Annotated in this window: 377 protein-coding genes, 4 tRNA genes and 9 pseudogenes (2 of these 390 cut by a window edge); 185 read left to right on the plus strand and 205 right to left on the minus strand. The window is 59.4% G+C overall.

The genetic code is table 11. The annotated features are described in order from the left end of the window. A protein-coding gene (locus HU727_RS03755; RefSeq protein WP_186528337.1) for a PilT/PilU family type 4a pilus ATPase crosses the window boundary here: on the plus strand, positions 1-630 show its 3' portion. 480 nt of this gene lie to the left of the window's left edge; 630 of the gene's 1,110 nt are visible here — the last part of the coding sequence; the start codon falls outside the window, past its left edge; the stop codon is at positions 628-630. Positions 631-645: 15 nt separating this feature from the next. On the opposite strand, the gene HU727_RS03760 is transcribed toward HU727_RS03755, so the two are convergent. From HU727_RS03760 to HU727_RS03810, 11 genes are all read right to left on the minus strand, one after another. Continuing rightward, entirely contained in the window at positions 646-2,601 is a 1,956-nt protein-coding gene (locus tag HU727_RS03760; RefSeq protein ID WP_186528338.1) for an acetoacetate--CoA ligase, read from the minus strand. A 195-nt stretch (positions 2,602-2,796) separates the two neighbouring features. Further along, on the minus strand, positions 2,797-3,570 hold the full coding sequence (gene hbdH / locus HU727_RS03765; protein WP_186528339.1) for a 3-hydroxybutyrate dehydrogenase: 774 nt from the start codon (positions 3,568-3,570) through the stop codon (positions 2,797-2,799). Positions 3,571-3,577: 7 nt separating this feature from the next. Beyond that, positions 3,578-4,969 carry a GntP family permease gene (locus HU727_RS03770; RefSeq protein WP_186528340.1) on the minus strand — a complete coding sequence of 464 codons (1,392 nt, stop codon included), beginning with the start codon at positions 4,967-4,969 and terminating at the stop codon, positions 3,578-3,580. Positions 4,970-5,244: 275 nt separating this feature from the next. Next, on the minus strand, positions 5,245-6,660 hold the full coding sequence (locus HU727_RS03775; protein WP_186528341.1) for a sigma-54 interaction domain-containing protein: 1,416 nt from the start codon (positions 6,658-6,660) through the stop codon (positions 5,245-5,247). A gap of 140 nt (positions 6,661-6,800) precedes the next feature. Then, a complete protein-coding gene (locus HU727_RS03780; protein ID WP_186528342.1) occupies positions 6,801-8,375 on the minus strand; it encodes an ABC transporter ATP-binding protein in 1,575 nt (524 codons plus the stop codon). Positions 8,376-8,384: 9 nt separating this feature from the next. Then, positions 8,385-9,407 carry an ABC transporter permease gene (locus HU727_RS03785; protein WP_186528343.1) on the minus strand — a complete coding sequence of 341 codons (1,023 nt, stop codon included), beginning with the start codon at positions 9,405-9,407 and terminating at the stop codon, positions 8,385-8,387. Beyond that, a complete protein-coding gene (locus HU727_RS03790; protein WP_186528344.1) occupies positions 9,407-10,468 on the minus strand; it encodes a microcin C ABC transporter permease YejB in 1,062 nt (353 codons plus the stop codon). The genes HU727_RS03785 and HU727_RS03790 overlap by 1 nt, the downstream gene beginning before the upstream one ends. Further along, a complete protein-coding gene (locus tag HU727_RS03795; protein ID WP_186528345.1) occupies positions 10,468-12,336 on the minus strand; it encodes an extracellular solute-binding protein in 1,869 nt (622 codons plus the stop codon). The genes HU727_RS03790 and HU727_RS03795 overlap by 1 nt, the downstream gene beginning before the upstream one ends. 132 nt (positions 12,337-12,468) lie before the next feature. Beyond that, positions 12,469-12,750, minus strand: a complete 282-nt coding sequence (locus tag HU727_RS03800) for a peptidylprolyl isomerase (protein WP_039758565.1) — start codon at positions 12,748-12,750, stop codon at positions 12,469-12,471. A gap of 94 nt (positions 12,751-12,844) precedes the next feature. Beyond that, positions 12,845-13,714 carry an esterase/lipase family protein gene (locus tag HU727_RS03805; RefSeq protein ID WP_186529252.1) on the minus strand — a complete coding sequence of 290 codons (870 nt, stop codon included), beginning with the start codon at positions 13,712-13,714 and terminating at the stop codon, positions 12,845-12,847. Positions 13,715-14,125: 411 nt separating this feature from the next. Beyond that, positions 14,126-15,199 carry a 3-deoxy-7-phosphoheptulonate synthase gene (locus HU727_RS03810; RefSeq protein ID WP_186528346.1) on the minus strand — a complete coding sequence of 358 codons (1,074 nt, stop codon included), beginning with the start codon at positions 15,197-15,199 and terminating at the stop codon, positions 14,126-14,128. Positions 15,200-15,813: 614 nt separating this feature from the next. Between HU727_RS03810 and HU727_RS03815 the strand changes: the two genes are divergently transcribed. The 6 genes from HU727_RS03815 (at position 15,814) to HU727_RS03840 (ending at position 19,701) form a co-directional block, all read left to right on the plus strand. Next, positions 15,814-16,257, plus strand: a complete 444-nt coding sequence (locus HU727_RS03815) for a GNAT family N-acetyltransferase (RefSeq protein WP_186528347.1) — start codon at positions 15,814-15,816, stop codon at positions 16,255-16,257. Positions 16,258-16,384: 127 nt separating this feature from the next. Beyond that, complete coding sequence (gene gacA, locus HU727_RS03820; protein WP_024012761.1) at positions 16,385-17,026, plus strand: response regulator transcription factor GacA; 642 nt, start codon at positions 16,385-16,387, stop codon at positions 17,024-17,026. Positions 17,027-17,028: 2 nt separating this feature from the next. Next, positions 17,029-18,852, plus strand: a complete 1,824-nt coding sequence (gene uvrC, locus HU727_RS03825; protein WP_186528348.1) for an excinuclease ABC subunit UvrC — start codon at positions 17,029-17,031, stop codon at positions 18,850-18,852. Positions 18,853-18,884: 32 nt separating this feature from the next. After that, positions 18,885-19,445, plus strand: a complete 561-nt coding sequence (pgsA, locus tag HU727_RS03830; RefSeq protein WP_186528349.1) for a CDP-diacylglycerol--glycerol-3-phosphate 3-phosphatidyltransferase — start codon at positions 18,885-18,887, stop codon at positions 19,443-19,445. A 60-nt stretch (positions 19,446-19,505) separates the two neighbouring features. Further along, positions 19,506-19,581: transfer RNA gene (locus HU727_RS03835), tRNA-Gly, on the plus strand. Between the two features lie 46 nt (positions 19,582-19,627). Then, positions 19,628-19,701, plus strand: a tRNA-Cys gene (locus HU727_RS03840). An 88-nt stretch (positions 19,702-19,789) separates the two neighbouring features. Here HU727_RS03840 and HU727_RS03845 read toward each other — a convergent pair. Next, a complete protein-coding gene (locus HU727_RS03845) occupies positions 19,790-20,326 on the minus strand; it encodes a GAF domain-containing protein (RefSeq protein ID WP_186528350.1) in 537 nt (178 codons plus the stop codon). 496 nt (positions 20,327-20,822) lie between these two features. Between HU727_RS03845 and HU727_RS03850 the strand changes: the two genes are divergently transcribed. Next, positions 20,823-20,909, plus strand: a tRNA-Leu gene (locus tag HU727_RS03850). 93 nt (positions 20,910-21,002) lie between these two features. Here HU727_RS03850 and HU727_RS03855 read toward each other — a convergent pair. The 7 genes from HU727_RS03855 to HU727_RS03885 all read right to left on the minus strand — a co-directional run bounded on the left by HU727_RS03855 (position 21,003) and on the right by HU727_RS03885 (position 25,166). Then, positions 21,003-22,034, minus strand: coding sequence for a site-specific integrase (locus HU727_RS03855; protein ID WP_186528351.1), 1,032 nt, complete (start codon positions 22,032-22,034; stop codon positions 21,003-21,005). Then, complete coding sequence (locus HU727_RS03860) at positions 22,035-22,241, minus strand: DUF4224 domain-containing protein (protein WP_186528352.1); 207 nt, start codon at positions 22,239-22,241, stop codon at positions 22,035-22,037. It abuts the gene before it with no gap. Beyond that, on the minus strand, positions 22,238-22,711 hold the full coding sequence (locus HU727_RS03865; protein ID WP_186528353.1) for a hypothetical protein: 474 nt from the start codon (positions 22,709-22,711) through the stop codon (positions 22,238-22,240). Before HU727_RS03865 ends, HU727_RS03860 begins: the two co-directional genes overlap by 4 nt. Positions 22,712-22,728: 17 nt before the next feature. Further along, on the minus strand, positions 22,729-23,088 hold the full coding sequence (locus HU727_RS03870) for a pyocin activator PrtN family protein (protein WP_186528354.1): 360 nt from the start codon (positions 23,086-23,088) through the stop codon (positions 22,729-22,731). 158 nt (positions 23,089-23,246) lie between these two features. Then, a complete protein-coding gene (locus HU727_RS03875; RefSeq protein ID WP_083368984.1) occupies positions 23,247-23,528 on the minus strand; it encodes a phage antirepressor KilAC domain-containing protein in 282 nt (93 codons plus the stop codon). 10 nt (positions 23,529-23,538) lie between these two features. Next, a complete protein-coding gene (locus HU727_RS03880; protein WP_186528355.1) occupies positions 23,539-24,129 on the minus strand; it encodes a hypothetical protein in 591 nt (196 codons plus the stop codon). A gap of 254 nt (positions 24,130-24,383) precedes the next feature. Continuing rightward, positions 24,384-25,166 carry a S24 family peptidase gene (locus HU727_RS03885; RefSeq protein ID WP_108224734.1) on the minus strand — a complete coding sequence of 261 codons (783 nt, stop codon included), beginning with the start codon at positions 25,164-25,166 and terminating at the stop codon, positions 24,384-24,386. Positions 25,167-25,827: 661 nt separating this feature from the next. Here HU727_RS03885 and HU727_RS03895 point away from each other — a divergent pair. From HU727_RS03895 to HU727_RS03915, 5 genes are all read left to right on the plus strand, one after another. Further along, the gene (locus HU727_RS03895) at positions 25,828-26,346 is read left to right on the plus strand and encodes a phage regulatory CII family protein (RefSeq protein WP_083368989.1); all 519 of its coding nucleotides are present in this window, start codon (positions 25,828-25,830) and stop codon (positions 26,344-26,346) included. After that, positions 26,339-26,563, plus strand: coding sequence for a TraR/DksA family transcriptional regulator (locus tag HU727_RS03900; protein ID WP_186528356.1), 225 nt, complete (start codon positions 26,339-26,341; stop codon positions 26,561-26,563). Before HU727_RS03895 ends, HU727_RS03900 begins: the two co-directional genes overlap by 8 nt. After that, positions 26,553-28,772 carry a VapE domain-containing protein gene (locus tag HU727_RS03905; RefSeq protein WP_186528357.1) on the plus strand — a complete coding sequence of 740 codons (2,220 nt, stop codon included), beginning with the start codon at positions 26,553-26,555 and terminating at the stop codon, positions 28,770-28,772. The genes HU727_RS03900 and HU727_RS03905 overlap by 11 nt, the downstream gene beginning before the upstream one ends. Beyond that, positions 28,765-29,124 carry a PA0613 family protein gene (locus tag HU727_RS03910; RefSeq protein WP_047301475.1) on the plus strand — a complete coding sequence of 120 codons (360 nt, stop codon included), beginning with the start codon at positions 28,765-28,767 and terminating at the stop codon, positions 29,122-29,124. The genes HU727_RS03905 and HU727_RS03910 overlap by 8 nt, the downstream gene beginning before the upstream one ends. 538 nt (positions 29,125-29,662) lie before the next feature. After that, entirely contained in the window at positions 29,663-29,995 is a 333-nt protein-coding gene (locus HU727_RS03915) for a phage holin family protein (protein WP_186528358.1), read from the plus strand. A gap of 156 nt (positions 29,996-30,151) precedes the next feature. On the opposite strand, the gene HU727_RS03920 is transcribed toward HU727_RS03915, so the two are convergent. Beyond that, positions 30,152-30,886 carry a hypothetical protein gene (locus HU727_RS03920; RefSeq protein ID WP_186528359.1) on the minus strand — a complete coding sequence of 245 codons (735 nt, stop codon included), beginning with the start codon at positions 30,884-30,886 and terminating at the stop codon, positions 30,152-30,154. A 687-nt stretch (positions 30,887-31,573) separates the two neighbouring features. Here HU727_RS03920 and HU727_RS03925 point away from each other — a divergent pair. The 7 genes from HU727_RS03925 (at position 31,574) to HU727_RS03955 (ending at position 39,246) form a co-directional block, all read left to right on the plus strand. Continuing rightward, positions 31,574-33,139: a YadA family autotransporter adhesin gene (locus HU727_RS03925; RefSeq protein WP_186528360.1), complete on the plus strand. Its 1,566-nt coding sequence runs from the start codon at positions 31,574-31,576 to the stop codon at positions 33,137-33,139. 176 nt (positions 33,140-33,315) lie between these two features. Continuing rightward, a complete protein-coding gene (locus tag HU727_RS03930; RefSeq protein ID WP_186528361.1) occupies positions 33,316-33,891 on the plus strand; it encodes a fimbrial protein in 576 nt (191 codons plus the stop codon). 63 nt (positions 33,892-33,954) lie between these two features. Then, positions 33,955-34,650, plus strand: coding sequence for a fimbrial biogenesis chaperone (locus tag HU727_RS03935; RefSeq protein ID WP_186528362.1), 696 nt, complete (start codon positions 33,955-33,957; stop codon positions 34,648-34,650). Positions 34,651-34,678: 28 nt separating this feature from the next. After that, on the plus strand, positions 34,679-37,300 hold the full coding sequence (locus HU727_RS03940) for a fimbria/pilus outer membrane usher protein (RefSeq protein WP_186528363.1): 2,622 nt from the start codon (positions 34,679-34,681) through the stop codon (positions 37,298-37,300). Between the two features lie 292 nt (positions 37,301-37,592). Next, a complete protein-coding gene (locus tag HU727_RS03945) occupies positions 37,593-38,207 on the plus strand; it encodes a hypothetical protein (protein WP_186528364.1) in 615 nt (204 codons plus the stop codon). A gap of 21 nt (positions 38,208-38,228) precedes the next feature. After that, positions 38,229-38,720, plus strand: coding sequence for a fimbrial protein (locus HU727_RS03950; RefSeq protein WP_186528365.1), 492 nt, complete (start codon positions 38,229-38,231; stop codon positions 38,718-38,720). A 1-nt stretch (position 38,721) separates the two neighbouring features. Continuing rightward, a complete protein-coding gene (locus HU727_RS03955) occupies positions 38,722-39,246 on the plus strand; it encodes a fimbrial protein (RefSeq protein ID WP_186528366.1) in 525 nt (174 codons plus the stop codon). Between the two features lie 174 nt (positions 39,247-39,420). On the opposite strand, the gene HU727_RS03960 is transcribed toward HU727_RS03955, so the two are convergent. The 3 genes from HU727_RS03960 to HU727_RS03970 form a co-directional block, all read right to left on the minus strand. Then, positions 39,421-41,889 (minus strand): fimbria/pilus outer membrane usher protein, encoded by a 2,469-nt coding sequence (locus tag HU727_RS03960; protein ID WP_225919792.1) that lies wholly within the window; start codon positions 41,887-41,889, stop codon positions 39,421-39,423. Positions 41,890-42,064: 175 nt separating this feature from the next. After that, entirely contained in the window at positions 42,065-42,817 is a 753-nt protein-coding gene (locus HU727_RS03965; protein ID WP_186528368.1) for a fimbrial biogenesis chaperone, read from the minus strand. A 68-nt stretch (positions 42,818-42,885) separates the two neighbouring features. Then, on the minus strand, positions 42,886-43,476 hold the full coding sequence (locus HU727_RS03970) for a fimbrial protein (RefSeq protein ID WP_186528369.1): 591 nt from the start codon (positions 43,474-43,476) through the stop codon (positions 42,886-42,888). Positions 43,477-43,868: 392 nt separating this feature from the next. Between HU727_RS03970 and HU727_RS03975 the strand changes: the two genes are divergently transcribed. From HU727_RS03975 to HU727_RS04005, 8 genes and pseudogenes are all read left to right on the plus strand, one after another. Continuing rightward, positions 43,869-45,035, plus strand: a complete 1,167-nt coding sequence (locus HU727_RS03975; protein ID WP_225919768.1) for a molybdopterin-dependent oxidoreductase — start codon at positions 43,869-43,871, stop codon at positions 45,033-45,035. Between the two features lies 1 nt (position 45,036). Then, positions 45,037-45,381, plus strand: coding sequence for a hypothetical protein (locus HU727_RS03980; protein WP_186528371.1), 345 nt, complete (start codon positions 45,037-45,039; stop codon positions 45,379-45,381). Then, a complete protein-coding gene (locus HU727_RS03985; protein WP_186528372.1) occupies positions 45,378-45,632 on the plus strand; it encodes a hypothetical protein in 255 nt (84 codons plus the stop codon). The genes HU727_RS03980 and HU727_RS03985 overlap by 4 nt, the downstream gene beginning before the upstream one ends. A gap of 1 nt (position 45,633) precedes the next feature. Beyond that, positions 45,634-45,870, plus strand: a complete 237-nt coding sequence (locus tag HU727_RS03990; RefSeq protein ID WP_264081968.1) for a hypothetical protein — start codon at positions 45,634-45,636, stop codon at positions 45,868-45,870. Then, a pseudogene (locus tag HU727_RS25845) lies at positions 45,867-46,373 on the plus strand (cbb3-type cytochrome c oxidase subunit I); the annotation flags it as partial. The gene HU727_RS03990 and the pseudogene HU727_RS25845, both read left to right, overlap by 4 nt. Before the next feature lie 56 nt (positions 46,374-46,429). Beyond that, positions 46,430-47,313 (plus strand): annotated as a pseudogene (locus HU727_RS25995) (cbb3-type cytochrome c oxidase subunit I). A 3-nt stretch (positions 47,314-47,316) separates the two neighbouring features. Beyond that, positions 47,317-48,450: a cbb3-type cytochrome c oxidase subunit II gene (locus HU727_RS04000; protein ID WP_186528374.1), complete on the plus strand. Its 1,134-nt coding sequence runs from the start codon at positions 47,317-47,319 to the stop codon at positions 48,448-48,450. 135 nt (positions 48,451-48,585) lie between these two features. After that, complete coding sequence (locus tag HU727_RS04005; protein WP_186528375.1) at positions 48,586-48,798, plus strand: hypothetical protein; 213 nt, start codon at positions 48,586-48,588, stop codon at positions 48,796-48,798. Positions 48,799-48,891: 93 nt separating this feature from the next. Here the strand turns inward: HU727_RS04005 and HU727_RS04010 are convergent, their stop codons facing one another. The 5 genes from HU727_RS04010 to HU727_RS04030 form a co-directional block, all read right to left on the minus strand. Beyond that, positions 48,892-49,539, minus strand: coding sequence for a response regulator (locus HU727_RS04010; protein ID WP_186528376.1), 648 nt, complete (start codon positions 49,537-49,539; stop codon positions 48,892-48,894). A 38-nt stretch (positions 49,540-49,577) separates the two neighbouring features. Next, positions 49,578-52,796, minus strand: coding sequence for a hybrid sensor histidine kinase/response regulator (locus HU727_RS04015; protein WP_186528377.1), 3,219 nt, complete (start codon positions 52,794-52,796; stop codon positions 49,578-49,580). A gap of 79 nt (positions 52,797-52,875) precedes the next feature. After that, positions 52,876-54,063, minus strand: a complete 1,188-nt coding sequence (pvrR, locus tag HU727_RS04020) for a response regulator cyclic di-GMP phosphodiesterase PvrR (RefSeq protein ID WP_186528378.1) — start codon at positions 54,061-54,063, stop codon at positions 52,876-52,878. Then, positions 54,050-56,872, minus strand: coding sequence for an ATP-binding protein (locus HU727_RS04025; protein ID WP_186528379.1), 2,823 nt, complete (start codon positions 56,870-56,872; stop codon positions 54,050-54,052). The genes pvrR and HU727_RS04025 overlap by 14 nt, the downstream gene beginning before the upstream one ends. Before the next feature lie 66 nt (positions 56,873-56,938). Beyond that, a complete protein-coding gene (locus tag HU727_RS04030) occupies positions 56,939-57,907 on the minus strand; it encodes a fimbrial protein (RefSeq protein WP_186528380.1) in 969 nt (322 codons plus the stop codon). A gap of 216 nt (positions 57,908-58,123) precedes the next feature. Here HU727_RS04030 and HU727_RS04035 point away from each other — a divergent pair. Beyond that, positions 58,124-58,991: pseudogene (locus HU727_RS04035) on the plus strand (IS3 family transposase); the annotation flags it as partial. Here the strand turns inward: HU727_RS04035 and HU727_RS04040 are convergent. After that, a pseudogene (locus HU727_RS04040) lies at positions 58,951-59,984 on the minus strand (IS30 family transposase); the annotation flags it as partial. The pseudogenes HU727_RS04035 and HU727_RS04040 sit on opposite strands and share 41 nt — an antisense overlap. Positions 59,985-60,598: 614 nt before the next feature. Here HU727_RS04040 and HU727_RS26000 point away from each other — a divergent pair. Continuing rightward, positions 60,599-60,835 (plus strand): annotated as a pseudogene (locus HU727_RS26000) (hypothetical protein). A 303-nt stretch (positions 60,836-61,138) separates the two neighbouring features. Here the strand turns inward: HU727_RS26000 and HU727_RS04045 are convergent. From HU727_RS04045 to cyoA, 9 genes are all read right to left on the minus strand, one after another. Further along, entirely contained in the window at positions 61,139-61,813 is a 675-nt protein-coding gene (locus HU727_RS04045) for a polysaccharide lyase family 7 protein (RefSeq protein WP_186528381.1), read from the minus strand. Between the two features lie 26 nt (positions 61,814-61,839). Beyond that, complete coding sequence (locus tag HU727_RS04050) at positions 61,840-63,021, minus strand: MFS transporter (RefSeq protein WP_186528382.1); 1,182 nt, start codon at positions 63,019-63,021, stop codon at positions 61,840-61,842. A 61-nt stretch (positions 63,022-63,082) separates the two neighbouring features. Continuing rightward, the gene (locus tag HU727_RS04055) at positions 63,083-63,325 is read right to left on the minus strand and encodes a DUF2934 domain-containing protein (RefSeq protein ID WP_186528383.1); all 243 of its coding nucleotides are present in this window, start codon (positions 63,323-63,325) and stop codon (positions 63,083-63,085) included. A gap of 58 nt (positions 63,326-63,383) precedes the next feature. Further along, entirely contained in the window at positions 63,384-63,644 is a 261-nt protein-coding gene (locus HU727_RS04060) for a metallothionein (protein WP_186528384.1), read from the minus strand. After that, positions 63,637-64,659 (minus strand): heme o synthase, encoded by a 1,023-nt coding sequence (gene cyoE, locus HU727_RS04065; protein WP_186528385.1) that lies wholly within the window; start codon positions 64,657-64,659, stop codon positions 63,637-63,639. The genes HU727_RS04060 and cyoE overlap by 8 nt, the downstream gene beginning before the upstream one ends. Then, positions 64,617-64,955 carry a cytochrome o ubiquinol oxidase subunit IV gene (gene cyoD, locus HU727_RS04070; protein WP_186528386.1) on the minus strand — a complete coding sequence of 113 codons (339 nt, stop codon included), beginning with the start codon at positions 64,953-64,955 and terminating at the stop codon, positions 64,617-64,619. Before cyoD ends, cyoE begins: the two co-directional genes overlap by 43 nt. Position 64,956: 1 nt before the next feature. Beyond that, entirely contained in the window at positions 64,957-65,571 is a 615-nt protein-coding gene (locus HU727_RS04075) for a cytochrome o ubiquinol oxidase subunit III (protein ID WP_186528387.1), read from the minus strand. 2 nt (positions 65,572-65,573) lie between these two features. Beyond that, positions 65,574-67,547, minus strand: coding sequence for a cytochrome o ubiquinol oxidase subunit I (gene cyoB / locus HU727_RS04080; protein ID WP_186528388.1), 1,974 nt, complete (start codon positions 67,545-67,547; stop codon positions 65,574-65,576). 2 nt (positions 67,548-67,549) lie between these two features. Next, on the minus strand, positions 67,550-68,479 hold the full coding sequence (gene cyoA / locus HU727_RS04085; protein WP_186528389.1) for a ubiquinol oxidase subunit II: 930 nt from the start codon (positions 68,477-68,479) through the stop codon (positions 67,550-67,552). Positions 68,480-68,882: 403 nt separating this feature from the next. Between cyoA and HU727_RS04090 the strand changes: the two genes are divergently transcribed. Next, on the plus strand, positions 68,883-69,197 hold the full coding sequence (locus HU727_RS04090; RefSeq protein ID WP_186528390.1) for a hypothetical protein: 315 nt from the start codon (positions 68,883-68,885) through the stop codon (positions 69,195-69,197). A 13-nt stretch (positions 69,198-69,210) separates the two neighbouring features. Here the strand turns inward: HU727_RS04090 and galE (HU727_RS04095) are convergent, their stop codons facing one another. Further along, complete coding sequence (galE, locus tag HU727_RS04095) at positions 69,211-70,236, minus strand: UDP-glucose 4-epimerase GalE (protein WP_186528391.1); 1,026 nt, start codon at positions 70,234-70,236, stop codon at positions 69,211-69,213. Between the two features lie 316 nt (positions 70,237-70,552). On the opposite strand from galE (HU727_RS04095), the gene HU727_RS04100 reads away from it, so the two are divergent. The 4 genes from HU727_RS04100 to HU727_RS04115 are packed head-to-tail and all read left to right on the plus strand — an operon-like array spanning position 70,553 to position 75,859. Then, entirely contained in the window at positions 70,553-71,722 is a 1,170-nt protein-coding gene (locus HU727_RS04100) for a glycosyltransferase family 1 protein (protein ID WP_186528392.1), read from the plus strand. Next, on the plus strand, positions 71,710-72,903 hold the full coding sequence (gene glf / locus HU727_RS04105; protein ID WP_186528393.1) for a UDP-galactopyranose mutase: 1,194 nt from the start codon (positions 71,710-71,712) through the stop codon (positions 72,901-72,903). The genes HU727_RS04100 and glf overlap by 13 nt, the downstream gene beginning before the upstream one ends. Continuing rightward, complete coding sequence (locus HU727_RS04110; protein ID WP_186528394.1) at positions 72,900-74,102, plus strand: glycoside hydrolase family 1 protein; 1,203 nt, start codon at positions 72,900-72,902, stop codon at positions 74,100-74,102. The genes glf and HU727_RS04110 overlap by 4 nt, the downstream gene beginning before the upstream one ends. Next, positions 74,099-75,859, plus strand: a complete 1,761-nt coding sequence (locus HU727_RS04115; protein WP_186528395.1) for an ABC transporter ATP-binding protein — start codon at positions 74,099-74,101, stop codon at positions 75,857-75,859. The genes HU727_RS04110 and HU727_RS04115 overlap by 4 nt, the downstream gene beginning before the upstream one ends. 38 nt (positions 75,860-75,897) lie before the next feature. Here the strand turns inward: HU727_RS04115 and HU727_RS04120 are convergent, their stop codons facing one another. Beyond that, positions 75,898-76,857 carry a LysR family transcriptional regulator gene (locus tag HU727_RS04120; RefSeq protein WP_186528396.1) on the minus strand — a complete coding sequence of 320 codons (960 nt, stop codon included), beginning with the start codon at positions 76,855-76,857 and terminating at the stop codon, positions 75,898-75,900. A gap of 169 nt (positions 76,858-77,026) precedes the next feature. Here HU727_RS04120 and HU727_RS04125 point away from each other — a divergent pair, with 169 nt between their 5' ends. Then, on the plus strand, positions 77,027-79,063 hold the full coding sequence (locus tag HU727_RS04125; protein ID WP_186528397.1) for an alkyl/aryl-sulfatase: 2,037 nt from the start codon (positions 77,027-77,029) through the stop codon (positions 79,061-79,063). Between the two features lie 205 nt (positions 79,064-79,268). On the opposite strand, the gene HU727_RS04130 is transcribed toward HU727_RS04125, so the two are convergent. After that, on the minus strand, positions 79,269-80,195 hold the full coding sequence (locus tag HU727_RS04130) for an alpha/beta hydrolase (protein ID WP_186528398.1): 927 nt from the start codon (positions 80,193-80,195) through the stop codon (positions 79,269-79,271). 118 nt (positions 80,196-80,313) lie between these two features. Here HU727_RS04130 and HU727_RS04135 point away from each other — a divergent pair, with 118 nt between their 5' ends. The 9 genes from HU727_RS04135 (at position 80,314) to HU727_RS04175 (ending at position 89,750) form a co-directional block, all read left to right on the plus strand. Continuing rightward, positions 80,314-81,219, plus strand: a complete 906-nt coding sequence (locus tag HU727_RS04135) for a LysR family transcriptional regulator (protein WP_186528399.1) — start codon at positions 80,314-80,316, stop codon at positions 81,217-81,219. A 204-nt stretch (positions 81,220-81,423) separates the two neighbouring features. Further along, a complete protein-coding gene (locus HU727_RS04140; RefSeq protein WP_186528400.1) occupies positions 81,424-82,671 on the plus strand; it encodes an ABC transporter substrate-binding protein in 1,248 nt (415 codons plus the stop codon). 79 nt (positions 82,672-82,750) lie between these two features. Then, positions 82,751-83,626: a branched-chain amino acid ABC transporter permease gene (locus HU727_RS04145; protein WP_186528401.1), complete on the plus strand. Its 876-nt coding sequence runs from the start codon at positions 82,751-82,753 to the stop codon at positions 83,624-83,626. A gap of 11 nt (positions 83,627-83,637) precedes the next feature. Next, positions 83,638-85,419 carry a branched-chain amino acid ABC transporter ATP-binding protein/permease gene (locus HU727_RS04150; RefSeq protein ID WP_202883526.1) on the plus strand — a complete coding sequence of 594 codons (1,782 nt, stop codon included), beginning with the start codon at positions 83,638-83,640 and terminating at the stop codon, positions 85,417-85,419. Then, positions 85,412-86,116: an ABC transporter ATP-binding protein gene (locus HU727_RS04155; protein WP_186528403.1), complete on the plus strand. Its 705-nt coding sequence runs from the start codon at positions 85,412-85,414 to the stop codon at positions 86,114-86,116. Before HU727_RS04150 ends, HU727_RS04155 begins: the two co-directional genes overlap by 8 nt. A 34-nt stretch (positions 86,117-86,150) precedes the next feature. Further along, positions 86,151-86,921 carry an SDR family oxidoreductase gene (locus HU727_RS04160; RefSeq protein WP_186528404.1) on the plus strand — a complete coding sequence of 257 codons (771 nt, stop codon included), beginning with the start codon at positions 86,151-86,153 and terminating at the stop codon, positions 86,919-86,921. A 24-nt stretch (positions 86,922-86,945) separates the two neighbouring features. Further along, on the plus strand, positions 86,946-88,070 hold the full coding sequence (locus tag HU727_RS04165) for a glycerol dehydrogenase (protein WP_186528405.1): 1,125 nt from the start codon (positions 86,946-86,948) through the stop codon (positions 88,068-88,070). Between the two features lie 131 nt (positions 88,071-88,201). Further along, complete coding sequence (locus tag HU727_RS04170) at positions 88,202-88,738, plus strand: 2,4'-dihydroxyacetophenone dioxygenase family protein (RefSeq protein WP_186528406.1); 537 nt, start codon at positions 88,202-88,204, stop codon at positions 88,736-88,738. 88 nt (positions 88,739-88,826) lie between these two features. Beyond that, entirely contained in the window at positions 88,827-89,750 is a 924-nt protein-coding gene (locus HU727_RS04175) for a LysR family transcriptional regulator (protein WP_186528407.1), read from the plus strand. Between the two features lie 59 nt (positions 89,751-89,809). Here HU727_RS04175 and HU727_RS04180 read toward each other — a convergent pair whose 3' ends face one another. Beyond that, on the minus strand, positions 89,810-90,727 hold the full coding sequence (locus tag HU727_RS04180) for a LysR family transcriptional regulator (protein WP_186528408.1): 918 nt from the start codon (positions 90,725-90,727) through the stop codon (positions 89,810-89,812). A 76-nt stretch (positions 90,728-90,803) separates the two neighbouring features. Between HU727_RS04180 and HU727_RS04185 the strand changes: the two genes are divergently transcribed. Next, on the plus strand, positions 90,804-92,573 hold the full coding sequence (locus tag HU727_RS04185; protein ID WP_186528409.1) for an acyl-CoA dehydrogenase C-terminal domain-containing protein: 1,770 nt from the start codon (positions 90,804-90,806) through the stop codon (positions 92,571-92,573). A gap of 42 nt (positions 92,574-92,615) precedes the next feature. After that, a complete protein-coding gene (locus HU727_RS04190) occupies positions 92,616-93,779 on the plus strand; it encodes an iron-containing alcohol dehydrogenase (RefSeq protein WP_186528410.1) in 1,164 nt (387 codons plus the stop codon). Here HU727_RS04190 and HU727_RS04195 read toward each other — a convergent pair. After that, positions 93,761-94,609, minus strand: a complete 849-nt coding sequence (locus HU727_RS04195) for an MBL fold metallo-hydrolase (protein WP_186529254.1) — start codon at positions 94,607-94,609, stop codon at positions 93,761-93,763. The two genes, HU727_RS04190 and HU727_RS04195, sit on opposite strands and share 19 nt — an antisense overlap. Between HU727_RS04195 and HU727_RS04200 the strand changes: the two genes are divergently transcribed. The 3 genes and pseudogenes from HU727_RS04200 to HU727_RS26005 form a co-directional block, all read left to right on the plus strand. Next, positions 94,538-94,873 (plus strand): hypothetical protein, encoded by a 336-nt coding sequence (locus tag HU727_RS04200; protein ID WP_186529317.1) that lies wholly within the window; start codon positions 94,538-94,540, stop codon positions 94,871-94,873. The two genes, HU727_RS04195 and HU727_RS04200, sit on opposite strands and share 72 nt — an antisense overlap. Next, a pseudogene (locus HU727_RS25665) lies at positions 94,843-94,953 on the plus strand (hypothetical protein); the annotation flags it as partial. The gene HU727_RS04200 and the pseudogene HU727_RS25665, both read left to right, overlap by 31 nt. Further along, a pseudogene (locus HU727_RS26005) lies at positions 94,952-95,074 on the plus strand (hypothetical protein); the annotation flags it as partial. The pseudogenes HU727_RS25665 and HU727_RS26005, both read left to right, overlap by 2 nt. Positions 95,075-95,085: 11 nt before the next feature. Here HU727_RS26005 and HU727_RS04205 read toward each other — a convergent pair. Genes HU727_RS04205 through HU727_RS04215 form a run of 3 tightly spaced genes read right to left on the minus strand, consistent with a single transcriptional unit; the run spans position 95,086 to position 97,638 of the window. Beyond that, positions 95,086-95,988 carry a transporter substrate-binding domain-containing protein gene (locus HU727_RS04205; protein WP_186528411.1) on the minus strand — a complete coding sequence of 301 codons (903 nt, stop codon included), beginning with the start codon at positions 95,986-95,988 and terminating at the stop codon, positions 95,086-95,088. A 30-nt stretch (positions 95,989-96,018) separates the two neighbouring features. Next, complete coding sequence (locus tag HU727_RS04210; RefSeq protein ID WP_186528412.1) at positions 96,019-96,369, minus strand: RidA family protein; 351 nt, start codon at positions 96,367-96,369, stop codon at positions 96,019-96,021. 27 nt (positions 96,370-96,396) lie between these two features. After that, complete coding sequence (locus HU727_RS04215; RefSeq protein WP_186528413.1) at positions 96,397-97,638, minus strand: D-amino acid dehydrogenase; 1,242 nt, start codon at positions 97,636-97,638, stop codon at positions 96,397-96,399. A gap of 105 nt (positions 97,639-97,743) precedes the next feature. On the opposite strand from HU727_RS04215, the gene HU727_RS04220 reads away from it, so the two are divergent. Next, positions 97,744-98,658, plus strand: a complete 915-nt coding sequence (locus HU727_RS04220) for a LysR family transcriptional regulator (RefSeq protein WP_186528414.1) — start codon at positions 97,744-97,746, stop codon at positions 98,656-98,658. Between the two features lie 22 nt (positions 98,659-98,680). Here HU727_RS04220 and HU727_RS04225 read toward each other — a convergent pair whose 3' ends face one another. Next, a complete protein-coding gene (locus HU727_RS04225) occupies positions 98,681-99,355 on the minus strand; it encodes a glutathione S-transferase family protein (RefSeq protein ID WP_202883527.1) in 675 nt (224 codons plus the stop codon). A 150-nt stretch (positions 99,356-99,505) separates the two neighbouring features. On the opposite strand from HU727_RS04225, the gene HU727_RS04230 reads away from it, so the two are divergent. Continuing rightward, the gene (locus tag HU727_RS04230; protein WP_186528415.1) at positions 99,506-100,513 is read left to right on the plus strand and encodes an AraC family transcriptional regulator; all 1,008 of its coding nucleotides are present in this window, start codon (positions 99,506-99,508) and stop codon (positions 100,511-100,513) included. 258 nt (positions 100,514-100,771) lie between these two features. Here the strand turns inward: HU727_RS04230 and HU727_RS04235 are convergent. After that, positions 100,772-100,859 (minus strand) — tRNA-Ser (locus HU727_RS04235). A gap of 123 nt (positions 100,860-100,982) precedes the next feature. On the opposite strand from HU727_RS04235, the gene HU727_RS04240 reads away from it, so the two are divergent. Beyond that, the gene (locus HU727_RS04240; protein ID WP_186528416.1) at positions 100,983-101,654 is read left to right on the plus strand and encodes a Bax inhibitor-1/YccA family protein; all 672 of its coding nucleotides are present in this window, start codon (positions 100,983-100,985) and stop codon (positions 101,652-101,654) included. 65 nt (positions 101,655-101,719) lie between these two features. Here the strand turns inward: HU727_RS04240 and HU727_RS04245 are convergent, their stop codons facing one another. Both HU727_RS04245 and HU727_RS04250 read right to left on the minus strand, forming a co-directional pair. Next, on the minus strand, positions 101,720-102,049 hold the full coding sequence (locus HU727_RS04245; protein ID WP_186528417.1) for a YceK/YidQ family lipoprotein: 330 nt from the start codon (positions 102,047-102,049) through the stop codon (positions 101,720-101,722). 58 nt (positions 102,050-102,107) lie between these two features. Beyond that, entirely contained in the window at positions 102,108-102,545 is a 438-nt protein-coding gene (locus tag HU727_RS04250; RefSeq protein ID WP_186528418.1) for an Lrp/AsnC family transcriptional regulator, read from the minus strand. Between the two features lie 148 nt (positions 102,546-102,693). Between HU727_RS04250 and HU727_RS04255 the strand changes: the two genes are divergently transcribed. Then, a complete protein-coding gene (locus tag HU727_RS04255; RefSeq protein ID WP_186528419.1) occupies positions 102,694-103,587 on the plus strand; it encodes a DMT family transporter in 894 nt (297 codons plus the stop codon). Between the two features lie 3 nt (positions 103,588-103,590). Here the strand turns inward: HU727_RS04255 and HU727_RS04260 are convergent, their stop codons facing one another. Then, positions 103,591-104,631, minus strand: a complete 1,041-nt coding sequence (locus HU727_RS04260) for an FUSC family protein (protein ID WP_186529258.1) — start codon at positions 104,629-104,631, stop codon at positions 103,591-103,593. Between the two features lie 46 nt (positions 104,632-104,677). After that, on the minus strand, positions 104,678-106,303 hold the full coding sequence (locus HU727_RS04265; protein ID WP_186528420.1) for an NADP-dependent glyceraldehyde-3-phosphate dehydrogenase: 1,626 nt from the start codon (positions 106,301-106,303) through the stop codon (positions 104,678-104,680). A 275-nt stretch (positions 106,304-106,578) separates the two neighbouring features. Between HU727_RS04265 and HU727_RS04270 the strand changes: the two genes are divergently transcribed. The 10 genes from HU727_RS04270 to HU727_RS04315 all read left to right on the plus strand — a co-directional run bounded on the left by HU727_RS04270 (position 106,579) and on the right by HU727_RS04315 (position 116,771). After that, complete coding sequence (locus tag HU727_RS04270; RefSeq protein WP_186528421.1) at positions 106,579-107,190, plus strand: transposase; 612 nt, start codon at positions 106,579-106,581, stop codon at positions 107,188-107,190. Positions 107,191-107,243: 53 nt separating this feature from the next. Next, a complete protein-coding gene (locus HU727_RS04275) occupies positions 107,244-108,842 on the plus strand; it encodes a ShlB/FhaC/HecB family hemolysin secretion/activation protein (protein ID WP_186528422.1) in 1,599 nt (532 codons plus the stop codon). Between the two features lie 12 nt (positions 108,843-108,854). Then, positions 108,855-110,651 (plus strand): DUF2341 domain-containing protein, encoded by a 1,797-nt coding sequence (locus HU727_RS04280; protein WP_186528423.1) that lies wholly within the window; start codon positions 108,855-108,857, stop codon positions 110,649-110,651. 11 nt (positions 110,652-110,662) lie between these two features. Next, a complete protein-coding gene (locus tag HU727_RS04285) occupies positions 110,663-111,088 on the plus strand; it encodes an ExbD/TolR family protein (RefSeq protein WP_007915482.1) in 426 nt (141 codons plus the stop codon). Between the two features lie 3 nt (positions 111,089-111,091). Beyond that, positions 111,092-111,796 (plus strand): energy transducer TonB, encoded by a 705-nt coding sequence (locus tag HU727_RS04290; protein ID WP_186528424.1) that lies wholly within the window; start codon positions 111,092-111,094, stop codon positions 111,794-111,796. Between the two features lie 53 nt (positions 111,797-111,849). Then, positions 111,850-113,547 (plus strand): putative porin, encoded by a 1,698-nt coding sequence (locus tag HU727_RS04295; RefSeq protein WP_186528425.1) that lies wholly within the window; start codon positions 111,850-111,852, stop codon positions 113,545-113,547. Between the two features lie 17 nt (positions 113,548-113,564). After that, on the plus strand, positions 113,565-114,194 hold the full coding sequence (locus HU727_RS04300; protein ID WP_186528426.1) for a DNA repair protein: 630 nt from the start codon (positions 113,565-113,567) through the stop codon (positions 114,192-114,194). A 17-nt stretch (positions 114,195-114,211) separates the two neighbouring features. Continuing rightward, the gene (locus HU727_RS04305) at positions 114,212-114,682 is read left to right on the plus strand and encodes a YbjN domain-containing protein (RefSeq protein WP_186528427.1); all 471 of its coding nucleotides are present in this window, start codon (positions 114,212-114,214) and stop codon (positions 114,680-114,682) included. After that, complete coding sequence (locus tag HU727_RS04310) at positions 114,679-115,626, plus strand: peptidylprolyl isomerase (RefSeq protein WP_186528428.1); 948 nt, start codon at positions 114,679-114,681, stop codon at positions 115,624-115,626. Before HU727_RS04305 ends, HU727_RS04310 begins: the two co-directional genes overlap by 4 nt. A 164-nt stretch (positions 115,627-115,790) precedes the next feature. After that, the gene (locus HU727_RS04315; protein ID WP_186528429.1) at positions 115,791-116,771 is read left to right on the plus strand and encodes a LysR family transcriptional regulator; all 981 of its coding nucleotides are present in this window, start codon (positions 115,791-115,793) and stop codon (positions 116,769-116,771) included. Between the two features lie 127 nt (positions 116,772-116,898). Here HU727_RS04315 and HU727_RS04320 read toward each other — a convergent pair whose 3' ends face one another. Next, complete coding sequence (locus tag HU727_RS04320) at positions 116,899-117,258, minus strand: DUF6124 family protein (RefSeq protein WP_186528430.1); 360 nt, start codon at positions 117,256-117,258, stop codon at positions 116,899-116,901. A 528-nt stretch (positions 117,259-117,786) separates the two neighbouring features. Here HU727_RS04320 and HU727_RS04325 point away from each other — a divergent pair. Further along, on the plus strand, positions 117,787-118,305 hold the full coding sequence (locus HU727_RS04325) for a GNAT family N-acetyltransferase (protein ID WP_186528431.1): 519 nt from the start codon (positions 117,787-117,789) through the stop codon (positions 118,303-118,305). Position 118,306: 1 nt separating this feature from the next. Here HU727_RS04325 and HU727_RS04330 read toward each other — a convergent pair whose 3' ends face one another. After that, positions 118,307-118,999, minus strand: a complete 693-nt coding sequence (locus HU727_RS04330; RefSeq protein ID WP_186528432.1) for an aspartate/glutamate racemase family protein — start codon at positions 118,997-118,999, stop codon at positions 118,307-118,309. A 294-nt stretch (positions 119,000-119,293) separates the two neighbouring features. Further along, complete coding sequence (locus HU727_RS25670) at positions 119,294-119,713, minus strand: hypothetical protein (protein WP_225919770.1); 420 nt, start codon at positions 119,711-119,713, stop codon at positions 119,294-119,296. Positions 119,714-120,449: 736 nt separating this feature from the next. On the opposite strand from HU727_RS25670, the gene HU727_RS04340 reads away from it, so the two are divergent. Continuing rightward, positions 120,450-120,941, plus strand: coding sequence for a hypothetical protein (locus tag HU727_RS04340; RefSeq protein ID WP_186528433.1), 492 nt, complete (start codon positions 120,450-120,452; stop codon positions 120,939-120,941). Positions 120,942-121,019: 78 nt separating this feature from the next. Here HU727_RS04340 and HU727_RS26010 read toward each other — a convergent pair. The 3 genes and pseudogenes from HU727_RS26010 to HU727_RS04350 form a co-directional block, all read right to left on the minus strand. Then, a pseudogene (locus HU727_RS26010) lies at positions 121,020-121,100 on the minus strand (cbb3-type cytochrome c oxidase subunit I); the annotation flags it as partial. A gap of 49 nt (positions 121,101-121,149) precedes the next feature. Further along, a complete protein-coding gene (locus tag HU727_RS04345; protein ID WP_186528434.1) occupies positions 121,150-122,079 on the minus strand; it encodes a halovibrin HvnC in 930 nt (309 codons plus the stop codon). Positions 122,080-122,311: 232 nt separating this feature from the next. Further along, positions 122,312-123,682, minus strand: a complete 1,371-nt coding sequence (locus HU727_RS04350) for a hypothetical protein (protein WP_186528435.1) — start codon at positions 123,680-123,682, stop codon at positions 122,312-122,314. 366 nt (positions 123,683-124,048) lie between these two features. Between HU727_RS04350 and HU727_RS04355 the strand changes: the two genes are divergently transcribed. Further along, the gene (locus tag HU727_RS04355; RefSeq protein WP_186528436.1) at positions 124,049-125,023 is read left to right on the plus strand and encodes a hypothetical protein; all 975 of its coding nucleotides are present in this window, start codon (positions 124,049-124,051) and stop codon (positions 125,021-125,023) included. 362 nt (positions 125,024-125,385) lie between these two features. Here HU727_RS04355 and HU727_RS04360 read toward each other — a convergent pair whose 3' ends face one another. Then, positions 125,386-127,746 (minus strand): tetratricopeptide repeat protein, encoded by a 2,361-nt coding sequence (locus HU727_RS04360; protein WP_186528437.1) that lies wholly within the window; start codon positions 127,744-127,746, stop codon positions 125,386-125,388. A 212-nt stretch (positions 127,747-127,958) separates the two neighbouring features. Here HU727_RS04360 and HU727_RS04365 point away from each other — a divergent pair, with 212 nt between their 5' ends. After that, positions 127,959-128,636, plus strand: a complete 678-nt coding sequence (locus tag HU727_RS04365; protein WP_186528438.1) for a DUF3313 domain-containing protein — start codon at positions 127,959-127,961, stop codon at positions 128,634-128,636. 108 nt (positions 128,637-128,744) lie between these two features. On the opposite strand, the gene HU727_RS04370 is transcribed toward HU727_RS04365, so the two are convergent. The 10 genes from HU727_RS04370 to HU727_RS04415 all read right to left on the minus strand — a co-directional run bounded on the left by HU727_RS04370 (position 128,745) and on the right by HU727_RS04415 (position 141,581). After that, positions 128,745-131,249 (minus strand): fused MFS/spermidine synthase, encoded by a 2,505-nt coding sequence (locus HU727_RS04370; RefSeq protein ID WP_186528439.1) that lies wholly within the window; start codon positions 131,247-131,249, stop codon positions 128,745-128,747. Positions 131,250-131,441: 192 nt separating this feature from the next. Next, positions 131,442-133,016, minus strand: a complete 1,575-nt coding sequence (locus HU727_RS04375) for an arylsulfatase (RefSeq protein ID WP_186528440.1) — start codon at positions 133,014-133,016, stop codon at positions 131,442-131,444. A gap of 70 nt (positions 133,017-133,086) precedes the next feature. Beyond that, entirely contained in the window at positions 133,087-134,109 is a 1,023-nt protein-coding gene (locus tag HU727_RS04380) for an HAD family hydrolase (RefSeq protein WP_186528441.1), read from the minus strand. Beyond that, a complete protein-coding gene (locus HU727_RS04385) occupies positions 134,106-135,512 on the minus strand; it encodes a BatD family protein (RefSeq protein WP_186528442.1) in 1,407 nt (468 codons plus the stop codon). Before HU727_RS04385 ends, HU727_RS04380 begins: the two co-directional genes overlap by 4 nt. After that, complete coding sequence (locus HU727_RS04390; protein WP_186528443.1) at positions 135,509-137,089, minus strand: VWA domain-containing protein; 1,581 nt, start codon at positions 137,087-137,089, stop codon at positions 135,509-135,511. Before HU727_RS04390 ends, HU727_RS04385 begins: the two co-directional genes overlap by 4 nt. 1 nt (position 137,090) lies before the next feature. Continuing rightward, on the minus strand, positions 137,091-138,083 hold the full coding sequence (locus tag HU727_RS04395; RefSeq protein ID WP_186528444.1) for a vWA domain-containing protein: 993 nt from the start codon (positions 138,081-138,083) through the stop codon (positions 137,091-137,093). Continuing rightward, a complete protein-coding gene (locus HU727_RS04400; RefSeq protein WP_186528445.1) occupies positions 138,070-138,669 on the minus strand; it encodes a DUF4381 domain-containing protein in 600 nt (199 codons plus the stop codon). Before HU727_RS04400 ends, HU727_RS04395 begins: the two co-directional genes overlap by 14 nt. Further along, positions 138,666-139,601 (minus strand): DUF58 domain-containing protein, encoded by a 936-nt coding sequence (locus HU727_RS04405; RefSeq protein WP_186528446.1) that lies wholly within the window; start codon positions 139,599-139,601, stop codon positions 138,666-138,668. Before HU727_RS04405 ends, HU727_RS04400 begins: the two co-directional genes overlap by 4 nt. Then, entirely contained in the window at positions 139,598-140,578 is a 981-nt protein-coding gene (locus tag HU727_RS04410) for an AAA family ATPase (RefSeq protein WP_186528447.1), read from the minus strand. Before HU727_RS04410 ends, HU727_RS04405 begins: the two co-directional genes overlap by 4 nt. A gap of 22 nt (positions 140,579-140,600) precedes the next feature. Beyond that, positions 140,601-141,581: a SphA family protein gene (locus HU727_RS04415; RefSeq protein ID WP_437180372.1), complete on the minus strand. Its 981-nt coding sequence runs from the start codon at positions 141,579-141,581 to the stop codon at positions 140,601-140,603. Between the two features lie 440 nt (positions 141,582-142,021). Between HU727_RS04415 and tpx the strand changes: the two genes are divergently transcribed. From tpx to HU727_RS04450, 7 genes are all read left to right on the plus strand, one after another. Then, entirely contained in the window at positions 142,022-142,522 is a 501-nt protein-coding gene (gene tpx / locus HU727_RS04420) for a thiol peroxidase (protein ID WP_186528448.1), read from the plus strand. A 175-nt stretch (positions 142,523-142,697) separates the two neighbouring features. Continuing rightward, positions 142,698-144,002, plus strand: coding sequence for an MdtA/MuxA family multidrug efflux RND transporter periplasmic adaptor subunit (locus tag HU727_RS04425; RefSeq protein ID WP_186528449.1), 1,305 nt, complete (start codon positions 142,698-142,700; stop codon positions 144,000-144,002). Next, a complete protein-coding gene (locus tag HU727_RS04430; protein WP_186528450.1) occupies positions 143,999-147,100 on the plus strand; it encodes an MdtB/MuxB family multidrug efflux RND transporter permease subunit in 3,102 nt (1,033 codons plus the stop codon). Before HU727_RS04425 ends, HU727_RS04430 begins: the two co-directional genes overlap by 4 nt. 136 nt (positions 147,101-147,236) lie before the next feature. Further along, positions 147,237-150,344: an efflux RND transporter permease subunit gene (locus tag HU727_RS04435; RefSeq protein WP_186528451.1), complete on the plus strand. Its 3,108-nt coding sequence runs from the start codon at positions 147,237-147,239 to the stop codon at positions 150,342-150,344. Then, positions 150,341-151,810: an efflux transporter outer membrane subunit gene (locus HU727_RS04440; protein ID WP_186528452.1), complete on the plus strand. Its 1,470-nt coding sequence runs from the start codon at positions 150,341-150,343 to the stop codon at positions 151,808-151,810. Before HU727_RS04435 ends, HU727_RS04440 begins: the two co-directional genes overlap by 4 nt. A 261-nt stretch (positions 151,811-152,071) precedes the next feature. Next, positions 152,072-154,153 (plus strand): putative bifunctional diguanylate cyclase/phosphodiesterase, encoded by a 2,082-nt coding sequence (locus HU727_RS04445; RefSeq protein WP_186528453.1) that lies wholly within the window; start codon positions 152,072-152,074, stop codon positions 154,151-154,153. 165 nt (positions 154,154-154,318) lie between these two features. Beyond that, entirely contained in the window at positions 154,319-155,065 is a 747-nt protein-coding gene (locus HU727_RS04450) for an SDR family oxidoreductase (protein WP_186528454.1), read from the plus strand. A 131-nt stretch (positions 155,066-155,196) separates the two neighbouring features. On the opposite strand, the gene mapR is transcribed toward HU727_RS04450, so the two are convergent. From mapR to HU727_RS04465, 3 genes are all read right to left on the minus strand, one after another. Next, the gene (gene mapR, locus HU727_RS04455) at positions 155,197-156,606 is read right to left on the minus strand and encodes a GntR family transcriptional regulator MpaR (RefSeq protein WP_186528455.1); all 1,410 of its coding nucleotides are present in this window, start codon (positions 156,604-156,606) and stop codon (positions 155,197-155,199) included. A 130-nt stretch (positions 156,607-156,736) separates the two neighbouring features. After that, positions 156,737-158,167 carry a cytochrome c oxidase accessory protein CcoG gene (gene ccoG / locus HU727_RS04460; protein WP_186528456.1) on the minus strand — a complete coding sequence of 477 codons (1,431 nt, stop codon included), beginning with the start codon at positions 158,165-158,167 and terminating at the stop codon, positions 156,737-156,739. 195 nt (positions 158,168-158,362) lie between these two features. Then, positions 158,363-158,611, minus strand: coding sequence for a DUF3203 family protein (locus tag HU727_RS04465; protein WP_186528457.1), 249 nt, complete (start codon positions 158,609-158,611; stop codon positions 158,363-158,365). 123 nt (positions 158,612-158,734) lie between these two features. Here HU727_RS04465 and HU727_RS04470 point away from each other — a divergent pair, with 123 nt between their 5' ends. After that, positions 158,735-159,247, plus strand: a complete 513-nt coding sequence (locus HU727_RS04470) for an MgtC/SapB family protein (RefSeq protein ID WP_186528458.1) — start codon at positions 158,735-158,737, stop codon at positions 159,245-159,247. A gap of 84 nt (positions 159,248-159,331) precedes the next feature. On the opposite strand, the gene HU727_RS04475 is transcribed toward HU727_RS04470, so the two are convergent. After that, positions 159,332-159,490: a hypothetical protein gene (locus tag HU727_RS04475; protein ID WP_186528459.1), complete on the minus strand. Its 159-nt coding sequence runs from the start codon at positions 159,488-159,490 to the stop codon at positions 159,332-159,334. A gap of 216 nt (positions 159,491-159,706) precedes the next feature. On the opposite strand from HU727_RS04475, the gene HU727_RS04480 reads away from it, so the two are divergent. From HU727_RS04480 to glgB, 3 genes are all read left to right on the plus strand, one after another. Beyond that, complete coding sequence (locus HU727_RS04480) at positions 159,707-161,704, plus strand: alpha-1,4-glucan--maltose-1-phosphate maltosyltransferase (RefSeq protein ID WP_186528460.1); 1,998 nt, start codon at positions 159,707-159,709, stop codon at positions 161,702-161,704. Positions 161,705-161,850: 146 nt separating this feature from the next. Then, positions 161,851-165,192, plus strand: coding sequence for a maltose alpha-D-glucosyltransferase (gene treS / locus HU727_RS04485; protein WP_186528461.1), 3,342 nt, complete (start codon positions 161,851-161,853; stop codon positions 165,190-165,192). A 2-nt stretch (positions 165,193-165,194) separates the two neighbouring features. Further along, positions 165,195-167,426, plus strand: a complete 2,232-nt coding sequence (glgB, locus tag HU727_RS04490; RefSeq protein WP_186528462.1) for a 1,4-alpha-glucan branching protein GlgB — start codon at positions 165,195-165,197, stop codon at positions 167,424-167,426. A 110-nt stretch (positions 167,427-167,536) separates the two neighbouring features. Here glgB and HU727_RS04495 read toward each other — a convergent pair whose 3' ends face one another. The 17 genes from HU727_RS04495 to HU727_RS04575 form a co-directional block, all read right to left on the minus strand. Continuing rightward, positions 167,537-168,595, minus strand: a complete 1,059-nt coding sequence (locus HU727_RS04495; protein ID WP_186528463.1) for an autotransporter domain-containing protein — start codon at positions 168,593-168,595, stop codon at positions 167,537-167,539. A 321-nt stretch (positions 168,596-168,916) separates the two neighbouring features. Continuing rightward, positions 168,917-171,421, minus strand: a complete 2,505-nt coding sequence (locus HU727_RS04500) for an autotransporter family protein (protein ID WP_186528464.1) — start codon at positions 171,419-171,421, stop codon at positions 168,917-168,919. Positions 171,422-171,607: 186 nt separating this feature from the next. After that, on the minus strand, positions 171,608-172,390 hold the full coding sequence (locus HU727_RS04505; protein ID WP_186528465.1) for an endonuclease/exonuclease/phosphatase family protein: 783 nt from the start codon (positions 172,388-172,390) through the stop codon (positions 171,608-171,610). Positions 172,391-172,667: 277 nt separating this feature from the next. Then, the gene (locus HU727_RS04510; RefSeq protein ID WP_186528466.1) at positions 172,668-173,426 is read right to left on the minus strand and encodes a PIG-L deacetylase family protein; all 759 of its coding nucleotides are present in this window, start codon (positions 173,424-173,426) and stop codon (positions 172,668-172,670) included. 203 nt (positions 173,427-173,629) lie between these two features. After that, a complete protein-coding gene (locus HU727_RS04515; RefSeq protein ID WP_186528467.1) occupies positions 173,630-174,388 on the minus strand; it encodes a PIG-L deacetylase family protein in 759 nt (252 codons plus the stop codon). Further along, positions 174,385-175,383, minus strand: coding sequence for an acyl-CoA dehydrogenase family protein (locus HU727_RS04520; protein WP_186528468.1), 999 nt, complete (start codon positions 175,381-175,383; stop codon positions 174,385-174,387). The genes HU727_RS04515 and HU727_RS04520 overlap by 4 nt, the downstream gene beginning before the upstream one ends. 1 nt (position 175,384) lies before the next feature. Beyond that, positions 175,385-177,544 carry a glycogen debranching protein GlgX gene (gene glgX / locus HU727_RS04525; RefSeq protein WP_186528469.1) on the minus strand — a complete coding sequence of 720 codons (2,160 nt, stop codon included), beginning with the start codon at positions 177,542-177,544 and terminating at the stop codon, positions 175,385-175,387. Between the two features lie 242 nt (positions 177,545-177,786). Next, positions 177,787-178,134, minus strand: coding sequence for a DUF2934 domain-containing protein (locus tag HU727_RS04530; RefSeq protein WP_186528470.1), 348 nt, complete (start codon positions 178,132-178,134; stop codon positions 177,787-177,789). A gap of 27 nt (positions 178,135-178,161) precedes the next feature. Beyond that, positions 178,162-180,930 carry a malto-oligosyltrehalose synthase gene (locus tag HU727_RS04535; protein ID WP_186528471.1) on the minus strand — a complete coding sequence of 923 codons (2,769 nt, stop codon included), beginning with the start codon at positions 180,928-180,930 and terminating at the stop codon, positions 178,162-178,164. Continuing rightward, complete coding sequence (malQ, locus tag HU727_RS04540; RefSeq protein WP_186528472.1) at positions 180,927-183,005, minus strand: 4-alpha-glucanotransferase; 2,079 nt, start codon at positions 183,003-183,005, stop codon at positions 180,927-180,929. The genes HU727_RS04535 and malQ overlap by 4 nt, the downstream gene beginning before the upstream one ends. Further along, complete coding sequence (gene treZ / locus HU727_RS04545) at positions 183,002-184,804, minus strand: malto-oligosyltrehalose trehalohydrolase (protein ID WP_186528473.1); 1,803 nt, start codon at positions 184,802-184,804, stop codon at positions 183,002-183,004. The genes malQ and treZ overlap by 4 nt, the downstream gene beginning before the upstream one ends. Before the next feature lie 17 nt (positions 184,805-184,821). Next, a complete protein-coding gene (gene glgA, locus HU727_RS04550) occupies positions 184,822-186,408 on the minus strand; it encodes a glycogen synthase GlgA (RefSeq protein ID WP_186528474.1) in 1,587 nt (528 codons plus the stop codon). A gap of 587 nt (positions 186,409-186,995) precedes the next feature. Next, positions 186,996-187,949, minus strand: a complete 954-nt coding sequence (locus HU727_RS04555; RefSeq protein ID WP_186528475.1) for a D-2-hydroxyacid dehydrogenase family protein — start codon at positions 187,947-187,949, stop codon at positions 186,996-186,998. A gap of 12 nt (positions 187,950-187,961) precedes the next feature. Then, the gene (locus HU727_RS04560; protein WP_186528476.1) at positions 187,962-189,008 is read right to left on the minus strand and encodes an alpha/beta fold hydrolase; all 1,047 of its coding nucleotides are present in this window, start codon (positions 189,006-189,008) and stop codon (positions 187,962-187,964) included. Positions 189,009-189,094: 86 nt separating this feature from the next. Beyond that, positions 189,095-189,529, minus strand: a complete 435-nt coding sequence (locus tag HU727_RS04565; protein ID WP_186528477.1) for a YqaA family protein — start codon at positions 189,527-189,529, stop codon at positions 189,095-189,097. Next, positions 189,529-189,975 (minus strand): DUF411 domain-containing protein, encoded by a 447-nt coding sequence (locus tag HU727_RS04570; protein WP_186528478.1) that lies wholly within the window; start codon positions 189,973-189,975, stop codon positions 189,529-189,531. Before HU727_RS04570 ends, HU727_RS04565 begins: the two co-directional genes overlap by 1 nt. Before the next feature lie 237 nt (positions 189,976-190,212). After that, entirely contained in the window at positions 190,213-192,204 is a 1,992-nt protein-coding gene (locus HU727_RS04575) for a methyl-accepting chemotaxis protein (protein ID WP_186528479.1), read from the minus strand. 366 nt (positions 192,205-192,570) lie between these two features. Here HU727_RS04575 and HU727_RS04580 point away from each other — a divergent pair, with 366 nt between their 5' ends. After that, positions 192,571-193,098 carry a hypothetical protein gene (locus HU727_RS04580; RefSeq protein WP_186528480.1) on the plus strand — a complete coding sequence of 176 codons (528 nt, stop codon included), beginning with the start codon at positions 192,571-192,573 and terminating at the stop codon, positions 193,096-193,098. A 59-nt stretch (positions 193,099-193,157) separates the two neighbouring features. Here HU727_RS04580 and HU727_RS04585 read toward each other — a convergent pair whose 3' ends face one another. From HU727_RS04585 to HU727_RS04605, 5 genes are read right to left on the minus strand one after another with little or no spacing between them, the layout of a single operon-like run. Then, positions 193,158-194,093, minus strand: a complete 936-nt coding sequence (locus HU727_RS04585) for a GNAT family N-acetyltransferase (protein ID WP_186528481.1) — start codon at positions 194,091-194,093, stop codon at positions 193,158-193,160. Between the two features lie 8 nt (positions 194,094-194,101). Beyond that, complete coding sequence (locus HU727_RS04590; RefSeq protein WP_186528482.1) at positions 194,102-195,379, minus strand: phenylacetate--CoA ligase family protein; 1,278 nt, start codon at positions 195,377-195,379, stop codon at positions 194,102-194,104. Between the two features lie 44 nt (positions 195,380-195,423). Further along, complete coding sequence (locus HU727_RS04595) at positions 195,424-197,826, minus strand: acyl-CoA reductase (RefSeq protein ID WP_186528483.1); 2,403 nt, start codon at positions 197,824-197,826, stop codon at positions 195,424-195,426. Position 197,827: 1 nt separating this feature from the next. Next, on the minus strand, positions 197,828-198,958 hold the full coding sequence (locus HU727_RS04600; RefSeq protein ID WP_186528484.1) for a LuxE/PaaK family acyltransferase: 1,131 nt from the start codon (positions 198,956-198,958) through the stop codon (positions 197,828-197,830). A 9-nt stretch (positions 198,959-198,967) separates the two neighbouring features. Then, the gene (locus tag HU727_RS04605) at positions 198,968-200,215 is read right to left on the minus strand and encodes an MFS transporter (protein WP_186528485.1); all 1,248 of its coding nucleotides are present in this window, start codon (positions 200,213-200,215) and stop codon (positions 198,968-198,970) included. Between the two features lie 355 nt (positions 200,216-200,570). Between HU727_RS04605 and HU727_RS04610 the strand changes: the two genes are divergently transcribed. After that, positions 200,571-200,759 carry a hypothetical protein gene (locus tag HU727_RS04610; RefSeq protein WP_186528486.1) on the plus strand — a complete coding sequence of 63 codons (189 nt, stop codon included), beginning with the start codon at positions 200,571-200,573 and terminating at the stop codon, positions 200,757-200,759. A gap of 18 nt (positions 200,760-200,777) precedes the next feature. Here HU727_RS04610 and HU727_RS04615 read toward each other — a convergent pair whose 3' ends face one another. Then, positions 200,778-201,155: a fe2+ zn2+ uptake regulation protein gene (locus HU727_RS04615; protein WP_186528487.1), complete on the minus strand. Its 378-nt coding sequence runs from the start codon at positions 201,153-201,155 to the stop codon at positions 200,778-200,780. Positions 201,156-201,399: 244 nt separating this feature from the next. On the opposite strand from HU727_RS04615, the gene pvdQ reads away from it, so the two are divergent. Beyond that, on the plus strand, positions 201,400-203,745 hold the full coding sequence (gene pvdQ / locus HU727_RS04620; RefSeq protein ID WP_186528488.1) for a bifunctional acylase PvdQ: 2,346 nt from the start codon (positions 201,400-201,402) through the stop codon (positions 203,743-203,745). A 51-nt stretch (positions 203,746-203,796) separates the two neighbouring features. Here pvdQ and HU727_RS04625 read toward each other — a convergent pair whose 3' ends face one another. Further along, positions 203,797-204,798, minus strand: coding sequence for a FecR family protein (locus HU727_RS04625; protein WP_186528489.1), 1,002 nt, complete (start codon positions 204,796-204,798; stop codon positions 203,797-203,799). Positions 204,799-204,950: 152 nt separating this feature from the next. Between HU727_RS04625 and HU727_RS04630 the strand changes: the two genes are divergently transcribed. Beyond that, positions 204,951-205,220, plus strand: a complete 270-nt coding sequence (locus HU727_RS04630) for a PepSY domain-containing protein (RefSeq protein ID WP_186528490.1) — start codon at positions 204,951-204,953, stop codon at positions 205,218-205,220. 70 nt (positions 205,221-205,290) lie between these two features. On the opposite strand, the gene HU727_RS04635 is transcribed toward HU727_RS04630, so the two are convergent. Then, the gene (locus HU727_RS04635; protein ID WP_186528491.1) at positions 205,291-210,135 is read right to left on the minus strand and encodes a dermonecrotic toxin domain-containing protein; all 4,845 of its coding nucleotides are present in this window, start codon (positions 210,133-210,135) and stop codon (positions 205,291-205,293) included. Positions 210,136-210,365: 230 nt separating this feature from the next. On the opposite strand from HU727_RS04635, the gene HU727_RS04640 reads away from it, so the two are divergent. Beyond that, complete coding sequence (locus tag HU727_RS04640) at positions 210,366-211,394, plus strand: Ldh family oxidoreductase (RefSeq protein ID WP_186528492.1); 1,029 nt, start codon at positions 210,366-210,368, stop codon at positions 211,392-211,394. Positions 211,395-211,464: 70 nt separating this feature from the next. Here HU727_RS04640 and HU727_RS04645 read toward each other — a convergent pair whose 3' ends face one another. Then, positions 211,465-211,782, minus strand: a complete 318-nt coding sequence (locus HU727_RS04645; protein ID WP_186528493.1) for an ElaB/YgaM/YqjD family protein — start codon at positions 211,780-211,782, stop codon at positions 211,465-211,467. A gap of 154 nt (positions 211,783-211,936) precedes the next feature. On the opposite strand from HU727_RS04645, the gene HU727_RS04650 reads away from it, so the two are divergent. Next, positions 211,937-212,191, plus strand: coding sequence for a hypothetical protein (locus HU727_RS04650; RefSeq protein ID WP_007917411.1), 255 nt, complete (start codon positions 211,937-211,939; stop codon positions 212,189-212,191). A gap of 6 nt (positions 212,192-212,197) precedes the next feature. Here the strand turns inward: HU727_RS04650 and HU727_RS04655 are convergent, their stop codons facing one another. After that, entirely contained in the window at positions 212,198-213,112 is a 915-nt protein-coding gene (locus HU727_RS04655) for a LysR family transcriptional regulator (RefSeq protein ID WP_186528494.1), read from the minus strand. 84 nt (positions 213,113-213,196) lie between these two features. On the opposite strand from HU727_RS04655, the gene HU727_RS04660 reads away from it, so the two are divergent. Then, the gene (locus HU727_RS04660) at positions 213,197-214,120 is read left to right on the plus strand and encodes a carbon-nitrogen hydrolase family protein (protein WP_186528495.1); all 924 of its coding nucleotides are present in this window, start codon (positions 213,197-213,199) and stop codon (positions 214,118-214,120) included. Positions 214,121-214,172: 52 nt separating this feature from the next. On the opposite strand, the gene HU727_RS04665 is transcribed toward HU727_RS04660, so the two are convergent. Then, a complete protein-coding gene (locus HU727_RS04665; protein ID WP_186528496.1) occupies positions 214,173-214,646 on the minus strand; it encodes an LEA/WHy family protein in 474 nt (157 codons plus the stop codon). 65 nt (positions 214,647-214,711) lie between these two features. After that, positions 214,712-216,178 carry a nucleobase:cation symporter-2 family protein gene (locus tag HU727_RS04670; RefSeq protein ID WP_186528497.1) on the minus strand — a complete coding sequence of 489 codons (1,467 nt, stop codon included), beginning with the start codon at positions 216,176-216,178 and terminating at the stop codon, positions 214,712-214,714. Between the two features lie 193 nt (positions 216,179-216,371). Here HU727_RS04670 and zapE point away from each other — a divergent pair, with 193 nt between their 5' ends. After that, on the plus strand, positions 216,372-217,490 hold the full coding sequence (gene zapE / locus HU727_RS04675) for a cell division protein ZapE (RefSeq protein WP_186528498.1): 1,119 nt from the start codon (positions 216,372-216,374) through the stop codon (positions 217,488-217,490). 17 nt (positions 217,491-217,507) lie between these two features. Continuing rightward, the gene (locus HU727_RS04680; RefSeq protein ID WP_186528499.1) at positions 217,508-218,089 is read left to right on the plus strand and encodes a DinB family protein; all 582 of its coding nucleotides are present in this window, start codon (positions 217,508-217,510) and stop codon (positions 218,087-218,089) included. Positions 218,090-218,304: 215 nt separating this feature from the next. On the opposite strand, the gene HU727_RS04685 is transcribed toward HU727_RS04680, so the two are convergent. The 3 genes from HU727_RS04685 to HU727_RS04695 all read right to left on the minus strand — a co-directional run bounded on the left by HU727_RS04685 (position 218,305) and on the right by HU727_RS04695 (position 220,849). Further along, positions 218,305-218,514, minus strand: coding sequence for a hypothetical protein (locus HU727_RS04685; RefSeq protein ID WP_186528500.1), 210 nt, complete (start codon positions 218,512-218,514; stop codon positions 218,305-218,307). Positions 218,515-218,706: 192 nt separating this feature from the next. Further along, the gene (locus tag HU727_RS04690) at positions 218,707-220,455 is read right to left on the minus strand and encodes a phosphoethanolamine transferase CptA (protein WP_186528501.1); all 1,749 of its coding nucleotides are present in this window, start codon (positions 220,453-220,455) and stop codon (positions 218,707-218,709) included. Between the two features lie 211 nt (positions 220,456-220,666). Next, on the minus strand, positions 220,667-220,849 hold the full coding sequence (locus tag HU727_RS04695) for a DUF6026 family protein (protein WP_186528502.1): 183 nt from the start codon (positions 220,847-220,849) through the stop codon (positions 220,667-220,669). Positions 220,850-221,123: 274 nt separating this feature from the next. Between HU727_RS04695 and gnd the strand changes: the two genes are divergently transcribed. Genes gnd through HU727_RS04710 form a run of 3 tightly spaced genes read left to right on the plus strand, consistent with a single transcriptional unit; the run spans position 221,124 to position 224,442 of the window. Next, entirely contained in the window at positions 221,124-222,104 is a 981-nt protein-coding gene (gnd, locus tag HU727_RS04700; RefSeq protein WP_186528503.1) for a phosphogluconate dehydrogenase (NAD(+)-dependent, decarboxylating), read from the plus strand. Continuing rightward, positions 222,101-223,624, plus strand: coding sequence for a glucose-6-phosphate dehydrogenase (gene zwf / locus HU727_RS04705; protein ID WP_186528504.1), 1,524 nt, complete (start codon positions 222,101-222,103; stop codon positions 223,622-223,624). The genes gnd and zwf overlap by 4 nt, the downstream gene beginning before the upstream one ends. Further along, positions 223,621-224,442 (plus strand): HAD family hydrolase, encoded by an 822-nt coding sequence (locus tag HU727_RS04710; protein WP_186528505.1) that lies wholly within the window; start codon positions 223,621-223,623, stop codon positions 224,440-224,442. The genes zwf and HU727_RS04710 overlap by 4 nt, the downstream gene beginning before the upstream one ends. Before the next feature lie 100 nt (positions 224,443-224,542). Here HU727_RS04710 and nhaB read toward each other — a convergent pair whose 3' ends face one another. The 3 genes from nhaB to HU727_RS04725 all read right to left on the minus strand — a co-directional run bounded on the left by nhaB (position 224,543) and on the right by HU727_RS04725 (position 227,982). Continuing rightward, positions 224,543-226,045: a sodium/proton antiporter NhaB gene (gene nhaB, locus HU727_RS04715; protein ID WP_186528506.1), complete on the minus strand. Its 1,503-nt coding sequence runs from the start codon at positions 226,043-226,045 to the stop codon at positions 224,543-224,545. Between the two features lie 111 nt (positions 226,046-226,156). Beyond that, positions 226,157-227,446: an NHL repeat-containing protein gene (locus HU727_RS04720; RefSeq protein WP_186528507.1), complete on the minus strand. Its 1,290-nt coding sequence runs from the start codon at positions 227,444-227,446 to the stop codon at positions 226,157-226,159. 269 nt (positions 227,447-227,715) lie between these two features. After that, positions 227,716-227,982, minus strand: a complete 267-nt coding sequence (locus HU727_RS04725; protein ID WP_186528508.1) for a hypothetical protein — start codon at positions 227,980-227,982, stop codon at positions 227,716-227,718. Between the two features lie 372 nt (positions 227,983-228,354). On the opposite strand from HU727_RS04725, the gene HU727_RS04730 reads away from it, so the two are divergent. After that, positions 228,355-229,680: a sigma-54 dependent transcriptional regulator gene (locus HU727_RS04730; RefSeq protein WP_186528514.1), complete on the plus strand. Its 1,326-nt coding sequence runs from the start codon at positions 228,355-228,357 to the stop codon at positions 229,678-229,680. A 91-nt stretch (positions 229,681-229,771) separates the two neighbouring features. Here the strand turns inward: HU727_RS04730 and fapF are convergent, their stop codons facing one another. From fapF to HU727_RS04775, 9 genes are all read right to left on the minus strand, one after another. Next, positions 229,772-231,088, minus strand: coding sequence for a fibril amyloid transporter FapF (fapF, locus tag HU727_RS04735; protein WP_186528516.1), 1,317 nt, complete (start codon positions 231,086-231,088; stop codon positions 229,772-229,774). A gap of 45 nt (positions 231,089-231,133) precedes the next feature. Then, the gene (gene fapE, locus HU727_RS04740) at positions 231,134-231,880 is read right to left on the minus strand and encodes a fibril amyloid subunit FapE (protein ID WP_186528518.1); all 747 of its coding nucleotides are present in this window, start codon (positions 231,878-231,880) and stop codon (positions 231,134-231,136) included. 43 nt (positions 231,881-231,923) lie between these two features. Beyond that, the gene (gene fapD, locus HU727_RS04745) at positions 231,924-232,604 is read right to left on the minus strand and encodes a fibril amyloid maturation endopeptidase FapD (RefSeq protein WP_186528520.1); all 681 of its coding nucleotides are present in this window, start codon (positions 232,602-232,604) and stop codon (positions 231,924-231,926) included. Positions 232,605-232,668: 64 nt separating this feature from the next. Continuing rightward, positions 232,669-233,646, minus strand: coding sequence for an amyloid-like fimbrin subunit FapC (gene fapC, locus HU727_RS04750; protein ID WP_186528522.1), 978 nt, complete (start codon positions 233,644-233,646; stop codon positions 232,669-232,671). A 72-nt stretch (positions 233,647-233,718) separates the two neighbouring features. Continuing rightward, positions 233,719-234,291: a fibril amyloid subunit FapB gene (fapB, locus tag HU727_RS04755; RefSeq protein WP_186528524.1), complete on the minus strand. Its 573-nt coding sequence runs from the start codon at positions 234,289-234,291 to the stop codon at positions 233,719-233,721. 1 nt (position 234,292) lies between these two features. After that, entirely contained in the window at positions 234,293-234,742 is a 450-nt protein-coding gene (gene fapA / locus HU727_RS04760) for a functional amyloid chaperone FapA (RefSeq protein WP_186528526.1), read from the minus strand. Positions 234,743-235,076: 334 nt separating this feature from the next. Continuing rightward, positions 235,077-235,601: an AAA family ATPase gene (locus HU727_RS04765; RefSeq protein ID WP_186528528.1), complete on the minus strand. Its 525-nt coding sequence runs from the start codon at positions 235,599-235,601 to the stop codon at positions 235,077-235,079. Then, entirely contained in the window at positions 235,598-236,161 is a 564-nt protein-coding gene (pnuC, locus tag HU727_RS04770) for a nicotinamide riboside transporter PnuC (RefSeq protein WP_186528530.1), read from the minus strand. Before pnuC ends, HU727_RS04765 begins: the two co-directional genes overlap by 4 nt. Positions 236,162-236,308: 147 nt before the next feature. Beyond that, positions 236,309-237,943 carry a methyl-accepting chemotaxis protein gene (locus HU727_RS04775; protein WP_186528532.1) on the minus strand — a complete coding sequence of 545 codons (1,635 nt, stop codon included), beginning with the start codon at positions 237,941-237,943 and terminating at the stop codon, positions 236,309-236,311. A 305-nt stretch (positions 237,944-238,248) separates the two neighbouring features. Here HU727_RS04775 and HU727_RS04780 point away from each other — a divergent pair, with 305 nt between their 5' ends. Further along, positions 238,249-239,079, plus strand: coding sequence for an undecaprenyl-diphosphate phosphatase (locus tag HU727_RS04780; protein WP_186528534.1), 831 nt, complete (start codon positions 238,249-238,251; stop codon positions 239,077-239,079). Further along, positions 239,076-239,510 carry a DUF1294 domain-containing protein gene (locus HU727_RS04785; RefSeq protein ID WP_186528535.1) on the plus strand — a complete coding sequence of 145 codons (435 nt, stop codon included), beginning with the start codon at positions 239,076-239,078 and terminating at the stop codon, positions 239,508-239,510. The genes HU727_RS04780 and HU727_RS04785 overlap by 4 nt, the downstream gene beginning before the upstream one ends. Here HU727_RS04785 and HU727_RS04790 read toward each other — a convergent pair. Next, the gene (locus HU727_RS04790; protein WP_186528544.1) at positions 239,499-239,858 is read right to left on the minus strand and encodes an MmcQ/YjbR family DNA-binding protein; all 360 of its coding nucleotides are present in this window, start codon (positions 239,856-239,858) and stop codon (positions 239,499-239,501) included. The two genes, HU727_RS04785 and HU727_RS04790, sit on opposite strands and share 12 nt — an antisense overlap. Next, on the minus strand, positions 239,855-240,763 hold the full coding sequence (locus tag HU727_RS04795; RefSeq protein ID WP_186528546.1) for a LysR substrate-binding domain-containing protein: 909 nt from the start codon (positions 240,761-240,763) through the stop codon (positions 239,855-239,857). The genes HU727_RS04790 and HU727_RS04795 overlap by 4 nt, the downstream gene beginning before the upstream one ends. 127 nt (positions 240,764-240,890) lie before the next feature. Here HU727_RS04795 and HU727_RS04800 point away from each other — a divergent pair, with 127 nt between their 5' ends. Beyond that, the gene (locus HU727_RS04800) at positions 240,891-241,502 is read left to right on the plus strand and encodes an FMN-dependent NADH-azoreductase (protein WP_186528548.1); all 612 of its coding nucleotides are present in this window, start codon (positions 240,891-240,893) and stop codon (positions 241,500-241,502) included. 167 nt (positions 241,503-241,669) lie between these two features. Then, the gene (locus HU727_RS04805; protein ID WP_186528549.1) at positions 241,670-242,707 is read left to right on the plus strand and encodes an alpha/beta hydrolase family protein; all 1,038 of its coding nucleotides are present in this window, start codon (positions 241,670-241,672) and stop codon (positions 242,705-242,707) included. A 37-nt stretch (positions 242,708-242,744) separates the two neighbouring features. Here HU727_RS04805 and HU727_RS04810 read toward each other — a convergent pair whose 3' ends face one another. Then, the gene (locus tag HU727_RS04810; protein WP_186528550.1) at positions 242,745-243,932 is read right to left on the minus strand and encodes an MFS transporter; all 1,188 of its coding nucleotides are present in this window, start codon (positions 243,930-243,932) and stop codon (positions 242,745-242,747) included. A gap of 277 nt (positions 243,933-244,209) precedes the next feature. After that, positions 244,210-245,796: an ABC-F family ATPase gene (locus HU727_RS04815; protein ID WP_186528551.1), complete on the minus strand. Its 1,587-nt coding sequence runs from the start codon at positions 245,794-245,796 to the stop codon at positions 244,210-244,212. Positions 245,797-246,159: 363 nt separating this feature from the next. On the opposite strand from HU727_RS04815, the gene HU727_RS04820 reads away from it, so the two are divergent. From HU727_RS04820 to HU727_RS04835, 4 genes are all read left to right on the plus strand, one after another. Continuing rightward, the gene (locus tag HU727_RS04820; RefSeq protein WP_186528552.1) at positions 246,160-247,386 is read left to right on the plus strand and encodes a zinc-dependent alcohol dehydrogenase; all 1,227 of its coding nucleotides are present in this window, start codon (positions 246,160-246,162) and stop codon (positions 247,384-247,386) included. Between the two features lie 9 nt (positions 247,387-247,395). Further along, positions 247,396-248,325 (plus strand): ZIP family metal transporter, encoded by a 930-nt coding sequence (locus HU727_RS04825; protein ID WP_186528554.1) that lies wholly within the window; start codon positions 247,396-247,398, stop codon positions 248,323-248,325. Positions 248,326-248,434: 109 nt separating this feature from the next. Then, a complete protein-coding gene (locus tag HU727_RS04830) occupies positions 248,435-249,802 on the plus strand; it encodes an iron-containing redox enzyme family protein (RefSeq protein WP_186528556.1) in 1,368 nt (455 codons plus the stop codon). Positions 249,803-249,816: 14 nt separating this feature from the next. After that, the gene (locus tag HU727_RS04835) at positions 249,817-250,761 is read left to right on the plus strand and encodes a methyltransferase (RefSeq protein ID WP_186528558.1); all 945 of its coding nucleotides are present in this window, start codon (positions 249,817-249,819) and stop codon (positions 250,759-250,761) included. Between the two features lie 34 nt (positions 250,762-250,795). On the opposite strand, the gene HU727_RS04840 is transcribed toward HU727_RS04835, so the two are convergent. Beyond that, the gene (locus HU727_RS04840; RefSeq protein ID WP_186528560.1) at positions 250,796-251,230 is read right to left on the minus strand and encodes a short chain dehydrogenase; all 435 of its coding nucleotides are present in this window, start codon (positions 251,228-251,230) and stop codon (positions 250,796-250,798) included. A gap of 289 nt (positions 251,231-251,519) precedes the next feature. Here HU727_RS04840 and lpxO point away from each other — a divergent pair, with 289 nt between their 5' ends. Next, the gene (gene lpxO, locus HU727_RS04845; RefSeq protein ID WP_186528569.1) at positions 251,520-252,419 is read left to right on the plus strand and encodes a lipid A hydroxylase LpxO; all 900 of its coding nucleotides are present in this window, start codon (positions 251,520-251,522) and stop codon (positions 252,417-252,419) included. A 130-nt stretch (positions 252,420-252,549) separates the two neighbouring features. Here lpxO and ku read toward each other — a convergent pair whose 3' ends face one another. After that, on the minus strand, positions 252,550-253,416 hold the full coding sequence (gene ku, locus HU727_RS04850; RefSeq protein ID WP_186528576.1) for a non-homologous end joining protein Ku: 867 nt from the start codon (positions 253,414-253,416) through the stop codon (positions 252,550-252,552). Between the two features lie 189 nt (positions 253,417-253,605). Here ku and HU727_RS04855 point away from each other — a divergent pair, with 189 nt between their 5' ends. The 4 genes from HU727_RS04855 (at position 253,606) to nudC (ending at position 256,977) form a co-directional block, all read left to right on the plus strand. Then, positions 253,606-253,926 (plus strand): hypothetical protein, encoded by a 321-nt coding sequence (locus tag HU727_RS04855; RefSeq protein ID WP_186528578.1) that lies wholly within the window; start codon positions 253,606-253,608, stop codon positions 253,924-253,926. Between the two features lie 53 nt (positions 253,927-253,979). Further along, the gene (locus tag HU727_RS04860; RefSeq protein ID WP_186528580.1) at positions 253,980-255,125 is read left to right on the plus strand and encodes a PQQ-dependent sugar dehydrogenase; all 1,146 of its coding nucleotides are present in this window, start codon (positions 253,980-253,982) and stop codon (positions 255,123-255,125) included. A gap of 202 nt (positions 255,126-255,327) precedes the next feature. After that, the gene (locus HU727_RS04865) at positions 255,328-256,140 is read left to right on the plus strand and encodes a crotonase/enoyl-CoA hydratase family protein (RefSeq protein WP_186528582.1); all 813 of its coding nucleotides are present in this window, start codon (positions 255,328-255,330) and stop codon (positions 256,138-256,140) included. A 6-nt stretch (positions 256,141-256,146) separates the two neighbouring features. Beyond that, a complete protein-coding gene (nudC, locus tag HU727_RS04870) occupies positions 256,147-256,977 on the plus strand; it encodes an NAD(+) diphosphatase (protein ID WP_186528584.1) in 831 nt (276 codons plus the stop codon). Here nudC and HU727_RS04875 read toward each other — a convergent pair. The 3 genes from HU727_RS04875 to HU727_RS04885 all read right to left on the minus strand — a co-directional run bounded on the left by HU727_RS04875 (position 256,945) and on the right by HU727_RS04885 (position 259,088). Further along, positions 256,945-257,724: a TSUP family transporter gene (locus HU727_RS04875; RefSeq protein WP_186528592.1), complete on the minus strand. Its 780-nt coding sequence runs from the start codon at positions 257,722-257,724 to the stop codon at positions 256,945-256,947. The two genes, nudC and HU727_RS04875, sit on opposite strands and share 33 nt — an antisense overlap. 268 nt (positions 257,725-257,992) lie before the next feature. Beyond that, on the minus strand, positions 257,993-258,472 hold the full coding sequence (locus tag HU727_RS04880) for a nuclear transport factor 2 family protein (RefSeq protein ID WP_186528594.1): 480 nt from the start codon (positions 258,470-258,472) through the stop codon (positions 257,993-257,995). A gap of 52 nt (positions 258,473-258,524) precedes the next feature. Then, positions 258,525-259,088 (minus strand): TetR/AcrR family transcriptional regulator, encoded by a 564-nt coding sequence (locus HU727_RS04885; protein WP_186528596.1) that lies wholly within the window; start codon positions 259,086-259,088, stop codon positions 258,525-258,527. A gap of 214 nt (positions 259,089-259,302) precedes the next feature. Between HU727_RS04885 and pssA the strand changes: the two genes are divergently transcribed. Further along, positions 259,303-260,646, plus strand: coding sequence for a CDP-diacylglycerol--serine O-phosphatidyltransferase (pssA, locus tag HU727_RS04890; RefSeq protein ID WP_186528605.1), 1,344 nt, complete (start codon positions 259,303-259,305; stop codon positions 260,644-260,646). A 107-nt stretch (positions 260,647-260,753) separates the two neighbouring features. On the opposite strand, the gene efeO (HU727_RS04895) is transcribed toward pssA, so the two are convergent. The 4 genes from efeO (HU727_RS04895) to efeU are packed head-to-tail and all read right to left on the minus strand — an operon-like array spanning position 260,754 to position 264,969. Continuing rightward, positions 260,754-261,578 (minus strand): iron uptake system protein EfeO, encoded by an 825-nt coding sequence (gene efeO / locus HU727_RS04895; RefSeq protein WP_186528607.1) that lies wholly within the window; start codon positions 261,576-261,578, stop codon positions 260,754-260,756. A 27-nt stretch (positions 261,579-261,605) separates the two neighbouring features. Beyond that, entirely contained in the window at positions 261,606-262,904 is a 1,299-nt protein-coding gene (gene efeB / locus HU727_RS04900; RefSeq protein WP_186528609.1) for an iron uptake transporter deferrochelatase/peroxidase subunit, read from the minus strand. Between the two features lie 17 nt (positions 262,905-262,921). Next, positions 262,922-264,121, minus strand: coding sequence for an iron uptake system protein EfeO (gene efeO / locus HU727_RS04905; protein ID WP_186528611.1), 1,200 nt, complete (start codon positions 264,119-264,121; stop codon positions 262,922-262,924). An 8-nt stretch (positions 264,122-264,129) separates the two neighbouring features. Further along, positions 264,130-264,969 carry an iron uptake transporter permease EfeU gene (gene efeU, locus HU727_RS04910; RefSeq protein ID WP_186528613.1) on the minus strand — a complete coding sequence of 280 codons (840 nt, stop codon included), beginning with the start codon at positions 264,967-264,969 and terminating at the stop codon, positions 264,130-264,132. Positions 264,970-265,260: 291 nt separating this feature from the next. Between efeU and HU727_RS04915 the strand changes: the two genes are divergently transcribed. The 6 genes from HU727_RS04915 to HU727_RS04940 all read left to right on the plus strand — a co-directional run bounded on the left by HU727_RS04915 (position 265,261) and on the right by HU727_RS04940 (position 272,231). Beyond that, positions 265,261-266,277 (plus strand): AraC family transcriptional regulator, encoded by a 1,017-nt coding sequence (locus tag HU727_RS04915; RefSeq protein WP_186528615.1) that lies wholly within the window; start codon positions 265,261-265,263, stop codon positions 266,275-266,277. A 243-nt stretch (positions 266,278-266,520) separates the two neighbouring features. Continuing rightward, the gene (locus HU727_RS04920) at positions 266,521-268,185 is read left to right on the plus strand and encodes an AMP-binding protein (protein ID WP_186528617.1); all 1,665 of its coding nucleotides are present in this window, start codon (positions 266,521-266,523) and stop codon (positions 268,183-268,185) included. Between the two features lie 18 nt (positions 268,186-268,203). After that, positions 268,204-268,965: an SDR family NAD(P)-dependent oxidoreductase gene (locus HU727_RS04925; protein WP_186528626.1), complete on the plus strand. Its 762-nt coding sequence runs from the start codon at positions 268,204-268,206 to the stop codon at positions 268,963-268,965. Between the two features lie 12 nt (positions 268,966-268,977). Then, the gene (locus HU727_RS04930; protein WP_186528628.1) at positions 268,978-270,171 is read left to right on the plus strand and encodes an acetyl-CoA C-acyltransferase; all 1,194 of its coding nucleotides are present in this window, start codon (positions 268,978-268,980) and stop codon (positions 270,169-270,171) included. 144 nt (positions 270,172-270,315) lie between these two features. Beyond that, positions 270,316-271,443 carry an acyl-CoA dehydrogenase gene (locus HU727_RS04935; protein WP_186528636.1) on the plus strand — a complete coding sequence of 376 codons (1,128 nt, stop codon included), beginning with the start codon at positions 270,316-270,318 and terminating at the stop codon, positions 271,441-271,443. 14 nt (positions 271,444-271,457) lie between these two features. Beyond that, positions 271,458-272,231, plus strand: a complete 774-nt coding sequence (locus HU727_RS04940) for an enoyl-CoA hydratase (RefSeq protein WP_186528638.1) — start codon at positions 271,458-271,460, stop codon at positions 272,229-272,231. Between the two features lie 91 nt (positions 272,232-272,322). Here HU727_RS04940 and HU727_RS04945 read toward each other — a convergent pair whose 3' ends face one another. The 5 genes from HU727_RS04945 to HU727_RS04965 form a co-directional block, all read right to left on the minus strand. Then, entirely contained in the window at positions 272,323-273,474 is a 1,152-nt protein-coding gene (locus HU727_RS04945; protein WP_186528647.1) for an acyl-CoA dehydrogenase family protein, read from the minus strand. Positions 273,475-273,477: 3 nt separating this feature from the next. Then, positions 273,478-274,584, minus strand: coding sequence for an enoyl-CoA hydratase/isomerase family protein (locus HU727_RS04950; protein WP_186528649.1), 1,107 nt, complete (start codon positions 274,582-274,584; stop codon positions 273,478-273,480). A 164-nt stretch (positions 274,585-274,748) separates the two neighbouring features. Continuing rightward, positions 274,749-275,435, minus strand: coding sequence for an HPP family protein (locus HU727_RS04955; protein ID WP_186528651.1), 687 nt, complete (start codon positions 275,433-275,435; stop codon positions 274,749-274,751). A gap of 157 nt (positions 275,436-275,592) precedes the next feature. Continuing rightward, positions 275,593-276,771: an MFS transporter gene (locus tag HU727_RS04960; protein WP_186528653.1), complete on the minus strand. Its 1,179-nt coding sequence runs from the start codon at positions 276,769-276,771 to the stop codon at positions 275,593-275,595. A 134-nt stretch (positions 276,772-276,905) separates the two neighbouring features. Beyond that, positions 276,906-278,285 carry a UDP-glucose dehydrogenase family protein gene (locus HU727_RS04965; protein WP_186528655.1) on the minus strand — a complete coding sequence of 460 codons (1,380 nt, stop codon included), beginning with the start codon at positions 278,283-278,285 and terminating at the stop codon, positions 276,906-276,908. Positions 278,286-278,604: 319 nt separating this feature from the next. Between HU727_RS04965 and HU727_RS04970 the strand changes: the two genes are divergently transcribed. After that, positions 278,605-279,543 (plus strand): site-specific integrase, encoded by a 939-nt coding sequence (locus HU727_RS04970; protein WP_367616970.1) that lies wholly within the window; start codon positions 278,605-278,607, stop codon positions 279,541-279,543. A 6-nt stretch (positions 279,544-279,549) separates the two neighbouring features. On the opposite strand, the gene HU727_RS04975 is transcribed toward HU727_RS04970, so the two are convergent. The 5 genes from HU727_RS04975 to HU727_RS04995 form a co-directional block, all read right to left on the minus strand. Next, on the minus strand, positions 279,550-280,101 hold the full coding sequence (locus tag HU727_RS04975) for a PqiC family protein (protein ID WP_186528657.1): 552 nt from the start codon (positions 280,099-280,101) through the stop codon (positions 279,550-279,552). A gap of 17 nt (positions 280,102-280,118) precedes the next feature. Next, positions 280,119-281,774, minus strand: a complete 1,656-nt coding sequence (locus HU727_RS04980; protein ID WP_186528664.1) for a PqiB family protein — start codon at positions 281,772-281,774, stop codon at positions 280,119-280,121. Positions 281,775-282,026: 252 nt separating this feature from the next. Then, entirely contained in the window at positions 282,027-283,328 is a 1,302-nt protein-coding gene (locus HU727_RS04985; protein ID WP_186528666.1) for an NAD(P)/FAD-dependent oxidoreductase, read from the minus strand. Next, a complete protein-coding gene (locus HU727_RS04990; RefSeq protein WP_186528668.1) occupies positions 283,325-284,413 on the minus strand; it encodes a polyamine ABC transporter substrate-binding protein in 1,089 nt (362 codons plus the stop codon). The genes HU727_RS04985 and HU727_RS04990 overlap by 4 nt, the downstream gene beginning before the upstream one ends. Before the next feature lie 180 nt (positions 284,414-284,593). Then, entirely contained in the window at positions 284,594-285,952 is a 1,359-nt protein-coding gene (locus HU727_RS04995) for a glutamine synthetase family protein (protein WP_186528670.1), read from the minus strand. A gap of 162 nt (positions 285,953-286,114) precedes the next feature. On the opposite strand from HU727_RS04995, the gene HU727_RS05000 reads away from it, so the two are divergent. Then, on the plus strand, positions 286,115-287,014 hold the full coding sequence (locus HU727_RS05000) for a helix-turn-helix domain-containing protein (RefSeq protein WP_186528672.1): 900 nt from the start codon (positions 286,115-286,117) through the stop codon (positions 287,012-287,014). An 11-nt stretch (positions 287,015-287,025) separates the two neighbouring features. On the opposite strand, the gene HU727_RS05005 is transcribed toward HU727_RS05000, so the two are convergent. From HU727_RS05005 to rfaH, 15 genes are all read right to left on the minus strand, one after another. Next, positions 287,026-288,075: an acyltransferase family protein gene (locus HU727_RS05005; RefSeq protein WP_186528673.1), complete on the minus strand. Its 1,050-nt coding sequence runs from the start codon at positions 288,073-288,075 to the stop codon at positions 287,026-287,028. 96 nt (positions 288,076-288,171) lie between these two features. Then, entirely contained in the window at positions 288,172-289,674 is a 1,503-nt protein-coding gene (locus HU727_RS05010; RefSeq protein ID WP_186528675.1) for a family 16 glycosylhydrolase, read from the minus strand. Continuing rightward, on the minus strand, positions 289,671-290,726 hold the full coding sequence (galE, locus tag HU727_RS05015) for a UDP-glucose 4-epimerase GalE (protein ID WP_186528677.1): 1,056 nt from the start codon (positions 290,724-290,726) through the stop codon (positions 289,671-289,673). Before galE (HU727_RS05015) ends, HU727_RS05010 begins: the two co-directional genes overlap by 4 nt. Before the next feature lie 33 nt (positions 290,727-290,759). Next, positions 290,760-292,178: an oligosaccharide flippase family protein gene (locus tag HU727_RS05020; protein ID WP_186528679.1), complete on the minus strand. Its 1,419-nt coding sequence runs from the start codon at positions 292,176-292,178 to the stop codon at positions 290,760-290,762. 13 nt (positions 292,179-292,191) lie between these two features. Continuing rightward, a complete protein-coding gene (locus HU727_RS05025) occupies positions 292,192-293,145 on the minus strand; it encodes a glycosyltransferase family 2 protein (RefSeq protein ID WP_186528681.1) in 954 nt (317 codons plus the stop codon). Between the two features lie 16 nt (positions 293,146-293,161). Then, the gene (locus HU727_RS05030; protein ID WP_186528683.1) at positions 293,162-294,475 is read right to left on the minus strand and encodes an O-antigen ligase family protein; all 1,314 of its coding nucleotides are present in this window, start codon (positions 294,473-294,475) and stop codon (positions 293,162-293,164) included. Then, the gene (locus tag HU727_RS05035; RefSeq protein WP_186528685.1) at positions 294,472-295,584 is read right to left on the minus strand and encodes a glycosyltransferase; all 1,113 of its coding nucleotides are present in this window, start codon (positions 295,582-295,584) and stop codon (positions 294,472-294,474) included. Before HU727_RS05035 ends, HU727_RS05030 begins: the two co-directional genes overlap by 4 nt. Beyond that, on the minus strand, positions 295,581-296,663 hold the full coding sequence (locus HU727_RS05040) for a glycosyltransferase (protein WP_186528687.1): 1,083 nt from the start codon (positions 296,661-296,663) through the stop codon (positions 295,581-295,583). Before HU727_RS05040 ends, HU727_RS05035 begins: the two co-directional genes overlap by 4 nt. A 2-nt stretch (positions 296,664-296,665) precedes the next feature. Next, on the minus strand, positions 296,666-297,370 hold the full coding sequence (locus tag HU727_RS05045) for a WecB/TagA/CpsF family glycosyltransferase (RefSeq protein ID WP_186528689.1): 705 nt from the start codon (positions 297,368-297,370) through the stop codon (positions 296,666-296,668). 16 nt (positions 297,371-297,386) lie between these two features. Further along, positions 297,387-298,727 (minus strand): UDP-glucose dehydrogenase family protein, encoded by a 1,341-nt coding sequence (locus HU727_RS05050; RefSeq protein WP_186528691.1) that lies wholly within the window; start codon positions 298,725-298,727, stop codon positions 297,387-297,389. Between the two features lie 68 nt (positions 298,728-298,795). Continuing rightward, positions 298,796-300,187, minus strand: coding sequence for an undecaprenyl-phosphate glucose phosphotransferase (locus tag HU727_RS05055; protein WP_225919771.1), 1,392 nt, complete (start codon positions 300,185-300,187; stop codon positions 298,796-298,798). Positions 300,188-300,332: 145 nt separating this feature from the next. Further along, positions 300,333-302,654 carry a GumC family protein gene (locus HU727_RS05060; protein WP_186528693.1) on the minus strand — a complete coding sequence of 774 codons (2,322 nt, stop codon included), beginning with the start codon at positions 302,652-302,654 and terminating at the stop codon, positions 300,333-300,335. A 2-nt stretch (positions 302,655-302,656) separates the two neighbouring features. Further along, the gene (locus HU727_RS05065; protein WP_186528695.1) at positions 302,657-303,190 is read right to left on the minus strand and encodes a polysaccharide biosynthesis/export family protein; all 534 of its coding nucleotides are present in this window, start codon (positions 303,188-303,190) and stop codon (positions 302,657-302,659) included. 13 nt (positions 303,191-303,203) lie between these two features. Then, positions 303,204-304,364, minus strand: coding sequence for an outer membrane beta-barrel protein (locus tag HU727_RS05070; RefSeq protein WP_186528697.1), 1,161 nt, complete (start codon positions 304,362-304,364; stop codon positions 303,204-303,206). A gap of 36 nt (positions 304,365-304,400) precedes the next feature. After that, positions 304,401-304,934 carry a transcription/translation regulatory transformer protein RfaH gene (gene rfaH / locus HU727_RS05075; RefSeq protein WP_186528704.1) on the minus strand — a complete coding sequence of 178 codons (534 nt, stop codon included), beginning with the start codon at positions 304,932-304,934 and terminating at the stop codon, positions 304,401-304,403. A 541-nt stretch (positions 304,935-305,475) separates the two neighbouring features. Between rfaH and HU727_RS05080 the strand changes: the two genes are divergently transcribed. After that, entirely contained in the window at positions 305,476-306,465 is a 990-nt protein-coding gene (locus HU727_RS05080; protein WP_186528706.1) for an NAD-dependent epimerase, read from the plus strand. A 1,067-nt stretch (positions 306,466-307,532) separates the two neighbouring features. Here HU727_RS05080 and HU727_RS05085 read toward each other — a convergent pair. Further along, on the minus strand, positions 307,533-308,231 hold the full coding sequence (locus tag HU727_RS05085; RefSeq protein WP_186528708.1) for a dTMP kinase: 699 nt from the start codon (positions 308,229-308,231) through the stop codon (positions 307,533-307,535). A gap of 136 nt (positions 308,232-308,367) precedes the next feature. Here HU727_RS05085 and HU727_RS05090 point away from each other — a divergent pair, with 136 nt between their 5' ends. From HU727_RS05090 to HU727_RS05100, 3 genes are all read left to right on the plus strand, one after another. Then, positions 308,368-308,886 carry a sigma-70 family RNA polymerase sigma factor gene (locus tag HU727_RS05090; protein WP_186528710.1) on the plus strand — a complete coding sequence of 173 codons (519 nt, stop codon included), beginning with the start codon at positions 308,368-308,370 and terminating at the stop codon, positions 308,884-308,886. Then, entirely contained in the window at positions 308,873-309,853 is a 981-nt protein-coding gene (locus HU727_RS05095; protein WP_186529280.1) for a FecR domain-containing protein, read from the plus strand. Before HU727_RS05090 ends, HU727_RS05095 begins: the two co-directional genes overlap by 14 nt. A gap of 120 nt (positions 309,854-309,973) precedes the next feature. Beyond that, entirely contained in the window at positions 309,974-312,364 is a 2,391-nt protein-coding gene (locus HU727_RS05100) for a TonB-dependent siderophore receptor (RefSeq protein ID WP_186528717.1), read from the plus strand. 133 nt (positions 312,365-312,497) lie between these two features. On the opposite strand, the gene HU727_RS05105 is transcribed toward HU727_RS05100, so the two are convergent. Continuing rightward, entirely contained in the window at positions 312,498-313,430 is a 933-nt protein-coding gene (locus tag HU727_RS05105) for a LysR family transcriptional regulator (protein ID WP_186528719.1), read from the minus strand. Between the two features lie 144 nt (positions 313,431-313,574). Between HU727_RS05105 and HU727_RS05110 the strand changes: the two genes are divergently transcribed. Both HU727_RS05110 and HU727_RS05115 read left to right on the plus strand, forming a co-directional pair. Beyond that, complete coding sequence (locus HU727_RS05110) at positions 313,575-314,621, plus strand: SDR family oxidoreductase (protein ID WP_186528721.1); 1,047 nt, start codon at positions 313,575-313,577, stop codon at positions 314,619-314,621. A 58-nt stretch (positions 314,622-314,679) separates the two neighbouring features. Next, complete coding sequence (locus HU727_RS05115; protein WP_186528723.1) at positions 314,680-315,990, plus strand: NTP/NDP exchange transporter; 1,311 nt, start codon at positions 314,680-314,682, stop codon at positions 315,988-315,990. A 74-nt stretch (positions 315,991-316,064) separates the two neighbouring features. Here HU727_RS05115 and HU727_RS05120 read toward each other — a convergent pair whose 3' ends face one another. Continuing rightward, positions 316,065-316,997 carry an AraC family transcriptional regulator gene (locus tag HU727_RS05120; RefSeq protein ID WP_202883528.1) on the minus strand — a complete coding sequence of 311 codons (933 nt, stop codon included), beginning with the start codon at positions 316,995-316,997 and terminating at the stop codon, positions 316,065-316,067. 194 nt (positions 316,998-317,191) lie between these two features. On the opposite strand from HU727_RS05120, the gene HU727_RS05125 reads away from it, so the two are divergent. Beyond that, the gene (locus tag HU727_RS05125) at positions 317,192-317,695 is read left to right on the plus strand and encodes a nuclear transport factor 2 family protein (RefSeq protein ID WP_186528727.1); all 504 of its coding nucleotides are present in this window, start codon (positions 317,192-317,194) and stop codon (positions 317,693-317,695) included. A 118-nt stretch (positions 317,696-317,813) separates the two neighbouring features. Then, a pseudogene (locus tag HU727_RS05130) lies at positions 317,814-318,875 on the plus strand (SDR family oxidoreductase). A 159-nt stretch (positions 318,876-319,034) separates the two neighbouring features. On the opposite strand, the gene HU727_RS05135 reads toward HU727_RS05130, so the two are convergent. Continuing rightward, the gene (locus HU727_RS05135; protein WP_186528729.1) at positions 319,035-319,775 is read right to left on the minus strand and encodes an SDR family NAD(P)-dependent oxidoreductase; all 741 of its coding nucleotides are present in this window, start codon (positions 319,773-319,775) and stop codon (positions 319,035-319,037) included. 71 nt (positions 319,776-319,846) lie between these two features. Between HU727_RS05135 and HU727_RS05140 the strand changes: the two genes are divergently transcribed. Then, entirely contained in the window at positions 319,847-320,773 is a 927-nt protein-coding gene (locus HU727_RS05140) for a LysR family transcriptional regulator (RefSeq protein ID WP_186528731.1), read from the plus strand. On the opposite strand, the gene HU727_RS05145 is transcribed toward HU727_RS05140, so the two are convergent. From HU727_RS05145 to HU727_RS05160, 4 genes are all read right to left on the minus strand, one after another. Next, positions 320,770-321,315: a DinB family protein gene (locus HU727_RS05145; RefSeq protein WP_186529282.1), complete on the minus strand. Its 546-nt coding sequence runs from the start codon at positions 321,313-321,315 to the stop codon at positions 320,770-320,772. The two genes, HU727_RS05140 and HU727_RS05145, sit on opposite strands and share 4 nt — an antisense overlap. A gap of 103 nt (positions 321,316-321,418) precedes the next feature. Continuing rightward, positions 321,419-322,345 (minus strand): DMT family transporter, encoded by a 927-nt coding sequence (locus HU727_RS05150; RefSeq protein WP_186528733.1) that lies wholly within the window; start codon positions 322,343-322,345, stop codon positions 321,419-321,421. Positions 322,346-322,419: 74 nt separating this feature from the next. Further along, positions 322,420-322,650, minus strand: coding sequence for a hypothetical protein (locus tag HU727_RS05155; RefSeq protein WP_186528735.1), 231 nt, complete (start codon positions 322,648-322,650; stop codon positions 322,420-322,422). 161 nt (positions 322,651-322,811) lie between these two features. Beyond that, positions 322,812-323,057 carry a hypothetical protein gene (locus HU727_RS05160; protein ID WP_186528737.1) on the minus strand — a complete coding sequence of 82 codons (246 nt, stop codon included), beginning with the start codon at positions 323,055-323,057 and terminating at the stop codon, positions 322,812-322,814. 324 nt (positions 323,058-323,381) lie between these two features. Between HU727_RS05160 and folE the strand changes: the two genes are divergently transcribed. The 5 genes from folE (at position 323,382) to HU727_RS05185 (ending at position 326,568) form a co-directional block, all read left to right on the plus strand. Next, positions 323,382-323,939, plus strand: a complete 558-nt coding sequence (gene folE / locus HU727_RS05165) for a GTP cyclohydrolase I FolE (RefSeq protein WP_186528739.1) — start codon at positions 323,382-323,384, stop codon at positions 323,937-323,939. Positions 323,940-324,009: 70 nt separating this feature from the next. After that, positions 324,010-324,552, plus strand: a complete 543-nt coding sequence (locus HU727_RS05170) for a DUF3833 domain-containing protein (protein WP_186528741.1) — start codon at positions 324,010-324,012, stop codon at positions 324,550-324,552. Beyond that, entirely contained in the window at positions 324,549-325,259 is a 711-nt protein-coding gene (locus HU727_RS05175; RefSeq protein WP_186528743.1) for an SDR family NAD(P)-dependent oxidoreductase, read from the plus strand. The genes HU727_RS05170 and HU727_RS05175 overlap by 4 nt, the downstream gene beginning before the upstream one ends. Positions 325,260-325,273: 14 nt before the next feature. Then, complete coding sequence (locus tag HU727_RS05180) at positions 325,274-325,579, plus strand: DUF6482 family protein (RefSeq protein WP_186528744.1); 306 nt, start codon at positions 325,274-325,276, stop codon at positions 325,577-325,579. Between the two features lie 176 nt (positions 325,580-325,755). After that, on the plus strand, positions 325,756-326,568 hold the full coding sequence (locus tag HU727_RS05185; protein WP_186528746.1) for a DUF1206 domain-containing protein: 813 nt from the start codon (positions 325,756-325,758) through the stop codon (positions 326,566-326,568). A 33-nt stretch (positions 326,569-326,601) separates the two neighbouring features. Here the strand turns inward: HU727_RS05185 and HU727_RS05190 are convergent, their stop codons facing one another. Then, positions 326,602-327,894, minus strand: a complete 1,293-nt coding sequence (locus tag HU727_RS05190; RefSeq protein WP_225919801.1) for an Nramp family divalent metal transporter — start codon at positions 327,892-327,894, stop codon at positions 326,602-326,604. 572 nt (positions 327,895-328,466) lie between these two features. On the opposite strand from HU727_RS05190, the gene HU727_RS05195 reads away from it, so the two are divergent. Then, a complete protein-coding gene (locus tag HU727_RS05195; RefSeq protein WP_186528756.1) occupies positions 328,467-329,243 on the plus strand; it encodes an alpha/beta fold hydrolase in 777 nt (258 codons plus the stop codon). Between the two features lie 27 nt (positions 329,244-329,270). On the opposite strand, the gene HU727_RS05200 is transcribed toward HU727_RS05195, so the two are convergent. Then, a complete protein-coding gene (locus tag HU727_RS05200) occupies positions 329,271-330,191 on the minus strand; it encodes a LysR family transcriptional regulator (protein WP_186528758.1) in 921 nt (306 codons plus the stop codon). 154 nt (positions 330,192-330,345) lie between these two features. After that, a complete protein-coding gene (locus tag HU727_RS05205) occupies positions 330,346-330,975 on the minus strand; it encodes a glutathione S-transferase family protein (protein ID WP_186528760.1) in 630 nt (209 codons plus the stop codon). Positions 330,976-331,257: 282 nt separating this feature from the next. On the opposite strand from HU727_RS05205, the gene HU727_RS05210 reads away from it, so the two are divergent. Together HU727_RS05210 and HU727_RS05215 are read left to right on the plus strand one after the other, a co-directional pair. Further along, the gene (locus HU727_RS05210; protein WP_186528769.1) at positions 331,258-333,309 is read left to right on the plus strand and encodes a 2Fe-2S iron-sulfur cluster-binding protein; all 2,052 of its coding nucleotides are present in this window, start codon (positions 331,258-331,260) and stop codon (positions 333,307-333,309) included. 18 nt (positions 333,310-333,327) lie between these two features. Further along, positions 333,328-333,543, plus strand: a complete 216-nt coding sequence (locus HU727_RS05215; protein WP_186528771.1) for a hypothetical protein — start codon at positions 333,328-333,330, stop codon at positions 333,541-333,543. An 8-nt stretch (positions 333,544-333,551) separates the two neighbouring features. On the opposite strand, the gene gabP is transcribed toward HU727_RS05215, so the two are convergent. The 3 genes from gabP to curR all read right to left on the minus strand — a co-directional run bounded on the left by gabP (position 333,552) and on the right by curR (position 338,223). Further along, positions 333,552-334,958: a GABA permease gene (gene gabP, locus HU727_RS05220; protein WP_186528784.1), complete on the minus strand. Its 1,407-nt coding sequence runs from the start codon at positions 334,956-334,958 to the stop codon at positions 333,552-333,554. Positions 334,959-335,194: 236 nt separating this feature from the next. Next, positions 335,195-337,318, minus strand: a complete 2,124-nt coding sequence (locus HU727_RS05225; protein WP_186528786.1) for a TonB-dependent siderophore receptor — start codon at positions 337,316-337,318, stop codon at positions 335,195-335,197. 320 nt (positions 337,319-337,638) lie between these two features. Beyond that, positions 337,639-338,223 (minus strand): TetR family transcriptional repressor CurR, encoded by a 585-nt coding sequence (gene curR, locus HU727_RS05230; RefSeq protein ID WP_186528793.1) that lies wholly within the window; start codon positions 338,221-338,223, stop codon positions 337,639-337,641. 213 nt (positions 338,224-338,436) lie between these two features. On the opposite strand from curR, the gene HU727_RS05235 reads away from it, so the two are divergent. The 3 genes from HU727_RS05235 (at position 338,437) to HU727_RS05245 (ending at position 342,074) form a co-directional block, all read left to right on the plus strand. Next, positions 338,437-339,114: a type 1 glutamine amidotransferase domain-containing protein gene (locus tag HU727_RS05235; protein WP_186528795.1), complete on the plus strand. Its 678-nt coding sequence runs from the start codon at positions 338,437-338,439 to the stop codon at positions 339,112-339,114. A 104-nt stretch (positions 339,115-339,218) separates the two neighbouring features. Continuing rightward, entirely contained in the window at positions 339,219-340,340 is a 1,122-nt protein-coding gene (locus HU727_RS05240; RefSeq protein WP_186528797.1) for an alkene reductase, read from the plus strand. A gap of 195 nt (positions 340,341-340,535) precedes the next feature. Next, entirely contained in the window at positions 340,536-342,074 is a 1,539-nt protein-coding gene (locus HU727_RS05245) for a cryptochrome/photolyase family protein (RefSeq protein ID WP_186528799.1), read from the plus strand. Between the two features lie 4 nt (positions 342,075-342,078). Here HU727_RS05245 and HU727_RS05250 read toward each other — a convergent pair whose 3' ends face one another. The 3 genes from HU727_RS05250 to HU727_RS05260 form a co-directional block, all read right to left on the minus strand. Then, the gene (locus tag HU727_RS05250) at positions 342,079-343,581 is read right to left on the minus strand and encodes a sensor domain-containing diguanylate cyclase (protein WP_186528801.1); all 1,503 of its coding nucleotides are present in this window, start codon (positions 343,579-343,581) and stop codon (positions 342,079-342,081) included. A 142-nt stretch (positions 343,582-343,723) separates the two neighbouring features. Next, positions 343,724-344,647 (minus strand): LysR family transcriptional regulator, encoded by a 924-nt coding sequence (locus tag HU727_RS05255; RefSeq protein ID WP_186528803.1) that lies wholly within the window; start codon positions 344,645-344,647, stop codon positions 343,724-343,726. 94 nt (positions 344,648-344,741) lie between these two features. Continuing rightward, positions 344,742-345,941 carry an MFS transporter gene (locus tag HU727_RS05260; protein WP_186528805.1) on the minus strand — a complete coding sequence of 400 codons (1,200 nt, stop codon included), beginning with the start codon at positions 345,939-345,941 and terminating at the stop codon, positions 344,742-344,744. Positions 345,942-346,227: 286 nt separating this feature from the next. Here HU727_RS05260 and HU727_RS05265 point away from each other — a divergent pair, with 286 nt between their 5' ends. The 5 genes from HU727_RS05265 (at position 346,228) to HU727_RS05285 (ending at position 352,057) form a co-directional block, all read left to right on the plus strand. Next, the gene (locus tag HU727_RS05265; protein WP_186528807.1) at positions 346,228-347,508 is read left to right on the plus strand and encodes a c-type cytochrome; all 1,281 of its coding nucleotides are present in this window, start codon (positions 346,228-346,230) and stop codon (positions 347,506-347,508) included. Continuing rightward, on the plus strand, positions 347,505-347,978 hold the full coding sequence (locus HU727_RS05270; RefSeq protein WP_186528809.1) for a (2Fe-2S)-binding protein: 474 nt from the start codon (positions 347,505-347,507) through the stop codon (positions 347,976-347,978). Before HU727_RS05265 ends, HU727_RS05270 begins: the two co-directional genes overlap by 4 nt. Then, entirely contained in the window at positions 347,975-350,209 is a 2,235-nt protein-coding gene (locus tag HU727_RS05275) for a xanthine dehydrogenase family protein molybdopterin-binding subunit (RefSeq protein WP_186528811.1), read from the plus strand. The genes HU727_RS05270 and HU727_RS05275 overlap by 4 nt, the downstream gene beginning before the upstream one ends. Positions 350,210-350,379: 170 nt before the next feature. Continuing rightward, positions 350,380-351,492, plus strand: coding sequence for an alkene reductase (locus HU727_RS05280; RefSeq protein WP_186528813.1), 1,113 nt, complete (start codon positions 350,380-350,382; stop codon positions 351,490-351,492). A gap of 88 nt (positions 351,493-351,580) precedes the next feature. Further along, a complete protein-coding gene (locus tag HU727_RS05285; protein WP_186528815.1) occupies positions 351,581-352,057 on the plus strand; it encodes a helix-turn-helix domain-containing protein in 477 nt (158 codons plus the stop codon). 78 nt (positions 352,058-352,135) lie between these two features. Here the strand turns inward: HU727_RS05285 and HU727_RS05290 are convergent, their stop codons facing one another. Beyond that, positions 352,136-357,394: a trifunctional serine/threonine-protein kinase/ATP-binding protein/sensor histidine kinase gene (locus tag HU727_RS05290; protein ID WP_225919772.1), complete on the minus strand. Its 5,259-nt coding sequence runs from the start codon at positions 357,392-357,394 to the stop codon at positions 352,136-352,138. 261 nt (positions 357,395-357,655) lie between these two features. Between HU727_RS05290 and HU727_RS05295 the strand changes: the two genes are divergently transcribed. Next, positions 357,656-358,645, plus strand: a complete 990-nt coding sequence (locus HU727_RS05295; protein WP_186528818.1) for a response regulator — start codon at positions 357,656-357,658, stop codon at positions 358,643-358,645. Beyond that, positions 358,642-359,052, plus strand: a complete 411-nt coding sequence (locus tag HU727_RS05300) for a response regulator transcription factor (RefSeq protein ID WP_367616972.1) — start codon at positions 358,642-358,644, stop codon at positions 359,050-359,052. Before HU727_RS05295 ends, HU727_RS05300 begins: the two co-directional genes overlap by 4 nt. A gap of 5 nt (positions 359,053-359,057) precedes the next feature. On the opposite strand, the gene HU727_RS05305 is transcribed toward HU727_RS05300, so the two are convergent. Continuing rightward, positions 359,058-359,660: a TetR/AcrR family transcriptional regulator gene (locus HU727_RS05305; protein WP_186528820.1), complete on the minus strand. Its 603-nt coding sequence runs from the start codon at positions 359,658-359,660 to the stop codon at positions 359,058-359,060. 145 nt (positions 359,661-359,805) lie between these two features. Here HU727_RS05305 and HU727_RS05310 point away from each other — a divergent pair, with 145 nt between their 5' ends. From HU727_RS05310 to HU727_RS05340, 8 genes are all read left to right on the plus strand, one after another. Continuing rightward, positions 359,806-360,900 carry an alkene reductase gene (locus HU727_RS05310; protein WP_186528822.1) on the plus strand — a complete coding sequence of 365 codons (1,095 nt, stop codon included), beginning with the start codon at positions 359,806-359,808 and terminating at the stop codon, positions 360,898-360,900. A gap of 39 nt (positions 360,901-360,939) precedes the next feature. Further along, positions 360,940-361,722, plus strand: a complete 783-nt coding sequence (locus tag HU727_RS05315; RefSeq protein ID WP_186528824.1) for an SDR family NAD(P)-dependent oxidoreductase — start codon at positions 360,940-360,942, stop codon at positions 361,720-361,722. A gap of 55 nt (positions 361,723-361,777) precedes the next feature. Next, on the plus strand, positions 361,778-362,785 hold the full coding sequence (locus HU727_RS05320) for an NADP-dependent oxidoreductase (RefSeq protein WP_186528826.1): 1,008 nt from the start codon (positions 361,778-361,780) through the stop codon (positions 362,783-362,785). 2 nt (positions 362,786-362,787) lie between these two features. After that, positions 362,788-362,919, plus strand: a complete 132-nt coding sequence (locus HU727_RS25855) for a hypothetical protein (RefSeq protein WP_264081971.1) — start codon at positions 362,788-362,790, stop codon at positions 362,917-362,919. Between the two features lie 143 nt (positions 362,920-363,062). Further along, positions 363,063-365,468 (plus strand): glucose/quinate/shikimate family membrane-bound PQQ-dependent dehydrogenase, encoded by a 2,406-nt coding sequence (locus HU727_RS05325; RefSeq protein WP_186528828.1) that lies wholly within the window; start codon positions 363,063-363,065, stop codon positions 365,466-365,468. A gap of 97 nt (positions 365,469-365,565) precedes the next feature. Further along, on the plus strand, positions 365,566-366,864 hold the full coding sequence (locus HU727_RS05330; RefSeq protein WP_186528830.1) for a carbohydrate porin: 1,299 nt from the start codon (positions 365,566-365,568) through the stop codon (positions 366,862-366,864). Between the two features lie 190 nt (positions 366,865-367,054). Next, entirely contained in the window at positions 367,055-368,557 is a 1,503-nt protein-coding gene (proP, locus tag HU727_RS05335) for a glycine betaine/L-proline transporter ProP (protein WP_186528832.1), read from the plus strand. Positions 368,558-368,643: 86 nt separating this feature from the next. Continuing rightward, positions 368,644-369,921: an OmpP1/FadL family transporter gene (locus HU727_RS05340; RefSeq protein WP_186528834.1), complete on the plus strand. Its 1,278-nt coding sequence runs from the start codon at positions 368,644-368,646 to the stop codon at positions 369,919-369,921. Positions 369,922-369,947: 26 nt separating this feature from the next. Here HU727_RS05340 and HU727_RS05345 read toward each other — a convergent pair whose 3' ends face one another. Further along, entirely contained in the window at positions 369,948-371,063 is a 1,116-nt protein-coding gene (locus HU727_RS05345; RefSeq protein WP_186528843.1) for an AI-2E family transporter, read from the minus strand. Positions 371,064-371,393: 330 nt separating this feature from the next. On the opposite strand from HU727_RS05345, the gene HU727_RS05350 reads away from it, so the two are divergent. The 7 genes from HU727_RS05350 (at position 371,394) to HU727_RS05380 (ending at position 379,606) form a co-directional block, all read left to right on the plus strand. Continuing rightward, positions 371,394-373,097, plus strand: coding sequence for an amidase (locus HU727_RS05350; protein ID WP_186528845.1), 1,704 nt, complete (start codon positions 371,394-371,396; stop codon positions 373,095-373,097). A gap of 318 nt (positions 373,098-373,415) precedes the next feature. Next, positions 373,416-374,711, plus strand: coding sequence for an OprD family porin (locus tag HU727_RS05355; RefSeq protein WP_186528847.1), 1,296 nt, complete (start codon positions 373,416-373,418; stop codon positions 374,709-374,711). 87 nt (positions 374,712-374,798) lie between these two features. Next, positions 374,799-375,953, plus strand: coding sequence for a MalY/PatB family protein (locus HU727_RS05360; RefSeq protein WP_186528854.1), 1,155 nt, complete (start codon positions 374,799-374,801; stop codon positions 375,951-375,953). 232 nt (positions 375,954-376,185) lie between these two features. Then, complete coding sequence (locus HU727_RS05365) at positions 376,186-377,043, plus strand: glucose 1-dehydrogenase (RefSeq protein WP_186528856.1); 858 nt, start codon at positions 376,186-376,188, stop codon at positions 377,041-377,043. Between the two features lie 87 nt (positions 377,044-377,130). Beyond that, on the plus strand, positions 377,131-377,742 hold the full coding sequence (locus tag HU727_RS05370; RefSeq protein ID WP_186528858.1) for a Yip1 family protein: 612 nt from the start codon (positions 377,131-377,133) through the stop codon (positions 377,740-377,742). A gap of 42 nt (positions 377,743-377,784) precedes the next feature. Further along, complete coding sequence (locus tag HU727_RS05375; RefSeq protein WP_186528865.1) at positions 377,785-379,128, plus strand: cation:proton antiporter; 1,344 nt, start codon at positions 377,785-377,787, stop codon at positions 379,126-379,128. A 184-nt stretch (positions 379,129-379,312) separates the two neighbouring features. Beyond that, the gene (locus tag HU727_RS05380) at positions 379,313-379,606 is read left to right on the plus strand and encodes a hypothetical protein (protein ID WP_186528867.1); all 294 of its coding nucleotides are present in this window, start codon (positions 379,313-379,315) and stop codon (positions 379,604-379,606) included. A 72-nt stretch (positions 379,607-379,678) separates the two neighbouring features. Here HU727_RS05380 and HU727_RS05385 read toward each other — a convergent pair whose 3' ends face one another. The 4 genes from HU727_RS05385 to HU727_RS05400 form a co-directional block, all read right to left on the minus strand. Next, positions 379,679-380,209: a hypothetical protein gene (locus tag HU727_RS05385; RefSeq protein WP_186528869.1), complete on the minus strand. Its 531-nt coding sequence runs from the start codon at positions 380,207-380,209 to the stop codon at positions 379,679-379,681. Positions 380,210-380,287: 78 nt separating this feature from the next. Next, positions 380,288-382,207, minus strand: coding sequence for a hybrid sensor histidine kinase/response regulator (locus HU727_RS05390; protein ID WP_186528871.1), 1,920 nt, complete (start codon positions 382,205-382,207; stop codon positions 380,288-380,290). After that, positions 382,200-384,530 carry an ATP-dependent DNA helicase gene (locus HU727_RS05395; RefSeq protein ID WP_225919774.1) on the minus strand — a complete coding sequence of 777 codons (2,331 nt, stop codon included), beginning with the start codon at positions 384,528-384,530 and terminating at the stop codon, positions 382,200-382,202. Before HU727_RS05395 ends, HU727_RS05390 begins: the two co-directional genes overlap by 8 nt. Continuing rightward, positions 384,527-386,179 carry a VRR-NUC domain-containing protein gene (locus HU727_RS05400; RefSeq protein ID WP_186528873.1) on the minus strand — a complete coding sequence of 551 codons (1,653 nt, stop codon included), beginning with the start codon at positions 386,177-386,179 and terminating at the stop codon, positions 384,527-384,529. Before HU727_RS05400 ends, HU727_RS05395 begins: the two co-directional genes overlap by 4 nt. A gap of 192 nt (positions 386,180-386,371) precedes the next feature. Between HU727_RS05400 and HU727_RS05405 the strand changes: the two genes are divergently transcribed. Further along, the gene (locus HU727_RS05405; protein ID WP_186528875.1) at positions 386,372-386,596 is read left to right on the plus strand and encodes a YgdI/YgdR family lipoprotein; all 225 of its coding nucleotides are present in this window, start codon (positions 386,372-386,374) and stop codon (positions 386,594-386,596) included. Between the two features lie 142 nt (positions 386,597-386,738). Here HU727_RS05405 and HU727_RS05410 read toward each other — a convergent pair whose 3' ends face one another. From HU727_RS05410 to HU727_RS05465, 12 genes are all read right to left on the minus strand, one after another. After that, positions 386,739-388,592, minus strand: coding sequence for a polyurethane esterase (locus HU727_RS05410; protein WP_186529288.1), 1,854 nt, complete (start codon positions 388,590-388,592; stop codon positions 386,739-386,741). Between the two features lie 184 nt (positions 388,593-388,776). Next, positions 388,777-391,854, minus strand: coding sequence for an autotransporter serine protease (locus HU727_RS05415; RefSeq protein ID WP_186528882.1), 3,078 nt, complete (start codon positions 391,852-391,854; stop codon positions 388,777-388,779). 185 nt (positions 391,855-392,039) lie between these two features. Beyond that, positions 392,040-394,991, minus strand: a complete 2,952-nt coding sequence (gene eprS, locus HU727_RS05420) for an autotransporter serine peptidase EprS (protein ID WP_186529296.1) — start codon at positions 394,989-394,991, stop codon at positions 392,040-392,042. Positions 394,992-395,066: 75 nt separating this feature from the next. Next, the gene (locus HU727_RS05425) at positions 395,067-396,437 is read right to left on the minus strand and encodes a TolC family outer membrane protein (RefSeq protein WP_186528884.1); all 1,371 of its coding nucleotides are present in this window, start codon (positions 396,435-396,437) and stop codon (positions 395,067-395,069) included. A 2-nt stretch (positions 396,438-396,439) separates the two neighbouring features. Next, complete coding sequence (locus tag HU727_RS05430) at positions 396,440-397,789, minus strand: HlyD family type I secretion periplasmic adaptor subunit (protein WP_186528886.1); 1,350 nt, start codon at positions 397,787-397,789, stop codon at positions 396,440-396,442. After that, entirely contained in the window at positions 397,786-399,561 is a 1,776-nt protein-coding gene (locus HU727_RS05435; protein WP_186528888.1) for a type I secretion system permease/ATPase, read from the minus strand. Before HU727_RS05435 ends, HU727_RS05430 begins: the two co-directional genes overlap by 4 nt. Before the next feature lie 203 nt (positions 399,562-399,764). Continuing rightward, a complete protein-coding gene (locus HU727_RS05440; RefSeq protein WP_186528890.1) occupies positions 399,765-400,193 on the minus strand; it encodes an AprI/Inh family metalloprotease inhibitor in 429 nt (142 codons plus the stop codon). 91 nt (positions 400,194-400,284) lie between these two features. Beyond that, positions 400,285-401,730 (minus strand): serralysin family metalloprotease, encoded by a 1,446-nt coding sequence (locus tag HU727_RS05445; protein ID WP_186528892.1) that lies wholly within the window; start codon positions 401,728-401,730, stop codon positions 400,285-400,287. A gap of 564 nt (positions 401,731-402,294) precedes the next feature. After that, entirely contained in the window at positions 402,295-403,380 is a 1,086-nt protein-coding gene (locus tag HU727_RS05450; protein WP_186528894.1) for a polyamine ABC transporter substrate-binding protein, read from the minus strand. A gap of 55 nt (positions 403,381-403,435) precedes the next feature. Continuing rightward, positions 403,436-403,780 (minus strand): cupin domain-containing protein, encoded by a 345-nt coding sequence (locus tag HU727_RS05455; RefSeq protein ID WP_186528896.1) that lies wholly within the window; start codon positions 403,778-403,780, stop codon positions 403,436-403,438. Between the two features lie 30 nt (positions 403,781-403,810). Continuing rightward, entirely contained in the window at positions 403,811-405,217 is a 1,407-nt protein-coding gene (locus HU727_RS05460) for an NAD(P)/FAD-dependent oxidoreductase (protein ID WP_186528898.1), read from the minus strand. A gap of 51 nt (positions 405,218-405,268) precedes the next feature. Then, a complete protein-coding gene (locus HU727_RS05465; protein WP_186528900.1) occupies positions 405,269-406,084 on the minus strand; it encodes an AraC family transcriptional regulator in 816 nt (271 codons plus the stop codon). Between the two features lie 265 nt (positions 406,085-406,349). Here HU727_RS05465 and HU727_RS05470 point away from each other — a divergent pair, with 265 nt between their 5' ends. Then, complete coding sequence (locus HU727_RS05470; RefSeq protein ID WP_186529298.1) at positions 406,350-406,622, plus strand: DUF1652 domain-containing protein; 273 nt, start codon at positions 406,350-406,352, stop codon at positions 406,620-406,622. Between the two features lie 48 nt (positions 406,623-406,670). Here the strand turns inward: HU727_RS05470 and HU727_RS05475 are convergent, their stop codons facing one another. Next, positions 406,671-409,145 carry a UvrD-helicase domain-containing protein gene (locus HU727_RS05475; protein WP_186528902.1) on the minus strand — a complete coding sequence of 825 codons (2,475 nt, stop codon included), beginning with the start codon at positions 409,143-409,145 and terminating at the stop codon, positions 406,671-406,673. A 259-nt stretch (positions 409,146-409,404) separates the two neighbouring features. Between HU727_RS05475 and HU727_RS05480 the strand changes: the two genes are divergently transcribed. After that, the gene (locus tag HU727_RS05480; protein ID WP_186528904.1) at positions 409,405-410,100 is read left to right on the plus strand and encodes a pirin family protein; all 696 of its coding nucleotides are present in this window, start codon (positions 409,405-409,407) and stop codon (positions 410,098-410,100) included. 54 nt (positions 410,101-410,154) lie between these two features. Here HU727_RS05480 and pgm read toward each other — a convergent pair whose 3' ends face one another. The 4 genes from pgm to HU727_RS05500 form a co-directional block, all read right to left on the minus strand. Next, positions 410,155-411,801, minus strand: a complete 1,647-nt coding sequence (pgm, locus tag HU727_RS05485) for a phosphoglucomutase (alpha-D-glucose-1,6-bisphosphate-dependent) (RefSeq protein ID WP_186528906.1) — start codon at positions 411,799-411,801, stop codon at positions 410,155-410,157. Positions 411,802-411,909: 108 nt separating this feature from the next. After that, entirely contained in the window at positions 411,910-413,310 is a 1,401-nt protein-coding gene (locus HU727_RS05490; RefSeq protein ID WP_186528908.1) for an aminotransferase-like domain-containing protein, read from the minus strand. A gap of 49 nt (positions 413,311-413,359) precedes the next feature. Next, positions 413,360-414,826 carry a hypothetical protein gene (locus HU727_RS05495; protein WP_186528910.1) on the minus strand — a complete coding sequence of 489 codons (1,467 nt, stop codon included), beginning with the start codon at positions 414,824-414,826 and terminating at the stop codon, positions 413,360-413,362. Positions 414,827-415,372: 546 nt separating this feature from the next. After that, positions 415,373-416,395 carry a zinc-dependent alcohol dehydrogenase family protein gene (locus HU727_RS05500; RefSeq protein ID WP_186528912.1) on the minus strand — a complete coding sequence of 341 codons (1,023 nt, stop codon included), beginning with the start codon at positions 416,393-416,395 and terminating at the stop codon, positions 415,373-415,375. A 270-nt stretch (positions 416,396-416,665) separates the two neighbouring features. Here HU727_RS05500 and HU727_RS05505 point away from each other — a divergent pair, with 270 nt between their 5' ends. The 5 genes from HU727_RS05505 (at position 416,666) to HU727_RS05525 (ending at position 424,357) form a co-directional block, all read left to right on the plus strand. Beyond that, a complete protein-coding gene (locus HU727_RS05505) occupies positions 416,666-417,580 on the plus strand; it encodes a LysR family transcriptional regulator (RefSeq protein WP_225919775.1) in 915 nt (304 codons plus the stop codon). A gap of 175 nt (positions 417,581-417,755) precedes the next feature. Further along, positions 417,756-418,208, plus strand: a complete 453-nt coding sequence (locus tag HU727_RS05510; RefSeq protein ID WP_186528914.1) for a DUF805 domain-containing protein — start codon at positions 417,756-417,758, stop codon at positions 418,206-418,208. Between the two features lie 270 nt (positions 418,209-418,478). Then, positions 418,479-419,732: a multidrug efflux RND transporter periplasmic adaptor subunit MexE gene (gene mexE, locus HU727_RS05515; protein ID WP_186528916.1), complete on the plus strand. Its 1,254-nt coding sequence runs from the start codon at positions 418,479-418,481 to the stop codon at positions 419,730-419,732. A gap of 15 nt (positions 419,733-419,747) precedes the next feature. Continuing rightward, on the plus strand, positions 419,748-422,939 hold the full coding sequence (locus HU727_RS05520) for an efflux RND transporter permease subunit (RefSeq protein ID WP_186528918.1): 3,192 nt from the start codon (positions 419,748-419,750) through the stop codon (positions 422,937-422,939). Next, positions 422,936-424,357: an efflux transporter outer membrane subunit gene (locus HU727_RS05525; protein WP_186528920.1), complete on the plus strand. Its 1,422-nt coding sequence runs from the start codon at positions 422,936-422,938 to the stop codon at positions 424,355-424,357. The genes HU727_RS05520 and HU727_RS05525 overlap by 4 nt, the downstream gene beginning before the upstream one ends. A gap of 201 nt (positions 424,358-424,558) precedes the next feature. Here the strand turns inward: HU727_RS05525 and HU727_RS05530 are convergent, their stop codons facing one another. The 3 genes from HU727_RS05530 to HU727_RS05540 are packed head-to-tail and all read right to left on the minus strand — an operon-like array spanning position 424,559 to position 427,836. Further along, positions 424,559-425,488, minus strand: a complete 930-nt coding sequence (locus HU727_RS05530; protein ID WP_437180373.1) for an HlyD family secretion protein — start codon at positions 425,486-425,488, stop codon at positions 424,559-424,561. Positions 425,489-425,513: 25 nt separating this feature from the next. Further along, positions 425,514-425,714 (minus strand): DUF1656 domain-containing protein, encoded by a 201-nt coding sequence (locus HU727_RS05535; protein WP_016774855.1) that lies wholly within the window; start codon positions 425,712-425,714, stop codon positions 425,514-425,516. Then, complete coding sequence (locus HU727_RS05540; protein WP_186528924.1) at positions 425,704-427,836, minus strand: FUSC family protein; 2,133 nt, start codon at positions 427,834-427,836, stop codon at positions 425,704-425,706. Before HU727_RS05540 ends, HU727_RS05535 begins: the two co-directional genes overlap by 11 nt. A 170-nt stretch (positions 427,837-428,006) precedes the next feature. Here HU727_RS05540 and HU727_RS05545 point away from each other — a divergent pair, with 170 nt between their 5' ends. The 3 genes from HU727_RS05545 (at position 428,007) to HU727_RS05555 (ending at position 432,363) form a co-directional block, all read left to right on the plus strand. Next, the gene (locus tag HU727_RS05545) at positions 428,007-429,062 is read left to right on the plus strand and encodes a tetratricopeptide repeat protein (RefSeq protein ID WP_186528926.1); all 1,056 of its coding nucleotides are present in this window, start codon (positions 428,007-428,009) and stop codon (positions 429,060-429,062) included. A 131-nt stretch (positions 429,063-429,193) separates the two neighbouring features. After that, positions 429,194-430,696, plus strand: coding sequence for an ATPase domain-containing protein (locus HU727_RS05550; RefSeq protein ID WP_186528928.1), 1,503 nt, complete (start codon positions 429,194-429,196; stop codon positions 430,694-430,696). Further along, on the plus strand, positions 430,693-432,363 hold the full coding sequence (locus tag HU727_RS05555; RefSeq protein WP_186528930.1) for an ATP-binding protein: 1,671 nt from the start codon (positions 430,693-430,695) through the stop codon (positions 432,361-432,363). The genes HU727_RS05550 and HU727_RS05555 overlap by 4 nt, the downstream gene beginning before the upstream one ends. Positions 432,364-432,401: 38 nt before the next feature. On the opposite strand, the gene HU727_RS05560 is transcribed toward HU727_RS05555, so the two are convergent. Genes HU727_RS05560 through HU727_RS05580 form a run of 5 tightly spaced genes read right to left on the minus strand, consistent with a single transcriptional unit; the run spans position 432,402 to position 438,928 of the window. Then, positions 432,402-432,779, minus strand: a complete 378-nt coding sequence (locus HU727_RS05560; RefSeq protein WP_007963558.1) for a response regulator — start codon at positions 432,777-432,779, stop codon at positions 432,402-432,404. A 44-nt stretch (positions 432,780-432,823) separates the two neighbouring features. Further along, positions 432,824-434,038 carry a hybrid sensor histidine kinase/response regulator gene (locus HU727_RS05565; RefSeq protein WP_186528932.1) on the minus strand — a complete coding sequence of 405 codons (1,215 nt, stop codon included), beginning with the start codon at positions 434,036-434,038 and terminating at the stop codon, positions 432,824-432,826. After that, positions 434,032-434,625: a chemotaxis protein CheB gene (locus HU727_RS05570; protein WP_186528934.1), complete on the minus strand. Its 594-nt coding sequence runs from the start codon at positions 434,623-434,625 to the stop codon at positions 434,032-434,034. The genes HU727_RS05565 and HU727_RS05570 overlap by 7 nt, the downstream gene beginning before the upstream one ends. After that, positions 434,622-435,455: a CheR family methyltransferase gene (locus tag HU727_RS05575; protein WP_137213691.1), complete on the minus strand. Its 834-nt coding sequence runs from the start codon at positions 435,453-435,455 to the stop codon at positions 434,622-434,624. Before HU727_RS05575 ends, HU727_RS05570 begins: the two co-directional genes overlap by 4 nt. Next, on the minus strand, positions 435,455-438,928 hold the full coding sequence (locus HU727_RS05580) for a response regulator (protein ID WP_186528936.1): 3,474 nt from the start codon (positions 438,926-438,928) through the stop codon (positions 435,455-435,457). The genes HU727_RS05575 and HU727_RS05580 overlap by 1 nt, the downstream gene beginning before the upstream one ends. Before the next feature lie 265 nt (positions 438,929-439,193). On the opposite strand from HU727_RS05580, the gene HU727_RS05585 reads away from it, so the two are divergent. The 18 genes from HU727_RS05585 (at position 439,194) to HU727_RS05670 (ending at position 461,330) form a co-directional block, all read left to right on the plus strand. After that, positions 439,194-439,562 (plus strand): response regulator, encoded by a 369-nt coding sequence (locus HU727_RS05585; protein WP_186529300.1) that lies wholly within the window; start codon positions 439,194-439,196, stop codon positions 439,560-439,562. 120 nt (positions 439,563-439,682) lie between these two features. Then, entirely contained in the window at positions 439,683-440,987 is a 1,305-nt protein-coding gene (locus HU727_RS05590) for a glycosyltransferase (protein WP_186528938.1), read from the plus strand. A 112-nt stretch (positions 440,988-441,099) separates the two neighbouring features. Continuing rightward, on the plus strand, positions 441,100-441,963 hold the full coding sequence (locus HU727_RS05595) for a phosphatidylinositol-specific phospholipase C domain-containing protein (protein WP_186528940.1): 864 nt from the start codon (positions 441,100-441,102) through the stop codon (positions 441,961-441,963). Between the two features lie 89 nt (positions 441,964-442,052). Then, on the plus strand, positions 442,053-442,958 hold the full coding sequence (locus HU727_RS05600; RefSeq protein WP_186528942.1) for an AraC family transcriptional regulator: 906 nt from the start codon (positions 442,053-442,055) through the stop codon (positions 442,956-442,958). Positions 442,959-443,300: 342 nt separating this feature from the next. Beyond that, complete coding sequence (locus HU727_RS05605) at positions 443,301-444,611, plus strand: ABC transporter substrate-binding protein (RefSeq protein WP_186528944.1); 1,311 nt, start codon at positions 443,301-443,303, stop codon at positions 444,609-444,611. Positions 444,612-444,784: 173 nt separating this feature from the next. After that, positions 444,785-445,711, plus strand: a complete 927-nt coding sequence (locus tag HU727_RS05610) for a carbohydrate ABC transporter permease (protein ID WP_186528946.1) — start codon at positions 444,785-444,787, stop codon at positions 445,709-445,711. Positions 445,712-445,719: 8 nt separating this feature from the next. Next, positions 445,720-446,550 carry a carbohydrate ABC transporter permease gene (locus HU727_RS05615; protein ID WP_186528948.1) on the plus strand — a complete coding sequence of 277 codons (831 nt, stop codon included), beginning with the start codon at positions 445,720-445,722 and terminating at the stop codon, positions 446,548-446,550. A 129-nt stretch (positions 446,551-446,679) separates the two neighbouring features. Beyond that, a complete protein-coding gene (locus HU727_RS05620; RefSeq protein WP_186528950.1) occupies positions 446,680-447,783 on the plus strand; it encodes an ABC transporter ATP-binding protein in 1,104 nt (367 codons plus the stop codon). Positions 447,784-447,793: 10 nt separating this feature from the next. Then, the gene (locus HU727_RS05625) at positions 447,794-449,269 is read left to right on the plus strand and encodes a mannitol dehydrogenase family protein (RefSeq protein WP_186528952.1); all 1,476 of its coding nucleotides are present in this window, start codon (positions 447,794-447,796) and stop codon (positions 449,267-449,269) included. 123 nt (positions 449,270-449,392) lie between these two features. Continuing rightward, a complete protein-coding gene (gene xylB / locus HU727_RS05630) occupies positions 449,393-450,889 on the plus strand; it encodes a xylulokinase (protein ID WP_186528954.1) in 1,497 nt (498 codons plus the stop codon). 13 nt (positions 450,890-450,902) lie between these two features. Beyond that, positions 450,903-451,841: a carbohydrate kinase family protein gene (locus tag HU727_RS05635; protein ID WP_186528956.1), complete on the plus strand. Its 939-nt coding sequence runs from the start codon at positions 450,903-450,905 to the stop codon at positions 451,839-451,841. Positions 451,842-451,885: 44 nt separating this feature from the next. Next, positions 451,886-452,506: a transglycosylase SLT domain-containing protein gene (locus HU727_RS05640; protein WP_186528958.1), complete on the plus strand. Its 621-nt coding sequence runs from the start codon at positions 451,886-451,888 to the stop codon at positions 452,504-452,506. Positions 452,507-452,825: 319 nt separating this feature from the next. After that, positions 452,826-454,874, plus strand: a complete 2,049-nt coding sequence (locus HU727_RS05645) for a type VI secretion system Vgr family protein (protein WP_186528960.1) — start codon at positions 452,826-452,828, stop codon at positions 454,872-454,874. Beyond that, complete coding sequence (locus tag HU727_RS05650) at positions 454,865-455,722, plus strand: DUF4123 domain-containing protein (RefSeq protein ID WP_186528962.1); 858 nt, start codon at positions 454,865-454,867, stop codon at positions 455,720-455,722. The genes HU727_RS05645 and HU727_RS05650 overlap by 10 nt, the downstream gene beginning before the upstream one ends. A gap of 28 nt (positions 455,723-455,750) precedes the next feature. Continuing rightward, positions 455,751-459,314: a LysM peptidoglycan-binding domain-containing protein gene (locus tag HU727_RS05655; protein ID WP_186528969.1), complete on the plus strand. Its 3,564-nt coding sequence runs from the start codon at positions 455,751-455,753 to the stop codon at positions 459,312-459,314. Continuing rightward, on the plus strand, positions 459,311-460,300 hold the full coding sequence (locus HU727_RS05660; protein ID WP_225919776.1) for a tetratricopeptide repeat protein: 990 nt from the start codon (positions 459,311-459,313) through the stop codon (positions 460,298-460,300). The genes HU727_RS05655 and HU727_RS05660 overlap by 4 nt, the downstream gene beginning before the upstream one ends. A 270-nt stretch (positions 460,301-460,570) precedes the next feature. Beyond that, positions 460,571-460,840 carry a DUF2790 domain-containing protein gene (locus HU727_RS05665; protein ID WP_186528971.1) on the plus strand — a complete coding sequence of 90 codons (270 nt, stop codon included), beginning with the start codon at positions 460,571-460,573 and terminating at the stop codon, positions 460,838-460,840. Positions 460,841-460,931: 91 nt separating this feature from the next. Continuing rightward, positions 460,932-461,330 carry a hypothetical protein gene (locus HU727_RS05670; protein WP_186528973.1) on the plus strand — a complete coding sequence of 133 codons (399 nt, stop codon included), beginning with the start codon at positions 460,932-460,934 and terminating at the stop codon, positions 461,328-461,330. Here HU727_RS05670 and HU727_RS05675 read toward each other — a convergent pair. Beyond that, positions 461,327-461,373, minus strand: the 3' end of a protein-coding gene (locus tag HU727_RS05675; RefSeq protein WP_186528975.1) for a DUF1652 domain-containing protein. The gene runs 223 nt beyond the window's last position; 47 of the gene's 270 nt are visible here — the last part of the coding sequence; the start codon falls outside the window, past its right edge; it ends in the stop codon at positions 461,327-461,329. The genes HU727_RS05670 and HU727_RS05675 overlap by 4 nt on opposite strands.

Genomic DNA, 461,373 nt, shown 5'->3' on the forward strand with positions numbered 1-461,373 from the left:
CCGATCGAGTACATCCATCGGCATCGGAGTTCGATCGTTAACCAACGGGAAGTCGGGGTCGATACTCGCAGCTTTCACGCCGCATTGAAAAACACCCTGCGCCAGGCGCCGGATGTGGTGCTGATCGGCGAAATTCGTGATCGCGAAACCATGGAACACGCCTTGGCATTCACTGAAACCGGGCACCTGGCGCTCGCCACATTGCATGCGAACAACGCCAGTCAGGCCCTGGACCGGATCATCAATTTTTTTCCCGAGGAGCGGCGACCGCAATTGCTGCAAACGTTAGGCAACAATTTGAAAGCGTTTGTCTCGCAACGCCTGGTGCGAACGGTCGACGGGCAGCGCAGGGCGGCAGTGGAAGTGTTGCTGGGCTCGCCGACAATCGCCGATCTGATTCGCCGTTTCGAGTGGGGCGAACTGAAAGCCATCATGGAAAAGTCGGGTGCGGCGGGCATGCAAACCTTCGATCAGGCCTTGTTTGCGCTGTTTGCCGAGGGAGCGATCAGCGAGGAAGAAGCCCTGAAGCACGCAGATTCGGCGAACAATCTGAAATTGCGCATCAAACTGCATCAGGAAACCGTCGGTCATCAGCCCCCAACCGCTAACGACTGGGGCCTGATGGACTGAATCACACCCGGTCGTTCAATCCTGCAGTTCGTGCCGACCGCGAAACTGCTCCAGCGCTTGCGGGTTGGCCAGCGCATCGGTATTTCTTACCGCCCGACCGTGCACCACATCGCGCACCGCCAATTCAACGATTTTGCCGCTGATGGTGCGCGGGATATCCGTGACCGCAACGATCTTCGCCGGGACATGCCGTGGCGTGGTGTTGGCGCGGATCATCTGGCGAATCTGCTCTTGCAACGCTTCATCCAGCGCCACGCCTTCACGCAGCTTCACAAACAGCACCACCCGGACGTCGTCCTGCCATCGTTGGCCGATGGCGACGGAGTCCAGCACCGCCGTGACTTTTTCGACCTGACGGTAGATTTCCGCCGTGCCGATGCGCACGCCACCAGGGTTGAGCACCGCATCCGAACGTCCATGGATCATCATCGCGCCGTTCGGCAACTGTTCGGCGTAGTCGCCTTGCGCCCAGACGCCGGGGAACAGGCTGAACCAGGACTGGCGCAGTTTCGCACCGTCGGGGTCGTTCCACAGGCCAATCGGCATCGCCGGGAAATGCCGGGTACACACCAGCTCGCCTTTTTCGCCGATCACCGGTTGGCCCGCGTCATTCCAGACTTCAACGGCCATGCCCAGGCTCTTGCCCATGATTTCTCCGCGCCGTACTGGCGACAGCGGGTTGCCATTGACGAAGCACGACACGATGTCAGTGCCGCCAGACATCGAAGCCAGGCACACGTCTGCCTTGAAATCGCGATAAACGAAATCATAGCTTTGCGGCGACAGTGCCGAACCCGTACACAACAGTGTTTTCAGGCTGCTCAAATCATGGCTTTCGCGCGGCCTTGCGCCGCTGCTTTCCAGCGTCGCGAGGAATTTGGGACTGGTGCCGAACACGCTGATGCGTTCGTCGTCGATCAGGTCGAGTAAACGGCGGTTGTCCGGGTAAAACGGCGAGCCGTCATAGAGCACCACGGCGCTGCCGACCGCGAGGGCCGAGACCAGCCAGTTCCACATCATCCAGCCGCAGGTCGTGTAGTAAAAAAGTCGGTCGCCGGGACCCAGATCGCAATGCAGGCCGTGTTCCTTTACGTGTTGCAGCAGTACGCCGCCGGTGCTGTGAACGATACATTTGGGCACGCCGGTGGTACCGCTGGAGTACAAAACGTAGAGCGGATGATTGAAGGGCACCGGGGTGAACTCGGGTTCGCCGCCAGGTTGATAGAAATCGCACCACAACGTTGTCTCGGCGCGGGTGTGGTAGTGCTCGACACGGCATTGCGGGCGAGCGTACGGCACGACGATCAACTGCTGCAGCGACGGCAGTTGCGCAAGTATTTCGTTGAGCTTGTCAGTCTGATCGAGGGTTTTCCCGCCGTATTGATAACCGGCGCAGGTGATCAGCACTTTCGGTTCGATCTGGCCAAAGCGATCGATTACGCCGTGGGTGCCAAAGTCCGGTGACGAGCAAGACCAGATCGCGCCCAGGCTGGTGGTGGCGAGCATGGCAACCAGCGTCTGCCAGGTATTGGGCATGCAGGCGGCCACGCGGTCGCCCAGACCAACGCCCGCGGCTAGCAGGCTGGCCTGAAAACCGGCGACGTGCTCGGCCAGTTCGGCCCAGGTCAACTGCTCGCGCTGACCGTTCTCTGCCACGGCGACCACTGCCACGGCATCGTCGCGACGGCGTAGCAGATGTTCGGCAAAGTTCAGGGCGCCGCCGGGAAACCATTCGGCGCTGGGCATTGCTGCGCCTTCGCGCAAAACGGCGTCTGGCTGGGTATGGAAACGGATATCGAAACAATCGACGATCGCCTGCCAAAAGGCCGGACGTTGCTCGATACTCCACTGGTGCAGGGCAGGGAAGTCGTCAAGGTGCAGCAAGTGACGCTGGTTGATTTCGCGCCGGAAAATGTCCATGCGCGAATGGGCGATACGCTTCGCGTCGGGTTGCCAGAGGATGTCGGACATGATTTGCCTCTTTTTATCTGATGTTTGCACCAGGCTCGCTCCTACCGGGGATGATCGTTCCCACGCTCTGCGTGGGAATGCCTCTTCCGGCGCTCTGCGTCGGCTCTGGGACGCAGAGTGTCCCTTGCTGCATTCCCACGCGGAGCGTGGGAACGATCAGTCGCGAGCAGGCTCGCTCCTACCGGGGATCGCGGTTTATTGGGCGAGCCACCCGCCATCAATATTCCACGCCGCGCCACGCACCTGACTACCGGCCTCGCTGCACAGGAACAACACCAGTTCGCCCAGGTGCTGGGGCGTGACAAACTCCAGCGACGGTTGTTTCTCGGCCAGCAAATCATGCTGCGCCTGCTGCGGATCAACGCCTTTGGCCGCACGATCATCGATCTGTTTTTGCACCAGCGGGGTCAATACCCAGCCCGGACAAATCGCATTGCAGGTCACTTGGCTGGTGGCTGTTTCCAGGCCGACGACTTTGGTCAGGCCGATCACACCGTGTTTGGCGGCAACGTACGCAGCTTTGCCGGTGGAGCCGACCTGGCCATGCACCGAAGCAATATTAATGATCCGCCCCCAGTTTTTGCGGCGCATGCCCGGCAGGCTCAGACGGGTGCTGTGAAAGACCGAGGACAGATTGATCGCAATGATCGAATCCCATCGCTCGACGGGAAACTCCTCGACCGCCGCGACATGCTGAATGCCGGCGTTGTTGACCAGAATGTCGACACCGCCGAATTCGCGCTCGGCGTAGGCGATCATGTCGGCGATCTGCGACGGGTCGCTCACGTCAGCCGGATGATGGCCGACCTTGCCGCCGTACTGGCCGACTTCGGCGATCACCTTCGAGGCATCGCCAAAGCCGTTGAGAATCAGGTTGGCGCCGGCCTTGGCCAGGCTCAGCGCGATGCCCAGGCCAATGCCGCTGGTGGAGCCGGTCACCAAAGCTGTCTTGCCGGAAAGAGTGGTCATCAATACCTCACACAATGCCAGTGGCGTAGAAAGTGCCGATCACGACGAACACCGCCAGGGTCTTGATCAGCGTAATACAGAAAATGTCTTTATAGGCTTCGCGGTGCGTCAGCCCGGTCACCGCCAGCAGCGTGATCACCGCGCCGTTGTGCGGCAGGGTGTCCATGCCACCGCTGGCCATCGCGGCCACGCGGTGCATCACTTCGAGCGGGATGTTCGCCGCGTGCGCCGCGCTGATGAACTGCTCGGACATCGCCGCCAGTGCAATGCTCATGCCGCCCGAGGCGGAGCCGGTGATACCGGCCAGCAACGTCACGGTGATGGCTTCGTTGACCAGTGGATTGGGGATCTGCTTGAGCCAGTCGGCCAGAACCAGAAAACCGGGCAGTGAAGCGATCACCGCACCAAAGCCGTATTCGGATGCGGTGTTCATCGCGGCCAGCAGCGCGCCGCTGACTGCACTTTTACTGCCTTCGGCGAGCTTGCTGCGAATCGCCTGAAAGCCGAAAGCCAACACCATCAGAATGCCCACCAGCAAAGCGGCCTGTACCGCCCAGATTGCCGTCAGTTTCGCGATCTCGGTAGTCACCGGCGCGGCCATGCCCGGCAGCGCAAGGCTGTGGGTCTTGCCGTACCACTGTGGAATCCATTGAGTGAACAGCAGGTTCATGATGCCCACCGCCAGCAATGGCGACAGGGCAATCCATGGATTCGGCAGCTTGAGATCCGGCGCCGTCTCCGGCTCATTGCGTAGTTCAGTGCCGTATCCCTCGCCGGCACGTTGCGCCTTGTTGCGCTGACGCTGGAGAAACAGCATGCCGGCGCAGAACACGAAAATCGTGCCGATCACCCCGAGCCACGGCGCGGCCCACGCAGTGGTGTTGAAGAACGTACTGGGGATGATGTTTTGAATTTGCGGCGTGCCGGGCAGGGCGTCCATGGTGAACGAAAACGCACCGAGGGCGATGGTCGCCGGGATCAAGCGCTTGGGGATGTTGCTCTGGCGGAACATCTCGGCTGCGAACGGATACACCGCAAACACCACGACGAACAGCGAGACGCCCCCGTAGGTGAGCACGGCGCACACCAGCACGATCACCAGCATGGCCTGTTTGGTGCCGAGCAGGCGAATCGCGGCGGCCACGATCGAGCGTGAGAACCCCGACAGTTCAATCAGCTTGCCGAACACCGCACCGAGCAGAAACACCGGAAAGTAGAGCTTGATGAAACCGACCATTTTGTCCATGAACACTCCGGTGAACGCGGGTGCCACGGCGGACGGATCGGTGAGCAGCACTGCGCCGAGGGCGGCGATCGGGGCGAAGAGGATAACGCTGTAGCCACGGTAGGCGGCGACCATCAGCAGCGTGAGGGCTGCCAAGGCAATGATCACACTCATGGTGTGTCTCTCCAGGATTGTTATTTTTGTGGGTGGAACGGTTGGAGAGGGCTTTAGCGAGATTTGTGCCAGACGGGTAAGTTGTTGAAATGCATCAAAATTATGATTTTCGGAAAGGTGATTATGCTGCGTTTGTCTCTGTTATGAGATTTTTGGTGAACAGGCGGACAGCTTCGTGAGCAGGCTCGCTTCTACATTTCGAACGAGGTCCTTGTGGGAGCGAGCCTGCTCGCGAAGCTTTTGTCTTTGTCTTCAAAAAGAGATGCTGAATCTCTTTATTGAGACTCGACAATCCCCAGCGCCGCCATTTTTTTATACAGCGTCGAGCGCCCAAGCCCCAATCGAGCAGCAGCCTCCGGCACTTTCCCCTGACATTGCACCAGGGCCGACTCGATCAACTGCCGATCAAACCGCGCCCGCGCCTGAGCGAATGTCTCGCTGAGCGGCGCTTGCATGCCCGGTTCATCGGTTCGCTCAACCGGCGTCAACGTGCCAATGGCCGCGCGGATATCCGGCTCCGTCAGCATCAAGTCGTCGCTGAGCAATGCCGCCCGCTCCAGCACATTACGCAGCTCGCGGATATTGCCCGGCCAGGCATGTTGCCCCAGCAGCGCCAGCGCATCGCGGTGCAGTTCATGCTGACTGCGCAGTTCTTCCAGAATCGCTTCGCTCAGCGCCGGCAAGTCATCAAGGCGGTCACGCAGCGGCGGCACCTGGATGGGCAGGACATTGAGGCGGTAGTACAAATCGGCGCGAAATTCGCCGCGTTTGATCGCCGCTTGCAGATCGGTCGATGTGGCGGCAATCACCCGCACATCGCTCTGGATCACTTCGTTTGAACCGACCGGTTCGAACTCTTTCTCCTGCAGCACCCGCAGCAGTTTGCTTTGCAGCGGCAGCGGCATGTCGCCGATTTCATCGAGGAACAATGTGCCGCCCTGAGCAATTTGCAGCTTGCCGGTACGCCCCTTGCGATCAGCGCCGGTAAAGGCGCCCGGTGCCGTGCCGAAAAATTCGGCTTCCAGCAACGCTTCGGGTATCGCCGCGCTGTTGATGCTGACGAACGCCTTGTGGGCGCGCGGCGAAGCGCCGTGAATCGCCTGAGCGAGCAATTCCTTGCCGGTGCCGGTTTCGCCCAGCAACAACACGGGCGAGTCGGCGCTGGCACTGCGTCGCGCGCGGCGTTTGACTTCGAGGCTGGCGGCGCTGGTGCCGATGAAATGGGCGAAGTTGTATTTGGTCTGCCGCGCGCGCAGCAGGGAGCGGGTCGAGGCCAGTTCTTCCTGCATGCTCAAGTAACGCTTGAGCATCGGCGACAGGGTGCGCAGCTCATCGAACAGGGCAAAGCCGATGGCGCCAATCACGCTGCCGGCGTCGTCGTGGATCGGCAGCCGCATGACCACCAACGGTTCTTTCGGCGTGTCCTGCATGTCCAGCAGGATTGGGCGGCCGGTGCGTACCACTTCGCGCAGCAGACTGCCGGGGATCACGCTTTCGCAGGGTTTGCCGATAGCGCCTGCCGCCGACTCAAGGCCAAAACGCCGTGCATAGCGCTCGTTCATCCAGACGATATTGGCGTCACGATCGACGATCACCGTGCCTTCACTGGATTGCTCAATGATCTCGAACAGCGAACGGATCGCCAGAGTGCGAACCCGTTGGTAATCCTTGAGGCTTTCGGTGGTGTTCATGGTGACTGTTCCTGATTACGCGCTGCCGGCGCCGGCCCTTTCGCGAGCAGGCTCGCTCCCACATTGAACGCATTACCCCTGTGGGAGCGAGCCTGCTCGCGAATGCCGCGATGCGGTTCCAAATCGAGAGCCGATTATGCCTACCCCGGATGCGCCGCCGCCAACAGCTCTTTGGTGTACGGGTGCTGCGGGTTATCGAAGACTTCGTGGCTGGCGCCGCGCTCGACCACTTTGCCGTCCTTGATCACGATCATGTCGTGGGCGAGGGCGCGCACCACCGCCAGGTCATGGCTGATGAACAAATAGGTCAAGCCGTGCTTTTCCTGCAGGTCACGGAGCAGGGCGACCACCTGTTTCTGCACCGTGCGGTCGAGTGCTGAAGTCGGTTCATCAAGCAAAATCAGCGCCGGCTTCAACACCAATGCCCGGGCGATGGCGATGCGCTGCCGCTGACCGCCGGAGAATTCGTGCGGGTAACGATGGCGGCTCTCTGGGTCGAGGCCGACCTCCTTGAGTACGCGGATCACTTGGTCATCGCATTCAGGCGCCGTTGAGTCGTTATGGACTTCCAGGCCTTCGCTGATGATCTGGGCCACCGACATGCGCGGGCTGAGGCTGCCGAACGGGTCCTGAAACACGACCTGCATCTGCCGGCGCCAGGGGCGCAGTTGTTTCTGGTTGAGGCCGTCGAGCGCTTCCCCCTGAAAGCGAATGCTGCCCTCGGAATCAAGCAGGCGCAGGATCGCCTGTCCCAATGTCGATTTCCCCGAACCGGACTCGCCGACAATGCCCAGGGTTTTGCCGCGCTGGATGTTCAAACTGATGCCATCGACCGCCCGCAGGTATTGCTTGCGTTGAAACAGCCCGCCACCGATCTGGAAATCGACGCGCAGGTCAGTCACCTCCAGCACATTCTCGCGCTCGTCGCGGGGCAAGGCTTCGCCTTCCGGCTCGGCGTTGAGCAATACGCAGCTGTAGTGATGTTTCGGCTCGGTGAACAGGGTTTCGCACGGTGCCTGCTCGACAATTTCACCGGCCTTCATCACACAGACCCGCTGCGCAATGCTGCGCACCAGATTCAGGTCGTGGCTGATCAGCAGCAGCGACATGCCCAGGCGTTGTTGCAGCGATTTGAGCAGCAAAAGGATTTTGCGCTGTACAGTGACATCAAGCGCCGTCGTTGGCTCGTCAGCAATCAATAACTCCGGTTCACAGGCCAGCGCCATGGCAATCATTACTCGCTGCCGTTGCCCTCCGGAGAGTTGATGCGGATAGGCCTTCAGCCGTTCCCTGGGTTTTTGAATGCCGACCAGGCCGAGCAATTCCAGGATGCGTTTCTGTGCTTCCTTACCGCCGAGGCCACGGTGCAGGAGCAAGGTCTCGCCGATCTGCTTCTCGATCGTGTGCAACGGATTGAGCGACGTCATCGGCTCCTGAAAAATCATTGCGATGCGGTTGCCGCGCAGCTCACGCAAGACTTTCGGATCGGCGCCGACCAGCTCCTGCCCTCGATAGCAAATGCTGCCGTGGGTGTGTGCCTCACTGTCCGGCAGCAGTTGCAGGATCGAGTGCGCAGTCACCGATTTTCCCGAGCCCGACTCGCCGACCAGCGCCAGGCATTCACCGGGGCGGATGTCCAGGCACAGGTCACGCACCACGGCCTGGCCATGGAAGGCGACATTGAGGTTGCGGATTTCGATCAGGTTTTCAGTCATGGTCACGCTTCAGGATCGTGGGTCGAATGCGTCACGTAACGCCTCGCCGATGAATACCAACAGGGAAAGAATCAACGCCAGAGTGAAGAATGCGGTCAGCCCGAGCCACGGCGCCTGCAGGTTCTGCTTGCCCTGACCTATCAATTCGCCCAGCGAAGCGCTGCCCGCCGGCATGCCGAAGCCGAGGAAGTCCAGTGCAGTCAGGGTTGAAATCGCTCCGGTCAGAATGAAAGGCAGGTAACTGAGGGTCGCGTTCATCGCGTTGGGCAGGATGTGCCGGAAAATCACTTTGCGATCCGACAGGCCCAGGGCACGTGCCGCTTTGACGTACTCAAGATTTCGTCCGCGCAGGAATTCGGCACGCACCACGTCCACCAGCGCCAGCCAGGAAAACAGCGCCATGATTCCGAGCAGCCACCAGAAGTTCGGTTCGACAAACCCGGAGAGGATGATCAGCAAATACAGCACCGGGAGTCCCGACCAGACCTCCAGCACGCGCTGGCCGAGAAGATCGACCCAGCCGCCGTAATAGCCCTGCAATGCACCGGCGGCAATGCCGATCAGGGCGCTGACAAACGTCAGCATCAGGGCAAACAGAATCGACACGCGCGCTCCGAAGATGACGCGGGCCAGCACATCGCGCGACTGATCGTCCGTGCCCAGCCAGTTGACCGACGTTGGCGGGCTTGGCGCCGGTTTGTTCAGGTCGTAATTCGGTGTGTCATCGCTGAACGGAATCGGCGGGAACAACAGCCATCCGCCGTCCTTGCGAATCAGATTTTGCACGTACTCGCTGCGGTAGTCGGCCTGGAATGGCAGCTGTCCGCCGAATTCCTGCTCGGTGTGGCGCTTGAACACCGGGAAGTACCACTGGCCCTGATAGCTGACCATCAGCGGCTTGTCATTGGCGATCAACTCGCCACCCAGTGTGAGCAGGAACAGGCCGATGAACAGCCATAGCGACCACCAGCCCCGGCGGTTTTTCTTGAACCGTTCGAAACGTCGGCGACCCAAAGGCGAGAGCTTGAACATCAGGCATTCCTCGCGGCGAAGTCGATACGCGGATCGACCAAGGTGTAGCAAAGGTCGCCGATCAGTTTTATCAAGAGGCCGAACAGGGTGAAGATGAACAGCGAACCGAACACCACCGGGTAATCCCGCGAAACCGCCGCTTCGTAGCTCATGCGCCCGAGGCCATCGAGGGAGAAAATCACTTCGATCAACAGGGAACCGGCGAAGAACACGCTGATGAACGCTTGGGGAATCCCCGAGACCACCAATAACATGGCGTTGCGAAACACATGCCCGTACAGAACGCGGCGTTCGCTCAGGCCTTTGGCTCGGGCGGTGACCACATACTGGCGGGTAATTTCATTGAGGAACGAGTTCTTCGTAAGGATCGTCAGCGTGGCAAATCCACCGATGACCAGTGCGGTCACCGGCAGCACCAGATGCCAGAAGTAATCGGCGACCTTGCCCAACGTCGACAGGGATTCGAAGTTGTCCGAGACCAGCCCGCGAACGGGAAACCAGTTCAGCGAGGTGCCGCCGGCAAATACCACAATCAGGAACATTGCGAACAGAAATGCCGGCATGGCGTAGCCGATGATGATGGCCGTGCTGCTCCAGATGTCGAAATGACTGCCGTGATGCACGGCCTTGCGAATGCCCAGCGGAATCGACACCAGATAGGTGATCAACGTCGCCCACAACCCAAGTGAAATGGTCACCGGCATCTTTTCCAGAATCAGGTCGGTCACCGTCGCGCCGCGAAAGAAGCTCTTGCCGAAATCCAGTTGCGCGTAATTCTTGAGCATCAGCCACAGGCGTTCGTGGGCAGGCTTGTCGAAACCGTATTGTTTTTCGATGTCCTTGATCAGCTGCGGGTCGAGGCCACGGCTGGCGCGCGAGGCGTTGCTGGACGTCTCGCTTGCGCCGCCGCCCACACCCGCACCGCCAATGCCTTGCAGATGAGCGATGGCCTGTTCGACCGGCCCGCCGGGCGCCGCCTGAATGATCACGAAGTTGACCAGCAGGATGATCACCAGCGTCGGGATGATCAGCAGCAGGCGCCGCAGTATGTAACCCCACATCAGTGCGGCCCTCCGGGTCTGCTGCGACTGATTTTCTCAGCGGTCATTTGTTGATTGGTCAGCGGCGTACGGCTGATCTCCCACCAGCTTTCGATGGCTTCGTCATTGCTCGCTTGCACCGTGGGGATACCGAAGCGGTTCCACCAGACCGTCGAGGTTCCCGGCGGGTAGTAATTGGGAATCCAGTAGTAGTTCCACTGCAGCACCCGGTCCAGCGCGTGGGCGTAATGCAACATGTCCGATTGGGTCGAAGCGCGGATCAGGCCGTTAATCAAAGTGTCGACGGCCGGGTTTTTCAACACCATGTAATTGTTCGCGCCCGGATCGTTGGCCGATGCCGAGCCGAAGTAGTTGAGCAACTCGCCACCCGGAGAAGTGGTTACCGGGTAGCCAGTAACGATCATGTCGTAGTCTCGGCTCATCAGACGATTGACGTATTGCGAGGAATCGATGCGGCGGATGTTGAGCTCGATGCCGATCTGTTTCAGTGTGCGCTTGTAGGGCAGCAACAGCCGATCCATGCCGTTCTGGCTGACCAGGAAAGTGAAGCTCAGCGGCTCGCCGGCATCATTGACCAGTTGATCGCCATCCGGTTTCCAGCCGGCCTGCTCGAGCAGTTCGAGCGCCTGTAGCTGCTTGTCGCGAATAATGCCGCTGCCATCGGTCTTCGGTGCTTCAAAGACGTGGGTAAAGACCTCTTCAGGTACCTGCCCCCGAAGCGGCTCGAGGATTTTCAGTTCCTGTGGGTCGGGCAGTTGCCGAGCAGCGAGATCGGTGTTGGAGAAGTAACTCTGCTGGCGGATATAGACGTTACGCATCATCTGCCGGTTGCTCCATTCGAAATCCCACAGCATCGCCAGTGCCTGACGCACGCGGCGATCCTGGAACATCGGCTTTTGCAGATTGAACACGAAGCCCTGGGCCGATTGCGGCGCTTCGGTGGCCAGGTGAGCTTTTTGCAGGCGACCATCGCTCAGTGCAGGGCTGTCATAGCCGATCGAATAGCCTGTGGCGGAAAACTCTCGGTTGTAGTCGTAAGCGCCGCCTCGCAACACCTGCCGGGCGACGTCGGTATCGCCGAAATACTCGATGCTGAAATGATCGAAGTTATACAGACCGCGACTGACCGGCAGGTCTTTGCCCCACCAGTCGCCATTGCGTTCGAAGGTGATACTGCGCCCGGAATCGACCTTGCCGACCCGATAAGGCCCGCTGCCCAGCGGCGGTTCGTAACCGCCGCCACCGGCAAAGTCGCGACTCTTCCACCAGTGTTCCGGAAACACCGGCAGGGTCGCGATATCCAGCGGCAGGGTGCGGTTTTCGTTGCTTTTGAAGTCGAAGCGCACGGTCAGTGGCGCCTCCACTTCCACGCCTTTGACGTCGGCAAACTGCGTGCGATAACGCAGGCTGCCCTGGGTCATCAGCAAATCGTAGGTGTAGCGAACGTCTTCGGCCGTGATCGGTTTGCCATCGGCGAAGCGTGCCTTGGGATTGATAAAGAAGCGCAGCGACAGGCCGTCGTCCGAGCGCTCCATCTTCTGCGCGACCAGACCGTAAACGGTGTAAGGCTCGTCCAGCGAGCGCTGGGCCAGCGGCGAATAAAGCAGACCGTCGATTTGAGTGACGCCGATGCCTTTGTCTATATAAGGCAGCAGATGGTCGAAATGGCCGATTTCGATCGCCGAGCGACGCATCGTCCCGCCTTTAGGCGCCTGAGGATTGGTGTAGTCGAAATGGCTGAAGCCGGCGGGGTACTTGGCCGGTTCGCCGTAAACGGTCAACGCGTGTTGTGGTGCAGCGTTCAAACCGGCAGCGCCCGTGAGGAGGGCGAGGGCAGTGAGCATCAATGTCGGGAAAACCAGTCGCATCGTCAGCCTTGGAACCGGGAAATCGATAAGCGCAAGTTGTACGCGAGCGCCGCGCCACTCGCCAGCCGTATGTGTAACTGAAACACAACGGCCCACCAGAAGGCGGGCCGTTGTCAGCAATCGGACGACGAATCAGTCCTGACGGCTGGTGACTTCCAGCAGGTGATAACCAAACTGGGTCTTCACCGGGCCTTGCACGACATTGATTGGCGCGCTAAAAACCACGGTGTCGAATTCCTTGACCATCTGGCCAGGGCCGAACGAACCCAGATCACCGCCCTGACGGCTGGATGGGCAGCTGGAGTTGGCTTTGGCGACTTCAGCGAAATCAGCACCGCCTTCGATCTGGGCCTTGAGTTCGTTGCACTTGTCTTCGCTGGAAACCAGGATGTGGCGGGCAGTGGCTTTAGCCATGGGAAATCTCCGATCTGTTTCAATAAAAGGTGGAGCGTACCGGAATCAGTCGGTGAATTCTCGGCAAAGTTCATTTTGTGTCCGCCGAGATTATTCACAGATCCGCATCTTTGAGGCGCAGCGCATGTTCGACGTACAGCCCGATTGGGTCAGGCTCAGGAGCCACCAAGCCGACGCTGCGCCGCACGCTGCCCAAGTGGTCCACCGGATAGTCGGAGCGGATCACCTGGCCCAGGTGAGAGCTGTAGCGCCCGACGAACCCGTCGTTCTGTTGCGCTTCGGTCGTGAAATATCGTGACAATGTCCGGCATATCCCTTGAACTGGATTCAGAGCCGGCAGCGTGTTTTGCGGTACGACGCCGCTCCAGGAGTAATACCGGACCCCGTTGACCTGGCCGGGGCCTTGGCCGCCCCAAGTGTGCGGCAGCCCCTGCGGAAATTTGTCGTTGAAATGACCGACTCCGACCGTGGTTAGTGCGTTGAGGGCGGCCAGTGCATTCTGCGTAAATTCAGCGCTGCCGCTGATCAGCGACAGCAAGTCGGCAAATTGCGTCGCCACGTTCTGTGCGACGGCTTCGGGCAGCTCGCCTGGAACCAGTGCCTTGCGCAGGCAATCGGCGAGTTCGGAACCATGGTTCGGGCCACTGACCGATGTGACCGAGGCGACAACGTCTGGTGCAAGCGCCGCAGCGTATCGGGCAGCCAGTGCGCCCTGACTGTGTCCTATGAGGTTGACTTTCTCTGCGCCTGTGCCTCGCAGCACACACTCAATCTGTGCCAGCAGTTGCTCACCCCGCATTTCGTTGCTGTGGGTGACAGAAAGGTGGGGAACAAACAATCGGCTGCCAGCTGCTTTCAAAGCGTACTTGACGTCATGAAATAGCTCGAAATGACCGATACGCTCGAACCCGAACAGACCGTGAACCAACAGGATGGGGTAACGGGTAGTAGCATTCCGTTGCATGTTCTTACCTTTTTCGTAGAAGTTCATCGGGGGAATCACGGCGTCACTCTAAAACACTCACCTCGATGAAGAAGTACGAAGGGGCATCACGTTGCGATTGAAAATGGACTATGAGCTGTAGGCCATTTCGGATACCTGTGAAATCCGAATCGGAAGTTCATGGCGTCATTTGACGCTATATATGCCTAGGTGCTCGGCTTGCCTACCGCATCCGTAGCGTTTGAGCCGTAGTTGGAAGGCATTGGGCTGACATCAAAAACTTTTGGAAGGGTTCTGAATGTTGGCTGGCGATGCCGTTATGAGGGACGGCACTTAATCCAGGAGAGTCGGCGGTCAGGCGCATCAAGGTGGAGGCGTAACCGCAGCCAGCAAGCCCTCCGTGCTCTTGATGAGTGGGAGGGCGTATCGAGATCAGCTTCTCACTTGTCTGAGGCGTTGGGCTGCAGTGGTCAGTAACTGCTCGGTGGCACCGAATCCGAGGCATCCATCGGTGACCGACACCCCGTAGCGCAATGGCGCGCTCAACGGCTGGCAGCCTTCGAACAAGTGGGATTCGAGCATCATGCCGATCAGGGAGTGATCGCCTCGCAGCCGTTGTTCAAGCACATCGTTGAACACGGCTGGCTGGCGCAGCGGATCTTTCCCACTGTTGGCGTGACTGCAATCAACCATGATGCGCGTCGGGATCTTGAGCCGGTTCAGCTCAGCGTTGATTTTGGTCAAGCTGTCCCGATCGTAGTTCGGTCCATGGTGACCACCGCGCAAAACCAGATGAGTGTCTGGATTGCCAGCCGTCTGAATGATCGCTGGATGTCCCTGGCTGTCCACGCCGAAATGCCGGTGCGGGTGGGCTGCCGAGCGCATGGCGTCGACAGCGATGGCGGCACCGCCGTCCGTACCGTTTTTGAACCCGACGGGCATGCTCAGACCACTGGCCATTTCCCGGTGAATCTGCGATTCGGTGGTGCGAGCGCCGACGGCCACCCAACTGAGCAAGTCGTCGAAGTAACTGGCGGCCATCGGTTGCAGCAGCTCGGTGGCCACCGGCAATCCAAGACGCAGCATTTCCAGCATCAGCTCGCGCGACAGCGTCAGGCCTGCAGCCATGTCGTCAGTGCCGTCCAGGTGAGGATCGTAGGCGAGACCCTTCCAGCCGACCGTGGTGCGCGGCTTTTCGACGTAGGCGCGCATCACCAGCAGCATCTCGTTGCTCACGTCTTTGGCCAGAAGGGCAAGTTTGCTGGCGTATTCGAGCGCCGATTGAGGGTCATGGATGGAACAGGGGCCGACGATGACCAACAAGCGTGAGTCTTCACCGTTGAGAATTGCGCGAACGGCCTGGCGGTGGAGCGCGACTTGCTGATTCAAGCCATTGCTCAGCGGCAATTGCTGTTTGAGTTGCAGCGAGCTGGGCAGGCGCAGGGTCAGGGCTTCGTTGGCGGAGTTGAGTGCGGAAGGTGGCAAAGCGGAAGCGGAAGCGTTCATATTCGGATTTCCTGGGCGGGCGGCGGGTATTTCCCGCTCACTCGGCCCTACTGGGGTGTTCGACAATGGGCCGTACTGGCTACGAGTGTGTGCTTGCCACCTGTGGGTGACCGATCGGAGGCGGCAGGCTGTCCCGAGCGGAGGCTGGTAAATCGCCAGGCGCTAAAGCTGTCGTAACGGTAATAAGTGGCGTGATTCATTGTGTGTTCCTCAAAGTGGTCGAGTGTGGAGCTGAAAGATGCGGGCCTGAAAAAACAAAACCCCCGGTCGGGAAGCCGACCGGGGGTTGAGATATCTCTGGTAGGCGACCCGTTTTTATGGGCGCCGTTTGGGTATCAGGCGCGCCAATGGCTAAACCAATACCCAAAATAAAAGCTCGCGGGAGTGCAGACTTCATTCACCCGGACAGCCGCACTCGAGCGCGAGGCGCTTACGATGCGTGACTGTAAAGAAGGGTTGAACATGGTGTCGTCTCCGTTGGATGCAGCGAGCTTACTCGACGCGAATCCCGGTCAGCAATCAGAAAATGCTATTGCCGGGTGTTCAAAACGGTTATCGGTGAAGCGGAGCGAGGGTTATGGCAAACTTTCGCTTTGTATTCAGGAACGGTGCGAATGAGCTATTGCATGCGTCGTGCGGGGGATGAAACGCTTTCTTTCGCACGAGACCTGACCCGCCAGAACATGCTTCGCTACTTCCTGACGCATGATTTGTTATGGCAGGACGAGGCTTTTGACACAGGCTGGCGGTATCGTGACAACTTGCTGATTGTGCAGGACGAGGCGGCGATAGGTTTTGTAAGCCTGAGCCATGATGCGCGGGCGCTTTACATACGCGAACTGCAGATTGCAAAGTCCTGTCAGGGGCGGGGCGCCGGTTCCTGGGCAATCGATCAGGTAATCGACATGGCCCGTCAGGCGCGACGCCCGGCCTTGCGACTGACGGTATTCATAAATAATCCCGCGCAAGCACTGTATCTGCGAAAAGGACTACGTATCGAGGGCAGGGACGAGTGTTTCCTGAGGATGCAGCTTGATTTGGATGCTGCTGTGCTCTGAAACCCACAGCCGGCAAGCCCTCTATGATGAAATGAAACTTTTTAAATGCGGCTTTCCGCTAGGTCTGTCTGGCACTTTTTGCTAAGGTGTCCGGCATCCCAATAAGACCATATCGCGAGGTGTCTGCTTGATTAGGGTGCTAGTGGTCGACGACCATGATCTCGTTCGTACAGGCATTACACGGATGCTGGCCGATATTGACGGTCTGCAGGTGGTAGGTCAGGCCGAGTCAGGTGAAGAGTCCCTGATCAAGGCGCGTGAATTGAAGCCTGACGTCGTGTTGATGGACGTAAAGATGCCCGGTATCGGCGGTCTGGAAGCCACGCGCAAGCTGTTGCGCAGTCACCCCGACATTAAAGTGGTTGCTGTGACTGTGTGCGAAGAGGACCCTTTTCCGACGCGATTGTTGCAGGCAGGGGCCGCTGGTTACCTGACCAAAGGCGCGGGCCTGCCGGAGATGGTTCAGGCCATTCGGCTGGTCTTCGCCGGACAGCGTTACATCAGTCCTCAGATTGCCCAGCAGCTCGCGATCAAATCATTTCAGCCGACCAATGATTCACCGTTCGATGCCCTGTCGGAACGTGAAATCCAGATCGCGTTGATGATCGTCGGCTGTCAGAAGGTCCAGATCATTTCCGACAAATTGTGCCTTTCACCCAAAACAGTGAACACTTACCGTTACCGTATTTTCGAGAAGCTATCGATCAGCAGCGATGTCGAGTTGACACTTCTTGCGGTGCGTCACGGCATGGTTGATGCCAGCGCCTGACCATGACTGAAACATTCGATCCCAGTGCTTTCCTGTCGACCGTCAGCGGTCGCCCCGGCGTTTATCGCATGTTCGACAGCGAGGCGCGCCTGCTGTACGTGGGCAAAGCGAAAAACCTGAAGAAACGTCTGGCGAGCTACTTTCGCAAGACCGGGCTGGCGCCGAAAACGGCCGCCCTGGTTGGCCGGATTGCCCAGGTCGAAACCACGATTACCGCCAACGAAACTGAAGCGCTGTTGCTGGAACAGACGCTGATCAAGGAATGGCGCCCGCCTTACAACATCCTGCTACGTGACGATAAATCGTATCCCTACGTATTTTTATCGGATGGGCAGTTCCCGCGCCTGAGCATTCATCGCGGTGCAAAGAAAGCCAAGGGCAAGTATTTCGGGCCCTATCCAAGTGCCGGCGCCATCCGGGAAAGTCTGAGTATTCTGCAAAAAACCTTTTTCGTCCGTCAGTGCGAAGACAGTTACTACAAGAACCGTGCTCGGCCCTGTCTGCAATACCAGATCAAGCGCTGCAAGGCACCTTGCGTTGGCCTGGTCGAGCCTGAGGTCTATGCCGAAGACGTCCGCCACTCGGTGATGTTCCTCGAAGGCCGCAGCCACGCGTTGACCAACGAGCTGTCTACCGCGATGGAAGAGGCTGCGATCAACCTCGAGTTCGAGCGCGCGGCCGAATTGCGCGACCAGATCGGATTGTTGCGCCGTGTGCAGGACCAGCAGAGCATGGAAGGCGGTACCGGCGATATCGACGTTATTGCCGCGTTCGTCAATCCCGGCGGTGCCTGTGTTCATCTGATCAGCGTGCGCGGCGGGCGTGTGCTTGGCAGTAAAAACTTCTTTCCGCAGGTCGGGATCGAGGAAGACGTCTCCGAAGTCATGGCGGCGTTCCTCGGTCAGTACTACATCAGCAGCCCCGAACGCGACTTGCCGAGCGAGCTGATCGTGAACGTGGTCCATGAAGATTTCCCGGCGTTGATCGAAGGCATCCACACATTACGTGGACGCGAACTTGCGATCAGCCACAGGGTGCGTGGGACGCGGGCGCGCTGGCAGCAACTGGCCGTGACCAACGCTGAGCAAGCACTGGGGGCGCGTCTGGCCAATCGTCAACACACCGCCGCGCGCTTCGAAGCGCTGGCCGAGGTGCTGAACCTGGATGAGCCACCGCAACGCCTGGAATGCTATGACATCAGTCACTCCAGCGGGGAAGCAACCGTTGCCTCTTGCGTGGTGTTCGGGCCCGAAGGCGCGATCAAATCGGATTACCGTCGCTATAACATTGAAGGTGTTACCGCTGGCGATGACTACGCAGCCATGCACCAGGCGCTGACCCGGCGATTCAGCAGGCTCAAGGACGGCGAGGGCAAGCTGCCGGACATTCTGTTGGTGGATGGCGGCAAAGGCCAGCTGTCCATGGCCCGGGATGTACTCAACGAACTGGCCGTGCCGGATCTGATCCTGTTGGGCGTCGCTAAAGGTGCCACCCGCAAGGCCGGCTTCGAAACGTTGTATCTGAATGATGCAGCCCATGAGTTCACATTGCGCGGCGATTCGCCCGCGTTGCACCTCATCCAGCAGATCCGCGACGAGGCGCACCGCTTCGCAATTACGGGGCATCGCGCCCGTCGCGGCAAGACTCGTCGGACATCGACGCTGGAAGGTGTCGCAGGGGTAGGGCCGACTCGCCGTCGCGACCTGTTGAAACATTTTGGTGGATTGCAGGAGCTGTCTCGTGCAAGCATCGAAGAGATCGCCAAAGCCCCGGGGATCAGTAAAAAGCTCGCTGAGTTGATTTATGCGAACCTGCATAGCGAGTAGAATGCCCCTTCACCTCGTAGCCAGTTGTGCCGATGAATATCCCTAATTTGATTACCGTTCTACGCGTCCTGCTCATTCCGATCTTCATTTTGCTGTTTTATCTGCCGTACCAATGGAGTTACATGGCCTCCGCCTCGGTGTTTGCCTTCGCGGCCGCAACCGATTGGCTGGACGGTTATCTGGCACGCCGGCTGGAGCAAAGCACCCCGTTTGGTGCATTCCTCGATCCGGTCGCCGACAAGCTTATGGTCGCTGTAGCCCTGGTGTTGCTCGTGCAGGAGCACGGCAATCTCTGGCTTACGCTGCCAGCTGCTGTGATCATCGGCCGCGAGATCGTCGTTTCGGCACTGCGTGAGTGGATGGCCGAGCTCGGTGCCCGGGCACATGTTGCCGTTTCGAATCTGGGTAAATGGAAAACCGCTGCACAAATGCTCGCGCTGGTAATCCTGCTGGCCCATCCAAAGGCTTTCACTTTTTGGGTCGTGCTCGGTTACACGCTGTTGATGGTGTCCGCAGGCCTGACCTTGTGGTCGATGGTTCAATACCTTCGCGCCGCCTGGCCGCATCTGAAGACTGACGTCGAAAAGAAATAAAACTTTTTTGAATCAAGGGGTTGACGGGGCTTCTTAATTCTATAGAATGCGCCACACCAAGCGGGAATAGCTCAGTTGGTAGAGCACGACCTTGCCAAGGTCGGGGTCGCGAGTTCGAGTCTCGTTTCCCGCTCCAATTTGTACAGTCTTTGTTGTTGCGCTACTGACAACGAATACTTTGAGGCCGAGTAGCAAAATGGTTATGCAGTGGATTGCAAATCCACCTACGCCGGTTCGATTCCGACCTCGGCCTCCACTATCAAAAGCCCCGTAGATCAGTGATCTACGGGGTTTTTTGTTATCTGCAGAAAAGTGGGGTGTTCCGCAACCGTCGACTGGGCTACTCAGTCACACCACGCTCCAGTCTTGATATGGCTGGCACCTTCCACAGTCAGATTCGAGAAGAAGATGCAGCCGATAAGGCGTGCGAACAGCGTCAATGTGTCTGCGAGATCCGGGTTATCAAACAGAACAGCCCTTGAATCCAGTGCACATAGCGCCCCCCAAAGTCTGCCATCCGGCAGGAACACCGGCGCTCCTGCATAGCTCTCAATCGAATACTGCTTCACGACCGGACGTGAGGAGAGCCTTCCATCCTGGCTGATTTGAGGAAGAAAAAGGACTTGAGGATCTCTTCGAAACTCACTGCAAAGCGTAGTTTCCAGATCCAGGGTATCGCCGACGTTTATTCCAAGTTCGATCGGATCGTACGCGGAGCAGACGATCCATTCTGTTTCTGTAAATTTTGCAATGCCGGCGAAGCGCGTACCGGTCAGGCGGGTGACGAGCTGCAAGATATTGGTGGTTGCTTCGATCTCGGCGATTGCCGAGCGCTCCTCTGGACTCAAGGAAGCCTTGAGAACTGTGTCACTTATTTGCATACGGTCGAAATCTCCTGATTGCTTGTACATCCCTGAGCTGAGCTCTGGTGACTTGGGGGGGAGTCAGCGCCTGTGACACGCGGTTGTTTGGAAAGGAAGCGTGCTGATTCCGGATGATCTCCGATTCCGGTGTCAATCTCTAGCGTAGACACATCGTTGAGTTCCGGGTTGCCTGATCATCACCATAAACGGTAAAAATCTTGAGTGCGCTGAGCAGAGGTGGTTTTAACCTGTTGATATTCCAGTATTTAGTCTTGGAATCAGGGCCTGATCGTAAGAGTCTGGCTTCAACCTCGGCCTTCGCTTCAAGCAAGCTACGTAGATCCATGATTTAAAAACGTTTGTATTCCCATGGGCAGCAAGATTTAGTCTGCAAAATGCCCACTGCGAACTTGCTTCACCGGGACGTGATGTATATATTCCCCGCTCGGCTTTTCAAGCAGCCGTCCTGACGGGATCGCGACCGCGAAGCTGATCAGAGCAACACCGCGCTACCGCCCGAATGGCGAAACTGGTAGACGCATGGGACTTAAAATCCCCCGCTCGTAAGGGCGTGCCGGTTCGATTCCGGCTTCGGGCACCATGAATATCAAGGGCTTGCATGACATACCTCATGCGAGCCCTTAATTCTTTTTTCCGCAATCAAAAAATCTTTTCCGCAATTCGTGACCGTTAGTCACCTCGTAGGGGTGACCTTCATGCCCTTTCGCATACGGATGTACTGTTCTGTCATCCCTACGGTGGTGTGCCCAAGTTGGTCCCGAGCTTCTCTGATGCTCCCTGTTGACTCCTCTTTATCCGTGGCCGCTTTTGCTCGTAGGTCGCGCATCTGAAATTCTGCTTTTGGAATCCCGGCTGCTTCCCTGGCGTCATCGAACCTTTTTCTGAGCATGCTGGTCGTCATCGGCTGCCCAGAGTCGATTACTACCAGGCGTGTTGATCTGATTTTCTGTCCGGCCTTTCGCGCCATGATTCGATCGATTACGACTTTGAGCTCACCAATGATTTCGATCCTTCGTTTAGCCCCAGTTTTGCCTTGCTGGACGGAGAGCTTTCCGTCCTTTATGTCCCGCTCATCCATCTTCAATGTGTCAGCGACCCTCTGACCTGTTAGATAGAACAGGTCCAAAGCATCTCTTAATGGCTGATCGGCATGCTGGTAGGCTCGGGCTAGGACGTCGTCTTCAACATATATGTCGCGACCGGTTTCTTTATTGCCCTTCACGCCTGAGCAAGGATTTGCCAAGGATGTGTAGCCGTTCTCGCGAGCGAAGTTCCAAATGGAGCTAAGTAACGCTTTTTCCCGATTTGCACGAATAGGAGCTGCCTTACCGCGATGACGAAGGTACTGGCTGACATGTTTCGGTTCGATTGCTTCTAGAGGGGCCGGTGGGTCGTTGAAGAACAGGAGAAGATTTTTCAGTTCGCGCGCGTTGTCCTTCTGGGTGGCATGGGCTTTCGTGGGAACCACCTCATTCATATAAAGCTCGGCCACGTACGCAAAGGTAAGTACGGTTTGTGTCAGAGCTTGAGAAACGCGGCTTTTTTCGAGCTTTGCGTACTCCAAGATGGCTAGGCCGTAATCTGTACCCAGCGGGATTTCCTTGCGTGGTTTCCCGCCAGTGTCATAAAGGTAGTAGGTGGTGTTGCCGCGTTTTCTCTCGCGCAGGCGAGGAATGCTTCCCGGCTTTGTTGGTCTTCGTCCCATTTATCCCACCAAGCGTGGCTGCCACGTCGGAATTTCTGGCGCGTTTGTAGTTACCCCTGTTAGCGCCGAGGCAATCACGCAGGGCCAGCCATTGCGCTTGATGGTGTGACGAATGCCATTACGCTTCAGTACAGTAATCTGACCGGCTTTAGTTTTGGCTCCAGTCAACTCGCAGACCTGCTCATGGCTAAGAAATTGAATGTTCATGCTGCCTCCTTGCTAGGAAATACAGCGCGCTTCGAATGCGCTTGCTGTGCGACTTTGCGGCCCTCGATTCCTGGTTGCAGCTGCGCAGCCATCGTAAGTGCCTGTTCACGCATAGATCGGGCATCACGCTCGAGCTTCTTGCCGGTACGAAAGGCGCTGAAGGTTTCGGCGGCGATCCGCAGCAACTCGCCGATGCCGACCAGCGTCTGGTGCTCGGCCGGGCCGAAGAGGGGGGCTGCTTCAAGTCGTTTGCAGGTTTGTGCCAAGCGAGTGTGATCGGCCCGGATGAACTGCAGGGAGGCCCGAAGCTCGCGGATGGTTTTGGCGCTTGCGGCGCGTTGGATGTCTTCACCCTCGCGCAGGCCGGTCTCCAGGCCATCGCTGCGGCCTATGATGTAACCGCCCCAGAGCAGCAGGGCGGCCAGAGCTATCAGGATGATCAGTGCACTGATTTGTATTGGGGTCATCATGTGGTGTGCTCCTAGGATTATCGTTGACTGGTGGTGACAGCCGTCAGTGGTGTGGGGGCCGTTTGGCGTTGGCCGTCCTGCTGTCGCTGCATATCTTCATCAGCCTTGTAGGCGCGGATGTCGATCAGCGAGGCAACATGGCGGATGTGCGCGTACTTCAGCGCCTTGCGGCTGGTGTCCAGCGTGGTTATGGGAAGCTGGATGCGGCCGCTGTTGATCTCCGTCACGAACGACTGCTCGTTGAGATTGCGAAAGTACTGCTCGCGGACTTTTTCTAGCGGGATCAGGACATCACCGAAGATTCGATAGAGCAGTTCGACGGTGGCCGATTCAGGCGCCGGATGCAGGCGAAGCGGGTTCTGTGCAACGTTACTCATGGACTTGTCGAGCCTCCTTGCGTTGTTGTCGTGCGGGGTGGTTCCAGGCGTTCAGGCAGTGGCGTCTGGTCAGCTCGCGCAGATGTTCGGGCACTTCGAGGAGCGCGGCGTTGCGCTCCTCGCGTGTGCGCATGGCAACGATCTGGCGGGCGTACTCCCTAGGCCACGTCACGGCGATCTGCCGGGATGGCAGGAAGATCGATGTCCAGCTGCTCGGCCAGCCAGCGGATGCCGGCTTGCATGACGCGGGTCGACTGGCTGTACTGCATTCCGCATTTTTCGTCATACCAGGGGCTGTCCTTGATCCGCAGGTACGCTTTGTCGCGCTTCGGGTCCGCCGGCAAGTTTCCCTTGAGCAAACCTTTTTCCCGCATGAGAGCGATCAATTTGGGGCGAGTGAGGCCGAGTTGTGCGGCTGCTTGGGCGAGGGTGCGTTCCATATCGTCCTCCTCATGCCGCGTGCGCAGCAGGAGTGGCCGCTGCAGCAAGGTGGTTGATGGACTCAAGGAGCCTTGCGTAGATCTCGGCATCGGGGTCGTACAAGGTAAAGCAGCGCGTATGCGGACTCTTGTTGCCGATGCTCAAGATCGCGGTGACGCCGCGGCGTGTATGAGTGCGATGCAGCGCCACATGCAGGGGAAGTTCAAAACCCATGTCGAGGCTCAGCACGCCGCCGGTGTGCACCAGTTCGAACACGCGCTGCTTGTCCTGGACTTCAAAGCGACCGTATTGACGATCGGCATGCGGGAGAGGCACCAGGTCGCTGGAGTTGCTCGCGTCGAACGGACCGTTGGCAATCTCTTCAATGAAATCGGCCAGTTTGAGGTGCATCTTCTTGTCGTTTGGCAGGGTTAGCGTGTGGCGTTCGCTGCCCAGTTCGACGACAAAAGTGCTTTCCACTGTGCCGCGCTCAGCCTTGAGACGGAATGCCAGGCATTCACGCTTCGGTGCTGTGCGCAGGACATGGTTGAAGGTCTCGGTCAGGTTGACCTGGGCGTTGAGCAACTGCAGGGTGCGGTTGTCGATCTTGTACTTGATCATGCTGCGTGCCCTCCACCGTTCGGATCGATAGGAGAGGGCTGGCAGGACTTGGCGACAAGCTTGGGTTTGCTGTTATGAATGACGACCAGACAGCCCGTGGCGAGCTGCAGCTGTTCGATCAGTTTGCGATTGCTGACGCATGCAGGATGGACATGTAGGGATGCGGTGGCGCGCATGGTGATGCCTCACTGTGGTTGGAGAGTGAGGCAAGTAAACAATCTGTTTGGTTTTTGGTCAACACATTTTGTTTGGTATCAGATCAAAGAGGGGCCTTTCAATGGACGTATTGATGACCACCAAAATATGCGGCCAAGAATTACCACCCGTTGAGCCATGATCTGATCGAAGTCATAGTCTTCGTCAGCGTATTCCTGTGAATTGAAGCTCCTCATCTTGATGCCGTTGGCAGTACGTTGAAGAAACTTAATCCGAAAATGCCCGTCGTGGTCGATTGCGTACATTTCGCCGTCAACGATTCGCGTCATTCCCGTATCAATGCCGACTGTCGCTCCCGAAAGAATCAGTGGGTGATTACTGTTCCCGCTGTTGGTGGCAAATACAGCGTTTGAGGGATCTACTCCGCAAGTCCTCATCGTAGCTCGTGAAAAACGAAGCTTGGGCCCAGCGATCTCCTGAACCTCTGTACGCGCAACCTTTCCGGGCCCAGAGGATAACTCCACTTCCTTGTACAACCTTAGCTCCACCTCGTCATTGTCTATTGGTGTTTCTGAGTCCCAAGGAGCCATTGGCTCCAGCACGTAAAGCGGCGAATCGTTAGCAGCCGGGCGTAATGGGTTTCGCTCAGTGCTCTTGGTCCGCATTGGTACATCTTTCCCTTCTAGCCACTCGCGCTCCACGACAAGTGTCAGCGCAACTTCGCCGACCATGTACGCGGGGACGCCCCTAGCTTTCCAGTTCGTGATGTTCTGGTCGTTCTCGAGATCGAGAATTCGAGCGAGCTGGGCCCCCGTCAATCCGGAGTCTTCGAGCGCTTCACGAAAGCGTTGGCCTTTGAGGTTTTGCGTTTGTTTACTCATAAACAGAATGTTACAGCGCTTGCATTCAGATGATAACAAACGTATTGTTTGGTTCTGCCGTTCAAATTGTTTGGTATGGATAACGTCATGAGTACACCTGCTCAGATATTCGATTTAGTACTGCAGGTTGCTGAGGCCTCCGGCAAAAGCCCTTCCCAGCTTTCGCGAGAGTGCAAAATCAGCCCTCAGAGATTCTTTAATTGGCGTCGGCGAGGTATCCCAGTCGCACAGGTTCGACATCTGTCGAAAGCACTTTCTGGAGCGCTGCTACCTCATCAGCTTAGGCCGGATTTACCCGAGATATTCCCAGCCGAATCCGACGCTGAAATACAAGCTGCATAGAAAAAAGGCGACCCAAGGGTCGCCCAGTTTCTCCCGACAGCATCACCACAATGCTATCGGGTCGCGATGTCAGAAGGCGAGCACACCACATGCCGCCGACTTTCATCGCGTTTCCAAGGCTCGGAAGCCTTGGTGTTGCTGCCGTTCTTACCACAGAGCTGGCAGCTGTTGCGCCAGGGGTGAACAACGGATTGTTCGCCCCGGCACGGTGCCGGTGTTGGTCTTACGAACCTAGCCGGCTTTGGGCCTCTCCAGACCACGCGGCAAATGTATCACCAACTTCTGTCGCGCGGCACTGGCAACTTTTAGGATTAATGCCATGAGCCGAATTGCTCTCAGTTCTCTGGAACGGGCGCAGCGGGAAATCCTGCCGCTCGATTTAGCGCTGTACCACGCCGCTCGCGATTACCCGGGCGGCGCTGCTGCCATCGCAGCCACGACCGGTCGTAACCCGACCACGCTGCAGCACAAACTGTCGCCGACCCATCCGAGCCACTCCATCAACATTCAGGAATTCGGCGAGATCCTCGAACTGACCAAGGATCGCCGCATTCTTGATGCGGTGCATGCGCTGGTCGGTGACACGGTCTGGCAGGAGCTGGCCGACACCTACACCAACGACATGCCCGAGACTCTCACCACGGGTATCGCCGAATACTTCCGCCAGGTCGCGGATCTGGCCGAGACCTGGGCCAAGAGCATCGGCGACGGTGTCGTCACCGATCAGGAACTCGCGGCGATTCGTCTGCAGGTGTTCCGAGGTATTCAAGGGTTGCTGGGGTTGTTCAACCGCGCCACCTACGTCAATCAGACGACGCGAGGTGCTGACCGTGGCTGACATCGCCGATTTCGCCAATGATCTGGTGCAGGAACGCATCGATCAGGCCATGGCTGCGCGCAACGCTGCCAAAGCCGAAAGCGCTGCCCATTCCTTGCTGTTCTGTGAAGCGTGTGACGATCCGATTCCGGAAGCCCGTCGCCTGGCTTCACCGGGTTGCTCGCAGTGCATCAGCTGCCAATCCCTGTCTGAGCGGGGGATTCAGCATGCTCGATGAGGTATTGGGCCAATTCGCCGATTACGGTCTGGAGCCAGCGCAACCGCTGGTGTTCGGCAAGCTGACCCGCTGCAAGACATCGCAGGACAAGGGCAAGGAAAAGAACGGCTGGTACGTGGTCCACGAGCAGCGCACCGAGAAGGGCGACACCCTGATCTTCGGCGCCTTCGGTGATTGGCGTTCGGGCGAGACGCAGAAGATCAAGGTCAAGGCCGGTCGCATGTCGCCGGAAGAGCGCGAACTGATGCGCGCCCGCCAGGAAGAAGCCAAGCGCCGCGCCGCCGAAATCGCGAGTAACGCTGCGCGGCGGGCCGCGAAAAGGGCGCAGGGTTTGTTCGAGCGCATGCCGACCACCGGCCGCAGCGAATACCTGGACCGCAAGCAGATCGTTGGTATCAATGTCCGATACGCGCCACGCACCGGCGCCGTGTTGGTCCCAATGAAGAACGCCCGTGATCAGATCATGGGCCTGCAGGTGATCTTCCCGAACAAGCAGGAAGACACCGGCCGCGACAAATCCTACTGGCCCTACGGCATGGCGAAGGAGGGCACCTTTCACCTGCTCGGTCCGCATCCGGTACCGGGCGAACCGGTGCTGGTTTGTGAGGGTTACGCCACCGGCGCCAGCCTGCACATGGCGACGTCGCTCGCTGTGGCCGTGGCCTTCGATGCGGGCAACCTGTTGGCCGTGTGCAAGGTCATGCGCGAGCGCTTTGCCGGCTGCCCGCTGATCATCTGCCGCGATGACGACTGGAAAACCACGAAGCCCAACGGTGATGCGTGGAACCCCGGCGAAGAGAAGGCCAGTAACGCCGCGCTGATCGTTGGTGCCCAGGTCGTTGCGCCGATCTTCTCTGTCGAGCGTCACGAGAAGTGGACCGACTTCAACGATCTGCACGTCGCCGAAGGCCTCGACGCGGTTCGCCGACAAGTGCTCGCAGTAGTCCGTCCACCGGCGGCCGGTGGCTGGAAGGATCAACTCGCCCGCAGCGAGAGCGGTGCTTTGATCGCGCACATGCAGAACGTCGAATTGATCCTGGCTCATGACGAACGCTGGGCTGGCGTGATCAGCTACTGCGCCTTCAGCTCGAAGATCGTCAAGTTACGCGCCGCCCCTTATGGCGGCGGTACCGGCGAATGGGCCGACATCGATGATGTGCGCGTGATGAAGTGGCTCGCGCAGCAGTACAACCTGCGTGTGAAGTCGTCGCACGTAATCGAAGCCGTCAGCGTTGTGGCGCACGACCACGCGTTTCACCCGGTGCGCGAGTACCTGAAAAAACTCGAATGGGATCGTGTGCCGCGCCTGGAGCGTTGGTTGACGGATGTCATGGGGGTGAAGGCAACCGACTACACGTCCAAGGTCGGCAAGCGCTGGATTATCTCAGCCGTGGCGCGGGTGATGAAACCCGGCTGCAAGGCCGACTCGGTGATGATTCTCGAAGGTGTACAAGGCGCCGGTAAGTCGACTGCGATGAGCGTGCTCGGCGGCGAGTGGTTCATGGATACGCCGTTTGCCCTCGGTGACAAAGATGGCTTCCAGGCGATCCGCGGTAAGTGGATTGTTGAGCTCGGCGAGTTGGACAGCTTCAACAAGGCCGAGAGCACCAAGGCCAAGCAGTTCTTCTCGGCCTCGACCGACACCTACCGCGAAAGCTATGGCCGCAGAACCCTGGACGTGCCACGCCAGTGTGTTTTCGTCGGCACTACCAACCAGGACGAGTACCTGAAGGACGCCACCGGCAACCGTCGTTATTGGCCGGTGGCCTGTACCAAGGTCGACGTGGCGTTGCTGCGCGAGATCCGCGACCAGCTGTGGGCCGAAGCGATGTTCTGCTTTGAGGCCGGCGACCTCTGGTGGGTCACGCGAGAGGAAGCGCCAATGTTCAGCGAGGAACAGGACGAACGCTTTGTGGTGGACGAATGGGAAACGCCCATCCTGACCTGGCTCGAAGAATCGCAGATCGGCGAGACCACCACCGGTAGCGAGGTGATGAGTCAGGCGCTCAAGCTCGATCCCGGTCATTGGGGCAAACCCGAGCAGATGCGCGTTGGTGCGATTCTGCATCGACTGGGCTGGCGACGGTTCCGTTTGGGCGCTTTGAGCAAAAGCGGTCAGCGGCCATGGGCGTACAAGAAACCTGAGGGTTGGGGCAGGGCGCCTGCGCTGGAACAACCAGAGTTCGAGGAGCCGTGCTTCGATGATTAAAGCGATCGATATGGCTCTCAAACAATGGGCGCAGGAGCTGCACAGCGACGAGGTGGCCGCCGGTTACTCGGGCGGCAACATGGTCGCGATGATGATGGAAAGCGGTGGCCAGCTTGTGCGCGGAAGGCGCGGGAGCAGGGTGCCGCTGGAGGCCTCCTTGGACATTGAGCGCATCGTCAAGAAACGCCTTGATCCCGAGTTGATGACGGTGGTCCAGGTGCATTACTTCCAGCCTGATGCGCCTCTGACTGCACGTCTGGCTGAGAGTGGCTGCACACGCAACCTCTACTACCAGCGCCTGCATGACGCTCACATCGTGGTTGAGCACTTCCTCCTGGGGGAAGCGGCTTGATCGTGGGCATTACTCTGGCTCACGCCGTCCCACTGGCCTGCCTCCGTCCCACTGCTTTTTGCGGTGGTGGGACGGGCGCAGGCCTCGTCGTTGTTGGGCTGTCCCACCGTCCCACCTTTTTCATGTCTCCCGCCCGTGTATGCGTAGCGGGCATCAATGCGCGTGTTCACGCGCACGCGTGCTTTTAAATATTCTCTCTATACACGAGAAAAGAGAGATAAAAGTAGGACGGTGGGGCAAAGCCCCAATCTGCGGGGCTTTCAGACGTCCCACCTTGTTTTTAGAAGGTGGGACGCATGGGACGCCACTGAAACAACAGAAGCAAAAGCCAGCCGGAATGAGATATTCACCGACATTCGTCAGCCGTTCACCGGGCGTCACCCACACATTCACCGGATGGCATTAAAACGGTCTTGCTGCCACCAGAATCGACCTGTAAAAAGGGGCCATCTTCGATGGGTGCGACCGCAGAGTGCGGCAGGCAACCACCAACCGACCCGGCCATTGCGCCGGGTCTTTTTGTTTAAGGGGCAGGGCAATGACGAACGAGCAACAGGCACTGGTAGAGATGCCGATCTGGTTGGTGATCGCCTTGTCATTGGTTGGCGGTGTGTCCGGCGAGATGTGGCGCGCCGACAAGGACGGGGCGAGAGGCTGGGCATTGTTGCGCCGCCTCGCACTTCGGTCCGGTGCCTGCATCGTTTGCGGGGTGTCGGCGATGATGTTGTTGTTCGGCGCGGGCCTGTCGATCTGGACGGCGGGCGCCCTGGGTTGCCTGACCGCGATGGCCGGCGCCGATGTCGCCATCGGCTTGTACGAGCGCTGGGTGGCCAAGCGGCTGGACCTGAGCGAGGCCGAGCCGAAGGCATGAGCCAGGCAGGCCGGGTAGGGCGCCGATTTTTACGGGTCCTCCCTGAGGGCCGCCCCCTACACGGGTTATCGAACTCGCGGAATCTCTCTAGCTGAAACCTTTGCAGGGATGTCTGTCTTTTCAAACGGAATGCACTAGGTTCGCAGCGCTTGATACCTAGAGAGCTTTTTTGGGTTTCGCCTTCAGCAGTACCTTTCTCATCACTCGGTTTGTTCGGTTGTCGATTTTGTAAACGGTCTGATTCGCGAGAAGAAAAGCGCTTTTAGTGTCTACTGCCACGAGATACCCGGTGATGCTTTCTCCTTCTTTGGTTACGACGGTATGTACTTGGCTTAGACCGTTCACTACCTCGATACCAGCTGCTTCGTGGACGTCATGTCTGCCCCTGTCAACCCCATGCCTTATTCCGATGGTAGGCAGAATGAAAATGACGAACAGTGCCAAACTTCCCATTAGTCCCTTAACAAAAAAGGATTGTCCTTTCGCTTCGTGATTTGCAAGAGTGTAAACATACGCCAACGCCACGGTCCCGAATGGAAACCATTGCAGAAATGGGCCGACAATGGGCATGTCGTCCACCCAGCTCATAACCATGGTAAACCAGTGTATGTAACCGGCAGCCAAGATCGCCGGGTTAGTCAATTCGAGCTCGCTTGTCGAGATGCCGAACTGCTCGAAGTAGGCCGCAAGCTCCAGGTAGCCGTCGACAAAGAGAGCTGTCTGTAAAAAGAGCGCAATACCTATCAAAAGCTTAAGAGCAAAGTCTTTGTCTATCGTCTTTATAACCGGCGTTAGCGAAGACGGCGTTTGCAAATCTTTGCAATTCGCCTGGGCGATGGTTATTGGAGCCGTCAGCTCAACTCGAATTTTCTTGTCTCTATTCCAGAACACGCTTCGTCCTTGATGTATTGGTGGATGGGGGAAGATTAGCGTAACGCGAATGGCGCAGAAAGTGCCGGGGACCCTGAGGACTTTCAAGGGGCACGGGGTCGGAAACCCGCGGGATCGTGTTAGTGGAAGGCCCGCCAGCTTACTGAAATTTCAATCCACTGAAATCTTGAAAGGATTCATTGAAAAGCCGTTGAAAAGGAGGGCGTAGAGAACCACATCCGAGCACGGACACTTGGGCGCTGAGCTGGATAATTGCTGGGTCGTTAAACAGTGGTCAACGAGCGGCGGCATTCATGAGCTTGACCGGTGTGCAAGCATGAAGGGCATGATCCGTATGTCTAAGCGATTCTTATGGTCAACGCCCTTGACGGCGTCGAATTTAGGATACGTTGTGCAATTTTTTCATCATTCAACTGGAAACTATGGACTTTCTAAATGAGAACACGGTGAGCATGTTTGGCTGCGAGCTTTGCGCTTAGTAGGGCAAAGAGGGACAAAAAATACCTTCCAATCAACAGCTGGCTCATTGATGTGTAAATGACGTGCAGGGGGGATTGCACCCTTTCAGAATCGTCCTAAAGAGTTGAGCAGTCCGCAATCTTATTCTTCTCCAGGCAAGGCCGGGTTGTCATCGTTGCAATAGATGCAATTCGGTTTTCTTCAAATTGTCTTGCGGAATAAGAAAGCATGAACAGGATTTATGGAGTAGTGCGCCATCAAAAAGCCAAGTTCTGGGGGGGCGTATCAGGGTTGTTTGCCCGTCGAGGCAAGGACACTTCCTCTTTCGTCGATCAGTCGGCGAAGGACTCGTTCGGTTTCGGTGGCTTGGTGTTGGTTTCGATGATAGCGGCACCTGGGGCAGCATTCGCTGCTGGCTATAACGACGATTACATGCAAGTTACCGAGGGTTTTTACAGCAAGGGGCCAGCGAAGACCTCGGGAGCAAATTCCGTGGCTATTGGTGCAGCAGCGACAGCTGGTTCGCTGAGCACAACGAGTATCGGAGCAGCGTCTCAGGCTATTGGCTCGAATTCCACAGCGGTGGGCACGCTGGCCCAAGCGGTCAATGACGATGCCGTTGCGCTTGGCGTAGGCAGTAAAGCTGAAGGATCTGGTGCTACAGCGGTGGGTGCGCGCAGCAAAGCAACGGGTACAAGAACCATAGCCTTGGGTAATTATGCCAGTGCGTCGGCAGACAGCTCTGTGGCGCTTGGAAATTTCGCAACCGCTACTGATGCAAACAGCGTTGCGTTGGGGTTCAAGTCGTCGACAAGCGAGGCTGCCAGTATATCAGGCGTCTCGATCGCGGGGACGCAATATCAATTCGCCGGTGCGAGTGCCGCTGGCGTTGTCAGTATCGGTAACGACACGACCAAGCGCCAACTCACGAACGTGGCAGCCGGCCAATTGACGGCATCCTCAACCGACGCCGTGAATGGTTCCCAGCTTCATGCAACCAATCAGGCATTGGAGAGTGTGAGCGCGCTCGCCACACGTAGCGACCTTAGCCTTCGCGACCTCAGTGCGAAGTTCAGTTCCGGTTCTGTCGAAATGGCCAACCATGTCGCGGGGCTTGACGGTCGCGTGCAGGCGGTCGAGGGCGGACTGGCCAACATCGTCAAAGGCGGTGGTAGCGAGTCTGTCGCAGTGGGTAGCGACACTGTTGCATCGGCCAGTGGCTCCGCTGCTGTCGGCAAACAAGCAAAAGCCACGGGCGTGGACGCTTCGGCAGTGGGTCATGGAGCGGTAGCCAGTGGCAGCAGATCGGTCGCCTTAGGGGCTGGGTCGACCGCAGTCGCGGACAACTCGATCGCTCTGGGCGCCGGTTCGGTTGCTGGCCGAGCCAACAGTGCATCGGTGGGCGCCGCCGGTGCTGAACGCCAGATTACCCACGTGGCGGCCGGCACCGCAGGCACTGATGCGGTCAATGTCACACAAATGAACAAAGGGCTGGAAGACGCTAATGCGTTGACCGGGCGCGTTTACAACAGCTTGCACCGCGACATCAAACAACTGGATGACGACCTCAGTGCCGGTGTTGCAGGTGCAATGGCCATGGCTGCGCTGCCGCAGCCGTATACACCAGGTGCGAGCATGACCTCTGCCGGCGTGGGCGGGTATCGCGGCCAGTCGGCGTTGGCTGTCGGTGTGTCGCATATCTCGAACAACGGCCGGTGGGTCAGCAAGCTCCAAGGCAACACTAATAGCCAAGGGGAAGTGGGTATGTCTCTGGGCGTTGGTTATCAGTGGTAAGTAACTGAACACAGTGCCCGGCGATGCCGGGCATTTTTCATCTGGCCTCAGGTAATTAAGAATCGTCTGATGGGGTGCGTGTCCCGATGCTTTCAAAATCTATGCACCTGCAACGGCAAGCCGTGAGACAGGACGTCAAAACTAAAACTTCACTTCAATATTCTGGGGTCATACTCATGGTCAAGAAGACTTGTAAATGCACCACGCTATGCGGTTCGTCGCTTTTGCTGATGATGGCTGTCGCCAGTGCACATGCGTCCGATGGGCAGGTTGAATTCACCGGTTCGATCAACGACAACGCTTGCACCATCAACAGCGAAAACGTGAAGAAGTCGGTTGATATGGGGCAAGTTCGCCTTGCTGACTTCGCCAACACTGTTGGTGCTACCGCTGGAGCCGTACCGTTCTCCATCTCGCTGGAAAACTGCAGTACCGCCACCATGAAAAACGCGGCAATCACTTTCAGTGGCCAGCAGTCGGTAACGGATCCGACCATTCTCGGCATGACCGGTGAAAATCAGGTTCCGGGTGTCGGCATCCAGATCAACGATGCGCGCACAGGTACCAAGCTGCCACTGAACACGGCCAGTACCGACTACGTACTGCGTCCGCAGTCCAACACCTTTGACTTCACAGCCTCTTATGTTCGTCTGGTCGTAGACGCGGAAGGGACTGGCGGCAAGCCTGGTGCCAGCGGCATCGGTACAGGTCAAGTGAATGCATTGGCCAGTTTTGACGTGACCTACAAGTAACACTCTGTCTGTAACGCCAAGGTTCGGAGCGCCCGAGCCTTGACGTTAATCGAGGAAATGTCCATGCGTTTGAAAGTTGCAGCCTTATCGGCTCTGGCGGCGTGTTTATGGCTGTCGCAAGTCCAGGCTGGCGTTAACGTCGGCACGACACGAGTGATCTATGAGGGCAAGGAGAAAGAGGCGAATCTGTCAATGGCCAATACCGATGATGATTCTCCCTATCTTATTCAGTCCTGGGTGAGTCCCTACGATAAACGGGACACTAGCGCTGATGAATTCATCATTACTCCGCCATTGTTTCGCCTGGACGCCAAAAGTCAGAACATTTTGCGAATCATTGCCACCAACGCGCAAAACTTGCCCAAGGACAAAGAAAGTCTGTTCTTTGTCAACGTCAAGGCGATCCCGGCAGTGAGTGAAAAACAGAAAAATCAGAATGTATTGCAGATTGCTCTGAAGACCACCATCAAGTTGTTTTATCGTCCGGCCGAATTAAAAGGTTCTTTGAAAGAGACAGTGCAGAATCTCGAGTGGCGAGTGGATGGCGGTAAACTCAGTGTACATAACCCGTCCGCTTTCAATGTTGTGGTCAGCGAGTTACTGGTTAACAACATCTCGAATAAAGACTTGCCCGAGGTCATCAAGCCGGGCGCGACATTGAAGTCTGCGCAAGCGCTGAAGAGCGGCGACGCGATAGTGCTGAGTTACATCAACGAATACGGCAGCACTGTCAAGACCGATCCCATTAGCGCGCACTAAGTCGTTAGCTGAACGAAAGGAATCCCTCATGCAGTGTCTGCGCATGTGCGCCCTCGCGCGCTCATTCCGCTATTGGAGCTCTCTGGCTCTGAGTGCCACAAGTTTGACGGTTCACGCTGATTACAGTTTCGATCCCTCGTTTTTGGAGGTCGGTGGCGGCAACAGTTCGGCAGAAGTAGCGGAACAAGTCAAAACCATGAGCCAGGGACAACTTCCTGGTAAATATCGAGTAAACCTGACGGTGGACAACCGGCTGATTGAACAGCGCGACTTGCGCTTCGTCCGGGAATCAGCGCAGCAACCGGCCACGTCTACGGGCCTGTTTCCTTGTTTCAGCATCGAAGCGCTGACAGAATTGGGTGTGGACCCGAGCCGTCTTGCGCATGCCGAGGTCAGTGACGACCAATGCGTTTATTTCAGTCGTGACATGGTCGATGTCACCTACAACTACGATTTTCATAAACAGCATCTGGATTTGCAGATCCCCCAGGCCTACATCGGCAGTGTGCCGTTTGCCACACGACGCAAGAGCTGGAGCGACGGCGAACAGCTCGCGTTCTCCAACTACAGTTATTCCGGCAGCCAGTACGAAGCCTCTTATGGCAACCGGCGCTCGGAGTTCGCCAGCCTGCGCAGCGGTATCAACAGCGGTCCGTGGCGCTTGCGCAATTTCTCGACCTGGCAAAAAGGCACCAACGTCGAGGGTAACTGGAAATCAGTCGACACCTACGTTCAGCGTGATATGGGCAACATGATGGCAATCGCCACCCTCGGTGAAAGCTCGACCGACAGCGATCTGTTTGACGCCATTTCCTATCGCGGCATCGGCATTGAATCCGACCTCGACATGCTGCCCGAAGACACGCGCAACTTTGCGCCCGTCGTGCGCGGGGTGGCCAACGGGCGGTCGTTGGTAACCCTGCGTCAACGCGGTTATGTGATCAGCGAGCAATGGGTACCTTCCGGGCCGTTCGCGCTCAAAGATCTCTATTCGACCTCCAGCAATGGCGACATCGAAGTCACCGTCGAAGGCCCAAACGGCGAGCGTCAGGTCTACACCCAGTCGTTTTCCTCGGTGCCGTACATGATGCGCGAAGGCCAACAAGCCTATTCGTTGACCGCTGCACAGTATCGACCAGTGGACGGTGCGGCCAATCAGGAGAAACCGACTTTCGTTCAGGGCACCTTGCGGCGCGGATTGACTGAAGGCACGACGCTGTACGGCGGCGCTATTGTCAGTGAACAATACAAATCGTCCCTGCTGGGCTTCGCCCACGACTTTGCCGGTTTCGGCGCGATCTCCTTAGACGTCACTCATGCGGTCAGTGAGGACATGGGGCCAGCGGCGAAAACCCTTTCCGGTCAATCCTATCGTTTTCGCTATTCGAAAACCGTCGACTTCACCGACACCAACTTCAGCCTGATTGGCTATCGCTATTCCACCAGCGGTTACTACAGTTTCAACGAAGCACTCAACGCTCGCAGCAATCGCAGCCTGACCCCGTATGTCGATGAGGCACTGAACAGCAACGGCGTTTACTCGCAATATCTGCAAGGTCATATGAAAAGCAGCTTTACCGCCAACGTGTCGCAACAATTTGGCAACTACGGCGGCATGTACGCCAGCTTGACCAAGAATGATTACTGGAATATGGCCAAGAGCAACACCGCGATCCAACTGGGTTACAGCTTCAGCGTTGGTCGTGCCTCTTACAATTTGGGGCTGGCGCAAAGCAGTGGTGTCGGGGATGACATTCGCAGCTTGTCCTTGAGCGTGAGTATTCCGCTCGGACAGCCCGGCAGCAGCAGTCGTATCGGTTTCAGCACCAATCAGGATACCAAGGGCAACGCAAGACGATCGGCGACTTTCAGCGGCTCTGAATTGGCGGATGACGCCCTGTCGTACACGCTTGGTTTGAATCAGCAGGTCACGGACAAAGACAAAGTGTTCGGCAGTTCGATTGCCGCGCGCTACAACAGCGCCAATGCGATCTGGCACGGCTCATACAACAGAGACGAGAACAATCGGCAGATGGATTACGGCGTTGAAGGTGCGGTGGTCGCTACCGACAAAACGCTGATGTTCACCCAGCCGCTGGGGGAGACCAATATTATCGTCGCCACCCCTGGCGCGGCTGATGTGGGGGTGCTGACCCGTAGCGGCGTGAAGACTAACAGCAGCGGCTACACGATCATTTCCTCGGCCCAGCCTTACCGCAGTAACCGGGTCTCGCTCAATACCGATTCGCTGTCCGACAACGTTGATATTGCGGGGTTGGTACAAGAGGTCACTCCAAATCGTGGCGCATTTGTGTTGGCCAGTTTCAAAACCCATAACGGTCGCCGGTTGTTGGCCACTGTCACCACAGCGCAAGGCAAACCAGTGCCATTTGCTGCACAGGCGCAGTTATTCGATCTTGAAGGGAATTTTCTCAGCGAGGCCATGGTGGCTGACAAGGGACGTGTCTTTTTGACGGGTGTTCCGGAGAAAGGTCGGATGATTATTAGTGTCAACAATAAGGTCTTGTGCAGTCAGGAGCTTGATTTGAACAAGTACAACTTGGCACAGACAGGTATTGGCCAACTTGTAGTGAGTTGCACAGTAGCATCGCCGACAAATGAGAAGCATCGAGGCTCTTTGAATGAATAATTTACCCGGCAATGGGCTTTGTCTATCTTGGGCGGCAGGCTGGCGGTTTCTGGTAGGCCTGCTGTGCTCTCTGACAGGGCAACATGCGAGTGCAGAATACTTACCACTAGTCTGTTCAGGCTACGTTACGACAAACGTAGATCTAGGGGTGCTCAGTCCGTCACAACCGTTCACTTACCCTTTCATGGGTACCTGCACGATAGAAGCAGATTTGGACGGTCTTCTTTACGTCACGAAAAACGAAATAAAAGTCCCAGGAACCGCGACGCCTCGCATTTCCGTAAAGGACGCGATGACCAATCTGGAAGTGCCGGGCATGGGAGATGGTGTCCCGCTACCTGTAGCCTCGCCAATAAAGGCCGGTAGTAAGTTTTCTTACATCTACATAATTACTGGAACGGCTGGGCCTGCTAGTTTTTCAGGAGTTCCTTATCGTATAAAACTCAACATGCAAGCTAATTCCGCGACCGGACGGTACACCAGAACGAGTTTCCACAATCTAACACTCTCCTACAAAGTGGTCGTTCCTACTTGCTCGCTAGGCTCAGCAAAAAATTTGTCCTTGGCGTTTGGCACGCTAACCAGTCAGGACTTCGCCACTTCTCAACTCACTGCCGAGATCAGTCTGAACTGCAGCAACGCGTCGCAGGTCGACGCCACGCTTGTGCCTACCCAAGCAGCCCTGAGTGACAGCATGGGCGTGTCCGCAACGACGCTGGATGGACTATCGATGGCCGCAACCTGGGTCGATAATGGATCTGCTGTTGCCTTCAACAGCCCGCGCACGATTGCCCTTAGCAAGGGCGACAATCTCATCCGTCTGGGATTTCGCCCGCGACTCAATACGCCCGATTCACCGGCCGGCGAGTTTTCCAGCCAGTACACCCTCAACCTTACCTATCGTTAATCCTCGAACAGGAAGTCGACCATGAAATCCGCCTTGCCATTAACTGCATTACTCCTGACAAGTCTGGTGAGCCAAACTGTATTTGCAGTTACGGACTCCATCACCATTAACGTCAGCGGAACTCTAACGCGTCCGCCTTGCACCGTGACCAGTAGCAAAACGTTAAACGTGAACTTCGGCAGTTTGCGCTATGACCAGATTGATTCCGCGCCAGTTGTCGCCGTTCCGGTAACGCTAACATGCCCTAACAATTCTTCGTTGAGCGTGAGCGTGAAATCATCCGGTGCCGTCTCAGGCTCAACCACTCAGGCCAGCACCGATAAAGCGAACCTGGCCTATACGCTGACGTTGAACAGTGACAATTCTGCGGTAGACATTACCGGTGCAAAACGAACCCTGACCAAGCAAAGCGGCACGGTTGATTTGAGCATGAAAGCAAAACTGGTTGCGACGGGAGCACTCTCCGAAGGTGCCTTCAAAGCTTCGACGATGATCAGCATCGAGTATCTGTGACATGTCGATGGCCATCAGACTGACGGCATGGGGGGCTTTGTTGTCAGTGATCGTACTGAGTGCCAGTCGGACCTGTGTCGCTGCTGACGAGACTCGTCTGGAAATCACGGGCAAACTTATCAAACCACCGTGTATCGCCAGTTTTCCGGCCACACAGAGCGTCGAAATCCCTGCGGTCAGTCTCAATTCATTGACTTCGAAGACCGCCGACTGGACCTACGTAGCATTGGGCTTTGAATGCACAGCCGGCAGTCAGGTGCAGTTGCGCCTGACTGCCGGCAGTGGCACGTACGACGCCGACACCATGCGCACCACGTTGGACAACCTGGGCTTGATAACCCGCTTGAGCGACGTGACCCGCACCGCGCACCAAGTGGATAAGAGCCTTGGTGAGCCACTGATCTTCAAAGTGCAAGACACCGCATTGAATCTGCAATTGTCTGTCAAGCCGGTGCAGGCGGAGCAAGTCATGCCCGCCGTCGGAACTTATAGCGCGACGCTGATGATGGAAATCGTTTATCTGTAACGATACTGTCCGCTATATGAGTCACGCAACATCATCCCCCTTCACCGACGACTGCCCCTCTGGCCACGCCAGCAGGGGCAGTCGTCGTGCGCAATCGCTGATCTGTGACCGGCATAACGCAAGACGCCGGCAATTCTTACTTGCCGGCGTCTTGATGATCACGCGGATCGGGTTTCAGGGTTGGCAGGTCAGCGTTGCCCGTTCGTAGTTGAGCGCCTTGTCGCGCTCAGGCAGCGAGTAACTTGCCTGACATTGCTTGCCGGCCCACTTGATGGTCAGCCTAGCGCTCTGGTCTTGCACCAGTGCCAGCGCCTTACCGGAAGGATCGGAAATCGCGATCTGTTTTCCATCGGCGTCTTCCAGTGCTGCACCAAACGGCAACCTGTTGTGTGCGGAGTCGAACAGTTCGAATTGCACACGGCGTCCGGTTTGCGAAAGGTAGCGCACCAGAACGGCTGCACCACGGCGCGGTACGATTTGCTGGGTGGCGTTTTCGATCTCGACATCGGCGCCCAAGTCGCGAGTATCGAGGGTGATCCAGTTCACCCGATAGGGTTGTGTGTTGGGGATGACTGCAAAACCGTTGCGGCCGGTTTCCGTGCCGCTGTAGCTGCCGATCTTCACGCCGGCCGGTACGCCTGGCACTTCGGCGAGGGCGAAGGTTTCGCCCAGCGTCTGGCCGAGGTTGATACCACCGGCATGCGCGACGACCGAACCTGACAGACTGAGGTTCTGCGAGGTGTAACCGCTGCCCTGGCTATAACCAGCGTTGACGTCGACGAACGAATTGCGCGTGCTGATGCTCGCCGATCCCGAGTTGCCGCTGTTGCTGCTGTTACCTGCTTGCACCGAATAATAGGTGTCGCTGTTCTCGGACAGATAACCGTTCACACCCAGTTGGGTGTTATCGCCGGATTTCTGGCTGCTGGTCGAGAGGAATGCGCGCGGTGCGCGTGGGGTCGAGCCCAGCGGGAACGACAGCGAGAGGTTCAATTGGGTGTCATTGTTCGACGGACCGGAAGTGCCGACGTCTTTGGTGTGTGTCACCCCGAGATTGTACGTCAGATCGCGCCAGTTGTTGCTGTAACCGGCAGACAGACTTTGCGATCCGCCACGTCCCCAGTAGCGCTGATCGGTTGCATTGAGGTACAGGTTGCCGAATTGCTGGTTGCGGCCAAGACTCTGGCTGACAGTCAGGTCGGTACGCGTCTTCGAATTGCCGCGCCGTTGCTCTGTGGCGCTTTCATCTTCGACGTGATCGGTCAGGGTTCGATATCCCTCGGTGGAATAACGATAGGCGGCGAGGGTGAAGTTGGTGTCGGTGCCGGTGAACGTTTTCGCGTAAAGCATCCTCAGGCTGTTGCCTTGTGTCGTCTGGCCACGCGCCTGGCTGGAGGAGTGCGTGACATCGAACGACACCGCGCCAAACGACGTGTTGCGGCCTATGCCCAGCGACATCGCGTTGAAATTGGCACTGGCCTGCACGCCGAGGATACCGGTCATGTTGCTGGTCATGCCGTAGGCTAGGGTGCTGCTTATAAATTGTGGAGAGGCCAGCCCTTCGGTGTTGCTTTTGTATTTACCGGCCGAAACGCTGTAGTTAATCTGGCCCTTGCGCACCATGATCGGCAGGCTGGAAAAAGCCTGAACGGTTTCGCGTCGGCGGCCGTCGGCCTCGATGATCGTCACTTGCAAATCACCGTTGGAACCGCTGGGATAAATATCGTTGATCTCGAACGGGCCAGGCGGCACGTTCGTGGTGTATAGGATGTAATCGTTCTGCCGGATCTCGACCGTCGCGTTGCTTTCCGCCACGCCGCGAATCACCGGCGCATAGCCGCGTTCGCTGTCGGCGCGCATGCCCTCGTCGGAGCTCAATTTGAGGCCGCGATAGCGCACGCTGTCGAACAGTTGCGAGTCGGAAAAAATATCGCCGGCGCTGAACTGCCCCTTCAACGCAGTCACGTCATGCTGCAGATAAGTGCGGTTACTGTGGAAGGTATTGGGCTGGCCGGTGCGGCTGCTGAAGTTCGATTCATTGCGCAGCCGCCAGGCGCCCAGATTGATGCCGTTGCGCAAGCCGAGGTTGTTTGAAATCGTGGTACCGTTATCGGTGTTGTTGCGGTTACTGCTCAGCTGATAGTTGACAAACGCGGTGGATACGCCGGCATCCCACAGCGCAGGATCGACGTAACCACGCATGCCGCGCTGCATGGCTACCTGCGGTACGCTGATCGACAGTCGCAGCCGGGCGGGGTCGTAATTGACCGTGGCCTGATCGATCAGGCTTGGTAAGTTGTAACAGGTTTCGCGCGCGTCGCGGTGCAACTGGCCGGCGGCTTCCAGTCGGCTCATATCGATGCCCAACTGTTGCAGTATATCCAGGGTCAGACAAGCCTCAACCCGGCCGGTTTTTTCAACGCGACGAAAATCGATATCGCGGCGACCGACCAGTACTTCATTGCTGTAAACGTCAACCCGGTAATTGCCGGGTAATACGCGGTTGGCCGACAGCAGCAAATCCAGATCCACGTCCGCACCGACACCTTGCAGAAACGTCGTATTGAATTGATCGAGCTGACTTGGCTCGGGTACTGCCGCAGGCTCTTCGGCGTTCGCCAGTTGAGGGAGGCCGACGACCATTGCCAGATAGAGCGCGTTGAATCGCGCATTCAAAGGTGCGCATCGTTTTAAATTGGGTATGGAACTGCTGCGTGGGAATAAATACATGCCCAGCCCTTTATTGCTACAGAGGACGAAAAGTCAATTCATTATTAGAATCAGGAACGTATCGAGGTATGCGAAGTGCGCGCAGCATTCAATCTGCGTTTTTTTGCACGGCCGTGGCGCTAACTGCACTATTGCCGTTGAGTGTCGCTTTATAACGATCTTGCGCGCCGTAATCGTTAATGCTAGAGAAGGTTAAAGTTGAATAGTTGGCGTTCTTCGTACCCTTAAGGGTGAAGGACTTTGTTTCACCCGGCGCAATCATCATCGAATCGACAGGGTGCTCAGTTTTTGCACCGAATTGCAGCGTAATGTCCGACATCGAGACGTGATAGAGGCCAGGATTGGTAATTTTCAAAAGGGCGTGACCTTCTTGTTCGCCTATTTGCCACAGCAGTTGTTTGGGCGCGAGGTAAGCCTTGGTGGCAAGTCCGGGAGGTCTGAAAAACACTTTGATCCGCTGGCGTACCGCCAACTGCAAGGTGTTTTTCTCCTTCGAGGCCTGGGGGATTTCCTGTACGTTGAGCCACACCACCGATTCTTTATCGGTGGGCATGCCGGTGCCTTCATAGATAACCCGCAGCAGTTGCTGTTGCTTGGCCAGTATTCTGGCCAGCGGCGGCGTCACTGCGAAAGGGGCCGAGCCAGCGGTGGATCCGTCGCCGTCGATCCACGATTGAATCAACAAGTCGTCACCATTATTGCGAACCTTGATGCTGACTTCTCTGTGTTCGCCGTCGAACACCAGTCGGGTCGCACTCAGAGAAATTCCGGCGCTCGCTTGCGTCGCCATTAGCGCGCATTGCAGCCCCATGCATAAGGAAAAAAATCGTCGATTAAACATAGAAAAATGCCTGATATCAAAAAAGGCGGGACAATTAAGTCCCGCGCGGTGTCAGCCAGATCTGTTGTTTACTCGTATTGCAGAGTGAACGGCAGGGTGGCATCGGCACGACCGGCAACAGCAGTTTTAGGATCACCAGTGGTCACGTAAGCGGCAGAGAATTTCAGGCTGGTGTTGCCATCCTGCAGATTATTTTCAATTTTTGCTGCGGTCGGGGAGCTCAGGTCGATCTGGTTGCCCTTGTCGTCGAGCAAGGCGATACCGATGCCTTGCGCCGCACCAACACCGGAAATAACGTTCAGCACTTTGGTGCCGGTAACGATGCCGGTGCCCGCGCCTTTAGTAGGTTCGAAGATCATCGAAACCTTGGTGCCAGCATTGCAGTTGATTTTCATGTCAAAGTTTTCGGCACTCAATTTGCCGCTGCCTTTAGGAGCGTCTGCGGTGCCCATGTCTTTAATGGAAACGTCGCCCATTGCTACCGAGATGGTTTTGCCCACGCCTGCATCTTCGATGGAGCACGCATCATTGTTGATGGTGCCGGTAAAGTTTATGGTGCCGCTGCCAGCCTTGGTCGGCGTTACTGGATCTGCAGCAAACGATTGGCCTGCAGCGGCAAGCAACGAAAGTGTCAGCAGTGTCAGCGAAAGCTTTTTCATTTTGATTTCCATTAGATCGAAATAAGTTGTGTTGTAAAACACGTGCTCAAATCTAGGGTGGAACCAGAAGAAGAGGTATCAGACGATTCTGATTGATCACATCTAATCGGAATTCGCTGCGTGATTGAGGACTTTAAAGTTGTCTTTGTGTTGGTTTTAAAATTCGAGCAAGTTGTTTAAGAATGGTCTGATGGTTGGGCGTTAAAGTGCCAGCTTAAGCTGTTGGTGCAGGAGGAGTATGTTTCGCTTTCAATAATGAATCCTAGTTTGTTTGAAGTGCGAAATTCCTCCTGTGGGCGCTTTGCCGGCCACAGTGAGTAAACATGAATACAGATGATGCTTTCTTGAAGATTAACCGCAGGCGCCTGCTTGGCCTTGCAACCGGAGCCGGTTTGGTCAGCCTTCTGCCTAGGCAGGTACTGCCGGGCGGAATGGACGTGCCGGGATCGGCCATCGCAGGTCAGAGCGCATTGAGGGGACAGGTGCGCTATCCGGAAAAGACCGGGATGATTCTGATCACCGATCGACCGCCGCAACTGGAAACTCCGCTGCATTTCTTTCGTCAGGATCTGACGCCAAATTCCGCCTATTTCGTGCGCTGGCACTTGTCGGGCTACCCGATTGAAGTGGACGCGCGCACCTTCCGTTTGCGTCTCGACGGCCTCGTCGACAAGCCGCATTTGTTCACGCTCGAAGAACTGGTCAAGGATTTCGATCCAGTGACGCTGGTGGCGATGAATCAATGCTCGGGCAACGCCCGCAGTCTGTTCAGCCCACAATCGCCGGGCAGCCAATGGCAATTCGGTGCGACGTGCAATGCGCAGTGGACCGGGATGCGGCTAAAAGACTTGCTGGCGCGTGTCGGGGTCAAGTCTGGTGCGGTGGAAGTTGCGTTTTCGGGGCTGGATGAGTGGCCGATGCGGGGGCTGCCCAAAGTAGTCAAGTCGTTGAAGTTCGATCATGCCGCCGACGGTGATGTAATGATCGCCTACGCCATGAATGGCGAACCGTTGCCGATGCTCAACAGTCTCCCGCTGCGCCTGGTGGTGCCGGGCTGGTACGCCATGTATTGGATCAAATCGCTGGCGCACATCGAGGTGCTTAAAAAGCCTTTGAGCAATATCTGGATGGACGAGGCCTACCCGATCCCCGATAACCCGGAAATCAATGAGGAGCCGGGCAACCTGTCGAAGAAAACCGTTCCGATCAATCGCTTCGCCACCCATTCGATTTTCGTGCGGCCCGAGCCGGAAGAGCAGCTGTTGCTCAATCACCCGGTGATCCTCGAAGGGCTGGCCAATGACGGCGGTGACGACATCGCCCGTGTTGAGGTATCGATGGTTAACGGCCGCACGTGGGTCGATGCCCGACTGGATCCGGAGATCGGACGCTTTTCGTGGCGGCACTGGCGTTACGTCTGGATCCCGCTCGAGAAGGGGCGCTACGCCTTTAAGGTTCGTGCGACCAATCGCGCGGGCGAAGGGCAACCGGTCACGCAGTGGAATCGCGGTGGTTTCGCGCGGCGGATGATCCAGAGCACCAGCGGAATGGTGGTCTGACATGCCCCGTCATTATCTGCCATGCCTGTTGGCCTGCGCGCTGCTCAGTCCAACCCTCCATGCACAAGAATCGCGGGTCGCCAATTTCGGCCCGGCGCTACACAGCATCACCGTGCCGCACAACGAGCCGTACTTGCCGGACGGGCCGGGGCGTGCCGAGTTTCTTCAGCAGTGCGTGATCTGTCACTCGCCACGCTATGTCGTCATTCAGCCTGCCTTTGCGCGCAAAACCTGGGCGGCTGAAGTGGCGAAGATGCGCAACGAATACGGCGCGCCGATTCCTGATGCAGCGGTCGAGCCGATCCTTGATTACCTGATGTTCCTGCAAGGTAAGCGCACGCCATGAGCAATGTAGAAACCAACGCCAGACACAGGGGCATCTCACGCACGGCGTTACTCATGCTGGTCGGCGTGTTGAGCCTGGGTACCTTGATTTCGTGGAGGGTGGTTCGCACGCCCGCCAGTTCGACCATAAGCCTGCGTGGCGGCAGCTTGCCCGGCGTACCCCAAGGTACGGCCCTCGACCCTGGTCGAGCGTTTACTTTGCTCCATACCGGGCAAAGTCGTGGCTCGCCAGCGCTGTGCCGGTTGTCATGACATGCGCAATCGCCTGGAGGGGCCTCCCTGGCTAGCGATTGTCGCGCGCTACCAGGCCGAAATTGGCGCAGATCCAATGGGCGCCGACGCCTTGGAGCTGATGAATAGCGCCATCGGTCATCCGCGTCCGGGATGGGACGGCTACCCGCCGGGACCTGCATCTATCGCCCTGACACCCGATGCGCGACTGGCCCTCGCCGCCTGGATATTGAGTCATGCTCGAGAAGAAAATAAATGAGAAGTCTGGATTCCGCATCGACCGAAATTGCTCAACGTCCACTGAAATATCTGCCACGCACCGACTACGACCTGATCAAGGCGCACAGTTATGCAGCGGTCATCACGTTGTTCCCGTCGGCCATCGCCGGTCTGCTGGTCGCGCTAAAACTGACCCTGCCGGATCTGCTGGGTAACCACGCGGCGTTATCGTGGGGCCGACTGCGTTTCGATCACACCCAAGGGATTTTCTTCGGTTGGTTGGGCAACGCGTTTTTCGCGTTCTGCTACCACATGATGCCGCGCCTGGCTGATCGTCCGGTGTACAGCCGCAAACTCGGCTGGGGGATTTTCCAGCTGTGGAATCTCTGTGTGCTCTTGCCGGGATGGGCCCTGATTTCGCTGGGCCTGGATAGTCCGTGGCTGGCGGTGCAGTCGCTGGAACGGGGCGAATCACCGATGCTTATCGACCTGCTCGCAGTGCTCGGGTTACTGCTGATTTACGTACAGTTCGCCGGACCTTTCGTGCTCAAGCGTCAGTCCGGAGGGCTGTACATTTCCGCTTGGACCTTGTGGGTGGCGTGGTCTTCAGCTTGCTTGCCTATCCGGCCGGTAACTTCGTCCCGGCATTCATTCCGGGGGCGCAGGGCACGGCTTTCAGCGGACTGTGGATTCACGATGCGGTCGGGCTGTTTGTCACGCCGTTTGTGTTGGCGATTGCCTATCACATTATTCCGACAACCACGCTGCGACCGATCTACAGTCATTTTCTATCGATGATCGGCTTTTGGTTTCTGTTCTTTTTCTACCCGTTGAATGGCACGCACCGCTATGTCTATTCGGCAGTGCCCATGGATGCGCAGAAAGCGGCGATCAGTGCCTCGGTGTACCTGGGGATGGACGTGATCCTGGTGGTGTTCAACCTGCTGTGTCGCTGCGTGGGCAAGCGGCGACAGTCGCCAGTGACGTGCCGTTACGGTTCGTCTGGACCGGCATCATTTTTTATCTCTTGGTCAGCTTCCAAGGCGCCTTCCAGGCGTTGATGCCGGTCAATCGCCTGGCGCACTTTTCGGATTGGGTCATCGCTCACTCTCATCTCGCAGTGCTCGGTTTCGCCACTTTCATTGCCGCTGGCGGCATCGCCCATGCGTGGCAGCGGATACCGCATGCGCGTTATGAGGCCGTCGCCATGAACTGGGCGCTCTGGCTGATTACCGTTGGCCTGTTGCTGATGTTCATCACCTTGACTGCCGCAGGTTTGGTGCAGGCGCACCTGTGGGCGAGCACCGCGCCATGGATGGATTCGGTCCGCGCATCACTTGCTTACTGGTGGCTGCGAGACATATCGGCAGTGCCTTTGCTGGCAGGTTTTGTGGTGTTTTTCATCGGGCTGACCACTGGCTCGCGATCGGCTTCTTGCACCGTCTCAGGCATCCGCTTCAACAGCGCTACGGTAGGAGCCTGACCCATGAAAACGGCGAATAGACACCGTGTTTTCAACAGCATTTACTTAGTCATATTCATTGCCGGCATCGGTTTTTTTGCGTTGTCGTTCTACTTGCTGGGGATCTTGCCCGGTCAGGCACTGCAAAAGGAAATCGATGCGCGCGCGCCCGCCGCCATGGCTGATTACACCGCACAGGAAGAGCGTGGCAGGAGCGCATACGGCCGTGAGGGCTGCGGTTATTGCCATACTCAGCAGGTCCGGTTTGTCGCAGAGGACGTTGCACGATGGGGCGCGCCGACGCAGGCCTGGGAAACCCGTTTCGATTATCCGCAACTGTGGGGCACGCGGCGCATCGGCCCGGATCTGGCGCGCGAGTCGGGTGTGCGCAGTAACGATTGGCAGCTCACCCATCTGTACAACCCGCGACTTGTCGCGGGCGACTCGGTGATGCCGGGCTATCCATGGTTGTTTAACGGCGATGCTAAACCGACTACCGATGCGATGAGTCTGGTGGCGTATCTGCAAGCCTTGGGACGGCCACGGATTTTTTCCGGTTACGATGATGAGACGACGCCAGCGCCTGCACCAATGGCCACGGGGCATGCCGGCAGCATGCATGAATTCACGCTGGCAGCACGGCGTCAGGTGATCTCGGCGCAGGCGCGTCTCGACAGCGCGGTGCCGCAATTCGCTCTGCCGGATAATCCGGGAGATTACTCGGTAGCTCTGGCTGCCGGGAAAGCCGCTTTCGAGCAAAACTGCACGGCGTGTCACGGTATGACGGGGGCCGGTGACGGGCCAGGGGCCGCTTCACTGCTTCCACGTCCGGCTGACTTGCGCGCTGCCAGCTTCACCTCGGCGCGCATAGCAGATTCATTGTGGAATGGTCGCTATGGCAGCTCCATGCCGGCGTGGCGCGATCTCGACAACTCAACGCTCGCAGCGTTGACCGTGTTCGTGCAGAGTCTGCACTCCGCGCCCACCTCGTCCGATAGCACGATTGCCAGCGACGAAAGCAGTGCACAGACCGCCGCGCTGTTCGAGAAAAACTGCAGCAGTTACCACGGCGCAAGCGGGCAGGGCGATGGCCCGGCGGCACGCAGCCTGGCGCCGCGGCCGGCCAACTTTCAGCTCAAACAAGGCAACCCTGACTAACTGGAAAGGGTCCTGCGCAACGGTATCCCCGGTACCGCGATGCCACCGTGGGAAGAGGTCTTGACCGATCAACAGCGCCACAGTCTGGTGAGTTACTTACGCTCTCTCTATCAACCTTATGCTCGGAAATAATCCATGTTCGCTTTTATTGTTATCACCATGACGTTTATCGTTTTTGCATGTGCAATGGCTTGGCTGGCAAGCGAGGCGCTGAGGAACTGGGCCGAAGTACCTAAATACTGGATGCTTGAGCGCGAGCAGAACTACGAACGGTCGCAGCGGGCGCAACGCCGTAACGCCGCCTTGATCGATGACGAAGAAAGCGCTGCGAAGGACGAGACTTTTTGAAAGGAGTAATTAGGAGCTGAGAGTTCGATGCAGTCATTCACGCTGATCCAGGTAAACGCCTTTTTTGTCGATTGAAATCGGCTGACAGCAGCCTCAGTTGAAAACATTATTTTCCAGGCAATACGTCAGCAGATCCTGATCACTGGAAACATCCAGTTTGCGCATGGCCGCGATCTTTTGCGTACTGATGGTTTTCGCACTGCGCGAAAGGCTGCGGGCGATTGTGGTGACGCTTTGTCCTGCGACGAACATGCGCAGGATTTCGAATTCCTTGGGCGATAGCCGGGACAGGCGCTCATCCAGCGCCACATTAGGTTCCCTGACGCACGTCGGTGGCGGCTTGGCACTGTTGTACGGGCGACCTTGCGCCACGGCCATCATCGCCAATTGAATCTCGTCATGCAGCTGGTTTTTCTGAATGACCCCGACCACGCCCATTTCATGTAGGCGCGTCAGGATCAACGGGCTGGAGATCATGGTCAGTACCAGGATTTTCGCATCGGGAAAATGCCTGAGCAGATATTCCACCAGCTTTAGGCCATCACCGTAGGGCGAGTCCGCGGGCATGTTGAAGTCGGTGATCACCAGATCAACCGTTTGATGCTTGAGCAGCTTGATCAGCTCGTTCGAGCACACCGCTTCACCTACAACGCGAAAGCGCTCATCGCGTTCTATCAGCTCACGTACACCCAGTAATACGATGGGGTGATCATCGGCGATCACGACGTTGAGTTTTGCCATATTCGGCGTTCCCTGATTTGTTGTTGAAAGCATAAGGACTACGCCACTGCGTCGAGCATTGCTGCCAGTCGCTCCAGCATAGCGCTGATCTCGGTAGCCAAGGCCTGCGTAAGGGGGCGACCCTCCAGGCGATTTTCGAGGCTGACGCATGCGTCCGCCAGACAATTGGCCTGCACCGCGCCCAATGCTCCGGCCATGCTGTGCAGATGACGACCCAGTGCCGCTGCGTCCTTGTCCTGCAGCGCAGCCATGACTTTGTCGATGTCCTGCTGCATGGTGCTGAAAAACAAAGTGCGCATTTTTGGTGACAACTGCGGCTGATCGGGGTTTAGCGCGATATGTGTGGGTTGGTCCGGCTCAACCAGGGGCAGCGGACTGGCTGCGCTGCAGTGCTTGAGCAATTGCGTACGCAGCGTGTGCAGGTTCAATGGTTTGACCAGCCAGGCGTTCATGCCGACCGCTGCACAGCGTTCGCCTTCATCACGCAGGGCATTGGCGGTGACGCCAATGATCGGCAGATCCGCATCCTTCCTGCGCAGCGCTTTGGCCAGTTCGTAGCCATTCATCACGGGCATGTTGACGTCGGTCAGCACCATATCGAACAAGCCTGGCAGCCATTGGTGCAGGGCTTGTTCGCCGTCGGCGGTGGCGACTACCGAGCAACCGAGCGCCTCCAGTTGCTCCTTGATGATCGCCCGATTGATCGGGTTGTCTTCGGCAATCAGAATGTTCAGATCCAGCCGTCGGGCCTGCTCGGTAAGCGCGGTGCGGCTGCGCTGGCCCACACCTTGTTGGGCAAAGCAGACCGCCCAGGCGATCGCCCGGATGTCATGTGCGTCGACCGACCAGCCTTCGGCCGTGTACTCCGCCGGGTTGGCCCCTGCGGTCGTGGCGATGATGCGCGGGCCGGTCCAGGCGGTTTGCGAATTCGGCAGAACATTCAGCAGCAGCGCTGAAGATCCGGGCAAGTGTTTCGTGTCCGGGCCGAGGATGCGGGTTTCCTGCCCCAGTCGATTGAGCCAATTGCACACATGCTGCGCCAGTTCCGGCGCCGGTGCCTGTACGTAAATCGGCGGCGCATCGGGCGTAAATTCAGGGCAGTCGCTCAACTGACCCTCTGCGCTGGCGAGATGCAATTGCAGAGAGAAGCTGCTGCCCAGTCCGGGCTCACTGACCACTTTCAATTGCCCGGCCATCAGTTCGCACAGCCACCGGCAGATCGCCAGGCCAAGGCCGGCACCAGCTTCGCTGGAGGCGTCGCGCACCTGATAGAACGGGTCGAACAGCTGGGTTTGCTGGGCCTGAGAAATACCGATTCCGGAGTCGCTGACTTGCCATTGCAGATTGGCGCCACCGGCGCTGTGATCAAGCAACCGCAGTCGCAATACCACGCGGCCGTTGTCGGTGAACTTGATCGCATTGCTCAGCAGATTATTGAGAATCTGCCGGATGCGCAGCGGATCGCCTTGCAACCGGTCCGGGATCGACGCATCAATGCAGGCATAAAGCTGCAAACCTTTGGCCTCGGCGAATGCACTGTAGGCGCGCAAGGTGTCTTCAGTCAGCTCCAGCGGGCAGAAGTCCTGAGCTTCAATGGTCATCTGCCCAGATTCGATTTTCGACACATCGAGCACGTCACTGATGAGCTGAAATAGGGTTGCCGACGAGCGCTGAATGGTGCGCAAGTACTCCTGCTGACGCGGCGCGAGATCGGTAAGCCCCAACAGTTCCAGGGTACCCAGCACGCCGTACAACGGCGTGCGAATTTCATGACTCATGGTCGCGAGAAAGCGCGTTTTCGCTTCGTTGGCCGAATCGGCTGCACGCAATGCCTGTTCCAATGCTACGGCATCATCGATATGTCGGGTCACGTCGTGGAATGCGCAGATCCACACATCGTCGCCATGGTAGCGGGCGCCTACCACCCCTACATGCAGATGGCGACCGTCGATTTCGAGATCGGTCTGGTTGGGCCCGGTCAGCGGATATTGCCAGTTGAGAGCGGCAATCAGTTGGTCGCTTTGCTGCCACTCTTGAATACGCTGGTTTTCCAGCAATACCTGATGATCACTGCAACGCACCACACACAGCCCGGTGGGCGCAGCGTCGATCACCGCGCGGCCGAATGCCTCGCTTTCAGCGATACTCTGATGCGCTTGATGGGCGGGCTGCACCACGCGGGTTTTGTACCAGCGATTAAATGCCCAGCCGCCACCAATGCTGGCAATCATCAACGTCAGGATGCCGAGTAACGGCCACCACGCGTAATCGATAAAGCTCTTGAAGCCGACCACGTAAACCGCCGTCCACGGGTGCGGCCCCTCGCTGGAAATCTTGAACACCAGACCGTCGAGGCGAACGTTCAGCCCTTCACTCAACGCTGGGGCGGGGGGCTCGGAGCCGATCAACAGGTTGCCGTTGGGCGCGGTAAGACTGAAACGGTCGTAGATCGACCACTCCATGATGCGCTCGATATCGTTGATCTGGCTCAGATTCAACAGCGAGACCACGACCACCCAAGGGCTGGCACCTTCAATATCCAGCTGGCTCGCCGGCAGGTCGACATTGATGAAGGCTAGCACTGTCGGGGCGGCGCTGTTATCCGCTCGCGCGCCATAACGAACCCAGTGAACGTGACTGTCCAACGGCTGCGGATTTTTCTTTTGCAGGCGCTGCAACACTTGGCTCAGTACGTGTTGAAAGGTGCCGCCCTGGATTTGCCCGGCGCCGCGCAATTGCCCGGCGGCAGGCACCGCGATGTCAAAGTTGTCCGGGACGTTGAATAGGAAAACCTGCGGCGACTGGTAGTGCGAGGCAGACCAGAATGCGCTGTAGTAACTGGCCAGGTGTGCGCCCAGCGCGAATACCTTGGCGCGCTCGCCTGGCTCAATCGCTGCGGTGTTGATCTTGACGCTGAAGGGCAAGGAAAACGACAACTCTTGAGCCCTGTAAATTCCGCTGCCTTGCTCCGGCATCGGCTCCTGCACGGACATGTGCATCCGCTGGGTATTGAGTGTGAGTCCCTTGGCACTTTGCCGGGCGATAGCGCTGAGGAAGGCATCTTGTTCGCCCATGTTCTCCATCAGCCGGGCGAAGTGATAACGCACCGCATCGCGCTGTTCGGCGACCATGCGGTTCAGGCCCCAGACGCTGAGGCCAACCAACACCGACGCTAGGCCGCAGAGCACAACGACACCTTTGTTCATGCGCAGTGAGCTGCTGGTCAATTTGTTCAGTCGCGCATTGGGATGAGTCATTGGACCAGCCTGTTGGAAATGCCTGGATAAGCCTTGGACACCGCTACCTCTGATGCAAAGACAATCTGTGCGCCACGAATCAATCCGCGACAGCAGGGCCGTCCTGGGTCAGCAGGTGCTGAAACTCGGATGACGACACTGCATGAGAAATGAGGAACCCCTGAACTTGGGTGCAGTTGATTCTACGCAATAGTGCCAGTTCCTGTGCGGTTTCCACGCCTTCGGCCACCACCGTGAGGCCCAACTGACGGCCGAGTGCGACGATGCTGGTCAAGGCTTGGGCCAGCTCTTCGTTTTCGCTGCAGCCGTGTACTAGCGCGCGATCAATCTTCAACTCTGTGAACGGTGTCGAGACCAGATTCATGTACGAACTGTAGCCCTGACCAAAGTCATCCTGCGATAGCCCGAAGCCCTTCATGCGCAACCGGCACGCACCGGCGTAGAAGTTGCTGATGTCTTCGGGCATCGAGCACTCCATCAGCTCAAAACAGATCATCGCCGGCACGCCATGGTGCTTGAGGACAAATTGCAGAATCCGGTCGGCCAGATCCGGGCTGTTAAGCAAGTGGGTGGGCAGGTTGATCGACACGGGAATGGCGTACCCCTGAGCGTTCCAGAGTTTTTGTGCCTTCATTGCTTGCTCTAGAATATGCCAGAGCAGGCTCTCCTCCAGGCCAAACGCCTTGACGGCCGGCAGAAACATGCCGGGCAACAGCACGCCATGCTCGGGATGAATCCAGCGCACCAGCGCCTCGGCGGCGGCGATACGTCCGTCGGTCAAGGATTTTTTCGGCTGAAACCAGGCTTGCAGTTCACCGTTGTCCAGCGCTGCGAGTATCGCCAGATGATCAATTTGCGGGCCGGGCAGGGGCAGGGTGGCTTGACGCCGACTGCCCAACTGATCCGTCAGATTGCGCAAGGCGCCGCTCTTGACCGGTTTGGAAATCAGACCGATGACAGTGACCCCAAGATTGCGCGCGGCGAGGCTGGCGCTGGTCAGCATGCGTCGTGAGGCAACGCTCATGATCGCCAGCGCGGGCCGTGAACCCGACGCCGCCAGGCCCTGAATGAACTGAACGCCGTCCATTCCCGGCATCAGCAAATCAGTCAGCACCAAATCGAAGTCGCGCCTTTTCAGGCAGTCCAGCGCTGCGCCGCCTTCTTGAGCGAACTCCAGCTCAAAGTCGCCCAGCTCACTGAACAGATTCTGTAGATACAGTTGCTGGAACGAGTGGTCTTCAACGATCAGGATACTAAGTGGTTTCATTAGTCGTTCTTTCGTAAGGCGCCAGTTGGTTATGCAAGGCCTGCAGCGTGAAGGGTTTAACCAGGCAATGGTTCATGCCGGCAGCTAGGCACAGCGCTTCTTCGCCGCGCATGGCGTTGGCGGTTGCGCCGATGATCGGCACCTTGCACCCCAGACGGCGCAGATCTCGCGCCAGTTCGTAGCCATTTTTGCGGGGCATGTTGACGTCGCTCAGAATCACGTCGAAACGGCCTCTGCGCCACATGGCCAGTGCTTCCTCGCCATTGCTCGCCAGTTCAGCCGTACAGCCTAGCTCCTGCAGCTGGTCATGCAGGATCAACTGGTTGATGACGTTGTCTTCAGCCACAAGGATGTGCAGATGCAACTTTTTCAGTTGCCGTTGCGGGTTATCGTTTTCCGGTTGGATTACCGACAGCCCTTGGGCCCGACTGACCGCCTGATGAATGGCTTCCAGATAGTTGATGTTGACGATCCAGCCGCCGGAGCCTGCTTGAGGTTCGTTGTAACCATCGCCAGTGGCCATCACCACTGGCCCGGTCCAATGCGGATCGAGGCGTTCCTCCAAGCAACCGGGATGCAACTCAAGCAGCACGCTGTCGGGCGTGGCAGCACCGCGTGAAGGGCGATCGAGCTGCGGGCGGGCACCCCATCGACGCAACCAGCCACTCATGGCTTCGGCCAGTTCTCGAATGGGTGAAACCACAAACACCACTTTTGGCAACAACGGCGTGAAACTGCCGGGCAATGCGGGGCTTGAAGGCTGTTCCAGAGACAGATTCAGCGAAAAACTGCTGCCCAGTCCGGGTTCGCTGACCACGCGAATACTGCCGTTCATCAAGTGCGTCAGGCGCTGGCAGATGGGCAGGCCGAGGCCGGTGCCGGCGATTACATTGGTATGCCCGCGCGTCTGATAGAAGGGTTCGAATATGCGCGTCTGGTCATCTTGAGTAATGCCTTTGCCGGTGTCCGAGACTTGCCAGAACAGGTTGGCGCGCTCGCCGTCGCGGCCAATCAGGCTCACGCGCAGGACAATGCGCCCGGCGTCGGTGAATTTCACGGCGTTGCTCAGCAAGTTGTAGAGAATCTGGCGGATGCGCGACACGTCGCCGATCACCCGCTCCGGCAATTTTGGATCAATCACGGCGTACAAATCTAGGCCCTTGCCATGAGCGGCGGCGGCGTAGCCCTGGAGCACCGTGTGTACCAGCTCAAGCACACTGAACTCCGTGAGTTCGAGTGCCAGTTGTCCGGCTTCGATCTTCGACACATCGAGGACATCACAGATTAATTGCAGCAGCGTCGCAGACGACCCTTCGATGGTGCGTAAGTAGTCAGTTTGTTGCGCATCCAGTTCGGTTCGCGCGAGCAGCTCCAGGGTGCCGAGTACGCCGTATAACGGAGTGCGGATTTCGTGGCTCATGGTCGCCAGGAACAGGGTTTTTGCTTCGTTGGCGGCATCGGCCATTTGCCGCGCCTGATCCAGCGCATCCTCAATCTGAGTGCGCGTGCTGATGTCACTGAAGGCGCACAGCAAGACGTCTTCGCCCTTGTAACGGGTCGGGGCGCAACTCAGGTACAAGTGACGGCCGTCGGCGGCTTCGAAATAGTCGGTGACTTGCGGGTTCATCTCGTCGAACGCCTGATGGATCCAGCGCGGACTGAGGCGCTCACGCTCGCCACTCTGGCCCAGCCATTGCTCCGACAAGGTGTTTTGCAGGACGACCTGGCCGTTGGCGCGGCGCAGCACACACAGCGCAACCGGTGCGGTCTGGATCACGTCGCTGCTGAACAGCTCGCTTTCGACCAGCGCCTGGATGCGACTGATGGTCGGTGTGATAAAGCGGTACTCGAGGCGGCGAATCACGATCCAGACCAGGCTGATACTGAACAGGCAGAACAACAGGGCGCCACCCAGCCGTGGCCATAGGGCAATAAGTACATCGCGCAGATCGATGGAGTAAACCAACTGCCAGTCGGATGACTTCAGTTGTTTGCGCATCACCAGATTATCCGGCAGCCAGTTTTTGCCGACAAAACCAAAGAAGTTCCGTCCCTGCATCTGCATCAGGTTTTTGCAGATCTGCGCAGGCCGGCTGTTGCTGAATACCAGCATGCCGTCAGGGTTGAACATCATGAATTGCCCGGCGCTTTGATCATCCAGCGCATCGGAGACCTCGCGGCCGTCCATCTCGAGTCCCAGCCAGCCGGAATCGAGATCGCGCGCATCCAGCCGAATGAAGATGTACAGCTGTGAATGGCTGGACGATTGATTGGTCAGCCACAACTCGTCCATCGCGTTGGAATTGTCACTTTTCAACGCCTGCAAGCGATTGAGCATCGCCTGCGGGAAATCGCCAACCACGGGTGTGGCGGTATACAGCCTTTTCACCTGGAGATCATTGCCGCTGCTGACGTACAGCAAGTTGACCTGCTTGCTGGTGAGGTATTGCCGAATGCGCTCGGTCAGCCAGATGCTCCATTGCTTGCCACGCGTGGTGCCCAGCAACAAATGGATTTCTTCTGACGAAACTTGCGGTTTCAGCCCTTCAGGTTTGCGGATCGCCGACAGGCTCAGACTTTCGAGCAGCGCTTCGCGGGTGGTGAAAAACGTGTGCGCTTCAGCGATAGCGCTGCTCATGTGGCTGCGCCTGCGCGACACCTCGGCGTTGAACGTCAGCAGCAGGAAACTGTAAACCCCGCTGAGGATGCCGACGAGCAGCACCACGCCGAAAATACGCAACAAGCGGCGTGCGGCGTTTGGCGTGGAGAGGAGGGGATTGATCTGGTGAAGGTAGTTCTTCAGTTTCATCCGGCCACCCTAGCGGGGGGGGGCGCCGAGGCAGAATCAGACAATTCTTAAAAGGTGCGATGCCGGTTACTCATAGGTCATGGTGAAACGCATGCTCGTATTGGCAGAGCCGGCTCTAAGCTCGCCGGGAGTTCGCACATATGCCGCAGTGAGACTAACTTCTGCCGTTTCGGCACCAGCGATAAAACTGCCGATTTTATAAATTTTATTCATTGTAATTGCACCGGCAATTCCACTCATCAGTTTCAGTCCAATACCTTTCGCAGTGGATTGGTCGTCTAGAGCAACTGTGCCGCTGTTCTCATCAATGATATTGGTGACCGCGTCGAATTTAATACTGACTTCGTTGATGCTTTTGTCACAGCCATAAACGGGGATTTTGAATGAAACCGGTGGTGCACTATCCCCCAGGTTAGCCAATTGATGTAGCTGATAATTATCTCCCATCGGCACATTTACATCACCGACACTGCAAGACGCCGGGATCACCGTGATGGGGTTTAACAGATTGAATCGTGCAATCACGAAACCACTTTGTGTCTGCCATGTGCCGAGCGGCCCGGCGGGGATTACAGCTCCGGGTTCAATTGTGCTGTTTTTGATCAGAAACAACCTATAAGGGCCGTCAAGTTTGCTCCAGCCTTTCTTGATGTTAAATACGGCCTTCGCGTCGTTGAGAGTATAAAACGCGCTGAGTCCTTCTATTCTCACCCTCATGTTCAGACCACTACCTTTGATTGGAAACACTGAGCCTCCAGCCGGTTGTGGTCCCAAAGAAGGATCTAACACAAATCCTGAACTTTCCTCAGGTGAGCAGACTGGTCGTATATTCTTGTTTAATCCTGGTGTTTGTGTGTCTACGACTGTCAATGAAGTTGCGTCAACAGGCACGTTGACGGTGGCAGGCGCGCTGAAGTTAATAATGCGCGCCTTTCCATCGCCCGCTTGTCCTGTATCATCAATCCAGCAGCTGGCCGTTGCGTCGGTAAGATGGCTGAGCAGCGCTAATGCGGTCAAAGGGATTAGTTTGTTCATGGAATGTATCCAGCCGATTCATGCTTAAAGTCTGCGCGACTGGAACTCGATTTTTGAATAAGACGAATCCTATTTCCCTTCGGCTGGCTCGACATGATTGTAGGTCTAATGAAACCGATATCCATTTAGGCGAGAATACTCGCCAGATCGAGGTGTCAGATGACCTAACAACGCCGCTCCTTTACTCCTGAATTCAAGCGCGAGGCTGCCGACCTTGTGCTCAAACAAAACTACAGCTACATCGAAGACAGCCGTTCACTCGGCATTGGTGAGTCGGCATTGCGCCGCTGGGTTGACCAGATTCAGAAAGAACATAAAGGCGTCACCCCGCAGAGCAAGGCACTGACTCCGGAGCTGCAAAAAATTCAGGAGCTGGAGGCCCGGATTGCTCGGCTTGAGCGAGAGAAATCAATACTAAAAAAGGCTACCGCGCTCTTGATGTCGGAAGATCACGAGCGTTCGCGCTGATTGACCAGTTGAGCGCACATGAGCCGATTGATTGGCTGTGCAAGGTGTTTGACGTCACTCGCTTGTGCTACTACGCCCAGCGCCTGCGGCGCCGCATGCCCGATGTTGAACGGCTTCAATTGCGTAGTCGCGTCAGTGAGCCGTTCTCGCAAAGTCGCAGCTCTGCGGGCAGTCGCAGCATCCTGTCGCTGATGCGTGAAGACTGTGAGCAACCCGGTCGATTCAAAGTGCGTAGCTTGATGCGCGACCTTAATTTAATCAGCAAACAACCCGGCTCTCATGCCTACAAACGAGCAACAGTAGAAAGACTGGATATTCCGAACACATTGAACCGCGAGTTCGACGTGTCAGCGCCCAATCAAGTCTGGTGCGGCGATATCACCTACATTTGGGCGCAAGGAAAGTGGCATTACCTGGCTGTCGTCTTGGATCTTTGTACGCGTCGGATCGTGGGCTGGGCGCTGTTGGAAAAGCCAGACGCTGAGTTGGTGATCAAAGCGCTGGATATGGCTTACGAGCAGCGTGGCAGGCCTTCGGTCTGCTATTGCAGTCAGACGAAGGATCGCAAGGCGGATTCAACCGGTCGTTGCAACACTGGATTGTTGTACAGACTTTAGATACTCATTCAGTGCTTCGGCGGGTGTTTTCCAGCCGAGTTTTTTCGAGGTCTAGTGTTAAGTACGTGAGCTACCGCCTGTATTTCTCGGGCACTCCAATGAGAGAGGTCAGTGCCTTTCGGAAAGTATTGCCGTAGAAGGCTGTTCGTATTTTCGTTTGTGCCGCGTTGCCATGGACTATGTGGATCAGCAAAGAAAACCTTTACTCCGGACTCGATGGTAAATCGAGCTTGATCCGACAGCCCCTTTCCACGATCCCAGGTCAAAGATCGCCACAGCTCGATGGGAAGATCAGTCACCGTCTTTTTTCCATGCATTGGCCATACTAACAGCCCCATAGCCAGCCAGCGCCGGGCCGTTCTTCGTGCGGGGAATTAGCCCATAACCTTTCTCGCATGCAGATGGACGAGCATGGTAAATCGAGTTGAGCGCTTGACCAGAGTTCCAACCGCAGACCGGTTCAGACCGATGATCAGGTCGCCCTCTCAATGCCCGGGTACAGCTCGATCTTCTACCTCAGCAGGGCGACTGGAGATCATGACGTCCTCGCTGACATGTGCCCACACTTTGGCTTGCGCTCTGGCTCTCGGCACGCGCACTGCTCGTCCTGAGCGCAGGCAGCTCACCAGTTCGCGCTTGAGCGCTCCTCGACCCTGAATGGAGAGCGCCTGATATATGGCTTCATGAGAGATGCGCATGGATTCATCATCCGGAAAATCGATCTGGAGCCGGTTGGCAATTTGTTCAGGCGACCGGCCATTGACCCATTTACGGTCACTGCGATGCGGTTTATTTCGGCCTTTGAAGGGCGCTTGCCGAGGCCCAGAAATCTCCCGACCATCGGCGTCTTGAACCTTGCCTTCCAGGCGGTCGCGTACGTACTGGTGCAGTCACGGGTTAGTGACCAATTTCGCTGGTTTCGGCCTCTTGGCCACCAGTTCTGCCTTCCATTGCGCTACTGACCCTCGATATTCAAGCCGACCGCAACGGGTACCGTGTTCTATCGGTCTGGTCATAGCTCAGACTAAATTCACAAGATGAGGAACACTGCGCATGTCCTATGCCTTCGAAGGATTGCCGACCGTCGCCGTATTGGCCTTGTATCAGGGGTAGCCACCTAAAAAACTAGCCACGCTGGAACTGAATATCCGGATGCTAAACGTCGACTGGAAGCATTTTCGCATTCATTTTGACCATTACCTGCAAGGCGCTAAGGAAGCCGATGCAATACAAGTGGTCCTGCCCGGCGGGTTACTGCTGCAAGGCCAATCATCGACGGCAGCAACGAGCCGGCTGTTGGCTGCTGATATGTCGAGGAGTACGAGCTGCCCGTCGAACAGCCAGCGAACCTCGAGGGCTGGAAATGGGAGTAAGCATAAAAGACGGATTGGCGGCGCTGAACCTGCCCAGAGCGAAACACCCCAGGCCGAAAAACTGCTGCAGGCGATCCGCAACAGCTCCACGATCCCCAACTCCTTACGAGCGGTGGATCGCGCTGAAGGGTTCACCCTAGGCGTGGAAACCTTTGGTGTGCGGCGTGCCGATACGATTGAAGGACTGTACGCGGCGTTTGATGACGTGACGCAAGCGCGGCTGACGCAACCACATTATCGGCGGGGCTATCCAGGAAGACGTGGTGGGCGCATTGGTCGAGCAATACGCGGTGCGGGAGGCATAGTTGGCCAGGATCTACGATTGTCCGCTGTCGGTCCGCCTAGGCGGCGGTGCACGGTGGGTACCGGTGCGCTCGCGACGTGAACCGCTGCGCACATGGGCCAGCCTGACCGCGGTGGGGTGTTATTCCGACAGCGTTGTTATTACAGCATTCAGTGTAGAGCTGTAAGTGGTGACAGCATCAAGACCATTTCTAAAGACCGACGTGCGTCTGCCTTGGTTTGAAATGTGGGCCTCCGACAGCCCGAATTTTTTCCGCAATTCCTTTTTAGGTCGTGATTTCACTACGCTAGAACGAACAGAGAATTTGTGGGGCGCGGAAAAATAATGACCCTATGATCATGATTTATAAAGAGAAATATATGGACTTAAAATCCCCCGCTCGTAAGGGCGTGCCGGTTCGATTCCGGCTTCGGGCACCATCTTTCAACAAGGGCCTGCCAGCGAAAGCTGCGCAGGCCCTTGTTCGTTTTCAGCTATGGGAAATAACCAGATCACTGATAATACAAACCGAGCCATCCTCAGCCGGTGTAGCGTCGGTGTAGTCGATCTGGTTGTAGACACCACCATGGAAATTGAACACCTGTGAATTCCACGATGAGTCGAGCTGCAGGTCACCCGATGTACCGATGAGCCCGTTGTAGTCAACGCTGACGCTGGCCGCGCCAGCAGAGGTCGCACGAATAGTTACCTTGAACTTCGCCCCCAGCGGCACGCCCCTGAGCACAGTCGTGTTGACGGGTGTTGTCTGATTGAAGCTCTGGCGGAAGCCCATGGTGATATTGCCTTTTTGCCAGAACACCTTGATGGCAGGGCTGTCGTCGTTTTTCACGTGCATCTGCGAGATAACGATTTTTTGTGCAGAGTTGACCTTCGTGACAGTCATCTCCTGAGAATTGATGTGTTCAGCAGCACTGGCGAGCGACCAGTAGAAGGTTTCCTTCCATTCGCACCGTGTTCGGTGAGTGCTCTTGCTGGAGGCGCCTTTCGTGGGGGCAGAAAGCTGAAGCGATCCATCCGCAAGGACAGTGACGATCCCGGGGAGCTGCGCAATGGCCTGCGCGCCGTTGAGCTCAAGTGCAACCGGGTTGGTTGCCGATTTTGGCACCGGTGTGGTGATCGTGAGATTGCTGATGTTTACGGTCATGGCTGTACTCCTGACGATAAAAATCATTAGCTGCGCAGGCGTTGGGCTGTACCTGATCCGCACGTTTGCTTGCGTGGGCGTCCAGAACCGCTCGGGCTCAACACCATGGCGACGCAAGCCGCCGCCGCAAAAACAGACAGGGCAACGATGACACCTGCCGTCTCCAGCACAGCGCCAAACACCGGTGTGCCCACCGTTTGGCCAATCGCCAGGAGCAGAAACGGAATGCCGAGGCCCAAGTCCGGGCGATCGGGGAAAAGGTTGATTCCCTGAAGCAGATAAACGCCCGACGAAACGATATAGGCTGCGCCGAACAGGCACATTGCCGCGAGGGCATACAGGGGAGATAGACTGGCGCCGGCAAGTCCCAGCGTCCCGAGCGCGATCCCTGCGAGCGCCAGATGCTGAATACGCGCGACGCCGAATCGGCCGGTCAGCACACCGGTTACGCATCCGCTGATACCGGCCGCGCCTAATAATATCCACGTCCACGCAATCGACTGATCGGTAAAACCGGCTTCGCTGCGCAGGATGTCGGCGCCGAACGTCCAGATCGCCGTACTCGCCATCCCCATCAGGAAGGCGCTGGCGCAGAGAGACGGCACACCGGGCCGGCGCAGCGTTGCCAGCGAAAAATCCTGCTCGACGTCATGCTCAACACGCCGCGGTACCGCAAACCAGAGCCAGACCGTGACGCCTGCGCCGATTAGTGCGAACAACGCATAAAGCTGTCGCCATTGCCCGGCAGCCAGAATCGCCGCCAAACCTGAAAATACGATGCCCGCCGCTGTTCCGGCGTTGATAAAGCCGTTGGCACGCGGCCGATCACACTCACTGAGCCGCGCCGCCACTGCGCTGGCCAGTGGCGGCGAGGTCAAACCCGTGCTCAAGCCCGCCAGCGCCACGCCGCAGCCCAACGCCAACCCCGACGCAGCGAACACGATCAGCCCCATCCCCAGCGACGCGGCTGCGCCGGCCATGACCGTCAAACCGCGCGGACTGACTTTGCCGCTACCAACAAACGTTGCGACGATGCCAACGCAATAAGCCGCGAATGCACTGCCGCCGATCCAACCGGCATCAGACACACTGAGTGCCAGATCCTCGCGAATCTGCGGCAGAAGCAAACCATAGGCGAACCGCGCCAGGCCATACGACAACGCCGTCAGGGCGAACGCGGCCGCCACAAGATTGATGCCACGCCTCACGAGCCCGGCGTCCGGCAACTTAAACCGATTTCAATACGCGCCAACGCGCAACCTGACAAAGTCATTTGGCGGCAGACGTGGTTTTCTTGCGCGTTCTGGTGGCGGGGGCAGCAGTCGCAGTCTTGGCCTTTTTCCGTGGAGCCGGCGGCGCCACGCTGCTGGCGACCGAACCGGGCAAGCCATCGGAGTCGAACGCATCCAGCTCGGCTCGGGCCTGCAGCCAGTGTTCGAAGTCATTTCCGTGCGGCCGGCCTTGTTCTTCCCAGAGGCGATAAGCAATTTTTCTGATGGTTTCCTCGTCCATTTTCGTTCTCTCCTGCAGATGGAAAATCAATGCCTTGAAGACAGGCACAATTGCGCGCTCACGGCGAGATGGGATCGCTCGCGGGAAAGGTTTCCTCTACCGCCTCATCCAGCTTCGAATCACTTACATTGCGTTCATCAGCCCCAAGGTTTTGCTCGCAATGACAAGCAGGGGACGGGCAGGGAAGGCCCTGCGGGTGGAGATCTGCGCAGGCCTGGCTGCAATAGTGTTTGCCATCACGCTTGAATGTTTCGTCAGAGCTGCAAGCGCAGGTGCAGTTGGGGCAGGCGCAATCGGGTGTTGAAGAATCGTTAGCCATGTATTTCCTCCAGATTGTTTGGTGCGGTAGATACCGATTCTGATAACCCGCCACGCGCCAGCGTTTGATGATTTTCCAGCACGCCCGATGAGCGGTAGAGCGCAGCAGGCGATGGCAACACCGCGTTCAGTGCCAGGGAGAGATTGAGGGCGAGGATCAAAACGATCGATACGCTGAAAATACGCCGCGCCCAGGCCCTTGCCGTGCCGGTTGGCACCGGTCGAGACGCGAGGTAAAACCAATACCCGCCCAGGCAGAAGATCACCAGTGGGTACGAAACATTGATGTCCGCAACCCCGCCCAATATCACGGCGCTGACCAGGAACGCGGCCATGTAGATTTTGATCTCGCGTCTGGCTTTGCCGAGCGTCAGCGTTGGCAGCCCGGCGGCGCGAAAGTCTTCATGGCGCATGACGGTGATCGCATGAGAATGGGGCATCTGCCAACAGCAGAACACGATGATCAGCATCAGCGCTGTGGCATCGAAACTGGCGGTCACGGCGCAGTAACCGACCACGGGCGGCATGGCGCCGGACAGGCTGCCGACCAGCGTGCCCCAGTGCGAACGGCGCTTCATCAGGCAGGTGTAGACGCCTGCGTAAACGATCAAACCGACAGCCGCCATCGCGCAGGCGAGCGGCGTGGTGCCCGCCCACAACAACCCGAAGCCGATCAGCCCCAGAACCGCCGCGTAACAAAACGCGCCGGGCAACGACACCGCGCGAACAGCCAATGCCCGATGACACGTGCGTACCATGCGCCGGTCGATATCACGGTCGACGCAGTTATTGATCACGCAACCGCAGGCGATGACCAGTGCTGTGCCGAGGAGGGCGGCCAACAGATGCGCCATGGAAACCGGACGGCCACTTGCAGCGAGCAAGTAACCGCCGAACACCGAAGCCAGGTTGCCGACGATGATCCCGGGTTTGGTCAGTTCCAGCCCGACATTCAGCGACAGCCGCCATTGCTTCAGTGCGCCAGCATGTTGTGGTGAATGCTGTTCATGATCCATAGCGAAAGCCCAACCAGCAGAAGAATGATGACGGCGGAAAAGATCAGCGCGATCAGGTTCCAGCGTTGCTCCTTGGCGGTGTCCAGGTGCAGGAAGTATTTGAGGTGCACGAAAATCTGCACCACACCCAGCGCGACCACCACCCACGCGGTGACGCTTCGCGGCAACGTCGGGTACATGACCAGGCCAAACGGGATCACCGTCAGGATCACCGAAATGATGAAGCCGACCATGTACGAACGGCTGCTGCCATGGCTGGTGCCGGCACTGCTATGAATCGGACTCTGGTTATACATGTCACACCACCCCTAGCAGATAAACCACGGTAAATACGCAGATCCACACCACGTCGAGGAAGTGCCAGAACAGGCTCAGGCAGCTCAGACGCGTGGTGTTGGTATTGGTCAGACCACGGCTGTGAATCTGCGCCATCAGTACCGCCATCCACACCAGACCACTGAGCACGTGCGCGCCGTGGGTGCCGACAAGGGTGAAGAACGCCGTGAGGAAAGCGCTCCGATCCGGCCCGTAGCCTTCCTGGATCAGGTGATGGAATTCATTGATCTCCATGGCGATGAAGCCGCAACCCAATACGAACGTTACGCCCAGCCAACGCAGCACATGAGATTTGTCATTGCGATTCATCGCCAGCATTGCGTAGCCGTAGGTGATGCTGCTCAACAGCAGCAACGCGGTTTCGGCGAGAACGTAAGGCAGCTCGAAAATGTCGATGGTCGATGGGCCGCCAGCGACGCTGTCGCGCAATACTGCATACCCTGCGAACAGCGTCGCGAACAGGATGCAGTCGGTCATCAGGTAAATCCAGAAACCGAAGATGCGCATCGATCCCGCGTCTTCATGGCCATGTTCATGGCTGTGCGCGATGTCTTTTTCCAGGACGATATTGGACATGTTCAGGCCTCCGCCAAATCTTTGAGACGCGCTTTTTCAATCCGCGCGACTTCGTGCGCCGGGACGAAATAATCGATGTCTTCGTCGTAGCTGCGCACGACCATCGCCACGACCGAGGCGACCAACCCGAAGATCGCCAGCCACCAGATGTGCCACACCAGGGCGAAGCTGCAGATCAGCGCAAAGACGCTGATGACCAGGCCAGCGGAGGTGTTGCGCGGCATATGGATGGCCCGGTAGTCGGTGTGACTGAGCGTACTGACGCCGCGCTCCTTCATGCCCCAATAGGCATCGAGGTCGTCGACCTTCGGTTGCTCGGCGAAGTTGTAGAACGGTGGTGGCGAGGACGTGGCCCACTCCAGTGTCCGGCCATCCCACGGGTCGCCGGTCAGGTCGCGGTATTTCGCGCGATTGCGGATGCTCACGTACAGCTGCAGCGCCTGTGCGGACACGCCGCACAGAATGATGCCGACGCCGACCAGTTCCAGCAGCAGCCACGGTTGCCAGGCCGGGTTGTCGAAATGGTTGAGGCGTCGGGTCATGCCCATGAAGCCAAGCACGTAAGACGGCATGAACGCGAAGTAGAAACCGATGAGCCAGCACCAGAAGGCGATGCGCCCGAGCCGGTCGTTGAGGCGGAAGCCGAAGGCTTTCGGGAACCAGTAGGTCAGTCCGGCCATGTAGCCGAACACGGCACCGCCGATGATCACGTTATGGAAGTGCGCAATCAGGAACAGGCTGTTGTGCAGCAGGAAGTCCGCCCCCGGCACCGCAAGCAGCACCCCGGTCATCCCGCCAATACTGAACGTGACGATAAAGCCCAGCGTCCACAGCATTGGCGTTTCGAAGCGCACCCGGCCGCGATACATGGTGAACAGCCAGGTGAAGATTTTCACCCCGGTCGGCACCGCAATAATCATCGTCATGATGCCGAAGAACGCATTGACGTTGGCCCCCGCGCCCATGGTGAAGAAGTGGTGCAACCAAACGATGAACGACAGGATCGTGATTGCAATCGTCGCCCATACCAGTGAGACGTAGCCGAACAGACGCTTGCTGCTGAAGGTCGCGGCGATTTCGGAAAAGACCCCAAACGCCGGCAGGATCAGGATGTACACCTCCGGGTGACCCCAGGCCCAGATGAGGTTGACGTACATCATCGGGTTGCCGCCGGCCTCGTTGGTGAAAAAATGCATGCCCAGATAACGATCGAGGGTGAGCATCAACAGGGTGGCGGTGAGGATCGGGAACGAGGCGAGGATCAGGACCGAGGTGCACAACGCGTTCCAGGTGAACACGGGCATCTTGAACAGGGTCATGCCTTCGGTGCGCATCTTCAGAATCGTCACGAAGAAGTTGACCCCGGTTAATAACGTGCCGATGCCGGATATCTGTAATGACCAGATGTAGTAATCGACGCCCACCCCGGGGCTGTAGCCGAGCTCGGAAAGGGGCGGGTAGGCGACCCAACCGGTGCGCGCGAATTCACCCACGCCGAGCGAAATATTCACCAGCGCCGCGCCGACCACGAACAGCCAGAAACTCAGGGCGTTGAGGAACGGATACGCCACGTCGCGAGCGCCGATTTGCAACGGCACGACGATGTTCATCAGGCCGACCACGAACGGCATGGCCATGAAGAAAATCATGATCACACCGTGGGCAGTGAAGATCTGGTCGTAGTGTTCCGGCGGCAGATAACCCGGTCCACCACTGGACGCCATGGCCTGCTGGGTGCGCATCATGATCGCATCGGAGAAGCCGCGCAGCAGCATGACCAGGGCAACGATGATGTACATGCAGCCGATTTTCTTGTGGTCGACCGAGGTGAACCACTCGCGCCAGAGGTAGCCCCACTTGCGCTTCCAGGTGACGGTGCCGACAAGGGCAAAACCCATCAGGCCGACGATAGCCAGGGTGTACATGACAATCGGCTCGTGGAATGGAACGGCGTCCCATGAGAGTTTCCCGAACATTTTTAGCGCTCCTCGGCCAGCAGACTCGGTTGTTGTTTGACGCGTGCATCGTCGCTGTTGCGTTGCACCTGAGTTTCCTTCTTGCGGGGTGCCTTGTTCATCCCTTCATACTTGTCGACGATGTCGAGAAACATTCGCTCCTGAACAGCCGAGTAATAAGTAATCTCGTGCCTGATTGAAGGTTTGGCCAACTCTGTGTAACTGGCTTGGTCAAGTTTGCGCGGCGCCGCTTTCACTTTATTGACCCAGGCTTCGTAATCCGCACCACTGAGCGACAGTGTGCTGAAGTGCATGTCGGAGAAACCGTGGCCGTTATAGTTCGCGGCGATTCCGCGGTATTGGCCGATTTCATTGGCGATCAGATGTAACTTGGTCTGCATGCCCGCCATGGCATATATCTGCCCACCGAGCGCGGGTATAAAGAATGAAGTCATGGCCGCGTCCGAAGTGACAGTGAAACTCACCGGCGTGTTGACCGGTATTGCCAATTCATTGACCGAGGCAATGCCAAGATCGGGGTAAATGAACAGCCATTTCCAGTCCGTCGCAACCACTTGCACATTGACTGGCGGCACGTCCGAATCCAGCGGTCGATACGGGTCCAGTGCATGAGTGGTTTCCCACGTCACCCAGCCCAGCACACAGATAATCAGGAACGGCACGCCCCAAACCACGGCTTCGATCTTGTGTGAACTGGCCCAGCGCGGTGAATACCGAGCCTTTTTGTTGGTGGCGCGGTAGCGGTAGGCAAACACGAAGGTCATGACGATGACCGGGACGACCACCAACAGCATGAGGCCGGTTGCGAGGATGATCAGGTCGCGTTCATCACGGGCCACAGCGCCCTTGGGATTGAACACCACCAGGTTGCAACCGGCGAGCAGAACGCTGGTAGCGAGATAGACCAGGCAATAGCTGATTGTTCGCTTCATACATGCTCCTGTTCTCTGCATCGATCCTTGTTTTACGCCGAAACTGCGACGCAACTTATGAGTAGGGCAATAGCGCTTCGCTTGTTTTAGAAGCGAAGCGAAGTTAGCCCGCCAGTTTATTCGGGCAACAGTTAACCCTCGACAGAAAACACTGTTTCTGTACCGGCTTATCATCACTGGCTGAGTAACGAGTTGTAGTTGAGCTCGCCTGGGCCACGAACTTTTTGAATAAGCGCTCGGGCATTGGTTTGACAAAATGTTTCGCAAGCTGACGAACGGTTGAACTAGCGAAACGGCGAGCAGGAACGGACGGGCTATGCTGGAAATGCCTCTTGGCAAACCGGGAATCATCCAGCGAGAAGATGGGTCTTTGAAGTCAGTGGATTCAGTTCAGGAGTACGACATGTTCATACGCGGCGAAACCTACAACAAATGGAAAGCGACGGAAAAGGAAGAGAAGTGCCACACGGAAGAAGTCGAAAACGGCTGCCACATCGAGGTTCGGACTCGCGAGGCCGATGACGGCGACATAGAGATGTTTATCAGCGTTTACACCGCAACCGGTGACTGCGCCGTCGAACGCATCAAAAAGCTGCCCGGCGAAGAATGGACGGTTGAGGATGCGCTCAAGCGCGGTCTCGATCAGGCAGAACGAATCGCCGGCGGTGAGTCCGGGCGATTGTCCTGTGCCGACGCGCACGGTCACGACGATGAGTGACCGCGCGCCACGTTCAATTGGCCTGGCGAACGTCAACCTGCCCGAGCTGGTTGGACTGCCAGCGCCAGGCATCGGCGAGCATGCTTTGCAGTGAGCGGCTCGCCTGCCAACCCAGTTCCTCAATGGCTTTTTGTGGGTTGGCCCAGCACCGGGCGATGTCACCCGGCCGTCGCGCTTCGATGCTCAGCGGGATTTTGATGCCAGTGACCTGCTCAAAGGCGCTGACCACCTCCAGCACCGAGTATCCGCGCCCGGTGCCAAGGTTCCAGATGCTCACGCCACGCCGACCGCGCAGTGTATCCAGCGCGCAGACATGGCCTAGCGCGAGGTCGACGACGTGCAGATAATCGCGAACGCCCGTACCGTCCAGGGTCGGGTAATCGTTGCCGAACACTGACAGATGCGGGCGCTGGCCACTGGCGACCTCCAGCAGATAAGGCAACAGATTGTTTGGCGTACTGGTGGGTGCCTCGCCGAGCAATCCCGAGGGGTGCGCGCCGATCGGGTTGAAATAACGCAGCAGGCCGATCGACCAGCGCGGGTCGGAGCTGGCGACACTCTTCATGATGTTTTCCGACATCAGTTTCGACATCCCATAGGGATTGGTCGGCTGACCCGTGGCGCAGGCTTCGTTGATCGGCAGGGTGGCGCAGTCGCCATAAACGGTTGCCGATGAACTGAACACCAAATGAAAGACACCGGCCTGGGCCATGGCCTGGCACAGCGTCAGGCTCCCACCGACGTTGGTGTCGAAATAGCGCAGGGGTTCGCGCACGCTTTCACCGACGGCTTTCAGACCAGCGCAATGCACGACGGCATCGATCGGGTAATCGTGCAGCAACGTGTCGAGCAGCCGCCGATTACGCACATCACCCTGAATGAACTCCGGCCGTTTTCCGGCCAGCGTACTGATGCGCTCGATTGCCGCACGCTGGCTGTTGCACAAGTTGTCGAGGATCAACACCTCTTCGCCCTGGCCCAGCCATTCCAGCGCGACGTGCGCACCGATATAACCCGCACCGCCCGTAATCAAAATCATGCGCCCACCCTCAAGTACCGCCATCGATCAATGGCTGTGTGAATGATTTCTGCGCGCCTGTACGGCGGCAAAACCATGGTTGTCCTGATAGGTAGGGGGTGTTTTTTTCGCCGAGTTCAACCCGCTTTGCCAGCCGGTATGTGCAGTTCATCGGCTTCGATCAACGTTCGTTTGAACGCCCTGTGAACATCGCATTTCCAACAATCAAGAGCCGTACGGCCTCATCGAGACATGCCATGCACTTGCTGTGTCGACAAGTGTGACGGTCCGATGGCTCGGCACCGCGTTATCTTTTTTTCTTGATGAGGATCTGACCATGAACCTTGCAGAACAACCCGAGGTGCTCGCCCTGGCGAGCGTGCAAAACGCCGTTGAAACATCGCTTCAGGTGCGTCCCACGTTGGTATGCCTGTCGCATTTGCGTTGGGGATTTGTTTATCAGCGGCCGCAGCACGTCATGTCGCGATTGGCGAAAAACTACGACGTGGTTTTTTTTGAGGAGCCGATATTCTTCGAAGGCGACGCGCCCAGGCTTGACGTCTCGAACCCGGCAGCCGGTATAGAAGTGGCGGTGCCGCATTTGCCTTTCGGCATGAGCGGTGAGGCCATTGATCAGGCGCAACGGCAATTACTTGATAAGCACCTCGCAGGCCGCGTGCAAGGCGATCTTCTGCTTTGGTATTTCACACCCATGAGTCTGTTGTTCACCGAGCACCTGGACGCTCGGGTCACCGTCTATGACTGCATGGATGAGCTGTCCGCTTTCATGGGTGCGCCCGCGCGACTGATCGAAATGGAACAGCAACTGATGGCCCGGGCCGACGTGGTGTTTACCGGTGGTGTCAGCCTGTGGGAGGTCAAGCAGCGCCAGCACGGCAATGCTTATCCGGTACCGAGCAGTGTCGACATCGCGCATTTCGCGGCGGCGCGGCAGGCGTTGCCGGAACCTGCCGACCAGACATCGATAGCGCGGCCACGCCTGGGTTTCTTCGGCGTGATCGATGAACGCTTCGATATCGAACTGATCGATCGCGTGGCGGCAATGCGCACTGACTGGCAGATCGTCCTGATCGGGCCGGTGGTGAAGATCGATCCGCAGACGCTGCCGCTACGCCCGAACATTCATTATCTGGGCGCACGGCAATACGCTGAACTGCCGGACTACCTCGCTGGCTGGGACGTGGCGCTGATGCCATTCGCACTCAACGCGTCCACGCGGTTTATCAGCCCGACCAAAACGCCCGAATATCTCGCCGGCGGATGCCCGGTGGTCTCGACACCGATTCATGATGTCGTCAGCGGATACGGCGAAAGCGGCGCGGTGTTCATTGCCGATACCGCCGAGGCGTTCGTCGAGGCAATCGAAAACGCTCTGCCTCTCAAAGGCACGGCCCAATTTCTGCAACGTGCCGATGCTGCCATCGCGGGCATGTCGTGGGATAACACCAGCCGCTTCATGCAGGAGCAAATCGAATGCCTACGATAAGCCTTGAGGCTGCCAAATCCGGACCGTCCTGCCAACCCGAATGCACCACTTACGACTACTTGATCGTCGGTGCCGGGTTCGCCGGAAGTGTCATCGCCGAACGTCTGGCCGAAGGGCTGGGCCGTCGTGTGCTGCTGATTGACCGGCGCCCGCACATCGCCGGCAACGCTTACGACCACTTCGACGCAGCCGGAGTGTTGGTGCATCGCTACGGCCCGCATATTTTCCACACCAACGCCCAGCGCATCGTCGATTACCTGTCGCGCTTCACCGAGTGGCGACCCTACGAGCATCGGGTGCTGGCGCAAGTGGACGACAAGCTCGTGCCGATCCCAATCAACCTGACCACGCTTAACACGCTTTACGGTCTGTCGATGTCCCCGGAAGAAGCCGAAGTGTTCCTCGCCGAGCGGGCCGAACCGGTGGCGACGATTCGCACCTCTGAAGACGTAGTGATCAATCAGATCGGTCGTGAGCTGTACGAGAAATTCTTCCGGGGCTACACGCGCAAGCAATGGGGTCTGGATCCGTCGGCGCTGGATAAATCGGTGACTTCGCGTATCCCGACGCGAACCAGCGAAGACGACCGCTATTTCGGCGACACCTTCCAGATCATGCCCCGCGACGGCTACACGCAAATGTTCGAACGGATGCTCGATCACCCGAACATCGATGTGCTGCTGGGCACCGATTTCAAGGCTGTGCGCGATGAGGTGAAATACGAGCACCTGATCTACTGCGGCCCGATCGACGAATACTTCGACTTCCAGTTGGGGCGCTTGCCTTACCGCTCCTTGCGCTTCGAGCATCAGACGCTTGAGCAGGAGCACTATCAACCGGTGGCGGTGGTGAATTATCCGCACCCGGACGTTCCCTACACGCGCATTACTGAATACAAACACCTCACCGGGCAAACGCATCCGTGCACCAGCATTACCTACGAGTTTCCCTGTGATGACGGCGATCCTTACTACCCGGTGCCCCGTGCGGAAAACGCCGAATTGTACAAGCGTTATCGGGCGCTCGCCGAGCAGACGCCAAACGTGACTTTCCTTGGGCGACTGGGCACCTACAAGTACTACAACATGGATCAGGTCGTGGGCCAGGCGCTCGCCTTGTATCGGGATATTCAGGCAGCCAACGCAGAAGTCGCCGCCGAAACGGAGATCGACGCTTCATGACAGCTCAGCCAAAGGGTGACGAAATCGAGCCCGGCGTGTGCCTTCAACCCCCGGCCTTCAATAGCTTCGTGATGGCCGGTTTCGAATGTTCCAGTCAGCGCCGCCAGGACGGTCGGCGCCTGGACCTGCTGGCGAACACCGGTCATGCGCGTTGGGCGGACAAGGACTATCGGCGCCTGACCGACCTCAACATCCGCTGCGCCCGTGATGGGCTGCGCTGGCATCTGATCGAGCGCAGCCCTGGCCGGTACGACTGGAGCAGCTTTATGCCGATGCTCAAAGCGGCGCAAGCGCAGCAGTTGCAAGTGGTCTGGGACCTTTGTCATTACGGCTATCCAGATGATCTGGATATCTGGCGACCGTCGTTCGTCGAGCGCTTCGCCCGTTTCGCGGGTGCCGTGGCGAAGTTGATGACGGAGGAGGGTGTCAGCGTGCCGTTCTACTCGCCGATCAACGAAATATCGTTCTGGAGTTGGGCCGGGGGCGACGTCAGTTATTTCAACCCGAACGCAAGGGGGCGCGGGCAGGAACTCAAGCATCAGTTGGTGCGGGCCAGCATTGCGGCGATCGAAGCGATCCGCGAACAGGCGCCGTCGGCGCGCTTCGTCCAGTGCGACCCGTTGATCAACGTGATTGCCGGCTCGCGGCGCAGCGAGGACATCGAGCGCGCCGAAGCGTACCGCCAGTCGCAGTTCGAAGCACTGGATCTGCTGACCGGGCGACAATGGCCGGGGCTTGGCGGCCAGGAACATTATCTGGATATCATCGGTGCGAACTTTTATCCGCACAATCAATGGTACTTCGAGGGCCGGCGAATTGAGCGCGGCGAGGCGGATTATCGTCCCTTGGCCGGCATGCTCAAGGAATTGCATCAGCGTTATCAACGGCCGGTGCTGATAGCTGAAACCGGTGCGGAGGATGAGGAGCGCCTGCCTTGGTTGAATTACGTCGTCGACCAGGCGCTCAAGGCGCTTGAACGCGGCGTGCCGGTGCAAGGCATTTGTTGGTACCCGTTCCTTGATTACCCCGGTTGGGATGACGACCGTTATTGCCCCACCGGCGTGTTCGGCTATCCCGATGGCGAGGGTGAGCGCGCAGCTTTTCACCCGCTGCACGTCCAGATTGCGCAGGTCCCCGAACGCGTCAACGCCTGTTTGCGCAGGCGCGACGGCATGCGGCTGGAGGGGTGGCCGACATGAATTTCCAGCACCTGCGTGATGCGCCATTGCCGGCCTCGTCCGTTGCCTTTTTATGGCGCTATATCAAAGTGCGTCCGATTCATTTCCTGGCGATGGTATCGCTGGTGATCGGCGCGGCGTGCTGCGCGGTGGTGGTGCAGTACGGCATGAAACTGTTGGTCGATGCGATGGCCGGCGAGTCGCAGGCCACGCAGGTGTGGCACGCGTTCAGCTTGTTCATGGCGTTGATCATTCTGGAAAACGTGCTCTGGCGTCTGGGCGGCTGGGTCGGTTGCTACACCATTGTCGGCAGTTGCGCCGACCTGCGCGTAGACCTGTTTCACCACCTGACGGGCCATCCGATGCGCTATTTCAGGCGACATTTCTCCGGGTCGCTGGCTAACCGGGTATCGGCGATCGGTGCTGCAGCCGATAAGGTCTACGGCGGTCTGACCTGGCGCATTGTGCCGCCGTGCGTGGATTTTATCGGCGCCGTGGTGGTGATGCTGGCGGTTCACCCCGCCATGGCACTGGCCTTGATCGGGTGCGTGGTCGTGGTCGCCGCGTTGATCACCGTTTTCGGCGTGCGCGGCCGTAGCCGGCACATCGCCTTTGCGTCGCAGTCAGCCAGGGTCGGTGGTGAGATTGTCGATCTGGTCTCCAACGTCTGGACGATCAAGGCGTTCTCCGGGCGCGAGCGCGAGCGGTTGCGGCTCGAGCGCGAGATCGGCATCGAGGCGCAATCGCACCGGCGCAGCTGGATTTACATGGAGAAGGCGCGAGTGCTCCACGACATCTGCCTGACCATCATGGCGGGCGGCATGCTCGGGTGGGCGATCCTGCTCTGGCGCGCGGAGCAAGTCACGGCGGGCGATGTGGTGATGGTCAGCGCGTTGACGTTCCGCATCCTGCATGGCTCCCGGGATCTGGCGCTGGCGCTGGTGGAGGCGAGTCAGCAAATGGGCGTCATTGCCGAAACGCTGGGAATCATCGCCCAGCCCCATGAACTGAGCGACACGCCGGAGGAGCTGGCCCCGACTCGCGGTCACATCAAAATGCTCGACGTCAGCTATGCCTATCCAGGCGGAAGCGAGGTCTTCGAGCATTTCTTCCTGGACATTCCCGCCGGGCAAAGTGTTGGCATCGCCGGGACGTCGGGTTCAGGCAAATCTACCTTGCTCGGCTTGCTTCAACGCCTCGATGACGTGCGCAGCGGGGTGATCATGATCGATGACCGTGACATCCGTTCGGTCAGCCAGGACAGCCTGCGCCGGCAGATCGCCGTGGTGCCGCAGGAGCCTGCGCTGTTCAATCGCAGCATCCTGGAAAACATCGGCTACGGTCTGCCTGACGCCACCGAGCAGCAGATTATCGAGGCGGCCAGGCAAGCGTTTTGCGATGAATTCATTCAGGGCCTGCCGCAGGGGTATCACACGTTGGTGGGTGAGCGCGGTGTGACGTTGTCAGGCGGGCAACGCCAGCGTCTGGGTCTGGCGCGGGCCTTTCTGAAGGACGCGCCGATCCTGATTCTGGACGAGGCAACGTCGGCACTGGATTCCGATTCCGAAGCGATCATCCAGCGCGCGCTGAGCAACCTGATGCGCGGCCGGACGGTGCTTGCCGTGGCTCACCGGCTGTCGACCATTGCCAACTTCGACCGCGTGCTGGTGCTGGAAGACGGCGAGATCGTGCAGGACGGCACGCCCGAGGAATTACGCTTGCGCCAGGGACGTTTCCGCACGCTCTGGCAGATGCAGGCGATGGTGCATAACCGTTGAGTGGGGTGGCGTGTGAGTCGCTCGCCTATCTTCGGGGATCACGCCTTCTTCATCTGCGCCAGAAGGCTTTCCCTCTGGCAGATTTCTGCCTCCACGGCCCTCACTTCCCTCATGTAAGCCTCTACGGCAGGTGCCAGCGAGCGCTCTTTAAGGTGGATGAAACCGTAACGGGTGCGCAATGCCAGGTCACGGACAGGCAGCGGCACGATTTCACCCGCCATGATTTCCTGCTCGAACGTCGACAGATTCCCTAGCGCCAGGGCATTACTGTTCTCGACGAATTTGACGATTTGCATCGGTACGTCTATTTCGATCGCCGGTACAAAATCACCGGTCACCGTATCGTAAGCGCCGGCACAGCCCAGCGTTGCCGGGAGCAAATGCGTAGCCAGCCGCAGCGGAATGCGCGAGGCCACCCATGGGTAATCGAGCGTCTGCGCGAGCTTCAGTGAACGATGCTCCGACAGCAGCGGATGCCCGGGACGACAGAACAGACGCCCCTCGTGCTCCCCCAACAGTTCGGTGCTGAACTCTTCCCGGCCTTGCAGCGTACTGATTTCGGCGATCCCCAGATCCACGGCTCCTGTGGCGACCTGATGAGCCACGTCGCGCCAGCCGGCAACGTGCGCGGTGATCTTGATTCGAGGATGCCGGGCATGCAGTCGCGCGAGGCTGGTGTAACCGCTGGCGATACTCGGATAGGGACCCAACGCGACTCTGAGCGCGCCTATATCGCCTCCGGCCAGCAACGCCATATCTCGCCGCAGGTCCTCTTCGGCCATCAACAGGCGCTGGCTCTTTTCACGCAGTAATTGACCGAACGCGGTCAACACGACGCCTTCGCTGCGTCGATCAAACAACGTGACGCCCAATTCACTTTCCAGTAACTGAATGCTTTTGCTCAGCGCGGGCTGTGAAACTCCCAGGGCTTTTGCTGCCCGACCAAAGTGCGCATGTTCGATCAATGCCAAAAACTGACGTAGGCGGCGAGGTGTCATCTCATAACCTTAGTGTTATCGAAAGGTGCGAAAACGGAATTTTTCGTAATGAGATGAATATGCTATTCATGGTCGGGCGGGTCAAGCTGACGGTGCACAGGTGCAAGCATCGCGTGCAGTAAACGGCATTGACGCTCACTGGCAAACCCTTCGTCGCAGGAATCAATCCATGTACAACAAGACCCTTCATCTGGCACTGGCAATCACGCTGGTCAGTGGCGTCAGCCCGGGCATTTATGCCGCCGATGCAAACGGCGCAAGTTCCGATCCATCCTCAACAGAAACTGCCCATTTCGACAGCAAGGGCAAAGCGCCTTCGCCTTACACAATCGAGTTGCAGAAGGAGTTGCGCCAGACGCTTCCGTTTGCAGACAAACGCGACTTTGAGGAAGCCAGAAAAGGTTTCATCGCGGCACCGTCCTACGACAAGATCATGGCCGAAGCGGGGAATGTCGCCTGGAACATGGGAAGCTATAACTTCCTGCAGGAAGGCAAGGACTACGACAGCATTAATCCCTCGCTTCAACGCCAGGCGATACTCAACATGGCCTTCGGTCTGTATGAGGTCGTTCCTGAAAGAATCTATCAGGTGCGCGGTTTTGACCTGGCCAACATCACCTTCATCAAGGGCGATACCGGCTGGATTGTGTTCGATACCCTGATGTCGAAGGAAACCGCCAGGGCCGCGCTGGATTTCATTAATGAAAAAATCGGCAAGCGTCCGGTCGTAGCGGTGGTGATTTCTCACTCTCATGTCGACCATTTCGGTGGCATCCGCGGCGTGGTCGATGAGGCAGATGTGCGCAGCGGCAAGGTTCCGCTGATTGCACCGACTGGTTTCATGGAGCATGCCGTTGCTGAAAACGTCCATGCCGGTACGGCCATGAATCGGCGCGCCTTCTTGCAGTACGGTGTGATGTTGCCGCACAGCCCATACGGCCATGTCGATATGGCCATTGGGAAAAACGCCTCGATTGGCGCCACGGGGTTGATTGAGCCCAATCGCTACATCACCCAAGACTTCGAGACCCTGACCATTGATGGCGTGGTGATGGAGTTCCAGAACACGCCGGGTACCGAAGCGCCATCGGAAATGAACACCTGGTTCCCGCAGTTCAAGGCGTTCTGGGCCGCCGAGAACATCACCGGCACGATCCATAACATTTACACCCTGCGCGGTGCCCTGGTCCGTGATCCTCTGGTCTGGTCGAAGAACATCAACAACGCCTTGTATCGTTACGGAAAGCAGGCTGACGTCATGCTGGCATCCCACAGCTGGCCACGTTGGGGCAATGAGCGGATTCAGGAGGTGATGCGCGCTCAGCGCGACGCGTACGCCAATCTGAACAATGCCGTGCTGCACGCCGCTAACCAGGGCGTCACGATCAACGAGATTCACAACGTCTACACGCTGCCCGAAAGCCTGAAAAACAACTGGGCGACTCACAGCTACCACGGTTCGGAAGAGCACAACAGTCGTGCCGTGATCAACCGCTATCTGGGCTACTGGGATGCCAACCCGGCGACGCTGATGCCGCTTTCACCGAAAGATTCGGCACCCTTGTATGTCGAGATGATGGGCGGCGCGGACAAGATCATGGCCAAGGGCAAAACCCTGTTCGACCAGGGTAAATACCGCGAAGCCTACGAAATCCTCAACAAACTGGTGTATGCCGAGCCGCAAAACAGCCAGGCCACGGACCTGCTGGCAGACGTCTACGAGCAGGTCGGCTATCAGAAAGAAAGTGCCGGCGTACGCAACAGCTTCCTTGCCGCAGCCTACGAACTGCGCCACGGGTTGCCCAAAGGCGTACCGCCAAAAACCGTTGGGCCTGACATGATCCGCGCCATGAGCACAGAGCTGTGGCTGGAGTATCTGGGCATCAGCCTGGATGGCAGCAAGGTGGCGGGCGAACGTTTCATTTTCAATCTGAAGACGCCTGACAACGGAGAGCAATTTGTCGTCGAACTGAGCAATTCAACCCTGACCAGCATCAAGGGGCAGCAGGCCGAAAACGCCGACCTGACCATCACCCTTGATCGCTCCGCGCTTGAAGGCGTGATGGCGAGAAAGACCGGCTTCGATCAGCTCGTCAAGGACGGCAAGGCCCGCTTCGAAGGCAATCTGAAACCGTTCAAGGTGCTAATGGCGGCCATGACGCCATTTACACCAGACTTTGAACTCTTGCCGGGTACCCGGCAGTAAACGGACCGCGTCCCTTTATTTCCAAGAAGCCGACAATCTTGGCGCGTCCTGTTCGGGACGCGCCCCTTCAGCATCGGTATAAGACGTCCCGCATTGCTGCGTGCATCAATCGACGGGTGAACCATTCCAGTTTTAAGCGGGCAATGGTTCACACTCGTCAAGCATGATGGCGTGATGAAAGCGGCGTAGGCTTTCGGATCAGCGATCAGCGATCAGCGTCGCTCAAGCCAGCATCGATGAAGCGCACTGAACTATCCATCGCCTGCAGTCCCTCAAGCAGCATGCCCGCGTAGAAATGCCAGGCGTGAAACATGCCCGGCCAGATTTCCAGATTGACCCGGACACGGTTGTCCGCCAAGTGATTCGCCAGGCGTAGCGCGTCACTGAGCATCAGCTCGTTCTCGCCAATCTGCACCAGAATCGGCGGCAGCCCGGTGACGTCGGCGAAGACCGGAGAGGCCAGCGGATGGTTGGCGAGTGTCTCACCCAAAAAGGCTCGGGCGAGGATGTCCAGCACTGGCTTGGAGTTCAGCGGGTCGAGGCCTTCACGATTGCTCATGGAGGCGCCGGTGTGCTCAAGATTCGCCCATGGCGAGATGGAGGAGCCGACCGCCGGCAGCGGCAGTCCTTTGGATTTCGCCGCCACCATTACACTGACCACCATAGCGCCCCCCGCAGACTCGCCTGCAAAGGCAATTTTGCTAGCGGGGATACGCTGCTCGAGCAGCCACTCGTAGGCGCGCAACGTGTCGTCGATGGGCGCCGGAAATGGATGCTCCGGAGCGAGGCGGTAGTCAGGCATGTACACACGGGCGCCGAGCATTTTTGCGTAGTTGCCGCCGATGCCCTGGTAGCCGTCGGGACGGCCGACGATGTAGGCGCCGCCGTGAATGTACATCAACACCGCGTCGGTTTTGAGCACATCCGGGGTAACCAGTGTGCCGGCCACGCCGCCCATGTCGACCGGTTCAAACCTGACGCCGGCCGGCGGCGGATTTTGCGCGAGCATTTGCGCGTAGGCATCGCGTATGTCGCTCATTCTGGTCGTGGTATCGATGCCCTTGAGCACGGGAACCAGATCGCTGAGGCTGTTGGCCCAGGTTTGCACGGCTACTTTCACTTCACTGTTCATAAGACCTCGATTCTACGTTGGCAATGGGGTAGCTAATCGAGATGGTATGCTTGGCATTGGGGAATAGGGTTCCCCATTACGGGCGCGAAATCGCCCGAATGTTGAAGTCAGAGGTCCCATGGAACTGCACAACCTGAACGACATCGCTGCATTCGTCAGCTCGGTAAACGCCGGGAGCTTCACCGCTGCGGCCAGGCAGCTGGGATTGACGCGCTCGGCGGTCGGCAAATCGATCGTCAGGCTCGAGGCTCGTTTGCAGGTGCGCCTGCTCAACCGCACTACCCGCAGCTTGAGCCTTACGGACGACGGTCAGGTTTTGTACGAGCGATGTGTGGGCATCTTGCAGGACCTCGACGAGGTCGAGAGCACGTTGGCGTTCCGGCGTTCGACACCCAGTGGCCGCTTGCGCATGAGTCTGCCGGTTGCACTGGGCAGGCTGCACGTTGTGCATCACATCGAACGCTGCTTGAAAGACTGGCCGTTGCTCGCCATCGACGCGACGTTTTCCGATCGATTGGTCGACCTGATTGACGAAGGCTTCGATCTCGCGATTCGCATCGGACCGCCGAAGGAAGACTCGGGACTGCTCACGCGCACGGTGGCTTATCAGCAAATGATCACCTGTGCATCAGCCGCGTATTTGCATGAGCATCCGGCACCGCACGCACCTGACGATCTTGCCAGCCACGCGTGCCTGCATTTCGTCAGTGGCGGCAAACTGCTCCCATGGAACTTGCGCGTGAACGGTCAGCCTGTTCCTCTCATTCATCCCGGGCGGTTGCAGATGGACAGCGCCGAGGCATTGCATCAGGCGACTGTCGCCGGCCTCGGAATCGCGACGCTGCCATCCTACGTCGTGAACGATGACCTGCGCACTGGCAAGCTTGTCCAACTGCTCGCGGAGTACGCCGCAGTCGCCGAGCCTATTCGGGTGATCTATCCGAGCAAGCGACACCTGTCGCCGAGAGTCCGTCTGTTCATCGACAGGCTGGTGGAAGCGTGGTCACCCGCGCCTTGGGAGTAGCCACCCGGCCATTCAATCTGTTCCTGAAATTCATAGCTGGTGTGATTTTTCAGCTATATCCAGCCAATCTCGGGGAGCCGTACTCTTGGAAACAGTGGCGCGAGAACTTGCGTGTTCGCCGCCCAATGTAATCCGACGATGTATGTGCTCCGCACGGATCATCTATAGGAACAATAAAAACAATATCTGCGGGAGATGAATCCTATGAGACTCGCTCAAGAGGAAACCGGGGCCATTGCGGCTACCGCGAAAAGCTGGCTGAAAACCGCTGGCGTCCTGCTTTGCCTGTCCACTCCGGCCGCTGCGTACGCGGACATCAAGATCGGTGCGCTTTATCCCCTCAGTGGATCCCTCGCGTTGCTGGGTGACGAGAGCTACCGAGGCCTCGAACTCGCGGTTGCCGAGCGCAATGCCTCGGGCGGTTTGAAGGGCGAGCCGATCAAGCTGCTCAAGGCCGATGCGGTGGATGCGGGGCAAGCCGTCGGTGCCGCGCGCCGGCTGACGTCTGTTGAAAACGTCACCGCCGTATTTGGCAGCTACTCTTCAGCGCTGTCGTTTGCCGCCACGCAGGTGACGGAGATGGCGGGGGTGCCGTTCTTCGAGCTGGGAGCGGTGTCCGACCACATCACCGAGCGTGATCTGACGTACGTCATGCGCAGCAACCCGACCGCAAAAAACTTCGCCGAAGGTACGCTCACCGCGATTACACAGATTGTCGGCCCTTCGCTCAAGCTCGATCCCAGGCAACTCAGGATCGCTATCATTCACGAAGATGCGTTGTACGGAACTACCATCGCAGGATTCCAGAAAAAGCTCGCCCAGGAACAAGGCCTGAACGTGGTTGAGGTGCTGCCTTATTCCGCCAAAGCCGTCGATCTATCATCGCTGATCCTTCGTTTGAAAGGCGCACAGGCCGATGTGGTGTTGCAAACCAGTTACCAGAACGACACGACACTGTTTTTCCGTCAGATCCGCGAAGCCGGGTACAAGCCCAAGGCTGTGATTGGCGCAGGCGGCGGCTATTCCATGCAGGACACGGTAAAGGTCGTCGGGGCTGACAACATGGAAAGCGTTCTGGACGTGGATTTTCCGCAGTTCCAAACTAATGAGAACGGCGCTCCGGGCATCGGCGCGTTCGCCAAAGCTTATAAGCACCGCTACGGCAGCGAACCGCGATCGGGCCACAGCCTGATCAACTACGTCGGTGCGAAGATATTCCTCGATGCCATGGAAAAAAGTCCGTCGCTGGACGCCGATGCTATCCGCGCCTCGGTAGCGGAAGTGGACATCCCGCTCGGTGGAACGGCCGCCGGCATCGGTGCCCGGTTTGGCACGAACGGCCAGAATCAGCGCGCCAACACTGCAATTATGCAGTGGCAGAAGGGCTCGTTGAAAACCGTCTACCCCGAGGCGGCGGCTGTCGCCAAAGCGCAATTTTCCGACCAACCCTGAACCCTGCATTTTTGCAATCCTGTTGAAGCCTGATCCATGAGCTTCACGGGTTCGTTCGCTCGCAAAGAGGGCGCCTACCGTGGACATTTTCATTCAGCTCCTGCTCAACGGCTTTTTGCTCGGTGGCACGTTGGCCATCATCAGCTTTGGCCTGACCCTTATTTTCGGCATCGTCAGGGTGGTCAACTTCGCCCACGGCGAGTTTTTGATGATCGGTCTGTATGCGGTCTACTTGATGAATGCGCACTTCGGCATTCATCCGTATGTGGCGATCATTCCGACCACGATTCTGTTGTTTGCCGCAGGAGCGGCGATGCAGCGATTCATCATTCAGCCGTTGCTCAGCGCGGAAGGGCACATCCAGATTTTCGCCACCGTGGGCGTCTCGATTGCCCTGATGAACGGCGCATTGCTGATCTTCGGTGCCGACGTCATGACGGTAAAAAACATCAGTGTCGGCACCACCACCGTAAGCCTCGGCGCCTTTCGCGTCAGTAGTGGTCAGTTGATCACCTTCGCGGCGTCGCTCGCATTGGTTGCGGGACTGCATTGGTTTTTGCAGAACACCTTCCTCGGTCGCGCCGTCCGCGCTACCGCACAGCATCGCAACGCGGCGCAGTTGATGGGTGTAAACGTCAAAAACATTTATGTATTCGCCTTCGGTCTGGGCTGCGCCTGCCTGGGCATCGCCTCCGGTCTTATTGCACCTCAATACCCGGTCTTCCCAACGGTCGGTACGTTCTTCGTTCTGACGGCCTTCGTGATTGTCGTTCTCGGCGGACTGGGCAGCCTTTCCGGTGCACTCGTGGGTTCGATGCTGATCGGCATCGTCGACAGTCTTGCCGGGTACTACATCGCGCCAGACCTCAAGGAAGTCGTCTACTTCACGATCTTCCTGGGCATCCTGGTGTTTCGTCCGACAGGCCTTTTTGGCGCCGGTCGCGGGTCTGAGTGAGGAAAATGGTCATGAATATTTTGCACCCGCGTTTCTATGTCAGCGCGTTCGCCCTGGCGTTGTTATTGGTCATTCCGCTGAGCGCCGGTTCACCGTTCATTTATCACTTGTTCATCCTGATTTGCAGCTACGCGGCGCTGGCGAGTGCCTGGAATATCGTCGGTGGTTTTGCCGGTCAGCTCTCGTTGGGCCATGCCGTGTTCTACGGGGTTGGTGCTTATACAACGACGTTGCTGATGATGAAGCTCGGCATCAGTCCATGGATCGGTATGTTCATTGGCGCAATTTTGTCGTCGATCGTCGCGGTGCTGATCAGTTGGCCGTGCTTCCGATTACGCGGACCGTTTTTCGCCCTGGCGACGATCGCGGTGCTGGAGGTCGTGCGCTTGGTGGCGATCAATCAGCACGACGTGACCGGTGGCGCGGCGGGTTTGGGCGTGCCGCTGAAACTGGGTGTCGAGTGGATGTTGTTCCGCCCGCGCTGGCCGTACCTGTTGATCGCATTCGCCTTCCTGATGATCACGCTGGCGGTGTCCTGGAAAATCAAGAATTCGCGACTGGGTTATTACCTGATCGCGGTGCGTGAACGTGAAGACGCTGCGCATGCGGTGGGCGTTAACTCGGTGAAGGTCAAGCTGATTGCGGTAGTGCTTTCGGCCTTTATCACCAGCCTGGTCGGCAGCTTTCATGCGATGTACCTGACCTTCATCGAACCCGGTTCGATGTTTTCTCTGGAGATGTCGATTCAGATCGCTATGTTCGCGCTGATTGGCGGACTGGGCACTGTTTCGGGGCCCTTGATCGGAACGTTGCTGGTGTTGCCACTGGCCGAACTGGCACGCGGCTGGCTAGGCGATCTGGGCAGCGGTGTGCACGGTCTGGTCTACGGCATTGTGCTGGTCGTGGTTGTACTGACCATCCCCCAAGGTGTGGTGGGTCGATTCGGTGCGCGTGTGTTCGGCTGGATCGACGCTTTGCCTGGCGGCCGTCGTGCCGTCGCGAATGTCGACGTGGCGATAAAGCCTGCGTTGTCGCAAGCGCACTCATCCACACGCGGCGAGCCCATCCTGGTGGCGGAAAATCTGCACAAGTTTTTTGGCGGGCTGCACGCGACCAACGATGTATCGCTGAGTCTGGCCGAGGGCGAGATCGTCGGCGTGATCGGCCCGAACGGTGCCGGTAAAACCACTGTCTTCAACCAGCTCTCCGGTTTTTTGCTGCCGTCCGGAGGCCAGGTCAAAGTGCGCCTGCCCAATGGTGACTGGGTGACGCCGAGCAGCCCGGCCGAATTCGCCAAAGCGGGTATCGGACGGACCTTTCAGATCGTCCAGCCGTTCGCTGATCTGAGTGTCTGCGAAAACATCATGCTCGGTGCATTCATGCATACGGCGGATGCGAAGGAGGCGAGGGCAATTGCCGAGCAGGTCGCCGAGCTGACCGAACTTACCGGCCTGCTCGATACGCGGGCGCGCAACCTCACCGTCGGCGGCATGAAGCGATTGGAAATGGCCCGTGCCTTGGCAACCCGTCCGCGCATCCTGTTGCTCGACGAAGTCATGGCCGGGCTCAACCCGACCGATGTCGCCAAGGCGATCGCGGTGATCCGCAGGGTTCGCGATTCGGGCGTGAGCGTGTTGATGATCGAGCACCTGATGCAAGCGACGATGAGTCTGTCGGACCGCATCGTCGTCATCAGCTCGGGCACGTTGCTGATGCAGGGCGCGCCGAATGACGTGATCAACGATCCGCAGGTTATCGAAGCCTACCTCGGCAAGGAGTACAGCCATGCTTAATCTTAACAACGTCCATAGCGGCTATGGCGGTACTGAAATCCTTCGGGGCGTCAGCTTCGAGGTCAATGCCGGGGAGGTGGTGACAATCGTCGGCGCGAACGGTGCCGGCAAAACCACCACCCTGCGCAGCTTGTGCGGCATCGTCACGCCTTCCCAGGGCACGATCGAATTCGAAGGGCAGCGCATCGATGGCAATCGCCCCGATCAGATTGTCGATGCGGGCCTGACGCTGATACCGGAAGGGCGTCAGTTATTTCCGTTCATCAGCGTGCGCGACAACCTGTTGATGGGCGCCTACAAGCGCAGCGCGCGGGCGGGTTACAAAAAGCGCCTCGACGATATTCTCGATCTGTTCCCCAGGGTACGCGAGCGCCTTGAGCAGAACGCAGGGACCCTGTCGGGCGGCGAACAACAAATGGTCGCCATCGCACGAGGCCTGATGGCCAAACCGAAACTGCTGATGTTCGATGAACCTTCGCTGGGCCTGTCGCCGCTGCTGGTGTCGCAGGTTTTCGAGATCATCAACAAGATCCTCCAACTGGGTACCACCGTGCTGATCGTCGAGCAGAACATCGTTCATACCCTGCGCATTGCCGATCGTGGCTATGTGCTGGAAAACGGCGAGGTAGTGCTGAGCGGCACAGGCCAGGAGCTACTGGAAAACCCGCACGTCAAGCGTGCATACCTGGGGCTGTGATCCCTGCCATTCGAGCATCAAAAGAGAACAGGTCATGACTCATTCCAGACACGCCGGACGCACCGTATTGGTCACTGGTGCCGGCGGCGGCATCGGTGCTGCGATTGCGCAGTTGTATTGCGAAGAAGGCGCCGCGGTGGCGTTGCTCGATGCGGATGCCGTTAAGGTGCGGCAACAGGCAGAGGCATTGCGGGATGCGGGTTTTACGGTCGGCTGGGCGCAGGCCGATGTAGCGGATTACGAAGCGTGCGCTGCTGCCTGTGAGCGCTTGGTCAGAGAGCTCGGTGCGATCGACACCTTGATCAACAACGCCGGTATCTCGCCAAAACACGACGGCGCCCCCGCGCCGATATGGACGATGATGCCGCAGGAATGGCAGCGCGTGATCGATATCAACCTCAACGGCTCTTTCAACCTCGTCCGCGTGCTGGCGCCCGGCATGGTCGAGCGCCGATTCGGGCGTATCGTCAATATGTCATCGGTGGCGGGCAGCGCGTTTCTGCCGATTGTCGCGGCCCACTACAGCGCGACCAAAGCCGCAATCATCGGGTTTACCCGTCACCTGGCTGGCGAGCTCGGTCCGTTTGGCATTACCGCCAACGCGCTGGCACCGGGGCGGATCGAAACGCCGTTGCTCAAGACGGTTCCCGCGCAGGCCAATCAGGCCGTCGTCGAAGAGACGCCGCTACGTCGGCTGGGCACACCGCTCGAAGTCGCGAGGGCGGCGTGTTTTCTCACCTCGGCTGAAAGCGACTTCATCACCGGCCAGGTTGTTGATGTCGCGGGCGGCTGGTTGATGCGCTGATGATGTTTTTCGAGGAGATTTGTCATGATCAAGACGATGGGATTCCCCGGACGCTACGAGCAGGGGCCCGGCGCATTGCAACAGTTGGGCAGGGTGCTGAACGACCTGGGGCGATCACGTCCGCTGGTGCTCTGCGATGAGTTTGTCGCGCTGCATTTGTGGCCGGAGGTGGGCGCCGCATTGCAAGTCCAGGGCTTCGAACCGCTGCACATCGAGTTCCCCGGTGAATGTACGCGTGCAGCCATTGCCCGACTTTCCGAACAGGCGTTGATTCAAGCGCCAGACACGATCATTGCGCTGGGCGGCGGCAAGACCATCGATACGGCTAAAGGACTGGCGGCTAATCTCGGCGTGCCGATCATTATCTGCCCGACCATCGCGTCGAGTGACGCGCCGACCAGTCGGCTGATCGTGCTTTACGACGACGAGCACAAAGTCGTGGGCGTGGAGTTTTTGAAGCTGAACCCCGCTGCGGTGATTGTCGATACTCAAGTCATTGTCCGGGCTCCGGCGCGGTTTTTTGCTGCGGGGATCGGGGATGCGATCAGCAAGAAATTCGAAGCCCATCAGTGTTACGCCGCCGGCGGCAGCAACTCGTTCGGAACGCCGGCCCTGCACACCGCATTAATGCTTACCAACATGGTTTTCGACACGCTGATGCAGTTCGGCTTGCCGGCTTATCAGGCGGTCTGTCGCCATGAGGTCACCGATGATGTCGAGCGGGTCATTGAAGGTACCGTGCTGATCAGTGGCGTGGGTTTTGAGAGCGGTGGTCTCTCACTGTCTCACGCGCTGGTTCGCGGCCTGACCGCCATACCGGCGATGGCGTCGATGCTGCACGGAGAACTGGTGGCGTTCGGCACGTTGGTGCAGATGGCGGTAGAGCAACGACCCGTTGAGGAAATAGAGCCGGTCGCGCGACTCCTGCGCGCGGTAAAGCTGCCGGTGACATTTTCTGAACTGGGTCAGCACACGCCATTCACGACGGCGCAAATCGACACCCTCGTAGAAGCGACGCTATCAGCGGCTTACGCCCGGAATATGAATCCACCCCTGAACTACCAACGCCTGGTGGAGGGACTGGCGGCGGCTGACAGCATCGGCTCACGGCTGATCATGGCTGAGGCGAGTTCATCGTCAACCCTGTGAGCGTGTGTCACAGCTGGTGTGAATGTGTAGCTATTTTCACCGGCAAATCAACGCAATAACCTTTCAAGCAGCCCACGTCAAAGCGCAATCAAGCGCGATGAATTCGTGAATAAAAACCGAGAGGCCTGACCATGAATACCCCTGTCAAACCCGATGAACTCGCGATTGCGTACCAGTTGCCACAAGTCCCTTTCATGACCCCCGACATGGTTCATCCAGGTGTGATGACTCAGTGGCTGGAGGATGATGAACTGTGGGTGCCGGTGACTCAATCGGTTTCCTTCAAACCACTGCTACTCAACACCAGCGGCGGCTATTACATCAACCTCTTGCGAGTGCGTCAGGCCGGCGTACTGTCTCGCCATCGCCACACCGGTGGCGTGCATGCGATCGTACTGAAGGGCCGCTGGTACTACCTGGAACACGACTGGATCGCAGAGCAAGGCTCTTTCGCCTATGAGCCGCCGGGTGAAACCCACACCTTGTTCGTCCCTGAAGATGTGAGCGAAATGATCACCTGGTTCCACGTGCAAGGTGGCTACACTTACGTCGATCCGCAAGGCGTTGCCGTGGGCTATGAAGACGTGTTTACCAAGCTTGAAGCCGCCCGGGCGCATTACAAGACGCTGGGCTTGCCGGACGACTACATCGAGCAGTTCATTCGCTGATCCGGATGGTAGGAAAAACGCGCTCCGGCGCGCTTTTTCATGGTGGTTCAGGGAATATGCGTCTCAAGATTTTTCGCCAGGACTGGCCATGGATAACTACTCTCAGCTACTCGCTTTCATCTGGTCTACCGAGTGTGGGAGCTTTTCTGCTGCTGCTCGCGCGCACCACCTTACGCCTTCGGCCGTCAGCAAATTGATTACCCGTCTGGAAGATCGCCTGCAGGTTCGGCTGTTCCAGCGAGGCTCGCGTGTCCTGACGCTGACCGAGGAGGGCGCCGCTTACCTGCGTAGCGCCAAGGCCGTTGTGGAGGCCATGAACGAGGCCGATTCCATGGCGGAAGCGTTGCCCTCCAGAGTCAGCGGAACGCTGCGAATTCACACCATGACCTCGTTCGCCAAACACCAGATCGTACCTTGGCTCCCGGAGTTTCTGGACTTGTATCCTTCATTGGATGTGGAAATTCAGCTGGGCGCGCAGTTCGTCGATCATTTCGAACAGGGGCTCGACATCGCCATCCACAGCGGCGTGCTGCCGAGTTCATCGCGGATTGCCAAACGAATCGGCGAGTGTGAATGGTTGATCTGTGCCTCGCCTCAGTATCTGGCCGAACATGGCATACCCACCATGCCGACAGACCTTCTCAATCATCGTTGCTTCAGTTTCAGCTTTGTCAGCCCATGGAACAAGTGGTCGTTTGTGCTGGATGGGGAGGGCGTCTCGGTGCCGGTGACTGCCAGCGCATCGTTCACACAGGGGGATCTGCTGCGCGACATGGCGTTGTCAGGTGCCGGCGTGGTAAAGCTTGCCGATTTTCATATCGGACTGGATGTAAAGGCGGGAACCTTGGTGCCGTTGCTCGAGGATTTCAAAACGGGCGTTGTTGAGCCAATTTATCTGCTGTACTCGGATAGAAAACACCTGAGCCCGCGCATCCGGGTGTTTATCGAGTTTTTTCAGCGTAAATGGCAGGAGCATCCGTGGAAGGTGGCACTGGTTGTCGCTGGATCGTAGCCGACTGAAACGCAGCCAATACCAGAGCGGCATGGCTGCCATCGCATCGGGTGATGCCTTCACTGTGCCGTGATTGCATGGATTTGCTCAGCCAGCCACGCCAGCGCAGGGTCGTGCTGGCGGTGGCTCAGGTACACCAGATCCAGTTCAAAAGGTTCCAGCGCGAACGGCAATTCATGCAAGTCCAGGGGCAGCAACCCGGCGAACTGCCGGGCAAGCTGTGTCGGCAGCACAACGCAAAGGTCGGTCGCCGCGACGAGATGTGCGGCCTGCAGGTAATTGGGCGTGGTGTAAACGATCTGGCGTTGCAGATTCTGCTCGGCCAGCCACTGATCGACCATGCCGCGCGTCTGCCCGCCGTGTACCCAGAGGTGGCGCAGTTGCAGAAAGTTGTGCAGGTCGAGACCGTTGGCGATCTGTGGGTGGCCGTGGCGCACTGCAACCCGCAGGGTTTCGCGCCGCCACAGTTGCCGGGTGAAGCGAGCCGGTACCTCGTTGAAACGGCCAAGGACCATGTCCAGGTCGCCACGGTCCAGTGCTTCGACCGGCAGGTTCGGAGTCAGGTGCACCACGTCGATGCGCAAATGTGGCGCCAGGGTTTGCAGGCGCGCCAGCAACGGCGGCATGCACAGTTGTTCGACGAAGTCCGTTAGGGCGATGCGCAACTGGCGATGGCTGTGCTGCGGCTCGAAGGTGTCGGCGGTCGCCAGCGTTTGTTCGATTTGCCGCAGTGCCGCGCGAATCGGCCCTTCCAGCGCCAGCGCGCGGGGCGTCGGGCACATGCGCCGACCGACGCGCACCAGCAGCGGGTCGCCCAACTGGTCGCGCAAACGCGCCAGCGCATTGCTCACCGTCGGCTGCGTCAGCGCCAGACGCTCAGCCGCGCGCGAGACGTTCTGCTCACGCAGAAGCATGTCGAAGACGCGCAGCAGGTTCAGATCAAAGTTGGACATATTCATTGCTGGAATATATGCCATGTGAAATCTAAATTTCAAAAATACCTGACGCGTGCTTAGGGTGAGGGCGCTTCTACAACATCCACGAGGGTCGGGTATGAATTATCAAGCGCCGCTGCGCGACATGCGGTTTGTCCTGCATGAACTGTTTGACGTCACCGGGCATTGCCAGCAACTGGATGTCGAACTCGACCGCGACACGCTCGATGGCATCCTCGAGGAAGCCGCGCGCTTTACTGGCGGGGTCATCGCGCCGCTCAATCGCAACAGCGATGAACAGGGCTGTCAGTTGCTTGGTGACGCTGTCACCACCCCGGACGGATTTCGTCAGGCCTATCAGCAATACGTCGATAACGGCTGGGCGAGCATGACCGGGCCGTTGGCGTTCGGCGGGCAAGGCCTGCCGCAAATGGCTTCGGCGTGCTTTCACGAAATGCTCATGTCGGCATCGTTGGCTTTCAGGATTTATTCGGGGCTCACCGAAAGCGCCGTGCTGGCTGTGCATCGCCACGGCAGCGCAGCGCTGAAAGAAGCGTATCTGAACAAAATGGTCAGCGGCGAATGGACCGGCACCATGTGCCTCACCGAGCCCCAGGCCGGCACCGACCTGGCCTTGCTGCGCACCCGCGCGCAGCCCGAGGCCGACGGCAGTTATCGCATAAGCGGCAACAAGATTTTCATCAGCGGTGGCGAGCAGGATCTGACCGAAAACATCATCCATCTGGTGCTCGCCCGTCTGCCGGACGCGCCGCCGGGCGTGAAGGGCATCAGCCTGTTTCTGGTGCCGAAAATCCTGCCCGAAGGCCAGCGCAATACGCTGAGCTGCGGCGCGCTGGAACACAAGATGGGCATCAAGGGCACCTCGACCTGTGTGATGAATTTCGACGATGCGCGAGGCTGGCTGGTCGGCGAAGCCAATCAGGGTCTGGCGTGCATGTTCACCATGATGAACGACGCGCGCTTTCAGGTCGGCCTGCAGGGGCTGGGCATTGCCGAAGCCGCGTTTCAGGGTGGGCTGGCGTATGCGCGCGAACGCCTGCAATCGCGCTCGCTGACCGGCGCCGTTGTGCCGGAACAGGCGGCCGACCCGATCATCGTCCACCCCGACGTGCGTCGCATGCTGCTCACGCAAAAGGCCCTTGTCGAAGGCTGCCGTATGTTCGCGACGTATACCGCTCGGCAACTGGATCTTGAGCAGGCCGGAGGCAACGATCATCCTGCGGCGAAGCGTCGGGCCGCGCTGCTGATTCCGATCGTCAAGGCGTTCTTTACCGATGTCGGCCAGGAAGTCGCCAGCCTCGGTGTGCAACTGTACGGCGGCCACGGCTATATCCGCGAATGGGGCATGGAACAACTGATGCGCGACAGCCGCATCACCCAGCTGTATGAAGGCACCAACGGCATCCAGGCGCTGGATTTGATCCGCCGCAAACTGCTCGGCGACGGCGGCGCGGAACTCAATGCACTGATCGATGAATTCACGGAAATTGTCGAGGCCGCGCGGGGCCAAACCGCCTTGCACGAGATGGCGGACACCATCAGCCAGCGACTTGCCGAGTGGCGCGCGCTCGGCCGTTCGGTCATTGACGCCTGCCAGCGCGATCCGCAGGAAATTGGCGCGGTGTCGGTGGATTTTCTGGCGTATTCGGCCTACGTCTTGCTGGGCGGTTTCTGGCTGCAGGCGGCGTTGCGCGCGCAGCAGGCGCTGGGGCAGGGAAGTGCTGAGGCCGCGTTTTATCAAGCCAAGCTGCACACCGCCGATTTCTACTGGCGGCGCCTGTTGCCCCGCGCCAGTGCTCACCGCGACGCGGTGATCGGTGGCGCGAACTGTCTGATGGCGCTGCCGGCCAGCGACTTCAGCTTCTGACAGCAGGCCCTTGAACCAAAACAATAAAAAGGAGTTGCCCAGATGCAGCCTTTCAGCTTTGCCACCACCGCGCAGATTCTCTGCGAAGCCGGCGGCTCACAGCGCCTTGCCAGCCTCTGCCGTGAGCGTGGCGCCCGCCGTGTGCTGATCGTCACCGACCCGGGGATTGCCCGGCTCGGCATGCTCGATGACGTGTTGCCGGGATTCAGCGCGGCGAAAGTCGCGGTGGCGATTTTCAGTGACGTGACGGCCGATCCGCACGAAGACTGCGTGCTGGCGGCGGTCGCTCGCGCCCGGCATATCGGCGCCGATCTGATCGTCGGGTTCGGCGGCGGCAGCTCGATGGACGTGGCCAAACTGGTTGCGCTGCTGGCGCATCCCGACAGTCAGCAGGCGATCACTCAGTTGTACGGCATCGACCAGGCCAAGGGCCCGCGCCTGCAACTGATTCAGGTGCCGACCACGGCGGGCACCGGTTCGGAAGTTACGCCAATCGCCATCGTCACCACGGGCGAAACCAGCAAAATGGGCATCGTTTCATCGCTGTTGCTGCCGGATCTGGCCGTTCTCGACGCAGTCTGCACCCTGGGCCTGCCGCCAGCGGTCACGGCAGCGACCGGGATCGACGCCATGGTCCATGCCATCGAGGCCTACACCAGCAAACTCAAGCGCAATCCGCTGTCCAGCCTTTTGGCCCGCGAGGCATTACGCCTGCTGGCGACTCACCTCGACCAGGCGGTGCACAACGGTGGCAACCTCGCCGCACGCCAGGCCATGCTGCTCGGCGCTTGCCTTGCCGGCCAGGCATTTGCCAATGCGCCCGTGGCGGCGGTGCATGCGTTGGCGTATCCGCTGGGCGGGCATTTTCACATTCCTCATGGGCTGTCCAACGCGCTGGTATTGCCGCACGTGTTGCGTTTCAACCTGCCGGTGGCCCAAGCGGACTACGCTGAACTGGCTGTGCCACTGCTCGGTGGGCGACTGCGCTCGGGCGATCGCAACAGCCACGCCGAACAATTGGTCGAGGAACTGGCCGAGCTGGCGCCACGCTGCGGACTGCCAAGCCGTTTGCGCGACGTTGACGTTCCCAGGGATCGCCTCCCGCAACTGGCCAGTGACGCCATGCAGCAACAGCGCCTGCTGGTGAACAACCCGCGCGAAGTCACCGAGGCTGACGCGTTGGCGATTTATGAGGCGGCGTATTGACGAGACGACATAGACTGCACGCCCCGAAGTTCAGCCGCGTCGTGGCTGCATATGATTTGCACCTGATCCGGTTCAGTCAAAGCCAGCGCTCGTAAACGGTTTTGCGTATTGACGCGCACAGCATGATCTTCGTCCATCATTCGCTGATAGAAGCGCAAGCCCGGAGGGCAATGGCGCCGCGGCTTGTGGACTTCGTCGTGGTGGAAGTACGCGTCACCGGCATGCAACTTCCATTGCCCCTGCGAGGGTACGGCAATACCGGCGTGCCCCGAACTGTGGCCCGGCAGCGGCACCATCAGAATCTCTTCGTGCAAACCCCGGACAGGCATAACCCCTGAAAATCCTTTCCACTGCTCGCCAAGGGGCTCATAAAACTGCCAGTCCAGCCTGCGCTGCCACTGCGTTTCCCGATACCGACGCGTCGCACGCCAGCCCTCCAGGACTTTCGCGGCCCTGTACTCGCTCTGCATGACATGAACCGTCGCATCAGGAAAATCACTCAGCCCGCCCGCATGATCAAAATCCAGATGGGTCAGCACGATATGGCGAACATCGGAGGGCGCGAAGCCGAGTGCTCTGACCTTCGAGACGGCCGTCAGGGCATGCTCGAACTTTATATTGTTCAACTTTCGAAAAAACGAAGCGATACGATCAGGGCTCTCGACATCGGCGCTGCCAAATCCGGTGTCCACCAGAACCAGGCCGTCACGCTCGGTTTCTATCAACCAGCAATGACAAACCAAATGGGCAAACAACCCATGGCTGTTGCCATCGAACAAGCGCCCGCCGAACGGGCACATACAGCCGCAATTCAAATGATGGATTCTCAATTTCAAACCCGCCTGTGCTGGATCTACCATCGAAAAAAGTACCCTGGCAGCGCAAACGATGCGTCGCACTTCCTTGTCTGGAAGACTCTTTCAGGTGGGAATGATTCAGGGTTTTTTGCAGCGGCCTTCCCCGTGGGATGCGGGGCCCTGATCGCTCGAAGCGCAATGATGGCCGTGGCGGCAAGTCTGTTCATAACCGGCACCTTTCAATCAGATGCAGCCGCTACCAATGCATTGCCGTGTTCGAGCATGCCCAATCGCTGAATGAACGTGCCCGTGCGGCGGGTGTGGTCATTTGCCCAGGCGTCGGTTTCGATGTGGTGCCTACGGACTGTGTAGCCGCTGCATCGCAACGGTTCGTCTATCAAGAACCGAATCGCCAAGGCCGCCATGGAAGAGAACATGGCGGATGCCGATCAGGCACCCTCCGAAGAACTGATGCGTCTCTATCAAGCGTGGGACGATCAGCGTTAGAGTTACTCCACCGGATCACTCACCGGATTGGCGATGATGGCTTTCAATTCGCTGGTCATCGGAAAGTCGAGGTTCAGCCCTTTAGGCGGGATCGGTTGTTGGAACCAACGCTGGTAGATGCCGTTTATTTCACCTGAGCTGTACAGGTCCGCCAGGGCTCCGTTCACTAGCGCGAGGAACTGCGGGTCGTCCTTACGTACCATGCAACTGTAGATTTCCCGCGACTGTTGTTCGCCCACCACCGCCCATTTGTGCGGATCAAGGGCTTTTGCGCGCTCGCCGTAGAGCAGCGCATCATCCATGTAAAACGCTACCGCCCGACCTGATTGCAACATCTGGAAGGCTTCGCCGTGATCCTTGGCGCTGATGACGAACATGTCGATCTTATTGTCAAAGTTGTAACTTTTGAGAAACCGCTCGTTGGTGGTACCGGCAGTGGTCACCACATTCTTTCCGCGCAGGTCAGCAAAGCTTTTGATGCCGCTGTCTTTGGCTGTCAGCAGTCGGCCTTTGACATAAATAAACCCGTAGGAAAACGCCACCTGCTTCTGACGCTCGGCGGTCACCCCGGTAGAGCCACACTCAAGATCGACGGTGCCGTTTTGCACCAGCGGAATGCGAGTCTGCGAGGTCACCAGGTTGTATTTCACCTGGAGTTGCGGCAGTGCCAGCTTCTGCTTGATACGCTCTACGATTTTTTTCGCCAGGTCCACCGAGTAACCCATGGGCTGTCCCGACTGATCCCCCACGTAAGAGAACGGCACTGACGCATCGCGATAGCCCAGCGTGATGCTGTTGGCGTTGGCGATTTTGCTTAGGGTGCCAGTCAGCGGCGCCTCGGTCGCCTGGACTTGAGTCCCAAGCAGCAACCCAAGGGTGCAGCCAATCAACGTTATTTTTTGCATTGTTATTCTCCGTTGTAGGGGGATGTGTATTTAGCGGCGAGCAGCGATAACGGTGATTTCGACCAACACCTGCGGACGGGCAAGTTCGGCCTGTAAGGTCGTACGGCTTGGTGCCTGACCTGGCGATAACCAGGCTGACCAGACCTCATTCATCGCCGCAAAATCCTGCTCGATGTCCTTTAGGTAAATAGTCGCGTTGACCAAATGATCCTTGTCGCTGCCCGCCTCAGCCAGCAACGCGTCAATTTTCGCCAGCACTTCGTGGGTTTGCCCCGTGGCATCAAGGCTGTCGTCCGGCACCTGACCGGAGAGAAACACCAGTTCACCAAAGGTCACGGCGCCGGACAAACGACTGTTGCTGTTGATTCGAGTGATAGTCATGGGATGTTCATTCCGATGGGGGAGACGTTAGGCTGCACATAGTGCAAAGCCTTGCATGTCGATTGAGGGAGGGCGTTGGCCGATCAGCTCGCTGAGCACCCGGGCACTGCCACAGGCAAGGGTGAAACCCAGCGCGCCATGACCAAGATTGAGCCATAAATTGCGGTAAGGCGTGGCCCCCAACAGAGGCACACCGCTGGGGGTGGCAGGTCGCATGCCGGCCCACTCGATGGCCTCATCGTAAGCGCCGGCGTGAGGGAAGGTGTCCAGAGCCTGGCGTTTGATCAGGGCCAGGCGCTTGGGGTCCAGCGCGGGGTCGAAGCCGACGATGTCGACCATCGCCGCCACCCGCAATTGGTCGCCAATGCGCGCGTAGACAATCTTGCGGTCGTAGTCGGTGATGCTCAGGTCCGGTGCCCGATGTTCGGCACCAATCGGCAGCGTCAGGCTATAACCTTTGAGCGGATACAGTGGCAGGCGCACACCGGGCAGTGCCAGTAACCGGCTACGATGGCCGGCGGCGATCACCAGTTGTTCGACCGGCAATGCCTCATCACCCAGCTCGATGGCACTCACCACGTCGTCGACATGCCGAATCCCGGTCACCGCCCGTCCCAGCCGAAACTCGCAACGGCCAGAAGCCTGCAGCCGCGTCGTCAGTTGCTGACAGAAAGCGTGGCAGTCACCGACTTCTTCGTCCGGAGTATAAATTGCCCCCACAAACGGCGTGTCGGTCAGCGCTGGTTCAAGACTTGCGCATTCAGCTTGCGACAACACCTGCTGTTGCTGTGGATCAGCAAGGCTGGCGCAGGCGTGCTCGAAGTTGGCAGTCTGACGAAAGGTCACCAGTTTCCCGTTACGTCGCCAGTTGAAACCGTCCAGCGAGTCTTCTTTACGCCAACCTTTCAGGGTGGCCTGACTCAACAGCGCCAGACGCAGCAAATGGGCCGCGTTCCGGCGGTTTACCGAGGTCCGGCAAGCCCCAAGAAAGGATGCCATCCAGCGCCATTGTGCCGGGTCAAAACGCGGGCGCAATTTCAACGGTGAGTCGCCGCGCAGCATCCAGCCAATGGCTTGCAACGGCACGCCTGCATCGGCCAGCGGTGCGACGTAGCGATAGGACAGTTGGCCGCCGTTGGCAAAACTGGTTTCGCTACCCAGCGAGTCACGAGCTTCGACCAATGTCACCTCATTGCCATCGCGGATCAACGCGTACGCCGTTGCCAGACCAATGACCCCACCGCCGATGATGCAAACTCGCTTAGCCATGTCAGTCCCTAGCCGTTGTTGATGAGCCAGAGGTTAAAGCCAGATGACAGGCGCCGAACAATGAGTAAATATGCGCAATCCATAAACAAAGGTTATGGACTCACCATGCGTCTTCGGCACATCGAGATTTTCCAGGCCATTCGCCAGACCGGTTCGGTCAGTGGCGCCGCGCACTTACTGCACGTTTCGCAGCCAGCGGTGACTAAGGTGTTGCAGCACGCCGAGCAACAACTGGGCTTCCCGCTGTTTTTGCGGGTGCGTGGAAAATTGCAGGCCACACCGGAAGCGCTGGAGCTGGAACGCGAGGTCGACAAGGTTACTGAAAGCCTGCAAGGGGTGCGGCGCCTGGCCCAGAGCCTGCGGCGCGAGCCCGGCTACAGTCTGCGAATCGGTGCAACACCGGCGCTGGCACTGTCGCTGCTGCCCCCTGCGATCAACGAGTGGACCCGACGTTATCCGGACATCGTTTGCGAGCTCTCCAGCGCCCACAGCCGCGAACTGATGCAGAACCTGCTGATGCGCGAAATCGATGTCGCCCTGACTCTGCAGCAACCTGATCACCCAGGGCTCAAGGCCCAGGCATTAGCCTGCGGAGTGTTGGTAGCGTTGGCGCCGAGTGGTTACTGGGCTGAAGCGGACAAAGGCAAGCCGCTGCCACTGATGGCTTTGGCCGATGCGCCACTGATTGGATTGTCCAGCGCCGACCCGTTGTCGGCCAGACTCGACAGCTACCTGAAAGCTGTCGAGCCGTCCCCACGGGTCAGCATCGCCGTGCAGACCTATTCATTGGCGAGGGCCATGGTCGAATCCGGCGCCGGACTGACAGTAATCGATCCGTTCACTGCGCTCGGTGCCTCAACGAGTGCTACCGCGATTCGGCCTTTGGCTCCACCGTTGCCGATCACCCTGTTTGCGGTAACACGCGCCGATGAACCGTCACCGCACACCCTGAGCGATCTGCTAACGATCTTCAGCACGCGCGCGCAGGAGCAACTGAATCGACTGGTGGGCAAAGCGTAACCTCAGCCAAAGCTTCTGTTAATCAGCTCGCAGCGAGCAACGCTTCATCCTTTGCTGCCGCACGTTTATACGCGTCGCGGCCGGTGAGTTTCTCGGCGTAGGCGAGAAAAGCGGCCCTGGGTGGCAGGGTGTTCATTGCCAGTCCCCAACCGATGTGCGAGCCGACATACACGTCCGCAGCGGTGAAGCGCTCACCGGCAATGAAAGGGCTGGCTAGCACCGCGCGCTCGAGTTGGTCCACTGTGCGTTCATAGCTTCCGTAGCCAAAGAAGAATTCTTGTTCAGGCTCAGGGTTGAAGCCCGCGCGATGGTTTGTTACGGCTTGCTCAACTGGGCCTGCTGCAAAAAACAGCCAACGGTAATAGGCCGCCCGGTCCTCTGGCGCAGGCGCCAGTCCGGCTTCGGGAAAGGCGTCAGCCAGATAGGCACAGATGGCAGCAGTTTCTGTTATGGTCTGCCCGTTGTGCACCAGCGCGGGGACTTTTCCCATCCGATTCACGTCGCGGAAAAAAATCGCGCGTGGATCATCAGGGCTGGTCTGGACGGGCACTTGCAGCGCAGCACCGCCCCAGCGGTCAGCTCCGCTGGCCGACTGGTAATCCAGCATGACCACGTCATACGTGCAGCCGATTTCCTCTAGCATCCAGCGCACCATGCGGCCGCGAGAATTGGGATTGGTATAGAACGTTGTTGCCATCGTGAGCTCCTCAGCTCGCTTTATTAGCGACCATGTTAAGAGCGAAGGCGCACTCCTTCGTGGGCGGTTTGCGCCAGAACACTTGCGAAACGCGCCATTGATTGGCGCTGCATCAAGCGCTGCCACTTACGTGCGGCTCGGAGCCTGTAAATGTCCCAACTTGAGATCCGCTCCGAGCGGTGCAAACTACCCAAAGTATTCTGGCAAGCGATAGAGCGACTGGGCCTCAGGCCGGTGGCGGTTCAACAACACGCGCAATTGCCAACCGACCTTCACCTGCACGACGCCGTGGTCACGATCCACCAACTATTTGCTGTTTGGCGGGCCATTGAGGCGTTGTCTGCAGACCCGGCTTTCGCCATAAAAATGGTCCGCGATACGCCCAGCGGGAAACACAAACTGGCGTTTCTCGCCGCGTTATATGCCGCCGATTATCACGAAGGAGTGGCAAGGTATTCCCGCTTCATGCGCCTATGCAGCCCCGACCGGATTTGTGTCGATGAGCGTGACGGCGAGGTGTCGTTCACTATTCTTTGGCCGGCTGGCAGTGGCCCGCAGCCTCATCTCGCGGTGGAGGCGTGTTTTGCTTTTGTGCTGGAGCTCGGTCGGCGAGGCACGGGGAAGCACTTGGTGCCCCTGACAGTAAGCCTGCGACGCTCGGAACAAAACCTGGAAACCCATGCGCATTATTTCGGCTGTCCCATTCGCTATGGCGCAGTTCGTGATCAACTGACAATGAGTGCCAGCGACTTGAGCCTGCCGTTTCTTGAACATAACCCGGAAATGCTGCACGTCTTGACCCCTGGCATGACGGCCGCCTTGCACGAGATCTGGGCGCCAGCCGGATTCCGTGAGCAGGCAATCGGATTACTGAAACGAGCGTTGGCGGACGGACGGCCAACCCTGCAGCACTTGGCTCAAAAGCTTCTGCAAAGTGAACGGACGCTGCAACGACGGTTGGCGGCAGAGGGCACAACGTTCAGCGAGCTGCTCAATGAGGCACGACGCCAAGTGGGCTTTCACTTGCTTGCTGATACAAGTCTTGAACTGAAAGAAGTGGCCTATCTACTCGGGTACGAGGACGCCAATTCTTACTTTCGGGCCTTCCGGCAATGGGAAAAGATTTCGCCTGGCGAATGGCGACGTGTTAACTCATAAGCCTTAGGGGAGAAACTGCTAGCCCCTGTCGGCAGCGACCGTGATCGTCGGCTACCGGACGCTGCCTTCTGACTGCAGTCAATGCAACCACCGCGCTCTGCTTTGCCTGATCTGATTAACGAGAGCGTAACGGTGTCAGAAGGACGGGGTTGCGGAAATGAGCGAAAGATGCGGAAACGATACAGAAAGGGAGAGGCAAAATTCCTGAACGCCAGAAACGACAAAGCCCTGAATAATCAGGGCTTTGTCGTATAAAGATGGCGGAGGCGATGGGATTCGAACTCATGGACCTGTTACAGTCGACGGTTTTCAAGACCGTTGCCTTAAACCACTCGGCCACACCTCCGTTTGCGTTGCGGGCGCCATAATACCTGAATGAAACACACTGTCAAACTCTCTGCATGGCTTGTTACAGAGCGTCTGTTATGATCTTTGCGACTGAACGTTTCAAACCAACAGGAGTGTCGCCATGCGCGATCAGGATTACGCAGTTAATAACAGCGTGCAGGCTGAGCAGCTAGAGGTTAGCCGCGTCCTGCGCAACACTTATGGTCTACTGGCTCTGACCCTCGCATTCAGCGGCGTGATGGCCTTCGTGGCCCAGCAGATGCGTGTCGGCTACCCGAACATTTTCGTGGTGCTGATCGGCTTCTACGGGCTGTTCTTCCTCACCAACAAACTCCGTGATTCCGCGTGGGGCCTGGTATCCGCCTTTGCGTTGACCGGTTTCATGGGTTTTCTGCTCGGCCCGATCCTCAACCGTTACCTGGGCATGCAGGGCGGCGCTGAAGTCGTCAGCTCGGCGTTCGCCATGACTGCGCTGGTGTTCGGTGGTCTGTCGGCTTACGTGTTGATCTCGCGAAAGGACATGAGCTTCCTCAGCGGTTTCATTACCGCCGGGTTCTTCGTGTTGCTGGGCGCGGTTGTCGCGAGCTTCTTCTTCCAGATCAGCGGCCTGCAGTTGGCGATCAGCGCTGGCTTCGTGCTGTTCTCGTCGGTCTGCATTCTGTTCCAGACCAGCGCGATCATCCACGGCGGCGAGCGCAACTACATCATGGCGACCGTCAGCCTGTATGTATCGATCTACAACCTGTTCGTCAGCCTGTTGCAACTGTTTGGCATCATGAGCCGCGACGACTGATAGTAACTGCTGCATTGAAAAACCCGCTTCGGCGGGTTTTTTATCGTCTGCAAAAAAGTGCTGGCTCAGTTGATCACGATGCTGCCATCCACCTGTTGGCGGTAGATCGTGTAGGGCAGCAGCAAGGTATCCAGTGCGCCGGACACCACGGCATCAATCAGCACCACCGGAATCGCCGCGTTGCGGTGATCATCTGGATCGACGCCTGAGGCCAGCGGCGCATTCAGCGTGCAGAAATCATAGGCGAGGCCGCTGTAAATTCTCGGCACCGCGCCGCAATAACTTTTATGTTGCTTGAGTCCGTCAACGGCAGCCTGATCATTGCGCGCCACCGTCTGAATCGTGCCACAACCGCCGAGCAACACGGCCGCCAGCATCATTAACCGAATCTTCATACCGCCATTCCTTAGCCGTGAAAAACCACAATCTACCCCGAAGAAGGGCAAAAGGCACCTAGGCCATGGGTGGCAATCGCCGCTTGACCGGGGTCTTTTTGACGATCGCCGTATTGGTTTCGGCCAGGGTATTCAAGCGGTCGAGCAGAACGTCGAGCTGCTCCATCGAACGCACGTGCAGGCGGGCGATAAAGCAGTCTTCGCCCGTGACTTTGTCGCATTCGGTGAACTCCGGAATCGCCATGATCTGCCGCTCCACTTCCTGCAATTGGCCCGGCAGCGGGCGTATCCGAACGATCGCCTGCAATTGGTAGCCAAAACATTTCGGATCGATTTCCACGGTGTAGCCCTTGAGCACGCCGCGTTCTTCCAGGCGCCGCAGCCGCTCGGCTACGCTCGGCGAAGACAAACCGCTGATCTGCGCCAGCGCTTTGAGTGAGCGTCGCGAGTCTTCCATCAGGGCGCTGATGAGGATTTGGTCGATATCGTCAGTCATCTGAATAGTCCCGATTAGGCGATGAGTACAAAACACCCCCGATAAAAAAGGCAAAAACCGAGTTTAGCCTGCTTTATGCGCTGGAGTAGCTCGCCATGCGATTGGCATACTTTTGCCATGCCCACGCCACAGACTCAGGAGATAAATGATGGACAATGCAATCCGTCGCGGCTCATTGGAAATGACCGCCGCCATGCTGATCTCGGGGACGATCGGCTGGTTCGTGCTGGTGTCCGGGCAGCCAGTGCTGGACGTGGTGTTCTGGCGCTGCGTGTTTGGCGCTGGCACGTTGCTGCTGATTTGCGCCGCCTTCGGTTTTTTGCGCCCGGGAATTCTGAGCCGCACGACGTTCCTGCTGGCCGTGCTCAGCGGGATGGCGATTGTCGGAAACTGGGTGCTGTTGTTCGCGTCCTATTCACGCGCCTCGATTGCCATCGGCACAGCGGTCTATAACGTGCAGCCCTTCATGCTGGTGGGGCTGGCCGCGTTGTTCCTTGGCGAAAAAATCACCTTGCAGAAGCTGTTCTGGCTGGCGGTTTCGTTCGCGGGCATGCTGGCGATCGTGAGTGCCCATGGCACACAGGGCGCGAGTGGTAACGACTACCTGTCGGGAATCGCCCTGGCGTTGGGCGCGGCGTTTCTCTATGCGATTGCCGCGTTGATCATCAAGCGCCTGACCGGGACGCCACCGCATCTGATCGCATTGATTCAGGTCTGCACCGGGGTGCTATTGCTCGCGCCGTTCGCCAACTTCGATGCGCTGCCTCAAGGCGCCAACGCCTGGGCCAGTCTGTTGGCGCTGGGCATCGTTCATACGGGGTTGATGTACGTGTTGCTGTACGGCGCCATTCAAAAGTTGCCCACCGCGTTGACCGGCGCGCTGTCATTCATCTACCCGATCGCAGCGATTTTCGTAGACTGGTTCGCTTTCGGCCACCAACTGGAACTGCTGCAATGGGTCGGCGTGGCGGCAATCCTGCTCGCCGCCGCCGGCATGCAGCAAGGTTGGGGCTGGAAGGCCCGGCGGCTGGTGGCGCAGTAAGGGTCAGATGTTCCAGCGTGGCGCGGCTTTGGCCAGGCGCTGGCGCATTTCGCCGATATTGGCCGCCAGTTGCCGGGTCAGCATGCGGTAGCCGTCCAGCGTGTTGAAAACTGGCGCGTCTGGACTCGCATCCGGTAATTCCACGGGCCGTTCCAGTCGTTGAGCGGCGCCGGTTTTCAATGCGCGGGCCATGCCGACCAGTTGTACGCGAATCTGCCGATGCTCGGCCTTGAGCCCCGTTTGAAAATGGGCCAAGGCCTGAGGGTCGCTGACATTGGGTCGGATATTGCCGAGAATTTCCAGCGTGCTGATGCACATGCGCAGGTTACGTTGAATCGCATCCAGCTCGGTCATGGACATCTTCACTTCCTTTGACACCGATGGCATGAGCGAGCGCAATTGCACCATGGCTGCGCCCAGCTTGCTCATCAGGCGCACATGCTCGTCAGCGCTGACCGGTTCACCGCTGATAATCCGGCCATACACCGTGGCGCAATCGCGCAAGGCGTCGGCGAGGTTGTAGCGCCACGAATACACAGCGTACAGCGGCAAGGCGAACGAGAAGGCCAGGGCCAGGGCGATGCCGATCAGAATATCGACCCCACGCCACAAGCCATCGGTGATCGGGTTATCGCCGTGCCCGGCGACAATGAACACGGTGATTGCCGAGAGCAGGGCGGTATAGCCGCCCTTGCCGATGGCGTGATAGGAGAAAAATCCGCAGACCACGGCCATCGAAAAGTAGGTCAGCCACGGCATGTCGAGCCAGGCGTGCTGCGCCACCAGCAATAATCCGACACCGGCACCGATCAGGGTGCCTATGGCGCGCTCGGCGGCTTTCTTGCCGATATTGCCGTGGTGCTGCAAACCGCCGATCACCACCAACATGGTCACCGACGCCCATTCGCCGTGGGGCAGGTTGATGCCGGTAGTCAGCAGGATCGTCGCCAGCAACCCCAGTGCCACCCGCACCGAGTGGATCAATCGCGCATGTCGATAGCGTCGGTACGGGTCCAGCAGCGGACGCAGGATTCGGCGCAACAGTGGCGGCAGTCGGTGGGTGCTGAACGTACTCAGTGCAAGGTCCTCGTCAGAAGATGTAATCGGTAGTCAGGAAGCTCGAATCACGCCCGCGAATAATCTCGCTGATCAGGTCCTTGTTGCTGTCCTGATATTTGGTCGCCACCAGTGTGCGGATCGAAAACACTCGCAACGCATCGTGTACCGACAGCGTGCCTTCGGCGGAGTTCTTGCGGCCGTTGAACGGGTAAGTGTCCGGGCCTCGCTGGCACTGGGCATTGAGGTTGATCCGCCCGACCTGGTTGGCGAAGGTGTCCACCAGCCGCCCGACGGCCACCGGGTTGGTGCCGAATATGCTCAATTGCTGGCCGAAGTCGGATTCCAGTACGTAGTCGATCACGGTGTCGAGGTGGCGGTACGGCACGATCGGCACCACCGGGCCGAACTGTTCTTCCTGGTAGACGCGCATCTGCGGGTTCACCGGGTAGAGCACCGCCGGGTAGAAGAACGAAGCAAGGGATTCGCCGCCGTTCGGGTTGACCACTCGCGCGCCTTTGCTTTGCGCATCTTCCACGAGCCCATGCAAATACTCGACCTTGCCTGACTCCGGCAGCGGCGTCAGTGCAACGCCGTTCTCCCAAGGCATGCCGGGTTTGAGCGTGGCCAGTCTGGCGTTGAATTTTTCGATGAAGCTGTCGACCACATCTTCATGCACGAAGAGGATTTTCAGCGCGGTGCAGCGCTGGCCATTGAACGACAGCGAGCCGGTTAGCACCTCGCTGACCGCATTGTCCAGATCGACTTCCGGCAGCACGATGCCTGGGTTCTTCGCGTCCAGTCCCAGCGCTGCACGCAAACGGTGTGGCCGTGGGTGCAGTTTCTTCAGGGCGCTGGCGGCCTTGTTGGTGCCGATAAAAGCGAAGATGTCGATCTTGCCGCTGGCCATCAGCGCGCTGACGGTTTCCCGCCCGCTGCCGTAGATCACGTTGATCACGCCGGCGGGGAAGCTGTCGCGGAACGCTTCGAGCAACGGGCGGATCAGCAGCACACCAAGCTTGGCCGGTTTGAACACCACCGTGTTACCCATGATCAACGCCGGAATCAACGTGGTGAAGGTCTCGTTCAGCGGATAGTTGTAGGGGCCCATGCACAGCGCCACGCCGAATGGCACGCGGCGAATCTGCCCGAGCGTGTCCTGTTCGAGTTCGAAGCGGCTGGAGCGACGGTCGAGTTCTTTCAGGGCGTTGATCGTGTCGACGGTGTAGTCGCAGGTGCGATCGAACTCTTTTTCCGAGTCCTTGAGGTTCTTGCCGATCTCCCACATCAGCAGTTTCACTACGGCTTCGCGCTGCTCGCGCATGCGGCCAAGGAAGGCTTCGACGTGCTGTATGCGCTCGGCCACGCGCAGGGTCGGCCACAGGCCCTGGCCTCGGTCATAGGCGCGGACGGCGGCATCAAGCGCGGTGAGGGCGGTGTCGGCATCGAGCAGCGGGGTGCTGCCGAGGACGATTTGTTCATTGCCATTCTCGCCGTGCAAATACACCGGGCTGCGCACGATGGCGAGAGGCCCGTCCCAACGTCGCAGCTCACCGTTCACGAGGTATTCGCGCTGCTCGATCTGGCCGTTCAGGCGGAATTTTTCGGGGATATCACTTAATGAAGGGAAGAGGTTGCCAAGGATGTTTGCTGTGGTCATGTCGTTACCCCGTGTCTGAGTCGGCGTGCCGATTGAAAATGTCTGTAAAGGTTATACGCCTGAATGCCCTCGGATTAACCCCGTGAATGTCATGCGAATGTCACGTAAAGGCCTGCAAGGCAGCGTCGTGGAGCAGCCTCTCCATTTTCGGTAATGAAGCTTTTATGACAAAAGTTCGGTAGCACATCGCCAGTCCGGTCATGCCTGTGTAACGCGCTTGAGGGGCCCAGCAGGGCGCTTTTCACAAGCCGAAGCGGGACGCCGGGAGTGAGGCAATGGGGACTATGGAACGCTACTCGAAAGTGGGCATGCAGGAACTTGACCAGCGCCTGTCGAAGATCGTCGAGGCCGCGCGCAAGAAGCCGGTTTCGGTGTACCGCTACGGCGCGCCGTGGGTCTGGATCGTCTCGCAGGATGACTGGCAGGGCGCGTTGAAAGAGGTCTCCAGCTACATTCCGCCGGGCCATTCGCTGGTGTTGTTGCGCCCGCAGATCGACGATCTGCTCGACGCCGACCGCGACCTGCTGCATGACCTCAATGCCGAACCCGGCATGCTCATTCCCGCGCAAACGGTCATGCACATCCTGCTGCTGCAATTGCTGTATTCGGTGCCCAGCGAACAGCAGCTTTATGAACAGCTTAACTACAACCTGCTGTTTCGCTGGTTCGTCGGCCTTGGCCTGAACCAGAAAGTCTGGAGTTTCAGCATCCTCAGTCGCGACATCGCCACGCTGCTCAACGAGCCGCGGGCAGTGCTGCTCATTCAGAAAATCATCGGCGAAGTGTTCTGCGGTGCCTTGCTGCAAATGCCCGAGTTCTCTCTGAACTTCGCGCTTTTGCACACCTGGCTGGGCAAACACGCAGGCGCCGCTACGGCCGGCAACTGACGCAACACAAGGCGCGCAGGCGCCAACGGGTCATCGCGAATTCAGGGGGTAGTGTGGAAAAGATTTTCACGTCACGGCTGGCGCTGTGTGGCTGGCTGCTGGTGACGGCGGGCGCGCAGCCGGCGTTGGCCGAGGAGGCTGCGCCAGGCGCAGCGCCGCAGCGATTGGTCGACGTCAACGAATACTTCGTGCGCGGCAACACGGTGCTCGATGCGCGAGCGATCGAAGAAGCGGTGTACCCGTTCCTCGGCCCGCAAAAAGCCCTGAGCGATATCGAAGGCGCGCGTGAAGCGTTGCAGAAGGCTTATCAGGAACGCGGCTACCAGTCAGTGTTCGTCGAATTGCCCGAGCAGGCCGTGGCCGACGGCATCGTCTACCTGCAAGTCAGCGAAACCAAGGTCGGCCGGGTGCGCGTGGTCGGTGCCAAACACTATTCGCCGCTGGACATCCGCGACAACGTGCCGGCGCTGAAGGAGGGCGAGGTGCCCGACTTCGCCAAGGTTCAGGGCGAACTGGCACAACTCAATAAAACCCCCGGGCGCCAGGTCATGCCTCTGGTGCGCGAGGGGCAACGCCCCGGCACCATGGACGTTGATTTGCAGGTCGAGGATCAGAACCCGTGGACTGCCAGCGTCGGCCTCAACAACGATTACAGCGCCGACACCGAAAAGCTGCGCACCGTGACGAGCCTCGGTTACAACAACCTCTGGCAACTGGGGCACAGCGTCAACCTGACGTTCTTCACCGCACCGCAGGAAACCGACAACGCCAAGGTCTGGTCGGGGTCCTACACCGCGCCATTGACCGAGCGCTGGAGCGTGCAGTTCTCCGGTTACCAGTCCGACAGCAACGTCGCCACCATTGGCGGCAGCAACGTCCTCGGCAAGGGTCATTCATACGGGGTGGCAGCGATCTACACGCTGCCGTCCAGCGGCAATTGGTCTAACTCGTTTTCCGCAGGCATCGACTTCAAGGATTTCGACGAGCGCCTGAGCCTGTCCGGCGAAAGCGACAAGGTTCCGCTGCAATACGCGCCGTTCACCTTCGCCTACAACGGCTATCGCTACACCGACAAGAGCCAGCTCGGCCTCGGCCTGAGTCTGGTCGCGGCCACGCGCAGCGTCTTCGGCTACGGCAGCGACGACGAAGATTTCGATTACAAACGCTACCGCGCCAAGCCGAGTTTCGCCGTGCTCAAGGGCGACAGCAATTTCACCTGGACTTTCGCCAACGACTGGCAGAGCGCGAGCAAAGCGGCGTTCCAACTGGCGTCGGGGCCGCTGGTTTCCAACGAGCAGTTTTCCGCTGGTGGCGCCACTTCGGTACGCGGCTATCTGGCGGCCGAACGCACCGCCGATGACGGCTACCTGCTGAGCCAGGAATTGCGCACGCCGTCGCTGGCCAAGTTTGCCGGCAGCTGGATGCAGGACTGGCGTTTCTACGCCTTCGCCGAAGGCGCGCAGTTGTACCTGCGCGACGAACTTCCGGACCAGGACGCCAATTACGCCCTGGCCAGCGTCGGCCTCGGCACCCGCGCCAGCCTGAGCAAATGGCTGTCCGGCAGCCTCGACTGGGGCTACCCGCTACTCGAAGGGCCGAACACCTCGAAGCAGGAATCGCGCCTGCACTTCAACCTACAAGCCACTTTTTAACGGAGCACGTCCATGCAACGCTTTTTCCTTTCGTTGTTGATCTGCCTGGGCTTCGTGCTCCCGGCCACGGCTCAGGCCTGGTGGCAGGACGACTGGCATTACCGCAAACAGATCGCCGTCGACACCACGCCACAAGGCGCCGCGATCAACCAGGCCCTGGGCCGCACCGCGCTGCTGGTGCGCCTGCACACCGGCAACTTCACCTTCGACGGTGTCAAAGAAGACGGCTCCGATCTGCGTTTTGTCGCCGCTGATGACAAAACCGTGCTCAACCACCAGATCGAAAGCTTCGATGCGCTGATGGGCATGGCGCTGGTCTGGGTCGATGTGCCGAATGTCGAGGGCGGTCAGCGCCAGGACATCTGGATGTACTACGGCAACGAAAAAGCCCCGGCCACCGGCAACGGGCAACTGACGTTCGATCCGAACTACACCGCGCTTTATCACTTCGAGGGCGCCACCGGCACCCCGGCCAGAGACACTACCGCCTATGGCAACACCGCTCAGAGCGCGACCGGCGCGGCGATTGACGGCGTAGTAGGGCGCGCCTTGCAGTTCAGCGGTCAGCCGTTGTTGCTGCCAGCCAGTCCGTCGCTTCAGCACAACGCGGGCAGCGCGTTCACTTTCAGCGCCTGGCTGCGTCTGGATCAGGCCAGCGGCGAGCAGGTGATTCTGGCCCGCCGCGAGGGCACGCAAAGTCTATTGATCGGCGTCAATCAGGGTGTGCCGTTTGTAGACATCGACGGCCAACGCGCGGTCGCCACGCAACCGCTGAACCCGGGTCAATGGCAACACGTTGCACTGACGGCCGAAGGTTCCAAAGTCACCCTGTACATCAGCGGTCGCGAAAGCGCGTCGCTGGCGCAGTCCATGCCGGCGTTCAATTCGGTCACCGCCATCGGCGCCGATTCGCAGGAAGGCCAATATCAGCCGTTCGTGGGCGCCATCGATGAGCTGCGCCTGTCGAAAGTCTCGCGTCCTGCGCCGCTGTTGTTGGCCGACGCCAGTTCACAAGGCGCCGAATCGAAACTGGTCGCTTATGGCGTTGACGAGGAGCAGTCCGGGATCGGTTTCGGCAGCCTCGGCTTCCTGCTTAATGCGGTGCCGGTGGACGCCTGGGTGATCATCGCCGTGCTGGTGCTGATGATGTTCCAGTCGTGGGTGATCATGCTGCGCAAGAACCGTACCGTGGGCCGCGTCAGTAAGGCCAACGAAGCGTTTCGCGAGCAATTCGCCAACGTCGGTACGCGTCTGGAGATGTTCGCCGACGACGCGCAACTCGCCCAGCGACTGCAGCATTCGTCCCTGTGGCGCCTGTATCTGGTGGCGGTCAAAGAGATCCGCACCCGCCGCGAGCAGGGCGCCGATACGTCGTCGGTTTCCGCCGCAACCATCGAAGCTATCCGCTGTTCCATGGACGGCGTGCGCACCCGCGAAAACCAGGCGCTCAGCTCGCAACTCTCGACTCTTTCCAACGCCATCGCCGGTGGCCCATACATCGGCCTGCTCGGCACGGTGCTGGGGATCATGGTGGTGTTCCTCGGCACGGCAATGGCCGGCGACGTCAACATCAATGCGATCGCCCCGGGCATGGCGGCTGCCTTGCTGGCCACTGCCATGGGTCTGTTCGTCGCGATCCCGGCGCTGTTTGGCTACAACCGCCTGATTACCCGCAACAAGGAAGTCAGCGCCGACATGCGCGTGTTCGTCGACGAGTTCATCACCCGTCTGGCGGAGATGCACGGCGAGAGTCAGTTCAGTGAAGCGGCGCACCAGCGCGGTCATCACAACCACACCGTACCGGCCTGAGGAGCACTGACATGGCGTCTGTAAATGCCTCCCACGACGATGACGAAGATGCAGCGGTGGACAGCATCAACATTACCCCGCTGGTGGATGTGCTGATGGTGGTGCTGGTGATGTTCATCCTCACCGCCACCGCGCAGGTCTCCGGCATCCAGATCAACCTGCCCAAGGCGAGTGCGTCGGTGTCGCTGTCGGAAGCGAAAACCAAGGCGATCTCGGTCAACGACGGCGGCCAGGTGTTTCTCGATGCCTACCCGGTGACGCTTGCCGAGCTGGAAGAGCGCCTGCGCATCGAGAAGGCGCAGAGCCCGGATTTCCCGGTGATCGTGCGTGGCGATGCAACCGTGCAGTACCAGAAAGTCATCGAAGTGCTGGATCTGTTGCGCCGGCTCGAACTGTCCCAGGTCGGTCTGGTGACCGGCAAACCGAGTCAGGGCTGAGTCATGACCGCACAACTCCCGATCGAGCCGCCGCCAGTGAAAAAGTCGCCGCTGCGCTTTGCCAAGTGGGGCGCCGGTTTGCTGATCGGCGCGTTCGCCGCGTGGTTCCTGTGGCAGTGGGCCAACGACATGAGCGGCGTGCGCCGCGAAGCGCCGAAGGTGCCGACGATCATTCCGTTGCCGCCACCACCACCTCCGCCGCCGGAAAAGCCCCCGGAGCCGGAAACCCCGGTGGAAGAAAAAGTCGTCGAGCCCGAGCCAACGCCTGAACCGGAAGAGGTCAAGCCTGAAGAAGAGGCGCCGCCATCGCCGGCGGATGACCTGGCCAACCCGATGCAAATGGACGGCGATGCGCAGTCCGGCAATGACGCCTTCAACATCGGCGCGGGCAAGGGCGGCGGCATGGCCGGTGCCGGTGGCGGGCGTTTGGGTAACGGCACGTACAGCCAGTTTCTGGCGTTCACCTTTCAGAAGCTGCTGCGCGAGAACCCCGACCTGCGCAACCTCGCGTTCACGTTGCAGGCCGATGTGTGGCTGAGCAGCGTTGGCGAAATCACACGGGTCGAGCTGATCAAGTCCAGCGGCAACCCGCAAGTCGACACCCAGGTGCTGGCGGCGCTGCGCAGTGCGCCGGCCCTGAGCGAACGGCCACCGGCCTCCATCACTTTGCCCGTGCGCTTGTCCCTGCAAGGGCGGCGTCCGGGTTAACCCTCACTATTTATTGCCAAGCCTTGAGCTTTGCCAAAAGGAGTTGTGTGCAGATGATTTCCAACGTGAATCGATTGTCTCTGGCGGTCGGCATGGTCATTGCGACCCTCGTCGGTCAGGCCGCGGCAGCGCCTGCGCCCTCGGAAAACGCCACGATCAATCTGATCCGCTTGCTGGTCGAGCAGGGCATTTTGAAACAGGACAAGGCAGACGCGCTGATCGCTCAGGCGCAGAACGAAGCGGCCCAGGCCAAACAGGCTGCGGCCTCCACCGCCGTGGCGGCAGGTCCCGTTGCGGCGCCGGGGGATGTGCGCGTGCAGTACGTGCCGGCAGCGGTGCGTGATCAGATCCGTGATCAGGTCAAGGCTGAAGTCATGGCCACCGCCAAGCAGGAAAACTGGGCGGCGCCCAACAGCTTCCCGGAATGGGCCGCGCGCATCAGCTTCGATGGCGACATTCGTCTGCGTAGCGAATCGCGTTACTACTCGGGCAACAACAGCAACGAAATCGTCGACTTCGCCAAGCTCAACAACAATGGCCCGTACGACGTGAACCCCAACAGCAGCACCAGTCTGCCGCCGCTGCTCAACACCCGCGAAGACCGCGAGAACCTGTTTCGTCTGCGCGCGCGCCTGGGCATGAAAGCCGAGATTTCGCCTGAGTGGACCGCCGGTATTCGCATCGGCACCGGCTCGGACAACAACCCGGTTTCGACCACGCAGAGCCTTGGCGGCGGTTTCGCCAAAAAAGATATCTGGCTCGATCAGGGCTACCTCACCTGGAAACCCATGGATGAGCTGACGCTGACCGGCGGCCGTTTTGCCAACCCGTTCATGTCCACCGACATGCTCTATTCCAACGACCTCAACTTCGACGGTGTGGCAGCGATTTTCGACCACAAGCTCAACCGCGACTGGGGCGTGTTCGGCACCCTCGGTGCGTTCCCAGTGGATTACACCAGCGACACCGCCAGCAGCAACGGCTTCGACAAGGAGGAGAGCGATAACAAGTGGCTGTACGGCGCGCAACTGGGCGCGAAATGGGCGATCAACAGCAACAACCGCCTGAAGGGCGCGTTGGCTTACTACCGCTTCGACGACATTCAAGGCCAGCGATCCAGCCCATGCGAACCCTGGGCGGGTGCGCCGGGCTGCGACAGCGATGGCAGTCGCGCGGCGTTCATGCAGAAGGGCAACAGCGTCTTCCTGCTGCGCGACATCACCGCCAACCCGCTCAATCCTACCGCCACGCCGCAGCCGCAATTCGTCGGTCTGGCGTCCGAGTTCAATCTGCTTGATCTCAACATGGTCTGGGATGCCGACCTGCCGGAAGATTTCAAACTGCGCAGCCAGGGTAACTACATCCACAACCTCAGCTACGACGAAGGCGAGATGCGCAAGCGTTCCGCCGGGCAAATCGTCAACAACCTCGACAGCAATGGCGATATCGAAAGCGGCGCCAACGCGTGGATGGTGCAGTTCACCCTCGGCAACGCGCTCGACCTCAAACGCAAGGGCGACTGGAACCTGTTCGCCGGCTACAAATACATCCAGCCGGATGCCTTGCCGGATGGCTTCAACGACTCGACCTTCCACCTCGGCGGCACCAACGCCAAGGGCTATTTCATGGGCGGCAACTACGGGTTGGCGAAGAACGTCTACGCCACGGGTCGCTGGATGAGTACCGAAGCGGTCTACGGCGCGCCGTTCGATATCGATGTCTTGCAGCTTGAGATCAACACGCGCTTCTAAAGCGCCGGGAGAGTGTCATGAAAACTCGTTTTGTGTTGCTGGGGCTCGGCCTGCTGGTCGCAACTTCGGTCAGCGCTGAAGGCATGGAGGAGCGTTTGCGCACGCAATTGCGCAGCACCACTCAGCAACTGCAGGCCCTGCAAAGTCAGCAGGCCCAGGCCAGCGCCGCGCAACTGGCGGCGCAGAATGAAGCGAAGGCCGCGCAGACGCAGATCAAGCAGTTGAGCGCAGAACTGGCCAAGGCCAAAGGCCTCGCCGAGCAACTGAACGGGCAGCAGCAAGCGCTCCACAGTCAGGCTCAGGCGCAAGTCGCGGCCAGCACCGAACAGACCGGCAAGTTCAAGAAGGCCTATGAGGAGTTGCTGGTCATGGCCCGCGCCAAAGAGGCGGAGCGATCGAAACTGCAAGTCCAACTGGCTGAACGTGACACACAAGTGCAGCAATGTTCAGTCAAGAATCAGCAAATGTACGGCGTCGCCAAACAGATTCTCACCGCCTACGAAAACATCGATGTGGCCGAGGTCATGAAAATCCGCCAGCCCTTCGCGGGCAGCGCCCGGGTCAAGTTCGATGAACTGGCCCAGGGGTTTGGCGACGAGCTCTACAAGACTCAATTCGACGCGCCGCAAGCCGCGCTCTCACACTGATAGACAAGGAAGACGTAATGACTCAATTGATCAGCCATGTTTCCCCGCAATCGTTGACCGATGTGCTGCAAGCCGCCGGTTATCGCGTCAACCAGACCGAACAGAACGGCATCGTGCAATTGCTCAGCGCCAGCCAGGGCATCGGTTATGCCGTGCGTTTTGGCAATCCGGCGGCGGAGCAGGGCAGCTATGTCGATTTCACCTTCAGTTGCGCGCTGCGTGTGCAGGGTGAGCTGCCGCAGGGCGTGGCCGAGCAATGGAACGCCACTCGCCGTTTTGCACGGTTGTCGTTGCAGGGCGAGTTTCTGGTGATGGAAATGGACGTGGTGCTGGCGGCGGGCGTGAGCAACGATCACTTGCGCGGCAACCTCGAATTATGGGATCGCCTGTTGCAGGAATTCATCGTTTATCTGCGTGATTTCAGCCAGGCGCCGACCGCGCAGGCCGCGAAAGTCGTCACCACAGAACAACAGGAAGTCGCGCTGTGAAAAAGCCTGCCATGGTAATCGGCGCCGGAGCGGTGGCGCTGTTGGTGGTGGCCGTGGCGCTGGTGCTGCGACCGGGCAGTGACCCGGTGGCCGCCCAGCAATCGACCCCGGTCACGGCGGTTGCGGCGGGGCCAGCAGTGGCGCGGCTGGGCAATCAACAGGTTTCGCCGGACGAGCTACAGGCGATGCTGGCGACAGTGCCTGCGCAGACTCGCGAACAACTGCGGGGCAATCGCGAAGCGCTGGAGCGCTGGATTCGAGCGCGTCTGGCCGAAAAAGCGGTGCTCGAACAGGCGGACGCGCAGGGTTGGGCGCAGCGCCCGGACGTCGCCCTGCAGACTCGCGCGGCGACCGAGCAGATCATCTTTCGCGATTATCTGCGTTCGGTCAGCCAGGTGCCGGCGGACTATCCAGCGGCCGCTGATTTGCAGAAGGCGTATGACGCAGGCAAGGCCAACTGGCAGACGCCGGCGCTGTACCGGGTCAGTCAGATTTTCCTTGGTTTCAGTGATGCTTCGAATGTGGAAACGGTGCGCAAGCAAGCGCTCGATCTGAGCAAGAAAGCGCAATCGGCGCCGGGTGATTTTGCGGCACTGGCGAGCCAGTATTCCCAGGATCGAGTGACGGCAGAGCGGGGTGGCGATACCGGGCTGCAACCGTTGCAACAGCTGGTGCCCGAAGTGCGGGGCGCGGTGGCGCGACTCAAGGTCGGCACCGTGTCTGATCCGGTACAAAGCGCCGCCGGTTTCCACGTAATCAAACTCACCGAGCAACAACCGGCCCGCACCGCGACGCTGGAGGAACTACGCGATCAGTTGACCCAGGCCTTGCGTGCCCAGCGTCAGGAACAGATCGCCCAGGCCTACCTGGACGGCATGCTCAACACCGCCACCCTGAGCATCGACGGCGCCGAACTGAACAGAGTCGTTGAGGGAAAACACTGACCTCACCCACACCACCAGTCTCCCCTGTAGGAGCGAGCCTGCTCGCGAAGGCGTCGGCACATTCAACGTTGCGCTGAGTGACCCACCGCATCGCGAGCAGGCTCGCTCCCACAAGAGATCCCGGTGTATTCAGAACAATCACATAGATCGACAGGGAGTCATCAATGTCATTCACCGAACCCGCAGGACGCGTCAACCTCAGCGATTACCGCTCCTCTGAAAGCAAACCCGAACCATGGGTCAACCATGCCGCGACCATCGACAGCGACGTCGCGCAATACTTCCTTGTCAGCGCCCGCTGCGGCTGCTTCATGCAGGCCGCACGCAGCCTGAATGTGCGCTCGACGCTGCTGCGCAAACAACTGGCGCAACTCGAACAGCAACTGCAACGTTCGCTGTTCAACTTTCAGGGCAGCGCCCTCAGCCTGACCCGCGAAGGCCAGCAATTGCAGGCCCGACTCATCACCCTGGCGCATGAACGCAAACTCCCGGTGATCCAGCAACCGCTGATCCGCCTGGCCATCGCCGAATCCATCCTCCATGACATCCTCGGTCGCGACCTCATTTCACTGTTGCGTCGCAACGCCAGCCTGCGCCTGGAAATCATCGCCCTCGACAGCGAAGTGTCCCTGCACACCGTCAACGCGGACATACTCCTTTGGCTGGCCAACGGCGAAACCGTACATCCCGGCCCGACCTTCGCCACCACCGAACCACAACGCCTCGCGCAACTCGACTACCTGCCGCACATCGCCAAACGCTATTCGCGGGTGACAGCCCGCCCGGAAAGCCCCGAAGACCTCGCCGACTTCATGCTGGTGCAATGGCAGCCTGATCGACAGGTTGAAAGCTTTCGGCCGTGGAATGAGCTGGTGGAGCGGCGATTGGCCGGGGTGGTGCAGATGCAGTCGTATGACTTGATGCTGGAGATGATTCGGTGCAGCGCCTGCATCGGGTTGCTGCCGGCGTACATGAGCCGCTTCGACCGTGGCCTCATCGCGCTGCCCGGATTATTCGCCCGACCGATGCAGCTACACGCGTGGCTCGCGGTCAACGCTGACTCGCAACACCTGCCCGAAGTCCAGAGCCTCACCGACCTCGTCCACCACACCTTCAACGAACGCCACGAATGGTTCGAGCCCTGATGCGCTCCCACAAATTCGGCGGTGTAACCGCAGCCGCGGGAGCGGCACAAATCCCCTGTGGGAGCGGGCTTGCCCGCGAAGGCGTCGGCATTGCCGGCGCCTTATTCAGAGCCTGTCGTGAGACCTGCTACTGCGGCAATTCCAGATTATCCAGCACCCGATTCACCGCCAGTTCCCCGAGCATGATCAGCTGTGCAATCCCCATCAGCGTCCGGCGTTGCGACGGTTTCACCAGCCCGGCGAATTCCTGGGCGATGGTTTTGGCGGAGGCGAGGGTTTCGCAAGCGTTGGCCAGCAGGTCTTCGTTTTTGGTGTCGGCGGTGACGGCGTACATCGCGCGGGGGCTGTACGGCGGTGGAGTCGAGCCGGGTGGGCAGAGGTAATGGTCGAGGGCGCGGTCGGCGGCTTGATGGAGTTTTTTTGAGTCGAGGGATTCGTAAGGGGAGGTGGGGGCGGTTTCGGGTGGGTTGGGTGTTGGTTTGATCATTGTGAGACTCCGTGGTTGATTTAGCCGCCACGGCTCATCGCTAAACAAGTAAAGGTGGCGGCTGTACGCAGGTTAGCGATCCGGGTCACAGAAACCCCGGGTAGACCCGAAGGTCTCCCACGCACAGCCACCATGACATCAAGTGCAGATCCGAAAAACTGCAATTGAGACTGGGCGTTGGTGCGTCTGTAAGGTGTCGGATCGCTAAACCCGATCGCTGATTCGTCAGCGACCGGACCACAATAGAACCCGCCCCCAAGGCGCACAAGCCGGCGGATTCTGGCGTAGCTGTAGGCAATGGCGCAAGAAGTTGTAGCCTGGAAGGCGTGTCTGGAGGTGTCTTTTAAACAGTGGAGTTTAAAAGGCGAAAAAATGGCGACTGCACGGTAGACGTTCGTGCCGGGAAACATGTGTTGGGGGTGAGGCCGCTTTCGCGAGCAGGCTCGCTCCCACAATTTTTAATCTCGCCAGTTTCCAGGTCGGCGGTTTAGAGTAAGCAGCCATACTCAGATCACGGACAGATCCCCCATGGCAGACCCAACCCCCACGATCCACCTCGAACGCTCCACCGAATCCCACCTCGAAGGCATCACCGCGCTCTACAACGACCCCGCTGTCGCGCGACAAGTGCTGCAGATGCCGTTCCAGTCCAGCGAAGTCTGGCGTCAGCGACTTCAAGCCGACAATGAACGCGCGTTGAAACTGGTGGCGCTGCACCAGGGCGTGGTCATCGGCAATCTGGGGCTGGAGGCGTATTCACGGATGCGTCGCGCCCACGCTGGAAGTTTCGGCATGGCCGTTGCGGTGGCATGGCAGGGCAAGGGCGTCGGTTCGAAACTGTTGTCGGCAGCGCTGGACGTCGCCGACAACTGGATGAACCTGCACCGCGTCGAACTCACGGTCTACGCCGATAACGAGGCGGCCATCGGCCTCTATCGCAAGTTCGGCTTCGAGCCCGAAGGGCTGTTTCGCGATTACGCGGTACGCGACGGGCAGTGGGTCGACACCCTGAGCATGGCCCGTCTGTGCGGTTCATCGAAAACCTGAATCAGTCGCCCAAGGCGAACGCCACCGCCGACTGTGCATGCAACTCGGTGGTGTCAAGCAGGGGCAGGGCGCTGTGTTCGGGTTTGATCAGCAGGCCGATTTCGGTACAACCGAGGATGATCGCCTGAGCGCCACGCGCAGTGAGAGATTCGATCACCCGCTGGTAGGTCTGGCGTGAGGTTTCGCTGATCACGCCGACGCAGAGTTCGTCATAGATGATCCGGTGCACGTCCTTGCGCTCGGCTTCGTCCGGCACCAACACCGTCAGGCCCTGGTCGATGAGGCGTTGCTTGAGAAAGTCCTGTTCCATGGTGAACGCGGTGCCGAGCAGCCCTACGGTGCGTGCTCCGATGTCTACAGCAGCTTGCGCCGCGGGTTCGGCAATGTGCAGAAACGGAATGCTGATCGCGGCCTGAATCTGCTCCGCGACCTTGTGCATCGTGTTGGTACACAGCACCACGCATTCGGCGCCACCCGCTTCAAGCCGGCGCGCCGCATCCACCAGAATCGCCGCTGCATCATCCCAGCGCCCGGTGTGCTGGGCCTGTTCAACCGGGCCGAAGTCGACGCTGTGCATCAGCAATCGCGCCGAGCGCAGCGGCCCGAGGCGATCGCGAACCTGTTGGTTGATGAGGCGATAGTATTCGGCGCTGGACTCCCAGCTCATGCCGCCGATAAGGCCGATGGTGCGCATTTGAGTTCCTCGGGTAGTGGCTTGTCATTTGATCAAGGCCAGCCCGAAGTTTGCGATTATTCACCGTGATTGGCCAGTCGGACATCCACTGTATCGCTCATCGTTATTACAAGTGTCACGATGTTTTCCAGCAAGCTAATGCCTGAAATCCGCCGGCAGGTCGGCAAAACTTGTGGCCACTCCATCGCTCTTGAGCGAAGTGAAAATCTGCGCTATTAAGCCTGTCTCCGTGTCGGCAGGAAAAGTACCCCCCGACGTTGATTTCTTTCTTGAGATTCGCTGATGCATGGGCTCTCAAGGCTTGACCAGTTGGTCGGACTCGACGTACTGGAACGTGGCCTCGCTGGCAGGGGTCGAGGGAGGAAACAGGCGGATGACGGGCACCCATATCCTTCGGGTGGTGGAATTGTAGAAATCCTGCTGGTTACCCCGAGCTTCGGCCAAACCGGCATTGCTTCCGCCGGCGATAAAGAAAAACGCCATGAGCGGTAGGGTGTCTTGCAGATTTTGCGGCCAGGTCTTGATTACTAATTCATTCTGTTCAGTGAAATGCGTCGGATTCTGGCTCAACATTCCACGCGCTCTCACCGATTGATAGAAAGGCATCGCGGCCGGCTTGCCGGTCGCCTCTGAAACATCGAAGCCGCACTGGCGGATGTGGTGGCTATTGGGTGAGTTGTCCCACACGCTTTTCCACTGCTCGGCAGTGGTCACTCCTGCACTCTGGCAGCGTTGGCTGGTTGCCGGATACGAAGCGTGATGACCGCAAGGTGTCGTGCGGTTCCAAGTCCAGCCATCGATTGGAAATGAACACAATACATCGAGATTGACCTTGTCTTGCGGGGCGCCAAATATTGGATAAAGGATGTAGCCGTTGCCGTGTCCCCAGGCGACGCGGCCGTATTTTGAGTCCGCCCTCAGGTAGGAAAATGAAACGCCGTTGTTCTTGACAGACGTCGGACTCGGGTTCCAGACGTGGTGGGTTTCACCTGGCTTTTTATCCGTGACCCGGAAGATGATGCCTGAACAAAGAAAGGCGGGCTGGTTGGCGGACTCATGACAGTTCTGGGAATTTCGAGTTGTACAAGGTGGTTAGCCATTCGACGACTTGCGGGCCAGTCATGGCCACTTGCGAATTGTTGCTGGCCCTATGCTCGATCGGTGGGTGTGTGGCCGTTTGGGCACAACCCAAGAGGGTGGCAATCGAAACTGAAAGAATGAAATTTTTCATTTTGCTGTTCCATGCGTCCTGTTTATTTGTCGTCGCGGCGGCAACATCCTCGCTATGCAATTAAACGTTAACCTGGTTGTCCAGTGCACCTGTCAGAACTGACAGGTAATTACAACAATTTCTACCGTCTGTCGGTTTAATGGGGCGTGGAACTTAAACGTACGTACGCGCATTGATCTGCCACTATCCGTTCTCACAGGCTAATCGAGGACCGTGTTCATGAACGATGTACAGCAACTGGGCGAAATGCTTCGCCACTATGCCGACAGTGAAGCGCACAAGAAGCAACTGTTCGAGACGCAATCGGCAACCTGGGCCGCACGGATCACCGAGTTGTTCGGGCACATTCAGCGATGGCTCGAACCGGTGCAGACGCCGGGTTTGCTGGAGGTGAGTCGGGAACCGTATGTGGCGTTCGGGCCGAGCATTCCTGTGGAGACGTCGACCTTCAACACCGAAAAGCTGAGCATCGTGATTGCCGGCAAATCGGTGGAGTTTGTGCCGGATGTGATGGGCAGTGGCGGGCAGATTTCGCTGGCGGTGGCGGGGCTGACGGCGGCGCGTTATGGGAGTATTTCGCTGGTCGGGTTGCCGGATGGGCAGTGGCAGTGGCGCAAGACCAACGGGTTGAAGGATCCGGATATGTTTGTGTTTGATGAGAATTTTTTGGCGTTGCAGCTACAAAGCTTGATTCCGCGTGACCGCGTTTGAGACCCAAAGCCCCCGACCTTCTCCTCTCCTCGAAAAGGGGAACGGGAGCAGGTAGGGGGCTTTTCAGTTTCAGGAAATCAGCGTGCCGTCCTCGTTGATCGCCCGCCACATCCACGCAATGTACGAAACCGTGCCGATGGTCGCTAGCCAGAATGGTGCCTTCGCTCGGGGCCAATGACCTTGGACACGTGATGTTCAACTCATCAACTCAGGGCGTTACTACCTGATCGGCTGTAATGTAGGTGAACGTCGCCTTCCCGGCGACGGTTGTCGCAGGTGTCAGCCGAATGATCGGCACCACCATTTTCGGGCTGGTAGAGTTGTAAAAGTCCTTCTGGTTGTATTGGGCATCCGCCAACCCCGCGTTGGAGCCTCCGGCGATGAAGAAGAACGCCATGATCGGAAAAGTGTTCGGATTGCGTGAAGTCCAGGTTTTTATCAGTACTTCATTATGTTCGTTTACCCCCGTCACAGCCGCTAACGCTCTGGCTCGTATGGATTGATAGAACGCCGGGCCAGCCAGTTGATTGCGATCGTCCGAGATATCGAAACCGCATTGACGCTGATTGGGAGTCCCCCCCGGGATTTTCCACACCACATACCACTGCTCGGCCGAGGTCACCCCGGCGTTATGGCAGAGCTGACTTTGTACGGGGTAGGTGGGGTGGGCGACGCAAACAGCTGTGTCTGAGCGTGTCCACGTCCACGCGTCGTACGGATAAATGCAACGATAGTCCAGATCTTCCTTGTCGGCGGGCGCTCCAAAAATCGGATAGAGCATATAACCATTGCCATTGCCCCAGGCGAGGCGGCTGAAGTTAGCATCCTGGCGCAAATAGGAAAACGACACGCCTCCACTTTTCACCGATTGCGGGCTCGGATCCCAAACCTTGTATTTGTTGGCGGGGTCTTTCACCGTGACTCGCAGGGTTACTCCGGAGCACAGGAAGGCAGGTTGCGCGTCGGAGTTGTTGCAATTGGGAAGTTTAAGATCGTACAACGTCGTCAGTTGCTCGGCGATTGCCGGTCCGTTTAGAACCTGTACCCCTTTGACGTCGATGACGTCCGGCGGCTGAATAGTCGTCTGGGAGCAACCCAACAGCAGGGTGAGTAATAGTGATGCAATTAACTTGTGCATGATTATTTCCTTATTGATATCTATCGTGGATAGCGATAAGTGTTTTTCAGGTGGCTCACTTCTCGGCGCCTAAATCAGTGCCGGTTAAAAAGGGTGGAACTAGTACGCCTGACCTGCCAGGTTAAATCTGAAAGTTGCGGAGCCCGTTGCACTAGTTGAAAATGCTACGCAAAGTTGCTATTGGCACGCATGTGGCCCCGCAGTAGTGAACCTGTGCCTTGAAATGACCCCTTTAAAGGGAAACCTTCAAATACGGCGAAAAGATGATGGCGTCCGAACTGCTTGTGCGTCTGATGGAGTAGTTAAAATAGCCTGTCTTGCCGCGGTTGTTGCTCACCCAGCCCGGTGGAATTGAGAAGCTCATGTAAGGACCCTGAATATAGGTTGCCTCTACGCTGTCGAGCCTTTGCTGACCATCAATGGTTAACGAGATACGGACTGTATAAGCTGCCTCGAGAGGGTTCGGGGCATATAGCCTGAGATTGTCCAGACCTGAACTGATTGTGGGGACACCGAGTAAATGTTTCTGGCGAAGGATGCTGACGTCAAGGTCTTTGGAAGGAAGATCTTCTGTGGTGCCTGGAAGCCTGACCGTGTATTTGAACTCAATCTTGTGGCCGATCGAGTCAACAATCACTCGACGAAGGATCCGAAACGTCAATATCTGCCCGGCAGACGTCACTGGTTGTATATCGCTAAGGTAAGTTTCGGCGCGTCCGATGCACTGGACTCTGACGGTTTGTCCAACATTGGAACCCAGGTAGTTCACGACCACGGTGGCGTGAGCATTGTCATAAAAGTCTTTCTCGAAATTCAAAGTCGTCCCGTTCGCTTCCTTGGCCTCCAGCACTTTGGGTGCGAGTAAATCCAGAACGGGCTGTTTCACATGCACATCGATGGAGGTTGTACTCGACCATATCGCATCCGGGCCAGAGGTATTGCCGAGTTGGTCCGTGACCCGATAACGCAAGGTAAACCGGGGGTTGTCTTGCCAGAAGTCGTTCGTGAACAAAGTGATGACCACCAGCCCGGCAGAAGCCTCTTGAGTCGTAACGGTGTGGTTTACATCCCTGCCATCACATTGAAGTGTGATGACATCCTGCGCACGCAGGGAGGTGTAGCGCAAGGTGACGTCCACGCCCTTGGCGGCGCGGGCTGCATCGACACCATGGGTGACGACGTCAATGGGCAATGTCATATAGAGAAATGGGTTGTCGCCTGACCCGGACACCTCGCCCCCCGGGCGCGGCAGGTTGTAAAGTAAGGTGCGTGGCGCCGAGGTTTCGGGAGTGGAACTGCCTAGACGAGTGACTGCCAGCTGCAGACCATTGATGCCGTCGTTAAGAATATCCGGCAAGTACAAGATGAACCGCTTGTTCTCCTCTCCCGGTTGAATAGTCTTCCCGATACCTGTCGCGCTCCCGTTGCTCAGCAGCTTGGCATTGTCACCGGAGCTCATATTTAACCAGGGATCGATCCAGACCTGTAAACCCTGAGAGGTCCGCAATGACAGCGGTACTCCCCCTTCTGGCTTGCCCGGATGGTCAACCGGAGTTACCCATCCGGGGATGATCACCTTGGCTATTACCAATGCGTTGGTCATTTGAATGCACTCCTGTTATCGGCGGTCCGGTTTCACGCCGGGCAGCTTATTGAACAAGAGAAAACGCAGGGAGACACCTGTCAGATCTGACAGGTCGGGGTGTAATCGTGCTACCGCTCGTCGAATATTGGGAGCGTGCGATCCTCTGACGGCAAGTCTGCGGATTGCGTATCAAAGAAACAGGCTCACGATAGCGGTTAATGTCACTTCATACGAAGCCGGCATACCGCCATCGTGAGCAGGTTCACTCGTGGGATCGGCGCCAATCCGGCATTTTTCCTTGGGTCACTGATGGCCTTTTGGTAGAGTCGCCGTCGCCAGCGGGTTTTCGGCTGGACGATGGAACCGAAGAAGGGAGTCTTATCAGTGAGTCCGGGCAAAAAAATCCTCGGTCTCACGGCGTCGCTTTTGCTGCTGACGCTGTGGGCCAGTTACTTTTATGTATTCAACGAAAACCGTGACGGCCAGCTGGGCGGTGTCGGCGAGAGCACCGCCTGGTGCGGCACGCCCCCGACCACGGAAGCGGCGTTGCTGGGCAAGGATCAACTGACCTTGCGCGTCACCAACAATCTGCGCGGCGAGTTCATGGTCGGCGGTTCGCTGGTGGTTTCCGAACGCACTTTCAACCGTTATGACCTGGGCCGCAACGAACTGCGCCTGCGTCTGGAACCGTTGCAATGGTCGTTCGGCGTGACGCCAATCTTCCTTGAGCAAGTCAAGGTACAGCCGCTGAGCCGCAACCTCTCGTCAACCAACAAAAGCGCCTTCGCCGAGCTGGAGCCACGTCCGATTGGCGTGCAGGGCCAGACTGCGGCGTTCCCGTTCGACACCTATCGCTACGGCTACAAACCGGTGCTCTATTACCTCAAGGGCAGCGAGCGCGTTGACCTGCGTTTCAAGAACATCACCACGCTGATGGAGATGTCCAATACCTTCACGCCGATCCAGAAGTACAACCGCGTCGATTACATCAACGAGAAGAATTCGATGATCCGCGACGAGGATTACAAGCCTTACGGGCCGCACGAATGTGCCTTCAGCGTCGAGCGCAAAGGTTCGTTCAAAGTGGTGGTGTTGTTGCTTCTGCTGGTGCTGTGCCTGCCGCTGATGCTGGTGTTCTATCGTGATGAGCCGGGCATCGATTTCCTCGCCACGCTGGTGGGTATCGGTGTGGTGCGGATGCTGCTGATCGGGCCGGTGCAGGATTTTCAGCTCTACAACATCGACTTTTTGTTTGGCGCGGCGATTTTGCTGGTCGGGACTGTGTCGCTGATCAAGGCAATGCGGGCCAATCGCCGGCGGGAGATGGCGTTGCGCAGTGGGGAGACGTCTTCGTGGTGATTGCTCGTTTCTGAAAACCAGAAGATCAAAAGCCCCTCACCCTAACCCTCTCCCGGAGGGAGAGGGGACTGACCGGGTTGTCTTGCGTGATACAGCGACGTGAAAGACCGAGTCGATTATGGATTCAAAGCCGATCGCTCAAGTTGGTGCAGTCCGTGAATATCCCCAATCGGTCCCCTCTACCTCCCGGCGGGAGAGGGGACTGACCGGGTTGTCTTGCGTGATACAGCGACGTGAAAGACCGAGTCGATTATGGATTCAAAGCCGATCGCTCAAGTCGATGCAGTCCGTGAATATTCCCCAATCGGTCCCCTCTCCCTTTGGGAGAGGGCTAGGGTGAGGGGCCACCAATCTCCAGGCGATCACTTGAGCGCCGGATCCCCGCTATTCATTTTCTTCCATCCCTGCAACAGCACCTGAGCTTTAGGCTCCTGCCCACTGTCCAGATACCACTGAATCAGCGACAGCCGCGCATTGCGGTTGGCCGGTTGTAGCTTCAGCAAACCTTCGAGAATTGCGCAGGCCTCATCGACCTTGCCGCTTTCATGCAGCGCCACCGCCAGCACGTAACCGTACTGTCCGTTCTCCGGTTCCAGTTGCGCGGCTTTGCCCAGGAAGGACATGGCGTCTGTGGACTGGCCGGCACGAATCAACGACAACCCGCGCGTGTGCTGCAACAGCGCCGCATCCGGGTGTTGCCTGAGGCTGTCATCCAGCAGTTTCTGCGCGTCGGGCGCGCGGCCGTTGGCCTCCAGCCACTGTGCCAGCGTCACCAGCGCCGGGTAGAAATCCGGGTCGCGCTGGAGGGCACTGCGCAGCAGCGGTTCAACCTCGGCGCTGCGCCCGCTGGCCTGGTACAGCATCGCCAGGTTCAGGTTGGCTTCGGCGCGTTCCAGCAGGCTTTTCTGCACCGTTTCGTATTCAGCAATCGCCGCGTCCCAGCTGGATTTGGCGGCACCCAGACCGTTGTTGCGCGCGGCTCCCAACAAGTCTCGGGCAGCCACGATGCGCACGGCTTTCACCGGATCGTTGAGCAACGGCGAAAGCAACGGTGCACGCTCCGGCGGCGGCAGGAACGCGCTGATCGCCCGCACCGCACTTTCCCGGACTTGCGGTTGCGGATGCTTGAGATCCTGCGTCGCCAGTTTTAGCGCCTGTTCGCTCGGGTACAGCGGCAGTTCGGCCAGCAGCGTCGCGCGTTGGATCGCCGGCAGATTGCTGCGCTGCAACTGCTCATACAGCGCATCGGCGGCGCCAGGCTGGCCGTTGCGGATCAGCCAGAGGCTTTCGTCATAACGCGGCGCTTGAGGGGTGCTGGAAGCGTTCCACAGTTTGAACTGCGCCGTGACCTGGTCGCCGGCCTTGCCTTGGTGACAAGTGAGGCAGGCGTCCGGCGTACCGAGCTTTTGCGCGCGCTCCGGATTGGGAATGCTGAAACTGTGGTCATGGCGCCAGTCGTTGCCCATGTAGAACTTGCCGGGCATGTGGCAATCGACGCATTGCGAGCCCGGTTGACCCGGAGTGTGACGGGTGTGCTCGATGGAGTCGTAGTTCTTCGCTTGCAGCCCCTTGCCATCGACGCCGGCGACCGAGGTCTTGCCGGCCGTGTTGTGACACTGCAGGCACACCGCGTTGCCCGGTGCTTTCAGTTCGTTGCTGTGGGGGTTGTGACAGTCACTGCAGCGCACACCCTTGTCGAACATTTTGCTTTGCAGGAACGAGCCGTGTTCGAACACCTCGTCCTTGATCTTGCCGTCCAGCGCGTAGAGATCGCGGGTGAGGGGGCTGGGCAGATAATCGTCCATCAGGCGCTTGCCAACGGTGTAACCGTCACCCAACGGCGCGCGGCGCGCATGGCAGCGGGCGCAGGTTTCGATTTGCACCGTGGCGTTCTTGTCGTTGAGGTCGACGTCGAAGCCCTGATGTATCAGGTCGCCTTTTTTCCGTGTCCATTCCAGGTGACGGGACGCCGGGCCATGACAGGCCTGACAGCCGACGCCGAGGCTGTTCCATTGACTGTTGAAGGTATTGCTCGCCGCGTCAAAATTACGCTTGAAGCCAGTGGTATGACATTCCACGCACATGAAGTTGGCGTTCTGACTTGGCTTGCTCCAATGCAGCGGATTCTTGAAGTTGACCCCTTGACCGGGGTAGAGGTGGAACCATCGGTTTTTCTCGGTATCCCAGGCCACGCCCAACGCTTGCAAACGCCCTTCGCCGACCTCAATCAGGTATTGCTGCAGCGGTGCAATGCCGAAGGTATAGGCCACTCTGAAATCGGCGTGCTTGCCATCAATGCCCGGCGTGTTGACCCAGAACTCTTCCCCCTTGCGCGTGAACCGAGTGGTCTCGTTCTCGGACTTGAAAGTGACGTTGTTGAAATCGCCAAGGGTGGTTTGAGCATTCGCCGGTTGCATTGCCAGTTGATGGTGCGAGCCTTGCCAGTCCTTGACCTGCTCGCTGTGACAGCCTTGGCATTGCTGCTCGTCGACCATCGTTGCCGGCTGGCTCGCCGTGACCGTTTGCGGCTTGGCGGCTGGTGCTGCAGGCGTGCTGACGGGGACCGGTTTGACGGCTGCTGGCGCTGGGCTGAGCAGAAACCAGCCGATGCCGGCCACGGCTGCCAGCAGCACGCCGATGGTGATGGGAAAGAAGTAACGAGAAAAGGACGATTGAGACGCTTCAGGCTCGGGTTGCACCGCTTTGTTTTTATGCTTGGGCATTGCGACTTCCGTAGTCCGGGTGCTTGGGCCTTCTGGCATGCGTGCAGCTCAATGCAGCTTTGCCGGATGATGGGCGTCTGTCAAATCAGCGTTGTGACCGGCTGCGCAGCGTCATATGAATTTTGTAGTTTGTCATCGCAATTGCTGCGGCTTTAGCTATACCTGTATCTCCCCTCTACAAAAATTTTGGGCCTTCTGACAGGAGTTACAGCATGAAGCTAGCAGTAATGGTGGGCACGCTGTGCATTGCCACCCTCGGCGTGGTGGGCTGTTCCAGCAAGACCGTCGCTCCAGACCAGTACTCCGGATTTCTAAAGGATTACAGCCAACTGAAGGAGACCAAGTCACCGTCCGGTGCCGAAGTGATGCGCTGGATGGACCCCAAACTCGATATCAACAAATACACCAGCGTCTACGTCGAACCGAGCCAGTTGTACCCGAAGCCGCAAGCGACCGCGAAAATCCCGCAACAGACCCTCAACGGCATCACCAGTTACTACGATCAGGCGCTCAAGCGTGAGATCGGCAAGTCGCTGCCGCTGGCCACCGGCCCCGGGCCGGGTGTGATCGTGGTGCGTCCGGCAATTACCGCAGTCAGCAGCAAGACCGAAGGCCTGCATGTGTATGAAGTGATTCCTATCGCATTGGTTGCCGCAGCGGTCAGCACCGCCACCGGTATCCGTGATCAGGAAACCACCCTGGCCACCGAGGCGGTGTTCATGGATGGCGCGAGCAATCAGGTGGTGGCTCAGGTGGTGCGCAAGGGCACAGGTAAACCGTTGGATAACTCTTCTCAGGTGATGAAAGCCGATGACATGAAAACTGTGATCGATGGCTGGGCGGCGGACATGCACCAGACCTATCTGAAACTGAAGTCCGAAGCCAAGTAATGCAGCGAGACTGAGGGCCTCTTCGCGAGCAGGCTCGCTCCCACAATTGGAATGCAGTTCCTGTGGGAGCGAGCTTGCTTGCGAAAAAGCACGCTGTCAGGCACCGCTTTACTGCCCGACAAACCAGCGAAAGTAAGGATTGCCCCGATCCCCCTGCATCACCTCACGAATATCCCGTCCCCATGCCTCCCGATCGCCGTCATACGCATGCAGGCTTGCGCGATAGAACTGCATCAAACGCTGACGATGGGTTTCCATGCGCGCGTTGAACCCGGCGTCGGCATTCACCAGGGTGGGTGCCTGATACAGATCCAGCAGCGCCGGCAGCACCCGGGTAATTTCCTTGCTGCGTACCCACGGCGCGTATTCGATGCGAGGGTGATCATCGGTCACGGCGGGCGCATCGGCAGCGAAGCGCTCCAGACCGGCGCGGTCTGTGACCCAAGTAGCGAGCAGCGCCGCCGCCGAGCTAATCCCGACGTCCTGCAGGGTGCTGCGTACGCTGTCCTGCTGGAAACGCTCGGTGATCTTCGCCGCATCCAGTTCGATCGGCGCCAATGAACCCACCAGCAACATCTCGTGGAATTCACTGGTCCACAACGACGCATACGGAAACACATCAAGAAAGCTGCGCACCAGTGAACGCGAGTCGTCGATGTTCTGCGTTGGCAACGGTAACCACTGCGCGACGATGCCCTTGTCTTGCAGACGACTGGCGGCCAGTTGATAGAAATCCCGCGAGTACAGATTGACCACGCCGGCGGCGGAGGGCGGTGGCGGCTCAAGGGTAATCACGTCGTATGTCTGCTCGCTTCGCAGCAATTCCTGACGACCATCGCGCAGACGCACATCGACGCCCGGGTCGCCAGCGGCATTGAAGTTGCCTTTGAACAACGGCGCAGCCTTGACCACCGATGGCAGCAGTTCGGCAACCACCCGATGTTCCAGGCCGGGATAGCGCAGCATTGCGCCTGCGGTGATGCCGGTGCCGAAACCGATCACCAGGGTCGAACGCGGCTCACCGTTGTGAATGAGCAACGGCAGCAGCGCCTGAATGCGCATGTAGCGTAGCGAGGGCATGGCATCGCCGGTATTCGACACACCTTGAATGTACAAACGGTGAAAGGTGTTTTCGCCGCGCCCCTGGGTGACCACGGCGACGGTACCGCCGCGTCCTTCTTCATAGAACGCCAGCGTGCCGTTTCTCGCACCGGGCAGCAGGCTGGCGAGTTTATCGACGGGGGTCAGCACGGCCACGGCGACGGAAACCAGGCCTAGCGCAACCACCGCCTGACGCCGACCTTTAGCCACGCCGTGGCCCTTGCGCACGGCGAAGTAACCGATTGCCGCCGCGATGAGCGCCAGCAGACCCAACGTGCGGACCAGTCCCAGTAACGGAATCAGCACGAAACCGCAAAGCATTACGCCAATGATCCCGCCCAAGGTGTTGAAGGCCACCACCGCGCCAACGTCTCGACCCACCCGGTCGGCGCCCACGCTCAAGCGCAGGGCCAATGGAAATGCCGCGCCCAGCAACAGTGTCGGCACAAACACAATGCTGATCGCCGCCACGGCAAAGCGCACGCTCATACCGGCCAGTTCACTGGCGCCCAGGTTCAGCACCCAGGTTTCCGCCTGGCTTTGGGCGAGCACCAGCCATCGGCCGAGCAAGGCAATCTCCAGCAATGCGATTAATCCGGCACCGGCGATCAACAGGCCGAACACACCCCAGGGGTCGCGAATCCGCTCGACACGCCGGGCGAGCAGGGCGCTGCCGATAAACAGGCCGGTCAGGTAGGTCGCCAGTACTACGGCAAACGCGTAGGTGCGAGTGCTCATGAACTGCACGATCGATTGCGACCAGACCACTTCATAACCGAGCGCCACACCTCCGGCGATTGCGTAGAGCCATAGCGCGGTGCGGTCCGGGGCTTTTTCAGTGGTGTGCCTGACCGGCGTTGCGATCGGCGACCGATGCTGACGTTGCAACCACAGCGCGCCGGCGGCTGCCAGCAGGTTAAGCATCGCAGCGAACAACGCACTGCCACGCACACCCAGGGTGGCGATCAGCACGAACGCAGCGAGCAGGGTTCCGACAATCGCGCCCAAGGTGTTTGCCGCATACAGCTGACCGCCGGCCTTGCCCGGGTCTGCGGCCAGCGAACGCACCAGCACCGGCAGCGTGCCGCCCATCAATACCGCCGGAATGCCGACCAGCGCAAACGGCAGCAGCCAGGCAAACAGACCGACATGACTCTGCAGCCAGGAAAACGGGCTGGCCGCCAGACTCATGGCCACCGTCGCGCCAACGCCGAGCATCGCCACCAGCACCTCCAGACCGGCATACAGCAGAACCGGCTGCTGCAGGCGATCGGCCCAGCGCCCGAACAGCCAGCCGCCGAGGGCGAGCCCCGCGAAGAATGCGCTGATGCCGGTGGTGATCGCGTAAACCTCGACGCCGACAACCAGCGACAGTTGCTTGATCCACAGCACCTGATAGACCAGCGCGGCGGCGCCGGAGATGCATAGCAGCAGCGCGGGGGCCATCAAGGCAGTAGAAACGACTTGCGGGACGGGTATGGCCGACGGCTTGCTGGCGATACGTGAGGACATGCGGTTGGCCTTGTTCCGGTGCGAAAACCTGTGACTGTGCCGGCCTCTTCGTGAGCAGGCTCGCTCCCACATTGGACGTGTGTACGCCACAGATCCCCTGTGGGAGCGAGCCTGCTCGCCAATGGAGCCGACACGGTCTCTTGTCGAATACAACGCCGCCCGCCAATGACGGCGGGTGGCGTTGCAGTTGTCTTACTGCGCTTTTTTCATTTTTTCTTCGATACGGCGATCCACATCCGCGCGGATCTGGTCGATGCTGAAGCTCGCCGGACGCTGACTAGGCGGGTAATCGACGAAGGTCTGCAGGAACTTCGCAGCCCGGCGGGTACCGTCGAAAATCAGATAATCGTTTTTCGTCAGCCAGTCGTAATATTGGTCAGACACGATGTCGGCACGTTCGTATGGGTCCATGCGCAGGTTGAACATTTTCGGTACGCGCAGGCACGTGAACGGTTCGCTCCACACCTCCAGGCCACCGGGTGCGCGCTGCTCGCAGAACACCAGTTTCCAATCGTTGAAGCGCATGCTGACCAGCACGCCGTCATCGTTGAAATAGTAGAACTCCTTGCGCGCGCTCTTGTCGGTTTTGCCGGTCAGGTAATCGAGCTGGTTGTAGCCGTCCAGGTGCACCTTGAAGTTCTTGCCACCAATGTCGGTGCCTTTGAGCAGACGATCCTTGATGTCGGCATCGCCAACCGCCGCCAGCAGGGTAGGGAACCAGTCGAGCCCCGAGAACATTTGGGTAGACACTTCACCGCCCTTGATTTTGCCAGGCCAGCGAATCATCGCCGGCACTCGGTACGCGCCTTCCCAGTTCGAGTTTTTCTCGTTGCGGAACGGGGTCGTCGCGGCGTCCGGCCATGACCATTGGTTCGGGCCGTTGTCGGTGGTGTAGACGACGATGGTGTTATCCGTCAGCTTCAGGTCATCCAGGGTCTTGAGCAGCTTGCCGACGTCGCCGTCATGCTCAAGCATGCCGTCGGCGTACTCGTTGCCGACCATCCCGCTTTGCCCCTGCATCGATTCACGAACATGCGTGAACGCGTGCATGCGCGTGGTGTTCATCCAGACGAAAAACGGTTTGTCCGCTTTGGCTTGTTTCTCGATAAAAGCCTGCGCCGCTGCGGTGGTTTCGTCGTCGATGGTCTCCATGCGTTTCTTGTTCAGCGCGCCGGTGTCTTCGATCTTGCCGTCGGCAAAGCTGTGAATCACGCCACGGGGAGAGGCGGCCTTGGTGAACTCGACGTCATCCTTGGGCCAGTAAGGACGCTCTGGCTCCTCTTCGGCGTTGAGGTGGTAAAGGTTGCCGAAAAATTCGTCGAAGCCGTGGTTGGTCGGCAGGTATTCATCTTTGTCGCCCAAGTGGTTCTTGCCGAACTGGCCGGTGGCATAGCCCTGGGCTTTGAGCGCCTGAGCGATGGTGACATCGCGCGGCTGCAATCCCACGGGCACGCCCGGCATGCCGACCTTCGAAAGGCCGGTACGCAACGGCGTCTGCCCGGTGATGAACGATGATCGTCCCGCCGTGCAGCTGTTTTCGGCGTAGTAATCGGTAAAGATCATGCCTTCTTTGGCAATGCGGTCGATGTTCGGGGTTTTGTAGCCCACCACACCCATCGAGTAGGCGCTGATGTTGGTCTGGCCGATGTCATCGCCAAAAATGACGAGAATGTTGGGTTTTTCAGCCGCTGTGGCGGTTGCCGACAGCGCCATCACCGAGGTTGCCACCAGGGCGAGTTTCGGAAGCCACTTGCGTATGCGAGTCATCTGACTTGCTCCTTTGCACGGGGGTCGTTTTTTGCGACAAACGTTTATTGCACTCCTGCATCACGCTTTCTTATTGCACCTGCTCGGTACTCGGCGGATCGAACGGATAGACCCGGCGCCAGTCGGACGCCATATCCACCACGGTCCAGCCTCGTGTTTTCGCCTCGTCGAGGGCCATGTCCAGGCGCCCGATATGGGATTGACGGTCGTAGGCCCATTCGCGTTTGCCGTCGGTGTGGTGCACCAGGCCCATCAAGCGTTTGCCCGGGCCTGCGGCGGTCCACTGGAGCATTTGCAGGTCGCCGTCGGAATTGCCGAACGCCAGAATCGGCCGACGACCAATGACCGCATCGATGCTCACCGGTTTGCCGGCACCGTCATCGTTGTGGGCCAGCTTCGGCGTGCGCAGGATCGACGCCTTGCCATCCTTGAATTGGAACGTGGTGATAAATGTGGTGCCGATGACCTGTTCCGGCGGGATGCCATAAATCTTTTCGGCAAAGGCGCGCATGAAACCGGTGTCGCCCCCGGAAACGATATAAGTCTTGAAATTCTGGCTGCGCAGGTAGTCGAGCATTTCCAGCATTGGCTGGAAGATCATCTCGGTGTAGGGCTTGCCGGTTTTCGGGTGACGGGCCTGGCTGAGCCACGTCTTGACGTAATCATCGAAGGCTTCGGTGGTCATGCCGCTGTGGGTCGCGCCGACGATCTTCAGCAAGCCTTCGGTGCCAGCGGCGGCCAATGCCGCATGGTCGTTTTCCAGTACGGCCTTGAACGGCTGGGTGGTCTTCCATTCCGGGTGCTGCGCGGCGGTGCGCTTGACCTCATCGAACGCAAAGAGCAATTCGAAGTACGCCGGTTGCTCGCCCCACAAGGTGCCATCGTTGTCGAACACGGCGATACGTTCGGCAGGTTTGACGAAGTGCTTGCTGCCCTGCTCGGTCACTGCCTGAACAAACTCGATAATGCTTTTTTTCGTCGCACCGTCATTCCATGACGGGAGCGGTTCATTCGCCTGCGCCAGCAACGGCAATACCAGCGTGAACAGCAGGGAGAGACCGAAGCGTTGACGATGCAGCACCGGATTGATCATTTGAAATCCTTCTCGTGCACAGGGTTGAGCGGGCGCAGTGCCGAGGCAGTTTTGACCTGTTGCTGCGCGACCTGACTTTGAAGCGTAGACAATGATTGGTGTAACTGAGCAAGGCTTTGATCGACGGTTGACTGACGGCCGTAAAGCCCCCGCAACAACCCTTGCAAGCGTGGGCCGGCGCCAGTCAGTTTGAGGCCCAGGCGGCTGCGCCGCAGCCATAGGTACAACGCAGTCAGTTGCGCCGGTCTGGCCCGCAGTTGCGGATCAATCTGTTGCCAGGCGAAAGCGGCGGACTGTCGCCAGGCCAATTGTTTCGCCTGTCTGCGCAACCGCCAGCGCTGGCGGGCGCGAATGACCGCCGGGCGCAGCAGGTACGCAACGACAGCGAAGCCCACCAACAGCGCCAGCCACAACAGCCAGTGTCTGGAGAACTGCAAGCGATTCTGCCCGAGCTGTTTGAGGTCTTCGGCGATCGAGAACACCGGTTTATAGGCGCTGTTGGCTGCCGCCTCGAAACTCAGTGGCGGGACCTGTGCCGTGCGGATCTGGCGGGTGTTGGCGTCCCACCACTTCACGTCAATCGCCGGCAAGGTGTAGGTGCCTGCGGTATCGGCACGATAGGTCGCGCTGTCGATGCGCTGGCCACCGAGGACAACGCCGCGACCATCGTCCAACGTTGTGACTTGTGGCGTTTTTGCATAGCGGCTCAGGCCGGCCACATCGGCGAGCGCCGGGATCGGTAAGGCCATGGCCAGCGCGCCATCGGCTTGCAGGGTCAGCTGTCGGGTGATGCTGTCGCCGACTTTCAGCGGCGTGGCCGATTGGCTGACGGTTTGCGTAAAGCGCAGCGCGTTGGCGACCAGCGGCGTTTCCCCGGGGTTGAACCCAGGTGGCTGTGCGGCAGTGAAACTCAGAGGCATGCTTTGCGCGCTGATTTCGGCCGTAGCCAGGCCCGGCGTGGCGCGTACGGTCAGGGTGGGGATATCGAACCGGCGCGCGACGTTGGGCGTGATCAGGTAGCGGTAGCGCAAGCCGTTGAAGGACTGGCCGTCAATGGTCTGGTTCAGGTGTTGAGCCTGACCGTTCGGCGGCATGACCAGTGCGCCGTCGAGGCTGAGGTCGGGCAGGGTGGCCGCCTGGGTAAACCAGGTGTCGGTCAGGACGTCGAGTTGCAGCTCGACGAGGCCGCCGACCATGGCGCCTTCGCTGGGGTTAAGGTGGGCCTTGACCTTGAGCTGTGGGCTGGCAGCGAGGGCGTCGAATGACAACAGTGTGCCCAGCAGCAGAGCGCCAAGTGTTGTAGTGAGCGCTCGGGCCTCTTCGCGAGCAGGCTCGCTCCCACAAAGAACCCACCGCCACCCTATGGGAGCGAGCCTGCTCGCGAAGGCGCCAACAAGGTTCACGGCCTGGCCTCCTGCTGGTCCTGCAAACTGAACTTCTGCCTTAGAAACTTCGCCGGTGAAGTGGTCAGGTTTTCCAGCCACAGCGCATCGGACGCGGCCTGCTGCGTATCGACTTTTTTGCTCTGGCCTTTACCCGGTGCCTTGTCGAATTTGACCTCGTCAGGTTTGATCTCCGGGGCGTTTTTCCCGGCACTCTCGGTGTCCTTGAGCAGCGCCTGCGCCAGGGCCAGATTGGCCGTTGCTTCCGGGAACTGCGGCTGCAGTTTCAACGCCTGGGTATAGGCGGCAATTGCCTGATCAAACTTGAAGCGGCGCACATAGATATTGCCCAGATAAAAGTACGCCTGCGCGGTGTCCAGCCGTGCAAACGTTGCCAGCGCCAGGTCGTAATCGGCGGCGTGATAGGCTGCCACGCCTTTCCAGTAGGGGTCGACAAACAGCGCCGCTGCTTCAGGCAAATGCTCGTGTTCGAACGCCCAGCGGCCTTGCTGATCGCGAGTGAAAAATGCATCGGTCAAAGCGTTGGCCTGGGCCGGCGCGGACGGCCAGCCGAGCCCCACCGCGAGTGCGATGGCCGGCATCCAGTTGACGCTCCAGCCTTTGCGCACGCTGACCAACGCCAACAACAGCAACGGCCAGCACAACCAGTAACCGGCATCTTTCCAGTGCAATTCGCGCTGTTCGGCGCTGGCGCTCTGGAAGTGCCGCTGCGCGTGCAGCTCGATCCAGTCCAGGTCGTCGTTATTGAGCGTCAGGCTGCCGAGCGGCGCGGCGACGGCCGATGCCAATTGTTTGATTGCCGCCTGATCGAAGCTGCCGAGCACCGGCCGGCCACTGCTGTCGATCCTGGGCTGACCGCTGGCGTCGGTAATGACGCCACCGTTCTCGCTGCCCACCGCCAGAACCAGCACCTGCAAAGGTACATCGCTGAGTCGCTTGCCCATGCCATCCAGTTGCGCGGTATCGGCACCGTCGGTGATCAGCAGCAGACTGCCCGGGGTTTTCTCGGCAATAAGCAAGCGTTTGGCTTGGTCGATCACGGCGCCCGCGTCCTTGCCCGGTTTGTCGATCAGGCCCGTGCTCAAGGCTTGAATAAAACTGTCGAGCAGTGCCGGATCGTCGGTAGGGGGAAGCACCAGATGCGCACTGCCGGCGTAGGCGATCAACGCGGTGCGCGCGCCAGCGCGACGCTGAATCAGGTCGTGCAGCTTGTGCCTGGCCGCTTCGAGCCGAGTCGGTTGCACATCGCTGGCGTCCATCGACGGCGAGAGGTCCACGGCGACGATCAGTGGTGCGCGGTTTTCGAGAAAGTCCGGGCGATCCTGCTCCCAGGTCGGGCCGGCGGCCGCGAGAGCGCCGAGCATCAACAGCGCACAGAGCAAATGCACCGGGCGTAGGCGCTGGTGATCCTGCGGCGCGATGAGCAAGTGCGGCAGCAGATGCTCGGCAATGTTGCCGCGCAGGCTTCGTTGCAGGTCGCGGCTGCGCCGCCAGATCAACGGCAACAACGCTGCGAACAACACCAGCAGCAGCCACAGCGGTCGCAGAAAATGCAAATCACTGAGGTTGATCTCCATTTCAGGCCTCCTGCCGTTGGCGTGCAAGCGCCAGACGCGGGCGCAGGAGTGCACCGAGCTGATACAGCGCCAACAGGAGCAACGCCGCGCCCAATGGCCAATAGAACAACTCCCGCTGCGGTTGATGGCTGAGGGTTTTCACTTGATGCGGGGTCAGCTGATCCAGGGTGCTGTAGACCTGATCCAGTGCCGCGCGATCTTCTGCGCGAAAGAAACGCCCGCCGGTAGTATCGGCAATCTGTTGCAGGCCCTGCAGATTGACTTTGGCTTCACCGGAAGCGCTGGGATCGCCGATGCCGATGGTATGGATGACCACACCTTTGTTGGCGGCCATTTCAGCGGCGTGATCCGGGGTGATGGCGCTGCTGGTATCGTTGCCGTCGGTGAGCAGGATCACGACTTTCTCTTGCTCCTGCGCCTTGTCGAGCAGTTTCAGGCTGAGGCCGATCGCGTCGCCAATCGCCGTATTGGGCCCGGCCATGCCGATGCCGGAATCGGCCAGCAACAAGGACAGGCTTGCATGGTCGAGGGTCAACGGCGCCTGTGGGTAGGCGCCGCTGCCGAATACGATCAGTCCGATCCGGTCATCCGTGCGCTTGTCGATGAACCCTTGCACCACGTCCTTCACCGCCGCCAGACGATTGATTTTCTCGCCTTGGGCGTTGGTGAAGTCTTCGGTTTCCATTGATTGCGAGAGATCGATGGCCAGCATCAGGTCGCGCACCGGTTGCTGACGTTCGATGGGTTTCTCGACGAACACCGGGCGCGAAACCGCCAGCAGAATCAGTGCCCAGACCAGCGCATTCAACAGCAGCTGCCAGTGGTTACGCCGGCTGCCCGCTGTGTGGGGCGCTTCGCCAACGGCGCGGCTCATGGCGCTGAAAAACGGTACGCGCACAGCGCTGCGCGCTTCGTTGTAGGCAGGCAAGAAACGATAGGTCAGCCAGGGCAGCGGCAGCAGAAGCAACAGCCAGGGGTAGTCAAGCTGCCACATGATGATGCTCCAGCCAGTACTGACAGGTGTCGAACAGCGCCTGGCGCTGAGGTGCGGGGAGGGCGCGCAGGGTGGCGTCCGGCGCATAGGCGAGTTGCGCGAGTTGATCGCTGAAGTCGGCGGGCAGTTTCTTCTTGCAATGCCGCTGCAGAAAATTCTGCCAGCGATCTCCCTTGATCGCCGCAGGCCCCGGTGGGAGCGAGCCTGCTCGCGCAAGCGCTATGTCAGTTGAGCCAGATATCGGATGTGCCGACCTCTTCGCGAGCAGGCTCGCTCCCACAGGGAATGCATTCCGATGGTTGGGCTGGACCGGCATCGACAGCGCCACACGCTTGAGCAGTTCGGGCAGTTCGCGCAATGCATTCAGGTCATCGCTGCGATCACGCAACTGCGCCAGGCGCGCCAGGCCTTCGCGGCGATACTGGTCGCGGCGCCATTGCCGATAACGACGCACCCCAATTATTAACGCGGCCAGCACCAGTGCCGCGAGCAGCACCCACCAGCCCCACGTCTGCGGGGCATAGCTGACGGGCGCAGGCAGGGGCAGTTCCTTGAGCTGATCGATGCTCGGGATACTCGGATTCATCGCGTGCGCCCGGCGCTTTTGCCCAGTTCGGCGCGCAGTTGCGCGTGGGCTTCTTCAGCGGTGCTGATCATCATCAACGGCACCTGGCTGCGGCGCAGCAAGGTGGCGACGTCCTTTAGCCGGCCGCCGAGATAATCCCCCAGCGGTTGGCGCACATTGCGCTTTTCGACCGCCAGTTCAACCTGCAACTCGCCTTGAGTGACCAGCAGGCGCCCGTCGCTCGGCAGCTTGAACGCCAGCGGATCGTAGACTTGCAGGGCAATCACATCGTTGTGCGCCGACAGTTGCCGCATCAGCTGCAAGGTGCGTTCACCGGCGCCGGCAAAGTCGCTGACGATGCAGATCAAATGATCATGGCCGGCCACGGCGAGGCAGCGCTGCAGGGCTTTGTCCAACTGATCCTGATCTTCGGCGTCGCGATTGCCGGCATTGAGCACGCGGTTATGCTGCACGACCCGGCTGAGCAACGCCTCGACGCGTTTGCGGCTGCGTAACGGGGCGATGCTGTCGATGCGCTCGTCGTTGAAAACCAGCCCGCCGACCCGGTCGCCGGCGTGAAAGACCATCCACGCCGCCAGCGCCGCAAGTTCGGCCGCGACTGCCGATTTGAAGCTGCGCCGCGAGCCGAAGAACATGGACATGCGCTGGTCCACCACGATCAAGGCCGGACGGTCGCGTTCTTCGGTAAAGGTGCGCACCACCGGTTTGCCGGTGCGCAATGAGGCGCGCCAGTCGAGGTGACGCAAATCATCGCCCGGCTGGTAGCGGCGCAACTCATCGAAATTCAGACCCCGACCGCGCAGGCGCGAAGCATGGTTGCCAGCGAGGATGCTGCCTTGCGGCTGACGGGCGAGGAAGCTCAGGTCACGGGCCTTGAACTCAAGCGCCATCAACTGCGCGAGAGAGACGTAGACCAGGCTTTCATCGTTCATGCCGGGATCGCCACTTTGTCGAGAATCCGGTCCAGCACCTGATCGGCGCTGACGCCATCGGCAACGGCGTCGTAACTCAGTTGCAGACGATGGCGCAGCACGGGATGCACCACAGCGCGCACGTTGTCCGGCGAGACGAAGTCCTGGCCTTGCAGCCACGCATCGGCGCGCGCGCAACGATCCAGACCAATACCGCCGCGGGGACTGGCGCCAATGGCGATCCAGCGGGCGAGGTCTTCGTCGTAGTCGGCAGGGTGGCGGGTGGCGTTGATCAGGTCGATCAGGTAACGGTCGATGGCTGGCGAAACATGCACCGCGCTGACTTCCTTGCGCGCAGCAAAAATGACCTCCTGCGCTAACGTGAAGCTCTTCACTGGTGTCGTGCTGGCGCCCTGTGCAAATTCTTCGTCACGCAGCAGGCGCAGGACCTGGCTCTCGTTTTCAGCGCTGGGGTAGTCGAGCAGCACTTTCATCAAAAAGCGGTCCATCTGCGCTTCCGGCAGTGGATAGGTGCCTTCCTGCTCAATCGGGTTCTGCGTCGCCACCACGATGAACAGTTCCGGCAGCGCATGGCTGTTGCCGGCTACCGTGATCTGCCGTTCTTCCATGGCTTCCAGCAGCGCCGCTTGCACTTTGGCCGGGGCACGGTTGATTTCATCCGCGAGGATCAGATTGCCGAACAACGGTCCGGGCTGGAAGCGGATTTCATTTTTGCCTTCGACCTGATGCAGCACTTCGGCGCCGGTGATGTCGGACGGCAACAGGTCGGGCGTGAACTGGATACGGCTCATCTTCGCGTCCAGATGCCTGGCCAGCGCCTTGACCGTGCGTGTTTTCGCAAGCCCCGGCAGGCTCTCCAGAAGCAAATGCCCGTTAGCCAGCAGCCCGAGCAAAATCTGGCGGATGACTTGATCCTGACCGAGCACCGCTTCGGCGATGCTGGCTTGCAGGGCGTTGAGGTCGGCGAGCGCAGTCATGGGCAGTCCTTTGTGTCCGGGTCTAGAAAAACGCCAGCGTCAGATTGACGCTGAAGCCGTTGCCTTCGGGGCGGTTTTTGGTATCGAACTCAGGCACCCAGCGCGCGCTGATGTTGGCTTGGGCATCGGCGAACTTGCCGGTCCAGCCGATCACCGGGCCGGCGCCGACGGAGCGTCCGCGATAGCCGTTGAAGATGTCCGCTGTCTGGCCTTTATCGTCGGTCAGTTGCTGGACATAGCCGGCGGCAACTCCCGCGTTCCAGCCGTTGCCGAAGCCAAGGGTCCACAGCGCATCGAGGGTGAAGATGTTGCCGTTGCGATAGTCGGTGGCGTCGTTCTCGGTGTAGAACTCCAGACCGCTGGACAGCGTCAGTTCGCCGCCCTTGCCGTCCAGGTGAGTGAACGCCACGGTTGGCATGAACGTGTAATTGTTCTGCCCGGGGTTGGCCAGACGATCCTCGTTATAGGCACCCGTCGGCACGTAGATGGGCAGGGACAGCGACAGGTGGTTCCGTTCATCGAAGTGGTAGCCGGCGGCGATCGGTGTGATCAGCGCATCGGCCAATTGCGTGCCGGAATCACTGTCACCCAACGTGCGCCCGCGCGGTCCGGTGATGCTGGCCTTGATGTCGGTGTACTGCACCGGAAGGCCCATCGCCGAAGCGAAGTTCCAGCGCCCTTTGCCGGTGTCCCAGACGTGCGTGAAATTGGCCAGGGTGTAGGAGACTTTCATGTCGATCCCGCCACTGACCGCGCCCGAGATCGGAGCGCCGTCGCTGCCCTTGAGCGAGCCGTCGTACCAGATGCTGGTCAAGGACATGACCCAGCCGGGTTCCGGCGGGACAATGCCGGCGTTGGAAAAGACCTGCTGGCCGGTGATCGGCCGCCCGACGCCGCCTTCTGCCGCGTACAGTGATGGGCTGATGATCATGCACAGCGCCAGCAAGGCGCGCGCAATGTACGGTTTGAGCAAGAACAGCGCCAGGCCGCGCAACCCCGGCATAAACCCTGTATTCCCGGCTCGACTGCAGATCATTTCCCGATTCCATGGTGTTTTTCTGGGCAACTGGGCAGTGTTTCGTCGCTACTGCGTAATCCCTTTTTTTTCGAGCTAGTAGGACACGCCCTTCTGAAAACTAGCATCTAATCGGCGGTTAGCCAGTCGAAGGAATCAATTCGGGGGTGCCTGCATGGGCGGCGTAGGGATCGCGGGATTTCATCGTTTTGCGCCTGCTCGCGATAGCGTCGTGCCACTCAGGACATTAGCCACTGATCCATCGATATCGCGAGCAGGCGGAGCCCACAAGGGATGGTGGCGGGTTGTATACAATCGCGCAGGCCAGCAACCAACAATTTCAAACAGGGCTTAGGTCGTCAGCCCATTTCGTGGTTAACTTCCGCCTCTTGCATGCTTCCAATCACACAATCAGAAGGACTCAAGTCATGGCTCAAGTCACCCTCAAAGGCAATCCGGTTCAAGTCAACGGCCAGTTGCCACAAGCCGGTTCCAAGGCGCCAGCCTTTTCCCTGGTAGCCGGCAATCTGTCCGACGTCAGCCTCAAGGACTTTGCCGGCAAGCGCAAAGTGCTGAACATCTTCCCAAGCGTCGACACCCCGACCTGCGCCACCTCCGTGCGCAAGTTCAACGCGCAGGCCAACGAACTGGCCAACACCGTGGTGCTGTGCATTTCGGCTGACTTGCCGTTCGCCCAAGCGCGTTTTTGCGGCGCCGAAGGTCTGGAAAACGTCCAGAACCTGTCGACCCTGCGCGGCAGCGAATTCATCGAAAACTACGGCGTGGCCATTGCTGACGTCCCGCTGAAAGGCCTGACCGCTCGCGCCGTGGTTGTTCTGGACGAAAACGACAACGTCCTGCACAGCGAACTGGTTAAAGAAATCGCAGAAGAGCCTGACTATGACGCGGCGCTGGCCGTCCTCAAGTAAGAGCTTTTACAATTGTTAACGGCCTGGCCCTGTCCAGGCCGTTTTCATTTGTGTATCAGGGTTTTGCCTCACACCTTGAAACGTAAGTGGAAGGTAAATTGCCGGTAAAGCTGCTTTGCTTAAATCCTGTCAGTGCTTATCGTTCAGCCTCCCGTAATAGAAGCCCACGCGCCCAATGGTTAATCACTCCATGCAATCGTCCCCCCGCAACTCCCGCCGCTGGCTGATCAGCCTGCTTGTCCTGTTGGTCATCGCCGTCCTGTGCTGGAAGTTCTGGCCTGCCGGCTCTGCTGACAAGGCGGGCGGCGATAAAGCGGCTGCCGGTCATGCCGGGCGTTCGGGGATGATGCGGCCGGGCTTTGGCGGCGGTGCCGGGCCGATTCCGGTGCGCGTGGCGCCGGCGGTCAAAGGCGACTTCCCGCTTTACTACAAGGCCTTGGGCACAGTCACTGCGCTCAACACCATCAATGTCCGCAGCCGGGTGGGCGGCGAGCTGGTCAAGATCCATTTCGAAGAAGGGCAGATGGTCAAGGCAGGCGACCTGCTGGCCGAGATCGATCCGCGCCCTTACCAGAATGCGTTGCTGCAGGCTGAAGGTACGCTGCTGCAGAATCAGGCGCAGCTGAAAAACGCTCAGGTCGATGTCGAGCGTTATCGTGGGCTGTATAAAGAAGACAGCATCGCCAAACAGACCCTGGACACCGCCGAAGCGCTGGTGGGTCAGTACCTGGGCACGGTCAAGACCAATCAGGCAGCGGTCAATGACGCCAGGCTCAATCTGGAGTTCACCAAAATCCGCGCGCCGATTACCGGCCGCGTCGGCCTGCGTCAGGTAGACGTTGGTAATCTCGTCGCCGCCAACGACACCACATTTCTCGCGGTGATCACCCAGACGCAGCCGATCAGCGTCGCCTTCACGCTGCCGGAAAACAGCCTGGAGACCGTCCTCGCCCGTTACCGTAGCGGCGCGAAATTGCCGGCCGAAGCGTGGGATCGCGGCGACACCAAACTGCAAGCCTCCGGCGTGCTGCAAAGCCTCGACAACCAGATCGACGTAGCCACCGGCACCCTGAAGTTCAAGGCCCGTTACGATAACCGCGATCAATCGCTGTTTCCCAATCAGTTTGTCAACGTACACCTGCTGGCCGACACGCTCAAAGACGTAGTGCTGGCACCGTCGGCCGCGATTCAGTTCGGCACCAACGGCACCTTCGTCTATGCGCTGGACGGCGACAAGAAAGTCACCATTCGTCCACTGAAAATCGGTGCCAGCGACGGTGATAACACCGTGGTGACCGAAGGCCTCGCCGCTGGCGATCGCGTGGTGCTCGAGGGCACTGACCGTTTGAAGGAAGGCAGTGAAGTCGAAGTGGTCAACGACAGCAGCGAAGTGCCGACCACGCCAACCGAACACCTGCAAGGCAAATCCGCCGCCAACCCGGACGCGACTGTCACTGACAAGGCCAAGAAGGGCGCATGAACATTTCGCGGCTGTTCATTCTCCGTCCGGTAGCCACCACGCTGAGCATGCTGGCCATTGTCCTGGCCGGTCTGATTGCTTATCGCCTGCTGCCGGTGTCGGCATTGCCGCAGGTCGATTACCCGACCATCCGCGTCATGACCCTGTACCCGGGCGCCAGTCCGGACGTCATGACCAGCGCGGTCACCGCACCCCTCGAGCGCCAGTTCGGCCAGATGCCGGGCCTCACGCAAATGGCTTCGACCAGTTCCGGCGGCGCTTCGGTGCTGACCCTGCGGTTCAGCCTCGACATCAACATGGACGTCGCCGAGCAGCAGGTGCAGGCCGCCATCAACGCGGCGACCAATCTGTTGCCGACCGACTTGCCTGCGCCGCCGGTGTACAACAAGGTCAACCCGGCGGACACTCCGGTGCTGACCCTCGCCATCACCTCGAAAACCATGCTGCTGCCCAAACTCAACGACCTGGTCGATACGCGCATGGCGCAGAAAATCGCCCAGATCAGCGGTGTCGGTATGGTCAGCATTGCCGGTGGCCAGCGTCAGGCGGTGCGGATCAAGGTCAACCCCGAGGCGCTGGCGGCCAATAGCCTGAACCTGTCAGACGTGCGCACCCTGATCGGCGCTTCCAACGTCAACCAGCCGAAAGGCAACTTCGATGGCCCGACCCGGGTGTCGATGCTCGATGCCAACGACCAACTGACGTCGCCCGAGGACTACGCCAATCTGATCCTCACCTACAAGAACGGTGCGCCGTTGCGGCTCAAGGACGTAGCGGAGATCGTCGACGGCGCCGAGAACGAACGCCTCGCCGCGTGGGCCAACCAGAATCAGGCTGTGCTGCTGAACATCCAGCGCCAGCCCGGCGCCAACGTCATCGAAGTGGTTGACCGCATCAAGGCATTGCTGCCGAGCATCACCGATAATCTGCCGGCCGGCCTCGATGTCACCGTGCTGACAGATCGCACCCAGACCATCCGCGCCTCGGTGACGGACGTGCAGCATGAATTGCTGATCGCCATCGCACTGGTGGTGATGGTGACGTTTCTGTTTCTGCGTCGCGCCAGTGCGACGATCATTCCCTCAGTCGCCGTGCCGCTGTCGCTGATCGGAACCTTCGGAGTGATGTATCTGGCCGGGTTTTCGGTCAACAACCTGACCCTGATGGCATTGACCATTGCCACCGGGTTCGTGGTCGACGACGCCATCGTCATGCTCGAAAACATCTCCCGCTTCATCGAGGAGGGCGACAGCCCGATGCAGGCGGCGCTCAAGGGCGCGAAACAGATTGGCTTTACCCTGATTTCCCTGACACTTTCGTTGATCGCCGTGTTGATTCCGTTGCTGTTCATGGCCGACGTGGTAGGGCGGCTGTTTCGCGAGTTCGCTATTACGTTGGCCGTGGCGATCCTGATTTCCCTGGTTGTCTCGCTGACCCTGACGCCGATGATGTGCGCGCGCCTGCTCAAGCGTGAGCCGCAAGAGCATGAACAGGGCCGTTTCTACCGGGCCAGCGGTGCGTTCATCGACTGGATGATCAACGAATACGGGCGGATGCTGCGCTGGGTATTGAAGCATCAGCCGCTGACCTTGCTGGTGGCAATCGGCACGCTCGCGTTGACCGTGTTCCTCTACGTGATCGTGCCAAAGGGCTTTTTCCCAGTGCAGGACACCGGGGTCATTCAGGGCATTTCCGAAGCGCCGCAGTCGATCTCTTTCTCCGCCATGGGTGAGCGTCAACAGGAACTGGCGAAGATCATTCTTGAAGATCCGGCGGTGCAGAGCCTGTCGTCCTACATCGGTGTGGACGGCGACAACGCCACGCTTAACAGCGGCCGTCTGCTGATCAACCTCAAGCCCCATGGCGAGCGCGATCTGACGGCCACTGAAATCATCGCCCGCCTGCAACCGCAACTGGACAAACTGGTGGGCATTCGCCTGTTCATGCAGCCGGTGCAGGACCTGACCATCGAAGATCGCGTCAGCCGTACCCAGTACCAGTTCAGCATGTCTTCGCCGGACTCCGAACTGCTCAGCCAGTGGAGCGGCCGTCTGGTCGAAGCCCTGGCGCAGCGCCCGGAGCTGACTGATGTTGCCAGCGATTTGCAGGACAAGGGTTTGCAGGTTTTTCTGGTCATCGATCGCGATGCTGCTTCGCGCCTCGGCGTGTCGGTGGCGAACATTACCGATGCGCTGTACGACGCTTTCGGACAGCGGCAGATTTCGACCATTTACACCCAGGCCAGCCAGTACCGCGTAGTGCTGCAAGCTCAGGCCGGGGAGAAGATCGGCCCGCAGGCGCTGGATCAGATCCACGTCAAAACCACTGACGGCGCGCAGGTACGCCTGTCGAGTCTGGCGCATGTCGAAGAACGTCAGGCGCAATTGGCGATCACTCACATTGGCCAGTTCCCGGCGGTGATGATGTCGTTCAACCTCGCGCCCGGCGTGGCGTTGGGACATGCCGTGGATATCATCGAGCAGGTGCAGCAGGACATCGGCATGCCGGTCGGCGTGCAGACCCAGTTCCAGGGCGCGGCGCAAGCGTTTCAGGCTTCGCTGTCGAGCACCTTGCTGCTGATTCTCGCGGCAGTGGTGACGATGTACATCGTGCTGGGCGTGCTCTACGAGAGCTACATTCACCCGATCACCATTCTGTCGACGTTGCCGTCCGCCGCCGTAGGCGCTTTGCTGGCCTTGCTGCTCAGCGGAAATGATCTGGGGATGATCGCCATCATCGGGATCATTCTGCTGATCGGGATCGTCAAGAAGAACGCGATCATGATGATCGACTTCGCCCTCGATGCTGAACGAACCCAGGGCATGGCACCGGCGGAGGCAATCTATCAGGCGGCGCTGCTGCGCTTCCGGCCGATTCTGATGACCACGCTGGCGGCGCTGTTTGGCGCGGTGCCGTTGATGCTGGCTACGGGTTCCGGGGCAGAACTGCGTCAGCCGCTGGGTCTGGTGATGGTCGGCGGTCTGCTCGTCAGCCAGGTGCTGACGCTATTCACCACGCCAGTGATCTACCTGTACTTCGATCGACTTGGCCGGCGCTTTGGCAAGACCAAGGCTGATGGTGAAGAGGTCGCAGTATGACGGTCGCAACACATAACCCCTGTGGGAGCGAGCCTGCTCGCGAAAGCGGTAGGTTAGTCACTGCCAAAGTTGAAGGTAAGGGCGCATTCGCGAGCAGGCTCGCTCCCACAGAGATATGCGGGGAGAACAAGGGTCGATGAACCTCTCCGGTCCTTTCATCAAACGCCCCGTGGCAACCATGCTGCTTTCCCTGGCCATCATGCTGCTCGGCGGCGTGAGCTTTGGCCTGTTGCCCGTTTCGCCGTTGCCGCAGATGGATTTTCCGGTGATCGTCGTGCAGGCCAGTCTGCCGGGCGCCAGTCCGGAGGTAATGGCCTCGACGGTGGCGACGCCACTGGAACGTTCGTTCGGCGCCATCGCCGGCGTCAACACGATGAGCAGCCGCTCCAGTCAGGGCTCGACGCGGGTCATTCTGCAATTTGACCTGGACCGTGACATCAATGGCGCGGCGCGCGAGGTGCAGGCGGCGATCAATGCATCGCGCAATCTGCTGCCGAGCGGGATGCGCAGCATGCCGACCTATAAAAAGGTCAACCCGTCGCAGGCACCGATCATGGTGCTGTCGCTGACCTCGGATGTGCTGGAAAAAGGCCAGCTCTACGACCTGGCCTCGACCATCCTGTCGCAGAGCCTTTCCCAGGTGCAGGGCGTCGGCGAAGTGCAGATCGGTGGCAGTTCGCTGCCGGCAGTGCGCATCGAACTCGAACCACAGGCATTGAACCAGTATGGCGTGGCCCTCGACGATGTGCGCAAGACCATCGCCGACGCCAACGTACGCAGGCCCAAGGGTTCGGTCGAGGACGGCCAGCGCCAGTGGCAGATTCAGGCCAATGACCAGTTGGAGAAAGCCAAGGATTACGAGTCGCTGATCATTCACTACGCCGACGGCGCCGCACTGCGCCTCAAGGACGTGGCGAAAGTCAGCGATGGTGTCGAAGACCGTTACAACAGCGGTTTCTTCAATGATGACGCAGCCGTGCTGCTGGTGATCAACCGCCAGGCCGGCGCCAACATCATCGAAACGGTCAATGAGATCAAGGCGCAGTTGCCAGCGCTGCAAGCGGTGTTGCCCGCCAGCGTCCAGCTGAACCTGGCGATGGATCGCTCGCCTGTGATCAAGGCGACACTGCACGAAGCCGAGATGACTTTGCTGATTGCGGTCGCGCTGGTGGTGCTGGTGGTTTACCTGTTCCTCGGCAACTTCCGCGCTTCGCTGATCCCGACCCTGGCCGTGCCAGTGTCACTGGTCGGCACGTTTGCGGTGATGTACCTCTACGGCTTCTCGCTGAACAACCTGTCACTGATGGCGCTGATCCTCGCCACCGGGCTGGTGGTGGACGACGCTATCGTCGTGTTGGAGAACATCTCCCGACACATCGACGAAGGGGTCAAACCGATGCAGGCGGCCTACCTCGGCGCGAAGGAAGTCGGTTTTACCCTCCTGTCGATGAACGTGTCGCTGGTGGCGGTGTTCCTGTCGATCCTCTTTATGGGCGGGCTTGTCGAAAGCCTGTTCCGCGAATTTTCCATCACCCTGGCCGCAGCGATCGTGGTCTCGCTGGTGGTTTCCCTGACGCTGACGCCGATGCTCTGCGCGCGTTGGCTGAAGCCGCACACGCCAGGCCAGGAAAACCGCCTGCAACGCTGGAGTCATCGCACCAACGACTGGATGGTTGGCAAATACGCGACCAGCCTTGACTGGGTGCTGCGTCACCGGCGCCTGACGTTGTTCAGCCTGCTGATTACCGTCGGCGTCAACGTGGCTCTCTATGTGGTGGTACCGAAAACCTTCCTGCCGCAGCAGGACACCGGGCAACTGATCGGTTTCGTGCGTGGCGATGACGGTCTTTCATTCAACGTCATGCAACCGAAAATGGAGACATTCCGCCGCGCCGTCCTTAAAGATGATGCGGTGGAAAGCGTGGCCGGGTTTATTGGTGGCAGCAACGGTACCAACAACGCGTTCATGATCGTGCGCCTGAAACCGATCAAGGACCGCCAGCTGTCGGCGCAGAAGGTCATCGAACGCCTGCGCAAGGAAATGCCCAAGGTGCCCGGTGCGCAACTGATGCTGATGGCCGACCAGGACCTGCAATTCGGCGGTGGTCGCGAGCAGACCAGTTCGCAGTACACCTACATCCTGCAAAGTGGCGACCTCGGCGAGTTACGCAAGTGGTACCCGAAAGTGGTCACGGCGTTGCGTGCTTTGCCCGAGCTGACCGCCATTGATGCCCGCGAAGGTGCGGGGGCGCAGCAGGTGACGCTGATCGTTGATCGAGATCAGGCCAAACGCCTGGGCGTTGACATGGACATGGTCACCTCCGTGCTGAACAACGCCTACAGCCAACGGCAGATATCGACGATCTACGACAGCCTCAACCAGTATCAGGTGGTGATGGAGGTCAATCCCAAATACGCCCAGGACCCGGTGACCCTCAAGCAGGTGGAGGTCATTACCGCTGAAGGCGCGCGGGTGCCGCTGTCGACGTTCGCCCATTATGAAAACAGTCTGGAAAACGACCGGGTCAGCCACGAGGGCCAGTTCGCTTCCGAAAGCATTTCCTTCGACATGGCCGAAGGCGTGACGGTGGAGCAGGGCAGTGCCGCCATCGAGCGGGCGATCGCCAAGGTCGGTTTGCCGGAAGATGTCATCGCGAAAATGGCCGGCACCGCCGACGCCTTCGCCGCGACGCAGAAGAGCCAGCCGTTCATGATCCTGGGGGCATTGCTCGCGGTGTATCTGGTGCTGGGTGTGCTGTACGAAAGCTACATTCACCCGCTGACCATCCTCTCGACCTTGCCGTCGGCCGGGGTCGGCGCGTTGTTGTCGATTTACGCACTCGGTGGCGAATTCAGCCTGATTTCCCTGCTCGGGATATTCCTGCTGATCGGCGTGGTGAAGAAAAACGCCATTCTGATGATCGACCTCGCCTTGCAACTGGAGCGTCATCAGGGCCTGTCGCCGCTGGATTCGATCCGCAGCGCCTGCCTGCAACGCTTGCGGCCGATCCTGATGACCACGCTGGCGGCGATCCTCGGCGCCTTGCCGTTGCTGCTCGGGCGGGCCGAAGGCGCGGAAATGCGCCAGCCGCTGGGGCTGACCATCATCGGCGGTCTGGTCTTCAGCCAGATCCTGACCCTTTACACCACGCCCGTGGTTTACCTCTATCTCGACAAGCTGCGCCATCGCTTCAACAAATGGCGTGGCGTGCGCACTGACGCCGCTCTGGAAACTCCGTTATGACTGACCGTTCGCTTATCTCATTGGTCACCGCGCGCGGTTCGCGCCTGTTGAGCCTGTCGTTGTGCGTGGCGCTGCTCAGCGCCTGCGCCGTCGGCCCGGACTACCAGCGCCCGCAAACCGCCGAAATCACCCAGTTCAAGGAAGCCGAAGGCTGGCGTCAGGCCAACCCCAGCGACTCGCTGGCCCGTGGCGCCTGGTGGGAGTTGTATGGCGATCAGCAGCTCAACCGATTGGTCGAAAACCTCAACAGCGCCAACCAGACGGTCGCTCAATCGGAAGCGCAGTACCGTCAGGCACAAGCCCTGGTGCGCAGTGCCCGAGGGGCGTTTTACCCCAGCGTAGACCTGAGTGTGGGCAAGACCCGCTCCAGTCAGGGCACCGGCAGCAGCAGTTCAAGCCTGAGCAGTTCCTCAAGCGGGATCCGCGACACCTACAACGCGCAATTGGGCGTCAGTTGGGAAGCGGATGTCTGGGGCAAGTTGCGTCGCGGGCTGGAGGCCGATGAAGCCAGCGCCCAGGCGAGCTTTGCCGACTTGGCGGCGATGCGATTGAGTCAGCAGTCGGAGCTGGTGCAGAACTACTTGCAACTGCGGGTCATTGACCAGCAGAAGCGTCTGCTTGAAGCCACCGTCGCGGCGTACGAGCGTTCATTGAAAATGACGCAGAATCAGTACCGCGCCGGAGTTTCCGGGCGCGATGCGGTGGCGCAGGCGCAAACCCAGCTGAAAAGTACCCAGGCCGATCTGGTGGACCTGATCTGGCAGCGCGCACAGTTTGAAAACGCCATTGCGGTGCTGACGGGGCAAGCGCCGGCGAATTTCAGCATCGCTGAAACCCAGACGATTCCAAACCTGCCGCAAGTGCCACTGAGCTTGCCTTCGCAATTGCTCGAACGCCGCCCCGATATCGCCTCGGCCGAGCGCTCGGTGATCGCCGCCAACGCCAATATCGGCGTGGCGAAAGCCGCTTATTACCCGGACCTGAGCCTTAGCTTGAGCGGCGGCTACAGCAGCAGCACGTCAAAAAACCTGATCAGCTTGCCGAACCGTTTCTGGTCGGTCGGCCCGCAACTGTCGTTGCCACTGTTCGACGGCGGCATCCGTTCGGCGGAGGTCGACCGTACCGAAGCGGCCTATGACGAAACCGTCGCCCGCTACCGCCAGACCGTGCTGGACGGTTTCCGCGAAGTGGAAAACTACCTGATCCAGCTCAAGGTGTATGAAGACGAGGCGGCGGTGCGCCAGGAAGCGCTGGATGCGGCGCGTGATTCACTGCGTCTGACCGAGAACCAGTACAAGGCTGGCCTGATTGCCTACATCGATGTGGTGGTCGTGCAGGCCACGGCCCTGAGTAACGAGCGTAGCGTACTGAATGTCTTGCAGAGCCGCTTGATTGCGAGTGTGCAACTGATTGCCGCGCTGGGCGGTGGTTGGGACGGGCAACTGGATGTCAGCGACAACCGCTGAACCTGTAGGAGTGAGCCTGCTCACGAAAGCGGTGGGTCATTCAGCACATCATCAACTGACCCGCCGCGCGAGCAGGCTCGCTCCCACAACGTGGCTTAAAGCCCACCCCGGCGCCTTGTAGGACGATCAAACAACGCTTCATCGGCTTGATGGCAATTTGATTGCTTAGTCAGTGCGTTCCTCCGCGCAATCAGTACAATCGCCACATTTGCCCGACCGAGAATGGAAGCAGTACGGTTTCGGCTTGTCACGAGAACGTCCATGCTCATCGGCAGTTATTCCCTCACCCTGGTTGTCATTTCGTTGTCCGTGGCGGTACTCGCGTCGTACACGGCGCTTGACCTGAGCGGACGCATCGCCACGGCCAAAGGCCGGGCCGTGCATTTCTGGACGGCGGGCGGGGCGTTTGCGATGGGCGTCGGCGTCTGGTCGATGCACTTTATCGGCATGCTCGCCTTCAAGTTGCCAATCGATCTGGGCTATGACGTCACCCTGACCGCGCTGTCGCTGCTGATTGCCGTGCTGTCCTGCGGCTTTGCCCTGTGGCTGGTCAGTCAGCCGAAGCTGCCGCTTGCGCAACTGGCGTTCGGTGCACTGATCATGGGCTCGGGCATCAGCGCGATGCACTACACCGGCATGGCCGCGCTGCGCATGACCCCCGGCATCGATTACGACCCGACGTTGTTCAGCGCATCGTTGCTGATCGCCGTCGGTGCCTCGGCGGCGGCACTGTGGATTGCCTTTCGCCTGCGCCAGCACTCGCCGCATGTGAGGCTGATTCGCGCGGGTGCGGCAGTGATCATGGGCGTGGCGATTGTCGGCATGCATTACACCGGCATGGCCGCTGCACAATTTCCCGACGGCAGTTTCTGCGGCGCGACACTCAACGGCTTGAGAGGCAATGGCCTGGACAGCCTGGTGGTCGTCACGACACTGGCGGTCCTGTCGATTGCCTTGCTGACGTCGATTCTTGACGCCCGGCTTGAAGCGCGCACCGCAGACCTCGCGCATTCATTGACAGTCGCGAACCGCGAACTCACCCAACTGGCGTTGCACGACCCGCTGACCGGTCTGCCGAACCGCATGCTCCTCGACGACCGGATCAGCCAGGCGATGAAAAAGGTCGAGGAACAGGGCGGCTGCTTCGCGCTGATGTTCATCGATCTGGATGGATTCAAACCGGTCAACGACGCTTTTGGCCATCACATGGGCGATCAATTGCTGCGTGAAGTCGGCATGCGCCTGCGCGAAGACCTGCGCAGTCAGGATACGCTCGCGCGCATTGGCGGCGATGAGTTCGTCCTGCTCGTGCGCCTCACCGAACCCGACGACGCGTTGAGCCTGGCGGCGCGTCAGGTCGGCTTGATCGGCCGAACCTTCCGGGTCGCCGAACATGATCTGCAGATTTCCGCCAGCGTCGGCATCGCCCTGTACCCGGGCAACGGCGAAAACGCCCAGCAGTTACTGATGAACGCCGACGCTGCGATGTATCACGCCAAGGGCGGCGGCAAAAACGGTTACAGCTTCTTCGACGTATCGATGAACACCAATGCGCGCAAGCAGTTGCAACTGCTGCAGGATTTGCGTGCGGCACTTGAGCACAATCAATTCCATCTGCATTACCAGCCCAAGTTCGACGCGGTCAACGGTCGCCCGGTCGGTGCCGAAGCCCTGTTGCGCTGGGCGCACCCGGAACACGGGATGCTGATGCCTGACAAGTTCATCGATCTGGCTGAAAAAACCGGCCTGATCATCCCGATGGGGGAATGGGTGCTGAACGAAGCCTGTCGCCAGATGCGCGAGTGGTACGTGCTCGGTTACTCCGACTGGCGCATCGCGGTGAATCTCTCGGCGCTGCAGTTCTGCCATGCCGGGCTGGTCCGAAGCGTGGCCAGGGCGCTGGCGACGCACCAGTTACCGGCCAACAGCCTGACCCTGGAAATCACCGAAACCACGGCGATGAGCGACGCGGATGCGAGCATGACGGTGCTGCAGGAACTGTCGGACATGGGCGTTGATCTGTCGATTGATGACTTTGGCACCGGTTATTCGAGCCTGATGTACCTCAAGCGTCTGCCGGCCAATGAGCTGAAGATTGACCGTGGTTTCGTCCGTGATCTGGAGCACGACAGCGATGACGCCGCGATCGTCTCGGCGATTGTGGCGCTGGGGCAGGCGCTGGATCTGCGGATTGTCGCCGAGGGCGTGGAGACCGGTGCGCAGCAGGAGTTTCTGACGAAACTGGGCTGTGATTCGCTGCAGGGTTATCTGCTCGGGCATCCGATGCCGGCAGAACGCTTTATGCAGGACATCGTGCGCGGGCAACGTCTTGCGGTGGTCTGAGCTTCTTCGCGAGCAGGCTCGCTCTTACAGGTGATCGCATTCCCTTGTGGGAGCGAGCCTGCTCGCGAAGGCGATCGCGCCAACACCATGGATCTCATGCAAAAGCCATGAATGGCGGTTATTCTTGCCCCGACGGTTACGTGAGCACGCGGGGGAAAGGCCAGCATGGATAAAGTCATTGTGATCACCGGTGGCGGGCGCGGAATCGGCGCTGCCACGGCGCTGTTGGCGGCCGAACAGGGCTATCGGATCTGCATCAACTATCAGTCGGATGAACAGGCCGCGCACAGCGTGCTCGAGCAAGTTCGAACCCTGGGCGCCCAGGCCATCGCGGTACGCGCCGATGTCAGCATCGAAGACGAAGTGATCGCGATGTTTCACCGCGTCGACACCGAGCTGGGCCGTGTCACCGCGCTGGTCAATAACGCCGGCACCGTCGGGCAAAAGTCGCGGGTCGATGAAATGTCCGAATTCCGCATCCTCAAAATCATGAAGACCAACGTGCTGGCACCGATCCTCTGTGCCAAACACGCGATCCTGCGCATGTCGCCCAAACACGGCGGGCAGGGCGGCAGCATCGTCAACGTGTCCTCCGTCGCAGCGCGTCTGGGTTCGCCGAACGAATACGTTGATTACGCAGCGTCCAAAGGCGCGCTCGACACATTCACCATTGGCTTGTCCAAGGAAGTGGCGGGCGAGGGGATTCGGGTCAATGCGGTGCGTCCGGGCTACATCTACACCGATTTCCATGCACTGAGCGGCGACCCGGATCGGGTCAGCAAACTCGAGTCGGCCATCCCAATGGCCCGTGGCGGCCGGCCGGATGAAGTGGCGGAGGCGATTGTCTGGTTGTTGTCGGACAAGGCTTCGTACGCGACGGGGACGTTTGTTGATTTGGGCGGTGGGCGCTAGGCCACAGGTTTCGCTTCGATAGCAACGGCCCCTTCGCGAGCAGGCTCGCTCCCACAGTGGATTTGTGAATACAGAACCAATGTGGGAGCGAGCCTGCTCGCGAAGGGTCCGGTCCGGACAACATCAAAGCTTCAGAAAGACCGCACAATGCGCCCCAACGTCTCCATGGCCTTTTCCGATTCCTCGGTCCACGGGCTGCCGTAATTCAGGCGGATACAGTTTCTGAAGCGTCGCGTCGGCGAGAAGATCGGCCCCGGGGCGATGCTGATGCCTTGCGCCAGTGCCATTTGAAACAGCTTCAGCGAATCCATCTGTTCCGGCAGTTCCAACCATAGAAAATAGCCGCCCGCCGGTTGGCTGACACGGGTCTGCACCGGAAAGTAACGGACAATCGCCGCGAGCATCGCGCTTTGCTGTTCTTCCAGGGCGTAGCGCAGCTTGCGCAGGTGACGATCGTAGCCGCCGTGTTGCAAGTAATCGGCAATGGCTGCTTGTGCCGGCATCGACGCGCACAACGAGGTCATCAGTTTCAGGCGTTCGATTTTCTGCGCAAAGCGTCCGGCGGCGACCCAGCCGATGCGATAGCCGGGCGCCAGGCTCTTGGCGAACGAGCCGCAATGCATCACCAGGCCTTCGGTGTCGAAGGCCTTGGCCGGTTTCGGCGCCTGTTGTCCGTAATAGAGTTCGGCGTAGACGTCGTCTTCGATCAACGGCACCTGATGCTGGCGCAGCAACTCGACCAGTTCCTGTTTCTTCGCCTCGGGCATGGTCGCGCCCATCGGGTTCTGAAAACTGGTCATGCACCAGCAGGCCTTGATCGGGTGGCGCTCAAGTGTCTGCGCCAGAACGCCAAGATCGATACCGTCACGCGGGTGCACCGGGATTTCCACGGCCTTTAGTTTCAGGCGTTCGAGCACTTGCAGGCTGGCGTAGAACGCGGGGGCTTCGATCGCCACCAGGTCGCCGGGCTCAGTCACTGCTTGCAGGCACAGGTTCAGCGCTTCGAGGGCGCCGTTGGTAATCAGCAGCTCCTCCATCGGCAGCATCAGCCCGCCCACCATGTAGCGCAGGGCGATCTGTCGACGCAGTTGCGGGTTGCCCGGCGACATGTCGGTGACGACCATGCGCGGGTCCATCTCCCGCGCGGCGCTCGCCAGAGACCGCGACAGTCGCTGCAAGGGAAACAGCGTTGGGCTGGGAAACGCCGAGCCGAAGGGCACGGTGTTCGGGTCCTTGATCGAGTCGAGCACGGAGAACACCAGTTCGCTGACGTCGACTTCGGTGGACTCGCTGACTTGAGGGCTGATCACCGGTTCGGAAAAAGGGCTGGGCGCATGCGTGTTGACGAAGTAACCGGAACGCGGCCGGGCGCGGATCAGGCCACGGCGTTCGAGCAGATAATAGGCCTGGAACACCGTGGACGGGCTGACGCCGTAAGTCTGGCTGGCATAGCGCACCGACGGCACGCGCTGGCCAGGGCCGAGGACGCCGGAGCGGATCAGTTCAGCGATGTCGTCGGCGAATTTTTCGTAGCGTTTCATGTTGGGTCCGAATGTGTTCTTTTTGGGAGCCCGCGTTGCCTTCGTTCGCGAGCAGGCTCGCTCCCACAAAATGATTGTGAATAGCCGTGGGAGCGAGCCTGCTCGCGAAGAAGCAGCGCAGTCTAAGGGATCAACGATTCATCGGCGCCACAAACCGGCTCTTCGCCACGCTGTAGATGTGCGGCTCATCGCTGTCACTGATCCTGAAGCTCAACGTCTGCGAACTGCTCGCCGGCCGCTCGGTGGTCATCGCCACCGATACCGGCACATCCACGATCTCCCCCGGTGCCAGGCTCAGCAGGGTTTTGCCATGCAACTCAAATCCCTCGCCGTCAACCAGACTCAACCGGTAATCCTGCCGCTGCTGGGTCTTGTTGATCACCTTGAGCGAGTAAATGTTTTCGATTTGGCCCTCCGCATTTTCGCGGAACAACCCTCGATCCTTGGTCACGTCCAGCGACACCATTGGCCGCTCGACCAAGGCCAAAGCCAATGCGCCGATCATCACCAGCAACACGGCCGTGTAGCCGATCAGGCGTGGGCGCAGCAGATGGGTTTTGCTGCCCTGCAATTCGCGCTCGGAACTGTAGCGGATCAGGCCGCGCGGGTAATGCATTTTGTCCATGATCGAATCGCAGGCATCGATGCAGGCCGCGCAGCCGATGCACTCCATCTGCAAACCGTCACGGATGTCGATGCCGGTGGGACAAACCTGCACGCACAGCTGGCAGTCGATGCAATCGCCCAGACCCGCTTCCACCGGACTGACATCGCGCTTGCGCGGGCCACGGCTTTCGCCACGGGCGACGTCGTAGGCGATGGTCAGGGTGTCCTTGTCGAACATCACGCTCTGGAACCGCGCATACGGGCACATGTGCATGCACACCGCCTCGCGCAGCCAGCCGGCGTTGATGTACGTGGCGGCGGTAAAAAACAGCACCCAGAACAGACTGACCCCGCCAATTTGCAGGGTCAGGAGTTCTTCGGCCAGCGGGCGGATTGGCGTGAAATAGCCGACGAAGGTCAGGCCGGTCATCACGCTGATCGCCAGCCACAACGTGTGTTTGGCGGCGCGGCGGGCCAGTTTGTTCAGGCTCCAGGGCGCGGCTTGCAGTTTGATCCGCTGGTTGCGCTCGCCTTCGGTGATTTTCTCGCACCACATGAAGATCCAGGTCCAGGAACTCTGCGGACAGGTGTATCCGCACCAGACCCGACCGGCGAAAACGGTGATGGCGAAAAGACCGAACGCGGCAATGATCAGCAGCGCCGAGAGCAGAATGAAATCCTGCGGCCAGAAGGTCGCGCCGAAGATGTGAAACTTGCTTTCGGAAAGATCCCAGAGCACCGCCTGACGACCGCCCCAATTGAGCCACACGGTGCCGAAGAACAATACGAAGAGGACTCCCGCGCCGCTCAGGCGCAGGTTACGAAACAGGCCGGTGAAGCTGCGAGTGTGAATCTGGTTGTCAGTGAACCTGGTCGTCGCCTTGAGTGGGCGCGCAGGCACGCTTTTAATGGTTGGAGTCGCTTCTACGGTTCGGACGGGGATTTGTTCGCTCATGGTCGTTTGCTCATCAGCCTCCATCAGGCCGATGAACTATGACCGTGCATCTGTTTGCATAACAGACTCAGCTCTTGCAATAAAAAGCGGATCAGATGCGGTTTCGCATAACGCCTGCGACAACTTGAAGCAACTTGCCGAATGAGGCGCAAACGGCTAACGCAGGCGCTTGCGCGGGGTGTTGATCAGGGTCAGTCAAATCACCGAATCACCCGTGTCTGCTTTCACGTGTTCACGACCGTCCCTGGCTCCGGCGACGGTCAAGGCGTCGGCTTCTGCTTCGGTGATGTAGACCCGTTTGCCTTCTATCTCCACGAACGACATGGCTCTTTCGCTATCCGTCAGGACTTCCAGGGTGTCGCAGATGCGAATTTCCTCGCCATGTTCAACGGTGAAAAAACAGACTTTTTGCTCGGGGTTGGATTCGTCGATTCGAACGGGCATGGCGGCAGTTCCTTTAATCCGGGGGGCAGCTCTTTAGGAAGCGCAACGCGGCAATCGTTCTGCGCAACCGATTAATGGTCAGCGTTGTCCATCGTTCATCAAACCAATAACAAGGACTGGACGATGGAAGACTGGTGGGACGAAGTGTGGACAACCCTGCAGGCGGAATTCGCCGATATCGGCGACGCGTCGCAAATGACCCGCATCACCGTGCGCCTGTTGATGGCGGCGATTCTTGGCGGGATTCTCGGCTTCGAGCGCGAGCATAAGGGCAAGGCTGCAGGCGTGCGTACGCACATGCTGGTGGCGCTGGGGGCGGCGCTGTTTGTGCTGGTGCCGCAGACGTCCGGGGCGGAGTCCGATGCCATGAGCCGCGTGCTTCAGGGCGTGATCGCCGGGATCGGCTTTCTCGGCGCAGGCACTATTCTGAAAAATCAGCAAGGCGAAGAAGCCCATGTCCAGGGCCTGACCACCGCTGCGGGGTTATGGATGACGGCTGCGATTGGCGTGGCGGCGGGCCTGGGTAGGGAAGCGACGGCATTGCTCAGCACCATTCTGGCGCTGGCGATCTTTAGCGTGATGCCTTACGTGGTGAGGGTATTCGAGAAAGATGTCGAGAAGAACGACAAGCTCTAGCGCACGGATCGTCCCCGACTGATCGCTCCCACGCTCTGCGTGGGAACGATCAGAACATCATGTGTTGGACAGGTAACGAATGTGTCAGACGACCACCGGCGGCATCGTACTCGGCGGTTCTTCCTTGGGCGGTGGCGTGGTGCCGGGTGGCTCCTGCTCAGGGACCGGTGGCGGCTCGGTCTCCGGCAGGGTGGGTTTGTCGATGTTCGGATCGGGCGTTTCCGCCGGGATCGGGATGCTCATCTAATGACCTCCGTGTGGCACATGGCGTGAGAAGTGCTTAAGTGGATTGACCCGTTGACGGTTAATTCGATCCGCCTGGCGTCTTGATAATTTCATCTGAACTTTTCCCCGCGCCGGTTGCTCGGAACCTTAGTGAGTTCATGACCGGGCCGGCGCTTGGTCGCCAATCCCGTTCCGGCACAAGAGCGTCCTTGGGGCGTTAAGGAGAGATGCTCAATGACTGCTGAAAGACCTTCAGAGCCAAGTTACAACCCGCACATGCCGCTGTCGCAGGCGTTGCTGCTGCCACGTATCGTGATCGAAAACACCATGCCGACCCTCGACGGGGGCCAGTTCGCCGCCAAATCCATTGCCGGGCGCGAGGTGGTGGTGACCAGCAAAGTCTTTGCCGACGGCCACGAAAAGCTCGCCGTGCGCATCCGCTGGCGCGAAGAGGGTCAGGAGACCTGGCAAACCGAGGTGATGTCCGATCAAGGCAATAACACCTGGAAAGGCCAGTTCCGTCCCGAGGAACAGGGCCGCTATCTGTATTGCATCGAAGCGTGGATCGACCATTTCGCCAGTTTCCAGTACGAACTGGAGAAGAAGCACAACGCTTCGGTGCCGGTTTCCCTGGAGTTGCAGGAAGGCCGAACCATGGTGCAACAAGCCGCCGAACGCAGTGAAGGCCAACTGAGCGAACAGCTCGCCGCGCTGCACCATGAATTGTCCGGCCTGCTCGAAACCGAGCAGGTCGCGCTGTTTCTGCACTCACGCAGTGCAGAGCTGATGGCCCAGGCCGACCACCGCGCCTACCTGAGCGTCAGCGCGGAGTTCCCGATGGACGTCGAACGTGAGCTGGCCGAATTCGCCAGTTGGTATGAGCTGTTTCCCCGCTCGATCACGGACGACCCCAACCGCCACGGCACCTTTAACGACGTGCACTCACGGCTGCCGATGATTCAGGACATGGGTTTCGACGTGCTGTATTTCACGCCGATCCATCCGATTGGTCGCGCCCACCGCAAGGGCCGCAACAATTCGCTGACCGCCGGCCCGGATGATCCGGGCAGCCCTTATGCGATTGGCAGCGAGGAGGGCGGTCACGAGGCGATTCACTCGCAGCTCGGCACCCGCGAGGACTTTCGCAGACTGGTGGCCGCCGCCGCCGATCATGGCCTGGAAATCGCCCTCGACTTCGCCATCCAGTGTTCGCAGGATCACCCGTGGCTCAAGGAGCATCCGGGCTGGTTCAACTGGCGCCCCGACGGCACGATCAAATACGCCGAGAACCCGCCAAAGAAATACCAGGACATCGTCAACGTCGATTTCTATGCGCCGGATGCGATCCCCAGCCTGTGGGTCGAGCTGCGTGACATCGTCGTGGGTTGGGTCAAGGAAGGCGTGAAGATCTTTCGCGTCGACAACCCGCACACCAAGCCGCTGCCGTTCTGGCAATGGCTGATCGCCGATGTGCGCACCTTGTACCCCGAAGTGATTTTCCTCGCCGAAGCGTTCACCACGCCGGCGATGATGGCACGCCTGGGCAAGGTCGGTTATTCGCAGAGCTACACCTATTTCACCTGGCGCAATAACAAGGCCGAGCTGGCCGAGTATTTCACCGAACTGAATCAATCGCCGTGGCGCGAATGCTACCGGCCGAACTTCTTCGTCAACACGCCGGACATCAACCCGGCGTTCCTGCACGAGTCAGGGCGTCCCGGTTTTCTCATCCGCGCCGCTCTGGCGACCATGGGCTCGGGCCTGTGGGGCATGTATTCCGGTTTCGAACTGTGCGAATCGGCGCCGGTGCCGGGCAAAGAGGAATACCTGAATTCGGAAAAGTACGAGATCCGTGTCCGCGACTTCACCGCGCCCGGCAACATCATTGCCGAGATTGCCCAGCTCAATCGCATCCGCCGACAGAATCCGGCGCTGCACACGCATCTGGGCCTGAAGATCTACAACGTCTGGAACGACAACATTTTGTACTTCGGTAAACGCAGCGCCGATGGCAGTAATTTCATTCTGGTCGCTGTCAGCCTCGATCCGCATAACGTTCAGGAAGCGAATTTCGAGCTGCCGTTGTGGGAAATGGGCCTGCCGGACGACGCCACGACCCATGGCGAGGACCTGATGAATGGGCATCGCTGGGACTGGTACGGCAAATACCAGTTCATGCGCATTGACCCGGCTTATCAGCCGTTTGGCATTTGGCGGATTACCGCTACGTAATGATCGTTCCCACGCTCTGCGTGGGAATGCATCCCGGGACGCTCCGCGTCCCAAAGCGGACGCAGAGCGTCCAAGGCGGCATTCCCACGCAGAGCGTGGGAACGATCGTCTTGGGACGCCCATAAAGTATTCAACAGGAGTTCCACATGGCGAAGAAACCCAAGGCAGCCGCCTTCATCAAAGACCCGCTCTGGTACAAGGACGCGGTGATCTATCAGGTTCACGTCAAATCGTTTTTCGACTCCAATAATGACGGGATCGGCGACTTTCCCGGTTTGATCGCCAAACTCGATTACATCGCCGATCTTGGCGTCAACACCATCTGGCTCCTGCCGTTCTATCCCTCGCCACGACGTGACGACGGCTACGACATTGCCGAATACCGTGGCGTGCACAGCGACTACGGCACGATGGCCGATGCCAAGCGGTTTATTGCCGAAGCGCACAAGCGAGGGCTGCGGGTTATCACCGAGCTGGTCATCAATCACACCTCAGACCAGCACCCGTGGTTCCAGCGAGCACGCAAGGCAAAACCCGGCTCGGCGGCTCGGGATTTTTACGTGTGGTCCGATGACGACCAGAAGTATGACGGCACGCGCATCATCTTCCTCGACACCGAGAAGTCCAACTGGACCTGGGACCCGGTCGCCGGCCAGTATTTCTGGCACCGTTTCTATTCGCACCAGCCGGATCTGAACTTCGACAATCCGCAAGTCATGAAGGCCGTGCTGTCGGTGATGCGCTACTGGCTGGACATGGGCATCGACGGCCTGCGTCTGGACGCCATCCCGTATCTGATCGAGCGCGATGGCACCAACAACGAAAACCTGCCCGAGACACACGACGTTCTCAAGCAGATTCGCGCCGAGATCGACGCCAATTACCCAGACCGAATGTTGCTGGCCGAAGCCAATCAATGGCCGGAAGACACGCAGCTGTATTTCGGCGACACCGATGCGGCGGGCCTCAACGGCGACGAATGCCACATGGCCTTTCATTTCCCGTTGATGCCGCGCATGTACATGGCGCTGGCTCAGGAAGACCGTTTCCCCATCACCGATATTCTGCGTCAGACGCCGGAAATCCCTGCCAACTGTCAGTGGGCGATTTTCCTGCGCAACCACGATGAGCTGACCCTTGAGATGGTCACTGACCGCGAGCGCGATTATCTGTGGAATTACTACGCGGCTGACCGTCGCGCGCGCATCAACCTCGGGATCCGTCGGCGTCTCGCTCCGCTGATGGAGCGCGACCGCCGGCGCATCGAACTGCTCAACAGTCTGCTGCTGTCGATGCCCGGCACGCCGACGCTGTATTACGGCGACGAAATCGGCATGGGCGACAACATCTATCTCGGCGACCGCGACGGGGTGCGCACGCCGATGCAGTGGTCGATCGACCGCAATGGCGGGTTCTCCCGCGCCGATCCGGCAAGCCTGGTGCTGCCGCCGATCATGGACCCGTTGTATGGCTACCAGTCGGTCAACGTCGAAACCCAGTCTGGCGATCCACACTCGCTGCTGAACTGGACACGGCGTCTGCTCGCGGTGCGTAAACAGTCCAAGGCCTTTGGGCGCGGGACACTGAAAATGCTCTCGCCGACCAACCGTCGTGTGCTGGCTTATACCCGCGAATACACCGACGCTGACGGCAAGCACGAAATCATCCTGTGCGTGGCCAACGTCTCGCGCAGTGCGCAGGCGGTCGAACTGGACCTGTCGGCCTACGTCGGTATGGTGCCTGTCGAAATGCTCGGCGGTAACGCGTTTCCGCCGATCGGCCAGTTGAATTTCCTCCTGACCCTGGCGCCGTACGGTTTCTACTGGTTCGCCCTGGCAGCAGAAAATCAAATGCCGAGCTGGCACGTCGAGCCGGCGCAAAGCCTGCCGGACTTCACCACGCTGGTGCTGAAAAAACGCATGGAAGAGCTGCTCGAAGCGCCGTCGCGCACGACGCTGGAACAAAGCATCCTGCCGAGCTGGCTGCAAAACCGCCGCTGGTTCGCCGGCAAGGATGCTGCGATCGACAAAGTGCATGTTGCCTATGGCGTGCGTTTCGGCGATGCGCAGCACCCTGTGTTGCTCAGCGAGATCGAAGTCACCAGCGGTGGTTTGACCAGCCGCTATCAACTGCCGTTTGGCTTTATTGCCGAGGATCACGTCGGCCCGCCGTTGCCACAGCAACTCGCGTTGTCGCGGGTGCGTCGCGTGCGTCAGGTCGGGTTGATCACTGATGCGTTCAGCCTCGAAACCTTCGTCCGTGCCGTGCTGGAAGGCATGCAGAACAACGCTGTGCTGGAATCGGTCGAAGGCGAGATCCGCTTCGAACAGACGCCGCATCTGGAAAAACTCGGCCTGGGCGCCGAGTCGGATGTGCGCTACCTGTCCGCCGAGCAATCGAATAGTTCGGTGGTCATTGGCAACAGCCTGGTACTTAAGCTGATACGTAAAGTCGCTTCTGGCGTACACCCGGAACTGGAGATGAGCGCTTACCTGACCGAGGCCGGGTTTGCCAATATCTCTCCACTGATGGGCTCGGTGATTCGTCGCGACGCACAGGGTGAAGACAATCTGTTGATGATTGCCCAAGGCTATCTGAGCAATCAGGGTGACGCGTGGGAATGGACGCAAAACAACCTTGAACGGGCGCTGCGCGACGAGTTGGCCGATGCCGTCTCGGAACAGGAGCAGCACTACAACGCATTGGGCGAGCTGAAGGACTTCGCCGGTATGCTCGGGCAGCGGCTGGGCGAGATGCATCAGATGCTCGCGGCGCCTACCGACAATGCCGACTTCGCTGCGCAAGTGTCGTCAAGCAAAGACATGCAGGCCACTGGCAAAGACGTCACTGCGCAGGTCGAACGCGCGCTCAAGCTGCTCAAGGAACATCAGGGCGAACTGAACGCGGCGGATCAGAAACTGGTCAAGCGTCTGCTCGACGAGAAGAAAACCATCCTCGCCCATGTGCAGGACCTGGCGAAGAAAGCCACGGGCGGTTTGCGCATTCGTGTGCACGGCGACCTGCATTTGGGCCAGGTGCTGGTGATCAAGGGCGACGCCTACCTGATCGACTTCGAGGGCGAACCGGCGCGGCCGCTGAGCGAGCGGCGCGGCAAGCACAGCCCGTACAAAGATGTCAGCGGCGTGCTGCGCTCGTTCGATTACGCAGCGGCGATGACGATCAACGTGCACAACGTTGACAACAGCCCTGAAGCCGAAGCGGCGCGCAAACGGGTCGCCGAGCGCTACCTGCGCGAAGCCCGCGAGGCATTTGTGCAGGCATATCGCGAGGCGGCAGCTAGTCTTGAGCATGCTTGGCAGGATCCCGAGGGGGCGGACGCCGCGCTGGCGTTGTTCGGCCTGGAAAAAGCGGCCTATGAAGTGGCCTATGAAGCCGAAAACCGTCCGACGTGGCTGCCCGTGCCTTTGCACGGTTTGTATGGATTATTGACAGGGCTTAAACCCTTTTCCGATCTTGGTGGAGAGTAGTCATGAGTTTCTCGAACAAGGAACAGGGTGTGGTAAATGAAGCATTGTTACCCTCGGCAAGAGACATCGATGCGTTGGTCCGTGCTGAACATCAGGACCCGTTTTCGATTCTGGGCCCGCACGGCGATGGCGCTGGCGGGCAATTCATCCGGGCTTATCTGCCTGGTGCGCTGAGCGTTGCAGTGCTGGACAAGGACAGCGGCGAGGACATCGGCGCGTTGGAGATGACCGAAACGCCGGGGCTGTTCGTGGGCCATTTCAATCAGGCCCGACCGTACCTGTTGCGCACGCGCTGGGCCGGGGGCGAGCAGGTCGCTGAAGATCCTTACAGCTTCGGCCCATTGCTCGGCGAGATGGACCTGTACCTGTTTGCCGAGGGCAATCACCGCGACCTCAGCGCTTGCCTCGGTGCGCAGCTGAAAACTGTCGATGGCGTTGATGGCGTGCGCTTTGCCGTATGGGCGCCGAATGCCCGGCGCGTGTCGGTGGTGGGCGATTTCAACGTGTGGGACGGCCGCCGCCATCCAATGCGCCTGCGTCATCCCTCCGGCGTCTGGGAGTTGTTCATTCCGCGCCTGCAAGCGGGGGAGTTGTACAAATACGAAATCCTCGGCGCCCACGGCATCCTGCCGCTAAAGGCCGACCCGATGGCGCTGGCCACCAGCCTCCCGCCGGACACCGCCTCGAAAGTCGCCGCGCCGCTGCAAATCGATTGGCATGATGACGACTGGATGAACGCCCGCCATGACCGGCAGAGCCGTTCCAGACCCTTGTCGATTTACGAGTTGCACGCCGGTTCCTGGCAATGCGAGCTGGATGATCTCGGTGAGGTAGCGCGTCAGTACACCTGGCCGGAACTCGCTGAACGCTTGATCCCGTACGTGAAGGAACTGGGCTTCACTCACATCGAACTGATGCCGATCATGGAGCACCCGTTCGGTGGTTCATGGGGTTATCAACTGCTTTCGCAATTCGCTCCGAGTGCCCGTTACGGCACGCCTGAACAGTTTGCCGAGTTCGTCAACGCCTGCCACAAAGCCGATATCGGTGTGATCCTCGACTGGGTGCCGGCGCATTTCCCGACCGACACCCACGGGCTGGCCCAATTCGACGGCACCGCGCTGTACGAATACGCCAACCCGCTGGAAGGTTTCCACCAGGATTGGGACACGCTGATCTACAACCTCGGCCGCACCGAAGTGCATGGCTACATGCTGGCGTCGGCACTGCATTGGCTGAAGCATTTCCACATTGATGGGCTACGCGTCGATGCGGTCGCCTCGATGCTTTATCGCGACTACTCGCGCAAGGCCGGCGAATGGGTGCCTAACCGCCATGGCGGCCGCGAAAACCTGGAAGCGATCGAGTTTCTGCGTCACTTGAACGACGTGGTTGAGCTGGAAGCGCCGGGGGCATTGGTGATCGCCGAGGAGTCCACTGCATGGCCGGGCGTCAGCCAGAGCACCCAGCAGGGTGGTCTCGGTTTCGCTTACAAGTGGAACATGGGCTGGATGCACGATTCGCTGCATTACATTCAGCAGGACCCGGTGTACCGCGCCCATCACCACAATGAACTGAGCTTTGGCCTGGTTTACGCCTGGTCGGAGCGCTTCATTCTGCCGATCTCCCATGACGAAGTGGTGCACGGCAAGCATTCGCTGATCGACAAGATGCCCGGCGACCGCTGGCAGAAATTCGCCAACCTGCGCGCGTATCTGAGCTTCATGTGGACCCATCCGGGCAAGAAATTGTTGTTCATGGGCTGCGAGTTTGGGCAGTGGCGCGAGTGGAACCATGATCAGCAGCTCGATTGGTATCTGCTGCAGTATTCCGAGCACAAAGGCGTGCAGAAACTGGTTGGCGATCTCAACCGTCTGTATCGCGATGTGCCGGCACTGCACGACCAGGATGATGCGCCGCAAGGTTTCCAATGGTTGATTGGCGATGATGCGATCAACAGCGTCTATGCGTGGTTGCGTTGGAGCAAGGACGGCTCGCCGGTGCTGGTGGTCGCCAACTTCACGCCGGTGCCGCGCGAGGCGTACCGGGTTGGCGTGCCATTTGATGGTCGCTGGGAGGAACTGCTCAACAGTGATGCGGACATTTATGCCGGCTCAAACTATGGCAACGGCGGCGGGGCGCAGGCCGAAGCAGTCCCAAGCCACGGCCAGGCCTTGTCGCTGGAACTGAACCTGCCACCGTTGGCTGTACTGATCCTCAAACCGCAGGGCTGATTCAGAACTGCGTCGTTGCGATTCGCGAGCAGGCTCGCTCCCACAAAAGATTGCATGACTGTGGGAGCGAGCCTGCTCGCGAAGGTGGCAGGTCAGGCAGCCACCATTGTTTACCAGCGCATCCGCACCCCAAGGCTGCCAATCAGCCCGTTCAGATCATTGTCATCCACATCGCTGCTGTAATCGGCGCTCATGTAAAGGCTCACTGCTGGCGTCACTCGCGCCACCAGTCCCAATCCCAGCTCGACTGTCGATGACTTGCGGCTGCTGCTGATCTTGTCTACCTGATCCAGCGTTACCGTGTTGCCCGTGTACACCGTGTGCCAGAGATTGGTGCGCACGTATGGTTCGACCGGTAAACCGTTCAGGTCATAACTGCCTTTTAACCGCGCACCCACGCGCCCGCTCCACGCGCTCATGTCGCTCGATGAGCCAGTGCCGCCACTGGCGTTGGGCGTGTTGAGGCTGACGCGTTGGTTGATCAGCTGCGCCTGAGGCTCAACCACCCAGTTTTCGCTCAAGCCGATCGGATAACCGCCCTCGACCGAAAACGTAATCGCGCTCCCTTCGGCAGCCTGGCGTGCGCCCTGGGAATTGCGGCTGAATCCATTGACGCGACCGCCACTGGCTGAAAGGTCGACGTGCCAGCCTTGCAGGCCCGTCAGACTGTAATATGCACCGACGCTCTGGCCTTGCAGGCTGAGAGCATCGGTTGAAGGATCAGCGAGGGCGCGATGGCTGATTGGGCCATTGGCATTGGCGTGGATCTGATTCTCGCCGCCGATCAGGCCGAGGGTCTGGGTGTAGCCGCTGGCGCTTTTCAGGGTCAGGACAGCCGGTCCCTTCAAGGGGCCGCTGCCGGGCGCCGCGAACCCGGAGGACAGTATGTCGGTTTGCGCTTGCCGCGCGCCCTGGCCGTAGAATCGGTCCCATGCGCCCGGCGCGATTTCTTCGTTCATGAAACGCTCCGGTCGCGCCTCGGAGCGCTGCGGACCGGGGGTAATCACGGTCACCGGCAAATTCAAAACCGGGGCATTTTCTTGGTACCAGGACACGGTTTCATCCGCCACGGCGCCAGCCTGCGCCTCCATGGATGAGCACAGCAGAATGGAGCTCGACACTGTGCAGAGGGTGAATTTTATCTCGCGTGGTGTGATTGAAATTTTCATGGCGGTCTACCTTGCAGGCGCATGTGGCATCTCGGTTGTGGCGCCTCTCCTACCCGAACGAGGGGCGACCGAATGGAGCGAGGCGAGCCGTGGCTGCTCGCTTGCGCGGGTTCCGAAGGCTCGCCCCGGTTAATGATTCCGGGGGTAGTAAGCATGAGATAAGAAGAATCAGGAGCCCGCGTCAAGAAAATGGACGATAAGCGGTAGTGGCAAATTGCACGACGCAACTGTTTGTTTTTTGGCAAATAACTAAGTGGTTGTTTGTAGAGCGAAACGCGGCGAAAGCCGCGCGCTTGAGAGGTTGGGTTACCGACAGAAGGTCTACCAGCTGACCCTCACGCCCAGATTGCCGACCACCCCACGCTGATCGTTACTGTCGATATTCTGGCTGTAATCAGTGCTGGCAAACACACTGACAGTGCGGTCGAGGGTTAATATCACACCGAGACCGACATCCGCTGTGGAGGACTTCTGCTGCGTACTGATCACGGTACTGTCGCCGAAGGTGACCGAGTCGGTACCGGAAAAGGTGTGCCACAGGTTCGCGCGCAGGTAAGGTTCTACCGGCAAGCCACTGACCTGATAGCGGCCCTTGAGTCGCGCACCGAGGCGGCCGGTCCACGCGCTGTCGGAGTCGAACGACACTCTCGAGATGCCATCGTCCTGGCTGTCCAGTGAGATTTTCTGGTGAATGACCTGGGCCTGCGGCTCGACCACCCACGTGTCGTTGATTGAAAACGGGTAACCCGCTTCGGCCGAAAGCGTCAGTGCATGGCCACGGTTATCCAGCTTCACACCGCGATCGGAATGGTTGTCGCCATCGAAGCGGGTGCCCATTACCACCGTGTCGACATACCAACCGTGCGGATCGCTCAGCGTCCAGTACAGGCCGTAGCTGTCGCCCTCGAGTTTGATCTTGCCGGCGCTGTTGTTTTGGAAACCTTCGTTGAAGCCGTCGACATCGCCTCGCAAGCGACTATGCCCGACGAAAAAGCCGAGCCGTTGGGTCAGGCTGTCCCCGATCAGCGAACTGTAAAGATCATTCCCCACCTGAAAACCCTTCAGTGAACCGTCGAGGCTCGGCGCGACCGTACCCGCCCACGTCTGATCAAGGTTTTTGCCGTAGATCCGGCCCCAACCCGCACCGAAGGCGCCCGTCTCGCTGAGTAGACGTTGATCGCCCTGACGGTCATGGAAAGTACCCAGAGCATTGAGCGTCAACTGTGCGGCGGCGGGCGGCAGCACCGACCAGGTCGGGACCTCGGGGCGATAAAGAGGGATGGGCGCAGCACCCGCCACTGCTGCAGGCAACACCGGCAATGGTGGGCTGCCGGCCGGCGCCACGGCAGCAATCGGCGTGACAACCACCGGCACCATCATCGGTGGCAAGGTCGGGTCGGGGTTAGGCACGCTGATCATTTGCGGCGCGACCACGGCGGAGCGCAGGTACCAACTGTTCTCTGTGCCGGGAGTGACGCCACCCTTGAACAGGTAGTAATCGTAAGCCCCGGCAGACACCGGGCCGTTCAAGGTAAACGCACTATCGCTACTGACCGTGCTGCCTTGGGCTTGCACGAGTTGAATGCCGTTGAGCTGAGTCAGCGCGCCAGCCCCGCCGACGTTACTGACGCTGATCACCGTCGCACCGTCGAGGCTGCCGTTGTTGACCACCAGTCTGTCGCTCGGAGAATCATCGCCCGCGACGACGCTTTGCAGCAATAACTGGCCGCCGCTGCCGACGTAATTACCGCCGATCGTCAATGAATCGTCGGTGCGGCTGTTATTGCGGGTCAGATCGATCACGCCGGCGTTGTTGAAGGTTACGGCTCGCCCGGTCAGCGCAGGCGATACCGCCCCTTGCGTCGACAACACCACGCTGGCGTCATCAACATTCAGCACGCCGGTACCGGTCCCAGCGTCGCCCAGCGCCAGAGCATCCGAGCCAAGGTTTAGCGTGCTGTTGCTCAGGTCGAGCGTTTCCCAATTGCCGAAGCGCGCGGGCAGGGCGGTTTGAACGTTATCGAAAGTCAGCCTATCGGTGCCGACACCGCCGTCGGTCCTCGGGGTCAGCGCAAGGATGCTGTCGTCCAGATTGCGCAAGGTTGCGCTGTCACTGCCGACATCCATCAGAATCGCCGAGCGGATGATGCCACCACCGTCCCATAGCAAGCGGTCATCACCAGTGCTGGCACGGATCTCGCCGCCGATTTCCCCTCCGGTGACGGTAATGCTGTCGTTGCCACCGCTGACGCTAACGTTGCCGCCGATGCGCCCGCCGGAAAAGATAATGGTGTCAGTGCCGAATCCGGTGACCAGATTGCCGGTGATCTGCCCGCCGGACAGATCAAAGAAATTGTTGTCCAGCTTCATGTCGACCCGGCCTATGGTACCGCCGGTCATGCGCGCGATATCGCCATCTTCGAACGCCGAAACGATGGTGCCACCCGTCATCAGGAACGTGTCGCGACCGTCGCCTTGGGCGAGAAATCCGAGGGAGCCGCCGGTCATCACAAAGTCGTCGACGCCGGCGCCTTGATTGACAGACAGGGTAATCACGCCGGAATTGATCTCGACCCGGTCAGCGCCGGCACCGAAGGTCACGCTGCCATTGATCTGGCCCGTGCCGTTGACGGGCAAGGTCAGGCTGTTGTTACCGGAGAGATCGGTCAGCGCGCTGCTGGTGCCGCTGTCGCAGGTGAAGGCATCGTTGCCAGGCCCGGCAACCAGCGAGCAGGCGGCCGAAGCGGGTGAACTGTCCAGCAGCAGGTAAGCAGGCAGCATCAGGATCGGTGGCAGCACCCGCAGGTTTCTGGCAAAGCGCGTCATGACAATTCCCTGTATCCGAATGGGGAATTCATCCTTGAGCGAGCGCTGGATCGCCCCGTGCAGTTGATGCACTTTGTGAGATCCATGCTCTAACGAATTGAATGCGCTACTCCTTGTGCTGCTGTAGGTGTAGATGGTTTTGCCCGCTGATCAAGCGGCTCTGACAGACGGTCAATCAAGATCGGCCTACAAATGCACTTCAACCGCCAATGGCAAATGGTCCGACAGATGCGTCCACGGCTTGTTGCCGAGGATCCTCGGGTCATGACTGCTGGCGTTGCGCAGGTAGATTCGGTCGAGGCGAAGCAACGGGAAACGCGCCGGATAGGTTTTCGCGGGGCGGCCATGATGGCGTTCGAACGCTTCGTGCAGATAATCGCGGCGGGCGAGGGTGGCGTTGCCCTGAAGTTGCCAGTCATTGAAGTCACCCGCGATGATCACTGGCGCGTCCTCAGGCAGAGATTCGAGTAACTGACAGAGCAGTTGCAACTGCAACTGGCGATGGCTTTCGAGCAAACTCAGGTGCACACAGATCGCATGCACCTCTGCGTGCCCCGGCACATCCAGAACGCAGTGCAGCAACCCCCGGCGCTCGGGGCCGGTGATCGAGACATCAAGGTTGCGATATTCGCGAATCGGGTATTTCGACAGCAGGGCATTGCCGTGGTGGCCGTCGGGATAGACCGCGTTGCGACCGTAGGCGAAATCGCTCCACATGCTGTCAGCGAGAAACTCATATTGGGAGGTTTGCGGCCAGTCGTTGTAACGGCTGGAATGCCGCTCGTGCTCGCCGACCACTTCTTGCAAAAACACCAGATCAGCCGAAGTGCTGCGCACCGCCTCACGCAGCTCCGGAAGAATGAAACGCCTATTGAGCGCGGTAAAACCCTTGTGCGTATTGACCGTCAACACCCGCATGCGATGGATGACTGGCGTGTCGACGGTTTGCGGCTGGGGATCGCTGGACACGGTTACTCCTCTGAATCCTGAGTGCCTGTTCATGCGACTGATGAGCGCAGTGGCAGTTCCGTCTGAGCGTGGCCACGTTCAAAAGATCGCGGGCTTGATCGTTCCCACGCTCCGCGTGGTAGCGCCTCTGGGGACGCTCCGCGTCCGGTGACGCAGAGCGTCACGGGCTGCATTCCCACGCAGAGCGTGGGAATGATCGGAGGCACTGGGCATGGGGAAGATCGGAGATACCGGGTGCGGGGACGATTCAAGGTGCAGGTCGCGGGCTCAAGGAAGGTCAGACAAAGACAATTTCATAGGGCAAGCGCATCCGCTCCAGCAGCACCGGTGGCAGTAGCGGTGCGATGCCGATTGCCGGTTCGCCCTTGAGCTGGCTGGCGTAGGCATGAGTGGCGTGGCTTTTGCGCGCGACTGTCCAGGTGTCGAGACGCAACTTGCGCGCACGCTCCCAGGGGATCAGTTGCTGATCGCGCTCCGGCCAGTGCCAGGCCCACACCGCGACATCATGGAAGCGCGCTCCGACCCGTTGCGCCGCTTCAAAACCCGCCCGGCCGACCACTTCATGATCGGGGTTGCCATCCTTTCGCCAAGTACTGAACACCATGTCACCCGGTCGCAGGTAACGGCTGATGAAGTCAGTGAGCTGGCTTTGCTGATCGCTCAGCGCGTTGTCGGTGAAGCCGCCGCGCACCCACTTCAGGCTGTGCATGGGCAAACCGAGACGACGCAGGGCTTCGACACTTTCCTGCGGGCGGAACACGCTCAGGCGTTTTTCCGACCATTGCCGGGAGCCGGGATGGCTGGCGCTGCCATCGGTGATGGACAGCAGTTGCAGCGGGTGGCCGAGACTGGAGAGCAATTGCAGCAGGCCGCCACACGTGACGACTTCATCGCCTGGATGCGGGGCGATGACCACGGCGCGGGCGCCGGCGGGGACAAGGCTGTGGGTGTTGATGACAGGAATATTGTCGAGCTGCGGTGCGCTGTTCCAGATTTGCGCCGGCAGGCTGTGTTCGTTGAGAAATGACGGTTTCATGAGCGCGACGTCCTTGTTGTATCTCGCCCTCAGTCGCAAGCAGCAAACGCTGGTCGCGGCCCGTGAAGGCATGGATTGCAAACGTGCAGTGCTCCAACCCCTGGATTACCGCGAGGCAGAGTATTGCTCAAGACAGCGGATTCGTCGCGTCACAGATCAATCTGCACCGTATTTTTTTATTACAGCTGTGCTGCCATCGATGCTCACAGAAACACCACTTCGAAGGGTTGTAACAGCCGTTCAAGCACAAAAGGCGCCAGCACTGGCGCAAGACCCGCGTCCCGATCGCCTTCCAGCTGGCTGGCAAAGGCGTGCGCCGCGTGGCGTTTACGTGCGATGTGCGTCGGCGACAGCAGAATCTTGCGCGCCCGATCCCACGGCACCGAAGCGTCTTCCGGGGTCGCCCAATGCCATGTCCAGACCGGAAGTTCGTGACAGCTTGCACCGACGCGGCGCGCCGCTTCGACGCTGGCGCGACCGACCGCCTCGTGATCGCTGTGTCCGTCATCGCGCCACGTGGTGAACACCACATCGTTGGGGTGCAGATAGCTGGCGATAAATTCGCACAACTGCGCTTCCTCTGCCGCTACCCGGGTATCGGTGAAGCCGCCACGCAACCATTTCAGACTGTGCATCGGCAGACCGAGACGGCGCAGGGCTTCGGCGGATTCCTGCGGACGCACTACGCTCAGGCGTTCAACCGGCCAGCGTCGCGAGCCGGGGTGGCTGGCGCTGCCGTCGGTGACCGAGACCAATTGGAGGGCGCGTCCGGCCGCTGCCAGCAGTTGCATGATCCCGCCGCAGCCCAGCACTTCGTCATCGGGATGCGGCGCCACAATGACCGCCCGCGAGCCGGGCGGTACCAGACTCAGCACATCGATAGCGGGTAGTTCGATCAGACGCCGGGAAGCCTGCCATTGTTGCAACGAGGTGCCTTGGCCGACGACCGGGTTGTCCTTCATAACGCCCAGACCTCGCCGGGCTGGCTCGCGACCTGTCGGCCCAGCGCCGCCAGGTCTCGTTCGGCCTGACTCTGGCGCAGAAAAACCGGCAGGTCGGTGCTGAGTCGGGCCAGGTGCCGATCCTGGCAAAACGGTCCGGCCCCCAGCGCGCGACCGACCTCACGCATCACGTGTTCGGCACATTGTTCGACCACGGCCCGCGCCCGCCGCGCCAACAATTCCGCATCGGCTTCGGGCTGGGCATCGATGTGCAGCGCACTGAAGCGCAGCACATCAGCAGCGCCTTGCAAGGCACTGTCAGTGGCGCCGAGATGGGCGAGTGCGTGAGGGTTTTCCTGCTGCGCGCAATGCTGGCGAAGGCTTTCGGCAATCTGCCGCGCGGCGCCGTACCAGCATGCCGCGATACCGATCCCGCCATGCCAGAACCCCGGCCTTCGCAGGTAGTCGCCGGGATCGCCGATGGCCTGCGCCTCGGCGTTATCGAACAGCACTTCAACGCTGCCGGTGGCCGCCATACCGACCGCTTGCCAGCCTTGCTCGGTAACGATCACCCCAGGCTGATCGAGCGCCACCGCTACAAGTTGTTGCTGGTCGTCAGCATCCCATGCGGTCAGCAACGCATGGCTGAGTACGGCAGCGCCGGTACACAATGCCTTGCGCCCGCTAAGCGCCACCATGTGCCCGGCCGGACTGACCTTTACTCGCGCTTGCGGCAGTTCTGCGGCCCACATTCCCCAGGTGCTGCCGGGTGTGGGCGTACCGCCCAGTTGCTTGATGATCGCCAAGGCGTCCGTATGGCCCTCGAAGAGTTTGCACAACCCCAAATCATGCGCGCCCACCTCGGCCAGACGCTGGAAACGCTCCAGCGTGTCACCACTGCCGGGTAACGGCAGGCGATCCAGCCCGGCCTCGACCATCGCCCGCAGGCAACGGCCGAGGGCGATGGTGTCCGCGTAATCAGGCGGACGTCGGGCCAGATAATGTTGGAAGTCCATGTCACTCTTCTTCGTCGCGTTGCAGTTCGAACAGCAGCAATGAGCGCCCGGTCACCGAATACTCATGGCCAAAGTCGAAGCGTTCCTGCCCACGAATCGAAGGTTGATTTGTGTCGATCATGCAGGTCCAGAAGCCACCGTCCGGCACTTCCGGCAAGACGAAATTGACGATGTCGTGGTGCGCGTTGACGACCAGCAGCAACGTCGCATCGCCACCTTTACGGCGGATTCCGGTTTCTTGCGCACGACCATCGAGCAGCATGCCCAGGCAGCGGTTGTTGGCGTCATGCCAATGCTCGGTGGTCATCTCGGTGGCGTCCGGCGCAAGCCAGGTCACGTCCTTCACACCGATGTCTTCGTTGTACTCGCCGACCAGGAAGCGACCACGACGCAGAATCGGATAGGTCAGGCGCAGCTTGATCAACCGTTTGACAAACTTGAGCAGGGCCTTGCCGTCTTCGCTCAGGTCCCAGTTGACCCAGCCGATCTCGCTGTCCTGGCAATAGGCGTTGTTATTGCCATCCTGGGTGCGCGCGAACTCATCACCGGCAACAATCATCGGCGTGCCTTGAGCCAACAGCAGGGTGGCGAAGAAATTGCGCATCTGGCGGTGACGCAACTCGTTGATGTCCGGATCGTCGGTCGGGCCTTCGACACCGTGGTTCCACGACAGATTGTTGTTACTGCCGTCCTGGTTGTTCTCGTCGTTGGCTTCGTTGTGCTTGTCGTTGTACGAGACCAGATCGTTGAGGGTAAAACCGTCATGGGCGGTGATGAAGTTCACCGACGAATACGGCCGGCGCCCGCGCTGGTTGAACATTTCGCCGGAGGCGGTCATGCGGCTGGCGAAGTCGGCGAGTTGGCCGTCATCGCCTTTCCAGAAAGCACGTACGGTGTCGCGGAATTTGTCGTTCCACTCGACCCAGCCCGGCGGGAAGTTGCCGACCTGATAGCCACCGGGGCCGCAGTCCCAAGGCTCTGCGATCATTTTCACCTGGCGCAATACCGGGTCCTGGCGGCAGGCCACAAGGAAGCTGTGACGCTCGTCGAAGCCATCGTGGTAACGGCCAAGAATGGTCGCCAGGTCGAAACGGAAACCATCGACGTGCATCTCGCTGGCCCAGTAACGCAGCGAGTCGGTGACCATTTGCAGCACGCACGGGTGGCTGAGGTCCAGCGTGTTGCCGGTGCCGGAATCGTTGATGTAGTAGCGCTTGTCGTCAGGCATCAAGCGGTAGTACGAGGCGTTGTCGATCCCGCGCATCGACAGGGTCGGGCCTTGCTCGTTGCCTTCGGCGGTGTGGTTGTAGACCACGTCGAGGATCACTTCGAGGTTGGCTTCGTGCAGGTGCGCGACCATTTCCTTGAATTCGGCGATCTTGCCGCTGGCCAGATAACGCGGATCCGGGGCAAAGAAGGCGATGCTGTTGTAGCCCCAATAGTTGGTCATGCCTTTTTGCAACAGATGCTGATCGTTGACGAAGGCATGAATCGGCAGAAGCTCGACCGAGGACACGCCAAGCTTGCGGATGTGCTCGAGCACATCGTCAACCATCAAGCCGCCGAAGGTACCGCGCAGGTTTTCCGGTACCGAAGGGTGACGCATGCTGATGCCGCGCACGTGGGTTTCATAAATGATGGTCTTGTCCCACGGCACGCTGACGCGGTGATCGTTGCCCCAGGTGTGCGCCGGGTCGATGACCTTGCACTTGGGCACGAAGGGCGCACTGTCGCGTTCGTCGAAGCTCAGGTCAGCGTCGGGATGGCCGATGGTGTAGCCGAACAGCGCTTCCGACCATTTCAGCTCACCGACCAATTGCTTGGCGTACGGGTCGATCAGCAACTTGTTGTGGTTGAAGCGGTGGCCGTTGGCCGGGTCGTAAGGACCGTAAACGCGATAGCCATAAATCAGGCCTGGATGCGCATCGGGCAGGTAGCCGTGGTAAATCTCATCGGTATATTCCGGCAGTTCGATGCGCTCGAGTTCGACTTCGCCGCTGTCGTCAAAAATGCACAGCTCGACCTTGGTGGCGTTGGCGGAAAACAGAGCAAAGTTCACTCCCAGGCCATCCCAGGTCGCACCGAGCGGGAAGGGCAGGCCTTCACGGATTCTCGACGGCTCGGCGTGCGCAGCGGGTTCGGCTTGCTTTGAACGGGTCATGATTGCTCCTGCAAAAAAACGGGACAGTTCGGTTTACATCAATCCCTGTGGGAGCGAGCCTGCTCGCGAATGCGGTGTGTCAATCGATTCAAATGTCAGATCTGAAATCGCATTCGCGAGCAGGCTCGCTCCCACAGGGTTGTGTGTTGGTTCTCCCCGGAGGGAGTTTCTTCAGGGCGAACACGCCCCCTATGGCGAGCAAGCCCGCCACACAGTCGTTCAGTTCAATAACCGGGGTGGCGTCAGATCGCCGGGGGCTTTCGTGGCGCTCGTGGTTTTTTCTCGGCTGCTTTTTCGCCCGGCGGCACTACTTTCGGCGCGGCGGCAGGCTTGGCCTTTGCCGCCGGTTTCGCTTTCGCAGCGGCCGGGGCTTTGCTGTCGAGGCCCTTGGTATCTACGCCTTTCGCTGTTGTAGTCTTGCCTGCAGCCTTGCTGCCTGCCGCCTTCGGTGATTTCTTCGGTGCGAGGGCTTCTGCCTCGGCCAGTTTGCGCGCCATCTCCCAATGACGGGCTTCCTGGCCCTCCGGCTGTCCCTCCGATTCCCAGATCTGATAGGCGAATTCGCGGATGCGTTTATCGTCGGTGCTCATCGCAATGCTCCTGAACTGAACGTGTACTTACTTCAAGTGTTGGATGAAGAGATTGACCGGGACATCCCCCAGCGCGTCGCTGACATTCAGCTGCCTGTTGTGTGTGACTGCGCTGCTTGCAAAAAGTCCCTTCAGGTTTATGTCCGAAGCGGCGGACGGTAATACCACCCGCGTATCGCCCCAGCGCAGCGCATCGACCTGAGGGTTGGCACTGTTTTCCAGCAAGGTTGCGCAACGCACCGGCACGATCACAATGGCCAGTTGGTCTTCGTGTTCACGCGCAAACGCCAGCACGTTGTGCGCCTGACTGCCCAGCACCTCCAGCGGCTCATAGCTGCCATGACGGAACAGTTCGCTGTGCGCCTTGCGCAGGTTCAACACCTCGCTGATCAGCGCCTGCTTGATGCGCCCGTCACGCCAGTTCGCCAGCAGTTCGCGGGTCGCCACGGACGCTTGCAATGCCTGCTCGCGCGCCGCGTAGTCCACTGGCCGACGATTGTCCGGATCGACCAGGCTGAAATCCCAGAACTCGTTGCCTTGATACAAATCCGGAACGCCCGGCACGGTCATGCGCAGCAAGGTTTGCGCCAGGCTATTGAGCGCGCCGGCGGGGGCGATGCTGTAGACGGTCTTGATCAGGGCTGCGCGCAGCAATTCGCCTTCTTCGCCGGTCAGCAGTTTTTCGGTGAAGGCTTGCGCGGCGTTTTCATAAGCTTCGTTCGGTGCACTCCAACTGCTTTGCAGTTTGGCTTCACGCAGGGCTTTCTGCTGCCATTGCCAGATTCGTTTGGCGTAGTCGGCAAAACCGGCCCGGTCGTCCTCCAACAAATCCAGCGGCCAGCTGCCGAGCAGGGCCTGATAAAGGATCAGTTCGTCACCTGTCGATGGCATTTGCTCGTCGCTGCGCACCGGGCGGGCGAGCGCGCGCCACAGTTCGATCTGCTCGGCATACCAGTGGCTGCGCTCGCTGAGCACGGCGAGCCGCGCCCGCGTATCTTCGCCGCGCTTGTGGTCATGGGTGGCGGTGGCCAGCAGGTTGTCGGGGAACTGCGCCATTCGCTGCTGATTGGCTTCGTGGAACTCACTGAGCGGCGCGCTGAATTGCTCGGTGTTGTAACCGACGTCATTGCGCGACAGCAGCACAGCCGAGCGATACAGCGCGGTGTCTTCCACGGCCTTGGCCGCTGCCGGCGAAGTCAGTTGCTGGAAACGCACGCAGGCATGCTTGAGGATCTTGCGCGAGCGGCCACGAGGCTTGCGCCGCCATGGCGTACCGCCGAGCCAGCCGGCAACCGAATCGAGCACCGGCCAGTCGCCTTCGCTGAGGGTTTGCCGCGCACCGTCCATGGCATGCTGGAAAATCGCTTCGTCCTGTTCGGAACGGCCCAAGGCAGTAATGTAAGTGCGGTAAACCGGGAAGTGCACGATCAGCGCGTGCAGCACCCGACGGATCGCGCCCAGCGTCAGATCGCGGGTCATCAAATCATCTCGCGCCACCTGCAGCAGGGCTTGCGCGACACTTTCAAAATCACTGGCCAGCGAGCCATTGAGGATTTGCTGACGAGCCAGTTGCGCCTCTTCCATGAACGCTGCCGGGCGCTCAGCGCGGCGCTGCCACAGTTCGCCGAGCACGTGTTCGCCAGCCGGATCGTGTTGCAGCAGCGACAACTGATTCATGAATTCGTAACCGGTGGTGCCGTCCACGCTCCAGTCGCGGCGCAGGGTTTCGCCTTCGCCGAGGATCTTTTCGACATAGATGGGCAAATGACGACCCGGGGCCAGGTGGTCGAGACGACGGCGCAGTTTTCGGCAGTAACCACGCGGATCGGCGAGGCCGTCAATGTGGTCGATGCGCAGGCCATCGACCAGACCTTGTTCGATCAACTCGAAGATTTTACGGTGGGTCGCTTCGAACACAGCCGGACGTTCGACGCGCAAGCCGCCCAGTTCATTGATGTCGAAGAAACGCCGCCAGTTGATGTCGTCCGCCGCCGTGCGCCAACTGGCGAGGCGATAGCTCTGGCGTTCGAGCAACTCGTGGAGTTTGTGGAAGCCGTCCTCGGTGGTCGAGTCGTATTGGGCGAGGTTGTTTTCGATAATCCCCAGAACGTGCGGGTCGCTCGCCAGTTGCTGCAGCTCTTGCTTGAGCGGCATGGCCAACGAATGGGCGTCGGTCTGATAGCTCAGGGCGCTGAAACGATCGGCCAGGGATTTCAACGTCTCGTCGCCCTTGAGCAGTTCGCCGTAATCGTTCGGGCAGATCGGGAAATGATGGTCGTAGTGCTCAACGTAGAAGCTGGCGGTCTGTGCATTGAACTGCAGCTTCAACGTGCCTTCCTGCAACGCAACGCCGTAGTCGCTGCCCAGAAACGGCAACAGCAACTGGCCTTCCATCAACGGATCCGGCGAGTGCCACTGAATGTCGAAGAACTCGCCATAAGGGCTAAGGCGCCCCCATTCCAGCAAGTCGAGCCACCAGGGGTTGTCGTTGCCACCCACGGCCATGTGGTTGGACACGATGTCGAGAATCAGGCCCATGTTGTGTTCACGCAGGGTGCTGACCAGACGACGCAGCGCGGGCTCGCCGCCGAGTTCCGGGTTGACCTGGGTTGGATCGACCACGTCGTAGCCGTGCATGGAGCCGGCGCGCGCCGCCAGCAGGGGCGAGGCGTAAATATGGCTGATGCCCAGTCGGGCAAAGTACGGCACCAGTGGCACCGCTTGTTCGAGGGTAAAACCTTTATGAAATTGCAGGCGCAAAGTGGCGCGCAAGGGCTGGATCAGCTGTTGATTCATTGGTCACGCTCAGTGGCTTGAAGGCGCGCGCAAGCCAGCAGTTCCAGGCGGCGGGCGGCATCGGGGCCGTCCAGCAGCGCTTCGCTGGGACCGGGCAAGCGTCGCGACCAGTTCGGATGTGTATCGGTAGTTCCGGGCAAGTTGGCTTGTTCATCAATGCCAAGCGCATCTTCCAGCGGCAGCAATACCAGCGGCGCGCGGGTATGACCAAGGAATCGCACGCTGGCATCGACCACTTGATCGGCTTCGTGGGATTCTTCGCGGAAATTCTGTGGGTCCTGATGCAAGGCGTCGCGCAGGCCTTCGCGTTCGCGCTCGCGGTGCCGGCGCCATTCGATTTCGCCGTTGGCATCGACCATCCCCAGGCGCGCGTTCCAGTCGATGTCACGCCCATGCCACCAACCGTTGAGCGTCGGCAGGTCATGGGTGCTGGTGGTGGCCAGGGCGTCGTCGGGCCAGTCGAGAATCGGTTTGAAGCGGGTGTTGTCCTGTTCGAACAACAGCACGCGCATGCCCAGAATCGATCGCGCGGCGAGTTTTTCGCGCAAGCCTTCCGGCACCGTGCCCAGGTCTTCGCCGAGGACGATGGCCTGGTGCCGATGCGACTCAAGCGTCAGCAGGCGCAGCATGTCGTCAAACGGGTAATACAGATAAGCACCATCGGAGGGCGCCGCGCCGTTGGGAATCACCCACAAACGCTGCAGGCCCATCACATGGTCGATCCGCAGCCCGCCGGCATGGGCGAAGTTGGCGCGCAGCATGTCGATGAAGGCGCGGAAACCGTTGCGGATCAGACCTTCCGGGGAGAATGCTGAAATGCCCCAGCCCTGACCCGTGCGGTTGAGAATGTCCGGCGGCGCGCCAACGGTCAGCGATGCCAGCAGCTCGTCCTGAAAACTCCACGCCTGACTGCCGGCGCCATCGGCACCGACAGCCAGGTCTGCAATCAGGCCGATGCTCATCCCGGCGCTGCGCGCGGCGGTTTGTGCCCGCTCAAGGCAGCGATGAATCAGCCATTGGCAAAAGGCGAAATAGCCGATGCGCTCGGAATATTCCTCGGCGAAGGCTGCCAGCGCCGCGCCGCGCGGGTCGTGCCAATGCTCGGGCCACTCGCGCCAATCGAGGCTTTCGCCACGGGCGGCGCGCATTTCCTGGATGGCTTCGAAACGGCAATGATTCTCCAGCGCTTCGCCGCCGGTATGGCGGAAACTGGCGAAGTCCGGGTGCAGCGGATGATCGCCGGCGACGAAGCCGTCGTACAAGGCTTGCAGGAGTTTTTGCTTGGCTTCGGCGGCGGCGGGCCAATCGATCAGCTTCAGGTCTTCGAGTTGCGAAAATTGCCCGGACAAACCGCTGGCATCGATCGCGTCACGCAGCGCGCGTTCGCCAAGGATGCTTCCCGGCGCCGCGTAGAGTGAGTTGAGAAACAAGCGGCTGGACGGCGAATAAGGGCTGTAGCGACCGGTGTCGGCGCTGAACATTGCGTGCATCGGGCTGATCGCCAGCGCGTCGGCGCCACGCTCGCCGGCCACCCGGACCAATTCTTCCAACGCCTGAGTGTCGCCGAAACCGCCATCGCCGGGGCGGCGCAACGCATACAATTGCGCACTCAAACCCCACGCACGGGGCGTCGGGCTGTCGACCGCATCGCCGACGCTGAAGCAGCGCTCAGGCGCAACCGCGAGGGTGAAATACTGATCGCCGATGTGCACCTGCTGGTAGCCGACCGGGATCATGCCGGGCAACATCGCTTCGTTGTCGAGCTTGAGATCCATCCGCGAACCGTCTTCGAGGTGGACTTCACAGGGCGTTTCAGGGGCGAAATAGCGGCTCAGGTCAAGCGCGACGCCGAAGTCGCTGGTCAGCAAGGGTGGCAAATGTCGGTCTTGCTGGACTTCTTGCAGTTCCAGCAGGCTGGCATCGATTTCTTGCGCGGTGCTGGCCGGGTGGCCAAGTCCGATCAAGACATTACGTAATACGGCAGGAGCGACTTTCTGCTGACGCCCGTTGGCGTCGATCCAGTCAACGGCGAGGCCGGCTCGGCTGGCGAGTATTTCAAGTTGCGCATCGCTCATAGGCGCTCTCCATCCAGAGGGGGCAAAAGGGGTGCGGCCGTGAGGCTGACGAGCGCGGTGTACGCCGGCAGTTGATTCGGGTCCGACAGTTCAATTGCGGGAGGCTGTTGGAACAGCCACTCGGTATCGGTCTGTGCAGGGTTGACCACTGGCGTGTTGCTGAGGTTCAGGTCAATTCGCAGCTCACTGCCATCGCCCAGTCGCCAGCGTGCGCTGACGGCGCCATAGCCCAGCATTTGCGCGCCAAGGGCTTGAGTACCCGAGAGATGCGGAACGATGTGCTCGTGACGCAACTTCAGGAGTTGGCGGTAAAGGTCCTGGGTCTGCTGCTGCAAGGGCGTGCCGCTGCCAACCAGTCGCGGCTGCGAGGCGCGAAAGGTTTCTTCGGCGTTGGGATCGGGAATCTGCTCGCGCTTGTGCGGATCGGTAAACGCACTGAACGCGGCGAATTCATTGCGCCGGCCTTCACGCACCAGTTCCGCCAGTTCACCGTGGTGGCTGGTGAAAAACAGGAACGGCTGCTCGGCGGCATACTCGTCCCCCATGAACATCAACGGGATCATCGGCGACAGCAATAACAGCACGGTGGCTGCCTGGACTGCGCGCGGATCGGCTAGCTGGTGCAGACGCTCGCCAAAGGCGCGGTTGCCAATCTGGTCGTGGTTCTGCAGGAACAACACGAATGCGGTGGAAGGCAGATGTTCGCTCGGTTCGCCGCGTGGCTCGCCGTGGCGGGTGATGTGGCCCTGAAACACAAAACCCTGACTCAGGCATCGCACCAATTGTTCGGTGGGTTGCGCCGCGTAGTCGGCGTAATAAGCGTCGGTTTCGCCAGTGAGCAGCACATGCAGCGCGTTGTGGCCGTCGTCGTTCCACTGTGCGTCGTAATCGTTCTCCAGCAGGCTCGACTGGTTCAGCTCGTTTTCCACGTTGAGCCAGACGTGGCGCGTCGGATCAATCTGTCGACGGATACGCTGGGCCAGATCGCTGAGGAAATCCGGATCCTCGATCGCGTGCACGGCATCCAGGCGCAGGCCGTCGAAGCGATATTCCAGCAGCCACATCAAAGCGTTTTCGATGAAAAACTCGCGCACTTCGGGGCGACGGAAATCGATCGCCGCACCCCAGGGCGTATGTTTGTCTTCGCGGAAAAAGCTTTTGGCGTAGCGGTGCAGATAATTGCCATCGGGGCCGAAGTGGTTGTAAACCACGTCGAGGATCACCGCCAGACCATGGCCGTGAGCGGTGTCGATCAGGTGTTTGAGTTGTTCGGGTGTGCCGTAGGAAGCTTGCGGCGCGTAAGGCAGTACGCCGTCATAGCCCCAGTTTCGGTCACCGGGGAATTGCGCCAGTGGCATCAGTTCGATAGCGGTGATGCCCAGCGCTACCAGTCGCGCCAGATGCTGTTCCACTTCGGCAAACCCGCCGAGCGCACCGACGTGCAACTCGTAAATGACCGCTTCGTTCCAGGGTCGGCCTTTCCAGGCAGTGTGCCGCCATGAGTAAGCGTGTGGATCAACCACCACGCTGTGACGGTCGATGTCACCGTCCTGCGCCCTGGAGGCCGGGTCCGGCACCTCCAGTTCCCCGTCGATGCAGTAGCGGTAGCGGGTTCCCGCCGGACAGCGGGTCTTGATGACAAACCAACCATCTGCCTCGTGGAGCATCGGCACCGATTGTCCATTTTCCAGCTCAACACTGACGTAAAACGCGTCGGGCGCCCACAGCGCGAATTGCGTGTGCTCGGCATCCAGCATGATCGCGCCGTGGGGCCAGGTTTCTTGGGTCCTTGACGGCATTTTTTCTACCTCCCTGGTTATTTGTGGCTGGCTTTACCCAGGGCCTTGGCGACCAGTTGTTCGTAAAGTTCGGCATACGGTTCAACGGCTTTGCTCCAGTTGAACGGAGCCGCCATCGCCCGGCATCGCATCGCGTTGAGCAGTTCGGGGAAAGCGAAGACCTTGAACGCACGGCTCAGGGCTTCCTGGTAGCTTTCAACGGAAGATTCATTGAACAGAAAACCGGTGACGCCGTTTTCGATGGTGTCTGCCAGGCCGCCGGTATTGCGGGCGACCGGCAACGAACCGAAGCGCTGGGCGTACATCTGGCTCAAGCCGCAAGGCTCATAGCGCGAAGGCATCAGCAGGAAATCGCTGCCGGCGAACATGCGTCGGGCATCGGTTTCGTTGAAGCCGATGCGCACTCCGATCTGGCCGGGGAAGCGCAGGGCGAGCTCGCGCATGGCTTGCTCTTCTTCCGGTTCGCCCCGACCGATGATTGCGATCTGGCCGCCGTTCTGCACGATGAACTCCGACACTGCTTCGGTCAGGTCCAGACCTTTCTGATACACCAGGCGCGAGACCACGGCGAACAGTGGGCCGGTGGAATCGTGTAAACCAAACAGTTCACGGACATGGGCGGCGTTGATGGCTTTACCTTCCCAGTCACCGATCGCGAACGGTGCAAACAGGTGCGGGTCAGTGGCTGAGTCCCAGCTCTCATCGATGCCGTTGGGAATCCCGCTGAGCAGGCCTTGCTGGGTCTTGGCGGCGAGAAAACCGTCGAGACCGCAGCCGAAATCCGGGGTGGTGATTTCCTGCGCGTAGGTGGCGCTGACCGTGGTGATATGGCTGGAGTACGCCATGCCGGCCTTGAGGAACGACATTTTGCCGTAGAACTCCATGCCTTCCTGTTGCAGCGCATGAGCGGGAATACCCAGCTCGGGGCAGGAACCGAGGCTGGTTACGCCTTGGTAGGCGAGGTTGTGAATGGTGAACAGGGTCGGTGTGCGCTGTCCACGCCAGTGCATGTAAGCGGGCGCGAGGCCGGCAGGCCAGTCGTGGGCGTGCACCAGATCCGGGCGCCAGTGAATTTGCGCAAGGTTGGCGGCGATGTCGGCAGCGGCGAGCCCCAGGCGGGCGAACCGAATATGGTTGTCCGGCCAGTCACGCCCGTTGTTGGCCCCGTAAGGCCCGCCTTCACGCTCGTAGAGTTCAGGGCAGATCAATACGTAGATCACCAGGCCGTCGGGCATGTCCATGCGGCCAATCTTGCACGGTGGCAGCGCGGCATGACCGCCGAGCTCGCCGATGATGTGAATCGGGTTTTCGCTGTGCACCACTTGCGGGTAACCGGGTATCAACACGCGCACGTCATGCAAGTGGGCCATGGCCCGGGGCAGGGCAGCAGAAACGTCGCCCAGACCGCCGGTCTTGACCAGGTCAGCGATCTCCGAGGTCACGAACAGCACTTTTTTCTTGTTCGGATTCTGACTTGCTACCGGAGCAAGTGTCTTTGTGCCGGGTACGTTGATCTGTCGGCTGCCGGGAACACTGATGGTGCTCGATTCTCCAAGCGACTGGTGAGCACGCTCTCCCTGAATATCCAATGCCGCACTGATCATATGTATCTCCCGTGTGTGATCTGATTCTTGTCTCTAACAAGCGATTTCATGGCCAAGTCCTGTGGCCGGGCGCAAATGCGCCACGCATCGGCGAGCAAACGCTAACCCAACACGCGCAAGCAGAATGGGTGGTGAGGCCGTTGCAAGGATTACACCAGTCGCTTTCGCCCAGTTGTTCTGATGACCTGTGGCGTGAAGAGAAAGTTTCGACTTTTTTTCTGTGTTGTGACTGAGTGGTTTTGCCACCAGAAAATGAGTCTAGGCCAGATCCTAGAGCGGGTCGGGTCAGAGGGGGAAATTGTTCGACAATCGGTTGTGTCGGGATGTGAGCGAAGGTTTCTCAGGGCAAACGCTCCGACGAAGGGCATGTTTTTCGTTCGGAGTGGGCCAGAACGGTGACTGATCAGTCACGGTTTTGTGCTAGGGGATAGGGTGGCTGCACCGATTTGGTGCGCGGCATTAGGAGGGTGGTGTTGGTGATGCCCTTTCGCGAGCAGGCTCGCTCCCACCTTTGAGTGCATTCCAAAGGTGGGAGCGAGCCTGCTCGCGAAGGGGGCGCCCTCATCAACACAACAATCGGTGAAACCTCAATTCAACAGGCGCACCGGCTCCCCGGCAGCCCAGGACTGAATATCCTCGATCATCTGCCGGAAAAACTGTTCGTAGTTCTGCCGGCTGACATACCCCACATGCGGCGTTGCCAGGACGTTGTCCAGCGTGCGAAACGGATGCAGCGCCGGCAGCGGTTCCTTCTCGAACACGTCCAGTGCCGCCCCGGCGATGCGCTTTTTCTGCAATGCCTTGATCAGCGCCGCTTCATCGACGATCGGCCCGCGTGCGGTGTTGACCAGCAAAGCAGTCGGTTTCATCCAGCCCAGCGCTTGCGCATCGACCAGACCGCGACTGCGCTCGCTGAGCACCAGATGCACCGACAGCACGTCGGCCTGTTCGAACAGTTGCTGTTTGCTGACGTAAGTGACGCCAACCTGTTCCGCTCGTTCGGCGGTAAGGTTTTCGCTCCAGGCAATCACGCGCATGCCGAACACCTGACCGAACTGCGCCACGCGCTGGCCGATGCTGCCCAGGCCGAGAATGCCCAGCGTCTTGCCGTGCAGATCGCCGCCGAGCCCTTGCTGCCATTGGCCGACACGCAGGGCATTGGCTTCTTTCACCAGGTCTCGCGTGGCCGCCATGATCAGCGCCCAGGTCAACTCAGGCGCGGCGTGTTTGTAGCTGTCGGTGCCGCAAACCGGTATACCCAGCGCCGCAGCGGCCGGCATGTCCAGCGCGGCATTGCGCATGCCGCCAGTGACCAGCAACTTGAGGTTGGGCAAACGCTGCAGCAGGTCAGCGTCGAAGCGCGTGCGCTCACGCATCACGCAAATCACCTGGTACTTGCCCAGGCGTCCGGCCAGCGTCGAGTTGTCGGCCGGGTAATCGTGCTCGAACGTTACTTCACCGATACTCTCGAGCACGGACCAGTCGACCACATTGCGGGCCACGTCCTGCCAGTCATCGATCACTGCAATCTGCACCGTCATCGCCTCACCTCATCATGGAGCGGAAGGGGTCTTGCCCAGCCAGCCGATCAGCGCCTGGTGGAATTTTGCCGGTTCTTCCATTTGCGGCGCGTGGCCCATGCCCGGGAATTCCACCAGCGTCGATTGCGGAATCAGCTTGGCCACCTCTTTGCCGAGCACGTCATAGCGGCCGATTTTCGCTTTCACTTCCGGCGGCGCGAGGTCTTTGCCGATTGCCGTGGTATCGGACGTGCCGATCAACAGCAGGGTCGGCATCTTCAAATCCTTGAACTCGTAATACACCGGCTGGGTGAAGATCATGTCGTAGATCAGCGCCGAATTTCGCGCCACCGGAACCTTGCCCGGGCCTTTGCTCAGGCCGGCGAGCATATCGACCCAGCGGTCAAATTCGGGCTTCCAGCGACCGTCGTAATACGTGGTGCGTTCGTACTCGCGAATGCCTTTGGCGGTGACCTTCAACTCTCGCTCATACCACTGGTCCACGGTGCGATAGGGCACGCCGAGGGCTTTCCAGTCTTCCAGTCCGATCGGGTTGACCATTGCCAACTGATCGACCTGCTCGGGAAACAGCAGCGCATAACGCGTGGCCAGCATGCCGCCGGTGGAGTGGCCGAGCAGGGTGGCTTTCTGAATGCCCAGGGCCTTTAGCAATTGCTGAGTGTTGGTGGCCAGTTGCTGGAAGCTGTATTGGTAGTGGTCGGGTTTGCTGGAGGTGCAGAAACCGATTTGATCCGGGGCAATGACGCGGTAACCGGCGTCGGTCAGGGCCTTGATCGAACTGTCCCAGGTCGCTGCGCAAAAGTTCTTGCCGTGCATCAGCACGACGGTGCGGCCGTTGGCCTTGCCATTGGCGGCGACGTCCATGTATCCCATTTGCAGCTTCTGGCCCTGGGATTCAAACGCGAAGTGTTTAAGCGTGTAGGGATACTGAAAACCTTGCAGCTCCGGGCCGTAGGCAGGTCCTTCGGCGGGGGCAGTTTCAGCAGCAGCCTGCGCCAGCATTGGCAGGGCAGCAGTGAGGAAAAGGCCGGGCAACCAGCGGGTAAGCGTGACGGACATAAGCACAGACTCCTTGTAAATTGACCGACTCTGAAAGGCCGGGATTACGCCGGCGTTAAACAAGGGCAACTACAGGGGCTGATCGTTCAACCGAGCCAGCCCAGGGTCAGCATGGCCAGCACGCCGTATCGCGCACCCTTGGCCAGCGTGACGATTAATAAAAAACGCGCGAGCGGCTCGCGCATCACTCCGGCGACCAAGGTCAGTGGATCGCCGATCACGGGCAACCAACTGAGCAACAGCGACCAGTGCCCGTAACGCTCGTAGTGTTTGCGTGCCTTGGCCATGTGCCGGGGACTGACGGGGAACCAGCGCCGGGCCTGAAAGCGCTCGATGCCACGGCCCAGCCACCAGTTGACCAGCGAGCCGAGCACATTGCCCAGTGTCGCCACCGCCAGCAATCCCCATAGCCAGTAGTGACCGCTGGCAATCAGGCCGACCAGAAGCGCCTCGGACTGCAACGGCAGCAGCGTCGCCGCACCGAATGCCGCAAAAAACAGGCCGAAGTAAGCCGCGCCCATCAATGCGCCGGGTAATCCGCCACGACCACATCAGTGCCGTCCTTCTTGAGGCCGATCACTTGATACGCGTCACTCATGCCGTCCATTTCCATGCCTGGCGAACCCATCGGCATGCCCGGCGCGGCAACGCCCAGCAGATCATCACGCTTGCTCAGTGCCAGCACCTGATCGGCGGGCACGTGACCTTCGACAAACTTGCCGTTGATGAGCGCCGTGTGGCAGGAGGCCAGGCGCGGTGGCACGCCGTGTTGTTGTTTGAAGCTGCTCATGTCGGTTTCGACGTGGTCTTCCACTTTGAAGCCGTTGGCTTCGAGGTGGCTGATCCACTTTTTGCAGCAGCCGCAGTTGGCGTCGCGGTGGACTTCGATGGGAAGCGGATCGGCGGCCTGTGCCAGGGAAGAGATAAACAGGGCGCTCAGGGCGAGCAGACGCAGGTGGGTTCGCATGAGGGGCTCTCGACTCGGGTGACGGTCAAAAGAACGTATTTTGACCGGTTTTTTCGCCCCGGCATCAACTGAGTGTTTCCAGTTGCTACAAGACACCCGAACCATTGTGGGAGCGAGCCTGCTCGCGAATGCGCTGGATCAGACGCAAATCAAGGTAACTGAACAATCGCTTTCGCGAGCAGGCTCGCTCCCACAGGGATTCATGCGATATCCGAAATCACCGTGGGCGCGCGTCACTCAGCTGACCTTGAACCGCCCCATGATCGCACTCACCCGGCTGTTGGCATCCAGCAGTTGGCGGGTATTCAGTTCGCTGGCCTGGCCGCTCTGCACCAGTTCATCAACCATGTGCCGGATCTGCACCATGCTGCGGTTGATTTCTTCGGTCACCGCGCTTTGCTGCTCGGCAGCGGTAGCGATTTGCGTGCTGAGGCTGTTGATATGGCTCACCGAGCCGGCCATTTCATCGAGCCCCGAATTGACCCGGGCCGTGGCGTCGGCGGCGGACTGGCAGCTGGCCTGGGTGTTTTCCATCGCACTGACCGACGAACTCACGCCCTGTGTCAGGCGGGTCAACATTTCGTTGATTTCCGAGGTGCTTGCCTGCGTGCGGGCGGCGAGAGCGCGGACTTCATCCGCCACCACCGCAAAGCCGCGTCCCTGTTCACCGGCACGCGCGGCCTCAATCGCCGCGTTGAGGGCAAGCAGGTTGGTCTGGCCGGCAATCGCGCCGATCACACCGAGGATTTCGGTGATGCGCTGGGCGTCCTGCTGCATGTTTTCAACTTTGTGCGTGGCGCTGGCCACTTCATCGATCAAGGCGACCACGCTGTTGGTCGCTTCACCGACCACGACGCGGGAGCGATCAGCGTTTTCGTTGGCACGCTGGGTGAACGCGGCCGTTTCAGCGGCGTTCTGCGCGACGCTTTCGGCGGTCGAACTCATCTCGGTAATGGCGGTAACGGTCTGGTCGGTTTCCGAGGCGTGACGCAGCAGAATCTGACTGGTGTGCGCCGAAGTGCGCTGCAGGTTGTCGAGACTGGACGCCATGGCGCCGGTGGCCTGGGTGACTTCGCCGATCATGTTCTGCAGATAAGCAATGAAGGTGTTGACCGAATGGCCGATGGCACCCAGTTCGTCTTCGGCGCGGATGGTGATGCGTCGGGTCAGGTCAGCGTCGCCACTGGACAGCAAATCGATGTTGGCCTTCAAGGCTTTCATACGCTGTACCAGTTTGCGGATCGCATAGACCTGCAGCAGCACCAGCAGGATCACCAGTGGAATCTGGATCAGGCTCAGGCTGTTAAGCACGTCATCACGCTGGGCGGTCAGCATTTTGGTCGGCAGGGCGGTGGCGAGGAACCACGGTGTGCCTTCGATCGGGCGCATGAAGAAGGTGCTGGCTTCACCGTTGTTATCGAACTCGACGCGCTGCGCCTGATCGCGGTTTTGCAGGCCTGCCTTGATCTGATTGACGAAGGTCGAGCTGGCGGCCAGCTCACTGATGTTCTTCAGCACGATCGGGCCGCTGATGCGCGAGCTGTTGCTGATGATCTTGCCGTCGGCTTCGACAATCAGCATCTCGGCATTGAGGTCTTTTTCCTTGCGCGCCACCAGGTCATTGAAGAAACCCAGAGTGACGTCGATGGTCGAGACACCCCACGCACTGCCGTTCTTGTAAATGGCCATGGCGCAGTTGGTGCGTGGCTCGGCACTGGCGTCGTCCTTGTAGGCGGCGGCCCAGGCGCATTGGCCGCGCGGGGTGGCCATGCCGCCCTTGTGCCAGCTCTGATCGTAGTAGTTGGGTGCGGCGTCGCTGTTCCAGAACGTGTTGACCTTGAGGTTGCCGGAGGCATCTCGGTGCCAGAAGGTGCTGAACTTGTTGCGCCCGGCTTCACGCTGCCCCGGTAGAGGCCAGATACCGCCGCCAAAGACTTTCAGTTCGCCGTATTGATCTACCAGCCCGGGCAACACCGCGTCGATGGCGGCGCTGTCGAGCAACGGGATGGTCTGGGTAATGCTGCGTTGTTGCGCCTGCACTTTGTTCAGTTCGCCCTGAATGTGTACGGCGACTTCCGCGATGCGGTTGAGTACGACCTTTTCTTCGGTGTCGCGAAGGGTTGGCGCAACCAGTTGGCTGATGCCGGCCACTGTCAGCACTGACAACAACAGGATAAACAGAACCAGAAACAGCGTGTAGCGAGCCTGAATAGTGCGCAGTGCGGGCATGGAACTGATCCTTGAGCGGCTTTTTTTTGTTGGAAGGGGGCGAATGAAACAGGACGGGTATCACAGCGTATCGTCGCTGCGGCCGGAAGCTTTAGGTACTCGCGTGCCGAAATAAACGCAGAGCGATGGTCGGTAGGTGTCGGGATTGATACATGCGCATGATCGGCGCTCGAAAGCCTTGTTCGTTACAGTTTGATGACCGCTCTGGTGCAACGTTTACGGGCTTCAATCTTTGCGCGCGAATGTACGTGTTTTGTAAAAAAGATCATAAAAGTGTTGGTGCCATCAGTTTGGTCGGCTGATACTTGCGCCCATTCAGTCCGTTGAACAAGGACATTTCATGCCCATTACACAAGGAGTCCTCGCATGACTATCGGATATACAGGTACCTGGGAAAGCAAGGCCGGCGTAATGGTCCGGGACACCGGAGCCAAGAAACAGGTTTCGCAAAGCGTCAAAGTGCAGCAAATGCTGACGCTGGTCGGTAACGATCCGAACGCGCTGAATGTGGCCGAGATGGACAAACAGGGTTTGCGCAAGCAGATCAAAGGCTTTGACCCCGCCAACGTCTCCGTCAAGCAGCTAGGCAACCTCAGTGAGTTCCTGCGCGGGCGTGGACTGATTTCCGAAATCACTTCGATCACCCTGCTCAATGCCGGCGACAAATTCGACCGTTTCGGCGTGCAGAAAGACCCGGATGCCAAGTTCAATGCGCTGGAGTATTTCGCGACCCAACTCGATGCGATCCAGACCAACAGCCTTAATGGCAACTACTACGGCAAGAGTCTGATCCCGGAATTCAAGAAAGCCATTTACGTCCTGCAGAATCTCAAGACTTACGGCGAAGGCAACGCGGCAGTACCGAGCGACAAAGGCATGACAGCCAAGGCTTGAGCCAGGTCGGCGTCGCCCGCTCGCGCCTGAGCGGGCTTATGCTGCTGCGTTGCGCAGGATCAAGCGTCCGGCCGGGCGCCCAAAGCGAGTTGCCGCTGAGCCTGATCATGCAACTGCTGAATGTGCGGGCAATGTAACGCCAGCTTGCGCGGGCGGCAGCCCCGATGGAACAACGCCAGCCATCCCCCACGGTTGTCCAGCGCAGGTGCCAGCCCCGTGAATGCAAAGCCCAGGTCGTTGAGGCTGTGCAGATCCGCCGCGAAATGTCGGGACAGGTTCAACCGGATCGAAATCAGCCAATGCCTGGGCAGCGTTTTCAACTCGTTGAGCAGTGGCGGGTCGAGTTTTTCCAACAGCATTTCATGTCGATTACCGTGTTGTTCAAGCTGAACCGGCGCGCCGCGCCAGCGAGGCATGCTGTTCGCGACGCCGAACATCTCCGACAGCCGCTGCATGAAAGAATGGCAACTGGCTGGCCAGGTCTGCTCGGGCAGTGGTCGCTGATAGCCGTCTATGGCGCGCACCCCCAACACGAGCGTCTCCGGTGTCTTGCAGCCGAACGGTGAGCGGACATAGTCCGGCAATAATCCGGTGTTATGGAAACCGAGCCTGCTGGCCATGCGTTGGCTGTAAGGATGATGGGTCACCTGTTTGATCGAAACACTGCGACAACCCAGCGCCTGTGCGTGAGTGAGCAATTGCTCGCCCAGCCGCGTGGCGATGTGCTGTCCACGGGTGTCGGGATGAACCACGCTCAAGGCCAGTTCGGCATCTTGGGCGTTGGTTGCCTGCCGGAACAGGGTGGCGTGGCCACGAATCTTTTCGCCTTGCACCGCGACCAGAGAGTGCCAGCGTTTCTGCGCATGTTTCTGACTGATCAGGCACGGCAGATAGACCTCGGTCTGGGCGTATTGGTCACCGTAGACCTCGCGAAACAGTTCACTGATCGCGCCGGCGTCGCTGTCACGGTAGTTGCGCAGAATCATCGATTCCATCTGGCACCTCACTCATGTTGGTCATAGCGACGCAGATCGACGATCCGCAGGCTTTTGCCAGCGCGCGGGTGGCGCGTCAGATCTGCGAAGCCGCAGCGCTGAATGCGTATTTCCAGTAACCGGGCGGCCTGCAGTTGCGATATTTGCGGGTACAACTCGATCAGCCGTACCTGGAGCATTTGGCAGATCTGGTCTGTAGTAGGCGCACGTTCGCCGGGCATCCATTTCAGCGTCAGCACATCCCCACCGTTGGCCTGCTCGATCAACAGCTGCCAATCGTCGCTGCCAGTGATGCAGCGTACGTTTTCGCCAATTTCACTCGTTATCAGCGACAAGATTCCTACCCGAACCCGTTGGCTGTTTCCGCTGCGTCCCTTTAAAGCAAATTTACGTCGCGCGGTGCCTGCGGGCTCGCGCCAGCATGCCAGGTCGCCCACGGGATAGCGGATCAGCGGCATCAAGCGGCGATGTGGGCTGGTCAGCACGAGCAGACCGGTTTGATCGCAGGCCTCGATCGTCTCCCCGGTGTGCTCGTCAATAATCTCCAGGAGCGCGTGGCCGTCAGGCGAGCGGTGTTCACCCTCATCGCAGTCACGATCGCTCGCACCGATGAATCCGGCGTCGACACTGGCGTAGCCCATGGAGGCAATACGCGCGTTGGGCAGCACTCGCTCCAGGCGTTGGCGTTGTGAGGCGAACAGGCTTTCGCCGCCGTACAGTACCGTATCGACAGCGGGCAACGTGCGTTCGTTTTGCTCGAGCCAACTGGCGAAGGTCAATAATTGCGCAGGTATGCCGGCCAGCACATTGATCCGGTACTGGGCGATAGCATCGGCCAGCACCGGCGGTTCGACTTCACCGGTGAACGGAAACTCGGTAATACCCGTTGTGACGTGGGCCAGCGAATCGTGGACAAACAGAAAACTGGCATAGAGGTCGCCGGAGAAGAACAGATTGGCGACCCGGTCTCCCGGGCTGAATTGCGCGCTCAGGCTGCGCCCGAAATTATCCACCGTCTGCTGCCATTCGGCACGGGTATAGACGGAGAGCCTGCCGTTACCGGTCGAACCGCCGGTTTTGAACACCAGGGCATGCTCAACGCCGGCCGTCAGTACCGGCCATTGATCAAGGGACTCGCTGTGGTTCCAGAACGCCGCAGAATCAAGCAAAGGCAGTTCACACAATGTGTTTATTGCTTCCGGGACATCAGCAAGGGAATTTTTATAATAGGGCGAATGCTGACGGGCGAAACTCATCAATTCACTAATCAGGTCGGTTGTTTTCACGGTGTATTCTTTTTTGGATAAAACTGATTCATCACGCTGGAAAGTTAGCGGCGTGAGTCAATGAGCATCGGCGTCTTGCCGCTGTGTTTGTTTTGCGTGAACTGTACGGGCGAGCGCTGCTCGATCTGCAAAACCAGCAATCCGGTCTCGATGACAGTCATCAGGGTGAAATAATCGGCGAGCCGTGCCCTGACCGCGTCGGCTGCAAGTTCACTGTGCACTTGCATACGCTCGATGCCTTCGGCGTCGTGGTCCAGGCGTAACTGAAACGGTACTTGCAGTCGCGTGGCCAATTCGCTCAGTGAGATAAAGTCGGTGCCGATGCGCAACAACTTGCCGTGGCGCTGCAACAATTCGAAGCGTGGCGTGGCGAGCCCGCAGGCGCAGACGCCGGGCAGCCAGCGCCCCGTGTCGCCTATCTCATAACGTTGCACCGGCTGGCCACCTTCGCGAGCGAGCGAGGTCACCAACAGCCGACCCACTTGATCGTCGACGATCGCCACATCCTCATCGAACGCGACGATTTCCAGTTGCTGTATCTGACTCATCAGATGGAACACGCCATCCTGCGAGACCCTGCATGCATGGCCGAGAGGGCCGGCGTCGACACTGCCGTAGATCGCCGAGCGGATAGTCGACACGCCACAACTGCGCAGTAATTCACGGTTCTGCTCGCTCACGTGCTCGCCGCCGAGAAAGACTTTTTCGACACCGCCGTAAGCGCGCAAACGATCCTGCTCGTTGAGAAACAGGCGGTGCAGCGTGCTGGGCATGCCCACGAGCACGTTGACTCGCTGATCGATGATCAACCCGGCGATTTCCCGATAATCATCATCGGTGGGTGCGGCCATGGGCAGTTGCGTCACCTCCAGCAGTTCGAGCGCTTTGGTGAAGCTGAGGAACCCGCCGTACAGCCCGCCACAGAAAAACAGGTTCATGACCCGATCCCGCGCCGGCTCAAGGCCTGCGGCGAACAGACCGTCAGCCGTGGCGCGCATCTGGCGCTCGAAATCGTGATAGCTGTAACCGGCCAGGGACGGCGTGCCGCTGCTGCCTCCGGAGCGGAAATACAGCTGCGCCTGATCGTTCAAGGGCTGGCCGATGAAAGCCTCCTTGTCCATGATCGGACCGCATGGCTTCGCTGGTAAGGGTACGAGATTCAGATTGGCCTGATTCGCCAGCTGCGTGTTCGCCAGACTCACCGACACCCGGCGACTCAGGCGTTGCAATGCGTACACCCCGTCATGGGGCTCGCCCTCGTAACCGTCATGAATACTGTTGATCGGCGCGATACGCGTAACCCCGGCTGCAAGCAGCGTCTGTGTCAGCTCGACAATGCGCGATTGCTCGCACATCAGCGCGCAGCTTTGCAACACGTTGCGCCATGGCAGCAGTGTGGCCGTCAACAGCGACTGCGGTACGGGATGCAGCAATACGCTGCGAAACAGCGGCGAGGGCGCAAGTTGGCGGTCATGCGTCCAGATCACCCGCCAGCCTGGGCCTTTCCAGACCTGGCCGGTTTGTCCGGCAAAGCTTTGCGCCAGACGCGCCATCTGCGTGTGGGTAGTGATTTGCGAGGCTTCCTGCGAGGTCGGCACCAGGGCGGGCCAATTGGCGCTGCGACGTTCGAAGGCCTGCGCCAGCTGTTCACCGATCGCGCGTAAAACCTGCGGATCATCGCTGTCCACCATTAGCCATTGCGGGCTGGAACAGGCTTGTTGATCCAGGCGGCATACTTCATCGGCCACGGCATCGAGCGCCTCGGGCGTGGCAGCTTCGGCAGACAGATACACGAAGCTGATGCGATGCCCCCAATCAATCCAGCGGCAACCCGGTGCCAACTGCTGCCGAATCGCCTGGAGGGCCGCTTCGCCACCCCACGCCGCAACACCGTTGGCGTGTTTGCATAATTGCCCGATCTGCTCGGTGCCGGCGGGTATAACCGCTACATACCCGGCCAGTTTCCCGCTCGGGTCACACGCGACCAGCGCGCACAGCAGACGTGCCGTCAGCCCTTGATCGCTGCGGCTGGGACGCAGCCAGTTGACGTTGCGGGCGAGCAGGCTTTCGACCACCGCGCAGAAGGCCAGGAGCGGCGCGTTGGCGGGGGTTACGTGCACCACGAGTCCGAGTGGGCGCCAGGATTCGAAGCGCGGCTGGCGATAATCGATGCGCTGTAGCGAATCAGCCTCTGCGCCTAATTCGCGCTGGCACTTGTACGCCAAGGCTTCGGGCTGGCAAAAATCGATCAAGGCCTGCCGCTGTTCGCTGTCCAGGGGCAGATCCGCTTGCGCCTTACGCAAACGCTCGGCGAAGCGCGCGGTAGCCTGGATGACCATGCCGCTGTCGAGTGCCGTTGTCAGGTGCTGCGGCAACTCCCGTTGCAGTTGTTGCAGTGCTTCGTCCAGGCCGTATGTGTCGTGCAGTTGTCCGTTGATCAAATACATATCAGTGACTTCCCAGTAGTTCGGCGGCGGCCATCGCACAGCTTCGGCCCCCCGTGGTGCCAGCGCGGCCATTCAGTTCGAACCAGTCGGTGGTTAATCCGCAACCGCAACTTGTGCCGGGGTGCAGCGTGGCCAGATCGCTCATGACCACAGCATGGGCGGGGCTGGAGGAGATATAAGGCGAGACGAACCCGAGCAGGCCCTGTTGGCCATAGGGCAGCAGGGAAAAATCCATCGGGTCGCGGATCAGCACCCGTGAGTACACCGGCACGTGGAAATGGTGGCGAGCGCACTCGATGTAAGGCACGGCATGCTCGACCGCGCCGTAACCGTCGCGGCAGCGGGCGGGTTCGATGCCCAGTTGCCGATGGATATGGGCGTATAGCTGTTCTTTGGGAATTTCCTGCGCGGCCTGTGTTTTCCAGCCTCCGCCGAAAAACGCCAATGAACCCGCCGGCAATTGCAAATCCTGTTCACCGGTGTGCTGCATGCGTTGCAGGGTCTGCCAGAGAAATGCCGGGAAGCCGAAAATCCTCACCGGCAGGCCTTCTTCAGCGAACGACTGCAACGCGGCGATGACGCCGAATACATCGAATTGATGGCCGTTACCGGTATTGCGCAAGGCGTAAACCAGGCGATTGACGGGGGCAAACTGGCAGAGAAACTGGTCGGTGAACGAGGTGCCGAGCGTAACGCGCCCCTCGGGCTCATAGCTGAGCAGCAGGTAGTTGCAGGGCGTCTCGGGAGTGTCCCAGCCGTAATGGCGGAAGATCTGCGCGACCATGAATTGCGCCCGCGCCAGGCTGCGTTCGTCATAACGCATCCGGCTTTTCTGCCCGCTGGTGCCAGACGATGTCAGCTCCAGGGCGTCTGCGCCAGTGCTGCTGAGCAGCAGCTGCTGCTTGAAGAAACTGGCGAAGATCGGCGGCAGACTCGACCAGTCCTCCAGGCCGTCAAGGTCCTGAGGTTTGAGTCCATGAGCATTCAGCCAATGTGCGTAACCGGGCGTGTGATTGCAGTGAAACCGGCTGATTTCAGCCATCGCCTGATCAAAAAGACCGGCCGCAGCGGAATCCCTGCAATAGGGTTCCGTCAACGCGCAGAGCGCGTCGGCAAAAGGGAGATGATTCATTGATGTTCCTTATTGAGGCGAGGCCACGTCAGGTGTGGTGGTTTGCAAGAGCCGGTACATCAAAGGCAGGCACATCAGCCCGCCGAGTGCCGCCCAGAGGGAAAAGTATTCAAGACGGGTGCCGCCACCGATGGCTGCGATCAGCGAACCGCCGAGGCCCATGACCGCAATCGAGATCATGCCGGTCAGCGCCGAGACCAGGCCTTTGCTGTCCTCCGTGGAAAACAGCGCCAGGCGATACACTGCCGCGTTGCTCATGCCCAGCCCGACGGCGTACACCGACAGGCTCGCCACCACCGGAGCGAGTCCCGCACCGAGCACTGCGCACGCCGCCAACAGCAGCAGACCCAGGCAGAACGGCCAGAGCGCCAGTTGAACCAATTGCGGCAACGAATGGGTCTGCAGTAACCGGTCGAGCATCAGATTGCCGGCGATGACAGCCGAGAACACCGGGATCTGCCACAGGCCATATTCCAGCGGCGTCAGCTCCAGAACCCGGACCAGCAGCAGCGGCGCCAGACCGATCCAGGCGATCAGCGGCAGGCTCATCAGGCCCAATGCCAGACTGGCACAGAGGAAACGCGGATTACCCAACAGCGCGCCATAGCGCTGAAAAGTGAAGCGCCAGGAGAAGGGCACCCGCGCGTTTCGATGACCGTCGCGGCGCTCCACACCCACGGTTTCCGGCATCCATAGAAACAGGCCGACCCAGACCAGCCCGGCAGCGCAGCCGAGCGCCAGAAAGATCTGTCGCCAGCTCAGCCATTCCAGCAGCAGAATGCCAAGCAGCGGCCCGAGAAGCGGCGACAACAAGGCAACATTACCCAGCAGCGCCATCAGCCTGACGGCGTCGGCTTCGCAGAACACCTCCTGCAATGCCGGGTAGCTGACCGCGACGACAAACCCCAGGCCCATGCCTTGCAGCAGGCGTAGCAGGTTGAAAGCTTCAATGCTGTCGGTAAAAAACGCCGCCATGCAGGACACGCCAAACAAGGCGCTGCCAACCAGTAACAGCGGCCGACGCCCGTATTGATCGGACAACGGCCCGAGCAACCATTGCAGGCAGACGCCACCCAACAGATAAAGATTGAACGCATTGGGAACATGCCGCACGTCTGCCCGGAGTTCGGTCGTGACATCCAGCATTGCCGGCATGATCACGTCGCTGGCCATGTAGGTGAGGAGTTCGAAAGCGGTGAGCGCCAGGCAAAAGCCTGCTACCTGTCGGCGGTCGATGTTTATGAGTGTTCTCTGCACAAAATCCCTGTTTATCGGCTGTAGGAGGTGCGCGGAGCCTAGGCGTATAAACGCGGCGGACTTATCCGTTTGATGCGTCAGCAGATTTCAAGAACTTTCGAGATGTTTAAAGAATGAGCGGAGCGCTAAACGTGTTTACCTGGCCGCGAATGCGCAAGAATCAAAAATGCCTGCGATAGCGCGGGCATTGTTTGCAGTGGGCAGGCTGCGCCAGATGCTTGGCCACCTTGGAGCCAAAACGCTCCAGCGCCTGTAAGATGAGACCCTGTTCGCAGCGGCGCATCGCGACAACCGGTAAGCGTATGGCATGCAAGCGGATACGCACGGATACATTTCAACGTTTCAGGAAACCGCAATGACCCAGAAGCAACGCTTGATTTATTCGATTCTGATCGCCCTGTCCGTACTGGCGATCATGCTTGGTCTGTCCTGGCTGCAAAACGCCGGCATGATCACCGAGAAGACGTTCCAGTACGTCGCCATCGGTGTGGCAGTGGTTGTGGTAGTCATCAACGGCGTGATGCGCCGCAAGGTCAAGACCTGACGGCGGCTGCGACAGGCCTCATTCGTTATTGAGGACGGCGGCAGCCTGTGGGTGCAGGCTGTAACTCTTGTCGGCGTTGAAGGTGATCACGCCTTCGGCGCACAAGCGTTTAAGCACTTCACGGACGCTGAGAAAGGATAACGGCACATCCAGGTCGAGCAACTGGCTATGGACACCGCGCACGCCCAGTCGACGATTGCTCTGTGCCGCCACCAGCAGGGCGTCGATGACTTTCAGGCGAATCAGGCTGGTGCGCAGGCCGAAACTCTTGAGTAGAACCCGAATACGCTCGTTTCCGGGGCGTTCGCCGCGCGGTGTGAAGTCACCTGTGTGCGTGTTCATGGAAGCGCCGTGTTTCGCCTGGCTACCGTCCGTTGGTAGTTGCGGGTTGTACATGCGATTACTCCTTTTCAGAGCCAGATCGGGGTGGGTTTTGCTGCACTCTCTAAACAAGACGTTTCAGCTCAACAAATCATGAAAGAAAAGATGTAGAAATTTCGTCGCCAATTCGTCGCGCCCATGTGATGACGGCTGTGGCTCGCTGCCTGGCGCGCTAATTTTTTTTGCTTCTGCTTCGTTTCCTCGACAGGCTCATTGCGCGTGGACGCATGGGTAATCGACCTTTGGATCAGGAGCGAGCGTGATTATTTCCAGGCAACTCACCGGACTGGCCCTTGCCGGTACCTTATTCGGACTGAGCCTGTCGGCCCATGCACTAAGTCCGACTGCGGACACCCGCGCTGACATTCGCCGCACCAGTTTTGGCGTGCCGCACATTCGTGCAGAAAACGAGCGAGGCCTGGGTTTCGGCATTGGTTACGCCTACGCCCAGGACAATCTGTGTCTGCTGGCCAACGAGATCGTGACCGTCAGCGGGGAGCGCTCACGTTATTTCGGTCCAGAAGCATTGACTGTCGAACAGCGGGAAAACCGTGTCAGCGACGTCTTCTTTACCTGGCTTAACACCCCGGCGGCAGTCAGCACCTTCTGGCAGGCGCAGCCGGCTCCAGTGCGCGATCTGGTCGAGGGTTATGCCGCCGGTTACAACCGCTACCTGGCCGAACGCCGTCAACAAGGCCTGCCCCAGCAATGCCAGGGCGAATGGGTGCGCGATATCCGCGCCGAGGATCTGGTCAAGCTGACGCGGCGCCTGCTGGCTGAAGGCGGCGTGGGTCAGTTCGCCGAAGCCCTTGCTGGCGCAACACCTCCTCAAGCCACGGCGCAGGTTGAGCACAATGTGCGGGCTTACCAGTTGGCCGAAGCACGTCAACAGCGTTTCGCTCTGGATCGCGGCAGTAATGCCGTGGCGGTCGGTAGCGAGCGCTCGTTCAACGGCCGAGGCATGTTGCTGGCCAATCCGCATTTTCCCTGGGTCGGCGGCATGCGTTTCTACCAGATGCACCTGACCATCCCCGGCAAGCTCGATGTCATGGGCGCCGCGTTGCCGGGCTTGCCGATGATCAACATCGGTTTCAACCAGCATCTGGCGTGGACCCATACGGTCGACTCGTCGAAACACTTCACGCTGTACCGCCTGCAACTCGATCCGAAGGATCCGACCCGTTACCTGCTCGACGGCAAGTCACTGCCCATGAACAAGCAGACGGTCACCGTGCAGGTCAAACAGGCTGACGGCCAGGTCGCAGCGGTGTCGCGAGACATCTATAGCTCGCAGTTCGGGCCGATCGTGCAATGGCCGGGCAAGCTCGACTGGGACACGCAATACGCGTACAGCTTGCGCGACGCCAACCTAGACAACGATCGCGTGCTCAATCAGTGGTATGCGATGAACCGGGCCAGCAGTCTCAAGGATCTGCAAGATGCGGTGCACAAGATTCAGGGTATTCCGTGGGTCAACACGCTTGCGGTGGATGACAAAGGCCAGACGCTGTACATGAACCTGTCAGTGGTGCCGAACGTAAGCGCGGCGAAACTGGCCAAATGCAGCGATCCACGGCTCGGCCTGCGGATGATTGTGCTCGACGGTTCCAGCAGCGACTGTGCCTGGGATATCGATCCGCAAGCGGCACAGAAGGGCATTTTTGCTTCCAGCCAGTTACCGCAATTGCTGCGCAAGGACTTCGTTCAGCACTCCAACGATTCCGCGTGGCTGGCCAACCCGGCGCAACCGCTCACCGGTTATTCACCGCTAATCAGTCAGGATGGCCAGCCGCTGGGCTTGCGTTCGCGATTCGCGCTGGATCGTCTGGGTGACCTGGCCAAAAAAGGGCCGCTGGCGGTTAAGGATCTGCAGCACATGGTCATGGACGATCAGGTCTATCTGGCGACTCAGGTCATGCCCGATCTGCTGAAATTCTGTGCCTCCGGCCTGGGTGGAGATGCGGCGACAATTGAACCTGTCTGCGCGAGCCTCAAGGATTGGGATGGCCGCGCCAATCTGGATTCCGGAATCGGTCTGGTGCACTTCCAGAACATCATGCAAGCACTGCTCGAATCACCGGACATCTGGCGTGTCGCGTTCAACCCGGCCGACGCGCAAAACACCCCGCGTGGCCTGGCGGTCGAGCAGCCAGCTGTTGCCAGGGCGCTGCGTGAAGCCATGCTCGCCTCGGTCGAACTGACCGGCAAAATGGGCCTGAAGCCGGGCATGCGCTGGGGTGATATCCAGGTGGTCAGCAGTGGCGGGCAGCAAACGCCGATTCACGGCGGGCCGGGCACGCTGGGCATTTACAACGCGATGCAAAGCGTGCCCCGGGATGACGGAAAACTTGAGGTGGTCAGTGGCACCAGCTATTTGCAAGTGGTGAGCTTTGACGACAAAGGGCCGCACGCTCAGGGGTTGCTGGCGTTTTCATTATCCAGCGATCCGGCTTCGAAATATTCGCGCGATCAGACCGAGGCGTTTTCCAAAAAACGGTGGAGCGTGTTGCCGTTCACCGAACAACAGATCCAGGCGGATCCGCACTATCAGGTGCAGAGCATCCGGCAGGCGCAGGATCAGACAGGGAAGGTGGCAGCGCACTAATACCGCCGCGAGCAGAAAAAAGAAGGCCGCCTCCCACAAGGGACGCGGCCTTCAGCTTTTCGGCGGGCGTTGCGGCATCGAGTTGATCACCGGGTTGCCTTCTTTGTTGCGGGTCAGGTAGACCGGCAACACTTTCGGCAGGCTGCCGGCGAAATTGTTCAGTTCCTTGATGTTATAGATACCGCCCACGCGTATCGCACCGGTGCTGGTGTCGGCCAGCATCAAGGGGTTGCTCAGGTAGCGATTGATCAGCGGCAGGGCTTCGTGAAGCGCGAGGTTGTCGAGCACCAGTTTGCCGCTGCGCCAAGCCAGCGAACTATCGCCGGGGTAGGTTTGACTGATTTGCGGCAGGTAATCGCCGTGCCGGTAACGCGCCTGCATCGAGGGCCCGAGACGCAAGCCTTCACCCGGTAAATCGCGATTGCTGCTGACCAGCACCGAACCCTCGACCAGGTTGAGCCGCACTTGGTCTTCATACAACCAGACATTGAAACGGGTGCCAGTCACCCGAATCCTGCCTTCGCCGGCGCGAACCACGAAGGGGTGTGACGTGTCGTGGCTGATTGTGAAGAACGCCTCTCCCTTGTTCAGGGTAACGCGACGCTCATGCTTGAAGTTACTGAAGGTCAGGTCGGTATTGAGGTTGAGTTCGAGCTGGCTGCCGTCGCTCAAGGTGACCTGCCGCACACTGTCAGTGGCGGCGTAATGCTGATAACTGTTGGGCAACCAGCCCAGGCTCCAGCCGCTGTAAGCGGCCAAAGGCAAGGCGAGGGCGCAGGCTGCAGCGATCGCCGCAAACTTGCCCCACGGACGCGAAGGTTTGCGCTGTGCGGCCAAGGCTTCGGGCTCGGTTCGAGGCAAATCCCCGGCTACTTCCCAGATTTCCTGCATAGCTTCGTATTCCAAAGCGTGCAGGGGATGCGCATCGTGCCATGCCCGGAATGCGCGACGCTCCTCGTCCGTGCAGTCAGCGGCGTGCAGACGCATGCACCAGTGCGCGGCGGCATCGGTGATCACGTCGTATTCGGCTTCCGAGAGAGTGTCTTGGGTCATTGACTCATCCTGATTTCGCCCATTCTAACCTTGACGGCAGCTCGCCGAGAACATCAGTCATGGCATTTGCCCATCAACGTGGAACTTATTTTTTCCTGTGGCGCCCAAAAAACAGGAAGCAAATGCCTACTATCCATAAATGGAGTGAAAAAATGATCAAACAGACTTTCGCAGCCCTGATTGCCACGGCCGGCTTGCTCAGCGCGGGCGCCGCTCTGGCGGACAAGCCAGGCGCAGGCTGGATCACCATCGAAAAAGCCATCGAAGTCGCCAAGACCAAGGCCGGCTATGTCGAGGTCTATGAGATTGGCGCCGACAATGACGGTTACTGGGAAGGCGAAGGGCGCAAGGCGGATGGCACTGTCTATGAGTTCCGCATCGACGGCGCCTCGGGCAATGTGCTGCGAGATCAGAAGGATTGAACATTCCTTGATGTGTTAAAAAAAGCGCTGGCGTAAAGCCAGCGTTTTTTTTCGGCTGTCGCGGCCCAGGTCACAGAGCGCCCGACTGGCTGGACGGTGGCGCGTGTAGCGGTACGGCCGCGGGAAGCGGGTCCAGCGCTCTGCCGAGTTCGCTGATCAGCAACGCGATCGAGTCAGCGTTTGCCAATATCACGGCAGTGCGCGCCTCATCCGAGACAGTACTGCGAAAGGCATCGCGGGCTTCTGCAAGGTTCTTGCTTTTGGTGAGGCTGAGGATTTTCCTGTAATCATCAGCGCGCGCAGGCACCTGGTCCACATCGATCCAGGCCTTGTTGCTCGTTTGCACTGCGAACAGGCGCGAAAGCTCGGTAGAAACCGACAGAGACTTGCGCCTGAGATCAAGGTCATTCTTAAGCAACCGCCCCTTTGCAGTAGCAGTTTTGATCATGTCTGGATACGGACAAATCGCGTCTACCTCCGCTAAATCTTCGCTGTCGCATACTAAATGCGAAAGTTCGTGGATCAAGGTCACAGCACGAGCGTGAGAATCGACATTGAACCGGGGAGGCAGGTAGGCAGTATAGGCATCCAGCCTTGGATTAAAGAAATTCTCGGTGAGGTGGACGATCTTTTTCCTGTCCTGTTTGAAAACGAACGCAATCGTATTGTCGTAGGAGCGCGAATTCAAACCCGCGAAAAAACGTTCGGTGTTGAGTAAGTCATCTTTGGGGTCTGCCAGTTCGTGGCAGAGGGGGATCACCACTTTGTTGATCTTTTCAAGCAGCGCCTGCGTGACTTGCGTCACGTCGAAAAAATCCTTGAGGACGGTTTCTATGCGACTGCCGCCCAAGCGGTCGCGATGTAATGCCAGGTTATGCAGACAGTTCAGCGCGTAGCGTCTCGCCCGAACCACAGCTTGCTGAATGACAAAGGCCCTCGCGGGGTAGCGGCGATTGATTTGCGCCATCCCTCTGGCCTGAATAAGCATTTCTATCATACGGCTTTCTTCGACCTCGGTTTGCGTGAGGTCGCGCCGCTTCGATCGACAGAATTGAACGGGCTGGCCGCCGCGCGCAATGACCAGCCTCGATCTTTTCGGTTCAAGAGCCGGGCCTTGGCCGCCATCCGTGGCGCGCAAATACCAGACTTTTTCAGACTGGATTACCTGATAGACCTTTCCGGCAATCGCCGCATATTTGTGTGTCGCCGATGAATCTCCATAAACCAGCTTATTGCTTTCAAGCTTGAGATTCTCTAGCGCCTCGCTGGTTTCAAACCGCTGAAGATCAACGCGAGCGGCAGAAACGGGTGGCGCTTTTGCCCACCGAGCGGCGACTTCGGCTGTTGTGTCAGTACCGGCAGACGCCTTTGCCTGGGGGGCAAGATCGACCGTTGCCGATTCAGCCTCCTCTTCCCAGGACAAACGGCCGAGACTGAACAGCGAGATAGCCCCCTCGATGAAGCTTTTCACGCCCTTTGCCCAGTGATGACCCTGAAGATCTTCGGCCGACTCCTTGAAGTCCTCATAGCTTTTCCAGAGGAAACCCAAGGAAGCGAGTTTACCGGGCAGCAAATTGGATACCAGGCGAACGCCGTGACTGAAGAGAACCTTCGCCGTTTCCCAGTCCGACTGGGCATTGATCTGTGGCTGGCTACTGAGCAGCTTCGGCATAAGGCTCAGGGTGTCCTTGTGCAACCGTTCGAGTGCGCTGCCATTAATCGGTGTGCTCTGAAGTTTGATTTCAGTGTTTGTACCAATGGTTGTTTTCAACAAGTTCTTGAACACGGCCTGCTGCTCGTCCGGCAGGCGTCGAATGATCAGATCCTGGAATTGGCTGGGGGTATTCACGGCATCGATCAATTGCTCTTCATTTTCGAACTCGCGAAAAACAAACTTGGAGTAAGGCGCATAGAGCACCCGCGGGCCTGTTTGCCCCGCGCCCGGCCCGATGACATATAGCCCAAGTGTGTCGACGAAACTAGCGCCTGCGGTCTTTACCAATGACAGAGGGCTGATAATGGCATGAGCTCCCTCGACCATGTCTCGCGCTACTCCGTCCGGCATGTCTAACACTTGGCATACGTAGTCGTAACCGGTTTCCGAGAGCTGTTGTTGCAACTTCATGGAATGGGCGTGCTGCATCAATTGCCACGGCAATTGACGTAAAAAACGTTTCTTGCTGGTTCGGGCAGACACGCTTTTAGCTGACAGCGCTTTGGTCACTTTGTCTGTGTACGTCGTGGTGATGTCGAGCGACTGCAGGAGTTGCTGCACGGCGGACTGATTGAGATTTTCTGGTAACGCCGTGGTGGTTTTGGTGGCCACTTTAAAGCCCGTGTCCTGGACGATGTTGTAATGATGCAAGGCAAACTCCAACAGATCGCAGGCCGGTCCGGCCAATGTCAGGTTCGGTGTAATCCGGATGTCCTGTGGTTTGAGGCCATTGTCGGGGAATCGGCTATCGAGTAATGCCTGGAGCTTCTCCTCGACATGACCGGCCAAGGTTGGGACGTCATCGAGAAAGTCCTTGCCGTCAATAAAGGCGCGGCGCACCTCATCCAGTAATGCGAGGTGCGTACGTTGTTCCGCCACCGGCGCCATGCGCAACCAGTCGGGAAAGTCCAATTGACGGGAGAGGGTTCGTGCGAGATGGATGGCACGTACCAGGTTTGTATCGATCACCTTTGTTTTCACTTGATCAAGAAATTTTTTAAGCGTGCGCTCCTTTTTGACGCGACTGCGCAGCACGTCACACTCAGCGATGAAGTGCTCAATGGCTGATTGCATACGATCGAGCGAGACGCTGTCTTCAATTAATTTAAAGCTGCCCAGTGTGTATTGCTGGTCCAGTTGATGTTGCGGCGTTTGTAGATTATCCAGCAGCGTATGACTCTGGTTGTTGTCGTCCAGCCGTCGTTGCAACTGCTTTCGCGCAATGGTGATGTCCTCGAAAACTTCCAGGCCAAGAGCCGGCGTCCACAGGATGGCGCGTCCGGAATGGGCGGCATCCATGCCCCCCCGCTCAGTCAGTAGCAGACAATGCGCAAGCGCCAGTGCCTCGTTTACGCCCGTACGGGCGAGGGTGAGCGACCACGCGTCCGGGCGAAAACCGTTGAGTGACTGGCGATCACTCCGGGTCGTGTGCGTGGCGTCGAACACGTTGTCGACAATTTGCCGTTCAGAATCCAGCAAGGCACCGCTCAGATTCCTCAGATACGCTTCAGCGCGTATGCCTTTTTCGAAAGCCCGCGACAGATTCCAGCGTATGCTTTCAAGGAAACCGCGCTGCTCATCGCTGCTCGTGGTCGGCTGATCGGTGAAAGTGCCGGTGAGATATTCCAGGGTTCGCTCCAGGCTCCTCGCCTGTTCCGCAGCCTTGTCAGCCTGCACGAGGGACGATGGCGGAGCACTGGTAAACAGCGGCCGGGTACTCCAGCGTTCATTGACGTCAAGCTTGAGCAACCGCTCATGAATCATTGAGCGAATATCCAGCGCGATATCGAAGCGTGCATGAACGTCTGTGGTGCGCTCGTTCTGGCGCAAGCGCTGCAAAACAAATTCAATGTTCTGCCGCTGTTTGGTGAGGATGGCCTCGAACAGCGTCGCCATGATTTCACCGCCGATGTTTAGCCCGGACACCTGTGCGTTGGCGAAACCCAGATAGCGGTTGCGTTCATCCAGATTCATCAGCCCGTACAGTTCGTCTTCATGTCCAGCGGCGCCGAGTTTGGCGGTCAACGTTTGCTTGAGGTCGGTATAGTTTTTAAGTGTCTGCAATCCCTGGCTGGGGGTGTAGAGGTAAGCCTTTTCATGGTTGATCATCAGCGAGCCGGCCAACTCGACAAAACTTGTCTCTTCACTCAAACACACGGTTTCAAACGTTGGCCGCCGAACCCCTACACTCGGTTCGCGAATCAAACTGTGCACGGCGTCGAACTCGCCGGCGGTGAGGATTTCCGTTTCTCGCTTGATCATGAAATCCGCGCGCGTCTGATCCAGTAGCGTCTGGCTGAAGAATGTACGTCTGGGCGAGCCTTCAAATGAGGCAGCGTTCCAGTAGACCTCAAGCTGTCGGAACAACAGCATGGTCAATTTGCCCGACGCGGTCTTGATTGCATTCGCCCACGCTGTTTGATCACCTTCCCGGGCCGAACGGGCCGGATGAGAAAACTCAACGGTCCGGCCGTGAGGCCACCCCTGACGGCGAAAGTGCAGCAGCAGCGCTTCACTCAGCGGCAGTGAATCGAGCCACTGCCTGGTCGCTTCGGTTTGCGATGAGAGATCGGCATAAAAATTGACCCTGGTGTCTGATTGCAGCAGTTCGTCAAAGTGAGGCTTCAGCAGTTCATCAAGGATCTTTTCCAGCAAGGCGGCGAGCGAGGGAAGGCGTTTGAGCTCGTCCACCAAGTCGCGTGCGCATGCTTGCTGGGACTCGGTGATCGCGGCCTGTTGATCCTCGAATACATCGCCTTCGATCGTTTCGCGGGTGACGGTAATGCCGCGCTTTTCCACCAGCTCCTTACGCCGTGAGACGCTGAGAAACGCCAACAAATCATCCTGCTCGTTTGCGTCATCGAGGCGTTTTTGCAAAGCGTCCGTCAGCGCTTTCTCGTCGCTGTATTTTTTCAGACCGTCGTAAGGGGTGTACAAAAACATGCCGTTGTCATCCGGTCCGGCGCCGAGAATGAAGCAGCCGGCCAGAGGTACGGCCAATTGCCAATCGGCGTTGAGCAGAATGCGTTCGGCCCGCATAGGCGGGGTTTGAACGCTGCGCAGGGCGTGGGTCGCCAGTTGCGCGTTAGCGAGCCAGTCGAAGTCTTTGCTGTTGAGACTGTGAGTTTTAGCCAGGTCGGCATGGAGACCGGAGGCGTTGAAAATGTCGGGAAACAGAAGCGGTGCGGTCGAACTGGACATCATCGAAGCTCTTAATGAGGCGCCATCGGGCGGGACTCAACAATAGGCCCGCAGTTCGCCGCACTTGCGGTAGACCGTTACCGCACGTACCAGCTTTAGATGTGCGCTTGCCAAAGGCAGGCGTTGCCGATCAATCGAAGGGTTGACAGGCAGCAGCTCTGGCGGGGTTAATCGGGAGGCAATCCGACCGTACGCTGTTGTTCCCTCCAATAATCATTCTGGAGCTTCAGATGTCTGCGCCACACGATCATGGCTTGTCCTCGTTATCCCTTGAAGCACTCACGCAGTTGCTTGAAACGATTTTTTTGCGCCACGGCACTTCCAGCGAGGTAGCCCGGGCATTGGCGGCCAACTGCGCCGGCGCCGAGCGCGACGGTGCCCACAGCCATGGAGTGTTCCGTATTCCCGGCTATGTCTCGACCTTGAACAGCGGCTGGGTCAATGGCCAGGCCGTGCCACAGGTCGAAGATGTCGCTGCAGGCTTCGTCCGTGTGGATGCCGGGAACGGGTTTGCCCAGCCGGCATTGGCTGCCGCACGACCTTTGCTGGTGGAGAAAGCGCGCCACGCCGGGATCGCCGTTCTGGCGATTCGCAACTCCCATCACTTTGCCGCGTTGTGGCCGGACGTCGAGCCGTTCGCCGACGAGGGGCTGGTGGCGTTGAGCGTGGTCAACAGCATGACCTGCGTGGTCCCACACGGCGCTGATCGGCCCCTGTTCGGCACTAATCCGATTGCCTTCGCTGCGCCACGCGCGGGTGCCGCGCCGATTGTTTTCGACCTGGCCACCAGTGCCATCGCCCACGGCGACGTGCAAATTGCTGCGCGCAAAGGTGAGAAATTGCCGCCCGGGATGGGCGTCGACAGCCTCGGTCAGCCGACCCAGGATCCCAAGGCGATTCTTGAGGGCGGCGCCTTGCTGCCATTTGGCGGCCACAAGGGTTCGGCGTTGTCGATGATGGTCGAGTTGCTGGCGGCGGCACTGACTGGCGGGAATTTCTCGTTTGAGTTCGATTGGTCCAACCATCCCGGCGCGAAGACGCCCTGGACGGGCCAGTTGCTGATTGTCATTGATCCGGACAAGGCGGCGGGGCAGAGTTTTGCCCAGCGCAGTGAAGAGCTGGTGCGCCAAATGCACGGGGTGGGGCTCAAACGCTTGCCGGGTGATCGACGTCATTTGCAGCGCGCCCGATCGTTGGCTCAGGGCATTGCGCTGGATGAACAGACGTTGGCGCAATTGCGTGAATTGGCCGGCGAGTGAGCGGGGATTGTTCACCGGCCGGGTATAAAAAAGGCGAACCCTGAGGTTCGCCTTTTTCTATCTGTCTGACTCAGCGACGGCCGAGCAGCAACCCAACCACCAGACCGAAACCGGCGGAGATCGCTACGGTTTGCCAAGGATGGCCACCGATGTAGTTTTCGGTGGCTTCAACAGCGGGTTTGGTGCGGTCGCGCACGCTGGACACTGAATCCAGCGCTTGCTGCAGTTTCAGGGCGATTTGTGCGCGCAGCGTTTCGGCTTCTTCGCCGACCAGAGAAGCGCTGCTCTTGAGCAGCTTGTCCGATTCTTCGATCAGCGCCTGAAGGTCGCTGAAGGCTTGATCCTTGATTTGCTCTTCAGTGTGTGTCGAGGCGGATTTGCGGGCCATTGAGTGATTCCTTGCAGGTGAATGGACAGTGACTAATGGAGTGTAGCGGCCAGTGAAAAGTTGCATGACATTCGCTGGCAAAGGAAAAACCTGCAACGGAGATTTCCGTCGAGCGTGTAAGATGTCGCCATTTTACGCAGCAGGATAATTCCCCATGAGTTTCAATCTGGCCGACAAATCCCTTGCAGAGCGCGCTGCGCTGGAAGACGAGAAATCCCGTCTGTTCGAACTCTGGCAGAACAATCTGGGCAAAGCCAAAGGCGAAGCCGCGCGTTTGTTCGGCGAACGCGGCAAGCGCAAAGGCAAATGGGCCGAGTGGGTTCGGGCCGAACTGGACGGCATGTCCCCACCGGAGTTCGCCAACATGGTACGCAGCGAAGTCAATCGCCTGATGGCCGCGAATAAATAAACAACTTCAGGCTTGGCTGAACGTTGCGGCAATCGCCTCGCGAACCTTGATCACCACCGGGTCGACGTGGGTGCTGGTGCGCCAGCCCAGTTCCACCGGATAGCGCGGCAGGGCCAGAGGGCAGGGCATCATCGCCAGCCCGCTCAGCGCCGCGATGCTTTCGGCGGCGTGGGTCGGGATGGTCGCCACGGCCTGACTGCCCTTGAGCAAGAACGGCAGCGCGGCAAAGTGGGTGGTCGAAGCGCACACCCGGCGGCTCAACCCTACGGCCGCCAAACCCTCGTCGGTTATGCCGATAAAGCCGCCCGACGACACCAGAATATGTTCGCGGGCGACAAACTCTTCCAGTTCGATCACTCGCTGGCCGGGCGCAAGGCTGGCCGGATCAACCAGACAGGCGTATCCGCCGTCGCCCAACACCTGACGGCTGAGCAAGCGTTCGGCAAATCCACCGGCCGTGATCGCCAGGTCGATGCTGCGCTCCATCAATGCGCGAGCGACGATCTGGCTATGGGTCTGGCGGAAAATCAGCCGCAGTTTCGGCGCATGGCGGGCGATTTCCTCGATCAATCGGCGGCCATAGGCAATCTCAAAATCATCCGAGAGACCGACCGTTACCGAGCGTCCGTCGTATTGAAGCGCCGCGGGATCGAGCATGGCCAGACTCTGTCTGCATTTATTCAGCGCATCGCTGATCACGGGCTTCAGCTGATTGGCCTGAAGGGTCGGGGCCAATCCGCGCCCGGTGCGCACGAACAACTGATCGCCATACACCTCGCGCAAGCGGCGCAACGCGGCACTGACCGCTGACTGCGTCACGCCAAGGCGCAGGGCAGCGCGGCTGGCGCTGGATTCCTCGTGCAGCGCTTCAAAGACTTTCAGCAGATTGAGGTCGATGTTGGCGATATTCATTTGGCTCATATCATTCAGCACTGGTCCGGGCTTTATTCATGATCGCGTGACGCTGGAGAATCAGCAACACCTGAACCTGATGGAGTGAACGTGATGCCTAAGTCCATTGTTGCTGCACTGCAGATCGGCGCCTTGCCCGGCGGAAAAGGCGAAACCCTCGATCAGATCCTGGGCTGGGAGAACGCGATCATCGAATCCGGCGCGGCACTGGTGGTGATGCCGGAAGCTCTGCTCGGTGGCTACCCAAAAGGCGAGGGGTTCGGCACCCAGTTGGGTTATCGGCTACCCGAGGGACGCGACGCCTACGCGCGTTATTTCGCCGACGCTATCGATGTCCCCGGCGCCGAAACCGAAGCGCTGGTCGGACTGTCCGCCCGCACCGGGGCTAACTTGGTCATCGGCGTGATCGAACGCGCCGGCAGCACTTTGTATTGCACGGTGCTGTACTTCGATCCTCAGGCGGGCCTGACCGGCAAGCACCGCAAACTCATGCCCACCGGCACCGAGCGGTTGATCTGGGGCAAGGGTGACGGCTCGACACTGCCGGTGTTCGATACCCAGGTCGGCAAGCTTGGCGCGGTGGTGTGCTGGGAAAACATGATGCCGCTGCTGCGCACGGCGATGTATGCCAAAGGCGTCGAAGTCTGGTGCGCGCCGACCGTGGATGAGCGCGAGATGTGGCAAGTCAGCATGCGCCACATTGCCCATGAAGGACGCTGCTTCGTGGTCAGCGCCTGTCAGGTGCAGGCCTCGCCGAATCAGTTGGGCGTGGAGGTCGCCAACTGGCCGGACGATCGGCCGCTGATTGCTGGCGGCAGCGTGTTCGTCGGGCCTATGGGCGATGTGCTGGCCGGGCCGTTGCGGGGGGAGGCGGGGTTGCTAACGGCTGAAATCGACACCGAAGAACTGATTCGCGCACGGTATGACTACGACGTGGTCGGCCACTATGCGCGGCCGGATGTGTTTGAGTTGTCTGTCGATGAGCGCGCCAAGCCGGGTGTGCGGTTCAACACCTGACCTCCGGGCTCACTCCTACAATGGTTTTGTGTTTTTCCCGGATAGCGGCTGACTACCAGGTCGCCGCACTGGCCTTGGGCAAACTCAGCTTGCCGCTGTCGGTAAAACGCATCGTGCCGAACAATCCGCCGGCCAGTTTGCCGCGCAATACGTAGGGCAGGTTGTCGAGGCTTTGCGTCTGGCTCAGGCCCAGCGTCTGGCGCAGCACCGAGAAAGCCGAAACGCTGACCGGGACCGTGACGATGGTTTCTGAAAAACGTGGAATCGAGCCGCTCTGGTCGCTGACGCCGGAAGCGAGAGAATGACCATTGACCTCCAGGTCGAGGGCGATACCGTTGTACTCGATCGCGGTCTCATTCGGGTTCTGCACACGCAGCTTGATGGCGAAGCGTACTTCCAGTTCCTGGCTGGGCAGCGGTTCGAGGCCAACCACGTTGATGTTCACCGGGTCGCGGTTGGGAAACAGCGCGCAGGCACTGAGCGACAGCAGCAGGAGCGACAGGACGACGGCTTGAATGCGGCGCATAAAAATCTCTCGACAAAAAAGGGCTGAACCGTTGCCGGCGCAGCCCTTTTTGCCAGGACCTGACTTCAGCGGTTCATGCGTGCGACATCCGTCGGCGAGGCAGGTTCACCCTTGGCGGACATATCGGGGTTTTCCATGACCTGCAGAATCGAGGCTTCCGGGTCGAAATCGTCTTCTTCCAGCTCGATGAACTCTTCCGGTAGAAAGATGTTCAGCACGATAGCGCACAACGCACCGACCGTGATTGGCGATTCGAAGATGTTGCGCAGCGCTTGCGGGAGTTCACGCAAGACTTCCGGTACGGCCGCGATGCCAAGGCCCATGCCCAGCGAAATCGCCACGATCAGCATGTTGCGTCGATGCAGGCCGGCTTCGGCAAGAATCTTGATACCGGCCACGGCGACGGTGCCGAACATCACCAGTTCAGCGCCGCCGAGCACCGGTTTCGGCATCAGTTGCAGTACTGCGCCAATCATTGGGAACAGGCCCAGCAACACCAGCAGGCCGGCGATGAAAAACGCCACGTAGCGGCTGGCCACACCGGTAAGCTGGATCACACCGTTGTTCTGCGCGAAGGTCACCATTGGCATGCTGTTGAACACTGCCGCCATGGCCGAATTGAGGCCATCGGCAAGCAAGCCGGATTTGATCCGGCGAATGTACAGCGGGCCTTTGACCGGTTGCCGCGAGATCATCGAATTGGCAGTCAGGTCACCGGCCGCTTCCAGCGGCGAAACCAGGAAAATCACTGCCACCGGCACGAACGCGACCCAGTCGAAGTTGAATCCGTACTTGAACGGCACCGGCACGCTGACCAGTGGCACATCGGGCATTGAGGCGAAGTCCACCGTGCCCATCAGCCACGCCACCACGTAGCCGAGGGTCAGGCCGATGACGATTGCGCCCAGGCGCAGAAACGGCACGTCAACGCGGTTCAGCACAACGATCGTGCCGATCACCAACGCTGCCAGAAACACATGACTGCCGGCGCCGAGGTCTGCCGCGCCGAAGCCGCCAGCGATATCGGTCATGGCCACTTTGATCAGCGACAGGCCCATCAGCGTGATGATCGTGCCAGTGACCACCGGGGTGATCAGCATGCGCAACTTGCCGATGAACTGGCTGAGCACCACTTCGATGAACGCGGCGAAAAAGCACACCCCGAAAATCGTCGAAAGGATTTCGTCAGTACCGCCGCCACGTGCCTTGACCATGAACCCGGCGCTGAGGATTACGCTGATAAACGAAAAACTGGTGCCTTGCAGACACAGCAACCCTGAACCCACAGGGCCAAACCGCTTGGCCTGCACGAAGGTGCCGAGGCCCGAGACGAACAGTGCCATGCTGATCAGGTAAGGAATTTCGCTGTGCAGGCCGAGGGCGCCGCCCATGATCAGGGTCGGGGTGATGATGCCAACGAAACTCGCCAGGACGTGCTGCAGCGCGGCGAACACGGTGGCGGTCAGGTGCGGACGGTCGTTGAGGCCGTAGATCAGGTCGTTGTTGCGCGAAGCTTTTTCAGAAACGGTCATGATGAGGTGAGTGCCGCAAAGCGGGGCCGGGTCAGAAAATGGGTGCGCAGAATGCCGTATGCGGACGGCGAGGGCAACGAGCAATAACTGCCTGAAAGGTCAGGTTTTGCTGGCTTCAGCGCTTGATTGGTTCCCTGTGGGAACGATCACTGGCTCGCTACTTCCCTTGAGTCGCCATGGCATACTGCCGCACATGACTTTCGAATCCCCCCTCAGTGCCTGGCAATACGCCGTTGAACACAAGGGCTTCATCCAGGATGAAGCCCAGGAACATGCGGTCTGGACGTTGCACAAATGCCACGAAGCCTTGCACGCCGGCACCCGTTCGGTCAGTGGCGTGTACTTGTGGGGGCCGGTCGGTCGCGGCAAGACATGGCTGATGGATCAGTTCTACCAAAGCCTGCGCGTGCCGGCGCGGCGCCAGCATTTTCATCATTTCATGGGCTGGGTGCATCAGCGTTCGTTTCAGCTGACCGGTATCGCCGATCCCCTGAGGACACTGGCTAAAGAGTTGGCCGCCGAAGTACGCGTGCTGTGTTTTGACGAACTGTTCGTTAACGATATTGGCGACGCGATCATCCTTGGCCGACTGTTCCAGGTGATGTTCGACGAAGGCGTCGTAGTGGTCTGCACCTCCAACCTGCCGCCGGATGATCTATACGCCGATGGCTTCAACCGCGACCGTTTCACCCCGGCGATCGCCGCCATCAAGGCGCACATGCACGTAGTGGCAGTGAATGGCGCCGAAGATCACCGGTTGCACCCGGGCGCTATCGAACAGCGCTATTTCGTCAACGACGCCGATTCGAAGAGCGCGTTGAGCGATGTGTTCAACACCCTCGCTTCAGGAGAGACAGCGAGCAAAGAACCCATCGCCGTGGGCCACCGAATGCTTAACGTGTTGCACGCCAGTGACACCGTGCTGTGGTGCCGTTACAGCGATCTGTGCGAGCAGCCTTTCGCGGCCATGGACTTCATCGCGCTGTGCGATCGCTACCGGGCTATTCTGTTGAGCGAAGTGCCAAATCTCAGCGCGCAGAAACGCGAAGGGCGGATAGCACGAGGCACCGAAGACGGCGCCGAGCGCGTGGTGGCGGGCGACCGTGAACTGCCGCAGTTGTCAGTGCACGACGACGGCGTCCGCCGCTTTATCGCGCTGGTTGACGAGTGCTACGACCGCAAGGTGCCGCTGTACGTCGAGGCACGCGTGCCAATGGAAGCGTTGTACACCGAGGGTTATCTGGAATTCCCGTTCCGTCGCACCCTCAGTCGCTTGCAGGAAATGCAATTGCAGCGTTTTGCCGAAGTGTGAAAGAAGAGGGCGCCGACATGAGCCAACCGCTGTCCCATCATCTGCTGACCATGGCTTACCAGAATGCTTGGGCCAATCATCGACTGGCCAAGGCCTGGACTCGACTCGACGAGACTGAGCTCGCCGCGCCACGTGTGGGCTTCTTCCCAAGCATTCGTCTGACCCTGAACCACATCCTGACCTGCGACTGGTTCTACGTCGACGCGCTGGAACGCGAGTTGCGCGGTGACGAGCCGCACCCCGATTGCTACGTGTTCTTCAGTGAAGACGAGCCGTTTACGGACGCCGCCGCGCTGCGTGAAGAACAGGCTCGAGTCGATCGTCGTTTGATTGCCTATTGCGAACAGCTGCGCGATGCCGATCTGACGAGGATCGTCACCATCGCCCGCGAAACGCCACAACATGACAGCCGCCTGCGAATGCTTTCACATTTGTTCGAGCACCAGATCCATCACCGTGGCCAGGTGCACGGGATGCTCAGCGGCACGGCGGTCGAACCACCGCAACTGGACGAGTTTTTCTGTGCTGGGGAAAGCGCATTGCGCGCGAAAGATTTTGCCGAACTGGGCTGGACCGAAGAGCTTATCTGGGGCCATTAACCGCAAAAGATCGCAGCCTCGTTGCACATATCGAGTTGTAGGCGCTGACGAGCGCAACGAGGCTGCGATCCTTTGATCTTGATCTTCAAATCAGCGCGCTCGAGGCCTGACAGCCCTCGCCACCTAAAAAAAAGGCGCCCCAGACAGGGCGCCTCAACTGTCTTCTCCCGGGCCAGAGCGGAGCCACGGAAGGTCCATCGGTTGCTCAAAGACGCTCAGTCTCGATAAGACTCGGTGACTTGCGCCGTCTGGTCAGCGGGAACGCGAATTTCCTTCGCATCGGCGTCAGACGTTCGTTCGCTCTGCGCGTGCTGGACCGGGAAGTTGTCGTAGTAATAACGCATGCGCTCAGCGCCGCCCTCAGCGAAGGCGCTGGTGGAGCCGATGGCGAGCAGGGTGGTGAAGATGAGAGTAGTGGTTTTCATGGTGCCTCCGACTGAACAAGTGGGAGTCGGTTCGTCCGTGAAGCTGATCTCGACGCAGAGTCTGTCTGGCGCCCATTAACGCTCGGTTAACATTCGAACAGTGCAGATGTTGCGAGGTGTTGCGAGGAGGTATTGGGGAAGAGCAACCTGACTAGCGGGCACAAAAAAGGGCCGTTTCCGGCCCTTTTCTTTTTACTTGTGTGCCACTTCCGCAGGCGCTGGGGCCGGCGATTTAGGCTTCATCAAACTGAAATCGATCAACGCCCGTTTCGCAGTTTGATAGGGATCGCCAATCAGCAGTGGTCGCGCCACAAAGCTGTCGCTGACCAGGCTCTTGCTGCGATCCAGCTCATCCGAGCTCAACCCGGCCAGGTCCGCCCAGGTGTGGATGAACTGCGAGCTGCTGTAGGGGCGGCTGAGGTCGCCAGCGAAGCTCCAGTCGTGATTCTCCTTCCACTTCGGCGAGGCCCAGGCCATGAACGGAATGGTGTACATCGGCGCGGTCGGCTTGTTTTCGTTCCGGCCCAGCGTGTTATGGCCGACCGAGTCGAACACGTCTTCACCGTGGTCGGAAAGGTAGAGCAGAAAGCCGTTCGGATCGGACTTGGCGTAGTCCTTGATCAGGCTCGAAACCACGAAGTCGTTGTAGAGCACGGCGTTGTCGTAGCTGTTGTAGGTCGGCACCTGATCATCGCGCACACCGGCCGGGATGCCCTGGCGGTCCTGGAACTTATCGAAGGTCGGCGGATAACGGTACTGGTAGCTCATGTGCGTGCCGAGCAAATGCACGACGATCAGCTTGCGCTCTGCCGGATCAGTCAGAGCCTTGTTGAACGGCTCGATGACGTCGCCATCGTACTGAGCGGCGTTCTGGTTGCGGTTGTTGTTCAGGTACACCTGCTCGTCGGCCTGTTCGGAGAAGGTCGTGAGCATGGTGTTGCGCTTGGTCATGGTCTGCTGGTTGGTGATCCAGAAGGTCTTGTAACCCGCCTGTTTCATCACGCTGACCAGCGAGGGCGTGGACAGGTACAGGTCCGGATTCTGCTCATCGGCAAAGGTCAGTACTTGCTGCAACGCTTCGATGGTGTAAGGGCGCGGGGTGATGACGTTGTCAAACACCGCGAGCTGATCCTTGAGCTTGTCCAGTTCCGGCGTGGTATTGCGCGGATAACCGTAGAGGCTCATGCGCTGGCGGTTGGTCGATTCACCGATCACCAGCACCAGGGTCGCTGGCTGACCGGCCGAGGCGTCCTTGAGGTTTTTCAACGGCGGGATCTTGCTCGCACTGTCGAGCATGCCCTGCATGTCGGCCAGGGTTTCCTGATAGCGATGATAGGCCACGAGCATCTGCCACGGCACTGCGGGCTCGATGCGGGTTTCGAATTTCTCGAACCCCTGGGCGAAGGTGCCCATGCGCATGGTTTGCTTGACCAGCGGATAGCCGACCACGGCAACCACGATCGCTGTCGCGGCCACCAGTGCGCGACCACGGGGCATGTACACCGGGCGCAGGCGTGTCCACAGGAAATAGGCGAACGCGGTATGGACGAGGAACGCCGGGACCATCCACCATGCGAAGTACTGGGTCATGTACTCGCCGGCTTCAGACACGTTCGACTCGAACATGATGAAGATGACGCTCTGGGAAAACTCCTGCTGATAGATGAAGAAGTAACCGAGGCTGGCCATCGAACAGGCCCACAGCACCACGCCGATGATGGCGGCGAGCAGGCGGGTCTGCTTGGGGAACAGCAGCATCGGCGCCAGCCACAGCGCACTCATCACGAACGCCTGACGGAATCCGGTGAAGCCGGAAGTGCCGGTCAGCTGGATCAGCAGTTGGGTGATACCCGAGAAGTACCAGAAGAAAACGAACAGCCAGAGAAATCCGGCCCAATCGAAACCAGTCGCAGTCGTTTTGCTGCGTTTGAACAATGCCATTCAGCGCTCCAGCTCAATCATAAAAACCACGCCGGAACGCTTCCATGACACCGACGAACAGAGGCCGTACGCGCAGGTACGGCCAGAATGGGGCGGAGTATCCCCAAGCGAATGTGAAATTTTCGTTAAGTGCCGCTGTTATAGGGCTTTTTAGCGGTCAGAGGTGCAACGTGTCGGGAACGACGGTGGTCGTTCCCGGAGCAGGCGGGGATCAGGCGTGGGGTGCGCGCAGCACAACCGGACGCGGTTGCGGCTGGGAACCTTGGGTCAAAGCGCGCAGTTGCGCCAATTCGTGCTTCAACTGGTCGCGCTCGTCTTTCAACTGGCGCAGCTCATCGCGACGGATAGTGACGTAAAGGGTTTGTGGCGGCATTGCTGTGTGTACTGTGCCCATTGCTCACCTCGCAAATGGCGTGCATCAACTGTAGGTCACTCCTCGTTTCGAGGTGCTTGACTTACTATCGGCGCCAATTTTGATTTCTTTTGCCCTGGAAGGGAACTTTTTTATTTTTCATGGTCGGTGTGTCTTCGGCATGATTTACGACGTTATCAGTCTGGATCGGGCACAATGCCCGGAAACTTCATCGCAACGCTCTGGACTAACCTCCATCACCGCGTTGGGCTATAACCAATGACACACATTTATTTGTAGTAAGGAGCATCAGCACATGCAACTCGGGATTATTGGACTGGGCCGCATGGGCGGCAATATTGCGCGACGTCTGATGCTCAACGGTCACACCACCGTTGTTTACGACCGCAATACCGCTTTCATCGATAACCTGGTCGCCGAGGGCTCCACCGGCGTCGCCGATCTGCCTGCACTGGTTGCCGGTCTGGAAAAGCCACGCGCTGTCTGGGTCATGCTGCCGGCCGGCGCGCCGACCGAAGACACCATCAACACCCTGAGCACCTTGCTTGAACCCGGCGATACCATCATCGACGGCGGCAACACCAACTATAAGGATGACATCCGTCGGGCCAAAACCCTGAACGAGAAGGGCCTGCACTACATCGACGTCGGCACCTCCGGCGGCGTCTGGGGCCTGGAACGCGGTTATTGCATGATGATCGGCGGCGACGCCGAAACCGTGCTGCGCCTCGATCCGCTGTTCGCCGCACTGGCCCCGGGCATGGGCGACATCCCGCGCACCCGGGATCGCAAATCCGATGACCACCGCGCCGAGCACGGCTACATCCACGCCGGTCCCGCCGGTGCCGGTCACTTTGTGAAGATGATTCACAACGGCATCGAGTACGGCATGATGGCTGCGTTCGCCGAAGGCTTCGACATCCTCAAGACCAAATCCAGCGAGCGTTTGCCGGAAGATCAGCGTTTCGACCTGAACGTAGCGGACATCGCCGAAGTCTGGCGCCGTGGCAGCGTCGTCTCGTCCTGGCTGCTCGACCTCACCGCCGACGCCTTGGCCGCTGACCCGAAACTCGACGGTTTCTCCGGCTCGGTGGCCGACAGTGGCGAAGGCCAATGGACCATCGAAGCCGCCATGGAACAAGCGGTGCCGGTGCCGGTGCTGTCCAACTCGCTGTTCTCGCGCTACCGCTCGCGCGGCCAGGGCACATTCGGTGACAAGATCCTGTCCGCGCAACGCTTCGGCTTCGGCGGCCACGTGGAGACAGCCAGGAAATGACCCGTACGATCCGCAGAAAATCCAAGGCAGAACCCGCACCACCGACCACGCTGTTTTTGTTCGGTGCCCACGGCGACCTGGTCAAGCGCTTGCTGATGCCGGCGCTGTACAACCTCAGTCGCGACGGCTTGCTTGACGACAATCTGCGGATCGTTGGCGTTGATCACAACGCAATTACCGATGAGGCGTTCGCGCAAAAACTCGAAAACTTCATCCGTACCGAAGTGGCGGCGAAGGTCGGCAAGGGTGATCAGATGCTTGATCCGGCCTTGTGGGCCAAGCTCGCCAGAGGTATCAGCTACGTCCAGGGTGACTTCCTGGACGACAGCACCTATTCAGCCCTGGCGGCGAAAATCGCCGACAGCGGCACCGGCAATGCAGTGTTCTATCTGGCCACTGCGCCGCGTTTCTTCAGCGAAGTGGTGCGCCGTCTTGGCGGCGCCGGTTTGCTGGAAGAAACCCCCGAAGCGTTCAGAAGGGTGGTGATCGAGAAGCCGTTCGGCTCCGACCTGCACACCGCCGAAGCCTTGAACGCATGCCTGCTCAAGGTCATGACCGAGAAACAGATCTACCGGATCGACCATTATCTGGGCAAGGAAACCGTGCAGAACATTCTGGTCAGCCGGTTCTCCAACGCACTGTTCGAGGCGTTCTGGAACAATCACTACATCGACCACGTACAAATCACCGCCGCTGAAACGGTCGGCGTCGAAACGCGTGGCAGTTTTTACGAAAACACCGGTGCCTTGCGCGACATGGTTCCCAACCACCTGTTTCAGTTGCTGGCGATGGTTGCCATGGAACCGCCGGCCGCGTTCGGCGCCGATGCGGTGCGCGGCGAGAAGGCCAAGGTGGTCGGCGCGATCCGCCCATGGACCACCGAAGAGGCGCGGGCCAATTCGGTTCGCGGCCAGTACACCGCCGGCGAGCGCGACGGTCAGCCGTTGAACGGTTATCGCGAAGAGGCCAATGTGTCGCCCGACAGCACCACCGAAACCTACGTGGCGCTGAAAGTCATGATCGACAACTGGCGCTGGGTCGGCGTGCCGTTCTATCTGCGCACCGGCAAACGCATGAGCGTGCGCGACACCGAAATAGTCATCTGCTTCAAGCCCGCGCCGTATGCGCAGTTCCGCGACACTGAAGTCGACGAGTTGCAGCCAACGTATCTGCGAATCCAGATCCAACCGAACGAAGGCATGTGGTTCGACCTGCTCGCCAAGCGGCCGGGGCCGGCGCTGAACATGGCCAACATCGAGCTGGGCTTTGCCTACAAGGATTTCTTCGAGATGCAGCCATCGACCGGCTATGAAACGCTGATCTACGACTGCCTGACCGGCGATCAGACGTTGTTCCAGCGCGCCGACAACATCGAGAACGGCTGGCGCGCGGTGCAGCCATTTCTTGACGCCTGGCAGCAGGACGCGAGCGTGCAGACCTATGCCGCTGGCGAGGATGGCCCGCAGGCGGCCCACGATTTACTGACTCGCGATGGCCGCGTCTGGCATGGTCTGGGATGAGTGACCTGCCGAAACAACCGATTCGTTTTCTGCTCAGTGACATGGACGGCACGCTGCTGCTGCCCGACCACACGTTGAGCCAGCGCACCCTCGATGCCGTGCGTTCGCTACGAGAGGCGGGCGTGCTCTTCAGCCTTGCCACCGGCCGACCGCCCAGAGCCATGTTGCAGCAGATCGAAGCGTTGGGCGTTGATCTGCCGACCGCGGCATTCAATGGCGGCACCATCGTCAAGCCTGACGGCAGCTTGTTGGCCGCGCATTATTTGCCGGCCACCACGGCGTTGATCGCGCTGGCATTGTTCGCCGATCAGCCCGACGTCGAGGTATGGGTCTTCAGCGGCGGCGACTGGCTGCTCAAGGATCCGCACGGTCCCATGGTGCCGCGTGAGCAACATGGCCTTGGCTATCCGCCGGTGGTGGTCGAGAGCTTCGAGCCTTATCTGGAACGGATCGACAAGATCGTCGCGACCAGCAACAACACTCAGCTGCTGATTGAACTGGAGGCGCAATTGTTGCCCAAGGTCAACGGCATGGCGCAAGTGTCGCGCTCGCAGCCAGTGTATCTCGACGTCACTGCGCTGGAGGCCAATAAAGGCACCGCGCTGGCAACGATTGCCGAATACCTCGGCGTTGCGCTGGAACAAACCGCCGCCATCGGCGACGGTGGTAACGACCCGGCGATGTTCAAATGCGCTGGCTTGTCGATTGCCATGGGGCAGGCAGAAGACGCAGTGAAGCGCCAGGCCGATGTCGTTACCGCGCCAAACACCGAAGACGGTGTGGCGCAGGCGATCGAGAAATACATCCTCCCACGCTGACTCACCGCGGACATGCAGGAACTGCCGCAGGCTGCGATCTTTTGATTGTTTTAACAACGAAACATCGTAGCCTGCGGCAGCTCCTGCAAAAGCTCTCGTTTTAGAGCCAGTAACTCACCGCATACCAGCCCAGCAAGCCCATCACGAATGTGTACGGCAACGCCATCCACACCATCCGCCCATACGACAAGCGCACCAGCGGTGCAATTGCCGAAGTCAGCAGGAACAGGAACGCGGCTTGACCGTTGGGCGTCGCCACGCTCGGCAGGTTGGTCCCTGTGTTGATCGCAATTGCCAATGTCTCGAAATGCTCGCGGGTCATGTGACCTGCGAGAAACGCCTGCTTCACTTCGGTGATGTAAATGGTCGCGACGAATACGTTGTCACTGATGGCTGACAGCAGACCGTTGGCAATAAACAACATGCCTGGCTGTTGCTCCACCGGCAGGGCCAGTACCCATTGAATCAGCGGGGCGAACAGTTGCTGATCATGAATCACTGCCACCACGGCAAAGAACACCACCAGCAACGCGGTAAACGGCATTGCATCCTTGAAAGCGCTGCCCAGACGATGCTCGTCGGTGATGCCGGTAAATGCGGTGATCAGCACAATGACCATCAAACCGATCAGGCCGACTTCGGCCAGGTGAAACGCCAGGCAACCGATCAGTATCAGCGCCGCCGCACCTTGCACCAGCAGTGCCGCCGTCTGGCGCTGCGTGCGCTCGGCATTGTCTTCGGCGGCGTAGTTCGCCAGTACGGCACGCACATTTTCCGGCAGCAGTGTGCCGTACCCGAACCAGCGCAGTTTCTCCAACAGCACGCACGTCACCAGCCCCGCCGCCAACACCGGCAGCGACACCGGTGCGACCTTCAGGAAGAACTCGCCGAAATGCCAACCCATCTCATGGCCGATCAACAGGTTCTGCGGCTCACCGACCAAGGTGCAGACGCCACCCAGCGCCGTGCCGACTGCGCCGTGCATCAACAGGCTGCGAAGGAAGGCTCGGAACTGATTCAGATCATCGTGGTGCAGCGTTGGCAGGTGCTGATCGTCAGTAAATTCGCTGTCCTGACGGGGATCGTTGCCGGAAGCGACCCGGTGGTAAACCGAGTAAAAACCCACGGCGGCACTGATAATCACCGCTGTCACGGTCAGCGCATCGAGAAATGCCGAAAGAAACGCCGACAAGAAGCAGAACAGCAGCGCCAACACAGCCTTGGAACGCACACCCAACAACAGCCGCGAGAACAGAAACAGCAGCAGGTCCTTCATGAAGTAAATGCCGGCCACCATGAACATCAGCAGCAGGATCACCGGAAAGTTGTGCAGCAACTCATCGTAGAGCGCTTGCGGTGTCGTCATCTTCAACAGCAGCGCTTCGACCAGCAGCAAGCCGCCCGGCATCAATGGATAACACTTGAGCGCCATGGCCAGGGTGAAAATGAACTCGATCACCAGCAGCCAGCCTGCGGCAACCGGGCCGACCGCGAACAGCACCACGGCATTGAGAATCAGAAAACCGACGATGGTCGCCTTGTACCAGCGTGGCGATTGCCCGAGGAAGTTGTGCCCGAACGCCTGGGCCATTGAACCGGACATCGGCTGCTCCTTTTATTAAGAAGCGCGAAAGTTGCCGGATGTGTCGAGGAAGATCAAGCCGTCGATAACTTAAACATCACATTGGCCATCGAAATTATCGAGTTACCCAGCCTATCGATTGAGATACCGGGTAACCATTGCCCGATAGCTGCCAAACAGCGAATAACCACCCACCACAATGGCTCCGTCAGTTTGCACGGCCAGCGAATTGGCGGTATCGATGCTTCGCCCCAGACGCGTGCGCAGCCAGCCGTGGCCTTGGCCGAAGTCTCGGTCCAGGCTGCCATCGAGTTGATACCGGGCGACGATAAAGTCTGCTTCAACGCCGCCGATGGTGGCGCCCACAGCGATGATGCGACCGTCGGACATGCGCTGGGCGGCATTCCACTGGCAACCGCTCGGACCGATGTCCAGCACGTGAGGCTGGCCATGGTGACAGTGCAGATCCGGGCGGCCGTTCGCGTGCAAGACAACGGTCAAACAGCGGATCGGATCGCGGCTACTGCCGAAACAAAAGAGCCTGTCGTCGAACTCAATGATCTGACTGACCTGTGCGCTGTTGCCGTGGGCCTTGAAGGCCATGAATCCGTCCACGGCAAAGCGCTCGTCCAGACGGCCATCGGGCAGGTAAACCGCCAGCAGGCCTTGTTGCGGAAAGTCGATGGAGCCCGCCACCACAATTCGGCCGTCGTTTTTCAACAGCAGGGTGCTCAGCCAGGTATTGAGCAGCAGGTGGCGGACCATCACGAACCCGCGTCCGTTGAAAGACTCGTCCAGGCGGCCATCGGGCTGGAGGCGAATCAGCATTCCAGCGTGATCGGCGAGGCTGAAATGGTGATTGGCGATCAGCAGAATGCGGCCATCGGCCTGCACCGCCACGTCACAGGCTTCGACACCGGGTACACCCGGTGGCAGCCAGCTGTCGCGGGTGCCCATGGACAGCTCGCCCGGCAGCCGCACTACTTGAAAGCCCTGCTCACCGAAGGACGGGTCTGGCTGACCTTTGGCATCAAAGAGGGCGAGGGCGGGGAGTGTGCGATGAGTGTTTTCATAATGCAGGCCGGCCAGCAGAATCCTGCCATCGGGCAGCACCTGGACCTTGCCGGCCTTGGCTTCGAAGCCGTCGATGAAGGCGCCGATTACGCTGCCCTGATCGCCGAAGGAGAGATCGGCCGAGCCATCGGTAAGCAGTCGTGCCAGGCCAAAACGGCAGCCTTTGGCCGTGCCGACTTTGGCGGCGACCAAAATCCGTCCCTGCGCATCGAGGGCGACATGCTCGGTCAGGCTGGACAGACTCCCGGCGAAATAGACCTGCGCAACACCGCCGATTGCGAATGCGGGATCGAGCGAACCCGGATTACTCCACGCAGTTGGCAACGCATAAGCGTTCTGGGTAGACATGCACGCATCTCCTTGCGAGTAGACCGATACCCAGTGATTGGGAGGCTAACTGCACGAGCGAAACATTCAACCGCTGAACCGCGATAACTACAACTGTGAGAACTAACAGATGGAGGGTCGTACTGTGCCAGAACAGTGTCTTTTTGAACCAGTGGCAAGCGTGCCAAGTAATTTATGGGAAACCAGCCGGAGGAAGTCGCACGCAGAGTCGGCAGCTCATGCAAATAAGGGGCGGATGAATTCGAAATCATCCGCCCCTTATTGGGTTATCAGTGTGGCATCGACCACGACTGCAACTGATAGCCTTCTTCGCTCAGCTGCGCACGCGCTTGTTGCAGCAGTTGTTCCAATTGGGCAGGGTCGGAATAGGCACTGCTCGGGATCTGCTTGCGACCAATATGGGAATTGGTGCGGTCGATAACGGTCAGGCTCAGTTCGCCATTGCCGTCTTGTGGCGCCCAGGCCACGCACTGGAAAGGCTCGAAGGCGCGGTTGGCAATCAAAAGAGCTTCGTTGATACGGAGCGGGGCAGTCATGGGTTCTTCTCTCTATAGTGCCCAATCAAGTGATGTGCCGTCGGTTGGGCTGACCGTGCGGCGGGTTACTTGTACTGATGCACGCAACCGGGGGGTGGGTCACAACTGAAACAAATAAATTTCAACTTCTTTTGAATAACCCTGCACTTTCAAGCCGATACTCCTTCTGCTCGCCTTGGTCACGGCCTCTCGTTGCAGAGACCGCTAAATAGTCGATAGCAAACTAACAACTAAAATTCTTATAACCCTTTTAGCAACCCTTCTATAAGCAATCGATACAAGCCCCCGTCAAAATCTTGCTAGTGTTACAACCGGGTCTGCCAAATGACTGTTTTTACAATCATTTATTAAGTTTGGCGCCAAGGAACAGTCATGAGCGAAGCGCCTGCGTCGAGACGTTTACTGGTGGTCGATCCCTGTGACGACTGCCACCGCCTTTTGCCCGGACTGCGTGCCGTGGGGTGGGACGTTGATAGCTGTACTCTGGAAAACGCTGCCGACCGAGCCTGCGACGTCGGTTTGCTGCGTTTGCAACCGTTTCATCTGGAACGCCCCGAGGCCGTCAAAGAGCTGATCAGCCGCAGCGGCACCGAATGGATCGCCGTGCTCAATCAGGAAGTCCTGCGTTTGCAGAACGTCGGTGACTTCGTCTGCGAATGGTTTTTCGATTTTCACACCTTGCCTTTTGACGTCTCGCGGGTGCAGGTCACGCTTGGCCGCGCCTTCGGCATGGCGCGCCTGCGGGGCCAAGGCACGATTCATGTGGATCAGCCGGAGCACGAATTGCTCGGGGACAGCAAGCCAATCCGCGAGCTGCGCAAGTTGCTCAGCAAACTGGCACCCACCGAATCGCCAGTGCTGATTCGCGGCGAAAGCGGCACCGGCAAGGAGCTGGTCGCTAGCACGCTGCACCGTCAGTCACAGCGTCACAGCAAGCCGTTTGTGGCAATCAATTGCGGCGCGATACCCGAGCATTTGATTCAGTCCGAATTGTTTGGCCATGAGAAAGGCGCGTTTACCGGCGCCCATCAGCGCAAGATCGGACGAATTGAAGCTGCCAATGGCGGCACGTTGTTTCTCGATGAAATCGGCGATCTGCCGCTGGAGTTGCAAGCCAGTCTGCTGCGCTTTCTTCAGGAAAAACACATAGAACGTGTGGGTGGCAGCCAACCGATTCCGGTGGATGTGCGCGTGTTGGCGGCGACGCATGTGGATCTGGAAGCCGCGATCGAGAAAAAGCGTTTTCGTGAAGACCTTTACTACCGGCTCAACGTGCTGCAAGTCGTGACGGCGCCCCTGCGTGAACGCCACGGCGATTTGTCGATGCTGGCCAACCACTTCTCCCATTTTTACAGCCATGAAACCGGGCGCCGGCCACGCAGCTTCAGCGAAGACGCGCTGATTGCCATGGGCAAACATGACTGGCCAGGCAACGTGCGTGAACTGGCCAATCGGGTGCGGCGCGGGTTGGTGCTGGCCGAGGGACGGCAGATCGAGGCGCGTGATCTGGGGTTGATCAGTCAGCACTCGATTGCCGCGCCGATGGGCACGCTGGAAGACTACAAGACCCGTGCGGAACGTCAGGCGCTGTGTGATGTGTTGAACCGCCACAGTGATAACCTGAGCGTCGCGGCCAAAGTTCTTGGGGTGTCCCGACCGACCTTCTACCGGCTGCTGCACAAGCATCAAATCCGCTAGGCGCTCAGAAACAAAAGATCGCAGCCTTCGGCAGCTTCTGCATTTGATCCCTGCAGGAGTTGCCGAAGGCTGCGATCTTTCGCTGTTGCTCTTAGAAGTAGTACGGGAATTTCAAACTGAACGAAAAGTCCGGCGCATCATCGGTCAGACCGATCGACAGGTTGGGCACAATCGTCAAGTTGTCGGTCGCCGCAACGGTCATGCCGACGTTGAAGTAACCGGCGTTGGCGTCGCTGGACACCACCGATTCCCAATCCCCGCCGTCCTGCTTCAGCTTGCTCTTGCGTTGCACCAGGTCGGACACCGAGAACGACATACTCATTTTCTCGTTGAGCGCGAAAGCGATACCGGCGCCGATCTGGAAGCTGTCGCCGATGCGCACCTTGCCCGGGGTTTTCTGGTTGATGGTGGAACTGATGTCGTCGAACGACTCCTCCAGGTTGTGGGTGTAGGACAGGCTGCCGAACAGCACCGCCGGGTCAAAGGTCTTGACCAGCGAGATACCCGGCGTGATCGACCAGACGCCGTTGCCGGTCGGCAAGGTGTCGGGGACGAACAGGTTGGAGTTGGCATCGGTCGGGCGCAGCTTGATGCCGAATGGGTCCTTGCCGGTCGGCGCTTTGACCCGCAAGGTGACAACGGCGTCAGGGGTGTTGACCGACTCATCGAGGAACTTGTAAGCGATACCGAAGTTGACGTCGCCAAGGGTTGGATCCTTGGTAACGGTTTCTTCGGTAGTGACTCCGGCCGCACCCTCGTTGCCGCCGCCTGACTGATAAGTCGACTCGCGATAGATAACAGGGACGTTCAGGTCGAACTGCCAGCGGTTGTCGAAGTTGTAGCGGCCCGTCAGGTCGAAGGTCCAGGTGTCAGCCTTGATCCGGTCGAGGTTGATGTTGCCAAGAAAGATCGAATCCAGCGCAAGGAAACCGTTGAGGATCAACTGGCGGGTGTCGTAGCGCGAATAAGTGACGCCGGTCTCGACGCTGAATTTGCCGCCGCCAAAAAAGCCGCTGGCTTCGTCATACAAGTTGGAGACGCTTTGCGCCGGTTGCGAATCGTCGGCCAGCGATTGACCGTAAGAAGCGCCACTGCCCCCGGCGGCGCCTCCCGATGCGGCGGCTGCACCGGTGCCTGTGGCGGCTCCGGCGGCGACGCGATTACCTTTCATGTCGGACGGCGATTTGGCCAGCCGTTTTGGCGGAGGGGCGGCGGGTTGTTCTTCTACCTGGCGGACCCGTTGTTCAAGTACCGCCAGCGCTTGTTGTTGTACTTCGTATCGTTGTTTCAGTTCCAGAAGTTCCCGTTTCAGGGCTTCTACATCGGCGTCGGGTGCTGCTTGCAGCATGGCCGCCGGGAGAAGGGTACTCAAACACACTGCAGCACGCAGTGATACTGATCGATACATGGATAAGCCGTCCCTTTAAGCCCAATGATCGAGACTCAGCGTAGTTCAATATCCGATATTGCGTAGGGCCCCAAGTTGGGTCAGATTGCAATCCAGCGCACCGGCGCTTCTGCCGTTATTGTTCAATACGACGTTGAGTTGAGTGAGGTTGTTGACGACGTTGGCGCTGCCCAGCAAACGGGTGTTCTGCAGCAGCCCGCCCTGGGCGACCTGTTGCAGTGCCGTGCCTTGGTTGCCGCTGGCCTGAATGGCCATCTGCACGCCACCGCCATTGGCCGAAACCGCGACGCTGCCGGCGCCGTTGCTGCCAGTAATGGTCTGCCCGGCGACGAGGGCCTGGCCTTGCGACGGCACGAGTGCCGGGGCCTGGCTGGCTTCCCTGACGTTGATCGCCACGTTGTTGTTGGCGGTGTTGCCATCGCCCGCCGCGCGCACGCTTTGCGTCACGCCCTGGGTGCTGTTGAGGCCGGCTCCTCCGATGACGGTGCCTGTGCCCAGCGAAGGAGCACCGCCGTTGCCCGACTCCTTGATCGTAGAGACGTAAAATTCCGGTTTGACTGTTGAAGCCTGAATCTGCATCGAGGTCGCGGCCCCGATCAAGTCGCCACTGGCGTTGCGCCAGGTACTGCTCATGACAATGCCGAAGCTGATAATCCGCCCCGGCATGACATACCGACCACGCAGCTCGGCGAGCTCCTGGTCCTTGATTTCGATGGGTTTGAATCCGGCATGGGCAAAACCTGACGCACTCGCTGCCAGGCAGGCGGCGGCCAGCCAGTATGAGCTTTTCATCTGCTGCTCCCGGGACATCCAGTCCCATTCTCTAACTCGGCGATTAAAAGAAGTCGCTCTGAATGAACCCGAATTCCATCAATTCCGCATCTTTGACCGGGTTGAAGCCGTCAAGCTTGTTTTTCGCCGTCAGCGGCACCGGCGGACTGCGCAAGGCGTTGACCTTGTCGTAGCCGGGACCAACGATCGCAAAGACAATACCGTTCCAACCTTTGACAAAGTCGTCATGTTTGTAGCGTTTGTGGCCGAGTACCGGGTCTGCGATGTACACCCAGTTCTTGTCCGAACGCTGCAGCACGACGAAATGCTTGTAGCCGCGAATGTCCATCAGGACCACCACCGGAATGGTCACCGCTTCGAGTTTCTCGGGCGGGATCCGGTAGCCTCGGGCACGCATGCCGATGCTTTCTACGTAGCGCTTCATGTCGAGCATGGAGAAACCCTGGGTTCGCACCAGGTCCTGGTCAGCGTTGACCAGCATGCCTTTGATGATGTGCTCCTCATCGACGTCGAGCCAATAGGCCTGGCGCAGAACCGTGGCCAGTGCAGCAGCGCCGCAGCTGAAATCGGTTTTCTGTTCGACGATGTCGGCAAACTTGCGCTCACGCAGGCTTTGCACGTCCTTGTAAACCAGCACGCCACCCGGCAGGGCAGCCACGGGCATTTGCGCCGCCTGAGTCAGGCCGCATACGCAAAGCAGAGCGAAGAGGGCAGGAATCCGCATGATCGAACACGCCTTGTGGAACCGAGGAAAAGCCCCGTTGCCGGGGCTTTCGTTTCGACCGCGATTACATGCAGGCTTTGCAACCTGCGGCGATGGACAGCGAGTTGCTTTGTTGGTTGCCCACACCGGCCGAGACGTTGGCTCCACCGTTGCCGGAGAAGTTGTTCATCGAACCGGTCATGTTGGCGTTGTTGACGACAGGGGTTTTCCAGCCGTCTTTGGTCAACACTTGTTGGGTGGTCACGCCAGCGAGGCCAAAGGTACCCACGGCTTCGAACTTGGCTTTCTGATCATCGTTGCCACCGTGGCCGCCGCCACGATTGCCCCAACCGCCATGGTTGTCGTCTTCGATGGTTGCAGTGCCTTTGGCTTTGAACACGCCAGCGGCTGCATACGTACCGGTAAGGGTGTCGGTTTTGTAAGCCTGCACGCCTTTGTTTTCAACAACCAGGCCAGTGGAGGACTGATTGGCAGAGGCAGCAGCCTGCGCTACGCGACCACCGGAAACGGCGATGGCGAGGTTGTTTTTCTGCTGGTTGAAGTTGCCGGAGGTCACGTTGATCCCGATGTTGCCGGAACCATTGTTGCCTGCGTTGTTGAGTGTGGCGTTGTTAAAGGTGGACGAGTTTTTCACGTAGTTATTGTTGTTGACCTGAGTCGCGCTCGAGGCAGCAACAGCGTTGCCGAAGATGAAGCTTTCGTCAGCGGTGGCCAGCGCAGCAGCGTTGTCCTGCTGGTTACCGTCGCCGGCTGCAACGTTGGCACCCATGTTGCCGTTGGAGCTGTTGAGCGAGTCGCTGGCGTTGGCGTTGTTCAGCGTGCCCTGGTTTTTCACCACGTTGCCGTCGCTGTCTTGCGCGTCGAGCACAGCGGCGCCGGCGCCTGCGGTGATTTGCAGGAGTTGCTCCAGGGAAGGCCCCCGAGGCTGGCCGTGCCCGTTACCATGACCGTTGTTGCCACCACGGCCGTCTGCCTGTGCTGCCATTGCCATCACTGCTGCGAGTGCGAAAACCAGTGGTTTGAGAGCCATTGTAGGTTTCATGGTGTTTCTCCGTCGTGCTTATTAGTTGGTTAAGTGTTGGGACTTTTCTAATTGCACTGCTTCTTGTTTGGGTCAGTCTGCGACCCGGATGCTCAGGGTGTTAGCCATTCGGTTCCCCACCCCGGCACTCTGGTTCACCTGAATCACCCCTCGGCTGCCGGTGAAGGCCTGATCACTTGTCGTGACCTGGCGACTGCCGGGTGGGGTGCCAGTTGCTCCTGAGCTAGGTAAAAACGCCACGTTCTGTTGCGACAGGGCGCTGTCGTCAACGCTCTGCGGGCCGGCACTGATGCTGACGCGCGTGACGTTGGCCATTTGATTGTTGGCGCCGGCGCCCTGGTTCACACCGAGGATGCCGTTGCCATTGCTGAAAGAGTTGCCGCCGATGTTGGCGCTCGCGTCGATGGCGCGGCTGGCGGGTGTGTCGATTTTTTGCATGACGCTGGTGGTCGCGTGGGACTCGGTGCCGATGGCAATCGCCTTGGTGTTGGCTTGTTGCATCTGGTCACCGGCGGCCTGGTTGACGTTGAAGTTGCCGCGATACTGAGCACCTGAATCCTGAATATTGGCCTTGTTGACCGACGCCGGATCAGCCATCGCGCTGGAGCAGCCGAGCAGGGCGAGAAGCAGCAGGGTGCGATTCATGTCATTGGCCTCCGGCCATGCGAGTCAGAGGCGCCAGACCGGTGCTCATGGCCCGGTTGACGGTGTTGGAGATCGAGCCGCCAGCGCCACCACCGCTGCCGCTGCGCATGCCGGGCAGACCGTTCTGATTGGTCAACGTGTTCATGCCGGGCAGGTTCGATTGGGGCGTGGTCATGTTGCCGCGAATGGAAGAGCCGCTGGCGACGTTGGCGAAATCGCCATCGTTGAGTTCGGTATTGGTCAGGGTCTGGTTGATCCGCGCCGAAGGGTTGGCGTTGACCGTGGTCGGGTAGGGGTCTTTGCCGCCATTACGACCGATTGCGATGGGCTGGACATCGCGGTTGAGAACGATCACCCCGTTGCCTTCGGCCTGCGCGTCGACGCTGATGAATGCGCTGGCGGCTGATCCGATCAGCAGGAGGCAGGTCAGGCTTTTATTGAAATTCCCCACGGCTGCAATTCCTTCTTCAGTGGGCTGGGTTGTTCAGCGTTGTGAAGGAGAGAGCGAAAGCTGTGCCGGTTTTGAATTGTCTCGTTATTTCAGCGAGTTAGTTGATCTGGAAGGGCGACGTCAGCGACGACTGTTTCACCGCTGAGACACCAGAAAGGCACCGCAGTGGCCAAGTGGCGCTGGAAAGCTCTGGAGCGAGCGTTTGCGCTGAGGTGTTTCATCGGCGTAACAGATCAAATGACGGAATGATGGACAGCGCCTGGATGGGGGCTCTGCGCCACCGGGAGTGTTTCAAAAACGGACGGATTGCCCCGAAACAGCGGGAAATGCTGGCTCAGCGGGACATTAATCGCTCGACCGCCGCAAAGGCCTGCGCTTGCCGTTGCGCCCAGTTGCCCTCGATGATTTGCATCGGCTGCTGATGATCGATCAGCCATGCGCGGGTCGCTTCATAGAACGCCATGCGATCCTCGAGATCCGGTTGGCAGCGCTGGCCGTCCTCGGTCCAGTCAATCTGTTGCGGCGACAGCAGCAAGTGCAGGTCGTAATGGCGTGCCAGCAACTCGGTTTCCAACCAGGCCGGGCAATCGCCGAACAGGGTTTGACTCCAGAGGATGTTGCTCAGCAGGTGTGTGTCGAGGATCAGCAGCGAGGGTTGTTTGGCTCGCGCCTGGTCTTCCCATTGCAACTGGCCGCGGGCGATCGCCGGGATGTCGGCCAGACAGGTGTCGCGTGGGTTTTCTTCGATGAACCGGCGCACGTATTCGTCAACACGCACGCCACCGAAACGCTGTTCGAGGCCTGCCGCCAGCCAGCTTTTGCCGGTCGATTCCGGGCCGGTGAGAACAACGACTTTCATGGGCGCAACGCCGGGTCGGTGCGCCATTCACGCCAGCCTTGCACGGCGAGCAGGGTAAACAGGGCGTAGAGGGCGGCGGTCAGATACAGGCCTTTATAGATGAACAGACCAACGAAGATCACATCGAGTACAAACCACAGCGCCCAGCATTGCAGACGCTTTTGCGCCATCCACAATTGCGCAACCAGGCTGAAACCTGTGAGCGCTGCATCGAGCCAGGGCTGCGCCGCATCGGTCCAGTGCGCCATCGCGGCGCCCAGCAGCACGCTACCGATCGCACCGATGCCCAGGCTTAGAGCAACCGAGCGCGTGTCGAGTCGGGTGACGTCGCGGCCGTCGTGCATCGTCCCGGCCCGGGTCCATTGCCACCAGCCATAGATTTGCAGCGCGGCGTAGATCACCTGCAGCAACATGTCCGAATACAGCTTCACCTCAAAGAAGATCCAGCTATAAAGCAATACCATGACCAGCCCGATCGGCCAGCACCACGGATTCTGTTTGACCGTCAGCCACACGGCGATCACACCGAGGGCAGCGGCAACCAGTTCAAGCCCGGACATGGGGGTTCCTTGCGGGGAATGGAGAAAGGCGCGGATTGTACCGAAAAACCTATAGGAGTGAGCCTGCTCGCGACAGGGGCGTGTCAGGGGAACTTATAGTCTCTGACAGACCGCTATCGCGAGCAGACTCGCTCCCACAGTCAAGGCTCAGACGCGGAATTGGCGCAACAATCCGTTAAGCTGTTCGCTCAGTTGCCCGAGGCGCACGCTTGCCGCGCTCGATTGCTCGGCAGCAATCGCCGTGCTGTGCGAGAGTCCAGCGGCTTGAGTCACGTTCTGGTTGATGTCCTCGACCACATGCGCCTGTTGCAGCGTGGCGCTGGCAATCGAGGCGTTCAGACCGTTCAGATTGCGCAACGCCTGACCGATCGCGTTGAGACTCGCGCCAGCCAGTCCTGCCTGTTCGATGGTCAGTTGCGACGCCTTGCTGCTGTCGCCGATCACCTTCACGGCTGCTTCCGAATGGCTCTGCAAGCGCTCGATCATCGACTGAATCTCGGCGGTGGATTTCTGCGTACGCTGCGCCAACAACCGCACCTCGTCCGCCACCACCGCAAAGCCGCGACCTTGCTCGCCCGCACGCGCAGCCTCGATTGCCGCGTTGAGTGCCAGGAGGTTGGTCTGTTCGGCGATCGAGCGAATCACTTCCAGTACGCTACCGATCTGCGTGCTCTCGGCGGCGAGGGTGCGGATCACTTCGACGGCCTGATCAATCGTGCCGGAGAGCTTGTCGATCTGCTGCAGACTGCCGTCAATATTGATCTGACCCTGTTGCGCCTGCGCTTCGGCGTCGCGCATTTCAGCGGCGGCATGCTCGGCGTTTTTCGCCACGTCCTGCACGCCATACGTCACTTCGTTGATCGCCGTGGCCACCAACTCCATCTGTTGCGACTGCTGCTGGCTGCGCTGCTGAGCCTGCGTCGCGTCGTTGCCCAGCTCACTGGACGATTCACCCAGGGCGCTGGCAGAGACCTGCAACTCGCCAATCACCCGACGCAACTTCGCCGTGAAGGCATTGAAGTGATGGGCCAGCTCCGTGACCTCGTCCTTGCCATGGGTGTCGAGGCTGCGGGTCAGGTCGCTCTCGCCGCTGGCGATGTTCGCCATGGCGTTAACCGTTTCCTGAAGCGGGCGAACGATGCTGCGCGCAATCAGAATCACCAGCAGCGCCATGATCAGCGCAATCGCCAGGCCGATCGCCGATGCCTTGATCATCTGCCCCTGGAATTCGACCTGTACATCATCGACATACACGCCGGAGCCGATCACCCAGCCCCACGGTTCGAACAATTTGACGTAAGAAGTCTTGGCCACTGGATCGGTTGCGCCGGGTTTCGGCCAGCGATAGTTGACCATGCCCGCGCCTTTCGCCTTGGCGATGGCGACCATCTCGTTGAACACCGCAAAGCCGTCCGGATCGCGGATCGCAGAGAGGTTCTGGCCTTCGAGTTTGGGATTGGTCGGGTGCATGACCATCACAGGGGTGAGGTCGTTGATCCAGAAGTAATCGCTCTGGTCATAGCGCAGGCCGCGGATCGCGGTCAGCGCCTGTTTCTGCGCGGCCTCTTTTGTCAGCGTGCCGGCGGTTTCCAGGCCGTGGTAATAGGTCAGCAAACCACTGGCGGTCTGCACCACATGCTGGGTTTTCTGGGCCTTGGCGTCGTAGAGGTCGGCATGGATCTGTTTGAGCATCAGCGCACCCAAGGTCAGCAACATGACCACTGCCACAATCAAAATGAGCCACAAGCGTCGGCTGATCGACACACTGCGCAAGCTGTTCATAACGCTGTCACTCCGGGTTCTTGTTCTTGTAATGATCGATCGCCAGCATCCAGCCACGACTGCGGTGCGTAACTGTGCGGCACAAGCCATTCAGCGCGGGAAGCACTAATAAGGCTTGTCTGTTAGGATTTCGGCCCCGCGCGCGAAAACCTGAATCCGGTTTTGAAATTTCACGGAATTTTTACCGTTTCGTGTGGATCCTGTGCGCGCGGAATCGGTACAGCTTTTACCGGCTACGCTGAACGCAGTGAACGCTAAAAAATATTATCGGGGCATGCCTGCGTGCATCGCTCTTTGGGGGATTGATGGATCTTTGGACCGCCTTGCAGGCACTGATATTGGGAGTTGTAGAAGGGCTGACGGAGTTTTTGCCCATTTCGAGTACGGGTCACCAGATTATTGTCGCCGACTTGCTGAACTTTGGCGGTGAACGGGCCATGGCGTTCAACATCATCATTCAGCTCGGCGCGATTCTCGCGGTGGTCTGGGAGTTTCGCCGCAAGATTCTCGACGTGGTGGTCGGTTTGCCAACCCAGCCGAGCGCTCGGCGCTTCACCGCCAACCTGCTGATTGCGTTTCTGCCTGCCGTGGTGCTTGGGGTGATCTTTGCCGATCTGATCCACGAATACCTGTTCAACCCCATCACCGTTGCGGCTGCGCTGGTGATCGGCGGCATCATCATGTTGTGGGCCGAACAGCGTCAGCATGAAATCCACGCCGAGACGGTCGACGACATTCGCTGGACCGACGCCCTGAAAATCGGTTTCGCGCAATGCCTGGCGATGATTCCCGGCACGTCACGCTCCGGCTCGACGATCATTGGCGGGTTGTTGTTCGGCCTGTCGCGCAAGACGGCGACCGAGTTTTCGTTCTTCCTCGCCATGCCGACCATGGTCGGTGCAGCGGTGTACTCGGGTTACAAATACCGCGACCTGTTCGTGCCGGCAGATTTCCCGGTGTTCGCCATCGGCTTCGTCACGGCGTTTATCTTCGCCATGATCGCCGTGCGGGGGCTGCTCAAATTTATCGGCAGTCACAGCTACGCAGCGTTCGCCTGGTACCGGATTGTTTTCGGTCTGGTGATTCTGGCGACCTGGCAATTCGGCTGGGTGGACTGGTCGGCGGCCAAGGCATGAATGATGCGCGCAACAGGCGGGCTGAAAAACGCCCGGTCGGCGGCGCCATTCAGCATCTCAAACTGAAACTGGGGTTGCTGCTGCTCGTCAGCGCGCTGCCATTGTTCGGCTCGCTGTCGATGTGGCTGCAGGGTATTTCGCTGTTGCCGCTGGCGGCGTACGGGATTGTCAGTTTGCTGGCGTTTTTCCTGTACTGGGCGGACAAGCGCAAGGCCCGCGTCGATGCCTGGCGCACGCCGGAGAACATCCTTCATGCAGTGGAACTGGCCGGTGGATGGCCGGGCGCGTTGATCGCTCAGCAGGTGTTTCGGCACAAGACGCGCAAGGTGTCGTTTCAGATTCTGTTCTGGGTGATTGTGCTGTTGCATCAGGTGTTCTGGATTGACCAGCTATTCCTCGGCTCCAGCCTGTTGACCGTGTTACAGCAATAGGCCGATGCGGGTCTTCTTGGGCAACTTGCTCACCACCAGTTGATGCGAGCGCTGCAACAAGCCCCGCAGTTCCGCAGCGCCCAGCGGATAGGGCGGGTGCATGATGATCCACTGCGCCCGCGCCAGATACGGCGCCGGGTGAATCCCGGGGCGGTCGCAATGGCCCAGAAACAGATCCTTGTCGACCTTGAACGCCAGCGAGTCGCCACGCAGCCCCTGCAAGGCAAACATCTTGTTGCCGGCAATCGAAAACACCCGCACGCCGCCCCACTTGTAGTCTTCCCGCGCGCCGGGCAGGCTCATGCAGAACGCGGCAACCTCGGCTTCGCTCATCTTTCCCTGTTTCATAACAGCCGCTCCCCGCAGGCATCGAACGATTCGACCAGATGATCAATCCACGCACGCACCGCCGGCATCACCCCGCGTCGATGCGGATACACCGCTTGCAGCCAGCCGCCGGGCAATGACCATTCTGGCAGCACTTGCACCAGCGTGCCGTTACGCAATTCGGTCTCGCAGAACATCATCGGCAGCACGGTAAAACCCTGACCGGCCAGCACGCAGGCCTTGCGCACCACGAAGTCATCAATGCCCAGCCGCGCTTCCATGCTCAGATCGACGCTTTTGCCTTGCTGATCAAGCAGGCGCACATGGACCATTCGATCGGCTTCCAACGCGCCCAGCACTGGCAGGTTCTTCAAATCCTGGGGGTGACTGATCGTCTTGCCCTCCATGAAAGCGGGACTGGCGATCACTACGGCCTGCGCCTGACGCAACCGACGAGTGACGAGCAGCGGGTCCTCGTCGCCGTGATCCCTGACACGCAGCGCCACATCGATTCCCTCGTTGACTAGATCCACTCGCCGGTTGAGCAGGACAACTTCCAACTGCACTTGAGGAAACTTGCCAAGGAAATCGCTGATCACCACTGGCAACATTTCATGGGCGAGGCCGGTGGGGCAGGACACACGCAAGCGACCACGCGGCTCGCTGGACATGCTGGCCACCGCCTCGTCGGCCATTTCCGCTTCCAGCAACATCGCCTGACAGTGGCGCAAATAGCGCTCGCCGACGGCGGTGAGATTGAGTTGGCGAGTGGTGCGCTGCAGCAGCCGCGCACCGAGGCGTTCTTCCAGCTCGGCAATGCGCCTTGATAGCCGTGACTTGGGAATACCGAGCAACCGGCCGGCGGCGGCAAATCCGCCAGCCTCGACCACTTTGGCGAAATAGTACAGATCGTTGAGATCCTGCATGCGTGATTCCAGCTGTTCTATCAGTGGGACGAACTATCGCATTGTTGGCGACTAATCGACCATTGGTTTCTTGGGTAGGATTGTCTCCATTGCGCCGCCACTGGCGATTCCTTACAGGAGAACCCACATGAAACTGTTGCACATCGATTCGAGCATTCTGGGCGACAACTCGGCCTCCCGTGAGCTGAGCCGTGAAGTCGTCAACGCCTGGCAAACCGCTGAGCCGAGCGCCGTGGTCACGTATCGCGACCTTGCCGCTGATGCCATCAGCCATTTCTCCTCGACCACACTGGTCGCCGCCGGCACTACCGCCGAGCTGCGCGACGCCGTACAACAGCACGAAGCCGAACTGAGCGCGTCGACCCTGGCCGAATTCATCGCCGCCGACGCTGTAGTGATCGCCGCGCCGATGTACAACTTCACTATTCCAACTCAGCTCAAGGCGTGGATCGACCGCGTTGCCGTGGCCGGCCAGACGTTCCGTTACACCGAAGCCGGCCCTGAAGGCCTGTGCGGCGGCAAGAAAGTGGTGATTGTGTCGACCTCCGGCGGCATCCATGCCGGTCAGGCGAGCGGCATCGCTCACGAAGAATATCTGAAGCTGGTGCTGGGTTTCCTCGGCATCACCGACATCGAAATCGTCCGTGCCGAAGGCCTGGCGTATGGCGAAGAGGTGCGCAACAACGCCATGACCGCTGCGCAAACGAAGATCAGCGAGCAACTGTTCTCCGCCGCGTAAGGCCTGTGTAAAAAACAGCTGATGTTCAGGTAGTTCTCAAAAAACTCTGTATTCTGGTTCCGCAAGGGCCGAATGCGGAGTTTTTTGTTTCTGGCTGTTACATAATCTGGCCCGGGTTATGCAGTTTCGGCGCATCTGACGATGTGATCCAACAGGACGGGGCATTCATGAGGCATCTTTGTGCACTGTTGCTGATTTGCCTGCTGGGCTGCCTGAATTCAGTGCAGGCTGCGCCGGGGCGACACCCTGTCTGGAGCGTCGGTTATCATGAGATGACTTTTCTTGACCCGCTCGATTTGCAACCGATGCGCGCCATTGCGTTTTACCCGTCCAGTGACCGTGAGCATCTGAGTCTGCTTGATGGCTACTCAGTCGAAGCTGGCGAAGACACCAAAGTCGCCATCGGCCGCTTTCCGATGTTGATGCTGTCCCACGGCAACACCGGCACGCCGCTTGCGCTGCATGACCTCGCGACGTCGCTGGCGCGCAAGGGCTTTGTGGTGGTTGCGGTTATTCATCCTGGCGACAACTCCCGCGACCACAGCCGACTGGGCACATTGAGCAATCTTTACGGGCGGCCTATCCAGATATCCCAAGCGATCACCGCGACTCTCGGCGACGCGATGCTGGCGCCGTTCGTCAATGCTGATCAGGTGGGTGTGATTGGTTATTCGGCCGGCGGCGAAACGGCGCTGATACTCTCGGGCGCGCAACCGGATCTGGATCGCTTGCGGCGTTATTGCCAGGAACGCCCAGACGATCACGATGCCTGCAATACGCAAGGCGAGCTGATTGTCGATCGCGATGACTTACAACCGGTGGCCGACCCACGTGTGCATGCCTTGCTGCTAATGGCGCCTTTAAGCCTCAAATTTGGCCGCCACACCCTGGCGGATGTGCATGTGCCGGTGCTGCTCTACAGCGGCGACGGCGACAAACTGGTGGCTTTCGATAAAAACGCGGCGGCACTGGCGCGCAAGCTGCCCACCGCGCCGGACTTCAAATTACTGGCCGGGGCAGGGCACTTCGTTTTCATGGCACCGTGCACACCCGAACAGATCCTCGCGATGCCGGCGCTGTGTACCGACGCTGATGGGGTGGATCGAAAGGATATTCATCGCAACCTGATTTCAGAGGCCGGCCGGTTCTTTGCCCATGCACTGGGTCAATCGACGAGAGCGGGCATGCAGACGGCGGATCAATAATTTCCACCACAAATCTCCTACAGGGGGATCGCGTTGTTCAGGCCATCGCTCGGCGTTTGAGCAGCAGGGTCAAACCCAAACCGGTCACCGATAACAGCGCCGCGCAGAAGAAAATCCACGAATACCCCAGATTCAACGCCACCGCGCCCATCAACGGCCCAGCTATCGCCAGTGCCAGATCGAAGAACACCGCATAGGCTCCCAGGCCCGAACCGCGACTGGAAGCCGGCACCTGTTTGATCGCCTCGACCCCCAGCGCCGGGTACACCAGCGACAGGCCAAACCCCGCCAGCCCGGCGCCAATCAGCGCATAAGCGGTGGAGGGCGCAAGCCACAACATCACCAGTCCCACGGTTTCGACCGTCATGCAGACGATAGCCGAAGCAAACCCGCCAAATCGGGCAATTGCCGAGATAAACAGCAGCCGCGACAGAATGAAGCAAACGCCAAACACCGTCAGGCAGTACGCCGCGCCGCTCCAGCCACGATTGAGGTAATACAGGGTAATAAAAGTGGTCAACGTGCCGTAGCCAATCGACGCCAGCGTAAGGCTGGTTCCGTAAGGCGCAATCTTGCCGAACACCGCCCAGAACGACAGGCGCTCGCCGCGAATCACCGGCACCGACGGCTTGTTGCGGATCAGCCACAATGCGCCCGCCGCCAGCGCCGACAATGCAATCCCGAGACTGACAAAACCATACTGCGCGACCATCACCACGCCCAACGGCGCGCCGATGGCAATCGCGCCGTAAGAGGCAATGCCGTTCCAGCCGATGGATTTAGCCGTGTGTTCGACACCGACCTGACCCATGCACCAACTGATGGTGCCAACGCCAATCAAGCCTTGGGCGACGCCGAGCAACAAGCGCCCGGCGATCAGAATCAACAGGCTGGTCAGCGGAAAGCTTTGCAACAAGGTCGAGAGCAGCGTCAGCGCGCCACTGAGCACAATCCCCCACAAACCATAAATGATCGCCTGCTTGGTGCCGAGGGTGTCCGACATGCGCCCGGCCATGGGCCGACTGAGCAGAGTGGCCAGGTACTGCGAACCGATCACCAGCCCGGCAATGATCGCGCTGAAACCCAGTTGTTCATGCACATAACCGGGCAACACCGCGATCGGCAAACCGATGCAGAGGAAAGCAATAAATGTGTAGAAAACGATGGAGACGATCTGCAGGGTGATCGCCAGTGAGCTTTGCGGGGGCTGTGGCTGCGCAGACATGAGCACTCGTTCGCGGGCGGCGGTGGGAGGTACTTGTCATGATGGCTTGGGCGCATGAGAAAAGAAAGCAGGCTAACTATTTTCTCCTGAGACTGATGTCGCTGCTATTGGCCCCTTCGCGAGCAGGCTCGCTCCCACATTTGGAATGCATTCCCCTGTGGGAGCGAGCCTGCTCGCGAAGGTGTAAGCACCTACAAATCTACCGATCCTGAAATGCAAAAAGCCCCGTCACATGGACAGGGCTTCTAATCTTGCAGCTTGAAACTCGCAGCTGCTATTAAAACACCACCCCCTGGCTGCGCAGGTAATCGTCGTACGTGCCGCTGAAGTCGGTCACGCCGTTCGGGCTCAGCTCGATGATGCGCGTGGCCAGGGACGATACGAACTCACGGTCGTGGCTGACGAAAATCAGCGTGCCCGGGTAGTTTTCCAGCGCCAGGTTCAGCGCTTCGATCGATTCCATGTCCAGGTGGTTGGTCGGTTCGTCCATGATCAGCACGTTCGGCTTTTGCAGGATCAGCTTGCCGAACAGCATGCGACCTTGCTCGCCACCGGAGATGACCTTGACCGACTTGAGGATCTCGTCGTTGGAGAACAGCATCCGGCCCAGGGTGCCGCGAATCATTTGCTCGCCCTGAGTCCACTGACCCATCCAGTCGAACAGCGTCACGTCGTCTTCGAAGTCGTGAGCGTGATCCTGAGCGTAGTAGCCCAGCTCAGCGGCGTCGGTCCATTTCACGGTACCGGCATCCGGGGTCAGTTCGTTGACCAGGGTGCGCAGCAGCGTGGTTTTGCCGATACCGTTCGGGCCGATGATCGCCACGCGTTCGCCGGCTTCAACCTGGAAGCTGAAGTCCTTGAACAGTGGCTTGCCATCGAAACCTTTGGCCATCTTTTCGACCATGACCGCCTGACGGTGCAGCTTTTTGTTCTGTTCGAAACGAATGAACGGGCTGACGCGGCTGGAAGGCTTGACCTCGGCCAGCTGGATCTTGTCGATCGCCTTGGCGCGGGAGGTGGCCTGCTTGGCTTTCGAGGCGTTGGCCGAGAAGCGGCTGACGAACGATTGCAGTTCGGAGATCTGCGCTTTCTTCTTGGCGTTGTCCGACAGCAGCTGCTCGCGGGACTGGGTCGCCACGGTCATGTATTCGTCGTAGTTGCCCGGGAACAGACGCAGCTCGCCGTAATCCAGGTCAGCCATGTGCGTGCACACGCTGTTCAGGAAGTGACGGTCGTGGGAGATGATGATCATCAGGCTGTTACGCTGGGTCAGGATGTTTTCCAGCCAGCGAATGGTGTTGATGTCCAGGTGGTTGGTCGGCTCGTCGAGCAACAGCACTTCCGGATCGGAGAACAGCGCCTGTGCCAGCAACACGCGCAGTTTCCAGCCTGGCGACACTTCGCTCATCGGGCCGAAATGCTGTTCCAGTGGAATGCCCAGACCCAGCAACAGCTCGCCGGCACGGGATTCGGCAGTGTAGCCGTCCATCTCGGCGAATTCGGTTTCCAGCTCGGCCACGGCCATGCCGTCTTCTTCGCTCATTTCCGCCATCGAGTAGATGCGGTCACGCTCGGCCTTGACCTTCCACAGCTCTTCGTGACCCATGATCACGGTGTCGATCACCGTGAATTCTTCGTAGGCGAACTGATCCTGGCGCAGTTTACCCAGGCGCACGTTCGGCTCGAGCATGACCTGACCGCCCGACGGATCAAGATCGCCGCCGAGGATTTTCATGAAGGTCGACTTGCCGCAACCGTTGGCGCCGATCAGGCCGTAACGATTGCCTGCGCCGAATTTGACCGAAACGTTTTCGAACAGCGGCTTGGCGCCAAACTGCATCGTGATGTTAGCTGTGGAGATCAATTACCTTACCTATCAATGGTTTAGAGCTGGTCTGTGATGCCAGGTACCGACTTGGCTACCCATCTGGAGCTTTTCCAGCTCCCCCCAGTCTGTGCTTGAGTTGAGCCAACGCGCATGCGTCGACCGCAACGTTGGGCCTTTGGAGCCAAGCTGCTGAGCGACGAATTCGGGGTTCTTGTTGGACATTGCGCGCATTGTCGCATAAGTCAGACGGCAGTTATATGGCAGGCAGGCGACGGTGCGTCGGCGGCACGCTCGACATCCGCTGATCAAAATCTCTGAAACTCGAATGAACTCAATCCGCGATTGCTCTTTCGGAATGTGAAGCAGCAGCGATTTAATTCATTGAGTGAGGATTACGCCATGCGAGCAATGACCTACCACGGCGTCCATGACGTCCGCGTCGAGACTGTGCCAGACCCGAAACTTGAAGCTGACGACGACATCATTTTGCGCGTGACCGCCACGGCCATCTGCGGCTCGGATCTGCACATGTACCGAGGGAAAATTCCCACCGTCGAGCACGGCGACATCTTCGGTCATGAGTTCATGGGCATCGTTGAAGAAACCGGCTCCGCCGTAACTGCAGTACAACCGGGCGACCGTGTGGTGATTCCCTTCGTCATTGCCTGTGGTGGTTGCTTCTTCTGCCAGCAAGAACTGTACGCCGCGTGCGAAACCACTAACGCCGGCCCCGGCGCGGCGTTGAACAAAAAGCTGATTCCGCCACCGGCGGCGCTGTTCGGTTATAGCCGACTCTACGGTGGGATTCCCGGTGGCCAGGCGGAGCTGGTGCGAGTGCCAAAAGCCAACACCGGCCCGTTCAAGGTGCCGGGCACGCTGTCCGACGAAAAGGTTCTGTTTCTCTCGGACATCCTGCCGACTGCCTGGCAAGCGGTAATCAACGCCGGCGTCGTACAGGGCTCGAGTCTGGCGATCTATGGCGCTGGCCCCGTCGGCTTGCTCACCGCGGCCTGCGCAAAAATGCTCGGTGCGGAGCTGATTTTTATGGTCGATCACCATCAATATCGACTGGACTACGCTCAGCGCACCTACGGCGTCATTCCGATCAACTTCGATGACGACGATGACCCGGCCGACACCATCATCAGCAAGACCCCGGGCCATCGCGGCGTCGATGCGGTAGTCGATGCCGTCGGGCTGGAAGCGAAGGGCAGTACCACCGAAACGGTAATGGCTACACTCAAGCTTGAAGGCAGTAGCGGCAAGGCCCTGCGTCAGTGCATTGCTGCGGTGCGGCGCGGCGGTGTGGTCAGCGTGCCGGGCGTTTATGCAGGCTTTATTCATGGCTTCATGTTTGGCGATGCGTTCGACAAGGGCCTGACCTTCAAAATGGGCCAGACTCATGTGCAACGCTTTCTGCCGGAGCTGCTGGGCTACATTGAAACCGGAAAGTTGCAGCCCGATGCGATCATCACCCACAGGCTCTCGCTTGAGCAGGCGGCCGAGGGTTACAAGATCTTCAATAAGAAGCAGGAAGAATGCCGCAAGGTCATTCTGACCCCGGGCGGCAGCGATGTTCCGCTGGCGCAACTGGACGAAACGGCGCCATTGGTACCAGCAACCTGAGGAGTTTTCATGGCGTTACCGTCATCTTCGTTTGCAGCCCCCGTGCGCGCATGGTTCGTGCACCTGTCGCGTACCGGATGGGGAGGGCGCCTTTTCTGGCTGACACTGGTCGTCGTGACCCTGTTGCTGTTGATCAGCGGCTACACCGGGCTGGTCAGTACCGGCCACGACACCTTGCATCTCGCCACGCTGGGTGGACTCGCCGGATTCGTGGCGACGACAGTCGGAGCGCTGTTGGCGCTGGCGCTGCGTGCGATCACCTCGCGTACTCAGGACACGATGCTGGGTTTCGCAGCGGGAATGATGCTCGCCGCCAGTTCTTTTTCGCTGATCCTGCCGGGCATCGCGGCGGCGAAGGAGGCGCTGAGCAATCCCATGCTCGCCGCTGCCGTCGTCGTCGCCGGCATGGCGTTGGGCGTGGCGTTGATGGTCGGCCTCGATCGCTTCGTCCCGCACGAGCACGAGAAGAGCGGTCGTCGCGGCCCGGAGGCTAAACGCTTCAACCGTGTGTGGCTGTTCGTGTTGGCCATAACGCTGCACAACTTGCCTGAGGGCATGGCGATCGGTGTCAGCTTCGCCACGGGCGACATGAACATCGGTTTGCCGCTGACCACTGCCATCGCCATTCAGGACATTCCCGAAGGCCTGGCGGTTGCGCTGGCCTTGCGGGTCACCGGGATCTCGGCGATCCGTGCCGCGCTGATTGCGGCAGGTTCCGGATTGATGGAGCCCCTGGGCGCAATTATCGGGTTGGGGATCACCAACAGCTTCGCCCTGGGCTTCCCCGTAGCGATGGGGCTGGCGGCGGGCGCAATGATTTTCGTGGTGTCCCATGAAGTCATTCCGGAAACCCACCGTAATGGGCACGAAACGCCCGCGACGCTGGGGCTGATGCTCGGCTTCGGCGTGATGATGTTTCTCGACACGGCTTTGGGCTAGCAAACATCGCGCGCCGTTAAGCGCTTCGCTGCGAACAAAAAAGGAATTTTTTTCAGCGCCGGTCACTCTTTCGTTTATAGGCAATGCCGATAACGCAGGGGAAAGAGTCATGTCGCTGATCGAAATCCCGACCAGGAAGTCTTCGGGTAAAACATCCACGCCGGCGGATACCGAGCGCCGGCTCTATGACCGATTGTTGGCGGAAGACTCGACGGCTGACCGCGCTGCGCTGGAATTTCTCCGGTGCCAATTGAGCAAGGCGTCGGCATTGCCTGATGACCTGCCGGGCAGCGCCGAAGAGCTGTTGCAATGGTCGGAAACACGTTGCGCCAGAGTGGCTGCCGAATACGCTGATTACCTCGAAGAACGCCAGCAGGGCGGACCGCGACGTTATTTCCGCAACAAATCCCACGCGCTGTACTTCATTCTGCATGTAGCGCCGACCAAGGAAGTCGATGGAGCCTGGCTGGCGGGGCTTCTGCCGCAATGGCAGGATCCGCGCTGCGACGACCTGCTCGATACGTATCTCGAAGAGCTGGGCGAGGGTATTCCTCGGCAAAACCATGTAGTGATCTATCGCAAGTTGCTCGCCGAGCATGATTGCTCCGATCTGAGCGGCCTGGCCGACGAGTATTTCCTGCAAGGCGCCGTGCAGTTGGCATTGGGTCGATTCGGCGGGCAGTTTCTGCCTGAAGTCATCGGCTTCAACCTGGGCTACGAGCAGTTGCCCTTGCATCTGTTGATCAGTGCGTATGAGCTGGCCGAGCTGGGCATCGATCCGCACTATTTCCGTTTGCATGTGACCATCGACAACGCCAGCACCGGCCACGCGCGCAAGGCAGTCCAATCGATGCTTGAGCTAATGCCGCTGGGCGTTGAGCGCGATGAGTTCTACCGACGCATGGCTGTCGGTTATCGCCTCAATGATGTAGGCAAGGGCACGACGGCCGTCATCAAGGAGTTCGACCTGGAGCGCGAAGTCATTGCCATGCTTGAGCGCAAGGCTGTGTTCGGTCGGCACATGCATTCCGATTATTGCCGGATCGAAAACCGCACCATCAATCAATGGCTGGCAACACCGGGGCAGATGGGTGAATTTCTCTCTGCACTGGAGCGCAAGAGCTGGATCAAGCGCGGCGAGGCGGTGGAGGAAAGCCGCTTCTGGCGTCTGATCGATGGCAGCGATGCGGCGATGTTCGGCGTGTTCAACGGCTATGAAAAACAGCTGTTGCGCGACTGGATCACCCAGGACTGCCCGGCCTCCCGACCTCGGCCGTATGTCCGTCGCGAAGCCGCCGTTGAAGAAACCTTCGACGATGATGCAGATCTGCTCAACCTGGAAGCCGCACTGGCTGACAAGCCTGCCGCCGAGCAGATGGCGCTTTTGATGCCGTGGCTACAACCCCAACGACACTGGCGCCCGGCCGGACTTTTCGCGACGCGTCGCTTCATGCAATTGCGCGCCCGCTTGCGTTGAAACAAGGAGCTTTCATGTCGGCACAAGAGACATCGGACAGAATCCTGTTCGAGCTGGGCAAGCGCCTGCTCGACAGTGGTTATCACTTCATTACGCCAACGCCATTGACCCACGAACGCTTTATGCAACGCTTTGCCACGCCGCTGGCCAAGGACCTGCGCGATGTGTTCGGCTGGTCGATGCCATTTCCCGCCGACCTGTTCACCGCACACGAACTCGCCAGCCTGGAGCAGGCCGGCGTCGTCGAACGCGATGGCTCGGTGTGGCGCAGCCAGGTGCGCTGGTCGAGCCTCAATGATCGCTTGTTCGCGCATTCGGCCTTCCCCACGACGGCGAGCGATGCGGTGTTCTTCGGCCCTGACACCTACCGATTTGCGCAGGCGATCGAAGCGCAATTGCAGCAGCGCTTCTCGCCTGTAAAGCGCTCGGTCGATATAGGCTGCGGCAGCGGCGCCGGGGCTGTCATCATCGCCAAGGCACGGCCGGACGCCGAAGTGCTGGCCGTGGATATCAACCCGCAAGCGTTGCGCATGAGCGCGGTGAACGCTGAGCTGGCGGGAGCCAATAACGTGTCGGTCTATCGCAGCGATCTGCTCGGCAGCGTCGAGGGCGAGTTCGACTTGATCATCGCCAATCCGCCGTACATGAACGACCAGCAACAGCGCGCTTATCGCCACGGTGGCGGGGCGCTGGGGGAGGGCCTGTCGGTGCGGATTGTCCGTGAGGCCTTGCCGCGTCTGGCAATCGGCGGGACTTTGCTGGTGTACACCGGCGTGGCGATTGTTGCCGGGCAGGACCCGTTCCGCCAAGCCATAGCACCATTGGTTTCAGGTGAGCGTTACGGCATGACGTATCGTGAGCTCGATCCGGATGTGTTCAGTGAGGAACTGCTCAAGCCCGAATACGAACGCGCCGAGCGAATCGCCGTGGTCGCGTTGACGGTGACTCGCGAGCAGTGACGCACGGCTGGGCCACTGCTCGCTGCGGTGGCCCTTATCGATTTCTGACGCGTGAAATCGCCAGCAGACACACCCCGACCAGCATGGCCGCACCGGCAACCAGCAGCGGCGAAGGGCGTATCGGCAGACGCGAAAGACGCTCGATGCGCCGCTCGCGGGTGGGTTCCACCGGTGGCGTGGGTTCGGCCTGGTAGGGCGCTTCTTCAATTTCCAGTCGTAACCCGTCCTGCATTACCAGCGTGAGCGCTTCGATGGTGCCGGCAATCCTGTCCGGATAAACCGGCTCACCGGTGGGGTCGAGCTGATCGTAAACAAACTTCTGCCCTTCAAGCCAGCCGACGGCGGTCTGCAATTCAGGACCCAGGTAGTACTTTGCACCGAGAAAAAAGCCAGAGAATTGGGGGGCGCGCTCGACGCTTTCAATGCGATAACGCTGTCCCGGTTTCATGCCGGTTTCTGGGGCGATCATGGGTGTTCCTCCCGTTGTTGGTAAGCGATAGAGGACTGCGCACGGACCGTGGTTCCATCGAATTGCGCAACGGCCAACGGCCTTTACCCGGCAAGCGTGAAAGACAGTTTTTCACAGTTGAGGATTCACTATCCGTTACAAAGTGTGGCTAAAATGCCACCCATTCATCGAGCGCCCTAAAACGGCGCGGGCCAAGGACGCGCCCTGTGCATTCAGACCGCTGCATAAGACGCTGGGCCCAGGCCGCCACGCGCGCAGTTTGTTCACTTTTGACGTGCGACCCCTTTACGTGAAACTCATCATTGCCGCTGTATATGTCATTTCCATCGCCTACGTTCACTTGCGTGGGCGCGTGCGTCACAAGCTGGGACGGCAATTGAGTGACCACTCGACCTTTCTCGCCCCGATCAACTGCTTCCTTTATCTGTTCTCGAAAATCCCCAACAAGCCTTACTTGAACCCGGCGGACTTTCCCGATTTGAGTCCGTTGCAGGCGCACTGGGAGGAGATTCGCGAGGAGGGCCAGAACCTGCTGCGGGCCGGCGAGATCAAGCGTTCGAATCAATACGATGACGTTGGCTTCAATTCTTTCTTCAAGACCGGCTGGAAGCGTTTTTACCTGAAGTGGTACGGCGACAGCCATCCATCGGCGATGAAGCTGTGCCCGCGCACCACCGAACTGGTGCAGAGCATCGGCTCGATCAAGGCCGCTATGTTTGCCGAGTTGCCCCCGGGCTCGAAGCTGGTGCGTCACCGCGATCCATACGCCGGTTCGTATCGTTATCACCTGGGCCTGGACACACCGAACGACGCGGGTTGTTACATCAATGTCGACGGTGAAAACTACCATTGGCGTGACGGCGAAGCGGTGATGTTTGACGAGACGTTTATTCATTACGCAGAAAACACCACGGACAAGAACCGCATCATTCTTTTCTGCGACATTGAGCGGCCGCTTAAATACCGCTGGGCAGCGGCGTTCAACCGCTGGTTCAGCCGGACCGTGATGTCGGCGGCGGGCGCGCCGAACGATGCAGGGGACAAGACGGGCGGTATCAACCGTTTGTTTACCAGGATCTACAAGATCCGCTTGCGTGGCAAAGAACTGAAGAAGCGTAACCGGACGCGGTATTACCTGGAAAAGTGGGCAATTTTTGCCGCGTTGCTGGCGATCTTTATCCTTATCTGACTCTTTGCGGTGTTAGTACTGGACCTTTCGGGAGCAGGCTCGCTCCGACAAATGAAATGCGTTCCCTGTGGGAGCGAGCCTGCTCGCGAATGCGACCTCACAACCGACATATCTCAAGCTGACTCAACGCTTATCCCCCTGATGCCTTCCGGGTCTTCTTCGCCGGCGCCGCCTTGCTGCTTGACTTGGCCTTTGGCTTGGCCGGTGCTTTGCCGCCCAGGCTGCGCTTAAGCAGCTCGGTCAAATCGATAACATCGGCAGTCTTGCGTTCCTGCTCGCCTGTGACGGTCTCGACATCCTCGATCTTGCCTTCGTGAGCTTTCTTCTCGACCAGCGCCATGATCTTGTCTTCGAACTCGTCCTTGTAGTCCTCCGGCGTCCACTCCGCCGTCATGTCTTCGACCAGCCGTTTGGCCATGTCCAACTCACCCTTGGCCAGTTGCGGCTTGGTCACTTCACTGCCCAGCGCCAGCTCATCGAGGCTGCGTACTTCCTGCGGCCAGCGCAGTTTCACCAGTACCAGCGCCGACTCCAGCGGCATCAGCGCCGCCAGATACTGGCGCGTGTGCAAGACAACGCGGGCGAGGGCGACCTTGTTGGTTTTGCTCAACGTCTCGCGCAGCAGCGCATAAACCTTGCCGCCGCGCTTGTCGGGTGCCAGGTAGTAGGGCGTGTCGATATTCTGCAGGGGAATCTGATCGGCATCGACGAAGGAAAAGATGTCGATGGTCTGGGTCGAGACAGGGTGCGCGGAGCGGATTTCCTCTTCGCTGAGCACCACGTAGCGGCCCTTTTCGTAAGCCACGCCTTTGACGATGTTTTCCTTGTTGATTTCCTTGCCGGTGACCTTGTTGATCCGTTTATAGCCCACCGGGTCCATGCTGCGGCTGTCGAGCCAATCGAAGTCCACGCCTTTGGACGACGTCGCTGAAACCAGCGCCACGGGGATGTGTACCAGTCCAAAACTGATTGCGCCTTTCCAGATTGCCCGAGCCATGACCTGTCCTCCGAGTGATGATCAGGTGACCCGTGGCGTGGCGAGAAAGTTTCCAGTGATTGCGGCGCCTTCCGTGGACGAGGTCAAGCCGTGTTACATGTTGTTTAAGACCCGAGGGTTAACAAATCCGAACCCAGAGCGTAGCGTGGGCTCAAAGGCTCTATTCCAAGTACATCCAGAGGAATTCCCATGAACCGATTTCTGATTGGCATCGCCGTTCTGACCCTCAGTGGCGGTCTGGTTCATGCGGACGTCGTCCTGGCGCAAAGTCCCACTGGCAACAGCAGCAATCCTTACAACAGCCCGACTCGGCGGGCCAATCCCAACAGCATGCAGGGCACCCAGCCCAGCGCTCCACCGATCCGTGCGCCCAATACCGTTCCCGTGCCGCGTCAGCCCACGATCGAAAACCGCGGTATCGGCAACGGCCAGCCGATTCGCTCGGTACCGGCCAAACCACCCACCTTCATCCCCAACCCGCCCCCACGGGGCACCGGCAGCAACCGTTGAACGGCAGGACTGAGGTTCTGTCAGCCTTTCACCACGAACAAAAGGAATCGTGCATGTTGCGTAAAACCCTACTGGCCACCTGCTGCGCCGCCGCGCTGATCAGTGCCCCGGCGTTCGCCGCCGCGCCCAAAGAACTGCAAAGTGAACAGGGCACACTCCAAGTTACGACGATTGCCCAAGGTCTGGAGCATCCATGGGCGCTGGCGTTTCTGCCCGACCGCAAGGGCATGCTGGTGACCGAGCGCCCGGGCAATCTGCGCGTGGTAGGCAACGATGGCAAATTGTCAGAGCCGATCAGTGGCGTGCCGAAAGTCTGGGCCAAGGGGCAGGGCGGCTTGCTGGATGTCGTGCTGTCGCCCGACTTCAAACAGGACCGAATGGTTTATCTGTCCTATGCCGAAGGCGGTGGCGAGGGCGGCAAGGCCGGCACGGCGGTAGGTCGGGGAAGGCTCTCGGATGACCTGAAGACGCTGAAGGACTTCAACGTGATCTTTCGTCAGGAACCGAAACTGTCGGTGAGCAACCACTTTGGTTCGCGACTGGTGTTCGATCGTGACGGCTATCTGTTTATCACCCTGGGTGAAAACAACGACCGACCCACCGCGCAAGACCTCGACAAGCTGCAGGGCAAGGTCGTGCGGATCTATCCCGACGGCAAAGTGCCGGACGATAACCCTTTCGTTGGGCAATCCGGCGTTCGACCCGAAATCTGGTCCTACGGCATGCGTAATCCGCAGGGCGCTGCGCTCAATCCGTGGACCGGCACGCTGTGGGAGAACGAGCACGGGCCTCGCGGTGGCGATGAAGTGAACATCATCGAGCGTGGCAAAAACTACGGCTGGCCGCTGGCGACCCACGGTATCAATTACTCGATGCAGCCCATCCCGGAGGCGAAAGGCAAAACCGCTGAGGGCACGGTGTCGCCGCATCACGTCTGGGAAAAATCGCCCGGGGTTTCGGGCATGGCGTTCTACGATGCCGATCGCTTCAAGCCCTGGCAGCACAATGCGTTCATCGGCGCGCTGGTGACGCAGGAGCTGATTCGCCTGCAGTTCGACGGCGATAAGGTCGTGCATGAGGAGCGTCTGCTGGGCGAGTTGAATCAGCGCATCCGTGACGTGCGTCAGGGGCCGGATGGCTATCTGTATGTGCTCACGGATGATGAGAATGCCTCGTTGTACAAGCTGGGGCTGAAATGATTGCGTGCGGTGAATGATCCGACGCCTTCGCGAGCAGGCTCGCTCCCACATTGAAATGCATACTCCCTGTGGGAGCGAGCTTGCTCGCGAAGAGGGCGCGCAAACGCCTTAAAACCCGCGCAGTCCCGCATTTGGCTGAACCGCCACACCGCCGCCTTGTTATAGTTCGGGCCTCACTTTAGCCCGGTAAAGGATCACTGCCATGACTCAATACTCCGCCTTCAGCGTCGAACTGGCCGATCACATCGCGCATGTGCAGATCAATCGCCCGGAAAAGATCAACTCGATGAACGCGGCGTTCTGGAGCGAGATCATTGAAATCTTCCAGTGGATCGACGACACCGACGAGGTGCGTGTGGTGGTCCTGAGTGGCAATGGCAAACACTTTTCTTCCGGCATCGATTTGATGATGCTCGCCGGCGTCGCCAATGAACTGGGCAAGGACGTCGGCCGCAACGCGCGCCTCTTGCGTCGCAAAATCCTTAATTTGCAAGCGTCCTTCAACGCCGTCGATAACTGCCGCAAGCCGGTGCTGGCGGCCATTCAGGGTTATTGCCTGGGCGGGGCGATCGACCTGATCGCGGCCTGCGACATGCGTTACGCCGCCGAGGGCGCACAGTTCTCGATCAAGGAAATCGATATCGGCATGGCTGCCGACGTGGGCACGTTGCAGCGGTTGCCGCGAATCATTGGAGACGGCATGCTGCGTGAACTGGCTTACACCGGTCGCACCTTTGGTGCCGAAGAAGCACGCAGCATGGGCCTGGTTAATCGCGTCTATGACGACAAGGAAGCCTTGCTCGAAGGCGTTCTCGACATTGCACGCGACATTGCTTCCAAATCGCCGATTGCAGTGACCGGCACCAAGGAAATGATCAGCTACATGCGCGACCATCGCATCGACGACGGTCTCGAATACGTTGCCACCTGGAACGCCGCCATGCTGCAATCCACCGATCTGCGCGTGGCCATGGCCGCCCACATGAGCAAACAGAAACCCGAATTTCTGGACTGAGTAACCATGACTTCTCGCTGGACCACTGCTGTACTCGACACCGACCAACCCGGCGGCTGGGCCGTAGCGCGCAGCCCTGAAGGCTTTCTCTTCGACGACAACGGCGCGCTGTTCCCGCGTGAATGGCTCAAGCGTCAGGACCTGTCAATCCTCGCCGAGCACGGCATTGGCCATCTCGATGGCGAACCGGTGTATCTGCTGGAACTGCGCAGTGTCAGCGAAGTGCCCGGTTGCGGGTGGAAAGGCCTGCGAGCGTTCATGCTCGAAGGTGACCACACGCTGTATAAAGTGCTGGGTTACGCGGCGCAGATCGGCACTTGGGCGCGCGAACATCGCTTCTGCGGTAATTGCGGTCAGCCGATGACGCAGGTACCGGGTGAGCGGGCGATGTATTGCCAACCCTGCGATCTGCGCAGTTATCCGCGAATCTCTCCGAGCATGATCGTTCTGATCACTCGCGGTGATGAAGTGCTGCTGGCGCGCTCACCGCGTTTCGTCACGGGCGTTTACAGCACGCTGGCCGGTTTTGCCGAGCCAGGAGAGTCGGCCGAAGAGTGCCTGATTCGCGAAGTGCGCGAAGAAGTGCAGATTGAGGTCAAGAACATCCAGTACATCGGCAGCCAGTGCTGGCCGTTCCCGCATTCGATGATGCTCGGCTTCCATGCCGAATACGCCGGTGGCGAGATAGTCTGTCAGGAGGACGAGATCGAGGATGCCCAGTGGTTCAACGTGCACGATCTGCCGCCGCTCCCGGCGTCGCGTTCGATTGCCCGTTACCTGATCGACGTCTATGTGGCTCGGCGCTTAGGCCACGCTGAACCAGTGCTGCCAGGCTAGCCGCACGGTCAAACCCAGTACCACGGTGATGAACACCGGTCGAATGAACTTGGCGCCGCCGCTGATTGCGGTGCGCGCGCCAAAGAAAGCGCCAACCATCACCGACAGGCCCATGCACAGGCCAATCACCCAGTCGACCTGCCCGGAAAAGATGAACACCGACAGCGCCGCAATGTTGCTGACGAAGTTCATGCTGCGCGCCACGCCGCTGGCTTTGACCAGATCGATCGGGTACAGCAGCAGACTGCTCACTGTCCAGAACGCACCTGTGCCGGGGCCGGCCACGCCATCATAAAAGCCGAGGCTGAAGCCTTGGGTCGATTGCCATTTCTTTTTGATCGGTGCGTCGCTGTCCAGCGGCGCCTTTGGCGTGCCGCCGAACAGCAGGTACACGCCACAGGCGAAGACGATGACCGGCAGCATCTTGTTCAGCCACTCCGCCGGCAGGTAATGAGCGACGATAGCGCCCGTGAGCGCGCCGACCAAGGTGCCGACAATCGCGTGCGTCCATTGCCGTGGATGAAACAGTTTGCGTTTGTAGAAGGTAAAACTGGCAGTGGCCGAACCGAACGTCGAGCTCAGTTTGTTGGTGCCCAGCACCAGATGCGGTGGCAGGCCGGCGGTCAACAGGGCCGGCGTGGTCAACAGACCGCCACCGCCAGCAATCGCATCGATGAAGCCTGCAAGGAAGGCAACAGCAGCCAGAATGGCCAGGGTGGTGAGGTCAACGCTGAGTTCGAAAGGCATGGAGTCGGCTTATTCGGCAGGCGCAGAACGTGAGCTGCGGGGAGGGCGGTTATGTTACCTGTATCCAACTGTTGCGGCGAGCAGTCGGACTGATTCGCGAGCAGGCTCGCTCCCACACGGTTTGGTTGTTGAATATCTGTCGCGTACGCCGCAAAATTTGTAGGAGCGAGCCTTGCTCGCGAAGGCGGTATGGCGGATAGATTTAACGTCCGACTGACACACCGCTATCGCGAGCAAGCGAAGGTCTCCATTGGGAGCAGCGTTGGGTTTAAAGGCCCAGTTCGGTCAGCCCCGGATGATCATCGGGCCGACGGCCCAGCGGCCAGTGGAACTTGCGTTCGCTTTCCTTGATCGGCATGTCGTTGATGCAGGCGTAGCGCTGGAACATCAGGCCGTTTTCATCGAACTCCCAGTTTTCGTTGCCGTAGGAGCGGAACCAGTTTCCCGAATCGTCGTGCCATTCATAGGCATAACGCACGGCGATGCGCGTGTCGGAGTGGGCCCAGAGCTCTTTGATCAAACGGTAATCCAGCTCTTTCGCCCATTTGCGGGTCAGGAATGCCTTGGCCTCTTCGCGATTGGTCGCAAACTCGGCTCGGTTGCGCCATTGGGTGTCGAGGGTATAGGCCAGCGATACCTTTTCCGGATCGCGGGTGTTCCAGCCGTCCTCGGCCAGGCGCACCTTCTCGATGGCCGATTCACGGTTGAACGGTGGCAATGGCGGACGTACCTGGGCTGCGGTAGACATGTTCAATCTCCTGATGCATTGATGAATTAACAACAAGTCCGGCTTATAAGAGCTACAGGCCCAATAACTGTCGCGCCATGCATTGCGCATTATCGGCGGCACTGTGATCACCCGTCACAAGCGCTACGGTAATGGCACCATCAATCAGGATCAGCAACTGACTGGCAAGCCGTTGCGGATTCTCGGCACCATATTCGGTACACAGCTCGCACACGTAGTCGAGCAGCTTCTGTTTGTGTTTCCTGGCGACCTGACGCACCGGGTCCCGTGGGTCGCCGGTCTCGCCGCTGGTGTTGATAAAGGCGCAGCCTCGAAAGCCTTCCGAGGCGAACCAGCCCTTGAGCACGGTAAACAGGTTGAGCAGGCGGTCAGCCGGCGTTTCGGCCTGATCGACCGCGTTTCTGTACCAGTGCATCCAGCGGATGTCGCGCCTTTGCAGGGCGGCGACCACCAGGTCGTCTTTGTCGGCAAAGTAACGGTAAATGCTTTTTCTCGAGACGCCGGCGGTCTTCACCAAAAGATCCATGCTGGTGGCCGCGATGCCACTTTTGTAGATCAGTTTTTCGGTGACATCCAGAATAATGTCGCGTGTGTCATGGCTGGTTATTTCGTTCATGTGGCAAACAGTAGAACGACTGTTCTCCTTGGTCAAGCGAAAGATTCTGGCGCCTGTTGAATCGTCTTCGCGAGCAGGCTCGCTCCCACAGGGGGATTTCACTTCAAGTGGGAGCGAGCCTGCTCGCGAATGCGGTTCCCAAGACACTGACAAGACCCGGCGCAGGCGATGGTGTAAGCTCTCTAACTCTTCGGATTCGAACCTTGCGAGCCTTATGCCGTTGCTTTTCAAACGTTCTTTGCTGCCCAAACTGCGCAGCTTTGCGCTGACCGCCGAGGCGGTGAGCATTCTGTCCAGCGCAGCCGAATTCCGACGCTGTCTGCTCGAGCAAATCGCCACCGCGACCCGGCGCATCTACATCGTCGCGCTGTATTTGCAGGAGGACGAAGCCGGCCAGGAAATCCTCGATGCCTTGCACGCCGCCAAGCTCAAACATCCTGAGCTGGAAATAGCCGTGGTGGTTGACTGGCTGCGCGCGCAACGCGGCCTGATCGGTGCCGGCAAACAGCCCGGTAATGCGGCGTGGTATCAGGAGATAACCCGCACCCATCAGAGCGAAGTACCGATCTACGGCGTGCCGGTGCAAACCCGCGAGCTGTTCGGCGTGCTGCACCTCAAAGGCTTCGTGATCGATGACCGCGTGGTTTACAGCGGCGCCAGCCTGAACAACGTCTACCTGCACAAACTCGACAAATACCGGTTTGACCGGTACCACGTCCTGCACAGTCGTGAACTCGCGGATTCGATGCATCACCTGGTCAAGCACGGTCTGATGGAGTCGAAAGCCGTGCATCGCCTCGACCTGCCGAACCTGCCGACCACGCGCAGCCTGCGCAACGACATCGGCGACCTGCGCAGCCGCCTCAAATATGCGACGTACGACACCAGCGCCGGCAGCACTGCCCGAGAAGGGCTGTCGGTCACTCCGCTGCTGGGCGTCGGCAAAAACAACCCGCTGAACCGGGCGATTCTCGAACTGATCGCCAGCGCGCAAAAGCAGCTGACCATCTGCACGCCGTACTTCAATCTGCCGCTGGGCGTCATCCGCGAGATCAACCGGGCACTGGCGCGTGGCGTGAGGATCGACATCGTGGTCGGCGACAAGACCGCCAACGACTTCTACATACCGCCGAGCGAGCCGTTCCGGGTGATTGCGGCGTTACCGTACCTGTACGAAATCAGTCTGCGGCGCTTTGCCAAGCGGCATCAGCGCAGTATCGACAGCGGTCAGTTGAACCTGCACCTGTGGCGCGACGGCGACAACACTTACCACCTCAAGGGCATGTGGGTGGATCAGCGTTACACCCTGCTGACCGGCAACAACCTCAACCCACGGGCATTCCGCCTGGACCTGGAGAACGCGCTGCTGCTCGATGATCCGAAAGGGGAATGGCTGGAGCCACGGGCGAAGGAGCTTGAGAACATCTTCCGCCATACCACGCGGATCGATAGCTTCCAGACGCTGGAGACGCTGCCGGACTATCCGGCGGGGGTAGCGAAGTTTCTCAAACGGGTGAGTCGGGTAAGGATTGAGCGGTTGCTTTACCGGATTCTCTAGCGCGTCCGAAACACCCTTCGCGAGCAGGATCGCTCCCACCCTTGGAATGCATTTCCCTGTGGGAGCGAGCCTGCTCGCGAATAGGCCGGTCGGACACTACAAAAACCTCAGTTCAGCCCCAACTTCCCGCGCATCATCGACAAATCTTCGGCCAGCGTATTCACCGGGCCGACCAGTGCCTTGCGGTCGTTGTCCTTCACTTTGTCGTAAGTTTCAAACCCGCCATCCGCCGTCCTGTACTTGGCGAGGATCTTGTCGACCGTGGCGAAGTTCTTGTCCACTTTGGCGACGAACGCCTTGTCCTGCTGTTCGATGTGCGGCCGGAACAGGTCGACGATTTTCTTCGCACCGTCGATATTGCCCTGGAAGTCATACAGATCGGTGTGGCTGTAGCGATCTTCCTCGCCGGAAATCTTCGTTGTCGCGACTTCTTCCAGCAGCGCAGCAGCGCCACCGACGACTTTTTCTGGCGGGAAGGTCAAACCGGCAACGCGGGTTTGCAGGTCCTGCACGTCTTTATTCAATCTGTCCGCCAGTGCATCGAGCCCCTTCGTGGAGTTCTCTGCAAACAGCGAATACTCGATCCGGTGGAACCCGGTGAAGTCTTCAGCCTTCACGCCTTGTTCGTGATCGTCGACGCGCGAGTCGATGGAGGCATCCAGATCACTGAACAGCTCGGCAATCGGCTCGATCGATTCGTAATAAACCCGCGTTGGCGCGTAGAGTTTTTGCGCGGTGGCCAGGTCGCCTTTTTTCACCGCGTCGGTGAACTGTTGAGTGTGGCGGGCCAGTTCATCAAGCTTTTCAGTGACGTAGATTTTGTAGTCCGACACCGGCCCCACCAGATCCAGCGGTGCGGTGACGGCGAACGCCGACAGCGGAATGTTGAGCAAACCAAGGGTCAGCAATAACGCGAGTGGCGTCTTTTTCATGGGGGCGGCTCCAGTGTCGGGGTGGTGTTATGCGGCTGTTTCGGTGTGGGTGGCAGCGAGCAGAGAACGACCGATGAAGTCCTGATCGCCCGTTACTCCGGGAAGAGTGAAGAAGTAACCGCCGCCGACCGGTTTCAGGTATTCCTCAAGCGGTTCGCCATTGAGGCGGGTCTGCACGGTGATGAAGCCTTTTTCCAGATCAGCCTGGTAGCAGATGAACAGCAGGCCCATGTCGAGTTGGCCGTTCTTGTTCACGCCGTTTGAATAGTTGAACGGCCGGCGCAGGATCAGGTTGGCCTGGCTCGCAGCGGTGCGCGGATTGGCCAGCCGGATGTGCGCGTCGAGTTTGGTCCGCTTGCCGGCCGGATCGTTGCTGTAATCCGGCACTTCGGTTTCGCTGTGGCCACCGATCGGCGCGCCGCTGCTTTTGACTCGCCCGAGGATGCTTTCCTGTTCCTGCAGCGGTGTGCGATCCCAGCGCTCGACGAAGTTGCGAATGATGCGCACGGCCTGATAGCTGCCGTGGACAGCCCATTCGGGCTCATCGCTGCCCGGTTGCACCCAGACGATACGGTCCATGGCCCTGGCGTCGTTGGAATCGGGATTGGCCGAGCCGTCGCGAAAGCCAAGAAAATTGCGTGCCGATTGCGCGGGCACGCCCGGTTTGACCGGCGCTTGCGGCGGTACGCTGCCTTCCTGTTTCCAGCGCACCAGCAGCAAGTCGGGCAGGTTTTTGACGATGTCGCGCAGGGCGTGAATGTTGGTGTCGGCAGTGTTGGCGCAGAACTGCAGGCTCAAGTCGCCGTGGCAGCAATCGGCGTCCAGGGCATCATTGGGGAAGCCGACCATGCGTTGCAGGCGCTTGGGTTTTACGCCGGCCAGACCAAAGCGCTCGTCGAACAGTGACTCGCCAACGGAAACCGTGATGGTCAGGTTGTCCGGAGTGACCACCGGGCCGAGGATGCCGGAATCCGGCGGCGGCAGTTTCGGGTCGATCTGTGCCACCGGGCCGCCCGTCATCAGAAAGGCGATCCGCTCGTTGAGGGTGCGGAACAGTCGCTCGAGATCTTCGCGATTTGCGGCCAAGACATCGAACGCGACCAGCATGCCGGAGGCCGGGCGCGGCGTGACGACGCCGGTCTGGTGCACGCCACGGAAGTCATGGCGGTCTTCGGTCTTGTCGCTGCTCGGCGCTTCGGTGACTTGCGCCGGCGCGGCGGCCATGGCCGGACAGCTCAGGGCCGATCCGGCAAGGGCAACACCGGCGGCGCCCATGCCCATCAGCACGCGGCGACGTTGCAGGTTGAGAGGTTCTGAATCGTTCATCGGTCGTGGTCTTCTGGTTACAGGCCGGAGAGGCCGAGGGCGGGGTCGATGCCGTCGAGCGCTTTGGCCAGTGCCCTGGCTTTTTCGCCGATCTGCTGGCGTTGCTCGGCGTTGACGGTGTCGTAACCGACGTAGCCGCCGTCGGCCTTGAGGGCATTGAGCTGGCTATCGAAATCACCCAGCGCCTGGTCGATGGTCGGCAAGATGCCAGCGGCGGTTTTGCTCAGCATCGGCCGCAGCAGGTCCACAACCTTGTGCGCGGTTTGCGCATTGGCGGCAAAACCGTTGAGATCGCTGTGGCTGTAGCGCTCTTCTTCACCGCTGGCGGCGCGCACATCGGCAAGGCTGTTGAGGTTGCGTACGACGATGCTCACCAGTTGTTCCGGTGGCAGCGACTGCACAAGCAATTGCTGCTTGAGCGTGCTGACGTCGGCGAGCAGGCGCTGGGAAATCGGCGCAAGGTCATCCAGTGTGTGCTGCGCGAACAAGGCCAGTTCGATGCGGTGGAAGCCGACAAAAGCCGGATCCTGTTCACGCTTTTCAAAATAATCAGCGCGGGCGTTGATGTGATTGTCCAGCTCTGCCAGACGTTGCGCCGCTGGAGCCAGGCGTTGGTAAGCAGCACGCGCCGGCAGGTACAGCGACTGCGCCTGGCTCAAGTCACCCTCGGCGATTGCATGATTCAGCGCCGTCACCGCTTTGATCAGTGCGCTGCCCTCAACGGCCAGGTACACGCGAAATTCCGACAACGGTCCCACGAATGCCACCATCGAAGGTTTGGCCTTGGCGGCGGCATCCGAGGCCGCCGTCGGCGTGACGTGCAAGGTGCCGCGCGGGTTGCTGAGCAAGCCGCAGGTAATCGCATAGTTTCCGGGTTGCAGGTTGGCGTTGATCACCTGACTGAGGCCGGGCGCAATGTTTTCGCGCTCTTCGACCACCAGCACGCCATCGAGGATTTCCCATTCGACCGCGCGCTCGGAGCGATTGACGATGCGGAAACTGGCGCGGCCGGCCGGCACCGTCAGCGCGTTCGGCTCGCAGCTGTGCGGATGGATGTTGACGACGATTTCGTCATGGTTGTGCTGCCGCTTGGCCGCAGCCATTTTCGAGGCGTACCAAAACAGGCCACCCGCAGCGATCATCAGCATCACCGAACCCGCCACGGCCCAGCGCAAGGCGCGGGGAGGGGCGGCCTGAGGAGTTTCTGTGTTTGACATGGGAGCCCTTATTGGCTGGAAACGGAAGTCGTTGGCGCCGCATGGCGGGGCGCGGGCAGGAAGAACATCACCAGCGCCACCAGCAGATAAATCAGATACGCGCCGAGGGTGCTGACGGTTGGCGCATCCTGATAACCCAACATGCCGGCCAGCACCGAGCCCAGCGGGCCGTCCATCGGCAGCGTCGCACTGAAGTCGAAGACCACCGTTTGCAAGTGATTCCACAGCCCGGCTTCATGCAGCGCCTGCACGGAGTTAGCGAGAATGCCGGCAGCGACGACGAGGATGAACAAACCGGTCCACTTGAAGAACGCCGAGAGATTGAGGCGCATGCTGCCGCTGTAGATCAGGAAGCCGACGATCACTGCCAGGATCAGGCCGAGCAGGGCGCCGATCGGCGCGCCCGGACCTTCGCTTTGCTGGAACACGGCGAGGAGAAAGAACACGGTTTCCAGGCCTTCGCGAGCGACGGCGAAGAACACCATGACAATCAGGGCGAACACTTGATGCTTCGATGCCGTCAACGCCTGATCGAGAGAGGCTTGCAGCGAATGCTTGATCGAGCGCGCGACCTTGCGCATCCAGAACACCATCGAACTGAGAATGCCCACGGCCACCAAACCGACGACGCCTTCGAACAGTTCCTGCTGCTTTTGCGGGAATTCGGCGCTGACCAGTTCCAGGCCACCGCCGACCAGCAGCGCGAGAGCGCAGGCCAGGAAAACGCCGATCCAGACGGCCGGCATCCATTGACCGCGTCCGGTTTGCTGGAGGTAACTGGCAATGATGCCGACAATGAGCGCGGCCTCAATGCCTTCGCGCAGCATGATCAAAAAGGGAACGAGCATTCGGCAACCACAGCGATTTAGATAGGTTGCTAAGTTGTAACATAATGACACTCATTCCCAAATGGCATTGATTGACATTTAGCTGAACCTGAGCTGAACAAACTCGATGTATGAACCGCAGGGTTTCCTTGTGGGAGCGAGCCTGCTCGCGAATGCGGTATGCCTGTGATACGTCTTTGCCTGGCACACCGCTTTCGCGAGCAGGCTCGCTCCCACATTGGTCCTGCGGTGAATTCAGCAGCTGGGGTAAGATGCCAACCACCCGAAAAACAACAAGGCTCACCTCGCTCCATGGCGGAAAAAGACACCATTGCCATTCAACTGGTGCGCGAAGCGCTGCTGCAAAGCTGTGCTCCCGGCGCGGCCACGCAAGAGGCGCTGAACAAGGTCGGTATCGATCCGGCATTGCTGCAGACTGATGACGGACGAGTGCCGGCTTCGCAATACGCCAGACTCTGGCGCCTGTTGGCCCGGCGCTGCGATGACGAGTTCTTCGGCATGGATCCGCGCAAGCTCAAGTCCGGCAGCCTGGCGTTTCTATGCCGCAGCGCCATGGCGCAACCGACGCTGGCGGCGGCGCTGGACACGGGTCTGAATTTCCTTTCGCTGATGTTCGAAAAGCTGCCGGCGCAACTGGTACACCAGCAGAGTCTTGCCGAAATCGTTTTGCTGGAAGACGACGCCGAGCCACCGCGCGCCTTCACTTATTTCACTTACTGGATGATCGTTCACGGCGTCGCATGCTGGCTGGCGGGGCGGCGGATACCGATCCTTGCCATTGAACTGCGCTGCGCGGCGCCGGACTTCACCGACGACTACCGAGTGATGTTTTCGGAAAACCTGCGCTTCGACCGGCCGCGCACGCGGATGATCTTTGCCGCCGATTGCCTCGATCTGCCGATCAAACGCAGCCCCGAAGAGCTCAAGCGCTTCCTCGCCCAGGCGCCGGCGAATATTCTGGTGAAGTACCGCGACCCCGACAGCCTGGCCAGCCGCATCAAGCAGGATTTGCGGCAACTGCCTGCCGAACAGTGGCCGGAAACCGAAGCGCTGGCCCAGCAACTGTGGATGTCCGCGTCGACCTTGCGTCGGCGTCTGGCCGAGGAAGGACAGACCTATCAAGGGCTCAAGGACAGCGTGCGCAAAGAACTGGCAATTACCTGGCTGGCAGAACCTTCGATCAGCTTCGTCGAGATCGCGACACGATTGGGCTTTGCCGACGCGAGTTCGTTTTACAAGGCGTTTCGCAAGTGGTCCGGGTCAAACCCTGGGCATTATCGGACGCTGATCCTGAACGAAGCCGTCTGATCCGGTTTTTGCGGCGCTCGTACCGGCCCCATCGCGAGCAGGCTCGCTCTCACATTTGAAATGCATTCCCCCCAGTAGGAGCGAGCCTGCTTGCGAAGGCGTCCGTCATGGCGGCGCATCTCCATGGCCAAACCAGTCAGCCACTTTGATAGCTTTGACCATTGCCCCAAGCCTCGCGCAGCGCGACTATCCCTCTGTTGTTTACGGTTCCCAGCCTAATAAAAACACCGAGGGATTCTGGCAATGCGCGATTACTTGTCTGCCACCGAACAGTTCAATTATCAGCACACCGTCGAGGCTGCGCTCAGCGGAACGCTTGCGGCGCTCAATGCTTGCGTCGAATGCTGCGACCGCCACGCCTTGCCCGGACGCATCGCGTTGTTCTGGGAAGGTCGCGACGGCGCCAGCGCGACGTACACGTTCACTGACCTGCAAGACAAGGCCGCGCGTTTCGCCAACTTTCTCCTTGGCCAAGGCGTGCAGAAGGGTGACAAGGTCGCCGGCCTGCTGCCGCGCAACGTTGAATTGCTCATCACTGTGCTCGCCACCTGGCGCATCGGCGCGGTGTATCAACCCCTGTTTACCGCGTTCGGCCCCAAAGCCCTCGAACATCGCCTGAACAGTTCCGGCGCGAAAGTGGTGGTGACCGACGCGGTCAACCGCCCGAAGCTCGCCGAGGTCACTGATTGCCCGACCGTGGTCACGGTCGGCGGTGCAAAAGGGCAAGGCATTGTCCAGGGTGATTTCAGTTTCTGGGCCGAGCTGGCCAACTATTCCAATGTTTGCGAACCGGTGCTGTTGACCGGTGAAGATCCCTTTCTGCTGATGTTCACGTCGGGCACAACCGGCCCGGCGAAAGCCTTGTCGGTGCCGCTCAAAGCCATCGTCGCCTTTCAGAGCTACACCCGCGATGCAGTAGATCTGCGCCCCGAAGACGCTTTCTGGAACGTTGCCGATCCGGGCTGGGCCTATGGCATCTATTTCGGCGTCACCGGCCCGTTGGCACTGGGGCACCCGATCACGTTCTACGATGGCCCGTTCACCCTCGAGAGCACCTGCCGGGTGATCAACAAATACGGCATCACCAACCTCACCGGTTCGCCCACCGCCTACCGCCTGCTGATCGCCGGGGGACAGGATTTCTCCAAATCGATCAAAGGCAAACTGCGCATCGTCAGCAGCGCCGGCGAGCCACTGAACCCGGAAGTGATCCGCTGGTTCGCCGACAACCTTGACGTGGTCATTCATGACCACTACGGCCAGACCGAACTGGGCATGGTGCTGTGCAATCACCATGGCCTCGATCATCCGGTGCACATCGGTGCGGCCGGTTTCGCGTCGCCGGGCCATCGCATCGTCGTGCTGGATGAGCAATACAACGAACTGGGCGTCGGCCAGCCGGGCATCCTCGCCATCGACCGCCCGCAGTCGCCAATGTGCTGGTTCGGCGGCTATGAAGGCGCGCCGACCAAAGCCTTCGTCGGCAATTACTACCTGAGCGGCGACACTGTCGAGTGGAACCCGGACGGCAGTATCAGCTTCGTCGGCCGCAGCGACGACGTGATTACCACCTCGGGCTACCGCGTAGGTCCGTTCGATGTTGAAAGCGCGCTGATCGAACACCCAGCCGTGGTCGAAGCGGCAGTGGTCGGCAAGCCCGACCCGGAGCGCACTGAACTGGTGAAAGCCTTTGTCGTGTTGAGCGCGCAATACCGCGCGGCGCCGGAGCTGGCTGAGGAGCTGCGCCAACACGTACGCAAGCGTCTGGCCGCGCATTCTTACCCCCGTGAAATCGAATTTGTCAGCGAATTGCCGAAAACCCCAAGCGGCAAATTGCAGCGCTTTATCTTGCGCAACCAGGAAATCGCCAAGGCTCAAGAGGCCGCGGCGCACAACGTTTCAGCTTGAATCCAAGGAAACCCAGTCATGCAGATCGAGAACAAGGTTTTTATCGTCACCGGCGGCGCGTCCGGCCTGGGCGCAGCCACCGCTGAATTGCTGGTGAAGGCCGGCGCCAAGGTGATGCTGGTGGACATGAACGCCGAAGCGGTGGCCGCGCAGGCCGAGCGTCTGGGCGCACACAGTGTGGTGGCCGACATCAGCAACGAAGCCGCCGCAGACGCCGCTGTGCAAGCGACGGTCAAAGCCTTCGGTAGCCTCAATGGTCTGGTCAACTGCGCCGGTATCGTTCGGGGCGAAAAAATTCTCGGCAAGAACGGCCCGCATGCACTGGCCAGTTTCGCCCAGGTGATCAACGTCAACCTGATCGGCAGTTTCAACATGCTGCGACTGGCCGCTGCGGCCATCGCCGAAAGCGAAGCCAATGCTGACGGCGAACGCGGCGTGATCATCAACACAGCCTCGGTCGCGGCGTTCGACGGCCAGATCGGTCAGGCCGCGTATTCGGCGTCCAAGGGCGCGATCACCAGCCTGACCCTGCCGGCCGCGCGCGAGCTGGCGCGTTTTGGCATTCGGGTGATGACCATCGCCCCGGGGATTTTCGAAACCCCGATGATGGCCGGCATGACCCCGGAAGTCCGCGAGTCGCTGGCCGCTGGCGTACCGTTCCCGCCACGCCTGGGCAAACCCGATGAATACGCCGCACTGGTTCGCCACATCATCGAAAACAGCATGCTCAACGGCGAGGTGATCCGTCTCGACGGCGCCTTGCGCATGGCCGCCAAGTAAGGAGGATTAGTCATGACTATTTCCAACGATCCGATTGTCATCGTCAGCGCCGTCCGTACCCCGATGGGCGGCTTTCAGGGCGAACTGAAAAGCCTCACCGCGCCGCAACTCGGTGCTGCGGCGATCAAGGCAGCAGTAGAGCGCGCCGGTGTCGCCAGCGATTCGGTTGATGAGGTGTTGTTCGGTTGCGTATTGCCGGCAGGCCTCGGCCAGGCGCCGGCACGACAAGCCGCACTGGGCGCCGGGCTGGATAAATCGACGCGCTGCACCACGGTCAACAAGATGTGCGGTTCGGGCATGGAAACCACCATTCTGGCCCACGACATGCTGATCGCCGGCAGCGCCGACGTGGTCATTGCCGGGGGCATGGAAAGCATGTCCAATTCGCCGTATCTGCTCGATCGCGCCCGCAGCGGCTACCGCATGGGCCACGGCCGCGTGCTCGATTCGATGTTCCTCGATGGCCTCGAAGACGCTTACGACAAGGGCCGCCTGATGGGCACCTTCGCCGAGGATTGCGCCGAGACCAACGGTTTCAGCCGTGAAGCGCAGGACGCCTTTGCCATCGCCTCGACCACCCGCGCACAACAGGCCATCAAGGACGGCAGCTTCCAGGACGAAATCGTCCCGCTGACCGTTACCGTTGGCAAGGAACAGGTTGTCATCAGTCACGACGAGCAACCGCCAAAAGCCAAACTCGACAAAGTCGCCTCGCTGAAACCGGCGTTCCGTGAAGGCGGCACGGTGACCGCTGCCAATTCCAGTTCCATCTCCGACGGCGCGGCGGCGCTGGTGTTGATGCGTCAATCCCATGCGCAGCAACTGGGCCTAAAACCACTGGCGGTGATCCACGGTCACGCTGCGTTCGCCGACACACCGGGGCTGTTTCCGACGGCGCCGATCGGCGCCATCAAGAAACTGGTGAAGAAAACCGGTTGGGCATTGGATCAGGTGGACCTGTTCGAGGTGAACGAAGCGTTTGCCGTCGTCGGCATGGCAGCGATGACGCACCTGGAAATCCCCCACGACAAGCTCAACGTGCACGGCGGCGCCTGCGCGCTGGGCCACCCGATCGGTGCCTCCGGTGCGCGGATTCTGGTGACGTTGCTGTCGGCCCTGCGTCAACGCAACCTGAAGCGCGGCATCGCGGCGATCTGCATCGGCGGCGGCGAAGCGACGGCCATGGCCGTGGAATGCGTTTATTGAAGGCATACCCGATTTAACTGTGGGAGCGAGCCTGCTCGCGAAGGCGTCGTATCATCCAGCCTGTGTTTCACGGGCACACCCCTTTCGCGAGCAGGCTCGCTCCCACAAGGTTCGATGTCGTTCTCCGGATTTTAAGGACCCACCATGATCCCCAACGAAGACCAGCAGCAGATCCGCGACATGGCCCGGCAGTTTGCCGAGGAGCGGCTCAAGCCGTTTGCCGCCGAGTGGGACCGCGAACACCGTTTCCCCAAGGAGGCCGTCGCCGAGATGGCTGAACTGGGTTTCTTCGGCATGCTCGTGCCGGAGCAGTGGGGCGGTTGCGACACCGGTTACCTGGCCTACGCCATGGCCCTTGAAGAGATCGCCGCCGGCGACGGTGCGTGCTCGACGATCATGAGCGTGCACAACTCGGTCGGCTGCGTGCCCATCCTCAAGTTCGGCAATGACGAGCAGCGCGAACGCTTCCTCAAACCGCTGGCCAGCGGCGCCATGCTCGGGGCGTTTGCGCTGACCGAGCCGCAGGCGGGTTCCGATGCGAGCAGCTTGAAAACCCGCGCGCGACGTGAGGGCGATCACTACGTGCTGAACGGCTGCAAACAGTTCATCACTTCAGGGCAGAACGCCGGGGCGGTGATCGTCTTCGCGGTCACCGATCCGAGCGCCGGCAAACGCGGGATCAGCGCGTTCATCGTGCCGACCGACTCGCCGGGCTATACCGTCGCGCGGGTCGAAGACAAACTCGGCCAGCATGCTTCCGACACCTGCCAGATCCTCTTTGAAGACCTGAAAGTGCCAGCGGCCAACCGCCTGGGTGAAGAGGGCGAAGGCTACAAGATTGCGCTGGCCAACCTCGAAGGCGGCCGCGTGGGTATCGCCGCGCAGGCGGTGGGCATGGCGCGTGCAGCCTTCGAAGCCGCCCGCGACTACGCCCGCGAGCGTGACACTTTCGGCAAACCGATCATCGAGCATCAGGCCGTGGCGTTCCGCCTGGCCGACATGGCCACGCAGATTGCCGTTGCCCGGCAGATGGTCCATTACGCAGCGGCATTGCGCGACAGCGGCCAACCGGCTCTGGTCGAGGCGTCGATGGCCAAGCTGTTCGCCTCGGAAATGGCCGAGAAAGTCTGCTCCATGGCCTTGCAAACCCTCGGCGGTTACGGTTACCTCAACGACTTCCCGCTGGAACGGATCTACCGCGACGTGCGCGTTTGCCAGATCTACGAAGGCACCAGCGACATCCAGCGCATGGTCATTTCGCGCAACCTCTGACAAGGAATTAATTCATGACTTACGAAACGATTCTTCTGGACATCAACGACCGCGTAGGCCTGATCACCCTCAACCGGCCGCAGGCGCTGAATGCCCTGAACGCGCAACTGGTCAGCGAAGTGAACCACGCCCTCGACGCGCTGGAGGCCGACGCCAACATCGGTTGCATCGTCATCACCGGCTCGAAAAAAGCTTTCGCCGCCGGGGCGGACATCAAGGAAATGGCTGAACTGACGTACCCGCAGATCTACATGGACGATTTGTTCAGCGACAGCGATCGCGTCGCCAACCGGCGCAAGCCGATCATCGCTGCCGTCAACGGTTTCGCCCTCGGCGGCGGCTGCGAACTGGCGCTGATGTGCGACTTCATCCTGGCGGGCGATAACGCCAGATTCGGTCAGCCGGAAATCAACCTCGGCGTGCTGCCGGGCATGGGCGGCACCCAGCGCCTGACCCGCGCGGTCGGCAAGGCCAAAGCCATGGAAATGTGCCTGAGCGGGCGCATGATCGATGCGGTGGAAGCCGAGCGCTGCGGCATCGTCGCGCGGATCGTGCCGAGCGATGAGTTGCTTGATGAAGCATTGAAGGTCGCGGCGGTGATCGCCAGCAAATCGCTGCCGATTGCGATGATGGTCAAGGAAAGCGTCAACCGGGCGTTTGAGGTCAATCTGACTGAAGGCGTGCGCTTTGAGCGGCGGGTGTTCCATGCCGCGTTTGCGACGCACGACCAGAAGGAAGGGATGGCGGCGTTTGTGGGTAAGCGTGAGGCAGTGTTCCAAGGGAAGTAACACAGCGGTCGAGCTGACACTTTCGCGAGCAGGCTCGCTCCCACTCCCAATTGTGGAGATTCCTGTGGGAGCGAGCCTGCTCGCGAAGCTTTTAGAGCTGGTAGTTCTTCAGGTCCCGCGCGATGACCATCCGCTGAATCTCGCTGGATCCTTCATAGATCTGGGTAATCCGGGCATCGCGGTAATACTTCTCGACCGGGTAATCCTCCAGATATCCATACCCGCCATGGATCTGAATCGCCGACGAACAGACCTTCTCGGCCATCTCGGATGCAAACAACTTGGCCTGTGAAGCCTCGGACAGACAAGGTTTGCCCGCCGTGCGCAGCCGCGCCGCGTGCAGAATCAATAACCGCGCGGCATTGATCTGCATGTGCATGTCAGCCAGCAGATTGGCGATGCTCTGGTGTTCGATGATCGGCTTGTCGAATTGCACACGATCCTTGGAGTAGGCCAGTGCTGCCTCAAACGCTGCGCGGGCAATGCCCAGCGCCTGAGCCGCGATGCCGATGCGACCGCCTTCGAGGTTGGACAGGGCAATCGCCAGGCCCTTGCCGCGCTCACCCAGCAGGTTGGCTTCAGGGATGCTGCAGTTGCTCAGCGTCACCGCACAGGTGTCAGAAGCACGGATGCCCATTTTGTGTTCAGTGCGATCGACGATGAACCCTGGCGTATCCGTCGGCACCAGAAACGCCGAAATGCCTTTCTTGCCCAGATCCGGATCGGTCACCGCAAACACGATCGCCAGTTTCGCCCGTTTGCCATTGCTGACGAACTGCTTGGCGCCGTTGATCACCCACTGGCCGTCGCGCAGTTCGGCGCGGGTGCGCAGGTTATGGGCTTCAGAACCGGCTTGCGGTTCAGTCAGGCAGAAGCAACCGATGGTTTGCCCGCTGGCCAGAGCGGCCAGCCAGGTCTGTTTCTGTTCGTCGCTGCCGTAATTGAGCACCGGACCGCAGCCCACGGAATTGTGGATGCTCATGAACGCGCCCGTGGCGCCGTCACCGGCCGAGATTTCTTCCACTGCCAGGGCGTAGGCAACGTAATCGACATAGGTGCCGCCCCATTCCTCAGGAACCACCATACCGAGCAGGCCCAACTCGCCCATCTTCGCCACCAGGGCGTCGTCGATCCAGCCGGCCTTTTCCCAGGCCTGCGCGTGGGGCGCGATTTCGCCACGGGCAAAATCCCGGGCCATGTCGCGGATCATCACTTGTTCTTCGGTCAGTTCGAGATCGTGCATGACTCAGCTCCCGCTCTCATCAAAACCATGGAAGAAAGCTGCAACCCGGGCAGCGTCCAGTTCAGCGACGGTCGGCGGATTCCAGCGCGGCGTTTTGTCTTTGTCGATCAGCAGGGCACGGACGCCTTCGATCAAGTCGCCACGGTCGAACCACTGGCGATCCAGATGCAGCTCCAGGGCGAAGCAATGCTCCAGACTCAAGTGCCTGCCGCGACGAAGCATTTCCAGGGTCACGGCCATGGCCAGGGGGGAACGGGTTTCCAGGAGGTCAGCGGTGGCAGTCGCCCATTCATGGCTGTCGGCAACGGTGACGGCGCGCAACTGCTCGACCATGCTTGGCACGTCGGGCAGGGCGAAGAAGTGGTCGATGGCCGGGCGCAGGGCGCGGAGCGGCGCATCGGGCAGGGTTTGCACGGCATGTTTGGCCAGCAGGTTCTGCAGCGACTTGAGCGGCGTGTCCTGCCATTCCATCTGGTCGAGCCTTTCATCCAGCAGCGCCAGTTTGCTGCTCTCCAGGTACCAGTCGGCGAGGCCGCAATACAACGCATCGGCGGCCCGAATCTGCACGCCGCTGACGCCCAGATAGATTCCCAACTCACCGGGAATGCGCGGCAGGAAATAACTGCCGCCGACGTCGGGGAAATAACCGATTGCCACTTCCGGCATTGCCAGGCGGCTTTTTTCGGTGACCACCCGCAGATCCGCGCCTTGCACCAGGCCCATGCCGCCGCCGAGGACAAAACCGTCCATGAGGGCCAGCACCGGTTTGCGGTAGTGATGAATCGTCAAATCGAGGGCGTATTCCTCGACGAAGAAATCTTCGTGCAGCGTGTCGCCGCTTTTGTAGCTGTCGTACAGAGAACGAATATCGCCGCCGGCGCAGAAGGCTTTCTCACCGGCACCGCGCAGAACCACGGCGTGGACATCGGCGTCAGTCGCCCAGGCATCGAGCTGCTGTTGCAGCTGACGCACCATGTCGAGGGTGATTGCATTAAGGCCTGCAGGGCGGTTGAGGGTCAGGTGGCCGATATGGTTGCGCACCTCGGCCAGCACGTCGTTCTGCATGGCATCCATGGACTGGGTCCGCTGGGATGAAGCCTGAGCTGTCATCAGTAACTCCCTGCTTTTATTGTCTTTATTCGATAAGCCCGCGCGCGGGCGTTAGCGGATCGTAACAGCGCAAATTTGTCATGTACAACGGGGATATGTGCAGGGGGAATCTGCGTTTTTATCTTAGGGCCGCTACCTGTGTAGGAGCTGACGAGTGCACGGGATCATTTGAACGTTTCGGTAATGCTGCGTCGCTTGGCGTGCAGTTCGCTGGCGTGGATCAGGCGTTCGAGGTCTTCGGGGGTGACGTCGATAAAGGCTTCCATGTCGGCCAGCGCAAGCTTCAGGTCATCGGCGGTAATCGCCAGGCTGTCGACCGGGGCAACCGGCGGCGCCGGGTCGGCGGGGCGTTTCGGGTAGCGGATCCGGGTCAGGTTGTTGTAGGCCAGCGCGCTCATGAGCATGCACACGGCGCCGAGCATTACCGGTTCCATGGCTTTCCAGTCCATGGCAATGGTCGCCGGGTCGGCCAGTACCAGCGTCAACGCCAGCGCGCCGGCCGGTGGATGCAGGCAACGCAGCCAGCACATCAGGACCACCGCCATGCCGGCGGCGAGGCAGGCGCTGCCCAGGGTTCGACCGAGTACGTGGGAAACCAGCAAGGCGACAGCACCGGCACACAAGTAACCGCCGAGTATCGACCACGGCTGGGCGAGGGCGCCCGAGGACACGGCGAACAGCAACACCGCCGATGCGCCCAGCGGGCCGATCAGGTGATACGCGACCTCATGACCGAACACCTGGGCGCACATCCACACACTGAACAGCGTGCCCAGGCCCATGCCGATCGCGGCGCGGCTCCATTCGGTGGGACGGGTATTGATGGCGGCGGGCAACCAGCGAGCGAGCATGTAGAACTGATCCTTTACAAAAATCCGGGGCAAAAAAAAGGACTTGTCCGGCATATCCGGAAAGCCCTCGAAGCGTTCCAACATTGGGGGAGGAACGCGCACAGTTTGCCGCTCAAACTGGATGCTGACAAATTCATATAAATGCAGTTTTAGTGCACTATTTTTGAACTGAAGCAGATCGGCGTGCGCCGACGACGCACAGGTAGCCGCCCAGCGCTGCCACGGCAGCCAACGCGTAGAACATGCTCGGAGCCGGTGTGTGCATCAGCAGAAAGCCGCACATCACCGGACTCGCGGCCCCGCCGAGAGCCGCCAGGTTTTGTGCGCCGTAGTAGCTTCCACGCAGTGCTTGCGGGGCGAGGGTGTCGACGAACAAAAAATCCGCCGGGTAGATGATCATTTCGCCCAGGGTGAAAACGAACATCGCCACGCACCAGCCAATCAGGCTGCCGGCCAGACTGAAACCGATCAGCCCGACGATGAACAACGCGGTGCCACCGGCAATCCAGTGGCGCAGACGGTCGCGGCTTAACCAACGGCCGACCTGGTACTGCAACAAAATCACCGTGATTGCATTGCAGGCGAGCAGGGCAGCCATGGTGTCCAGCGTCTGTTGCTGGGTGTACGTGACCAACAGGTATTGCGACAGGTAAAGCGTGAAGCGGCCGTGCACCAATGTGCTTAACAGGCAGCCGAGGGTGAACAGCACCATGGTGCGGTCTTTTTTCAGAATGATCAGGGTGCTGACAAAGCTTTGCGGCGCGTTGCCGGTCGCCATCTGGCTTGCATCCCTGGGGGCACCGATCAGCAGGAAGATACTGCCAATGGCAATCGCACCGGCGACGAAAAACGGCGCGGACGGCTGCACTCCGGCAATCACCACGCCGATCATCGGCCCGACCGCATAGCCGATATTGGTCAACGTGTAACTGAGGGAGAACGCCTTGACCCGTTGGCCCACCGGGAGGTTCTCGCTGAGGATCGCCTTGGAGCCGATAAGGAACAATGCCGACGCGGTTTCACTGATGATCAGCACCAGGGTGACCAGGTACAGGTTCTGCGCGAGCGTCAGTAAAATCAGGCCGATGCCGCTGGAGAGCATGGTCAGAATCAGCAAACGCCGCTTGTCGAGCCGGTCAATGATGTAGCCGCCGTACAACGACAACAGCGTGGCACTGAACACCGCAATGCCCAGCAACAGGCCAACATCCTGCGGATCGAGCCCGAGCTTGTTGCTGAGAAACAGCGTCAGCAACGGGCTGATCAGGGCGCGACTGATCACGACGGTGAGCGAGCTGATCATCAACCGACGGATGAGGGGCGAGTAGGTGGTCACGGAGGAGGAATGTCCTTATTCAGATTGCCGGCGTGCGCCATCCTCACCGGCGCCGAGTCCAACGGTCAAGCAGACAGACCACAATCCAATGTGGGAGCGAGCCTGCTCGCGATTGATCGTTCCCTCAGCCCCGATCAAGCCACATCCGAAGCCGCCCGCCACTTGCGCAGTGAAATCGGCAGTTTGCGTGACTCTCCACGTCCCATCGGAAAATACTTGAAGCCAGCGCGCGCCAGCCGCTCGGCGTCATACAGATTACGACCGTCAAAAATCACCGGGTTGTTCAATCGCTGTTTGATCAGGTCAAAGTCCGGCGCCTTGAACTGTTGCCATTCGGTGCAAATGATCAGCGCATCGGCGCCAGAAAGCACCGACTCCGGTGTCCCCATCAACACCAATCCAGATTCGTTCGGGTAAATCTGTCGGGTTTGCTGCATGGCCTCCGGGTCAAACGCGCGCACGCTGGCGCCGGCGGCCCACAATTGTTCCAGGAGCATTCGGCTCGGCGCTTCGCGCATGTCGTCCGTGTTGGGTTTGAACGCCAGTCCCCAGAGCGCAAATGCCTTGCCCCGTAAATCGCCCCGGTAGAACGCGTTGATCCGTTCGAACAGTTTGTGCTTCTGCCGCTGGTTGATCGCCTCGACGGCCTGCAACAAATCGCTGGAGCAATGCGCCTGCTCGGCACTGTGAATCAGCGCGCGCACGTCCTTGGGAAAACACGAACCGCCATAACCGCAGCCCGGATAGATGAAGTGATAGCCGATGCGGGTATCGGCCCCCATGCCCTGGCGCACTGACTCAATGTCCGCGCCCAGGTGCTCGGCGAGTTCGGCCATCTGATTGATGAAGCTGATCTTGGTGGCGAGCATGCAGTTGGCGGCGTATTTGGTCAGCTCGGCGCTGCGCAGGTCCATGAACATGATGCGGTCGTGGTTGCGGTTGAACGGCGCATACAGATCGCGCATCACGTCGCGCACCTCATCGCCTTCGCAACCGATAACGATGCGGTCGGGCCGGCGGCAGTCGGCGACCGCCGAGCCCTCCTTGAGAAATTCCGGGTTGGAGACCATATCGAACTGCAGCAACCGGCCGACTTTGATCAGCGCTTTTTCAATGTGGCTGCGCAAGGTATCGCCCGTGCCCACCGGCACCGTGGATTTCTGCGCGATGATCAGTGGGGGCTCCCGGTGGCGGGCAATCGCATCACCGACCGACAGCACGTAGCGCAGATCCGCTGAACCGTCCTCTCGAGATGGCGTGCCTACAGCAATGAACGCCACACGCCCATGCAGCACCGCGAGTGTTTCATCGGAGGTGAATTGCAGTCGTTTCGAGTCCAGGCCCTCGCGCACCAGGCGGGTCAGGCCCGGTTCGAAGATGCTGACGTCGCCTTGGCACAAGCGCTTGATCTTCTCCTCATCGACGTCCATGCACACGACATCATGGCCGACCTCGGCCAACACGGCCGCTTGCACCAGACCGACATAACCGCTGCCAAACACTGTGATCTTCATGGAGCACTCCTGAGCGCTGATCCCTGCGTCAGGATAGGAACGTCATGTTTCAGTTCGCCTACCGAGTGGTATGCGTTCCAAACAGCTGCATTCAAGGGGCGGGGCAGACCGTTGGGGCAATGCCCGATTGACTTTTAGGTCCTCGGACGGCAGGTTGTCGGCCTTTCGCGGCAACCCCGTCATTGAGTCATGCCGTTTTTTGTCAAAGACGCCTGTGGAACGGTCGGCTGATCATCTTTTTAATGCCTGCCCGCCGCCGTTCTGTTTCCCTGCGTTCATTGTTTTTGTTGAATCGTTTTTTATTTCAAGGCCGTTTCGTTTGAGTGATTTGTCGAGTACCCAACCCGCACTGTCCAACACCAATCCACTGACCGTTTACCTGGCACGGCTGGCGCCCTCCAGCCAGTTGACCATGCGCTATGTGCTGCAAGACGCCGCCGACCGCCTCGGTTTCGAGGACATGGATATTGAAGAGATTCCCTGGCATGGGCTGCAACCGGAAGACGTCGTGGCCCTGGTCGCCGCGTTACGCGCCGACGGTTATGCGCCCAACACCTCGTCGTTGTACGTGAACGCGATGCGCGGCGTGATGAACGAGGCCTGGCGCATGAGCCTGATCACACAGGATCACTTGCTGAAGATGCGTTCGGTCAAAGGCATCGCCGGCACGCGACTGTCGCAGGGGCGCAACCTCAAGCGCACCTTGATTCATGAACTGATGGAAGTCTGCGCCGCCGACCCGCGCCCGCAAGGCCTGCGCGACGCAGCAGTGATTGCGCTGCTGTACGGCACGGGCATGCGCAAGTCGGAGTCGGTGGATCTGGATTTGAGTCAGGTCGATTTCAGGGAACGCAGCCTGACTGTGACCGGCAAGGGCAATAAACAGCTGATCAAGTACGCGCCGGCCTGGGCATTCGCCAAGCTCGATGCCTGGCTGGAGCTGCGCCGCTCACAGCTCAAGGAGGGCGAAAGTGATGACGCGTTTCTGTTCAACCGCATTCGCCGAGGCAGCCACATCACCCGCGAGCGCATCACCAAGCACGCGATTTATTACATTGCCCGTCAGCGCGGTACGCAGGTCGGGGTGAAGATCATGCCGCACGATTTCCGTCGCTCGTTCATCACTCGAGTGATCGAGGAACACGACCTGTCGATCGCACAGAAACTGGCGCACCACAGCAATATCCAGACGACCGCCAACTACGATGTGCGTGATGACAACGAGCGGCGGCGGGCGGTGGATCGCTTCGACTTGTAAGGCTGATCAACCGGGCGAAGGGCAGTTGCGTGGACCGGTCGCCGCCTGGACGATCTGCGCGGCCAGGCGTTTAACGTTGTTCTGCTGCGCGGTGACCAGTTCCTCGATGCTCGGCCCCGACGGTGTCTGCAAGACTGAACGGCACGTCAGCAACGCTGCGTCCGCCGCCCCGAGCGGACGCAAGCGCCATTTCACGTCGATCAAGGCGTACTGGCCGGGAATCGAGTCGAAGCGTTGTACATCAAGGCGCACGGAGGCTTGTTGCTGGCCGACGCCATTACTCAATTGATCGAGCATCGCACCTCGCAACTCATCGGCAAGGCTGGCGCTCCACCAATCGGTTTCGAGGATCGCCACACCGCTGTTGCCCTCGCGAATAACGATTTGTGCGCGATCAACCTGCGGCGGCACGGTGATGCTTTCGATGGCAATGTCAGCGCTGCTGCGGCTGGTGCCCTGATGCACCGGGGTCAATGTGTGAAAGCTGATCGGGTCGCTGCGGCACGCGCCCAGAAGCACAAACGCAGCAAGCACGGTGATCTTCAACGGTAAAGCCATGGAATCAGCTCCTGTGCTCAATTGCGGGGCGGTCCTTTGAGGTCCAGCGGCGCTGCGTTGTCCGGGCGTCCGCGAATCAGCGACTCAGGGTGCCGGCCAAGGTAGTCCGACAGCTCACGCAAAGAGCGCGACATGCGCCCGAGTTCGTCGAGGGTCTCGGTCAATTGTTCGCGCTGCGGTGAGTCTTCGGCCAGGGTCGAATTGGCGGATTGCAGGGTCTTGCTGACGTCCGCGAGGGTGCTCTGCACGCCCGGCAGCGTCTTGGCATTGAATTGCTTGAGGCCTTTGCGCAGCTCGACCAGATTACCGTCGAGGTTGCTGGCGATACGTTCCACCGGCAGCGCATTGATCTTGTTGACCATCGCTTCGAGTTTTTCCTGCAACTGCTCGAGGCTGCCCGGTATCGTCGGAATACTGACCGGCCGAGCGCTTGGATCGAAGGCGACTTTCGGTGCTTTCGGGTAGAAATCCAGCGAAATGTACAACTGGCCAGTGAGCAGGTTGCCGTTGCGTGCCTGAGCGCGCAGGCCGTTCTCGATGAAAGTGCCAATCAGGCGCGCGCCGGTGGCCTCGTCGTTCTCGTCTCCATGGTAGGTCTTGAGTATTTTCGCGTGGGCGCGACCTAGTCGTTGCGGATAGATGACGATGCCGACATTGACCGGAAAGCTGCGTTTGACCTCGTCGAAATCCAGGTTGACGCCGACCACCCGACCAATTTCGATGCCCAGGAACTCCACGGGCGCATCGACCTTGAGCCCACGCAATGCCTGGTCGAAACGCAACGTCAGGTATTGCGCCTTGCCATCGGGCGGGGCGAGGGCGGCGGTCTGGGTGGCGAACAGTTCGAAGTTCTTTTCTTCGCCGGCGGGCGTGTCGTTGGGGCTGTAGTCCGGGGCGCGGAAGGCGATGCCACCGACCAGCAGACTCGACAGCGATTCGGTCTTCACCGCAACGCCGTTGGCGCCGACATTGACGTCGATGCCGCTGGCGTTCCAGAAACGGGTGTTTTCAGTGACGTAGGTATCGTTGGGTGAATGAATGAACACCTCGACATTGACGCCTTTGCCATCTTGATCCAGTGCGTAGGCCACCACCTGGCCCACCGGAATCTTGCGGTAATAGACCGGCGAACCAATGTCCAGCGAACCCAGGTCTGCGGTATGCAGGGTGAACCGCTTGCCCGGTTCGCCATACGTGATCGGCGGCGGGTTCTCCAGGCCTTTGAAATCTTTTCTGCGATTATTCGACTGGCCAATGTCGGCACCGATGTAGTCACCCGAGAACAGTGTGTCGATGCCGGACACGCCGCCGGCACCGATGCGCGGCCGCACGACCCAGAACTGCGAGTCCTCGCGGGTGAAGGCTTCGGCCTGCTTGGCCAGTTTGATCGTGGCGTTGACGTTTTTATGATCGTTGGCCAGTTCGACTTCCGAGACATGGCCGATGACCACGTTGCGGTATCTGACTTCGGTCTTGTTGGCGGTGAGGCCATCACCGGTCTTGAAGGTGACGGTGATCGTCGGGCCTTCCTGAAGGATGTTGTGTACCACCAGCGAGATGCCCACCAATACGGCCACAATCGGCACGATCCATACCAGTGAGACGCCGAAGCGACCGGTTTTGATCGGTGCCTGGCCCGGTGCTCGCGGCTCGTCGCTGGGTGACGACTTCATCCATGTCCTCCTCAATTCGTTGGGCACTGAGCGTCAGGAACGCAAAAGCACTTCCTCAATATAGAAGTGCTTGGCGATAGAGCAAATGTGTATAGCTGGCGTGCACCGCAAAATCCCTTGGCAGGCGCTGGGGGAAGGCTGCATTTGTTGATCATGTTCGGGACGCAGAGCGTCCCCGGCTGCATTCCCACGCAGAGCGTGGGAACGATCAAGTTCGAGGCCGCTTTAAGTCCGGGAATGTGTAGGCACCTGTTAACCGAGCATTTCGCGCAACCGATACCAGAACATCCCCAGCGCCAGCAGCGGTGAACGCAAGGCCGGACCGCCCGGGAACGTCATGTGCGGCACGCGGCTGAACACGTCCAGTCCCTGGCTGTGACCGGCATGAATGGCCTCGCCCAACAACTTCGCGCACCAGTGGGTCACGTTCAGGCCATGACCGGAATAGCCCTGCGCATAAAACACATTCGGATGCTGCTTGAGCCGACCGACCTGGGGGAAGCGGTTGGCGGTGATGCCGATCTTGCCGCCCCATTGGTAATCGATGCGCACGTCGGCCAGTTGCGGGAAAACCTTGAGCATCTTCGGGCGCATATACGCCGCGATGTCTGCCGGGTCCCGCCCGGAATAATGACAGGCACCGCCGAACAGCAAACGTCGGTCCGCCGAGAGCCGGTAATAGTCGAGACCGACCTTTTGATCGCACAGCGCAAGGTTCTGCGGGATCAACTGCGCAGCGCGGGCTTCGGACAAAGGCTCGGTGGCGATGATGTAGCTGCCGGCAGGCAGCACTTTGCCGCTGAGTCCGGGTTCGAGTTCGTCAAGATGCGCGTTGCAACCGAGCACCAGGCTGCCGGCGCGCACGGAACCGGTCGCGCAGCGCACCTCGACCGTCGGGCCATGGACGATTTCCAGTACCGGGCTTTGCTCGTAGATGCGCACGCCGAGCGATGCGGCGAGTCGTGCTTCACCCTGCACGAGATCCAGCGGATGCAAATGGCCCGAGCCCATGTCAATCAGACCGCCGGCATACACGCTGGCGTCAACCACTTGCTGACGAATCTGCTCAGGGCCGATCAGGCGCGTTTGGTGGACGTAGCCAAGTTCACCGAGGCTGTCCTGCTCGTGCTTGAACGCGGCGAACTGCGCCGCCGTGTTGGCCAGCTCACAGAAGCCCCAGCGCAGGTCACAGTCAATGGCGTTTTCAGTGATGCGCTGGCGCACCAGTTCCACCGAATCGATGCCGGCGCGCTGCAGATAACGCACACCGTCCTGGCCGACATAACGGGCAAAACCCTCAACCTCATGACCGATGCCGCGAATCAACTGTCCGCCGTTACGCCCGCTGGCGCCCCAGCCGATGCGACGGGCCTCCAGCAACACCACGGACAAGCCGCGCTGCGCCAATTCGATCGCCGTGTTGACGCCGGTGAAACCACCTCCGATCACGCACACATCGGCAATCAAATCGCCGTCAAGCGCAGGGTAGGGCGTGGCTGCCCGCGCGCAAGCGGCGTAATAGGAGCGGGCGTGTTGTTGGCTGTGCTGATTCATTTGTTCGACTTCACTTTGCTCCAGGACCGGGTCATCAGACGCATGATGGCCTGGGGCGGGGTAGAGGAGATGTAGAGCTTGTCGAGGACGGACTGAGGCGGATAAACCTCTGGGTTGTTGACCAGTTCCTGATCCATGAACGGCTTGGCGGCCGGGTTCGGGTTGGCGTAACCGACGGCGGCACTGACTTTGGCGATCACTTGCGGATCGAGCAGGTAGTTGATGAAGGCGTGGGCCTCCTTGGCGTTGCTCGCATCGGCGGGAATCGCCAGCAGATCGAACCAGAGGTTGGAACCTTCCTTGGGAATGGCGTAAGCGATGTTGACGCCGTTCTTCGCTTCTTTGGCGCGGTTGGCGGCCTGGAACACATCGCCGGAATAACCGAACGCGACGCAGATATCGCCATTGGCCAGGTCCGACACGTACTTGGACGAATGGAAGTAGGTGATGTACGGGCGAATGCTCAGCAGCTTGGCCTCGGCTTTCTTGTAGTCCTCGGGTTTTTCGCTGCGCGGGTCCATGCCCATGTAGTTGAGGATGGCCGGGAACACTTCGTCGGCAGAGTCCATCATCGACACGCCACACTGACTGAGCTTTTTCAGATTTTCGGGTTCGAACAGCACCGCCCAGGAATCGATGCGATCAATGCCGAGCACTTGCTTGACCTTGTCCACGTTGTAACCGATGCCGTTGGTGCCCCACAGGTAAGGAACGGAGTGCTCGTTGCCCGGATCATTTTTTTCAAGCAATTCAAGCAGTTTCGGATCAAGGTTATTCCAGTTTGGTAACTGTGCACGGTCCAGTTTCATGAACGCCCCGGCTTTTACCTGACGCGCGAGAAAGTGGTTGGACGGCACCACCACGTCATAACCGGTGCGACCGGCGAGGAGCTTGCCTTCGAGGGTTTCGTTGGAGTCAAAGACGTCGTAGACCACCTTGATGCCCGTTTGGCTCTGGAAGTCGGCAAGGGTGGTTTCGCCGATGTAGTCGGTCCAGTTATAGACGCTGACCTGGGGTTGAGCATGGGCTACGGCGCTGAACAGCACGCTCAGCGCGACCGGGAGAACGGATTTCAACAGACGCATATCGACACCTTTTTTTTGTAATGATCGTTCCCACGCTCTGCGTGGGAATGCCTCAACGGACGCTCCGCGTTCGGCTCTGGATGGGACGCAGAGCGTCCCGGGATGCATTCCCACGCGGAGCATGGGAACGATCAATTTCTCAGGCTTTACACCATTCCACAGGGATTGTGCTGACTCGTCTCAGACGCTGAGCAGCAGGAATTCGCGCTCCCATGAACTGATCACGCGCTTGAAGTTTTCGTGTTCGGCGCGCTTCACCGCCACGTAGCCACGGACGAATTTGCTGCCCAGGTACTCGGTCACTTTCAGGCAGTCTTCCATCTGCGTCAGGGCTTCTTCGATGGTGATCGGCAGGCGCAGGTTGCGTCGCTCGTAAGCACGGCCTTCGACGGCTGCGCTCGGTTCGATCTTCTCGACCATGCCGATGTAGCCGCACAGCAGGCTGGCGGCAATCGCCAGGTAAGGATTGGCGTCGGCGCCCGGCAAACGGTTCTCCACCCGCATCGACTCCGGCCCCGAAGTTGGTACCCGCAGACCCACCGTGCGGTTCTCTTCGCCCCATTCAACGTTGACCGGCGCCGAGGTGTCCGGCAGGAAGCGGCGGAACGAATTGACGTTGGGCGCGAACATCGGCAGGACTTTCGGGATGTACTTTTGCAGGCCGCCGATGTGATGGCGGAACAGCTCGCTCATCGTGCCGTCGGCGTCGGCAAAAATCGGCTGGCCGGTGGCGATATCGACCACGCTCTGGTGCAAGTGCATGGCGCTGCCGGGCTCGTCGCCGATCGGTTTGGCCATAAACGTCGCGGTGACGTTGTGCTTGAGCGCCGCTTCGCGCAGGGTGCGTTTGAACACGGTGATCTGGTCGGCCAGATCCAGCGCATCGCCGTGGCGGAAGTTGATTTCCATCTGCGCCGGGCCGTCTTCGTGGATCAACGTGTCGAGGTCCAGGCCCTGCAGTTCGCACCAGTCGTAGACGTCTTCGAACAGCGGGTCGAATTCGTTGGCGGCATCAATTGAAAACGACTGTCGGCCGCTTTCGGCACGGCCCGAGCGGCCCAACGGAGCCTTGAGCGGCAAGTCCGGGTCTTCGCAGCGCTGGGTCAGGTAAAACTCCATTTCGGGCGCGACAATCGGCTTCCAGCCCTTGTCGGTGTACAACTGCAAGACTTTCTTCAGCACGTTGCGCGGCGACAGTTCGATCGGGTTGCCGAACTTGTCGAAGGTGTCGTGGATCACGATGGCGGTCGGCTCGATCGCCCAGGGAATCACATACATGGCATCGGACACCGGCTTGCAGACCATGTCGATGTCAGCCGGGTCGAGCAAATCGTAGTAGATGTCGTCGTCGACAAAATCCCCGGTTACCGTTTGCAGCAGCACACTTTCCGGCAGGCGCATGCCTCGCTCATGCAGGAACTTGTTGGTCGGTGCGATCTTGCCGCGGGCGATGCCGGTCAGGTCGCTGACCACACATTCAACTTCGGTAATCTTGTGATCTTTCAGCCACGTGAACAGCTGATCGAAAGGGGCATTCATAAAGACCTCGTTATTGGTTTTATAGACGCCGGGGAGGGCGGGTTTCATCTTCCGCCCCTTCCCCTGTGGCGCGTTGGCGACTATCTTGGGCGCGGCTTGCGATTCCATCTATCCACTTTAAGCAGCACCAAAGCGCACCAAAAGAGTGCGCAAGGTCACCCCATGACAACGTGCAATTCGCTACTGGTTCAAGCGTTCAACACCGCCGATGTGGCCGAGCAAATCCGCGCCACGCCGGGCTGGGTCCAGCATTATCAGCAGATGTCGCCCGGGCATTTCGCCGGGCAGATTCGTTATCTGGATCTGCAAGGCGTCGAGGTTTACGAAGAGCAGATGAACACCCGGGTCGAACAGAATTTCAGTGCGCCTTCGGGTGCGCTGGCGTTCTGTTTTGATCGCAGCGACAACGCGCTTTATCTGCTCAATGAAGAGAGCCGCAACATCTGGATCACGCCGGAGAACTACCGGGAGATTGCTGTAGTGTTCGGGGCGGATTTTGTCCGCCAGCACGGTCTGGATGTGGCGAAACTGGAAGGCCTGTTCATGGCGCCGCTCAACTGCGGACAGAACGTTTTGTTCAGTGGCTGGTTAAGCTCCATTCTCACGAAGATTTCGCAAGCTGTTGATTCAATGGATAAAGATCGCCTGACTCAGCAGCTGCTTGAGGACTGTCTGTTCATCCTCGACAACGCCCGCACGAGCCTAGACCGCGGCGCACTGCAGCGGCGCAACGAGGAACGCAAGATCATGAAACGCGTGGGGGAGTGGGCGGCTGATTCGCCGGAAGAGGCGCTCAATCTGCTTGAACTGGCGCAGGTGGCGGGGGTGTCGCTGAGGCAATTGCAACAGGCCTTCAAGGCCTACACGGGAATGACGCCAAGTCACTGGTTGCGCCTGCGTCGGTTGAACAGCGCGCATCGGGAATTGCTCAAACGCCGCCCGACCGAAACCACCGTGGCAGAAGTCGCCATGCACTGGTCGTTCTGGCATTTGGGGCGTTTTTCCAGCAGCTATCGGGCGCTGTTCAAGGAGCTGCCGAGCGAGACGCTGAAGCGCGGGTGATGTCTGCAGCCCTAATCGGCGCTGACACGTTTGAAGGACATTGAAAGGGACCTTTTGATGGATCGGGCCATGGGTCTTTCTATTTGCTCGTGAATTAACCAGGAAACACTGATCATGAACGCCACGGTGCCCCAGAGCAGCACGTGAGGGTTTACCGCCGGATAGGCGATGTTGAAGATCATGAAACCGATCATTTGATGCAGCAGGTAAAGCGGATAGGTCAGCGCGCCCAGGGCTGTCCAGTTCCAGCGTTGCAGGGCTGCCATGCGGTTCGTCGCGATCAACAGAAAGATCACGAAAAACAGCACAACCATGGCGCAGATGATCAGCGGGTTGTAGTCGGTCGAGTATTTGCTTTCGATCTCTGCCGCCCAAACCACTGCGGTGAAACTCGCCAGTGCCAGCGCACCCACCAGCAGCAAAACGCGCAGCGGGGTGAAGCCTTTGGCCCAGACCAGATAAAACGTTGCACCGGCGATAAACCAGGCCGCGTAATCGGTAATCAGCATCGAGCGCAGCTTTTCAAATTCCAGTACCTCGGCGGTTGCGGAGATCAACAGCCAGGCCACCATGCAGGGCTCGATCCTGTCTATTTTCTTCAAGGCCAGGAGAACCGAAATCATCAGATAGAACTTGATCTCAACGAACAGCGACCAGTACACGCCGTCGATGGGCTCGACATTCATCATCTCGCTCAAAAACGCCATGTTGACCACGTATTGATAAAAATCAGCGCTGAACCGTGGCTGCCCGACGGCAAGGGTGACCAGAAACGTAATCGTGCAGCACACCCAGAAGGCCGGGCAAAGGCGGACCACGCGGGAAATGAAAAAGACCCTCAGATTGTTGCTGGAGGCGGTCATCAAAATCACGAAGCCGCTGATCATGAAGAACAGCTCGACGCCCAGATAGCCGTACTTGGCAGGCTCAGCCAGGAGCGGGTAGGGCATCGCCGACATGTCGCCCTTGGCGTATCCGCGAAACGCGTAATGAAAAAACACCACGGCCATGGCCGCCAGAAATCGCAGCAAATCCAGTTCCTTGAGCCGTCGGTTGTTCATGTAAATGCGCTCCAGACTGATCAGCGCTGATCAAAAACTGACGACTCTGCCGAGTTGATTTCGACTCAAGGCGCAAGCTGAAACAGCAGTGGCGGTTCACGGCGCACTCCCGGCCTGGGACAGCGATGAACGGCGTTGCCACATCTTGATGTAGTCAATTTCAAACGTTGAGGGGAGGTCCGCATCATCGACCACGCCGAACCATGACCACATGGCCTCGCTGTCGAAGACGATTTCCATGGGAAAGAAGAAGTGCTTGTTTCTCGATTCCCTGACCAGTACGCCATCGACATACCAGCGCAGGGTATCGGGCTGCCAATCGAAGCCGTAGACATGAAAGTCATCCGCCAGGCGCCATGGACTGATCCAGATGCTGCCATCGGCGATGTGCTCGGTGCTTTGCGGCGTCGCCCACAGGTGAGCATTCATGTGATAGGAGCGGTCCAGGGCGCCGTTCCTGGTCTTGCCGGCGATTTCGAAAATGTCGATTTCGGTGGCGTTATCGGCCATGCCCGTCCAGGCCAGCCAGAACGCGCTGGAGCCTGCGGAATTCATCGGTTTGGCGCGCGCTTCGTAATAGCCGAACAAGCCGCGCTCAAGGGTGCGGACCATGGCTGAGGTGTAGTCCTTGAAACCGAGCTTGACGTACTTTTCCGGCAAGGTTTCCTTGCGAAAGACGATGTTCAGGTTGCCATTGCCGACGCTCGCGTTTCGCTCGGTATACAGCGCTGGTTTGCGGCCCAGCGATTCGTTGCCGATGCCGTTGTTGACGTGCCAGCGTGTCCGGTCGAGGGTGCTGCCGTTGAACTCGTCGGACAGCTTATCGTTGAGTACCCACTGCCCGGCATTGGCCTGGTCAGACAGCGGCAGATTCGGGTTGTTTCGGGCCGGTACTGGACCGAGCGGTCCGACCCGGGTCCAGGTATCCGCGACCCGGGGAATGGCCACCGACCATCTCTCCGCCAGATACTGAAACGCCTGCTGGCGCTCGGCGAGGGAGGCAAACGCACGGTCGTAGACCAGCACCTCGGCAATGTCGCCGCGAAAGTTATCGGCAGTGCCGACCGCGTTACGCCCGACGCCGTAAGGACCAATCGGCACATCGTGAAGCTCCAGCACCGAAACAGTGGTCGCATACGCGGCGGTCTGTTGCAGGCTGATGGCGAAATTCGGCAGGACGTTATCGTTGTCAGCGGTTTGCGGGCGTGAGCTGAACAAGCGTTGCCAGGGATCAACCTCGGCCTGTTCGGATGTGCGCCGGGACACGACCAGCACCGTCACCGGGCCTTTGGCGCTGCGGATGGCTTTGCCGAGAAACCCCGACACGCCACTGAAACGCACGACTGCGCGACCACCTGCCGCGTTTGGCAGCCATTGTGGCGCCGAGCCGGGATTGTCGACGGTCGCGTCATGGCCGTTGCCGGATTTGTCGTTCCAGCGCAGCACGCGGTTCTGCTCATCAAGCTTCACGCTTTGCGCATCGGTCGCGTCCAGCCATAGCACCAACCCGGCGGCGGGGACACCGGGTGGCGCTTGCGCCGCGTTGCCCGCCAGAGCAACGCACAGCCACCACAGGAACAGCGCGGCTTTGAATTTCATCTGGCCGCGCTCAGTGCCGCAATCTTGAATGAAGACTGGTACCCCTGCGGATTGCACGATTGCCACCGCCAGGCATCGACGATCATTTGCGGCAGATCGCGCTGCGCGGTCCAGCCCAATTCCCGTTTGGCCTTGCCGGGGTCTGCAAAGCATTTGGCAATGTCACCCTGGCGGCGAGGTGCAAAGCGATAGGGAATGGCGATGCCGGTGATGTCTTCGAAGCTGTGAATGATCTGCAGCACGCTATAGCCAACGCCGGTGCCGAGGTTCCAGACATCTATGCCGCTGTTTTGCTGCAACTTCAGCAGGGCCTTGAGGTGGCCGATGGCGAGGTCCACTACATGGATGTAGTCGCGCACGCAGGTGCCGTCGACGGTGGGATAGTCGCTGCCGTACACCGTGAGCTCAGGGATCCGGCCTATGGCGACCTGGGTCAGGCAAGGCAACAGATTGTTGGGATGTCCCGTGGGGGCTTCGCCGATCATCCCGCTCTCGTGTGCACCGATCGGGTTGAAGTAGCGCAACAGGGCGATGCTCCAGCGCGGATCGGCGTGGCACAGATCGCTGAGCAATTCTTCGATCATCAGTTTGGTCCGGCCGTAGGGATTGACCGGTTTGCCGGTGCCGAGATCTTCGGAAATCGGCGTGCGTGTCGGCTCGCCATAGACCGTGGCCGATGAGCTGAACACCAGCTTGAACACATCGTTGCGGGCCATGGCCCGGCACAGCTCCAGCGTACCGGCGACGTTGTTGGTGTAGTAGTCCAACGGGTTGCTCACGCTTTCTGCGACCGACTTGAGGCTGGCGAAATGCACCACGGCATCGATGTCATAACGGCTGAAGATGTCGTCGAGCAAGCGCGAATCACGGACGTCACCCTTGATGAAATCGACCTTGGTCAGGGTCAGTTGCTCAAGACGCTTGATGCACTCCCGACAGCTGTTGCACAGGTTGTCGAGGACGAGCACGTGCCGCCCGGCATTGATCAGCGCCAACGCGGTATGGGAGCCGATGTAACCGGCCCCGCCAGTAATCAACGTAGTTTTGCGCATGGATAGGTCTTCCTGTTTTTTCGGGGACTGAATTCAGCGAGCGGTGAACACCGATTTGAATTCCTGCGGCCAGCGCGGGTGCAGGACGCTATACGCCACGGCATAGCTCAGCGCGCCCAGCAAAATGTTGCATGCCAGGTGGAGATAGCCTTGAATGCCCAGCTGCGGCGACAGGGACAAAACAGTCGCGACCATCACCAGAGAAGCCAGCACACTGCGGTAATTGGAGTTCAAGAACCGACGCCAGCCGTAACCGACGGCGGCATTGAGCCCGCGGATCTGCAAGGGCGTGATCATCAGCATGCGCGCCAGCAGCGCAATGGCTGCGGCCATGCCGCCATAAACACTGCCGAAGACGTACACCAGCAGCAGCGCCAGCACCGTCGTGACTACCTCAGCCTTGATCGTGAGGTGGCTGCGGTTGACCGCTACCAATGCGGTAGTCGCGTACATTGCCGTGTTGCCGATGGCCGCTGTGCACGCCAGTACTTGCAGCAGAGGAATGGCCTCTGCCCACTTGGCGCCGAAGATCAACAGAATGAGGTCGCTGGCCGTGAGGGCGATGCCGAGGAACAGCGGCGTCAACAAAAAGCTGCTCACTACCGTGGAGTCGCCGATGATCCCGAGCAGGCGCACCGGCTCGGTGCTGCGCCGGGAAAACGCCGGCAGCGCGTAGCTCAGCAGGCCGTTATAGATCGCCGTACGCGGCAGGTCGATGATGCGCATGGCCATGTTGAACATGCCGACCGCATTTGCCCCGGCAGTCATCCCCAGCACCACGTTGACCCCGCGCTGGAGGGTCTGTGAACTCAACGCGTTGATCGCGACGGGCGTGCCGGCCCTTAGCAACTCGCGCAAGAACGGACCGTCGATATAAAAGGCGATGCGTCGCGGATCTGCGCGCATCAAGACGATGATCGAGACGAACTCCATGACCAGCGCCTGGGCAATCACGGCCCAGGCGCCCAATCCACACAACGCGACAGCGATGCCGGCGACGCCGCCGACGACCTTGCCCAGCAACGTGCGCGAGGCGAGCATCTTGAAGTTGCCGCTACGGCGCATTTGCGCCACGTAGACACGCGCCATCATGGTGAACAGGATCTTCACCGAGGCCAGCGCGGTCATCAAGCGCAGTATTGGGTCGGAGGTGTAAAACATCACCGCCACAGAGATCAGCACAATCGACATCACGCTGACCAAAACCGCCGCCCAGAACGCAGTCGAGATGTGCCTGTCCTCCAGCCGCTCCAGACGCACCAGCGGATCTTCCAGTACCGATGAGTAAATCAGCCCGACCAGCTCGACGATGGCAATGATGATCGTGCCCACCCCCAGTTCGGCCGGCGACAGCAGCCTCGCATAAGCGACGAACGTGATCATCGACAGCAGAATCAGGCCGAATTTTTCGGTGAAGATCCAGCCGAGGGTGACGAGGCGGGGATTGGCCATGGCAGGTACCGATTCATTGAACGATGGTTGACGCCGGTGCCTTGCGCCATGACTTGGCGAGGGCATAAAGGTAACGCAAGGTCGGTTTGCCGTGATCGAAGATCAACGTTTGCCAGGAGTATTCGAACATTCGCCGGTAAACATCGAGCACCTCGACATGCTCGCCGCGCCGGGAAAAGGTATTGAGGAAATCGGTGTGATTGCCCAGCACGAAGTCGATGTGTTGCTGTTTGCTCAGTTGCGCGCCATAGCGTTCCAGATACACCTCAATGAACCTGATTTTGTTCTGGTAGTGCTTTTTCGGTTGCGCGGTCATGTTGCCGTCGTTGACCGTACGCTCGAGCAGCACCTGCGGCACGGTGTGGATCTCCCAGTGTTCGGCGATGCGGGTCCACATGAAACGGTCTTCGCAGTAACGCAGGCCGGCATCGAAGCCGCCGAGTTGCAGCATGACGTCGCGCTTGACCAGCGCGGCGGAGACGCCATTGAGGACGTTGGCGTGAACGAAATCGTAAAAGTGCATGCCGCCCTTGCGCAGGTTGTCGAGTTGCCGCTTGCCGTTGCTGTAGTTGACCTGGGCGTAACAGTCGATCAGCCCGACCGGGCGACCCTGACGCTCGAGTTCGTCATACAGCGCCAGTTGCAGCTCGAGTTTCTGTGGGCGCCACTGGTCGTCGGCATCGAGCATCGCCACGAAGGTCTCCCGGCTGTGGCGCAAGCCGGTATTGCGCGCACTGGCCTGGCCTTCGTTGGGCTGCTGCAGCAGCGTCAGGCGAAACGGCGCGGCGAAGCGCCTGACCCGTTGCGGCCCGTCATCGGTAGAGCCGTCGTCGATGACAATGACGTGATCGGGCAATCGGGTCTGCTCGGCCAGCGACGTCAGCGTTTGCTCGATGCTGTCGGCGCCGTTGTACATAGGGATCAACACGCACACGGTATGCGCTGAAAGCGGGGCTTGGTTTCGCACGGGGCTTCTCCTTGTGTTACGCCTTGGCTGAATCAGCCGCAAATGCCCGGCCGGCCGAACGCTGACGCTGGGCTGCGGGTGATGACGCGGGGTACATGACAAGCCGATGCCGAAAAGACAGGGCAAGGGTGCAGAACACCAAAAACTCGGCGGAGCGGTAATTGGGGATCACATACGCGACATAGTTGGTGACGGCGAACAGCCCGATGATCACCAGAGCGCTGGCGCGGTACTGCGCTGAATGGTTTGCGGTGACGGCGCGGTATTGCTTGAACAGCGCTTCGCCCAGCAGCAACACCAGCGCGCTCAATTGTATGACACCGCCGTTAAGCAGGGTTTCGACGTAGCCACTGTGGGCGTTGCCGATGTAGCCCCAGCGCGTGATGAAGGCATCGGCATCCGGACTGGCCCAAAAGGCGCCGAAGCCGTATCCCTTGAGCCATTGCTGCTCGACAAACGGAGCGAGCAGTTCCCAGATCAGCGTGCGGTCGGTCAGTGAAGGGTCGCGGCCGGCGATTTCCAGCAGCCACGCCAGGTGGTTGTAAAGCAGCAGGCACACCAGCAGAAACAGCACCGTGCAACCGAAGAACAGCCACTGAGAGCGGTTGATTCGCAGGCGGATCAGCGTGAGGAAGTACCCGTAGCTCACGGTCCCGGAAATGACCAGTGCAACGCCGGTTGCCGACTGCGCCAGCAGGATGGCGATCAGCGAACACAACGCGCAGAACAGCGCCCGGCGATTGCCCTGGCGGATCATGGGCAGCAACAACAGGATGGCGACGGCATTGAGCCGTGCGCCGGCATTCTTTTCGGCAAAAATACCTTTGAAGGCGCCGTCGCGAATTCCCCCGGACAGAAACGCGACCTCGGGCATGACCAGCGCGAGCATCAGCCCGATAAACGCTGCCACGCCGATCGCACAGCCGAGCATGAACACGATCTTTTCCAGTGGGTAATTCCAGGCAATGAAACCGGCAAAAAACACCACGCCGAGCAGCGCAATAACGCGCTTGAGTGACAGCATGGGGTCATGGGACCAGCCGATCGAGGCGATGACGCAGAGCACAAAGAGCAGCAGGAAGAAGTTGCTGCGGTAGAAGGTTTTGCTGAGGAATACCTTGTGGCGAATAGCGAAAAACAACGGCACCAGGAGCGTGATGAGTCCGCAGACCTGATTGGCAACGCTGCCTTCGAGGTCTTTGCTGACATCGCCGAAGCTGAATCCGCCGCCCAGCCCAAGGACAAACGTGATCACCTGGATGTAGAAGAGCACGCCAAACAAGGCAAAGCCGTCACGCAGGGTCGTATATCTGATCGCCAGTGTGCTCATGATGCAGCGCTCCCGAGCATCGCGGTGAGGTAGGTCTGCACGGCACGGGTATTGGCAAACCGGGCGGCCGCCTCAAGTCGGGTATGGCGCTTGAAATTGCGCGGTGTACCCAGTTGCAGAACGATCGCCTGTGCCAGCGCGACCGCGTCGTCGACATCGACCAGCGGCGCCACCAACCCGTTGATGAGGATTTCCGCCGGGCCATGCGGGCAGCGCGTCGCCACGACCGGCGTGCCTGTGGCCAGGGCTTCTACCAACGCATTGGGACTGCCTTCGAAGCGCGACGACAACACAAAGCAATCGGCTGCAGCCACTTCCGCCAGAGGATCGGCGGTATAACCCGGCAGGTCGACACGATCAGCGAGGCCCAATGCACGCGCCTGTTCAAGCAATTGAGTCCTGAGCGCACCTTCACCGAAAATAATCAGACGCACGCCGGTAGTAGGGAGCGCAGCAATGGCCGTGATCAGCGTATCGAAGCCTTTTTGCCGGGCCAGACGGCCCACGGCGACGACCACTGCGTCGGACTTTTCCAGCAGCCAGCGGTGGCTGGGCCGGCCCGGCCGTTTTTTGTAGAAGTCGTCGTCGAGCACTGGATTGTCAGCAATGGTCACGTCCTGGCGACGTGCGATGGTGGTATCGACGAGGTCCTGGGCAACGCCTTTCGAAACGCAGATCACCGGATTGGGAATCAGCCGATACAGCAGCGGTGCCGCCCAGTAGGCGAGCCTTACCGTGAAGGCAGGGTTGACGTGCTTATCGTGGGAAAACGCATTGCGCTCACTGACGTGCAACCGTGCCAGCGTGCCCGACAGCGCGGCCGCCGCGATTGCAACGACGTTGACGTGGGTAAGCACCGCCAGTTGCGCATCAAAGCGATTGGCCCGCAGAAATCGCGCCAGCGCCGGCACCGCACGAGCGCTGCGGGGGCTTTGCAGTTCCACGGTCTTGACGCGCGGATCGAGACAGGCCGCGTTGATCCCGCCACCGGTGAGCAGCAGCAATGTCACGTCGTTACCCGCGTCGACCAGCGCACCGGCCAGGCGTGTCATCATTTTTTCAGCCCCGCCCGCGCCGAGGTCGTGCAGGATGATCAGGAATTTTTTCATTGATTCCATACCTGGTAATACGCCTGCGCCGCGTGCTGGCTGGTGTAAGGCCGGAGGGCGTCGGTCACGCTTTTTTCGTTCGGCATCACGTCATCCCGGGAGGTCAGGCTGTGCAACATGCCCTCGGCCAGTGCCGGTACGTCGTTGGCCTTGACCAGCAGGCCGAGCTGACCGTTGTTCAGCAGTTCCCTGGGACCGGTTTCGCAGTCGCAGGCCAGCACCGGCGTACCCAGCGCCAACGCTTCGATCAGCACGGTCGGCATGCCTTCGTGGGTGGAACTCAAGATGAACAGCCGCGCGTGCCTGAGCAGTGGGTAGGGGTTGCTCAGAAACCCGGTGAAGTGCACCCGCTGCGCGATACCCAAGCGCTGCGCCTGAGCAATCAGTGTGTCGCGCATCGGCCCGTCGCCGGCAATCACCAGATCCGGCAGGGCGCGGTGTTGCGACGCCAAGGCGTAGGCATCGAGCAGCAGATCAAAGCCTTTCTGCTGCGTCAGTCGTCCCAGCCCTAACCAGTAGGCATCGGGCAATCCGGCGACCAGTGGCGCCCGTGAGGCCTGGAACAATTGCTCGGTGATGACTGCGTTGGGGCAATAGCTGATTCGCTGTCGTCCCCACGGTAACAAGCCGACCAACGACTGGCGCAACGCAGCCGAGACCGTAACAACCTTGCCGCTGCCGCACAGGTACAAGGCATAGAGCAGGCGCAAGCTCGAAGGGCCGGTTTTCTGCTCCTTGCAATCGAGGGCGATGTGCCGGCTGTAGATGACTTTGCAGGCACTGCCCAGCGTTGCAAACCAGGTGCAGACGTTGGCCTGTTCCTTGGCGGATACAAGGTGGGTCACCTGTTCATCACGAATGAGCCGGCGCAACAGCACGATTGAGCGGAGCAGGCCGGCGACGCCGTTGCCGCCGCCACGGTGGTGGCGTTGATCACCTTCGGTGTCCGGGGTCTCGCCATTCATGACGAAGAAACTCACGCGCCGGCCATCCTTGAGAAATTGCTCGGACAACCGTTGCTGCACGCGCTCGACGCCGCCCCCCGATTTGAAATCCTTGAGAATGAACAGAATGTGCATGGTCACTCCCCGACGCTGATGGCGACTTCGCGTCGTGCGAGCAGGGCCAGCAGGTGCAAAAAGTTGCCGGGGTAATCGATGAGGTAGCGTTTGATCGTGTGGGGCTCACGGTACATTCGGTAGAACGCGCGCAAATGCAGGCGATTGATCAACGCCGGGTAATATTGCCGCGACGCCAGCGCTTCCTGGCGAATGAACCCGCCGCAGGTAAAAGCAACACCTTCAAAGCCTGCGCGCAGTACGTCCTGCTCGAATTGCTCTTGCAGCCCGGCGCCAAGGCCAACGATGAGGATGTTCGCTTCGCTGCGGCAAATATCGGCCCGAATGGCCTCGGCCTCGGCGGCATCGAAATAACCGTTGTGGTAACCGGCAATGCTCAGCCGCGGATACAGCGTCTTGATCTTGAGGATGAACAGTTCGAGTTCGGCTTGTCGGGCGCCGACGAAATACACCCGTTTTCCTCCCTGCTCGGCGCCGCCCAGAACAGGGTCGGCGATGGACGTGAAGTCAAAGCTGACCCGGCCGATCGTCCGGCCGGTGACCCGCGACATGAAAGCCGACATCAGCATGCCGTCGCAAAAATAGGTGATCGTGCTCGGGCGCTGCTCCAGGAAGCTGCTGATCGAGGCAAAATTTATGAAGGAATAGGCGTGGTTGGCCTCGAGTAATTTCGGCGAATAGCGTCTGGCCAGTTCGAGTTTCAACATGATGGCGAGGCTCCCGTCAGATCACTGAAGGGGTCTGGCGACCCACCGAAACGTAGGTAAAGCCGCGTTTGCTCAACCGTTGCGGATCGAACAGATTGCGCCCGTCGAAAATCAGCGGTTGCTTGAGCCGCTCGCTGAGCACGTCAAAGTCCGGCGCACGAAACGCTTGCCATTCGGTGACGATGATCAACGCGTCGGCGTTTTTCAGCGCCGCTTCCTTGGTGCCCGTCAAGGTCAGGTCATCACGCGAGCCATAAATGCGCTGGGCCTCGTCCATGGCTTTTGGGTCAAATGCCTGGACGCTGGCCCCGGCGCGCCACAAGGCTTCCATCAATACGCGGCTGGGGGCTTCGCGCATGTCGTCGGTGTTGGGTTTGAAGCTCAACCCCCAGAGGGCGAAGGTCTTGCCGCTCAGGTGGCCGGCGAAGTGATTGAAAATCTTGCTGTAAAGGCTGGTTTTCTGTTCCTGGTTGCGAGCCTCCACGGCCTTGAGCACCCGGGCATCAAAGTCGATGCTGGTCGCAGCGTGGATCAGCGCCTTTACGTCCTTGGGAAAACACGAACCGCCATAGCCCGGGCCGGGGTAGATGAATTGATAGCCGATGCGCGGGTCGGAGCCGATGCCGTGGCGTACCTTCTCGATATCGGCGCCAAGATTTTCCGCGAGGCAGGCCATTTCGTTCATGAAGCTGATCTTGGTCGCCAGCATGCAGTTGGCGGCGTACTTGGTCAGCTCGGCGCTGCGAACGTCCATGACGATGATTTTTTCGCGATTGCGATTGAACGGCTCGTACAGTTCACGCATGACTTCCTCGGCATGCGCGCTGTCGGTGCCGATGATGATCCGGTCCGGGCGCATGCAGTCTTCGACGGCGCAGCCTTCCTTGAGAAATTCCGGATTGGAGACCACGTCGAAGGTCAGGTCGCTGCGGTCGCTGTCGGCCAGCACCTGTTCGATGTGCGCCCGCACCCGATCACCCGTGCCGACTGGCACGGTGGATTTGTCGACAATGATGTGATGACGATCCATGTGCAGCGCGATGGTCTGCGCCACGTTCAAGACGTATTGAAGATCCGCCGAACCGTCTTCGTCGGGTGGTGTACCGACAGCGATCAACAGCACATCGCCATGGTGCACGGCCTCGACGAGGTCAGTGCCAAAGCGCAGTCGACCACTCTGGTAATTGTCGCGCACCAGAGTTTTCAAGCCCGGCTCGTAGAGGGGCAGGGTGCCTTCCTTCAACGCCTCGACCCTGGCAGCATCGACATCGACGCAGAGCACACTGTGCCCGACCTCCGCCAGTGCGGCGCCTTGAACAAGGCCAACATAACCAATACCGAATACGCTCACATTCATGGTCAAACCTCAGGTCGTCATGACGGTTATCAACGGTCGGGCAGGGGCAGGTAGCGGTGGGGCAGGGGTCAGTAGATGTTTTTCGAGAACAGCGTGAAGGGGGTCTTGAGGAGGATCTTGATGTCGAGCCACAGCGACCACTGGTTGATGTAGTTGAGGTCCTGGGCGACGCGCAGCTGCATCTTTTCCAGCGTCTCGGTTTCGCCGCGATGCCCGGTGATCTGGGCCAGTCCAGTGATGCCTGGCTTCAGGCGATGGCGGGCCATATAGGCGCGCACCTTGCCGGTGTAATAAAGGTTGTGGGTGACGGCATGCGGGCGCGGGCCGACCAGGGCCATCCGACCGGACACGACATTGAACAGCTGCGGCAATTCGTCGATGGAACTGCGCCGCAGAAAGTGACCGATCGGCGTGAGGCGGTTGTCGTTACGGGTGGCCTGGCGAACGTCACGGTCATCGTGAACGTGCATGGAGCGGAACTTCCAAACCTTGATCACTTCGCCGTTGCAGCCGTGACGGTTTTGCTTGAACAGCACCGGGCCGGGGGAGGTGAGCTTGACGGCGATCGCCACCAGCAGCAGCAACGGACTGAGCAGAATAATGGCCAGGGCGGCCAGGCTGCGCTCGAACAGATCCTTGCAAAACAGGCTGGCCGGATGAGAGCTGATCAGACTTTCATTGAGGTAGATGGCCGGCATTCGCTCGATTTCCGAGATCGAATGGTTGAGCAATACCATGCTGCCAAAATCGGGAATCCACACCACGTCGACATTGACGTCCAGCAGGTCGATGTAGAGCGCCTCAATGGTGGCGGCATGCGCCATGGTCAGCACGATATAGACGCGGCGCACTTCAAGGCGCGCGATGATTTCGCGGATCGCCTCTACACGGCCGAGCAGCGGCAAAATACTAGGCGCGGGGCCACTGTCGTCGGCAGCGGCAACGAAGCCCAACACCAGCGCACGGTTGGGGCTGGAAAGCTTTTTGGCCAGCTCATGGGCCGTCGGGCAGGTACCGATGATCACCGAGCGACGCTCGTTGCAGATCCGCCGCGAGTGCAATCTGGCGAGGCAGTGCAGGGGCAGAAAACTCGCCGCCTGGACCACGAATCCCAACACGGCCCAGATGATGATCACCTGGCGCGAATAGATCGCGCTGGTCTGGGTGACGAAGGCAATTGTCGCGAGCACCGCCATCAGGATCAACCAGCCGGCAAGCAGCCTGCCGAGGCCGACCAACAGGCCATTGCGTTTGTGATATACGCGCATGACGCTGTAGATCGGTACTGATCCAAGCACAGTCAGAATGATCAGGATGCGATATTCGCTGGTCAGATGGCCGACACGCCAATACACCAGCAGCACCAGCAGCAACGTGGCCAACATCAGTGCGCACGACCACTGGCCCCAGAAGGTCAGGCCTCGGCGGTGCGTCATATGAGCGGTATAGAGCGGTGTCATGGGCTTGACCTCAAGGCAGCAGTAATGCGTCAGCGCTGAGCGACAGACACGACGTGTCTTCCGCTGGCTTTTCGTGGCTCGGCAGAGGTGAAGCGAGTTGTGTTGTGGCAGAACGAGGTGCAGCGACAGGCGTGTTCGCCGGGTGTTACCTGGGCGCGAAATCGTAGTTATAGAACGCCCGGGAGTGGTGATGGCCATACTTGCGCGCCTTGCGCAGGTCGACCTGGTTGAGCACGGAGCCAAAGACCGGCACATGGCTCTGTTGCAACATGGCAAGGCCGCGCTGCACTTGGCTGATGGGTGTGCTGTCGGCCTTGACGACGTAAATGACCGCATCCGAATGTTTGGCCAGCAAGAGCGCGTCGCTGATCATTTCCGCCGGCGGCGAGTCGATGATGATGTGGCGGTAACGCGACCTCAGCGCTTCAAGCATGCGCGCCATGCGTGGTGAGCTGAGCAAATCCTGCGGCGGCGGTTGCAGCGCGTTGAGCGGCTCGGCGGGCGAGGGCAGGCGTGGTGCGGCGAAGGTGTCCCGCGCAGCCGGCATGACCCTGCCAGCCAACAGCATGTCCAGGTTTCCCACCGAAACAATGCAGTCTTCAAGCCTTGCGGTGCCGGCAATGACATTCGCCAGGCCGGGGCTGTCAGGCGGGAAATCAAAGTTCAGCGACAAGGTTGGCTGGCGCATATCGGCATCGATCAACAGCACCCGCTCCAGCGGCGTGAGTGAGCTGGCAAGGTTGTTGGCGATGGTGCTTTTTCCTTCTCCGGCCACTGTCGATGTGATCAACACCACCTGCGACGGCATTTCGTTGCTCTGCAGCATCAGCCAGGTGCGTAGGTTACGGATCGTCTCGCAGAAGCGCGGATGATCGTTGTCCTCAAACAGGCGCGCCAGTTGTCGGCGATTTTTCTTCATGACCAACGGCACGACACTCAGCAGCGGAATGTTCAGCGCGCTTTCGATCGATTCGTCGGTTTTAAAGGTATTGCTCAGGCTGTCGAACAGCAGCGCCAACGCTACACCAACCACCGCGGCGATCAGCGCGACGATCGCAACGATCAACGTTTTACGCGGTTTGCTTGGGTCGACAGGAACGATGGCCGGGTCGACGATCCGCACTTTGGTCGAGTCCATGTCAGCGGTGGCCGTGGTTTCCTTCAAGCGCGTCACAAAGGTTTCGTACAGCGCGCGGGAGCTGTCGACCTCACGCTGGAACTCGCGCAGCTGGAATTCCTTGCGCGCAATGTCCTGAATCTGCGCCTTGTTGCTGTTGAAGGACTGACGCAGCGATGCCTCACTGGCGGTGGCGAGCTGGTATTGCCGTTCGATACCGGCGACGACCTGCTGCACCTGAAGTTGCAGGTTGCTGGTGGCGGTGCGCAACTCCGACTGCGCTGAAAGCAGGCTAGGGTGTTTGGGCCCGTAGCGCCCCGACAGCTCATCGACCTTGGCCTGGGCCATGGCACGATCTGCCTGGAATTTCTGCACCAACAGGTTACTCAAAACGGCGGGGACGCTGGACAGCCGACTCAGGTCGCCGTTGCTCAAAGCCTTCGCCTGCCGGTACTCGCTTTCGGCCTCGGCACGGTTGCGGCGGGCATCAACCATGCGATTACCGGTCATTTCCAGTTCGTTGGCGCTGATCGTGGCGACCCCGCCAACGTCCACCAGGCCTTGTTCTTCGCGGTATCCCTGAAGCTTTTTCTCGGCTGCACGCAGGTTATCGCGCAGCTTGACCAGCCGTGTGTTCATCCACGCCGTTGTGGTTTGCGATGACTTTTCGCTGGTGTCGAGCTGGCTGTCGGTGAAGCCACGGGCCAGCGCGTTGGCTGCTGCCGCCGCAAGCACCGGGTCCGGCAGTTCCACCTCGATTTCGAGCAATTGGCTCTTGCCGACGAACTTCACGCTGGTGTGCAGCATGAGATTCTGGGTGACCTGGTTGAAGACGTCATCTTCGGTGAGCGCCTCTTTGGCCGGCAGCCAGCGGTCCAGGCCCAGCCCCGGAAACCATTTGTCCAGATCAAGATCGGCCAGCCATTCGCGCGGCGTAAACCATGGCTTCGGTTGCTGGCGCGGGTCGGTGAGCGGGTGAGTGGTGAGGCCGAGTTTTTTCACCGCGCGCTCGGCAAGATCACGCGACTGCAGGAGCGCCTGTTGCGTCTGCAAATAATCAGTGGTGTTGCTGTTCGAATCCTTGACCTGCTGAAAGGACATCAGCGGAGGTGTTTTATCGTTGAACAGCAAGGTCGTGCTGCCGATGTATTGCGGGGTAATGTTGGAGACCACAATGGCCGCCAGCAGACCGCTCACCAGGATCAGCCATCCGATGCTCCATTTGGCGCGCCAGATCACCCTCCAGAGTTTCAGCAAATCAAGGGTGTCCTTGTCGTCGCTGTACTGCTGATGGTGATGCAGGTGGGTTTGCAGAGGACGTTCGACGTAAGTGCCAAGGCTATTGTCCATGATTAAAAGAACCCTTGTGCAATGGAAATGGTGTCGCCGGGAGCAATCGTGGTGCTGCGGGTCACGTCATCCGTGAGGGTCGCGCCGCCGTCGCCACGCAAAATGGTCACGCGCTTGATGGAGGCCCGCTCGGTCAAGCCGCCGCCCAGGGCAATGGCTTTTTCCAGCGTCAGGCCCGGCACGAACGGATAGCTGCCGGGCTTTTTTACTTCGCCATTGATGTAGAACGATCGGTATTCGATCTGACTCAGGCTGACTTTCGGATCGACCAGATATCCCTGTTTCAGTCCATCGACGATGATTTTTTCAACCTGCCCAGGGGTCAGCCCTTTGGCAGAGATTTCTCCCAGGAAGGGATAGGAAAACGTGCCGGCATCGCTGAGACGGATCTTCTTCAGGCTCAACTCCGGCTCGCCGAACACGATGATGCGCAACACATCACCAGCGGCAAGTTTGTATTGAGTACCGGGATCTGCCGCATGGACAGCCGATGCCACAACCAGCGTGAACGACAGGAGAAATGCGTGTGTGTTCATGTCGAGACCCTCTTTAAAGGCTGACGTTGAAGCTGATCTGAAACACGTTGCGGGTAAAACTTTCATTGTCGGCATCGGAGTCGTTGTCGCGAAAGCGATAGCCGAGTTCGATATCCAGCCAGCGGCGCATGGCATAGACGAGCGCCAGGTTGTAATCCTGAAAGTCATCGGTACGACTTTGCCCTTCGTAGACATAGCGGCCGAGTCCGGCTTGCGCCACGGTGGTAATTCGTTCGGTCCAGCCGTGTCGCCATCCGACTTGAGTGAACGTCGACTTCACGGCCTCCGCGCCATCATCGCCTTCGGCGAGCGCCTGACGAGCGACAAAGGTAAACGTCGAATACGTGCGCGGTTTCCATTGCAGATCGACCTGCCAGGTGGGGTTATCGAGGTCGTTGGATTCGCTGCTGTCGAAGTTCTTTTTTTCATAACCGACGCGCACTTTGCCCGTCGTGCGTGCCGTGAAATCCCAAACGGCACCGGCCAATAAGGCGTCCGATTTACTGCTGCGCGGACTGTTCGCCTGCTGGTAGTCGAAGTCAGTGTGGTCATATTCCAGCAAACCTCGGGTATTGCTGCCGATGCGGTGGTACCAGGTACCCGTGAAGGCGGTGGTATCGCGTTCTTTATCGTCATTGATGCCGTCGGCGTTGTCGTAGCGCAGTTGGGCGTAATTCACCCCGAGGTCGATTTGATTGTCTGCACTTTTAGCGCCGAAGGTGTAAAGCCCGCCGACCCGTTTATTGTTGAGTTTGTCATTGACACCTTCGACGGCCGTCGACTCCGTGCGCTCGTACTTGCGATACTCGGCCTCAAGCTTCAAACGATGGCGGTCGGTGAACTCCATAATGCTATCGGCGCGTACGCGTTGCGCTGTGTTCGAGGCGTCGGACTCGTCGTGATAGATGTAGCGAGTTGGCTGCCAGATCACTCGCGTGGCGCTGTTGCGATCCTCGGCCTTGAGCTCGAAGGAGGGCGCCAGTCTGGTGATCATGGAGGACTGTTTGTTGTCTTCCAGCTCGCGGAAGTTATCGTCATAACTTTCCGAAAATATAAAACTCGGCGTGAAATCAAATCCGTAAACATCAATGGCTTGCGGGTCGATACTCCAGGCCATTCCAGGGTAGAAAGTGGCCATGATCAGTGCAACAGGGCAGCGTGATTTCAAGGCCATGTCATGGCTCCCGAGAAAGGCACATGAGACAAGCGGTTATTTGAAGGATTGAAATCGTGGTTTTTGTCGTTCAATAACGCTAAGCGGCAAACAGACCGGCTGCTCCCTGTTGAGAAACTGCAAAAGGAGCAACACGCGATCGTTACCGTGTAGCGCCTGGAATACACCCTCCAATGGCGAGAGCGGGCCGCTTATGATTCGCAACGGCTCTCCAGGCTCGAGACTCATGTGCACGTTCGAGTCCGATTCCAGGCACCGGTCGCGCAGATGCTCGATGACGTGATCTGCCACTGCCACGGGACCATGATTGAATTCGACAACCCGGCTGACGCCTCGCGTCGAGCGCAAGGGGGCCCAATTGTCCGTGCGGCCCAGTTGTATAAACAGATAACCGGGGAACAACGATTCCATGACCCGCTGTCGTTTCCCGCGAATGACGCGCTCGGTAAACAGTTGAGGATGGAAGACCACGTAGTTTTGCTGTAGCAGGTTGAGGTGGGCGCGCTCATCCTGGCGAGGCTTGCATTGCAACAGGTACCAGTTGGGTTGATCCGAGCTGATTGCTGACATGCTGGTAAACTCTTTGAGGTTCGAAAGTTTATGCAGGCAGAAGCTCTATTCAGGGCTGTGAGAAGACAATCGGCAGGGGATATTTTTATTATGATGTAACGCTGGAGTGTTTCACTATTGAATCACTTGTTCGGGCGGGCGGGCGGCTGAACTTTTTCGAAGACAAAGCTACCGCACTGCCTGCATGTTGCAGCGTTTACGCTAGATGGCTTAGTGGTTAGCTCGGGAACTTCGGGAAACGAATAAGGAGCACTCGTGCCGTGTTCAGCTAGACGTCGGTAGTTATCGGCCAGTCTTCGCAGTCTGTCAAACGATCTGAGTCAAAAAACACGCCATCTGTCGTCTCGTCGCTTGGATAACGCCTATCATTCTGTTTTTTCTGGGTTTTTGTCAGCGGGCAAATTTCTGAATTTTTCTGATCCTGCTGGCACACCCTTTGGATGTGATGATCCACATATTTGAATGTCGTTATAAGCAATGGACTTCGGCTGTCGATCGCCGCTATAACTTATCGCCTATTCGCTTAAAGGGAGCAGTGATCATGACCGTTCTTGTGACTGGCGCTGCAGGCTTCATCGGCTTTCACACGGCTAAACAAATGGTTCTCCAAGGCCATGAAGTCATTGGTATCGACAATCTCAATGAGTATTACGATGTGGCGCTGAAACGGGCGCGACTTGAGCAACTAAGCGAACTGCAGGGTTTCCGCTTTCAATGGATGGATATCGTCGATAAACCGGCCTTGATGAGGCTGTTCGATGAGCAGCGCTTCACCGTGGTTATCCACTTGGCCGCTCAGGCGGGCGTTCGCTACTCGCTGGATAATCCGGATGCGTATGCACAATCGAATCTGGTGGGCTTTTTGAACGTGCTTGAAGCCTGTCGATTCTACCAGCCCACGCACCTCATCTATGCATCCAGCAGTTCGGTATACGGGGCCAACAGTGAGCTGCCATTCAGTGTCGATAACCCGGTCGAGCAACCGGTTTCCTTGTATGCCGCCACCAAACGCGCCAACGAACTGCTTGCCAGCAGCTATTGTCATCTCTATGGATTGAAAGCGAGCGGGCTGCGCTTTTTTACCGTTTACGGACCTTGGGGCCGACCGGACATGGCGTTGTTCAAATTCACCGAAGCGATTCTCCAGGGCCAACCGATCGACATCTACAATCACGGGCAGATGGCGAGGGATTTTACGTACATCGATGACATCGTCGAAGGCATCGCACGGTTATGTCCAAGACCGCCCATAGCAGAGCGGGAGGGCGAGGGCGTAAACAAACTGTTCAACATAGGACGTGGCAAACCCATAGCATTACTGGTATTTGTCGAGTGCCTCGAAACAGCGCTAGGTATAAAGGCTCAATACAACTTAATGCCCATGCAGGCGGGCGATGTCATCAGTACATGGGCCGACGTTTCGGCATTGGAAAAGTGGACTGGCTTTTTGCCAAAAGTTGATATTCAAGATGGGGTGAGCCAATTTGTGTCGTGGTACCGACATTATTATAAGGTCCCAATTGCACAGTAAAATTTCCCTGTGGTGCAGATGATAGCCAGCTAACTCAGGGCTATTTTCATTAGCTCTACTAAATGGTCGTTTAGTAGAGCTAATGAAAAAACCAACTCGGTAAGATCATGAGTCAGCAGAAGCCTGGTGCGCTGAATCTTCAATATCACGTTAATGGCGATTCTTATCGCAGAACTTCAGGCGGGTCATCGCGGCCGGCTCGAAACCTCAACCGGGCCGCGTTAAGTTGTTTAGATCGATCTGTTATCTGCCCACAGAAGAATCTCCGGTGGGCCAAATTGATTCAGACGGCTCTCTGTAAACATTGTTGATGGGTACCTAGGAGCCAGCAACTGCAATGAGGCGTACAAGGTGGAATCTGGAGCGTCTCGATTGCTTGAACGTTCGAATGGATTCGGCTTGATCAGCGAAGCGGTTTCACCAGGATTGATTTTTTCCGGTATGGAAATCGGTTCGAGGAAAACTCACGATGCAGCTTGCGCAACCTGTGATTGAAAAGCAGATGCGTAGTCGTCATGAGCGCTTCAGGTTGCGGGAATGCATGGTGTAGAGAATCGCTGGTTCGGACGCACAATGCAGGCTCAAACCTACAAGGCAGCCATGGCAACCTTGCAATACCTTGTTACGTGTAATGTATATTATGTTAAATCATGGATGTGAATGGCGCAGGCTTTGAGATCACAGCACCGCCCTTATGTCATCGCTTAACCGCCATACGTTTGCAGCTTCAACAACCAATGCTGCTCAGTGGTCCATCCGAGGAAAACCCGAGCCCCCTCGCTTACTTGGCGAACCTCCGTCAAAGGCACTCCAGAAGCTGCTACTCGCAATCCTGTAATAGCCGGCAGAAACCTTTCACGAAACGCACGGGGCTGTGTCGCGAAATGGGCTTCGATACGTTCAATCGCGAATTGCATTTCTGCGTCAGGCCTGGAGAACTTTTTGCGCCTGGATTTCGGTTGATCAGGAAGCATCGCCAATTGGCTTGCGTCGATGTCGTTGTAATTGGCGTATAGCGTGCCACCTGTCAAAAATGGATGCCATTTCCGGCGCGGTGGCCAATCACATCAAGAGTCAGGAACTGAGTTTCGACTGATAGCCGATCGATGCGGGGCTGCAGCACTGCTCGCAATGCTGGAGCCCGCTTTTTTGCAATGGCTCATCGCCCTATTGATCTCCATTACCACCCGCCTCGTCGCCTCCTCGATCGCTCCCTCATTGCGGCATAAAAACCAGCCCTGCTCCGCAGCGGCCTGCTCAAACGCCTGGGTACAAGCGACATGCTCCTCCAGACCGCGAAGCACAGTACTGCTCAAGCCGCGTCGTCGTGCCCCTGCCCTCGCCCACGAAATATTTGCCGCGGTGACCACTCCGACATGCAGGTCTGGCACTTGAACGTTGCGCTCAATATTCAACTGGAGGATTTCTGAAAACGGGACTGCTCGGCGAAACGCAGCATCGGACGGATACCAGCGATCGATCAGGATGATGCTGTCGGTGGGTTGTTTGGTCAGCACGTGCCGGGAAATCCAGCGGCGGCTATCAGCCAGGCGTTGGCAGACTTCCAGCTCCAGATCCCGGTCAGGATGTCGGACGAGCCGGTTCACCAAGTGCATTGTTTCGCCCCTGAACGGGTCGCTTTTTTTCTCGCACAGTCGGATGACTTTCTTGTTGTCTGCCCTGAGGGCTTCAGTGATGGCCTCTAACAACGTTGTTTTGCCGACGCCTTTAGGGCCATCCAGAGCGACAAACAGCGGACGATTCATTTTTCACAGGCTCTAACGAAGAGTGGCGAACACTCTAACGGATTAATGCAGGCGCTGAGCGCGACGTATTTGCCTGAGGGGCCATCGCCTGAGTAGAATGCGATTCATTATCAATCATGTATGTCCCGGGATGCCGATGCGTAGCGACGAAACACTAGGTACTGCAGATCCAGGGCTGCTCTATCGCACCCACTTCTCGTGGTTACAGGGCTGGCTGGTCCGACGCATCGGATGTCGCGATAACGCCGCAGATCTGGCGCAGGACACCTTTGTTCGTGTGCTCAAACACCGCCATCAGTCCGGCGCTCTGCGCGAACCCCGCGCCTATTTGAGCAGCATCGCCCGCGGTCTGTTGATTGATCAGTATCGTCGTCGCGAACTTGAACGCGCCTACCTGGAAAGCATCACGTTGCTGCCTCAACACGAGGTTCCCTCGGAAGAAAGCCGGCTTATGATTCTTGACGCGCTTGAGCGCATCGACCGCATGCTCGACATGCTTAAACCAAGAGTTCGCCAGGCGTTTTTATTTGCCCGACTCGACGGCCTGACCTGCGCCCAAATCGCCGAAAAGCTCGGTGTTTCCCGCGCGACGGTGGAACGCGACCTGGCCACAGCCCTGCAACATTGCTATCGCTTGCGTTATGTCGAGGCCTGAGCCCGAGGCGCTGGATCCGGCCATTGTCGAGCAGGCGATCCAATGGCTGGTGCGCCTTCGCTTCAATCAAGCCGATGAACAGACACAGCGCACATTTGAGCACTGGCTGCAGCAGCGCCCAGAGCATGTAGTGGCGTGGCGGCGTGTGGAAACGCTTGGCGATGAATTCGAAGGCGTGCCAGCTCAGCTGGCTCGACAAACCCTTAAGGGCGCCCGGCAGGGAATACGCCGGCGGGAAAGCCTGAAGCTACTGGGCGTATTGGCGACCGTCGGCACGGCAGCCTGGCTCGGCCGCGACTACACTCCCCTGCCCTCCATGCTTGCAGAGCAGCGCAGCAGCACCGGCGAGCAGCGACGTTTCCAACTCGATGATGGCAGCCTTATTCAGCTCAATAGCGACAGCGCCGTGGACAGCGATTTCGACGCCCAGCGACGTCTGATCATCCTGCGACGTGGTGAAATCATCGTGAATGTCGGCGCGGACCCACACTCGTCTCAAGCGCGACCGTTATGGGTGCAATCTCGCGATGGGATCATGCGAGCCCACAGTTCCCGCTTTCTGGTGCGCGAGCGTGACGACGGCACCCTGGTCGCGGCGCAGGAAGGATCAGTCACGGTTTTCCCTGGCTCCAGTCAAACGCCTGCGAGCCGCAGCGTCCCGGCAGACAATCAACTGCTGTTCACATCAAGCGGCACCCGAACGCTCAGGGACGACGGCCTTGATTTATGGAGTTGGGGTGACGGCGTAATCAGCGCGCGGCATATGCGCCTTGGTGACTTCATCGAGGAATTGTCGCGTTATCGCCCCGGAATATTGCGCTGCGCCGAAGAGGTTGCTGATCGTCGCGTTTCCGGCACCTTCCAACTCGCCGACAACGATCGGGTCCTGGCATTGATCGCGCAGTCACTGCGCCTGCACATCGATTATCGGACCCGTTATTGGGTGACCGTGACCGCTGCCACCTGAGTCCCCCTCGTTATTTTTTGCTATCTGAAAAATAATGAGGTGGTTTCTCATTCTCGTTCGACCTCTAAGGAAGGCCGGAATACAGGCCAGTCTGCCGATGTCCTTTCTTGGAGCGAGAAAATGAGTTCGTCCCCTGTTTCGCAGCGCCATCCATTGAATCGTGCCTTGCACGGTGCGATTTTGGGTTTGATCGTGAGCAGCTACGCATTGCCATCGCTGGCGCAAACCTCGGGCGCTGACCAGAGCAGTCAGGTCAAACAGTGGAACATCGCCCCTGGCCCACTGGCGCCGGCGCTTGACCGCTTTGCGCGCGAGGCTGGCATCAGTCTTTCCTTCGACGCGTCGAGTGTGGCGAACCGCACCACTGCTGGCGTGAATGGCACGCTCGATACGTCGGCAGCGCTGTCATCGTTGCTCCAGGGCAGCGAATTGCAAGTCGAGCAGCAAGGCCCGAATGCCTACCTGTTGTCCCCTCAAGCAAAGCCCGCCGGCCCGCTTGAGCTTGGCGCAACGGACGTCGAGGACTACCGCCTCGCCCCGCTCATCATCAATGCCAAGGTCAGGGTCAGTGCCGACGACGACGCCAACTCGGTGGTCGCCAAGGAGCTCTGGGTTGGCGGCAAGGTGGCAACCAGCATTCTCAATACACCGGCATCGGTGTCGGTGGTGACCAACAAGGAAATGCAGCAACGCAGCGTCAGCACTACGGAAGAGGCGCTGCAATACACGCCGGGCGTGGTCAGTGACTTCTATGGTACGGATGACCGCAACGACTATTTCCAGATCCGCGGCTTCCAGGCCACCACTTACCGTGACGGCTTGACCCTGAGTTCGATGCGCGGCGTACGCGAAGATCCGTTCGCCTATGAGCGCATCGAGATTCTGCGTGGTGCCAACTCAACGCTGTTTGGCCCTGCGGATCCGGGCGGTTCGGTGAATTTCGTGACCAAACAACCGCGTTTCGAGAAGTTTGGCCAAGGCTATGTGACCTACGGTTCGTTTGACCATGTCGAGACAGGCATCGATGTCGGCGATGCGTTGAATGACGACAAAACCCTGGCTGGTCGCTTTACCGCCAAAGGCCAGAACAGCGACCGCGAATACGACCATTCGCAGGACGACAACCAGTTGTTTATGGGTGGCCTGACCTGGGCACCTACGGACTACACGTCAGCGACGTTGATTCTGGACTATCTGAAAACCGAGAGTTCACCGAACAGTGGTGGCTATCCACTGGACAGGGAATACGACCGCAGCAAGTTTTATGGCGAGCCCAGCTACAACTTTCATGATGTCGAGCGCACCAGCCTCAGCGGTAACATCACCCATGACTTCGACAACGGTTTCGTACTGCGCAGCAATCTGCGTTACAGCAAGTTGACCGATGATTTTGGCTACGTTTACCTCAGCGACAGTGCCGCACGGGTCGGTACCAGCGTTGACCGGTACCTGTTTGGAACGGACACTGAAGCCGATCAGTTCAACGGCAATCTGATGCTGCAATACGATGCCCGTTTCGAGAACATCGACAGCAGCAGCCTGGTGGGCGTGGAGTACCTCGATTCGACCACCAAGGAAAGCTCGGTCTACGCCCTGACCACCCCGATCGATATTGCAAATCCCGTATTTACGGGTGTTCCACGTTCAATCACGCCGTATGCCGTCAACAAGCGGGACGCGACCACCAAAGCCGTATTCCTTCAGCAGAACCTGTCGTTCTACGAGCGCTTCATCGTCACCGCAGGTGTGCGCAACGACTCGATGGACCTGACGAGCAAAGGTTTGCAATCCCGTGAGAAAGACAACTTCTCCGAAACTTCCTACCGGGGTGCGTTGACCTATATCGTCAACGATGAGGTGTCCACCTATGTGAGCATGGTCGAGTCCGTCTCGCCGCCGCAGGTTGGCGTAACACCGCAGACCGGCAGGCAGTACGAAGTAGGCGTGAAGTATGCGCCGATGGGCATGGACGCACTGTTCTCCGCAGCCGTTTATGACCTGACCCAGGAAAACGTCACCATCGCCGTGGTGCTGCCCAGCGGCATCATTGAGCAACAGACGGTGGGCGAATCGCAGGCACGTGGCCTCGATCTGGAGGCCAAAGCGCAGGTGACGCAGAACCTCAGTCTGATTGGTGGCTATTCCTATATGGAATCAGAAGTACTGCGCGGTTCGTTGTACGACGGCAGCTCCCTGAAAGGTAATGAATTTGCCACGGCACCCAAGCATTCCGCTTCGCTCTGGAGCTATTACGACGTACCCGACACTGATGTCAGCGTGGGCTTGGGCGCGCGCTACGTCGGCTCTTATTACTTTGATGCAGCCAACTCCGGCAAAAGCGACGGCACCACGCTGTTCGACGCCGCGTTCAACTACAAGATCGCCAAGGGCACCGACCTTGCGGTGAACGTCAGCAACCTGCTGGATGAGCAGCACGTGGTCGGTTCCGGCACAGCGAACTTCTACAACCCGGGTCGCGAGATTACCGCCAAACTGAGCTACAACTGGTAAACAGGCGGGTAAGCCTTTTTCCCATACAGGAAACGGTGCCCGCTTTACCGCGGGCACCGTCAACCTGCTCATCAATCCTTGACCTCACACAAAATGCTCACGAGCCCCCGTCGTCCAACGATTAACGCAGGCCTTACGAAACGCTGCTGAAGGCGCCTGAGGTTTCTGCGGGCTGCCGTTCGGCCCGCAGAAAATCCACAAACGCCCTGAGCGGCGAAGGCATATGGCGGCGCCCGTGGTAATAAAGAAACGGGCCGTCGAAGGCCTGCCACCAGTCCTCCAGGATCGGCACCAGACGACCATCGGATAGCGCCTCGCGCAGAAAGTCCTCAAAGGTATAGACGATGCCCAGCCCGTTAATGGCCGAGCGGATTTTCAAATCGTGCGACGACGTCAGCAACTGCCCCTGAGGCGGGATGCGTACAACACGTCCGTCTTTATGAAACTCAAACACGCCCACTTTTCCACTCTCGAACCGATGGCCAAGCAATTCGTGCGCTGACAGTTCTTCGGGTTGAACAGGTGTGCCACGTTCAGCCAGATAGCTCGGGGCGGCGGCTGCAACGAAGCGCTGGCGACGCGGGCCTATGGGCACGGCGATCATGTCTTTGGCGAGGTTCTCTTCGTAGCGCACACCGGCGTCATACCCGCCGGCGTTGGCGTCGATAAAGGCGTTGTCCATGACAACTTCGACGCTGACCCCAGGATAAAGACGCAGAAATCGCGCCAACAGGTCGGGCAACAGAAAGCGTGCCACCGGCACCGGCACATTGAGCTTCAGCGTGCCGACCGGCCGCTGAGCGTCGTCGTCCAGATCGTTGAAAGCGGCATCGATTTCCCGCAGGGCCGGGAGCAAGCGTTCGAGCAATCGCTCGCCGGCAGCCGTCGGCGTGACGCTACGGGTCGTGCGATTGAGCAGGCGCAAACCCAGATCGCCTTCCAGCCTGCGTATGCAGTCGCTCAGCGATGAGGCGGACAGACCCCGCTTCTGCGCGGCAGCACGAAAGCCCCCTGCCTCGACCACCGCCGCAAATATTGACACATCGGTAAGGTTTGGTTTACTCATCAAGGCCTCCTCCGGCGGGACTCACTGTACGCCATGCCGTACGGGTCATCCATCGTTGCCCGACTTATCGTCAGGCAACCGTACACCGATACTGCTCACTCGCCCCGCCCGCCGGGAACCTGCAACGCGAATGAGAATTCCCCGATGACCCATTCATCCGCCACTTCGAAAATTACCCCGACCCGACGTATCCTCAAGGCCGCCAGAGCGCTGTTCGCCAGTGCTGCGCTGGCGAGCACGCTGGCTGTGGAGGCGTCTCCAAGGACCGAGCCGAAACCGGACTGGTCAACCCACGACATGCCCAGCCAGAAAGGCCGCATCGTGCTGGTGACCGGTGGGACCAGCGGCATGGGCTATGAAGACGCGCTGGCTCTGACGCGAGCCGGTGCCGAGGTGATCATCGCCGCACGCAACGCCGAGCGCGGCCGCGAAGCGATTGCGAACATCAAACAGGCCGTGCCAGGAGCACGCGTGCAGTTCGAAGCGCTGGATCTCTCCAATCTGCAATCTGTGCGAGACCTCGCCAACCGCCTGCAAGGGCGCCTGCCGAAGCTCGACGTGCTGATCAACAACGCCGCCATCATGTCGCCGCCTGTTCGGGGTATTTCGGTCGACGGTTATGAGATGCAGCTGGCGACCAATTATCTGGGGCATTTCGCCTTGACCGGCCTGCTGATGCCGCTGCTGCGCAAAAGTGAAGATCCACGGGTTGTCAGTCTGTCGAGCATCGCCGCAGGGCGCGCGAAACTTAACTTCGACGATCTGCAGGCCGAGCGTAATTACGACCCCTTCGCCACCTACAGCCAATCAAAACTCGCGGTGCTCAAGTGGAGTCTTCATCTGCAGCAGCGCAGCGATGCCGCCGGTTGGGGAATACGCAGCATCGCCGCTCACCCCGGCGTTGCCGTGACCGAGTTGATTGCCCGTGGCCCAGGACTGGACAGCGAATTCGGCAAGCAATGGGCTGTAGACCGCGACGTCTATCATTCGGCGGCACAGGGCGCGTTGCCCACGCTGTATGCGGCGACGGCGCTGGAGGCTGTCGGCGGTGCCTACTACGGGCCCACCGGAGATAACGAGAAGCGCGGGCCGCTGGGCTTCGCCAAGATGCCACCGGCCGCTGCCGATCGCTCGGATGCCGACGCGCTGTGGCAACTTTCGGAGCGATTGACTGGCGTCATTTACCGCTGACCGCGACTGGCACGGGATCGCCCGTGCCAACGCCGCGCCACTCCCACAGGAGCGCACCATGGATCTGTCCCTTCTCTCCCGCCGCACAAGCGCCATCATCAATGCCGAGGCCCACGAACTGCGCCCTGCCCTCAACGGCTTTCTATTGTTCGTTTGTTTGTTTGCCGGCTACTTCATGCTCCGCCCGATACGCGAATCGATGGGCATCACGGCCGGCGTCGAGAACTTGCAGTGGCTGTTCACCGCGACCTTCTTCGTCATGCTGGCGGCCGTTCCGCTGTTCGCCTGGCTTAGCGCACGTGTGCCGCGCCTGCATTTTGTGGACTGGGTGTACGGTTTTTTCTGCGCCAACCTGCTGTTGTTCGCCGCCTTGTTCCTGGGCGAGGAAAGCCCGTGGCTGGCCCGGGTGTTTTACGTCTGGATATCGGTCTACAACCTGTTCGTCGTATCGGTCGGCTGGAGCCTGATGGCCGATGTATTCGACAGCGCCCAGGCCAAACGCCTGTTCGCATTCATCGCAGCGGGCGCAAGCGTCGGGGGCCTGACGGGTCCGGCACTCAGCGCCTTGCTGATCGGCCCGCTGGGTGAGTCCGGCCTGATGCTGCTGGCCGCTGTTTTGTTGGGCGCCGCAATGTTGTTCAAGCGCAGGCTGATGCGTTGGCGTGAACAGGGTGGCGCAGGCCGCCCCGGTGCCGCGCCGAGCGAGAGCCCCCGCAGGCCCTTGCCGGGCAATCCATTCAGCGGCATGACCGCCGTTTTGAAATCGCCTTATCTGCTCGGTATCTGCGGCTTTGTGGTGCTGCTGGCCACTGTCACCACATTTCTCTACTTCGAGCAGGCGCGCGTCGTGGCCGAACATTTTCCGGACCGCGAGGCGCAGGTGCGCGTGTTCGGCATCATCGACTTTGTCGTGCAGGCGGGCGCCCTGCTCTGCCAGCTGTTCATCACCGGGCGCGTCGCCCAAAAGCTAGGCGTCGGCGTGCTGTTGGCGATGGTGCCGCTGATCATGTGCGCCGGGTTCATCGCACTGATTTTCGCGCCCAGCTTCGGCTTGATCGCCGCGCTGATGATCGTACGCCGGATCGGTGAATACGCGTTCGTGCGCCCCGGCCGAGAAATGCTGTTCGCCCCGCTCGATGCCGAAAGCAAGTACAAGGCCAAGAATGTCATCGACACGGTGGTCTACCGCGCCGGCGACGCCATCAGTGCCTGGGCGAAAAGCGCACTGGACATGCTCGGCCAGGGCGCAGGCATGGCTGCGCTGATCGGCGCGCTGTGTGCACTGCTGTGGGGTCTGCTGGGATGGCGGCTCGGCAAGCGGGCGGACCGACAATCAAGTGTGTCGGCAGTGGTGCCCAGCGCTGCGTAGCGCTAAAGGTTCATGCAAAACGGGACGGGTTGATTGCTGTGAATACGCAATCCGCCCTTCTCTCGACGGAATTTTTACTGCCCGATACTAAAATCGTGACGACTCTTCCGGAGGTTGCCGTGACCTAGTGCCCGACGCAGCTCCCACGCATCCTTCGCAGGAGGCATACCGAACATCCGCGCATAGTCTCGACTGAACTGCGAGGGACTGTCATAGCCGACGCGATACCCCGCCTCTGCTGCATCAACCGTTTCGGTGACCATCAGCCGGCGTGCTTCCTGTAGCCTCAACTGGTTACGAAATTCCAGCGGACTCATCGACGTGACCGCTTTGAAATGCGTATGGAAAGCCGAACGGCTCAGACCGGCGATAGCGACGAGGTCGTCGATCCGGCAGGGTTCGTTGTAGTGGCTGCGTAGCCAGGTAATGGCCTTGGCAATCTGGTTCAGGCGGCTGTCTGCTTGCGCCATCTGCCTGATAATGCTGCTGCCCTCCCCCGTGAGGAGCCGATAAAGGATCTCGCGAATGACGAGCGGAGCGAGAACTTCGATGTCGTCAGGCCTGTCGAGAAGTCCGGCCAGCCGAACAGCTGCATCCAGCAGCTCTGGAGTCGTATCGTTCAGCGCAATGCCGGCGGTCGGATCCCTGCCCTTCTCTTCCGGCAGAGGATGGCGCAGCACGAGTTCACTCAACTCAGTCGTATCAAGATTGAGCGCCAGGCACAGATAAGGCACCGCCTCACTTGCCTCAATGACCGAGCCCATCACCGGAAGATCTACCGATGCGATCAGGTACTTGGCTGGATCGTAGACATACGCGGTAGTCCCCAGCATCGCTTGTTTGCGTCCTTGAGCGACCAGGCAAAGCGTTGGCTCATACACAACGGGCATGGGCATCGTAGGCGTGCCCGAACGAATCAGGCTGACACCCGGAATCGCCGTGCTGTGTATGCCGTCGCTCTGTACGTGACGACCAATGATTTCGACCAGCTCAACAAGCGAATTCAAGCACAACTCCATGTCAACGGAACGTGGGTGTTCGACATCCAGCCTATCGGATGATCGAGCAAGAAATCAGGACGATATTGCAACAGCCATTTACCGCCTCCGAGTCACACTTCAGCTGTTGTCGACAACAACCCTTCGCTTGCCAGACAAACAATGCAAATCCGGCCCGATTGATCATTCTGGAGCATACAAAAATGAAGCTTCTTCGACGCCTCTTCACCACGCTGGTCTTCACCACACTGATTGGAGGAATGTTGCCCGCCGTGGCCAGCGAACCGGCTGCGGAGCGCAACCGCCAGTTCATTGCCCAGGCCTTCGAACACTGGGCTCTGGGCGGCCGCACGTTCTTTCAGGATGTGCTGGCTCCGGATGTCGTCTGGACGATCAAGGGAACAAGTCCTTCGGCAGGTACTTACCGGGGCAGAGATGACTTCCTGCAACGGGCAGTAACACCCTTCGCCAAACGCCTCGCTTCCCCTGTCCGCCCAACCGTAAAGGACATCTGGGCCGAAGGCGATGACGTGATTGTTCACTGGGACGGCGTCGCAACCGCCGCCGATGGCGCGCCCTATCGCAACAGCTACGTCTGGATTATTCGATTGCACAATCTGCGCGCAACCGAAGTCATCGCCTTTCTCGACCTGGTTCCCTACGACGACGTCATCAGACGTATTCCCCTTGGTGCAAATGGCGAATAAGCGTCGGTGTGGCCCAAGTCATCTGCCCTGGCACACAAGAGATGCCCATGCGGATCAGGTTCAGGTTGAACCTCTGCTGCTTACGTGGACTCCCAAACCTAAACCCAGGAGAAACCTTATGACCCAAACAGCTTTGGTTGTGGGCGCCAGCGGCATTGTCGGCAGCGCCATCACCCAGTTACTGATCGACAACAACTGGCAGGTCGCCGCGCTGTCGAGGCACCCTTCGCAAGCGCAAGGCGTGATTCCGGTCGCGGCAGACCTCCAAGATCCAGCCTCGCTGGAACAGGCGCTGGCGGGTTTGAAACCCACTCATGTGTTCATTACTACATGGTCACGGCAAGCTACGGAGGCCGAGAACATTCGCGTCAATGCCGCCATGGTGCGCAACGTACTCGCCGCCATTCGCCCAGCCAAGAGCGTTGAGCACGTCGCTCTGGTTACTGGCTTGAAACACTATCTCGGCCCATTCGAGGCGTATGGTAAAGGCAGCCTTCCGCAAACACCGTTTCGCGAAGAGCAGGGTCGTCTGGATATCGAAAATTTCTACTACGCCCAAGAAGACGAACTCTTCGCCGCGGCTGAAAAGGACGGTTTCACCTGGAGCGTTCATCGCCCGCATACGGTCACCGGGGTTGCCGTGGGCAACGCGATGAACATGGCAACCACCCTCGCCGTCTACGCCTCGATTTGCAAACAAACCGATCGCCCTTTTGTGTTTCCCGGATCAAAAGTGCAATGGGACAGCCTCACCGATATGACGGACGCACGGCAGTTGGCGAAACAACAACTCTGGGCGGCGACCACGCCGGCGGCGGCCAATTAGGCATTCAATGTCACGAATGGCGATGTGTTTCGATGGAAATGGATGTGGGGGCGAATTGCGGAATACTTCGACTTGCCTGCTGCCGACTATCCCGCTTCACTCTCGCCTCTTGAAGAGCAGATGGCTGATGACCAAGCCATATGGGCGCAAATAGTTGCGGAACACGACTTGAAAGAACCGGATATCAGTCGCTTGGTATCAGCATGGCACACTGACGCAGACCTTGGTCGACCTATCGAAGTTGTAACGGACATGTCGAAAAGCCGTGCCATGGGCTTCACCGCCTACCAGGCGAGCGGTCAAGCATTTTTCGAAGTGTTCGACAGGCTACGCGAGATGCGCTTGATACCTTAGGGCGTTCCGAAATGTATCCGGTCAGATGAATCCAGGGAAATTTGTACTCTGGGAATGCGACGTGACACTCGAAAGGGACAGCACGCTGCCCAACGCTGCCTGGAAGCCCCGCGTGTGCGGGGCTGACCATCCACTCATCACTCAGTCTGAAGCGCAATCTCAGAAGGTCATACCACCAGCAACATCGAGCGTGGTCCCGGTTACCCAGCCTGCATCTTCCGATACGGCATACGCTACCGCCGCGGCAATATCGTTAGGCTTGCCTACTCGCCCCAGCGGCGTTTTGCCGATGAAGAACTCATCCATGCCCCGTGCAGACTCCACGTTTCCTTCTGTATGGACAAACCCCGGTGCGATGCCCATCACCCGAATGCCCCGGGGGCCTAGCTCCATGGCGAGCGAGCGCGTCAGCGTATTGACCGCTCCTTTTGTTGCGCAATAGACGTGGACTTGCGGGTATGGGCTATGCGCCAGGCCCGAACTGATATTTACAATAACCGCACCGGCCTTCATCACCCGAGCAGCGGCTTGCGTAGTGAGCAACAACCCCCGCACGTTCAGATTGAAATGTTCGTCAAAACTGTCCGCGCTCAACGTTTCGAGTGAGTCGGGTTTATAGATGCCAGCGTTATTCACCAGGATATCGAGCCTGCCAAATGCCTGAACAGCCGCGTCGATCAATGGCCCGATCTCTGCGGGCGCGGAGATGTCGGCCTTGAACGCAATGGCTTCACCGCCTGCATCGATGATGCGTTTGACTACGCTATTGGCGTCTTCGACGCTTCGTGAATAGTTGATGATGACTTTCGCACCGTCTGCCGCCAGCCGCTCGGCAACACCCGCGCCGATACCTTTTGAAGCCCCTGTGACGATTGCAACTTTCCCCTTTAGATGACTCACGTGCGTCGCTCCTATGAATGTGGGCTCCATGTTAGGCTCGACAACCTCTGTTATTAATAGGCGCAATCGGCATGCAGTATGAAGCTTTGCTTCACAACGACGCTATTCGACCTGAGCTGTTGTCAGGCATTGCTGCCTTCGCCCAAGTCGCGAAATACGAAAGCTTCACCAAGGCGGCTGCGGTGATGGGCATCTCCCCATCGGCTCTTTCGCAAACACTGCGTACGCTTGAACGCCGGCTCGGTGTGCGACTGCTCGAGCGTTCCACGCGAAAGGTCGGTTTGACCGAACTCGGGCAACGTTTTTTGAGTTACGCGCAGCCGGGGCTTGCCACCCTTGCGTCGGCCATTGAAGACGTAAACGAACTGCGAGATAAACCCACCGGTCTCTTGCGGCTCAATGTGTCTCGCACTGCTGCGGACATCATCTTGGCGCCTCACCTGGCGGCGTTCATGGACGCCTATTCCGACATCACGTTGGAGATCCATTGCGACAACGCGTTGCTGGATCTGGTGGCTGGAGGATTTGATGCCGGCATCAGGGTTGGAGAAAATCTTGCACAGGACGTAGTCGCGTTACCCTTGGGAGGAAGTCATCGTATCGCTACCGTGGCATCACCGAGCTACCTGCGAGACCGCGACGTCGTGCGTACGCCTGAGGACCTGCGCCTGCATCGATGTGTAAACATCCGGTTGGCCAGCGGTGTTTATCGATGGGAATACAGCCAGGACGGCCGTTTGATCGAAATTCAGCCGCCCAGTCCGCTCATCAGCAATGATTCGGACACCCTGATGCAGGCGATTCGCGCCGGGGCGGGCATCGGTTGTGCGTTTGAAGCCCAGGTGAACGCAGAGATTGCCAGCGGGCAACTGATAGCACTGCTTGAGCCGTGGTGGCCCAGTGTCTCGCCGTTCCATATTTACTACCCGAGCCGAGTTCATCTCCCACGAAAACTGCGCGCTTTCATTGATTTCATGAGAGCAAGGTTAAGCCATTAGCGGCAGCCGTCCGCTTTAGCCGCATCAAGCGACAGGAAATTCGGATCGGTCTCACGCAGGAATACGGGCATGTCCGTCATCGGCGGCATGGCCGGGATGTCGAAGTACATCTGAATCACCCACCCACGGTGATAGCTGGCGTGGTTAACCACGTGCAACAGCATCGCGCCGGCAGGCATGGTGCCGCTTTCGCCTGACACAAAGATGAACCGAACGGGGATATCCAGAGACGCGTCGGTCTGCCGCGCGATCCAGTCAAGATACCAGCGATCGACCTCTTCCTGCGCCCTGCGCAAATCAGCGAGGTCGGTATGCACCAGATCATGTGAAGTTGCGAAGCCATGCGCTCGGCCTTCGAGGTGAGCCTGCCAGATGCAATCAACGACGTAGATATGGTTCAGGGTGCCAATGATGTTTTTGAACACCGAGACACGCTCCTTGATGACTTCTTCAGGGGGCAGTGTGGCCAGGCTGTCAAAGAGGCGTTGATCGGCCCAGGATTTATAACCTGCGAGCATGCGTGCCGTGCTTACGTTGATCATGAGTGTCTGCCACTTCAACAGGGTTGATTTCAAGCATAGACCTCACGAAGAACAACATCGCAGGCGCTGACTATTGGTCGGCGAGCGCCTCCTCCAGAACTACCTATCGATGATCTTTTTGCGCGCGAAAAACCAGCAAGCCCGCGATCAGAATCAGCAACATCCCCGTCCACGTAAAGCCGTCTGGTACTTCCTGAAACAGCAGATAACCCCACAAACAAGCGAACGCCAGATAGGCATAGTCGAAGGTGCCGACCAGCGCGGGCGGTGCAATTTGGTAGGCTCTGGCGGTGGCGGTATTTATCAGAATCAATGCGCAGGCATAACAGACAATAAACACCATTTCCTGCCAACCAGGCGTCTGCCATGGGGACAGTAGAAACGGTGCGTGGGCAACCGTAGCATCGCTGACGATGAGCGATGCGATACCTCCGATGCCGGCGGCGACAAGGAAACCGATATTCAATCCCAGCGCCAACACCAGAGGATGTTCGCTGCGGCAATGGCGGCGCGTTACCACCATCGCCAGGGCGTAGAAAACTGCCGCAATGACAGGCAGCAACGTGGCAAGGGAGAAGATTTCCGAACCGGGGCGCAACACCATGGCTACGCCCGCAAAACCGATCCCCACCGCAGTCCAGCCGCGCACGGATAAAGGCTCACCGCCATAACAGGTTGAGAAAAGCGCGATGAACAGTGGCGTCGTGTAGATCGCCACGGCAGCCACCGATAGCGGAATCAAAGGGAGCGCCGCGTAGTACGTTACCCACATCAGCAACAGCAGAACGCTCCTTGCCATCACCCAGGGAACCGAAGTAATCCTGAGGCGGCCTGCGTAAATGCGTCTGCCGAGCCAAGTGCCAAGTGCGGGAACCGAAAGGCAGGACACGATCAGGAAGAGCTGCCATAGCGGCAGCGTGGCGCTGAAGTACTTAACCGCTGCATCGGCCAGAGCAAGGAGAAAAACGGCGGCGGTAATCAACGCTATGCCTTTGCACGCGTTGTCGCTCCTTGCGCCGTATTGGCTCATGCACCGTTCCCCTCTTCCCATCGTGAGCTGTCACCCTGACCAAGTATCAGCTTCGGCTTGGGCGCGGAGCGGACTCAAACCCAGATAGCCGTCTCTGTATTGATTTCGGCTACCAATGTCGCGTTGAACTGCCGCTGTCGGTGCAGGTCATCGCGCATTTTCGGGAAGTTGAATGCCTTGACCTCAAGCTCTTTCAGAACGAGGCCTGAAACTCTGTAAGTGCCGCAGTCTGAACACTCGATGAGCTGGCCTCCGTTGGCCTCGTCAGTTTTCTGCGCGTCGAGTCCGCATAGATAGCATTTCATACCGATCTCCTTTTTGCTGACGCTTAGGAGATCGTCCCGCACAGGACAAAGTTTCAAGTTTCCGTCTGCCGTACCACGGCCGTCGCCACTTTTTCGGGACGAAGCTGCTTAGGCCGGCATGGCGTACAGGCAGTAACTGAGGTACCTCGACGGGATTAATCCTACTTGGCAGTAGGGCTATCCCCTTCTGCCGGTCGGCCATCAAGGGCAGGCAGCGGATCGGTCTTGATTCCCGTGAGAATGGAAGCCCACGCTTCGTACGCCTGTCGGTGACGGGATACAGCTTCATCCCAGCGCGCACCTTCAACCTCATGGGAGACGACGAGCATCATGAGGTGATTGGTCGATGCATCCAGATCAAGCAGAAGGTGGTGGGCGTTGAATCGAAAATCGTCGGTAGAAGGCATGATGTCACGCAGTGTGTTGATTAGCGGGTGGAGAGCATCGCCACTCCCCAGATGACATCGTTATGACATTGCCGGGTGCCATAAGTGCGAGCGTCCCGATGAGCGGCGGCCACAGCTCGCGATAACTGCAACCCCTTCCAAAAACTTCAAGCCAAAGCCTCTGGGCAATGACGTCGCCCTCATTCCTGCACAAAAAATTCGCCGTTTCGTTGTCAGTTGAATTTTTTCAGCCTATCTTGAATAAAACCTATACAGCAATCTCATGCACGTACAACCTTTTCGCTAGGGATTGGCCTTCATGCACAGCACCGCCGAGTAATTTGAATGAGCCCATTATTAGCCAGCCATTACCGTGAAATCCTTGTTGGCGTCGGTGAAAACCCCGAGCGCGAAGGTCTGTTGGATACGCCCAAGCGAGCCGCCCAGGCAATGCAGTATCTGTGCAACGGCTACGAACTGAGCCTGGAAGAAGTCACCAACGGTGCCCTGTTCGAGTCGCAAAGCGATGAAATGGTGATCGTCAGCGACATCGAGCTTTATTCCTTGTGCGAGCACCACATGCTCCCGTTTATCGGCAAGGCGCATGTCGCGTACATCCCCACCGGCAGGGTTCTGGGCTTGTCGAAGGTCGCGCGAGTGGTCGATATGTTCGCGCGTCGCCTGCAGATTCAGGAAAACCTTACCCGTCAGATTGCAGAAGCCATTGCGCAGATCACCGATGCCGCCGGCGTGGCGGTGGTCATCGAAGCCAGGCACATGTGCATGATGATGCGCGGCGTGGAGAAGCAGAATTCGGTCATGACGTCCTCCGTGATGCTGGGCGCTTTCCGTGATAGCTCGACGACGCGACAGGAATTTCTCCAGCTCATCGGGCGGCGGTAAACCTATACAGAGCATATCGACTGTACAAGCCCTCCATTCGAACCACCACCCTCATTCAGGGAGCAAGGCGATGACCCGTTTTCTGCTGTTACTGGCACTGGCGCTCAGCGTTGCGAGCTGCGGCAGTGTCGTCGTTGCCCGTTATGCAGACCAGCAGCCGACGTTGAATCTTGAGCGTTTTTTTAGTCAGCCCGTCAAAGCCTGGGGGATGTTTCAGAAGCGCAACGGTGAGGTGGTCAAGCGTTTCGAAGTTGACATTGTCAGTCGCCGCGAGGGGAACAATCTCATTCTTGACGAGCGTTTCCTGTATAGCGACGGCACCCGTCAGCGCCGCGTCTGGACCCTCACCCCCGAGGGCAACGGCCGCTGGAGCGGTCGCGCCGATGATGTGGTGGGCGTCGCAAGGGGCGAGATCGCTGGAAACACCCTGCACTGGCGCTATCGCCTGAACCTGCCGGTCGACGACTCGACCTACGTGATGAGCATGGATGACTGGATGTACTTGATGGATGAGGACACGTTGATCAACCGCACCACTATGTCCAAGTTGGGCGTAGAGGTTGGTCAGGTAACCTTGTTCTTCCGCCGTCAGAGCGCCGGAGCAACCCAATGAACCACGCATTCACCATGGCCTCGCTCGGCGACGGTTATCGCGCCCTGGTGATCGGCGCCAGTGGCGCCCTTGGCACGGCTTTTTGCCAACAGCTCGAACAGGACCCACGCTGTGCCGGCGTCCGAATGCTTGGGCGCCATACCCTGCCGAAGCTGGATCTTGAGCAACCCGAAACGATCGCCGACGCCGCCACCGAACTGGCAGCCGAAGCGCCGTATCAACTCATCGTTCACGCTGCCGGCCTTCTCCACCGCGACCGGATCAAACCTGAAAAAAGCTACAGCGCGATCGAATCGGAGTCGCTGCAAGCCGTGTTTCAAGTGAACACGCTAGGCCCGGCGATGGTGTTGCGCCACTTTCTGCCGCTGCTCGATCAACGAGGCGCGATGGCGATGCTTTCCGCCAAAGTCGGAAGCATCGGCGACAACCGTTTGGGCGGCTGGTATGCCTACCGCGCCTCAAAGGCTGCGTTGAACATGCTTATCAAGACTGCCGCCATCGAACTGACGCGCACTCGCCCGCAGAGCCGCTTGCTGAGCCTGCATCCCGGCACGGTTGTGTCGCCGTTGTCGCAGCCTTTCCGTGGAGCCTCGAGCGCCCGTCCCGCAGACGTTGCCGCCGCCCAATTACTGAGTTTGATTGACCAATTGACACCGGCCGACAGCGGCCATTTCTTCGCCTACGATGGAGAACGCCTGCCCTGGTAGGCAAGGAGTGAAGCATGAACCTGCAAACCCTCACCGAATGTGCGGCCAACAGTGAAATACGCGAGCTGGAGCTGTTGTCGCTCGAAGGTGGTTTTTACCTCGCACGGATCCGCCTGGATCAGGGCCAGTTCACCTTGCTCGATGACGCAGCCAAGCCCATGCATTTGCGATCGATGACTCATCTGCGTGACTTGCTGCAGACCGTCCCGGCCTTTCCCTGCGTGCTGGTGCAACAATGCGTGCACGACGAAATGTGCGGCAGGGATTCAGGGCCTGTCGAAGAGCTGCGCATTCCATTTTCGCTCACCACGCCGTTGTGAGTCTGACACCCAGGCAAGCGCTCAATGGCAGGCTGAAAAGGCGCACGTCACCGAATGGGTGACGTGACGCCCGCCACAATTTCTCTCGCCAACCGAAGGCCACACCCACAACCTCAATCGAACCCCTGCCCCACCCACAGGTCTTCTCCAGTACGTTTTTCTGGAAATAACCGCCCATGTCCACCCAACACACCCTGGTTTTACTCGCTCGAGGCGGATACGCGGCGCGAGGTGTTCTGTATCTGATCATCGGGATCTTTGCGCTTCTGGCGGCTCACGATTCCACCAAACCAAAAGACAGTCAAAAAAGCCTGGAGGCGGTGCTGAGCCAGCCGTTCGGCTATGTTCTGATCGGCCTGGTAGTTGCGGGTCTGCTGGCTTTCGCTGCATGGCGCGCGCTGCAGGCCATTCGCGACATCGACCATCACGGCAGCGAATTCAAGGGTCTGGTGATTCGTGCAGGTTTGCTGGCCGGTGGGCTGGTCAATGCAGCACTGGCCTTTTTTGCCTTGGGCCTACTGGTGAGCGGCGCCAGAAGTTCGGGCGGTTCCGGGGATGGCAAAACCAAGGATCTGCTCGCGCAGCTGTTGTCTTTCGAGCACTCGAACCTGCTGATCTACCTGATCGCGCTGATCCCGCTGGGTGTTGGTATCGCCCACATCATCAAAGGCTGGAAGGCGTCATTCGAGAAGTACTTCGAAGCGGATGAGGAAGTGATGCGCTACGTTCGCCCGGTGTCGCGGTTTGGGCTGATTGCCCGAGGAGTGGTGTTTATCGAGATCGCGCTGTTGATGGCTGTCAGCGGCTCGGTCTATAAAGCGACGAATCCCCCTGGCATGAAAGAGGCCCTTGATGCTTTGCAGAACCTGCCGGCAGGCGGTCTGCTGCTGATGGTCATGGCGTTGGGGCTGATCGCCTTTTCGGTGTACAGCTTTTCCGAAGCTGCGTGGCGCAGGATCAACATGGAAGTGCCGTTCCAGTCGGCGTGACTCGAGGGGGCACGCCCCCTCGAGATTGCATTATCAAGTGAACAGATCGACGCCCAGCTGGAAAGCGACCCACAGCGCCAGGCCCGTGGCAAATAGCAACGCGATGTTTTCAAACAGGTTGTTGCGGTATTGCTTGTCCAGCAGCGATTTCTGGTTGGACATGATCAGCAAGCCCAGAGAAATGACCGGCAAACCAATGATATTCAACGCGCTGACCCCGATGGTCAGCGTCACGAAATCCGGCATTCCGGGCATCGACCAGATCAGCGGCGTGACCAGGATGAACAACATGAACCACTTGTGCATGGGGTCGTGATGAAACTCTTTGCCGAATTTCTCGCGACGCCCAGGGCGAACATGCTGGAAGGCATCGGTGATCAGCATCGGAAACGCAGTGGTCTTGCCTGAAATGCTGGCAAACAGCGTCGCGAACACACCGATGAAGAAGACATACCAGCCGATCGGGCCGAAGTAGATTTCCAGTGCCTTGCCCAGATCAGCCAGGGTTTTCACTTCGATACCGTTGGGCCGCAGGATTTCCGCGCCGACAATCCAGATAGCCAGGTTGATGATGATCCCGACGAACACGGCAAACAGCAGATCGTTGCGCTGAATGCGCTTGTGCTGCGGTCCGGTCCAGCCTTTCTGGCGCATGACATAAGGGTGCACAAAGTTGGCGATTGAACCTGCGACCGCGCCGATCACCGAGACGGCCACCAGCAGGGCGCCATGCACGCCTTCATCAGGCGGAATGCTGAAGCCGATGGTGCCTTTGATGATGCCGGTGACATCCGGGCCCGACATCACTGCCAGGGCGATGAACGCCAGGGTCATGATCGCCAGCAGCACCTTCATCACGCCTTCGATCATCGAGTAGATGTTGCGCCCCACCAGCATCCAGACCGCCAGCACCACCGCCACCGAGCACAGCAATGGCTGATCGATCTTGAACAGCATCGCCAGTGACTCACCTGCGCCCTTGATCATGTAGGCATTCATCAAATGCCCCATCAACAAGGCATAAATGAGCATGAACCAGGCAAACACCGGGTTGAGTTGTGCGTAGCCCTGAAGGATGGTCATGCCCTGGTTATTGCACAACTGGAAGCGGGCGATGATGTTGACGATCAGGTACCTCAACAACAACGATACCGCCAGCACCCACATCATTGCGTAACCGTAGTTGGCCCCGGCCACGGAGGACGTGATCAGGTCTCCCGCACCCAGCCACGACAGTACGGCGATAATTCCGGGGCCCAGCAGTTTGAGCGTTCGCAAGAACAGGTTTTGCGGTTTCGCAGTGGCCTGATGATCGAGTGAAGGCATGCTCGTCATAGGAGTCTCTCCATTATTGTTTTTGTGGAAACGATTGCAGTTCGGCACATTAGGTAGGATGTCGTACAACAACGCTAACACGAGAGTATGTAAAAATGTTTCAAGCGTTTCTGGTTATTGCCCTGCCCCTATCATTTCTTTGATTTATCGCGTTTAAAACGATGGTCCTTCCCTGAGCGAAGCGCGTTCAGGGTTTGCCAAAACAGACGTCAAAACGCAGGTAAGAACTCATAGGATGACTGATCACAAATTAAAAACACCCTGGCGGACCTAAAAAATCGAGTCCGCTGCGGTGTGGAGTTGACGCTGGGCATCTGCCCAAATGGCCCCGCATTCATTGGAGCAGTTTGTATGTCATGACGGACATCTACGGCGACGCCCCCGGCAAAATCCGCCGAGCAATCTGAACGACAACGCGGTTTTTGTATCAGCGTGTAGCTTTTGCGGGCGCCGATACATTGGCGTACGAAGTTCAGCGGTACGAACACACAACTGACACATTTAGCGCGCTAAATACCACTGTCGCTTCCATTCCCTCCCCAACTAATCGACAGGACATCACCATGAACAAAGTATTCGCCACGCTGGCCCTAACTGCCGCCATGTTCAGCGCCACCGCCGCGTTCGCCGCCCCGGTCAAACCCACCGTGGTGCTGGTGCACGGTGCTTTCGCTGATTCGAGCAGTTGGAACGGCGTGGTCAAGATTCTGGAAAAGGATGGCTACCCGGTGATCGCCGCGGCCAACCCGCTGCGTTCGGTCAAAGGTGACGCGCAATCGGTGGCGGATGTGTTGGCCAGTGTGAAAACACCAGTGGTGCTGGTCGGTCACTCATACGGCGGCCCGGTGATCAGCGCAGCCGCTTATGGCAATGCCAACGTAAAGGCACTGGTATACGTCGCGGCGTTTGCGCCGCAAGCAGGTGAAACGGCCGCTGAACTGTCCGGGCGTTTCCCGGGCAGCACCCTCGGCCCGACCTTGGCAGCCCCGGTTGAACTGGCTGACGGCGGCAAGGACTTGTACATCCAGCAGGACAAATTCCACGAGCAGTTCGCCGCCGACGTTCCCCTCGCTGACGCCAGGTTGATGGCCGCGACCCAGCGCCCTGTGACTGTCGCTGCCCTCAACGAAGCCGCGACCGAACCTGCCTGGAAAACCGTGCCGTCGTACTTCGTCTACGGTGACCAGGACAAGAACATCCCGGCGCAAGCCCTGGCGTTCATGGCCGAGCGTGCCCACGCGAAGAAGACCGTGGTGGTCAAAGGCGCGTCGCACGTGGTGATGGTGTCCAACCCGAAGGCGGTGGCCAGCCTGATCGAAACCGCTGCTGAGGCGAAGTGATCTGTCGCTGATCAAACGTCGCTGATGTTAGCCGTGAACCCTGTTCACGGCTTTCAGGGCTGCGTTTTGCTGAAGCCGTTCGCTGAGAAAGTCCACAAACGTGCGCACTTTGGCCGGCACGCGTGGATGCTTGAGATAAACCACCTGAACGGGCAGCGCCGGCGGTTCAAACGCCTGGAGCACCAGTTCCAGTTCGCCGGCAGCCACCTGGCGGGCGATCTGATAAGACAGCACGCGGGTGATGCCCCAACCTGAACTGGCGATGTTGATCGCCGCCTGGTTGGCGGTCACTACGAGGCGTGGTTCGAAACGAAAGCTCAACGGCCCGTCGGCATGTGCAAATTGCCAGTCACTGAGCAAATGACTGGCGGACGACATGACGATATTGGCGCGGCTCAGGTCGGCCGGATGTTGCGGCCGGCCATAGCGGGCGAAGTAGTCAGGTGTGCCGCAGATGACCTGGCGGACCTCGCCGACCTTGATCGCATGCTGATTGTTCTCGTGCAGATGGCCGATGCGTATCGCGACGTCGATGCCCTCCTCAGCCATATTCACCACCCGGTCCACCAGCAATGCCTTGAGATGCACCGAGGCAAACGCATCGACATACTCGGCCAGCAATGGCGCAATGAACTGCTCACCAAACAGCACCGACGCGGTGACGCTCAAATGCCCGCACGGAACCCGATAACTGCCGGCGGCGGCTTCCTCCGCCTCATCGACATCGCACAGTATTCGCCGACAATCTTCCAGATAGCGGTGCCCGGCTTCAGTGAGGTGCACGCTGCGCGTGGTGCGTGACAGCAGCCGCGTGCCGATACGCTGCTCCAGCGTGGCGATCGCCCGAGTGACACTGGGTGGCGAGGTGTTCAAGCGACGGGCCGCCGCCGCGAAGCCTCCCTCCTCGGCCACGGCCAGGAACATGCGCATTTCCTGAAAACGATCCATAGCTGGAAACCTGTCGAAGGTTCTGAAAAAACTACTGAACCCTGTGGGAGCGGGCTTGCCCGCGAAAGCGTCCTGTCAGCCAACATTACCGTTGACTGACACACCGCGTTCGCGAGCAGGCTCGCTCCCACAGGGGGATCTGCATGCATGTGTTTCAAGCGGTCTGCAGGCCAACCGCTGTCCGTTGCATGCCAACGAAGTTGGGCAATGCTTCAACTCGCCCCAACCACGCCTGTACATTCGGATATTCATCCAGCGAGACATTGCCTTCCGGCGCGTGCGCGACATAAGTGTAGGCGGCCACATCGGCAACGGTAGGCTTGTCGCCGGCGAGAAATGTGCTGCTCGCCAACTCGTCTTCCATCACTTGCAACAGCGCGTGCGAACGTTTGATTGCGTCGGCGGCGTCGTAGCCGGCACCGAACACCGTGATCAAGCGCGCCGTGGCGGGGCCGGAGCTGATCTGGCCGGCAGCGACCGACAGCCAGCGTTGCACACGGGCCTGCTCGACCGGGTCGCTCGGCAGCCATTGGCCGTTGCCGTATTTGCCGGCGAGGTAAACCAGAATGCCGTTGGAATCAGCGAGCACCGTGCCGTTGTCGTCAATCACCGGCACTTGGCCGAAACGGTTGAGGGCGAGGAATTCAGGCGTTTTGTGCGCGCCTTTCATGAGGTCAACAAACACCAGTTCGGTCGGAACCTGCAGCAGGGACAACATCAACTCGACGCGATGCGAGTGGCCGGACAACGGATGGCGATACAGTTTGACGGCTGACTGAGACATGACGTGCTCCTGAATTGTTAAGGATCGACCCGCTGATCGTGTCGATGGCGTTCATCCTGCTCTCGCACCGCAAATCGCGGAATCCTCAGCAAACACAATCGAGCATTTCAGCCAGCGAAATAATCAGGCGCCTCTTTAACCTCGCGCCGGGATCATTTCATGGCCTGAAACAGTGGATTGCAGTTTCTGGCCATTCCCTCCGATCAGGCCGAGGGCGAACATGAGCCCACTTGAGCCCGACGGTGGCGGCACCCCGGCTCGTAGCAAACGAGGAGAACCGAAATGGACACAGCATCGAAACCGCAGCCCTCGCCCTGGCATGAAGGTGAGCTCACCCTGCAACGTGCCGTCGGCGCGGTGGAGATGATGGTCGGCGTGGGCCAGCGACAACTGGCCCGCGACTGGATGCCAGACCAGCACCGCGAGTTTTATGCGCAACTGCCGTTCGTCGTGCTCGGCGCGGTGGACGCCCAGGGTGATCCGTGGGCCACGCTGCGCACCGGCCAACCGGGTTTCATGGATTCGCCATCGCCACAGATCCTCAGGATCAAACTCGACGCGCAGCTCAACGACCCGGCAAATCAGGGCCTACAGTTAGGCGATGCCATCGGCATGCTCGGCATCGAACTGCACACCCGTCGGCGTAATCGCATGAACGGCAACATCAGCCGCCGCGATAACGACAGCCTGGAAATCGACGTCACTCAGGCTTACGGCAACTGCCCGCGCTACATCAATCTGCGCCATTACGCCTTCGTCGATGAGACCACTGACACCGCGCTCGACTTGCCTGTCAGCGAACCTTTGGTCCGCGACATGATCACTGGCGCCGACTCGTTTTACGTCGCCACTTACGTGGTGCGCGACGGCCAGCGGCAAGTGGATGTGTCCCATCGCGGCGGCAAGTCCGGCTTTGTGCACATGGACGACTACGGCACCCTGACCATTCCCGACTTTTCCGGCAATCTGTTTTTCAACACCCTGGGCAACATCCTGCTCAACCCGCGCGCAGGGCTGACCTTCATCGACTTTGAAAGCGGCGACCTGTTGCAGATGACCGGCACCGCTGAAGTGCTGCTGGACGATCCGCAGATCACCGCATTCCAGGGCGCCGAGCGCCTGTGGCGGTTCAAGCCGCAGCGCATTGTTTACCGTCAGGCCGCGCTGCCGTTGCGTTGGGCCGAGCAACCTGACGGCGATTCGCCCAACTCAGAAATGACCGGCAGTTGGGATCAGACCCGCGAACGGCTGCAGGCCGAAGCGTTACGCAATCAATGGCGTGCGCTGCATGTGGCGCGGGTTGTTGATGAAAGTCCGCACATCCGTTCGTTTTACCTGCAAGCCAACGACGGCTTCGGCCTGCCACGCTTCGAACCGGGCCAGCACTTGCCGATCAAGGTCTTGCTCGACGGACAGGCCGCTGCGTCGATCCGCACCTACAGCGTTTCCAGCGCACCTTCGGATGAATTTCTGCGCATCAGCGTCAAGCGCGACGGCACGGTGTCTTCGCATCTGCATGATCGCGTTCAGGCGCTGGACCTGATCGAAGCCCGCGCGCCGCAAGGCGACTTCACCGTGGACGCCACCGAGCGGCGACCGCTGGTGCTGCTGGCCGCAGGTGTCGGCGTGACGCCGCTGCTGTCGATGTTGCGCGAGGTTGTCTATCAAGGAAAACGCATCAACCGCATGCGCCCGACCTGGGTGGTGCAAAGCAGTCGCACCGTTGAAGACCTGGCCTTTCGGGCCGAAATAGACGCCTTGGCCGCGCGCGCGGGCGACAAGGTTCGTGTGCTACGGGTGGTCAGCCAGCCACCGCTGTCGGCTACGCCGCAGGGTTACGACCACGCCGGGCGCATCGACATCGCCTTGCTGAAAAATCTGCTACCGCTGGATGACTACGATTTCTACCTGTGCGGTCCGGGGAGTTTCACTCAGGCGCTGTACGACGGCCTGCGCAAAATGCGTATCCCCGATGACCGCATTCACGCTGAAACCTTCGGCCCGTCGACGCTGATTCGCGATGTGGAAATCAGTACCCCGGCGCCGCCGCAAGTGCCGGTAGCCGAGGAGCCGGTCAAGGTGCTGTTCGCCACGTCCGGCAAGGAGGCGCGTTGGGAACCGGGCAGCGGCACGTTACTGGAACTGGCCGAGGCACGCGGTCTGAACCCGGAGTTCAGCTGTCGCGGAGGTTCGTGCGGCACCTGCAAAACCCGCCTGAGCAGCGGCCAGGTGCATTACCTCAGCCCGCCGGCCATGCGCCTGGCGGACGATGAAGTGCTGATCTGCTGCGCCGCCCCGGCGCAGGGCAGCGACACCCTGGTGCTCGACATTTGAATCAAGAGGAGGTGCGCGATGAACCCGTCTGTTGAAACCCACGCCGTCGTTTGGCCGCAGGACACACCCGCGCTGTCGGCCAGCGAATGCGAACGCAGCTTTTTACTGCCACAACTGATGGGCTCGCTCGCTGGTGAAACCTGTGCGATGACGGGATCATTCAGCCAACGTGACGATCGCCCCTTGAGCCCTCAAGGCTGGTTCTCCCGTGGGCTCAAGGCTTTGTTTTCCTGATCGCCGTGTCAGGCCTTGCTTACCGCCGCCACCCTCCCCGCCGGCCCATGCTGGCGGCTGGTGATCAACCCGACGAATGAAATGATCAACGCAAGGCCAATCGTCGAGGTCACTTCAAGTCGATGGTCAGGGGTGATCATCATTACCGCCAGGGCCGCGCAGATAAACGCGATGACCAGCCAGGTGAGCCACGGGAAAAGCCACATGCGCAAGGTCAGTTCGACTTGCTCCCTTTCCAGGCGGCGGCGCGTGCGCAACTGCGAAATCGCGATCACAAGGTAAACCAGCAAAGCGATTGCACCGGAACTGGCGAGCAGGAATTGAAACAGTCCGGCCGGCATGAAGTAGCTGAGCAACGTCACGCCGGCGCCGATCACCGTGCTGGCGATGACGGCGGCGCGTGGCACACCGGCGGTCGAAGTCACCTTCAGTGCGGGCGGCGCGTCGCCTCGTCGGCCCAGTGAGTACAGCATGCGTGAAGAAATGTAGATCGACGAGTTCATGCAACTGGCCACCGCGATCAACACGACCACGTCTACGAGAAATTTGGCGTTGGGGATGTTCATCAGTTCCAGTGCGCGCTGGTAAGAGCCAACCGACGCGAGTTGCGGGTCATTCCACGGCACCACGGAAATCACCACGAAGATCGACAGCAGATAGAAGATGCCGATACGCCAGATCACCGAACGGGTGGCCTTGGCGATGTTCTGCGCCGGGTTGTTCGATTCCGCTGCGGCGATCGTCACCGCTTCCGTGCCGATGAAACTGAACATGATTGTGATGAAGGCGCCCACCACCGCTGACAAGCCGTTGGGCGCAAAACCGCCGTGCTCCGCCATCAGTGTGCTCAAGCCGCTGGCTTCACGCTCTGGAATCCAGCCCATCAACACCGCGAAGCCCAAGCCAATGAAGCCGATGATCGCAATGACCTTGGCCATCGCGAACCAGAACTCGAACTCACCGTATTTCGCCACGCTGAACAGGTTGGTAATCACCAGAAGGACAATCGACAGCAAGGCGAACAACCAGGCATCGATCTGGGGAAACCATTGATTGAGCACGTGCCCGGCGGCCAGCGCTTCGATCGGAATCACCAGCACCCAGAACCACCAATAGAGCCAGCCGATAGTGAACCCGGCCCAGCGGCCGATGGCTTGATCGGCGTAGGTGGAAAACGAGCCGGTGTCGGGATGCGCGACGGCCATTTCGCCAAGCATGCGCATGACCAGCACCACCAGCAGACCGGAAAACAGATAAGCGAGTAACACCGCTGGGCCGGCGGCGGCGATGGCGTGGCCTGAGCCAACGAAAAGTCCTGCGCCGATGATGCCGGCAATGGAGAGCATGGTGACGTGACGCGGTTTGAAACCTTGCGCCAACTGACCGTTGGAGTCCTTGGGGTTCAGGCTGTTCATGGGTTCTTATTGTTCTCATGATCGTCGTTTGGGCCACTGACTGAGCGTCAGGCGATCATCATTTCCTTGTGTCGGGATCAGGCGAAAGCAGCGACGCAGACGCTTTGCCGACGAAATGATGCTTCACCTTACGTGGCCCGACCGCCGTGCAACTAGCCTGAGTGCGGCATGCCGATGCCTGATCTCGACATGCCACACTCGGGCCATCACGGGTCGGCAACGACCGATGCGATGAGTTACAGCGTGTAGGAGATCCCCACCTGCACCGTTCTCGGCGCGCCCGGATAGGCGTAAACGTTGCCGAACGCACCTTCTTCGTAGTCGCGATCGAAAAGATTTTTCACGTCAAGATTGAGCCGTACCTTGTCGTTGAGCTTATAAAAGCTCAGCAGGTCGACCACGGTGTAACTGCCCAACGAAAACGCGGTGTTGGCGGTCTGCCCGGCGCGTTCATCGACGTATTTGAGGCCAGTGCCGAGGCCGAGACCTTTGAGCGTGCCGTCCTGAAACTCGTACATGTTGAGCAGGCTGAAGCTGTTCTTCGGAATGTTCAGCAGGCGTGTGCCGGAACGCAGCGTGTTGTCCTTGGTGACCTCGGCGTCGACGTAGGCATAACCGCCGATGACGCGCCACTCGGGGGTGAGATTGCCGGTGACGTTGACGTCGAAACCCCGACTGCGCACTTCGCCGGCCGCGACGCTGAATGTCGAGTCCACTGGGTCGGTGGTCAGCACGTTGCGTTTTTCGATCTGGTAGATCGCCGCGTCCACGCTCAACTGCTGATCCAGCGCTTCCCACTTGAGCCCCATCTCATAGGATTTGCCTTTTTCCGGGGCGAAACCGCCGCCTTCGCGACTGGCGCCGGTGTTGGGCTTGAACGAGCGGGCGGTGTTGGCGTAGACCGCCAGGGTCTCGGTCAGATCGTATGTCACACCGATACGCGGGGTGACGGCGTTGTCGCTGGCCTGCCAGCTCTTGCCGCCCGGCACGAAGGTTTCGTAGTCATGCTCGAAGCGTTCGAAGCGCGCTCCGGCCAGAACCTTGAGCTTGTCAGTCACCGCGACCTGATCCTGCACGAAGGCGGCATAAGTCTTGAGGTTTTCTTTATCGTGGGTCGGCGTGCGCGTCAGCGCCGGACGCGGCTGGCCGTAGACAGGATTGAAGATGTCGATCGGATAGGCGCCGACCGCGCCGCTGGAGCGCTGGATGATGGACTTGTAGTCATAGTCTTCGTACTCGATGCCGGTGAGCAAGGTGTGCTGCAAGCCGCCGGTGTTGAAATGGCCGGTGAGGTTGAGCTGGGTGTCCTTGTCAGTCCATTCCAGCTTGCGGTAGTTGAAATTGCGCCCCAGCGTACGGCCGTCGGCGGCAATGCCGTTGGCTTCGATCGCGTCACCCTTGAGCGAGCCGTCGAGCCACTGGAAGCCTCCGCCCAGTGTCCAGTCGTCATTGAGCATGTGCTCGAAACGCAACTGCGCCATGTTGTTGTCGTTGTGCAGTTTGCCGACGTCTTTTTCGCCGAAGAACGTATCGCGCGAGGCGGTGCCGATCTGCGCCGGATAGCGCGTCACACCGCGATCGAGCGGCGCATTGTTGCGCATGAAGTCGCCTTCGAAAATCAGTTTCGTCGCGTCGGCGGCCTGCCAGGTCAACACGGGGGTGATGCCGTAGCGTTCCGTTTCGACGTGATCGCGGAAGGTATCACCGCCCTCGCCCACCACGTTCAAGCGATAGGCCAGGCGGCCTTCTTCGTCGAGCGGACCGGAAGCGTCCAGGGTGCCGCGCTTCATGCCTTGGTCATTCAACTGACTGCCCAGCGTTACGGTGCGCTCGGGCAGCGGCTGTTTGGACACCACGTTGAAGGTGCCGCCGGGATCGCCACGGCCATACAGCATGGTCGCCGGGCCGCGCAGCACTTCCAGACGCTCGATGGTGTTGGCATCGGGCATGTTCGGGTAGCCACGGTTGATCGGAAAACCGTTGCGGTAGAACTCACCGGTGGTGAAGCCCCGAACGGTAAAACTGGTCAGGCCCTGCCCGCCGAAATTGTTCGCGCGGCCGACGCCGCCGGCGTAATCCAGCGCGTCCTGCAAACGCGTCGCGCCGATATCTTCGACTGCGTCTTTGGGCACCACACTGATCGATTGCGCGGTTTCATGGATCGAAGTGTCGGTGCGCGTGGCACTGGCCGAGCGGGTCGCACGATAGCCTTGCACCGGACCGTCTGCCCTTTCGTAGTCAGCGGTGCCGACCACATCGGTGGCCTCCAGCTCAAGCGTTGAGGACGGTTCGGCTGGCTCAGCCAAGGAGGAAGAAGACAACGCCTGCAGCACACAAATGGAAAGCAGAGTTCGACGCATGAGGTGAAACCTTTACGAATAGGCCAGAACGAAGGGCAAAACCGCCAGTTAAAACGCGGCGCATGGTATACCGACGCATTCGTAATTGAAACGTATTCTTATTTGTCATGTTGGTCAGGGTGAAAAAGCAGCAGATCGCTCAGACTGAACGCGCGGTATCAAAGGCACTTGACCTTGTGGGAGCTGGCTTGCCAGCTCCCACAAGGATTCGGGACTGAAATCAACATTGATGGTCGCCACAAGACCGTGTGGGAGCGAGCCTGCTCGCGAAGAGGCCGGTCGCTTCACCCTCGATCCTGGGTGACTGGCCCGTGACAGATTCAGACCCGCAGCAATTGCCGGGTCATGGCCATCGAAGTGTCCAGCGACTGCCCGGTGCGCTGCAATTTATTCAGCAGGCTCGCCCCCAGCCAGAGCTGATACAGCGTTTCCGCCAGATGCCGCGCATCGCCCTGGGGGAGGCTTTTGTCGGCCTGGCCCTGTTCGATGCATTCGGTGATGCGCGCGACGATTCGCTCGGCGCCGTCGCGCAAGGTCAGGCGCATCGATTCGGAGAGGTCCGCGACTTCGGCGCTGAGTTTCACCACCAGGCATTCGTCACCGTGGCCTTCCAGGGTGCAGCGGTTCTGCCAGCCCTGCCAGTAATCCATCAACCGCTCAAACGCGGTCAACCCGGGCAGCGTCAGGCGACGTTCCATGTCGGCGAGGTAGTCGACAAAGTAATCCTCAAGCAGCGCCTGACCGTACAGCTCCTTGGATTTGAAGTAGTGATAGAACGAGCCTTTGGGCACGCCGGCGGTTTGCAGGATTTCGTTGAGGCCGACACTGGTGAAGCCCTTCTCGGCCATCATCCGGTGGCCGGTGTCGAGCAAGTGTTGGCGCGTGTCGTCGTAGGTCGGTTTCATGGGGCGCAAAATTCCAGGCAATAGACCAGTCGTATAGTTTTCCAGGAACGGGAGTTTGCCATATCTGCCGATTGAAAGCCTGTCCTGAAAAAATTACTAGACGACTGGTCTAATTGGAAACTATGCTGCGCCCCGACACACCAAATTCATGCGGTGTCGACGCCGAGCGAATTCCTCGCCTGCTGCCGATGCCTGACCAACCCAGGGTGCTCTATGAAAATCTTGATGGTTCTGACTTCCCACGATCAACTCGGCAACACCGGCAAGAAAACCGGCTTCTGGCTGGAAGAATTCGCCGCGCCCTACTATGCCTTCAAGGACGCCGGCGCTGACGTCACGCTGGTTTCTCCGGCCGGCGGCCAGCCACCGCTCGATCCGAAAAGCGATGAGCCCGGCGCGCAAACGGCCGAGACCGATCGCTTCCGCGCTGATCCGGCTGCTCAACAAGCGCTTGCCACCACAGGTCGTCTGGCCGATGTCCGCGCTGAGGATTTCGATGCAGTGTTCTACCCAGGCGGCCACGGCCCACTCTGGGATCTGGCCGAAGACAAGGCTTCCATTGCGCTGATCGAAGCGTTCGACCGCGCCAACAAACCTCACGGTTTCGTCTGCCACGCACCTGGTGTGTTGCGTCATGTTGTGCGGGCCGACGGCCAGCCCATCGTCAAAGGACGTAACGTCACCGGTTTCACCAATGCCGAAGAAGCTGCTGTCGGCCTGACTGACGTGGTGCCGTTCCTGATCGAAGACGAGTTCCAACGCCTCGGCGGGCAATACTCGAAAGTCGCGGACTGGCAGGTGCATGTAGTGGCCGACGGGCAACTGGTCACCGGTCAGAACCCGGCCAGCTCCGCCGCTGTTGCCGAAAAGCTGCTGAAGCTGCTGGGCTGAATCCTCGTTCTATCCCGACCAACGCCGTGCGCGTAAAGCCCGGCGTTGTTTTTTTGCCCAGGCGCTAGTCGACTGGTCTAATTAAAACCGAAACAAGGTACTCCATGAACAATGCTTTCTTCACGCCCGTCAAACTGGGCGGACACACCCTGAAAAACCGTATCGTGCTGCCACCCCTCACCCGCCAGCGCAGCACTCAACCGGGCAACGTCGCCAACGAGCTCATGGCCGAGTATTACCAGCAGCGCGCCGGCGCCGGTTTGCTCGTGACCGAAGGCACCCAGATCGAGCCTCGTGGCCAGGGTTATGCCTGGACGCCTGGCATTCACACGCCAGAACAAATCGCCGGCTGGCGTAAAGTCACCGAGGCCGTCCATGCGGTCGACGGTGTGATTTTCGCGCAACTCTGGCATGTCGGCCGTGTTTCCCACACTGCGCTGCAACCCAATGGCGGTGCGCCCGTGTCGGCCTCCGCTGTGGCCACTGACCGGGTCAGCGTGTTCATTGAAACCGCGCCTGGCGCCGGTGAACTGGTGCCGCCGTCCGCGCCGCGCGCCCTGAGCACGGATGAAGTGCAGGAGCTGGTTCAACTGTATATCCAGGCGGCGCGCAACGCGATGGACGCTGGTTTCGACGGCATCGAACTGCACTGCGCCAATGGTTATCTGGTCAATCAATTCATCTCGGCCCACAGCAACCTGCGCACTGATCAATACGGCGGCACGCTGCATAATCGCCTGCGCTTCCTGCGTGAAGTGGTCGCTGGCGTTGCTGAATGCATCGGCAAGGACAAGGTCGGCGTACGTTTCGCGCCGCTGTTCACCACAACCGATGAAGCGCGCACGTACCTGGGCATGGTCGAGGAAGATCCGCACACCACCTACATCGAAGCGGTCAAAATCCTGGAAGACGTGGGCATCGCTTACCTCTCCATCGCCGAAGCCGACTGGGACGATGCGCCAGCAATGCCGCTGACATTTCGTCAGGCCGTGCGCGACACCTTCAGCGGCGCGATCATCTACGCCGGTCGCCACACCGCCGAAACGGGTGCTCAACTGCTCGAGTCAGGCCTGGCGGATCTCGTTGCATTTGGCCGACCGTTCATGGCCAACCCGGACCTGCCGGCGCGTATCGCCAATGGCTGGCCGTTGAACCCGCTCAACCCGGCGACGGTGTATGGCGGCGGTGCCGAGGGTTATATCGATTACCCGACCTACCCTGCATAAGCACACAACACAAATCCCTGTGGGAGCGAGCCTGCTCGCGAAGGCGGTGTGTCAGTCAGCATTTGTATTTGCTGACAGTACGCTTTCGCGAGCAGGCTCGCTCCCACAATAGGATGTCAGTGGCCGCTAAAACCTATACATAACAAACAATCTGTATAACTATTAGAGTCCGAATCTCTAACCGGACTTCGCTCCATGCCCTCTGCCCACCGCGTGCTCCTGATCCTCGGTGACCAGCTGTCTTTCGACCTGGCCTCCCTGCAGCCACTCGATCCCCAGCAAGACCTGCTGCTGATGGTCGAGGTCATGGAGGAAGCGACCCACGTCGCCCATCATCCGCAAAAGATCGCCCTGATCTTCAGCGCCATGCGCCACTTTGCCGAGGCGTTGCGCGGTAAAGGCTACCGCGTCCAGTACGTCACCCTCGATGACCCGGACAACAGCGGCTCAATCCCCGGCGAATTGCAGCGCTGGCAAACCCTCACTGGTGCCGACGAAATCCACATCACCGAATGCGGCGACTGGCGCCTTGAGCAGTCAATCAAAGATTCGGGCTTGCCCGTGCATTGGCATTCAGACAGCCGTTTCCTCTGCTCTCGTGAAGCGTTCGCCGAGTGGGCCAGCGGCAAAAAGCAACTGCGCATGGAATTCTTCTACCGGGAGATGCGCCGCAAGAGCCGCCTGCTGCTCAATGGCGACGGCACGCCGGTGGGCGGTGCCTGGAACTTCGATGCCGAGAACCGCAAGGCGTTGCCCAAACACACCAAGGCGCCCTACCCGGCACGTTTCGTCAACGACGACATCACCCGCCAGGTGCTGACGCTCGTCAGCAAGCGCTTCGCCACGCATTACGGTTCGCTGGATGATTTCAATTACCCGATGACTCACACAGACGCTCAAGCCTTGTGGCACTACTTTCTCGACTACGGCCTGGCCGGGTTCGGCGATTATCAGGACGCCATGGCCAGCGACGAACCGTTTCTGTTTCACGCGCGCATCAGTGCGGCGCTGAACATCGGCCTGCTTGATTTGCGTCAGCTGTGCAGCGATGTTGAAGCGGCGTACTGGTCGGGCAGCATCGGTCTGAATGCCGCCGAAGGGTTTATTCGACAATTGATCGGCTGGCGTGAATACGTACGCGGCGTCTATTGGTTGAAAATGCCGGACTACGCCGAGGGCAATGTCTTCGGTAACTCGCGCCCGCTTCCGGAGTTTTACTGGACCGGCCAGACGCAGATGAACTGCATGCGCCAGGCCATCGGCCAAAGCCTGCAACATGCCTATGCCCACCATATCCAGCGGCTGATGGTCACCGGCAACTTTGCGTTGCTCGCCGGGATCGCGCCGAAGGAAATTTGCGAATGGTATCTGGCGATTTACATGGACGCGTTCGACTGGGTCGAACTGCCCAACACTTTGGGCATGGTCATGCACGCCGACGGCGGCTATCTCGGCTCTAAGCCTTACTGCGCCAGTGGTCAGTACATTAATCGGATGTCGGATTACTGCGGCGATTGCGCCTACAAGGTCAAGGAAACCAGCACTGACAATGCCTGCCCGTTCAATGCGTTGTACTGGCATTTCCTGATGCGCCATGGTGACATTCTGCGCGGCAATCAACGCATGGGCATGATGTACAAAAACCTCGACCGCATGCCGCTCGCCAAACAGGATGCGCTATGGCAGCGCGGCCAAATGCTGCTGGCGAAACTGGATAACGGCGAGGCGTTCTGATACCTCAGGCATGCCCGGCCAGGCCATTGCGCCCCGCCGCTTTGGCGCGGTACAGCGCCTGATCGGCCGCCTCGATCAACAACGGCACCGAATCGAGCCGTGAACCCGTCGCCTCCGCCATGCCGATACTGACGGTCACCCGCCCGAACGGACTGCGCGGGTGGGCGATGTTCGCCTGTTCCAACCGTTCAAGCATCAGTTGCGCCACCACCGTCGCGCCGTCACTGTCGGTGGCCGGCATGATCACGGCCATTTCCTCGCCACCGTAGCGCGCGACCAGATCCGAGGGGCGCCGCACACAGCTTTCAAGCACCTTGCTGACCGCTTGCAAACACGCGTCGCCGGCGACGTGACCCAAGGCATCGTTGAACAGTTTGAAGTGGTCGATATCAATCATCAGCAAGGCCAGCGACGAACCGTCACGTTGCGCCCGCCGCGCTTCCACGCCCAGCGTTTCATCGAAACAGCGGCGGTTGGCCAGCCCGGTCAGCGCATCTTTCATCGCCAACAATTCCAGCTGTCGATTAGAGGCGAGCAATTGCTGCTGGGCATCGCGCAAGGCTTCTTCGGCCTCGGTGCGCCGGCGAATATCCAAAATCAGGAACCAGCCAATCAACCCGGTCAGCCCCAACAGCCCGACCACCACCACCGCCGAAAGCGCCGCTTCGATGCGCCATGCGGCGAGGGCTTCATCCTTGCCCAGCGCGACGGTGGTGATCAACGGCAGGGTTTCGCTTTTGCGGAAGGCATACAGGCGCTCGACGCCGTCGAGGCTGGAGGTATAGGAAGCGGTGCCCACCGAGCGATCGACCAGGTATTTGGCATAGATCGGCGATTTGGAGAAGTTGCGACCCATGTCCTGCTCCCGGAACGGATAGCGCACCAGCAGCGAGCCATCGGTGTACGACAGGCCAATCGCGCCGTCCTGGCCGACGTCGAGTTTGCCGAACACCCGCAGAAAGTTTTCCACCCCAAGTGTCACCGCAACGACCCCGGCGAACCGGCCCTGGGCATCGTTAAAGCGACGGCTGATGGTCACCACCCATTCGAGATTGGAACGGCTCTGGATCGTCGGGCCGATGAAAGGCTCGCGGCTCGGATCGTCACGGTGATGAATGAAATAGGCGCGATCGCTGCTGTTGGCACCCGCCGGAACCGGCCGATTGGACGACATCAACCAGTGCCCATGCTGATCATAAAGGGTGATGCCGCTGAGCTGCGGCATGAGCGGCTGCTGCGTATCGATCAGGGTCTTGATGCGCTGGATCTGCGCCGGGCCAGCGCCTTCGGTTTCCAGGCGTTCGACCAGCCCGAGCAACAGCAGCGAGCTTTGCCGGACGATGCCTTCGGTGTAGGTGTTGAGCGCCTGTGTCAGGTTCAGGCCATGCACGTCGACCTCGGCCAGTGCGCGCTCACGCGAAGACCAGACTTTCCAGATCGTCAGCGAAGTCAGGGAACAGCCAATCACCAGCAGCAACAGCATTACAAGGCGAGTATCACGCTTCACGTCAGTACCTTAAGGAAGTCCGGTGTCCATTCCAGCCATCATTCGAACGTCGGCACTCACGGCGGCCACGTGTTCCGGGGCGCAAGCATACAAGCAGTCTCAAGCAGCTGCAGCAACAGAGTGTGCTGCCGCTTGATCAGCGCTACACGGCGGGCGCAGCCGGTGCAGCGGGGTTGAGGATTTTCACGAGAAAATCGATGAACACGTTGATCCGGCTCGATCCACGGTGATTGGGCAAGTACAGCGCGTTGATGCAACTGCTGGCGCTGCCGGGGTTGACCTCGTAGTGCTCAAGAAGCCGGATCAGGCGCCCGGCCGCGACATCGTCGCGCACCAGCCAGTCAGCCAGCAGCGCCACCCCGCCACCGCCGATGGCGGCCTCGCGCAGGATGTCGGCGTTGTTGCTTTGCAGACGTCCCTGCACGTTGAGCTGAATCGGCTCCTCGTCGTTCAGGAAGGTCCAGTGATGATGGCTGCCGCCGTAGTCGAAACGCAGGCATTGGTGCTCGAGCAGATCACGCGGATGACACAGCGCCGCGCTGCGCGCCAGGTAATCGGGGCTGGCGACTATCCAGCGCTGAAACTGCCCGACGCGTTTGCTGACGATGTCTTCGCTGACGACCGTAGAGCCCAGCCGCACCGAGACATCGATCTGCTCGCTGAGCAGGTCACTGACCTGATCGCTCAGCGACAGGCTGATCTCCAGCCCCGGATGGCGCTCAAGCAATCGACTCAAGTGCGGTGCAATCAGACGCCGGCCAAACTCCACCGGCACGCTGATGCGCAGCCGGCCCTGAGCTTCGCTGCCGCGATCGGCGACCACCGCATCGGCTTCATCGATGGCATCGAGAATCGCCACGGCCTTCTCGAAGTAGGTCTGGCCGGCGACGGTCACGCTGGTGTTGCGCGTGGTGCGGTTGAGCAGGCTGGCGCCCAACTCGTTTTCCAGCCCCGCCACCTGCCGTGTCACCGAAGATGTCGAAATCCCGAGTTTGCGCGCCGCCGAGGAATAGCCTCCGCAGCGCACGGTTTCAACGAACATCTTCAAGGCCAGCAACTTGTCCATAAGCGGGGTCCGGTGGTGAGGGAACGCCGCTGATTGTGCATCAGCGTTCGCCACACGTCTTGTACCGTCGTGCTTGCCAGGACCCATCGAGACTTCAGACATCAGCCTTGCGACTCAGGAACAACGCCAGAGCCAGCGCCGGCAAGACCGCTACGGCGACAGCGGACAGGTTCCAGCCGAAGTGCTCGTAAAGCGGACTGGCGACCAGCGAACCCAGGGCACCGCCGACGAAAATGCTGGTCATGTACACCGCATTGAGGCGTGCGCGGCTGTGCGGGTCAAGGGCGTAAACCTCGCGCTGGCCGAGGACCATGTTCAGTTGCACGGCAAAATCCAGCAGCACCGCGCACACCACCAGCCAGACATAACCGCTGCCCGGCAGCCCGGCGATCAACAGTGAGACCGGCGCCAGCAGCAATGCGACCAGCGTACCGCGACGCCCATGCCCGGCATCGGCCAGACGCCCGGCAATCGGCGCCGCGATCGCACCCACCGCACCGACCAGCGCAAAGATCGCCACGTGCGCCTGAGTGAAGCCGTGATGACGCATCAGCTCAATCGGTGCGAGGGTCCAGAACAGGCTGAAACTGGCAAACAGCAGACCTTGATACAGCGAACGCTGGCGCAACACCGGATAACGTCGGGCCAGGGCGAACACCGAACCGATCAGCGCGGGATAGGTGGCTTTGTGCGTCGGCACCCGGCGCGGCAGTGCGACCGCAGTAATCAGAGCAATGACCGCCATCAGCGCCGCCGCGCTGTAAAACACCCCGCGCCAGCCGAACACTTCAACCAGCAGGCTCGACAGCGGACGTGACAGCAGAATGCCCAGCAGCAAGCCGCTCATGATGTTGCCGACGACACGGCCACGGCTGGCTTCCGGCGCCAGGTGCGCGGCCAGCGGTACCAGGATCTGTACGGCCACCGAGGTCAGGCCGATCAGCAGGGACAACAGCAGAAACAGCGACGGCGAATGGGTCAGCCCGGCGCACAGCAGCGTAGCGCTCGCCGCCAGGGTGAAACCCACCACCAGGCGGCGGTTTTCCATCAGGTCGGCCAGCGGCACCAGCAATAGCAAGCCCAGCGCGTAACCGAACTGCGTCAGCGACACGATCAGGCTGGCATTGGCGCTGGACAGGCCGATTTGCGGTGCGATCAGTTCGACGATGGGCTGTGCGTAATACAGATTGGCCACGACCGCGCCGCAGCAGAAGGCGAGAAACGCGACCATCAGGCCGGAGAGTGAAGCAGGCTGTTCTGCCTGGGCCGCAACGGCGGGATTGCCCGTAAGCATGGTGACACCTCGTTGAGTTCGGGAAAGTTGTGCCAAGGCTACGGCCACCCGACGGTGGCGAGAATCCGTGCAGCCGGCAACGCAGTGATGCGCCGAGCGCAACGTTGCTTATGGCGCAACGCGCTGTTGCGCGGACCGGTGATTCTCTGGCGCCGGGCTCTTCTCTACGCTTTGGCCCCTGGCGCAGACGTCCGCATCGGCGCCCTTCCCCGGCTGCTACAAGGAGCGTTTCCATGACCCGTACCCCATCCGTCCTGCCATTGCCTGCCGCGTTTTCCCGCCGACCATGACCAGCCACTTCCTCAAATCCAGAACGCTGTGGATCAGCGTGGCCGTGCTCGCGGTGATCGGCCTGTTTGGCGCTTTTTTACTGATGTGGCGCCCGGCGATTGACCCCATCGAACGCCCCACGACCTTCGATACCGCGCAGTTGCAACGCGGCGCGCGGGTGGTCGAGGCCGGTGATTGCGCGGTTTGCCACACTCGCCCCGGCGGCGAATACCTGGCCGGCGGGCTGCCGCTGGTGACGCCATTCGGCACCCTGTTCAGCACCAACATCACCCCGGATAAGCAGACCGGTATTGGCCAGTGGTCGCTGCCCGCCTTCAAACGGGCGATGCGCCAAGGCATCGCCCGCGATGGTCACTTTCTCTATCCGGCGTTTCCGTACGTGCACTACCGGCGCATGAGCGAAGGGGACATCGCAGACGCTTATGCCTACCTGATGAGCGGCCCCGCCGTGCACGCGCCGGCCCTGCAGAACCAGATGAATTTCCCAATGAATATTCGTCCGCTGGTGTCGTTCTGGAACCTTCTGTTCCTGCATGGCGAACCGCTGAAACCGGTGGCCGAACGCAGCGAGGCGTGGAATCGCGGACGTTATCTGGTCGACGGCCCCGGCCACTGCGCTGGCTGCCACTCGCCGCTGAACCTGATCGGTGCGGAAAAATCCTCGGAATATCTGCAGGGTGGCAGCGTCGATGGCTGGAACGCGCTGGCGCTGATCGGCATGGGCCAACGCGCCAACCCGTGGAGCCGTGAGCAACTGGTCGGCTATCTGCGCGCCGACGTCGTCGATGGCCACGGCACGCCCGCTGGCCCGATGCGCCCGGTCAGCCTGAGCCTGGCGCGTTTGCCGGCCAGTGAAGCCGAGGCGATTGCCGAATACCTGCTGAGCCTGCAAAGCCCGCACTCGGTGACCGAAACAACCCCGACCACGCAGCCGGGTCCACCGGCAGACCACTCAACGGGCGCCCTGTTATTCACCAGCGCCTGCGCCGGATGTCACGGGCCGGCCGCGCCCATGCGCGAAATTGACGGGCGCCCAGGCTTGCAAAACACCTCGGCGCTGCAAGCCTCCAGTTCGCGCAACTTCCTCAAGACCGTGCTCGAAGGCGTGCCGGCCATACCCGGATCGCCCGGCCCGGTGATGCCACCGTTCGCCGCCAGCCTCGACAGCGACCAGCTCGGTGCACTCGCCGCGTATCTGCGTCAGCAAGCCAGACCCGATCAGCCCTGGGCCGACCTCTCTTCCACTATTGAAGCGTTACGTCAGGAGACGAAATGAGCCAGATCACCCTCAACGTCAACGGAGCCGCCCAACCGCTGGCGCTGGAGCCGGACATGCCGCTGCTGTATGCGCTGCGCAATCACCTGAACCTCAACGGCGCCAAGTACGGTTGCGGTCTGGGCCAGTGCGGCGCCTGCACGGTGATCGTCGATGATCAACCGGTGTTCGCCTGCCTGACGCCCTGCGCCGGCCTGGAAGGCAAAAAGATTCGCACCGTGGAAAGCCTGGGCAGCGCCGAAAAGCCCGGCCCGTTGCAGGCGGCATTCATCGAGAAGCAAGCGGCGCAATGCGGCTACTGCATCGCCGGCATGCTGATGCGCGCCCAATCGCTGCTTGAACAAAATCCCCACCCGGATGAGCAAACCATCCGCGAGCACATGGCCGGCAATCTGTGCCGCTGCGGAACGCACTTGCGCATTATCGAGGCGATCAAACAGGTGGCCGGGCACAACGGGAGCCTGACATGAGCGAATCGAATGGCTTGAACCCCAGCCGCCGTGCCTTTCTGCGCGGTGGCGCGTTGCTGATGGCGTTCACCCTGATGCCAGTCGCTCGGCGTGCGTTGGCCGACACCGAAGTCGACACGCTCGGCACGGTGGTGCTGGCGCCGGACCTGCCCGGCAGCCTGCGCACCAACCCTTTTCTCGACGCCTGGATCCGCATCGGCGCCGACGGCATTACCGTCTACACGGGCAAAGTCGAATTGGGCACCGGGGTGAAAACCGCGTTGCTGCAAATTGCCGCCGAGCGATTGCAGGTGCCGGCCAGCGCGATCAACTTGCTGACCGCCGACACCGCGCTGACGCCCAACGAGGGCTATACCGCCGGCAGTCACAGCATTTTCGACAGCGGCACCGCGCTGTACAACGCTGCCGCGCAGGTGCGCGAAATGCTCGTCGATGCCGCCGCACGCAGTTGGCAGATTGATTCCTCATTGCTGAGCACCCGCGACGGGGTGATCGAAGGCCCGGCCGGACAACGACTGACGTATGCCGACGCGGTCAAGCATGTCGATGTGCACCAATACGCCGAGGCGCAATCACCGGCGATGGCGGCGGCCGACTTCAAACTGATCGGGCACAACCTGCCGCGTCTGGACATCCCGGCCAAAGTCAGTGGCGGCGCAGCTTTCGTTCAGGACATGCGTCTGCCGGGCATGCTGCATGCGCGGGTGATCCGCCCGCCGCGCCCGGGCTGCACGTTGCAAGCATTCGATGCGGCGTCGGTTGAAGCGCTGAACGGCGTGGTCAAGGTGATCCGCGACGGCAACTATCTGGCCGTGCTCGCCCGTGATGAATGGCAAGCGATCAAGGCCATGCGCAGTGGCATTGAAAGCGCGAAATGGAGCGGTGGCGAAGCGATTCCTGAAGCCGCCCAGATTCACGATTTGCTCAAGCGCCTGCCCTCCAGGCGCTATCCGATCAGCAACACGGGAAATTCCAGCGGCGCGGCTGACACGCGTTTCAAGGCGCGGGTCACCAAGCAATACCTGATGCACGGCTCAATCGGCCCGTCCTGTGCGGTGGCCTGGTTCAACGACGGCATTCTCACGGTGTGGACGCACACCCAAGGCGTGTATCCGCTGCGCGCCGGCATTGCCGAAATGCTGCGCCTGCCGCCGGAACGCGTGCGCTGCATTCATACCGAAGGTTCGGGTTGTTACGGCCATAACGGCGCCGATGATGCCGCCGCCGATGCGGCATTGATTGCCATGCGCGTGCCCGGCACACCGGTGCGCGTGCAATGGATGCGCGAGCAGGAAAACCTCTGGGAGCCTTACAGTTCGGCGATGGTCACCGAGGTCGACGCCGGCCTCAGCCAGGGCCGTTTGCAGGACTGGACCTATGAGTTGTGGACGACGCCGCACAACGAACGCATCGTCAATGCCGGACGCCTGCTGCCGGCGCGTTTACTGGCGCGGCCCTTCGCTTCGGCGCCCTCGGTGCCCATCGCCCAGCCCGAAGGTGACGGCGATCGCAATGCAGTGCCGCTTTACGACCTGGGCTCAACGCGGATCAACATGAACTTCGTCACGCAAATGCCTTTCCGCACCTCGGCCATGCGCTCGCTGGGCGCGCACATCAATATCTTCGCTATCGAGGCGAGTATCGATGAGCTGGCGATCAAGGCCGGGATCGATCCGGTGGCGTTGCGCCTCGCCCATCTCAGCGATCCACGTGCCCGCGCTGTCGTCGAGCGTGTGCGTGACTCGATAGGCTGGCCGCACAAGAGCAGCGAGCCCGGTGCCGGCATCGGTTTCGCCTTTGCCCGCTACAAAAACATCATGGGTTACTGCGCGATCGCGGTGAAGCTGCGGGTGCATCCGCAGACCGGTGAAATCCGTGTCGATCATGTGGTGACGGCGGTGGACGTCGGCCAGATCGTCAGCCCCGATGGCCTGCGCAATCAGGTCGAGGGCGGTATCGTGCAGTCGGCGAGCTGGACGCTGTTTGAAAAAGTTGCCTACGACGCCGGGGGCATTCGCAGCTACGACTGGAGCGGCTATCCGATTCTGCGCTTCACCCAGCTGCCGAAAAAGGTCGATGTGCACTTGCTCGACCAACCGGGCGAACCCTTCCTCGGTGCCGCTGAGATCGTTCAGGGCCCGATGGCGGCCGCACTCGGCAATGCGGTCGCCAACGCCACCGGCCAGCGCTGGCTGAACCTGCCGCTGACCCGCTCCACTCAACCCGCCTGAGCGTCGCCCGCGTTCATTGCCAATGAGCGCGGGCGCCGTTGCGTTGCGCGCAAAACAGCGTAGCGCCCGTCACGGATTATCACCCCCGCTGCGCCCGGTTAACTTACCTCCACTGGGTGCGGTGCTGGCTGCCGCGCTTGAACCTTACTCATCGAAATCCGGAGCTACCCATGACTCGCCGCCTGTTCCAACCTATCGCACTTGGCCCTTACACCCTTGCCCACCGCGTGGCGATGGCACCGTTGACCCGCTCGCGCGCCGGCCAGCCGGGCGACGTCCCGACCGCGATGAACGCCGAGTATTACCGCCAGCGCGCCAGTGCCGCACTGATCATCACCGAGGCCACGCAGATTTCCCAACAAGGCCAGGGCTACGCGTGGACGCCGGGCATTTACACCGATGCGCAAGTCCAGGCATGGCGGGAAGTCAGCACGGCGGTGCATGAGGCGCACGGTCTGATCTTTATGCAGTTGTGGCATGTCGGTCGCGTATCGCATCCCAGCTTCCAACCGGACGCAGGCTTGCCCGTTGCGCCCAGCGCGCTGCCGGTGCCCGGCAAAACGTTCATCGTTGATAAAGACGGCAACGGCGTCTGGGGTGATGTGCCGGTGCCGCGCGCCCTCGAAACGGCGGAAATCGCCAACATCGTCGAAGACTATCGCCGGGCCGCGCGCAACGCGTTGAACGCCGGGATGGACGGGGTGGAAATCCATGCCGGCAACGGCTATTTGCTCGACCAGTTCCTCAACAGCAACAGCAACCGGCGTGACGATGCCTACGGTGGCAGCGTCGAAAATCGCGCGCGCTTCTTACTGGAAGTGGTGGCCGCCGTCGCTGACGAAGTCGGCGCCGAGCGCGTGGGCGTGCGCCTGACACCGATGGGCCGCTTCATGGGCATGGGCGACGACACCCCCGAAGCGACGTTCGGTCATCTGGTCGAAGCGCTCAATCAGTGGAATCTGGCGTACTTGCATCTGGTGGAGCCGGCCATGGTCGGTACGGTCAAGGACGAAAAGTTCGATCCGCGCTGGGACGCGATCATCGCCCGGTTGCGCAAGACCTGGAACGGCGTGCTGATCCTTGCCGGCGGTTATGACGCGGCGTCCGCCGAACAAGCGCTGATCGCCGATCGCGCCGACATCATTGCCTTCGGCCGGCCATTTCTGGCCAACCCGGACCTACCACGCCGGCTGCACGAAGGCCTTGAATTGAACACACCGGACCCGAGCAGCTTCTTCGGTGGCGATGAACGCGGTTACGTCGATTATCCGTTCCATGCCTGAGGTCTGGGCTTCATAACTTTTAAGGTTTGTTTAAGGACTTTAAATGTCGCCAGCGGCCAGACTTTTCCCATCGATCAGGAGAGCCGCCATGAACCCGCAATCGGTGAAGTCAGACCCTCCCTGCCACCTGGCGCGCCCGTTGGGCGCGCTGTCCAGCTGGCAGGAACGCCGCGCCAAGGCGTACATGCTGCGCGACGTGAGCCGCAGCCTGCGCGTCAGTGAAATAGCCGAGCACTGCAACCTGTCACGCAGCCACTTTTCCAGAGCGTTCAAAATCGTCACGGGATGCTCGCCGCAGGAATGGATGCTGAAGATGAAAATCGACAAGTCCAAGGAGCTGTTGCTGACCTCGATGGCGATTACCGACATCGTCTATGAATGCGGGTTTTCCGACCATTCGCATTTCACCCGAACGTTCGGGCGGCTGGAGGGGATGCCCCCAAAGGCGTGGCGTCAGCTGGTATGCGCCGCACGGATCCCGGTGATCGATACGCGCGTCTGGCCGCTGAACGAAGGCCTGCTGAACACGGGAGCTGCGAAGCATTCGACGGAACTGCGGCCTTGAATTGATCTCCAAAGCGTTTGTTCACTCCTCCCTTTTGGCCGCGTTTTCGCGGTCTTTTTTTTGGCGTAGCAGAACAGGTCAAGCGGTTTGGATCTTCGCGTCCGGCGCAATCGGCAGCCTGAAACACATCCGCGCGCCCTCCTCGCTGTCTTCCGCCCGCAACGTCCCGCCATGGGCGCCAATCACGGTTCGGCAAATCGCCAGGCCCATGCCCATGCCGCTGCCCTTGGTGGTGAAGAAGGCGTCAAAAATCGCCTCGCGCTGATGCTCGGCAATCCCCGGCCCGTTGTCCTGAAAGCACACGCAGACCTGCCCATCGCTGATCGTCGACTCGATACTCAAGCGTCCGTCAGCAACGCCATGACCGGCGATTGCCTCCATCGCGTTGACGATCAAGTTGTAAATCACCTGCTGAATCTGCACCCGATCCCCCAATACCGTGTCGGCAGCCGCGAGTCGTATGTCCAGGGTGACGCTACGGTTGTGCAAGTCGCTGGCCGTCAGCTGCACCACTTCGCCAATCAACGCGTCGATCGACAGCGGCAGCCGCTGCAAGGGCGCCTGTTTGGCCAAGGCACGCAAGGCCTGAACAATTTCGGTTGCCCGCGCACTGTCAGACCGGATGTCTTCCAGCCCCTGAATGGCCTCCGCCAGATCCGGCGTGTCGCGCTTGAGCCAGCGCAAGCTCGCCGAGGCGTTGGAAGAAATCCCCAGCAGCGGCTGGCTGATTTCATGGGCAATCGAGGCCGATAACTCGCCCATCATTTTCAGGTGCGAGTTGCGCGCCAGCTCCGCCCGTGAAGCGCGCAGATCTGCCTCCATTTGCGCGCGCAAGCGGTTGTCTTCGACCAGTTGCGCGTAGAGCCGCGCGGTTTGCAGCGAAACAGCCGCCTGCGAGGCGAGGATTTCCAGCATGGTCAGGCGCTCGGCATTGAACAGTTTCGGCAGCAGAGTGTTTTCCAGATAAACCAGGCCAATCAGCGCGCCTTGCTTGAGCAGCGGCAGGCACATCATCGAGCGCGTCTGCCGCTGACGCAGGTCGGCGCTGTACGCTTCGGGACAGTCGGCGCGGGCATCGTCGAGTACCAGCGGCGTGCGCGTGCGCAGGGTGGAATTGAGCACTGAAACCGGCGCGATGTGCTCCAGTGGGCGGTCATTGTCCTGGCTCACCCGCACGTTGCCCGCTTCGACGTTCGCCGTCGCAGCGAGTTGCAATTCACCGTCGGCCACCAGCAGCAACGCACCTTGATCGGCACCTGCCTGAATCATCAGGTGGTTCATGAGGGTATCCACCAGGCGTTCCAGCAACACTTCCTGAGAGACGGCGCGCGCGGCTTCAATGCCTACTTCAAGATCAAGGCGACCTCGCGTCACTGGTGTCAGCGTTTCCAGCGAATGCTCGCGGGCCAGAAAAGGATGCACGGCTTCAAGGTGGCGCGCCTTGGCCTCAGCGCCCCAAAGACCATAACAGTCACGGGCAACACGCAAGTGATGGTGCGTACCGGAGACCAGACCGTTGGCCAGGCAGACCTCGGCTAGTTGTTCGTGGGCCAGCGCTTGCTCATGGACAAACCCGGCCGCGGCTGCCGCAATCTGCGACTGGTCAAAGCAACGGATAGCGACCAATCCCTCACCCCGCACGCGGGCCATCGCGCCTTCAATCAGCAGCAATTTGTTGCTGAACGTCGCGGGATTGAGTTCGGCCCACGGCAAAAAGCGCTGACGCTGCTGCTCCAGTTTCGCAAGCTTTTGCGCAACGTCGCCCGGCGCCTCGGGACTGGCCAGCGCCAGGCTGTAGAACAGGCAATATTGGGCAAGATCGATGTGCGCCGGCACCGACCAGGTCAGCGCCTCGGCCTCTTCAAAGCGCCGAAGCGCATAGCGGACATCGCCGAAATAGAACGCCGACATGCCCGAGTACAACCACATCCAGAACAGTGTTGGCTGCGAAACGCGGTCACGATCCAGCGGGCCGAAGCGGTCATGTGCCAGGCGATCAAGTTCAGCGCTTGCACGCGGCTCGGGCCCTTGACGCAAATCCCTGGCGAACGCCTGTTGCGCCAGCAGGATGCGCTCGATGTCGATGTAGTGAAATTGCCGAACCCAGCTCAGGCCGACGTCCAGCTCATTCAGCACGCTGTGCAGCGGCTCGCCCATAAACAGCAGATCCGAGCCAATGTGGTTGCAGGCATAACACGACATGCCCAGGTCGCCACCCGCCTGCCCGGACTCGAACGCAGCGAAGGCCTTTTGCCGGGCATAGGCCATCGGTTTGGTCCACGGGCTGACTTGATCGAGCGCCACCAGCGTGCCGGTGCGCCCGGCTTCGTAGCCGTGCAGGTCGATGAGTTCAAGGGCCAGTTCGGCAAAAGCGACACCGTCGAGGTATTCGCCGTAGCGGTCGGCGATCATCACGCCGTACCAGGCGAAACCGTAGCCGCTGCTCGGCGTGATGCCATGCAGCAAGGTCAGTTCGACCATTTTCGCCAAGTGCACAAAGGCGATATCGTCCTGCACGAAGAACGATGCGATCAGCGTGCTCAGCAGCTCCATCGCCACGTCGATGTGCGGATCGTCAGCCTTGGGCAGCGCGGTCAGGTCAGCAATCTGTCGTGTGCCGACCAATCGCCGCACCCGCTCGAACGCTTCGCTCAGTTGCGCTTTCGATGGCCGGCGCTGCAAGGCAACGTCGAGCAGCGCCAAGCCGTTCAGCGCTTCGCCGATCGCGCCGTGATAGTCAGAGTGCAGGGTGCGCAAAGTGGCGCGCAGGCGATAGGTTTTGGCTTTGTCCTGCGCGTTGCTGGCGTGACTCAGGCAGTCGTCGAGGCGCCGCTGTGCCTGCGGCAGATCTGCCAGCAACATTGCACAGTCGGCCCCCAGCCAACGTGCCGCGAAAGCCTGCGGATACACCTGCGTCCATCCGCTGTCGCCCAACAGCCTCTCGGCGCTGCGCAGATAGTCCACGGCCTGATCCACAGCGGCGGTATCGCGAGCGCGCTCGGCGGCCTCGACCAGTAGCTGGATGAAGTCGGCGCGCCGAGGTGTGTGCAGCGCATCGACATCACTGCGCTGAATCTGACTGGCAATGTCGAACAGCCGCGCGTGACGCTGCTCGCCGTACTCATCGAGCATGGCGGCGGCGATGCGCCCATGTTCGGCGGCGCGGCCCGCTGGCGCCGTCAGGGCAGCCGCCGCCTCCAGTACACGGTCGTGGGGAAAAATCAGTTGGCCTGCCTCGCGCAGGAGAAAGCCTGCGCTGACCAGGTCATCGACATCACGAGCCAGTGCTGGCGGATTGTCCGGCAGTAAACGGCGCAACAGTGACTCGTCACAGCGCCCACCGACGTAGCCAGCGGTACGCAGCACTTCGCGGGCGCTGGCTGGCAGACGTTGCAAGCGCTGCACCATCAGCTCGGCGACATTGTCGGCGTAGCGATAGCCGTCAACGTCGGCCTGATTCCACATCCAGCGCCGCGTTGTTGCCTCGAAACGCAGAAGACGCTCATCGATCAGGGCGCGCGCCACCTGGCTGACAAACAGCGGATTGCCGGCGGTCTTGAAATGCACGACACCGGCCAGCGCCTGGAGGTTATCGACGTCGGCATCGAGTTCGACCGCCATCAGTTGCGCGACGGCCTGCACCGACAGCGGCCCCAATTCCAGGTCGGTGACCGGCAGCATCGGGGACGCGCGCAGGTCGTTCAGCCATTCGCCCTGCCCTTGCGCCAATTCGCCTTCGCGATACGCAAGAACCAAAAGCAAATGCCGCGTTGGCCGAGCGATGAAAGCCTTGAGAAAGGCTTGGGTCGAATCGTCCGCCCATTGCACATCATCAATGAACAGCAAGAGCGGGTGCCCCGGCTGCGCGAAGAGCTCCAGCACATCAAGCAGCGCCCGATTGACCCGATCCAGAGCGTGACGCGCCGGCATGTTCGGCAGTTCGGCGGTGGTTCCGAGCAGTACTTCAGCTTCCGGCGCGAGATCCGCCAGCAACCGGCCACGGCCCTTGAGCGTTTCATTGAGTTGCTCGCCAAGGGCCTGCAAGGCCAGCGCGGGTTTGGCCAACAGTTGGCTGATCAGTGAACGGAAAATCTGCGCCAGTGGTGCGAAAGGCCTGTCGCTGTGCAGCAGTTCAATCTTGCCGCTCGCCCAGTAACCGGGTGCGTGCGTGCGCAACACTTGCTGGATCAACGTCGATTTGCCCGCCCCCGGCGCGCCGGCGACCAGCAGTACGCGGGCGATGCCATCGCTGCGCACACGCTGGATCTGATCAATGAGTTGCTCGCGCTCGCCATCGCGGCCAAACAGCACATTGCCGCGCGCAGTGGCTGCCCGGGCATCGAAGGCACCGAGGCGGAACGGCTCGATCTGACCTTTTGTATGCCATTGGCGCAGGCACCACGTCAGGTCGGCCGCCAGCGATTCGACGCTTTGATAGCGTGCGTCCAGCTCCTTGGCCAGGCCCTTGAGCAAAACGTGACAGATGCCTTGCGGCAGTTCGGGAATAGAGTCTGCGGGCGACAACGGCTCGACAGCTGCGTGCACATGCAGCCATTGCGACGCATCGCGAGCAGTCAACGGCGGCCGCCCGGTCAGGGCTTCGTAGATAATCGCCGAGAGCGCGTAGACATTGCTGCGTTCATCGAAGCCTGGGAGATCAGGCTGCACCTGTTCCGGTGCCAGATAAGGCCAGTGATCGAGGCTCGGCAGTTCAGTGGCCGTGGTTTGCTGCGCCTGGGTGTGAAAGCCCATCAGCCTGACGCTGTCGTCGGGGCCGACCATCAGATGCCATGGCAGCAGAGCAACCTGTGGGAGCGAGCCTGCTCGCGAAGGCGTCATTTCTGCCGATGTCTCTGCTGACGGATCCGCCGGTTTCGCGAGCAGGCTCGCTCCCACAATGTGTTGTGGTGCCCCGGCACGCTGTGCCTGACGCTGGCCGATGCTGACCAGCGCGTTGGCTGCGGCAAGCGCGATATTCAGCACCCGCCCGAGCGGCAATCCAGCGGGTTCGAGCAATCTCGCCAGTGGCACGCCCCATTTTGGATAGACCAACACCGGGCCGTCCGCCGAACGAACGAGCGCCATCGGGTTGATCGCCCACTGCGAAGGCAGCTGCAAATGAAAATCGCGCTCCAGCCGCTGGCACAGCGTCGGGCGTTGAATCGGCGCGCGCACGGCGAACCATTCATTGCCCAAGCGGTTGTCCTTGAGCGTAAACCAGGTCAGCTCGTGGTCGCGGCGCAGCAGGCTGAAACGACAGCTTTGCAGCCACGCTTCATCAAGCGGCGGAGCGTCGCTGTCGCCGGAAACGGTAGATAAGGATGGCTGGCCGGACATTCAAAATCACCGCTGGCAATGAGTTTTCAGGCTGGTGCTGGAGTATACGCAGCGTTCTTTACGAAAAGACCAGCCGCTGCGCTGATGTCCGTCTGCGGCCCCACGATGGCTGTCCAGAGCCTTGCAGGTGTGCGTTGGCCACGATAAAAGCCGGCGACTTATCCTTCGGGATAATTGCTTTATGCAAGGCCGTCCCCTAGCGTACGAACCTGATAACCCGGCGCCCCGCCTTTTCCTTTTCACCGCGACGCAGAGGCCTGCATGATTCGACTCGGCCAAGCCACGATTTCCCTGGAACGGCGCGAAGCCTTTCTGGATGGCCGGCCCTTGCGCGTGGGCGGGCGGGCGTTCGAGTTACTCTCGGTGCTGATGCAGGCCGATGGACGCATCGTCAGCAAAGACGAGCTGATCAATCAGGTCTGGCCTGACATCGTTGTCGAAGAGAACAATCTGCAGGTGCAGATCTCCTCCCTGCGTAAACTGCTCGGCGAGAAAGACATTATCCAGACGGTTCCCCGTCGAGGTTACCGATTATTGAAAGACCGCGAACCCCAACTGCCCGTATTCAACGCGCTGGCGTCGGCGCCGATGGTGGCGCAGCCAGCGCCGGTCGAGGCGCACTCGGTGCCGGTGTTTATCGTCGACGATGAGGCCTGCGTGCGCACGGCGCTGAGTCGGTTGTTGCGGGCCGAAGGCATCGAGCATCGAATTTTCCAGTCGGCCGAAGAACTGCTCGACGCCAATATCCCCAGCGGCCCGGCGTGCCTGCTGCTGGATGTCAGCCTGCCGGAAACCACGGGATTGCAATTGCAGGCGGCGCTGAACGAGCGCGGCCATCCGTGGCCGGTGATCTTCATGACCGGCCACGGCACCATCCCCATGTCGGTGCAGGCAATGAAAGCCGGTGCAGTGGAGTTCCTGACCAAACCGTTCAATGACGATGAACTGCTGGGCATTCTGCGCACCACGCGTCAGCACGCCGCCAAAGCGTTCGATCAGTGGCAACGTGTTCAGCACGTGCGCCAACTGGCCGAGCAGCTGACACCGCGTGAACGTGAGGTGCTGCCGCTGATCGTTGGCGGTCTGTCGAACAAGCAGATCGCGAATCAGTTGGGCACCAGCGAAGTGACCGCCAAGGTTCATCGCAAGCACATCATGGCGAAAATGCAGACCCGTTCGCTGGTCAATCTCGTCGAACTCTATGGACTGATCAGCGCTGCGCCTTCGCCTGGCCCATCGAGTCTGTCGTGAGCGGTCTGGCGGGTCGCCCGACGGCGGCCGACAGCACCCGGTCCACCATCGTCTGCATCGTCGATGACGACGCCTCGGTGCGCAAAAGCCTGTCGAACCTGCTGCGTTCCGTGGGTTACCGCGCGCAGGTCTATGCCAGTGGCGACGCGTTTCTGACCGAGGGCGATTTGGATGACATCGCCTGCCTGCTGCTGGATCTGCGCATGCCCGGCCTGTCGGGCATCGACGTGATGCGACAGTTGCTCGCCAGGCCCCGGCAGTTTCCAGTGATCTGCATGTCCGCTCATTGGGACGAGGCGACGCTGGCCGAATCCGGGCATTACCAGGCCTTTGCGTGCCTGTGCAAACCCTTCGAGGAAGAGGTGTTACTGGCTGCGCTCGACAAGGCATTGCATCGCCAGAACTGACTGAATCAGCTGTCCTGCGTGGCACCTTCCGGCGCTTCGCTGACCGGCAGCGAAGCGCTCATTTCAGCGTGGCACGCCGCAAGGATTTCATCGGCCAGCGCCGAGTCGTCCGGGCAGGCACGCGAGAGCATGATCGCGCCGACTGCACGGGCCAGCAGGCCGATCATTCTGGTTCTGCCCTCACCCGCCGGTGCATCCGGTGCGGTCGGGTACTTTTCGCCGAAGGTGTGCAACAAGCGCTCGATGCCTTCGGCGAACGCCGACTTCAAATCCCCCGATTGACGCGCCGCATCGCCACACAACGCCGCCATGGTGCAGCCGGTGGAGCGCCCGTCGCGGTGATCACGCGACACGTACACATCAATGAAATCCTGCACGCTCATCGCTTCGGCACTGGCCAGCGACTGCGCCAAACTATTGGCCGACGCTTCGGCCATCAGGTCGGCCTTGGAGCCGAAATGTTTGTAAAAGCCACCGTGGGTGAAACCGGCGGCTGCCATCAGGTCGGCCACGCCGACCCCGTCAAAGCCGCGTTCGCGGAACATCACTGAAGCCGTTTCGACAATGTGCTCCCGATTGGCCTGAGCCTGAGCCTTGGATACGCGCATGTTGGATACCTCGCCAGCGCTGAAAAATCATGTGCTGATGATACATAGATGTTGGCCATAATCAAAACCGTTGACAGTTTAGATTTCGATCATCATCCTAAAAGCCAGCCACATCACTCATCACCCATGGCCGGAACACAAACACATGAGCGACTCGAATCTGTTCTCTTCCTACACCCTTGGCAGCCTGACCCTGGCAAACCGCGCCGTGCTTGCGCCGCTGACGCGCAATCGCGCTGGCGCAGGCCTGGTACCCAGCGAATTTGCCGCGACCTATTACAGCCAGCGTGCCAGTGCGGGCCTGCTGATTTCCGAAGCCACGCAGATTTCCCGACAGGGCCAGGGCTATCAAGACACGCCGGGCATCTACACCCAGGCGCAGATCGACGGCTGGCGCAGCGTGACCGACGCCGTACACGCCAGGGGCGGGAAGATTTTCCTGCAGCTGTGGCACGTCGGCCGGGTGTCCCATGTCGACTTGCAACCCGAGGGTAAAGCGCCCGTCGCGCCATCTGCACTGCGGGCGGCGACCAAGGTTTTCGTCAATAACCGCTTCGAGGATGTGTCCGAGCCGCGCGCGCTGGAAACTGACGAGTTGCCGGGCATCGTTGATGATTTCCGCAAGGCAGCGGTAAACGCGATTGCGGCCGGCTTCGACGGCGTGGAAATCCACGGCGCCAACGGTTATCTGCTCGATCAGTTCATCAAGGACGGCTCCAACCAGCGCACCGACGCCTACGGTGGGTCAATTGAAAACCGTGCGCGCCTGCTGCTCGAAGTGACCGCCGCGGTGGTCGCCGAGATCGGTGCCGATCGCACTGGCCTTCGTCTGTCACCGGTGTCGCCAGCCAATGGCGTGTCGAGCAGCGATCCGCAGGCGCAGTTCGAATACATCGTCGATCAGCTCAACGCGCTGGACATCGCCTACCTGCACGTCGTTGAAGGCGCCACCGGCGGACCACGCGATATCGCAGTGTTTGACTTCGACGCGTTGCGCCAGCGTTTCCAGAACACCTACATCGCCAACAACGGCTATGACCTCGACCTGGCGAACGCGCGGATCAGCCAGGACAAGGCCGACCTGATCGCCTTCGGCAGGCCTTTCATCGGCAATCCGGACCTGGTGGAACGCCTGCAGATCGGCGCGCCGCTGGCCGCTTTCGACCCCGCCACCCTCTATGGCGGCGGCGCGGCGGGCTACATCGACTATCCGACGCTTGCTGAAACCAGCGCACGTTAACCCTGCTGTTCTCCTGTCCCTGAATAAAGAGCCGACACCATGACTACTCGCCCTACTGTTCTGATTACTGGCGCCTCCACCGGCATCGGCGCTGTTTACGCCGCGCGCTTCGCCCAACGCGGTCACGATCTGGTGCTGGTCGCCCGTGATCAATCGCGCCTGGACACACTCGCCGCCGGTTTGCGTGCCGAACACAACGTTGCCGTTGACGTGTTGCAGGCCGACCTGACCCGACTCAGCGATCTGCAAACCGTCGAAGCCCGCCTGCGTGATGACGCGCGCATCGGCATCCTAGTCAACAATGCCGGCGCTGCGCAGTCGGGCACGTTCATTGAACAAAGCACCGACAGCGTGGCGCAACTGGTGGCGCTCAACACCACGGCGCTGGTGCGCCTTGCCAGTGCCATCGCCCCGCGTCTGGCCAAGGCTGGCGACGGCGCGATCATCAACATCGGCTCGGTGGTGGGCCTGGCACCGGAATTCGGCATGTCGGTGTACGGCGCGACCAAGGCGTTCGTGCTGTTCCTCTCCCAAGGCCTGAGCCTGGAGCTGTCGCCGCAAGGCGTGTACGTGCAAGCCGTGCTGCCCGCCGCTACTCGCACGGAAATCTGGGACCGCGCCGGCATCGACATCAACACCCTCAGCGAGATCATGGAAGTCGGTGATCTGGTCGATGCGGCGCTGGTCGGATTTGACCGTCGTGAGGCCGTGACCATCCCGCCGCTGCACGAAGGCGAGCGCTGGGATGCCCTGCAAACCGCGCGTCAGGGCCTGTTGTCGCAGATCCGCCAGGCGGCCGTCGCAGAACGTTATAAAGCCTGATCCGATCCGGACCCGCCGCAATGACGGCGGGTTCCAACCGACAAGAGCCTGCGCAATGAAAGCATTTTTTATCGAACGCTACGGCAAGCAGAACGGCCGTATTGACGACGTGCCCGACCCGGCGGTCGGTGCCCACGACGTGTTGATCGCAGTCCACGCCAGCAGCGTGAACCCGCTGGATCTGAAGATCCGCAGCGGTGAATTCAAGATGATCCTGCCGTATGAATTGCCGTTGGTATTGGGCAACGATGCGGCCGGTGTGGTGATCAGCACCGGGGCGGCGGTGAAGCGATTCAAGCCCGGCGACGGGGTTTATGCGCGCCCGCCTGAATCGCGGATCGGTACGTTTGCCGAACGCATCGCAGTCAACGAAAACGCCGTCGCTTTGAAACCCGCCAACCTCGGTATGACCGAAGCAGCCTGCATGCCGCTTGTGGCGTTGACCGCGTGGCAGGCGCTGGTGGAGGTCGCTCAAGTGAAAACCGGCCAGAAAGTCCTGATTCACGCGGGCTCGGGTGGTGTTGGCACGGTCGCAATCCAATTGGCCAAACACCTCGGGGCCTTCGTCGCGACCACCACCAGCACGGCCAATGTCGAGTGGGTCAAGGCTTTGGGCGCTGACGTGGTGATTGACTACAAGCAGCAGGATTTCGCCAATGAGTTGCGCGACTACGACGTGGTGCTTAACAGCCTCGGTGGCGATGTACTGAAGAAATCGCTCAAGGTGCTGAAACCAGGTGGGCAGCTCATTTCCCTGTCCGGGCCGCCGACTGCGCAATTTGCGCAAGAGCAGGGTTTGTCCTGGGTGCTGGGGCTGGTGATGCGTCTGCTCAGCAGTGGCATTCGTCGCAAAGCACACAAACGCGGCGTGGATTACACGTTTCTGTTCATGCGTGCCGATGGCATCCAGCTGCAAAAAATCACCGCCCTGATCGAAGCCGGTGTGATCAAACCGGTCATCGATCGCAGCTTCTCTTTCGATCAGATTGACGAGGCGCTGCACTACGTCGAACAGGGCCGGGCCAAAGGCAAAGTCGCCATCACCCTCGGCCAGGCCTCATAAAAATGCCGGACAATGAGGCACAAGCGAATGAAGAGCTGGCTGCCGAGACAGAACCCGATCCGCCCCTTTGCGAAGACGATCAGCGCCTGCAACCGCCGCTGATTGTCTGGCGCAGCTTGCTGCTGGAGCCCTGACAAAATCCCCGCCTGACTTGCTTTTTGCCTCCCCTGCACCACGCTTGATTCATAGAAGTGCACGGTTTCGTGGCAAAACTGCGGTTAACTGAATGGTTAGTTACCGTTATAATCGCACGCTTCATTTAAACGGGACTTTCAATGTGAACCACAGTCAAGGCGTCTCAGGCGTTTCAAAGTTCATTCTGGTCGGCCTCGGGGTGGTCATCGCCCTGCTCGGCCTCGCGCTCGCTGCCGGCGGCGTGAAACTGGTCAGTCTGGGCGGTTCCTGGTACTTCCTGATCGGCGGTCTGGTGATGACCGTTTCCGGTCTGCTGATCGCGCTCAAGAAAACTTCAGGCGCCTGGCTGTTCGCCGCGTTTCTCGTGGCGACCGCGATTTGGGCGGTGGCTGACGCCGGGCTGGTGTTCTGGCCGGTGTTCTCGCGCCTGTTCATGTTCAGCGCGATCGGTCTGGTCGTTGCGCTGGTGTATCCGCTGCTCGCTCGCGCCAATGGTCGCGCTGCCGGTCGGGGCGCCTATGCTGTTGCCGCGGTGCTGGCGGTCGGTCTGGCCGTTGCGGCCGGCAACATGTTCGTCGCCCACCCAACCGTTGCCGCCACTGGCACTGGCCCGGGCCTGACTCCGGTCGAACCGGCCAAGGCGCAGAAGGACTGGGCGCACTATGGCAATACCGAAGGTGGCAGCCGCTTCGCCGCGCTTGATCAGATCAACCGCACTAACGTCGACAAGTTGAAAGTGGCGTGGACCTACCACACCGGCGATGTCGCTGAAAGTGACGGCAACGGTGCCGAAGACCAGCTCACCCCGCTGCAGGTCGGCAACAAGGTATTTATCTGCACCCCGCACAACAACCTGATCGCCCTCGATGCCGACACCGGTAAAGAGCTGTGGAAGAACGCGATCAACGCGCAATCGAAAGTCTGGCAGCGCTGCCGGGGCATGGCTTATTTCGACGCCACTGCAGCCATCGCCCAGCCGAGCCATTCTTCGATCATCGAAGCCAAACCTGCGCCGGCTGCAAACTGCCAGCGTCGCCTGCTGACCAATACCATCGATGCGCGTCTGATCGCAGTCGATGCCGACACCGGCGAGTTCTGCCAGGGCTTCGGCAACAATGGCCAGGTAGATCTGAAGGCCGGTCTGGGCGATGTCCCGGACAGCTACTACCAATTGTCATCCGCGCCGTTGATGGCCGGCACCACCGTGGTAGTTGGCGGGCGTGTGGCCGACAACGTGCAAAGCGACATGCCTGGCGGTGTGATTCGTGGTTTTGACGTGATCACCGGCGCCATGCGCTGGGCCTTCGACCCGGGCAACCCGCAGGATCGCAACGCTCCGGCCGACGGCAGCACTTATGTACGCAGCACACCGAACAGCTGGGCGCCGATGTCCTACGACGCCGCGACCAACACGGTCTTCCTGCCGATGGGCAGCTCGTCCACCGACATCTATGGTGCCGAACGCAGCGAACTGGACCACAAATACGGCGCCTCGATCCTCGCGCTGGACGCCACCAGCGGTGAAGAACGCTGGGTGTTCCAGACCGTGCACAACGATCTCTGGGACTTCGACCTGCCAATGCAGCCGAGCCTGATCGATTTCAGCAAGGACGGCAAAAGCGTTCCGGCGCTGGTCATCGGCACCAAGGCCGGGCAGATCTACGTGCTCGACCGCGCCACTGGTAAACCCCTGACCGACGTTAAAGAAGTGCCGGTCAAAGCGGCTGACATTCCGAACGAGCCGTACTCGCCGACCCAGCCAAAATCGGTGGGCATGCCGCAGATCGGTGCGCAGCACCTGACCGAGTCCGACATGTGGGGCGCCACACCGTACGATCAGTTGCTGTGCCGCATCGACTTCAAGAGTATGCGCTACGACGGTTTGTACACTGCACCGGGCACTGACAAATCCCTGAGTTTCCCGGGTTCGCTGGGCGGCATGAACTGGGGCAGCATTTCCACCGACCCGGTGCACGGTTTCATCTTCGTCAACGACATGCGCCTGGGCCTGTGGATTCAAATGATCCCGTCGCAGAACAAAGGCCAGGCCGCTGGCGGTGGTGAAGCACTGAACACCGGCATGGGCGCTGTACCGCTCAAGGGCACGCCATACGCCGTGAACAAGAACCGCTTCCTCTCCGTGGCCGGCATTCCGTGCCAGGCGCCGCCGTTCGGCACCCTGACCGCCATCGACATGAAGACGCAGAAGGTGGCATGGCAGGTTCCGGTCGGCACCGTTGAAGACACCGGTCCTCTGGGCATTCGCATGCACTTGCCAATCAAGATCGGTCTGCCGACGCTCGGCGGCACCCTGTCGACTCAAGGCGGCCTGATCTTTATTGCCGGCACCCAGGACTTCTACCTGCGCGCGTTCAACAGCGGCAACGGTGAAGAGGTCTGGAAAGCTCGCCTGCCAGTCGGCAGTCAGGGCGGCCCGATGACCTACGTCTCGCCGAAGACCGGCAAGCAGTACATCGTCGTCACTGCTGGCGGCGCACGCCAGTCGACTGATCGTGGCGATTACGTGATGGCTTACGCCCTGCCGTAATTCGCGGCTGCACACTCACCCTCCCCCAAGCGCGCGGTGCCCCAAAGCACCGCGCCGTTGTTTTATCGCGTTGAAGATTTCAGCAGGAAGGATTCACATGTTATCGGCTGTTCGCTTTTCCCGTTCTGCACTGCTCAACGGCCTGCTATTGGGCCTGAGTTGCACCACCACCCTCCCCGCGCTGGCCGCCAGCGAAACCGATTGGCTGACCCGCAGCACCCTGACCGGTGACTGGGGCGGCTTGCGTCATCAATTGAATGAAGACGGCATCAGATTCACAGGCGATTACAGCGGCGAAACCGCTTACAACGCCGACGGCGGCCTGCACCGTTCGGCGCGCTACTCGCAGAACATCAAACTCGGCGTGCAGTTTGATCTGAGCAAACTCTATGGGCTAGACAACGCCGGCAAGGTGCAACTGACGATCAATGACCGACGCGGCAACAGCGCGTCGGAAGATCTGGTGGGCAACCGTTTGCCGATTCAGGAAAACTACGGCGGCCTCTACACCCGCCTGACCGAGCTGAGCTACGAGCGCAGCCTGTTCACGCCGGCGCTCAATGTGAAACTCGGCTACATGGCCATGGGCAACGACCTCGGCGGCCTCGACAGCGGCATTCTGTGCAATTTCATGAACGCCGGTTTCTGTGGCCACCCGCTGAACATGTCCGGCGGCAGCGGCTGGACCAACTACCCCAACGCGCGTCTGGGCGTGCGGGTCAAATACGACCTGTCGCCGTCCTGGCAACTGCGCGTGGCGGCGTTCAATGTCGACCCGGACAGCAACGGCAATTCCAGCCGCGCCTGGCATCTGGGCCCCAAGCGCACCACCGGTACCGTCGTGCCGATCGAGCTGGTCTACAAGCACGCTGGCGAGCTGCCCGGTGAATACAAAGTCGGCTATTACTACGACAGTTCCGACGTCAAACGCATCGACAGCGACAAGAAAGTCTCCGGTCGTGGCGGCCATTACTTGCTGGTCGATCAGGCCGTGTGGCGCTCGCCGACTTCCGAGGGGCGCAGTCTGCATGCGTTCGGTCAGTATTCGGCCGCCAGTGAAGCGGCTTCGCCGTTCAGCAAGTGGTACGGCACCGGGGTGGTTCTGTACAAACCTTTCGAAGGGCGCCCGCATGACACCGTCGCGCTGGGCTACGGCCGCGCCGTCCCCAACCCGCGCAGCCGCGACATGCAACAGGACGCAGCGCTGGCCAATCGCACGGCATTCCCCAACCTGGACAGTGCCGAACAACTGATCGAGTTGGGCTACGGTTATCAAGCCACCCCTTGGCTGACCCTGCGCCCGAATCTGCAATACATCATCGAACCGGGCGCGTTCTCGGGGCAGAACATCGACAATGCGCTGGTGATGGGCTTGCAGGTCAAGGCTGCCCTGTAAGGGTTGCGGTGAATGCACCGCCGTCATCGCGAGCAGGCTCGCTCCCACAGGGCATGTGTGTCGGGCGGGAAATTAATTCCAGCCATCGGTGAATTATTTCGTGTCCGCATGTATCTGAGCCAGAAGAGCCGGCGCCATCATGGAGATGGCATCGCAGCGGTAATCTGGATCAGCGAGCGGGAACATCGCAATGAAATCACGCAAGAACACCGTCAAACCGATCGGTTTGAAAGACATCACCATCGTCGACGACGCCAAGATGCGCAAGGCGATCACCGCCGCCGCACTGGGCAACGCCATGGAGTGGTTCGACTTCGGCGTCTACGGCTTTGTCGCCTATGTGCTCGGCAAGGTCTTCTTCCCGGGCGCTGACCCTGGCGTTCAGATGATTGCCGCGTTGGCGACGTTCTCTGTGCCCTTCCTTATTCGTCCGCTCGGCGGACTGTTTTTCGGTGCGCTGGGCGACAAGTACGGACGGCAGAAAGTCCTCGCCGCAACCATCGTCATCATGTCCCTGAGCACCTTCGCCATCGGCCTGATTCCGTCCTATGCCTCGATCGGCATCTGGGCGCCGATTCTGCTGCTTTTGGCGAAGATGGCCCAGGGCTTCTCGGTCGGTGGCGAGTACACCGGCGCCTCGATTTTCGTTGCTGAATACGCGCCGGACCGCAAACGCGGCTTCCTGGGCAGTTGGCTGGATTTCGGCTCGATCGCCGGTTTCGTCTTCGGCGCCGGCGTGGTGGTGCTGATTTCGACGATCCTCGGGGAACAGCGTTTCGAAGAATGGGGCTGGCGGATTCCGTTTTTCCTCGCCTTGCCGCTGGGCATGATCGGCCTCTATTTGCGCCATGCGCTGGAAGAAACACCAGCGTTCCAGCAGCACGTCGAAAAGCTCGAACAAGGCGACCGCGAGGGCCTCGCACGTGGCCCGAAAGTGTCGTTCAAGGAAGTCGCGACCAAACACTGGCGCAGCCTGATGACATGCATCGGCGTGGTCGCGGCGACCAACGTCACCTATTACATGCTGCTGACCTACATGCCGAGTTACCTCACGCATAACTTGCATTACAGCGAAAACCACGGCGTGCTGATCATCATCGCGATCATGGTCGGCATGCTCTTTGTGCAGCCGCTGATCGGCTTCATCAGCGATAAGATCGGCCGCAAGCCTTTCATCGTCGTCGGCAGCATCGGCCTGTTCATCTTTGCCATTCCGGCCTTCATGCTGATCAACAGCGGCAGCATCGGTCTGATTTTTTCCGGGTTGCTGATCCTCGCGGTGTTGCTCAACTTCTTCATCGGCGTAATGGCTTCGACTCTGCCGGCGATGTTTCCTACCCACATCCGCTACAGCGCATTGGCCAGCGCTTTCAACGTCTCGGTGCTGATCGCCGGCCTGACCCCTACTGCCGTGGCGTGGCTGGTCGAAAGCACCAACGACCTTTACATGCCCGCCTATTACCTGATGGTCATCGCAGTGGTCGGCCTGATCACTGGCGTGACCATGAAGGAAACCGCCAACAAGCCCCTGCGCGGAGCGGCCCCGGCGGCCTCTGACCTGGAAGAAGCCAAAGAGCTGCTGCAGGAACACCACAACAACATCGAACAGAAAATCGAAGACATCGATGCCGAAATCGCCGCGCTGGAAGCCAAACGCAAGGAGCTCGCGCAACAGCACCCGCGCATCGATTGATCATCCCGGCGTTGGCAATTGGTCCAACGTCTCGCGAAGCTTGAGCTAGCCTTGAAACCGGATCGCACGCCCTTCAAGGAGTCCCTATGTTCAAGCTGATGAGAAGTTCGGTCGCCGGCGGTTTGCTGTTTGCCAGTCTTCAGGTCGAGGCCGGTGGCATCATGATTTACGAGGCGGGTCACGAAGGCACTGGCCTGGCCAACGCCGGTTCCGCCGTGTTGGCCAGCGATCCGAGCGTACTGATGACCAACCCGGCGGGCATCAGCCAATTGGCCGGCACCCAAATCAACTTCAATGCCCAATTGATCCTTGGTGATATCAGTTTCTCCCGGGACAACGACAACACCTTCGGCGGCAACGAAGGCGGCAACGCCTTGAAGTACCTGCCCGGTTCAAGCTTTTTCATCAGCCACCAACTCGACGACCGTTCTTCCGTCGGGTTTGGCATGTATGGCAATTTCGGCCTGGCGGTGGATTACGACGATGACTGGGCCGGGCGTTATTTCGCTCAGGAGTCGGCCATCATCGGCGTGTCGCTCCAGCCCACTTATGCCTACAGGATCACAGATGATCTGTCGGTTGGCCTGGGCCCGCGCTTCATGCTCGGCTACTTCCGCACCGAAGTGGCGGTCAACAATAACGTGCTCGGCCTGGGCAATGCCGAGGACGGGCAGTTGCGCTACAAGGACACCGACTGGGGGACTGGCGCCAACGTCGGCGTGCTCTACAACCTCAACGAACGGACAAAGCTCGGGCTGGCCTGGACCAGCAAGATCAAGCTCAAATTCGAAGACAAACCCGAGCTGAAAAAAATCTCCAATCCGTTGCTGCGCCTGGCCCTGAACCGGCTTGATGCCGATCAGTTGAACGTCGAAATGAACGTGCCGCAGACCGTCACAACCAGCGTGTCCTACCAACTGGATCCGCAATGGACGCTGCTCGGCAGCCTCGGCTGGCAGGACTGGAGCGATTTCGGCAAGATCGGCGTGGAAGTCGACACCGATGCAGGCTCCACCGCGACCACCGCCCAGCGCCAATACAAAGACACCTGGCACGCCTCGATTGGCGCGCAACACCAGATCAACCCCAGGCTGCGCTGGAACGTTGGCCTGGGTTACGACTCCTCGGCGGTGGACGACAAGGATCGTACCGTCGACAACCCGATGAACGAAGCGTGGCGCCTGGCTACCGGGGTCAGCTACGCCTTGCAGGACGACGTCGATGTGCACATGAGCTACACCCTGATTTATCTGGGCGACATGGACGTGCAACAGACCAAGTCGCGCTCGGGTGGCTCGGTGTCCGGCGAATACAAAAACGCCGCCCTGCATGTGCTGGGCGGCGGCGTGGTGTGGCGGTTCTGAGGCGTTCCCTCAGTGAATACACGGTGTCAGCGCAGCTCTTCGTTGCGTTTATCGTCCAGAACGTCGGTGACATCGGCCGGTTGATAGACCCAGCCGATGAACAATTCGTAGCCGACCGCCAGAATCACCGGTCCGGTAAACAGGCCGATAATGCCGCTGGTGACCATGCCGCCGAGTGCGCCGATCAGCACCACGGGCATGGGCACCGCCACGCCACGGCCCAGCAACATCGGTTTGAGCACGTTGTCGGAGAGGCCTGCAATCACCATCCACACGGCAAAAACAACCGTGCCGGCACTGACGCCGTCATGGGCGAAGACAAACACCACCACCGGCACAGTGATCAGCAGCACCGGCAGTTGCATGATGCCCAGCAACAACACCATCAGGGCCAGAACGCCTGCGGCCGGAACGCCCATGATCACCAGCGCCACGCCGATCAACAGCATCTGGATGAAGGCGATACCGACCACACCCTGCGCCACGGCACGGATGGTCGATGTGCACAATTGGGCAATCTGCGGGCCGCGCACCGGGCCGGAGATCCGCTTGGCGATTGCCAACGCCGTGCCATGACCGCGTTCACCATGGGTCATGATCAGCCCCGCGACAATCAGCGCCACGACAAACACGATGATTCCGGCACCGACACCCGCGGCTTGATGCAACAGCACCCGGCCCCAACTGGTCAGGTGCGGCGCCAGTTCCTTGAAGACCCAGCTCAGATCCTGCGAGGCGTGCATCCAGACGCCATATAACGGCGCGCCGATCAGCGGCCAGTCGGCGACATTCGCCGGCGGCGGCGGAATCTCGAATTGCCCCGCCTCCGCAGTGTGCATGCCCGCTTTGACCGAATCGGCCACCGAGGCGCCAAGCAGGCTGAGCGGCACCATCAGAATCAGCAACCCCAGCAGCACCAGCACAACCGCCGCCCAGCCGTAACGATTGCCGAGTCTGGCACCGAGCTTGCGGTTAAGCGGATACAGAGTGATCGCCAGAATCAGCGCCCAGAGCATCACATTGAGAAACGGGTGAAAAATGTCATAGCAAAACAACACGAGCGTCGCGATCAGTCCGGCGCGAATCAACACATCAAGCAAGGCTTTGGAGCTGTTGAAGGCAATCAGCGGTTTCTCTTCCATGGCAGCGTTCCTCAGCGACACGGCATTCAGGATGCGCTGAGCCTAGAACAGGTTGGGCAGGTCTTCCTGTGTGGGTGGGCTTTGTTTATTGATTCACGCCGAACTTTGTGGGAGCTGGCTTGCCAGCCATAGCGCAAGTTCAGCCACGTAGAGATTGGATTTGCCGCCCTATCGCTGGCAAGCCAGCTCCCACAGGTTCTTGCACCGAATGCAGGAATCGGGGGCTTGGTGTTAAATAGGCGCCAGTCTTAACCTTGTCGCTTAAAGCCGTGCAACGAGAACCGCTATGAATACCGCTGCCCAGAACATTCACGCTCATCAGGTGACCCAATGATCGAAGTCACCGAAGTCTCCATTGCCCAACTGCGCGCCGCGCTCGAATCCGGCCAGACCACTGCCGTGGAGCTGGTGCAGGCCTATCTGGCGCGCATCGACGCCTACGACGGCGCCGACACTCCCACGGCCCTCAACGCCGTAGTCGTGCGCAATCCGCAAGCCTTGAACGAAGCCCGCGCCTCCGACGCCCGCCGGGCCAAATGCGAAACCCTCGGCCCGCTCGACGGCATTCCTTATACGGCCAAGGACAGTTATCTGGTCAAGGGCCTGACCGCCGCCTCCGGCAGCCCGGCCTTTGCCGATCTGGTCGCCCATCGGGACGCCTTCACCATCGAACGTTTACGCGCCGCCGGGGCGATTTGTCTGGGCAAGACCAACATGCCGCCGATGGCCAATGGCGGCATGCAGCGCGGCGTGTATGGCCGTGCTGAAAGTCCGTATAACGCCCGTTACCTCACCGCCCCCTTCGCGTCTGGCTCGTCCAATGGCGCCGGCACCGCTACCGCAGCGAGTTTCGCCGCGTTTGGTCTGGCGGAGGAAACCTGGTCGAGCGGTCGTGGCCCGGCCTCAAACAATGGCCTGTGCGCCTACACCCCTTCGCGCGGGGTGATTTCGGTGCGCGGCAACTGGCCGCTGACCCCGACCATGGACGTTGTCGTGCCCTTCGCGCGCACCATGGCCGATCTGCTCGAAGTGCTCGATGTGGTCGTTGCCGAAGACCCGGACACCCGTGGCGACCTATGGCGTCTGCAACCGTGGGTGCCGATTCCGCGTGTCAGCGAAGTGCGCCCGGCGGCTTACGCCGAATTGGCCGCAACCGCCGAAGCGTTGGCCGGCAAGCGTTTCGCCATCCCGCGCATGTACATCAACGCTGATCCGGACGCGGGCACCAGCGAGGCCCCCGGCATCGGCGGCCCGACCGGGCAGCGCATCAATACCCGCGCTTCGGTGATCAATTTGTGGAAGCAGGCGCGTCAGGCCCTCGAAGCCGCCGGCGCTGAAGTGATCGAAACCGATTTCCCGCTGGTGTCCAATTGCGAAGGCGACCGCCCTGGCGCGCCGACCGTGTTCACCCGTGGGCTGGTCTCGAAAGAATTCCTCCACCATGAACTGTGGGACCTCACGGCATGGGCGTTCGACGACTTCCTGCAGGCCAACGGCGATCCGAAGCTCAATCGTCTGGTTGACGTTGACGGGCCGAAGATTTTCCCTCACGAGCCTGGCACCCTGCCCAATCGTGAAGGCGATCTGGCTGCTGGCATGGACGAGTACGTGCGCATGGCCGAGCGCGGCATCACGCCATGGAATGAAATCCCGACCGTACCTGATGGCCTGCGTGGGTTGGAGCAAACCCGGCGCATCGACCTTGAAGACTGGATGGACAGACTCGGCCTGGACGCCGTGCTGTTTCCGACGGTCGCCGATGTCGGCCCGGCGGACGCCGATGTAGATCCTGCGTCGGCCGACATCGCGTGGAGCAACGGTGTGTGGGTCGCCAACGGCAACCTCGCGATCCGCCATCTGGGCGTACCGACCGTTACCGTGCCGATGGGCGTGATGGCCGATATCGGCATGCCGGTTGGCCTGACCTTCGCCGGTCGCGCCTATGACGATTCGAATCTGTTGCGCTTTGCAGCGGCATTCGAATCCACCGGCAACAAGCGCCAGATCCCGCCGCGCACACCACCGTTGTCCTGACCCAAACCTGTGGGAGCGAGCCTGCTCGCGAATGCGGTGTGTCAGCCAACAGAAATGTAGCCTGACCCACCGTCATCGCTGGCAAGCCAGCTCCCACAATGTTTGCGGACGATCATCTTCGGTGCGTACATCAGAAATCCTTGTGGGAGCTGGCTTGCCAGTGATAGCGACCTGACAGCCGACCCATTTACGCGCACTGCATCAGGCTCACTCCTACAACTTTTTGTGTAACAGCCGCCAACTCAGCACATCGGCCCAATCCTTCCCCTCTCAATCCCTTGATCATCAGCGCCATTCAAATCGCCACCGGCCCTGACCATGATCAACCGTGCTCCTTCCCGCTTAACCCTCCTTGCGCTGCTCTGCGGTCTTGCCGGAACGGCCACAGCCAGCGATTTTTTTGACGATGCCAAAAGCGAAGTCCTGCTGCGCAACTTCTACCTGAGCAACGACTATCGCTCGCCCACCCCTTCTGGAAAAAATTACAAACAGGAATGGGCTCAGGGGTTTATCGGTAACTTCTCATCTGGATTCACCGAAGGGACGGTCGGTTTCGGCATTGACGCCCACGCCTTCGCCGGGCTCAAACTCGACGGCGGCAAGGGACACTCCGGCACTGGCCTGTTGCCGGTGGACAGCGACGGCCGCAGCGCAAGCAACTACTCCAGCGCCGGCGGTGCATTCAAGCTCAAAGCCTCGCGCACCGTTCTGGCCTTCGGTGAAATGACTGTGGAAACCCCAGTCTTCGACACCTCAGACAAACGCCTGCAGCCGGAATACGCGTCTGGCTTTTTGCTCAACAGCGACGAGCTTGACAACGCCCACCTCGTCGCCGGGCATTTCACCGCGTTCAAGAATCAGGACAGTTCCTCCGGCAAAGGCGATTTCTATGGCTACGGCGCTAATACCGAGGCCGGTGGAATCAGCTTCGTCGGCGCAGATCTTTTTGGCACCAGCCCGGTCGGCGGCGCACTTTACGCCTCGGAGCTCAGCGACACCTGGCAGCAGTATTACGGCAACCTGCATTTCAAACAGTCGGGCGTGCTGCTCGATGCCAACCTTTACCACACCCGCGACACCGGTCGGGCGCTGGCCGGAGAAATCGACAACACCGCCTTCAGCCTCTCCGGCAAATACACGTTCGGCCCACACGCAGTGATGCTCGGCTGGCAGCGAATCAACGGCGACACCCCGTTCGATTTCGTCGGCGGCGACTCGATCTACCTCGCCAACTCGATCAAATACGCGGACTTCAACGGCGCCAACGAGCGCTCCTGGCAAGCGCGCTACGACCTCGACCTCGGCGCCTTTGGCGTTCCCGGCCTGAGCTTCATGACCCGCTACGTTAGCGGCAGCCACATCGACGGCACCCACGCGCCCAAGGGCGGCGCCTATAACCCGTTCGATGCCGACACCGGTGACTATCAACCGCAACAAGGTGATGGCGGCAAACACTGGGAGCGCGATATCGATTTGAAATACATCGTCCAGTCCGGCGCGGCGAAAGATCTGTCGGTGCAACTCTCACACGTCTCTCACCGGGCCAATGACGCGCAGGCCGGCGATGATATTGACCGGATCTATGTCGTGGTCCAGTACCCATTGGGTTTCTAGGGCGCGCGCCCTCAGGATTTGTGTGCTCCGCCAGAGCCAGAGGCTTATCATGGCCGCCATGAACAACCTGCCTCCACGAGACCGCACATGAATTTCGATTTTGATCAGCTGTTCGACCGCCACCACACCGGCAGCACCAAGTGGAGCCGCTACCCGGCCGAGGTGTTGCCGATGTGGGTCGCTGACATGGATTTCGCTGCGCCACCGGTGATCATCGAGGCCTTGCAACAGCGCCTGCTGCACCCCTTGCTCGGTTACAGCGTCGCTCAGGACGACCTGCGCGAAGCGATCGTCGCCGACCTCTGGAACAAGTACGCCTGGCGGGTCGAGCCGCAGGAACTGATCTTCCTGCCGGGCGTGGAATCGGGCTTCAACATGGCGCTCAAGGCATTGGTGCAGCCACAGCAGAATGTCGTGGTGCAGGTGCCGAATTATCCTCCGCTGCGGCATGCGCCGGGGCATTGGGGCCTGAACAAGGTCGAACTGCAATTCAACGCCCAGGCCGATGGCACCTACGCGACGCCGCTGGACGTTCTGCGCGAATCGCTGAACGGCGGTGGCGCCCTGCTGCTTAGCAATCCGCACAACCCGATCGGCAAGGTCTTCGGCCGCGACGAGTTGCAAGCGGTAGCGGACATTTGCGTGGCACAGGACGCATGGATCATCTCCGACGAAATTCACGCTGAATTGTGCTTCGACGGCCGAGTGCACATCCCCACCGCGTCCCTGAGCCCGGAAATTTCCCGGCGCACGATCACCCTGATGTCAGCGAGCAAGGCTTACAACATCGCCGGCCTCAAGACCTCGTTCATGATCATCCAGGATGCGGCCCTGCGCGAACGCGTCAACCACGCCCGTTGCGGCATGGTCGACAGCGTCAACCCGCTGGGCATGGAGGCCACTCGCGTGGCTTACAGCGAAGCCGGGCCGTGGCTTGCCGAGCTGAAAACCTACCTGCAGGCCAACCGTGACTGGCTGGTTGCAGCGGTGCGCAGCCGTTTGCCGGGCGTGACCATCAATGTGCCGCAGGGGACTTATCTGGCGTGGCTCGATTGTTCGGCGCTGGACCTGCCTGATCCGCAGCGGTTTTTTCTGGAACAGGCCAGGGTCGGGCTCAGTGCGGGGCTGGATTTTGGCGATCAGCATCAGCAGTTCGTACGACTGAACTTTGGCTGCCCGCGTGCGTTGCTGGAAGAAGGGATTACGCGTATGGAGCAGGCTTTAGTCAACCGCAAACTCTGATCCTGGACGCAATTTCCCTAGGGTAGATAATCCCTCTGTGGGAGCGAGCCTGCTCGCGAACGCGTTGTGTCAGGCGACAGGAATGTTGACTGACACTGCACCTTCGCGAGCAGGCTCGCTCCCACATTGGTTTTGCATGCTCCAACAAAAATCCGTCGCAAATCCGATCGAACTCAAGGCAAAGCCACCGGGTCAACCCGGAACACTGGCCTTGAAATCAGGAGACCCTGCGATGACTGACTATCCAAAACCACCCTTCCCGAAACAAGCCCAACCGGTGCCCGGTTCCCAGCGCAAAATGGAGCCATACCCGGACTGCGGCGAACAAAGTTACGTCGGCTCGGGCCGGCTGGCCGGCAAAATTGCGCTGATCACCGGTGCCGACAGCGGCATTGGCCGCGCCGTGGCGATTGCATTTGCCCGCGAAGGCGCCGACGTTGCCGTGGCTTATCTGAATGAGCATGAGGATGCCAAGGAAACCGCGCGCTGGGTCGAACAGGCCGGGCGTCAATGCCTGCTGCTTCCAGGTGATATCGCCGAAAAAGCCCAGTGCCAGGCCTTGGTCGACCAGACCGTCGAACGCTTCGGTCGTATCGATATTCTGGTCAACAACGCCGCGTTCCAGATGACCCACGAAACGTTTGAAGAAATCCCCGATGACGAATGGGTGATGACGTTCGACGTCAACATCACCGCCATGTTCAGGATCTGCCAGGCGGCGATCAAGCACATGCGTCCCGGCTCGTCGATCATCAACACCAGCTCGGTCAACTCCGACATGCCCAAGCCGACCCTGCTCGCCTACGCCACCACCAAAGGCGCGATTGCCAATTTCACGGGCGGTCTGGCACAGATGCTCGGGCCCAAGGAAATCCGCGTGAACAGCGTGGCACCAGGCCCGATCTGGACGCCGCTGATTGTCTCGACCATGCCCGACGAAGAAGTGCAGAATTTCGGCGGCAACACCCCGCTCGGCCGCCCAGGCCAACCGGTGGAAGTCGCGCCGATTTATGTACTGCTGGCGTCCGACGAAGCCAGTTACATCACCGGTCAGCGCTACGGCGTGACCGGCGGCAAACCGATGCTGTAACCCGGCAGCAGAAAAACTGAACCCAGCGGCATGATGCCCTCTCCATACCTGTAAGCGCCCACGGGCCGTCAGGAACAGGAGGTCGTCATGTCCGCCCCCATCGTCAGACTTTTCACCCAACCCACCTTCGCCTGGTCCGATATCCGCCGCGAAGAAGAAACCCATCCCCGCCACTACCTCGCCCATCTGCTGTTACTCGCATTGATTCCCGCGATTTGCCTGTTCCTTGGCACCACCTATGTCGGCTGGAGTCTGGCAGTGGGTGAAACCGTACGGCTGAGCACCGCCAGTGCCCTGCAACTGAGCGTGCTGCTCTATTTAACAATCGTCGCCGGCGTCGCGATCATGGGCGGCTTCATTCGCTGGATGTCGCGTTCCTTTGACGCGCGGCCCACGCTCAATCAATGCATCGGTTTTGCCGCGTATACCGTTACGCCGTTCTTCATTGCCGGATTCGCCGGGCTGTATCCGAGCCGCTGGCTGGCGATTCTGGTGCTCGGCGCGGCGTCGATTTACTCGACGTTTTTGCTGTTCGTCGGCCTGCCGACCTTCATGCATGAACGCAAGGAACAAGGCCTGCTCTATGCGGCCTGCGTTTGGGGCGTCGGCCTGCTGGTGCTCGTGACCATGCTGGTGTCGATGATCCTGTTGTGGTTCAACGTGCTCATCCCCGAGTACCTGCGCACGACTGTGAGCTGACCCGGTGCGGCTGCCCTTGAACATCCAGCTCGGCGAGGGCACATGAGTTTCGGCGTGTGGGTCGCGGTGCTCGGCGCGGTGCTGCTGACATTGGCCCTGACGTCTTCCTGGTTGCGCTGGCTGCCGGTCACCACCTCAGCGGTGTGCCTGCTGCTGGGCATCGCCATCGGCCCCAGCGGCCTCAACCTGCTGGAACTGTCGCTGGAACAATCCTCGCTGTGGATGGAGCACCTGACGGAAGTCGCGGTGCTCTTTTCGTTATTCGTCTGCGGCCTGAAACTGCGTCTGCCGCTGGGCCACAAAACCTGGCGCATCGCCTTTGGCCTGGCGGGGCCGGTGATGATCCTGACGATTTTCGGCGTGTCGGTACTGTTGCACTGGGGACTGCAATTGCCGTGGGGGCCTTCGGTGCTGATCGGCGCGATCCTGGCCCCGACCGATCCGGTACTCGCCGCGTTGGTGCAGGTTAACGACGCGCAAGATGTCGACAGCGTCCGCTTCGGCCTGTCCGGTGAAGCCGGGCTTAATGACGGAGTGGCCTTTCCATTCGTAATTCTCGGGCTGCTGTTGCTGCACGGTGACGGCAGTGCCGGCGAGTGGCAGCACTGGGTACTTCGAAGTTTGTTGTGGGCAGTGCCGGCGGGCTTGTTGACCGGTTACTGGATGGGCCGGGGCATCGGTCGCATCGCGCTCTCGCTGCGCATTCACAACGAGGACAGCACCCTCGGCCCGAATGACTATCTGACGCTGGCGTTGATTGCGCTGTCCTACGTGGTGGCCGATGCAATCGGCGGCTACGGCTTTTTAGCGGTGTTTGCGGCCGGCCTCGGTCTGCGTCAGGAAGAGGTCAAATCCACAGGTGTCGCCCAGCCGCCGGCTGAGCATCTGGTGCAGCCGGTGGTCGGCCACCAACACGTCGAGCCGCAGCACGCCGTGCATGGCGACACACAAGAACTTGAAGACAGTCAGGTCGCGGCGGGCATCATGATGGGCGACATGCTGGCTTTTGGAAGCCTTGTGGAGCGTGCGATGGAAGTGTTTTTGGTGACGCTGCTCGGCGTCGTGTTGATCGCGCACTGGGACTGGCGGGCGCTGTGGATCGGCGCGGTACTGTTTTGCCTGATTCGCCCGTTGAGCGTTGCGCTGATGCCGTGGGGGAACTTGCTCAGCGGCCCGCAGCGCCTATTGGTTGGCTGGTTCGGCATTCGTGGCATTGGCAGTCTGTTTTATCTCTTCTTCGCGTTGAACCACGGCCTGGACGCCGACGTGGCGACGGTCTGCGCCAACATCACGTTATCGGTGGTGGCCCTGAGCATATTGCTGCATGGCGTCAGCACGCAGCCGATGCTCGCGCGGTATGAACGGCTGAAACAACGAAAAAGCTGATTTTTCGACCGCTTCGTTTCGCAGGAAATGATCGAACTTTTTTCTGAAAATAAATGGATCGCCCGGCGTGACCCCAAGGTCACAACCTTAACCGCGCCAATCATCCAGCGCGGCCCGGCAGGTTCGGTTCCCCTGCGGTGAACAGCCTATTAAACGGAACCTCGATAACTTTAAGGTCACGGTCATGAACGAATGCTCGACTCCTGCGCAAATCAAGGCTTGCAGAGCACTGGCTCTGGAACGCAATCGTCAACTGTTTGAAGAAGCCCATGCTCTGAATCGAGCGGCAAACGAGCTGCTTGAACAGACGCCCACGGATTTCGAACGATTCGAGCAATATCGAGCACTGCGCAAGAAAGCCGACGCGAAATTTGAAGACGCCATCGATCATCTCTGTGTGTTGAATGAAGATTTCCCGCCAATTCCATCGGCGGTGCAGAATGCGGTGCAAACGCGGCGTGAGCTGGAAACGGCGTAAGCGTGTTATGACCCCTCTCCCGAGGGAGAGGGGCAAGCTTCCATACCTTGAAACAGCCAGCGCCAATCTACTTCACGGATTGGTCACCTGAATAAACACCGCATACACCCCCAACATCACCCAGAAAGTGGCGAAGATCCAAGGCGTGCGCAAGGAAAACAGCAGCGACTTGCGATAACCCTTGTGCGACGACTCGACCTCGCTGAACAGCGGCGACTCGTCGTAGGCCAGGCCCATGACCGGCTCGGCGTGCAACAACTGGCTCTGTTTGAAATGCCAGTGATCGATGATGTCGTACGCCGCGCGAATGCCAGGCCAGGCGTTGAGTGAACTCAGCACCCCCAGCAATGCCAAAAACGGCGGTACGACCAAGGTAAACATCTTCCCCCATTCCGGATTGAGGTTAGCCATGCATGACGCGAAGGCGATCACCAGAAACGACTGCGCCGCCAGATAAGCGTCGGTGCGGTTGGCTAGGATGCTGGTTTCGTACTGGATTTCCCGACGATAGAAGTCCAGCCGCTCCTTGGGCGAACCGAACATTTTGGCGTTATGTTCGGTCAGGGTTTCTTCAGCGGTCGGCTGGGTCAATATGCGAGACAAAAGACGCGCCCTCCAAAAGTGAATAAGTCTTTTGGAAAGCCGCCGCTCAGGACAAGTTCAGCCGGATCGACCAGCGAGTCACTTCATTGACTGAGCGATGATCTGTACCAGATTCAGCTGGGTAAACGGTTTAGGCAGGCGCGGCAATTGCGCGGCGAAGCCCTCCAGCCGTTCGGCGTAACCGGTGGCCAGAATGATCGGCAAGTCCGGCTTGAGCATTCGCACGGCGTGAGCCAGTTGCGCACCGCTCATGTGCGGCATCGCCATGTCTGTGATCATCAGATCGACCACTTCCCCCTGATCGATCAACGCCAACGCCTGGGCGCCGGAAGTTGCACCGATCACGCGGTGACCAAGATCTTCGAGCAGCAGGCTGGTGCTGGTCAGCACCAGCGAATCGTCATCGACCACCAGCACACTGAGCCTCGGCACCGTGAGCGGCGCAGCGTTTGCGTACACAGGTCGGCTGGCCGCACGCTCAAGGGCCACGGGGATCCATAACTCGGCTGCCGTGCCATGGCCCTTCTCGCTCTTGAGAATGAACCGGCCGCCCAACTGCTCGATGAAGCCATGCACCATCGACAAGCCCAGCCCGGTGCCTTTGCCTAACCCCTTGGTGGTGAAGAACGGGTCGCGGGCGCAGGCGAGCGTGGCCTCGTCCATGCCTTCGCCGCTGTCGATCAGGCTGACGCAAACGTAACGACCTGCCGCCAACGTCGCGTGACTTTGTTCAAGCACCACTTCTGCTTGTGCCTCAATAATCACCGTGCCGCCCTCTGGCATGGCATCGCGTGCGTTGGTCGCCAGATTGAGGATGGCCAGTTCCAGCTGATTGCTGTCGGCGAGCACCGGCTGCAAATCCTCGGGGAAGTGCGTTTCGATGCGAATCCCCGGTCCCAACGAGCTGCGCAACAACCCGGTGATGCCTTGCACCAGTTGCGGGATATCGACCGACTCGGTCTTGAGCTCCTGACGACGGGCAAACGCCAGCATGCGCTGGGTCAGCGAGACACCGCGCAAGGCGCCCTGGGTGGCGTTTTCCAGCAAGCGGGCAATCTTCGGGGCGTCGCCAATGCGCTTCTGCACAATCTCGAGATTACCCAGGATCACCGTCAGCAAGTTATTGAAATCATGGGCGATGCCGCCGCTGAGCTGCCCGATAGCCTGCATCTTCTGCGCCTGGAACAACGCCTCGCGGGTTTTCTCCAGCGCTTGCTGTGCCTCATGGGCCTCGGTCACATCGCGGGTGATCTTGGCAAAACCCAACAAGGCGCCGGTGTCGCCGCGAATCGCATCGACCACCACATGGGCCAGAAAACGCGTGCCGTCCTTGCGCATTCGCCAGCTGCGATTCTCGAAACGACCTTCCCGGGTGGCGATCTCCAGCGCGCGCTGCGGCTCGCCCGCCTCGCGATCCTCGGGGGTGTAGAAAATCGAAAAATGCTGGCCGATGATCTCTTCCGGCAAATAGCCCTTGATGCGCTGGGCGCCCTGGTTCCAGTTGCTCACGCAACCATGGGGGCTGAGCATGTAAATCGCGTAATCGGTGACCCCCTGAACCAGCAGGCGGAACTGCTGTTCGCTTTGTTTGAGGGTTTCTTCGGCCATTTTGCGGTCGGTCAGATCGCGGGTGATCTTGGCGAAGCCCAGCAGTTGACCGTTGGGGTCGATGATCGGATCGATCACCACGTGCGACCAGAAGTGCGTACCGTCCTTGCGCACCCGCCAGCCTTCGCCTTCGAAACGACCTTCGCGGATCGCCGTATCGAGTGCCCGTTGCGGCATCCCCTTGGCGCGATCATCAGCGGTATAAAAGCGCGAGAAGTGCTCGCCGAGGATTTCCGCCTCTTCGTAACCCTTGAAGCGTTTGGCGCCGGAGTTCCAGCTGGTGATGATGCCGTCGGGGTCGATCATGTAGATCGCATAGTCGACAACCGCGTCGATCAGCAGCCGGAAGCGGCTGTCTTCGATCGCTGCGGTTTTGTTGTTTTCACTCATCACACTCACCAGCCACTGTCATGGGCTGAAGTATGCGTGAATCCGCCGATTTGAAAAATACCGGTTCACTGTTGATCGCCCACCAGCGCGGCAGCAATTGCCTGATGCGGCTTTCGGCAAAGCGGTCATCGATCAGCATGACCACGCCGCGATCCTCGCGGGTACGAATCACCCGACCGGCCGCCTGCACGACTTTTTGCAAGCCCGGATACAGATAGGTGTAGTCATACCCGGCACCAAAGATGGCCGCCATGCGCCGCTTCATCTGCTCATTGACCGGGTTGAGCTGCGCCAGCCCCAACGTGGCGATGAACGCACCGATCAGCCGCGTACCGGGCAAATCGATGCCCTCACCGAACGCGCCGCCCAGCACCGCAAATCCGACGCCCTGGCTGCCCGCGCTGAACTGGTCAAGAAACGCCTGCCGCGCGGCCTCGGCCATGCCCCTCGATTGTTGCCACTGCGTGACGTGCGGATGCCGCTCGGCCAGCAGCGTCGCGACCTGTTGCAGGTAATCGAAACTGCTGAAGAACGCCAGATAGTTACCCGGCCGCTCGCTGAACTGACGGGCGATCAGCTCGACGATGGGCTCCAGCGAGGCATGGCGATGATTGAAACGCGTGGAAATCTGGCTGACGATGCTCACCTGCAGTTGCTCGGCACTGAACGGCGACTCGACGTCGATGCACACCGTGTCGGCCGGGGTGCCGAGCAGGTCGGCGTAATAGTTGCGCGGACTCAGCGTGGCCGAAAACAGCACGCTGCTGCGCGCCGCTGTCAGGCGCGGCCCGATGAACGCGGCCGGCACCACGTTGCGCAGGTACAGTTGTGACAACGGTTGCTTGCGGTCGAGGTCGCGTTTGCTGATGTCGAACAGATAATGCTCGTCGTACAGCTCAGCCACCCGGCCAAATTGCAGCAGATCGAAATAGAAGTTCTGCAGGCCGCTGTCGAGGCCTTGCGGATGCTCATTGAGATAGTCGCCAATGGCCGCGCAGCACAGCGAAATCGCTTGCAGGAGTTTGTCCGGCGCCTTGTCATACGCCTGATACGCCACCCGTTGCGGCGCGTGCAGCGCGTTCCATTCACGGTTGACCCGCTGCAGGGATTTCTTCAGTGCGGCGGGCGCAGTCTTGCGCACGGTGCCGAGATTGAACTGGTCGAGACTGGCGCTGTACATCTGGCGACCGCGCTCGACCAGGTTATGCGCCTCGTCGGCCAGCACCGCGACTTTCCATTGATTGAGCTGGGCCAGACCGAACAGCAGCGCGCTGAAATCGAAGTAATAGTTGTAGTCGGCGACCACCACATCCGCCCAACGGGCCATTTCCTGGCTCAGGTAGTACGGACACACCGCGTGTTGCGCAGCGACTTCACGCATCGCCGCCTGATCCAGCAGATTGATCTGGCTGGCGGCTTCACGTGCCGCCGGCAGACGATCATAAAAGCCCTGGGCCAGCGGGCAGGATTCGCCATGACAGGCCTTGTCCGGATGTTCGCAAACCTTGTCGCGGGCGATCATTTCCATGACCCGCAGCGGCAAGTCCGACGCCTGTCGGAATAACACCTGGCTGGCATCCAGCGCCAGTTTGCGCCCCGGGGTCTTGGCGGTGAGGAAAAACACCTTGTCCAGTTGCTGCGGCGCCAGTGCCTTGAGCATCGGGAACAGCGTGCCGAGGGTTTTGCCAATGCCGGTGGGCGCCTGCGCCATCAGGCAGCGTCCGGTGCTGACGGCCTTGAACACCGACTCGGCCAGATGCCGCTGGCCCGGACGGAAATCGGCATGGGGAAACGTCAGTTGCTGCGCTGCCAGATTGCGCGCCTCGCGGTGAGCCATTTCCTGCTCGGCCCACTGCAGGAACAAGCCGCACTGCGTATCGAAAAACACCTTCAGTGCCTCGGCACTGTACGACTCGAGCAGACAGGTTTCCTTTTCGCTGACAATGTCGAAATACACCAGCGCCAGGTTGATCCGCTCAAGCTGCAGTTTCTGGCACATCAACCAGCCGTAAATCTTCGCCTGTGCCCAGTGCAACTGGCGGTGATTGGCCGGTTGCTTGCTCAGGTCGCCCCGGTAGGTTTTGACTTCTTCCAGGCAGTTTTGCGCGGGATCGTACCCATCCGCCCTGCCCTTGACCCGCAGCGTGCCGAACTCGCCTTGCAGCGCCACTTCGCTCTGGTATTTCTCGCTGCGCCGCGACGCCACGGTGCGATGCCCGGCAATGCCTTCCAGCGCCGTGGGCGATGGGGTGAAACGCAGGTCGAGGTCGCCGGTCTTGGCGGTGAACTCGCACAATGCGCGTACGGCAACGCTGTAACTCAAGCGCTCTGCTCCGACCATTGCACGTAGCACACGGCCACCGGCATCTGGTGCTCGTGGCAGAACTCCAGCCAGCGCAGTTGATTGTCCTGCAAACGGTCGCCGGGGCCTTTGACTTCGATCATCCGGTAGGTTTTGTGCTGCGGCCAGAACTGGATCAGATCCGGCATGCCGGCGCGGTTGGCCTTGATGTCGACCAGCAGGCGATTGAACCAGTGCTTGAGGTGCTCGGCGGGCAGGCAGGCCAACGCCTGTTCCAGCAAGGCTTCATTGAGTGCGCCCCAGAACACGAACGGCGACTGAATGCCCCACTTTTCAATGAAGCGCTGGCGGATCGTATCGGCGTAGCGGCCGTCGTCGAGTTCACCCAGGCAGGCTTGAAACAAATCGGCGCGGCGCACAAGAAAATCTTCGCTCAACAGATCGACCGGGCCGCGCTGGAACGGGTGGAAAAACGCTCCTGGCAACGGCGCGAAGATCGCCGGCCAGCACAACAGGCCGAACAGCGAATTGATCAGGCTGTTTTCGACGTAATGCACGGGCCCATCGTCATCATGCAGGTGCGCTTGCACGTGGAATTCGACCGACAGCGCCGGATCGGTACGCGGCAAGTGCAGGTCCAGACGCTCGACCGCACGGGCCTTGGCACGCTTGAGCGGCGGGCCTCCGAGTTTGCGTCGCAGGCGCGGCACGATGCGTTGCAGGCCTTGTTGTTCGGCGGCGCTTTGCGGTGCCTGTTCGGCCAATGTGCCCAGTTCCAGCGCCCGCGCGTATTCGCCGCAACGTTCAAGCACACGGATCATGCGCAGTCGCGCCCCCGGGTAGGCGCAGTCACGGTAAACGCTCAGCGCCAGGGCGAAATCACCGATGCGCTCGCCATACTCGCCGATCTGAAACAGCGCCTTGGCGCGCCGACGTTGCAGCCACGGATTGTCGAAATGCACGGCACTGATCTGTTCGACAATCTCCTGCAGCGGCTCGCCGGCCTCGAAGCGCAGTTGGCACTGGTGCAGGAACAGGCAGGCATCGACGTCTTCACGGCTGCGCAGGCCTCGAGAATCGGCGCAGAACTCGACCTTTTCATAAGTGAAGATACCAAGGTCGGCCAGCACGAACTCGGACCAGTCCTGATAAAGGTTGCCGAAGAACATCAGGCGCAGGCGATCGCACAGATCCATCAGGGTCAGGCTGAATAGCCGGTCAGCCAATTGCGGCGCCCAGTCGCGCAGGGTTTGTGGTTCGGCGAACTGTTCGGCCAGTTGCGGCAGCCAGTCGTCCTTGCGCCCTTTCGGATGGTCGATGAAGGCGCCGAAGGCTTGCACAAGCTCGGCCTTGAGCAAGACGTCGAACAGTTCTGCCAGTGTCAGCGCCGCGTGTTCGTCGAGCCAGCCATGATCGAGCAACGGCAGCGCCGCCTCAGCGATGTCGCCGATTTCCACGTAGTTGAGTTTGCTTGCGCGAAAATGAATGCCCTTGCGCATGACCATGCGCACCAGCAAACCCTGCGAGGCCAGCGGCAAGCTGTTGAAGTCGCGAATAAACCCGTGCTCGGTTTGACTCATCACATCGGCATAACGAAGCTCAAGCCAATCAAGCACTTGCCGGAAGTTGTTGAGGTAATAGAACGGGTCGTCGAGCGGATTGGGGGTCACGGAAATTCAAAGCCACGGCAAGCAATACTGGTTATGCGTACAGATACCAGCTCAGCCCCGCCCGGCGCAAACGGAAAAAGATCAATGGCATTTTTTCGCGCCGTCATCGAACTTTTCCGCCAATGATGGCACCAACCGCGTTAGAGGGCGGACAATGCCCGTAATCACATCGCTAAGGAGTCAAAGGTGGGTATGAATATCAAGATGCTGGGTATCCCGATGGCGGTCGCAGCCCTGTTGGCCCTGGGCGGTTGCTCGACCCAGACCGTGGTGACGCTGCAGAACGGCACCCAGTACCTGACCGAGGACATGCCGAAAACCGAGACCGAAGACGGCTTCTACGAGTTCGAGGACATCTCCGGAGCCAAGGTCAAGGTTCGCGCTGATGAAGTGGCGACCGTTCGCAAGGAAGACTGATCCGATCATTACCGCATTATCGTTCAATCGCGGGCAAGCCCGCTCCCACAGGTCTCATGTCGTTCACAGAGTGGATGTACGACTCGGACCCTGTGGGAGCTGGCCTGCCAGCGATGGCGCCATTACTGGCGCCGCATAACCATCAGGCGATCACGATCCCATCGCTGTTGAGGCTGCCAGGCGCCACCCCCACCAACGTGACCGAATCCCCACCAAACGTCAAAACCGTATCCTGCCCCACCGCCGACGCATGCGCGCGGAAGTCATCGCCGGGCAACACGCCCTGCACCCCGAGAAACACCAATTTGTCATCGGCCGTATAGCCAACCACCCGATCCTGGCCAAACGCGCCATTGAACAGGAAAGTATCCGTCCCGCCACCCGATTCCAGCAGATCATTCCCGGCGCCGCCGACAAACACGTCATTGCCCGCCCCACCGAGCAAATGATCATTGCCCTCCAGCCCGAACAGCCAGTCGCCGCCAGCGTGCGCCTTGAGCGTATCGGCGCCGGCCGCGCCTTTAACGCTCGATTCATACGCGGTGAGGTTATTGCCGACTTTCAGTCCTGCGGATGTGACGCTGTGCACCACATCATCCTTGAACACGCCCCAGAGAAAACCCGGTTCCCTGGAGACGAAGCTGCCGATGTCACGGGTGAGGCTGATCCCGCCGCTGGCATCGCGGATGTACAGGTTGCCGGCGCCGTCATTGGCGAAATCAAAGTGCTTTATCGTCTGCTGCAAGTCGAGCGTATTGCTGCCCTGCCCGCCCAGAATGACGTTGTAGCCGCCGCTGTCACGAAAGCTGTCGTTGCCGGCGCGACCTTCCAGATAGTCATTGCCGCCCCCGCCCTGGATCAAGTCGTTGCCGTCGCTGCCGATGATGAACGTGCTGCCCTTGTGGGTTTCGGCATTGCGGTTGAGGTCTTGCACCCAGGTATTGGCCCGTGCCGGGTTGGACAGATTGGCGACAATGATCGTCGAATCGCGGCTGGTCAGGTCGTAGAACTTCGATTCCATTACGCGAGTCATGCCGTCGCCATAACCGGTGGGCAGGTGCGAAATCCACGTCGGGATATTCAGGATCGAATACGGCAGCACGTTCCAGGCAGTCGAGGCGTAGTGATCGTTGAAGCTGACGATGTTGTCGGCCGTCGAAGCATGCGGTGCATCGTGCACGCCCACCGAGGCGCTGGTGAAGGTCGAGCCGTCAAGCGCACGAAACACCGGGTCGTTTTCATAACCGATGTTGAGCACTTTGTCGGTGCTGCTCTGGGTGGGCGAGGCGTAGGCGATGTAGTTGGCGTCTGCAAAAAAACCGCCCCACTTGCCGCCGCTCAAATCGGCCATGCTGTTGACTGCCAGGCCGCCGAGGCTGTGGCCGCTGACCAGCACGTCCTTGCCGCTGAGGCCGTTGGCCTGAGCGAAGGCGACGACGTCGTTGAGCAGATTGCCAAACGCTTCGCCGACGTAGTTTTTCGCGTAATCGGCCGGCCCGAACGCAGCGAGCAGATCGTTGATCACGTCGCCAATCGAGTCACCGATAAGAATTTCCCGCGGGCCGCTGGTGCCGCGAAAGGCAATGCCCAGTTCGGTCAGATGACCCTGAGCGTCGTACTTGCCGAGGATTTCCACTTGCGCGCTGGTGTAACCAGCCTTTTCTCCAAAGAACGTCCCGCGTGCGTCGGTCTTGCCGTCGTAACCCAGTTGCGCGGCGGTGATCGGTGTCCAGCCGGCTTTCTGCACGGCCTCAAGCGCGAGCTTTTCCGAGTCGGGGTTCCAGGGGATGCCAGGAATCACCCCTTGCGAATCGATGCCGCCAATCAGTGCGGTGACCAGCGTGGCCGGCAGGCCGAGGCCGAAACCGTTGTGCTGGTAACCGGCGGCGAAGCCGTTGTCCAGGTTGTGGTAGGAATACAGCGTGATCGCCATGGCATCGCTGAACAACGCCGTGGAATCGGCCGTACCGAAGTTCTTGTAGTCATACACACCCATTGCCATTGCCTCTCTTGTTGTTGGAATTGTCAGAGATAGCTCACAGCCAGAGCGCGAGGCTCCGGAGCATTCATTACGTTTTGCACATCCTCTAAAGGAGCTGCCGAAGGCTGCGATCTTTTGGGACGCAGAGCGTCCCCGGCTGCATTCCCACGCAGAGCGTGGGAACGATCACGTATACGCCTCAGAACTGCCAGTCGAGGGTCAGACCCACGCCATGATCCTTCTCATTCGAGCCGATCAGCCCGTTGTAATCCAGGTTGACCCGCACGTCTCGATTGAGCGCGAGCCCGGCGCGAACGCCAACGACCGCTGCATCACGATCCATCGACACACTTTGCACGGTGAACGCGCTGTTACCGTTGGCAAAGGCCAGGTGACTGTCGGCATCGACGTCACTCAGGTTGTGCTGCCAGCCAAGGCTTGCGCCCAGTTCCAGTTGATGCTGGTCCGACAAGGCGAAGCTGCGCTTGGCCCGCACACCAAGGGTCGAGAGCACCACATCGCGGTTGTCCTCGCCCCCCTTCAGCGCAGCGGCGTCGCCTTTTTCAGTGAAGCTGTCGGTGTTGAGGTGGACGTAGGACAGGTTGGCGAACGGCTCCAGATTCATCGGTTGCAGGCCCAGATCGTATGCGGCCTCGGTGAACAGTTGCGCCGTGCTCGCATCCCGCTTGGTTTTCTGTTTACTGCTGACATCGCCCACCTGCAGATCACGCTTCACATCGATGCGATGCCAGCTGTAGGCGCCACCGACGGTCAGGCGCAGTGCGTCGATTTCATGGCCCACATAAGCGCCCAGGTGGTAGCTGTCGACCGATGCCGACGAATGCGTTCCGCTGCCCATGCTCAACGAGCTATCGCTGTAACCGGTAACGAAGCCCAGGCGCGTGTCTTCAGCGATCAAACCGTCGACACCGGCCAGCAGCCCGCCAATGGAACTGTTGGAGTCGGCATTGTCATGCCCGCCGTCGCTCTCGCCCCACGAACCCAGCACTTTGACCCAGGCATTGCTGCGATCATCCGTTGGCGCATCGGCATTGAACAGATCGCGCTCACGCAGGCGCTCGCCCACCGCTTCACGCAGGTAACGGCTGTCATTGATCAGCAGCGTACCGATGGCCGGGTGGATCTCACCGGACAACTGTTGAAAGGCCTGCTGCGCCGACGCCGCGTTGGGCGACAGCAGCAGGGTTTCGAACAGCGCATTGCCCGCGCCCAGACGCTCGGCAGCGGCACCCACGGCGCGCTGGTTCGGCGTCAGACCGACACTGGCGAACGACGCCGCGTTACGTCCGACCGCCAGTTGAATACCGCCGGCCGAGTAATCGAGCGTACCGCCAAGGAACGCGTAATCCGGCAACACCTGACCGAAGCGCCCTTCAATGCCACCCGCCGCTTGCAGGATGTTGTAGCGCGTGCCGAGCAAGCGCTGCACTTCGCCGGTACTGAGCAAGGTCGGGCTGTTCTCCAGCGACATGCTCACCGTGGCGCCTTCGACGACCGCTTTGCCGGTCGCAACGATCTGATCGCTGCTCGTCGGCGACAACTCTACGGCGTAGGTCGAACCCGGCGCAAAGGTCACGTCCCCGGCCACGTTCAGGGTGCCGATGGAATTGCCCGGCGCAACCGTACCGCCACTGTTGACCGCCAGCGCGCCGATACGACCGTTACCGCCGAGGATGCCGCCGTCATTCACAGTGACCGCCGATTGCAGCGATCCGTTGATCGCCAGTCGGCCCTGATTGATCAGGGTCGGGCCGCTGTAAGTGTTGTTGCCGGTCAGCACCAGGGTGCCGATGCCCTGTTTGGTCAAACCGCCGTGGCCGCCAATGTCGTTGCGCCAGGTGTCGAGGCCGCAGGTGATGTCGGTGCACACCCGCTCGGTGGGTTTGCCCTGATCGATGATCGCGCCGATGCCTGGCAGGTCCGCGACAAACTGGCCGGAGCCATAAGCGCCCTGAACGCGGAATTCCTCGGGAATGTCCTGCTCAGTGACGAACATCGACGGACCATCGATCCCTTTGCGCAGATTGATCATGCCCCAGCCATACAGGGCGTCGATGCCCGGCGCGCCGAGGTCGGTGGCGGTCGTGCGCAATACCGTGGCGACCTGATCCCCGGTCATGTACGGAAAGCGCTCCATCAGCACCGCGATGGAACCGGCGACGTGCGGTGCCGCCATTGAGGTGCCGTTGTAATTGGCGTAGCTGGTGGTGAGGTTGCCAGCGTTGGTGCCTTCGATGATCGAGCTGTAGATTTTCGTGCCCGGGGCCGACACGCAGTAACTCGCGGTATAGCCGCAGCGCGAGGAGAACGTGCTGATCACATACGGATTGGCGCTGGCCAGATCCGGGTTCTGCTGCAGCGCGGCGACGGTAATCCAGTTCGGCGCGATGTCCGGCACGAAGTAGCCGAGGCCGGCGATGGCATCCGGGTTGTTGAGGTTGTAGTCGTTGCCGGCGGCGAAAATCGTCACGATGCCGCTGCGCGCGGCGGCAATCGCACCGTCATAGGCGCCGCCGGGCTTGGTGCCAAGCAGCGTGCGGATTTCGTTGAACTGCAACTGCGCGTCATTGACGGTGAAATGCGGGTACGCCGGATCACGGCCGCCCAGATCGAAGCGGTCGGTGATGCCGATGCCCCAGCTGTTGTTGATGATTCGCGCGCCGCTGGCGATCAGCGCATCCCAGCCGGCCTTGTACACGGCGCCATCGTTGCCTCGGACGATGCCGTCTTCCGGGCCAGGGTCGCCGTTGTCGGCGCTGATGATCTGCGCGCCGAACGCGACGCCGTGCATCACGCCGCCGTCCCTGCTGCCTGCCGCGATACCCCCAACGTGTGTGCCGTGCGCACCGAGCTTGCCGTTGGAACCGACCGAGGGTGAACCGTCGTACAGAAACGCATCACCGGCCTTCACCGGGATGTACGGGTCCGTGTATTCGCGGATGCCGCTGGTGACCAACGTGATCACTTTGTTATTGCCGGAGAACTCCGGGTGCGCGGCGTAGACCGGCTGATCGAAAATGCCCAGTTTTACGCCTTTACCGGTGTAACCGGCGGCGTAGGCATGATCTGCACCGATCGCGCCCAGCCCCCAGTCAGCCCGGAACTCGTTGCTGCGCCAACTCGACGGATCGCCGCTGCGGCCGTTTTCCACGTAAGGCGCAGCGTGCACCGTTGCGCTGGCACAGAGCATCGCCAGCGTCAGGGTTTTCAAGACAAAGCAGCCACCCGATTGCGCGGGGGTATTGTTGTTATTCATCCACGACCTTCCTTAGTGATGTTGCGAAAAATCCGTTTGCCGACCTGACCTGATCGTTCCCACGCTTTGCGTGGGAATGCCTCTGGGGACGCTCCGCGTCCAGTGACGCGGAGCGTCACGGGCTGCATTCCCACGCGGAGCGTAGGAACGATCGGTACAGAAACGAGCAGGTATGTTGCGTACAGTCAGAACTGCCAATCCAGACTCAACCCAACGCCATGCAGCTTCTCGCGGCTGGCCAGTTGCCCGTTGTAGTCAAGGTTGACCCGCACGTCTTTACTCAAGGCCAGGCTGGCCTGCACGCCAACCAGCGCGGCATCACGTACCAGGGCCGAACTCTCCACCGAATATGGCGTGCCGACGCTGGCGAAGCGCAGATGCTGTTCTGATTCGATGTCGCTCAGGCTGTGCTGCCAGCCGAGACGGGCGCTGACGTCCAGTGTTTGCTGGTTCGACAGGTTGAACGTCTTGATCGCGCGCGCACCCAGCGTGCTCAACACCACATCGCGACGATCGCCGGCGCTTTTCAGCGCGGCGGCGTCACCCTTTTCGGTGAAGCCTTCGGTGTCGAGGTGCAGGTAGGTCAGGTTGGCAAACGGTTCCACCGCCAGAGGCTGAAGCTGCAACCGATACGCTGCCTCGCCAAAGACCTGGGTGGTGGTCGCATCGACCTTGGCTTTTTGTTTGGCGCTGACTTCGTCGTATTGCAGATCGCGTTTCACATCGCCGCGATGCCAGCTGTACGCCGCGCCTGTACTCAAGCGCCAGGCGCCGATGTCGTGCCCGGCATAAGCGCCCAAATGATAGCTGTCGACTTTCGCCGAGGAGTGCGTGCCCGCGCCCATGCTCAGCGAACTGTCACTGTAACCGGTCACCAGACCGATGCGAGTGTGCTCGTCCACTGCGCCGTCAACACCCGCCAGCAAGCCGCCGATCGAAGTGTTGTAACCCGCGCTGTCGTGGCTTGAATCAGTGCGGCCCCAAGCACCGAGCGCCTTGATCCAGCCATTGCTCCGGGCGGAGGAGTCGTCGTGCAGGCGCTCGCCAACCGCATCGCGCAACTGGCGGCTGTCGTTGATCAGCATCGTACCCAGCGCCGGGTAGATCTCGCCGGACAATTGCTGAAAGGCTTGCTGCGCCGAGGTCGGGGTGGGCGTGCGCAGCAGGCTTTCGTAGACAGCGTTGCCCGCACCCAAACGTTCGACCGCCGCCGCGACCGAGCGCTGATTCGGCGTTTGTCCGACGCTGGCGAAGCTCGTCGCGTTGCGTTCGATGTTCAGCTCAATGCCGGTCGCGGCATAGTCGAGGCTGCCGCCGATGAACAGATAATTGGGCAGCACCGCATCAAACTGCCCCTGAATGCCGCCGGCTGCCTGCAGGATGTTGTACTGACGGCCGAGCAGGCTTTGCGCTTCAGCCGTGCTGAGCAATGTCGGGCTGTTCTCCAACGACAGGCTGACGGTGGCGCCGCCGATGTTCGCCGTGCCGCCGGCAACGATGCGATCGCTGCTCGCTGAAGACAGTTCAACGGCGTAAGTCGAACCCGCAGTGAACGTCACGTCACCGTCCACATTCAAGGTGCCGATGGAGTTGCCCGGCGCGACACGCCCGCCGCTATTGGCCGTCAGCGACGCGATGCGTCCGGTACCGCCGAGGGCAGCGTTGTTATTGACGGTGACGGCTGATGCGAGCGAACCGTTGACTGTCAGCATCCCGCCGTTGACCGTGGTTGGGCCGCGATAAGTGTTTGCGCCGCTGAGCAGCAGCTGGCCTTCGCCGGACTTGATCAGGCTGCCCTGATACACGCGCCCCGCCGCTGCTGAATCACGGGCCATGCCCACTGCATAGTCGGTCTGGTCCTGATGACTGGCGCCGGCCGGAACGCCGTTCTGCCAGCCTTTGTCCTGCAGGGTTTGCTGCCAGGCGCTGTGCTCGGCGAGGTCTTCGCCTTGACGCTGGAGCAGCGCCTTGTCGGAGATGTCATTGCTCCACACGTCGCGCTGCCCTGCGCCCAGGTTGGCGTCGAACTCACCGAGCAATTGCCCCGGCCCGCGCATCGCCCGGCTGAGATTGGCCACGCCCCAGCCGAGCCGCTCAGTCGGCGCATCGGTCACCGAGCCGTCCAGTTGAGTGGCGGTGGTCAGCAGCACTTGCAGCGCTTGCTGATTATTCATGTACGGATAGCGTTCCATCACCAGCGCCAGCGCGCCGGTTGCGTGCGGTGCGGCCATTGAGGTGCCGGATTTGATCGCGTAACCGCCACCGGGGACTGTGCTGTCGATCTTCGCGCCCGGCGTGGTGATGCACCAATACTTGGCGATGCCGCACTGGTTGTATTTCTGCTGATTGCTCTGATCGAGCCCGGACACCGCCAGCCAGTGGCCTTCCAGATCCGGCTGAAAATACGGCAGCGCTGAACGCACGCTGGCGTTGGGGTAGCCGCTGTTACCGGCGCTGAACACGTTGATCACGCCGCGCCGCGACACATCGGCAGCGGCATCGAGCCAGGTGCCTTTGTTCCAATGCTGGGCGTACGCCGCGTGCAGATCCGCCAAGGTGCGATAGCTGACATCCGGCGGCTGACTGCCCCAGCTGTTATTGATCGCCCGGACGCCGGCGTCGGCCAGGCTGTTGTAGACCGCTTTGAAATAACGCGGATCCGGGCTGGGGCCGAACAGGAAACTGTCGTTCTTGTTGGTGTTGCCGACGTAAATTTGCGCGTTATAGGCCACACCGTGCATGCCGCTGCCGTCGCGCGAAGCGCCCATGGTTCCGACTACGTGGGTGCCGTGGGAGTCGTTGTTCGGGTTGAGCGTGCCATCGACGTTGAACGGCGAGCCGTCGACGTAGCTGCCGCTGGCGGATACCGGGTGATAGCGATCGGCGGCGAATTCGGGGTGGCTGGCATCGAAACCGGAGTCGAGAGCGCCGATTTTTACGCCCTTGCCGGTAATGCCGGCAGCGTAGGCTTGGTCCGCCTGCATGCGATCCAGGCCCCAATCACGCATGAACTCGGCGCTGCGCCAACTGGCCGGATCGCCTCGCTGGCCTGACTCCAGATACTGGGCCTGAGCCTGGTTTGTAGAAATCACAAGCAACAGGGTACCGACCGAGATCGGTTTGATGCGTACGTCCATGTTCATCACTCTCTTCTTGTTTTATTCAGGTCGTTTTGCTGTGTTGCCTGTTTCCCTCACCCCCTTGGGAAAGGTTTAGGGTGAGGGCTGTTGCGCGATCACGAACGCCTCGTCTACCCGCGCCAGATCCTGCTCGTTCAGGGTTCCGGCGTAGTAATGCAATTTGGTCCAGGCCATCAGGTAGTCGTAGCGCGCCTGCGCAAGGTCGCGACGCGTGGTGAACAGCTGCTGCTCGGCGTTCAACGCGTCGAGGTTGGTTCGCTCACCGCCCATGATGCTTTGCCTGGTCGACACCACCAGCGCTTCAGCCGACTTCAACGCCTTCTGATACGCGCGCAATTTACTGACCCCGGACAGGCAGGCACTGAATTGCCGGCGCAGTTCGATCAAGGTCTCGCGCGTCTTGCCGTCCAGTTCGTACTCAGCCTGTTCCATCGTACGGCTGGCCTGTCGGGTCGAAGCGGACACCCCGCCGCCGGCGTACAGCGGCACGCTGACTTCCAGCCCGATGGTGTTGGTTTCGTAGCGCTGGTTATAGGTGTTGCCGCTTTCTGATTCGTTATCGCGCATCGAGGCGTAGGCGCTGATTTTCGGCAGATGCCCGGCGCGGTTGCGCTCGACTTCATACCGCGCGACCTCCACGGCCTGACGCTGCGAAGCCAGGTTCGGGTTGTTGCTGATCGCCAGCTCATGCCAGGTGTCGAAATTGGCCGGTTGCAGAGTGAACGTCTGGAACTGCTGAGCGAGCGGCGCGAGATCGCCGATGTCCACCGCCGGCACGCCAATCAGTGCACCCAATTCGCGCAACGCAGCATCCTGCTCGTTGCGCGCCTCGATTTCTTCGGCGGTCGCGAGTTCATAACGCGATTCGGCTTCGAGAATATCGGTGCGCGTGCCCTCGCCCTGCTGGAACATCTGTTCGTTCTGCTGGAACTGCTGCTCGTAAGCCTTTTTCTTCGCCTGCGCGATGTCGATCTGATCCTGGGCGAACAAGGCTTTGGTGTAGTTGTCGAGGACCCGCACCAACAGTTCCTGACTCTTGCCGCGAAAGGCTTCGTCGGCGAACAGCGATTGAGCCACGCCCTTGCGATACGCCGCGTAAGCCTCGTAATCGAGCAGCGGTTGCTGGACCGTCAGCGCCGAGCCGTAACTGCTGTAGTTGCGTTCGTCGGTACGGTTGCGCGCGCGCTCATCGAGCGAGGTGGCTTTGGAAGAGTTGCGCCCCTTGTTGTACGTATAGCCGATTCTTGGCAACAGCCCGGCGCGGCCGATGGCACGATTCTCGAGGCCGGCATCGCGCTCCTTGATTGCACCGAGAAACACCGGATCGTTGCGCAGCGCCTGTTCGTAAATATCGAACGGCCCCATGGCCGCGACCGCAGAGTGACTCGCCAGCAGCATCACTGCCGCTCCCAGCATTGAAAGCTTATTCATACAACCGAACATCCTTATTCCTCGGTCAACGCAGAACCGGCTCGATCGAGCAACGGTTTGAACAGGTAGTTGAGGAGTGAACGCTCACCGGTACGCACGAACATTTCCGCCGGCATGCCGGGCTTGATCACCAGGCCATTGAGCTTTTCCATCGCCTGATCGCTGACGCTGCTGCGCAACACGTAATACGGCACGCCGGTTTTCTCATCGACCATCTGGTCGGCGGAAATCAGGCTGACTTCACCAGGCACACGTGGGGTTCTGCTTTGATTGAACGCAGTGAAAAGGATGTCCACCGGCAAATGCGTGCCGACCTTGTCGATCAAGTTGATTGGCAGATGGCCTTCCACTTCCAGCGTGGTGCCTTGCGGAACGATTTCCAGCAGGGTTTCGCCCTGACGCACCACGGCGCCTTCGGTGTGCACGCCAAGGTTGACTGCTACGCCATCGGCGGTGGCGAGGATCTCGCTGTGCTGCAGATCAAAACCGGCGGAGGTGAGTTGCTCGGACAAGGTGACGCTTTTCAGTTGCGCGTCGGCCAGTTGCGTGCGGACTTCCTTCTGGTACTCCTCGCCGTGCTGCTGCAACTTCAGACGCGACTCAAGGATGCCCTGCTCCACGCGCCCGCTTTCGCCGGTATTTTCGGCCAGTTGCTGCTGGACCTGCGACAGTTGGCGCTGATAGTCCATCAAGCGGTTGCGCGGGATGTAACCGCTGTCGGCCAGCGGTTGCAGGTTGCTCAGCTGTTGCTGCAAGGAGGTGGCCTGGGCATTGAGGTCGCTGCGTGCGCGACGCATACCGGCCAGTTGCGCGGTGGCGCCTTCTATATTGGCGCGCAATGCCGCCTGTTCACGAAAGAACGCTTCCCGGCGGCTGCTGAACAATTGCCGCTGGCCTTCCAGTACCAGTGCCAGACGCGGGTCCGGGTCGTTGCTCAGCTCAGGCGGAAAGGTCACTTGCTTGAGGCTGTCGCGCTCGGCCTGCCAACGCGCGAGGCTGGCCCAGGCCATGCGGTATTGTGCCTGAAGCGATTGCACGTCAGCCGCGACCTGAGTCTGATCGAGGCGGAACAGTGGCTGACCCTGCTTCACAATCTCGCCTTCGCGCACCAGAATCCGGCTGACTACGCCGCTGCTCATCGACTGAACAGCCTTGCGTTTACCCGAGACCACCACCGTGCCTTGCACCGGGATGCCCTGATCGAGCGGCGCCAACGCGGCCCAGGTGAAGAAACTGCCAGCGCCGACAATGGCCAGAATCCAGCCCATGCGCGCGAAGAACCTGGCATCGCGTTCAGGGCGTTCAGTGATATACGCGTGTTCCATGTTCGCTTCGTTTTCAGTGTTCATGCTGGCGCTGCTCATACACCCGAATTCCTGGTCGTAGGCTGATACTGCCGGCTCATGCTGAGCCCGCCCGGTGTTTGTGCAGCTTTTTCGCGTTGCTGGTCCTGCTGACCGGAGAGCGCCTTGAGCACATCCTGACTCGGGCCAAATGCCTGCAAGCGACCGTCGTTGAGCACGAGTAATTTATCTGCCTGGGCCAGCACCGAAGAGCGGTGCGTCACCAGAATCACCGTGGTGCCCTGAGCCTTGAGTTGCGCGATGGCGCTGGCCAGTGCGGCTTCGCCAACGGTGTCGAGGTTGGAATTGGGTTCATCCAGCACCACCAGGCTCGGCGTGCCGTACAGCGCGCGGGCCAGCGCCACGCGTTGCTTCTGGCCACCGGACAAGCCACTGCCGTCCTCGCCCAGTTGCGTGTCGTAACCTTGCGGCAGGCGCAGGATCATCTCGTGGACGCCAGCCTGTTGTGCCGCCGCCACGACTTTTTGCGCATCGGCTTCGCTGAATCGAGCGATGTTTTCGGCGATGGAGCCGCTGAACAATTCGATGTCTTGCGGCAGGTAGCCGACGTAAGGGCCGAGCTGGTCGCGGTTCCAGCGGTGAATGTCCGCGCCATCCAGGCGCACGGTGCCGCCCAGCGTCGGCCAAACGCCAACCAGCACGCGGGCCAGAGTCGATTTGCCGGAGCCGGAAGCACCGAGCACGCCGAGCACTTCACCGGCACCCAGGTTGAAATTGACCATGTGCAATGTCGCGGTGCGCCTTCCTGGCGGGCCGGCGCTGACTTGTTCGAAGGTGATCTGGCCTTTAGGCGCCGGCAGTGCCATGGCTTCGTCACTCGGCGGAAAAGCTTGCAGCAGCGCATCGAGCCGACCGTAAGCCAGCTTCGCCCCGCTCCACTGTTTCCATACGGCGATCAGCTGGTCGATGGGGCTCAACACGCGGCCCATCAAAATCGAACCGGCGATCATCATCCCGGCGGTCATGTCGCCCTTGATCACCAACAAGGCGCCCAGGCCCAGCACCAACGATTGCAGACACAGGCGAAGCGTTTTGCTCAACGAACTGATCACCGCACCGGTGTCGCTGGCCTGGTTCTGCAAGCCGAGAAAGCGCGAGTGCACCTCAAACCAGCGTTTGCGCAGCGACCCGAGCATACCCATCGCCTGAATGGTTTCGGCATTGTGCAAATGGCTGGTCGCCAACTGACTGGACTGCTGGGAAAACCCGGCGGCCTCGCCCAACGGCTTCCTGGTCATATATTCGTTGAGGCACGCCAACCCGATCAGCAGCAAGGCACCCGCCGTGGCCAGCACCCCTAGCCAGACGTTGAACAGGTAGATGACGAACAGATAAACCGGGAACCACGGCGCATCGAAGAAGGCGAACAGCGCCGGCCCGGTGACGAATTGGCGGATGTGGGTCAGGTCACCCAACGACTGACCGGCATTGCCTTCGCCCTTGAACAGATTGCGTTCGAACGCCGCTTGATAGACACGCAGGTTAAAACGGCGCTCCAGCTGGCTGCCGATGCGGATTACGATAAAGCTGCGGATCACCTCCAGCAGCCCGATGAAGACGAAGAAACCGACGACCATAAGCGATAGCATCGCCAACGTGGTTTCGTTCTGCGACGACAACACGCGGTCATAGACTTGCAGCATGTAGATGGACGGCACCAGCATCAACACGTTGATGAGCGCGGTGAAACAACCAACGCTGATCAGAATGCTTTTATAGTCACCCAATGCCTTGATTAACGGAGCGGTGGCTGGGGCCTTCGCCATCTTCATTGATTCTTCCTGAACAGTATTCATCGCCCCTGAGAGGCGACACTTCAATTAATAAAGCGAGCCATGCCGAAGTACACTTCTTGGAAGGCCGCTTACACTTTCATAACAATTAGCGCTATATAATCCGGTGCAGTTGCCCTTGGTGACCTGCTTATAACCGCTTGCAGGATCTTTATATCCGCGTTGGTTCTATAAAGGGCAGATCAGTTATCAGACTCCGCACGTTCCAGCGTGACAATCAAACCCGACATCAAAGTCGCCAGATACAACCCATCACGTTGTCGGCTGAAAAACTGGATCCTTGAGCCTTCCGTGCCGGTGATCGACAAACCGTCGGGGTCGGGAAACCATCCGATCGGAGCTTGCTCCAGCCAGGCGCCCAAACAGTCGGCCCCTCGACCCAGCGTCTTGTTGGCAAGCAATTCGAGATCGCACGTATTCGAAGGTTTGTCCTGCAGTTTTTGCGCGCCAAGGTCATCACCCGTCGTGGACAGCGTTGCTTGCCATTGCCCTGCGAATACCAAGGGGTCTTCGAGCCTGAGGCTGCTTGCCATAATTGTTTCTCCTGAAAACGTAACGAGTGCCGCTGAAAGCCACGCCATTGCCGTGTAGGTAAAAGCTCTGTTGCTCATGGAAGAATTTGCTCCAACCTGTAGCCTTGCGTACGGCGTGTACCGATGCAAGTAAAGAAAGCGACGCCTGGGGCGCCGCTTTCCCTTCACATTACGCCACGATATCGCTGGTCGCTGCCTGTCCAACGGTGCTGACAACGAAATCAGCCACGCCATGCCCGGAGAAATCCACCGACAACAGGCTGTTTCCGCCCGAGGAGGTCAACACCGCATCGCCAGCAGAACCGGTGAAGCTGTTGACGAAGTGCAGGCCCGCCCCGTTGGTGATTCCGGTCAGGTCGATTTTGTCGAGCCCGCTGACGAAATCGAGGATCTGATCGATCGCACCCGGCTTGGAATCCGAGCTGGCGGCGAACACAAAAGTGTCCGAACCGACGCCGCCCCATAGCTTGTCGGCACCGCCAGCCCCGTAGAGGATGTCGTTGCCGGCGCCGCCCTTCAGTTCGTTGGCCACGCTGTTGCCGATCAACAGATCGCTGCCCGAACCACCGATGGCGTTCTCGATGATCGCGCCTTTGGCAATCGACACGTTGCCCACAAGGCCGCCAACGTCCGAGAACGAAGCCTCATTAAGGTTGATCTTCTGGTTCTGGGTGAAGCCGGAGAAGTCCAGAGTGTCCCTGCCGCCAGCATCCCACACCGAGAACACCACTTTGTCGCTCGACGAAGAAGCGCTGAGGAAATCCCGACCGGTGTTGGAGTTGAAGCCGTAGGTGCTGTCGCCGGTGCGAGTGGAGGTGTTGGCACCGTAGAGCTTCTGGATCGCGGCGATGTCGTCCATCAGCGGGCCGGACGAATAGGCTTCGACGCCGCCCTTGCTGAAGTTCTGGCTGGTATTGCTCTCGCTCCAGTAACTCATGACGCTGTAGCCGCGGGTGTCCTGCCCGTAGGTCGCGTCGTTGTAGGTCGGGTTGCCATTGCCGGCGTTGTAGTCGCCAGGGTGAGCAAGGCCCAAAGAGTGGCCGATTTCATGGGTCAGGGTCTGACGGCCGTAATTGTTGAGCTCCGGGTTCTTGTTCTGCGTGTAGCTGCTGTTGATCAGGTACCACGAAGTACCGTCATAGCCTGCGCCCGTGCCTGGAAGGTAAGCGAACGCCGCCGCGCCATCCTGGCCACCGCTGTAGTTACCGAAGGTCATGTGGCCGTCACCGCCCGAGGCTTTCTCGGTGAAGGTGAGATTGGCAACATCGGCCCAGGATTGCATGGCGAGCTTGGCTTGCGCTTGCTGCTGCGCGCTGAACTGACTGAAACCGCTGATTCCGTGTTTGTTCATCGTGCTGGACGATGCCGAGGTCAGGAACGTGTAGGTCAGTTCAATTTTGCCACTGCCGTCCCTGTCCTGATAGGCAGCGCCGTCACGCAGCAGTTGGGTAGCCGCCTGATCGACGGAATATGAGGGTTTGCCATTGACCGTGAGGTTGCCGCCACGATCGTACTGATGGCTGAAGCTGTTGATCTGGTTGTACGCCGAACTGAAGGCGGCCAGCTGGAACGCCTGTTCGGCGGTATCAATAGCGTTAGCTTTTACTTTCGACATAAACACACTTCCTTGTTTAGCAATGGAACAGTTTTTGTCCGATAGCGACAATCCCTGGCGAGATCGTCCTATCACTCGCCCAATGAAGGCGTAACGAACCTGACACAATTTGAAATCTGTCGTAAAGGATTTTTTTGAGATCCAATCCGGTTGGGTCAGGAAACTGCCGTAAACAAAGCGTGCGGGAGGGAAAGAATGTTTTTAGTTGAGAGGTAAGTGGTAATTGTCTGACGATTTTCTATTTAAATATTAAATATGAGTAACTTTGTATTTGTCGGTCAAGTCACACTTTGAGTGTCAATGGTGCCAGTGCTTTGATATCAACTAGTTTCAGTGTGCCGGAACTCCAATGTGGGAGCGAGCCTGCTCGCGAAGGCGTCGTATCTGTTGAGGTTTTCCGTAAATGACACACCGCTTTCGCGAGCAGGCTCGCTCCTACAGGGGAACGTATTTTGCCTTGATACCTCAGCACTGATCGTTCCCACGCTCTGCGTGGGAATGCAGCAAGGGACGCTCTGCGTCCCGGAGTCGACGCAGAACGATCAATGTTTTTGCCTTGATACCTCAGCTACCCGTCCGAATCTTGTTCCACACACGCGTGCGGATCCGATCAATATTCAAAGGCATCGCCTCCAGCGCGAACAGCTTGCCCATCATCTCGGGGCTCGGGTACACCTTGGTGTCGTTCTTGATGGCCGGGTCGATGAGTTTGTCGGCTTGTTCGTTGCCGTTGGCGTAGTGCACGTAGTTGGTGATGCCGGCCATGACGTCGGGCCGCAGCAGGTAGTTCATGAAGGCGTAGCCGGCCTTCTCATCGGGTGCGTCGGTGGGCATCGCAACCATGTCGAACCAGATTGCCGCGCCTTCCTTTGGAATTTCATAACCGATCTCTACGCCGTTCTTCGCTTCCCTGGCGCGGTTTTCGGCTTGCAGGATGTCGCCGGAAAACCCGACCGCCACGCAGATATCGCCGTTCGCGAGATCACTGGTGTACTTCGAAGAATGGAAATAGCTGATGTAGGGCCGAACCTTCATCAGCAATGCCTCGGCTTTTTTGTAGTCCTCGGGATTTTTGCTGTGGTGCGGCAGCCCGAGGTAGTTGAGCGCCGCCGGAAGCAATTCCGGGCCGTTGTCGAGGATTGCCACGCCGCACTTCTGCAGCTTTTCCATGTACTCGGGCTTGAAGATCAAATCCCAGGAGTCCACCGGCGCGTCGTCGCCCAGCACGGCTTTGACCTTCGCGATGTTGTAGCCGATGCCGGTGCTGCCCCACAGGTATGGAAAGCCGTGCTCGTTGTCCGGATCGTTGGTCTGCAAGGCCTTGAGCAGCGCCGGGTTAAGGTTCTTCCAGTTCGGTAGCTGACTTTTATCGAGCTTCTTCAGTGCCCCGCCCTGAATTTGCCGCGCCATGAAATGGTTCGATGGGAACACCACGTCGTAACCGGATTTACCGGTCATCAACTTGCCATCCAGGGTTTCATTGCTGTCATAGACGTCATAGGTGACGCCGATGCCGGTGTCTTTCTGGAAGTTTTTCGTGGTGTCCGGGGCGATGTAGTCGGACCAGTTGTAGACCTTGACCGTCTCGGCCGCGTGGCTGACGGAGGCGGCCAGTAACAGCGGCACCAATGCGAGGGTTTTCTGGATCATGGGGCGATTCCTGTATGGGCTTTTTTTGTTGGCAGGCAATCAAAGGATCAGACAATCAGAAAATCAGCACGTAGCTCTTGCGCACGGTTTCCTGGATATCCCAGATGCCGAGGGTGTTGGCCGGCAACATCAGTGCGTCACCGCCTTGTATATGCAGGGTTTCGCCACCGTCGTCGGGGGTGAACGTGCAGCGTCCGGAAATAAAATGGCAGAACTCCTGCGCCGTGATCTGCCGACGCCAGCGCCCCGGCGTGCACTCCCAGACACCGGTTTCGACGCCGTCGTCGCGCTCGATACTGGTGGTCGAAGCAATCGCGACGGGATCACCGAGAGGCACGGCCACCGGGCCGGATTCGTCGAGGGGCAGCGTCGCGGTGTTCTTGAATTGCGTAATGCTCATGGCGTGACCTGTCTGTTGATGGAATCGGCGTTAATGCATGAAACCTTCCATAAACCCGGCCACCCGGCTGGCGAGCTTGCGCCGCCAGGGCGCGGTCGCCGGGTTGGCCAGGGTCTGGTCTTCATGCACGAAGCTTTTGATGATCGCGTTGTAGCCCAGCCAGCGGCACGGCTCCGGCTCCCAGGCGCGCAACGCGTGAATACCGCCATCGGGCAATACCCACGGTTGATGCGTGAGCTCGCTGTCACGCTCAAGAATCAGATCGGCCAGCGTCCGCCCGCCGAGATTGCTGGCACCGACGCCCTCCCCGCCATAACCGCCGGACAGCGCAATGCCGTTGGCGCGATCGCAAAGCATGTGCGGTTTGAAATGCCGCGACATGCCGAGGTTGCCGCCCCAGGCGTGGGTGATCTGCGCGTTTTTCAACTGCGGGAACAGCTCGCCAAACAGATAACGGCGCAGTTCGATTTCATCGCGCGTCAGGTCGAAGTCATGGCGCAGCTTGCCGGCAAACCGATAACCGCCCCGTGCGCCGAAGATCAGACGATTGTCAGCGCTGCGCTGGCCGTAGCTGACCTGGCGACTGAATTCGCTGAACGCTTGCCCGCGATTCAGGCCGATTTCGTCCCACGTCGCGGCGGACAACGGTTCGGTCGCGACTATCAGGCTTTGCACCGGCAATTGATAACGGCCCAACGGCGGCAACGTCACTGAATAGCCCTCGACGGCCGGCACGATCCAGCGGCTGCGCACGTTGGCCCGGGCGGTGCGCAAGCTGCCTGATTGCCAATGGGTGACCGGACTGTTTTCGTAAATTTTCACCCCCATGTCCTGCACGGTGCGCGCCAGACCGCGCACCAGTTTCGCCGGGTGAATCGTCGCGACGTGTGGGGCGAAAATGCCGCCGTAGGGTTTCGCCACACGAATCTGCTGCGCCAGTTGTTCGGGGGTCAACCAGCGGTAATCGTCATCCGTCAGGCCTTGAGCGTGCAATTTGCTCAAATAGTCGCGCAGCACGGTTTCCTGCTCTGGATAGCGCGCGGCACAGTAAAGCACCCCGCCCTTGCGGTAATCGCAGGCGATGCCTTCTTTTTCGAGAACGATCTCCACCTCATCGGGAATGCTGTGCAGCAAGTCAAACGAAGCCCGACGCTGTTCCAGCGACAGACTGGCAAGCAAGCGGTCCTCGCCCAGCAGGTTGCCCATCAGCCAGCCACCGTTGCGCCCGGACGCACCGAAACCGGCGGTCTGCGCTTCGACGATGGCGACATCCAGGCCCGGCGCCTGTTTTTTCAGGTAATACGCGGTCCACAGTCCGGTATAACCGGCGCCGATGATTGCCACGTCGACGTCCAGATCTTGCTCAAGCGCAGGCCGCGCCACCAGTGGCTCATCGAGCTGGTCCATCCACAAACTGATCGTGCGCCACGCCGACATGCCAGACTCCGCCACTGAAAACTTCGATAGCGTTGATCCTAGTGGTTGGCTTTAGTGGAAGTCTTGCGCGCGTGCCCGCAGAGAAATTTGTCTGGTGTAAGCCTTGGGCGACTGGCCGGTGTGCTCACGAAAGCATTTGTAGAAGGCCGACAGCGAGTTGAACCCGGCGGCGAACGCCAGCTCGTCGATACGCAACGGCGGCGTGGCGCTGTCCAGTGAGCGCAGTAAATGCTGCAGGCGCGCCTGATTGACGTAGCGATAGAAGCTTTGCCCGAGCACTTGATTGAGCAGATAGGAAATCTGGTTCCGACTGTACCCGCACTCTTTCGCCACCCTTTGCAGGTCGAGTTCGGGATCAAGGTAGGGTTGCTGCTTCTCGAAATACTGTTGCAGGTCTTCGGCCATGAAACTCAGCTGACGTGGTGACAGACCGAGGCGACTGACCGCCGGGCGCTGACCGTGCGCGGCGTTGCCGTCAGGTTGCGTGCGCACCAGCGAAGCATACTCATTGACTCGCCAGATCAGGCCATCCTTGACCGTAATCGCTTCGCTGGAGCGAAACGACACCAGGCCGTCACCACCGCGCAGGGTCACTTCATACTGGATAAACGCGGTATTGCCATCCACCCGGATTCGGTCGCAATGTTCGAGCAGTTCGTCGGATTCTCGCGGCATGCTCACCCGCACGTATTCACGTAATTCATCCAGGCCGAGCACGCGGTTCTGGAAGAAATCGTTGTACTGGATAGCCGGATGGTAGAGCGCCATGACGCTGTCCAGATCCCGGTGTTTCCAGCTCAGGTGATAGCGCATGACCGTGGCTGCCGTGGCCTCGGACTGTTCTGGCCCGTCGTGATCGGCGTGCATAAAGGGCTCTGCGAAAAAGAACCGAGCTTGCCCAACTTCGCCTGCACCTTCAACGAAAAATCCATAGTGGCGTTTTGGCGATAACCGACGAGCGTATGACTTACATCAAAAAATGAGAATTAATCGCTAAACGGACTGAAAAAACTCACAGTTTTTTCACACACGGGTGCTACTTTTAGAGTTCAAGCACTGGTTGAGCCAATGAAGGCTCTTCCCACCGAACATGAGCAAAAGGAAGCGCTCGATGAAGCAGGCGGGCAACACAATGATTAAAGGATTTAGCAAAGTCACGTTTCCCAATGCATGCCAGCTCATGCGCTGGCATTTTCATCCCATGGGTTTCGAGGCGACGATGGATGCGCCGGGCAGCATGATCGCCCGTCTGTTTGATCGCGCCAGCGGCGAAACCATGATCGCCATCGCCGGCATCCCTTGTGCCACCGTCATGAATGCCGCCGATGTCGAGCGGATCATCGAAGCCATTGAGGATGAGCTGGAAGCTTTCACTCCTCCAGAATCCCTCAAGAACTACGCGTAACTAACTGATAAAAATAGAAAAGCCCGCAGCGATGCGGGCTTTTTTCGTTTAAGCGTTTGTCTTCAGCATCCGATGATCGACGAAAAACGGCTTGTCCTTTGCGACCCGATCCGATGCTCGCGGCATATTGGCCGCTTGCGTCTCCTGTGGCTCGACGTACCAATAACAATGGCTCACCGCCCGGGTGATGCCGACGTATGCCAAACGCAGGATTTCATCTTTCTGTGCGCTGTCATACGGCTCGCTGTCGCCCGTCTTGCCCAGTCCCGCCATGCGATAGACCTGATTCTTGTACGGCGAACTGGTCAGGTGTTGGCAGTCGCCCAACAGAAACACGGCATCAGCCTGCAAGCCTTTGGCGCTGTGGTACGTCAGCTGCTTCAGACGCCTCGATTCATAAGGCAAGCTCGAATCTACATTAAGTACCGGCTGAATATGCTGCTCGATCAATAACTTATCGCTGCTTTTTCGATACAGCATCAAGATTGTATGGCCCTGACGATAGTGTTCCGCCAGCCGCTGGCCCATCGCCTGATCGTCACGCTCAAGCACATTGACTGGCTGGAGCGTCTTGGGCTCGCCGCTGGCCTTGGCCTTCTTGCCCGCAATTGCCGGCGCGGCACGGACAATGTGTTCAGCCGCGTCAATGATGTGCTGATGACTGCGATAGTTGTCGCTGAGCATCACCCGCGTGGTGCTCGGCGAAGCGAACGCCTTGTTGAATTCCATGAAATAGCTCGGCGAACTGCCACGCCAGCCGTAAATGGATTGCCAGTCGTCACCCACGCACAGCAGCGACGAGCGCTGCGCGCCGCGCCCGACATGCATTGCGGGGCCACGGCTGCGAATTTCTCGGAGACTGGCGCGTATCCACAAAACGATTTGCGGCGAAACGTCTTGAAATTCGTCGATCATCAAATGCGCCATCGGCCGTAGCAGCGCATCGCTGAGCAGCTTGAGATTTTCCGGCGAGTGCTCGCTGAACAGCGCAAACATGCGGTTGTAGGTCATCACCGGCGGTTTCTGGTCCAGCAGGTGATCTTCAAGCGCGCGCCAGAACAGGCTCAGGGCCTCGAAGAAAAAGCGATCGGGATCATCCTTGGCAAAGCTCATACGGCCGACCGCGTCTGGCACATCCAATCCCAGGTTCTCGATAAAGCCTGCTGCAGCCACAAAGCAATCGAGCAAGGGCGCCGAGGCCAGCTCCCCTTTGACCCTGTAATCGAAGCCGGGCCCAGCGCTGGCATCGCCCGCCAGGGTGGCAAGAATGCGCTTTGAAGATTCGTAGTTATCTAGCCATAACAATGGCTTATGACAGAAAGCTTGAAACAGGGTTCGCTTTACCGCCCATTCCGCGCGGACAGTCAGTTTGGCGCCTGGCCGACATAGCCGGGCGTTTTCGTTCGGGTCGAAACCTAGAACCACCCATGCATCAAGGCTGGGGATGTAGCCATGGCTGTGAAACCGCGAGCCATTGATTTCGAATGTCTGGCGGTCAGGCTCAATGCCCTGGATGGGCCAGGCGCCCGCGCGAAACCAGAGATCTTCAATGACATCGCATAACTCTTCATCGCGCCTGGCAGCGAGTTCGGTGACGGCCATCCGCTTTTGCACATCGGGGTGATCGCGTTCCAGCTCCTTCAATTGCAAACCAGCGCGGGACAGCGGTTGAATCAACTGACGGAACCGCTCGTCCTCTTTGAACAACCGGTGATAACAGGCATTGAGCTGCTGACGCTGAGCATCGTTGATACGCAGGTCGAACGGATTGCTGTCGACTTCCTCTTCACCACTCTGTGGCCGGTGACTGAGATTCTCGAACGCCTGCAAACGCTCGAACCCCGGCAGGCTGCGAACCATCGGCAGGATGCGCGAATGAAAGGTTCGCACCAGTTCGCGTGCCTGTTTAAGGTTTAACGGCAACCCCCAAAGCGCAAAGATCTCGATGAGTTTGTTGATGAAATCCTTGCGCGATTCTCGGGTGAACGTCACCACCGTCATCGAATCCAGCTCAAAGCCCAAGTAATGACTGAGCAGCAGAATGCGCAGCACCAGCGTAGTCGATTTGCCCGCGCCCGCGCCTGCCACCACGGAAGTGGACGGCGTGTCACTGAAGATCATTTTCCATTGCGCGGCGCTTGGCTGGGCGTGGTCAGGCAGCAAACGGGCGACATCGGCCTTGATGCGTTTTTTCACTTCAGCCGTGAGCGGCAGGCGCCAGTCGTCGAACAAATGGTCATCGACGCTGGGCGGGCGATGCTCGGTGTTGCGGCTGTCGCGGATCAGCAAGACCTGCCGACCTTCTTCCAGCCCCTCAAGCTTTCCTTCTCTGAAACCGTATTCGACGCCAGCGGTGTGCCCGCTCCGAAACCCGTCGGCCTGCCCGTGCAGCCAGGAGGCCCTGTGCTGGGCGCGCAATTTTGTCAGGCCGTGGCCGAAGAAACGCGCAGCCAGGCGTTTGAACCAGGGCATTTCGGCCAGTGGACGAAGTTCGGGAGGAAGATCGGGGTTGTGTTGCGCCACGCTGATGGACTCCAGGGTGTGAGGCTGTGGCGACTATGTTGTCTCGAATTGCGCCTGAGTTCTAGCGAAATGCTTACAGGTCATCGGTTTAGGTGACGAACTGAAAGTGCGATGGAATTACTCCGGAGGCATCTTGCATCTAATTTCCCGATCATGATGCCGCAGTTTTTCCGCTTTTTATCGATACATGACTGATAGATGATCGCCGTCATCGACCACGGGACCCTGCCCGCCGACGAACCTATTCGAGGACACGATCATGCTTGAACTCAGACCCTTTGACTCGCTGGGCGGCGCCCATCACGGCTGGCTGGATGCGCACCATCATTTCTCGTTTGCCGAATACTACGATCCGCAACGGATGAGCTGGGGCAACCTGCGCGTCTGGAACGACGACATCATCGCAGCAGGCACCGGTTTCCCGCAGCATCCGCACCGCGACATGGAAATAATCACCTATGTGCGTGAAGGCGCGATCACTCACCAGGACAATCTGGGCAACAAGGGCCGCACCGAAGCGGGCGATGTACAGGTGATGAGCGCCGGTACGGGCATCGCGCACAGCGAGTACAACCTGGAAGACAAAGAGACGAAGATCTTCCAGATATGGATTCTGCCGACCGAAACCGGTGCGCCGCCCTCTTGGGGAGCCAAGCCATTCCCCAAAGGTGAGCGTGAGGGCTTTGTAACCCTGGCCAGCGGCAAGGACGGTGACGATCAGAGCCTGAGCATCCGCGCCGATGCACGTCTGGTGGCGGCTAACCTCAAGGCAGGTGAAACGGCTGAGTACCGACTGGACGAAGGCCGCCGTGCCTATCTGGTGCCGGCCACTGGCGTGATCGAGGTCAACGGCTTGCGCGCGCAAGCACGTGACGGTGTGGCGGTAGCCCACGAGCAAGTGCTGACGGTGACCGCGATCGAAGACAGCGAAATTGTGCTGGTCGACCTGGCCTGATTCGCAGATACAAAAAAAGGGCAACCGCTACGGTTGCCCTTTTTCATGTGCGCATCATTTGGCTGAAATCGCGCCATCTACCAGTGTTTGCGCTTCGGCCACCAACTGCTTGAGGTGCTCATCACCGAGGAAGCTTTCGGCGTAGATCTTGTAAATGTCTTCAGTGCCCGAAGGACGCGCCGCGAACCAGCCATTTTCGGTCATGACTTTCAGGCCACCAATGGCCTGATCGTTGCCCGGCGCGTGGCTGAGAATGCTCTGAATCTCCTCGCCCGCCAGTTCGGTCGACGTGACCTGCTCCGGCGACAGTTTGCTCAGCAGTGCCTTTTGCTCAGGATTGGCCTTGGCGTCCACACGCACCGCGAACGGTTCGCCCAGTTCGTCAGTCAACGCGCGATAGGCCTGGCTCGGATCGCGGCCGGTGCGTGCGGTCATTTCTGCGGCGAGCAAGGCTGGAATCAGACCATCCTTGTCGGTGCTCCACACCCCGCCGTCCTTGCGCAAAAACGAGGCGCCTGCGCTCTCTTCACCACCAAAACCCAACGAGCCATCGAACAGGCCCTCGGCAAACCACTTGAAGCCGACCGGCACTTCGTACAGGCGACGGCCCAAACGCTTGGCGACGCGGTCAATCAAACCGCTGCTGACAACGGTTTTACCAACGGCGGCATCGGCGCGCCATTGCGGTCGGTTCTGGAACAGGTAATCAATCGACACTGCCAGATAGTTATTCGGTGCGAGCAAGCCGCCGGACGGTGTGACGATGCCGTGGCGATCATGGTCCGGGTCACAGCCAAACGCTACGTCAAAACGGTCTTTCAGACCGATCAGGCCTTGCATCGCGTGGCTGGACGATGGGTCCATGCGAATCTGACCGTCCCAGTCAACGGTCATGAAACGGAAGGTTGAATCGACTTCTTTATTTACCACCTCAAGGTCCAGGCGATAGTGCTCAGCAATCGCCGACCAGTAGCGCACCCCTGCTCCGCCCAGAGGATCAACGCCGAGCCGCAAATTCGCGCCACGGATGGCGTCGAAATCGATGACGTTGATCAGATCGGCGACGTAGGTATTCACATAATCGTGGCGATGAGTGGTGCTGGCCTTGAGCGCCTGCGCGTAGCTGACGCGTTTGACGCCGGCCAGTTTGTTCGCCAGCAGTTCGTTGGCCTTGGCTTCGATCCACTTGGTGATGTGTGTATCGGCCGGGCCACCGTTGGTGGGGTTGTATTTGTAGCCACCGCTTTGGGGTGGATTGTGCGACGGCGTGATGACGATACCGTCGGCAAGGCCAGTGGTGCGGCCTCGGTTGTAGCAGAGAATGGCGTGGGAAATCGCAGGGGTCGGCGTGTACTCATCGCCCTCGGAGATCATCACGGTGACACCGTTGGCGGCCAGTACTTCCAGTGCGCTCGTGCCGGCCGGGGTCGAAAGCGCATGGGTGTCGATGCCGACAAACAGTGGGCCGGTGATGCCCTGCGCTTCGCGATACAGGCAGATCGCCTGGCTGATCGCCAGAACGTGCCATTCGTTGAAACTCAGCTCGAACGAGCTACCGCGGTGACCGGAGGTGCCGAACGCCACTCGCTGGGTAGAAATCGATGCATCAGGCTGGCCGGTGTAGTAGGCCGTAACCAGTCGCGGGATATCGACCAACAGTTCTGCCGGTGCCGGTTTGCCCGCAAAAGGACTGAGTGTCATGCAAAAACCTCTGGAATCGGAGTGGTTCAGGAAATACAGCGCAGTTTACTGGCACTTCGACCACTGTGCGACGGGATGTATCCGAAACTCGCCCGATGTTTTTTAACGTTAATGGCCGGGGGACAGACGCAAGGCATCACCGAGAAGCCCGATGACACCCTGTAAATCACGCTCGCCATGGTTCAACGCGCTCAAACGCAGATGGTCCGCATGCAAGCCTTGCAGGCTGAAGAGTTCGCCCGGCGCAACGATGATTTGTTGATTGAGCAGTCGCTGGAACACATTCGTCATATCGACGGGCCGTAGCGAACGCACCCACACCGTCGCCCCGCCCTGCGGCTCGAAGACCTGCAGCGTATCGCCCAAACGCTCGCGCAGGACCTGGATCAACAGCGCACGACGCTCACCGAGCATTCGCCGCAACACGCACAAATGCTGATCAAGCCGCCCACCGCTCAGCAGCCTGGCAATCGCCTTCTGGCGAATGGGCGACAAGCGAAACGCGCGTAACAGAAAATGGCGCTGCAACTCATGGCGCCAGTGTCGCGACAGAACAAAGCCGAATGGCGCTTCTGCACCGATGAATTTCTCGAAGGTGGAAAACACCAGCAAGCGAGCCGGGTTGAGCCAGTTACGTAACCGCCGCGAATCACTGCGCTCGGCAAGCTCGCTGTAGCAGTCGTTTTCCAGTACCCAGACGCCATATCGCTCCAGCATCTTCGCGATTGCCTGCTGATGATCCTGAGTAAACCCGCTGCCCAGCGGCATGCTCAACACGGAAGACAAGAGGATCAAGCGTACCGGTTCCTGCTTGAGCAACGATTCCAGTGCCGGGAGATCGAACCCGCCTTCAGCCTGGGAAGGCCATTCGATCACACGCACGCCGCACGATTCGAGCAGGCGCAGGATTACCCAGTCACAGGGCGATTCAACAATGACTGCAGCCTGACGCAACTCAAGCACTGAAATCAGAATCTCCAGCACCCCGCGCAGATCAGCGCCGATATAGACGTCGTCGGCATGCCAGCAATCTGCCGTCGAGCAGGTATACCGCGCAGCCAGGGCGACCCTTAATTCCAGCTCGCCGCAAGGTTGCACAAGGGTATGTGGCTGACGGGGATATTGTCGCAAGAGTTCGCGTTCGAGCGTCAACAAGGGACTGTCCAGCGGTTGCAGAGAAGCCGGTTCGTCGGCACTCAATAGACACATGCCCGGGCGTCTCGCGCTGACGTAAACGGTTTCGAGCAAATCACTGCCACTGCCGGTCGCGTCCATGCTGAAAAGCGCTTGCGCGTAATACCCCGATTTCGCTATCGAATAGACCCGGCCTTCTTTTTCCAGCAGCGAATAAGCGTATTGCACGGTTGAGATGGAGACGTTCAGCCGATCAGCCAATTGTCGTAGCGACGGCATGCGCACCGCCGCACTGCCTCCAGCATCATCAATCAGCGTTGCCAGGTATCGATAAACAGCTTGATAAACAAAGTCATTGTCCCGCGCGCCTTTCACAACCTCAGTTCCATAGACATTGGTTCACAACCCAACCTTTGGCTCACCGTCAGCGTACCGTTGACCGCTCGGCTTGCGTGACTGTACCCGTCTCGTCTGAGCATGGATTTGCAGAGGCGGATTCAACAGGCGCACAAAGCTGCACAGGACCCATCGCATAGAGATGGGTTACCAATCTGACCGGCAGCCCGCTGACTTCCGTGATCCATTTCAGCACTTGTTCCGGTGCGTGCAAGCCCTGCATCGCGCGGTGCAGGTCAGGCATCGCGACCAGCATGCCGGGGTGACAGTTACGCAGGAACCGCTCGAGGCCTCTGCCACTGTCGATGAATGGTGCGAACAAGAGACACGCCAACTGCGTCTCGTTAACGTCGAAACTCTTCAAAAGAAAGTCTTCTGCCTGCATGCGCAGGTGTTCAGGCGCCCGAACAGCTTCAAAGCTGGCCATCAAATGTTGGCAGATGCCATCGGCCACCTCGTTTCGACGCATGTCGGCCAGTGCGTACTGGATGTAATCATCGACACCCGACTCGTAGGCACGCCCCTCGATGAAGCGTGCGTATAAACCTCGTACATGCGCCGAGGTCAGTGGATCAGCGAATAGCGCTTCGCCTTGATACAGCGCCAGGTCATCCGCTTCGAAACCGAGGAATTCGCCCAAAAGTGGCAAGCGATCTTCGAGTTTGCCGACGACCATGTCATTGATGTCAATAAAGCTGGTGCGCCGGCAGGCTTCGAATTCACCTTCAGGGCGCCACGCAGGCTGGTCATCAACGGGGCGCAGCTGGCGATAAAAATCGACACCGAGCCCATCGAGCAAGGGAAAAAGCGCTTCGAATCCGGAATGAACAAGCCCGGGGCCCGCGATCGTCACTCTTTGCAACGCACGGTTCAGGCCTTCCAGGAAATGCCGCTGGCTGCTCCTGGTTTCGGTGCTGATCATGGCGTCGACACCATTGTTCCAGCGGGCGATCTGGCTGTAGTACTCGGCAGTGGCCAGATAAGCGTCATCCCATAGTTCGGGTATTTCAAGCCAGGTGCGACAGTGACCGACAAGCAACAGATTGATGCGACTGGCTTCACGGCCTTCGTCGGTGACAGGCATGCGATAGTCGAACGGCATCACCTCGCGGTTATCCGCCATCAGCAACTCGACACGAGGATCGTCGTAAAGAAACAGTGCGCTGTAGCTGCGGTGCAGGTTCTGTAATGCGGCCGGACTGTCGCCGCTCCAGCGTAAAGTGGCTACGCGCAACTGAAAGGTTGCCGGCGCGCGACCGGCTACGGTCAATTGCGCCGCTCGTAGCAATGCCAGGGTGTAGCTGCTTTCACGCGAGCCGGACTGATTCACCAGCACCTTGAACTGGCCGATGTTATCCATACCGCCGGCCGCCACGACCAGGCGCTGGATCAATAACTGCAGCGCCGTGCGCTCCGCTCGCGAAAAAAAGCTCAGCAAACGTTGCAATACTTGCTGATAGACATAGTTCATTGCCTGATCATGGATCGTGCTCATCGGTATTTACCCGGTATCGAAAGTTTCATGCCGCACACACGGGAAAGCGGGCGTGCGGCAACTGGATCAATAAGTAATAGACGCTGAAATGCTAACACTTACAAAGTCGTAGTTATTTGAAACACTTGGCCTTAAAAAAACGTAGCGGACGTCGCCCGTCGCGCTTAACCACCCGTATTTATTGGGTTTTCTCTGGCGAGAAATAATCTGAGGAAACTTCCGACAGCGTCCCACGACAAAGCATTACAAGAAAAAGAGAAGCGACTTCCGAATTGCCCTACAGCAATTAAACAGAAACTGACAAAGCCAGCAGAACTAGCCATTTGATATTGCTCAGGACAAATTGAATGCACAGCCATAGCTCATTCCTTGAGATGAAAGTAATCATTCAATTATCAGTGCTTAAAGTGTGATTAAAAGATACAGAAAGAAGGAAAAAACCAGCTCAGTTGCTCAGTGAGCACAACTGTTGTGCCGGGAAGACCGGATGCAAGGAGGGTTTAAACACAAAAGAGTCCGTGGGGCCACGGACTCTCGTTACCGGATTTACGCCGGCTCGACCTTAAGGGCGACCCGCTCGCGGCATGGGCATTCGTCCATGTAGCGATGCGCTTCAACGAACTCGTTGAACGGAAATACACGGGTCTTGAGCGGCAGCAACACACGGTCAGCCGTGAGCTGGTTGATGTCGCGCAAGGCACGCTGCAGGGCGACGTGATCCTGGACGATGCCCAGCTCCGGTTTGCCGGTGAAATTGCCGATGCAGTGCACGAAGAACTGAATGTTCTTCTGGAACGCCGCGCAGGCCGGAAATGGCGTCTGATTACCGCCCTGCAGACCATAGAGGACCAGACTGCCGCGAGGCGCCAGTACATCGCCAAGCAATGACATCTGCGGACCGCCAAGGCCGTCGAACACGACATCGACACCGCGGTTGTCGGTGATCTTGTTGATTCGCATCAACAGATCTTCTTCTTCGGTAACGATGACCTTTTCCGCCCCAAGGGACAGCAGGTACTCGCGCTCCTCCGCTGTTTTGGTTGCCGCAATTACTCGCACGCCCAACGCTTTGCCCAACTGAACAAATGAAGGGCCGGCACAATGGCTGGCGTCAGTGACCAGCGCAAACTGCCCGGGCTTGACCCGCGCCAGATCGACATAAGCGAAATAGGCGATCAGCAGCGGTGTGTAATGCACACTGGCTTCTATCGGACTGAGCACATCAGGATAACGGGACAGCGCGGTACGCGGCAGGACGATCGATTCGCCATAGACCGGATAGTCGTTCGGACTTTCGGCCGGGAAACTGGCCACTTTGTCACCGACGGACAGGTCCTCGACATCAGCGCCCACCGCAGTGACGACACCGGCCATTTCATGACCAAGACCCGACGGCAAACGTGCCTGGGACGACGCCAGGTTCTGGCGCCACAGGGTGTCATACCAACTGATGCCGATTGCCTCGACACGCACCTGCACTTCGCCAGGACCTGGCTGAGCAGCCGCATGCTCTTCGCATTTGAGCACCTCGGCCGGACCAAACTTGTGAAAACGGATCGTGCGGGACATCGCAAACCTCGTCAAAGTAACCTCTAATGCCCTGAACTCTATCTGGGCTTTTGACCCAAGACTATCAGTGGCTATTAATAGTCGACATGCCTGTCATTGATTCCGCAGCAAGGGTGGCATGGGCGAAATCCGTGAAAAAAGCGCTGCCACCGTCTCGGTAAAGCTGAATATTCCGGTGCAGAGTACCAGCCTTTACCCGTAAGATTCATGCCGGCCATTGTTCTCATATGGCCGCCCTCGTCAAGTTTGATGACTCTGCCAGGACTCCAGATGAATCGTAATGACCTGCGACGTGTCGACCTGAACCTGCTGATCGTGTTCGAAACATTGATGCACGAACGCAGTGTGACTCGGGCCGCGGAAAAGCTTTTCCTCGGCCAACCGGCCATCAGCGCGGCGTTGTCGCGCCTGCGCAGCCTGTTCGACGATCCGCTGTTTGTACGCACCGGCCGCAGCATGGAACCGTCCGCGCGCGCCGTGGAAATCTTTGCCCTGCTCTCGCCTGCCCTGGATTCGATTTCGACTGCGGTGAGTCGAGCCGCTGATTTCGATCCGGCGACCAGCACGTCAGTGTTCCGCATCGGTTTGTCCGACGATGTCGAATTCGCCCTGCTGCCGATGCTGCTCAAACGACTGCGTGCCGAAGCGCCGGGCATCGTCCTTGTTGTGCGGAGGGTCAATTACATTCTAATGCCCGGCTTGCTGGCCTCCGGCGAGATCTCGATTGGCGTCAGCTACACCACCGACCTGCCCGCCAATGCCAAACGCAAGGTCCTGCGCCGCAGCGCGCCCAAACTGCTGCGCGCCGATACCGTGCCAGGGCCGTTGAGCCTGGACGACTACTGCGCCCGGCCGCATGCGCTGGTGTCATTTGCCGGCGACCTGAGTGGCTTTGTCGACGAAGAGCTGGAAAAGCTCGACCGCAAGCGGCATGTCGTGCTGGCCGTGCCGCAGTTCAACGGTTTGGGGACGCTGCTGGCGGGCACCGACATCGTCGCGACCGTCCCGGATTACACAGCGGAGGCACTGACGGCGGCTGGCGGTCTACGCGCCGAGGACCCACCGTTGCCAACACGTACGTTCGAGCTGCACATGGCCTGGCGCGGCTCCCAGGACAACGACCCGGGCGAGCGCTGGTTGCGGTCGCGGATTCAGATGTTTTTTGGGGATCCTGATAGTCTATAGTCCTCCCCCCGCCACGGTTTCTTTTCCCCGGCGACGTCAAAAAGCGTCCGGTTACAAAAGATCTCAGCAACAAAAACACACGGGAAAAACCGCGCGGCCTCCGGTATGGCTTGTCTGGCTTCTCCGCGTCGGTTTCGTCCCGTCTACCGATTGAATAATTTTTAGGGATGAAAATATGAGCATGGTTTTTTGCCGCGGTTGCGCCAAGGAAATAAGTACACTGGCGCTGGCATGTCCACAATGCGGGGCGCCTCAGGCGCCACTGTATTCCTCTGCCGATGGCCCCGCGATTGCGACAGGCAACCCTTACGTGGAAGCGCTGAAGAAATATGCCACGTTCACCGGTCGCGCCACGCGCCGTGAATACTGGATGTTTTTTCTGATCAACCTGGGAATCGGAATTGTCATGAGTGTTCTCGACGCCTCGTTCAAGACTGGCGGCGTACTGCAAAGCCTGTACAACCTGGCGATGCTTCTGCCGACCCTTGCCGTCGGTGCACGTCGCATGCACGACACGGATCGCAGCGGCTGGTGGTTGTTGTTGCCGATCGTCAATATCGTGTTCCTGGCGCAAGACAGCCAGCCGGGGCCAAATCGCTTCGGTGCGAATCGCAAGGGCTTCAACTGAACACGTAGTGGATAGAGATTAATCGAAACGGCCTTTATGGCCGTTTCGTTTTTCTGCGCGTTTTCGCGACGCTGCCAATCGTTGCTCTTGGCGCAACAGAGTGTTTCTTCAAAACCAATTGATAGCCACCTAACGAAAGGCGCATGCTAGAGGGCTGCCTTTGCGCTTATATCATTCCGAATGATAGTTACCTTTGCTTCATTCGATTCGTGCCATCACACCCTCCCGAGCATCATCCGCCCATCTTCAATACTTTGGCGGATTGCATCCATGGAACAGTCACTCAAACATTTGCGCTTCCCGTTGGCCTTGTTGGCCGTACTGGTGATGAGCGCCTGCGGCAAAACTCCGGAGACTGCCGGCGCCCCGCCTGCTGCCAAAGTCAGCGTGGCCAAGGTGCTGGAACAACCGGTCAACGAGTGGGACGAATTTACCGGCCGCCTCGAAGCACCGGAAACCGTTCAGATCCGTCCACGTGTTTCTGGCCAGATCGATCAGGTCGCGTTCACTGAAGGCGCACTCGTCAAGAAAGGCGACCTGCTGTTCCAGATTGATCCACGTCCATTCCAGGCCGAGGTACGCCGCCTCGAAGCACTGGTTGCCCAGGCCCGCGCTACCGCCAGCCGCAGTGAAAACGAAGCCGCTCGCGGTGAGCGTCTGCGTGCCAGCAACGCGATTTCTGCAGAACTGGCCGATTCGCGCACCAGCGCCGCCCAAGAAGCCCGCGCTGCCGTCGGTGCCCTGCAAGCGCAACTGGATCTGGCCAAACTGAACCTGAGCTTCACCCGCGTTACCGCACCGATCAGCGGGCGCGTCAGTCGTGCCGAGATCACCGCCGGCAACCTGGTGACCGCCGACACCACGGCGCTGACCAGCGTCGTGTCCACAGACAAGGTCTACGCCTACTTCGACGCCGACGAGCGTGTATTCCTCAAATACACCCAACTGGCCCGTAACGGCCAGCGTGGCGCAACGACTCCGGTGTACATGGGTCTGTCCAACGAAGAGGGCAACCCGCACCAGGGCCAGATGAACTTCGTCGACAACCAGGTCAACCCGAAAACCGGCACCATCCGTGGTCGCGCAGTGTTCGATAACAGCGACGGCACCTACACCCCGGGCCTGTATGCCCGCCTGAAACTGGTCGGCAGCGGCACCTACAACGCCATGCTGATCAACGACGAAGCGGTCGGTACCGACCTCGGCAAGAAGTTCGTGCTGGTGATGGATGGCGACAACAATACCGCCTACCGCGCCGTCGAACTCGGTCCGAAAATCGAAGGCCTGCGCATCGTGCGTAACGGTCTGAACAAGGACGACACGATCATCGTCAAGGGCTTGCAACGGGTACGCCCTGGCTCACCGGTCACGCCTGAAGTGATTCCGATGGCCAGCGAGCAAACCCTTGCCGCCCTCGCCCAACAACGTCAAGCGCTGGAAGCCAGCAACCTGCCCAAAGTCGCGCCAGCCAAGGGCGCGCCGGGTTCGGCTGTGAAGCTGGCCGCCACGACCCCACGCGGTTAAGGGACGACAACTCCGATGAATTTTTCTCAGTTCTTCATTTCCCGGCCGATCTTCGCAGCAGTGCTGTCGCTGCTGATCCTGATCGCCGGTGCGATCTCGCTGTTCCAGCTGCCGATCAGCGAATACCCGGAAGTCGTGCCGCCAACCGTGGTGGTCCGTGCCAACTTCCCGGGCGCCAACCCTAAAGTCATCGGTGAAACCGTGGCGGCTCCGTTGGAGCAGGCCATCACCGGTGTCGAGAACATGCTCTACATGTCCTCGCAATCGACCGCTGACGGCAAGATCACCCTGACCATCACCTTCGCGCTTGGCACCGACCTGGATAACGCGCAGGTGCAGGTGCAGAACCGGGTGACCCGAACCGAGCCGAAGCTTCCCGAGGAAGTGACGCGCATCGGTATCACCGTCGACAAGGCTTCGCCCGACCTGACCATGGTTGTGCACTTGACCTCGCCGGACAAACGCTACGACATGCTCTACCTGTCCAACTACGCGATCCTCAATATCAAGGATGAGCTCGCGCGCCTGGGCGGTGTTGGTGACGTGCAGCTGTTTGGTATGGGCGACTACTCGCTGCGCGTGTGGCTCGACCCGAACAAGACCGCCTCGCGTAATTTGACCGCTACCGATGTGGTCACCGCCATTCGCGAGCAAAACCGTCAGGTCGCGGCGGGTCAACTGGGCTCGCCCCCTGCCCCGACGGCGCAGAGCTTCCAGCTCTCGGTCAACACTCAGGGCCGTCTGGTCACCGAGGAAGAGTTTGAGAACATCGTCATTCGCGCAGGCGACGACGGTGAAATCACCCGCCTCAAGGACATCGCCCGCATTGAATTGGGCTCCAGCCAGTACGCCTTGCGTTCGCTGCTGAACAATCAACCGGCCGTGGCGATCCCGATCTTCCAGCGCCCGGGTTCCAACGCTATCGATATCTCGAACGACGTTCGGGCAAAGATGGACGAACTGAAGAAGGGTTTCCCGCAGGGCATGGACTACAGCATCGTCTATGACCCGACGATCTTCGTGCGCGGCTCGATCGAAGCGGTGGTTCACACCCTCTTCGAAGCACTGATCCTCGTGGTTCTGGTGGTGATTCTGTTCCTGCAGACCTGGCGTGCCTCGATCATTCCGTTGGTGGCGGTGCCGGTGTCGTTGATCGGTACGTTTGCGGTCATGCACCTGTTCGGGTTCTCGCTCAACGCGCTATCGCTGTTCGGGCTGGTACTGGCGATCGGTATCGTGGTGGACGACGCCATCGTGGTGGTGGAAAACGTCGAACGAAACATCGAGCTCGGATTAACCCCGGTGGAGGCCACCAAGCGCGCCATGCGTGAAGTGACCGGCCCGATCGTCGCGACGGCACTGGTGCTGTGTGCGGTGTTCATTCCGGCGGCGTTCATCTCCGGCCTCACCGGCCAGTTCTACAAACAGTTCGCATTGACGATCGCCATCTCGACTGTGATCTCGGCGTTCAACTCGCTGACCCTGTCGCCAGCGCTCGCCGCTGTCTTGCTGAAAAGCCATGACGCGCCGAAAGACCGCTTCTCCAAAGTGCTCGACAAGATGTTTGGAGGCTGGCTGTTCCGTCCGTTCAACCGTTTCTTCGACCGTGCCAGTCATGGCTACGTCGGCACCGTGGGCCGGGTTATCCGCAGCAGCGGCATCGCTCTACTGGTCTACGCAGGCCTGATGGTGCTGACCTTCTTCGGTTTCTCCAGCACACCGACCGGTTTTGTACCCGGCCAGGACAAGCAATACCTGGTGGCCTTCGCACAACTGCCGGACGCCGCGAGCCTGGATCGCACCGAAGACGTGATCAAGCGCATGTCTGACATGGCATTGAAACAGCCGGGCGTGGAAAGCGCCGTAGCGTTCCCGGGCCTGTCGATCAACGGCTTCACCAACAGCCCGAACGCCGGCATCGTGTTCGTGACCCTGAAACCGTTCGACGAGCGTAAAGACCCGAGCATGTCCGCTGGCGCAATTGCCGGTGCCTTGAACGGCCAGTTCGCCAACATTCAGGAAGCGTACATGGCGATCTTCCCGCCACCGCCGGTACAAGGCCTGGGCACCATTGGTGGTTTCCGTCTGCAAATCGAGGACCGGGGCAACCTGGGCTACGACGAGCTGTACAAGGAGACCATGAATATCATTAACAAGAGCCACAGCGTGCCGGAACTGGCGGGGTTGTTCACCAGCTACACCGTGAACGTGCCACAGGTCGATGCCGCCATCGACCGTGAAAAAGCCAAGACCCATGGCGTGGCGGTCAGCGACATCTTCGACACCTTGCAGATCTATCTGGGTTCGCTGTATGCCAACGACTTCAACCGCTTCGGGCGCACCTATCAGGTCAACGTTCAGGCAGAACAGCAGTTCCGTCTCGAATCCGATCAGATCGGCCAGCTGAAAGTACGTAACAACAAAGGCGAGATGATCCCGCTGGCGACCTTCATCAAGGTCAGTGACACCTCGGGTCCGGATCGCGTGATGCACTACAACGGCTTTATCACCGCTGAGATCAACGGTGCGGCCGCTCCCGGCTACAGCTCCGGCCAGGCCGAAAAAGCCATCGAAAAACTGCTCAAGGAAGAACTTCCGAACGGCATGACCTACGAATGGACCGACCTGACCTATCAGCAGATTCTGTCCGGCAACACCGCGCTGTTCGTGTTCCCGCTGTGCGTACTGCTGGCGTTCCTGGTGCTCGCCGCTCAGTACGAAAGCTGGAGCCTGCCACTGGCGGTGATCCTGATCGTACCGATGACCCTGCTGTCGGCTATCACCGGCGTGATCATCTCGGGAGGCGACAACAACATCTTCACCCAGATCGGTTTGATTGTACTGGTGGGACTTGCGTGTAAGAACGCGATTCTGATCGTCGAATTCGCCAAGGACAAACAGGAAGAAGGCCTCGACCCGCTCGCTGCGGTTCTGGAAGCCTGCCGCCTGCGTCTGCGGCCGATCCTGATGACCTCCTTCGCATTCATCATGGGCGTGGTGCCACTCGTGTTCTCCAGCGGTGCCGGTGCCGAGATGCGTCACGCCATGGGTGTGGCGGTGTTCTCCGGGATGCTCGGGGTGACCTTTTTCGGTCTGTTGCTGACGCCAGTGTTCTACGTGCTGATCCGTAACTTTGTCGAGCGCGGCGAGCAACGTAAAGCGGCCAAAGCGGCCAATCTTCAAAAGCAACTGGGGGCGCAACAATGAGTCTGAAAGTCTTCCTGCCGAGCCTGTTGGTGCTGGCCCTCAGCGCCTGCGCCGTCGGCCCCGACTACAAGACCCCAACCCCGGAGGCGGCCAATATCACGACCGCCACCGACGGCGCCGCCGGGCAAAAGAACTTTGACCGTTCGAAGTTCGAAGGCATCTGGTGGCAGCAATTCGACGATCCGACCCTCAACCAGTTGGTGACCCAATCGCTGCAAGGCAACCGTGAACTGCGTGTGGCGTTCGCCCGCTGGAAAGCCGCCCGGGCTATCCGCGACGACGCCAGCAACGACGCGATGCCGACGATCACCAGCCGTGCCAGCAGCGACCTTGGCAAGGGACAGATTCCCGGCCAGACCACCGACCGGGTCAATAGCGAACGCTATGACCTGGGTCTGGACATGGCCTGGGAACTCGACCTGTTCGGGCGCATCCAGCGCAATCTGGAAGCCAGCGATGCCGATCAGCAGGCCGCCGAAGCCGATCTATACCAGCTGCAAGTCACCATGATTGCCGAACTGGTCGATGCTTACGGTCAACTGCGCGGGGCCCAGCTGCGCGAAAAAATTGCCGTGGCCAACCTGAACAACCAGCAGGAGTCGCGCAAGATCACCATCAGCCTGCGTGATGCAGGCGTGGGTGATCAGCTCGATGTCGAGCGCGCCGATGCGCGCCTGGCCAACGTCGAGGCCACCGTGCCGCAACTGCAGGCGGAACAGGTTCGGCAGAAAAACCGTATCGCCACCCTGCTGGGTGAGCGCCCGGACAAGCTGACCGTCGACCTGAGCCCGAAAGAGCTGCCGGCGATCGCTAAAGCATTGCCGATCGGTGATCCCGGTGAACTGCTGCAACGCCGTCCGGACGTCCTCAGCGCAGAACGTCAACTGGCTTCGGCCACAGCGCGCATCGGCGTGGCCAAGGCTGACCTGTTCCCCCGAGTCAGCCTCAGCGGCTTCCTCGGCTGGACCGCCGGACGTGGTTCGCAGATCGGTTCCTCGGCGGCCAACGCCTGGGCACTGGGCCCGAGTATCACCTGGGCCGCGTTTGACCTCGGCAGCGTGCGCGCCCGTTTGCGCGGTGCTGACGCCGATGCCGAAGGCGCGCTGGCGAATTACGAGCAACAAGTGTTGCTCGCGCTGGAAGAGTCGGAAAACGCTTTCAGCGACTATGGCAAACGTCAGCAACGGTTGATATCGCTGATTCGTCAGAGCGAATCGAGCCGCAAGGCTGCCGATCTGGCGGAAATCCGCTACCGCGAAGGCACGACCGATTTCCTCGTCCTGCTCGACGCCCAGCGTGAACGCCTCAACGCCGAAGACAGCCAGGCCCAGGCCGAAGTCGATCTGTATCGCGGCATCGTCGCGATCTACAAAGCGCTCGGCGGTGGCTGGCAGCCGGAGACCGTTGCCAGTAAGTAAAGATTGTTAAAGAGCTCCTTTGGTTGGCCGCAACCAACCAGATTTTTGCCCCGCGTATCATTCGGTCGCGGGGTTTTTTTATGCCTGTTTGCAGCACTGGGATTTTTTGTGGGAGCGAGCCTGCTCGCGAAAGCGTCAGGTCAGACATATCAGCGGTGGCTGATAATCCGCCTTCGCGAGCAGGCTCGCTCCCACAGGGGATCAGCGGTGATCCTCCAGGACGGTGACAGTGGCGGTGGTACCGGCGCGCAAGCGATGCTTGCCGGCGAAGTCACCGTCAATGCCGATACGCACGGGCACCCGCTGCGCCAGTTTTACCCAGGTGTAACTGGGATTGATGTCGGCCAGTAGCCGACTGCCCGGCGTGTTTTCGCGGTCGGTGATGGCGAAGGCGATGCTTTCCACCGTGCCGCCAAAACGCTCCCCACTCATCAACTGAATGCGCACCCGATCGCCCTCCTCGATACGCGGCAATTTGGTTTCCTCGAAGTAACCGCTGACGTAGAACGAATCGCCGTCGACCAGTGCCAGCAGCGCACCGCCCGCCTGCGCGTAGTCACCCTGACGGGTCAGCAGGTTGGTCACGTAGCCGCTGACGGGCGATTCGACACGGGTTCGCTGCAGATCGAGCTCCGCCTGGGTCAGCGCGGCAATCGCCAGTTGTACATTGGCTTCGGCCAGACCGAGGTTGGCCTGGTTGCGCAGCAAATCGGCCTGAGCGACAGCCACGTCGGTGCTGGATTTTTCCCATTCCTCACCGGAAATCGCGAAGCCCTGCTTCAGCGTGCGTCGCCGGCGCTCTTCGCTCTGGCGCTGTTTGAGCAGCGCTTCACTGGCAACGATCGCCGCTTGCGATTGCCCAAGCGAAGCCTTGGACACTTCGACCGAGCGCCGGGCATGCTCGACCGCCAGCTGATAGCGCGCCGGATCGATTTCCAGCAGCAACTGGCCCTTGTCGACATGCTGGTTGTCCTGCACCGCCAGCTTGACGATACGGCCCGAGACATCCGCCGACAACGTCACCACATCCGCCCTCACCCGGGCATCCCGCGTCCACGGCGCGCGGGTGTAATACTCCCAGGCGAACCAGCCAAGGACGATCGCCAGGATCACCACCGCCACGGTCATCATTCGTGCAACTAGCGCTTTCAAGACATCAGGCTCCCATCAACAGAATCAGCGTGGCACAGACACAGGCGTAAAGAGCGCCCTCGAACAGCGCTTCATGCCAGACCAGCCGCAGCACGCCCAGGCGCCGCAGGCACCAGTCCAGCAACATGAAGATCGGGATCGCCAGCAAAAGCGCTTGAGCAATGGGCGGCAGGTAGACGCCGCCAATCTCGAAATCAATGGGCAAGTTGCGGTTCTCCTTCAAGGGCTTCAGGTTGCAAATGTTCGCCGTGGCGCTCAAGAAACGACACGACGATCAGCAGCGCCACGCGCATGCGGAACACCGACCATAAATGCTCGTGACCGGTATGCAAGTCGTCCAGTTCATCGCCCAGTTCATGCAGCGTGGCCAGCAGCGACGTCACATCCGTATCCTGGCGTCCGGAGACGAAACGACCGGTCTTGCGTAACGTCGATGACAAGCGCTGGCAGAACGTTTCGCTCAGCAACCCATTGTTTTGCATCTGCTGCCTGAGCTGATGCATCGCCACGCCCAATGCCACACAGGCCAGGCTGACCTCGTACATGCGCTGAGTGGTCCGGTCATTCGCCGCTGGCAGCAAGCCGAGCATGCTGGTCAGGCGATCGGTCATCCGACTCTCGAAGGCAAATTGTTGTTCATCAGTCGCGGGTATTTTGCTCAGTTGGTACACCTGTTCACGTGCTTCACCGTACAAGCGGCGAATGCGCAAAGCCGGGCGGAACGGAAAGATCAGCGCATAGACGATCAAGGCCAGCATCGCTGCGCTGACGTAGGCGCTGGCGAATTCGAACCATTGGATCGCCGTGTTCTGCCCAGTGCCGAAGTTCTGTGGCCCGAGCATAAGGAAACTGGACAGGCCAAGCCCCATGCCAATCCCGGCGGTGGCCGGACTCGCAATGCCCACTGCGATGGCATACAGCAGCGGCGCCAGCAACAAGGCCAGCAACTCGAAATCGCTGATCGCGGGCACCAGCATGAACTGATAAAACGCGGACACTACCAGCGCCAGCCCCAAACCGCGTGCGTAGCTTTGCGCGGCCATTAGCGGACGCGGGAAGGTCGCCATCAGCGAGCAGAGAATCCCCACCAGAATCATCCCGCCCCGCGCGCCATCCCACGCCGTCTCGATCCAGATAAGCCCGGCGACCAGCAGCGCGGTAAATGCGCGGATGGCATTCATCAAGGCCAGGGTGAAATCGAGATGCAACGGACTGGACTGGCCACGATACAGGCAACTGGCCGGGCGCCCTTCCTGGATGGCGTCACTCAGTTCGAGAATCTGTTCGAGTTGCTGCAGCAGTCGCGCCTGCTCCCAGCGCAACGCCCAAGCCAGGGAGCGCAGGGTTGCGCTCATGTTCTCGGTCAGTTGTTCGGCCTTGTACGCCAACGCTTCGAACTGTTGCTGCAAGGTCACGAAACGCTGTCGGTCTTCGCCCGATAGCGCGCGGCCTTGTTGCGCCAGCTGATCCAGCAAAGCCAGCTCCTCGGCACGCAGCTGCTGAACCTCCAGCGGCAGATCGCCCTCCCAGCGTTCGGTGAGCAGTCGTCGTTGATGACGCAAAGCGGTCAGCCGCGACGTCAATAACATCAGTTGGTTACCGAGCAGCAATACAAGGTCGTCGGCGCTGCGCAAACGTGGCGCATCGAAGTACAAATGACGTCGCAACCCTTCCAGCGCGCTGATTTCACCGAGCAGCTGCATTTGCCGACGCTGGAAATCGGCTTCGCTTTCGTCCGTTCGAAGGACCTCGGCGGCGTGGCTGGCCGCCAGTTTGATCACCTGATCGACCTTGGCGAAATAGCCCTTGGCGACGGCTTCCGGCCGGGCGGTGAGCAGACTGACCACGCAGACGCATGCCACGGCCAGCAGGGTTTCGGTCACACGGGTAACCGCGAGCAGAAACGTACCGTCCTGATCAGGAATCGCCAACAAGGCCACGACCACGGCGGTGTAACCGCTGAGCACGAACGCCTGGGAACTGGTGTAGCGCAATAACGTGCCGCCCGCTGTGCACAGCGCCAGCCAGAGGGCCAACGTGGTAATGAATGGCAAGGGCGCCTGGGGGAAAATCGCCATGATCAGCACCGCTACTGCCGCGCCGACCGTGGTGCCGATGACCTGGCCAAAACTTCGCGCCAGCGCCATCCCGGCCAATGGCTGGCTGACAATCACCACGGCCATGATCGACCATTTTGGCTGCTCCAGATCGAAAACGAACGCAAGATAAAGGGTCAGCAAACCGGCGGCGATGGTCCGCAGGGCAAACAGCAAAACAGCCTGACCGGGATGGATCAAGGCCTTGAAGTAAGCAAACAGCGCTGGCATGGGCACACTCATTAAAACGACTTCTGCAAGCGTAGACACTGCATTAAAAGCCTGACGGATTTCACAGTCGACACGACTCGTAGGACGATTCGCTGGCAAGGGTTTGACTCACGCGCCAAGCTGACCGAAGCTTGCCGCTCTGCTCAAGTTCGAAGCTTTCGGAAACCCGCATGACTCAGTCCCGCCGCAACCTTCTGATCGGCCTCGGCCTCGTACTGATCCTCGGCGTCGTCTGGCTGTCTTTTCGCAGCAGCACACCGACCCTCCCTGATGCTATCAAACATGGCTACAGCGAAGCGCTGAACGCGGCGCGCACCGGTGAACCCGGAGCGGCGCGCCAGTTGTATCAGCAATTGGGCCGTCCGGACATCTCGGTCAAGCGCCGCGTCTGGCTGCATGGCGAGTTGCCCAACTACCCAAGTCCCCAGGCATTGAAACTGGCGGACATCGACTTGCACCACGAAGCGCCGCAAGTCCGCGTGGCAGCGATAAAAAGTATCGTCGGCCTTGTACCCGGAGGGCAACGCAGTCTGTTGCTCGGCCCATTGCTCGACGATGAGGAGCAAAGTGTCCGGTTCGCGGCCATCAACGCCCTGCTCGGCCTGACGCCGGACGAGTTGGGCCTGTATTTCGCGCCGCTGCAGCAAGCCATCGATGGCTGGCAGCAGGTGCTCGAAGACCAGCCTGAAAGCGCCGCCAATTCCGCGCAACTGGCTCGTCTCTATATCCATAACGCCGAATACAAACAGGCACAGCAGGCGCTGGACAATACTCTGCGTCTCGAACCCGGCAACCTGCCGGCGCTGGTCATGCAGATCGATGTGCTCGATCGCCAGGGCCAAAGCGATGCGGCTCGCCAGTTGCTCGCACAACAGCTCAAGGCACAACCCGATTCAGCCTATCTGCAACACGCCCTCGGTCTGTGGTTGTTGCATCACGGTCAGCGCGAATATGCCCTGCTCGGTCTGTCCAAAGCCGTCGAGCTCGAACCGGACAACAAGGATTATCGCTACGACCTGGCGACCACTTTGCACAGCGCGCAAGAGCTGGAAGCGGCGCAGAAACAACTGCAGGAAATCGTCCAGCGTCACCCCGCCGATCGCAAGGCGCGGGTGCTGCTGATCAATTACTGGAAAGAGAGCGGCCAGTTGCAGAATGTACAAATACTGCTGGCACAACTCGAACAGTTGAATCCGGATGATCCGGCGTTGCAGCAGGGGCTGTGATAAAGCTACAGCGAGCGCAATTGGCCATCAATTGAAAGAAAAAGCGGAACCGCCAACACGTGATGAGGTCAAGTTACTCAGGCGAAGCAATAAGCGAACCGCCTGATACCCTAGCCATAAGAGGGCATTTTTTGACTACATCAAACGAGTTGATCAGTGCGAAAGCCGCCGTCGGCATTGAAGGTCTGGATGACATCCTGGCCGGCGGTCTGTCTCGCGGTCACGTGTTTTTGCTGGAAGGTGAACCCGGTACCGGCAAAACCACGGTAGCGCTGCACTTTCTTCGCGCCGGCGCGCTTGCCGGGGAACGTTGCCTGTACATCACGCTCTCGGAAACCGAGAAAGAACTGCGCCAAGGCGCCCTCTCCCACGGTTGGGAGCTGGACGATAAAATCCAGATATTTGAGCTGACACCGCCAGAAAGCCTGCTTGATGCCGAGCACCAGCAAAGTTTGCTGTATTCCTCGGATCTGGAGTTGGGCGAGGCGACCCGGCAGATTTTCGAAGTGGTCGAGCGTTTCAAGCCAACGCGTGTGGTGCTCGACAGCCTGTCGGAAATCCGCCTGCTGGCGCAAAGCTCGCTGCGCTATCGTCGGCAAATCCTGGCGATCAAGCACTACTTTGTGCGCTACGACGCCACCGTCCTGTTGCTTGACGACCTGACCACCGAATCCCTCGATAAAACCGTGCACAGTGTGGCCCACGGCGTGATCCGCCTTGAAGAGCTCACGCCAAGTTACGGTGCGGAGCGGCGTCGAGTGCGGGTGGTCAAGTACCGTGGCCAGAAGTACCGAGGCGGTTTCCACGACTTCACCATCATGGGCGACGGCGTGCATGTGTTCCCGCGCCTCGTTGCGGCGGAACATCGTGGCGATTATCCACGCCTGCAGCTGTCCAGCGGCATCAAGGAACTGGATGCCCTGCTCGGTGGCGGTATCGAGACCGGTTCAAGCACCTTGATTCTCGGCCCGGCCGGTACCGGTAAATCGCTGATTTCGATGATATTTGCCGCAGCCGCTGTACAGCGTGGCGAAAAGGCCGCGCTCTTCATCTTCGATGAGGAACTGGGCCTGCTGTTCGAGCGCATGCGCCACATAGGTATCGACCTCAAAGCCTTGAAAGCGACTGGCAATCTCCTGATAGAACAGGTCGATGCCGCCGAACTGTCGCCCGGCGAGTTTTCACATCGCGTTCGCCGTTGCGTCGATGAATTGGGCATCAAGACCGTGGTGATCGACAGCATCAACGGCTACCAGGCGGCGATGCCCGAAGAGAACGCCCTGGTGCTGCACATGCACGAGCTGTTGCTGTACCTGAACCGCAAAGGCGCGGCGACTTTCATGACCGTTGCCCAGCACGGTCTGGTTGGCGACATGCAGGCGCCGGTCGACATTACTTATCTTGCCGACACGGTGATTCTGTTGCGTTACTTCGAGGCACTGGGCAAGGTCCGTCGAGCCATTTCGATTATCAAGAAACGAACTGGCAGCCATGAATCGACCATCCGTGAATACCGGATTTCCGCGCGCGGCATGACCATTGGCCAACCGCTGGAAGCCTTTCAAGGCGTGCTGCGGGGTGTGCCGACTTACATGGGTACGGACAATCCATTGCTTGGGGAACCCAGCTCGTGACGGACCATGTGCCACTGGCCGAGCGGGTCCTGATTCTGACGCCTCTGGGGCGCGACAGTCAGATCGCGCTGAAGATTCTCAACGAAGCGGGTTACGCGGGCCTTGTGGTGCCCAACCTCGGCGCACTGTGCGCCGAACTCGAGCTCGGTGCGGGCCTGATGTTGATGGCCGCCGAAGCATTACGCGGACCGGAGCTGGAAACACTGATCCAGCACCTCGAACAGCAACCGGCCTGGTCAGACCTGCCGATCGTGCTGTTGACGCATCATGGCGGACAGGAGCAAGGGCCGCCCTCGCGCCTGAGCAGCCTGCTGGGGAACGTGACCTTTCTGGAGCGCCCGTTTCACCCGGCAACCATGGTCAGTCTGGTGTCCGCCGCCCTGCGAGGGCGGCGACGACAATACGAAGCCCGCGATCGTCTGATTGACCTGAGCGAAAGCGAACGGCGTCTGCAATCGACGCTGGAAACCCTCGAGCAGCAAGTCGAAGAACGCACCGCCCAGCTTCGTCATAACGAAGAAGCGTTGCGCCAATCGCAGAAAATGGAGGCGGTCGGCCAACTCACCGGCGGCATCGCTCACGACTTCAACAATATGCTCACCGGCATCATCGGCAGCCTCGAACTGTTGCGTCGGCGGCTGGCCCGTGGTCGCACCGAGGACCTCGACAGCCTGATCGACCTCGGCGTGACGTCCGCCAACCGGGCTGCTGGCCTGACCCATCGCCTGCTGGCTTTCTCCCGCCGGCAGTCGCTCGATCCGAAAGCCGTGCAAATGAACACGCTGGTGCTGTCGATGGGCGAACTGCTGCAGCGCAGCCTCAATGAAAGCATCCAGTTGGAGATGCGTCTGGATGACGACCTCTGGGTCGCCGAAGCGGATCCCAATCAACTGGAAAGCGCCCTCCTCAACCTTGTGATCAACGCCCGCGACGCGATGCCCGAGGGTGGCAAACTGGTCGTGGAAACCCGCAATCAAGTGCTGCATCGGGATTTCACCGAGGCCTACAGCAATCTGGAGCCCGGTGATTACGTGATGCTGAGCGTGACCGATAACGGCAGCGGCATGCCGCAGAGCGTTGTCAGCCGCGCGTTCGATCCTTTTTTTACCACCAAGCCGATCGGCCAGGGCACCGGACTGGGTCTGTCGATGATCTATGGTTTCAGCAAACAGTCGCGGGGTCATGTCTCGATCGACAGCGAAGTCGACCAGGGCACCACCGTCAAGCTCTACCTCCCGCGCTTCACCGGTGAAGAAATCAAGCTTCCCGTTTCGGATACGCTGCAGGCGCCGTACGCCATGGCGGGCGAAACGGTGCTGATCGTCGAAGACGACCCTGCCGTGCGCGTGCTGGTCAGCGCTGTCCTCAGTGAATTGGGTTATGCCTTCGTCGAGGCCAGCGATGCGGACGCTGCGATGCCTATCCTGAACTCATCGCAACGTATCGATCTGCTGATCAGCGATGTCGGATTGCCCGGCATGAACGGTCGTCAACTGGCGGAAGTCGGCCGCCAATACCGGCCAGGGCTGAAAGTGTTGTTCATCACCGGGTACGCCGAGCACGCAGCAGTGCGCGGCGGTTTTCTCGATTCAGGGATGCAGATGATCACCAAGCCGTTCACCTTCGATCTGCTCACGGCCAAGGTACGCGAGATGATCAATAGCTGAATGTGTAGGAGCTGCCGAAGGCTGCTCCTACATGAGTATCAGGCCAGCAATTCCTGAATCTTTTCCTGCAGCACATCCAGATCGAACGGTTTTTCGAGGATGGGTGCCTTTTGCGTGATCGGGCTGCCCGTCTCGCGGATTTCCTGCGGGTAACCACTGATGAAAATCACTTTAAGGTCCGGTCGCAACTTGACGGCCGGCTCGGCGATTTGCACGCCGGAGATCCCGCCAGGCAGGCGGAAGTCGGTAATCAGCATGTCCAGGTGAGGTTTGCTGGCAAGAATCTCGAAAGCCTGCTCACCGTTTTCCGCTTGCAGCACGCGATAGCCCTGCCCTGACAGGTAATCTGTCAGGACCATCAAGATAACCGGTTCGTCTTCGACGACGAGTACTACATCTTGCGCATCTACGCTCATGGGAAGCCTTTGTTCGGTCAATAGCTGCTGATACGACCGTGTGGTCACTCAGAGGTTGCGTCGGATTTGCCGTTTTCATCCATCGGCAGACAAACGCGAAACAGGGCGCCTTCGTTGATTTCGCTTTCGACGACGATGGAGCCGCCGTGGGCGGCGACGATCTGCTCGGATATGAACAGACCCAACCCGAGCCCGGCCACCACCGTCTTGGCGGACACCCGTTCGAATTGCTGGAAAATACGCTTCTGGTTCTCGGCACTGATGCCGATGCCATGGTCTTGAACCTCGACGCGAGCCTCGTCACCTTCGCAATAGACGCGCACCTGAATCGGGCTGCGGCCACCGTAACGCAAGGCATTGGTCAGCAAATTGGACACCACTTGTTCAATGCGGAACTCGTCCCAGCAACCTTCGACCGGGGCCGAAGCGCTGAACGACACTGTGGTTTCCGCGGCCTCGATCTGTGCGGCAAAGTTCTGCAGCAGATTGCGGACCAACTGAACCAGGTCGAAGCGGTTTGGCCGGATCGACAGTTTGCCGGTGCGGATCCGCGACACATCGAGCATGTCTTCGATCAGGCGAATCAGGCTCTTGATCTGCCGTTCATCGCGATCGACCATCGCCTGCATCTTATCGAGGGTGAACGCCGAGGCGTTGTCCCGGGCCAGGTGCATCTTGCGCAGCTGGGTTTCGAGAATCAGGCCATTGAGCGGCGTTCGGACTTCGTGGGCAACGATGGACATGAAGTCATCGCGCATGCGCACCGCTTGTTCCAGTTCAAGCTGAGTGCTTTGCAATTGCTGCAGCAGCGCTTCCTGCTCGCGTCGGGCCTGCTCCAGCGCCTCGACCTGCTGCTTCATGGCTTTGCTCTGGCGGTACAGGTCGACGAAGACGTTGACCTTGCTCTTCACCGCGTGGATATCCAGCGGCTTGTGCAGGAAGTCAACCGCACCGCTCTCATAACCCTTGAACGCATAATTGAGTTCGCGGCCGGCGGCGCTGACAAAGATGATCGGAATGTTTTTGGTCTTTTCGGTGCCACGCATCAACTCGGCCAGTTCGAAGCCGTTCATGCCCGGCATCTGCACGTCGAGGATGGCCATGGCGAACTCGTGCTGCAGCAGCAGCGAGAGTGCTTCGTCCGCCGACAGAGCCTTGTAGACCATCCGATCTTCGCGCTTGATCAGCGCTTCCAGCGCCAGCAGGTTTTCTGGCAGATCGTCGACGATCAACAGTTTGGCTTGGATATTACTCAGCATGCGATTCGTTCCAGCTCGACAAGCAGACGGCCGATGCCGTGAATGGGTAGGACATGATCCGGCTGCTGAATGTTGAGTGCAGCCTGGGGCATGGTGGCAACTTGTGCATCTTCAGGGTCCTGGACGATGGTCAGACCGCCGCAACGCTTGACGTAAGCCAGCCCGTGCGCGCCATCCTGATTGGCGCCAGTCAGCAGCACGGCAGCCAGTGTCGGGCCATAAACGTCGGCGGCGGATTCAAACAGATAGTCGATCGAGGGCCGGGAATGATGCACGCGATCTTCCAAGCTCAATGACAGACTCCGATCCTGCTCGACCGACAGGTGATAACCGGGCGTGGCGAAATACACCGTGCCACCCTGGATGTCCTGCTTGTCTTCAGCCTCTTTGACCGGCAGCTCCATGCGCCGGGAAAATACCTCGGCCAAATGACTGCGACGCTCTTCCGGCAAATGCAGGACGATGATAATCGGCAGCACATAGCCTCTGCGCAGCGGCCCTAGCAGGGTCAGCAACGCCTCGACGCCCCCGGCGGAGGCGCCGATCACAACAGCCTCGATGCGAGGCAGGCTCGGGGTGTCGTTCATGATTTACGGTAAATCCGCTCTTGTTTGACCAACGGCTCGAACTGGTTCGAATAGTTGGAAAAGTCCAGGGTTTCCTTGCTGCCCAGCACCAGAAAACCGCGATGGGACAGCGATTCATGAAACAACCCGAACGCCCGATCCTGAAGCTTCTTGTTGAAGTAGATCAACACGTTCCGGCAGGAGATCAGTTGGGTTTCGGAGAACACGCTGTCGGTCGCCAGGCTGTGGTCGGCGAACGTCACGTTCTCGCACAGGCTCTTGTCGAAGATGGCGTAGCCGTAAGCCGCCGTGTAGTAGTCGGCAAACGAGCGCTGACCGCCCGCCTGCTGGTAATTGGCGGTGTAGGCGCGGACGTTCTCCATGGAGAAAATTCCCTGCTTGGCCTTTTCCAGCGAGCGCGGGTTGATGTCGGTGGCATAAATGATCGTCCGGTCGAGCAGGCCTTCCTCGCGCAGCAGAATCGCCATCGAATAGACCTCCTCGCCCGTGCTGCACCCCGCAATCCAGATTTTCAGCGACGGATAAGTACGCAGCAGCGGCACCACTTCGTTGCGAATCGCGAGGAAGTGAGACGGATCGCGGAACATCTCGCTGACCGGGATCGTCAGCAATTGCAGCAGCTGCATGAACGCCGTCGGATCGTGCAGGACTTTTTCCTGCAACGCCGAGATGGTCGCGCACTCGAACTGGCTCAACGCGTGCTGCACCCGGCGCTTGATCGAAGCGCCGGAGTAGTCGCGGAAATCGTAGCTGTACTTGAGGTAAATCGCCTCGATCAACAAGCGTAATTCGATTTCGCTGTTGCGTTCGGCTGGACTGCTGCGTTCCACTAGATGCGTTCCATTTTTGGTAACCACACACGTATCAGCGAGAACAGGCGATCAAGGTCGATGGGTTTGGCCAGGTAATCATTGGCGCCAGCCTGCAGGCAGCGCTCCTGATCGTCCTTCATGGCCTTGGCCGTTACCGCGATGATCGGCAGCTTGCGCCAGCGCGGATCCTTGCGGATTTCCTGGGTGGCTTCGAAACCATCCATTTCCGGCATCATCACGTCCATCAGCACCAGATCGATGTCCTCGACTTCGTTGAGTCTTTCAATCGCTTCGCGGCCATTACGGCCGATCACCACGACTGCGCCTTTGTGTTCGAGCGCGCTGGTCAGGGCGAAGATATTGCGCACATCGTCATCGACCAGCAGCACTTTGCGTCCCTCGAAGACCTTGTCGCGGCTGCGCGCGGTCTTGAGCATCTTCTGCCGTTCATGGGACAGCTGTGATTCGACTTTGTGCAGAAAGAGTGTGACCTCATCCAGCAGCCGTTCCGGCGAGCGTGCGCCCTTGATGATGATCGAGCGCGAATACTTGCGTAGCTCGGCCTCTTCGTCGCGGGTCAGGTTGCGTCCGGTGTAGACGATGACCGGCGGGAACGAGCAAATATCCTCGGTGGACATGAGCTTGAGCAGATCATTGCCGAGCATGTCCGGCAGCTTCAGGTCGATAACCATGCAGTCGTAAATCGTTGTGCGCAGCAGTTGCAGCGCGTCCTGCGCGAGGCCGACGGCGGTGATTTCGATGTCCTCGTCGCCAATCAGCCGCGCGATGCTTTCGCGTTGCAAATCGTCGTCCTCAACCAGCAGCACGCGTTTGACCTTCTGAGTCAGCTTGGCTTCGAGACGGGCGAACACATCCTTGAGCTCTTCGCGGGTGGTCGGTTTCACCGCGTAGCCGATAGCGCCCATGTGCATGGCGGCTTCGACGCGATCCTCGACGGAAATCACGTGCACCGGAATGTGCCGGGTTTCGGCGCGCTCTTTCAGGCGCTGCAGCACGGTCAGGCCGGAATGATCAGGCAGGCGCATGTCCAGCAGAATGGCGTCCGGCACGAACTCGCGGGCCAGGTCATAACCTTCGTCGGCGCCGTGGGCGACCAGGCACTGATAGCCCAACTCGTGTGCGAGGTCATAAAGGATGTGAGCGAAGTTCGGTTCATCTTCCACCACCAGAATGCAGCGGGTGGCGAACGGCGCCTTGTCGCGGTCATCGGCGAAGCGCGGGATGACCGCCGGAATCACTGATGCGATCGGTGCCGCAACCGCAAGCGGCGTAGGCGTGGCAGGTGCTGGGTGAAAGGTCATTGGCGTCGCAGGTGTTTCGCCCGATTCATGATACTGACGCGGTAGCACCAGCGTGAAGGTGCTGCCCTGCCCCGGTACGCTGTCGACGCTGATCGAGCCGCCCAGCAGCGTCGCCAGATCCCGCGAGATCGACAAGCCGAGGCCGGTGCCGCCGTACTTGCGGTTGGTGGTGCCATCCGCCTGACGGAACGCTTCGAAGATACTTTCCTGCTGATCGGCGGCGATGCCGATCCCGGAGTCCTTGACGATGAAGGCGATTCGATCGTTGGGCTGAGCCGTAATCGTCAGGCTGACCGCGCCTTGCTCGGTAAATTTGATCGCGTTCGACAGCAGGTTCTTGATCACCTGTTCCAGACGCTGGCGATCGGTAAACAGCACGCCGGGGGCGTCCGGCTGAAGCTCGACGCTGAAGGTGAGTTTCTTGTCCGCCGCCAGAGGTTCGAACATCGAACGCAAGCCATCGACCAGGCGCTCGACCCGGGTATTTTCGGCGATGACTTCGAGCTTGCCGGCTTCGACCTTGGAAATATCCAGAATATCGTTGATCAGGTTGAGCAGATCGTTGCCGGCGGAGTAAATCGACTCGGCAAACTTGACCTGTTCCGCCGACAGATTCTGCTGCGGGTTTTCCGCCAGCAATTTGGCCAGAATCAGCGAACTGTTCAGCGGAGTACGCAGCTCGTGGGACATGTTCGCCAGGAACTCGGACTTGTATTTGCTGGATCGCTGCAGCTCTTCAGCACGCTCTTCGAGCTGGATCTGCGCCTGATTCAGTTCGGTGTTTTTCTGATCCATCGCATCGCGCTGTTCGGCGAGCTGCTCGTTGGTCTGCTCCAGTTCGACCTGCTGGGTTTCCAGATGCGCCTGGGACTCCTTGAGAATCCGCGACTGTTCTTCCAGCTCCTCGTTGGCGGTTTTCAGCTCTTCCTGCTGCACTTGCAGTTCTTCGTTGAGCTGTTGGGTTTCGGCCAACACTTCCTGCAAGCGCTGACGGTAGCGCGCCGCCTCAATGGACGTGCCGATGTTGCCTGCAATCAGTTCCAGCAACTCGATATCGCGCTCTGTCAGCGGACGCAGGAAACCCAGTTCGATCACGCCGTTGACCCGGTCGTCATCACTGGTCGGCACCACCAGCACGCTGTGTGGCAAACCTTCGCCGAGCCCCGAGCTGACTTTGAAGTAGTCGGCCGGAACCGAGTCCAGGCGAATCAGCCGCGCTTGCTGCGCCACCTGGCCGACAATGCCTTCGCCGCTGAAAATCGACTGGGACTGCTCTTCCTGCTCACGGGAAAAACCGTAAGTCGCCACACGTTTGAGACCGCCGTGTTCTTCACGCACATACAGCGCAGCCACGGCGGTGCCCAGGTATTGCGCGCAGAACTGCAGGATGTTGCGCCCCAACAGATTGAGCGTCAGTTGCCCCAGCACCTGTTCGGCCAATTGCGTCTGGCCATTGCGCAGCCAGGCTTGTTTCTCGAGACGTTCGGCGCTGGCCAGTTGCGCGGCCAGAGTGGCGCTGTAACTGGTCGACAGGTTAAGCAAATCGCGCCGGCCGATGTAGGCCAGCAATCCACTGATGCCGACGATGAAGATCAGGTAGAGCGTGATGCTCCAGACCGTGGTGCGACGCACGTCTTCGTTGCGCGTGGCCCGCAACACCTGCTCGGTTTCGATGACGTCTTCGAACTGCTTGCGAATCTCATCGGTCAGGCGCTTGCCCCGCCCGGCCTTGACCGCGCCGCGATAATCGCCGCTGCTGCGTTGCAGATCGATCATCGACTGCGCGTAATTGGCCCATTCAAGCTGCAACGCCTGAAGACGACGCAAGCGGTCTGTCTGCACCGGGTTGTCGGCGGTCAGTTCCAGTAGCGTATTCAGGGCAACGGCGATCCGTGGCTTGGCCGTTTCATACGGGTCCAGGAAGTGTTCATCGCCGCTGAGCAGATAACCGCGCATGCCGGTTTCAAGATCGACGGTGAGCTTCACCGCCTCATTGGCGTTATTGATCACCCGGTCGGTGTGCTCGACCCATTGGATGACCGACAGCAAATAAGTGATCAGCGAGACGAAGAACACGGCACTGAGTACGCCGACGCCCAGCGGCAAGCTGACGTTGCGACTCAGGAGTTTACGAAACCGTTGCTCATCAACCGAAGACGGAGAGGACATGGGGCAGCCTTGTCGAACTGTTGAAAACCCGAGAGTTTGCCCCAAAACCGAGGCATGGATCCATTTTTCTCACTTAAATGATGGCATTTTCCTACATGCGCCAGCGCATCGGATGACGCCAACGGTTATCCTTACTGCCCTGCTCTGCCCTGTTCTTTTTTTTGTAACGGACCGGGAACTTGTGGCTATGCGCCACTTACTCATGCAAGAGTCCGGCAATTTTGATCGCCCGGTATCCCCGATTTTATTTTTTGAGAGCCCTGCCATGTCTGCCAATCCATCCACCATCCTGGTCGTAGAAGACGACGACATCGTGCGCATGCTTATCGTCGATGTGCTGGAGGAGCTGGAATTCACTGTGTTGGAAGCTGAAGACGGCAACACGGCACTCGAAATTCTTGCCGACTCGAGCACGCTGATCGATCTGATGATGACCGACCACGGCCTACCCGGCATGGATGGCCGCGAACTCGCCGAAAGAGCCCGTGATCTGCGCCCCGCTTTGCCCGTCCTGTTTGCTAGCGGTTATGCCGAGACTATCGAAGTGCCCGCCGACATGCATGTGATCGGCAAACCCTTCTCCATTGATCAACTGCGCGACAAGGTCATTGGCATATTGCAACGCACCAGGTAACGACGCGCTGTCCTGCGATCCGAACCTTACCGGTCCTGTCTTGAAACCTCGGTCAGGGGCGCATTTGATTCACTTCATTGTGATCTAATGCGCGCTTTTTCATGCGCCGAGAATCTGCCGATGTCCCACTCCGTCTCCACCAAAGTCCTGGTCATCGGCTACGTCTGGCCCGAGCCTCGCTCTTCGGCGGCCAGCGGACATGTCATGCAGATCCTCGAAACGTTCCTCGAACAGGGCTGGGACATCACCTTCAGCAGCCCGGCCGGCCCGGGCGAGCACAAGGCAGATCTCACCGCGCTCGGCATTCGTGAAGTGCCGATCGAACTCAACAGCAGCAGTTTCGACACGTTCATCAGCGCGCTGGCCCCGGATATCGTGCTGTTTGATCAGTTCATGATGGAGGAACAGTTCGGCTGGCGCGTGGAGAAACACTGCCCGGACGCCCTTCGCATCCTGGAGACATCCGACTTGCAAAGTCTGCGTCATGCGCGTCATCAGCGCTTGAAAGAGCGTCTGAAAAGCAGTGACGACCAGAATGATTTCACGGAGCTGTTTTCACAGGCGTTGCGCGAAGAATTCCAGTTGATGGCCGGCAGCGACCTGGCCAAGCGGGAAATCGCCGCGCTCTACCGGTGTGACTTGAACCTGATGATTTCCGAAGTCGAAATCAATCTGCTCGTTCAAGAATTCAGCCTTCCCCGCCAGCTCCTGCACTGGTGCCCGTTGATGGTCGAGCCTGCGGCGACCGCGCCAAGGTCATTCGCCGACCGCGCGCATTTTCTCAGCATCGGCAATTTCCGACATGCGCCCAATTGGGACGCGGTGCTCTGGATGAAAAACACGCTGTGGCCGTTGATTCGTGCGCAATTGCCTGGCGCGCAGCTGCATATCTATGGCGCGTATACGCCGCCCAAGGCCACCGCTTTGCACAACCCGGCCCAAGGTTTTCACATCATGAACTGGGCTGAAGATGCGCTCGAAGTCATGTCAGCGGCCCGCGTCTGTCTCGCACCACTGCGCTTTGGTGCCGGAATCAAGGGCAAACTGATCGATGCGATGCTGTGCGGCACCCCGAGCGTGACTACCCCGATCGGTGCCGAAGCCATGCATGGCGCCAGTCCGTGGCCGGGAGCGATTGCCCTTGACGCGCATGCGTTCGCCGAGCAGGCCGTGCAACTTCACGAGGATCCGGCGCGCTGGTTGTCCGCACAGGTTCTTGCTGAAACACTGTTACAGCAGCGCTATCAACGCAGCGTGCACGGCGCTGCGCTTATTAGCAAAATCAATGAGTACAGAGAGCACTTGGCACAACTTAGAAACAACAACTTTACCGGCGCCATGTTGCGCCACCACACACTTAAAAGCACTCAATACATGGCCCAATGGATTGAAGCCAAGAACCGACCACATCAAACGGACCAATAATCACCAAACTTACACGACTTGCATTAAAAGCAAACTTTTCCATTTAACCGACTGCCTTTATAAACATCCTGCGCGCAGCTTCTATCATTTACCAACTCGCAGGATGTGCAACATGAATAACTTCGACAGCTCCCATGCCACTCGCTGGATGGCCGACTCTCCGCAAATTGACAATCTTTCACTGTTTGAAATGACGCTGCCCGGCACGCATAACGCCGGTTGCGACTGGGAGGCCTCGTATGCGCTGCTCCCCGGCAAGAACTGGCTCGCCTGCCAGGATATCCCTTTTTACTCGCAATTGAACCGTGGTGCTCGCGCACTGGATGTACGCCTTGTTTACGATGATAAAGCGCAACATCTGGCCAGGTTCCGCTTCCAGCACAATGGATATACCTCTTCGCGGACACTTGAGGACCTCGTCCGGGATTTGAAGGGGTTTTATTATAGAAGTCCAAATGAATTCATCATTCTCGACTTCCATGAACTTTCCAGTGCTCAGGATCCGTTCAATCATGCGGAATTCAAAACAGCATTGCTGGAGCACCTCGGGGAGCGAATCATTCCCGCCGACAATCTGCATCTGACACTTGGCCAACTCAAAGCCATCAGTCCGTTGCAACGCATTATGGTGGCGGCGCCAATGACCTGGGAGACGGAGGACTATCGCATCTACCGCCAGATCAATCACAAGTGGATCGGCCAGTCGCAAGTTGACACGTCCGAACTGCATGGCTATATCAACATTATCATGCGCTTGCCCGTCAGTACGCAGCGCCCATGGTCGCTGTCGGCAACCACTTACAACCTCGGTGGCCCGCAGCGGATCCTCGACAGCCTCGACAGCTGGTTTGATCCGGAGAAGTCCGATTGGGCGAAGAAATGCAACATCATCAATTTTGACTTCATCAAAAACTCAAACATCGTGCGCTTCTGCCAGATGGCCAATCTGCAAAAAGCCCGCGACAAACTCAACTAAGCGCAGTGCCCGACGCGGATTGGCGGAAGTGGCACAAAGGTCGAAAAACGAGGCATGATCCGCGCAGCGATTATAAAAAGTGCCCCGTCATGACCAGAACCGCTCGCGTCACCGACCCTTCCTACGAGCTGATGGACGACCATAACGGCCTGTCCATCATCTATCGCCAGCACGGCTTTCCCTGCCCGCTGGTGCGCTGGCATTTTCACAAGGAATACGAACTGCACCTGATCGTCGCCAGTTCCGGCAAGGTGTTCATCGGCGACTACATCGGCAACTTCTATCCAGAGACCCTGTTTCTGACTGGCCCCAACCTGCCGCATAACTGGATCAGCCAGGTCGCGGAAGATGAGGTGGTAGAAAAGCGCGACATGCTGGTCAACTTCACTGACGAATTGTTCGAGAGCGGCCATCAAGTATTCGCTGAACTGAAGACCCTCGCCCCGCTGTTGGAACGGGCGCAGTACGGGATCGAGTTTCGCTGCAAACGCACGATCCGTCAGGCCATGACGTTGATGCAGCGGATCGCAGACAGCACGGGTATCACTCGCCTCGGCCACTTTTTCATTCTGATGGAGTTGCTGGCGGCCAGCGAAGATTTCCAGTTGTTGTCCGGCGCGACGACGCCGCAGTTGGCGGATGAGCACAACATCGACCGCACCAACCGTGCGGTCGATTACATCTTCAGCCACTACGCCCGTGACATCTCGCTGGAGGAAGTTGCCGAGCATCTGGGCATGACGCCGACCTACTTCAGCCGCGTATTCAAACAGGCTACCGGTCGCAACTTCATCGAGTTCGTCAATCGCCTGCGCATCAGCAAATCCTGTGAGCTGCTGGCCGATGGTGACAAACCGGTGACCGAGGTGTGCTTCGAGTCAGGCTTCAACAACATTTCCAACTTCAATCGGCGCTTCCAGCAACTCAAAGGCATGACGCCGTCGCATTATCGACGTCTGGCTGTACAGCGCCTGACTGAAAAAAATCATTCCTGACATCATCATTCCCTTGTGGGAGCGAGCTTGCTCGCGAATGGCGTAGTGTCAGCCCACTCAGATAACGTTGACACACTGCATTCGCGAGCAAGCTCGCTCCCACAAGTGCTCATTTCAAGTCAAAACCTGTACGCATCCGACAGAACATGTCCGCTGCGTGCCCCTTCCTTGCGTTCACCCAACTAAACCCCAGTGCAAAAAAGTATCGACACCAGTGCGATGAATGATTTGTCAGCTATTCATTTGAAGGCTGTAATCAGCGCACATTCTTCCTGCATTCGGAAGACACAAAAACAATAACTGTCCCTCTGGCCCTCTTGGGTTTCAGAAAAGGAGTGCACGATGCAATCCACTGCAAAAGCTCTGCTCGCCCTCACCTGCATGACCCTCAGCAGCGTCAGCCTTGGCGCCCAGACCCTGACCATCGCCACCGTCAACAACAGCGACATGATCCGCATGCAAAAACTCTCCAAGACCTTCGAGAGCGAGCACCCGGACATCAAGCTCAATTGGGTGGTACTGGAAGAAAACGTCCTGCGTCAGCGCCTGACTACCGACATCGCCACTCAGGGTGGGCAGTTCGACGTATTGACCATCGGCATGTACGAAGCAGCACTCTGGGGCGGCAAGGGTTGGCTGGAGCCAATGAAGGATTTGCCGGCCAGTTACGCACTCGATGACGTGTTCCCGTCGGTGCGTGAAGGCCTGTCGGTGAAGGGTTCGCTGTATGCCCTGCCGTTTTATGCGGAAAGCTCGATTACGTATTACCGCACCGACCTGTTCAAGGAAGCCGGACTGACCATGCCGGAGCATCCGACCTGGGAACAGATCGCCGGTTTCGCTGAAAAACTTACTCAGAAAGACAAAGAGCAGTACGGCATCTGCCTGCGCGGCAAGGCTGGCTGGGGTGAGAACATGGCGCTGGTCACCACGGTCGCCAACGCTTACGGCGCACGCTGGTTCGATGAGCAGTGGAAGCCGGAATTCAGCGGGCCGGAATGGAAAAACGCGCTGAACTTCTACGTGAACACCATGAAGAAATCCGGCCCGCCGGGCGCTTCGAGCAACGGTTTCAACGAAAACCTCGCCTTGTTCAACAGCGGCAAGTGCGCAATCTGGGTCGACGCCAGCGTCGCCGGCTCGTTCGTTACCGACAAGACTCAGAGCAAGGTCGCCGAGCACGTCGGCTTCACCTTCGCCCCGCAGCAAGTCACCGACAAAGGCTCGGCGTGGCTGTATTCATGGGCGCTGGCGATTCCGACCAGCTCCAAAGCCAAGGACGCCGCAAAGGCCTTCAGCGCCTGGGCAACGTCCAAAGAGTACGGCGAACTGGTTGCCAAGACCGATGGCATCGCCAACGTGCCACCCGGCACCCGAGCCTCTACTTACAGCGACGCATACATGAGCGCCGCGCCGTTTGCCAAGGTGACACTTGAATCACTGAAGGCCGCTGACCCGAGCAAGCCGACGTTGAAACCGGTGCCGTACATTGGCATTCAACTGGTGACTATTCCTGAATTCCAGGCCGTAGGCACCCAGGTCGGCAAGCTGTTCTCGGCCGCGCTGATCGGCCAGACCACGGTGGATCAGGCCTTGGCGGCGGCTCAGCAAACCACGGAACGCGAGATGAAGCGCGCGGGTTATCCCAAGTAATGACCATTAAACCTGTGGGAGCGGGCTTGCCCGCGATGGGGCCGGCACACTCAACACTGCCGTCAGCTGTTACATCGCCATCGCGGGCAAGCCCGCTCCCACAGGGTTCGCGTCGCTGTCAGGAACTTCTTCTTTCCTGAATATGTATCTGTACCTACTTGGTTGTGATTGCCATGAATACTTCAACTGCCAAAGCCCAACTCGAACTTGCGCAACCACAGCGCAAGAGCCGCGTGGCCAATCCTGGCTGGTTTCTGGTCAGCCCATCGGTCGCGCTGTTGCTGCTGTGGATGATCGTGCCGCTGGGCATGACCGTGTATTTTTCGATGATCCGCTACAACCTGCTCTACCCCGGCGAAAACCAATTCGTGGGGCTGGAGAACTTCGAGTACTTCCTCACCGATTCAGGCTTCATGCCCGGTGCGACCAATACGCTGCTGCTGGTCGGCAGCGTGTTGCTCATCAGCGTGATCCTGGGTGTGTTGATCAGCGCGTTGCTTGAGGCCAGCGAATTTCTCGGTCGCGGCATCGTGCGGGTCATGCTGATTTCGCCATTCTTCATCATGCCCACGGTCGGCGCTCTGATCTGGAAAAACCTGATCTTCCATCCGGTCTCCGGGATCCTCGCCTACCTCTGGAAGCTGTTCGGCGCGCAACCGGTGGACTGGCTGGCGCACTACCCGCTGCTGTCGATCATCATCATTGTTTCGTGGCAATGGCTGCCGTTCGCGATCCTGATTCTAATGACCGCCATGCAGTCGCTGGATCAGGAACAGAAAGAAGCGGCGCGGCTGGATGGTGCGGGGCCGATCGCCATTTTCTGGCACCTGACGCTGCCGCATCTGGCCCGGCCGATCGCCGTGGTGGTGATGATCGAAACAATCTTTCTGCTGTCGGTGTTCGCCGAGATTTTCACCACTACAAACGGTGGCCCCGGCTACGCCTCGACCAACCTCGCCTACCTGATCTACAACCAGGCGCTGGTGCAGTTCGACGTCGGCATGGCGTCGGCGGGCGGTCTGATTGCCGTGGTCATCGCCAACATCGCCGCGATCATTCTGGTGCGGATGATCGGCAAAAACCTGACTGACAAAGCGTGAGGTCTGCCATGACGCTCCAACAATCCCGCCGGCTGCAAAGCCTGCTGCTCGGCACTCTGGCCTGGGCCATCGCGATCGTGATTTTCTTTCCGATCTTCTGGATGGTGATGACCAGTTTCAAGACTGAAATCGATGCCTTCGCCACGCCGCCGCAGTTCATCTTCACGCCGACGCTGGAGAACTACCTGCACATCAACGAGCGCAGTGATTACTTCAGTTTCGCCTGGAACTCGGTGGTGATTTCCTTCAGTGCCACGGCGCTGTGCCTGTTGATCGCGGTGCCGGCCGCGTACTCGATGGCGTTCTACGAAACCCAGCGCACCAAGGGCACGCTGCTGTGGATGCTGTCGACAAAGATGCTGCCGCCGGTGGGCGTGCTGATGCCGATCTATCTGCTGGCCAAGAGCTTCGGCTTGCTCGACACGCGCATCGCGCTGATCGTGATCTACACGCTGATCAATCTGCCGATTGTGGTCTGGATGGTTTACACCTACTTCAAGGACATTCCCAAGGACATCCTTGAAGCCGCCCGCCTCGACGGTGCGACGCTCTGGCAGGAAATGGTTCGCGTGCTGCTGCCGATCGCCAAGGGTGGCCTCGCTTCCACTGTGCTGTTGTCGCTGATCCTGTGCTGGAACGAAGCGTTCTGGTCATTGAACCTGACCTCGTCCAACGCCGCGCCACTGACCGCTTTGATCGCTTCGTATTCCAGCCCCGAGGGATTGTTCTGGGCCAAGTTGTCGGCAGTGTCGACCCTGGCCTGCGCGCCGATCCTGATCTTCGGCTGGATCAGCCAGAAACAACTGGTGCGCGGCCTGTCCTTCGGCGCCGTGAAATGAATTGAAAAAGCAAAAGATCGCAGCCTTCGGCAGCTCCTACAGAGAATGTCGAATCGGCAAAACTCCTGTAGGAGCTGCCGAAGGCTGCGATCTTTTGATCTAAAAAATAACAACACGGAGGCCCATCTCATGGCCAACCTGAAAATCAAGAATCTGCAAAAAGGCTTCGAAGGTTTTTCCATCATCAAAGGCATTGACCTAGAGGTGAACGACAAGGAATTCGTGGTCTTCGTCGGCCCGTCCGGGTGCGGCAAATCCACCCTGCTGCGCCTGATCGCAGGCCTTGAAGAAGTCAGCGGTGGCACCATCGAGCTCGACGGCCGCGACATCACCGAGGTCAGCCCGGCCAAACGCGACCTGGCGATGGTGTTCCAGACCTACGCGCTGTACCCGCACATGACGGTGAAAAAGAACATGTCGTTCGCCCTCGACCTGGCCGGCGTGCCCAAGGCCGAAGTCGAGAAGAAAGTTGGCGAAGCCGCGCGCATTCTGGAACTTGGCCCGATGCTTGAGCGCAAGCCCAAACAACTGTCAGGCGGTCAGCGCCAGCGCGTCGCGATCGGCCGTGCCATCGTGCGCAACCCCAAAATTTTCCTGTTCGATGAACCGCTGTCCAACCTCGACGCCGCATTGCGCGTGCAGATGCGCCTGGAGCTGCTGCGCCTGCACAAGGATCTGCACGCGCCGATGATTTACGTGACCCACGATCAGGTCGAAGCCATGACCATGGCCGACAAGGTCGTGGTGCTCAATGGCGGCAAGATCGAGCAGGTCGGCTCGCCACTGGACCTGTATCACAACCCGGCCAACCTCTTTGTAGCGGGCTTTCTCGGCACGCCAAAAATGGGTTTCCTCAAAGGCAAGATTGCCCGCATCGATGGTCCTGCCTGCGAGATCGCGCTTGACGCCGGGACCACGATCATCCTGCCATTCAACGCCGCCCACCTGAGTGTCGGCAGCCCGGTCACGCTGGGCATTCGCCCGGAGCATCTGGAACTGGCGAAAGCCGGCGATTGCACCCTGCAAGTCACCGCCGATGTCAGCGAACGCCTGGGCAGCGACACCTTCTGCCACGTCAAAACCAATGCTGGCGAGGCGCTGACCATGCGCGTACGCGGCGATCTGGCCAGCCGTTATGGCGAACAGTTGAACCTGTATCTGGACGCCACCCACTGCCACCTATTCGATGCCGACGGCGTGGCGTTGACCCGCCCGCTGCGTGCGGCTGCCTGAGACTGATGCGATGAAACTGAACTCACACAACCTCAACCGTCTGGCCCCGCAAGTGCAGCTGCCGGGCTATGACCTGAGCGAAACTCGCCAGGGCATCGCCCATATCGGCGTCGGCGGTTTCCATCGCGCGCATCAGGCGTACTACACCGATGCGTTGATGAACCGCGGCGAAGCGCTCGACTGGGCGATCTGCGGCGTCGGCCTGCGCGCCGAAGACCGTCGCGCCCGGGACGACCTCAAGGAACAGGATTACCTGTTCACCCTGTTCGAGCTCGGTGACAGCGACGACACCGAAGTCCGCGTGATCGGTGCGATCCGCGACATGCTCCTGGCCGAAGACAGCGCTCAGGCGCTGATCGACAAACTTACCGACCCGCACATCCGCATCGTCTCGCTGACCATCACCGAGGGCGGCTATTGCATCGACGACAGCAACGGCAAGTTCATGGCGCACCTGCCGCAGATCCAGCACGATCTAAGCCATCCGCAATCACCGAAAACCGTGTTCGGCTTCCTCTGCGCGGCATTGGCCAAACGCCGCGCGGCAGGAACGCCGGCATTTACCCTGATGTCCTGCGATAACCTGCCGCACAACGGCGCCGTCACTCGCAAGGCGCTGCTGGCCTTCGCCGCGCTGCGTGATCCCGACCTGCGTGACTGGATCGACGCCAACGTCAGTTTCCCCAACGCCATGGTTGACCGCATTACGCCCATGACCAGCACCGCGCATCGCCTGCAACTGGCCGACAAACACGGGGTGGACGATGCCTGGCCTGTGGTCTGCGAACCGTTTGTGCAATGGGTACTGGAAGACAAATTCGTCAACGGCCGGCCGGCATGGGAAAAGGTCGGCGTGCAGTTCACAGACGATGTTTCGCCGTACGAAGAGATGAAAATCAAACTGCTCAACGGCAGTCACCTGGCGCTGACGTATCTGGGCTTCCTCAAGGGTTATCGCTTCGTCCACGAAACCATGAACGATCCGCTGTTCGTGCGTTACATGCGCGCCTACATGGACCTGGACGTCACGCCGCAACTGGCGCCGGTGCCGGGCATCGACCTGAACGAGTACAAGGACACGCTGGTGGCGCGGTTTTCCAATCAGGCGATTGCCGATCAGCTTGAGCGGGTGTGTTCGGACGGCTCGTCGAAGTTTCCCAAGTTCACGGTGCCGACCATCAATCGGCTGGTCGCCGATGGCAAGGAAACCAAACGCGCGGCGCTGGTGGTCGCGGCGTGGGCGTTGTATTTGAAGGGCGTCGATGAGAATGGCGATACGTATTCGATTCCGGACCCACGGGCGGCGTTTTGCCAAGGGCTGGTAGCGGACGATGGGCTGATCACGGAGCGATTGCTGGGTGTTGAAGAGATTTTCGGCACAGAGATACCGAAGTCGGCGGAGTTTGTTGCAGCGTTCGAGTGGTGCTGCCAGAGTTTGCGCGAGGTTGGGGTTTCGCGGACTTTGGAAACAGTTCTCGCGACCTGATCGTTCCCACGCTCCGCGTGGGAATGCAGCCCGGGACGCTCCGCGTCCCATCAAAAGCGGACGCAGAGCGTCCATTGAGGCGTTCCCACGCAGAGCATGGGAACGAGCAGCCGTGGAGTCCTCATGACAACAACAAAGCTCTTCCTGGGTATCGACTGCGGCACCCAAGGCACCAAAGCGATCATCCTCGATGCCGCCAGCGGCCAGGTCCTCGGTCAAGGCGCAGCGCCACACACGATGATCAGCGGCGCCAACGGCCGTCGCGAACAAGACGTTCAGCAATGGCTGGACGCATTCGTCAGCGCGACCCACCAGGCCTTGCAAGCAGCCAATGTCGACGGCCAGTCGATCCTCGGTATCGGCGTCTCCGGCCAGCAACACGGCCTCGTTCTGCTGGACGACGAAGGCGAAGTCCTGCGCCCGGCCAAGCTGTGGTGCGACACCGAAACCGCCGCTGAAAACGCTCGATTACTCGCGCATCTGGGCGGTGAAGAAGGCTCGCTGGAGCGCCTTGGCGTGGTCATCGCGCCGGGCTACACCGTTTCAAAATTGCTTTGGACGAAAGAACAACACCCCGACGTGTTCTCGCGCATTGCGCGCATTCTGCTGCCCCACGACTACCTGAATTTCTGGCTCACCGGCCGCGCCTGCAGCGAATACGGTGACGCCTCGGGCACAGGCTATTTCAACGTGCGCACGCGCCAGTGGGACTTGCAAATGCTGCGCGACATTGACCCCAGCGGGCGCCTGAAGGCCGCACTGCCAGAGCTGATCGACGCGCACGCGGCGGTAGGTACGATCCTGCCGGCGATTGCCGAACAGTTGGGCATCAACCCCAACGCTGTGGTCGCCAGCGGCGGCGGCGACAATATGATGGGTGCCATCGGCACCGGCAACATTCAGCCCGGCGCGATCACCATGAGCCTGGGTTCTTCCGGCACGGTCTACGCCTATTCGGATGCGCCAAACGTCAGCGCGGACGCGTCGGTCGCCACGTTCTGCTCTTCCAGCGGCGGCTGGCTGCCGTTGATCTGCACCATGAACCTGACCAACGCCACCGGTGCGATTCGCGAACTGTTCAAGCTCGACCTGACAGCATTCAACGCATTGGTTGCACAGTCGCCCATCGGCGCCGAGGGCGTGAGCATGCTGCCGTTTCTCAACGGCGAGCGCGTCCCCGCCCTGCCCCACGCCACGGGCAGCCTGCACGGGCTGACGATGGAGAACCTGACCCAGGCCAATCTTTGCCGCGCCGCCGTCGAAGGCACCACCTTCGGTTTGCGCTACGGGCTGGATTTGCTCCGTCAGAATGGTTTACAAAGCCTGCGCATTTGCCTGATCGGCGGCGGTTCGAAGAGCGCAGTGTGGCGGCAGATCGTCGCCGACATCATGGACGCCCCGGTCATCTGCACAGAACAAAGTGAAGCCGCAGCATTGGGTGCTGCGATTCAGGCAGCCTGGTGTGAGTCGCTGTCGAGCGGGGACGAGGTCTCCCTGGCTGATCTATGTCGGCGCTGCGTGAAACTCGATACCCACAGCGAAACCCTGCCGATTGCCGCCAACGTCGCGGCATTCCAGCAGGCCTACGAACGCTATCAACAGCATGTCGCAACCCTATAAAGAGCAAACAATCATGTATCTGGTGTGTGGCGAAGCCCTGTTTGATTTCTTCAGCGAAAACGACGCCAGTGGTTTGGCCTCGAAAGTGAATTTCAAAGCGGTTGCCGGCGGCTCGCCGTTCAACGTCGCTGTGGGTCTGCGCCGTCTGGGCGTGGACTCGGCTTTGTTGGGCGGCCTGTCCACCGATTACCTCGGCCGACGTTTGCAGCAAGTGCTGCAAGACGAAGGCGTGTGCCCCGACTATCTGGTGGATTTCGCCGCCCCGACCACCCTGGCGATGGTCGCAGTCGGCGCCAATGGCTCGCCGCACTACAGCTTTCGCGGCGAAGGGTGTGCCGATCGACAACTGAGCGAGGCGCATCTGCCAACGCTCGGCGCAGAGGTACGCGGCTTGCACATCGGCTCGTTTTCGCTGGTGGTTCAGCCGATCGGCGACACGCTGCTCAAGCTGGTTCAGCGTGAAAGCGGCAAGCGCCTGATCAGCCTCGACCCCAACGTGCGCCTCAACCCTGAGCCGAACATCGAGCTGTGGCGCGAACGCATCACGACACTGGTGCAACTGGCCGACCTGATCAAGGTCAGCGATGAAGACTTGAGCCTGCTCTACCCGGAGCAAGATCCGCAGAACGTCATCGAAGGCTGGCTCGAGCATCGCTGTCAGCTGGTGTTCCTCACGCGCGGCGGTGAAGGCGCCACGGTGTACAGTCGCGCCCATGGCTCATGGTCGGCACCGGCAAGCCCGGTGAAGATCGCCGATACCGTCGGTGCCGGCGATACCTTCCAGGCGGCGTTGATCACCTGGTTGACCGAACATTCGCTGGACTCGGTCGAAGGCGTGCAGCAGCTCGCCCGCGAGCAGATCGACCGCATGCTGAGATTCGCCATCCAGGCCGCTGCGCTGACTTGCAGCAAGACCGGTCCGGATCTGCCCTATCGTCATCAATTGACTTGAGCGCGTAGACTGTCGGCCTTTTTGCGCATGACGGGAAACGGCTTTTGAATCACAGGCACACCCTCGCACTACTGACCCTGGCGACCCTGCTGAGCGGTTGCGGCACCTCGCCGCCCCGCTCACCGGAAGACATCTGCGAGATCTTTCGCGAAAAAGACGACTGGTACGACGCCGCGCAAGTCACGCAAAAACGCTGGGGGGTGCCGATTCAGGTGCCCTTCGCGATCATGTATCAGGAATCCGGCTACCGCTACGACGCCAAAACGCCGCGCAAATACCTGTTATGGGTGATTCCGTGGGGCCGGGTGTCGACGGCTTCCGGCTATGCGCAAGCCAAAGACGAAGTCTGGTCCGACTACCAGAAAAGCACCGGCCGCAACTGGGCCGACCGCGAAGACTTCGACGACGCGATCGACTTCATCGGCTGGTACATGGACAAGACCACCTCGATCAACGGCGTCTACAAATACGATGCCTACAACCAATACCTGAATTACCACGAAGGCTGGGGCGGTTTTCGCAACAAGACCTATGCGAGCAAGGCGTGGCTGCTGCCAACGGCACGCAAGGTGCAGAACCGCTCGGACCTGTATGCGCGGCAATATGCCGGCTGCAAGGAAGAGTTGAATCGCGGGTTCTGGAGTCGGTTCTGGCATTGGTTGTAGCCCGGCTCCAACGCCTCCTCGCGAGCGGTTCATTCCTATGTCGGGGCACGATTGCGTTGCTCTGAAGCCCCCTGTAGGCGTGAGCCCGCTCGCGATGGCACTCGATCAGGCGCTAAATTCAGGGTAATGGCGCATCGACATCCATGGCATTCGCCCTTGAATCAATGCGCAAAAGCCCAGATTTACTGGGCGAAACCGCATACCTAAGGGTTTTCCCGATGCCATTGAGCCCCCACGCCTACGGCATTTGCGCCTTGAATGAGGCCGTCTAATCCTGCAACATCCATCACCTGCTTATTCAACGGACGGAATTCAAGGCATGCTGGACGCCAATGCAACCCACATCACCCTCACGATCGAAGACGCCAACGCCGACCTGCAAGTCCTCAGCTTCACCGGTCGCGAAGCCCTCAACGAACCGTTCCGTTTTGACCTCGAACTGGTCAGCGCCCGCCCCGACCTGAAACTTGAAGAACTGCTGCACAAGCGCGCCTGCCTGACCTTCGGCGCCACCGGCGAAGGCAAGATTCATGGCCAGGTCTACCGCATCGAGCAAGGCGACTCCGGCAAAACCCTGACCCGGTACAGCATCAGCCTGGTGCCGCAACTGGCCTATCTGCGGCACAACCATGATCAACAGATTTTCCAGCAACTGACGGTGCCCAAGATCATCGCCCAGGTGCTGGAAGATCGCGGCATCCTCTCTGACGCCTACAGCTTCCAGCTCAACGCCGAGTACCCGGAACGCGAATACTGCGTGCAGTACGACGAGTCCGACCTGCATTTCATTCAGCGCCTGTGCGAAGAGGAAGGCATTCACTTCCACTTCCAGCACAGCGGCAGCGGCCACAAACTGGTGTTCGGCGACGATCAGACCGTGTTCCGCAAACTGAAGCCGGTCAGCTACCAGCAGGACTCCGGCATGGCCGCCGAGAAACCGGTGATCAAGCGCTTCAACCTCCGCCTGGAAACCCGCACCACCCGCGTCAGCCGCCGCGACTACGATTTCGAAAAACCCAAGCTGCTGCCCGAAGGCGCGGCCAAATCCGAGTTCGCCCCGGACCTGGAAGACTACGATTACCCTGGCCGCTTCACCACTCGCGAGCGCGGCAAGTTCCTCTCGACCCGCGCCCTCGAACGCCATCGCAGCGACTACAAACTCGCCGAAGGCAAAGGCGACGAGCCGACCCTCACCAGCGGCCATTTCCTCTCCCTCGCCGAACACCCGCGTGCCGAGTGGAACGACCTGTGGCTGCTGCTGGAAGTCTTCCACGAAGGCAAACAACCGCAAGTGCTCGGCGAAAACGTCACCAGCGACGTCACCGACAACAAAAGCGATTTCCATCAGGGCTACCGCAACAGCTTCCTCGCCACCCCGTGGGACGCGCACTACCGCCCTGCCCTCGAACACCCGAAACCGAAAGTCCTCGGCAGCCAGACCGCTGTCGTCACCGGGCCTGCCGGCGAAGAAATCCACTGCGATCAGTACGGCCGCATCAAAGTGCAATTTCACTGGGACCGCGACGGCCAGTCCGACGACAAAACCACCTGCTGGATGCGCGTCGCCAGTGGCTGGGCAGGCAGCGCCTACGGCGGCATCGCCATCCCGCGCATCGGTATGGAAGTGCTGGTCACCTTCCTCGAAGGCGACCCCGACCAGCCCCTCGTCACCGGCTGCCTGTACCACAAGGAAAACGTCGTCCCCTACGACCTGCCGGCCAACAAGACCCGCAGCACCTTCAAAACCCTCAGCTCCCCGGGCGGCAAGGGCTACAACGAATTTCGCATCGAAGACAAAAAAGGCGCCGAACAGATCTACATCCACGCCCAGCGCGACTGGGACGAAAACATCGAACACGACCAGAAAATCCGCGTCGGCAACGAACGCCACGACACCGTTGAAGCCAACACGCTGAGCGAGTTCAAGGTCGAAGAACACCGCATTACCCATCTGGACCGGATCAGCGAAATGCGCGCCGATGACCACCTGACGGTGGGTGTGACGCAGCATGTGAAGGTGGGGACTGGGCAGTTTGTTGAGGCTGGGAACGAAATCCATTACTACGCCGGCCAGAGAGTCGTGGTCGAAGGCGCGATGGAGTTGACCGCCAAGGCTGGTGGCAGCTTCGTCAAGGTCGATGCGGGTGGCGTGACCATCAGCGGCGCTGAGGTGAAGGTCAATACGGGCGGTGCGCCCGGGGTGGGCACGCCGGCGGCGCCGTTGTTGCCAGGGCCGATGAAAGTTGTGGATGCGGATAAGGCGGGGAAAGCACCGCTCCCTGCCCGCCTTAATGAGTCAGGTATCACCCCGCTGTGTGGAAAACAGAGTAACGGCGCTTGCAGCCGTAAGGATTGCACATGCATGTAAAAGCGCTGAGCGACCTCCTCTCGGAGCCTCGTTATAATTTTTCGGACTTGCCCGTTACCAGCGAATCGCTGTGTTTCATCATCGACCAAGGGCTCCAACCAGACGCTTTGGGCCGTCTTTATCGACTAGGCGAACCCGTTGTTGCCCACGGTCTGTTTGTTGGGACAGACCTAGCGGACATTCCTGACGAGCCATTGTGGCTGGTGGCCCCAAAGGGCGGCAAAGTGGCAAAGGTCGCTGTGGACCTATGTGAGGAACGCTTTTCGGGAATTGCAATCTCAACCCGGGATCCTGAAAAAGCTTTGGCTCATGCGCGCTGGCTGCTTAAGGCAAACGATGGTTCAGGTGGCCAAAGCCTGCTGAGCTTCCACAAGCCGAGCCTGTGGGCAGCGCTGGCGTACACCGCCGATAAAGCATTCGATCAGTTACTAGGCTGCTGGGATGCGGTCTACAGCCCGGCGCCGATTCATTTCGGTCAAGAAGGTGGTCGATGGCTGGTCTGGAAGACCAACGGTGAATCGACATGGTCAGGTGATAGAGCGGCGTTCAATCTGCCTGAGGCAGCTGCGAAAGTACAAGCGCGCCTGGGCTGGGTGTATTGGGTCGATGAGGAATACGTAGCATTCAATGAGCCAGACGATGACCGCTTGAATGACATTGCGGACAACCTCGACTTGCTGCTCAAGAGCAACATTTATGATGGCGATCACCTGCTCAAGCTTGGCCCTGTCGTGAACGGTCCGCTGTTCGAGACACAGCTTGGGATCATGGCGATCCTGCAATCAAAGGACGAGTCGTTTATCAAAGTAGATCGGCTCCTGGAATCAGCCGCCGTCGCCAGACATTAAGGCGACGCGACAACAGAACGGAATCACCATGGAAATTACAAATCACGCCGTGATGCCTGGCGAAACTCTGGGCAAGATCGCTACGAGTTACAACACCACTGTGGCGCAACTTCGTCAGATGAACCCCTTCATCACCAATACGGACAATGTCAAAGTCGGATGGAACCTGAGCGTTCCGAAAGCCGCTCAATCGCCTGCTGCGCCTGCCACTCAGACATCCGCCGCAGCTCAACCGCCTGCGCAGACGCCCCCTGAGGCAGCAACTCAGTGCTCTGCGGAGGGCTTGGTTGAACTGGAGTCTGTCAAAGACACCCCAGATCAGAGCCCAAAGACCTTCAAGCCACACGCGCCTCCATGCTCGAAAAAATTTGCCAGCGCGATATATGCCACCGAAGAGCAAGAGTTCTGGCTGCTTCCCGAAAGGGCAAAGTCCGCCATCAAAGAATCCATGTTCGCCCTGGATAAAATGATTGAGCCGAGCAAACCACGTGATGCACGCCTCAACGGGCTGCAGGAATCGGGTTTGCTGGAATACTTCCTTGAGCCCAAGTTGAGTAATTTCCTCACGGGCGCGCAGCGTGCACGCATGGAAGAGTTTGAAGCTCTGGGAGATGAAATCGATATTGATCCTGCGACGGCTAAGCAAAGACAAGACGAAGTCGATAAGAAAAGTCCAGTAGCTACTCCTGCCTCCCTTCCTCAGGAGGACACTGCTCGATCGCGCATGGATCAAATGACAGCCGAAACGGAAGCCCGCGAGGGCATCCGTCAGCAGTACGTAGACTTTCACAACCGTCGGGCTGAGTTCAACGCGCTTAAAAAAGAGGCTGTAGCGGCAGCTAAACTGCAAGGCTACACCTACGAAAGTGGGTCGTTGTACTCCAAGGAAGCCATCGAAGCCCGCGCCCGCGTGCAAGCTTATCTGGAGGCTCGCAAGAAATTCCTCGGCAACAAAGACTTCAAGCAGGTATCGCTGGAAGACGTTGCCAAAGCCTTGGCAGAGAAGAAAAAAAGCTACGAAAACATCTGCAGCGGCATGAATGATTGCACCGCCGATCTGGTGGGATACGCCTACACGCTATACAAAAATGCCGATGCGCTGGATTATCATGCGTACACCGAATCCATCATGAAAGCATCCGATTATGGAATCGCGCTTCCAGAGTTTGCACTGATAAACGACGGACTTGCCTCTGGCATCGAACAATTCAAGCTGTATTTGGATACAGAGAAAAAGCAATCGGAAGTAACTGCGCAGCTTCAGGACAAGTACAAACGCTGGATCGAAGCAACCGGCCAGAATGCCCAGGCCCCTGCAGGTTTGGTGGATGCAGAGCGTAAAAAGTGGGACCAACTGCAGAAAATCAAAGAAGGCCTCCATACAGCCGCTCAGAATAATGTCAACGCGACGAAACCTGCACGTTATCTGATCTGGGAGCCGGAAGCGTTCCAGCCCAAGCCTGTAGACCGCATGGTTAAACCGGGTTTTCCTTTGCGCGAAGTCAGCCTTTCGGACTCCAAGGGCACTCCCTTGGGCTGGTTCAGTATGTCGAACCTGAAAGACGCAAAAAAAATCCTCGAAGAGGATGGCAGAAAAGTCCTTGGTTCTGTACCCAAGGCCTTTAAGAGTCCCCCGACAGATGCCACCGAAGGCTCTGATAAAAACAGCGAGCTCAGTTCGTTCCGCCAATGGCTGTTGGCTCAGGGCGCGGTAAAGTTCAGCGATCAGGTCGGCGACTGTTTCGATGAAAAAGGCTGGTTCAAAGCCAAAGACTTTTACGCTCACTTGAAAAAGGAAGGTTATGAGGTCGCCGAACTAGAGGACGAGGCAGCTCTTACCAATTGGGGCAAGCATCTTCAGCAACTGGTGTTCCAGAAAAGTGTACGCGGTAAGGTGAGACTCTTCGATGCCAGTCCTCAGGCGCAGTTCGTTCGCTGCCTGACACCTCCGCAGCCAAGCATTCACGGTGAAGTGAAACTTGAAGGCCCGAAGATGTCCGCAGCCGAGGGATTCCAGGTATCTGGCGAGATGGGAATGAGCCTGGACTTGGCACGCGGCGAAGTTCAGTTGATGAAAGTGGACATGCCTGCCAAAGCCAGCGCTCGAGAAATCATGCTTGACTATCTCTTGGACGGCAGTCCGCGACAAATGAGTTTCGGCCGCTTCTCCTTTCACTTTGGTGTAAAGGCCTGGGGTTACGCTGGAGCGTCGTTATTGTTAGCTGGCAGCGTTGAGCTGAGCCCTATCTTCGGCAACGTCAAATATGGAGCGTCGCTGAGCCCGGTAAAACGCGCACAACGTGAAGACGCTTCTGCAAAAGAAGAACGCGCCGATCACGCAGCCGCCAAGCAAGCAAAAACCGATAGCGGTGACGATAGTCCTACTCCTGATCTTGAACACAAGTCGAAATCCGGCACCTACGCCGACTCCAAAAGCACAGAGCAACTGCGCGGCGGACGTTTCGCCAAAGTACAAATCGAAAACGGCGCAAAAGCCAGCTTCAATGTCTTCGGGGGTTTGCAAGCCGCCATTGAGCTTACCGGCGTATTGAACTGGGCACCGCCAAAAGAACTCGCCGCCTTACGCACCGCACCTTCAACGGGGATTGGCAGCGCTAAAGATGCGAAAAATGCAAATCCATGGTTGACGCTGGCCAAGTTGAGCGGTTCAGTTGGGGTGGCGTTTGGCGCGGGCTTTCAGGGAACGGCGCAGGTGTCTCTCGATAAGGGGCGTTTTATTTTGAACTTGAAAGCGGCTGTGGTACTTGGCCCAGGTGCAAATGGTAGCTTCAAGTTCGAAGTTGGTTATGAGGCAGTGGTTGACCTTGTCAACTTGTATCGCAGGGAGTTGCACAGAGCCAAAGGCAGAAAAGTGGAGTGGATGGAGACAGAAGCGGGACAGTTTGCATCGGCGCTGAACGCATTAGGAGCTGCTGGGCTTAGTGTGGAAATGTCTTACCTGATGGGTTGGAGTGTTGTCATGGACTTGTATGACGCGATGACCAGCGGAGGAAAAGGTGGCCCTATTGCTCATGCTATTATTGAATACCAAAACCCAGACGAGTTAAAAAAATGGGTGGTAGAGGCCACCCCTGCCGCGTTAGGCCCGATTTTGTTGACACTGATGTCTAATCCGGAGGAGTTCGCCATAGCCACAGCGAAACAAACTAGCATTAGCGCTTCAAACGATGGCAAGAAAAAATATACTAGAGATACAGCATATTTAGCGCAACAGACAGCGATCGAGATGATAATTACTCATATAACTACTAACGCTCAAGAGAAAGGAAGCCTACCGGAGGCTCAGAAACAATTTGAGCTAGCCTGCGCATGCATGAACAAATTCGGGGTCGAACCGGTTGATACCGGTCAAAAATACTGTGAAAACCGCTATTTGTTGGACAATTTCATGAGCGAACCAGTGCTTGCGGTAACTGAAGCACTCGGAAACACTACCAGGGCTCGATATAAGAAAAATGCTTCGCTATTAGGTGGGCCGATTGATGGATCCTGCAAAATTTTTATGCATGAAAACAGCTACATACCAAGGCCTTCTGTGAAATTTTCAGCTCCAGCGGGAAAATCAAATTGATAAACTTAAAAAAATTGTTTGCTACAACCTTCTGTGTCCTCCTTATATTTCTCTGCAATACCGCTAATGCAACACTAACAAAAGAGCAAGAAGAAGCGAAGAAGAAAGGCATTGAGCTCTACAATCAATACAAAGCAATATCCGCAATCGAGTTTTTAGAAATCGCTGCAAAGGGTGGTGACAATGAAGCACTTTACTATCTAGGAGAATCAATAAGAAAAAACAACAGATATATGACCCAAGAAGCGCAAAAGGCTTACGAGGAGTCAGCAAAAAAAGGCGATATTTACTCTATGATTCGGCTCGGCGGCGCGGACCAAGATTTGTGCGTAACTATGAACAATTGTTCTTCCTCTGAGCAATCGCCTAAAGATTGGATGAACAAAGCCAAAAACCTTGCTACAGATCAGGCATTTCATGGTGACGCTGAGTCGATGTACCTACTATGGGAGATAACAGGAAACGATGAATGGCTTGAAAAGTCCGCAGAAAAAGGTTTTGCGTTAGCGCAATTTCGTTTAGCGACCAAGTATCAAGAGGGGGGAGGCATGTTCCTACTACCCTCTAGCAGATCAGATGAAATCGAAAAATGGATGAAAGCCGCTGCAGAGAATGGTTATCCACCAGCCATGATGGGATTTGCCGCTACCAGGATTGAAAAGGCCGATTTGTCATCATTTAGAAAATGGAATGAAAAAGCTGCAGCCTCAGGCTATGCATCTGCAGTTTTTGGTTACGCGTCATATATTGGCGAAGCTGAACCAAAATACGGATTCGAATCAGACCCGGTAAAGTCATACGCACTATTGTCGAATCTACTGGAGCTTGATGGTGGTGGAAACGTAATAAACAACGTTAACGACGTATTGCCGGAAGTAGAAAAAAAGCTGTCAAAAGAGCAATTAGAAAAAGCAAAAGAACTCGCAAAAACGTGGAAGGCCACTCACCCACCGCTCTCGTTTTTTCCAGATAAATTAGGGTACTGAAATTTAGCAGTACAGCCTTATCATTAATTTTTTTCGAGCACGTCAAAGCCTGTACCCTTATGATTCATATCGCAAACGACAAATGCCCGAGACAAGGGAAAAGCAACCGTAAATAACTCAGCTCATGTTCACATCGGTTAACTCAGCCTTAACGCCACAGTCAGAGACTCCATATCACCGCACACCCTCAGCTCTCCCCCGCTGACGCCCAGTGCGGCAGGCTCGCCCGGCTTCGTGCCGGGCGCCTACCCGCAACGCTGGAGTCCTCTCATGAACATTCGCCCCTTCCTGCTCACCGCCACCCTCGCCTGCGGCTCAATCGCGGGGTTGGCCCAGGCCAATGACACCGCTGCCCCGTCCAGCCCAGTGCCCTACCAATACGGCATGCCGCTGCACGTCGCGAAGGTGCTTTCGCTAACCGAACCGCCGACCCTGGAATGCAAGGTCATCACCGCCGACATGAAATACATCGACAACACCGGCAATCCCGCACAGATCAGTTACAGGAAATTATCTGACGCTTGCAGTCAACAGAACTGACAGACACTTCTGATTTTCCGGTTGGCCATAGGCGTTGGGTGGTTTCGGCGGGTATGCTCGCAGCCTCCCCTAACTGCCGCAAGGACTGGCCATGCAGTTGTCGTTTCGTACGTTGTCGAGTTTCACTTCCATGTTGTGTTTTCTGCTGGCGCTGGTCTGGGGGTTTTTCCCAGATGTGTTGCTGACCCTCTGGAGCATCGGCTATTCGGATGGAATAGGAATAGTTGCGCGGCGTATCGCGGTGTTGTTTGCAGCGTTGGGGATGATGTTTTATCTGTTGCGCAATGCTCCGCCATCAGTGTCACGGGGTGCACTGAGCAACGGCTTTATGGTGGGCTGTTTCGGTTTGGCGGCGCTGGGTTTTGGCGAATGGCTCAATGGCCATGCCGGCCCCGGAATCTTGCTCGCGGTGCTCGTCGAGTTCGCGCTGGGCCTTGGTTTTGTGCAGGCCCGGCGCGTGACGGTCGAACTGAGTGAAACGGTGGGTTAAACGGCTCGGGAGCGTGTGGTGCTTTGATGTGTTGCGGTCTGAT

The sequence above is a fragment of the Pseudomonas khorasanensis genome, from assembly GCF_014268505.2.
GTDB classification, from domain to species: domain Bacteria; phylum Pseudomonadota; class Gammaproteobacteria; order Pseudomonadales; family Pseudomonadaceae; genus Aquipseudomonas; species Aquipseudomonas khorasanensis.

Excerpts from the sequence above, each read along its gene's own strand:
- hbdH (WP_186528339.1), bottom strand. The coding sequence starts at position 3,570 with ATGACCACTCTTTCCGGCAAGACAGCTTTGGTGACCGGCTCCACCAGC.
- HU727_RS05525 (WP_186528920.1), top strand. The coding sequence starts at position 422,936 with ATGAGTCTGAAAGTCTTCCTGCCGAGCCTGTTGGTGCTGGCCCTCAGC.
- HU727_RS05010 (WP_186528675.1), bottom strand. The coding sequence starts at position 289,674 with ATGAAATTCAAAGCCGCGCTGTTCCTGTGGTGGCTGTGCGTTGCTCTG.
- HU727_RS04660 (WP_186528495.1), top strand. The coding sequence starts at position 213,197 with ATGCCTAAGTCCATTGTTGCTGCACTGCAGATCGGCGCCTTGCCCGGC.
- HU727_RS05370 (WP_186528858.1), top strand. The coding sequence starts at position 377,131 with ATGTCCGCCCCCATCGTCAGACTTTTCACCCAACCCACCTTCGCCTGG.
- HU727_RS05255 (WP_186528803.1), bottom strand. The coding sequence starts at position 344,647 with ATGGACAAGTTGCTGGCCTTGAAGATGTTCGTTGAAACCGTGCGCTGC.
- HU727_RS04005 (WP_186528375.1), top strand. The coding sequence starts at position 48,586 with ATGTTCGCTTTTATTGTTATCACCATGACGTTTATCGTTTTTGCATGT.
- HU727_RS04135 (WP_186528399.1), top strand. The coding sequence starts at position 80,314 with ATGGAACTGCACAACCTGAACGACATCGCTGCATTCGTCAGCTCGGTA.
- HU727_RS03800 (WP_039758565.1), bottom strand. The coding sequence starts at position 12,750 with ATGGCTAAAGCCACTGCCCGCCACATCCTGGTTTCCAGCGAAGACAAG.
- HU727_RS04130 (WP_186528398.1), bottom strand. The coding sequence starts at position 80,195 with ATGAACAGTGAAGTGAAAGTAGCCGTGCAAACCTGGGCCAACAGCCTC.
- HU727_RS05430 (WP_186528886.1), bottom strand. The coding sequence starts at position 397,789 with ATGAGCAGCGCCAGCATGAACACTGAAAACGAAGCGAACATGGAACAC.
- HU727_RS05360 (WP_186528854.1), top strand. The coding sequence starts at position 374,799 with ATGAATTTCGATTTTGATCAGCTGTTCGACCGCCACCACACCGGCAGC.
- HU727_RS05375 (WP_186528865.1), top strand. The coding sequence starts at position 377,785 with ATGAGTTTCGGCGTGTGGGTCGCGGTGCTCGGCGCGGTGCTGCTGACA.
- HU727_RS04325 (WP_186528431.1), top strand. The coding sequence starts at position 117,787 with ATGGCAGACCCAACCCCCACGATCCACCTCGAACGCTCCACCGAATCC.
- HU727_RS05365 (WP_186528856.1), top strand. The coding sequence starts at position 376,186 with ATGACTGACTATCCAAAACCACCCTTCCCGAAACAAGCCCAACCGGTG.
- HU727_RS04710 (WP_186528505.1), top strand. The coding sequence starts at position 223,621 with ATGAGTGACCTGCCGAAACAACCGATTCGTTTTCTGCTCAGTGACATG.
- glf (WP_186528393.1), top strand. The coding sequence starts at position 71,710 with ATGCCTACGATAAGCCTTGAGGCTGCCAAATCCGGACCGTCCTGCCAA.
- HU727_RS04615 (WP_186528487.1), bottom strand. The coding sequence starts at position 201,155 with ATGTACAACCCGCAACTACCAACGGACGGTAGCCAGGCGAAACACGGC.
- efeO (WP_186528607.1), bottom strand. The coding sequence starts at position 261,578 with ATGAAAAAGACGCCACTCGCGTTATTGCTGACCCTTGGTTTGCTCAAC.
- HU727_RS03870 (WP_186528354.1), bottom strand. The coding sequence starts at position 23,088 with ATGAGTAACGTTGCACAGAACCCGCTTCGCCTGCATCCGGCGCCTGAA.
- HU727_RS04725 (WP_186528508.1), bottom strand. The coding sequence starts at position 227,982 with ATGACTGCCCCGCTCCGTATCAACGAAGCTCTTTTGATTGCCAACCGC.
- curR (WP_186528793.1), bottom strand. The coding sequence starts at position 338,223 with ATGAAACCGACCTACGACGACACGCGCCAACACTTGCTCGACACCGGC.
- glgB (WP_186528462.1), top strand. The coding sequence starts at position 165,195 with ATGAGTTTCTCGAACAAGGAACAGGGTGTGGTAAATGAAGCATTGTTA.
- HU727_RS05040 (WP_186528687.1), bottom strand. The coding sequence starts at position 296,663 with ATGCACATTCTGTTCATTCTCAAGGATTTCAAATCGGGGGGCGGCGTC.
- HU727_RS05005 (WP_186528673.1), bottom strand. The coding sequence starts at position 288,075 with ATGAACAACCGACGGCTCAAGGAACTGGATTTGCTGCGATTTCTGGCG.
- HU727_RS04010 (WP_186528376.1), bottom strand. The coding sequence starts at position 49,539 with ATGGCAAAACTCAACGTCGTGATCGCCGATGATCACCCCATCGTATTA.
- HU727_RS04045 (WP_186528381.1), bottom strand. The coding sequence starts at position 61,813 with ATGACCGTAAACATCAGCAATCTCACGATCACCACACCGGTGCCAAAA.
- HU727_RS04305 (WP_186528427.1), top strand. The coding sequence starts at position 114,212 with ATGACTCAATTGATCAGCCATGTTTCCCCGCAATCGTTGACCGATGTG.
- HU727_RS04955 (WP_186528651.1), bottom strand. The coding sequence starts at position 275,435 with ATGCTCGCTCGCTGGTTGCCCGCCGCCATCAATACCCGTCCCACCGAA.
- treS (WP_186528461.1), top strand. The coding sequence starts at position 161,851 with ATGGCGAAGAAACCCAAGGCAGCCGCCTTCATCAAAGACCCGCTCTGG.
- HU727_RS04965 (WP_186528655.1), bottom strand. The coding sequence starts at position 278,285 with ATGAAGATCACAGTGTTTGGCAGCGGTTATGTCGGTCTGGTGCAAGCG.
- HU727_RS04435 (WP_186528451.1), top strand. The coding sequence starts at position 147,237 with ATGAACCTCTCCGGTCCTTTCATCAAACGCCCCGTGGCAACCATGCTG.
- HU727_RS05455 (WP_186528896.1), bottom strand. The coding sequence starts at position 403,780 with ATGAGCATTACGCAATTCAAGAACACCGCGACGCTGCCCCTCGACGAA.
- malQ (WP_186528472.1), bottom strand. The coding sequence starts at position 183,005 with ATGAGCGATGCGCAACTTGAAATACTCGCCAGCCGAGCCGGCCTCGCC.
- HU727_RS03855 (WP_186528351.1), bottom strand. The coding sequence starts at position 22,034 with ATGGGACGAAGACCAACAAAGCCGGGAAGCATTCCTCGCCTGCGCGAG.
- HU727_RS05350 (WP_186528845.1), top strand. The coding sequence starts at position 371,394 with ATGATCGAAGTCACCGAAGTCTCCATTGCCCAACTGCGCGCCGCGCTC.
- HU727_RS04395 (WP_186528444.1), bottom strand. The coding sequence starts at position 138,083 with ATGTGGCAGCTTGACTACCCCTGGCTGTTGCTTCTGCTGCCGCTGCCC.
- HU727_RS04060 (WP_186528384.1), bottom strand. The coding sequence starts at position 63,644 with ATGGCTAACGATTCTTCAACACCCGATTGCGCCTGCCCCAACTGCACC.
- efeB (WP_186528609.1), bottom strand. The coding sequence starts at position 262,904 with ATGAACGATTCAGAACCTCTCAACCTGCAACGTCGCCGCGTGCTGATG.
- HU727_RS04650 (WP_007917411.1), top strand. The coding sequence starts at position 211,937 with ATGAGTTTCAATCTGGCCGACAAATCCCTTGCAGAGCGCGCTGCGCTG.
- galE (WP_186528391.1), bottom strand. The coding sequence starts at position 70,236 with ATGATTTTGATTACGGGCGGTGCGGGTTATATCGGTGCGCACGTCGCG.
- HU727_RS04475 (WP_186528459.1), bottom strand. The coding sequence starts at position 159,490 with ATGAGCATCCCGATCCCGGCGGAAACGCCCGATCCGAACATCGACAAA.
- HU727_RS04780 (WP_186528534.1), top strand. The coding sequence starts at position 238,249 with ATGGATCTTTGGACCGCCTTGCAGGCACTGATATTGGGAGTTGTAGAA.
- HU727_RS05045 (WP_186528689.1), bottom strand. The coding sequence starts at position 297,370 with ATGTTGAAACTCGAACTGGCCAGACGCTATTCGCCGAAATTACTCGAG.
- HU727_RS05405 (WP_186528875.1), top strand. The coding sequence starts at position 386,372 with ATGAATATCAAGATGCTGGGTATCCCGATGGCGGTCGCAGCCCTGTTG.
- HU727_RS04695 (WP_186528502.1), bottom strand. The coding sequence starts at position 220,849 with ATGGGCACAGTACACACAGCAATGCCGCCACAAACCCTTTACGTCACT.
- HU727_RS05340 (WP_186528834.1), top strand. The coding sequence starts at position 368,644 with ATGTTCAAGCTGATGAGAAGTTCGGTCGCCGGCGGTTTGCTGTTTGCC.
- HU727_RS04810 (WP_186528550.1), bottom strand. The coding sequence starts at position 243,932 with ATGTCTGCGCAGCCACAGCCCCCGCAAAGCTCACTGGCGATCACCCTG.
- HU727_RS03775 (WP_186528341.1), bottom strand. The coding sequence starts at position 6,660 with ATGAACACCACCGAAAGCCTCAAGGATTACCAACGGGTTCGCACTCTG.
- nhaB (WP_186528506.1), bottom strand. The coding sequence starts at position 226,045 with ATGTCCGGTTCAATGGCCCAGGCGTTCGGGCACAACTTCCTCGGGCAA.
- HU727_RS03790 (WP_186528344.1), bottom strand. The coding sequence starts at position 10,468 with ATGTGGGGTTACATACTGCGGCGCCTGCTGCTGATCATCCCGACGCTG.
- HU727_RS04575 (WP_186528479.1), bottom strand. The coding sequence starts at position 192,204 with ATGCCCGCACTGCGCACTATTCAGGCTCGCTACACGCTGTTTCTGGTT.
- HU727_RS05330 (WP_186528830.1), top strand. The coding sequence starts at position 365,566 with ATGTTATCGGCTGTTCGCTTTTCCCGTTCTGCACTGCTCAACGGCCTG.
- HU727_RS04855 (WP_186528578.1), top strand. The coding sequence starts at position 253,606 with ATGAACCGATTTCTGATTGGCATCGCCGTTCTGACCCTCAGTGGCGGT.
- HU727_RS04470 (WP_186528458.1), top strand. The coding sequence starts at position 158,735 with ATGGAAGACTGGTGGGACGAAGTGTGGACAACCCTGCAGGCGGAATTC.
- HU727_RS04140 (WP_186528400.1), top strand. The coding sequence starts at position 81,424 with ATGAGACTCGCTCAAGAGGAAACCGGGGCCATTGCGGCTACCGCGAAA.
- HU727_RS04530 (WP_186528470.1), bottom strand. The coding sequence starts at position 178,134 with ATGAGCACCGACGATAAACGCATCCGCGAATTCGCCTATCAGATCTGG.
- HU727_RS04690 (WP_186528501.1), bottom strand. The coding sequence starts at position 220,455 with ATGGCATTGTTCAAACGCAGCAAAACGACTGCGACTGGTTTCGATTGG.
- glgX (WP_186528469.1), bottom strand. The coding sequence starts at position 177,544 with ATGACCCGTTCAAAGCAAGCCGAACCCGCTGCGCACGCCGAGCCGTCG.
- HU727_RS05245 (WP_186528799.1), top strand. The coding sequence starts at position 340,536 with ATGCCCTCTGCCCACCGCGTGCTCCTGATCCTCGGTGACCAGCTGTCT.
- HU727_RS05285 (WP_186528815.1), top strand. The coding sequence starts at position 351,581 with ATGAACCCGCAATCGGTGAAGTCAGACCCTCCCTGCCACCTGGCGCGC.
- HU727_RS05225 (WP_186528786.1), bottom strand. The coding sequence starts at position 337,318 with ATGCGTCGAACTCTGCTTTCCATTTGTGTGCTGCAGGCGTTGTCTTCT.
- HU727_RS05425 (WP_186528884.1), bottom strand. The coding sequence starts at position 396,437 with ATGTTCGGTTGTATGAATAAGCTTTCAATGCTGGGAGCGGCAGTGATG.
- HU727_RS03880 (WP_186528355.1), bottom strand. The coding sequence starts at position 24,129 with ATGATCAAGTACAAGATCGACAACCGCACCCTGCAGTTGCTCAACGCC.
- HU727_RS05145 (WP_186529282.1), bottom strand. The coding sequence starts at position 321,315 with ATGATCAACGTAAGCACGGCACGCATGCTCGCAGGTTATAAATCCTGG.
- HU727_RS04100 (WP_186528392.1), top strand. The coding sequence starts at position 70,553 with ATGAACCTTGCAGAACAACCCGAGGTGCTCGCCCTGGCGAGCGTGCAA.
- HU727_RS03785 (WP_186528343.1), bottom strand. The coding sequence starts at position 9,407 with ATGTTCAAGCTCTCGCCTTTGGGTCGCCGACGTTTCGAACGGTTCAAG.
- HU727_RS05035 (WP_186528685.1), bottom strand. The coding sequence starts at position 295,584 with ATGAAAAAATTCCTGATCATCCTGCACGACCTCGGCGCGGGCGGGGCT.
- HU727_RS04595 (WP_186528483.1), bottom strand. The coding sequence starts at position 197,826 with ATGTATTTGATCAACGGACAACTGCACGACACATACGGCCTGGACGAA.
- HU727_RS04600 (WP_186528484.1), bottom strand. The coding sequence starts at position 198,958 with ATGAATCATCTCCCTTTTGCCGACGCGCTCTGCGCGTTGACGGAACCC.
- HU727_RS05305 (WP_186528820.1), bottom strand. The coding sequence starts at position 359,660 with ATGCGCGTATCCAAGGCTCAGGCTCAGGCCAATCGGGAGCACATTGTC.
- HU727_RS05590 (WP_186528938.1), top strand. The coding sequence starts at position 439,683 with ATGTCCCACTCCGTCTCCACCAAAGTCCTGGTCATCGGCTACGTCTGG.
- HU727_RS05170 (WP_186528741.1), top strand. The coding sequence starts at position 324,010 with ATGACCCGTTTTCTGCTGTTACTGGCACTGGCGCTCAGCGTTGCGAGC.
- HU727_RS04365 (WP_186528438.1), top strand. The coding sequence starts at position 127,959 with ATGAAGCTAGCAGTAATGGTGGGCACGCTGTGCATTGCCACCCTCGGC.
- HU727_RS04015 (WP_186528377.1), bottom strand. The coding sequence starts at position 52,796 with ATGACTCATCCCAATGCGCGACTGAACAAATTGACCAGCAGCTCACTG.
- HU727_RS05510 (WP_186528914.1), top strand. The coding sequence starts at position 417,756 with ATGAGCATGGTTTTTTGCCGCGGTTGCGCCAAGGAAATAAGTACACTG.
- HU727_RS04000 (WP_186528374.1), top strand. The coding sequence starts at position 47,317 with ATGAAAACGGCGAATAGACACCGTGTTTTCAACAGCATTTACTTAGTC.
- cyoA (WP_186528389.1), bottom strand. The coding sequence starts at position 68,479 with ATGAAGCGAACAATCAGCTATTGCCTGGTCTATCTCGCTACCAGCGTT.
- HU727_RS05195 (WP_186528756.1), top strand. The coding sequence starts at position 328,467 with ATGAACAAAGTATTCGCCACGCTGGCCCTAACTGCCGCCATGTTCAGC.
- HU727_RS04980 (WP_186528664.1), bottom strand. The coding sequence starts at position 281,774 with ATGAAGTCGTCACCCAGCGACGAGCCGCGAGCACCGGGCCAGGCACCG.
- HU727_RS04295 (WP_186528425.1), top strand. The coding sequence starts at position 111,850 with ATGATTTCCAACGTGAATCGATTGTCTCTGGCGGTCGGCATGGTCATT.
- HU727_RS05560 (WP_007963558.1), bottom strand. The coding sequence starts at position 432,779 with ATGAGCGTAGATGCGCAAGATGTAGTACTCGTCGTCGAAGACGAACCG.
- HU727_RS04115 (WP_186528395.1), top strand. The coding sequence starts at position 74,099 with ATGAATTTCCAGCACCTGCGTGATGCGCCATTGCCGGCCTCGTCCGTT.
- HU727_RS04445 (WP_186528453.1), top strand. The coding sequence starts at position 152,072 with ATGCTCATCGGCAGTTATTCCCTCACCCTGGTTGTCATTTCGTTGTCC.
- mapR (WP_186528455.1), bottom strand. The coding sequence starts at position 156,606 with ATGAAACGCTACGAAAAATTCGCCGACGACATCGCTGAACTGATCCGC.
- HU727_RS04300 (WP_186528426.1), top strand. The coding sequence starts at position 113,565 with ATGAAAACTCGTTTTGTGTTGCTGGGGCTCGGCCTGCTGGTCGCAACT.
- HU727_RS04330 (WP_186528432.1), bottom strand. The coding sequence starts at position 118,999 with ATGCGCACCATCGGCCTTATCGGCGGCATGAGCTGGGAGTCCAGCGCC.
- HU727_RS04925 (WP_186528626.1), top strand. The coding sequence starts at position 268,204 with ATGCAGATCGAGAACAAGGTTTTTATCGTCACCGGCGGCGCGTCCGGC.
- HU727_RS03795 (WP_186528345.1), bottom strand. The coding sequence starts at position 12,336 with ATGCGACTGGTTTTCCCGACATTGATGCTCACTGCCCTCGCCCTCCTC.
- HU727_RS03950 (WP_186528365.1), top strand. The coding sequence starts at position 38,229 with ATGAAATCCGCCTTGCCATTAACTGCATTACTCCTGACAAGTCTGGTG.
- HU727_RS05320 (WP_186528826.1), top strand. The coding sequence starts at position 361,778 with ATGAAAGCATTTTTTATCGAACGCTACGGCAAGCAGAACGGCCGTATT.
- HU727_RS05435 (WP_186528888.1), bottom strand. The coding sequence starts at position 399,561 with ATGAAGATGGCGAAGGCCCCAGCCACCGCTCCGTTAATCAAGGCATTG.
- HU727_RS03805 (WP_186529252.1), bottom strand. The coding sequence starts at position 13,714 with ATGCAACGGAATGCTACTACCCGTTACCCCATCCTGTTGGTTCACGGT.
- HU727_RS05240 (WP_186528797.1), top strand. The coding sequence starts at position 339,219 with ATGAACAATGCTTTCTTCACGCCCGTCAAACTGGGCGGACACACCCTG.
- HU727_RS05090 (WP_186528710.1), top strand. The coding sequence starts at position 308,368 with ATGCGTAGCGACGAAACACTAGGTACTGCAGATCCAGGGCTGCTCTAT.
- HU727_RS05260 (WP_186528805.1), bottom strand. The coding sequence starts at position 345,941 with ATGCTTACGGGCAATCCCGCCGTTGCGGCCCAGGCAGAACAGCCTGCT.
- HU727_RS04520 (WP_186528468.1), bottom strand. The coding sequence starts at position 175,383 with ATGGACTTCCAACATTATCTGGCCCGACGTCCGCCTGATTACGCGGAC.
- HU727_RS05635 (WP_186528956.1), top strand. The coding sequence starts at position 450,903 with ATGTATCTGGTGTGTGGCGAAGCCCTGTTTGATTTCTTCAGCGAAAAC.
- HU727_RS04165 (WP_186528405.1), top strand. The coding sequence starts at position 86,946 with ATGATCAAGACGATGGGATTCCCCGGACGCTACGAGCAGGGGCCCGGC.
- cyoB (WP_186528388.1), bottom strand. The coding sequence starts at position 67,547 with ATGTTCGGGAAACTCTCATGGGACGCCGTTCCATTCCACGAGCCGATT.
- HU727_RS05495 (WP_186528910.1), bottom strand. The coding sequence starts at position 414,826 with ATGAGCACGATCCATGATCAGGCAATGAACTATGTCTATCAGCAAGTA.
- HU727_RS04645 (WP_186528493.1), bottom strand. The coding sequence starts at position 211,782 with ATGGCCCGCAAATCCGCCTCGACACACACTGAAGAGCAAATCAAGGAT.
- HU727_RS05670 (WP_186528973.1), top strand. The coding sequence starts at position 460,932 with ATGCAGTTGTCGTTTCGTACGTTGTCGAGTTTCACTTCCATGTTGTGT.
- ccoG (WP_186528456.1), bottom strand. The coding sequence starts at position 158,167 with ATGAGCGAACAAATCCCCGTCCGAACCGTAGAAGCGACTCCAACCATT.
- HU727_RS04270 (WP_186528421.1), top strand. The coding sequence starts at position 106,579 with ATGGGGACTATGGAACGCTACTCGAAAGTGGGCATGCAGGAACTTGAC.
- HU727_RS04555 (WP_186528475.1), bottom strand. The coding sequence starts at position 187,949 with ATGACGGTGCAGATTGCAGTGATCGATGACTGGCAGGACGTGGCCCGC.
- HU727_RS05620 (WP_186528950.1), top strand. The coding sequence starts at position 446,680 with ATGGCCAACCTGAAAATCAAGAATCTGCAAAAAGGCTTCGAAGGTTTT.
- HU727_RS04940 (WP_186528638.1), top strand. The coding sequence starts at position 271,458 with ATGACTTACGAAACGATTCTTCTGGACATCAACGACCGCGTAGGCCTG.
- HU727_RS04410 (WP_186528447.1), bottom strand. The coding sequence starts at position 140,578 with ATGACTGCGCTCGCCGACCTCAACGCCCTGCAAGCCAGCATCGCCGAA.
- HU727_RS04150 (WP_202883526.1), top strand. The coding sequence starts at position 83,638 with ATGAATATTTTGCACCCGCGTTTCTATGTCAGCGCGTTCGCCCTGGCG.
- HU727_RS05270 (WP_186528809.1), top strand. The coding sequence starts at position 347,505 with ATGAGCCAGATCACCCTCAACGTCAACGGAGCCGCCCAACCGCTGGCG.
- HU727_RS05275 (WP_186528811.1), top strand. The coding sequence starts at position 347,975 with ATGAGCGAATCGAATGGCTTGAACCCCAGCCGCCGTGCCTTTCTGCGC.
- HU727_RS05545 (WP_186528926.1), top strand. The coding sequence starts at position 428,007 with ATGACTCAGTCCCGCCGCAACCTTCTGATCGGCCTCGGCCTCGTACTG.
- HU727_RS04885 (WP_186528596.1), bottom strand. The coding sequence starts at position 259,088 with ATGAACGAAATAACCAGCCATGACACACGCGACATTATTCTGGATGTC.
- rfaH (WP_186528704.1), bottom strand. The coding sequence starts at position 304,934 with ATGTCAGCAATCAGCTCGGATCAACCCAACTGGTACCTGTTGCAATGC.
- HU727_RS05650 (WP_186528962.1), top strand. The coding sequence starts at position 454,865 with ATGCATGTAAAAGCGCTGAGCGACCTCCTCTCGGAGCCTCGTTATAAT.
- cyoD (WP_186528386.1), bottom strand. The coding sequence starts at position 64,955 with ATGTATAACCAGAGTCCGATTCATAGCAGTGCCGGCACCAGCCATGGC.
- HU727_RS04345 (WP_186528434.1), bottom strand. The coding sequence starts at position 122,079 with ATGCACAAGTTAATTGCATCACTATTACTCACCCTGCTGTTGGGTTGC.
- HU727_RS04030 (WP_186528380.1), bottom strand. The coding sequence starts at position 57,907 with ATGAACAAACTAATCCCTTTGACCGCATTAGCGCTGCTCAGCCATCTT.
- HU727_RS03845 (WP_186528350.1), bottom strand. The coding sequence starts at position 20,326 with ATGCAAATAAGTGACACAGTTCTCAAGGCTTCCTTGAGTCCAGAGGAG.
- HU727_RS05440 (WP_186528890.1), bottom strand. The coding sequence starts at position 400,193 with ATGAGCAACAGAGCTTTTACCTACACGGCAATGGCGTGGCTTTCAGCG.
- HU727_RS04255 (WP_186528419.1), top strand. The coding sequence starts at position 102,694 with ATGGACAATGCAATCCGTCGCGGCTCATTGGAAATGACCGCCGCCATG.
- HU727_RS05595 (WP_186528940.1), top strand. The coding sequence starts at position 441,100 with ATGAATAACTTCGACAGCTCCCATGCCACTCGCTGGATGGCCGACTCT.
- HU727_RS04400 (WP_186528445.1), bottom strand. The coding sequence starts at position 138,669 with ATGAATCCGAGTATCCCGAGCATCGATCAGCTCAAGGAACTGCCCCTG.
- treZ (WP_186528473.1), bottom strand. The coding sequence starts at position 184,804 with ATGCCGTCAAGGACCCAAGAAACCTGGCCCCACGGCGCGATCATGCTG.
- HU727_RS03955 (WP_186528366.1), top strand. The coding sequence starts at position 38,722 with ATGTCGATGGCCATCAGACTGACGGCATGGGGGGCTTTGTTGTCAGTG.
- HU727_RS04975 (WP_186528657.1), bottom strand. The coding sequence starts at position 280,101 with ATGGCTTTACCGTTGAAGATCACCGTGCTTGCTGCGTTTGTGCTTCTG.
- HU727_RS04720 (WP_186528507.1), bottom strand. The coding sequence starts at position 227,446 with ATGTCTACCCAGAACGCTTATGCGTTGCCAACTGCGTGGAGTAATCCG.
- HU727_RS03965 (WP_186528368.1), bottom strand. The coding sequence starts at position 42,817 with ATGTTTAATCGACGATTTTTTTCCTTATGCATGGGGCTGCAATGCGCG.
- HU727_RS04340 (WP_186528433.1), top strand. The coding sequence starts at position 120,450 with ATGAACGATGTACAGCAACTGGGCGAAATGCTTCGCCACTATGCCGAC.
- xylB (WP_186528954.1), top strand. The coding sequence starts at position 449,393 with ATGACAACAACAAAGCTCTTCCTGGGTATCGACTGCGGCACCCAAGGC.
- HU727_RS04025 (WP_186528379.1), bottom strand. The coding sequence starts at position 56,872 with ATGAAACTGAAGAACTACCTTCACCAGATCAATCCCCTCCTCTCCACG.
- HU727_RS04565 (WP_186528477.1), bottom strand. The coding sequence starts at position 189,529 with ATGGGCGCGGCTTACTTCGGCCTGTTTTTTGCGGCATTCGGTGCGGCG.
- HU727_RS04190 (WP_186528410.1), top strand. The coding sequence starts at position 92,616 with ATGCAGCCTTTCAGCTTTGCCACCACCGCGCAGATTCTCTGCGAAGCC.
- zwf (WP_186528504.1), top strand. The coding sequence starts at position 222,101 with ATGACCCGTACGATCCGCAGAAAATCCAAGGCAGAACCCGCACCACCG.
- HU727_RS03910 (WP_047301475.1), top strand. The coding sequence starts at position 28,765 with ATGATTAAAGCGATCGATATGGCTCTCAAACAATGGGCGCAGGAGCTG.
- HU727_RS03895 (WP_083368989.1), top strand. The coding sequence starts at position 25,828 with ATGAGCCGAATTGCTCTCAGTTCTCTGGAACGGGCGCAGCGGGAAATC.
- HU727_RS03770 (WP_186528340.1), bottom strand. The coding sequence starts at position 4,969 with ATGAGTGTGATCATTGCCTTGGCAGCCCTCACGCTGCTGATGGTCGCC.
- HU727_RS04580 (WP_186528480.1), top strand. The coding sequence starts at position 192,571 with ATGACTATCGGATATACAGGTACCTGGGAAAGCAAGGCCGGCGTAATG.
- HU727_RS05310 (WP_186528822.1), top strand. The coding sequence starts at position 359,806 with ATGAGCGACTCGAATCTGTTCTCTTCCTACACCCTTGGCAGCCTGACC.
- HU727_RS04670 (WP_186528497.1), bottom strand. The coding sequence starts at position 216,178 with ATGACCGTTTCTGAAAAAGCTTCGCGCAACAACGACCTGATCTACGGC.
- HU727_RS04250 (WP_186528418.1), bottom strand. The coding sequence starts at position 102,545 with ATGACTGACGATATCGACCAAATCCTCATCAGCGCCCTGATGGAAGAC.
- HU727_RS04830 (WP_186528556.1), top strand. The coding sequence starts at position 248,435 with ATGTCGCTGATCGAAATCCCGACCAGGAAGTCTTCGGGTAAAACATCC.
- HU727_RS04210 (WP_186528412.1), bottom strand. The coding sequence starts at position 96,369 with ATGACTATCACTCGAATCAACAGCAACAGTCGTTTGTCCGGCGCCGTG.
- HU727_RS05295 (WP_186528818.1), top strand. The coding sequence starts at position 357,656 with ATGATTCGACTCGGCCAAGCCACGATTTCCCTGGAACGGCGCGAAGCC.
- HU727_RS05095 (WP_186529280.1), top strand. The coding sequence starts at position 308,873 with ATGTCGAGGCCTGAGCCCGAGGCGCTGGATCCGGCCATTGTCGAGCAG.
- HU727_RS04480 (WP_186528460.1), top strand. The coding sequence starts at position 159,707 with ATGACTGCTGAAAGACCTTCAGAGCCAAGTTACAACCCGCACATGCCG.
- HU727_RS05140 (WP_186528731.1), top strand. The coding sequence starts at position 319,847 with ATGCAGTATGAAGCTTTGCTTCACAACGACGCTATTCGACCTGAGCTG.
- HU727_RS04795 (WP_186528546.1), bottom strand. The coding sequence starts at position 240,763 with ATGCAGGATCTCAACGATCTGTACTATTTCGCCAAAGTGGTCGAGGCT.
- tpx (WP_186528448.1), top strand. The coding sequence starts at position 142,022 with ATGGCTCAAGTCACCCTCAAAGGCAATCCGGTTCAAGTCAACGGCCAG.
- HU727_RS05585 (WP_186529300.1), top strand. The coding sequence starts at position 439,194 with ATGTCTGCCAATCCATCCACCATCCTGGTCGTAGAAGACGACGACATC.
- HU727_RS04245 (WP_186528417.1), bottom strand. The coding sequence starts at position 102,049 with ATGAAGATTCGGTTAATGATGCTGGCGGCCGTGTTGCTCGGCGGTTGT.
- HU727_RS04685 (WP_186528500.1), bottom strand. The coding sequence starts at position 218,514 with ATGAAAACCACTACTCTCATCTTCACCACCCTGCTCGCCATCGGCTCC.
- HU727_RS05480 (WP_186528904.1), top strand. The coding sequence starts at position 409,405 with ATGCTTGAACTCAGACCCTTTGACTCGCTGGGCGGCGCCCATCACGGC.
- HU727_RS04680 (WP_186528499.1), top strand. The coding sequence starts at position 217,508 with ATGAGCCAACCGCTGTCCCATCATCTGCTGACCATGGCTTACCAGAAT.
- HU727_RS03905 (WP_186528357.1), top strand. The coding sequence starts at position 26,553 with ATGCTCGATGAGGTATTGGGCCAATTCGCCGATTACGGTCTGGAGCCA.
- HU727_RS04790 (WP_186528544.1), bottom strand. The coding sequence starts at position 239,858 with ATGAAACAGGGAAAGATGAGCGAAGCCGAGGTTGCCGCGTTCTGCATG.
- HU727_RS04075 (WP_186528387.1), bottom strand. The coding sequence starts at position 65,571 with ATGTCCAATATCGTCCTGGAAAAAGACATCGCGCACAGCCATGAACAT.
- HU727_RS04820 (WP_186528552.1), top strand. The coding sequence starts at position 246,160 with ATGCGAGCAATGACCTACCACGGCGTCCATGACGTCCGCGTCGAGACT.
- HU727_RS04570 (WP_186528478.1), bottom strand. The coding sequence starts at position 189,975 with ATGCGAACCCACCTGCGTCTGCTCGCCCTGAGCGCCCTGTTTATCTCT.
- HU727_RS04625 (WP_186528489.1), bottom strand. The coding sequence starts at position 204,798 with ATGACCCAAGACACTCTCTCGGAAGCCGAATACGACGTGATCACCGAT.
- HU727_RS04280 (WP_186528423.1), top strand. The coding sequence starts at position 108,855 with ATGCAACGCTTTTTCCTTTCGTTGTTGATCTGCCTGGGCTTCGTGCTC.
- HU727_RS05185 (WP_186528746.1), top strand. The coding sequence starts at position 325,756 with ATGTCCACCCAACACACCCTGGTTTTACTCGCTCGAGGCGGATACGCG.
- gnd (WP_186528503.1), top strand. The coding sequence starts at position 221,124 with ATGCAACTCGGGATTATTGGACTGGGCCGCATGGGCGGCAATATTGCG.
- fapF (WP_186528516.1), bottom strand. The coding sequence starts at position 231,088 with ATGTATCGATCAGTATCACTGCGTGCTGCAGTGTGTTTGAGTACCCTT.
- HU727_RS03990 (WP_264081968.1), top strand. The coding sequence starts at position 45,634 with ATGCGCAATCGCCTGGAGGGGCCTCCCTGGCTAGCGATTGTCGCGCGC.
- HU727_RS05580 (WP_186528936.1), bottom strand. The coding sequence starts at position 438,928 with ATGTCCTCTCCGTCTTCGGTTGATGAGCAACGGTTTCGTAAACTCCTG.
- HU727_RS04865 (WP_186528582.1), top strand. The coding sequence starts at position 255,328 with ATGACTCAATACTCCGCCTTCAGCGTCGAACTGGCCGATCACATCGCG.
- HU727_RS05160 (WP_186528737.1), bottom strand. The coding sequence starts at position 323,057 with ATGCCTTCTACCGACGATTTTCGATTCAACGCCCACCACCTTCTGCTT.
- HU727_RS04120 (WP_186528396.1), bottom strand. The coding sequence starts at position 76,857 with ATGACACCTCGCCGCCTACGTCAGTTTTTGGCATTGATCGAACATGCG.
- HU727_RS04840 (WP_186528560.1), bottom strand. The coding sequence starts at position 251,230 with ATGATCGCCCCAGAAACCGGCATGAAACCGGGACAGCGTTATCGCATT.
- HU727_RS04835 (WP_186528558.1), top strand. The coding sequence starts at position 249,817 with ATGTCGGCACAAGAGACATCGGACAGAATCCTGTTCGAGCTGGGCAAG.
- HU727_RS03985 (WP_186528372.1), top strand. The coding sequence starts at position 45,378 with ATGAGCAATGTAGAAACCAACGCCAGACACAGGGGCATCTCACGCACG.
- HU727_RS05150 (WP_186528733.1), bottom strand. The coding sequence starts at position 322,345 with ATGAGCCAATACGGCGCAAGGAGCGACAACGCGTGCAAAGGCATAGCG.
- HU727_RS25855 (WP_264081971.1), top strand. The coding sequence starts at position 362,788 with ATGCCGGACAATGAGGCACAAGCGAATGAAGAGCTGGCTGCCGAGACA.
- HU727_RS04640 (WP_186528492.1), top strand. The coding sequence starts at position 210,366 with ATGTCTGCGCCACACGATCATGGCTTGTCCTCGTTATCCCTTGAAGCA.
- HU727_RS05215 (WP_186528771.1), top strand. The coding sequence starts at position 333,328 with ATGAACCCGTCTGTTGAAACCCACGCCGTCGTTTGGCCGCAGGACACA.
- HU727_RS04995 (WP_186528670.1), bottom strand. The coding sequence starts at position 285,952 with ATGAATGCCCCTTTCGATCAGCTGTTCACGTGGCTGAAAGATCACAAG.
- HU727_RS03940 (WP_186528363.1), top strand. The coding sequence starts at position 34,679 with ATGCAGTGTCTGCGCATGTGCGCCCTCGCGCGCTCATTCCGCTATTGG.
- HU727_RS04185 (WP_186528409.1), top strand. The coding sequence starts at position 90,804 with ATGAATTATCAAGCGCCGCTGCGCGACATGCGGTTTGTCCTGCATGAA.
- HU727_RS05645 (WP_186528960.1), top strand. The coding sequence starts at position 452,826 with ATGCTGGACGCCAATGCAACCCACATCACCCTCACGATCGAAGACGCC.
- HU727_RS04495 (WP_186528463.1), bottom strand. The coding sequence starts at position 168,595 with ATGAAAATTTCAATCACACCACGCGAGATAAAATTCACCCTCTGCACA.
- HU727_RS04930 (WP_186528628.1), top strand. The coding sequence starts at position 268,978 with ATGACTATTTCCAACGATCCGATTGTCATCGTCAGCGCCGTCCGTACC.
- HU727_RS04360 (WP_186528437.1), bottom strand. The coding sequence starts at position 127,746 with ATGCCCAAGCATAAAAACAAAGCGGTGCAACCCGAGCCTGAAGCGTCT.
- uvrC (WP_186528348.1), top strand. The coding sequence starts at position 17,029 with ATGACTGAAACATTCGATCCCAGTGCTTTCCTGTCGACCGTCAGCGGT.
- gabP (WP_186528784.1), bottom strand. The coding sequence starts at position 334,958 with ATGAACAGCCTGAACCCCAAGGACTCCAACGGTCAGTTGGCGCAAGGT.
- HU727_RS03935 (WP_186528362.1), top strand. The coding sequence starts at position 33,955 with ATGCGTTTGAAAGTTGCAGCCTTATCGGCTCTGGCGGCGTGTTTATGG.
- glgA (WP_186528474.1), bottom strand. The coding sequence starts at position 186,408 with ATGATCAGTGCGGCATTGGATATTCAGGGAGAGCGTGCTCACCAGTCG.
- HU727_RS05520 (WP_186528918.1), top strand. The coding sequence starts at position 419,748 with ATGAATTTTTCTCAGTTCTTCATTTCCCGGCCGATCTTCGCAGCAGTG.
- HU727_RS04450 (WP_186528454.1), top strand. The coding sequence starts at position 154,319 with ATGGATAAAGTCATTGTGATCACCGGTGGCGGGCGCGGAATCGGCGCT.
- HU727_RS05155 (WP_186528735.1), bottom strand. The coding sequence starts at position 322,650 with ATGAAATGCTATCTATGCGGACTCGACGCGCAGAAAACTGACGAGGCC.
- HU727_RS05470 (WP_186529298.1), top strand. The coding sequence starts at position 406,350 with ATGATTAAAGGATTTAGCAAAGTCACGTTTCCCAATGCATGCCAGCTC.
- efeO (WP_186528611.1), bottom strand. The coding sequence starts at position 264,121 with ATGTCAAACACAGAAACTCCTCAGGCCGCCCCTCCCCGCGCCTTGCGC.
- HU727_RS04175 (WP_186528407.1), top strand. The coding sequence starts at position 88,827 with ATGGATAACTACTCTCAGCTACTCGCTTTCATCTGGTCTACCGAGTGT.
- HU727_RS04160 (WP_186528404.1), top strand. The coding sequence starts at position 86,151 with ATGACTCATTCCAGACACGCCGGACGCACCGTATTGGTCACTGGTGCC.
- HU727_RS04440 (WP_186528452.1), top strand. The coding sequence starts at position 150,341 with ATGACTGACCGTTCGCTTATCTCATTGGTCACCGCGCGCGGTTCGCGC.
- HU727_RS05280 (WP_186528813.1), top strand. The coding sequence starts at position 350,380 with ATGACTCGCCGCCTGTTCCAACCTATCGCACTTGGCCCTTACACCCTT.
- HU727_RS04350 (WP_186528435.1), bottom strand. The coding sequence starts at position 123,682 with ATGACCAACGCATTGGTAATAGCCAAGGTGATCATCCCCGGATGGGTA.
- HU727_RS03980 (WP_186528371.1), top strand. The coding sequence starts at position 45,037 with ATGCCCCGTCATTATCTGCCATGCCTGTTGGCCTGCGCGCTGCTCAGT.
- HU727_RS03810 (WP_186528346.1), bottom strand. The coding sequence starts at position 15,199 with ATGAACGCTTCCGCTTCCGCTTTGCCACCTTCCGCACTCAACTCCGCC.
- HU727_RS05110 (WP_186528721.1), top strand. The coding sequence starts at position 313,575 with ATGACCCATTCATCCGCCACTTCGAAAATTACCCCGACCCGACGTATC.
- HU727_RS05625 (WP_186528952.1), top strand. The coding sequence starts at position 447,794 with ATGAAACTGAACTCACACAACCTCAACCGTCTGGCCCCGCAAGTGCAG.
- HU727_RS05380 (WP_186528867.1), top strand. The coding sequence starts at position 379,313 with ATGAACGAATGCTCGACTCCTGCGCAAATCAAGGCTTGCAGAGCACTG.
- HU727_RS05100 (WP_186528717.1), top strand. The coding sequence starts at position 309,974 with ATGAGTTCGTCCCCTGTTTCGCAGCGCCATCCATTGAATCGTGCCTTG.
- HU727_RS05450 (WP_186528894.1), bottom strand. The coding sequence starts at position 403,380 with ATGATCCAGAAAACCCTCGCATTGGTGCCGCTGTTACTGGCCGCCTCC.
- HU727_RS05235 (WP_186528795.1), top strand. The coding sequence starts at position 338,437 with ATGAAAATCTTGATGGTTCTGACTTCCCACGATCAACTCGGCAACACC.
- HU727_RS04290 (WP_186528424.1), top strand. The coding sequence starts at position 111,092 with ATGACCGCACAACTCCCGATCGAGCCGCCGCCAGTGAAAAAGTCGCCG.
- HU727_RS04535 (WP_186528471.1), bottom strand. The coding sequence starts at position 180,930 with ATGAATCAACAGCTGATCCAGCCCTTGCGCGCCACTTTGCGCCTGCAA.
- HU727_RS04240 (WP_186528416.1), top strand. The coding sequence starts at position 100,983 with ATGCGCGATCAGGATTACGCAGTTAATAACAGCGTGCAGGCTGAGCAG.
- HU727_RS05505 (WP_225919775.1), top strand. The coding sequence starts at position 416,666 with ATGAATCGTAATGACCTGCGACGTGTCGACCTGAACCTGCTGATCGTG.
- HU727_RS04200 (WP_186529317.1), top strand. The coding sequence starts at position 94,538 with ATGGCTGTTGCCATCGAACAAGCGCCCGCCGAACGGGCACATACAGCC.
- HU727_RS05060 (WP_186528693.1), bottom strand. The coding sequence starts at position 302,654 with ATGGACAATAGCCTTGGCACTTACGTCGAACGTCCTCTGCAAACCCAC.
- HU727_RS03925 (WP_186528360.1), top strand. The coding sequence starts at position 31,574 with ATGAACAGGATTTATGGAGTAGTGCGCCATCAAAAAGCCAAGTTCTGG.
- HU727_RS04205 (WP_186528411.1), bottom strand. The coding sequence starts at position 95,988 with ATGCAAAAAATAACGTTGATTGGCTGCACCCTTGGGTTGCTGCTTGGG.
- fapC (WP_186528522.1), bottom strand. The coding sequence starts at position 233,646 with ATGAAACCTACAATGGCTCTCAAACCACTGGTTTTCGCACTCGCAGCA.
- HU727_RS04510 (WP_186528466.1), bottom strand. The coding sequence starts at position 173,426 with ATGAAACCGTCATTTCTCAACGAACACAGCCTGCCGGCGCAAATCTGG.
- HU727_RS04170 (WP_186528406.1), top strand. The coding sequence starts at position 88,202 with ATGAATACCCCTGTCAAACCCGATGAACTCGCGATTGCGTACCAGTTG.
- HU727_RS04990 (WP_186528668.1), bottom strand. The coding sequence starts at position 284,413 with ATGCGTCTGTTGAAATCCGTTCTCCCGGTCGCGCTGAGCGTGCTGTTC.
- HU727_RS03915 (WP_186528358.1), top strand. The coding sequence starts at position 29,663 with ATGACGAACGAGCAACAGGCACTGGTAGAGATGCCGATCTGGTTGGTG.
- HU727_RS04765 (WP_186528528.1), bottom strand. The coding sequence starts at position 235,601 with ATGAAAGTCGTTGTTCTCACCGGCCCGGAATCGACCGGCAAAAGCTGG.
- HU727_RS04630 (WP_186528490.1), top strand. The coding sequence starts at position 204,951 with ATGATCAAACAGACTTTCGCAGCCCTGATTGCCACGGCCGGCTTGCTC.
- HU727_RS05445 (WP_186528892.1), bottom strand. The coding sequence starts at position 401,730 with ATGTCGAAAGTAAAAGCTAACGCTATTGATACCGCCGAACAGGCGTTC.
- HU727_RS04915 (WP_186528615.1), top strand. The coding sequence starts at position 265,261 with ATGGCGGAAAAAGACACCATTGCCATTCAACTGGTGCGCGAAGCGCTG.
- HU727_RS05465 (WP_186528900.1), bottom strand. The coding sequence starts at position 406,084 with ATGCACGCCGATCACGACGGGCCAGAACAGTCCGAGGCCACGGCAGCC.
- HU727_RS04465 (WP_186528457.1), bottom strand. The coding sequence starts at position 158,611 with ATGCCCGTTCGAATCGACGAATCCAACCCCGAGCAAAAAGTCTGTTTT.
- HU727_RS04935 (WP_186528636.1), top strand. The coding sequence starts at position 270,316 with ATGATCCCCAACGAAGACCAGCAGCAGATCCGCGACATGGCCCGGCAG.
- HU727_RS05345 (WP_186528843.1), bottom strand. The coding sequence starts at position 371,063 with ATGGAAGAGAAACCGCTGATTGCCTTCAACAGCTCCAAAGCCTTGCTT.
- HU727_RS04825 (WP_186528554.1), top strand. The coding sequence starts at position 247,396 with ATGGCGTTACCGTCATCTTCGTTTGCAGCCCCCGTGCGCGCATGGTTC.
- HU727_RS05065 (WP_186528695.1), bottom strand. The coding sequence starts at position 303,190 with ATGAACACACACGCATTTCTCCTGTCGTTCACGCTGGTTGTGGCATCG.
- HU727_RS04610 (WP_186528486.1), top strand. The coding sequence starts at position 200,571 with ATGACCCAGAAGCAACGCTTGATTTATTCGATTCTGATCGCCCTGTCC.
- HU727_RS04405 (WP_186528446.1), bottom strand. The coding sequence starts at position 139,601 with ATGAACGATGAAAGCCTGGTCTACGTCTCTCTCGCGCAGTTGATGGCG.
- HU727_RS04225 (WP_202883527.1), bottom strand. The coding sequence starts at position 99,355 with ATGGCAACAACGTTCTATACCAATCCCAATTCTCGCGGCCGCATGGTG.
- HU727_RS05105 (WP_186528719.1), bottom strand. The coding sequence starts at position 313,430 with ATGAGTAAACCAAACCTTACCGATGTGTCAATATTTGCGGCGGTGGTC.
- HU727_RS04155 (WP_186528403.1), top strand. The coding sequence starts at position 85,412 with ATGCTTAATCTTAACAACGTCCATAGCGGCTATGGCGGTACTGAAATC.
- proP (WP_186528832.1), top strand. The coding sequence starts at position 367,055 with ATGAAATCACGCAAGAACACCGTCAAACCGATCGGTTTGAAAGACATC.
- HU727_RS05115 (WP_186528723.1), top strand. The coding sequence starts at position 314,680 with ATGGATCTGTCCCTTCTCTCCCGCCGCACAAGCGCCATCATCAATGCC.
- HU727_RS05315 (WP_186528824.1), top strand. The coding sequence starts at position 360,940 with ATGACTACTCGCCCTACTGTTCTGATTACTGGCGCCTCCACCGGCATC.
- eprS (WP_186529296.1), bottom strand. The coding sequence starts at position 394,991 with ATGGACGTACGCATCAAACCGATCTCGGTCGGTACCCTGTTGCTTGTG.
- mexE (WP_186528916.1), top strand. The coding sequence starts at position 418,479 with ATGGAACAGTCACTCAAACATTTGCGCTTCCCGTTGGCCTTGTTGGCC.
- HU727_RS04125 (WP_186528397.1), top strand. The coding sequence starts at position 77,027 with ATGTACAACAAGACCCTTCATCTGGCACTGGCAATCACGCTGGTCAGT.
- HU727_RS05540 (WP_186528924.1), bottom strand. The coding sequence starts at position 427,836 with ATGCCAGCGCTGTTTGCTTACTTCAAGGCCTTGATCCATCCCGGTCAG.
- cyoE (WP_186528385.1), bottom strand. The coding sequence starts at position 64,659 with ATGGATCATGAACAGCATTCACCACAACATGCTGGCGCACTGAAGCAA.
- HU727_RS05610 (WP_186528946.1), top strand. The coding sequence starts at position 444,785 with ATGAATACTTCAACTGCCAAAGCCCAACTCGAACTTGCGCAACCACAG.
- HU727_RS05175 (WP_186528743.1), top strand. The coding sequence starts at position 324,549 with ATGAACCACGCATTCACCATGGCCTCGCTCGGCGACGGTTATCGCGCC.
- HU727_RS03970 (WP_186528369.1), bottom strand. The coding sequence starts at position 43,476 with ATGAAAAAGCTTTCGCTGACACTGCTGACACTTTCGTTGCTTGCCGCT.
- HU727_RS05665 (WP_186528971.1), top strand. The coding sequence starts at position 460,571 with ATGAACATTCGCCCCTTCCTGCTCACCGCCACCCTCGCCTGCGGCTCA.
- ku (WP_186528576.1), bottom strand. The coding sequence starts at position 253,416 with ATGGCTCGGGCAATCTGGAAAGGCGCAATCAGTTTTGGACTGGTACAC.
- HU727_RS04775 (WP_186528532.1), bottom strand. The coding sequence starts at position 237,943 with ATGAACAGCTTGCGCAGTGTGTCGATCAGCCGACGCTTGTGGCTCATT.
- HU727_RS05410 (WP_186529288.1), bottom strand. The coding sequence starts at position 388,592 with ATGGGTGTGTATGACTACAAGAACTTCGGTACGGCCGATTCCACGGCG.
- HU727_RS04950 (WP_186528649.1), bottom strand. The coding sequence starts at position 274,584 with ATGACAGCTCAGGCTTCATCCCAGCGGACCCAGTCCATGGATGCCATG.
- HU727_RS04315 (WP_186528429.1), top strand. The coding sequence starts at position 115,791 with ATGTCATTCACCGAACCCGCAGGACGCGTCAACCTCAGCGATTACCGC.
- HU727_RS03875 (WP_083368984.1), bottom strand. The coding sequence starts at position 23,528 with ATGGAACGCACCCTCGCCCAAGCAGCCGCACAACTCGGCCTCACTCGC.
- fapB (WP_186528524.1), bottom strand. The coding sequence starts at position 234,291 with ATGAATCGCACCCTGCTGCTTCTCGCCCTGCTCGGCTGCTCCAGCGCG.
- HU727_RS05205 (WP_186528760.1), bottom strand. The coding sequence starts at position 330,975 with ATGTCTCAGTCAGCCGTCAAACTGTATCGCCATCCGTTGTCCGGCCAC.
- HU727_RS05655 (WP_186528969.1), top strand. The coding sequence starts at position 455,751 with ATGGAAATTACAAATCACGCCGTGATGCCTGGCGAAACTCTGGGCAAG.
- HU727_RS04285 (WP_007915482.1), top strand. The coding sequence starts at position 110,663 with ATGGCGTCTGTAAATGCCTCCCACGACGATGACGAAGATGCAGCGGTG.
- HU727_RS03815 (WP_186528347.1), top strand. The coding sequence starts at position 15,814 with ATGAGCTATTGCATGCGTCGTGCGGGGGATGAAACGCTTTCTTTCGCA.
- HU727_RS04585 (WP_186528481.1), bottom strand. The coding sequence starts at position 194,093 with ATGGAATCGATGATTCTGCGCAACTACCGTGACAGCGACGCCGGCGCG.
- HU727_RS05265 (WP_186528807.1), top strand. The coding sequence starts at position 346,228 with ATGACCAGCCACTTCCTCAAATCCAGAACGCTGTGGATCAGCGTGGCC.
- HU727_RS05565 (WP_186528932.1), bottom strand. The coding sequence starts at position 434,038 with ATGCTGAGTAATATCCAAGCCAAACTGTTGATCGTCGACGATCTGCCA.
- HU727_RS04785 (WP_186528535.1), top strand. The coding sequence starts at position 239,076 with ATGAATGATGCGCGCAACAGGCGGGCTGAAAAACGCCCGGTCGGCGGC.
- HU727_RS04055 (WP_186528383.1), bottom strand. The coding sequence starts at position 63,325 with ATGGACGAGGAAACCATCAGAAAAATTGCTTATCGCCTCTGGGAAGAA.
- HU727_RS05200 (WP_186528758.1), bottom strand. The coding sequence starts at position 330,191 with ATGGATCGTTTTCAGGAAATGCGCATGTTCCTGGCCGTGGCCGAGGAG.
- HU727_RS04985 (WP_186528666.1), bottom strand. The coding sequence starts at position 283,328 with ATGAATCAGCACAGCCAACAACACGCCCGCTCCTATTACGCCGCTTGC.
- zapE (WP_186528498.1), top strand. The coding sequence starts at position 216,372 with ATGACTTTCGAATCCCCCCTCAGTGCCTGGCAATACGCCGTTGAACAC.
- HU727_RS04370 (WP_186528439.1), bottom strand. The coding sequence starts at position 131,249 with ATGTCCTCACGTATCGCCAGCAAGCCGTCGGCCATACCCGTCCCGCAA.
- HU727_RS04945 (WP_186528647.1), bottom strand. The coding sequence starts at position 273,474 with ATGCACGATCTCGAACTGACCGAAGAACAAGTGATGATCCGCGACATG.
- HU727_RS04320 (WP_186528430.1), bottom strand. The coding sequence starts at position 117,258 with ATGATCAAACCAACACCCAACCCACCCGAAACCGCCCCCACCTCCCCT.
- HU727_RS03930 (WP_186528361.1), top strand. The coding sequence starts at position 33,316 with ATGGTCAAGAAGACTTGTAAATGCACCACGCTATGCGGTTCGTCGCTT.
- HU727_RS04635 (WP_186528491.1), bottom strand. The coding sequence starts at position 210,135 with ATGTCCAGTTCGACCGCACCGCTTCTGTTTCCCGACATTTTCAACGCC.
- HU727_RS05290 (WP_225919772.1), bottom strand. The coding sequence starts at position 357,394 with ATGTCCGGCCAGCCATCCTTATCTACCGTTTCCGGCGACAGCGACGCT.
- HU727_RS04655 (WP_186528494.1), bottom strand. The coding sequence starts at position 213,112 with ATGAGCCAAATGAATATCGCCAACATCGACCTCAATCTGCTGAAAGTC.
- HU727_RS04390 (WP_186528443.1), bottom strand. The coding sequence starts at position 137,089 with ATGGAGATCAACCTCAGTGATTTGCATTTTCTGCGACCGCTGTGGCTG.
- pssA (WP_186528605.1), top strand. The coding sequence starts at position 259,303 with ATGCCGTTGCTTTTCAAACGTTCTTTGCTGCCCAAACTGCGCAGCTTT.
- HU727_RS04425 (WP_186528449.1), top strand. The coding sequence starts at position 142,698 with ATGGTTAATCACTCCATGCAATCGTCCCCCCGCAACTCCCGCCGCTGG.
- HU727_RS04560 (WP_186528476.1), bottom strand. The coding sequence starts at position 189,008 with ATGTCCGTCACGCTTACCCGCTGGTTGCCCGGCCTTTTCCTCACTGCT.
- HU727_RS03860 (WP_186528352.1), bottom strand. The coding sequence starts at position 22,241 with ATGAACATTCAATTTCTTAGCCATGAGCAGGTCTGCGAGTTGACTGGA.
- HU727_RS05615 (WP_186528948.1), top strand. The coding sequence starts at position 445,720 with ATGACGCTCCAACAATCCCGCCGGCTGCAAAGCCTGCTGCTCGGCACT.
- HU727_RS04800 (WP_186528548.1), top strand. The coding sequence starts at position 240,891 with ATGAAACTGTTGCACATCGATTCGAGCATTCTGGGCGACAACTCGGCC.
- HU727_RS04730 (WP_186528514.1), top strand. The coding sequence starts at position 228,355 with ATGAGCGAAGCGCCTGCGTCGAGACGTTTACTGGTGGTCGATCCCTGT.
- HU727_RS04500 (WP_186528464.1), bottom strand. The coding sequence starts at position 171,421 with ATGACGCGCTTTGCCAGAAACCTGCGGGTGCTGCCACCGATCCTGATG.
- HU727_RS04375 (WP_186528440.1), bottom strand. The coding sequence starts at position 133,016 with ATGACTCGCATACGCAAGTGGCTTCCGAAACTCGCCCTGGTGGCAACC.
- HU727_RS05030 (WP_186528683.1), bottom strand. The coding sequence starts at position 294,475 with ATGAGCACACTGGCGATCAGATATACGACCCTGCGTGACGGCTTTGCC.
- HU727_RS05570 (WP_186528934.1), bottom strand. The coding sequence starts at position 434,625 with ATGAACGACACCCCGAGCCTGCCTCGCATCGAGGCTGTTGTGATCGGC.
- HU727_RS05210 (WP_186528769.1), top strand. The coding sequence starts at position 331,258 with ATGGACACAGCATCGAAACCGCAGCCCTCGCCCTGGCATGAAGGTGAG.
- fapD (WP_186528520.1), bottom strand. The coding sequence starts at position 232,604 with ATGCGGATTCCTGCCCTCTTCGCTCTGCTTTGCGTATGCGGCCTGACT.
- HU727_RS04380 (WP_186528441.1), bottom strand. The coding sequence starts at position 134,109 with ATGATCAATCCGGTGCTGCATCGTCAACGCTTCGGTCTCTCCCTGCTG.
- fapE (WP_186528518.1), bottom strand. The coding sequence starts at position 231,880 with ATGAAAAGCTCATACTGGCTGGCCGCCGCCTGCCTGGCAGCGAGTGCG.
- nudC (WP_186528584.1), top strand. The coding sequence starts at position 256,147 with ATGACTTCTCGCTGGACCACTGCTGTACTCGACACCGACCAACCCGGC.
- galE (WP_186528677.1), bottom strand. The coding sequence starts at position 290,726 with ATGCGCAAAACTACGTTGATTACTGGCGGGGCCGGTTACATCGGCTCC.
- HU727_RS05180 (WP_186528744.1), top strand. The coding sequence starts at position 325,274 with ATGAACCTGCAAACCCTCACCGAATGTGCGGCCAACAGTGAAATACGC.
- folE (WP_186528739.1), top strand. The coding sequence starts at position 323,382 with ATGAGCCCATTATTAGCCAGCCATTACCGTGAAATCCTTGTTGGCGTC.
- HU727_RS04265 (WP_186528420.1), bottom strand. The coding sequence starts at position 106,303 with ATGACCACAGCAAACATCCTTGGCAACCTCTTCCCTTCATTAAGTGAT.
- HU727_RS04515 (WP_186528467.1), bottom strand. The coding sequence starts at position 174,388 with ATGAAGGACAACCCGGTCGTCGGCCAAGGCACCTCGTTGCAACAATGG.
- pnuC (WP_186528530.1), bottom strand. The coding sequence starts at position 236,161 with ATGTCCGGGCTTGAACTGGTTGCCGCTGCCCTCGGTGTGATCGCCGTG.
- HU727_RS05600 (WP_186528942.1), top strand. The coding sequence starts at position 442,053 with ATGACCAGAACCGCTCGCGTCACCGACCCTTCCTACGAGCTGATGGAC.
- pgm (WP_186528906.1), bottom strand. The coding sequence starts at position 411,801 with ATGACACTCAGTCCTTTTGCGGGCAAACCGGCACCGGCAGAACTGTTG.
- HU727_RS05605 (WP_186528944.1), top strand. The coding sequence starts at position 443,301 with ATGCAATCCACTGCAAAAGCTCTGCTCGCCCTCACCTGCATGACCCTC.
- HU727_RS04230 (WP_186528415.1), top strand. The coding sequence starts at position 99,506 with ATGTCCCAACTTGAGATCCGCTCCGAGCGGTGCAAACTACCCAAAGTA.
- HU727_RS05500 (WP_186528912.1), bottom strand. The coding sequence starts at position 416,395 with ATGTCCCGCACGATCCGTTTTCACAAGTTTGGTCCGGCCGAGGTGCTC.
- HU727_RS04430 (WP_186528450.1), top strand. The coding sequence starts at position 143,999 with ATGAACATTTCGCGGCTGTTCATTCTCCGTCCGGTAGCCACCACGCTG.
- HU727_RS04415 (WP_437180372.1), bottom strand. The coding sequence starts at position 141,581 with ATGCCGGGGTTGCGCGGCCTGGCGCTGTTCTTGCTCAAACCGTACATT.
- HU727_RS03885 (WP_108224734.1), bottom strand. The coding sequence starts at position 25,166 with ATGAGTAAACAAACGCAAAACCTCAAAGGCCAACGCTTTCGTGAAGCG.
- HU727_RS05530 (WP_437180373.1), bottom strand. The coding sequence starts at position 425,488 with ATGATGACCGTGGCGGTGGTGATCCTGGCGATCGTCCTTGGCTGGTTC.
- pgsA (WP_186528349.1), top strand. The coding sequence starts at position 18,885 with ATGAATATCCCTAATTTGATTACCGTTCTACGCGTCCTGCTCATTCCG.
- HU727_RS04805 (WP_186528549.1), top strand. The coding sequence starts at position 241,670 with ATGAGGCATCTTTGTGCACTGTTGCTGATTTGCCTGCTGGGCTGCCTG.
- HU727_RS04090 (WP_186528390.1), top strand. The coding sequence starts at position 68,883 with ATGTTCATACGCGGCGAAACCTACAACAAATGGAAAGCGACGGAAAAG.
- HU727_RS03865 (WP_186528353.1), bottom strand. The coding sequence starts at position 22,711 with ATGATGACCCCAATACAAATCAGTGCACTGATCATCCTGATAGCTCTG.
- HU727_RS05415 (WP_186528882.1), bottom strand. The coding sequence starts at position 391,854 with ATGAATAACAACAATACCCCCGCGCAATCGGGTGGCTGCTTTGTCTTG.
- HU727_RS05050 (WP_186528691.1), bottom strand. The coding sequence starts at position 298,727 with ATGAATGTGAGCGTATTCGGTATTGGTTATGTTGGCCTTGTTCAAGGC.
- HU727_RS04860 (WP_186528580.1), top strand. The coding sequence starts at position 253,980 with ATGTTGCGTAAAACCCTACTGGCCACCTGCTGCGCCGCCGCGCTGATC.
- HU727_RS05080 (WP_186528706.1), top strand. The coding sequence starts at position 305,476 with ATGACCGTTCTTGTGACTGGCGCTGCAGGCTTCATCGGCTTTCACACG.
- HU727_RS05055 (WP_225919771.1), bottom strand. The coding sequence starts at position 300,187 with ATGACACCGCTCTATACCGCTCATATGACGCACCGCCGAGGCCTGACC.
- HU727_RS05190 (WP_225919801.1), bottom strand. The coding sequence starts at position 327,894 with ATGCCTTCACTCGATCATCAGGCCACTGCGAAACCGCAAAACCTGTTC.
- HU727_RS03760 (WP_186528338.1), bottom strand. The coding sequence starts at position 2,601 with ATGTCCGACATCCTCTGGCAACCCGACGCGAAGCGTATCGCCCATTCG.
- HU727_RS04215 (WP_186528413.1), bottom strand. The coding sequence starts at position 97,638 with ATGGCTAAGCGAGTTTGCATCATCGGCGGTGGGGTCATTGGTCTGGCA.
- HU727_RS04665 (WP_186528496.1), bottom strand. The coding sequence starts at position 214,646 with ATGCGCCGCATTCAAGCCGTCGTCCTGTCGCTCCTGCTGCTGTCGCTC.
- HU727_RS03945 (WP_186528364.1), top strand. The coding sequence starts at position 37,593 with ATGACCAATCTGGAAGTGCCGGGCATGGGAGATGGTGTCCCGCTACCT.
- HU727_RS04110 (WP_186528394.1), top strand. The coding sequence starts at position 72,900 with ATGACAGCTCAGCCAAAGGGTGACGAAATCGAGCCCGGCGTGTGCCTT.
- HU727_RS04920 (WP_186528617.1), top strand. The coding sequence starts at position 266,521 with ATGCGCGATTACTTGTCTGCCACCGAACAGTTCAATTATCAGCACACC.
- HU727_RS05085 (WP_186528708.1), bottom strand. The coding sequence starts at position 308,231 with ATGAATCGTCCGCTGTTTGTCGCTCTGGATGGCCCTAAAGGCGTCGGC.
- HU727_RS04875 (WP_186528592.1), bottom strand. The coding sequence starts at position 257,724 with ATGCCTTTCGAACTCAGCGTTGACCTCACCACCCTGGCCATTCTGGCT.
- pvrR (WP_186528378.1), bottom strand. The coding sequence starts at position 54,063 with ATGAAACCACTTAGTATCCTGATCGTTGAAGACCACTCGTTCCAGCAA.
- HU727_RS05070 (WP_186528697.1), bottom strand. The coding sequence starts at position 304,364 with ATGGCCTTGAAATCACGCTGCCCTGTTGCACTGATCATGGCCACTTTC.
- HU727_RS05460 (WP_186528898.1), bottom strand. The coding sequence starts at position 405,217 with ATGTCGGCGTGGCGCACGATCAGTTTGTGGATGGACCAGCTCGATGAG.
- HU727_RS04880 (WP_186528594.1), bottom strand. The coding sequence starts at position 258,472 with ATGTCTACCGCAGCCCAGGTACGTCCGCCATTGCCACCGTTCAACCGT.
- HU727_RS04180 (WP_186528408.1), bottom strand. The coding sequence starts at position 90,727 with ATGGCATATATTCCAGCAATGAATATGTCCAACTTTGATCTGAACCTG.
- HU727_RS05390 (WP_186528871.1), bottom strand. The coding sequence starts at position 382,207 with ATGAGTGAAAACAACAAAACCGCAGCGATCGAAGACAGCCGCTTCCGG.
- HU727_RS04220 (WP_186528414.1), top strand. The coding sequence starts at position 97,744 with ATGCGTCTTCGGCACATCGAGATTTTCCAGGCCATTCGCCAGACCGGT.
- HU727_RS03960 (WP_225919792.1), bottom strand. The coding sequence starts at position 41,889 with ATGGTCGTCGGCCTCCCTCAACTGGCGAACGCCGAAGAGCCTGCGGCA.
- HU727_RS03780 (WP_186528342.1), bottom strand. The coding sequence starts at position 8,375 with ATGACTGAAAACCTGATCGAAATCCGCAACCTCAATGTCGCCTTCCAT.
- efeU (WP_186528613.1), bottom strand. The coding sequence starts at position 264,969 with ATGCTCGTTCCCTTTTTGATCATGCTGCGCGAAGGCATTGAGGCCGCG.
- HU727_RS05355 (WP_186528847.1), top strand. The coding sequence starts at position 373,416 with ATGATCAACCGTGCTCCTTCCCGCTTAACCCTCCTTGCGCTGCTCTGC.
- HU727_RS05125 (WP_186528727.1), top strand. The coding sequence starts at position 317,192 with ATGAAGCTTCTTCGACGCCTCTTCACCACGCTGGTCTTCACCACACTG.
- HU727_RS05020 (WP_186528679.1), bottom strand. The coding sequence starts at position 292,178 with ATGGCCAATCCCCGCCTCGTCACCCTCGGCTGGATCTTCACCGAAAAA.
- HU727_RS05000 (WP_186528672.1), top strand. The coding sequence starts at position 286,115 with ATGACAACGTGCAATTCGCTACTGGTTCAAGCGTTCAACACCGCCGAT.